The sequence below is a fragment of the Paractinoplanes brasiliensis genome, assembly GCF_004362215.1.
In the GTDB taxonomy this organism is placed as follows: domain Bacteria; phylum Actinomycetota; class Actinomycetes; order Mycobacteriales; family Micromonosporaceae; genus Actinoplanes; species Actinoplanes brasiliensis.
Map to the genome: position 1 here is coordinate 4,578,628 of NZ_SNWR01000001.1, position 455,056 is coordinate 5,033,683.

At 70.9% G+C, this 455,056-nt stretch carries 413 protein-coding genes, 3 tRNA genes, 5 pseudogenes and 1 riboswitch (2 of these 422 running past the window's edge); of the genes and pseudogenes, 276 read left to right on the top strand and 145 right to left on the bottom strand.

Going from position 1 to position 455,056, the window contains the following annotated elements; genetic code table 11:
• The 5 genes from C8E87_RS20785 to C8E87_RS20805 form a co-directional block, all read left to right on the top strand.
• A protein-coding gene (locus C8E87_RS20785; RefSeq protein ID WP_239079837.1) for a S1C family serine protease crosses the window boundary here: on the top strand, positions 1–259 show its 3' portion. Its footprint begins 860 nt before the window's first position; 259 of the gene's 1,119 nt are visible here — the last part of the coding sequence; its start codon lies off the left edge, out of view; its stop codon occupies positions 257–259.
• A gap of 131 nt (positions 260–390) precedes the next feature.
• The gene (locus tag C8E87_RS20790; protein WP_133874642.1) at positions 391–1,644 is read left to right on the top strand and encodes an arginine deiminase; all 1,254 of its coding nucleotides are present in this window, start codon (positions 391–393) and stop codon (positions 1,642–1,644) included.
• A 27-nt stretch (positions 1,645–1,671) separates the two neighbouring features.
• Complete coding sequence (gene nhaC, locus C8E87_RS20795; RefSeq protein ID WP_243755153.1) at positions 1,672–3,147, top strand: Na+/H+ antiporter NhaC; 1,476 nt, start codon at positions 1,672–1,674, stop codon at positions 3,145–3,147.
• A 67-nt stretch (positions 3,148–3,214) separates the two neighbouring features.
• Positions 3,215–4,624, top strand: a complete 1,410-nt coding sequence (locus C8E87_RS20800; protein ID WP_133874644.1) for a basic amino acid/polyamine antiporter — start codon at positions 3,215–3,217, stop codon at positions 4,622–4,624.
• A gap of 16 nt (positions 4,625–4,640) precedes the next feature.
• Entirely contained in the window at positions 4,641–5,198 is a 558-nt protein-coding gene (locus tag C8E87_RS20805) for a copper chaperone PCu(A)C (RefSeq protein ID WP_133874645.1), read from the top strand.
• Here the strand turns inward: C8E87_RS20805 and C8E87_RS20810 are convergent.
• The 8 genes from C8E87_RS20810 to C8E87_RS20845 all read right to left on the bottom strand — a co-directional run bounded on the left by C8E87_RS20810 (position 5,153) and on the right by C8E87_RS20845 (position 11,289).
• Positions 5,153–6,892: a threonine/serine exporter family protein gene (locus C8E87_RS20810; RefSeq protein WP_133874646.1), complete on the bottom strand. Its 1,740-nt coding sequence runs from the start codon at positions 6,890–6,892 to the stop codon at positions 5,153–5,155. The two genes, C8E87_RS20805 and C8E87_RS20810, sit on opposite strands and share 46 nt — an antisense overlap.
• On the bottom strand, positions 6,889–7,128 hold the full coding sequence (locus tag C8E87_RS20815) for a DUF8691 family protein (RefSeq protein ID WP_203720422.1): 240 nt from the start codon (positions 7,126–7,128) through the stop codon (positions 6,889–6,891). Before C8E87_RS20815 ends, C8E87_RS20810 begins: the two co-directional genes overlap by 4 nt.
• Positions 7,125–7,397, bottom strand: coding sequence for a DUF8691 family protein (locus tag C8E87_RS20820; protein WP_203720423.1), 273 nt, complete (start codon positions 7,395–7,397; stop codon positions 7,125–7,127). The genes C8E87_RS20815 and C8E87_RS20820 overlap by 4 nt, the downstream gene beginning before the upstream one ends.
• 174 nt (positions 7,398–7,571) lie before the next feature.
• A complete protein-coding gene (locus C8E87_RS20825; protein WP_133874647.1) occupies positions 7,572–8,804 on the bottom strand; it encodes a type II toxin-antitoxin system HipA family toxin in 1,233 nt (410 codons plus the stop codon).
• Positions 8,801–9,097 (bottom strand): helix-turn-helix domain-containing protein, encoded by a 297-nt coding sequence (locus tag C8E87_RS46660; protein ID WP_133874648.1) that lies wholly within the window; start codon positions 9,095–9,097, stop codon positions 8,801–8,803. Before C8E87_RS46660 ends, C8E87_RS20825 begins: the two co-directional genes overlap by 4 nt.
• Positions 9,098–9,648: 551 nt before the next feature.
• Positions 9,649–9,720: transfer RNA gene (locus C8E87_RS20835), tRNA-Arg, on the bottom strand.
• Positions 9,721–9,832: 112 nt separating this feature from the next.
• The gene (locus C8E87_RS20840; protein ID WP_133874649.1) at positions 9,833–10,492 is read right to left on the bottom strand and encodes a DUF305 domain-containing protein; all 660 of its coding nucleotides are present in this window, start codon (positions 10,490–10,492) and stop codon (positions 9,833–9,835) included.
• Positions 10,492–11,289: a thioredoxin-like domain-containing protein gene (locus tag C8E87_RS20845; protein ID WP_239079838.1), complete on the bottom strand. Its 798-nt coding sequence runs from the start codon at positions 11,287–11,289 to the stop codon at positions 10,492–10,494. The genes C8E87_RS20840 and C8E87_RS20845 overlap by 1 nt, the downstream gene beginning before the upstream one ends.
• 85 nt (positions 11,290–11,374) lie before the next feature.
• Between C8E87_RS20845 and argS the strand changes: the two genes are divergently transcribed.
• From argS to thrC, 4 genes are all read left to right on the top strand, one after another.
• Complete coding sequence (gene argS, locus C8E87_RS20850) at positions 11,375–13,039, top strand: arginine--tRNA ligase (protein WP_133874650.1); 1,665 nt, start codon at positions 11,375–11,377, stop codon at positions 13,037–13,039.
• A 2-nt stretch (positions 13,040–13,041) separates the two neighbouring features.
• The gene (gene lysA, locus C8E87_RS20855) at positions 13,042–14,427 is read left to right on the top strand and encodes a diaminopimelate decarboxylase (protein WP_133874651.1); all 1,386 of its coding nucleotides are present in this window, start codon (positions 13,042–13,044) and stop codon (positions 14,425–14,427) included.
• The gene (locus C8E87_RS20860) at positions 14,424–15,776 is read left to right on the top strand and encodes a homoserine dehydrogenase (protein ID WP_133874652.1); all 1,353 of its coding nucleotides are present in this window, start codon (positions 14,424–14,426) and stop codon (positions 15,774–15,776) included. Before lysA ends, C8E87_RS20860 begins: the two co-directional genes overlap by 4 nt.
• 86 nt (positions 15,777–15,862) lie before the next feature.
• Complete coding sequence (thrC, locus tag C8E87_RS20865) at positions 15,863–16,912, top strand: threonine synthase (protein ID WP_133874653.1); 1,050 nt, start codon at positions 15,863–15,865, stop codon at positions 16,910–16,912.
• On the opposite strand, the gene C8E87_RS20870 is transcribed toward thrC, so the two are convergent.
• Complete coding sequence (locus tag C8E87_RS20870) at positions 16,909–17,313, bottom strand: MarR family winged helix-turn-helix transcriptional regulator (RefSeq protein WP_239079839.1); 405 nt, start codon at positions 17,311–17,313, stop codon at positions 16,909–16,911. The genes thrC and C8E87_RS20870 overlap by 4 nt on opposite strands.
• A 221-nt stretch (positions 17,314–17,534) precedes the next feature.
• On the opposite strand from C8E87_RS20870, the gene C8E87_RS20875 reads away from it, so the two are divergent.
• The gene (locus C8E87_RS20875; protein ID WP_133874654.1) at positions 17,535–20,771 is read left to right on the top strand and encodes an efflux RND transporter permease subunit; all 3,237 of its coding nucleotides are present in this window, start codon (positions 17,535–17,537) and stop codon (positions 20,769–20,771) included.
• 57 nt (positions 20,772–20,828) lie between these two features.
• Positions 20,829–22,061, top strand: a complete 1,233-nt coding sequence (locus tag C8E87_RS20880) for an MFS transporter (RefSeq protein ID WP_133874655.1) — start codon at positions 20,829–20,831, stop codon at positions 22,059–22,061.
• Positions 22,062–22,175: 114 nt separating this feature from the next.
• Here the strand turns inward: C8E87_RS20880 and C8E87_RS20885 are convergent, their stop codons facing one another.
• Complete coding sequence (locus tag C8E87_RS20885) at positions 22,176–22,598, bottom strand: hypothetical protein (RefSeq protein ID WP_133874656.1); 423 nt, start codon at positions 22,596–22,598, stop codon at positions 22,176–22,178.
• 53 nt (positions 22,599–22,651) lie between these two features.
• On the opposite strand from C8E87_RS20885, the gene thrB reads away from it, so the two are divergent.
• From thrB to C8E87_RS20900, 3 genes are all read left to right on the top strand, one after another.
• Positions 22,652–23,563, top strand: coding sequence for a homoserine kinase (gene thrB / locus C8E87_RS20890; protein ID WP_133874657.1), 912 nt, complete (start codon positions 22,652–22,654; stop codon positions 23,561–23,563).
• A gap of 331 nt (positions 23,564–23,894) precedes the next feature.
• The gene (gene rho, locus C8E87_RS20895) at positions 23,895–25,934 is read left to right on the top strand and encodes a transcription termination factor Rho (RefSeq protein WP_133874658.1); all 2,040 of its coding nucleotides are present in this window, start codon (positions 23,895–23,897) and stop codon (positions 25,932–25,934) included.
• A gap of 131 nt (positions 25,935–26,065) precedes the next feature.
• A complete protein-coding gene (locus C8E87_RS20900) occupies positions 26,066–27,232 on the top strand; it encodes a nitric oxide synthase oxygenase (protein WP_133874659.1) in 1,167 nt (388 codons plus the stop codon).
• Here the strand turns inward: C8E87_RS20900 and C8E87_RS20905 are convergent.
• Positions 27,216–27,833 carry an RNA ligase family protein gene (locus tag C8E87_RS20905; protein WP_133874660.1) on the bottom strand — a complete coding sequence of 206 codons (618 nt, stop codon included), beginning with the start codon at positions 27,831–27,833 and terminating at the stop codon, positions 27,216–27,218. The genes C8E87_RS20900 and C8E87_RS20905 overlap by 17 nt on opposite strands.
• Positions 27,834–28,071: 238 nt before the next feature.
• Here C8E87_RS20905 and rpmE point away from each other — a divergent pair, with 238 nt between their 5' ends.
• Both rpmE and prfA read left to right on the top strand, forming a co-directional pair.
• Positions 28,072–28,296: a 50S ribosomal protein L31 gene (rpmE, locus tag C8E87_RS20910; RefSeq protein WP_133874661.1), complete on the top strand. Its 225-nt coding sequence runs from the start codon at positions 28,072–28,074 to the stop codon at positions 28,294–28,296.
• A gap of 82 nt (positions 28,297–28,378) precedes the next feature.
• Positions 28,379–29,470, top strand: coding sequence for a peptide chain release factor 1 (gene prfA, locus C8E87_RS20915; RefSeq protein WP_133874662.1), 1,092 nt, complete (start codon positions 28,379–28,381; stop codon positions 29,468–29,470).
• A gap of 169 nt (positions 29,471–29,639) precedes the next feature.
• Here prfA and C8E87_RS20920 read toward each other — a convergent pair whose 3' ends face one another.
• Together C8E87_RS20920 and C8E87_RS20925 are read right to left on the bottom strand one after the other, a co-directional pair.
• The gene (locus C8E87_RS20920) at positions 29,640–30,974 is read right to left on the bottom strand and encodes an outer membrane protein assembly factor BamB family protein (RefSeq protein ID WP_133874663.1); all 1,335 of its coding nucleotides are present in this window, start codon (positions 30,972–30,974) and stop codon (positions 29,640–29,642) included.
• An 8-nt stretch (positions 30,975–30,982) separates the two neighbouring features.
• Complete coding sequence (locus C8E87_RS20925) at positions 30,983–32,506, bottom strand: GGDEF domain-containing protein (RefSeq protein WP_133874664.1); 1,524 nt, start codon at positions 32,504–32,506, stop codon at positions 30,983–30,985.
• A 127-nt stretch (positions 32,507–32,633) separates the two neighbouring features.
• On the opposite strand from C8E87_RS20925, the gene prmC reads away from it, so the two are divergent.
• From prmC to C8E87_RS20945, 4 genes are read left to right on the top strand one after another with little or no spacing between them, the layout of a single operon-like run.
• Complete coding sequence (gene prmC, locus C8E87_RS20930; RefSeq protein ID WP_133876971.1) at positions 32,634–33,446, top strand: peptide chain release factor N(5)-glutamine methyltransferase; 813 nt, start codon at positions 32,634–32,636, stop codon at positions 33,444–33,446.
• A 37-nt stretch (positions 33,447–33,483) separates the two neighbouring features.
• Positions 33,484–34,176 carry an L-threonylcarbamoyladenylate synthase gene (locus C8E87_RS20935; protein ID WP_133876972.1) on the top strand — a complete coding sequence of 231 codons (693 nt, stop codon included), beginning with the start codon at positions 33,484–33,486 and terminating at the stop codon, positions 34,174–34,176.
• A gap of 1 nt (position 34,177) precedes the next feature.
• A complete protein-coding gene (locus C8E87_RS20940) occupies positions 34,178–34,771 on the top strand; it encodes an arsenate reductase/protein-tyrosine-phosphatase family protein (RefSeq protein WP_133874665.1) in 594 nt (197 codons plus the stop codon).
• A complete protein-coding gene (locus tag C8E87_RS20945) occupies positions 34,768–35,706 on the top strand; it encodes an L-threonylcarbamoyladenylate synthase (RefSeq protein WP_133874666.1) in 939 nt (312 codons plus the stop codon). Before C8E87_RS20940 ends, C8E87_RS20945 begins: the two co-directional genes overlap by 4 nt.
• Here C8E87_RS20945 and C8E87_RS20950 read toward each other — a convergent pair.
• Positions 35,699–37,150 carry an SDR family oxidoreductase gene (locus tag C8E87_RS20950; RefSeq protein ID WP_133874667.1) on the bottom strand — a complete coding sequence of 484 codons (1,452 nt, stop codon included), beginning with the start codon at positions 37,148–37,150 and terminating at the stop codon, positions 35,699–35,701. The two genes, C8E87_RS20945 and C8E87_RS20950, sit on opposite strands and share 8 nt — an antisense overlap.
• An 81-nt stretch (positions 37,151–37,231) precedes the next feature.
• Between C8E87_RS20950 and glyA the strand changes: the two genes are divergently transcribed.
• From glyA to C8E87_RS21020, 14 genes are all read left to right on the top strand, one after another.
• Positions 37,232–38,521, top strand: coding sequence for a serine hydroxymethyltransferase (glyA, locus tag C8E87_RS20955; RefSeq protein ID WP_239079840.1), 1,290 nt, complete (start codon positions 37,232–37,234; stop codon positions 38,519–38,521).
• Positions 38,522–38,585: 64 nt separating this feature from the next.
• Complete coding sequence (locus tag C8E87_RS20960; protein ID WP_239079841.1) at positions 38,586–39,092, top strand: hypothetical protein; 507 nt, start codon at positions 38,586–38,588, stop codon at positions 39,090–39,092.
• 209 nt (positions 39,093–39,301) lie between these two features.
• Positions 39,302–39,535 (top strand): hypothetical protein, encoded by a 234-nt coding sequence (locus C8E87_RS20965; protein WP_133874669.1) that lies wholly within the window; start codon positions 39,302–39,304, stop codon positions 39,533–39,535.
• A gap of 15 nt (positions 39,536–39,550) precedes the next feature.
• Positions 39,551–40,345: a F0F1 ATP synthase subunit A gene (gene atpB / locus C8E87_RS20970; protein ID WP_133874670.1), complete on the top strand. Its 795-nt coding sequence runs from the start codon at positions 39,551–39,553 to the stop codon at positions 40,343–40,345.
• Positions 40,346–40,419: 74 nt separating this feature from the next.
• Positions 40,420–40,656, top strand: coding sequence for an ATP synthase F0 subunit C (locus C8E87_RS20975; protein ID WP_133874671.1), 237 nt, complete (start codon positions 40,420–40,422; stop codon positions 40,654–40,656).
• 27 nt (positions 40,657–40,683) lie between these two features.
• Positions 40,684–41,256, top strand: a complete 573-nt coding sequence (locus tag C8E87_RS20980; protein ID WP_133874672.1) for a F0F1 ATP synthase subunit B — start codon at positions 40,684–40,686, stop codon at positions 41,254–41,256.
• A complete protein-coding gene (locus C8E87_RS20985) occupies positions 41,256–42,077 on the top strand; it encodes a F0F1 ATP synthase subunit delta (RefSeq protein WP_133874673.1) in 822 nt (273 codons plus the stop codon). The genes C8E87_RS20980 and C8E87_RS20985 overlap by 1 nt, the downstream gene beginning before the upstream one ends.
• Positions 42,078–42,162: 85 nt before the next feature.
• On the top strand, positions 42,163–43,812 hold the full coding sequence (atpA, locus tag C8E87_RS20990) for a F0F1 ATP synthase subunit alpha (RefSeq protein WP_133874674.1): 1,650 nt from the start codon (positions 42,163–42,165) through the stop codon (positions 43,810–43,812).
• A 2-nt stretch (positions 43,813–43,814) separates the two neighbouring features.
• Positions 43,815–44,744: a F0F1 ATP synthase subunit gamma gene (locus tag C8E87_RS20995; RefSeq protein ID WP_133874675.1), complete on the top strand. Its 930-nt coding sequence runs from the start codon at positions 43,815–43,817 to the stop codon at positions 44,742–44,744.
• Positions 44,744–46,186: a F0F1 ATP synthase subunit beta gene (atpD, locus tag C8E87_RS21000; RefSeq protein ID WP_133874676.1), complete on the top strand. Its 1,443-nt coding sequence runs from the start codon at positions 44,744–44,746 to the stop codon at positions 46,184–46,186. Before C8E87_RS20995 ends, atpD begins: the two co-directional genes overlap by 1 nt.
• A 181-nt stretch (positions 46,187–46,367) precedes the next feature.
• Positions 46,368–47,489, top strand: coding sequence for an LCP family protein (locus C8E87_RS21005; RefSeq protein WP_438866085.1), 1,122 nt, complete (start codon positions 46,368–46,370; stop codon positions 47,487–47,489).
• Positions 47,490–47,596: 107 nt separating this feature from the next.
• Positions 47,597–47,878 (top strand): F0F1 ATP synthase subunit epsilon, encoded by a 282-nt coding sequence (locus C8E87_RS21010; RefSeq protein ID WP_133874677.1) that lies wholly within the window; start codon positions 47,597–47,599, stop codon positions 47,876–47,878.
• Positions 47,879–47,885: 7 nt separating this feature from the next.
• Positions 47,886–48,353 (top strand): DUF2550 domain-containing protein, encoded by a 468-nt coding sequence (locus tag C8E87_RS21015; protein ID WP_133874678.1) that lies wholly within the window; start codon positions 47,886–47,888, stop codon positions 48,351–48,353.
• A 95-nt stretch (positions 48,354–48,448) separates the two neighbouring features.
• Complete coding sequence (locus tag C8E87_RS21020; protein WP_133874679.1) at positions 48,449–49,249, top strand: PhzF family phenazine biosynthesis protein; 801 nt, start codon at positions 48,449–48,451, stop codon at positions 49,247–49,249.
• A gap of 176 nt (positions 49,250–49,425) precedes the next feature.
• Here C8E87_RS21020 and srmL read toward each other — a convergent pair whose 3' ends face one another.
• The 3 genes from srmL to C8E87_RS21035 form a co-directional block, all read right to left on the bottom strand.
• Positions 49,426–50,502: a PheS-related mystery ligase SrmL gene (srmL, locus tag C8E87_RS21025; protein ID WP_133874680.1), complete on the bottom strand. Its 1,077-nt coding sequence runs from the start codon at positions 50,500–50,502 to the stop codon at positions 49,426–49,428.
• A gap of 166 nt (positions 50,503–50,668) precedes the next feature.
• On the bottom strand, positions 50,669–51,070 hold the full coding sequence (locus C8E87_RS21030) for a VOC family protein (protein WP_133874681.1): 402 nt from the start codon (positions 51,068–51,070) through the stop codon (positions 50,669–50,671).
• Positions 51,070–51,645, bottom strand: a complete 576-nt coding sequence (locus C8E87_RS21035; RefSeq protein ID WP_133874682.1) for a cob(I)yrinic acid a,c-diamide adenosyltransferase — start codon at positions 51,643–51,645, stop codon at positions 51,070–51,072. The genes C8E87_RS21030 and C8E87_RS21035 overlap by 1 nt, the downstream gene beginning before the upstream one ends.
• 141 nt (positions 51,646–51,786) lie before the next feature.
• Between C8E87_RS21035 and murA the strand changes: the two genes are divergently transcribed.
• Entirely contained in the window at positions 51,787–53,073 is a 1,287-nt protein-coding gene (gene murA, locus C8E87_RS21040; RefSeq protein WP_133874683.1) for a UDP-N-acetylglucosamine 1-carboxyvinyltransferase, read from the top strand.
• Here the strand turns inward: murA and C8E87_RS21045 are convergent.
• The gene (locus C8E87_RS21045) at positions 53,070–53,417 is read right to left on the bottom strand and encodes a hypothetical protein (protein WP_133874684.1); all 348 of its coding nucleotides are present in this window, start codon (positions 53,415–53,417) and stop codon (positions 53,070–53,072) included. The genes murA and C8E87_RS21045 overlap by 4 nt on opposite strands.
• Before the next feature lie 135 nt (positions 53,418–53,552).
• Here C8E87_RS21045 and C8E87_RS21050 point away from each other — a divergent pair, with 135 nt between their 5' ends.
• Together C8E87_RS21050 and C8E87_RS21055 are read left to right on the top strand one after the other, a co-directional pair.
• A complete protein-coding gene (locus C8E87_RS21050) occupies positions 53,553–54,401 on the top strand; it encodes a 3-hydroxyacyl-CoA dehydrogenase family protein (RefSeq protein ID WP_133874685.1) in 849 nt (282 codons plus the stop codon).
• 19 nt (positions 54,402–54,420) lie between these two features.
• Positions 54,421–54,735, top strand: coding sequence for a hypothetical protein (locus C8E87_RS21055; protein WP_133874686.1), 315 nt, complete (start codon positions 54,421–54,423; stop codon positions 54,733–54,735).
• Here C8E87_RS21055 and C8E87_RS21060 read toward each other — a convergent pair.
• Complete coding sequence (locus C8E87_RS21060) at positions 54,732–56,021, bottom strand: hemolysin family protein (RefSeq protein WP_133874687.1); 1,290 nt, start codon at positions 56,019–56,021, stop codon at positions 54,732–54,734. The genes C8E87_RS21055 and C8E87_RS21060 overlap by 4 nt on opposite strands.
• Before the next feature lie 196 nt (positions 56,022–56,217).
• Between C8E87_RS21060 and C8E87_RS21065 the strand changes: the two genes are divergently transcribed.
• On the top strand, positions 56,218–56,403 hold the full coding sequence (locus C8E87_RS21065) for a hypothetical protein (protein WP_133874688.1): 186 nt from the start codon (positions 56,218–56,220) through the stop codon (positions 56,401–56,403).
• A 55-nt stretch (positions 56,404–56,458) separates the two neighbouring features.
• Here the strand turns inward: C8E87_RS21065 and C8E87_RS21070 are convergent, their stop codons facing one another.
• From C8E87_RS21070 to C8E87_RS21085, 4 genes are read right to left on the bottom strand one after another with little or no spacing between them, the layout of a single operon-like run.
• Complete coding sequence (locus C8E87_RS21070) at positions 56,459–57,214, bottom strand: hypothetical protein (RefSeq protein ID WP_133874689.1); 756 nt, start codon at positions 57,212–57,214, stop codon at positions 56,459–56,461.
• Positions 57,201–59,801 carry an FtsK/SpoIIIE domain-containing protein gene (locus tag C8E87_RS21075; RefSeq protein WP_133874690.1) on the bottom strand — a complete coding sequence of 867 codons (2,601 nt, stop codon included), beginning with the start codon at positions 59,799–59,801 and terminating at the stop codon, positions 57,201–57,203. The genes C8E87_RS21070 and C8E87_RS21075 overlap by 14 nt, the downstream gene beginning before the upstream one ends.
• A 57-nt stretch (positions 59,802–59,858) precedes the next feature.
• On the bottom strand, positions 59,859–61,205 hold the full coding sequence (locus C8E87_RS21080) for a hypothetical protein (protein ID WP_133874691.1): 1,347 nt from the start codon (positions 61,203–61,205) through the stop codon (positions 59,859–59,861).
• 9 nt (positions 61,206–61,214) lie between these two features.
• Positions 61,215–61,829, bottom strand: a complete 615-nt coding sequence (locus C8E87_RS21085; protein ID WP_133874692.1) for a DUF4126 domain-containing protein — start codon at positions 61,827–61,829, stop codon at positions 61,215–61,217.
• Positions 61,830–61,897: 68 nt separating this feature from the next.
• Here C8E87_RS21085 and nucS point away from each other — a divergent pair, with 68 nt between their 5' ends.
• Complete coding sequence (gene nucS, locus C8E87_RS21090; RefSeq protein ID WP_133874693.1) at positions 61,898–62,557, top strand: endonuclease NucS; 660 nt, start codon at positions 61,898–61,900, stop codon at positions 62,555–62,557.
• Here the strand turns inward: nucS and C8E87_RS21095 are convergent.
• The 3 genes from C8E87_RS21095 to C8E87_RS21105 are packed head-to-tail and all read right to left on the bottom strand — an operon-like array spanning position 62,554 to position 66,248.
• On the bottom strand, positions 62,554–64,092 hold the full coding sequence (locus tag C8E87_RS21095) for a DUF6297 family protein (protein WP_239079842.1): 1,539 nt from the start codon (positions 64,090–64,092) through the stop codon (positions 62,554–62,556). The two genes, nucS and C8E87_RS21095, sit on opposite strands and share 4 nt — an antisense overlap.
• Positions 64,089–64,736: an ABC transporter ATP-binding protein gene (locus C8E87_RS21100; protein WP_133874694.1), complete on the bottom strand. Its 648-nt coding sequence runs from the start codon at positions 64,734–64,736 to the stop codon at positions 64,089–64,091. Before C8E87_RS21100 ends, C8E87_RS21095 begins: the two co-directional genes overlap by 4 nt.
• Positions 64,737–64,757: 21 nt before the next feature.
• The gene (locus tag C8E87_RS21105) at positions 64,758–66,248 is read right to left on the bottom strand and encodes an aldehyde dehydrogenase family protein (protein WP_133874695.1); all 1,491 of its coding nucleotides are present in this window, start codon (positions 66,246–66,248) and stop codon (positions 64,758–64,760) included.
• 109 nt (positions 66,249–66,357) lie between these two features.
• Here C8E87_RS21105 and C8E87_RS21110 point away from each other — a divergent pair, with 109 nt between their 5' ends.
• Both C8E87_RS21110 and C8E87_RS21115 read left to right on the top strand, forming a co-directional pair.
• Positions 66,358–66,699, top strand: coding sequence for an Rv1322 family protein (locus tag C8E87_RS21110; RefSeq protein ID WP_438866086.1), 342 nt, complete (start codon positions 66,358–66,360; stop codon positions 66,697–66,699).
• A 13-nt stretch (positions 66,700–66,712) separates the two neighbouring features.
• Positions 66,713–67,519, top strand: a complete 807-nt coding sequence (locus tag C8E87_RS21115) for an alpha/beta hydrolase (RefSeq protein WP_133874696.1) — start codon at positions 66,713–66,715, stop codon at positions 67,517–67,519.
• Here C8E87_RS21115 and C8E87_RS21120 read toward each other — a convergent pair.
• The 4 genes from C8E87_RS21120 to mce all read right to left on the bottom strand — a co-directional run bounded on the left by C8E87_RS21120 (position 67,494) and on the right by mce (position 72,471).
• The gene (locus tag C8E87_RS21120; RefSeq protein ID WP_438866087.1) at positions 67,494–68,633 is read right to left on the bottom strand and encodes an AI-2E family transporter; all 1,140 of its coding nucleotides are present in this window, start codon (positions 68,631–68,633) and stop codon (positions 67,494–67,496) included. The two genes, C8E87_RS21115 and C8E87_RS21120, sit on opposite strands and share 26 nt — an antisense overlap.
• An 86-nt stretch (positions 68,634–68,719) precedes the next feature.
• Complete coding sequence (locus C8E87_RS21125; protein ID WP_133874697.1) at positions 68,720–70,165, bottom strand: Laminin subunit beta-1; 1,446 nt, start codon at positions 70,163–70,165, stop codon at positions 68,720–68,722.
• A gap of 256 nt (positions 70,166–70,421) precedes the next feature.
• Positions 70,422–71,723: a DivIVA domain-containing protein gene (locus C8E87_RS21130; protein ID WP_133874698.1), complete on the bottom strand. Its 1,302-nt coding sequence runs from the start codon at positions 71,721–71,723 to the stop codon at positions 70,422–70,424.
• A gap of 280 nt (positions 71,724–72,003) precedes the next feature.
• The gene (gene mce / locus C8E87_RS21135) at positions 72,004–72,471 is read right to left on the bottom strand and encodes a methylmalonyl-CoA epimerase (protein WP_203720425.1); all 468 of its coding nucleotides are present in this window, start codon (positions 72,469–72,471) and stop codon (positions 72,004–72,006) included.
• Between the two features lie 90 nt (positions 72,472–72,561).
• Between mce and C8E87_RS21140 the strand changes: the two genes are divergently transcribed.
• The 7 genes and pseudogenes from C8E87_RS21140 (at position 72,562) to C8E87_RS46950 (ending at position 80,762) form a co-directional block, all read left to right on the top strand.
• A complete protein-coding gene (locus tag C8E87_RS21140) occupies positions 72,562–73,746 on the top strand; it encodes an acetyl-CoA C-acetyltransferase (RefSeq protein WP_133874699.1) in 1,185 nt (394 codons plus the stop codon).
• Positions 73,747–73,870: 124 nt separating this feature from the next.
• Positions 73,871–74,824, top strand: a complete 954-nt coding sequence (gene meaB, locus C8E87_RS21145; RefSeq protein WP_133874700.1) for a methylmalonyl Co-A mutase-associated GTPase MeaB — start codon at positions 73,871–73,873, stop codon at positions 74,822–74,824.
• Positions 74,825–74,960: 136 nt separating this feature from the next.
• Positions 74,961–75,446 (top strand): hypothetical protein, encoded by a 486-nt coding sequence (locus tag C8E87_RS21150; RefSeq protein ID WP_133874701.1) that lies wholly within the window; start codon positions 74,961–74,963, stop codon positions 75,444–75,446.
• Between the two features lie 98 nt (positions 75,447–75,544).
• Positions 75,545–77,218 carry a coenzyme B12-dependent isobutyryl-CoA mutase large subunit gene (icmA, locus tag C8E87_RS21155; RefSeq protein WP_133874702.1) on the top strand — a complete coding sequence of 558 codons (1,674 nt, stop codon included), beginning with the start codon at positions 75,545–75,547 and terminating at the stop codon, positions 77,216–77,218.
• 151 nt (positions 77,219–77,369) lie between these two features.
• Positions 77,370–78,317 (top strand): tetratricopeptide repeat protein, encoded by a 948-nt coding sequence (locus C8E87_RS21160; protein ID WP_133874703.1) that lies wholly within the window; start codon positions 77,370–77,372, stop codon positions 78,315–78,317.
• A 15-nt stretch (positions 78,318–78,332) separates the two neighbouring features.
• Positions 78,333–79,303 (top strand): annotated as a pseudogene (locus C8E87_RS21165) (arginase family protein); the annotation flags it as partial.
• 691 nt (positions 79,304–79,994) lie between these two features.
• A complete protein-coding gene (locus C8E87_RS46950; RefSeq protein WP_438866088.1) occupies positions 79,995–80,762 on the top strand; it encodes a hypothetical protein in 768 nt (255 codons plus the stop codon).
• A gap of 71 nt (positions 80,763–80,833) precedes the next feature.
• On the opposite strand, the gene C8E87_RS21170 is transcribed toward C8E87_RS46950, so the two are convergent.
• Complete coding sequence (locus tag C8E87_RS21170) at positions 80,834–82,768, bottom strand: penicillin-binding transpeptidase domain-containing protein (RefSeq protein ID WP_133874704.1); 1,935 nt, start codon at positions 82,766–82,768, stop codon at positions 80,834–80,836.
• Between the two features lie 211 nt (positions 82,769–82,979).
• On the opposite strand from C8E87_RS21170, the gene C8E87_RS21175 reads away from it, so the two are divergent.
• A complete protein-coding gene (locus C8E87_RS21175) occupies positions 82,980–87,911 on the top strand; it encodes an NAD-glutamate dehydrogenase (protein WP_133874705.1) in 4,932 nt (1,643 codons plus the stop codon).
• 316 nt (positions 87,912–88,227) lie between these two features.
• Here the strand turns inward: C8E87_RS21175 and C8E87_RS21180 are convergent, their stop codons facing one another.
• The 4 genes from C8E87_RS21180 to C8E87_RS21195 all read right to left on the bottom strand — a co-directional run bounded on the left by C8E87_RS21180 (position 88,228) and on the right by C8E87_RS21195 (position 91,365).
• On the bottom strand, positions 88,228–88,932 hold the full coding sequence (locus tag C8E87_RS21180; protein ID WP_133874706.1) for a TetR family transcriptional regulator: 705 nt from the start codon (positions 88,930–88,932) through the stop codon (positions 88,228–88,230).
• Entirely contained in the window at positions 88,913–89,347 is a 435-nt protein-coding gene (locus C8E87_RS21185) for a thiol-disulfide oxidoreductase DCC family protein (protein ID WP_133874707.1), read from the bottom strand. The genes C8E87_RS21180 and C8E87_RS21185 overlap by 20 nt, the downstream gene beginning before the upstream one ends.
• Positions 89,344–89,778: a hypothetical protein gene (locus C8E87_RS21190; protein ID WP_133874708.1), complete on the bottom strand. Its 435-nt coding sequence runs from the start codon at positions 89,776–89,778 to the stop codon at positions 89,344–89,346. Before C8E87_RS21190 ends, C8E87_RS21185 begins: the two co-directional genes overlap by 4 nt.
• A gap of 150 nt (positions 89,779–89,928) precedes the next feature.
• Complete coding sequence (locus tag C8E87_RS21195) at positions 89,929–91,365, bottom strand: glycoside hydrolase family 3 protein (RefSeq protein ID WP_133876979.1); 1,437 nt, start codon at positions 91,363–91,365, stop codon at positions 89,929–89,931.
• Between the two features lie 129 nt (positions 91,366–91,494).
• Here C8E87_RS21195 and C8E87_RS21200 point away from each other — a divergent pair, with 129 nt between their 5' ends.
• From C8E87_RS21200 to C8E87_RS21210, 3 genes are read left to right on the top strand one after another with little or no spacing between them, the layout of a single operon-like run.
• Positions 91,495–92,685, top strand: a complete 1,191-nt coding sequence (locus C8E87_RS21200; protein ID WP_133874709.1) for an ROK family transcriptional regulator — start codon at positions 91,495–91,497, stop codon at positions 92,683–92,685.
• Positions 92,686–92,717: 32 nt separating this feature from the next.
• Positions 92,718–93,515 carry an ABC transporter ATP-binding protein gene (locus tag C8E87_RS21205; RefSeq protein ID WP_203720426.1) on the top strand — a complete coding sequence of 266 codons (798 nt, stop codon included), beginning with the start codon at positions 92,718–92,720 and terminating at the stop codon, positions 93,513–93,515.
• Positions 93,516–93,519: 4 nt separating this feature from the next.
• On the top strand, positions 93,520–94,413 hold the full coding sequence (locus C8E87_RS21210) for a ribokinase (RefSeq protein ID WP_133874711.1): 894 nt from the start codon (positions 93,520–93,522) through the stop codon (positions 94,411–94,413).
• Between the two features lie 11 nt (positions 94,414–94,424).
• On the opposite strand, the gene C8E87_RS46395 is transcribed toward C8E87_RS21210, so the two are convergent.
• The 3 genes from C8E87_RS46395 to C8E87_RS21225 form a co-directional block, all read right to left on the bottom strand.
• Positions 94,425–95,312: a methyl-accepting chemotaxis protein gene (locus C8E87_RS46395; protein ID WP_133874712.1), complete on the bottom strand. Its 888-nt coding sequence runs from the start codon at positions 95,310–95,312 to the stop codon at positions 94,425–94,427.
• 25 nt (positions 95,313–95,337) lie between these two features.
• Complete coding sequence (locus tag C8E87_RS21220; RefSeq protein WP_133874713.1) at positions 95,338–95,874, bottom strand: PAS domain-containing protein; 537 nt, start codon at positions 95,872–95,874, stop codon at positions 95,338–95,340.
• A 66-nt stretch (positions 95,875–95,940) separates the two neighbouring features.
• Positions 95,941–96,402: a DUF6232 family protein gene (locus C8E87_RS21225; protein ID WP_133874714.1), complete on the bottom strand. Its 462-nt coding sequence runs from the start codon at positions 96,400–96,402 to the stop codon at positions 95,941–95,943.
• A 57-nt stretch (positions 96,403–96,459) separates the two neighbouring features.
• Here C8E87_RS21225 and C8E87_RS21230 point away from each other — a divergent pair, with 57 nt between their 5' ends.
• The 4 genes from C8E87_RS21230 to C8E87_RS21245 are packed head-to-tail and all read left to right on the top strand — an operon-like array spanning position 96,460 to position 101,240.
• On the top strand, positions 96,460–97,233 hold the full coding sequence (locus C8E87_RS21230) for an enoyl-CoA hydratase/isomerase family protein (RefSeq protein WP_133874715.1): 774 nt from the start codon (positions 96,460–96,462) through the stop codon (positions 97,231–97,233).
• Positions 97,234–97,273: 40 nt separating this feature from the next.
• A complete protein-coding gene (locus C8E87_RS21235) occupies positions 97,274–97,879 on the top strand; it encodes a hypothetical protein (protein WP_133874716.1) in 606 nt (201 codons plus the stop codon).
• A gap of 26 nt (positions 97,880–97,905) precedes the next feature.
• Positions 97,906–99,561 (top strand): Hsp70 family protein, encoded by a 1,656-nt coding sequence (locus tag C8E87_RS21240; RefSeq protein ID WP_133874717.1) that lies wholly within the window; start codon positions 97,906–97,908, stop codon positions 99,559–99,561.
• 56 nt (positions 99,562–99,617) lie between these two features.
• Positions 99,618–101,240, top strand: coding sequence for an acetolactate synthase (locus C8E87_RS21245; protein WP_133874718.1), 1,623 nt, complete (start codon positions 99,618–99,620; stop codon positions 101,238–101,240).
• A gap of 65 nt (positions 101,241–101,305) precedes the next feature.
• On the opposite strand, the gene C8E87_RS21250 is transcribed toward C8E87_RS21245, so the two are convergent.
• From C8E87_RS21250 to C8E87_RS21260, 3 genes are read right to left on the bottom strand one after another with little or no spacing between them, the layout of a single operon-like run.
• Positions 101,306–101,650 (bottom strand): PLDc N-terminal domain-containing protein, encoded by a 345-nt coding sequence (locus C8E87_RS21250; protein WP_133874719.1) that lies wholly within the window; start codon positions 101,648–101,650, stop codon positions 101,306–101,308.
• 38 nt (positions 101,651–101,688) lie between these two features.
• Complete coding sequence (locus C8E87_RS21255; protein WP_133874720.1) at positions 101,689–102,012, bottom strand: DUF202 domain-containing protein; 324 nt, start codon at positions 102,010–102,012, stop codon at positions 101,689–101,691.
• Positions 102,009–102,395, bottom strand: a complete 387-nt coding sequence (locus C8E87_RS21260) for a YidH family protein (RefSeq protein WP_133874721.1) — start codon at positions 102,393–102,395, stop codon at positions 102,009–102,011. Before C8E87_RS21260 ends, C8E87_RS21255 begins: the two co-directional genes overlap by 4 nt.
• Before the next feature lie 372 nt (positions 102,396–102,767).
• On the opposite strand from C8E87_RS21260, the gene C8E87_RS21265 reads away from it, so the two are divergent.
• The 6 genes from C8E87_RS21265 to ligA all read left to right on the top strand — a co-directional run bounded on the left by C8E87_RS21265 (position 102,768) and on the right by ligA (position 110,385).
• Entirely contained in the window at positions 102,768–103,544 is a 777-nt protein-coding gene (locus C8E87_RS21265; RefSeq protein ID WP_133874722.1) for an electron transfer flavoprotein subunit beta/FixA family protein, read from the top strand.
• A 12-nt stretch (positions 103,545–103,556) separates the two neighbouring features.
• Positions 103,557–104,489, top strand: a complete 933-nt coding sequence (locus C8E87_RS21270) for an electron transfer flavoprotein subunit alpha/FixB family protein (protein ID WP_133874723.1) — start codon at positions 103,557–103,559, stop codon at positions 104,487–104,489.
• Between the two features lie 80 nt (positions 104,490–104,569).
• Entirely contained in the window at positions 104,570–105,745 is a 1,176-nt protein-coding gene (locus C8E87_RS21275) for a cysteine desulfurase family protein (protein WP_133874724.1), read from the top strand.
• Between the two features lie 10 nt (positions 105,746–105,755).
• Positions 105,756–106,847, top strand: coding sequence for a tRNA 2-thiouridine(34) synthase MnmA (gene mnmA / locus C8E87_RS21280; RefSeq protein WP_133874725.1), 1,092 nt, complete (start codon positions 105,756–105,758; stop codon positions 106,845–106,847).
• On the top strand, positions 106,840–107,829 hold the full coding sequence (locus tag C8E87_RS21285) for a methionine synthase (protein WP_133874726.1): 990 nt from the start codon (positions 106,840–106,842) through the stop codon (positions 107,827–107,829). The genes mnmA and C8E87_RS21285 overlap by 8 nt, the downstream gene beginning before the upstream one ends.
• Positions 107,830–108,096: 267 nt before the next feature.
• Positions 108,097–110,385 carry an NAD-dependent DNA ligase LigA gene (gene ligA, locus C8E87_RS21290; protein ID WP_133874727.1) on the top strand — a complete coding sequence of 763 codons (2,289 nt, stop codon included), beginning with the start codon at positions 108,097–108,099 and terminating at the stop codon, positions 110,383–110,385.
• A gap of 11 nt (positions 110,386–110,396) precedes the next feature.
• Here ligA and C8E87_RS21295 read toward each other — a convergent pair whose 3' ends face one another.
• The gene (locus C8E87_RS21295; RefSeq protein WP_133874728.1) at positions 110,397–112,823 is read right to left on the bottom strand and encodes an EAL domain-containing protein; all 2,427 of its coding nucleotides are present in this window, start codon (positions 112,821–112,823) and stop codon (positions 110,397–110,399) included.
• 441 nt (positions 112,824–113,264) lie between these two features.
• On the opposite strand from C8E87_RS21295, the gene gatC reads away from it, so the two are divergent.
• From gatC to gatB, 3 genes are read left to right on the top strand one after another with little or no spacing between them, the layout of a single operon-like run.
• Positions 113,265–113,564, top strand: a complete 300-nt coding sequence (gatC, locus tag C8E87_RS21300; protein WP_133874729.1) for an Asp-tRNA(Asn)/Glu-tRNA(Gln) amidotransferase subunit GatC — start codon at positions 113,265–113,267, stop codon at positions 113,562–113,564.
• Positions 113,565–113,569: 5 nt separating this feature from the next.
• On the top strand, positions 113,570–115,045 hold the full coding sequence (gene gatA / locus C8E87_RS21305) for an Asp-tRNA(Asn)/Glu-tRNA(Gln) amidotransferase subunit GatA (RefSeq protein ID WP_133874730.1): 1,476 nt from the start codon (positions 113,570–113,572) through the stop codon (positions 115,043–115,045).
• On the top strand, positions 115,042–116,541 hold the full coding sequence (gatB, locus tag C8E87_RS21310) for an Asp-tRNA(Asn)/Glu-tRNA(Gln) amidotransferase subunit GatB (RefSeq protein WP_133874731.1): 1,500 nt from the start codon (positions 115,042–115,044) through the stop codon (positions 116,539–116,541). The genes gatA and gatB overlap by 4 nt, the downstream gene beginning before the upstream one ends.
• 44 nt (positions 116,542–116,585) lie before the next feature.
• Here gatB and C8E87_RS21315 read toward each other — a convergent pair whose 3' ends face one another.
• The 3 genes from C8E87_RS21315 to C8E87_RS21325 all read right to left on the bottom strand — a co-directional run bounded on the left by C8E87_RS21315 (position 116,586) and on the right by C8E87_RS21325 (position 119,842).
• The gene (locus C8E87_RS21315) at positions 116,586–118,175 is read right to left on the bottom strand and encodes a metallophosphoesterase family protein (RefSeq protein WP_239079843.1); all 1,590 of its coding nucleotides are present in this window, start codon (positions 118,173–118,175) and stop codon (positions 116,586–116,588) included.
• A 63-nt stretch (positions 118,176–118,238) separates the two neighbouring features.
• Positions 118,239–119,414: a PQQ-dependent sugar dehydrogenase gene (locus tag C8E87_RS21320; RefSeq protein WP_239079844.1), complete on the bottom strand. Its 1,176-nt coding sequence runs from the start codon at positions 119,412–119,414 to the stop codon at positions 118,239–118,241.
• A 41-nt stretch (positions 119,415–119,455) separates the two neighbouring features.
• Positions 119,456–119,842 (bottom strand): PH domain-containing protein, encoded by a 387-nt coding sequence (locus C8E87_RS21325; RefSeq protein ID WP_239079845.1) that lies wholly within the window; start codon positions 119,840–119,842, stop codon positions 119,456–119,458.
• Positions 119,843–119,905: 63 nt separating this feature from the next.
• Here C8E87_RS21325 and C8E87_RS21330 point away from each other — a divergent pair, with 63 nt between their 5' ends.
• From C8E87_RS21330 to C8E87_RS21340, 3 genes are all read left to right on the top strand, one after another.
• Entirely contained in the window at positions 119,906–120,991 is a 1,086-nt protein-coding gene (locus C8E87_RS21330) for a WD40/YVTN/BNR-like repeat-containing protein (protein ID WP_133874732.1), read from the top strand.
• Positions 120,991–121,332, top strand: a complete 342-nt coding sequence (locus C8E87_RS21335; RefSeq protein WP_133874733.1) for a MoaD/ThiS family protein — start codon at positions 120,991–120,993, stop codon at positions 121,330–121,332. Before C8E87_RS21330 ends, C8E87_RS21335 begins: the two co-directional genes overlap by 1 nt.
• A 78-nt stretch (positions 121,333–121,410) precedes the next feature.
• The gene (locus tag C8E87_RS21340) at positions 121,411–124,038 is read left to right on the top strand and encodes a bifunctional diguanylate cyclase/phosphodiesterase (protein ID WP_243755154.1); all 2,628 of its coding nucleotides are present in this window, start codon (positions 121,411–121,413) and stop codon (positions 124,036–124,038) included.
• 4 nt (positions 124,039–124,042) lie between these two features.
• Here C8E87_RS21340 and C8E87_RS21345 read toward each other — a convergent pair whose 3' ends face one another.
• Positions 124,043–125,056 carry a LacI family DNA-binding transcriptional regulator gene (locus C8E87_RS21345; RefSeq protein ID WP_133874734.1) on the bottom strand — a complete coding sequence of 338 codons (1,014 nt, stop codon included), beginning with the start codon at positions 125,054–125,056 and terminating at the stop codon, positions 124,043–124,045.
• A gap of 329 nt (positions 125,057–125,385) precedes the next feature.
• On the opposite strand from C8E87_RS21345, the gene C8E87_RS21350 reads away from it, so the two are divergent.
• From C8E87_RS21350 to C8E87_RS21370, 5 genes are all read left to right on the top strand, one after another.
• Complete coding sequence (locus tag C8E87_RS21350) at positions 125,386–126,672, top strand: ABC transporter substrate-binding protein (protein WP_133874735.1); 1,287 nt, start codon at positions 125,386–125,388, stop codon at positions 126,670–126,672.
• A 59-nt stretch (positions 126,673–126,731) separates the two neighbouring features.
• Entirely contained in the window at positions 126,732–127,712 is a 981-nt protein-coding gene (locus tag C8E87_RS21355; RefSeq protein ID WP_133874736.1) for a carbohydrate ABC transporter permease, read from the top strand.
• Positions 127,709–128,566, top strand: coding sequence for a carbohydrate ABC transporter permease (locus C8E87_RS21360; RefSeq protein ID WP_133874737.1), 858 nt, complete (start codon positions 127,709–127,711; stop codon positions 128,564–128,566). The genes C8E87_RS21355 and C8E87_RS21360 overlap by 4 nt, the downstream gene beginning before the upstream one ends.
• Positions 128,567–128,627: 61 nt before the next feature.
• Positions 128,628–131,084, top strand: a complete 2,457-nt coding sequence (locus C8E87_RS21365) for a glycoside hydrolase family 2 protein (RefSeq protein WP_133874738.1) — start codon at positions 128,628–128,630, stop codon at positions 131,082–131,084.
• A gap of 656 nt (positions 131,085–131,740) precedes the next feature.
• Entirely contained in the window at positions 131,741–132,568 is an 828-nt protein-coding gene (locus tag C8E87_RS21370; RefSeq protein ID WP_133874739.1) for an MSCRAMM family protein, read from the top strand.
• A 283-nt stretch (positions 132,569–132,851) separates the two neighbouring features.
• On the opposite strand, the gene ilvD is transcribed toward C8E87_RS21370, so the two are convergent.
• Entirely contained in the window at positions 132,852–134,699 is a 1,848-nt protein-coding gene (gene ilvD / locus C8E87_RS21375) for a dihydroxy-acid dehydratase (RefSeq protein WP_133874740.1), read from the bottom strand.
• 101 nt (positions 134,700–134,800) lie between these two features.
• On the opposite strand from ilvD, the gene C8E87_RS21380 reads away from it, so the two are divergent.
• The 6 genes from C8E87_RS21380 (at position 134,801) to serA (ending at position 143,963) form a co-directional block, all read left to right on the top strand.
• Positions 134,801–137,134 carry a putative bifunctional diguanylate cyclase/phosphodiesterase gene (locus tag C8E87_RS21380; RefSeq protein WP_239079847.1) on the top strand — a complete coding sequence of 778 codons (2,334 nt, stop codon included), beginning with the start codon at positions 134,801–134,803 and terminating at the stop codon, positions 137,132–137,134.
• Between the two features lie 198 nt (positions 137,135–137,332).
• A complete protein-coding gene (locus C8E87_RS21385; protein WP_133874741.1) occupies positions 137,333–139,162 on the top strand; it encodes an acetolactate synthase large subunit in 1,830 nt (609 codons plus the stop codon).
• Between the two features lie 91 nt (positions 139,163–139,253).
• Complete coding sequence (ilvN, locus tag C8E87_RS21390) at positions 139,254–139,769, top strand: acetolactate synthase small subunit (protein ID WP_133874742.1); 516 nt, start codon at positions 139,254–139,256, stop codon at positions 139,767–139,769.
• A gap of 69 nt (positions 139,770–139,838) precedes the next feature.
• Complete coding sequence (gene ilvC, locus C8E87_RS21395) at positions 139,839–140,852, top strand: ketol-acid reductoisomerase (RefSeq protein WP_133874743.1); 1,014 nt, start codon at positions 139,839–139,841, stop codon at positions 140,850–140,852.
• A 168-nt stretch (positions 140,853–141,020) separates the two neighbouring features.
• Positions 141,021–142,262 carry a mannosyl-3-phosphoglycerate synthase gene (gene mpgS / locus C8E87_RS21400; protein ID WP_133874744.1) on the top strand — a complete coding sequence of 414 codons (1,242 nt, stop codon included), beginning with the start codon at positions 141,021–141,023 and terminating at the stop codon, positions 142,260–142,262.
• Positions 142,263–142,358: 96 nt separating this feature from the next.
• Entirely contained in the window at positions 142,359–143,963 is a 1,605-nt protein-coding gene (serA, locus tag C8E87_RS21405; RefSeq protein WP_133874745.1) for a phosphoglycerate dehydrogenase, read from the top strand.
• Here serA and C8E87_RS21410 read toward each other — a convergent pair.
• Positions 143,950–144,285, bottom strand: coding sequence for a hypothetical protein (locus C8E87_RS21410; protein ID WP_438866186.1), 336 nt, complete (start codon positions 144,283–144,285; stop codon positions 143,950–143,952). The genes serA and C8E87_RS21410 overlap by 14 nt on opposite strands.
• Positions 144,286–144,594: 309 nt before the next feature.
• On the opposite strand from C8E87_RS21410, the gene C8E87_RS21415 reads away from it, so the two are divergent.
• From C8E87_RS21415 to C8E87_RS21435, 5 genes are all read left to right on the top strand, one after another.
• Positions 144,595–146,316 (top strand): hypothetical protein, encoded by a 1,722-nt coding sequence (locus C8E87_RS21415; RefSeq protein ID WP_166661206.1) that lies wholly within the window; start codon positions 144,595–144,597, stop codon positions 146,314–146,316.
• Between the two features lie 282 nt (positions 146,317–146,598).
• Positions 146,599–148,338: an HNH/endonuclease VII fold putative polymorphic toxin gene (locus C8E87_RS21420; RefSeq protein WP_133874748.1), complete on the top strand. Its 1,740-nt coding sequence runs from the start codon at positions 146,599–146,601 to the stop codon at positions 148,336–148,338.
• A 9-nt stretch (positions 148,339–148,347) separates the two neighbouring features.
• Entirely contained in the window at positions 148,348–148,746 is a 399-nt protein-coding gene (locus C8E87_RS21425) for an Imm50 family immunity protein (protein ID WP_133874749.1), read from the top strand.
• 297 nt (positions 148,747–149,043) lie between these two features.
• Positions 149,044–150,072: a 3-isopropylmalate dehydrogenase gene (locus C8E87_RS21430; RefSeq protein ID WP_203720434.1), complete on the top strand. Its 1,029-nt coding sequence runs from the start codon at positions 149,044–149,046 to the stop codon at positions 150,070–150,072.
• Between the two features lie 140 nt (positions 150,073–150,212).
• Positions 150,213–151,310 (top strand): branched-chain amino acid aminotransferase, encoded by a 1,098-nt coding sequence (locus C8E87_RS21435; protein WP_133874751.1) that lies wholly within the window; start codon positions 150,213–150,215, stop codon positions 151,308–151,310.
• A gap of 26 nt (positions 151,311–151,336) precedes the next feature.
• On the opposite strand, the gene C8E87_RS21440 is transcribed toward C8E87_RS21435, so the two are convergent.
• Entirely contained in the window at positions 151,337–152,077 is a 741-nt protein-coding gene (locus C8E87_RS21440; protein ID WP_133874752.1) for a tyrosine-protein phosphatase, read from the bottom strand.
• A 251-nt stretch (positions 152,078–152,328) separates the two neighbouring features.
• Between C8E87_RS21440 and cimA the strand changes: the two genes are divergently transcribed.
• On the top strand, positions 152,329–153,900 hold the full coding sequence (gene cimA, locus C8E87_RS21445) for a citramalate synthase (RefSeq protein ID WP_133874753.1): 1,572 nt from the start codon (positions 152,329–152,331) through the stop codon (positions 153,898–153,900).
• A 3-nt stretch (positions 153,901–153,903) separates the two neighbouring features.
• A complete protein-coding gene (locus C8E87_RS21450) occupies positions 153,904–154,284 on the top strand; it encodes a RidA family protein (RefSeq protein WP_133874754.1) in 381 nt (126 codons plus the stop codon).
• On the opposite strand, the gene thrS is transcribed toward C8E87_RS21450, so the two are convergent.
• Together thrS and C8E87_RS21460 are read right to left on the bottom strand one after the other, a co-directional pair.
• A complete protein-coding gene (thrS, locus tag C8E87_RS21455) occupies positions 154,281–155,516 on the bottom strand; it encodes a threonine--tRNA ligase (RefSeq protein ID WP_275408917.1) in 1,236 nt (411 codons plus the stop codon). The genes C8E87_RS21450 and thrS overlap by 4 nt on opposite strands.
• Before the next feature lie 154 nt (positions 155,517–155,670).
• Positions 155,671–156,153 carry a MarR family winged helix-turn-helix transcriptional regulator gene (locus tag C8E87_RS21460; RefSeq protein ID WP_166661207.1) on the bottom strand — a complete coding sequence of 161 codons (483 nt, stop codon included), beginning with the start codon at positions 156,151–156,153 and terminating at the stop codon, positions 155,671–155,673.
• A gap of 93 nt (positions 156,154–156,246) precedes the next feature.
• Between C8E87_RS21460 and C8E87_RS21465 the strand changes: the two genes are divergently transcribed.
• A complete protein-coding gene (locus tag C8E87_RS21465; RefSeq protein ID WP_133874757.1) occupies positions 156,247–157,251 on the top strand; it encodes a quinone oxidoreductase family protein in 1,005 nt (334 codons plus the stop codon).
• Between the two features lie 79 nt (positions 157,252–157,330).
• Complete coding sequence (locus C8E87_RS21470; protein WP_133874758.1) at positions 157,331–158,914, top strand: hypothetical protein; 1,584 nt, start codon at positions 157,331–157,333, stop codon at positions 158,912–158,914.
• Here the strand turns inward: C8E87_RS21470 and C8E87_RS21475 are convergent.
• Complete coding sequence (locus C8E87_RS21475; protein WP_133874759.1) at positions 158,872–159,159, bottom strand: hypothetical protein; 288 nt, start codon at positions 159,157–159,159, stop codon at positions 158,872–158,874. The genes C8E87_RS21470 and C8E87_RS21475 overlap by 43 nt on opposite strands.
• Positions 159,159–159,599, bottom strand: coding sequence for an alternative ribosome rescue aminoacyl-tRNA hydrolase ArfB (gene arfB / locus C8E87_RS21480; RefSeq protein WP_438866187.1), 441 nt, complete (start codon positions 159,597–159,599; stop codon positions 159,159–159,161). The genes C8E87_RS21475 and arfB overlap by 1 nt, the downstream gene beginning before the upstream one ends.
• A 27-nt stretch (positions 159,600–159,626) precedes the next feature.
• Here arfB and C8E87_RS21485 point away from each other — a divergent pair, with 27 nt between their 5' ends.
• The 5 genes from C8E87_RS21485 (at position 159,627) to C8E87_RS21505 (ending at position 165,002) form a co-directional block, all read left to right on the top strand.
• A complete protein-coding gene (locus C8E87_RS21485) occupies positions 159,627–160,943 on the top strand; it encodes a M16 family metallopeptidase (RefSeq protein WP_203720428.1) in 1,317 nt (438 codons plus the stop codon).
• A complete protein-coding gene (locus C8E87_RS21490; protein WP_133874761.1) occupies positions 160,943–162,289 on the top strand; it encodes a M16 family metallopeptidase in 1,347 nt (448 codons plus the stop codon). Before C8E87_RS21485 ends, C8E87_RS21490 begins: the two co-directional genes overlap by 1 nt.
• Positions 162,290–162,341: 52 nt before the next feature.
• Complete coding sequence (locus C8E87_RS21495) at positions 162,342–163,346, top strand: endonuclease/exonuclease/phosphatase family protein (RefSeq protein WP_133874762.1); 1,005 nt, start codon at positions 162,342–162,344, stop codon at positions 163,344–163,346.
• 136 nt (positions 163,347–163,482) lie between these two features.
• Entirely contained in the window at positions 163,483–164,493 is a 1,011-nt protein-coding gene (locus tag C8E87_RS21500; protein WP_133874763.1) for an endonuclease/exonuclease/phosphatase family protein, read from the top strand.
• Positions 164,490–165,002, top strand: coding sequence for a GNAT family N-acetyltransferase (locus C8E87_RS21505; protein ID WP_133874764.1), 513 nt, complete (start codon positions 164,490–164,492; stop codon positions 165,000–165,002). Before C8E87_RS21500 ends, C8E87_RS21505 begins: the two co-directional genes overlap by 4 nt.
• Positions 165,003–165,022: 20 nt before the next feature.
• Here C8E87_RS21505 and C8E87_RS21510 read toward each other — a convergent pair whose 3' ends face one another.
• On the bottom strand, positions 165,023–165,964 hold the full coding sequence (locus tag C8E87_RS21510; protein WP_133874765.1) for a 3-methyladenine DNA glycosylase: 942 nt from the start codon (positions 165,962–165,964) through the stop codon (positions 165,023–165,025).
• Between the two features lie 172 nt (positions 165,965–166,136).
• Between C8E87_RS21510 and C8E87_RS21515 the strand changes: the two genes are divergently transcribed.
• The 6 genes from C8E87_RS21515 to C8E87_RS21540 all read left to right on the top strand — a co-directional run bounded on the left by C8E87_RS21515 (position 166,137) and on the right by C8E87_RS21540 (position 169,757).
• Positions 166,137–167,069, top strand: a complete 933-nt coding sequence (locus C8E87_RS21515; RefSeq protein WP_133874766.1) for an ABC transporter ATP-binding protein — start codon at positions 166,137–166,139, stop codon at positions 167,067–167,069.
• Entirely contained in the window at positions 167,069–167,911 is an 843-nt protein-coding gene (locus tag C8E87_RS21520; RefSeq protein WP_133874767.1) for an ABC transporter permease, read from the top strand. Before C8E87_RS21515 ends, C8E87_RS21520 begins: the two co-directional genes overlap by 1 nt.
• A 10-nt stretch (positions 167,912–167,921) precedes the next feature.
• On the top strand, positions 167,922–168,182 hold the full coding sequence (locus C8E87_RS21525) for a helix-turn-helix transcriptional regulator (RefSeq protein WP_133874768.1): 261 nt from the start codon (positions 167,922–167,924) through the stop codon (positions 168,180–168,182).
• 40 nt (positions 168,183–168,222) lie between these two features.
• Entirely contained in the window at positions 168,223–169,014 is a 792-nt protein-coding gene (locus C8E87_RS21530; protein WP_133874769.1) for a fumarylacetoacetate hydrolase family protein, read from the top strand.
• A gap of 506 nt (positions 169,015–169,520) precedes the next feature.
• Positions 169,521–169,592, top strand: a tRNA-Gln gene (locus tag C8E87_RS21535).
• Positions 169,593–169,684: 92 nt separating this feature from the next.
• Positions 169,685–169,757: transfer RNA gene (locus C8E87_RS21540), tRNA-Glu, on the top strand.
• A 507-nt stretch (positions 169,758–170,264) separates the two neighbouring features.
• Here the strand turns inward: C8E87_RS21540 and C8E87_RS21545 are convergent.
• The 5 genes from C8E87_RS21545 to C8E87_RS21565 are packed head-to-tail and all read right to left on the bottom strand — an operon-like array spanning position 170,265 to position 175,943.
• The gene (locus tag C8E87_RS21545) at positions 170,265–170,930 is read right to left on the bottom strand and encodes an MBL fold metallo-hydrolase (protein WP_166661208.1); all 666 of its coding nucleotides are present in this window, start codon (positions 170,928–170,930) and stop codon (positions 170,265–170,267) included.
• 17 nt (positions 170,931–170,947) lie between these two features.
• Positions 170,948–171,688 carry an MBL fold metallo-hydrolase gene (locus C8E87_RS21550; protein ID WP_133874771.1) on the bottom strand — a complete coding sequence of 247 codons (741 nt, stop codon included), beginning with the start codon at positions 171,686–171,688 and terminating at the stop codon, positions 170,948–170,950.
• Positions 171,685–172,473, bottom strand: a complete 789-nt coding sequence (locus C8E87_RS21555) for an alpha/beta hydrolase (RefSeq protein ID WP_133874772.1) — start codon at positions 172,471–172,473, stop codon at positions 171,685–171,687. The genes C8E87_RS21550 and C8E87_RS21555 overlap by 4 nt, the downstream gene beginning before the upstream one ends.
• A 52-nt stretch (positions 172,474–172,525) precedes the next feature.
• A complete protein-coding gene (locus tag C8E87_RS21560) occupies positions 172,526–175,303 on the bottom strand; it encodes a helix-turn-helix transcriptional regulator (protein WP_133874773.1) in 2,778 nt (925 codons plus the stop codon).
• Positions 175,257–175,943, bottom strand: a complete 687-nt coding sequence (locus tag C8E87_RS21565; RefSeq protein ID WP_023561932.1) for an IclR family transcriptional regulator — start codon at positions 175,941–175,943, stop codon at positions 175,257–175,259. Before C8E87_RS21565 ends, C8E87_RS21560 begins: the two co-directional genes overlap by 47 nt.
• A gap of 49 nt (positions 175,944–175,992) precedes the next feature.
• Here C8E87_RS21565 and leuC point away from each other — a divergent pair, with 49 nt between their 5' ends.
• From leuC to C8E87_RS21585, 4 genes are all read left to right on the top strand, one after another.
• Positions 175,993–177,435, top strand: coding sequence for a 3-isopropylmalate dehydratase large subunit (leuC, locus tag C8E87_RS21570; protein WP_133874774.1), 1,443 nt, complete (start codon positions 175,993–175,995; stop codon positions 177,433–177,435).
• A 12-nt stretch (positions 177,436–177,447) separates the two neighbouring features.
• Positions 177,448–178,035 carry a 3-isopropylmalate dehydratase small subunit gene (gene leuD, locus C8E87_RS21575; protein ID WP_133874775.1) on the top strand — a complete coding sequence of 196 codons (588 nt, stop codon included), beginning with the start codon at positions 177,448–177,450 and terminating at the stop codon, positions 178,033–178,035.
• 188 nt (positions 178,036–178,223) lie between these two features.
• Positions 178,224–179,075, top strand: coding sequence for an HU family DNA-binding protein (locus C8E87_RS21580; protein ID WP_133874776.1), 852 nt, complete (start codon positions 178,224–178,226; stop codon positions 179,073–179,075).
• A gap of 106 nt (positions 179,076–179,181) precedes the next feature.
• Complete coding sequence (locus C8E87_RS21585) at positions 179,182–179,610, top strand: hypothetical protein (RefSeq protein ID WP_133874777.1); 429 nt, start codon at positions 179,182–179,184, stop codon at positions 179,608–179,610.
• Here C8E87_RS21585 and C8E87_RS21590 read toward each other — a convergent pair.
• From C8E87_RS21590 to cofC, 4 genes are read right to left on the bottom strand one after another with little or no spacing between them, the layout of a single operon-like run.
• A complete protein-coding gene (locus C8E87_RS21590; RefSeq protein WP_133874778.1) occupies positions 179,567–180,439 on the bottom strand; it encodes an NUDIX hydrolase in 873 nt (290 codons plus the stop codon). The genes C8E87_RS21585 and C8E87_RS21590 overlap by 44 nt on opposite strands.
• A gap of 1 nt (position 180,440) precedes the next feature.
• Positions 180,441–182,693: an RNA degradosome polyphosphate kinase gene (locus tag C8E87_RS21595; protein WP_133874779.1), complete on the bottom strand. Its 2,253-nt coding sequence runs from the start codon at positions 182,691–182,693 to the stop codon at positions 180,441–180,443.
• Positions 182,694–182,748: 55 nt separating this feature from the next.
• Complete coding sequence (locus tag C8E87_RS21600; protein ID WP_133874780.1) at positions 182,749–182,946, bottom strand: cold-shock protein; 198 nt, start codon at positions 182,944–182,946, stop codon at positions 182,749–182,751.
• 16 nt (positions 182,947–182,962) lie between these two features.
• Positions 182,963–183,610: a 2-phospho-L-lactate guanylyltransferase gene (gene cofC, locus C8E87_RS21605; protein ID WP_133874781.1), complete on the bottom strand. Its 648-nt coding sequence runs from the start codon at positions 183,608–183,610 to the stop codon at positions 182,963–182,965.
• A gap of 146 nt (positions 183,611–183,756) precedes the next feature.
• Here cofC and C8E87_RS21610 point away from each other — a divergent pair, with 146 nt between their 5' ends.
• From C8E87_RS21610 to C8E87_RS21640, 7 genes are all read left to right on the top strand, one after another.
• Positions 183,757–184,485: a lysophospholipid acyltransferase family protein gene (locus C8E87_RS21610; RefSeq protein WP_133874782.1), complete on the top strand. Its 729-nt coding sequence runs from the start codon at positions 183,757–183,759 to the stop codon at positions 184,483–184,485.
• A complete protein-coding gene (locus C8E87_RS21615) occupies positions 184,485–185,480 on the top strand; it encodes an NAD(P)H-dependent glycerol-3-phosphate dehydrogenase (RefSeq protein ID WP_133874783.1) in 996 nt (331 codons plus the stop codon). Before C8E87_RS21610 ends, C8E87_RS21615 begins: the two co-directional genes overlap by 1 nt.
• Positions 185,477–186,580, top strand: coding sequence for a cystathionine gamma-lyase (locus C8E87_RS21620; RefSeq protein WP_133874784.1), 1,104 nt, complete (start codon positions 185,477–185,479; stop codon positions 186,578–186,580). Before C8E87_RS21615 ends, C8E87_RS21620 begins: the two co-directional genes overlap by 4 nt.
• Before the next feature lie 14 nt (positions 186,581–186,594).
• Positions 186,595–186,951, top strand: coding sequence for a hypothetical protein (locus tag C8E87_RS21625; RefSeq protein ID WP_239079848.1), 357 nt, complete (start codon positions 186,595–186,597; stop codon positions 186,949–186,951).
• Positions 186,952–187,034: 83 nt separating this feature from the next.
• The gene (locus C8E87_RS21630; RefSeq protein WP_133874785.1) at positions 187,035–187,388 is read left to right on the top strand and encodes a GntR family transcriptional regulator; all 354 of its coding nucleotides are present in this window, start codon (positions 187,035–187,037) and stop codon (positions 187,386–187,388) included.
• Positions 187,385–188,266: an ABC transporter ATP-binding protein gene (locus tag C8E87_RS21635; RefSeq protein ID WP_133874786.1), complete on the top strand. Its 882-nt coding sequence runs from the start codon at positions 187,385–187,387 to the stop codon at positions 188,264–188,266. The genes C8E87_RS21630 and C8E87_RS21635 overlap by 4 nt, the downstream gene beginning before the upstream one ends.
• Positions 188,263–188,940, top strand: a complete 678-nt coding sequence (locus C8E87_RS21640) for a hypothetical protein (protein ID WP_133874787.1) — start codon at positions 188,263–188,265, stop codon at positions 188,938–188,940. The genes C8E87_RS21635 and C8E87_RS21640 overlap by 4 nt, the downstream gene beginning before the upstream one ends.
• A gap of 17 nt (positions 188,941–188,957) precedes the next feature.
• Here C8E87_RS21640 and C8E87_RS21645 read toward each other — a convergent pair whose 3' ends face one another.
• Positions 188,958–189,464 (bottom strand): protein-tyrosine phosphatase family protein, encoded by a 507-nt coding sequence (locus C8E87_RS21645; protein WP_133874788.1) that lies wholly within the window; start codon positions 189,462–189,464, stop codon positions 188,958–188,960.
• A gap of 107 nt (positions 189,465–189,571) precedes the next feature.
• On the opposite strand from C8E87_RS21645, the gene C8E87_RS21650 reads away from it, so the two are divergent.
• On the top strand, positions 189,572–190,666 hold the full coding sequence (locus tag C8E87_RS21650; protein WP_133874789.1) for a D-alanine--D-alanine ligase family protein: 1,095 nt from the start codon (positions 189,572–189,574) through the stop codon (positions 190,664–190,666).
• Between the two features lie 8 nt (positions 190,667–190,674).
• Here C8E87_RS21650 and C8E87_RS21655 read toward each other — a convergent pair whose 3' ends face one another.
• Entirely contained in the window at positions 190,675–191,310 is a 636-nt protein-coding gene (locus C8E87_RS21655) for a DUF3515 family protein (protein WP_133874790.1), read from the bottom strand.
• A gap of 1 nt (position 191,311) precedes the next feature.
• Positions 191,312–191,545: an Lrp/AsnC ligand binding domain-containing protein gene (locus C8E87_RS21660; RefSeq protein ID WP_133874791.1), complete on the bottom strand. Its 234-nt coding sequence runs from the start codon at positions 191,543–191,545 to the stop codon at positions 191,312–191,314.
• Between the two features lie 102 nt (positions 191,546–191,647).
• Between C8E87_RS21660 and C8E87_RS21665 the strand changes: the two genes are divergently transcribed.
• Positions 191,648–192,586 carry a thiamine-phosphate kinase gene (locus tag C8E87_RS21665; protein ID WP_239079849.1) on the top strand — a complete coding sequence of 313 codons (939 nt, stop codon included), beginning with the start codon at positions 191,648–191,650 and terminating at the stop codon, positions 192,584–192,586.
• Positions 192,587–192,670: 84 nt separating this feature from the next.
• The gene (locus C8E87_RS21670) at positions 192,671–193,084 is read left to right on the top strand and encodes a GNAT family N-acetyltransferase (protein ID WP_243755155.1); all 414 of its coding nucleotides are present in this window, start codon (positions 192,671–192,673) and stop codon (positions 193,082–193,084) included.
• A gap of 178 nt (positions 193,085–193,262) precedes the next feature.
• On the opposite strand, the gene rpmB is transcribed toward C8E87_RS21670, so the two are convergent.
• Entirely contained in the window at positions 193,263–193,454 is a 192-nt protein-coding gene (rpmB, locus tag C8E87_RS21675) for a 50S ribosomal protein L28 (protein ID WP_026207002.1), read from the bottom strand.
• Positions 193,455–193,962: 508 nt separating this feature from the next.
• On the opposite strand from rpmB, the gene C8E87_RS44605 reads away from it, so the two are divergent.
• The 3 genes from C8E87_RS44605 to C8E87_RS21695 are packed head-to-tail and all read left to right on the top strand — an operon-like array spanning position 193,963 to position 198,433.
• Entirely contained in the window at positions 193,963–195,912 is a 1,950-nt protein-coding gene (locus C8E87_RS44605) for a DAK2 domain-containing protein (protein WP_203720429.1), read from the top strand.
• Positions 195,909–198,107, top strand: coding sequence for an ATP-dependent DNA helicase RecG (recG, locus tag C8E87_RS21690; protein WP_133874794.1), 2,199 nt, complete (start codon positions 195,909–195,911; stop codon positions 198,105–198,107). Before C8E87_RS44605 ends, recG begins: the two co-directional genes overlap by 4 nt.
• Positions 198,104–198,433, top strand: coding sequence for a DUF952 domain-containing protein (locus tag C8E87_RS21695; protein ID WP_133874795.1), 330 nt, complete (start codon positions 198,104–198,106; stop codon positions 198,431–198,433). The genes recG and C8E87_RS21695 overlap by 4 nt, the downstream gene beginning before the upstream one ends.
• Before the next feature lie 80 nt (positions 198,434–198,513).
• Here the strand turns inward: C8E87_RS21695 and C8E87_RS21700 are convergent, their stop codons facing one another.
• Positions 198,514–199,659 (bottom strand): LPXTG cell wall anchor domain-containing protein, encoded by a 1,146-nt coding sequence (locus C8E87_RS21700; RefSeq protein ID WP_133874796.1) that lies wholly within the window; start codon positions 199,657–199,659, stop codon positions 198,514–198,516.
• 345 nt (positions 199,660–200,004) lie between these two features.
• Between C8E87_RS21700 and rsmD the strand changes: the two genes are divergently transcribed.
• From rsmD to mutM, 9 genes are all read left to right on the top strand, one after another.
• Positions 200,005–200,568, top strand: coding sequence for a 16S rRNA (guanine(966)-N(2))-methyltransferase RsmD (gene rsmD, locus C8E87_RS21705; RefSeq protein WP_133874797.1), 564 nt, complete (start codon positions 200,005–200,007; stop codon positions 200,566–200,568).
• Positions 200,565–201,044 (top strand): pantetheine-phosphate adenylyltransferase, encoded by a 480-nt coding sequence (gene coaD, locus C8E87_RS21710; RefSeq protein ID WP_133874798.1) that lies wholly within the window; start codon positions 200,565–200,567, stop codon positions 201,042–201,044. Before rsmD ends, coaD begins: the two co-directional genes overlap by 4 nt.
• Positions 201,045–201,145: 101 nt before the next feature.
• Positions 201,146–201,643, top strand: coding sequence for an ATP synthase subunit B family protein (locus tag C8E87_RS21715; RefSeq protein WP_133874799.1), 498 nt, complete (start codon positions 201,146–201,148; stop codon positions 201,641–201,643).
• Positions 201,644–201,733: 90 nt separating this feature from the next.
• The gene (locus C8E87_RS21720; protein WP_133874800.1) at positions 201,734–202,297 is read left to right on the top strand and encodes a YceD family protein; all 564 of its coding nucleotides are present in this window, start codon (positions 201,734–201,736) and stop codon (positions 202,295–202,297) included.
• Between the two features lie 5 nt (positions 202,298–202,302).
• Positions 202,303–202,476: a 50S ribosomal protein L32 gene (rpmF, locus tag C8E87_RS21725; protein WP_014694262.1), complete on the top strand. Its 174-nt coding sequence runs from the start codon at positions 202,303–202,305 to the stop codon at positions 202,474–202,476.
• A 59-nt stretch (positions 202,477–202,535) separates the two neighbouring features.
• Positions 202,536–203,501 (top strand): phosphate acyltransferase PlsX, encoded by a 966-nt coding sequence (locus tag C8E87_RS21730; protein WP_239079860.1) that lies wholly within the window; start codon positions 202,536–202,538, stop codon positions 203,499–203,501.
• The gene (rnc, locus tag C8E87_RS21735; RefSeq protein WP_133874802.1) at positions 203,494–204,285 is read left to right on the top strand and encodes a ribonuclease III; all 792 of its coding nucleotides are present in this window, start codon (positions 203,494–203,496) and stop codon (positions 204,283–204,285) included. The genes C8E87_RS21730 and rnc overlap by 8 nt, the downstream gene beginning before the upstream one ends.
• The gene (locus C8E87_RS21740; RefSeq protein ID WP_133874803.1) at positions 204,282–205,445 is read left to right on the top strand and encodes a putative hexosyltransferase; all 1,164 of its coding nucleotides are present in this window, start codon (positions 204,282–204,284) and stop codon (positions 205,443–205,445) included. The genes rnc and C8E87_RS21740 overlap by 4 nt, the downstream gene beginning before the upstream one ends.
• 19 nt (positions 205,446–205,464) lie before the next feature.
• Positions 205,465–206,319 carry a bifunctional DNA-formamidopyrimidine glycosylase/DNA-(apurinic or apyrimidinic site) lyase gene (gene mutM / locus C8E87_RS21745; RefSeq protein ID WP_133874804.1) on the top strand — a complete coding sequence of 285 codons (855 nt, stop codon included), beginning with the start codon at positions 205,465–205,467 and terminating at the stop codon, positions 206,317–206,319.
• Here the strand turns inward: mutM and C8E87_RS21750 are convergent.
• The 3 genes from C8E87_RS21750 to C8E87_RS21760 are packed head-to-tail and all read right to left on the bottom strand — an operon-like array spanning position 206,273 to position 209,862.
• Positions 206,273–206,842 carry a spherulation-specific family 4 protein gene (locus tag C8E87_RS21750; RefSeq protein ID WP_133874805.1) on the bottom strand — a complete coding sequence of 190 codons (570 nt, stop codon included), beginning with the start codon at positions 206,840–206,842 and terminating at the stop codon, positions 206,273–206,275. The genes mutM and C8E87_RS21750 overlap by 47 nt on opposite strands.
• Before the next feature lie 54 nt (positions 206,843–206,896).
• On the bottom strand, positions 206,897–208,201 hold the full coding sequence (locus tag C8E87_RS21755; protein ID WP_239079850.1) for a hypothetical protein: 1,305 nt from the start codon (positions 208,199–208,201) through the stop codon (positions 206,897–206,899).
• Positions 208,198–209,862, bottom strand: coding sequence for a DUF3492 domain-containing protein (locus C8E87_RS21760; protein ID WP_239079851.1), 1,665 nt, complete (start codon positions 209,860–209,862; stop codon positions 208,198–208,200). Before C8E87_RS21760 ends, C8E87_RS21755 begins: the two co-directional genes overlap by 4 nt.
• Before the next feature lie 890 nt (positions 209,863–210,752).
• Between C8E87_RS21760 and C8E87_RS21770 the strand changes: the two genes are divergently transcribed.
• The 3 genes from C8E87_RS21770 (at position 210,753) to C8E87_RS21780 (ending at position 215,589) form a co-directional block, all read left to right on the top strand.
• Entirely contained in the window at positions 210,753–210,947 is a 195-nt protein-coding gene (locus C8E87_RS21770; protein ID WP_097318386.1) for a hypothetical protein, read from the top strand.
• A gap of 443 nt (positions 210,948–211,390) precedes the next feature.
• A complete protein-coding gene (gene smc, locus C8E87_RS21775) occupies positions 211,391–214,972 on the top strand; it encodes a chromosome segregation protein SMC (RefSeq protein WP_133874806.1) in 3,582 nt (1,193 codons plus the stop codon).
• Between the two features lie 5 nt (positions 214,973–214,977).
• Entirely contained in the window at positions 214,978–215,589 is a 612-nt protein-coding gene (locus C8E87_RS21780; RefSeq protein WP_133874807.1) for an HAD family hydrolase, read from the top strand.
• Between the two features lies 1 nt (position 215,590).
• On the opposite strand, the gene C8E87_RS21785 is transcribed toward C8E87_RS21780, so the two are convergent.
• Entirely contained in the window at positions 215,591–217,261 is a 1,671-nt protein-coding gene (locus tag C8E87_RS21785; RefSeq protein WP_239079861.1) for an alkaline phosphatase D family protein, read from the bottom strand.
• 116 nt (positions 217,262–217,377) lie between these two features.
• On the opposite strand from C8E87_RS21785, the gene ftsY reads away from it, so the two are divergent.
• The 9 genes from ftsY (at position 217,378) to C8E87_RS21830 (ending at position 229,033) form a co-directional block, all read left to right on the top strand.
• The gene (gene ftsY / locus C8E87_RS21790; protein WP_133874809.1) at positions 217,378–218,589 is read left to right on the top strand and encodes a signal recognition particle-docking protein FtsY; all 1,212 of its coding nucleotides are present in this window, start codon (positions 217,378–217,380) and stop codon (positions 218,587–218,589) included.
• A gap of 49 nt (positions 218,590–218,638) precedes the next feature.
• Positions 218,639–219,436, top strand: coding sequence for a phosphotransferase (locus C8E87_RS21795; RefSeq protein WP_438866089.1), 798 nt, complete (start codon positions 218,639–218,641; stop codon positions 219,434–219,436).
• A 235-nt stretch (positions 219,437–219,671) separates the two neighbouring features.
• Positions 219,672–221,039, top strand: coding sequence for an ammonium transporter (locus C8E87_RS21800; RefSeq protein WP_133874811.1), 1,368 nt, complete (start codon positions 219,672–219,674; stop codon positions 221,037–221,039).
• A gap of 35 nt (positions 221,040–221,074) precedes the next feature.
• Complete coding sequence (locus C8E87_RS21805; protein ID WP_166661209.1) at positions 221,075–221,413, top strand: P-II family nitrogen regulator; 339 nt, start codon at positions 221,075–221,077, stop codon at positions 221,411–221,413.
• A gap of 9 nt (positions 221,414–221,422) precedes the next feature.
• Complete coding sequence (locus C8E87_RS21810; RefSeq protein ID WP_239079863.1) at positions 221,423–223,690, top strand: [protein-PII] uridylyltransferase; 2,268 nt, start codon at positions 221,423–221,425, stop codon at positions 223,688–223,690.
• Positions 223,691–223,747: 57 nt separating this feature from the next.
• On the top strand, positions 223,748–226,396 hold the full coding sequence (locus C8E87_RS21815) for a glycosyltransferase family A protein (RefSeq protein WP_279536859.1): 2,649 nt from the start codon (positions 223,748–223,750) through the stop codon (positions 226,394–226,396).
• 38 nt (positions 226,397–226,434) lie between these two features.
• Positions 226,435–226,701, top strand: a complete 267-nt coding sequence (locus tag C8E87_RS21820) for a hypothetical protein (RefSeq protein WP_133874813.1) — start codon at positions 226,435–226,437, stop codon at positions 226,699–226,701.
• Entirely contained in the window at positions 226,698–227,714 is a 1,017-nt protein-coding gene (locus C8E87_RS21825) for a class I SAM-dependent methyltransferase (RefSeq protein WP_133874814.1), read from the top strand. Before C8E87_RS21820 ends, C8E87_RS21825 begins: the two co-directional genes overlap by 4 nt.
• A gap of 143 nt (positions 227,715–227,857) precedes the next feature.
• Positions 227,858–229,033 (top strand): helix-turn-helix domain-containing protein, encoded by a 1,176-nt coding sequence (locus C8E87_RS21830; protein WP_133874815.1) that lies wholly within the window; start codon positions 227,858–227,860, stop codon positions 229,031–229,033.
• A 740-nt stretch (positions 229,034–229,773) separates the two neighbouring features.
• On the opposite strand, the gene C8E87_RS21840 is transcribed toward C8E87_RS21830, so the two are convergent.
• Positions 229,774–232,068 (bottom strand): glycosyltransferase family A protein, encoded by a 2,295-nt coding sequence (locus C8E87_RS21840; RefSeq protein WP_166661210.1) that lies wholly within the window; start codon positions 232,066–232,068, stop codon positions 229,774–229,776.
• A 52-nt stretch (positions 232,069–232,120) separates the two neighbouring features.
• Between C8E87_RS21840 and C8E87_RS21845 the strand changes: the two genes are divergently transcribed.
• The 4 genes from C8E87_RS21845 to C8E87_RS21860 all read left to right on the top strand — a co-directional run bounded on the left by C8E87_RS21845 (position 232,121) and on the right by C8E87_RS21860 (position 237,299).
• Positions 232,121–234,022: a glycosyltransferase gene (locus C8E87_RS21845; RefSeq protein ID WP_133874818.1), complete on the top strand. Its 1,902-nt coding sequence runs from the start codon at positions 232,121–232,123 to the stop codon at positions 234,020–234,022.
• On the top strand, positions 234,012–234,677 hold the full coding sequence (locus C8E87_RS21850) for a hypothetical protein (RefSeq protein WP_133874819.1): 666 nt from the start codon (positions 234,012–234,014) through the stop codon (positions 234,675–234,677). Before C8E87_RS21845 ends, C8E87_RS21850 begins: the two co-directional genes overlap by 11 nt.
• 3 nt (positions 234,678–234,680) lie before the next feature.
• Positions 234,681–236,273, top strand: coding sequence for a hypothetical protein (locus tag C8E87_RS21855; RefSeq protein WP_133874820.1), 1,593 nt, complete (start codon positions 234,681–234,683; stop codon positions 236,271–236,273).
• A gap of 90 nt (positions 236,274–236,363) precedes the next feature.
• Positions 236,364–237,299 (top strand): class I SAM-dependent methyltransferase, encoded by a 936-nt coding sequence (locus C8E87_RS21860; RefSeq protein WP_239079864.1) that lies wholly within the window; start codon positions 236,364–236,366, stop codon positions 237,297–237,299.
• Here the strand turns inward: C8E87_RS21860 and C8E87_RS21865 are convergent.
• Positions 237,293–237,778, bottom strand: a complete 486-nt coding sequence (locus tag C8E87_RS21865; protein WP_133874821.1) for a CAP domain-containing protein — start codon at positions 237,776–237,778, stop codon at positions 237,293–237,295. The two genes, C8E87_RS21860 and C8E87_RS21865, sit on opposite strands and share 7 nt — an antisense overlap.
• A gap of 228 nt (positions 237,779–238,006) precedes the next feature.
• Here C8E87_RS21865 and C8E87_RS21870 point away from each other — a divergent pair, with 228 nt between their 5' ends.
• Genes C8E87_RS21870 through C8E87_RS21885 form a run of 4 tightly spaced genes read left to right on the top strand, consistent with a single transcriptional unit; the run spans position 238,007 to position 241,641 of the window.
• Complete coding sequence (locus C8E87_RS21870; protein ID WP_133874822.1) at positions 238,007–239,557, top strand: amino acid adenylation domain-containing protein; 1,551 nt, start codon at positions 238,007–238,009, stop codon at positions 239,555–239,557.
• A 1-nt stretch (position 239,558) separates the two neighbouring features.
• Entirely contained in the window at positions 239,559–240,257 is a 699-nt protein-coding gene (locus C8E87_RS21875; protein ID WP_239079865.1) for a hypothetical protein, read from the top strand.
• A gap of 60 nt (positions 240,258–240,317) precedes the next feature.
• Positions 240,318–241,277, top strand: coding sequence for a glycosyltransferase family 2 protein (locus tag C8E87_RS21880; protein ID WP_133874823.1), 960 nt, complete (start codon positions 240,318–240,320; stop codon positions 241,275–241,277).
• Positions 241,264–241,641 carry a GtrA family protein gene (locus tag C8E87_RS21885; RefSeq protein ID WP_133874824.1) on the top strand — a complete coding sequence of 126 codons (378 nt, stop codon included), beginning with the start codon at positions 241,264–241,266 and terminating at the stop codon, positions 241,639–241,641. Before C8E87_RS21880 ends, C8E87_RS21885 begins: the two co-directional genes overlap by 14 nt.
• A gap of 28 nt (positions 241,642–241,669) precedes the next feature.
• Here the strand turns inward: C8E87_RS21885 and C8E87_RS21890 are convergent, their stop codons facing one another.
• Positions 241,670–242,917, bottom strand: a complete 1,248-nt coding sequence (locus C8E87_RS21890) for a nucleotide sugar dehydrogenase (RefSeq protein WP_133874825.1) — start codon at positions 242,915–242,917, stop codon at positions 241,670–241,672.
• The gene (locus tag C8E87_RS21895) at positions 242,914–244,740 is read right to left on the bottom strand and encodes a stealth family protein (protein ID WP_133874826.1); all 1,827 of its coding nucleotides are present in this window, start codon (positions 244,738–244,740) and stop codon (positions 242,914–242,916) included. Before C8E87_RS21895 ends, C8E87_RS21890 begins: the two co-directional genes overlap by 4 nt.
• 91 nt (positions 244,741–244,831) lie before the next feature.
• Between C8E87_RS21895 and C8E87_RS21900 the strand changes: the two genes are divergently transcribed.
• The 4 genes from C8E87_RS21900 (at position 244,832) to C8E87_RS21915 (ending at position 248,456) form a co-directional block, all read left to right on the top strand.
• Positions 244,832–245,062 (top strand): hypothetical protein, encoded by a 231-nt coding sequence (locus C8E87_RS21900; RefSeq protein ID WP_133874827.1) that lies wholly within the window; start codon positions 244,832–244,834, stop codon positions 245,060–245,062.
• A gap of 63 nt (positions 245,063–245,125) precedes the next feature.
• A complete protein-coding gene (gene ffh / locus C8E87_RS21905) occupies positions 245,126–246,685 on the top strand; it encodes a signal recognition particle protein (RefSeq protein ID WP_133874828.1) in 1,560 nt (519 codons plus the stop codon).
• A 63-nt stretch (positions 246,686–246,748) separates the two neighbouring features.
• The gene (locus C8E87_RS21910) at positions 246,749–247,351 is read left to right on the top strand and encodes a Uma2 family endonuclease (protein WP_133874829.1); all 603 of its coding nucleotides are present in this window, start codon (positions 246,749–246,751) and stop codon (positions 247,349–247,351) included.
• Positions 247,352–247,376: 25 nt separating this feature from the next.
• On the top strand, positions 247,377–248,456 hold the full coding sequence (locus C8E87_RS21915) for an amidohydrolase family protein (protein WP_133874830.1): 1,080 nt from the start codon (positions 247,377–247,379) through the stop codon (positions 248,454–248,456).
• Here C8E87_RS21915 and C8E87_RS21920 read toward each other — a convergent pair.
• Both C8E87_RS21920 and C8E87_RS21925 read right to left on the bottom strand, forming a co-directional pair.
• Positions 248,446–249,858 carry an outer membrane protein assembly factor BamB family protein gene (locus C8E87_RS21920; RefSeq protein WP_133874831.1) on the bottom strand — a complete coding sequence of 471 codons (1,413 nt, stop codon included), beginning with the start codon at positions 249,856–249,858 and terminating at the stop codon, positions 248,446–248,448. The genes C8E87_RS21915 and C8E87_RS21920 overlap by 11 nt on opposite strands.
• Entirely contained in the window at positions 249,848–250,387 is a 540-nt protein-coding gene (locus C8E87_RS21925) for a SigE family RNA polymerase sigma factor (RefSeq protein ID WP_133874832.1), read from the bottom strand. Before C8E87_RS21925 ends, C8E87_RS21920 begins: the two co-directional genes overlap by 11 nt.
• 77 nt (positions 250,388–250,464) lie before the next feature.
• On the opposite strand from C8E87_RS21925, the gene proS reads away from it, so the two are divergent.
• The 13 genes from proS to C8E87_RS21990 all read left to right on the top strand — a co-directional run bounded on the left by proS (position 250,465) and on the right by C8E87_RS21990 (position 259,322).
• The gene (proS, locus tag C8E87_RS21930) at positions 250,465–251,871 is read left to right on the top strand and encodes a proline--tRNA ligase (protein WP_133874833.1); all 1,407 of its coding nucleotides are present in this window, start codon (positions 250,465–250,467) and stop codon (positions 251,869–251,871) included.
• The gene (locus C8E87_RS21935) at positions 251,871–252,539 is read left to right on the top strand and encodes a ribonuclease FAU-1 family protein (protein ID WP_133874834.1); all 669 of its coding nucleotides are present in this window, start codon (positions 251,871–251,873) and stop codon (positions 252,537–252,539) included. Before proS ends, C8E87_RS21935 begins: the two co-directional genes overlap by 1 nt.
• A 308-nt stretch (positions 252,540–252,847) precedes the next feature.
• Entirely contained in the window at positions 252,848–253,363 is a 516-nt protein-coding gene (gene rpsP / locus C8E87_RS21940) for a 30S ribosomal protein S16 (RefSeq protein ID WP_133874835.1), read from the top strand.
• A complete protein-coding gene (locus C8E87_RS21945; protein ID WP_014447131.1) occupies positions 253,341–253,598 on the top strand; it encodes an RNA-binding protein in 258 nt (85 codons plus the stop codon). The genes rpsP and C8E87_RS21945 overlap by 23 nt, the downstream gene beginning before the upstream one ends.
• Positions 253,599–253,642: 44 nt before the next feature.
• Positions 253,643–254,206 (top strand): ribosome maturation factor RimM, encoded by a 564-nt coding sequence (gene rimM / locus C8E87_RS21950; protein ID WP_133874836.1) that lies wholly within the window; start codon positions 253,643–253,645, stop codon positions 254,204–254,206.
• Complete coding sequence (gene trmD / locus C8E87_RS21955; RefSeq protein WP_133874837.1) at positions 254,206–254,964, top strand: tRNA (guanosine(37)-N1)-methyltransferase TrmD; 759 nt, start codon at positions 254,206–254,208, stop codon at positions 254,962–254,964. Before rimM ends, trmD begins: the two co-directional genes overlap by 1 nt.
• A 129-nt stretch (positions 254,965–255,093) precedes the next feature.
• Positions 255,094–255,450 (top strand): 50S ribosomal protein L19, encoded by a 357-nt coding sequence (rplS, locus tag C8E87_RS21960; RefSeq protein ID WP_133874838.1) that lies wholly within the window; start codon positions 255,094–255,096, stop codon positions 255,448–255,450.
• Between the two features lie 156 nt (positions 255,451–255,606).
• The gene (gene lepB, locus C8E87_RS21965) at positions 255,607–256,503 is read left to right on the top strand and encodes a signal peptidase I (RefSeq protein ID WP_133874839.1); all 897 of its coding nucleotides are present in this window, start codon (positions 255,607–255,609) and stop codon (positions 256,501–256,503) included.
• Positions 256,500–257,147 carry a signal peptidase I gene (lepB, locus tag C8E87_RS21970; RefSeq protein WP_133874840.1) on the top strand — a complete coding sequence of 216 codons (648 nt, stop codon included), beginning with the start codon at positions 256,500–256,502 and terminating at the stop codon, positions 257,145–257,147. Before lepB (C8E87_RS21965) ends, lepB (C8E87_RS21970) begins: the two co-directional genes overlap by 4 nt.
• A 44-nt stretch (positions 257,148–257,191) precedes the next feature.
• The gene (locus tag C8E87_RS21975) at positions 257,192–257,638 is read left to right on the top strand and encodes an NUDIX hydrolase (protein WP_133874841.1); all 447 of its coding nucleotides are present in this window, start codon (positions 257,192–257,194) and stop codon (positions 257,636–257,638) included.
• Positions 257,638–258,477, top strand: coding sequence for a ribonuclease HII (locus C8E87_RS21980; protein ID WP_133874842.1), 840 nt, complete (start codon positions 257,638–257,640; stop codon positions 258,475–258,477). The genes C8E87_RS21975 and C8E87_RS21980 overlap by 1 nt, the downstream gene beginning before the upstream one ends.
• Complete coding sequence (locus C8E87_RS21985; protein ID WP_133874843.1) at positions 258,474–258,800, top strand: DUF2469 domain-containing protein; 327 nt, start codon at positions 258,474–258,476, stop codon at positions 258,798–258,800. The genes C8E87_RS21980 and C8E87_RS21985 overlap by 4 nt, the downstream gene beginning before the upstream one ends.
• 75 nt (positions 258,801–258,875) lie before the next feature.
• Entirely contained in the window at positions 258,876–259,322 is a 447-nt protein-coding gene (locus tag C8E87_RS21990) for a murein hydrolase activator EnvC family protein (RefSeq protein ID WP_133874844.1), read from the top strand.
• Here C8E87_RS21990 and C8E87_RS21995 read toward each other — a convergent pair.
• Both C8E87_RS21995 and C8E87_RS22000 read right to left on the bottom strand, forming a co-directional pair.
• Positions 259,310–260,491, bottom strand: a complete 1,182-nt coding sequence (locus tag C8E87_RS21995) for an aminotransferase class V-fold PLP-dependent enzyme (RefSeq protein ID WP_133874845.1) — start codon at positions 260,489–260,491, stop codon at positions 259,310–259,312. The two genes, C8E87_RS21990 and C8E87_RS21995, sit on opposite strands and share 13 nt — an antisense overlap.
• A 70-nt stretch (positions 260,492–260,561) precedes the next feature.
• The gene (locus tag C8E87_RS22000) at positions 260,562–261,443 is read right to left on the bottom strand and encodes a tyrosine recombinase XerC (protein ID WP_133876991.1); all 882 of its coding nucleotides are present in this window, start codon (positions 261,441–261,443) and stop codon (positions 260,562–260,564) included.
• A 116-nt stretch (positions 261,444–261,559) separates the two neighbouring features.
• Between C8E87_RS22000 and C8E87_RS22005 the strand changes: the two genes are divergently transcribed.
• Both C8E87_RS22005 and C8E87_RS22010 read left to right on the top strand, forming a co-directional pair.
• Positions 261,560–262,054 carry a DUF6636 domain-containing protein gene (locus tag C8E87_RS22005; protein ID WP_133874846.1) on the top strand — a complete coding sequence of 165 codons (495 nt, stop codon included), beginning with the start codon at positions 261,560–261,562 and terminating at the stop codon, positions 262,052–262,054.
• A 52-nt stretch (positions 262,055–262,106) separates the two neighbouring features.
• On the top strand, positions 262,107–262,568 hold the full coding sequence (locus tag C8E87_RS22010; RefSeq protein WP_133874847.1) for a pyridoxamine 5'-phosphate oxidase family protein: 462 nt from the start codon (positions 262,107–262,109) through the stop codon (positions 262,566–262,568).
• Positions 262,569–262,603: 35 nt separating this feature from the next.
• On the opposite strand, the gene C8E87_RS22015 is transcribed toward C8E87_RS22010, so the two are convergent.
• Positions 262,604–263,008 (bottom strand): GntR family transcriptional regulator, encoded by a 405-nt coding sequence (locus tag C8E87_RS22015; RefSeq protein ID WP_133874848.1) that lies wholly within the window; start codon positions 263,006–263,008, stop codon positions 262,604–262,606.
• A gap of 701 nt (positions 263,009–263,709) precedes the next feature.
• The gene (locus C8E87_RS44610) at positions 263,710–263,940 is read right to left on the bottom strand and encodes a hypothetical protein (protein ID WP_203720435.1); all 231 of its coding nucleotides are present in this window, start codon (positions 263,938–263,940) and stop codon (positions 263,710–263,712) included.
• Positions 263,941–265,263: 1,323 nt separating this feature from the next.
• Between C8E87_RS44610 and C8E87_RS22035 the strand changes: the two are divergent.
• Positions 265,264–265,448: pseudogene (locus C8E87_RS22035) on the top strand (DNA-binding protein).
• 91 nt (positions 265,449–265,539) lie between these two features.
• Here the strand turns inward: C8E87_RS22035 and dprA are convergent.
• Genes dprA through C8E87_RS22050 form a run of 3 tightly spaced genes read right to left on the bottom strand, consistent with a single transcriptional unit; the run spans position 265,540 to position 268,601 of the window.
• Positions 265,540–266,721 (bottom strand): DNA-processing protein DprA, encoded by a 1,182-nt coding sequence (gene dprA, locus C8E87_RS22040; RefSeq protein WP_133874849.1) that lies wholly within the window; start codon positions 266,719–266,721, stop codon positions 265,540–265,542.
• Positions 266,714–268,240: a YifB family Mg chelatase-like AAA ATPase gene (locus C8E87_RS22045; RefSeq protein ID WP_133874850.1), complete on the bottom strand. Its 1,527-nt coding sequence runs from the start codon at positions 268,238–268,240 to the stop codon at positions 266,714–266,716. The genes dprA and C8E87_RS22045 overlap by 8 nt, the downstream gene beginning before the upstream one ends.
• A 1-nt stretch (position 268,241) precedes the next feature.
• Positions 268,242–268,601: a YraN family protein gene (locus C8E87_RS22050; RefSeq protein ID WP_133874851.1), complete on the bottom strand. Its 360-nt coding sequence runs from the start codon at positions 268,599–268,601 to the stop codon at positions 268,242–268,244.
• 155 nt (positions 268,602–268,756) lie between these two features.
• Here C8E87_RS22050 and C8E87_RS22055 point away from each other — a divergent pair, with 155 nt between their 5' ends.
• The 8 genes from C8E87_RS22055 (at position 268,757) to C8E87_RS22090 (ending at position 276,181) form a co-directional block, all read left to right on the top strand.
• Positions 268,757–269,419, top strand: coding sequence for a hypothetical protein (locus tag C8E87_RS22055; RefSeq protein ID WP_133874852.1), 663 nt, complete (start codon positions 268,757–268,759; stop codon positions 269,417–269,419).
• A gap of 211 nt (positions 269,420–269,630) precedes the next feature.
• Positions 269,631–270,500 (top strand): 30S ribosomal protein S2, encoded by an 870-nt coding sequence (gene rpsB, locus C8E87_RS22060; protein ID WP_133874853.1) that lies wholly within the window; start codon positions 269,631–269,633, stop codon positions 270,498–270,500.
• Positions 270,501–270,532: 32 nt separating this feature from the next.
• Positions 270,533–271,363, top strand: coding sequence for a translation elongation factor Ts (tsf, locus tag C8E87_RS22065; protein WP_133874854.1), 831 nt, complete (start codon positions 270,533–270,535; stop codon positions 271,361–271,363).
• A 98-nt stretch (positions 271,364–271,461) separates the two neighbouring features.
• Positions 271,462–272,220 carry a UMP kinase gene (gene pyrH / locus C8E87_RS22070; RefSeq protein WP_133874855.1) on the top strand — a complete coding sequence of 253 codons (759 nt, stop codon included), beginning with the start codon at positions 271,462–271,464 and terminating at the stop codon, positions 272,218–272,220.
• 45 nt (positions 272,221–272,265) lie between these two features.
• Complete coding sequence (frr, locus tag C8E87_RS22075; RefSeq protein WP_133874856.1) at positions 272,266–272,823, top strand: ribosome recycling factor; 558 nt, start codon at positions 272,266–272,268, stop codon at positions 272,821–272,823.
• Between the two features lie 152 nt (positions 272,824–272,975).
• Positions 272,976–273,815, top strand: a complete 840-nt coding sequence (locus C8E87_RS22080; protein ID WP_438866092.1) for a phosphatidate cytidylyltransferase — start codon at positions 272,976–272,978, stop codon at positions 273,813–273,815.
• 40 nt (positions 273,816–273,855) lie between these two features.
• Positions 273,856–275,034, top strand: a complete 1,179-nt coding sequence (gene rlmN / locus C8E87_RS22085) for a dual-specificity RNA methyltransferase RlmN (RefSeq protein WP_133874858.1) — start codon at positions 273,856–273,858, stop codon at positions 275,032–275,034.
• A gap of 37 nt (positions 275,035–275,071) precedes the next feature.
• Complete coding sequence (locus C8E87_RS22090; RefSeq protein ID WP_133874859.1) at positions 275,072–276,181, top strand: DivIVA domain-containing protein; 1,110 nt, start codon at positions 275,072–275,074, stop codon at positions 276,179–276,181.
• Positions 276,182–276,227: 46 nt separating this feature from the next.
• Here the strand turns inward: C8E87_RS22090 and C8E87_RS22095 are convergent, their stop codons facing one another.
• Positions 276,228–276,461, bottom strand: a complete 234-nt coding sequence (locus tag C8E87_RS22095; protein ID WP_133874860.1) for a DUF2631 domain-containing protein — start codon at positions 276,459–276,461, stop codon at positions 276,228–276,230.
• Positions 276,462–276,605: 144 nt separating this feature from the next.
• On the opposite strand from C8E87_RS22095, the gene C8E87_RS22100 reads away from it, so the two are divergent.
• Complete coding sequence (locus C8E87_RS22100; RefSeq protein WP_133874861.1) at positions 276,606–278,180, top strand: Rieske 2Fe-2S domain-containing protein; 1,575 nt, start codon at positions 276,606–276,608, stop codon at positions 278,178–278,180.
• A gap of 336 nt (positions 278,181–278,516) precedes the next feature.
• On the opposite strand, the gene C8E87_RS22105 is transcribed toward C8E87_RS22100, so the two are convergent.
• Positions 278,517–280,124: a phytoene desaturase family protein gene (locus tag C8E87_RS22105; RefSeq protein WP_133874862.1), complete on the bottom strand. Its 1,608-nt coding sequence runs from the start codon at positions 280,122–280,124 to the stop codon at positions 278,517–278,519.
• Positions 280,125–280,157: 33 nt separating this feature from the next.
• Complete coding sequence (locus tag C8E87_RS22110; protein WP_133874863.1) at positions 280,158–280,991, bottom strand: YhjD/YihY/BrkB family envelope integrity protein; 834 nt, start codon at positions 280,989–280,991, stop codon at positions 280,158–280,160.
• Between the two features lie 91 nt (positions 280,992–281,082).
• Between C8E87_RS22110 and dxr the strand changes: the two genes are divergently transcribed.
• From dxr to ispG, 3 genes are read left to right on the top strand one after another with little or no spacing between them, the layout of a single operon-like run.
• A complete protein-coding gene (gene dxr / locus C8E87_RS22115) occupies positions 281,083–282,291 on the top strand; it encodes a 1-deoxy-D-xylulose-5-phosphate reductoisomerase (protein WP_133876993.1) in 1,209 nt (402 codons plus the stop codon).
• Positions 282,291–283,553: a M50 family metallopeptidase gene (locus C8E87_RS22120; protein WP_133874864.1), complete on the top strand. Its 1,263-nt coding sequence runs from the start codon at positions 282,291–282,293 to the stop codon at positions 283,551–283,553. Before dxr ends, C8E87_RS22120 begins: the two co-directional genes overlap by 1 nt.
• A gap of 11 nt (positions 283,554–283,564) precedes the next feature.
• Positions 283,565–284,737: a flavodoxin-dependent (E)-4-hydroxy-3-methylbut-2-enyl-diphosphate synthase gene (ispG, locus tag C8E87_RS22125; protein ID WP_133874865.1), complete on the top strand. Its 1,173-nt coding sequence runs from the start codon at positions 283,565–283,567 to the stop codon at positions 284,735–284,737.
• A gap of 130 nt (positions 284,738–284,867) precedes the next feature.
• On the opposite strand, the gene C8E87_RS22130 is transcribed toward ispG, so the two are convergent.
• Complete coding sequence (locus tag C8E87_RS22130) at positions 284,868–285,707, bottom strand: GNAT family N-acetyltransferase (RefSeq protein ID WP_133874866.1); 840 nt, start codon at positions 285,705–285,707, stop codon at positions 284,868–284,870.
• A gap of 125 nt (positions 285,708–285,832) precedes the next feature.
• On the opposite strand from C8E87_RS22130, the gene C8E87_RS22135 reads away from it, so the two are divergent.
• Entirely contained in the window at positions 285,833–286,414 is a 582-nt protein-coding gene (locus tag C8E87_RS22135) for a PadR family transcriptional regulator (RefSeq protein ID WP_133874867.1), read from the top strand.
• A gap of 120 nt (positions 286,415–286,534) precedes the next feature.
• Here C8E87_RS22135 and C8E87_RS22140 read toward each other — a convergent pair whose 3' ends face one another.
• A complete protein-coding gene (locus C8E87_RS22140) occupies positions 286,535–287,170 on the bottom strand; it encodes a CG0192-related protein (protein WP_133874868.1) in 636 nt (211 codons plus the stop codon).
• Between the two features lie 82 nt (positions 287,171–287,252).
• Positions 287,253–288,215 (bottom strand): LLM class F420-dependent oxidoreductase, encoded by a 963-nt coding sequence (locus C8E87_RS22145; protein ID WP_133876994.1) that lies wholly within the window; start codon positions 288,213–288,215, stop codon positions 287,253–287,255.
• On the opposite strand from C8E87_RS22145, the gene C8E87_RS22150 reads away from it, so the two are divergent.
• The gene (locus tag C8E87_RS22150; protein WP_239079869.1) at positions 288,214–288,426 is read left to right on the top strand and encodes a hypothetical protein; all 213 of its coding nucleotides are present in this window, start codon (positions 288,214–288,216) and stop codon (positions 288,424–288,426) included. The two genes, C8E87_RS22145 and C8E87_RS22150, sit on opposite strands and share 2 nt — an antisense overlap.
• A gap of 43 nt (positions 288,427–288,469) precedes the next feature.
• On the opposite strand, the gene C8E87_RS22155 is transcribed toward C8E87_RS22150, so the two are convergent.
• The 5 genes from C8E87_RS22155 to C8E87_RS22175 all read right to left on the bottom strand — a co-directional run bounded on the left by C8E87_RS22155 (position 288,470) and on the right by C8E87_RS22175 (position 292,862).
• Positions 288,470–289,534 (bottom strand): ABC transporter permease, encoded by a 1,065-nt coding sequence (locus C8E87_RS22155; RefSeq protein WP_133874869.1) that lies wholly within the window; start codon positions 289,532–289,534, stop codon positions 288,470–288,472.
• The gene (locus tag C8E87_RS22160) at positions 289,531–290,424 is read right to left on the bottom strand and encodes an ABC transporter ATP-binding protein (RefSeq protein WP_133874870.1); all 894 of its coding nucleotides are present in this window, start codon (positions 290,422–290,424) and stop codon (positions 289,531–289,533) included. Before C8E87_RS22160 ends, C8E87_RS22155 begins: the two co-directional genes overlap by 4 nt.
• Before the next feature lie 87 nt (positions 290,425–290,511).
• Entirely contained in the window at positions 290,512–291,168 is a 657-nt protein-coding gene (locus C8E87_RS22165; protein ID WP_133874871.1) for a response regulator transcription factor, read from the bottom strand.
• Positions 291,165–292,436, bottom strand: coding sequence for a sensor histidine kinase (locus tag C8E87_RS22170; RefSeq protein ID WP_133874872.1), 1,272 nt, complete (start codon positions 292,434–292,436; stop codon positions 291,165–291,167). Before C8E87_RS22170 ends, C8E87_RS22165 begins: the two co-directional genes overlap by 4 nt.
• A 54-nt stretch (positions 292,437–292,490) precedes the next feature.
• Complete coding sequence (locus C8E87_RS22175; protein WP_133874873.1) at positions 292,491–292,862, bottom strand: helix-turn-helix domain-containing protein; 372 nt, start codon at positions 292,860–292,862, stop codon at positions 292,491–292,493.
• Between the two features lie 734 nt (positions 292,863–293,596).
• Here C8E87_RS22175 and C8E87_RS22180 point away from each other — a divergent pair.
• The 7 genes from C8E87_RS22180 to C8E87_RS22210 all read left to right on the top strand — a co-directional run bounded on the left by C8E87_RS22180 (position 293,597) and on the right by C8E87_RS22210 (position 303,999).
• Positions 293,597–295,123 carry an amino acid permease gene (locus C8E87_RS22180; protein WP_133874874.1) on the top strand — a complete coding sequence of 509 codons (1,527 nt, stop codon included), beginning with the start codon at positions 293,597–293,599 and terminating at the stop codon, positions 295,121–295,123.
• A gap of 56 nt (positions 295,124–295,179) precedes the next feature.
• The gene (locus tag C8E87_RS22185) at positions 295,180–296,526 is read left to right on the top strand and encodes a glutamine synthetase family protein (RefSeq protein WP_133874875.1); all 1,347 of its coding nucleotides are present in this window, start codon (positions 295,180–295,182) and stop codon (positions 296,524–296,526) included.
• A gap of 2 nt (positions 296,527–296,528) precedes the next feature.
• Complete coding sequence (locus C8E87_RS22190) at positions 296,529–297,899, top strand: aldehyde dehydrogenase family protein (protein WP_133874876.1); 1,371 nt, start codon at positions 296,529–296,531, stop codon at positions 297,897–297,899.
• Positions 297,900–298,664 (top strand): 3-oxoacyl-ACP reductase, encoded by a 765-nt coding sequence (locus C8E87_RS22195; RefSeq protein ID WP_133874877.1) that lies wholly within the window; start codon positions 297,900–297,902, stop codon positions 298,662–298,664.
• A gap of 211 nt (positions 298,665–298,875) precedes the next feature.
• On the top strand, positions 298,876–299,562 hold the full coding sequence (locus tag C8E87_RS22200; RefSeq protein ID WP_133874878.1) for a gamma-glutamyl-gamma-aminobutyrate hydrolase family protein: 687 nt from the start codon (positions 298,876–298,878) through the stop codon (positions 299,560–299,562).
• 26 nt (positions 299,563–299,588) lie between these two features.
• Entirely contained in the window at positions 299,589–300,338 is a 750-nt protein-coding gene (locus C8E87_RS22205) for a gamma-glutamyl-gamma-aminobutyrate hydrolase family protein (protein ID WP_133874879.1), read from the top strand.
• Positions 300,339–300,429: 91 nt separating this feature from the next.
• Positions 300,430–303,999 carry a SpoIIE family protein phosphatase gene (locus tag C8E87_RS22210; RefSeq protein ID WP_133874880.1) on the top strand — a complete coding sequence of 1,190 codons (3,570 nt, stop codon included), beginning with the start codon at positions 300,430–300,432 and terminating at the stop codon, positions 303,997–303,999.
• A gap of 68 nt (positions 304,000–304,067) precedes the next feature.
• Here C8E87_RS22210 and C8E87_RS22215 read toward each other — a convergent pair whose 3' ends face one another.
• Positions 304,068–304,379, bottom strand: coding sequence for an STAS domain-containing protein (locus tag C8E87_RS22215; RefSeq protein WP_133874881.1), 312 nt, complete (start codon positions 304,377–304,379; stop codon positions 304,068–304,070).
• 210 nt (positions 304,380–304,589) lie between these two features.
• On the opposite strand from C8E87_RS22215, the gene map reads away from it, so the two are divergent.
• Together map and C8E87_RS22225 are read left to right on the top strand one after the other, a co-directional pair.
• A complete protein-coding gene (map, locus tag C8E87_RS22220; RefSeq protein ID WP_133874882.1) occupies positions 304,590–305,447 on the top strand; it encodes a type I methionyl aminopeptidase in 858 nt (285 codons plus the stop codon).
• Entirely contained in the window at positions 305,444–306,133 is a 690-nt protein-coding gene (locus C8E87_RS22225) for a VIT1/CCC1 transporter family protein (RefSeq protein WP_133874883.1), read from the top strand. Before map ends, C8E87_RS22225 begins: the two co-directional genes overlap by 4 nt.
• Before the next feature lie 39 nt (positions 306,134–306,172).
• On the opposite strand, the gene C8E87_RS22230 is transcribed toward C8E87_RS22225, so the two are convergent.
• From C8E87_RS22230 to C8E87_RS22240, 3 genes are all read right to left on the bottom strand, one after another.
• Positions 306,173–306,889 carry a nucleotidyltransferase domain-containing protein gene (locus C8E87_RS22230; RefSeq protein ID WP_133874884.1) on the bottom strand — a complete coding sequence of 239 codons (717 nt, stop codon included), beginning with the start codon at positions 306,887–306,889 and terminating at the stop codon, positions 306,173–306,175.
• A 185-nt stretch (positions 306,890–307,074) separates the two neighbouring features.
• Positions 307,075–307,500, bottom strand: coding sequence for a ferritin-like domain-containing protein (locus C8E87_RS22235; RefSeq protein ID WP_133874885.1), 426 nt, complete (start codon positions 307,498–307,500; stop codon positions 307,075–307,077).
• A gap of 210 nt (positions 307,501–307,710) precedes the next feature.
• Positions 307,711–308,178: a hypothetical protein gene (locus C8E87_RS22240; RefSeq protein ID WP_133876995.1), complete on the bottom strand. Its 468-nt coding sequence runs from the start codon at positions 308,176–308,178 to the stop codon at positions 307,711–307,713.
• 176 nt (positions 308,179–308,354) lie between these two features.
• Here C8E87_RS22240 and rimP point away from each other — a divergent pair, with 176 nt between their 5' ends.
• The 18 genes from rimP (at position 308,355) to C8E87_RS22330 (ending at position 328,225) form a co-directional block, all read left to right on the top strand.
• Positions 308,355–308,972 (top strand): ribosome maturation factor RimP, encoded by a 618-nt coding sequence (rimP, locus tag C8E87_RS22245; RefSeq protein ID WP_133874886.1) that lies wholly within the window; start codon positions 308,355–308,357, stop codon positions 308,970–308,972.
• Positions 308,969–310,003 (top strand): transcription termination factor NusA, encoded by a 1,035-nt coding sequence (gene nusA, locus C8E87_RS22250; RefSeq protein WP_133874887.1) that lies wholly within the window; start codon positions 308,969–308,971, stop codon positions 310,001–310,003. The genes rimP and nusA overlap by 4 nt, the downstream gene beginning before the upstream one ends.
• Positions 309,981–310,382, top strand: a complete 402-nt coding sequence (locus C8E87_RS22255; protein WP_133876996.1) for a YlxR family protein — start codon at positions 309,981–309,983, stop codon at positions 310,380–310,382. Before nusA ends, C8E87_RS22255 begins: the two co-directional genes overlap by 23 nt.
• A 92-nt stretch (positions 310,383–310,474) precedes the next feature.
• Positions 310,475–313,528 carry a translation initiation factor IF-2 gene (gene infB, locus C8E87_RS22260; protein WP_133874888.1) on the top strand — a complete coding sequence of 1,018 codons (3,054 nt, stop codon included), beginning with the start codon at positions 310,475–310,477 and terminating at the stop codon, positions 313,526–313,528.
• 66 nt (positions 313,529–313,594) lie between these two features.
• A complete protein-coding gene (locus C8E87_RS22265) occupies positions 313,595–314,617 on the top strand; it encodes a TRM11 family SAM-dependent methyltransferase (protein ID WP_133874889.1) in 1,023 nt (340 codons plus the stop codon).
• 39 nt (positions 314,618–314,656) lie between these two features.
• Entirely contained in the window at positions 314,657–314,950 is a 294-nt protein-coding gene (locus C8E87_RS22270) for a DUF503 domain-containing protein (RefSeq protein ID WP_133874890.1), read from the top strand.
• 93 nt (positions 314,951–315,043) lie between these two features.
• Positions 315,044–315,508: a 30S ribosome-binding factor RbfA gene (gene rbfA, locus C8E87_RS22275; protein WP_133874891.1), complete on the top strand. Its 465-nt coding sequence runs from the start codon at positions 315,044–315,046 to the stop codon at positions 315,506–315,508.
• A 14-nt stretch (positions 315,509–315,522) separates the two neighbouring features.
• On the top strand, positions 315,523–316,563 hold the full coding sequence (locus tag C8E87_RS22280; RefSeq protein ID WP_438866188.1) for a DHH family phosphoesterase: 1,041 nt from the start codon (positions 315,523–315,525) through the stop codon (positions 316,561–316,563).
• 465 nt (positions 316,564–317,028) lie between these two features.
• Positions 317,029–318,372: an MATE family efflux transporter gene (locus tag C8E87_RS22285; protein ID WP_133874892.1), complete on the top strand. Its 1,344-nt coding sequence runs from the start codon at positions 317,029–317,031 to the stop codon at positions 318,370–318,372.
• A gap of 172 nt (positions 318,373–318,544) precedes the next feature.
• Positions 318,545–319,426 carry a tRNA pseudouridine(55) synthase TruB gene (truB, locus tag C8E87_RS22290; protein ID WP_133874893.1) on the top strand — a complete coding sequence of 294 codons (882 nt, stop codon included), beginning with the start codon at positions 318,545–318,547 and terminating at the stop codon, positions 319,424–319,426.
• 438 nt (positions 319,427–319,864) lie between these two features.
• Positions 319,865–320,797, top strand: a complete 933-nt coding sequence (locus tag C8E87_RS22295) for a bifunctional riboflavin kinase/FAD synthetase (RefSeq protein WP_133874894.1) — start codon at positions 319,865–319,867, stop codon at positions 320,795–320,797.
• Positions 320,798–320,915: 118 nt separating this feature from the next.
• On the top strand, positions 320,916–321,185 hold the full coding sequence (gene rpsO / locus C8E87_RS22300; RefSeq protein ID WP_133874895.1) for a 30S ribosomal protein S15: 270 nt from the start codon (positions 320,916–320,918) through the stop codon (positions 321,183–321,185).
• A 243-nt stretch (positions 321,186–321,428) separates the two neighbouring features.
• On the top strand, positions 321,429–323,768 hold the full coding sequence (locus C8E87_RS22305; RefSeq protein WP_133874896.1) for a polyribonucleotide nucleotidyltransferase: 2,340 nt from the start codon (positions 321,429–321,431) through the stop codon (positions 323,766–323,768).
• A 6-nt stretch (positions 323,769–323,774) separates the two neighbouring features.
• Complete coding sequence (locus tag C8E87_RS22310) at positions 323,775–325,109, top strand: M16 family metallopeptidase (protein WP_133874897.1); 1,335 nt, start codon at positions 323,775–323,777, stop codon at positions 325,107–325,109.
• Positions 325,110–325,195: 86 nt separating this feature from the next.
• On the top strand, positions 325,196–326,104 hold the full coding sequence (locus C8E87_RS22315; protein ID WP_133876998.1) for a phosphatase PAP2 family protein: 909 nt from the start codon (positions 325,196–325,198) through the stop codon (positions 326,102–326,104).
• Positions 326,088–326,846 (top strand): 4-hydroxy-tetrahydrodipicolinate reductase, encoded by a 759-nt coding sequence (gene dapB, locus C8E87_RS22320; protein WP_133874898.1) that lies wholly within the window; start codon positions 326,088–326,090, stop codon positions 326,844–326,846. Before C8E87_RS22315 ends, dapB begins: the two co-directional genes overlap by 17 nt.
• Before the next feature lie 54 nt (positions 326,847–326,900).
• Complete coding sequence (locus C8E87_RS22325; protein WP_133874899.1) at positions 326,901–327,338, top strand: hypothetical protein; 438 nt, start codon at positions 326,901–326,903, stop codon at positions 327,336–327,338.
• Complete coding sequence (locus C8E87_RS22330) at positions 327,335–328,225, top strand: MFS transporter permease (RefSeq protein WP_438866096.1); 891 nt, start codon at positions 327,335–327,337, stop codon at positions 328,223–328,225. The genes C8E87_RS22325 and C8E87_RS22330 overlap by 4 nt, the downstream gene beginning before the upstream one ends.
• A 378-nt stretch (positions 328,226–328,603) precedes the next feature.
• On the opposite strand, the gene C8E87_RS22335 is transcribed toward C8E87_RS22330, so the two are convergent.
• Both C8E87_RS22335 and C8E87_RS22340 read right to left on the bottom strand, forming a co-directional pair.
• A complete protein-coding gene (locus C8E87_RS22335) occupies positions 328,604–329,005 on the bottom strand; it encodes a thiol-disulfide oxidoreductase DCC family protein (RefSeq protein WP_133874900.1) in 402 nt (133 codons plus the stop codon).
• A 4-nt stretch (positions 329,006–329,009) separates the two neighbouring features.
• Positions 329,010–329,573: a GNAT family N-acetyltransferase gene (locus C8E87_RS22340; RefSeq protein ID WP_133874901.1), complete on the bottom strand. Its 564-nt coding sequence runs from the start codon at positions 329,571–329,573 to the stop codon at positions 329,010–329,012.
• A gap of 66 nt (positions 329,574–329,639) precedes the next feature.
• On the opposite strand from C8E87_RS22340, the gene C8E87_RS22345 reads away from it, so the two are divergent.
• The 5 genes from C8E87_RS22345 (at position 329,640) to C8E87_RS22365 (ending at position 336,036) form a co-directional block, all read left to right on the top strand.
• Positions 329,640–330,869 (top strand): winged helix-turn-helix domain-containing protein, encoded by a 1,230-nt coding sequence (locus tag C8E87_RS22345; protein ID WP_133874902.1) that lies wholly within the window; start codon positions 329,640–329,642, stop codon positions 330,867–330,869.
• Positions 330,870–331,206: 337 nt separating this feature from the next.
• Positions 331,207–331,761, top strand: coding sequence for a DUF2752 domain-containing protein (locus C8E87_RS22350; RefSeq protein ID WP_133874903.1), 555 nt, complete (start codon positions 331,207–331,209; stop codon positions 331,759–331,761).
• A 25-nt stretch (positions 331,762–331,786) separates the two neighbouring features.
• Positions 331,787–332,680: a 4-hydroxy-tetrahydrodipicolinate synthase gene (gene dapA, locus C8E87_RS22355; RefSeq protein ID WP_133874904.1), complete on the top strand. Its 894-nt coding sequence runs from the start codon at positions 331,787–331,789 to the stop codon at positions 332,678–332,680.
• 55 nt (positions 332,681–332,735) lie between these two features.
• On the top strand, positions 332,736–334,424 hold the full coding sequence (locus C8E87_RS22360; protein WP_133874905.1) for a ribonuclease J: 1,689 nt from the start codon (positions 332,736–332,738) through the stop codon (positions 334,422–334,424).
• A gap of 88 nt (positions 334,425–334,512) precedes the next feature.
• Positions 334,513–336,036 carry a S1 family peptidase gene (locus C8E87_RS22365; protein ID WP_133874906.1) on the top strand — a complete coding sequence of 508 codons (1,524 nt, stop codon included), beginning with the start codon at positions 334,513–334,515 and terminating at the stop codon, positions 336,034–336,036.
• 84 nt (positions 336,037–336,120) lie between these two features.
• Here the strand turns inward: C8E87_RS22365 and C8E87_RS22370 are convergent, their stop codons facing one another.
• Positions 336,121–336,534: a YbjN domain-containing protein gene (locus tag C8E87_RS22370; protein WP_239079875.1), complete on the bottom strand. Its 414-nt coding sequence runs from the start codon at positions 336,532–336,534 to the stop codon at positions 336,121–336,123.
• A 62-nt stretch (positions 336,535–336,596) separates the two neighbouring features.
• Here C8E87_RS22370 and C8E87_RS22375 point away from each other — a divergent pair, with 62 nt between their 5' ends.
• Positions 336,597–339,134 carry an FtsK/SpoIIIE family DNA translocase gene (locus tag C8E87_RS22375; protein ID WP_133874907.1) on the top strand — a complete coding sequence of 846 codons (2,538 nt, stop codon included), beginning with the start codon at positions 336,597–336,599 and terminating at the stop codon, positions 339,132–339,134.
• A 94-nt stretch (positions 339,135–339,228) separates the two neighbouring features.
• On the opposite strand, the gene C8E87_RS22380 is transcribed toward C8E87_RS22375, so the two are convergent.
• Positions 339,229–340,497 (bottom strand): glycosyltransferase 87 family protein, encoded by a 1,269-nt coding sequence (locus tag C8E87_RS22380; RefSeq protein WP_133874908.1) that lies wholly within the window; start codon positions 340,495–340,497, stop codon positions 339,229–339,231.
• 82 nt (positions 340,498–340,579) lie between these two features.
• Here C8E87_RS22380 and rimO point away from each other — a divergent pair, with 82 nt between their 5' ends.
• The 7 genes and pseudogenes from rimO to pspM all read left to right on the top strand — a co-directional run bounded on the left by rimO (position 340,580) and on the right by pspM (position 345,673).
• Positions 340,580–342,040, top strand: coding sequence for a 30S ribosomal protein S12 methylthiotransferase RimO (gene rimO, locus C8E87_RS22385; protein ID WP_438866097.1), 1,461 nt, complete (start codon positions 340,580–340,582; stop codon positions 342,038–342,040).
• Positions 342,037–342,645 (top strand): CDP-diacylglycerol--glycerol-3-phosphate 3-phosphatidyltransferase, encoded by a 609-nt coding sequence (pgsA, locus tag C8E87_RS22390; protein WP_133874910.1) that lies wholly within the window; start codon positions 342,037–342,039, stop codon positions 342,643–342,645. The genes rimO and pgsA overlap by 4 nt, the downstream gene beginning before the upstream one ends.
• Positions 342,646–342,654: 9 nt before the next feature.
• Positions 342,655–343,146, top strand: coding sequence for a CinA family protein (locus tag C8E87_RS22395; protein ID WP_133874911.1), 492 nt, complete (start codon positions 342,655–342,657; stop codon positions 343,144–343,146).
• A gap of 157 nt (positions 343,147–343,303) precedes the next feature.
• Positions 343,304–343,568, top strand: a pseudogene (locus C8E87_RS22400) (helix-turn-helix domain-containing protein); the annotation flags it as partial.
• A 14-nt stretch (positions 343,569–343,582) separates the two neighbouring features.
• Positions 343,583–343,690 (top strand): annotated as a pseudogene (locus C8E87_RS46955) (helix-turn-helix domain-containing protein); the annotation flags it as partial.
• Between the two features lie 301 nt (positions 343,691–343,991).
• On the top strand, positions 343,992–344,849 hold the full coding sequence (locus C8E87_RS22405; RefSeq protein ID WP_133874913.1) for a PspA/IM30 family protein: 858 nt from the start codon (positions 343,992–343,994) through the stop codon (positions 344,847–344,849).
• A 23-nt stretch (positions 344,850–344,872) separates the two neighbouring features.
• Positions 344,873–345,673 carry a phage shock envelope stress response protein PspM gene (gene pspM, locus C8E87_RS22410; protein ID WP_133874914.1) on the top strand — a complete coding sequence of 267 codons (801 nt, stop codon included), beginning with the start codon at positions 344,873–344,875 and terminating at the stop codon, positions 345,671–345,673.
• Here pspM and C8E87_RS22415 read toward each other — a convergent pair.
• Positions 345,633–346,424, bottom strand: coding sequence for a DNA-formamidopyrimidine glycosylase family protein (locus tag C8E87_RS22415; RefSeq protein ID WP_133874915.1), 792 nt, complete (start codon positions 346,422–346,424; stop codon positions 345,633–345,635). The genes pspM and C8E87_RS22415 overlap by 41 nt on opposite strands.
• Positions 346,425–346,452: 28 nt before the next feature.
• Positions 346,453–347,232, bottom strand: coding sequence for an SAM hydrolase/SAM-dependent halogenase family protein (locus C8E87_RS22420; protein ID WP_133874916.1), 780 nt, complete (start codon positions 347,230–347,232; stop codon positions 346,453–346,455).
• Positions 347,233–347,316: 84 nt separating this feature from the next.
• Here C8E87_RS22420 and C8E87_RS22425 point away from each other — a divergent pair, with 84 nt between their 5' ends.
• Positions 347,317–348,243 carry an LLM class F420-dependent oxidoreductase gene (locus tag C8E87_RS22425; protein ID WP_133874917.1) on the top strand — a complete coding sequence of 309 codons (927 nt, stop codon included), beginning with the start codon at positions 347,317–347,319 and terminating at the stop codon, positions 348,241–348,243.
• A 96-nt stretch (positions 348,244–348,339) separates the two neighbouring features.
• Here C8E87_RS22425 and C8E87_RS22430 read toward each other — a convergent pair whose 3' ends face one another.
• On the bottom strand, positions 348,340–352,881 hold the full coding sequence (locus C8E87_RS22430; protein WP_133874918.1) for an ATP-dependent helicase: 4,542 nt from the start codon (positions 352,879–352,881) through the stop codon (positions 348,340–348,342).
• Between the two features lie 125 nt (positions 352,882–353,006).
• On the opposite strand from C8E87_RS22430, the gene C8E87_RS22435 reads away from it, so the two are divergent.
• Complete coding sequence (locus C8E87_RS22435; RefSeq protein ID WP_133874919.1) at positions 353,007–353,855, top strand: DUF4397 domain-containing protein; 849 nt, start codon at positions 353,007–353,009, stop codon at positions 353,853–353,855.
• A gap of 445 nt (positions 353,856–354,300) precedes the next feature.
• Here the strand turns inward: C8E87_RS22435 and C8E87_RS22440 are convergent, their stop codons facing one another.
• Positions 354,301–354,480 (bottom strand): hypothetical protein, encoded by a 180-nt coding sequence (locus tag C8E87_RS22440; RefSeq protein WP_133874920.1) that lies wholly within the window; start codon positions 354,478–354,480, stop codon positions 354,301–354,303.
• Positions 354,481–354,499: 19 nt separating this feature from the next.
• Here C8E87_RS22440 and C8E87_RS22445 point away from each other — a divergent pair, with 19 nt between their 5' ends.
• The 5 genes from C8E87_RS22445 to C8E87_RS22465 all read left to right on the top strand — a co-directional run bounded on the left by C8E87_RS22445 (position 354,500) and on the right by C8E87_RS22465 (position 360,508).
• The gene (locus tag C8E87_RS22445; protein WP_133874921.1) at positions 354,500–355,249 is read left to right on the top strand and encodes a class F sortase; all 750 of its coding nucleotides are present in this window, start codon (positions 354,500–354,502) and stop codon (positions 355,247–355,249) included.
• Between the two features lie 64 nt (positions 355,250–355,313).
• Positions 355,314–356,969, top strand: coding sequence for a serine/threonine-protein kinase (locus tag C8E87_RS22450; protein ID WP_133874922.1), 1,656 nt, complete (start codon positions 355,314–355,316; stop codon positions 356,967–356,969).
• A 98-nt stretch (positions 356,970–357,067) separates the two neighbouring features.
• Complete coding sequence (locus tag C8E87_RS22455; RefSeq protein ID WP_133874923.1) at positions 357,068–358,360, top strand: hemolysin family protein; 1,293 nt, start codon at positions 357,068–357,070, stop codon at positions 358,358–358,360.
• Complete coding sequence (locus C8E87_RS22460; protein ID WP_133874924.1) at positions 358,357–359,397, top strand: hemolysin family protein; 1,041 nt, start codon at positions 358,357–358,359, stop codon at positions 359,395–359,397. Before C8E87_RS22455 ends, C8E87_RS22460 begins: the two co-directional genes overlap by 4 nt.
• An 82-nt stretch (positions 359,398–359,479) precedes the next feature.
• Entirely contained in the window at positions 359,480–360,508 is a 1,029-nt protein-coding gene (locus C8E87_RS22465; protein WP_133874925.1) for a sporulation protein, read from the top strand.
• A gap of 494 nt (positions 360,509–361,002) precedes the next feature.
• On the opposite strand, the gene leuE is transcribed toward C8E87_RS22465, so the two are convergent.
• Both leuE and C8E87_RS22475 read right to left on the bottom strand, forming a co-directional pair.
• The gene (gene leuE / locus C8E87_RS22470; RefSeq protein ID WP_133874926.1) at positions 361,003–361,656 is read right to left on the bottom strand and encodes a leucine efflux protein LeuE; all 654 of its coding nucleotides are present in this window, start codon (positions 361,654–361,656) and stop codon (positions 361,003–361,005) included.
• An 8-nt stretch (positions 361,657–361,664) separates the two neighbouring features.
• Positions 361,665–362,927, bottom strand: coding sequence for a bifunctional pyridoxamine 5'-phosphate oxidase family protein/GNAT family N-acetyltransferase (locus tag C8E87_RS22475; protein ID WP_133874927.1), 1,263 nt, complete (start codon positions 362,925–362,927; stop codon positions 361,665–361,667).
• Between the two features lie 59 nt (positions 362,928–362,986).
• Between C8E87_RS22475 and C8E87_RS22480 the strand changes: the two genes are divergently transcribed.
• The gene (locus C8E87_RS22480) at positions 362,987–364,333 is read left to right on the top strand and encodes an aminotransferase class I/II-fold pyridoxal phosphate-dependent enzyme (protein ID WP_133874928.1); all 1,347 of its coding nucleotides are present in this window, start codon (positions 362,987–362,989) and stop codon (positions 364,331–364,333) included.
• Positions 364,334–364,380: 47 nt separating this feature from the next.
• On the top strand, positions 364,381–365,043 hold the full coding sequence (locus C8E87_RS22485; protein WP_133874929.1) for a UdgX family uracil-DNA binding protein: 663 nt from the start codon (positions 364,381–364,383) through the stop codon (positions 365,041–365,043).
• Here C8E87_RS22485 and C8E87_RS22490 read toward each other — a convergent pair.
• Complete coding sequence (locus tag C8E87_RS22490; RefSeq protein ID WP_133874930.1) at positions 365,015–365,779, bottom strand: TetR/AcrR family transcriptional regulator; 765 nt, start codon at positions 365,777–365,779, stop codon at positions 365,015–365,017. The two genes, C8E87_RS22485 and C8E87_RS22490, sit on opposite strands and share 29 nt — an antisense overlap.
• Positions 365,780–365,856: 77 nt before the next feature.
• On the opposite strand from C8E87_RS22490, the gene C8E87_RS22495 reads away from it, so the two are divergent.
• The 7 genes and pseudogenes from C8E87_RS22495 to rny all read left to right on the top strand — a co-directional run bounded on the left by C8E87_RS22495 (position 365,857) and on the right by rny (position 373,743).
• Positions 365,857–366,801 carry an ATP-binding cassette domain-containing protein gene (locus C8E87_RS22495; protein ID WP_133874931.1) on the top strand — a complete coding sequence of 315 codons (945 nt, stop codon included), beginning with the start codon at positions 365,857–365,859 and terminating at the stop codon, positions 366,799–366,801.
• On the top strand, positions 366,798–367,577 hold the full coding sequence (locus C8E87_RS22500; protein WP_133874932.1) for an ABC transporter permease: 780 nt from the start codon (positions 366,798–366,800) through the stop codon (positions 367,575–367,577). The genes C8E87_RS22495 and C8E87_RS22500 overlap by 4 nt, the downstream gene beginning before the upstream one ends.
• 74 nt (positions 367,578–367,651) lie before the next feature.
• On the top strand, positions 367,652–367,852 hold the full coding sequence (locus C8E87_RS22505) for a DUF3046 domain-containing protein (protein ID WP_133874933.1): 201 nt from the start codon (positions 367,652–367,654) through the stop codon (positions 367,850–367,852).
• Between the two features lie 198 nt (positions 367,853–368,050).
• Complete coding sequence (gene recA, locus C8E87_RS22510) at positions 368,051–369,097, top strand: recombinase RecA (RefSeq protein ID WP_133874934.1); 1,047 nt, start codon at positions 368,051–368,053, stop codon at positions 369,095–369,097.
• Positions 369,098–369,531: 434 nt separating this feature from the next.
• A pseudogene (locus C8E87_RS46665) lies at positions 369,532–370,275 on the top strand (regulatory protein RecX); the annotation flags it as partial.
• Between the two features lie 218 nt (positions 370,276–370,493).
• Complete coding sequence (locus C8E87_RS22520) at positions 370,494–371,597, top strand: hypothetical protein (RefSeq protein ID WP_133874935.1); 1,104 nt, start codon at positions 370,494–370,496, stop codon at positions 371,595–371,597.
• 382 nt (positions 371,598–371,979) lie between these two features.
• Positions 371,980–373,743 (top strand): ribonuclease Y, encoded by a 1,764-nt coding sequence (rny, locus tag C8E87_RS22525; RefSeq protein WP_133874936.1) that lies wholly within the window; start codon positions 371,980–371,982, stop codon positions 373,741–373,743.
• On the opposite strand, the gene C8E87_RS22530 is transcribed toward rny, so the two are convergent.
• The 5 genes from C8E87_RS22530 to C8E87_RS22550 form a co-directional block, all read right to left on the bottom strand.
• Entirely contained in the window at positions 373,717–374,217 is a 501-nt protein-coding gene (locus C8E87_RS22530) for a DinB family protein (protein WP_133874937.1), read from the bottom strand. The genes rny and C8E87_RS22530 overlap by 27 nt on opposite strands.
• 52 nt (positions 374,218–374,269) lie before the next feature.
• Positions 374,270–375,160, bottom strand: coding sequence for an amino acid ABC transporter permease (locus C8E87_RS22535; RefSeq protein WP_133874938.1), 891 nt, complete (start codon positions 375,158–375,160; stop codon positions 374,270–374,272).
• A gap of 103 nt (positions 375,161–375,263) precedes the next feature.
• Entirely contained in the window at positions 375,264–375,938 is a 675-nt protein-coding gene (locus C8E87_RS22540; protein ID WP_133877002.1) for an amino acid ABC transporter permease, read from the bottom strand.
• Positions 375,939–376,010: 72 nt separating this feature from the next.
• Positions 376,011–376,868 carry a glutamate ABC transporter substrate-binding protein gene (locus C8E87_RS22545; RefSeq protein ID WP_133874939.1) on the bottom strand — a complete coding sequence of 286 codons (858 nt, stop codon included), beginning with the start codon at positions 376,866–376,868 and terminating at the stop codon, positions 376,011–376,013.
• Between the two features lie 37 nt (positions 376,869–376,905).
• The gene (locus tag C8E87_RS22550; protein ID WP_133874940.1) at positions 376,906–377,649 is read right to left on the bottom strand and encodes an amino acid ABC transporter ATP-binding protein; all 744 of its coding nucleotides are present in this window, start codon (positions 377,647–377,649) and stop codon (positions 376,906–376,908) included.
• Between the two features lie 141 nt (positions 377,650–377,790).
• On the opposite strand from C8E87_RS22550, the gene C8E87_RS22555 reads away from it, so the two are divergent.
• Together C8E87_RS22555 and miaB are read left to right on the top strand one after the other, a co-directional pair.
• On the top strand, positions 377,791–378,225 hold the full coding sequence (locus C8E87_RS22555) for a hypothetical protein (protein WP_239079877.1): 435 nt from the start codon (positions 377,791–377,793) through the stop codon (positions 378,223–378,225).
• A gap of 30 nt (positions 378,226–378,255) precedes the next feature.
• Positions 378,256–379,740, top strand: a complete 1,485-nt coding sequence (gene miaB, locus C8E87_RS22560) for a tRNA (N6-isopentenyl adenosine(37)-C2)-methylthiotransferase MiaB (RefSeq protein WP_133874942.1) — start codon at positions 378,256–378,258, stop codon at positions 379,738–379,740.
• Here miaB and C8E87_RS22565 read toward each other — a convergent pair.
• Positions 379,664–380,587 carry a LysR family transcriptional regulator gene (locus tag C8E87_RS22565; protein WP_133874943.1) on the bottom strand — a complete coding sequence of 308 codons (924 nt, stop codon included), beginning with the start codon at positions 380,585–380,587 and terminating at the stop codon, positions 379,664–379,666. The two genes, miaB and C8E87_RS22565, sit on opposite strands and share 77 nt — an antisense overlap.
• Before the next feature lie 83 nt (positions 380,588–380,670).
• On the opposite strand from C8E87_RS22565, the gene C8E87_RS22570 reads away from it, so the two are divergent.
• Entirely contained in the window at positions 380,671–381,612 is a 942-nt protein-coding gene (locus C8E87_RS22570; RefSeq protein WP_133874944.1) for a threonine ammonia-lyase, read from the top strand.
• Positions 381,613–381,743: 131 nt separating this feature from the next.
• On the opposite strand, the gene C8E87_RS22575 is transcribed toward C8E87_RS22570, so the two are convergent.
• Positions 381,744–382,952 (bottom strand): DUF349 domain-containing protein, encoded by a 1,209-nt coding sequence (locus tag C8E87_RS22575; protein ID WP_133874945.1) that lies wholly within the window; start codon positions 382,950–382,952, stop codon positions 381,744–381,746.
• Positions 382,953–383,112: 160 nt separating this feature from the next.
• Between C8E87_RS22575 and miaA the strand changes: the two genes are divergently transcribed.
• Genes miaA through C8E87_RS22590 form a run of 3 tightly spaced genes read left to right on the top strand, consistent with a single transcriptional unit; the run spans position 383,113 to position 385,593 of the window.
• The gene (miaA, locus tag C8E87_RS22580) at positions 383,113–384,042 is read left to right on the top strand and encodes a tRNA (adenosine(37)-N6)-dimethylallyltransferase MiaA (RefSeq protein ID WP_438866098.1); all 930 of its coding nucleotides are present in this window, start codon (positions 383,113–383,115) and stop codon (positions 384,040–384,042) included.
• 7 nt (positions 384,043–384,049) lie between these two features.
• Positions 384,050–384,880 carry a diaminopimelate epimerase gene (dapF, locus tag C8E87_RS22585; protein WP_133874947.1) on the top strand — a complete coding sequence of 277 codons (831 nt, stop codon included), beginning with the start codon at positions 384,050–384,052 and terminating at the stop codon, positions 384,878–384,880.
• On the top strand, positions 384,880–385,593 hold the full coding sequence (locus tag C8E87_RS22590; RefSeq protein ID WP_133874948.1) for a glycerophosphodiester phosphodiesterase: 714 nt from the start codon (positions 384,880–384,882) through the stop codon (positions 385,591–385,593). Before dapF ends, C8E87_RS22590 begins: the two co-directional genes overlap by 1 nt.
• A gap of 40 nt (positions 385,594–385,633) precedes the next feature.
• Here C8E87_RS22590 and C8E87_RS22595 read toward each other — a convergent pair whose 3' ends face one another.
• Entirely contained in the window at positions 385,634–387,094 is a 1,461-nt protein-coding gene (locus tag C8E87_RS22595; protein ID WP_133874949.1) for an NAD-dependent malic enzyme, read from the bottom strand.
• Between the two features lie 205 nt (positions 387,095–387,299).
• Here C8E87_RS22595 and hflX point away from each other — a divergent pair, with 205 nt between their 5' ends.
• Positions 387,300–388,718: a GTPase HflX gene (gene hflX / locus C8E87_RS22600; RefSeq protein ID WP_133874950.1), complete on the top strand. Its 1,419-nt coding sequence runs from the start codon at positions 387,300–387,302 to the stop codon at positions 388,716–388,718.
• A gap of 92 nt (positions 388,719–388,810) precedes the next feature.
• Positions 388,811–390,622, top strand: a complete 1,812-nt coding sequence (locus tag C8E87_RS22605) for a hypothetical protein (protein ID WP_133874951.1) — start codon at positions 388,811–388,813, stop codon at positions 390,620–390,622.
• 142 nt (positions 390,623–390,764) lie between these two features.
• On the opposite strand, the gene lexA is transcribed toward C8E87_RS22605, so the two are convergent.
• Positions 390,765–391,550 carry a transcriptional repressor LexA gene (lexA, locus tag C8E87_RS22610; RefSeq protein ID WP_133874952.1) on the bottom strand — a complete coding sequence of 262 codons (786 nt, stop codon included), beginning with the start codon at positions 391,548–391,550 and terminating at the stop codon, positions 390,765–390,767.
• 278 nt (positions 391,551–391,828) lie between these two features.
• Here lexA and C8E87_RS22615 point away from each other — a divergent pair, with 278 nt between their 5' ends.
• The 3 genes from C8E87_RS22615 (at position 391,829) to C8E87_RS22625 (ending at position 395,869) form a co-directional block, all read left to right on the top strand.
• Complete coding sequence (locus C8E87_RS22615; protein ID WP_133874953.1) at positions 391,829–392,152, top strand: LysM peptidoglycan-binding domain-containing protein; 324 nt, start codon at positions 391,829–391,831, stop codon at positions 392,150–392,152.
• Positions 392,153–392,425: 273 nt separating this feature from the next.
• A complete protein-coding gene (nrdR, locus tag C8E87_RS22620) occupies positions 392,426–392,938 on the top strand; it encodes a transcriptional regulator NrdR (RefSeq protein ID WP_133874954.1) in 513 nt (170 codons plus the stop codon).
• Positions 392,939–392,971: 33 nt separating this feature from the next.
• Positions 392,972–395,869, top strand: coding sequence for a vitamin B12-dependent ribonucleotide reductase (locus C8E87_RS22625; RefSeq protein ID WP_133874955.1), 2,898 nt, complete (start codon positions 392,972–392,974; stop codon positions 395,867–395,869).
• A 142-nt stretch (positions 395,870–396,011) separates the two neighbouring features.
• Here the strand turns inward: C8E87_RS22625 and C8E87_RS22630 are convergent, their stop codons facing one another.
• Positions 396,012–397,172, bottom strand: coding sequence for a phosphotransferase (locus C8E87_RS22630; RefSeq protein WP_133874956.1), 1,161 nt, complete (start codon positions 397,170–397,172; stop codon positions 396,012–396,014).
• Positions 397,173–397,353: 181 nt separating this feature from the next.
• Between C8E87_RS22630 and C8E87_RS22635 the strand changes: the two genes are divergently transcribed.
• The gene (locus C8E87_RS22635) at positions 397,354–398,541 is read left to right on the top strand and encodes an MFS transporter (RefSeq protein ID WP_133874957.1); all 1,188 of its coding nucleotides are present in this window, start codon (positions 397,354–397,356) and stop codon (positions 398,539–398,541) included.
• Positions 398,542–398,657: 116 nt separating this feature from the next.
• On the opposite strand, the gene C8E87_RS22640 is transcribed toward C8E87_RS22635, so the two are convergent.
• Positions 398,658–399,557: an alpha/beta fold hydrolase gene (locus C8E87_RS22640; protein WP_133874958.1), complete on the bottom strand. Its 900-nt coding sequence runs from the start codon at positions 399,555–399,557 to the stop codon at positions 398,658–398,660.
• Positions 399,547–400,083: a hypothetical protein gene (locus C8E87_RS22645; RefSeq protein ID WP_203720440.1), complete on the bottom strand. Its 537-nt coding sequence runs from the start codon at positions 400,081–400,083 to the stop codon at positions 399,547–399,549. The genes C8E87_RS22640 and C8E87_RS22645 overlap by 11 nt, the downstream gene beginning before the upstream one ends.
• A 97-nt stretch (positions 400,084–400,180) precedes the next feature.
• Between C8E87_RS22645 and C8E87_RS22650 the strand changes: the two genes are divergently transcribed.
• Positions 400,181–400,729: a hypothetical protein gene (locus C8E87_RS22650; protein WP_239079879.1), complete on the top strand. Its 549-nt coding sequence runs from the start codon at positions 400,181–400,183 to the stop codon at positions 400,727–400,729.
• Between the two features lie 18 nt (positions 400,730–400,747).
• Here the strand turns inward: C8E87_RS22650 and C8E87_RS22655 are convergent, their stop codons facing one another.
• Positions 400,748–401,449: an iron-dependent transcriptional repressor DtxR gene (locus C8E87_RS22655; RefSeq protein WP_133874960.1), complete on the bottom strand. Its 702-nt coding sequence runs from the start codon at positions 401,447–401,449 to the stop codon at positions 400,748–400,750.
• A 222-nt stretch (positions 401,450–401,671) separates the two neighbouring features.
• Here C8E87_RS22655 and C8E87_RS22660 point away from each other — a divergent pair, with 222 nt between their 5' ends.
• Positions 401,672–402,856 carry an acetoin utilization protein AcuC gene (locus C8E87_RS22660; RefSeq protein ID WP_438866099.1) on the top strand — a complete coding sequence of 395 codons (1,185 nt, stop codon included), beginning with the start codon at positions 401,672–401,674 and terminating at the stop codon, positions 402,854–402,856.
• A 36-nt stretch (positions 402,857–402,892) separates the two neighbouring features.
• The gene (locus C8E87_RS22665) at positions 402,893–405,448 is read left to right on the top strand and encodes a bifunctional acetate--CoA ligase family protein/GNAT family N-acetyltransferase (protein ID WP_133874961.1); all 2,556 of its coding nucleotides are present in this window, start codon (positions 402,893–402,895) and stop codon (positions 405,446–405,448) included.
• An 85-nt stretch (positions 405,449–405,533) separates the two neighbouring features.
• On the opposite strand, the gene sigB is transcribed toward C8E87_RS22665, so the two are convergent.
• On the bottom strand, positions 405,534–406,487 hold the full coding sequence (sigB, locus tag C8E87_RS22670; protein WP_133877004.1) for an RNA polymerase sigma factor SigB: 954 nt from the start codon (positions 406,485–406,487) through the stop codon (positions 405,534–405,536).
• A 289-nt stretch (positions 406,488–406,776) separates the two neighbouring features.
• Here sigB and C8E87_RS22675 point away from each other — a divergent pair, with 289 nt between their 5' ends.
• Positions 406,777–407,565, top strand: a complete 789-nt coding sequence (locus C8E87_RS22675; RefSeq protein ID WP_133877005.1) for a sporulation protein — start codon at positions 406,777–406,779, stop codon at positions 407,563–407,565.
• A gap of 16 nt (positions 407,566–407,581) precedes the next feature.
• Here the strand turns inward: C8E87_RS22675 and dtd are convergent, their stop codons facing one another.
• From dtd to C8E87_RS22700, 5 genes are all read right to left on the bottom strand, one after another.
• The gene (gene dtd, locus C8E87_RS22680; protein WP_133874962.1) at positions 407,582–408,004 is read right to left on the bottom strand and encodes a D-aminoacyl-tRNA deacylase; all 423 of its coding nucleotides are present in this window, start codon (positions 408,002–408,004) and stop codon (positions 407,582–407,584) included.
• Positions 408,005–408,790 (bottom strand): aminoglycoside phosphotransferase family protein, encoded by a 786-nt coding sequence (locus C8E87_RS22685; protein ID WP_166661211.1) that lies wholly within the window; start codon positions 408,788–408,790, stop codon positions 408,005–408,007.
• A gap of 176 nt (positions 408,791–408,966) precedes the next feature.
• Positions 408,967–409,317 (bottom strand): hypothetical protein, encoded by a 351-nt coding sequence (locus C8E87_RS22690; protein WP_133874964.1) that lies wholly within the window; start codon positions 409,315–409,317, stop codon positions 408,967–408,969.
• 82 nt (positions 409,318–409,399) lie between these two features.
• Complete coding sequence (locus tag C8E87_RS22695) at positions 409,400–412,039, bottom strand: ABC transporter permease (RefSeq protein ID WP_203720441.1); 2,640 nt, start codon at positions 412,037–412,039, stop codon at positions 409,400–409,402.
• Positions 412,033–412,767, bottom strand: a complete 735-nt coding sequence (locus C8E87_RS22700; protein WP_133877007.1) for an ABC transporter ATP-binding protein — start codon at positions 412,765–412,767, stop codon at positions 412,033–412,035. The genes C8E87_RS22695 and C8E87_RS22700 overlap by 7 nt, the downstream gene beginning before the upstream one ends.
• A gap of 121 nt (positions 412,768–412,888) precedes the next feature.
• Between C8E87_RS22700 and C8E87_RS22705 the strand changes: the two genes are divergently transcribed.
• The 4 genes from C8E87_RS22705 (at position 412,889) to C8E87_RS22720 (ending at position 416,215) form a co-directional block, all read left to right on the top strand.
• Positions 412,889–414,124 carry a sensor histidine kinase gene (locus C8E87_RS22705; protein WP_133874965.1) on the top strand — a complete coding sequence of 412 codons (1,236 nt, stop codon included), beginning with the start codon at positions 412,889–412,891 and terminating at the stop codon, positions 414,122–414,124.
• Positions 414,121–414,822 (top strand): response regulator, encoded by a 702-nt coding sequence (locus C8E87_RS22710; protein ID WP_133874966.1) that lies wholly within the window; start codon positions 414,121–414,123, stop codon positions 414,820–414,822. The genes C8E87_RS22705 and C8E87_RS22710 overlap by 4 nt, the downstream gene beginning before the upstream one ends.
• Before the next feature lie 293 nt (positions 414,823–415,115).
• Positions 415,116–415,682 carry an HhH-GPD-type base excision DNA repair protein gene (locus C8E87_RS22715; RefSeq protein ID WP_203720442.1) on the top strand — a complete coding sequence of 189 codons (567 nt, stop codon included), beginning with the start codon at positions 415,116–415,118 and terminating at the stop codon, positions 415,680–415,682.
• A gap of 107 nt (positions 415,683–415,789) precedes the next feature.
• The gene (locus C8E87_RS22720; RefSeq protein ID WP_133874968.1) at positions 415,790–416,215 is read left to right on the top strand and encodes a DUF3099 domain-containing protein; all 426 of its coding nucleotides are present in this window, start codon (positions 415,790–415,792) and stop codon (positions 416,213–416,215) included.
• Between the two features lie 153 nt (positions 416,216–416,368).
• Here C8E87_RS22720 and C8E87_RS22725 read toward each other — a convergent pair whose 3' ends face one another.
• The gene (locus C8E87_RS22725) at positions 416,369–417,253 is read right to left on the bottom strand and encodes a carbohydrate kinase family protein (protein WP_239079880.1); all 885 of its coding nucleotides are present in this window, start codon (positions 417,251–417,253) and stop codon (positions 416,369–416,371) included.
• Positions 417,250–418,194, bottom strand: a complete 945-nt coding sequence (locus C8E87_RS22730; RefSeq protein WP_133874969.1) for a pseudouridine-5'-phosphate glycosidase — start codon at positions 418,192–418,194, stop codon at positions 417,250–417,252. Before C8E87_RS22730 ends, C8E87_RS22725 begins: the two co-directional genes overlap by 4 nt.
• Positions 418,195–418,372: 178 nt before the next feature.
• On the opposite strand from C8E87_RS22730, the gene C8E87_RS22735 reads away from it, so the two are divergent.
• The 3 genes from C8E87_RS22735 (at position 418,373) to C8E87_RS22745 (ending at position 421,015) form a co-directional block, all read left to right on the top strand.
• The gene (locus C8E87_RS22735) at positions 418,373–418,591 is read left to right on the top strand and encodes a DUF3039 domain-containing protein (protein WP_133874970.1); all 219 of its coding nucleotides are present in this window, start codon (positions 418,373–418,375) and stop codon (positions 418,589–418,591) included.
• Positions 418,588–419,202: a trimeric intracellular cation channel family protein gene (locus C8E87_RS22740; RefSeq protein ID WP_133877009.1), complete on the top strand. Its 615-nt coding sequence runs from the start codon at positions 418,588–418,590 to the stop codon at positions 419,200–419,202. Before C8E87_RS22735 ends, C8E87_RS22740 begins: the two co-directional genes overlap by 4 nt.
• An 88-nt stretch (positions 419,203–419,290) precedes the next feature.
• Entirely contained in the window at positions 419,291–421,015 is a 1,725-nt protein-coding gene (locus C8E87_RS22745; RefSeq protein ID WP_133874971.1) for a DEAD/DEAH box helicase, read from the top strand.
• Positions 421,016–421,180: 165 nt separating this feature from the next.
• On the opposite strand, the gene C8E87_RS22750 is transcribed toward C8E87_RS22745, so the two are convergent.
• Together C8E87_RS22750 and C8E87_RS22755 are read right to left on the bottom strand one after the other, a co-directional pair.
• On the bottom strand, positions 421,181–421,420 hold the full coding sequence (locus C8E87_RS22750) for a DUF7455 domain-containing protein (protein WP_133874972.1): 240 nt from the start codon (positions 421,418–421,420) through the stop codon (positions 421,181–421,183).
• A gap of 244 nt (positions 421,421–421,664) precedes the next feature.
• Positions 421,665–423,227: an RNA polymerase sigma factor gene (locus C8E87_RS22755; RefSeq protein ID WP_133874973.1), complete on the bottom strand. Its 1,563-nt coding sequence runs from the start codon at positions 423,225–423,227 to the stop codon at positions 421,665–421,667.
• A 296-nt stretch (positions 423,228–423,523) separates the two neighbouring features.
• Between C8E87_RS22755 and C8E87_RS22760 the strand changes: the two genes are divergently transcribed.
• Entirely contained in the window at positions 423,524–424,375 is an 852-nt protein-coding gene (locus C8E87_RS22760; RefSeq protein ID WP_133877010.1) for an inositol monophosphatase family protein, read from the top strand.
• 82 nt (positions 424,376–424,457) lie between these two features.
• Here C8E87_RS22760 and C8E87_RS22765 read toward each other — a convergent pair whose 3' ends face one another.
• Positions 424,458–425,003 carry a LytR C-terminal domain-containing protein gene (locus C8E87_RS22765; RefSeq protein ID WP_133874974.1) on the bottom strand — a complete coding sequence of 182 codons (546 nt, stop codon included), beginning with the start codon at positions 425,001–425,003 and terminating at the stop codon, positions 424,458–424,460.
• 357 nt (positions 425,004–425,360) lie between these two features.
• Between C8E87_RS22765 and C8E87_RS22770 the strand changes: the two genes are divergently transcribed.
• Both C8E87_RS22770 and C8E87_RS22775 read left to right on the top strand, forming a co-directional pair.
• A complete protein-coding gene (locus C8E87_RS22770; RefSeq protein WP_133874975.1) occupies positions 425,361–425,657 on the top strand; it encodes a DUF4193 domain-containing protein in 297 nt (98 codons plus the stop codon).
• A gap of 136 nt (positions 425,658–425,793) precedes the next feature.
• Positions 425,794–426,612, top strand: a complete 819-nt coding sequence (locus C8E87_RS22775) for a hypothetical protein (protein ID WP_239079881.1) — start codon at positions 425,794–425,796, stop codon at positions 426,610–426,612.
• Here C8E87_RS22775 and C8E87_RS22780 read toward each other — a convergent pair whose 3' ends face one another.
• On the bottom strand, positions 426,613–427,104 hold the full coding sequence (locus C8E87_RS22780) for a DUF3093 domain-containing protein (RefSeq protein WP_133874976.1): 492 nt from the start codon (positions 427,102–427,104) through the stop codon (positions 426,613–426,615). It lies immediately after the preceding gene.
• 89 nt (positions 427,105–427,193) lie between these two features.
• Here C8E87_RS22780 and dut point away from each other — a divergent pair, with 89 nt between their 5' ends.
• The 4 genes from dut to C8E87_RS22800 all read left to right on the top strand — a co-directional run bounded on the left by dut (position 427,194) and on the right by C8E87_RS22800 (position 429,629).
• Positions 427,194–427,709: a dUTP diphosphatase gene (dut, locus tag C8E87_RS22785; RefSeq protein ID WP_133874977.1), complete on the top strand. Its 516-nt coding sequence runs from the start codon at positions 427,194–427,196 to the stop codon at positions 427,707–427,709.
• The gene (locus C8E87_RS22790) at positions 427,696–428,382 is read left to right on the top strand and encodes a DUF3710 domain-containing protein (protein ID WP_133874978.1); all 687 of its coding nucleotides are present in this window, start codon (positions 427,696–427,698) and stop codon (positions 428,380–428,382) included. The genes dut and C8E87_RS22790 overlap by 14 nt, the downstream gene beginning before the upstream one ends.
• A gap of 90 nt (positions 428,383–428,472) precedes the next feature.
• The gene (locus C8E87_RS22795) at positions 428,473–428,850 is read left to right on the top strand and encodes an OB-fold nucleic acid binding domain-containing protein (protein WP_133874979.1); all 378 of its coding nucleotides are present in this window, start codon (positions 428,473–428,475) and stop codon (positions 428,848–428,850) included.
• The gene (locus C8E87_RS22800; RefSeq protein ID WP_133874980.1) at positions 428,847–429,629 is read left to right on the top strand and encodes a DUF3159 domain-containing protein; all 783 of its coding nucleotides are present in this window, start codon (positions 428,847–428,849) and stop codon (positions 429,627–429,629) included. The genes C8E87_RS22795 and C8E87_RS22800 overlap by 4 nt, the downstream gene beginning before the upstream one ends.
• 79 nt (positions 429,630–429,708) lie before the next feature.
• Here the strand turns inward: C8E87_RS22800 and C8E87_RS22805 are convergent, their stop codons facing one another.
• Positions 429,709–430,371: a potassium channel family protein gene (locus tag C8E87_RS22805; protein WP_166661212.1), complete on the bottom strand. Its 663-nt coding sequence runs from the start codon at positions 430,369–430,371 to the stop codon at positions 429,709–429,711.
• The gene (locus C8E87_RS22810) at positions 430,368–431,033 is read right to left on the bottom strand and encodes a potassium channel family protein (protein ID WP_133874982.1); all 666 of its coding nucleotides are present in this window, start codon (positions 431,031–431,033) and stop codon (positions 430,368–430,370) included. Before C8E87_RS22810 ends, C8E87_RS22805 begins: the two co-directional genes overlap by 4 nt.
• A gap of 113 nt (positions 431,034–431,146) precedes the next feature.
• Here C8E87_RS22810 and C8E87_RS22815 point away from each other — a divergent pair, with 113 nt between their 5' ends.
• The gene (locus tag C8E87_RS22815; protein WP_203720443.1) at positions 431,147–433,189 is read left to right on the top strand and encodes an APC family permease; all 2,043 of its coding nucleotides are present in this window, start codon (positions 431,147–431,149) and stop codon (positions 433,187–433,189) included.
• Entirely contained in the window at positions 433,186–434,430 is a 1,245-nt protein-coding gene (locus tag C8E87_RS22820) for a class I SAM-dependent RNA methyltransferase (protein ID WP_133874984.1), read from the top strand. Before C8E87_RS22815 ends, C8E87_RS22820 begins: the two co-directional genes overlap by 4 nt.
• A 200-nt stretch (positions 434,431–434,630) precedes the next feature.
• Here the strand turns inward: C8E87_RS22820 and C8E87_RS22825 are convergent, their stop codons facing one another.
• Positions 434,631–435,500, bottom strand: a complete 870-nt coding sequence (locus C8E87_RS22825; protein WP_133874985.1) for a bifunctional 5,10-methylenetetrahydrofolate dehydrogenase/5,10-methenyltetrahydrofolate cyclohydrolase — start codon at positions 435,498–435,500, stop codon at positions 434,631–434,633.
• A 17-nt stretch (positions 435,501–435,517) separates the two neighbouring features.
• A riboswitch (ZMP/ZTP riboswitch) is annotated at positions 435,518–435,602 on the bottom strand.
• Positions 435,603–435,763: 161 nt separating this feature from the next.
• Between C8E87_RS22825 and dxs the strand changes: the two genes are divergently transcribed.
• From dxs to C8E87_RS22855, 6 genes are all read left to right on the top strand, one after another.
• Positions 435,764–437,680: a 1-deoxy-D-xylulose-5-phosphate synthase gene (gene dxs, locus C8E87_RS22830; protein WP_133874986.1), complete on the top strand. Its 1,917-nt coding sequence runs from the start codon at positions 435,764–435,766 to the stop codon at positions 437,678–437,680.
• A 128-nt stretch (positions 437,681–437,808) separates the two neighbouring features.
• Positions 437,809–439,110, top strand: a complete 1,302-nt coding sequence (locus tag C8E87_RS22835; protein ID WP_133874987.1) for an outer membrane protein assembly factor BamB family protein — start codon at positions 437,809–437,811, stop codon at positions 439,108–439,110.
• Positions 439,111–439,113: 3 nt separating this feature from the next.
• Complete coding sequence (locus tag C8E87_RS22840) at positions 439,114–440,472, top strand: outer membrane protein assembly factor BamB family protein (protein WP_133874988.1); 1,359 nt, start codon at positions 439,114–439,116, stop codon at positions 440,470–440,472.
• A gap of 47 nt (positions 440,473–440,519) precedes the next feature.
• Entirely contained in the window at positions 440,520–441,803 is a 1,284-nt protein-coding gene (locus C8E87_RS22845) for an outer membrane protein assembly factor BamB family protein (RefSeq protein ID WP_133874989.1), read from the top strand.
• Positions 441,804–441,871: 68 nt separating this feature from the next.
• Complete coding sequence (locus tag C8E87_RS22850) at positions 441,872–442,546, top strand: response regulator transcription factor (protein WP_133874990.1); 675 nt, start codon at positions 441,872–441,874, stop codon at positions 442,544–442,546.
• Positions 442,543–443,772, top strand: coding sequence for a sensor histidine kinase (locus C8E87_RS22855; RefSeq protein ID WP_133874991.1), 1,230 nt, complete (start codon positions 442,543–442,545; stop codon positions 443,770–443,772). Before C8E87_RS22850 ends, C8E87_RS22855 begins: the two co-directional genes overlap by 4 nt.
• 91 nt (positions 443,773–443,863) lie before the next feature.
• Here C8E87_RS22855 and C8E87_RS22865 read toward each other — a convergent pair whose 3' ends face one another.
• The 5 genes from C8E87_RS22865 to C8E87_RS22885 form a co-directional block, all read right to left on the bottom strand.
• The gene (locus tag C8E87_RS22865) at positions 443,864–444,820 is read right to left on the bottom strand and encodes a DUF2637 domain-containing protein (RefSeq protein ID WP_133874992.1); all 957 of its coding nucleotides are present in this window, start codon (positions 444,818–444,820) and stop codon (positions 443,864–443,866) included.
• Between the two features lie 157 nt (positions 444,821–444,977).
• Positions 444,978–445,964 (bottom strand): hypothetical protein, encoded by a 987-nt coding sequence (locus tag C8E87_RS44615; RefSeq protein ID WP_203720444.1) that lies wholly within the window; start codon positions 445,962–445,964, stop codon positions 444,978–444,980.
• A gap of 161 nt (positions 445,965–446,125) precedes the next feature.
• Positions 446,126–448,180, bottom strand: coding sequence for a 3-hydroxyacyl-CoA dehydrogenase NAD-binding domain-containing protein (locus C8E87_RS22875; protein ID WP_133874993.1), 2,055 nt, complete (start codon positions 448,178–448,180; stop codon positions 446,126–446,128).
• Entirely contained in the window at positions 448,177–449,367 is a 1,191-nt protein-coding gene (locus C8E87_RS22880) for a thiolase family protein (protein WP_133874994.1), read from the bottom strand. The genes C8E87_RS22875 and C8E87_RS22880 overlap by 4 nt, the downstream gene beginning before the upstream one ends.
• An 859-nt stretch (positions 449,368–450,226) precedes the next feature.
• The gene (locus C8E87_RS22885) at positions 450,227–451,531 is read right to left on the bottom strand and encodes a ribonuclease D (protein WP_166661214.1); all 1,305 of its coding nucleotides are present in this window, start codon (positions 451,529–451,531) and stop codon (positions 450,227–450,229) included.
• 187 nt (positions 451,532–451,718) lie between these two features.
• On the opposite strand from C8E87_RS22885, the gene C8E87_RS45650 reads away from it, so the two are divergent.
• Positions 451,719–453,035: a S1C family serine protease gene (locus tag C8E87_RS45650; RefSeq protein WP_239079882.1), complete on the top strand. Its 1,317-nt coding sequence runs from the start codon at positions 451,719–451,721 to the stop codon at positions 453,033–453,035.
• An 84-nt stretch (positions 453,036–453,119) separates the two neighbouring features.
• Here the strand turns inward: C8E87_RS45650 and C8E87_RS22895 are convergent, their stop codons facing one another.
• On the bottom strand, positions 453,120–453,689 hold the full coding sequence (locus C8E87_RS22895) for a DUF3000 domain-containing protein (protein WP_133874996.1): 570 nt from the start codon (positions 453,687–453,689) through the stop codon (positions 453,120–453,122).
• A 36-nt stretch (positions 453,690–453,725) separates the two neighbouring features.
• Between C8E87_RS22895 and hemE the strand changes: the two genes are divergently transcribed.
• Both hemE and hemG read left to right on the top strand, forming a co-directional pair.
• Positions 453,726–454,799, top strand: a complete 1,074-nt coding sequence (hemE, locus tag C8E87_RS22900; protein ID WP_133877013.1) for a uroporphyrinogen decarboxylase — start codon at positions 453,726–453,728, stop codon at positions 454,797–454,799.
• A gap of 73 nt (positions 454,800–454,872) precedes the next feature.
• On the top strand, positions 454,873–455,056 hold the 5' end (the start) of the coding sequence (hemG, locus tag C8E87_RS22905; RefSeq protein ID WP_133874997.1) for a protoporphyrinogen oxidase. It continues 1,232 nt past the right edge of the window; 184 of the gene's 1,416 nt are visible here — the first part of the coding sequence; the start codon lies at positions 454,873–454,875; its stop codon lies beyond the right edge, outside the window.

A 455,056-nucleotide genomic window follows, 5' to 3' on the forward strand; every position in this document is an offset into this window, starting at 1 on the left:
CTCCCCGGTCCTGGCCGACCGGTTCGGCGTGCCCCACGGCCTGTACGTGCAGGCGGTCAGTCCCGGCGGTCCGGCGCAGCAGGCCGGTCTGCGACCCAGCGACGTCATCACCTCGGTCAACGGCCGGGAGATGACCGGCTCGGACAGCTTTTTCCTGGCGACGCTGACCGGCCGGCCGGGCGACCGGATTCCCGTCGAGTACGCCCGGGCCGGCGCCTCCGAGCGGACCACCCTCACCCTCGGCAGCAACCCACCGTGACCGCATGGTCGCCCGTTTCACCCTTCGAGGGTGAGGTCTTCCGTAAGGGCAGGCGCAACAGTCGACCATGACGTTCTCGGCGACGGCCGCCCTTGCCACCGCCGACTGCCGCGTTCCGCGAGGAGATCGCCGTGACCACCACGCCCGCCACCTCCGCTGCCTACGGGGTCCATTCCGAGGTCGGCGTCCTGCGCAAGGTTCTGGTGTGCGCGCCGGGACTGGCTCATTCCCGGCTGACGCCGCGCAACTGCGACCAGCTGCTGTTCGACGACGTCCTGTGGGTGGAGAACGCCCGCCGGGATCACGCGGACTTCGTCGACCAGCTCCGCGGACGCGGCGTCGAGGTCGTCGAGCTGCACGACCTGGTCGCCGAGACGATGGCGATCGCCGAGGCAAAGACCTGGCTGCTGGACCGCAAGGTCACGGCCAACGAGGTGGGTCTCGGCCTGGTCGACGCCACCCGCGAGTTCCTGGAGGGGCTCGACAACCGGCAGCTGGCGGAGTTCCTCATCGGCGGACTGGCCACTTCGGACCTGCCGGGCGACTTCCGGCCGGGCTATGTCGCGCTGGCCCGCGAGTCGACCGGGGTGCGGGAGTACCTCATGCCGCCGCTGCCCAACACCCTGTACACCCGGGACACCACCTGCTGGATCTACGGCGGGGTGACCTACAACCCGCTGTACTGGCCGGCCCGGCACGACGAGACCTTGCTGTACAAGGCGCTCTACCTCTTCCACCCCGACTTCGCCGGCTCGACCGTCTGGTGGGGCGACCCCGAGCAGGACTGGGGCCTGGCCAACGTCGAGGGCGGCGACGTCATGCCGATCGGCAACGGCGCCGTGGCCATCGGCATGAGCGAGCGCACGACGAGGCAGGGCATCACCCAGCTCGCCGCGGCGCTGTTCGAGCGCGGCGCGGCCAACCGGGTGATCGTCGCCGGCATGCCGAAACTGCGCGCCGCCATGCACCTGGACACCGTGTTCACGTTCGCCGATCGCGACGTGGCGACGGCGTACCGCGACATCGTCGACAACATCCACACGTTCAGCCTGCGCCCCGGTGACAAGGAGCCGGTCGAGGTGACCGAGGAGAAGCACCCGTTCGCCGACGTGGTCGCCGAGGCACTCGGCCTGTCCGGGCTGCGGGTGCTCGACACCGGTGGGGACGCGTACGCGAACGAACGTCAGCAGTGGGACAGCGGCAACAACGTCGTCGCGGTCTCGCCGGGCGTGGTGTTCGCCTACGACCGCAACACCCATACCAACGCGGTGCTGCGAGATGCGGGGATCGAGGTGCTCACCATCGTCGGCGCGGAACTCGGTCGTGGCCGCGGCGGCGGGCACTGCATGACCTGCCCGATCATGCGGGACCCGGTCGACTTCTGAGCCATGGCCGAGCCCGAGGTTCCGGCGGTGCGCAGACCGTCGCTTGTGGACGCCGTGGTGCCGCTGATCGCGTTGGCGGTGCTGATCGCGAGTTCCCTGCTGCTGTTCGGGCTGGACGCGCTGGACGGGCCCATCCAGGTGGCGCTGGTGGTGTGCGCCGCCGTCGCGGCGTTGATCGCGCTCAAGAACGGGCACAACTGGGCGGCCGTGCAGAGCGCCGGGCAGGAGGCGATCGCCTCGGTGACGGGCGCGATGTTCATCCTGCTGGCCGTCGGCGCGCTGATCGGCACCTTCAACCTGTCGGGCACGATCCCGACCCTCGTCTACTACGGCATCCAGGTGCTCTCGCCGTCGTGGTACTACGCGGCCTCGGCGATCATCTGCGCGATCGTCGCGCTCAGCATCGGAAGCTCATGGACCACCGCCGCGACGATCGGTGTCGGCCTGGTCGGCATCGCGACCCTGCTCGGCGTCTCGCCTGCCATCACCGCGGGAGCGGTGATCTCGGGCGCCTACCTCGGCGACAAGACGTCACCGCTGTCCGAGACCACCATCCTCACCGCCCAGATGGCCGGCGTCGACCCACGCGAGCACATCAAACGGCAGGTCTGGACGTCGGTGCCGGCGTTCCTGATCGCGCTGGTCGCCTTCTTCGTCCTGGGCCTGCTCAAGGCGCCGGAGGTGGACGACACCGTCTCCACCGCCACGGAGCTGGCCGACCTCGACCAGCTGTTCTGGATCAATCCGGTGAACCTGTTGCCGCTGCTGTTGCTGGTCGTGCTCTCGGTGCGCAAGGCGCCGGCGTCGCTGGCCCTGCTGGCTTCGGCGATGTTCGCGGGTCTCCTCGCGGCGTTCACCCAGCGGCAGGTCATCGCCGACTTCGTCGCGGGCCAGGGCAACGTCGTCCTGGAATCGATCAAGGCGACCTGGCTGACGATGGCCACCGGTTTCCACGCCGACACCGGCCTCGCCGACGTCGACCGGCTGGTCTCCCGGGGCGGCATGGCAAGCATGCTGTACACGCTGTGGCTGATCTTCGGAGCCGTGACGTTCGGGGTGCTGCTGGAGCGCTTCGGGCTGATCTCGCGGCTGATCGACCCGATGATCGCCGCCGCCAAGAGCACCGGGCGGCTGTTCCTCACCGTGTTCGCGTGTGCCTTCGGCCTCAACGTCGTCGCCGGTGACCAGTACATCGCCCTGGTCCTGCCCGCGCGCATCTTCCGCGCCGAGTTCGCGCGGCGGGGCCTCGCGCCGACGAACCTGTCCCGGCTGACCGCCGACAGCGGCACGGTCACCTCTCCGCTGGTGCCGTGGAACTCCTGCGGGGCGTTCATGGGCGCCACTCTGGGCGTCTCGGCCCTCCTCTACCTGCCGTTCGCGATCTTCTGCTACGCGAGTCCGGCACTGAGCGTCCTGTACGGGTTCACCGGTTTCAAGATCGAGAAGGTCGAGCCCGCACCGCTCGGCCCATCACCAGAGGGAGTGCCTGACGATGGTCGATAGAACACCGGTTGCGAGCACTTCGGCCCCGGACGCCTCGACCGACCCGCCGGTGGAAACGTCAGGAAAGATGAGCCTGCCCACCCTCACCGGCATGGTGGTCGGGGGCATGGTCGGCGCGGGCGTGTTCTCGCTGCCGGCGCGTTTCGGCGTGGCGACGGGCATCCTCGGCTCGCTGATCGCCTGGGCCATCGCCGGTACGGGCATGCTCATGCTCGCCTTCGTCTTCCAGAACCTCGCGATCCGCAAGCCCAGCCTCGACTCCGGCGTCTTCATCTACGCCAAGGCCGGCTTCGGGGACTATGTCGGCTTCAACTCCGCGATCGGCTTCTGGGCCAGCGCGGTCGCGGGCAACACCTTCTACTGGGTGTTCATCACCGCGACCCTCGGCGGGCTGTTCCCCGGCTTCGGCGACGGCGACACCGTCCTGTCGGTGGCGGTGTCCACCATCGGCGTCTGGCTGTTCCACTACCTGATCGCGCGCGGCATCCGCGACGCCGCGGTGATCAACCGGATCGTCACCGTCTTCAAGATCCTGCCGATCCTGGTTTTCATCGTTGTGCTGTTCGTCGCCCTCGACGCGGGAATCTTCGCCGACAACTGGACCGCGACCGGCTACGGCGACCTCGGCAACCTCAACGAGCAGGTCCGCAACACGATGATCATCACGACCTTCGTGTTCCTGGGCATCGAGGGCGCGAGCGTGTACTCCCGCTACGCCAAGAGGCGCGCGGACGTCGGCCGGGCGACCGTCATCGGCTTCCTCAGCGTGCTGTCGATCTTTGCTCTGGTGACGCTGTCGAGCTACTCGGTGATGGCCCAGCCGCAGATCGCCGGGACCCGGCAGCCCTCGATGATCGGCCTTTTCGAGCACGTCGTCGGCGACTGGGGCCGCTGGTTCATCAGCATCGCGGTGATCGTCTCGGTGCTCGGGGCCTATCTCGCCTGGACCCTGATGGCGGCCGAGGTGATGTTCATTCCGGCCCGCAACGAGGACTTCCCCGCCTTCCTCGGCCGCGAGAACGACAAGGCGACGCCGATCACCGCGCTGGTGATCACCTCGCTGGCGGTCCAGGGCCTGCTGGTCGCGACGTTCGTCCTGACCGACGCGCTGAACTTCATGCTCGACCTGTGCACCAGCCTGGCGCTGATCCCGTACTTCCTCGCTGCGGCGTACGCGCTGAAACTCGGACTCACCGGTGAGGCGTACGAGGACGTGGAGCCCCGTACCCGTCGCAAGGAGACCATAATCGGGGGCATCGCGACCGCGTACACGGTGTTCCTCTTCGAGGCGGCGGGCCTGAAGTTCCTGCTGCTGTCGACGGTCATCCTCGCGCCGGCCACCCTGCTGTACGTCAAGGCGCGCAGCGAACGGGGGCGCCGGATCTTCAGCCCTGTCGAGATCGCGCTGTGTGCCCTTGTCGTGGCCGCCGGCATCACGGGTGTGGTGGGCCTGTGGACCGGCCTGATCGCGATCTGAACCGGGGGTCCACGGCATGAAACGAGTCGGAGTTGTCGCGGCGGTCCTGCTTTGCCTGCTGGGATCGGCCGGCTGTACGGCGCAGCCCCGCTCCCAGGCCGTCGGGAGCGTGGACGGGCAGGTTGGCCGTCTGCGCCTGCTCCGTGTGGCGGTCGACGCCCCGGGACCGTCCGGAAGCATCCACATCGCGGGCAGCAGCGCCGCCCTGCTCCTGACGATCGCGAACTTCGGGGAGGCGGAGGACGCCCTCGTCGCGGCGACCGCCAACGTCGCGGGGCAGATCGTGCTGCGCGACGGTGACGCCGTCACACAGGCGCCCCTGCAGGTGGCCGTGCCCGCCGGCGGCGCTGCCGTGCTCGGCGAGGTCACCGGGCCACACCTGGAGCTGTCGGGGCTGCGGGCAACCCTGCGCGCCGGATCTCCGGTGCTCGTCACCTTCGTGTTCCGCGACGCCGGCTCGGTGCTGCTCCAAGTGCCGGTCCGCGGCTACACGGACGTCCCGGTCGACCGGGTCCCGCCACCCGACGGTCAACCGGCCGCCGGAACCCCGCCACCAGCGGACCGGCGCTCCTGAGGGCGGCCGTCCACCTCGGCCGGCGTACGGGCGGGCCGGCGGATCTCGCTGCCGAGCAGGACGCCGAGCGCGACCGCGACCATCGTCGCCGCCGTGGTGACCAGCGTGTCGATCCCGTTCCTCGGGTCGGTTCCCAGGTATTCGGTCACCCCGAGCAGGCCCAGCGCCCCGGGCACCAGCAGCCAGAAGGCCGGCAGGACGCTGACCGGCGCCGGCGGCCCGTTCGGTGCGCGCGCGACCAGCCGGGCGACGGGGGTCATCAGCACCGCTCCGACAAAGGCCGACAACACCCCACCGAGGAAAAACCCTCCGACCACCTGCCCCGCGTACGCGACATAGAGCACCAGCAGCAGCCAGCCCAGCGAAGCCCACCGAGCGCAGTTGTGCAGCACCACACCCACCCCGAAGAACGCGACACCGAGCCAGGTCGTCCAGGACGGCAAGGGCCCGGAGCTGATGGCGATGATGGCGTCGACGCCGACCAGCTCCGACGCCGCGGTGATGCCGAGGGCCAGCAGGAACAGGCGCATGCTGCCGGACGCCAGCCGGGCCGCACCGGAGATCATCTGCCCGGTGGCCAGCTCGATCGCCGCGGTGGTGAGCAGCGCACCGGGAAGGAAGTTCACCAGCGGCGCGGCCAGCGGCGCCAGCAGACCGGTGCCGGGGGCCAGGCGGACGAGCAGGAAAGCCGCCCCGGCCGCACCGAAAGCGCACACGAACGGGAGGAACGGCTGCCACCGCGTCGGCGCCCGGCCCGTGTCCAGCTGCAACAGGCCGCCCACCACCACGCCGAGCAGGGCCGCGGCCAGCAGGCCGGTCCAGTCCGCCCGCAGCACCAGGGCGAGGCCGGTCGTCAGCAGGGTGTAGCCGGCCACCCGGACGAGCGGCGGGTACGCCGGTGGCAGCCGGCGGATCCGGTCGAGCTCGTCGAGTCCGTCCGCCGGCCGGGTCCGGCCCCGCTCCGCCGACCGGACGAGCCGGTGGAGGGCATGCATCTGGTCCAGGCGGAGCTGCTCGGTGCCGGCCGGTGACACCGCGGTCTGCACCGTGCCGAGTGCCGGTGCGGTCACGAACAGCGCGGTCGCCAGCACCACGACCTCCGCGCCCGGAACGCCGTTGACGGACGCCACCCGGCCCAAAGTCCGCTGAACCGAGGACGCCGCCTCGCCGCTGTCGATCAGCGCCCGTCCCAGGGTCACGAGGAAGGGCAGCAGCGCCGCGGGAACGGTGGGGAGGGGCGCCTGCGGGCGGGCCGGGCGGCGCGGCGTACGTGGTGCCCGGTGGCGGATCACGTACGCGGCGGCGCCCAGGACCAACAGCGCACCCAACGCCACGAGCAAGGTGGACACCGCGATGCCGGACCGCTGGGCGGCGGGGGAATGGGGCTGCGGCATCCCGGCCGCCGGGGACGCCTCCGACGTCGGAGCAGGTGTCGCCGCCGGTGCCGTCGTCCGCGGGAGCTGCGACGGGCTCGGCGACGGCGGGGGCGCGGACGACACCTCCGATCCCGGCTCCGGCTCCGGTTCCTCGGGTTCCGGTGTCGGGGCCGGCTCGCTGATCACGGATTCGGCGCCGACGGACGGCTCGGGGACCGGCGGCTCAGTGGGCTGCTCTCCGCCCGCCGCCCGGGCCAGAGCGAGGACGATCACCACAGCGGCAAGGAGGACTGCCGGCCCCCGGCGAGTGGCGATCATCCGTACGGGAATGGGGTCTCACCCGCCGTTTCCGGGGACCCGGGCTGGGAGACGTCGACCAGTTCCAGGCCCAGGGCGCGGATCTGATCGAGCACCTCGTGCAGCCCGGCCTGGTCCAAGGTTCCCGACAGCACCGTCGTGGCCGGCTCCTCCTCGACGGTGAGACCGCTGAACGCCGTACGGGCAGCGGTGCCGAGCAGACCGACAACCCTGATCTCGTACCGCACGGTGGTCACGAATGCTCCTTCCGTCCGCTTTCGTCGGGTGAGGACGGCCTACGGGGTGCAAGTGCCGGGCGACGAGGCGTGCCGGGCGTGCGGCGCACATCGATCAGCTCCAGACCCAGGAACCGGATGCGTTCCAGCACGCCGTGCAACGCCGACTGGTCCATCTCCCCGGACAGCCGCAGGACGCCGCCGGCGGAACTGGCGGACAGGCCCAGAAACGCGGAGCTGGACAGTTCACCAGGCCGTTCGCGCACCCGGATGTCGTAGCGAGGAGCCATGTGGCGCTCCTTCCTTCACGGCTCTCCGCATCATGCTGGCGACGAATCGGCGCGGTGACACCATCCGAACGGGGTGAACGCGATCCCCGTCCCACACCCCCCGCCGGCTACAACAAGTCATGATCGACGAGGAGAGTCCGGACTCGACCGCCACGGAGGCCGGCCCGACGGCGATCAGCTGGGGCGCACGGCATCGACGGTGTGGGTCAGGGTCGGCTCGAAGTGCGCTATCTCCGACTGGCTGATCCCGTTGCGGCGGGCGACCGCCCCCCAGTTCTCAGCGGCCCCGGCTACTTCGCGGAGGACGGCGCGCGCCTGGTTGTCCGACAAACCGAAGTTTTCCGCGTACGCCAGGAGCGCGTTGACCTCGTCGGCCGGATTCGTCGCACCGCCGATGCTCGTCACTCGCCGGGTCGCAGGTTCCGGATCGGGGTTGATGTCGAAAGCAGGCGCTAACCTCCAGCCGGGGCCCTGACGCAGGAAACCGTGGTTGCGAAGGTGATCGTCAGTGTTGTGGATGGCAATAGAAAACGCGATCCGTCGCCACAGTTGTCGAAGGTCGTCAACGGCTGCGGAGCTGTGCTCTGGGAGAACCTCAGCGATCTCGGTGTAATCCCGAGGTTGCCCGTCCTGTGCTTCCAGCAGCGTCATCGCGCTGATGTACCCGACGCGGCGCTGTCCTTCCCGGTCGAATCGGTCGAGCAGAAGCACCGGGCTTCCGTCGATACCGACCAATTGCCTTCCCGGGACAGGGATTCCCGCGACCTCCGCAAGGTCGAGAGCTGTCTTCTCCCAAGCGATAACACTCCACTCGTCGGAGTGATGGGGGAACTTCGCGATCATGAGCCGCTCGTCGTCGCGAACTGACGCCTTGGGGCGCGCCCCGCCGAGTGAGCCTGTACCAGCGTCCAATAGTGTTTTGATCGCGTCCAAGTTGTCTGGTCCCTCGCGGGTGACAGCGTTGGCGGCATGAAGGAGTGAGGGAAGCGCGATCAGTTTCGGCACGTCAGGCGACGGGTGCTGGAACACGTCATCAGGATCTGTCTTGAAGCGCAGCGCGCCCTGCCGAGTTTCGTCGCTGACTCCGAGCAGGTAGTCCCGGTCGTCGAGGGCCGGTGGGGTTCGGCTGTCCAAAGCCGCTTGGGCCCGGATGCGCTTGGCGATCAAAGTGCGGCCCCAACGGTCGGGGGCAGCGTCACTGAAAGCGCCGGCGAGTCCCTGGGGTAGTGGCCATGCTCCGGCGCTGAGGCCGAGGGCAGGGTCGATGGCGTAGGCGCCCGGCAGCGAGAGGTAGTCGCGGTCGTAGGAGAAGGTCGCCGTCAGCCGGCCCCGGCGGAAGTTGAAGTGGGCGTCGCCGACGGCAACGGTTCGTCCGGCGATTTCGACATAGGTGCGGACACGGCTCACCGGCGTACCCGCTTAGGCAGCGCCTCATCGGCGCGGGCACGGCCGAGATCGGTCTCGTAAGGATCAGTTGCTGTCACGATGGCGTCCAGAACACCTAGGGCCCTGGCGACGCTGAGCAAAGCCTGCACCCCCACACCGGTGTCCCCGTTCTCGACCCGCCGCAGCGTGGTCCGTGATATCCCGGCCCTCTCGGACACCTGCTCAGCGGTGAGCCCTTGCAGTTTCCGCCACGCCGTGAACTGCTCCCCAATGCTCTTGGCGGCAGCACTCACACGAACAGAAGGCCGAGGCACAACACTCCTTCACCCAACGCCCAGCATCCTAACCACTATACGTCTTAAGGACCAGAACCATGCCCATTAAGGGAAGTCCAGTTACCACCCAGGCAAAGCCCAGCTGGTCCAGGCGGAGCGTGGGGGCGGGTTCCGTGAGCGTTACCCGTCGGGTCCAGGGCAGAGCGCCAGGGCGGGGCTGCCGTGGGCGCAATCCGCTCGATCGGGTCCAGGGCGGAGCGTGAGGGCGGATTCCCGTGGGCGCAACCCGTTCGATCGGGTCCAGGGCGAAGCCCGGCGGCGGGGCTGCCGTGGGCGCAACCCGTTCGATCGGGGCCAGGGCGAAGCGTGGGGGCGGGGCTGCCGTGGGCGCAATCCGTTCGATCGGGGCCAGGGCGAAGCGTGGGGGCGGGGCTGCCGTGGGCGCAACCCGTTCGATCGGGGCCAGGGCGAAGCCCGGCGGGGGTCCGGGGGCGGAGCCCCACGGCGTGGGGTCTGGGGCTCGGGCCCCAGAAGAAACGCACGATCCCCCTGGTCCGCGCTCTTCAGCGGACAGGGGGATCCCGGAATCGTGCCCCCGGCAGGATTCGAACCTGCGCTTTCGCCTCCGGAGGGCGACGCTCTATCCCCTGAGCTACGGGGGCTCAAGTACGGACGAGCCTAGCAGGTGTGCCGGGAAGGTCGACAACTGGGTTCCGGCGGGCCGCGGCACAGGAAAGCCCCAAACCACAGCGGTTCGGGGCTCTCCGGTGGAACTCAGCCGGCTTGGACTTTTTTGAGCAGGTCGTCGATCAGGCCCAGCTCGCTCTGCTGGGAGTTGACCATGCTCTGGGCGATCCAGTCGATGTCCTTGTTGTCGGACAGTTTGACGGCTTCCTGGGCCATGTGGATGCCGCCCAGGTGGTGCTGGCGCATCAGGGTCAGGAACTCGGTGTTGAGTTCTTTGCCGCTGGCGCCGCGCAGCTTGGTGAGTTGTTCGGGGGTGGCCATGCCGGGCATGAGGCCGTTGACGATCGAGCCGGCGGAGTTGGGCATCCACTCCATCGGCTGGCGGGTGCTGCTCGGGCTGAGGCCCCAGTCGCGCAGCCAGGCCTGCATGTAGCCGATCTGGCCGTGCTGGGTGAGCGCGATGTCGTTGGCCACGTAGACGATCTCGGGGTCGTCCGAGCGCTGGTGGGCGATCATCGACATTTCCACCGCCTGGGCGTGGTGGGTCGACATGTCGCGTAGGAAGCCGGCTTCGACCGAGTCGTCACCCGGCTTGGTGAAATGCGGGATCGACAGGCCGATGCCGATGCCGAGGGCCACGCCGAGGACGAGGGCCAGCACAGCCCAGACGGGGCCGCGGGGGCGCCGGGCCGGGTCGTGCGGCGCGGCGGCGTCGGCCGCCGCGCCGGGATCTGTCGAGACAGTCATCACTTGTTCATGACCGCGCCGTTGCCCGTGCCCTGCACGGGGCCGGTCGTCGTGTTGCCGCCGGAGCAGGACACGCCGGGCTCGAGGGCGGAGACGGACCGGGTGTCCTTGATGAACTCGTCGATCTTCGGGTCGTTGACGTCGTCGGTCTTGAGCTGGAAGCCCCAGACCTGCACGGAGACGTTCTTGTCGAGGCCGGCGTACGGCGACATGAACATGTAGTCCTTGCCCTCGACCTTGGTCTTGAGCACGTTGACCTGGTCGGCCGCCAGACCCTGTTTGTAGGTGATCCAGACGGCGCCGTGCTCGAGGCTGTGCACCGCGTGCTCGTTGGCGATCGGCGCGTCGTACACGTCGCCGGTGCAGTTCTGCGGGGTCGAGTTGTGCGCGCCGCCGACCGGCGGGCTCGTCACGTACTGCAGGGCGCCCTGCTTGTGGGAGGTGTCGTTGATCGCCGCGTTGTTCTGCTCGCGGTAGTTGACCACGCCGGCGATCTCGGAGACCTTGTCCTGCCAGTCACGGGAGCCCTGCACGGCCGCGTAGACGCCGTAGCCGATGATGCCGGCGGCGATCAGGACGACCACGCCGGCCACGGCGATGGGGCCCCAGTTGCGGCTGCCCGCGACCTTGACCGGGGTGACCGGCTTGCGGCCCTTGCCGCCGCCCTTGCCGGCGGGGCCTTTGCTGCCGGGCTTCTTGCCGGAGGGGGCGCCGGCCGGCGGCTTACCCTGACCGGAGGTCTTGGTGACCTTGACGGAGGACGGGACCCGCTCGGGACCCGGCGTGCTCATGCTCATCGTGCCTCGTCGATTCTTTGTGAGAGAGAGGGCGGGGCTCGGGTGGCCGCCGAGCGACGAAGTCTACCCCCGATAGCATGGCTGGGTGACTCCCGCCAAGCTTGCTGCCACCGTTCTCTCAGCCGCTCGTAGCGTGTTCGAGACCCGCGGGCTCGACACGTCGGCGCTGCCCGAGGCCACGACGGTCGAGCGCCCCCGCAACCCCGAGCACGGTGACTACGCCTCCACGCTAGCCCTTCAGCTGGGCAAAAAGGCTTCAGTGGCGCCGCGCGAGCTGGCCGCCGCCCTCGCCGAGGAGCTGGGCCGCCAGCCGGGCGTGAAGTCGGTGGAGATCGCCGGCCCCGGTTTCCTGAACATCCGCCTCGACGCGGCCGCCGCGGGTGTGCTGGCCCGCGACATCGTGCTGGCCGGTGCGGCGTACGGGCACACCGACACGCTGGCCGGCGAGCGGATCAATCTGGAGTTCGTCTCGGCCAACCCGACCGGCCCGGTGCATATCGGCGGCGTGCGGTGGGCGGCCGTCGGCGACGCGCTGTCCCGGCTGCTGCGCGCGGCGGGCGCCACGGTTGGCACGGAGTACTACTTCAATGACGCCGGGTCCCAGATCGACCGGTTCGCGAAGTCGTTGTACGCCAGCGCCAAGGGTGAGCCCGCCCCCGAGGACGGTTACGGCGGGGAGTACATCGCCGAGATCGCGACGGCGGTGGTGGCCGAGGCGCCGGACGTGCTCAAGCTGGGCGAGCCCGAGGCGCTTGAGACGTTCCGCCGGGTCGGCGTCGAGCTGATGTTCGCCGAGATCAAGCAGTCGCTGACCGAGTTCGGGGTGCGGTTCGACACGTATTTCAACGAGAAGGACCTGCACAACCGGGGCGAGCTGCAGGAAGCCCTCGACCGGCTGCGTGAGCAGGGCCACATCTTCGAAGCCGACGGCGCGACCTGGTTGCGGACGACCGATTTCGGCGACGACAAGGACAGGGTGCTGCGCAAGTCGGACGGGGACTGGACGTATTTCGCCGCCGACTGCGCCTACTACCTCGACAAGCGCAAGCGTGGCTTCGACCGGGTCGTGATCATGCTGGGCGCCGACCACCACGGTTACATCGGCCGCATGAAGGCGATGGCGGCCTGTTTCGGCGACGACCCGGCCAAGAACCTCGAGATTCTCATCGGCCAGCTGGTCAATCTGGTGCGTGACGGCGAGCCCGTACGCATGAGCAAGCGCGCCGGCACGGTAGTGACCTTGGAGGACTTCGTCGACGCGCTGGGTGTCGACGCCTCCCGGTACGCGCTGGCCCGCTACTCGTCGGACTCGCCGATCAACCTCGACATCGCGCGATGGACCCGGGCGAACAACGACAATCCGGTGTACTACGTGCAATACGTCGCCGCCCGTACGTTCAATGTCGGCGTGCAGGCGGCCGAGATCGGCATGGCCCGGGGCGACGCCGCCGATTTCCGTCCCGAGCTGCTCAGCCACGAGAAGGAGAACGAGCTTCTCAAGACGCTGGGGGAGTACCCGGCCGTGGTGGCCCGCTCGGCCGCGCTCCGGGAGCCGCATCACGTGGCGCGCTATCTCGAAGAGGTCGCCGGCGCCTACCACCGCTTCTACGACAAGTGCCGCGTGAAGCCGCAGGGCGACGACCCCATCACCGAGGTCAACATCGCGCGGCTCTGGCTCAACGACGCCACCCGTACGGTGATTGCCAACGGGTTGGGCCTGCTCGGCGTCTCGGCGCCCGAAAGGATGTAGGGATGCGAGCTCATGAGGCCGGGGCGCTGCACGGCGACCTCGGGCAGCGCGGCCCGGCCTGGTTGCGTACGCCGCAGGACGTCAACGCCCTCGTGCCGCAGCTCTGGCCGCGCACGGTGAGCCGCGCCGAGGCCGGTCACCTCGAGATCGGCGGCGTGAGCGTCACCGACCTGGCCGCCGAGCACGGCACCCCGGCGTACTTGCTGGACGAGGAGGACCTGCGCTCGCGCTGCCGGGATTTCGCCGCCGCGTTCGCCGGCTGCGACGTGTACTACGCGGGCAAGTCGTTCCTGTGCAAGGCGGTCGTCCGCATCATCGACGAGGAGGGCCTGCACCTCGACGTCTGTTCGGGCGGCGAGCTGGCGGTGGCGCTGGCGGCCGGCTTCCCGGCCGAGCGGCTCGGGTTCCACGGCAACAACAAGTCGGTCTCGGAGCTGAGCCGGGCCCTCGACGCGGGCGTCGGGCGGATCATCGTGGACTCGTTCGACGAGATCGACCGGCTGACCGCGCTCGCCCGCGAGAAGGGCAAGAGCCCGGACGTCCTGGTTCGGGTCACCGTGGGTGTCGAAGCACACACTCACGAGTTCATCGCGACCGCCCACGAGGATCAGAAGTTCGGATTCTCGCTGGCCGGCGGCTCGGCGTTCCAGGCCGCCGTCAAGATCCTGGACGAGGGCGTCCTCACGCTGAAGGGCCTGCACTCGCACATCGGCTCGCAGATCTTCGACACCAGCGGCTTCGAGGTGGCGGCCCGGCGCGTGCTCGAGCTGCAGGCCCAGATCCGCGACGCGCGCGGCGTCGAGCTGGAGGACCTCGACCTGGGTGGCGGTTTCGGCATCGCCTACACCACCCAGGACGATCCCAGCACCCCCGGCGATCTGGCCAAGCGGCTCCACAAGATCGTCGAGTCGGAGTGCGAGCTGGCCAACCTGAGCAAGCCGCGGCTGTCGATCGAGCCGGGCCGGGCGATCGTCGGGCCCGCGGTGCTGACGCTCTACGAGGTCGGCACGGTCAAGGACGTCGACGGCATCCGGACGTACGTGAGCGTCGACGGCGGCATGAGCGACAACATCCGTACGGCGCTCTATGACGCTTCCTACTCGGCGACGGTGGCCGGGCGGGCCAGCGCCGCCGAGCCGTTGCTGGCCCGCGTGGTGGGAAAGCATTGTGAATCCGGGGACATCGTCGTGAAGGATGAATTCCTGCCCGCCGACGTGCAGCCCGGAGATCTTCTTGCCGTGCCCGGCACCGGCGCCTATTGCCGGAGCATGGCCAGCAACTACAACCACGTCCCTCGGCCGCCTGTGGTGGCGGTGCGCGATGGCGCCTCGCGCGTGATCGTGCGGCGGGAGACCGAGGACGACCTGCTCGCATTGGATGTTGGATGAGCCAGCCTGAATTTGACCGCGGCGGAAAACAGAATGAGGCAGAGCAGGGGAAGTCCGTCCGTGTCGCCCTCTTGGGGTGTGGCACTGTCGGATCCGAGGTCGTACGCCTGCTGAACGTCCAGGCCGAAGACCTGACCGCCCGCATCGGCGCCCCGCTCGAGATCGTCGGGATCGCGGTGCGCCGGCTCGGTCGCGAGCGCGGTGATCTGCCGGTCGACCCGGAGCTGTTCACCACCGACGCGCTCGGCCTGGTCAAGCGCGAGGACGTCGACGTGGTGGTCGAGGTCGTGGGCGGCATCGAACCCGCCCGCACCTGGCTGGTCGAGGCGCTGCGGGCGGGCAAGAGCGTGATCACGGCGAACAAGGCCCTGCTGGCCGAGGACGGCGCGGCGCTGCACGACGCGGCCGCCGAGGGCAACGCCGATCTGTACTACGAGGCCTCGGTGGCCGGCGCGATCCCGCTGCTGCGGCCGTTGCGCGAGTCCCTGCACGGGGACAGGGTCACCCGGGTCACCGGCATCGTGAACGGCACGACGAACTTCATCCTCTCGTCGATGGACTCCTCCGGCGCCGGGTTCAGCGAGGCCCTCGACGAAGCCACCGAGCTGGGTTACGCCGAGGCCGACCCGACGGCCGACGTCGAGGGTTTCGACGCCGCGGCCAAGGCGGCCATCCTGGCCTCGCTCGCCTTCCACTCCCGGGTCACCGCGGCCGACGTCTTCCGTGAGGGGATGACGGGCGTGACCGCCGGCGACATGGCCAGCGCGAAGGAGATGGGCTGCACGATCAAGCTGCTCTGCATCGCCGAGCGCGGGCCCGACTCGTCCGGGCAGGAATCGGTGAGCGTACGCGTGCACCCGGCGATGATTCCGCGCAGCCACCCGCTGGCCGGGGTCGGCGACGCCTTCAACGCGGTGTTCGTCGAGGCCGAGGCGGCCGGTCAGCTCATGTTCTACGGCCGTGGGGCGGGCGGCACGCCGACGGCGAGCGCGGTGCTGGGCGACATCGTGGCGGCCGCGCGCAACCGGCTTTCCGGCACCCGCGCGCCGAGCGAGAGCAATTACGCCGATCTGCCCGTACGACCCATCGGTGAGGCCCTGACCAGGTATCACATCAGCCTCGACGTGGCCGAGCGGCCGGGCGTGCTGGCCGGTGTGGCCGGTGTCTTCGCCCAGCACGAGGTGTCGATCGCGACCGTACGGCAGTCCGGCCGGGCCGAGGACGCCAAGCTGGTCATCGTGACCCACGGCGCGCCCGACGCCAACCTGGCCGCCACCGTGGAAGACCTGTCGAGGCTGGACATCGTACGGTCGATCGCCAGCGTGCTGCGGGTCGAGGGCGGCGCCTGACCGTCCCAGTAAGTGAACTTCTCGTCCCAAGATTCGGCAACCTGCGACATTCTGGGGCGTCGAGGCCAACCGTGAGGAGCACAGTCATGTATCGGGGACTCATCGAGGCGTATCGGGACCGGCTGCCGGTCACCGACAAGACCCCGGTGGTCACGCTGCACGAGGGCAACACGCCGCTCGTGCCGGCGCCGGTGCTCTCCGCGCGTACAGGGGCCGACGTCTACCTCAAGGTCGAGGGGGCCAACCCGACCGGGTCGTTCAAGGACCGCGGGATGACCATGGCCGTGTCCAAGGCCGTGGAGGAGGGCGCCAAGGCGATCATCTGCGCGTCCACCGGCAACACCAGCGCCTCCGCGGCGGCGTACGCGGCCCGTGCCGGGGTGACCTGCGCGGTGCTCGTGCCGCAGGGCAAGATCGCGCTGGGCAAGCTGGCCCAGGCGCTCGTCCACGGCGCGAAGTTGCTGCAGGTCAACGGCAACTTCGACGACTGTCTGGCGCTCGCCTCGAAGCTGTCCCAGGACTTCCCGGTCTCGCTGGTCAACTCGGTCAACATCTTCCGCCTGCACGGTCAGAAGACGGCCGCCTTCGAGATCGTCGAGGCGCTGGGCGACGCCCCCGACATCCACTGCCTGCCGGTCGGCAACGCCGGCAACATCTCGGCGTACTGGATGGGTTATCAGGAGGACCACGAGGCCGGCAACAGCACCCGCCGGCCGCGCATGTTCGGTTTCCAGGCCTCGGGCGCCGCGCCGATCGTGACCGGCAAGGTGGTCGAGGAGCCCTCGACGATCGCCACCGCCATCCGCATCGGCAACCCGGCCAGCTGGACCAAGGCGCTGGACGCCCGTGACTCCTCGGGCGGGCTGATCTCGGCCGTCACCGACCGCGAGATCCTCACCGCGTACCGCCTGCTGGCCCGCGAGGTCGGGGTGTTCGTCGAGCTCGGCAGCGCGGCCAGCGTCGCGGGACTGCTGCAGCAGGCGGCCGAGGGCAGGGTCCCGGCCGGCTCGACCGTGGTCTGCACCGTCACCGGCCACGGCCTCAAGGACCCGGAGTGGGCGATCTCGACAGCGCCGTCGCCCACCACGATCCAGAACGACGTGCTCATCGCGGCCCGTGAGCTGGGTCTGGCCTAGCTCTCGTCGGCCGCCTTGAGGATCAGCCGGGTGGCCTGAGCGATCAGGTCGAGCTCGTCGGCTGAGAGCCGGCTGAGGAGCGTACGCATTCGCGCCTGCCCGGCGTTCAGGATGCTCCCGATGAGATCTCGGCCAGTACGGGTGAGCGCGATCCGGCGTACGCGCCGATCGTGCGGGTCCTCCGTGCGGGCCACCAGGTCCTGCACCACGAGCCGGTCGATCATGCCGGTCAGCGCGGCCGCGCCGATGCCGAGCATGCCGGCCAGCTCGCTGCCGGAGACAGAGCCGTGACGGGCGAGCAGCATGAGGATCTTGAGCTGCGACAGGGTCAGGTGCGACGAGAAGAGCGGATCCTCCCGGTCCTCGGCGATCAGATCCTGCAGCTGCTGCTGGGCGCTCATAATGTCCGCGATGAGCTGTTCCTTGCTGGCTATCGCCGACCCCTCCTCTGTCGCGCGCCGATGGCCTGCCCGCGTCGCCGTCCGACCACCCCGCCCACCGGCCAAACCGGGCGAGGCGCGGCATTTCACGACGGACGGTACCAGCGCACCCCGGCGGAAAACCATTTGTTCGTGTCGGGCAAACTATTAATGCTGGACGAACCATTACCGGGGGAGCGCACATGTCATTCCTGACCCGGCTGAGCCTGGCCAACAGGGGGCTCGTAGCCCTGATCGCCGTTGTCATCACGGGCTTCGGCATCTTCGCCATACCGTCGTTGAAACAGCAACTGTTCCCGTCGATCGAGTTCCCCGCGGCCTTCGTGGTCGCGTCGCTCCCCGGCGCCGGCCCCGAGATCATCCAGGACCAGATCACGGAGCCGCTCGAGGACGCCGCCAAGGGCCTGGACGGCATCGACAGCGTCACGTCGAGCACCCGCGAGGGCCTGGCGACCGTGACCGTCGCCTTCGTCTTCGGCACCGACATCGACTCCGCGGTCAACCAGCTCACCACCGCGGTCAACCGGGTGCAGCCGACCCTGCCCGACAACGTCACGCCCAGCATCTTCGCGGGCGGCACCGACGACATCCCGGCGATCGTGCTGGCCGCGTCGGGCGGCGGCGACGAGAGCGAGCTGCTCGACCGGCTCAACGACACCGTCGTCCCGGAGCTCAACGCGATCGAGGGCGTCCGCGACACGCAGATCACCGGCGCCCGCGCGGCCCAGGTCGTGATCACACCCGACTTCGCCAAGCTCACCGCGGCCGGGGTCACTCCGCAGGCGCTCACCACGGTGCTCCAGCAGAACGGCATCTCGGTGCCGGCGGGCGCGGTCAACGAGGGCAGCCGGTCGCTGACCGTGCAGGTCGGCAGCCCGCTCACCTCGATCGACCAGCTCAAGCAGGTCTACCTCACCGGCGCTCGCGGCCCGGTGCAGCTCGGCTCGGTCGCCGCGGTCGAGAGCAAGCTGCCCGCGCCCACCTCGTACACCCGCACCGACGGGCGCGACAGCCTGGGCATCACCGTCACCGCGCGGCCCGACGGCAACCCGGTCGACATCTCGCACGCGGTCCGCGACAAGCTGGACGAGCTGCAGAAGGCCTCCGGCGCCACGCTGACCGTGGTCGTCGACCAGGCGCCGTTCGTCGAGCGCTCGATCGAGAGCCTCACCACCGAGGGCCTGCTCGGCCTCGTGATGGCCGTGATCGTCATCCTGGTCTTCCTGCTCTCGGTGCGTTCGACGCTGGTCACGGCCGTGTCGATCCCGCTGTCGGTGCTGATCGCCCTGATCGCCCTCTGGATCGGCGACTTCACCCTCAACCTGCTCACCCTGGGCGCGCTGACCATCGCGGTCGGCCGGGTGGTCGACGACTCGATCGTCGTCCTGGAGAACATCAAGAGACACCTGGAGTACGGGGAACCGAAGGTCCACGCGATCATCTCGGCCGTCCGCGAGGTGTCCGGCGCGGTGACCGCCTCCACCCTGACCACGGTGGCCGTGTTCGCCCCCATCGCCCTGGTCGGCGGGTTCGTCGGCCAGATCTTCTCGTCGTTCGCCATCACGGTCACCGTGGCCCTGCTGGCCTCGCTGCTGGTGGCGCTGACCGTGGTGCCCGTGCTGGCGTACTGGTTCCTCAAGCCGCCGCCGGCCGACGCCGACTCCGAGGCCATCCGCCGGGCCGCCGAGGAGAAGGAGCGGCGCAGCCCGCTGCAGCGCGGGTACCTGCCTGTGATCAACTTCGCCACCAAGCGGCGCTGGACCACGCTGGCGATCGGTCTCGTCGTGCTGATCGGCACGCTGGGCCTGGCGACCCGGCTCGAGACGAACTTCCTCGACCAGTCCGGCCAGGACTCGTTGTCGATCACGCAGGAGATGCCGGTCGGCACCAACCTGGCCGCCACCGACGCCGCGGCCAAGCAGGTCGAGCAGGTGCTGGCCGACACCGAGGGCGTCAAGACCTATCAGGTGTCGCTCGGCAGCGGCGGCGACTTCAACCCGTTCGCCGGGGGCGGCGGCGCCAGCACGGCCAGCTTCAACGTCGGCCTCGACGAGGACGCCGACGCGGTCAAGCTCACCGACGAACTGCGCGACAAGTTCGCCGCGATGAACGGCATCGGCGAGGTCAGCATCGGTGGCGACAACTCCGGCCTCGGCGGGGGCAACGAGCTCTCGGTCGAGGTCAAGGCGGCCGACCCAGAGGCGCTGACCCAGGCGAGCGACCAGGTGCAGCAGGCCATGTCGGCCACCGGCGGCGTCATCGAGGTGAAGAGCTCGCTGGCCGCCAGCGTCCCGCGGCTGCAGGTCACGGTGAAACGCCAGGTGGCCGCCTCGTACGGGCTGACCGAGGCAGGCATCGCGCAGAGCGTGGCCGGCGTGTTCCGGTCGGCGCCCGCGGGACAGATGACCGTCGACGGTGCCGGTCAGGACGTGGTGATCTCGTTCGGTGCGGCGCCCGCCGACCCGGCCGCGCTGGGCAAGCTGCCGATCACCTCGGCCCGCGGCCCGGTGCCGCTCAGCACCCTGGCCGAGATCAAGGAGGTCAGCGGCCCCGAGGAGGTCACCCGCGTCGACGGCGACCGCACGGTGACCGTGACCGGAACGGCGACCGGTTCCGACCTCGGCGCCACCACCCGTGAGCTGCAGAAGAAGCTCGACGAGCTGACCCTGCCGGCCGGCGCGTCGGCGACCGTCGGCGGAGCCAGCGCCGACCAGGCCGAGGCGTTCCAGCAGCTGGGCCTGGCCGTGCTGGCGGCCATCGCGATCGTCTTCATCATCATGGTGGCCACGTTCCGCAGCCTCATCCAGCCGGTGATCCTGCTGGTGTCGATCCCGTTCGCGGCGACCGGCGCGATCGCGCTGCTGCTGATCACCGGCACCCCGCTCGGCGTGCCGGCGCTGATCGGTGTGTTGATGCTCGTCGGCATCGTGGTGACGAATGCCATCGTGCTGATGGATCTGATCAACCATTACCGGGCGGCCGGGATGGGCGTGCAGGAAGCGGTGATCGAGGGCGGCCGGCACCGCCTGCGGCCGATCCTGATGACCGCCATCGCGACCATCTTCGCCCTGATCCCGATGGCGCTCGGCCTGACCGGCGAGGGTGGCTTCATCTCGCAGCCACTGGCCATTGTGGTCATCGGCGGCCTGGTCAGCTCGACGCTGCTGACCCTGGTGCTGGTGCCGACGCTCTACACGATGGTCGAGAACAGCAAGGAGAAGCGCCGTCTCAAGCGGCTGGCCAAGCGTGGCGGCGGTGTCACCCCGCCCGGGAAGCCGGAAGAGCCCGGCGACGGCGGTTCCGGCGAGCCCGACGAGCCGGTCCAGCCGGAACCCCAGCCGAGCGGCGCGCTGCGGGGCTACACCGACCAGTTCGAGGTGCTGAAGATGCCCAAGCGCCCCGGCACCGCATCGGAGTAACGACGTGAGACCCGGGCGGCCGGTGCCTGATCCGGCCGCCCGGTAACGTCGGTGTACGTGGCAACAGCGTTCTCGGTCGTTACTCGGAACAGGGACTTCCGGCGGCTGTTCGCGGCCGAGCTGGTCGTGTTCGGCGCCGACTGGTTCGTGATGGTCCCCCTGCTCGTGCTGCTGCCCGAGCTCACCGGCAGCGGCATCTGGGGCGGCCTCGTCCTGGCCGCCGACACCGGCATCAACGCGCTGCTGCTGCCGTACACCGGCACTATCGCCGACCGGTTCGACCGGCGCAAGATCCTGATTGTCGCGAACCTGGCCGCCGTCCTGGCGGTGCTGCTGCTGTTCGCGGTCCGCTCGGCCGCGACTGCCCCGCTGGCCCTGGTCGCGATCGGCGCGATGGCGGTGGCGAAGGCCTTCTACTCCCCGGCCGCCTCGGCCGCGCTGCCCAACGTCGTGGACCCGGACGACCTGGCCGCGGCGAACACCGTCGCAGGCTCGGCCTGGGGCACCATGACGATCGTCGGCGCCTCGCTCGGTGGTGTGGTCGGTGCGGCTTTCGGCCCGTACGCATGTTTCGGCATCACCGCCGTGCTGCTGATCCTGGGCGCCGCGCTGACGTTCACCATCCGCCGTCCGCTGCAGGCCGGCCGCGAAGCGGGCACCCCGGCGCCGCGAACCCGGCACGCGCTGCGTGAATCGCTCGGCTATCTGCGGCAGAACCCGCGCATCCGGGCGCTGGTGACGGTGAAGATGGCGGCCGGGCTCGGCAACGGCGTGCTGACCGTCTTCCCCCTGATCGCCGGGCTGCACGGCGCCGGGGTGCTCGGCGCGGGCCTGCTTTTCGCCGTACGGGGGGCCGGGGCGCTCGCCGGACCGTTCGTGCTCGGCCCGGTGCTGCGCCGCCGGTCGTGGCTTTTCCCCGGACTCGCGCTCTCGATGGCTCTTTACGGTATCGGCTATCTCGGCGTGGCCGCGGCGCCGTGGTTCCCGCTGGTGGTCGCGCTGGTCTTCGTCGCGCACCTGGCGGGCGGGGCCAACTGGGTGCTCTCGAACTACGCGCTGCAGGGCGAGGTGCCCGACCGGTTGCGGGGCCGCGTCTTCTCGACCGACCTGATGCTGGCCACGCTCGCCATCGCAATCAGCCAGCTGGGCGCGACTGCCGTGGTCGACTTCGTCGACGAGTGGGTGATCCTGGCCGGCTGCGGCGCTGTCACGCTGCTGTATGCGATCGGCTGGCGGTTCGCGACCCGCAACGTTGCCCGTGCTCAGCCGTCAGCGGTTGGCGCCGATTAGCGGAGGATCCGCCGCGCCCAGGCGTCAGCGGTCGGCGTCGGCCGGCGCCGAATTGGCCGCGCTCGGCTGTCAGCGGTTGGCGCCGATTGGCGGAGGATCCGCCGCGCCCAGGCGTCAGCGGTCGGGGCCGACCGTACCGGGAAGGTGGCCGGGCCCGACTGGGCCGGGGAAGGGGCTTGGGCCGGGCGGGTCCGCCGCGCGGGCGGTCTCGGAGCGGATCGTGACGAAGGCGCCGATCAGCAGGGCCAGCCCGCACGCGAACAGCAGCGTGAACAGGAACGACACGATGCTGCTGACCACCCCGAACTGGGTCGACGACCAGTCGAGCTGCAGTATGACCTGGGTGAACGCGAGTTGGAAGGCCATCGACGCGATCGTCTCGGCCAGCAGCACGATCAGGCCGGCCCGGGCCAGCATGTGGCTGCGCCCGGGCAGTCTCTTCTCTGGCCGGCCGAGCAGGGCCAGGCCGATCACCAGCACGACCAGCACCGGCAACTGCACGACGAGGAAACCGAAGAGGGCGGACATCACATTCACGCGCTGAACCTACCGGCCGGGTACGACACTAGATCAACCCCTAGTCTGTGGCGATGGGCCTGACCTTCGCCTCCGAGCCGGTTTCCGTGCGCACGCCGGCCACCAGCGCCAACCTGGGTCCCGGGTTCGACGCGCTGGGCCTCGCCCTGACTCTGTACGACGACTTGACCGCCCGCGTCACCGACGGCGGGTTCACCGTCACGGTCACCGGCGAGGGGGCGGGCGAGTTGCCCGGCGACGAGACCCACCTGGTGCTGCGCGCGATGCTGGCGACCTTCGACGAGTTCGGCGAGCGCCCGCCCGGCCTGGCCGTCGAGTGCGTCAACCGCATCCCGCAGGCGCGCGGCCTCGGCTCCTCGTCGGCGGCCGTCGTCGGCGGCGTGCAACTGGCGCGTGGCCTGGTGGCGAACGGTCTGCGAACGATCGGCGACGAGGACGCGCTGCGCATCGCGGCCCGGCTCGAGGGCCACCCCGACAACGTGGCGCCCTGCCTGCTCGGCGGGTTCACCATCGCCTGGACGGAGGGCGCCGGCGCGCGGGCCGTGAAGCTGGCGCCGGCCGCCGACGTGCACCCGACAGTCTTCATTCCGGCCGAGCGGGGTTACACGTCGTCGGCCCGCGCCGCCCTGCCGCCCGAGGTGCCGCACGCCGACGCCTCCTTCAACGCGGGCCGCGCCGCGCTGCTGACCCACGCCTTGACCAGCGATCCCGGTCTGCTCCTCGCAGCCACCGAGGATCGGCTGCACCAGGGCTATCGGGCCGAGGGCATGCCCGGCACGGCCTCGCTCGTGGCCTCGCTGCGGTCGGTCGGTGTGGCCGCCGTGGTCAGCGGCGCCGGCCCCTCGGTGCTGGCGTTGACGCAGGTGCCGGCCGATTTCCATCCGGGAACAGAATGGCGCGCCGAGTCGTTGGGCGTGGATGGCGGCGGTGCTCTTGTCAAAGGGAGTATGGTGGAACTCGCCTAGCGGGGCCCTGTTGCCGCAGGTCGCACGAGTTGACTACGCTCAAGACCTAGCACAGCCGCGAAGCGAGCGATCTCTGCGGTTCGGCGCGCACCCCCGAGACTCCCAAGGCCTTATCGGCCGTCTCACCTCTCCACAGGCACACGCCGGACAGCAGCGGATATGTCGCTGCACTCGCCGAGACCTACCCGTCAGCCCCTGGCGGGCAGGGACACCGTCGAGCTGCCGTGCTGCAAAAACTCCCGCGCCGCTTTGCGAGGCGGGGTAACCGGAACTCCCGGCCACCAGGCTGCAGAACCGGGAGTCTCGGGCTTTTTCCGACGGAAGGAATCCATTGAGCGACACCACCGACGTGACGTCGGGTGTTTCTGACGTCGCTGACGCCGGCGCTAGCACCACCGCGACGGCCACGAAGCGCCGCCGTGGCGGCACCGGCCTGTCCGCGATGCTGCTGCCCGAGCTGCAGAGCCTCGCCGCGTCCCTCGGCATCTCCGGCACCGCCCGGATGCGCAAGGGCGAACTGATCACCGCGATCACCGAGCGTCAGAGCGGCGGTGCGCCCGCCGAGAGCGCCCCGCAGCCGCGCCGTAGCCAGGCCGTCAAGGCCGACACCGCTGCGCCCGCGCCCGCCGAGACCGCGCCCGCCCCGGTCGTCGCCACGGCCCCCGTGGCCGCTTCGGCCAAGGCCGAGCCGCCCGCCGTCCAGACGGCCCCGGCCGACGCGCCCACCGGTCCGGTCGGCGCGGTCGCTACCGAGGCGTCGCCTGCCGTGCAGCCGGAGGCGGCTCCGGCCGCCGAGGGTGGCAGCCGCCGTGGCCGCAACCGCGACCGGGAGTCCCGTGAGCACCGCGAGTCGCGCGAGCCCCGGGAGCCCCGCGAGTCGACGGCCCCGGCCGGCGAGACCGAGACGGCCGAGCGCAGCGAGCGTCCCGAGCGGGGCGAGCGCAACCGTGACCGGCAGCGCAACGACCGGCAGCGCGAGGATCGCCAGCGCGACGACCGCCCGCGTGAGGACCGTCAGCGTGACGACCGCCAGCGCAACGACGGCCGTAACGAGGGCCGTAACGACCTGGGTCGTAACAACAACGACGAGGACGACGACAACGACGGTGGCGAGGGCGGCCGCCGGAGCCGGCGCAGCCGTTTCCGTGACCGCCGGCGTGGCCGTGACCGCGACGGCGGCGAGGGCGGTCAGCGCGACGGCGGCGGCCGCGAGCCGCACGTCAGCGAGGAGGACGTGCTCGTCCCCGTGGCCGGCATCCTCGACGTGCTCGACAACTACGCGTTCGTCCGTACGACCGGTTACCTCTCCGGCCCCAACGACGTGTACGTGTCGATGTCGCAGGTCAAGAAGCACGGCCTGCGCCGCGGCGACGCGGTCACCGGCGCCGTGCGGGCCACCCCGCGCGACGGTGGTGGCGACTCGCGCCGCGACAAGTACAACCCGCTGGTCCGGCTGGACACCATCAACGGGATGGAGCCCGAGGAGGCCCGGCGTCGTCCGGAGTTCTACAAGCTCACCCCGCTGTACCCGCAGGAGCGTCTGCGCCTCGAGACCGAGCCGCACATCCTGACCACGCGCGTCATCGACCTGGTCATGCCGATCGGCAAGGGCCAGCGGGCGCTCATCGTCTCGCCGCCCAAGGCCGGTAAGACGATGGTGCTGCAGGCGATCGCCAACGCGATCACCCACAACAACCCCGAGTGCCACCTGATGGTCGTGCTGGTCGACGAGCGGCCCGAAGAGGTCACCGACATGCAGCGATCGGTCAAGGGCGAGGTCGTCGCGGCCACGTTCGACCGGCCGCCGCAGGACCACACCACGGTCGCCGAGCTGGCGATCGAGCGGGCCAAGCGCCTCGTCGAGCTCGGCCACGACGTGGTCGTCCTGCTCGACTCGGTGACGCGGCTCGGCCGGTCGTACAACCTGGCCGCGCCGGCCTCCGGCCGCATCATGTCGGGTGGTATCGATTCGACGGCGCTCTATCCGCCGAAGCGGTTCCTGGGTGCGGCGCGCAACATCGAGAACGGTGGCTCGCTCACCATTCTCGCGACCGCGCTGGTCGAGACCGGCTCGATGATGGACACGGTGATCTTCGAGGAGTTCAAGGGCACGGGTAACGCCGAGCTCAAGCTCGACCGCAAGATCGCCGACAAGCGGGTCTTCCCGGCCATCGACATCGACCCGTCCGGCACGCGTAAGGAAGAGATCCTGCTCGGCAAGGAAGAGCTGGCGATCATCCACAAGCTCCGGAAGGTGCTGCACTCGCTCGACTCGGGGGCGGCGCTCGACCTGCTGCTCGACCGGCTCAAGCAGACCCGGACGAACGTGGAGTTCCTGATGCAGATCGCGAAGTCGACGCCCGGCGAGTAAACAGCGGAAAAGGACGCGGCCTTTCCTCACGGAGAGGCCGCGTCCTTTTTGTCGCACAGTGTGTGTGTCCGATACCGGTCAGGGCCGTGCGAACCTCCCATCCTGGAACGCGAAGACGGTGGGAGGCGCCGATGAACGTGCCCGGCTATCGGGACACACCGATCGAGCCCTGGGACCGGACGGCGCCCGCGGACCCCGGTGAGGCCGAGGACTTCCTGCGTCAGTGCTACACCGAAAATCAGCGGCTCGGCCCGGTCGAGCCGCGGCTGGCGATCGTACGGGCGCAGATCGCGGCCACCGGCACCTATGTGCACACCACCGAGGAACTCGCGTACGGCGCGAAACTGGCCTGGCGCAACGCGAGCCGTTGCATCGGACGGCTCTACTGGCGCAGCCTCGTCGTGCTGGACCGGCGCCGGGCCCGTACGGCCGATGAGATCTTCTCGTTGCTCGTCAACCATCTGCAGACCGCGGGCAGCAACCAGATCCGTCCCGTTATCAGCGTTTTCGCCCCCGCTCAGCCCGGGCAGCCGTACGCCCGTGTCTGGAACGAGCAGTTGATCCGTTACGCGGGTTACCGCGGCGCCGACGGCTGCCCGGTCGGCGACGTGCGGCAAGAGCAGTTCACCGCGGCGATGCAGGGGTTCGGGTGGCGTGGCAAGGGCGAACAGTTCGACGTGCTGCCGCTGGCGATCGAGACCCCGGCCGAGGGCGTACGCCTCTACGAGCTGCCCGAGCGAGCCGTTCGCGAGGTGCCGCTGACCCATCCCGAGTACGCCTGGTTCGCCGAGCTGGGCCTGCGCTGGCACGCCGTCCCGGCCATCGCGAACATGCGCCTCACCGTCGGCGGCGTGCACTACCCGTTGGCGCCGTTCAACGGCTGGTACCTCGGCACCGAGATCGGCGCGCGCAACCTGGCCGACGCCGACCGCTACGACATGCTTCCGACGGTCGCGGCCCGGCTCGGGCTCGACACCAGCCGTGAGTCGACGTTGTGGCGCGACCGGGCGCTCGTCGAGCTCAACCGGGCCGTGCTGCACTCGTTCGAGCAGGCCGGGATCAAGATGAGCGACCATCACACGGAGTCGCAGCGGTTCCTCAAGCACCTGGCCAACGAGGAGAAGGCCGGTCGCTCGGTGCCCGCCGACTGGACGTGGATCGTGCCGCCGATGTCGGGTGGCATCACCCCGGTCTTCCACCGCTACTACGACGAGGCGGATCTGCGGCCGGCGTTCTACCTCGACGACGAGGCGGCGGCGCTGGCCAGGGAGGGGTGCCCGGTCAGGCGAACTCATTGACGGCGAATTCGTCCTTCTCCGTCCGAGCCGCCGGCACGCGTACGTGGCCGGCGCGCACCCACTTGAGCACCCGGAGAGGGAACTCGCCGGCGGGGATGCGCCCGGCCGAGCGTACGACGAAGCCCTCGGAGTTCTCGGCGTCACGGCGGGCCGCCCACGCCGCCCGGGCCTCGGACAGGCTGCCCCCGCGGTAGAGGACCGGCACCACCGGCAGCTCCAGGCGGGTGGCCCAGTCGACCGTGTCGTCCCAGCCCAGCAAGGTGTCGGTCTCGTCCCAGATGCCGAAGACGATGAACACGCCGGGCAGGTCGGAGTAGGCGATGCTGCGCCGGGCCCACATCGACTCGCCGCAGACCCGCCAGTCGTCCGGGATCCGGTACGACGTCATGGCCCACAACGCCTTGGCCGGGCGGTCCCACGGTGGGGTCTCGGCGCCGGGCGACCGGCCGTAGACGGCGTCACGGGTGAAGGTCAGGTTGCCGCCGTCGAGTTTCTCGGTCACCACCAGCTCGCCGTCGAGCCAGGTCAGGTCGTGCTGCACCAGGTCGTCCCGGGTGGCGCCGGGGGAGTCGGGCAGGTGGTAGGTGCGCGGGTACCTCACCGCTGAGCAGCCTCCCTCCCCACCCGGGCCGCACGTGTGCTGCCCCGGACAAAGCGGCACGAAAGCGCCGGGAATACCCCGCCGAGGGCGTACGTTGAAGCGCAGGTCACGCCGATTTCGCCAAGACGCGGCGACATGGCAGACTAGTACATCGGCCAGTAAAGGTTCCGGTTCACGCCCCCAGGCTTTGCGCTCTCGGCGACCCGGCGACCATTTCCATTGAGGGAGACCGAGTTACATGAAGAGCGGCATCCACCCGGAGTACACGACCACCGAGGTCATCTGCTCCTGCGGCAGCACCTTCACCACCCGCAGCACCGCCAAGGGCGGCGAGATCCGCGTCGAGACCTGCAGCGCCTGCCACCCGTTCTACACCGGCAAGCAGCGCGTCCTCGACACCGCGGGCCGGGTCGCGAAGTTCCAGGCCAAGTACGCCAAGGTCAACGCCGCGAAGAAGAAGTAACTGCTTCAACGGCGCCCGTTCCCGGTTCCCCGGGGCGGGCGCCGTTCGCATGTCAGGTTCATCCACCAGCCGGGAGACGAAGATGAGCACGGATCGGCTGACCACCCTTCTCGCCGAGTACGCCGAGCTCGAGAAGCGCATGGAGGACCCCTCCATCCACTCGGACCAGGCCCTTGTGCGCCGGGTCGGCCGACGCTTCGCCGAGCTGGCCCCCCTCTATGCGGCCAATGCCGAGCTCGAGGCGGCCCGCGCCGACCTCGCCGCGGCCAAGGAGCTGGCGGCCGAGGACCCGGGTTTCGCCTCCGAGGTCGAGGCGGTCGCCGCCACCCTGGCGCCGCTCGAGGAGAAGCTCGGCGAGATGCTGATCCCGCGCGACCCCAACGACGCCAAGGACGTGATCATCGAGATCAAGGCGGGCGAGGGCGGCCAGGAGTCCGCGCTGTTCGCCGGCGATCTGCTGCGCATGTACACGCGGTACGCGGAGCGGCACGGCTGGGTGGTCGAGGTGATCGACTCGCAGGAGTCGGACCTCGGCGGGGTCAAGGACATCTCCATCGGCGTCCGCACCAAGGGTGTGCCCGACGGCGGTCACGGCGTCTGGTCGCGCATGAAGTGGGAGGGCGGCGTGCATCGGGTGCAGCGGGTGCCGGTCACCGAGTCGCAGGGCCGCATCCACACCTCGGCGGCCGGCGTGCTGGTGCTGCCCGAGGCCGAGGAGGTCGACGTGGAGATCGCTCCGGGCGACCTGCGCATCGACGTCTTCCGCTCGTCCGGCCCGGGTGGCCAGTCGGTCAACACCACCGACTCGGCCGTGCGGATCACCCACATCCCTACCGGCACCGTGGTGAGCTGCCAGAACGAGAAAAGCCAGCTGCAGAACAAGGAGTCGGCGCTGCGCATCCTGCGGTCCCGGCTGCTGGCGATCGCCCAGGAGGAGGCCGATGCGGCCGCTTCCGACTCGCGTAAGGCGCAGGTGCGTACGGTCGACCGCTCGGAGCGGATCCGGACGTACAACTTCCCGCAGAACCGGATCACCGATCACCGGATCGGCTACACCGCGTACAACCTCGACCTGGTGCTGGGCGGTGAGCTCGACGCGGTGCTCGACGCGCTGGCCGAGGCCGACCGCGCGGCCCGTCTGGCCGGCGAGTCCGAGATCGGCCGCCGGGGCTGACGGCTCGCGGGACGGTGGCAATCGGAGGCCGCCGGGGCTGACGGCTCGCCGGACGGTGGCAATCGGAGGCCGCCGGGGCTGACGGCTCGCCGGACGGTGGCAATCGGAGGCCGCCCGGGCTGACGGCTCGCGGGACGGTGGCAACCCGGAGGCCGCCGGGGCTGACGGCTCAGCGCACCGCGATGACCTGGTATTCCTCGCCCGCTGTGCAGGCCAGGTAGCCCGGGACGGACGAGCAGGGCCGGCTCGCCATGTCGCCGACCGAGCCGAGCATCCGCTGCCGGCCGGTCCGCAGATCCCAGCGGACGACAGCCGTACGGTCCGGGGGCTCGACAGTGGAGCGCAGCAGGAGCAGCGAGCCCTCCCCGGCATCGTTCCAGGCCAGGGTGCCCTGGGCCGGCTCGCCCAGGGCCGCGCCGGTCTCGGCGTCCACCAGCTGGTTGCGACCGTCGTCCAGGCCCTCGCCGAGCACGAGCCGGTCGGGGCCGACCTGGAACGCGTTGACCGCGCCGTCCAGCCGCCACCGGCGCCGCCCGGTCAGCGGGTCGTACGCGATCAGCCCTCGGCCGTCGTTGAGGCACAGCGCCGAGCCGCACGGGAAGGCGTACCCGTTGGTGTCGGCCGCCCGCCAGAGCTCGGCCATGGTGTCGGCGCGGTAGACGCTCATCTCGAAGACCTCACGGCGCGAGCGGTTGATCACCAGGACGTCGCCGGTGCCGCTGAGGTCGTTGAAGTAGCCCTCGTCCGGGTTGGCCTTGACCCACGGAACCGTGCCGGTGCTGACCCGCTCGCCCGTTCCGTACGCATAAATCGTTATGAGTCCGCTGTTGGTGGCGGTGACGATGCGGCTGGGCCGGTCGGTCGGCATGACGGTGTAGTTGCTGACGCCCGGGGTGTCGCGGCTCCAGATCGTCTCGCGGTCGCCGAGCCGGATCAGGCGCATGCGGGCCAGGTCGGCGCGTTCGGTGTACTCGGTGAGCAGCGCCGTGTCGCCGGAGACGGTGTACGGTTCGCCGGCCGTGCGCCACAGCTCGGCGCCGGTGGCCATCGAGATCGCGATCGTCTGCCGGTGGAACTCGGCGTGGAAGGCCGACCCGTCGTTGACCGAGGGCAGCTCGACGACGTGGCCCTCGGTCGGCACCAGCAGCACCCCGGCCGGCTCGGCGGCCTGCAGATAACCGATCGTGCTGTCGAAGGCGCGCTGCCAGCGGATCGTGCCGGTGCTCAACTCGTACGCCGTGACGGAGGCCAGCCCGTTGGCCGAGCGGTGCACGAAGACGCCGTCGCGGGTCAGCGTCGTGCCCTGCGCCTGCGCGATCGAGACGCTCCACACCGGACGGACGCCGCGTGGCTCGGGCACCTGCGAGCCGGCCAGTACGGCCAGGCACAGGGCGCCCGCGAACCCGAGGCTGAGCTGCCGGACAAGCCGGCGGTTCAGCGGCGAGCCGGCGGGCTCCCGGCCCTCGGGGGCCGAGGAGATCTCGCCGAGCTCGATGGTGCTCATGGCCGGGGTTACGTCATCTCGGAGAGCGGCCGGGTCGGTAGCCTGTTCGCCGCGGCCGCGGCCAGGGCCGCGCTGAGCGTGCGCCCGTTGGCGCCCACCTCGGACCAGCCCGCGGCCAGGCTGATCGGGGTGCCCGGCACCAGGATCTGCCAGTTCTCGGCGTTGGTGGCCGCGGTGATGCGGCGCGACACCTCGGCCGCCTGAGCCGTGCCCGCGCCCGGCAGCACGACGACGAACTCGTCGCCGGCGAACCGGGCCACGAAGTCGCCGCGGCGCATGACCCGGTTGAGCACCCCGGCTATCCGCTGCAGCACGAGGTCGCCGCAGTGGCGGCCGTGCCGGGCGTTGACCTCGGTGAAGCCGATCAGGTCGCACACACCGATCGCCGCGCGTTCGCCGCGCTGCAACATGGTGGCGACGTACCGCTCGAGCTGGCGGCGGTTGGGCAGGCCGGTGAGCGGGTCGGTGAGCGTCTCGTCGCCGTAACGGCCGGGATCGCGCTGGGTCTCCTGCGCGTCGAGCCGGGCCGCCACGCCGTCGAGATAGCCGTCGCGCAGCCGGTCGATGCGCTGGGCGGCGAGCCGGAACGCGTAGCGGTCGGCTGAGTGCGCGGCCTCGTGGTCGCCGGCGGCGGCGTGGCAGATGCTGCGCAACCGGGCCGGCTCGGCCGCGCCCAGGATCTCGGCCGACACCGGCACCGAATCCAGCATGGACAGCGCCTGCGCAGGGCGCCCGGCCGCCATGACAAGACAGACGTGACCGAGATGCTGCAGGTCACGGGTGCGAACGCTGTCGCCGCCGCCGGTCAGCCACTCGGCCGCGTTCTCCTCGGTGTCCTCGCCCAGGGCGGCCCGCCGGGCCAGCGAATAGCCGTACGCCGCGCGGCTGCCGGGACGCATGTGGTCGGCCCCGATCGCCACGTATCGGCTCAGCTCGGCGTCGATGTCGCGGAGCACACGCAAACAGCCGTCGGTGTCGCCCTGGTGGTCGAGCGAGACGGCGTTGCGCAGCCGGATGCCGGGCGCGGCGAAGATCTCGGGTGGCAGGCCGACCGCCGCGCCGACCTGCCGGGCCTGTTCGATCGCGGTCAGCGCGTGGCCGTGGAAGCCGAGATAGGAGTACGCCATCGCGAGGTCGTGCCAGCCCCAGGCGGTCTCGGAGTCGTTGTCCTGCACCGCGGCCAGGGCCCGGGACGCCTGTACGAGGTGGGTGACGCCCCGGTCCAGATTGCGTTCGAGGTGGGCGCCGAGGGCGGCGAAGGCGTGCATCTGCCCGCGCAGGTAGGCGTCCGGGATCTCGCGGACGGCGTTCTCGGCGATCGTCATCGCGGTCGCGAGCTCCGCTATCCGGCCCAGGTTGATCAGCGCGCCGAACCGCTGCACCAGGGCGTACGCCCGAGTGGTGGGGTCGGTGGCGGCGGCCAGCACCTTGTCGAGGATCGGCAACGCCTCCGCCGAGCGGCCGTTCTGCTGGAGCCGTCCGGCACGACGCAGCTCCTCGGTGTTCTCCGCGAGCTGGTCCAACCAACTCACCAGGCGCCTCCCACTGGTGCCGCGCGTCCTGCGCCGACCCGGCCGATCGGCGCCGCACGTGACGCTTGAAGATTATGCCGTGGAAACGGACTCCGAAGACACCTCCCGGCCATCGCTGAGCCGAGCCATCGCCTCGGCGGTCGTCGATCTCTCGGCGGCCGGGGTGGCTTCGCCCCGGGTCGACGCCGAGTTGCTCGCCGCACACGTGCTGGGCGTCTCACGTGGGCGCTTGCTGCTGGTCGACTCGCTGCGGCCCGAGGAGCTGACGCGTTTCGCCGCCCTCGTGGCCGAGCGGGCGAAGCGGCTCCCGCTGCAGCATCTGCTCGGCACGGCCGCGTTCCGGCATCTCGAACTTCAGGTCGGTGACGGTGTCTTCGTCCCACGACCCGAGACGGAACTTCTCGCGGGCTGGGGCGTCGAGCACACCGCGCCCGGGGCGACGGTGGTCGATCTGTGCAGCGGCACCGGAGCGATCGCGCTCGCGGTGGCCGACGAGGCCGCGCCGGGCCGTGTCGTCGCGGTCGAACGGTCGCCGGCGGCGCTGACCTACCTGCGCCGCAATGCCGAGACGTTCGGAGTGGTCGAGGTCGTCGAGGCCGATGTGACCGATCCGGGCATCCTGGGCGACCTGCGCGGCGCGGTGGACGTGCTGCTGTGCAACCCGCCGTACGTGCCGGCGGCCACCCCGGTGCCGCCCGAGGTCGCCCTCGACCCGGCCGAGGCGGTGTTCGGCGGGGACGACGGGCTGACCGTGATCCGTCCCGTTGTCGCGCTCGCCGCGGCGCTGCTGCGCCCGGGCGGCGTGGTCGGCATCGAGCACGACGACGTGCACGGCCGGGCGGTGCCGGAGCTGCTGCGGGCCGACGGCCGGTTCACCGAGGTGACCGCCCACGAAGACCTGAGCGGGCGACCCAGGTTCGCGACGGCAAGGCGGGCCTGATCGATGCCCGGCAGCGCATGGCAGACTGCACGGTGTGATGCTCTACGACTGCCGTACCACCGCGGACCGTGATCGCGGCATCGCCGCCGCCGTCGAGGCGGTCAAGAACGGTGAGCTGGTCGTCATGCCGACCGACACGGTCTACGGGGTCGGGGCGGACGCGTTCACCCCGCACGCGATCACCTCGTTGCACCACGCGCGCGGCGTCACCAACAAGGTCCCGCCGCCCGTGCTGGTCGGGTCCCGGCACACCCTCGACGGCCTGGTCTATTCGCTGCCCAAGGCGGCGCGCGAGCTGGCCGACGCGTTCTGGCCCGGCGCGCTGACCCTGTACGTGGAGCATTCGCCCAGCCTGCAGTGGGATCTCGGGGACACCGGCGGCCGTGTCGCGGTGCGCATGCCGCTGCACCCGGTGGCCCTCGAGGTGCTGCGGGCGGTCGGCCCGATGGCGGTCACCACGGCCAACAAGGTGGGCCAGCCGGCGCCGCTCACCGCCGAGGCCGCGCGCGAGCAGCTGGAGTACGGGGTTCGCTGCTATCTCGAGGCCGGTGAGGCGCACGACCCGGCGCCGAGCACGGTGGTCGACGTGACCGGCGAGGTGCCGCAGGTGCTGCGGGCCGGCGCGATCCCGCTCGGGAAGCTGCGTGACGTCGTGCCCGACATCATCCCCCTCGATGAAGTTGGGTTCTCCGCGCCGTCAGGCGCCGGCAAGAGCTCAGCGGAGGACTGAGGTGGCCGCCTTCACCGTCCTGCACGTCTGCATGGGCAACATCTGCCGTTCCCCGATGGCCGAGCGCCTGCTGGCCCGCGCCGTCCGCGACCGCGCCGGCGAGCCGGGCGACCAGCTGGTGCACAGCGTGAGCGCCGGCACCGGTGGCTGGCACGAGGGTGAGGAGATGAACCCGCCCGCCGCCCGCCAGGTCCGGGCACGCGGCGGCTCCGACGACGGTTTCGAGGCCCGCAAGCTGCGCGGCGACTTCATCGACGAGGCCGACCTGATCCTCACCGCGACCGCCGACCAGTACGACTACGTGGTCGCGCTGCGCCCCGACGCGGCCGCCCGTACGTTCGTCACCGGCGAGTTCGGCCGGCTGCTGGGCGCGGTCGACGCGAGCGCGCTGCCGCCGGCCGAGCCGGAGCCCGGTTCCGTGCGCGCCCGCGGGGTCGCCATCGTCGAGGCGGTGCATGTGCTGCGCGGCGACGACGGCCCGCGGCCCTCCGACGACCTCGACGACCCGTGGGGTCGTGGCGACCAGACGTTCCAGCGCATCGGCGACGAGATCGAGGACACGACGGTCCCGTTCGCCAAGCTTCTGCTGCCGTGAGGGTCGTCAAACCGGACGCCGAGGGGCTGCGCCGCGCCGTCGAGGTGCTGCGGGCCGAGTCGGTCGTCGCCTTCCCCACCGAGACCGTCTACGGGCTGGGCGCGAACGCGTTCTCCGCGAAGGCGGTCGGCGAGATCTACCGGCTGAAGAACCGGCCCTCCTGGAACCCGCTGATCGTGCACGTGGCCAACGTCGAGGCCGCCCGGGCGCTGGCCGAGACGTGGCCCGGCCTGGCCAACGAGCTGGCGGCGCAGTTCTGGCCGGGGCCCCTGACGCTGGTGCTGCCGCGGGCCCGGCACCTGGCCGGCGTGGGCGCGAGCAACGACACCATCGCCATCCGGATCCCGGCCCACGAGGTGGCGCTCCAACTGCTGGAGGCGTCCGGCTTGCCGCTCGCCGCGCCCAGCGCCAACCGCTCCGAGGGCATTTCGCCGACCACCGCCGACCACGTGTTGCGCAGCCTGCCCGACGTGCCGCTGGTGCTCGACGGGGGGCCGGCGTCGTGGGGCATCGAGTCGACGGTCGTGGACGTCACCGGTGAGACGGCCCGGTTGCTCCGGCCGGGCGCGCTGCCGTTGCGGGAGATCCGTGAGGCGGTCGGCTCGATCCTGCTGCCCGACGAGGGCCCGGCCGACGGTGCTGCCCGCTCGTCGCCCGGCATGAGCCGCCGTCACTACGCGCCCCGAGCCGCCTTGGTGCTGGTCAAAGAGGTCGACCAGACCGGTCTGTCCGACTCGGTGGGAGTGCTGACTTACGAGGGCTTCAGCGGCACGGAGGTCCTTTCGGCCGACCCGCGTGAATACGCCGCCGACCTGTACGCCGCTCTGCACCGCCTGGACGACGCCGGGGTGGCGACGATCCTGGTGCAGGAGCCGCCGGACACCGAGGACTGGCTGGCCGTCCGTGACCGCCTGAGCCGGGCGGCCGCTAAGTAACGCGTTCGGCGCCCTGGGCGATGTTGTTCACCATGCCCTTGAAGATGAAGCCGTGGAACGGCACCACCGCCGCCCAGTAGGCGTGCCCGGCCAGCCCCCGCGGCAGGAAGACGGCCCGCTGGCGGTAGACGCTGCCGCCGTCGCCGTCGGGCAGGGCGCGCATCTCGAGCCACGCCCGTCCCGGCACGCGCATCTCGGCCCGCAACCGCAGCAGCTTGCCCGGCTCCAGCTCCTCCACCCGCCACCAGTCGAGCGCCTCGCCCACCCGCAGCCGGTCCCGGTCGCGGCGGCCCCGGCGCAGCCCCACCCCGCCGGCCAGCCGGTCCATCCACCCCCGTACGGACCAGGCCAGGGGGAACGAGTACCAGCCGTTCTCGCCGCCGACGCCCTCGATGACCCGCCACAGCGCCTCGGGCGGGGCCTTCACCACGCGGGAGCGCTCGTCGACGTAGATGCTGCCGCCGGACCAATCCGGGTCGCTCGGCAGCGGCTCGGCCGCCCAGTCCCGGCCGGCCGCATTGGACCAGCGGGTCTCCACGTTGGCGTCGCGGACCTTGCCCAGCGCGACCCGTACGGCCTGCTCGAAGCCGAGCGGCTCCCCGGGGGCGTGCTCGCGGATGTCGTTCTCGTGGGCCACGGCCTCGTGCACCAGGCTGGCCACCAGCGGGCGGGCGATCGAGTTGGGCACCGGGGTGACGACGCCGACCCAGTGGGCCGACAGCCACGGGCTGAGCGGCCGCAGCGGCACGATCACGCGCCGGCGCAGCCCGGCCACCCGGGCGTAGCCCTGCATCATCTGGCCGTACGTGAGAACGTCCTTGCCCCCGATGTCGAACCCGCGGTTGACCTCGGGCGGGAGCGTGGCCGCGGCGATCAGGTAGCGCAGCACGTCGCGGACGGCGACGGGCTGGATCCGGTTGCGGACCCAGCGCGGGGTGACCATCAGCGGCAGGCGTTCGGTCAGGTGGCGCAGCATCTCGAACGACGCCGACCCCGAACCGATGATCACCGGGGCCCGCAGCACCGCCGTGGGCACGCCGCTGCCGAGCAGGATCCGGGCCACCTCGGCCCGGGAACGCAGGTGCGGCGAGGGCTTGTCCTCCGGCGGCGGCTCGGGACCGCCGAGATAGACGATGCGGGAGACGCCGGCCGCTTTCGCCGCGGTGGCGAAGTTCTCGGCCGCCTCCCGGTCCAGCCTCTCGAAGTCGGCCCGGCCCAGCGAGTGGACCAGGAAGTACGCCACGTCGACGCCGTCCAGCGCGGCCGGCAGCGTCTCGGGCCGGTTGAGATCGCCCTCGGCCACCTCGACGCTGTCCGCCCACGGCACGTCCCGCAGCCGGGCGGCGCTGCGGGTCAGGCACCGCACCTCGTGCCCGGACTCCAGCAGGCGCGGGCCCAGGCGCCCGCCGATGTATCCCGTCGCACCCGTTACCAAGCACCGCATAAACCCAACTGTGCCCTCGAAGAGGCCTGGACAAGCCATATGCTCGAAATCGGCAGCGCTGCCTGCTCGCGGGGAGGGCACGTGGAGACCTTTTGGGGGCCGGATTTCGCCGCGCTCGAGGCGGGCGATCCGGAGATCGCGGGTGTCCTGCTGGCCGAGGTCGAGCGGCAGCGCACCGGGCTGCAGCTGATCGCCAGCGAGAACTTCACCTCCCCGGCGGTGCTGGCCGCGCTGGGTTCGACGCTGGCAGACAAGTACGCCGAGGGTTATCCGGGCGAGCGCTACTACGGCGGTTGCGCCGAGGTCGACAAGGCCGAGCGGCTGGCCGTCGAGCGGGCCGAGGAGCTGTTCGGCGCCGAGCACGCCAACGTGCAGCCGCACTCGGGAGCGGCGGCCAACCTGGCGGCGTACGCGGCCCTGGCCGAACCGGGCGATCCGGTGCTGGCCATGGAGCTGGCGCACGGGGGGCATCTGACCCACGGCAGCCGGGTCAACTTCAGCGGCAAGTGGTTCCACCCGATCGCCTACCGTGTCCACCCGGACACCGAGGAGATCGACTACGACGAGGTACGCGACCTCGCGCTGGCCCATCGACCCAAGATGATCATCTGCGGCGCCACGGCGTACCCCCGGCTGATCGACTTCGCCCGGTTCCGCGAGATCGCCGACGATGCCGGGGCCTATCTGGTGGTCGACGCCGCGCACTTCATCGGGCTGGTGGCCGGGCGGGCCGCCCCGTCCCCGGTGCCGCACGCCGACGTGGTCACCTGCACCACTCACAAGGTTCTGCGCGGCCCCCGCGGCGGCATGATCCTGTGCCGGGCCGAGCTGGCCCAGCGGATCGACAAGGCGGTCTACCCGTTCGTTCAGGGCGGGCCGATGATGCATGCCGTCGCGGCCAAGGCGGTGGCCCTGCGCGAGGCGTCGCTGCCGGGTTTCCGCACGTACGCCCGGCAGGTCGTCAAGAACGCCCAGGCGCTGGCCGCGGGCCTGGCCGCCGAGGGGATGCGCCTGGTCGCCGGTGGCACCGACACCCACCTGGCGCTGGCCGACCTGCGCGGGCTCGGGGTCTCCGGCCGGGATGCCGAGACCCGGTGCGCGCTGGCCCGCATCACGCTGAACAAGAACGCCATCCCGTACGATCCGGAGCGACCCGCGGTGGCCTCGGGCATCCGGGTGGGCACGCCGAGCGTGACCACCCAGGGGATGCGCGAGGGCGAGATGCGGCAGATCGCCGGCCTGATCGGCGTGGCCGTGCGCAGCGATCCGGATACCGTGGGCGGGGCGTCCCGTCTCGCTGACGCCGCAGACGAGGTCGCCGACCTGGTGCGACGTTTCCCGGCCCACGGGCGGCAGGAGGTTATGGCGTGACCGACTGCATCGGACTGAGCGAAGTGGTCGTGGGGCCCGGAGGGCATGCCTTGGAGGCGCGAGCTTGAGTACCGAGATCGACGAGTACGAGCTGGAGCGGCAGCGGGCGCTGGAGTTCCAGCAGCGGCGTGCGGCCGAGGACGAGGACGACGACCGGCCGCTTCCCGACCTGCCCCCGCTGCCCGCCGACCCGCGCTGGCGCGTGGCCCACCTGCCGTTCCTGACCATCGTCTCGTTCGCGCTGATCCTGTGTGCCGCCTCTGCCGGGTTCTTCGCGGGCGGCACGACAGCGGCGCTCGGCGCCTCGCTGGGCGTGGTCATCGTCACGATCAGCTACACGATGTCCACCCTGATCATCGCGTGGGCCGACACCGTACGCCCGGCCCTGCTGATGCCGTTGGCCCTGCTCACGTACGTGCTGAAGTACAGCGTGCTCGGCGTCGTGCTGGCCTACGGGGTGGAGAGCGCCTGGGCCGGCAAGGACGCGCTCGGCTGGGGCATCGTCGCGGGCGTGATCGTGTGGACCGGCGTCCAGGCGTGGTGGTTCCACCGGGTGAGTCGCCCGAAGTGATCTTCTAACCGTCGTTTCGCCTCGTCAGCGCCCCAATCGTGGTTTGTTGACCACGAAACGGTGACGTGACCGGTTGTGTGATGTCGGGCGATGGCGAAGGGGGAGTACCGTGTCGCTTCAGTTGCGAGACTCCTAACGCCTGGACAACTGCGGTTGTGCGGGGGGTCCCGCTTAGCCTCGTGTTTCCTGCTGATATCGTTCGGGCCGTCATGACCGGTCAAGAACCTCCCACCAAACCCAGCGGTGACGACGACCAGCCCCCACCCGACACGGGCATGGGAATGACGGCCGTCGCTTATCTCATCTCCGGCATGGTGGTGTGGGGAGCGATCGGTTTGCTGGTCGACCACTGGGTCGGGACCAAGGGCATATTCGCCGGTATCGGTGCTGTCGTTGGTATCGGCGGCGGTGTCTACCTCATTGTGCGCCGTCTCGGCGCCTGACAGGAAAGGGCTACGGTGATCGGTCAGTCGATCGTCCTCGCAGCGGAAGTTCCGTTCCCGCCGAGTGTCGAGGACTTCTACCTGCCCAGCATCCTGCCTTGGGGAGAGCACAACTCGTACTGGTTCACCAAGATCACGGCGCTGCTGTGGATCACGGTGGCCGCCATCATCATCTTCTTCCTGGCCACGTACCGGAAGCCGCAGCTCGTCCCGACCAAGAAGCAGTGGCTCGCCGAGAGCATCTACGGCTTCGTGCGCAACAACATCGCGGTCGACATGCTGGGCAAGCGGGGCGTCAACTTCGCTCCGTATCTGACCACGCTGTTCGTCTTCATTCTGCTGATGAACTTCTGGGCCATCGTGCCCTTCGCGCAGATCTCGCCGAACTCGCACATCGCGTTCCCGGCCATTCTCGCGGTCATCAGCTACGTGATGTTCATCTACATCGGCATGAAGCACCACGGCGGGCTGAAGTACTTCAAGCACGCGCTCATTCCGCCCGCGCCGTGGTTCATTCTGCCGCTGCTGATCCCGATCGAGTTCTTCTCGACGTTCCTCGTGCGGCCCTTCTCGCTCGCCGTTCGTCTGTTCGCCAACATGTTCGCCGGCCACATGCTGCTGCTGGTGTTCACGCTGGGTGGCTTCGCGATGCTCAACGCCAACGTCTGGTTCGCGCCGTTCTCGGTCGTGTCCTGGGTGATGACGATCGCGCTGACCTTCCTGGAGTTCCTGGTCATCTGCCTCCAGGCCTACGTCTTCACGGTGCTCACCGCCAGCTACGTCCAGGGCGCGCTCGCCGACGAGCACTGAGATTGCCTAGCAACATCCGTAACACCCGTTGTCGTCCCGCGTGACAGACACGCGAGATACCAGGAGGAATTGCAATGGTTGACGTTATTGCCGCCGTCGGTGGTAGCACCGCCGCCATCGGCTACGGCCTCGCCGCCATCGGCCCCGGCATCGGTGTGGGTCTCGTCTTCTCGGCCTACATCCAGTCGACCGCCCGTCAGCCGGAGTCGTCGCGCCTCACCCTGCCGTACGTCTGGATCGGCTTCGCCGTCATCGAGGCGCTCGCCCTGCTGGGTATCGCGTTCGGCTTCATCTGGGCCGGCGAGTTCTAAGCCCCTTCCCGCGCAGCGGAGGTCTTTATGATCACCAAACTAGCGACTGACGTCACAACGCTGGCTGCTGAGGGCGCTACCGAGCACAACCCGATCATCCCGCTCTGGCAGGAGGTCGTCCTCGGCCTGATCGCCTTCTCGATCCTCTGCTTCGTGCTGATGAAGTTCGTCTTCCCCATGATGGAGAAGACCTTCGCGGCGCGGGTGGATGCGATCGAGGGTGGCATCAAGCGCGCCGAGGCTGCTCAGGCCGAGGCCAACCAGCTCCTCGAGCAGTACAAGGCCCAGTTGGCCGAGGCTCGCACCGAGGCCGCGCGCATCCGCGACGAGGCCCGGGCCGACGCCGAGGGCATCCGCCAGGACATCCTGGCCAAGGCCCGCGAGGAGTCGGACCGCATCATCGGCGCCGGCCAGGAGCAGCTCGCCGTGCAGCGCGAGAGCATCGTGCGTGAGCTGCGCTCCGAGGTCGGATCGCTCGCGGTCGACCTGGCCAGCAAGATCGTCGGCGAGAGCCTTGCCGACGAGGCCCGCAGCCGGGGCACCGTCGAGCGGTTCATCAACGAGCTCGGCACGGCCGGCTCGGCGGGCGGGCGGCGCTGATGGCGTCGACCGTCAGCCAGCAGGCCACGGCCGAGGCGAGCGCGAAGTTCGCCGCCGGCACCACCACGGCCACGAGCGCGCAGATCGCCTCGGCCGCCGACGAGATCCTGTCGGTGGCCGGTCTGCTGCGGGCTCAGCCCCGGCTCCGCCGGGCGCTGACCGACCCGTCGAGGTCCGCCGGCGACCGGGCCGGGCTGGTCCGATCGCTGCTGGCCGGCAAGGTCGCCGAGGTCGTGCTCGACACGGTGTCGGCCCTGGTGTCCGGCCGGTTCTCGCGGCCGTCCGAGCTGCTCGACGCCGTCGAGCGGCTGGGCGCCGACGCCGTGCTGGACGCCGCCCAGAAGGACGGCAAGCTGGCCGACGTCGAGGACGAGCTGTTCCGCTTCGGACAGATCGTCTCGGGCAACCCCCAGCTCGCCGTCACGCTGAGCGATGCCGGTGCGCCGGTCGAGCGCCGCGTTAAGCTGGTGACGGACTTGCTCAAGGGCAAGGCCCAGCCGGCCACGGTGCGGCTCGCCGAGATCGCTCTCGAGGGCTTCGGGGGCCGCGGCTTCGAGGCGTCGTTGACCCGGCTGGTCGAGCTGACCGCCGCGAAGCGTGACCGTGAGGTCGCGTACGTGACGGTCGCCAAGCCGCTCACCGACGCCGACGAGCAGGCGCTGGCTGCCAAGTTGTCCGACATCTACGGTCGATCGGTCTCCCTGAAGGTCGACGTCGATCCCGCGATCATCGGCGGTGTCAGCGTCCGGGTCGGTTCCGATCTCTACGACGGCACGATCCTGCGCCGGCTCAACTCCGCCAAGCAGGCATTCGCGAAGTAGTTTCTTACCCTCGGTTCAGGAGTACTCGAACTGAGCAGGCCCCTCGGTGGCGGGAACGTCCCGAGCTAGACAGAGAAGGCAGAGGATGGCCGAGCTGACCATCTCCTCGGACGAGATCCGGGGGGCGCTAGAGCGCTACGTCTCGTCCGCTACCAATGAGGTCACCCGCGAAGAGGTCGGCATCGTCTCCGATGCGGGCGACGGCATCGCGCACGTCGAGGGCCTGCCCTCGGTGATGGCGAACGAACTGCTCGAGTTCGAGGACGGCACGCTGGGTGTCGCCCAGAACCTCGACGTCCGCGAGATCGGCGTCGTGGTCCTGGGTGACTTCGCCGGCATCGAGGAGGGCCAGCAGGTCAAGCGGACCGGCCGCGTCCTCTCGGTTCCGGTCGGCGACGCCTTCCTCGGCCGTGTGGTCGACCCGCTGGGCCGGCCGATCGACGACCGCGGCGACATCGTCAGCGAGGGCGACCGCGAGCTCGAGCTCCAGGCGCCCAACGTGATGGCCCGCCAGCCGGTGAAGCAGCCGCTGCAGACCGGCATCAAGGCGATCGACGCCATGACGCCGATCGGCCGCGGCCAGCGCCAGCTGATCATCGGCGACCGCAAGACCGGCAAGACCACGGTCGCGATCGACACGATCATCAACCAGCGCGCCAACTGGGAGTCCGGCGACCCCGAGAAGCAGGTTCGCTGCATCTACGTCGCGATCGGGCAGAAGGCGACCACCATCGCCTCGATCCGCGGGACGCTCGAGGAGCAGGGCGCGCTCGAGTACACGACGATCGTCGCCGCCCCGGCCTCCGACCCGGCCGGCTTCAAGTACATCGCCCCGTACACCGGCTCGGCCATCGGCCAGCACTGGATGTACGCCGGCAAGCACGTCCTGATCGTCTTCGACGACCTGACCAAGCAGGCCGAGGCGTACCGCGCCGTGTCGCTGCTGCTGCGCCGCCCGCCGGGCCGCGAGGCGTACCCGGGCGACGTCTTCTACCTGCACTCCCGGCTGCTCGAGCGCTGCGCCAAGCTCTCCGACGAGCTCGGCGGCGGCTCGATGACCGGTCTGCCGATCATCGAGACCAAGGCCAACGACATCTCGGCCTACATCCCGACGAACGTCATCTCGATCACCGACGGCCAGATCTTCCTGGAGACCGACCTGTTCGCCTCGGGTGTCCGCCCGGCGATCAACGTCGGCACCTCGGTGTCCCGGGTCGGCGGTTCGGCGCAGGTCAAGGCCATGCGCTCGGTCTCCGGCCGCCTGCGCCTCGACCTGGCCCAGTTCCGCGAGCTGGAGGCGTTCTCGGCCTTCGCCTCCGACCTGGACAAGGCGTCGCGGGCCCAGCTCGAGAAGGGCGTACGCCTGGTCGAGCTGCTCAAGCAGCCGCAGTACTCGCCGTACTCGGTGGTCGACGAGGTCATCACGATCTGGGCCGGCACCACCGGTCAGCTCGATGACATCGACGTCGCCGACGTGCGCCGCTTCGAGCAGGACTTCCTCGGCTGGGTCAAGCGGCACCGCAGCGACACCTACACCGCGATCGAGTCGACCGGCCTGCTGTCCGACGACGACATCGAGAACCTGAAGAGCGGCGTGACCGAGTTCAAGGAGCTCTTCAAGCGCGGCGAGACGGGTGCGGCGGTCAACGAGGACCCGGCTGAGCCGCTCGAAGAGGGCCGCCAGACGCGCGAGACGGTGACCCGCGAGGTTTCCCGTCCGGGCGAAGGCCAGTAGTCATGGCCGGTCAGGTACAGGCTCTTCGGCGGCGCATCCGCACCGTCAAGTCGACCAAGAAGATCGCGAAGGCGCAGGAGCTGGTCGCCACCAGCCGTATCGCCAAGGCTCAGGAGCGGGTTCAGGCTTCCAAGCCGTACGCGGAGGCGATCACCCAGGTCCTGACCGCCCTGGCGTCCAACGCGACGATCGACAACCCCCTGCTGGTCGGGCGCGAGCGCGTCCGGCGGGCGGGTGTCCTGCTCATCACCAGCGACCGCGGCCTGGCCGGCGCCTACAACGCGAACGCCATCCGCACCGCCGAGCAGCTGATCGAGCGGCTCAAGGCGGACGGCAAGGCTCCGGTGCTCTACGTCGTCGGCCGCAAGGGCGTCGGCTACTACCGGTTCCGTAACCGGCCGATCGAGACCAGCTGGACGGGCTTCTCCGAGCGACCGTCGTTCTCCGACGCCAAGGCGATCGGTGACGCCCTGCTGGACGCTTTCGTGGCCGGCGCGGACGACACCGACACGACCTACGGTCCCGACGGGATCCAGGGCGTCGACGAGCTGCACATCGTCAGCACGCAGTTCAAGTCGCTGATGACGCAGAGCGCCGAGGCGCACTTCCTGGCCCCGATGCAGGTCGAGGAGCGCGAGGTCGAGCCCGGGCTGCGCCCGGCCTACGAGTTCGAGCCGGACGCCGACGAGCTGCTCGACGCGCTGCTGCCGAAGTACCTCAACACGCGGATCTACGCGGCGTTGCTGGACTCGGCGGCGAGCGAGTCGGCTTCCCGGCGCCGGGCGATGAAGAGCGCGTCGGACAACGCGGACGACCTGCTCAAGCGGTACACGCGCGAGATGAACTCCGCGCGGCAGGCTGCGATCACCCAGGAAATCAGTGAGATCGTCGGCGGCGTTGAGGCGCTGTCCTCGGCAGGAAGTGATATGTGATGACTGCTGTAGCTGAGCCCACCAAGGCGGAGACCGGTGTCGGCCGCGTCGTCCGGGTCATCGGCCCGGTCGTCGACGCCGAGTTCCCCCGTGACTCCATGCCGGAGATCTTCAACGCGCTGCACGTCTCGGTGACCCTGTCCGAGGGCACCAAGACGCTGACGCTCGAGGTCGCCCAGCACCTGGGTGACAACATCGTCCGCGCCATCTCGATGCAGCCGACCGACGGCCTGGTCCGCGGCGCCGAGGTCACCGACACCGGCGCGCCGATCTCGGTGCCTGTCGGCGACGTGACCAAGGGCCACGTGTTCAACGCCCTCGGCGAGGTGCTCAACGCCGACCCGTCCACCCTGGACGTCCAGGAGCGCTGGTCGATCCACCGCAAGCCGCCGGCGTTCGCCGACCTCGAGCCCAAGACCGAGATGCTGGAGACCGGCATCAAGGTGCTCGACCTCCTCGCCCCGTACGTGCGTGGTGGCAAGATCGGCCTGTTCGGCGGCGCGGGCGTGGGCAAGACGGTGCTCATCCAGGAGATGATCATCCGGGTCGCCCGTAACTTCGGCGGCACCTCGGTGTTCGCCGGCGTCGGCGAGCGCACCCGTGAGGGCAACGACCTCATCCTGGAGATGGAGGAGGGTGGCGTTCTCGACAAGACCGCCCTCGTCTTCGGCCAGATGGACGAGCCGCCGGGCACCCGCCTGCGCGTCGCCCTGTCCGCGCTGACCATGGCCGAGTACTTCCGGGACGTCCAGAACCAGGAGGTGCTGCTCTTCATCGACAACATCTTCCGGTTCACCCAGGCCGGTTCCGAGGTCTCCACCCTGCTCGGCCGCATGCCGTCGGCCGTGGGTTACCAGCCCACGCTGGCCGACGAGATGGGCGAGCTGCAGGAGCGCATCACCTCGGTCCGGGGCAAGGCCATCACCTCGCTCCAGGCGATCTACGTGCCCGCCGACGACTACACCGACCCGGCGCCGGCCACCACGTTCGCTCACCTGGACGCGACGACCAACCTCGAGCGGTCGATCTCCGACAAGGGCATCTACCCCGCCGTGGACCCGCTGGCCTCCAGCTCGCGGATCCTGGCGCCCGAGTTCGTCGGCGCCGAGCACTACGCGGTCGCCCGTGAGGTGCAGCGCATCCTGCAGAAGTACAAGGACCTGCAGGACATCATCGCCATCCTCGGTATGGACGAGCTCTCGGAAGAGGACAAGGTCACGGTGCAGCGGGCTCGCCGCATCGAGCGCTTCCTCTCCCAGAACACGTACGCCGCCGAGCAGTTCACCGGCGTTCCCGGCTCGACGGTTCCGCTCAAGGAGACCATCGAGGCGTTCAAGAAGATCAGCGAGGGCGAGTACGACAACTTCCCCGAGCAGGCCTTCTTCATGTGCGGTGGCCTCGAGGACCTCGAGAAGAACGCGCACGAGCTGATGAAGGGCTGACTTTTCGCCGGCTCGCGCCTTGCGAGGACTCAGAGTGAACGGAGCCGCGCCGACCGTAGAGGTGGGCGCGGCTTCGTCATGTCCGACAGAAGTTGTGTCCGTTTTGTGCTGTTCTGCTGCGATCCGAGCGAACGGGGTCTGGTTACTCTTGTCGGCGTCCGATCGGAACCTGGGGGAGTAAGTGGCGAAGTCCGGGAAACGCACGCCCCTGTGGGCGCGGCTCTGCGCGATCTTCGGGTGCGTGCTCATGGTGGTCGCCGGTGGCGCCCTCGTCGCCCAGCAGGTGCTCGTCTCGCGCTACGCCGGGTCGATCGAGACGCAGAACCTGCTCGGCGCGCCCGCGGCCAAGGCCGACGCCAAGGCGGCCGACATCACCGGGCCGCTCAACATCCTGCTGGTCGGCATCGACCCGCGCAGCGACGAGCAGACCCCGCTCAGCGACTCGATCATCGTGGCGCACATCCCCAAGGACATGAGGCAGGCGTACCTGTTCTCGGTCCCGCGTGACCTGGTGGTCGACATTCCGCCGTTCGAGAAGACGGGCTTCAAGGGCGGCCGCTCCAAGATCAATGCCGCGATGGGGTACGGCAGCGCGGTCGGCAACGGCAAGCACGACGTGGTCCAGGGTTTCGAGCTCCTGGCCAAGACGGTCGGCCAGCTCACCGGCATCCGCGAGTTCGACGCCGGCGCCATCATCAACTTCAACGGCTTCAAGGCGATCGTCGAGGCCATGGGCGGCGTGACCATGACGATCGACCAGAACGTGAAGTCCGAGCACCTGCAGCCCAACGGCAAGCCGCGCCCGCGCCTGGCCCGGTGCGCCGACAACTCCTGTGCCCACCCCTATTACGGCCCTCAGGCCGAGTACAAGAAGGGCACGTACCACCTGCAGGCCTGGCAGGCGCTCGACTACGTGCGGCAGCGCTACGGCCTGCCCCGCGGTGACTACGACCGCCAGCGGCACCAGCAGCAGTTCATCAAGGCGATGGCCAAGCAGGCGCTCGGCAAGGACGTGGTGACCAACCCGGCCAAGCTCGACCGGGTGCTCAAGGCGGCCGGCAAGGCCCTGATCTTCGACGGCGGCGGCTACAGCGTCGTCGACTGGGCGTTCTCCATGAAGAACATCCGCTCCGACGACATGACGCTGATCAAGCTGCCCGGCAGCTCGATCATCGACAACGGCCGCTACCGCGGCGAGGAGCTCGACTCCTCGGCGAAGGACTTCTTCGCCTCGATCCGGCAGGACACGGTTCAGGACTTCGTCTTCCGTCACCCGGAGTACATCAACAACAACGCCGGTTGACGGTGTGGCGGTTGCCACCCCCTACCACGGCGACCAGCAGCGCCGACTAGACTTCACCCATTCGGCGGTGCCGCCGGAGGTCAAAGCAGGCTCAACAGGAGGACAGCGTGGCCAACCAGCTGCCCGTCAAGGTCGTTGCCGTAGAGGAACGCATCTGGTCCGGCGAGGCCGAAATGCTCGTCGCGCGCACCACCGAGGGTGAGATCGGTGTGCTGCCGGGCCACGCTCCGCTGCTCGGCCTGCTCAAGGAGCCGTCGCAGGTGCGGGTCAAGCTCGCCGGCGGCGAGCAGCTGACCTACGACGTGACAGGCGGCTTCCTCTCGATCGACGCCGACGGTGTGACCGTCCTGGCCGAGAGCGCCACGCCCGCCACTCCCGAGTCCCGCTGACTCCGCGATGCAGGTTCTGGAAGTCTTCGGAATCTGCGTCGGTGCGCTGCTCTTCGTCCTCTTCGCGGTCTTCCTCCGCCGCCGGCTGCTCATGCTCGGCGGCGGGACGATCCGCCTGCAGATCCGCGTCACCACGATCGTTCCCGGCCGCGGCTGGTCCACCGCGATCGGCCAGTTCGCGGGCAACACGCTGCGGATCCACCGCATGTTCAGCTTCGCCTTCCGCCCCAAGCGCATCCTTGACCGCGGCGCCACGGTGGTCGAGGAGCGCCGGCCCCCCGAGGGCCCCGAGCGCCTCACGATGCCCGGTCACTGGGTGATCCTGCGCCTCGCCACCACGATCGACGAGATCGAGATCGCCATGGCCGAGTCCACGGTCACCGGCTTCCTCTCCTGGCTCGAGGCCGCCCCACCCGGGCCGCCCGGCAGCGTCGCGCCCCGCCCCTCCCTCGGCCCGCGCACGATCGAGCCGTAACAGCCGGTGAACGTCGCGCCCCGCCCGCGCACGATCGAGCCGTAACGGCCGTATTGGCCCTCGCCCCACCCGCGCGCAGGTCTTAGCTTTCGGGCATGCGCATTCGAATCGTCGACGCCTTCACCGACCGCCCGTTCGCCGGCAACCCGGCCGGCGTGGTTGTGTTCGACCGCCCCGAGTTCCCCTCCGACGAGTGGATGGCCCAGGTGGCGGCCGAAGTCAACCTGTCCGAGACAGCGTTCGTGCACCCGTCCGACGGCGAGGCCGACTACGAGCTGCGCTGGTTCACCCCCGCCGTCGAGGTCGCCCTCTGCGGCCACGCCACCCTGGCCACCGCCCACGTCCTCGGTGTCCACGGCACGGTCAGCTTCGCCACCCGCAGCGGCGTGCTGACCGCCACCACAGGCCAGGACGGTTGGATCACGCTGGACTTCCCGACCGCGCCCCTGACCCCGCTGACGCCCGACCCGAAACTGCTCGACGTGCTGGGGGCGACGCCCGTCTCCGTGCACCACACCGGCCCCAACACCGATGACGTGCTGCTGGAGTTGCTCGACGAGACCGCCGTACGGGATCTGACCCCCGACCTGACCACGCTGGCCGGCTACGACCAGCGGGGCGTGATCGTCACTGCCCGGGCCGACGACCCCGGCAGCGGCTACGACTTCGTTTCCCGCTTCTTCGGCGCCGCGGCCGGCGTGGGCGAGGACCCGGTGACCGGCAGCGCCCACACCGCCCTGGCGCCGTTCTGGTCGGGGCGGTTGGGCGGTCGCGCGGAGCTGGTCGGCTGTCAGGCGTCCCGGCGGGGCGGGTTGGTCAGGGTTTCCTTGCGGGGCGACCGCACGCTGCTGACCGGCCAGGCCGTAACCGTCATCGACGGCGAGCTGCTGGTGTGACTCCGTCCCCCTTCGCCCGGCATATGCCGCATGCTGGTGTCCCTGCCCCGGGGGGTGACGGGTAGGTCCCGGCGAGTGCAGGGACATATCCGCTGCTGTTCGGCGTGTGCCTGTGGAGAGGTAAGACGGCCGAGACGGCCTGCGCGCCGAACCGCCGAGATCAGAGGGCTGCCGGCTTACGGGGTGGAGGGCCGGCGCATCAGACCCACGTAGAGGCGGTCGCGGAGGGTGTTGGCGGTCTGCTTGGGCAAGGCGCGGTGCAGGTCGCGCAGCACGACGCGGAGGAGCACGTTGACCTCGCCGTCGCGGATGTCGAGGCGGTGGCGGGCGGCGGGCGGCAACGCGGCGGGTGGGGTGATCGACTCGATGGCTACCTCTTCGACCAGGTGAGCGTCGGGGCCGAGCAGGTGCCGCACTCGGTCGCCCAGGTCTTCGGCTGTCACGTCGGCGGGCAGGGCGACCGAGAGGTCCCGGCGGGCCGCGGGCTGGGCCGAAACCGGGCGGTACGGCGTCAGGTCGAGCATCTGGTCGCTCACCCGCGGGTCCGTGGAGCGCAGCAGGCGGATGTCGTCGACGTTCTTGCGCAGCATCAGCAGACGGTCGAGACCCAACCCGAGAGCCAGCCCGTGCCGGTCAAGGCCCACGACATGCGGGGCCGCTACGCCGCACTCGCCGATCTCCACCCAGGTGTCGCCGGACCGGGCCTGGATCTCCAGGCCGTCGGTCGTGTAGGGATGTGTTGCCGGGGTGGTCCGCCATTCGGCGCCGGGCAGAGCCGCCTCCACGACAGCCTTGACCAGCGTCACGAGGGCGGCCGGGGCGGGTGGCGGGGACGCTGGGGGACTGATCCACCACAGGTCGAGTTGGTGGGGCGTGCCGGTGTGCAGGCGGTCGATGGAGTCGCGGCGGTAGACCATGCCCGGACACACGAGCAGCGCCTCGGTTGGGGGCACTTTCCGCAACGCGCCCGGGATGAGGGCTGATGTCTGAGAACGCAGCATGCGCCGCTCGTCGACATATCGGGTGTAGCGGCTGTCCCGGGCCGCCGCCGTGGGGCTGTAGCCGAGGTGGTCGTAGTTGTCGGCCACGTCGACAATCCGGGCGCCGCGGTGCGCGACCACGACGGCGTGCGGATAGCGGGCTTGTGCCGCTTCGAGGACGGCGCCGACGACCGCCTGGATCGCGTGCGGGCCCGCGGCGGGGTCGGTGAGGTCGCGTACGGCCAGGTCGGCGGCGAGCGTGGAAGGGAGCATCGGCTTCTCCTTGTCGAGGACACGAGGAGGCCGAAAACGGGAACGGCCGCCCCGTGGGACGGCCATGTGGGACAAACGCGCAGGTCAGCCGGCCGCCAGTGGGGGCCGGGCGAAGACAGCGACGCGTGACGTCATGTCCCGATGGTGACACCTGCCGGCGCGGCGGTCACGCGCTTTTCCGGGTGGGCGGGGCGGACTGCAGTTCGACCTCGAAGCCCCAGGCGTCCTCGAGGTAGGCCGCGTACGAGGTGGGGCCGCCCGCCCGTGGATGGCGGTCGGGGAACAGCAGGGTCCAGCCGTGCGACGACGAAGCGGCGGTGAGGCGGTCGACCTCGGCCGGGCCGTCCACGGTGAAGGCAAGGTGGTTGAGGCCGGGGGCGAGCCGGTCGTGCACGCTGCCGGAGAGCGCGGGGGACTGTTCGAGCACCAGGTAGACGTCGTCATGAAGCCAGGAACGGCCGCCGGGCCAGTCCTGGTACGGCTGCCAGCCCAGGGAACCCAGCAGCCAGCCCCACGGCTCCAGCGCGCCGGCCAGGTCGGGCACCCAGAGCTCCACGTGGTGCAGCATCAGGCCGCGCCGCCCCCGGGGACCCACTTCACGTCGCCGCCCGGGTTGGCGATGCGGGACAGGATGAAGAGCAGGTCGGAGAGGCGGTTCAGGTACTTCGCGGGCAGGTCGCCCGTACGGGAGGGGTCGGTCTGCAGCAGGGCCCACGTCGAGCGTTCGGCCCGGCGCGCGACCGTGCGGGCCACGTGCAGCAGGGCCGCCCCGGCGGTGCCACCGGGCAGGATGAAGCTGTCGAGGGCGGGCAGGCGCTCGTTGAACTCGTCGCACCACCCCTCGAGCCGGGTCACGTACTCCTCGGTGATCCGCAGCGGCGGGTACGGCGGGTTCTCCGTCTCGGGGTTGCACAGGTCGGCCCCGACGTCGAAAAGATCGTTCTGGATGGCGGTGAGCACCTTGCGGACGTCGGCCGGCAGGTCGCCGAGCGCCAGCGCCACCCCGATCGCGGCGTTGCACTCGTCGGCGTCCGCGTACGCCACGATGCGCGGATCGGTCTTGCCGGCGACCTCGTTGTTGCCGAGGCGGGTCTGCCCGGCGTCGCCGGCACGGGTGTAGATGCGAGTCAGGTGAACAGCCATGCGCTGAGCCTAATGGGCCTGTCCTGCCGGCCCTCGCCGTCCGGGCCGACGCACGTTGCGGCTGGGTGCGCTCGGTGCGGGCGGTCACGCCGACCTCTACTGAGCACCCTACGGAGGCGCGGCTGGGCGCTCCCCCATACCATGGCCCGCGTGGATGTGATCAGGGTGAAGGGCGGCACGCCGCTGACCGGTGAGGTCACTGTGGGTGGCGCGAAGAACTCGGCGCTCAAGCTGATGGCGGTGGCGTTGCTCGCGCCGGGCCGCAGCGTCGTCGAGAACGTTCCGCGGATCACCGACATCGCCATCATGGCCGAGGTGCTGCGCCGGTTGGGCTGCCAGGTGTCGCTCGAGGGCGGCCAGGCGACCATCGACGTGCCGGACAACCCGGGCAGTGAGGCCGACTACGACCTGGTCCGCCGTCTGCGCGCGTCGATCTGCGTGCTTGGCCCGCTCCTCGCCCGTACGGGATATGTCCGTGTCGCCCTCCCCGGCGGCGACATGATCGGTTCCCGCGGCCTCGACATGCACGTCTCCGGCCTGGCCCGGATGGGGGCGCAGATCTCCGGCGAGCACGGCTTCGTCATCGCCTCGGCGCCGGGCGGTCTGCGCGGCGGCAAGATCTGGCTGGACTTCCCCAGCGTCGGCGCCACCGAGAACCTGCTGATGGCGGCGGTGCTTGCCAAGGGCGTGACCGAGATCGACAACGCGGCCCGCGAGCCCGAGATCGTCGACATCTGCGAGATGCTGATCGCGATGGGCGCCCGGATCGACGGGGCCGGCACGTCGACGCTCACCATCGAGGGGGTGGACGAGCTCAAGCCCGTACGCCACCGCACCGTTGGCGACCGCATCGTCGGCGGCACCTGGGCTTTCGCCTCGGCCATGACCCGCGGCGACGTGACGGTCCAGGGTGTGCGGCCCGAGTTCCTCGACGTCGCGCTCGACAAACTGGTCACGGCGGGCGCCACGGTCGAGCCGGGCGACAACCAGTTCCGCGTACGGATGACCGACCGCCCTCAAGCCGTCGACATCGTGACCCTGCCGTACCCGGGTTTCGCGACCGACCTGCTGCCGATGGCGATCGGCCTGGCCGCGGTGGCCGGTGGCTCCTCGCTGATCACCGAGAACATCTTCGACGGCCGGTTCATGTTCGTGAACGAGATGGTGCGGCTCGGCGCCGACATCCGTACGGACGGGCATCACGCGGTGGTCAACGGGCGGGAACGGCTGTCCGGGGCGCCGGTGCGGGCCACCGACATCCGGGCCGGGGCGGGTCTGGTCATCGCCGGGCTGTGCGCCGAGGGCGTGACCGAGGTGGGTGAGGTGCACCACATCGACCGCGGCTACCCCGACTTCGTGGCCGACCTGGCCAAGCTGGGTGTCGAGGTGGAAAGGGCCGATGTGCCGGAGCCGACGTTCGATTTCTAGAGCGCGGGGGAGTCCCCGACGAGCCGCCGCGCCGCCTCGACCTGCTCGGGGAAGACCAGCACCACCGTACGGCCGTCCCGGTCGTACGTGTGGGTCGCTCTGATGCCCGCCTCGCCGAGGAGCCGACGGATCTCATCGGCCACGTCGGCGTCGGTGGTGACCGCGGCCGGGCAGAGCAGGCCGTAGTCGTCGGAGTCGGAGAAGATGGCGAGCCCGGTGCCGGGGTCGGGTTCCGTCGCGAGCGTCCACTGCAGTCCCATGCGCCAGAAGATCGCGCCGAGCAGGCCGACCAGACCGACGGCGATCAGCGGTCCGGCGAGGTACCAGCCGTTGCCTGAGGGCATGGGCATAGTCTCGCACCGGTACGTGCGCTTTTCCCCGAAATTGCCCCGATCGAGCGGCACCCCCTGGGCTGAGTTTCCGTTCAGGAATCCCGTTAGGGTGTGCCTGTTGTTCTCGACGTCGAGGGGGAAACACACATGGCGGGTCGACTCGCGGTCATCGGCTCCGGGCTGATGGGTTCCGGCATCGCGCAGGTCTCGGCGCAGGCCGGCTGGCAGGTCACGATGCGGGACGTGGACGACGCGGCGACCGGCCGCGGCATGGCGGCGATCCGTGACTCGCTGAGCCGGTTCGCGGCCAAGGGCAAGATCACCGAGGAGGAGGCGGAGGCGACGCTCGGGCGGATCACGCCGACCACCGACCTCGACGCCGCCGCCGACGCCGACGTGGTGGTCGAGGCCATCTACGAGAAGGTCGAGGCCAAGCACGAGGTCTTCCGCACCCTCGACAAGATCTGCAAGGCCGACGCCGTGCTCGGCACCAACACGTCGGCCATCCCGATCACCCAGATCGCGACCGTCACCGAGCGGCCCGAGTCGGTGGTCGGCATCCACTTCTTCTCCCCGGTGCCGATGATGAAGCTGGTGGAGCTGGTCCGGGGCTATCAGACCTCCGACGAGACGCTGGCCGCCGCCCGGACGTACGCGGAGGAGGTCGGCAAGACCTGCGTCGAGGTCAAACGGGACGTGGCCGGTTTCGTCTCCAACCGCCTGTTCAGCGCGATCCTGGTCGAGGCGATCCAGCTGGTCGAGTCGGGCGTGGTCAGCGCGGCCGACCTGGACACCGTGATGAAGCTGGGCTTCGGGCACTCGATGGGCCCGCTGGCCACGGTCGACCTGACCGGCCTCGACGTCATGCTGAACGCGGCGACCAACATCTACCGCGACACCGCGGACGAGAAGTTCTTCCCACCGGAGCTGCTGCAGCGCATGGTTCAGGCCGGTGACCTGGGCCGAAAGACGGGTAAGGGCTTCTACACGTACTGATCGTTCATATTATGCCGATATGACACGTGGCGGACCGGCCCCCGAAGAGATGCAATGGGCGCTCGCCGAGGCCAGCAAGGAGGCCTTGGCGGTCGCCCCGGGCTGGTTCCGCACGTGGCCCACGACCGAGGACAAGTGGTCGTCGGTGAACGTCCGGGCAGCCACCCAGGTCATCGTCAACCACAGCCGTGAGGACGACCGGCATCCGAACAGCTGGACCGTACGCGCCGTCTTCGGCACCCACACGGTCGAGCTGCGCCTGGGCCCGTACGACTCCAAGGAGCAGGCGATCCTGGTCGCGCACGCCGTGCTCTCGGTGGCTTACAAGGATTAGGTGTTCTGTTCCTCGCGCTCCCGTGGGGCGACCCGCAACCGCACCTTGGTGATCGCGCGGCCGGTGACCTCGACGACCTCTGCCGTGTGCCCGTCGACCTGCACGGTCTCGCCCGGCTCGGTGGGGATGTGCCCGAGGTGGGCCAGCACCAGGCCGGCCACCGTGGTGTAGTCGCCCTCGTCGAGGTTGTCGACGTCGACGCCGATGTCGGGCAGGTCGTGGATCGGGAACGTGCCGGGCAGCAGCATCGAACCGTCCGGCTCGCGCACGATCGACTGCACGTCCCGGTCGGTCTCGTCGTAGATCTCGCCGACGATCTCCTCGACCAGGTCCTCCATGGTGACGATGCCGTCGATGGCGCCGCGCTCGTCAACGATCAGCGCGATCTGCTGGCGCTGGGCGCGCATCTGCTTCATCGCGTCCGACACCTTCAGCGTCTCGGGCAGGAACAGCGGCGCGTACATGTGATCCCGTACGGGTCCCTCGGCGTTGACCAGGTCGCGCAGGTGCACCACGCCGAGCACGTCGTCGAGGCCCATCGGCCCGGTGACCGGGGCCCGGGAGTGGCCGCCCGCGATCAACTGGGCCAGCGCCTCGTGCGAAGGCGTGTCCGCGCCCACCACCAGCACGTCCCGCCGCGGCACCAGGATCTCGCGCAGGATCCGGTCGGCGATCTCGAACGCGCCGCTGATGATCGTGCGCTGCTCGGGGGTGAACTCCTGCTGCTGGGTGACCAGGTCGCGGATCTCCTCGGTGGTCACCTCCTCACGGGCCGCGTTCGGGTCGGCGCCGGTCAGCCGGACCACCATGTCGGTCGACTTGCCGAGCAGCCAGACCACCGGACGCGAGAGCGTGGCCAGCATGTCGAGCGGGCGGGCCACCAGCAACGCCCAGCCCTCGGCCCGCTGCATGGCGATCCGCTTGGGGGCGAGCTCGCCGACCACGAGCGTGAAGAACGTCAGCACGATGGTGACGAGCACGATCGACGCCGGATTGGCGGCCGAGCCCAGGAAGCTCAGCGGGCCCGTCAGCGGCTTGGCCAGCGACACCGCGGCCGAGGCCGAGGCCAGGAAGCCGGCCAGCGTGATGCCGATCTGGATGGTGGCCAGGAACCGGTTGGGGTCGCGGGCCAGCTTGGCGAGCGTACGACCGGTGCGGCTCTGCCGTTCCAGACGCTGCAACTGACTGTCCCGCAGCGAGATCAGCGCCATCTCGCTGCCGGAGAACGCCGCGTTGAGCAGCACCAGCACGACGACGAGCACGATCTGCCAGCCATATCCGCCCATGGCGGCGACCAACCCCTTCGATTGTGGTCCCGCCGTTGTACCCGCGGGCACTGAAGATCAAGCCTGTCAGCAGGGGGCGATGCCTCGCTCCGGAGAGTGACATTTTCGCGGAAGCGGGCGGAGCCGGTCTACCGTTGGTGACCAGTACCCCTCCCCGGTTTGTCAGGCGCTACTGCCTGGACCGGAGGTGGCGGTGATGTTTCCTCTTCTCGAGACCCTCGTCCCGGCAGCAAGCTGGGCCGCCGTTGTGTTCCTCGGCAGCTTCGTCGTCTTCGTGGGGGCGGCGGTGACGGTCACGCTGCTGCATCGCGATCGCGAGGTGCGCCGGCACGCGGCCCGGGTGCTGCGCCAATTGCTGTGCTTCCTGAAGCGCTCCCGATGACTGCCGGCGGCCCGGGTGCCGGGCTTGGTGAAGCGCTCCCGATGACGGCCGCGGGTCAGTGGGTGGAGGCGAACGCCAGCGACATCAGGGTGGCCGCGACCATCCCGCCCAGCAGGGTCAGGCCGATCCCGCCGATGTCCAGCCGCGCCTGCAGCCGCCGATGCGCGAAGAGCGCGGCCACCGGCACCCCGGCCGAGGGCGCCACCAGGAACGCCAGCCAGCCCAGCCCGCGGACCACCGCCCCGCCCCAGATCCCCGTACTGCCGAAGGTCACCAGCCCCGACCCGACCAGCCCGGCCATGGCGGCGATCAGCGCGCCCAGCAACGGCAGCAACGGCAACGACCAGCGCGGCAGCGACCGGCGCCCGGCGGGCCGGACGGTGTGGTCGATCCGCTCGGCCGCCCGGGCCAGCAGCGCCCGGGGTGACTGCCGCGGCGGCGGCGGCCCGCCCGAACCGGTGTCGGCGTTGCGGGTCAGCGCGACCCGGGGCAGCGACTCGATCGGCAGCGGCTCGGGCATCTCGCCGATCGCGCGCACCCGCAGCCCGCGCGCGCGGCGCAGCTCGTCCCAGAGCCGGGCCGCCTCACGGTCGACGTCCAGCACCTGGGCCGCCGCGGCGCCGGCCCACCGATCGGCCGACAACGCGTCACCCTCGGCCCGGGCCAGTTCGCCAGCGGCCTGCGCCGCGCTCTCCTGGTAGGCCTGTTCGGCGTGGCTCAGCTCGTGATCTCGGCGCCGGGTCGCCTCGGCCAGCGCGCTGACCATCAGCTGGTAGTCCCGGCCGATCGGCTGCCGGTCACGTGTGGTCACTGTTCACCTCGTACGGGATGATGACTTCGGGCGTTCGGTGCACCGAGCGGTCGAAGAACAGGGCCCGGCGGGTGCGCGGATACCAGGCGGGGCCGCCGGGTTGCGGATACAGCGGGGCCAGGTCGGCGCCCTGCACGTCGAGCGCCACCCAGGCGCCGATCGGGTCGAGCCGGGCGCCCAGCCCGCCCAGTGAGTCTCGCAGCCGGGCCACCGAACGCCACCAGCCCAGCACGTGGGTGCGCTGCTCGGGACCCTCGGTGACGAGTTTGCGCAGCAGGGTCTGGTCGGCGCCGGCGTCGAGGGCGTAGCCGATCACGTAGTGCGGCACATCGAGCAGCGTCGTGCCGGGCAGCGTGTCGCACCAGTCGGCCGACGGCAGCTCGGCGATCAGGCGGGCGGCCGGGCGGGCCGCGTCGGGGTCCAGGCAGACGATGCTGAAGTGGGCCGGGCCCTGCGCGGCCAGCGACAACGCGGCCGAGGCGAGGATGTCACAGGCTTCGTCCGTACGGGTTCCGAGCACCGCCAGATTGCGTCCCGGCATGCGTCCGAGGCGTAACCGGGCCGGTCGAGCCGCCACGTCGATGCGTTCGCCCAGCACCGCGCCGGGGGAGGAGCCGACCGGGTAGGCGGCGCTGGGCACCGGACCGGCCGGGCGGCAGCTCTCGGGCAGCAGCGGCACCGCGTCGCCGTCGAAGAGGCGGGGCTCCTCACAACCGTCGGGCCGGTCGCGCCACAGCCGTCGTTGCAGGCTGCGCCAGACCAGGCGGTCGCCGGCGTCGGGCAGCCGCACGATCTGGTTGGCCCCGGACGCGCCGGACTGGGTGTTGACGACCGCGTGGAAGCGGGGAATCACCGCGGCGGCCAGGTTGTCGTCGGCCAGGATACGGCGGGCCTTGGGCAGGGCGATCCGCAACGTGAACTGTCCGATCAGGCCGGAACGGCCCCACAGCGCCTCGATGCCGCTCACGTCCTGACTGGCCAGGATCAGGTGGATGCCCTGGGAGCGGCCGCGGCGGGCCAGGTCCTCGAGCAGGGTGACGGCCTCGTCGGCCACGGCGTCCCGGCCGGCCAGCAGCACCTGGAACTCGTCGATCACGGCGACGATCCGGGGCCAGTGCCCGTCCGGGTCCTCGGCGCGCAGCTCGGCCAGCTTGGAGGCGTCGACGCGTTTGGCCGCCTGAGCCCGCGTACGCAGTTCCTCGCTCAGATGCCGCAGCATGGCGAGCCCGAACTCGCGGTCCCCGTTCACGTTGATGCCGGCCAGGCGCACCTGGGGCAGCCAGCCGGGGTCGCGAGGACCGGGCACGAACCGTGCGAACGACACGCCCTCCTTGAAGTCGAGCAGGTAGAGCGCGAGCTCCTCGGGGCCGTAGCGGGTGGCGAGCGCGGCCAGCCAGGCGTAGATCAGGTTGGTCTTGCCCGAGCCGGACGGCCCTCCGATCAGCGCGTGCGGCGGGTCGTCGCCCAGCGGCACCTCGATCAGGGAACCGTCGGTGCTGTCGCCCACCGGCGCCACCAGCCCGTGCGCCGACGTCTCGGCCCAGAACTCGCGCGGCTCCAGATCGGACAGCCGGGCCGGGGGCGGTCCGGCCCGCAGGCGCTCGGCGGTGGCCCGGCAGAACGCGGCGACCCGGTCGGCGGGCGGTGCGGCGTCCAACCGGATCTCCAGGTCACCGGTGATGTCGCAGGTCGCGGTCTGGTCCCGTACGCGCAGGCGGCGAACTGTCGGGTGCTCGGCGAGCTCGAGACCGCGTACGAGCAAATGCACTCCGCACGAGACCCCGGTGCGAACGATGCGGTCGAGCTGGGCGCGTTGGGCGTTGGTCAGCTCCTCGGCGGTGGCCGAGTCGGCCAGCAGCACCACCACCCGCCAGGGCTCGGCCCGCGGCCCCGGCGTGGCGGCGGTGAGGTCGGCCAGCGACTGGTACTCCCCGGCGAGCACGGTCTCGTTGACCCGGCAGATGTGCTCGACCAGCTCGTCGAGGGCCGGCCCGAGCCCGCCCGGCCCGACGAACGAGATGCCGAGCGGGGCGAACGACGCCAACGTGCCGCCGAGGTATTCGGGGTCGTAGACGGTGAGTTCGATGTCGCCCGGCCGGGTGGTGCCGAGCGCGCGCAGCAGCAGGCCGGTGATCACCCCGTCGGCCGTGGCGGCGGGTCCGTCGAGGTTGATGTGGGCGGCGTCCAGGAACGGGACGAGCGCGGGCAGGGCGGCGGTGTCGTCGAGGGTCAGCGTGCCGATCCGCAGCAGTCCTGGACGCGTGCCGGGTTCGGGCTCGGTCGGCGACCACATGCGCCAGGGGAGTCCGGCCGCCCCCGTGGCGTTGCGGGCGGCGAGCTGACGCACGTTGCCGGCCAAGCGCGACGACTCGAACTGGAAGCGGCGCTGGATGTCGCGGCGGGCCGAGTCCCGTGCCTCGGCCAGCTGGTTCAGGCAGGTCGAGTACGCGTCGCGGACCAGGCCCCGGCGGGTCTGCGCCTCACTTCGGGCCGACTCCGCCTCGGCCAGGACAGCACGGGCCGCTCCACGCGCCTCGGCCAGTTCCTGCCGGACGGCGGCGACCAGCGCGTTGCGATGGCTACCCACACGACCCCCCGAAATTCACGTTGGGGGATTTTACCCATTTTCGCCCGAACAGCCGGATTATGTGCTGCGTGTCGGCGCGGTGCGGTTGCCTCGCTGGCGGGCGATCAACCGCGGGTCGGTCGTGACCAGCTCATCCCAGAGCCTGGCCGCGACCAGGGCAGCCGCCTCGTTCTGCCAGCGCCGCAGGGTTCCGCGCGGCACATAGCGGCGCATCCAGTCGAGAGCCTGCCGGGCGTCGCGCTCTAGCCCGTCCGTTCTCAGCTTCCTCCCGTACGGGTTGAGGCCGAGCACCGTGCAGAAGTGCAGCGCGTTGTAGTGCCGCCACTCGTCGGTCGTCTCGAAGGGACCCGGCGGGCGCAGCCCGTCGATCTTGTCCTTGATCAGCGCGCGCAGCTCCACCGCCCGTTCCAGCGGCTGGTCGAGCGCGCGCCCGGTCAGGCGCCGGTCCACGGCGGGCAGATCGGTCAGCGGGCTGCGCATGAGCCGGCCCAGGTCTCCGTAGTTGTCGAGCGCCTGCCGGGCAAACCGGAGGAATTCCTGCTCACCGGTGGCCAGCAGGCGGTGCCGTTGCCGATGACGGGGCAGAGCCTCGGCCAGCAACAGCAACGCCGACCTGTCCCGCCGCAGGCGTTCCTCGCCCCGGAACGCGATCAGGTCGAGCCCCCGGCGCACCGGCCCCTCCAGCCCGACGATCGACATCACTGCCGCCACCAGCGAGAACTGCAGGACGGTGACGATCGTGTCGTCGACGGCGAGCAGCGTGAGCGCCACCGGCCCGCCGACCAGCACGGTCACGACAGCGGCAGCGGTCGCCGAGCGGACCAGGTCGGGGCGCAGCCGCTCGCCGACGTCGAGCGTGTCCGACACCGCGATCAGGAAACCCAGGATCAGCAGGTCGAGACCGATCGCGGCGAGCACCAGCCCGGACGGGCCCAGGGCGGACGGCAGCAGCAGGGCGGCCAGGCCCAGCGCGTACAGGGTGGCGGCGACCGTCAGCGCGCCGGTCAGCATCGGTGGGCGCACCTGGTCACGGAACCGCCAGAGCAGCACCAGCCCGCCGGCGAGCGGTGCCAGCGACACCAGCCGCCCGCTCGCCGGCAGCGCGATCAGCATCACCAGGAAGACGCCGGCCAGGATCATCCAGCCGAGGTCGATCTGCCGTCGCTCGGGGACCGACGAGGGCAGCAACGCTACTGCCGCCCCGGCCCAGAGCAGGGCGGGCAGGCAGAGCAACACCTGAGCGGCCACGCCGCGCGGCTCGACCGTCCAAACCGCCACCCCGGCGGCGTACGTGAGCAACGCGCCGGCCGCCCGGAGCGCCGCCGGCCGCCTCGGGTCGCGGCCGATCAGATAACAGGCGGCCCACCAGGTGAGAGCGAAAGCTGGTACGGCGAGCGTCGGCACGGCGAAGAGTCAATCACTCAGCCGAGGGGCGCCGGAAGCCGCGAAAGCTCTCCGGCGGCGGCGCCGGCGGACGAGCCAGACGCCCGCCACCACCATCAGGACCAGTCCGAGCAGGACCAATACCGGCAGCAGAATGGCCAGAACGGACATCACGACGCTGCCGATGTCCTCCGCCGTGCTGGCCACCGGCGCGCCGAAACCGGCGGTAGTGGCGTTCACCACTGGTCGCGTGGATGCCTTCACGCCGTGCACGACGAGCGCGATGACCACCCCGGCCGCGATCGGCACCCACTGATGGGACCCGAAGAACGACCCCGGGTCGCTGACCGTGACCGTCTCCGACGACGAGCCCGCGCCGAACGCCAAGCCGCCCGCGGTCGGCCGCACCACCGTCTGCACCACGTCGTTGACGTGATCGACCACCGGCACCTTGTCCGCAACGACCTCGATGGCCAGCAGCAGCGCCAGGATCGCCAGCGTCCAGCCGTTGGACAACCACGACCAGCCGGTGGGCGGGTCGATCGTGTCGGTGTACCGGGCGAGCACGCCCATGGTGATCAGGGGAATGTAGGCATTGAGTCCGGCGGATGCGGCCAGGCCGGTGCCGGTCAGCGCTTCGAGCACGGATTCAGGATGACAAACCCGCGCGAGCGCCGCCCGTCGGACGCGGGGCCGTCCGGTACTGTCGTGCGGTGCGTCTGGTCATCGCGAAGTGCTCTGTCGACTACGTCGGGCGGCTCTCCGCCCACCTGCCCACGGCCGTGAGGCTGGTGATGGTCAAGGCCGACGGCTCGGTCTCGATCCACGCCGACGACCGGGCCTACAAGCCGCTGAACTGGATGAGCCCGCCCTGCAAACTGCAGGAGGCGCCCGGCGTGTGGAAGGTCGTCAACAAGGCCGGCGAGGAGCTGCGGATCACCCTGGAGGAGATCTTCCAGGACACCTCGTACGAGCTGGGGGTCGACCCCGGCCTGGTCAAGGACGGCGTCGAGGCCCACCTGCAGGAACTTCTGGCGGCGCACCCCGAGACGTTCGGCGAGGGCCACACCCTGGTCCGGCGCGAGTTCATGACCGCCATCGGCCCGGTCGACCTGCTTCTGAAAGACCCCGCCGGCGGCTCGGTGGCCGTCGAGGTCAAACGCCGCGGCGAGATCGACGGGGTCGAGCAGCTCACCCGTTACCTCGAACTGATGAACCGCGACCCGCTGCTGGCGCCGGTTCAGGGCGTCTTCGCCGCACAAGAGATCAAGCCGCAGGCCCGGGTCCTCGCCACCGACCGCGGCATCCGCTGCGTCGTCGTCGACTACGACAAACTCCGAGGCATGGAACGCGACGAACTCACCCTGTTCTAGCTCGACAGTTCCGTGCGGTCGTCGCCCGTGGTGCCGGACAGGTAGAGGTGGGCGCCGAGTGCGCCGAGTACGGCCTGGAGCAGCAGCAGGGTGGGGGTCAGGTTTCCTGAGCCGATGGCTGTCCAGCCGGGGATGCCGAGCAGCAGCATGTCGGGGCCCATCACCGAGTTGAGCAGCGGGCCGGTTGAGAGGGTGCCCATCGGGGTGTCGAGGGGCAGCAGCTCGTTGCGGACGAAACCGACTCGGGCGCGGTGCACGGCGGCCGCCGCGCCGACCGGGGCGAGGGTCAGGCCGAGCGCCCACCACGGGCCCGAGGACAACGGGCCCAGCAGGTCCAGGGCAGTCAGAGCAAGAGCGGCCCACAGCCCGGCCAGCACGCCGGGCACCCACAGACGCTGGCGGACGGCGTCGCGGGAGGACAGGCCGAGCAGGCGCAGCAGCACGGGGTTGCCGGCGTCGGTCTTGACGTTGCCGGTTGCGGTCAGGCCGGCGAAAAGGCAGCCGAGCAGCACCGCCGCGCCCAGCACCCAACCGGGGGCGTCGCTCAGCAACACGGGCAGCAGGGCGCCCAGGGCCAGCCACAACAGGCGGCTCCGGCGTCGCAGCGTGAGCACCAGATCCTGCGCGACCAGCACCGGCAGCCGGGGGAAGAGCCGGGTCGAGCGCAGCCGCCGACGGGCCCAGTAGCGCCGCTCGACCATGTCGGTCAGGAACGTCGGTTCCATGCCGAACGCGGTGTCGAACAGGGTTCCGGCCGTCCGGGACGCCTCGAGGATGCGGTCGTTGGGGGTCGCCGCCAGCCCCCGGATCACCAGGGCGAGCGCGATCAGCACGACCAGCGCGGCCACGCCGGTCAGGGGCAGCAGGGTCGAGACGGACAGCCACCGGTCGACCATGGCCGGTTCGTCCAACGTCGCCGCGGTGACCAGGCCGCCCAGGCCCGCCGCGACCACCAGGCCGGCCAGCCGGTCGAGCGCCCCGGCCCAGCGGCCGCCGGCCTGCGCCGCGGTCGCCACCAGCAGCAGCACCAGCCCGACGAGCGCGCCGCCGGTGACCAGCAGCGCCACCTCGTCGCCGGCCTCGGCCCGGGGTGCGGCGTGCCCGGCGATCGCGAGCGCTCCCAGCCCGCCGATCACCACGACGAAAAGGCCGGCCAGCCGCAGCGAGGGCAGCAGCAACCGGCGCCGGCTGATCGGGGCGGTCAGCAGCCACGCGGCGGCCGGCCGGCTCAACGCGAGCGGCCCGAGCCGGCGCAGGGCCAGCAGGAGCAGCCCGTAACTGACCGCGACCAGCGACGCGGCGGCGAGCGCGGAGGTGTCCGGCGCGGACGGCCAGAAGATCGCGCCGACCTGCCGGTGGAGCATCCCGCCGATGATCGCGATGCTCAGCGCGCCGATGTACAGGCTGCTCAGCGTGGCCCCGCGCTCGCGGTGGGACGACTGGGTGCGACTGATCCACCGCCGTACGGGGGTCAGGGGAACGACGGCCGAGCGCGGCGACGACCCGGCCGGAACCTGCTGGGACGATCGCGTCACGGCGTGACCGCGCTCAGGGACTCCATTGTCGTGACGGCCGCCCCCGACGCGAGCGCGAAGGCGTCGTCGTGACTCGCCATCAGCAGCGAACCGCCGCCCGCGACGTAGTCGGAGAGCAGGCCCGCCACGTCGGCCCGGCCCTCGCGGTCGAGACGCTGCTCGGGCTCGTCGAGGATCAGCAGCGAGCTCGGCCGCAGCAACGCGATGGCCAGCACGAGCCGCTGCTTCTGGCCCGAGGACAGTTGCGGCGGGATCGCGTCGGCGTGCCCGCCCAGCCCGAACCGTTCCAGCGCCTCGTCGACGCCGGCCTCCTCCGGGTCCTGCCCGTGCGCGCGGCACACCAGTTCGGCGTGCTCGCGGGCGGTGAGCCCCGGATACCAGGTCGGCGGTTCGACAGTGGTCACCACGGCCCGCCAGAACTCAGGTGTGGCGCCCGGGTCGCCGCCGAAGACCCGGATCGTGCCCTCGTCGGGCTGCTGCAGACCGCTCACGCAGCGCAGCAGGGTCGACTTGCCGATGCCGTTCTCGCCGGTGACGCAGACGCCCCCGCCGGCCGGCACGGTCAGCGAGACGCCGATGAGCACCGGGGCCGAGCCGTAACCGACATGCAGGCCGTCCACCTCGACAGCGGGATGATCCACCACCCGACGGACGGTAGCAGTCGGCTACTTCCGGCCGTACAGGATGCGCAGGGTCTTGATGATGTTGGCGATGTTGGCGGGGGTCCGCTCGAAGGTCATCGCGGGCAGGACGGACGGGCCACGGCGTACGGTGATCGACTTCGAGCGGGCGAACTCGCGCAGCCCGTCCTCGCCGTGGATGCGCCCGTAACCGGACTCGCCGACACCGCCGAACGGCAAGTTGCCCATCCCGACGAAGCTGAGCGTGGAATTCACCGCGACCATTCCGGAGCGCAGCCGGCGGGCGATGCGCACCGCGTTCTTCTTGCCGAAAACAGCACCCCCCAGCCCGTACGGGGTGTCGTTGGCTTTCTCGATGGCCTCGTTCGCGTCGGCCACCTTCGTGATCGTCAACGTGGGACCGAAGGTCTCGTCGCGCATCTCGCTCGAGTCGGCCGGCACGTCGACGAGGACGGTGGGGGACACGTACGGGGGTTGGACCGCATCGGCCCCGCCCAGCACCGCCTTTCCACCCTTGGCCAGGGCGTCGTCGATGTGCTCGCGGATGACGTCGATCTGCCGGGGCATCGTGATCGGGCCGATCTCTTCCCCCGTACGCAGCTTGCCCGCCTTCTCGGTGACCGCGTTCACGAAGGCGTCGTAGATCGGGGCGACCGCGTACACCCGTTCGATGCCGATGCAGGTCTGCCCGGCGTTGGTCATGGCGCCCCACACCGCCGCCTCGGCCGCGGCCTGGATGTCAGCGTCCGCGTCCACGATCAGCGCGTCCTTGCCGCCGGCCTCGATGACAGCCGGCACGAGGTTTTCCGCGCACGCCGCCAGCACCTTCTTGGCCGTGGCGGTCGAGCCGGTGAAGGAGATCTTGCCCACGCCCGAGCGGCACAGCGCGGCCCCCACGTCGCCCAGGCCGTGCACCGCCTGCAGCACCGGCTGCTCGGGCACCACCTCGGCGAACGTGTCGACGAGCCACTGGCCGATGATCGGGGTGTACTCGCTGGGCTTGAGGACCACGGCGTTGCCCGCGGCCAGGGCCCCGCTGATCGGCCCGACCGGCGTGAGGATGGGGTAGTTCCACGGGCCGATCACACCGACCACCCCGTACGGCTGGTATTCGACGTGACCGGTGTGCTCGGCCACCAGCAGCCGGGTGCGTGTGCGCCGCGGCCCCAGCACCCGCTTGGCGTTGCGGGCGGCCCAGTCGAGGTGCTCGACGGCCCCGGTGGTCTCGACGACCGCGTCCCCGTGCGGCTTGCCGGTCTCGAGGGTGGTCAGCTCGGCCAGCTCCTCGATGCGCCGCACGATCAGCGAGCGCCAGCGCAGCAACCGCTCGCGCCGGCCGTCGTAGCCGAGCGACTGCCACCAGCGGGCGGCCTCCGCGGCGCGGCGGACGGTCTCGGTCACGGCCTCGGTGTCGGCGACCGGCACGCGGCCGGCCTCCGCGCCGGACGCGGGGTTCGTGGAGATCAGTACGCCGTCCTCGACGACCGGGGTGCCGGGCACACGGGTAGCGGTCATGAACGCGAGTCTAGTTCGCATGTTACCGACGAGTCACCCATTGATTTCGCCGTGCGCCCGCGGCGGCTCTGCCGCGTCCGTGATCGGCCTCACCCGTACGCTGGTAAAGGTGAGCCCCCGCCGTAACCATCCCCGCCGTCGTGAGGCCGGGGTGACGCCGCCGCCGGAGCTGACCGACGAGCGGGTCCGCAAGGGCATCGAGGGCGTCCAGCAGTGGCGCGACGGCGAGTGGATGGTGCGGTCGATCTTCGGCGGGGCGGCCGCGAAGACGTACCGGTGCCCGGGTTGCCTGCAGGAGATCCGTCCCGGCGTCGCCCATGTGGTGGCGTGGCCGGTCGACGGCAGCGGCGACCTGACCGACCGCCGGCACTGGCACACCGGCTGCTGGAAGGCTCGTGACCGGCGCGGGCCGAACGTCGAGCGCTCGCGCAACGCGCCGCGCTACGGATAGAGGAACCTGACAGATGAGCGCACCCATCCGAGCCAACTCGATCCTGCCCGCCCACCGGGAGGACATCGAGTTGCACACCGCCGACGGCCTCACCCTCGTCGGCGAGCTGGCCCGCCCGCTCGACAGCGACCCGGTCGGCACGCTGGTCTGCCTGCACCCGCTGCCCACGCACGGCGGGATGATGGACAGCCACGTCTTCCGAAAGGCGGCCTGGCGGCTCCCGGCGCTGGCGGGAATAGCGGTGCTGCGCTTCAACACCCGCGGCACGTCCAGCGTCCGCGGCGCCAGCGAGGGCACGTTCTCGGCCGGGGTGGACGAGAAGTACGACGTGGCCGCCGCGATCGAGTACGCCGAGTTCGCCGACCTGCCCAACATCTGGTTGCTGGGCTGGTCGTTCGGCACCGACCTGACGCTCATGCACGGGCTCGACCCCGCCGTTGCGGGCGCGATCCTGCTCTCGCCGCCGTTGCGCTTCTCGCAGGCCGAGCACCTGAAGGAGTGGGCCGCCGACGGCAAGCCGCTGACCGCGATCGTGCCCGAGTTCGACGACTACCTGCGCCCGGCCCAGGCGGCCGAGCGGTTCGCGGCCGTGCCGCACGCCGAGGTGCTGCCGGTGCCCGGGGGCAAGCACCTGTGGGTCGGCGACGCCGAGAAGGTGCTCGACGAGGTGGTCAAGCGGGTCGCGCCGGGGGTCGAGGTGCCGCTGCCGCGTACCTGGGACGGTCCGATGGAGACGGGCGACATGAACGCTTACGCGGACCGGACCACCTCCGCCTTCCGCGAGGTGCCGATGCCTACCGCGCCTCCTGGCTCGGAATGACCACCTCGCGCATGATCAGCTGGATGGCGGCCACCATCGGGATCGCCACCAGCGCGCCCACCACGCCGAACAGCGCCACCCCGAGCAGGGCCGCGACCACGGCGGCGACGTCGCTGACCTTCACCGAGCGGCGCATCACGTTCGGATAGATCAGGTAGTTCTCGATCTGCTGATAGATCACGAAGAAGACGACGCAGACGATGCCGTCGGAGAGCGACGAGGCGAACCCGACCAGGCTCACGACGATCGCGCCGAGGGTGGCGCCGATCTGCGGGATCAGGTCGGTGACCGCCACCACCACGGCCAGGGCGAACGGGTAGGCCAGCCCCAGGATCACGGCCAGGAACCAGGTGCTCGCGCCGGCCAGCACCGCGATCGAGATCGCGCCGACCATGTACGCGCCGACCTTGGTCAGGATCTCGTCGGTCAGCAGCCGCACGCGAACCCGCCGCGACGCCGGCACGAGCGAGTAGCCCGTCTCGCGGATGCGGTCGAACGAGGCCATGAAGTAGATCGTCAGGACCAGCACGGCCAGCAGGTTGAAGACCGTGCCCGCCAGCATGCGGCCCACCCCGACCACGCCGCCGACCGCGTTGCCGACCGTGCCCGCGTTGAGCGCGTTGCTCACCCGGTTGAGGATGTCGTAGCGCTGGACCAGCTCGTTGATCGTCTCGTTGCGCTGCAGGCTGCGGATGTATTCGGGGACGTTCTCGATCAGCTGGGTGGTCTGGCTGATCAGCGGCGGGATCAGCGCCACGATGCCACCCGCGATCAGCGCGACCAGGGAGAGCGCCACGATCGCCACCGCTGTCCCGCGGGGGACGCCCCAGCTGCGCAGCCGGACGACCGCCGGGTTGAGCCCGATGGCCAGGAACAGCGCGATGAAGATCAGGACGAGGATGCCCGCCGCGTTGCGCAGACCCAGAAAGATCCCGTACGCGAGCAGCAGGCCCAGCCCGCCCAGCAGGCCCGTCATGAACGGGGCGCGCCGGTTGAGCGGTGAGCCGGGCCGGCCGAAACGACCCGCGTAGGGCTCCTTGACCACCGGTTCCAGGGGCTCGTCGTCGGGCGGAGTCGTCTCGTCGTCGTCGGTGGCCACCCGGAACCTCCACACTGGTGGGTGCGCCGGTGTTGCTCGCGCCGGCCTTCGCAGTTCTCGGCGGCGACGTTATCGCTGTGCGGCCGGAGCCGCCACCCGCATTACTCGGCGTCCGCCCCGACCCGTGACGACGGCGGCACGGTGACCTTCGCCGAGGCGCTGACCTTGCCGGAGCCGGCCGCGTGCTGCCCGGCCGGCGTGTCACCGGTCTTGTCGGCGGCGCGATTCTCAGTGGCTCGCTTTTCGGCGGAGTGGGCGCCGATCGGGCCGTCGGCCTTGTCGTCCTCGGCCGTTTCCTCGTCGGCCGGCGAGCTGGCAGCGGCGAGCACGGCCGCGGCGGCCAGCTCGGCCACCCGCTTCGCCTCCTTTTGCACCTGGCGGCGAACGTCGGCAGCGTGCCGCTCGGCGGCCTCGCCGGCCCGCCTGGCCTCGACGAGCCGGGCCTTCTCGGCCTCGAGCTCGGTGCGGACCTCGGCCAGCCGCTTGTGCACCTGCTCCGCCTCCGCCGAACCGGCCCGGGCGCTTTCCTGGGCCGTGGCCAGCTCGCGCTCGGCCTCGGCGACCTTGGCCCGGGCTGCCTCGAGCTCGCGGCCGGCCTCGGCGATCTTTTCCTGCTGGGCGGCGATCTCGTTACGGACCGCGGTGGCCTGCTCGTCGGAGCGGCGCAACACCTCTTCGGCGTACTTGTCGGCCTCGCTGCGCAAGTCGGCGCACTGCTTCTCGACGCTCGAGCGGATCTGGGCCAGCTCCTGGGTGAGCGCCTCACGCTTCTGGGTCAGTTCCCGATCGAGGGCGGCGCGCTGCTCGGCCGCCTCGCGTTCGGCGGCGGTGCGCTGGGCGGTGATGTCCTGCTGGGTCTTTTCCCGCAGCGCCTTGATCTCTTGCTCGGCCTGCATGCGGGTGGACCGGGCGTAACCGTCGGCCTCGGCGCGGGTGCGCTGGGCGGCCTGCGCCGCCTGGTCGGTGTGCTGCTGGGCCTCGGCGCGGGCCCGGGTCAGCACGTTCTCGGCCTCGGTGCGCATCTGCTCGGCCGACTGACGGGCCGCGGCCAGGGATTTTTCGGAGGCGGCGCGTTTGGCCGCGTCGGCTCGCTCCTCCTCGGCGCGGCGGGCGGCCAGGGCGATCTCGAAGTCGCGGATGCCGTTGTGCGCGTGCGCCTCGGCCTCGGCCCGCACCCGCTCGGCCTCGGCCAGGCGGGCCGCGATGTCGTCGGTGGCCGACGCCTTGATCGCCTCGGCCTGTTCCTCGGCCAGCGTGAGGATCTGCTCGACGCGCGGGCCCAGGTGGCGGAAGGAGATCTCGGGGCCGATGCCGGTCTGCTTGCGGGTCTGCACGATCTCTTGCTGCAGGCGCTCGATCTGCGCGTTCATCGCCTGCATCTGCGTGTAGGCCTGCTCGCGCTCGGCCGCCAGCGCGGCGATCTCGTTCTCGGCGCGGGCGACGTACCGCTCGACCTGCTTCTTCTCATAACCCCGCAGGGCGATGTCGAAGCTGGGTTCCGTAGCCGCGTCTCCGCCGAGACCAAGAATTTCACCGCCGTGAGACATGCTTCCCATCCTCACATACGCAACGTCCGGCCTCGGGGGGATACACACCGTCCCGGGCGGAGTATGCGTCTAGTTGTGATTTGTCTGACCCGGCCTGCGACCTTCGGAAGAAGCAAGGCTACGCGCGAAACGATTGAGGCCGCACCGGAGAAACTCCGATACGGCCCGCATCGATGGTGTTCAAGCCGACCGGGCGACTCATACGGTCGCGCACCGCGAGGGTGCTCGCAACCGCAGGAGTGCCGGCCGGGTGAGATCAGGAGTTCGTCTTCGCCGCCATCGGCTTGTCGGCCTGCGCGTCTGCCTTCGGGGCCTCGGTGGCCCGCTGGGTGGGAGCCGCCTCGGCCGCCTTGGCCACCGCCTCGGCCGCCTTGGCCGGGCCGACGCCCGGGACCAGGCCGGAGAGGCCGGACAGCATCTGGCCGAGCTGGTTGGTGACCGCGTCCTTCTGCCGGGTGAGGTCCTCCACCTCGCGCCGGGCCGCTTGAGTCGTCAGCTCGGCCTCGGTGCGGGCCTCGCTGAGCAGGCGCTGCGCCTCGGAGCGGGCCTCGCTCACCGTCTTTTCGGCCAGGGCACGCGCCTTGTCGGTGGTCTCGGCGGCGTTGCGCTCCGACTCGATGCGGCGCTGCTCGGCGCGCTGCGTGATCTCCTTCGAGCGGTCCTCCGCGGCGCGGGCGCGTTCCTCGGCCTCGGCCACCATCTTCTGCGTGGCGCTGACCTGGGCGGCGTGCCGCTGCGACTCCTCGCGCTCGGCCTTCTCGCGGCGCTCGGCGATCTCGAGCGCCAGCGCCTGCAGGTCCTTGTCGCGCTTGTCGCGGGCGTCGGTCAGCAGCTTGGTCGCCTCGGCACGCTTCTCTTCCGCGTCACGCGACGACTTGGCCCGCAGCTGGGTGATCTCGCGCTCGGCGGTGGCGCGCAGCGACGCCACCTCGCGCTCGACCGTCGACTTGAGCTCCGCCACCTCGTGCGCGGTGACCGTGCGCAGCTGCTTGGTCTCGCGGTCCGCGTCGGAGCGCAGCGTGTCGGCCTCGCGGCGGGCCTGCACCCGGGCCTCGGCCGCCTCGCGCTCGGCGTGGGTGCGCACCTGCCCGGCCTCGCGCTCGGCGGTGGCCTTCATCGCGGCCGCCTCGGCGCGCGCCTTGTCGGTGATCTCACGGGCCTCGAGGCGGGCGGCGGAGAGGATGCCCTCGGACTCTCGCTTCGCCTCGCTCCGGTGATCGTTCGCCTGTTCCTCGGCCAGCCGCAGGATCTGCTCGACCCGGGTGCCCAGCCCGGAGAGCGTCGGCCGGTTGTTCTCCTCGAGCAGCTTGTTGCTGTCGGCGAGTTTCTGCTCGACCGCGTTGAGCCGCTGCTCGGCCTGGCGCAGCCGGCGCTGCGCGTCGTTCATCCGCTGCTCGGCCTCACCACGGGCCTGCTCGGACTGGTTGAGCGCGGCGACCAGGCGGCCCAGGTGGGCGTCCACCTGTCCACGGTCGTATCCGCGGAGCACAACGGTGAAGTCGTGCTGAGAATTCGCGCCGTCGAAGAATGCCAAATTCTGATCCTGCTGCTGGGGCATTGGGCCATCCTGGCGAAGACGCACGAGCCACGCAAGAGCGGAACGGCTACGGAAAAGACACGTAGATCAGCTTTGAGCTGGCGCGCAAAGGGTGAGTCGTCCGTTCGGCCGGACGAACGTCACCCGGGCGGTGGCCGGTGTCCGGCCCGGTGTCACCTGCTGTATCCGGCGTCCCGGCGATGATCGTTGCGGGAGGGCCCGGACACGGCCCTCCACGCCCCGAGATCCTGCCAGGCCGAGACGGCCGCGTCAGGATGATTCATCCGTAAGACGTACGAAATCAGGCAGGCTCCACCAACTCCACCAGAACCCCACCGGCGTCCTTGGGGTGCACGAAGTTGATCCTCGACCCGGCCGTGCCGCGGCGCGGGGTGTCGTAGAGCAGGCGCAGCCCCCGGGCCCGCAGCGCCGCCGAGGTGGCCTCGACGTCGGCCACGGTGTAGGCCAGCTGCTGCATGCCCGGGCCGTTGCGGTCGAGGAACTTGGCGATCGCCGAGTCGGGCCGGGCGGGGGCGAGCAGTTGCAGACGTGGGCCGTCGTCGTCGCCGACCGCCAGCATCGCTTCCCGTACGCCTTGCTCCTCGTTGGTCTCTTCATGCACGCATCGCATGCCGAACGTCTCGGCGTAGAAGCGCAACGCCTCGTCGAGATCCGGCACGGCGATGCCGACGTGATCGATCCGCAGAGGCGCTACCTCGCCGAATGTGACATTCTCAGTCCCGGTGGCGTTAGGCGAAGGCTGGGTCATCCTATTAGTCTTGCCTAAACGGCCGTTAAGGCCAACGGTGGGTCCCCCCTATGACCCCCCTGACTCCGCCCGGCAGATCGGAAACCAACCGTGACCAGCTCGGTGATCGTGAGCGGCGCCCGTACCCCGATGGGCCGCCTGCTCGGCAACCTCAAGAACGTGCCGGCCACCACACTCGGCGGCTACGCCATCGAGGCCGCCCTCTCCCGCGGCGGCGTCCGCCCCGACCAGGTGCAATACGTCATCATGGGTCAGGTCCTGCAGGCCGGCGCCGGTCAGATCACCGCGCGCCAGGCCGCGGTCGCCGCCGGCATCCCCATGACCACTCCGGCGCTGACGGTCAACAAGGTGTGCCTGTCCGGTCTCGACGCGATCGCGCTGGCCGACCAGCTGATCCGGTGCGGCGAGTTCGACGTGGTCGTCGCGGGCGGCATGGAGTCCATGACCAACGCGCCGCACCTGCTCATGACCCAGCGGCAGGGCATCAAGTTCGGCGACGTCCTGGTGCGCGACCACACCGCGTACGACGGTCTGATCGACCCGTGGGACGGCACCTCGATGGGTGAGTCCACCGAGCGCAGCGGTGTGACGCTCGGCATAACCCGCGCCGAACAGGACGCGTTCGCCGCGCTGAGCCACCGCCGGGCCGCCGCCGCGCAGCGTGAGGGACGGTTCGCCGAGGAGATCGTGCCGATCAAGTCGGGCCGGCGCGAGGAGGACCCGATCGTCGACGTCGACGAGGGTGTGCGCCCCGACGCGACGGCCGAGTCGCTGTCCAAGCTGCGCCCGGCGTTCACCCCGGACGGCACGATCACCGCCGGCAGCTCGTCGCCGATCTCGGACGGCGCGGCCGCGGTCGTGGTGATGAACAAGGACAGGGCCGAGGCGCTCGGGCTGAGCTGGCTGGCCGAGATCACCGCGCACGGCAACGTCGCGGGGCCGGACAACTCGCTGCAGTCGCAGCCGGCCAACGCCATCAGGCACGCGCTCGACAAGGCCGGCCTGACCGTCGACGACCTCGACCTGATCGAGATGAACGAGGCGTTCGCCCAGGTCGTGCTGCAGTCCATGCGCGAGCTCAAGGTCGACGAGGAGATCGTGAACGTCAACGGCGGGGCCATCGCGCTGGGCCACCCGATCGGCATGTCGGGCGCCCGGCTGGTGCTGACGCTGGCGCTCGAGCTGCGCCGCCGCGGCGGGCTCTACGGCGCGGCCGGCCTGTGCGGCGGCGGCGGCCAGGGCGACGCGCTGATCATCAAGGCTTCCCAGGCGTGAGCGAGCGCACCGAGCGTGAGCCGGGCGCTGAGCGTGGGTTGGACGCGGAGGGCCACGAGTCCACGCCACGGCGGCTCAGCGTGAGCGAGCGGAGGGCCACGAGTCCACGCCACGGCGGCTCAGCGTGAGCAGGGCGTATGACGTCCCGACGCTGGTGGGCAGGGCTCGGGAGGGTGACGCACGGTCGGTGGCCCGGTTGATCAGCCTGGTCGAGAACGGCGACCCGGCGTTGCCCGAGGTGGCCGCGGCCCTCGCCCCGTACGCGGGCGGGGCGCAGGTCGTCGGTCTCACCGGCTCGCCCGGCGTTGGCAAGTCGACCACCACCAACGAGCTCGTGCGCTCGCTGCGGGCCCGGGGCAAGCGGGTCGGCGTGCTCGCGGTCGACCCGTCGAGCCCGTTCACCGGCGGCGCGATCCTGGGCGACCGGATCCGCATGCAGGACCACACCACCGACCCGGGCGTCTACATCCGGTCGATGTCGAGCCGGGGCCGGCTGGGCGGGCTCGCCGCGGCCACCCCCCAGGCCGTACGGGTCCTGGAGGGCGCCGGCTGCGACGTGATCCTGGTGGAGACCGTCGGTGTCGGGCAGGCCGAGGTCGAGATCGCCTCGCTCGCCGACACGACGCTGGTGCTGCTCGCCCCGGGCATGGGCGACGCGATCCAGGCGGTCAAGGCGGGAGTGCTCGAGGTGGCCGACGTCTTCGTGATCAACAAGGCCGACCGCCCGGGTGCCGACGCCACCTATCGCGACATCCAGGGCATGCTCGGGCTGGGCGAACGTGCCCCGGGCGACTGGCGGCCGCTGGTTGTGCGGGCCACGGCGGTCAAGGCCGAGGGCATCGACGACATCGCGGCGGCGATCGACAAGCACCGCGACTGGCTCGATCGCACGGGCAACCTGCTCACCCGCCGCGAGCGCCGGGCCGCCGTCGAGGTCGAGGCGATCGCTCTCGGTGTCCTGCGGGCCCGCATCGGCGACCTGCGCCAGGGCACTGCGCTGACGGCGCTCGCGGCCTGCGTCGCCCACGGCGAGCTCGACCCGTACGCGGCCGCCGACGAGCTTCTCAAAGGCCTCTGACACCGAGGCTTGAGTGTTTTTCGGTTACTTCCGGTAATCGTTCGGATGACTGCCCGTACCCTCCGTTGACCCGATCGGCAACCGGCCCGCAACGCCCTAAGCTGGGACTACGTCATCGTCAGGAGGAAGGAGCGTCATGGTCAACCCGGTTACGTTCCCCCGGGCGGCCGGCACCACGGCCACCTATCTTCACCCTCTGTTGCAGTCGACGGTGCTTCAGTCGGCGGTTCTCGCGACCGCGGCGAAGCCCTCCGAGGCTGCCTCCGCGGTGACGCCCGTACGGGAGCCCGCCGTTCCCCCGGTGACAGCGGTGACCTCGGTGCAGCCGACCGCCACCTATGCTGACAGTCTCGCTCGTGACGCCGCTCTCGCGGTCCGCAGCGCGACCGTCACGGCCAAGACCGCCCGTCGTTCCGAGGCGACCGCCTCCGACGACGACGTGTTCGCCGACCTGGTCCGGCAGGCCTCCCTTGACCGCGCGTCGACCCAGGTCGGCATGCTGCTGACGCGGGCCGCGGCCGAGCGCCGGGTCGCCGTCACCTCGGGTCTGCCGGCTGCCCGCCTGGTGCAGATCGACACGACGACGTCGCGGCTTTACCACGCGCTCGACGTCCTCGTCTGAGCCCCGTGTGCCGCCCGCGCCGTGTCCTGTCACGGCGTGGGGGCCGCCGCTCGGATTGACCTTAGCGATCGTTCAGGAATGCCCCTAAGATGGCGGGCATGGATGCTGCCGACATCGCCGCGGGGCGGGAGCGCTGGCAGCGGCGTTACGACGCCGCGCGCAAGCGGGACGCTGACTTCACGACGCTCTCCGGCGCCCTGGTCGAGCCGGTCTACGGGCCGCCCGAGGGCGCCGCCTACCCCGGGTTCGACCGCATCGGGTGGCCGGGCGAGTTCCCGTTCACCCGCGGGCTCTACCCGACCGGCTATCGCGGGCGCACCTGGACGATCCGGCAGTTCGCCGGTTTCGGCAACGCGCAGCAGACCAACGAGCGCTACAAGATGATCCTGGCCGCCGGCGGGGGCGGGCTCAGCGTCGCGTTCGACATGCCGACGCTGATGGGGCGTGACTCCGACGACCCGCAGTCGGCGGGCGAGGTCGGCCACTGCGGGGTCGCGATCGACTCGGCGGCCGACATGGACGTGCTGTTCGACGGCATCGACCTCGAGAAGACCACGACCAGCATGACGATCTCGGGCCCGGCCGTGCCGATCTTCTGCATGTATCTCGTGGCGGCCGAGCGGCAGGGCGCCGACCTCCACCGGCTCGACGGCACGCTGCAGACCGACATCTTCAAGGAGTACATCGCCCAGAAGGAGTGGCTCTTCCAGCCGGAGCCGCACCTGCGCCTGATCGGCGACCTGATGGAGTACTGCGCGGCCGAGATCCCGCGGTACAAACCGCTGTCGGTCAGCGGCTACCACATCCGCGAGGCCGGCTCGACCGCCGCGCAGGAACTGGCGTACACGCTGGCCGACGGCTTCGGCTACGTCGAGCTGGGGCTGAGCCGGGGGCTCGACGTCAACCAGTTCGCGCCGGGGCTGAGCTTCTTCTTCGACGCGCACATCGACTTCTTCGAAGAGATCGCCAAGTTCCGGGCCGCGCGGCGCATCTGGGCCCGCCACCTGCGCGACGACTACGGCGCGACCAGTGAGAAGGCGTTGTGGCTCAAGTTCCACACGCAGACGGCCGGCGTCTCGCTGACCGCGCAACAACCGGTCAACAACGTCGTCCGTACGGCGGTGGAGGCGCTCGCCGCGGTGCTGGGCGGAACGAACTCGCTGCACACCAACGCGCTCGACGAGACGCTGGCGCTGCCCACCGACGAGTCGGCCGAGATCGCGCTGCGCACCCAGCAGGTGATCATGGAAGAGACCGGCGTGGTCAACGTGGCCGACCCGCTCGGCGGTTCGTGGTATCTGGAGGAGCTGACCGACCGGATCGAGGCCGAGGCGGAAGAGATCTTCGCGCGCATCCGGGAGCTGGGCGAGGACGGCAGCATCACGTCCGGCATCCTGCGCGGCATCGAGGACGGCTGGTTCACGGCCAACATCGCCGAGGCGGCCTTCGTCTATCAGCAGGCCGTCGAGAAGGGTGAGAAGCGGACGGTCGGCGTCAACGCGCACACCAGCACTGTCGCCAAGGAGCTGGAGATCCTGCGGGTGTCGCACGAGGTCGAGATCGAGCAGAATCGCTCGCTGGCGGCCCGTCGGTCAGACCGTGACCCCGTACGGGTCAAGGCCTCTCTCGACCGCATGGTGCAGGTTGCCCGGTCCGGGGGCAACATGATCCCGTCGATGCTTGAGGCCGCGCGCGCCGAGGCGACCCTGGGGGAGATCTGCGGGGTGCTGAAGGACGAGTGGGGGATCTATCGGGAACCCGCGCGGTTCTAGCGGCTTTTCCAGCGAACCGGACATTACGGATGGCGGCCGGGCGGATCTTGCGTAACCGCCCGGCAGGGCCGAGGATCGGCGGAAACACGCTCCTGTGACGTCCGATATCGGCGCGGCGGAGCGCCTTGTCTGCGTGCGAGACTAGGTAACCATGAGCGACCCACGGACCACTCCGTCGATCTTCACCCGCGGCGCGGTCGATCTCAGCGCGCTGCGCGCCCCGGCTGCCTCCCCGGCGAATCGTCCCGCCCCCGCCGCCGCGACCCCGCACGAGACCCACGACGGGCCGTCCGGCAGCATTCCCGGCGGCCTGCCCGGTGGCGCCGGCCCCGAGACGATCATCGACGTCACCGAGGCCAACTTCCAGACCACCGTGCTCGAGCGTTCGCTGAGCACACCCGTCATCCTCGACTTCTGGGCCGACTGGTGCGAGCCCTGCAAGCAGCTGTCGCCGATCCTCGAACGGCTGGCGCAGGCGGGCGGCGGCTCCTGGGTGCTCGGCAAGGTGGATGTGGACGCCAACCCCCGCCTGGCCCAGGCGCTGCGGGTGCAGGGCATCCCGATGGTGGTCGCGGTCGTCAACGGCCAGCTGGTCGAGGGCTTCACCGGGGTGCTGCCCGAGTCCCAGGTCAAGCAGTACGTCGACGCGGTGCTCAAGGCCGGCGGCGTCTCGGTCGAGCCGGACGCCGACCCGCGGCTGGACGCGGCCGACGACGCGCTGATGGGCGGCGAGCTCGACGAGGCCGAGGCGGCCTACCGCAAGATCCTGGCCGAGCACCCGGCCGACGCGGCCGCCCTGTCCGGCCTGGCCCAGGTGGAGCTCTATCGCCGCATCTCGGGCGCCGACCCGTCCTCGGCCATCGCCAAGGCCGACGCGGCGCCCGACGACATCGACGCCCAGCGGCTCGCCGCCGACGTCGAGGTGCTCAGCGGGGAAGCGGACAAGGCCTACGCTCGGCTCGTCGCCCTCGTCCGGCGCACCTCCGGCGACGAGCGCGACGCCGTACGCAAGCACCTGCTCTCGCTGTTCAGCGTGGCCGGCCCCGACGATCCCGCGGTGGCCGGTGCCCGACGGGCCCTGGCCAGCGCCCTTTTCTAGCCAGGGAGCCGCTCCGTGCGCCGCATCGCCGTCCTCGACGCACCGTCCAATCTCGGTCTGCGCCCGCCGACCGTGACGTCGGTGCCGGGCTGCGCCAAGGCGCCCGGAGCCCTCCGCGACCACGGGCTGATCACCAAGCTCGACGCCCGCGACGCCGGCTGCCTGACCCCGCCCCGATACGACGCGGGCGACTGGCGGCCGGGCGACGGGGTGGCCCACGCGGCCCAGATCGCGACCTACTCGCGGAAGCTGGCCGACCGGATCGGCGCCATCCTCGACGCGGGCGAGTTCCCGGTCATCCTGGGCGGCGACTGCTCGATCCTGCTCGGGTCCGGCCTGGCCATGCACCGGCTCGGCGAGTCGGTCGGCGGGCGCATCGGCCTGATCTTCGTGGACGGTCACTCCGACTTCCGCCACCCCGGCAACGCCTCCTATGTGGGCGCGGCCGCCGGTGAGGACCTCGCGTTGGTCACCGGCCGAGGCCAGGCCGACCTGGCGGCGATCGAGGGCCGCCGCCCCTACTTCCGCGACGTCGACGTGGTCGTCATGGGCATCCGCGCCCAGGACGAATACCGCCTCGACCTGCAGGCGGCCGGCATCGTCACCCGGCCCGTCCCGGCGCTGCGGGCCGAGGGCGCGGCCCGCAGCGCGCAGTGGGCCCGCGAACAGCTGGTGGACTGCGCCGGCTACTGGGTGCACATGGACGTGGACGTGCTCGACCCCGCGGTCATGCCGGCTGTCGACGCACCCTCGCCGGGCGGGATCGCCTTTCCCGAGCTCGAGATCCTGCTGGCCGGTCTGGTGGAGTCCCCGCACTGCCTCGGCGTCGAGATCACGGTCTTCGACCCGGACTACGACCCCGATGGCTCCTACGCGGCCGAGATCGTCAACGCCGTCACCGCCGGGCTGGCCAACGCCCACACGGTGACCCCCCGCCCCGACCTGGTCGCCGCCCGAGCCGACCTCAGCGAGCAGGCCACGCCGGCCCCCTCGGCGCGAACCAGCCTCAGCAAGCCGGCCCCCGCAGGTCCCGCAGCCCGAGCCGAGCGCGGCCCCGGCGGCCAGGGCGGGCACAGCGGCCAAGGCGGGCACAGCGGCCAGGATGGGCACAGCGGCCAGGACGGGCACAGCGGCCAGGACGGGCACACTGGGCAGGGCGGGCACAGCGGGCAGGACGGGCCTCGCGGACGTGACGGGCTTGGCGGACAGGGCGGTCTCGGTGGGCCGGGCGGTCTTGGTGGGCCCGGCGGACCCGGCGGGCAGGAGCCCTCGGCCGCCGACGCCGCTGGGCCGGGCCGACTGGGCCCGACGGCCCCGAGCTTCAACCGGGCCGATGCTCTTACCGCCGGTCTCAACCGAACGGACCCCGACGCCCCCGATCCGTCCCGCGTGGGCGGTCTTCGCCGCGAGGGTGGGCTGAACCGTGAGGGCGGCTCCACTCGTGAGGGCGGCTCCATTCGTGAGGGCGGCCCCATTCGTGAGGGCGGCCTGAATCGTGAGGGCGGCCTGAATCGCGAGCCTGGGAGTCTCAAGCGCGACCCCGGCCGGCTCAACCGTGACCTCGGCGGGCTCAACCGAAACGTCGACCTGGACGGGCTCACCCGGGGCGACACAGGTCAGGGCGGCCCGAATCGCGGTGAAGGTGGTGCGGCCGGGCTCATCCGGCCGAGGTCCCCCATGCCGAGGGTGGGGCGGACCGAGTCGCTGATAGCCGGGCTCAACCGGGGCGGGACGCAACCGGCCGGTTTGCGACGGCCGTCAGCGTCGGCGGCCGAGCCGGAGGACGAGCATCAGCGGCGTCCATCTGCGCCGGAGGCCGAGCATCAGCGGCGTCCGTCCGCGTCGAGCGCTGCGCCGGAACAGGAGCGCGAGCGGCAGCGCCGTCGGGCCGCAGCCGCCGGTGAAAGCGTCTCACTGGCCGCTGCCGGAATGTCGGAGGGCGTGCCCGACGAGATCGCCATCCCGGCCACGACCCTGCTGGGGGTCGAGGAGGCTGACGAGGTCACGTCGGAGCGCGAGCGCCGGGCAGACTCCGGCGAGGACGCCGGCCACGGCGAGGCTGCCACCGCCGAAGCCGGCGCGTCCGCCGACCCGACGGACAAGTGGAGCGAAGCCACGGGTTCGCCCGAGGACGCAAAGACCGAGCCGTCGGAGGACGGGGCCGAAGACCCGGGTCCCGTTGAGATGGCGGATCCGGCTGACGAGGAGAGCCCCGTCGGGCGGACCCCGGCCGATGACGGGGGCCGGGACGAGGACGCGGAGGAAGAGCCCGCCCGGCTGGTTTCGCGGCCGCTCGGCCAAGCCCCGTTGCTTGACTCGGAGCCGCTGCCGGCCACCCGGCCCGGTATGTTGCGGCCCCGAGCCGGTGAGGACGGGCCGTTCTCGTTGCCGACCCAGCGACCGGCCTTCGACCTCGGCTCGGGCGCGCCCGCCGACATCACCTGATCCCGGCTCGGGCGCGCCGACCACACCCTGGGCCGAGCGCGTCGCTCCACAGCGCGGCCCGGCCGCCAGGGCTAGTTCGTGGCCAGGTTGCGGAGGAAGCGGGAGACGATCGGGACGGCGGCCTCGGAGCCGGCGCCGCCCTTTTGCACCATGACGGCGAAAGCCACGTCGCCCTGGTAGCCGATGAACCACGAGTGGGTGTCCTCGGTGTCCTCGCTGAACTCGGCCGTGCCCGTCTTGCCGAAGACCGGGCCGCCCGGCGTGCCGCGCAGGGCCGTCGCCGTGCCGGCCGTGACCACCTCGCGCATCATCTTGCGCAGTGCCGTCACAGCCGGCTGGTCGAGGGCGGCCCCGTCGGCGGCGGGGGCAGCCGGCGCCGGGTCGAGCACCAGCCGGGGCTGCTTGAACTGACCGCGGGCGATCGAGGCCGTCGCCGACGCCATGGCCAGCGGGCTGACCGCCGTCGCGCCCTGGCCGAAGGTCGCGGCGGCCAGCTCGGTCGGGCTGTCGGCGGGGGAGAGCTTGCCGCTGAACGCGTCGATGCCGAGGTCCCACTTGCCACCCAGGCCGAGCGCGTCGGAGGCCGAACGCAGCCCGTCCGCGCCGAGCTTCGGGGCCAGCCCGACGAACGCCGTGTTGCACGACTTGGCGAAGGCCACGTGGAACGGCACGTTGCCCAGGGCCTCGTCGTGGGAGTTCTTGAACGAGCGCCCGCTGACCACGGCGTTCTTGGGGCAGGCCACAGTGGCGTCGGCCGTCGCCACCTTGCGTTGCAGGATCCCGTACGCGGAGATCGCCTTGAACGTGGAACCGGGGGCGACCTGGCCGGTGAGCGCGGTGTTGACAGTGCCGCCGTCGGGGCCGTTGGCCACCGCTAGCACCGAGGAATCGCTGACCTTGATCGCGACGAGCGAGCTGGGCTGCTTCTCGCCGGCCAGCGCTTGGTCGGCCGCGAGCTGCGTCTTGACGTCGATCGTCGTCTTGACCGGCTTACCGGCCACCGGGGCCGTGGTGAAGACCTTCTTGGGGGTTTGTTCCTCTTCGCCGTCGGTGCCGCCGCTGACCGTGACCGAGATCCCCGCGGTGCCGCGCAGCGTGCTGTCGTACTTCTGCTGCAGCCCGCCGTGACCCACCGTGTCGCCCTGCACGAGGGTCTGCGGGTTCTTCTCGAGGTCTTCGGCGGTGGCGGCGTCGACCGTGCCGAGGAGTGCCCGCGCGAAAGCCCTGGTCGGGGCGAGGTTGCGATCCTCCTTGAGGAAGACCGTGCCGTTCAGGGCGCGCAGGCCGGGCCGGATCTTGTTGTAGTCGGGTTCACGCAGCGTGATGAGGTCGAGGAAGGCGCCCGGGTCGGCGTTCTTGACGCGGTCGCCCAGGTTGGCCGTGTCGACGGTGACGCCGATCTTCTTGAACTGGGCCGCCAACCCGGCCCGCAGCGCGGCGAGGTCGGTGACCTTCTGCGGCTCGACCCCGACGATGATCACCGTACGGGGGGTGACGATCGGCTTGCCCGCGGCATCGAGGATGCTCGCGCGCTCGGCCCGCAGCCGCGACATCTGGAACTTGTCGCCGTTGGTGAGATCGTTGTGCAGGACCGTCGGCTCCCACACCACCCGCCAGCCGTCGCTGCCCTGCCTGGTCAGCCGCACGGTGCTCTGATACGACCACTTGACGTCGCCGGGCAGCGTCCAGTCGAGCTTGAGGGCGCTGGTCGCGTTGTCGCCCGTGGTCTTCGGCTCACCCTCGGCGGTGACCGTGAGTGGCTGTTTGGCCAGCTCGCCCGAGACCGCCTTGATCTGTTCGAGCACGGCGGGCGCGGCGATCTTGCCGCCGTCGGCGCTGACGAATCCGACCTTGCTCAGGTCGCCGGCCCGCCACCCGGCCACGAAGTCCTGCAGGGCGCTGTCGGGGCCGTCCTTGGAGCACCCCGTCAGGCCCACCGCCACCAGGGCCACAGCGACGGCCGCCCCGACGGCACGGTGCACGGACGGGTACGGACCGCGGTGCATGGGAACCCCTTTCGCCGGGTATCGGCTTGTGCGTGGGTGACGGTAGTGAACGAATGCACGTTCCGCTGACCCCGTACCGGTGAGATAGGTCAAACCTTCCGCCTGACGGACCCTTCGCACCGCGGCTGTACTGGCGTCCGGCACGGGGCTCTAGGCTGTCCTGTGACACGTTCGAACCCACAGTGTGGTGGGTGAGGGGAGCTCCTGAGCCATGGCTGTCGCCGACGAGGCAGCGACTGAATCCGATGCCGAACACGATCTCATCACCGGACCGGGCCTGGCCCTGACCGGCCGACTCGGCGCCAGCGCCGAGGAGGGTGATCTCGACGAGACGCTGCCCAACGGGGAGCGGCTCATCGCCCAGGCGGTGGAGGTGGCCGGCGACGACCATCCGACCGCCTCGCTGGTGGGGCGGTACTGGCGGTTCGCGCCGGACGAGGAGCTGGTGGGGCTCACCCCGCAGGAGATGTACGACGCCGCGATCAGCCATCGTGAGCTGGCCACGACGCGCCTCCCGGGTGAGCTGAAGCTGGCGATCACGCCGCCGGGCGGGTCGCAGTGCCACACGATCCTGCAGATCGTCACCGACGACATGCCGTTCCTGGTCGACTCGGTGATCGCGCTGCTGTCCGCGCATCAGCAGCAGGTGCATCTGCTCGTCCACCCGTTGATCGTGGTGCGCCGAGAGCCGCTGGGGGCGCTGTCCGAGCTCGCCGCCGACGTCGAGCCCGACGACGCTATCGAGGGTGACCTGGTCGAGAGCTGGATCCGCATCGAGCTCGACCCGGTCCGCAGCCCCGAGGCCCGCGAGCAGCTGCTCAACGAGGTGCGGCGGGTGCTGACCGACGTGCGGGACGCGGTCGAGGACTGGCAGCGCATGCGCCAGCGGGCCCTGGTGATCGCCGACGAGCTGGCCACTGCCCGCGGCTCCGAACGCAAGCTGCCGGTGCCCGACAAGGACGTCACCGACTCGATCGAGCTGCTCAAGTGGCTGGCCCACGACCACTTCACGTTCCTCGGCTACCGGGAGTACCGCCTGGCCGGCGACGTGCTGACCGCGGTGGCCGGCACCGGGCTGGGCATCCTGCGCGGCGACAGCAAACCGCGCAAGCTCTCCACGATGGCCGACGAGGCGTTCCAGCGGGCCCTCGAGAAGCGCCTGCTCGTGATCACCAAGGCGAACTCGCGGGCCACCGTGCACCGCTCGGCCTACCTCGACTACATCGGCGTCAAGGTCTTCAACGAGGCCGGCGAGGTGGTCGGCGAGCGCCGCTTCCTGGGCCTGTTCAGCTCGTCGGCCTATCGCACCAGCGTACGTGAGCTGCCAGTGGTCAAGCGCAAGGTCCGTGAGGTGCTCGACCGTTCCGGCCTGTCCCCGCGCGGGCACTCCGGCAAGGACCTGCTGCAGATCCTCGAGACGTACCCGCGGGACGAGCTTTTCCAGATCAAGACCGATGACCTGTACGAGGCGGTGGTCGGCGTCCTGCGTATGGCGGGCCGCCGGCAGCTGCGCCTGTTCCTGCGGCGCGACGGGTACGGCCGGTTCATCTCGTGCCTGATCTACCTGCCGCGCGACCGCTTCACCACCGGCAACCGGCTGCGCATGCAGGAGATCCTGCTCCGCGAGCTGAACGGCGTGGGCGTCGACTACACGACCCGGGTGACCGAGCGCATGCTGGCCCGGGTGCACTTCATCGTGCGTACGGACCCGGCCGACCCGCCGGGGCAGACCGACCCCAATGCGCTGGCCGAGATGCTGGCCGACGCCACCCGCATGTGGGACGACGACTTCTCGTTGGTGCTCGAGCGCAAACTGGGCGAGGAAGCGGCCCGCGACCTGTTCGCCCGGTACGCGACGGCCTACCCCGAGAGTTACAAGGACGGCCACACCCCGTACGAGGGGATGCAGGACCTGGCCAAGCTCGAGCTGCTCGAGGAGGAGGGGCAGCTCGAGATGCACCTCTACCGCAAGCGGCGGCCGGGCCGCGACGGCGTGCTCGAAGCCGACGACCACGACATCCGGTTCAAGGTCTACCGGTACGGCGAGCCGATGATGCTCTCGGCCGTGCTGCCGGTGCTGCACTCGCTCGGCGTCCAGGTGATCGACGAACGCCCGTACGAGATCCGGCGCACCGACGGCACGATCTACCTCTACGACTTCGGTCTGGAGCCGCCGGCCGCGCATCGTGAGCTGGCCGGGGTACGGCCGCAGGTGGAGAACGCGTTCGCGGCCGCCTGGCGGGGCGAGGCCGAGGTCGACGGGTTCAACGAGCTCGTGCTGCGGGCCGGGCTCACCTGGCGCCAGGTGGTGGTGCTGCGGGCGTACGCGAAATATCAGCGCCAGGCCGGGTCGGTGTTCTCGCAGCGGTACATCGAGTCGACGTTCATCTCCTACCCCGAGATCGCGCGGCTGCTGGTCCGGTTGTTCGAGACCCGTTTCTCGCCGCGGCTCGAGGCGGGCGAGGCTCAGCGCGGCCGGCTCGCCGACGAGCTGGTCGAGCGGATCACCACCCTGCTCGACGACGTGGACAGCCTGGATCAGGACAGGATCCTGCGCTCCTACCTGACGCTGATCCAGGCCACGTTGCGCACCAGCTTCTTCCGGCGCGGGGCGGACGGGCGGCCCAAGTCGTACGTGGCCTTCAAGCTCGACCCGCTGGCCATCCCCGACCTGCCGCAACCCCGGCCCAAGTACGAGATCTTCGTGTACTCGCCGCGCTTCGAGGGCGTGCACCTGCGGTTCGGCGCGGTGGCCCGGGGAGGTCTGCGCTGGTCGGACAGGCGGGAGGACTTCCGTACGGAGGTGCTGGGCCTGGTCAAGGCACAGATGGTGAAGAACGCGGTGATCGTGCCGGTCGGCGCGAAGGGCGGTTTCGTGCTCAAGCAGAAGCCGGGCGACCGCGACGAGGCCGTCGAGTGCTACAAGCGCTTCATCACCGCGATGCTCGACGTCACCGACAACATCCTCAGCGGCAAGATCGTCCCGCCGCCGGATGTGGTGCGCCACGACGGCGACGACCCGTACCTGGTGGTCGCGGCGGACAAGGGCACCGCCACGTTCAGCGACATCGCCAACGAGATCTCGGTGTCCAAGGAGTTCTGGCTGGGCGACGCGTTCGCCAGCGGCGGCTCGGCCGGTTACGACCACAAAAAGATGGGCATCACCGCCCGGGGCGCGTGGGAGTCGGTCAAGCGGCACTTCCGTGACCTGGGCCTCGACACGCAGCGCGAGGACTTCACGGCCGTCGGCGTGGGCGACATGTCGGGCGACGTCTTCGGCAACGGCATGCTGCTCAGCGAGCACATCCGCCTGGTCGCGGCGTTCGACCACCGGCACATCTTCCTCGACCCCACGCCGGACGCGGCCCGCTCGTACGTCGAGCGGCGGCGCCTGTTCGACCTGCCGCGCTCGTCGTGGGACGACTACGACCGGTCGCTGCTGTCGGCGGGCGGGGGCGTCTATCCCCGTACGGCGAAATCGATTCCGGTCTCACCTGAGGTGCGCGCCGCCCTCGACCTCGGCGAAGCCACCACGATCAGCCCGGTCGAGCTGATGCGGGCCATCCTGCGCGCGCCGGTCGACCTGCTGTGGAACGGCGGCATCGGCACCTACGTGAAGGCGTCGGCCGAGACCCACGCCGACGTGGGCGACAAGACCAACGACGCCATCCGCATCAACGGGGCCGATTTGCGCGTACGGGTGGTCGGCGAGGGCGGCAACCTGGGGCTCACGCAGCGCGGGCGCATCGAGTTCGCGCGGGCGGGCGGGCGCATCTACACCGACTTCATCGACAACACCGCCGGGGTGGACTGCTCCGACCACGAGGTCAACATCAAGATCCTGCTGGGCGGCGCGGTCACCGACGGCGAGATGACCCTGCCCGAACGCGACGAGCTGCTGGCCCGGATGACCGACGAGGTCGCCGCGCTGGTCCTGCGGGACAACTACGAGCAGGCCACCGCCCTGGGCAACGCGCGGGCGCAGGCGCACTCGTTGCTTCCGGTGCACCGGCGGATGCTGAACGACCTCGAGGAGAGCGGCCAGCTCAACCGCGAGCTCGAGGCGCTGCCGACCGACGCCGAGCTCGCGGCCCGTTACGACGCGGGGGAAGGGCTCACCGCTCCCGAGTTCGCGGTGCTGCTGGCGTACGTGAAAATCAGCCTGGAGCGGGAGGTGCTCGCCGACGAGATCGTCGACGAGCAGTGGACCAACGAGGTGCTGTCCCGCTACTTCCCGACCCCGCTGCGCGACCGGTGCGGCGCCCGGATGGCGGGGCACCGGCTGCGTCGCGAGATCATCGCCACGGTGCTGGTCAACGAGGTGGTCAACCGGGGCGGCACGTCGTTCGTCTATCGGGCGATGGAGGAGAGCGGGGCCTCGGCGGCCGATGTGATCCGGGCCTACACGGTGGTGCGGGAGGCGTACGGGCTGGCCGACCTGTGGGCCCAGGCCGAGGCGCTCGACAACAAGGTGCCGACCGAGGCGCAGACCCTGGTGTTCCTCGAGTCGCGCCGGCTGCTCGACCGGGCGGTGCGGTGGCTCGTCAGCACCCGCCGCTCGCCGATCGACGTGGCCGGCGAGATCGCGAAGCTGGGCGCCGGGGTGCAGTCGCTGCTGCCGCAGATGCCCGAGGTGCTGCGTGGCATCGAACGCCGGTCGATGGACGAGCACATCGCCACGCTGGTCAACAAGGGCGTGCCGATGGAACAGGCCGAGCGGGTCACGTGGTGCAACTACGGGTTCGGCCTGCTCGACATCCTCGAGACCGGCAGCGGCACGGGCAAGCCGGCGGTCGAGGTGGCCGGGGTGTACTTCGCGTTGTCGGAGCGCTTCCACATCGACCAGCTGCTCTCCCACATCTCCTACCTGCCGCGCGGCGATCGGTGGCAGACGCTGGCCCGTATGGCGCTGCGATACGACCTGTACGCGGCGCTGGCCGCCCTGACAGCCGAGGTGCTGCAGTCGACCCCGTCCGGCGCCGCGGCCGACGAGCGCGTCTCCGAGTGGGAGCGTGTGAACGCGGCCTCGATCGCCCGAGCCGCCAACGCCATCGGCAACGTGGCCGACACGCCGGCTGAGCTGGCCGCTTTGTCGGTGCTGCTACGCCAGATCCGAACCCTGGTGAAGACGTCCGCAGCCTGATCCAGTTGTGACAGCGGACAGCGTGAGCCGGGTCGCGGCGGATTGCTCCCGAAATCCACTGCCGCGCCCGGCTCACCGTCTGCGTCGCGAAGGCTCGGACTGGTCCCGTAGGCCGAGTCGGTTCGCGACGTCCCCAGACCCACCTGCGGACATGACGCTACGTGCCGGCGGGCGGACGTCGGAAGCTTCCCGTACGCGAAATAGCCGTTCGGCCAACGCGATTCGGGCGACAGATCCGGAAATAAACAGACACCAAGACATAAAGCCGACCTAGCGATCACTCACCGTGCACGCCAGTAAGCGCTACACAACGTGATCAGTCGTCCCGGCGGACAGTCTCGATCAGGGCCAGGACCTGTCGCAAGGCCGGACGTAGCACCCGCAGCCGCGAGAGCGAGACCAGCCGGTCGATCAGCGGGACCGCCCCGTCGATCAGGCGCCGGGTGCGCCGCTGGCCGGGCGAGTTGTCGTACACCCAGAAGAGGGTCACGCCCATCCAGGCCAGCCAGAGCAGCTCGGGCAGCTCCTTGCGCAGCTCGGGGTCGAGCTTCGCGTTCGAGCCGTCGACCACCTCGCGGAAGATCGCGATGGCGGCCTCGCGCGCGGGCGACGACTCCTTGGAGAACGGGCTCAGCGGCGAGGTCGGCTCCGCGGCCGTTTTGAAGAACGTCGCCGCGAACGAGTGGTACGGCTCGTTGACGTCGATCCCCGCGTGCAGCACGCCGCGCAGCCGGGGCGCCAGCTCCTTCTCGGTGGACAGCACCGGCTCGGCGGCGGCCCGGTGCGCGACCTGATTGCGGTCGTAGAACCCCTGGATCAGGTGTTCCTTGGAGTCGAAGTAGTAGTACGCGTTGCCGACCGCGACCCCGGCTTCCTTGGCGATGGCCCGCATGGTCGTCTCGGTGTAGCCCCGTTCGCGGAACAGCCGCAGGGCCGTCTCGAGGATCAGCTGGCGCGTCTGTTCCCCCCGCGCCCGACGGGGCTTCTCCGCGGGGTCGGGTTCAGCGGCAGCGGTCGTCACACCCGTCACCGTAGTCCCCAAGGGCCGGGCCACTTCCCCTCGTACGCTCCCGAACCGCCGACGCCGCGGCGATGAACGCCCGCGCGGCGCCCGAGCCGATCCGCTCCGACAGACCCCGGTAGTCGGCGAGCGCCCACAGGCACGCCGCCCACGCGCCCTCCCCGGTGTAGACCGAGCCCTCGTCCCCGATCACCGTGATGTCCCGCAGGGTGGCCTCGTGGTCGAGCCCCGGGAACCGGTTCCGGGCTTCCGTCGATCCGGCCGGCACGAATTCCAGCCGTACGAGTTGAGCCCGTCCCCGCAGCCATTGACGTGCCGTACGGCAGATCGGGCACCCGCCGTCGTAGAGCACGGTGAAGGAGGTGATGGCCCGGCCGCCCCCTCGTCCGGCCGGGCCATCGAGCGGGGCGGTCATGCCCGCGCCGGGGGCGGGCCCTGCGGCGGCATCGGCGGGTGCATCGGCAGGCGCCCGGCCGGCGGCAGTGGCGGCACGATCTGCTGCTGGCGGAGGCGTCCACGGCGGTAGCGGCCGAGGAAGAACACGTTGAGGAAGTGCAGGACGCCGAGCACGAGCAGCACCAGGCCGATCTTGCTCGACAGCGTCTCCAGCGCCTCGCTGGTGTCGGCGATCGTCTGGTCCGACCGCATGGTCACCGTCACGTAGCCGAGATTGAGCAGGTAGAAGCCCATGACGAGCAGTTGGTTGATGGCGCCGGCGAGCTTCTCGTCCTCGAACACGTCGGCCAGGAAGACCCGGCCGTTACGCGAGAGCGTGGTGGCCACCCAGACGGTGAGCCCGATGCTCACCGCGAGGTAGACCAGGTACATCCAGACCTTCGGGTCCATCGGAGCGCCTTTCTGAACGTGTTCAACTTGATGTCCTCAGAGTAGGCGCACCAGTTGAACATGTTCAAGAGATGTGACGCGGCAGTCAGCCAAGATCGAAAAGCAAGAACGAGCGGCCCGTACGGGACGAGCCGCTCGCAAAAGCAGTGACTACAGCGCGGCGAGCCCCAGGGCCTCGGCCGCGGCCCGACCGTTGGCCAGGCTCGCGCCGTGCGTGGTGACGAAGGCCCGCGCCCGAGCCGGCCGCCACGTCGACGGCCAGCCCATCTCGACGACCCCCACGGTGTGGGCGGCCGACAGCTGCTCGACCAGGGCCCGGTTCGACTCCTGCCGGTGGGTGTGCCGCCCCACGACCACGATCGGCCGGGAGCCCGCGTGTGCGGTCAGCTGCGCGGCCGAGGCGGAGGCGGCCACCACCTCGACCTGCTCGACCCCGTCCAGGTGCGGGGCCAGGCCCCACGGCACGACACCCTCGGCGATCGAGTGGCCCGACGCCAGCTGCACGACCAGCGGCGACGACAGGTCGTTGACCGAACCCTCGACCCGCACCGCGCGGCGCGCCGCGGCCAGCCCGAGATCGCCCGCGACGGAAGGGGCCGTACGGGGGAAGGCCGTCCACGAGGCGAGCGCCGTGTTGCGGGCGACCGCCTCCTCCAGGCGCGCCGCCGGAACCCCGGCCACGATCGCCGCGACCACGGCCTCGACCAGCTCGTGGGTCACCTCGGCCCCGATGCACAGCAGGTCGGCGCCGGCTGTCAGGGCGCGTACGGCGGCCTGGGGGATGCCACCGGCGGCGGCCGCGGCGCCCGCCATCTCCAGCGCGTCGGTGACGATCACGCCGTCGAAGCCGAGCGTCGAGCGCAGCAGGTCCTGCAGGGCGGCCGTGCTGAAGGTGGCCGGGTCGTCGCCGGTCAGCGCGGGCACCCGGATGTGGGCCGACATCACGGCCTTGGCAGTGCCGGCGACCGCGGCGAACGGCGGCAGATCCCGCGCGTCCAGGATCTCGCGGGTGACGTCGACGGTCGGCAGCGAAAGGTGCGAGTCGGTGACGGTCGCGCCGTGCCCGGGGAAGTGCTTGGCGCACGCGGCCACCCCGATCGACTGCAGCCCGTCGACGGCGGCGCGGGCGTGCCGGGCCACCAGCTGCGGATCGGCGCCGAAGGACCGCGTGCCGATGATGGGATTGTCGTCGGCCGTGTTGACGTCGACGGTGGGGGCCAGGTCGAGGTTCACGCCGGCGGACACCAGATCGGCGCCGATCGCCGCGTACACCGTCCGGGTGAGCTCCTCGTCGTCGACAGCGCCGAGCGCCGCGTTTCCGGGGTAGGGGCTTCCGGTGCGGTGCGCGAGCCGGGTGACGTCGCCGCCTTCCTCGTCGATCGCGATCAGGGCGTCGGGGCGGCCCTCGCGCAGCTGAGCGGTGAGCGCGGCCACCTGGGCCGGGTCGGCGACGTTGGTGCCGAAGAGGGTGTGGCCTGCCAATCCTTCGCCCAGGAGGGTGACCGCCCAACCGGGAGCGTTCCCACCTTTGAAGGCCGCCAGCAGGGTGCCGAGGGCGAGGCGGCGGAGTGCGGGGTCGATCGCCATGATGTCCTTCCGGTGACGCAAGTCTGGTCTGTACACCCCGCGAGCTGCCATGATCGCTCGGTGTCGGGCCCGATACAGGGGCGCCGCTAATCTAATAGGAAACTATCCTAAAAAGTAGAGGATCCTGCCATGGCCTCCACCCGCCTTCCGGGCACGCCCCGGCTGCTGCGCGCTCTCAACGACCGCGCGGCGCTGGAACTGCTGCTCAACCGGGGTCCGCTGACCCGGGCCCAGCTCGGCGAGATGACCGGTTTGAGCAAGGTCACCGCGTCCCAGCTGGTGGAGCGCCTGGAGCAGCGCGGCCTCGTACGCCGGGTCGGCGAGCAGGCCGGCGGCCGCGGTCCCAACGCCCAGCTGTACGCCGTCACGCCCGGAAGCGCCCACGTGATCGGTGTCGACGTCGGCCCCGATCGGGTGGTCGCGGCCTGCGCCGACATCACCGGTTCGATCATCGGCCGGGTCGAGCAGTCCACCAAGGACACCGACGACCCGGTCGGCGTCGTGCACAACGCCGTGGTCCAGGCCGCGACCGACGCGGGGACGGACATGACCTCCGTACGCCGGGTCGTGCTCGGCACCCCCGGCCTGGTCGACCCGGCGAGCGGCGAGATCTCGTTCGCCTGGGACCTGCCGCGCTGGCACCGTGGCCTGCTCGACGACCTGCGCCGTGACCTGAGCACGACGGTGGTCTTCGGCAACGACGTGAACATGGCCGCCGTGGCCGAGTCCAGCACGGGCGCCGCGGCCGGCATCAAGGACTTCGTGCTGATCTGGGCCGGTCGTGGTGTCGGTCTGGCCAGCGTCATCGACGGCCGTCTGCACCAGGGCAGCACGGGCGCCGCGGGCGAGATCGGCTATCTGCCCGTGGCCGGCGCCGAGGTGCCCCGTCACCTGGGCCGCAAGGCGACCAAGGGCGGCGTACGAGGCGCGTTCCAGAGCATCGCGGGCGCCGACGCGGTCAAGGCGATCGGCAAGAAGTACGGCTTCCGTGGCGCCGAGGCGGCCGACGTGGTGCGCGACGCCGTCGAGGCGGGTCCGGCCGGCGAGCCGGTGCTCGACGAGCTGGCCGCCCGGCTGGCCCTCGGTGTCGCCGCCACCTGTGTGGTGCTCGACCCGCCGCTGGTCGTGCTGGCCGGTGAGGTGTCACAGGCCGGTGGTCCCGCGCTGGCTGCCCGGGTCGAGAACGAGGTGGCCTCGATCACCCTGGTCAGCCCGAAAGTGGTGATCACCGGGGTCGAGTCGGAGCCCGTCCTGCACGGCGCCCTGCACACCGCGCTCGGCGCAGTACGCGATGAGGTGTTCGGTTCGACCACCGGCTGAGCCGCCACACCCCTGCGTGGTTGGATGGACGCGTGCGAGAGCCCGACGAAGACACCGTCATTGCCTTTGATCAGGTCAGCGTGATCCGCGGGGGCAACTACCTGGTCCGCGGCCTGACCTGGCAGGTCGAGCTGGACGAGCGGTGGGTGATCCTGGGGCCGAACGGCGCCGGCAAGACCACAGTGCTCAACCTCGCCTCGGGACGGCTGCACCCGTCGCGCGGCACGGCTCACGTGCTGGGCGAGCGTCTCGGCCGGACGGACATCAACGAGCTGCGCACCCGCATCGGCCTGGCCACCGGCCAGTTCGCCGAGCGGGTGCCGCCGGGCGAGCGGGTGGTCGACGTCGTGGTCACGGCGGCCTGGTCGGTGGTGGGCCGCTGGCGCGAGGCGTACGACCCGCAGGACGAGGCCCGCGCCCGTCAGCTGCTCGAGCAACTCGGCATGGGCGCGCTCGCCGAGCGCGAGTTCGGCACCCTGTCCGAGGGCGAACGCAAGCGCACCCTGATCGCCCGGTCGCTGATGACCGACCCCGAGCTGATGCTGCTCGACGAGCCGGGCGCCGGGCTCGACCTGGGCGGCCGCGAAGATCTGATCGCCCGGCTGACCGAGCTCGCCCTCGACCCCGACTCGCCGGCCATGGTGCTGGTCACCCACCACGTCGAGGAGATCCCGCCCGGCTTCACCCACGGCATGCTGCTGCGCGAGGGCACGATCGTCGCGTCCGGCCTGCTGGGCGAGGTGATGACGGCCGGCAACCTGACCAAGACGTTCGGCCTGCCGCTGGTCGTCGACCGGTTCGGCGACCGTTACGCGGCGCGGGCGGCCTGAGGTCATGGCCCCGCGGATCGTCGTGGCCGGCAGCGCCAACATGGACCTCGTCGGCCTGGCGCCGCGGCTGCCCCGGCCGGGCGAGACCGTGCTGGGCGACGACTTCCTGATGATGCCCGGCGGCAAGGGCGCCAACCAGGCGATCGCCGCGGCGCGGGCCGGTGGCAGCACGGTGTTCCTGGGCGCGATCGGGTCGGACGCGTTCGGCGTCAACCTGAACGCCCGGCTCCACGCGGCCGGCGTCGACATGCAGCACGTACGCACGAGTTACGGCGCGTCCGGCGTCGCCGTCATCATGGTCGACCACGGCGGGGAGAACTCGATCCTGGTCGCCCCCGGGGCCAACAACTCGTTCGTCGGGCTGACCCCGGCCGAGCAGGCCGCCATCGCCGCCGGTGACGTGCTGCTGTGCCAGCAGGAGATCCCGGTCGAGACGGTGATCGAGGCCGCCCGCGTGGCGCGGGACGGCGGCACCCGCATGATCCTCAATGCCGCGCCCGCCCGCGCGTTGCCCGACGAGCTGCTGGCCTGCATCGACCTGCTGGTCGTCAACGAGGTCGAGGCGCTGGCCGTGACCGGCGGCGACCGGATCGACGTGCCCGGCCTGCTGGCCCTGGTGCCCCGGGTGGTGCTGACCCTGGGCGGCAACGGCTCGCGGTACGCCGACCGGGACGGCCGTGACGAGACCGTGCCCGCGTTCCACGTCGAGGTGACCGACACCACCGCGGCCGGTGACGCGTTCACCGGGGCGCTCGCCGTGGCCTGGGCCGAGGGTCGTGACCTGGTCGAGGCGGTGCGCTGGGCCAACGCCGCGGGGGCCGCCTGCGTACGGCGGATGGGCGCCTCGAACGCCCTGCCCACACGCGACGAGATCGAGCAGGTGTTCCGGGCCGGCTGACAGGCCCCGGGTCAGGAGGCGCGGGCCGTGGCCACGAACCGGTTCACCTCGGACCGCAGCACCTCGGCCAGCTGACTCAACCCGGCCGTGCCGGGCGCCCCGCCGCCGTCGACCGCGGTCGCGATGCCGTTCACCAGCCCGCTCATCTCCCGGATGCTGTTGGTCACCGCCTCGAGCACGGTCACCGCGTCCGCCGCGACCTCCTGCACCGTGTTCACCTGGGCCAGGATCTCGTCGCTGGACGAACTGGTCTCCGTGGCCAGGTTCTTGACCTCGCCCGCGACCACGCTGAAGCCGAGCCCCGCCTCCCCGGCCCGGGCCGCCTCGATCGTCGCGTTCAGCGCCAGCAGCCGGGTCTGCTTGGCCACCTGGTTGATCAGATCCACCGCCGTACGGATCTGGTCGGACGCGCTGCGCAGCGAGGTGACCGTGGTGAGCCCGCGTTCCGCCTCGGTGACCGCCTCCCGGGCGAAGTCGGCCAGCCCGTTGGCCGAGGCGCCCATCTCGGTGGCCGCCGTGGCCACCTGCTCCGAGACGGTCAGCACGGCCGACTCCAGCTCGTCGGCCAGAGCCACCCGGGCCGCCCCGGCCTGGGCCACCTTCTCGGCGCTGACGCTCATGGCCGCGAACGAGGCCGACATCTTCTCGGCGGTGTCGCGGAAGGCGCCGCGCAGCCCTCGGGTCAGGATACGGCGGTGGAACCGGCCCTCGGCGGCGGCGGCCGAGGCGGCCGCGGCCTCCCGCAGGAAGGCGTCGTTCGTGTCGAGCAGGTTGTTCAGCGCCGTGCGGGCGTCGACCGCCTCCGTCGAGGCGCCGATCGAGGGCAGGCGCGCTTCGAAATCGCCCGCGGCCGCCCGGCGGCACACGTCTGTGATGAGGGCCAGCACCTCGTCGGTCACGGGCGCGCCCCGGGGTGCGTCCGGATCATGCCCGAGCCCCGTTGGTCAGACCCCACACGAATTCGTCGTACGTCCGTCCGTCCAGCTCGCCGAGCAGTGCCTGCCAACCGGCCTCGACCGCGGCCCGGGGGCTCGCCTGTGTCTGCTCGGCCGCCCGGATCCGGTCGTACAGCCGTCTCACCTCGGCCACCGCGCCCGGCTGGGGCAGCCGGCGGTTGGAGTGGTAGCCGATCACGCGGGCGTCGGCCGCGAAGGACGGCGTGATGTGCGCCAGAACCCAGTAGTGCGCGCCGTCCGAGGCCAGATTCACCACGTACGCGAAAATCTCCTCACGCTCGGCGAGGGTGTCCCAGAGCAGCTTGAAGACTGCCCGCGGCATGTCCGGATGCCTGATCAGGTTGTGGGGCTGCCCGACCGCCTCGGCCTCGGTGAGCGCCGAGATGCGCAGGAACACCTCGTTGGCGTACGTGATGATCCCGCGCGGGTCGGTCTTGGTCACGATGATCTCGTCGGCGCCGAAGGATCGCTCCACGCCTGTCGGCCGTACCTGGGTTGCTCTCATGATCTGTGCATCGTCACCGACGGACGATTGCCCCCGTGCCGGTTTGTGGAAAATAGGACGACCAGCTCAACGACGGGTCGCCGGCTCCAGGGCGCGCTGCAGGGCCCGGTAGATGCGCCCGAAGCGGGCCGCGTCGCGTGTGCTCAGCAACAGCAGGTCGCCCCCGGGCGTACGGGCCCAGATCTCCCGGCTCCGGCTGCCCCGGTCGTACGAGCGGTCGACCCGCTCGAGCAGCACGTCGGCCAGCGGCGCGGTGGCCAGACCGATCAGCACGCCGCCGCCGGCCAGGGCGAGCGTGGTGGCGGTGGAGGCGTCGATGACCAGCGCGACCGCCACCGCGAGCAGCCCGACGACGATCGGCGTGAGGATGGCCAGCCCGACCGCGCCCCGGCCCGCGATGGTCCCCCAGGAGCGGCGCCCGCTCTTGTGCCACACCTGGAGCAACTGCTCCAGGCGGAGGTCGTGGCCGTTCATCCGGACGCCGGTGGAGGTGATCCACACGTCCGGGTCCCGGTAGTAGGTGGTCATCTTCATACGGAAGTACCCGTCGTAGGCTGGCCTGAACCGACATTCAGGAGGCGTGTGGTGGGCGAGTTCGTGACGTTGGAGACTACCGACGGCATCGGCACGATCCGGCTGGATCGTCCCCCGATGAACGCGCTCAACACGCAACTGCAGGAAGAGTTGCGGGCGGCCGCGCATTCCGCGACCGCCGACGAGCAGGTCAAGGCCGTGATCGTGTACGGCGGTGAGAAGGTCTTCGCGGCCGGCGCCGACATCACCGAGTTCACCAAGGCCGGCTATCCCGAGATGGCCGTACGGGCGGCCGCGCTCTCCAGCGCGTTCGACGCCGTGGCCCGCATCCCCAAGCCGGTGGTGGCCGCGATCACCGGTTACGCCCTGGGTGGCGGCTGCGAGCTGGCGCTGGCCTGCGACTGGCGGGTCGTGGCACAGGACGCCAGGCTCGGCCAGCCCGAGATCAAGCTGGGCATCATCCCCGGGGCGGGCGGCACCCAGCGGCTCGCGCGGTTGATCGGCCCGGCCCGCGCCAAGGATCTGATCTTCTCGGGTCGCATGGTCGACGCCGAGGAAGCGCTGCGCATCGGCCTGGCCGACCGGGTTGCCCCCGCGGCCGAGGTCTACGCGACGGCGGTCGAGCTGGTACGGGCGTACGTGTCGGGACCGTCTCTGGCCCTGCGCGCCGCCAAGCTGGCCGTCGACGGCGGCCTCAACACCGACCTGGCCTCCGGACTGGCGCTGGAATCGCAGCTCTTCGCCGGCTTGTTCGCCACCGACGACCGGGTCGAGGGCACCACGGCGTTCGTCGAGAAGCGTAAACCCACGTTTACGGGGCGTTAGCCCTCGACCATATCGATCGCTTGCCATAAAGTCCGACACTGTGGAACCGGTTCCGGTCACGCGCAGGGTGCGTCGCACCGTTCGCATGGCCGTCGCGCTGGTCGTCGGCCAGGCGATGTTGTGCGCGCTGATCGGCTGGCTGACGCTGGGCCGCCATCGCGCCGAGCCGGCCCGTCCACCCGGGTCGGCCGTGGTCGACCAGCTCGCGATTCCTCCCCTGACCAGCGCGGCGCCCCCGTCGTCGCAAGGCGCGATCTCGGCCACCGCCCTGCCCCGGCCCGCCTCGGCCGCCCCACGGCGTCCGGCGCCGGCCCGCGGCACCGCCGACGCCCTGCCGCCTCCGGCCGTGCCGGCGACCGGCGCTCCGCAGCCGATCAACGCGCCTCCGGACGACCCGCAGGTGGCGCCGCCGTCACCACCCCCGCCGTCACCGCCCTTGCCGTCGTCGCCGCGCACCCGGATCCCGCTGATCCCGGTCCCGTCCGTCGCGACACCGACACCGAGCACGTCGCCGGAGGTGGTGCAAGAACCCGTGCGGGTGGGGGACGAATGCCGCCCCCTGGGCGCTTACGGGCGAACCAGCGAGGGTGACCTCGTGCGTTGCCTGCGCGACGGGCGTGACGAGCCGCGCTGGAAGATCGTGTGAGCGCGGGCACCCCCTAGAATCAGGGGATGGCCATCGACCAAGGTGAGCCGAAAAGGCATGCCCTCGGCGTGGACTTCGGCACCTCGAACACCGTCGCGGTGGCGCGCTGGCCCGACGGCCGCGCGCGTCCGCTGCTGGTCGACGGCTCGCCGCTGCTGCCCTCGGCCGTCTATGCCGAGCCCGGCGGCGCCCTGGTGGTCGGCCGCGACGCCGTGCACAGCGCCCGGCTCGACCCGGTGCGCTTCGAGCCCAACCCGAAACGCCGCATCGACGACGGCACTGTCCTGCTGGGCGAGCAGGAGTTCCCGGTCGTCGACCTGATCGCCGCCGTGCTGGCCCGGGTCGCCGAGGAATGGCACCGCGCGGTCGGCCCGGTGCTGCCCGACGTCACCCTGACCTGCCCGGCGACCTGGGGCGCGACCCGGCGCACGCTGCTCGCCGAGGCCGCCGCCCGAGCCGGGCTGACCAAGGTCCGCCTGGTGGCCGAGCCGGTCGCCGCCGCGACGTACTTCGCCGAAGTGCTCGGCCGCGACGTGCCGATCGGGTCGGTCGTGGTGGTGCACGACTTCGGCGCCGGCACGTTCGACGCCAGCGTGGTCGCCCGTACAGCCTCGGGTTTCGAGGTGATGGCGATCGACGGGCGCGACGACATCGGCGGCCTCGACGTCGACGCGGCCATCGTCGAACATCTGCGCACCAGCGAGTGGGAACGACTGCTCGAGCCGTCGACGGCGCAGGAGAGGCGGGCCCAGCGCCAGCTCTGGGAAGAGGTGCGGATCGCCAAGGAACGCCTCTCGAGGGCCCAGTCGGCCGACTTCGTGGTGCCGCTGCTCGACACCGAGGTGCACCTCACCCGCGACGAGCTGGAAAAACTGGCCCGCCCCGTGCTGGATCAGACCGTGCGCGTCACCAAGGGCCTGCTCGACTGGGCGGCCCTGCCCGCCGGGCGCCTGGCCGGTGTCTTCCTGGTCGGTGGCGCGAGCCGGATCCCGCTGGTGGCCACGCTGCTGCACCGCGAGCTGGGCGAGGCCCCGGTGGTGATCGAGCAGCCCGAGCTGGTGGTGGCCGAGGGCAGCATCCTGGCCGACGCGGCGATGCTGGCGAGCGGTCCGGCGTCCCCCGGCCCCACCTCCGAGCTACGGCTGGTCTCCACGGGCCGGGCCGAGACGGCGACCGTACGCGTCGCCACCGCGACCGTGCGCGTGCCGGGCACAACCGGTCTGCAGCCCGCGGTCGACCCGTGGCCCGACGCCGACCACGGCTGGGTTCCGGACCCGCACGCGACCATGCCCACGCCGAAGCCCAAGTTCGAGCGCCCGATCTCGACACCGCCGGCCGCCGCGGCGTCGCCGCCTTCCCCGCCGCACGGCATGTCCTCGCCGCACGGCATGTCCCCGTCGCACGGGATGGCCGCCGTCCGGCCGATCTCGTCGCAGCCCGTCTCGCCGCCCCGGCCGCCGATCTCCCGGCCGCGTCCGCAGCCACAGGTCTCCCAGGCCGTACGCCGGACCAAGCGGCGCGGCGGGTTCCTGCGGGCGCTGCAGGTCCTGTTCAGCGCCGCCATCATGATCGTGGTCCCGCTGGCCGCGCTCGTGATCGCGTACGGGTATGGGAACGGGGCGCCGATCGTTGACGACGCCGAGAATCTCGTGCGCGACATCCGAAGCCTTCTCGGCTTCTGAGGTGACTCACGGGTAACGTGCCTACACCGGCGACGAGGCTGAGGGGGCTACGGAAGATGGCAGAAGTGATCGAGGGGCACGGCGGCGAACTGGCGCTGGCCGCGGCGCGGGCGTTCGGGGTGAACGAGATGTTCACGCTGTCCGGCGGGCACGTTTTCCCGCTGTACGACGCCGCGCACAAGACCGACTTCCCGATCTACGACGTGCGCCACGAGCAGACCGCGGTCTTCGCGGCCGAGGCGGTGGCCAAGCTGCAACGCCGTCCCGGACTCGCCGTGCTGACCGCCGGCCCGGGCGTGACCAACGGCATCTCCGGCCTGACCAGCGCGTTCTTCAACGCCTCGCCGGTGCTCGTGCTGGGCGGCCGGGCGCCCTCGTTCCGCTGGGGCTCGGGCAGCCTGCAGGAGTTCGACCACGTGCCCCTGATCGCCCCGATCACCAAGTACGCGGCCACGGTCGGTGACACCGACGCGATCGCCGGCGAGGTGCGTGCGGCCCTGACCGAGGCGCTCACCGCCCACCGCGGCCCGGCCTTCCTCGACATCCCGCTCGAGGTGGTCTTCTCCAGCGGCGAGGCCTCCGCCCCCGGAGCGCCCGCCGTCCCGCTGATCGAGGCCGACCCCGACGAGGTCGCGAAGGCCGCGTCGCTGCTGGCCACCGCGCAGCGCCCGGTGATCATCGCGGGATCCGACGTCTGGGGCGGGGACGCGGTCGCCGAGTTGCGGGCGGCCGCCGAGGCGCTGCAGGTGCCCGTGTTCACCAACGGCATGGGCCGGGGCGCGCTGCCGCCGTCGCACCCGCTCGCGTTCGCCAAGGCCCGGCGGCCCGCGCTCAACGAGGCCGACCTGGTCTGCGTGATCGGTACCCCGCTCGACTTCCGGCTCGGCTTCGGCGAGTTCGCCGAGGCGCGGGTCGTGCACATCGTCGACGCGCCCGGCCAGCGGGCCACGCACGTCGAGCCGGCCGTCTCGCCCGCCGGTGACCTGCGCGGCATCCTGGCCACGATCGCCGACTACTCGGGCGACCGGGCCGACCACGCCGAGTGGATCTCGGGGCTGCGCTCGGCCGAGGACGCGGGCAAGGCGCGCGACGCCGAGGCGATGGCGGCCGAGACCGACCTGATCAAGCCGGCGCGCATCTACGGCGAGCTGCGCAAGGTGCTCGCCCCCGACGCGGTCACCATCGGGGACGGGGGCGACTTCGTCTCGTACGCGGGCAGGTTCTTGGAGCCCTCGCAGCCCGGCACCTGGCTCGACCCGGGCCCGTACGGGTGTCTCGGCACCGGCATGGGCTACGCGATGGGCGCCCGGGTGACCTATCCCGGCCGGCAGATCTGCGTGCTGATGGGCGACGGGGCGGCCGGCTTCTCGCTGATGGACGCCGAGTCCCTGGTCCGGCAGGGGCTCCCGGTCGTCATGGTGGTCGGCAACAACGGCATCTGGGGTCTCGAGAAGCACCCCATGCAGGCCATGTACGGCTACGACGTGGCGGCCGACCTGCAGCCGGGGCTGCGCTACGACGACGTGGTCAAGGCGCTGGGCGGCGCGGGAGAGACGGTCGAGAAGGCGTCGGAGATCGGCCCGGCACTGGAGCGTGCCTTTGGCGCCGGGGTGCCCTACCTGGTCAACGTGCTGACCGACCCCGGCGACGCGTACCCGCGCTCGTCGAACCTCGCCTGACCAAGGCCTGTTTCATAGCTGAGACCGGACCGCTCCTCGCACTCGCCCCAGCTGTGAAACAGGCCTCAGGGCTTGTCCTCCTCGCGGTTGCGGAGTTCCTTCTCCCACTGGGCGAGCATTTCGCGATCCCGCTTCGACTGCTCGGTGTCGACCGAGCGGAGGAAGTCGGCGTCGTCGTCCGGCGAGACCGGAGCGGGACGCCTGCGCACGATCCCGCCCTCGACGGGAGCGGGTCGCGGGCGTCCCCAGGCGAAGTACGCGAGCGGGCCCAGCAGAGGGATGAGAAGGATCACCAGCACCCACACGGCACGGGGGGCGTTGCGGACGCGAGCGGCCGACAAACAGCTGATCAGCGCCAGCACGAAGAGCACCAGCTGCACGGCAGCCAAGAAGATGAACAACCGGACCATGAGGCAATGATGACGCGCGCGGGCCGATCCGGCGACGATCAGAGCATGACAATGACCCCGGCGAGCGCCGCGAGGCCGACAGTGACGAAGGCGTACGCGGTGATCGAGCGCCGGCCGGGGTGGGGTGGACGACGGCGCAGGGCCCGGGCCCGCCGATAGGCCAGCGCGACCAGCGCCGACCAGCCGGCGCCGCACAGGGCCGCGGTGATCCACAGCCCGGGGCCGGCGTCGGGGTCGAAGGCGGGACGAGCGGCGAGCAGGACGACGACGCCCGCCGACAGGGCCGTACGCCGCCAGGCGAGCCGGGTGCGCTCGGCCGAGGCGCCGTGGTCGGGCGTCCACTCCGCGGACGGCTCGCTCATCGTGGGGACTGCAGCAGCACTGCCACGATCAGCAGCAGCGCGCCCAGGGCCACGATCACGGCGAGGAACGCGGGGAACCTCGAGCCGGGCAGTTCCTCGCCCAGACGCATGGCCCGCTCGGTGCGCGCCCAGTGATCGACCGCGCGCAGAGCCACGAGACCGCCGAGCACCAGCAGCGCGACGGCGATGACCTCGCGCAGGTAGGCGATCGGCAGCGGCGGCAGGAACTGGGCGCAGCCCAGACCGCCCGCGATCAGGGCCAGACCGGTGCGGATCCAGGCCAGGAAGGTGCGCTCGTTGGCCAGCGAGAACCGGTAGTCAGGGGTGCGGCCGACCGTGGGTGTCTTTTCCGGGTCTATCCATTGCCGCAGGCCGCCGAACACAGAGAGATTATTGACCGGACGGGCCCGGAAGGGTCGCCCACACCGTGCGGACTTCGTCACTCACGCAGCCCTCACGCAGGTGGCCGCACCGGCACCACGGTGAGTCGGGATCCACGCGACCGTGGGTCTGCGGCGTCATGCCGGGGCCGCGTGGTGGACGATGGGTGGCGGACGGGAGCAACCCGTCGGCCAGTGAATCGGCAAGGCCGGACAATTCGTACACCTCCCTCGATCGACTGTAGCGATTCGACGGCCGGATCGGGTGAGGTGAGTCACTCTTCGTGGTCGACGCCGCCAAGCTACCGACGGGTAACCTGTCGGGAGGCGTCCGGCCGCAACGGTGCGTTCACAACAGGAGGTCGTAGGAGCGCGATGAACATCGTCGTACTGGTCAAGCAGGTGCCCGACTCCGGTGCCGAGCGCACGCTGAGCGCGGATCACACGGTCGACCGCGCGTCGGCCAGCAATGTCATCAACGAGATGGACGAGTACGCCATCGAGGAAGCGTTGAAGATCAAGGAGGCGCACGGCGGCGAGGTGACGGTCCTGACCATGGGTCCGGCCGGCGCGACCGAGTCCATCCGCAAGGCGCTGTCGATGGGCCCCGACAAGGCGGTGCACGTCTCCGACGAGGCGCTGCACGGCTCGTGCGCCGTCGCCACCTCCAAGGTGCTGGCCGCGGCGCTCAAGACGCTCAACGCCGACCTGATCATCTGTGGCGCCGAGTCGACCGACGGCCGCGTCCAGGTCATGCCGCACATGCTGGCCGAGCGGCTGGGCGTCGCGGCGCTGACCGGCGCCCGCAAGCTGACCGTCGACGGCTCGCAGCTGACCGCCGAGCGGCAGACCGACGAGGGCTACGAGGTGGTCACCGCGGCCACCCCGGCCGTCGTCAGCGTGTGGGACACCATCAACGAGCCCCGCTACCCGTCGTTCAAGGGCATCATGGCCGCGAAGAAGAAGCCGGTGCAGGCTCTCTCGCTGGCCGACCTCGGCATCTCGGCCGACGAGGTGGGCACGGCCGGCGCCACCAGCGCCGTGCTCGAGTTCGCGCCGCGGCCGCCGCGCTCGGCCGGCAGGAAAGTCACCGACGAGGGCGACGGCGGCGCGCAGCTGATCTCGTTCCTCGCCACCGAGAAGTTCGTCTGAGAGGGGTCGGTCATGGCTGAGGTTCTTGTTGTAGTCGAGTCCGGCGTCAAGAAGGTCACGCTCGAGATGCTGACCATCGCGCGGGGGATCGGTGACGTTTCCGCTGTCGTGTTCGGTGAGGCCGACGCGGTCAAGCTGGGCGAGTACGGCGCGTCCAAGGTCTACGTGGCGGCGGGCGACGACGTCGACGGCTATCTGGTCGCCCCCAAGGCGGCGGTGCTGGCCGACCTGGTGCGCGAGAAGCAGCCCGCCGCGGTCCTGCTCGCCTCCACCCAGGAGGGCAAGGAGATTGCCGGCCGGCTCGCCGTCAAGCTCGACAACGGGCTGCTCACCGACGCCGTCGAACTGGCGTCCGACGGCACCGCCACGCAGGCCGTGTTCGCCGGCTCGGGCATCGTCAAGTCCAAGGTCACCAAGGGCCTGCCGATCGTGACGATCCGCCCCAACTCGGTCACTCCGTCGCCTCAGGCCGCGACGCCCGCCGTGGAGCAGCTGACCGTCGCCGTCTCGGACGCCGACAAGCTGACCAAGGTGGTCGAGCGGGTCGTCGAGCAGAAGGGATCGCGCCCCGAGCTGACCGAGGCCGGCATCGTCGTCTCGGGCGGCCGCGGCGTGGGCAACGCCGACAACTTCAAGCTGGTCGAGGAATTGGCCGACCTGCTCGGCGGCGCCGTCGGCGCGTCCCGCGCGGCCGTCGACTCCGGCTTCTACCCGCACCAGTTCCAGGTCGGCCAGACAGGCAAGACCGTCTCCCCGCAGCTGTACGTGGCGCTCGGCATCTCGGGCGCCATCCAGCACCGGGCCGGCATGCAGACCTCGAAGACGATCGTCGCGGTCAACAAGGACCCCGAGGCCCCGATCTTCGAGCTGGCCGACTTCGGCGTGGTAGGCGACCTGTTCAAGGTCGTCCCGCAGGCGGCCGACGAGATCCGCAAGCGCAAGTAGCCCCGCGATGTGACGAACGGCTCGGTGCTCAGCGCCGGGCCGTTCGCCGTTGCCGGGGTGAAGCATAAGCTTGGGCACTGATGGCCTACTTGGATCACGCTGCGACCACGCCGATGCTCGACGAGGCCCTGGCGGCATATGTTGCGGCGGCCCGCGAGGCCGGTAACCCGTCGTCCCTGCACGCTGCCGGTCGGCATGCGCGGCGCCTGGTCGAGGAGTCCCGCGAGCGCATCGCGGCAGCCCTCGGCGCCCGGCCCTCCGAGGTGATCTTCACCAGCGGAGGCACCGAGAGCGACAACCTGGCGGTCAAGGGCATCTTCTGGTCCCGGCGGGCCGGTTCGCTCAGCCGCAGCCGGGTGGTCGCCTCCGCGGTCGAGCACCACGCTGTGATGGACACCGCCGAGTGGCTCGGCACACACGAGGGCGCCCAGCTGAGCTGGCTGCCGGTCGACGGCGCGGGGCGGGTAGACCCGGCGTCGCTGGCCGAGCTGGTGGAGGCGTACGCGGATGAGATCGCCGTCATCAGCGTGCAGTGGGCCAACAACGAGGTCGGCACGATCCAGCCGGTGGCCGAGCTCGCACGCCTGGCCGCCGAGGCCGGCATCCCGTTCCACACCGACGCCGTGCAGGCCGTCGGGCAGGTGCCGGTCGACTTCACGGCCAGCGGCGCGGCGGCCATGACGGTGACCGGGCACAAGGTCGGCGGCCCGGTCGGCGTGGGCGCGCTGCTGCTGGGCCGCGACGTCGGGTGCACACCGCTGCTGCACGGTGGCGGGCAGGAAAGGGATGTGCGCTCGGGCACACTCGACACGGCCGGCGTGACGGCGTTCGCCACAGCTGTCGAGATCACCGTCAAGGGCCAGGCCGCGTACGCGGAAAGGGTTGGCTCTCTGCGCGACGAACTGGTGCGCCGGGTCCTCGCCGCGGTGCCGGACGCGATCCTCAACGGCGACCCGGCCGACCGGCTGGCCGGCAACGCGCACTTCAGCTTCCCCGGCTGCGAGGGCGACGCGTTGCTGCTGCTCCTGGACGCGCAGGGGGTCTGCTGCTCGACCGGCTCGGCCTGCTCGGCCGGGGTCGCCCAGCCCAGCCACGTGCTGCTCGCCATGGGCGCCGACGAAGACCGGGCCCGCTCCTCACTGCGCTTCACGCTCGGGCACACGAGCACTTCCCGGGACGTGGACGCTCTGCTGGCCGCCCTGCCCGGCGCGGTCGAGCGTGCCCGCCGCGCCACCGCCTGGAAAACCCCCCGTTAGGCTTGGTGCCATGCGAGTTCTAGCGGCCATGTCGGGCGGAGTCGATTCCGCCGTCGCCGCCGCGCGCGCCCACGACGCCGGCCACGACGTCACCGGGGTGCACCTGGCGCTGGCGCGCAACCCCCAGACCTATCGGACCGGCGCGCGGGGTTGCTGCACGCTGGAGGACTCCCGCGACGCCCGCCGCGCCGCCGACGTGATCGGCATCCCGTTCTACGTGTGGGACATGGCCGAGCAGTTCCAGGCGAGCGTGGTCGACGACTTCGTCGCGGAGTACTCGGCGGGCCGCACGCCCAACCCGTGCCTGCGCTGCAACGAGAAGATCAAGTTCGAGGCCGTGCTCGACCGGGCCGTCGCGCTCGGCTTCGACGCCGTCGTCACCGGGCATCACGCGCGCCTCGGGGCCGACGGGCTGCTGCGCCGCAGCGTCGACGAGGGCAAGGACCAGTCGTACGTGCTGGCCGTGCTCACCCGCGCCCAGCTCGACCGCGCGGTCTTCCCGCTCGGCGACTCGACGAAGGCCCGGGTCCGCGAGGAAGCGGCCGAGCGCGGGCTGGCCGTGGCCGACAAGCCCGACTCCCACGACATCTGCTTCATCGCCGACGGCGACACCCAGGGCTTCCTGCAGCGCCGGCTGGGCGACGCGCCGGGCGACATCGTCGACGGCCGCACCGGCGAGCGCCTGGGCGGGCACAACGGGGCGTACGGCTTCACGGTGGGCCAGCGCAAGGGCCTCGACCTGCGGGTGCCCGCCGCCGACGGACGGCCGCGCTACGTGCTGTCGATCACCCCGGTGACCAACACGGTGACCGTCGGCCCGCGGGAAGACCTCGAGGTCGGCACGGTCACCGCGTCCAAGGTGATCTGGCACGGCGCCTCGTCGCCGGTCGAGTGCGAGGTTCAGCTGCGGGCGCACGGCGAGGTCTACCCGGCCACGGTGACGATCGAGGGCGACACGCTGACCGCCCGCCTGGCGACCCCGGCCCGCGGTGTCGCGGCCGGTCAGGCGATCGTGGCCTACCAGCGCTCGGCCGAGGGCGACATCGTGCTGGGCTCGGCGACGATCACCGCCTCGGCCCCGCTGGCGGCCACGCGTGCCTGACTTCCCCTGGCGGCCCGGCTCGGCCACCGGCATCGGGTCGCTGCCCGGCGCCGACATCGCCGAGGCCCAGCGCATCGTCTTCGGTGAGCTGCCCGAGCTGCCGCACCTGGCCGAGCTGCCCGCCCGCGGTCCCGGCGCCGACATGATCGGGCGCAGCGCCGGGTTCCTGGTCGAGCTGCCGGTGCAGCTGTACGCGGGCCGCTGGCAGGTCGCGCCCCGCCCCGGCAAGGACATGCGGGTCACGGCCGACCTGATGGAACGCGACCTCGACCAGCTCACCGAGCAGGGCGCGGCGTACGCGGGCCCACTGAAGATCCAGTCGGCCGGGCCGTGGACGCTGGCCGCCTCGATCGACCTGCAACTCGGCGGTCGCCTGCTGCGCGACCCCGGCGCCGTCCGCGACCTGACCGACTCGCTGGCCGAGGGGCTGCGCCGGCACGTGGACGACGTGCGCAAACGGCTGCCCCGGGCGGAGGTCCTGCTGCAGCTCGACGAGCCGTCGCTGCCCGCCGTGCTGGCCGGGCGTGTGCCGACCGAGAGCGGGCTGGGCGCCTATCGTCCGGTGCCGGGGCCCGACGCGGCCACGGCTCTGCGGACGATCGTGGAGGCGGTGGGGGTGCCGGTGGTCGCCCACTGCTGCGCCTCCGACGTGCCGCTGCAAGTGTTCCGCGACGCTCGGGCCGCGGCTGTGGCTCTTGACCTGTCCCTGATCAAGGACCTCGACCCGCTGGGGGAGGCCCTTGAGGCGGGTGTGGGGTTGTTCGTGGGGGCCGTGCCCGCGGTTGCTGCCGGCCGGGTCGACGGCAAGAGCGTTGCTGAACGGGTGTCCACGCTGTGGAAGCGGCTGGCCTTTGCTCCGGCCCTGCTGCCTCGGCAAGTGGTGATTACACCGGCTTGTGGTCTTGCCGGGGCCTCACCCGCGTATGTGCGGGCTGCGCTGACCGCTTGCCGGGAGGCTGGGCGGCGGCTCTCCGAGGTCTGAGGCGCCGCCTGTACTACTCCCGTTCACAACCCCACCGTGTGCTCCTCCTACCCACAACCCCTCCTACCCACAACCCCTCCTACCCACAACCCACCCTCCCTGGGGGCCCCCTCCTCGGATCGAGCCTGGCAGATTTCGCCGATCTTCGCGTGACCCCCTGTGGACAACTTCGGCCTGTGGACAACGCCGCGCAGGCGCGCGCCCAGCACCGAAAATGTCGGGGGTGACGACTACCGTTCCGGGTAGTTCTCGAACGCGGAGGTTCCGGTGTCTGAAGAGATCGTGGATGCGCAGCCCACTGCCGAGCAGGAGGCGGCCGCAGGCCTTGACCCGACCCCGGAGGCCAGCGCCCGGCACGCCGAGCTGAGCGACGAGTTACGCGGTCACCAATACCGCTACTACGTCCTCGATTCGCCGACGATCTCCGACGCCGAGTTCGACAAGCTGCTCCGCGAGCTCGAGGAGCTCGAGACCGAGTTCCCGGCGCTGCGCACCCCCGATTCCCCGACGCAGAATGTCGGCGGCACGTTCTCCACCCTGTTCACCCCGGTCGAGCACGCCGAGCGCATGTTGTCGCTCGACAACGTCTTCGACGACGGGGAACTGGCGGGCTGGGTCGAGCGCACGCTGCGCGACGCCGGCGGTCCGGCCGAGTTCATCTGCGAGCTCAAGGTCGACGGTCTGGCGATCAACCTGACGTACGAGAAAGGGCGGCTGGTCCGCGGCGCCACTCGCGGTGACGGGCGTACCGGCGAGGACGTGACGTCCAACGTGCGCACGATCCGTGAGATCCCCGAGCGCCTCGCCGGTGACAATCCGCCCGACCTGCTCGAGGTCCGCGGCGAGATCTACTTCCCGGTCTCCGCGTTCGCCGATCTCAACGCGTCGCTGGTCGAGCAGGGCAAGGCCCCGTTCGCCAATCCGCGTAACGCCGCGGCCGGCAGCCTGCGGCAGAAGGATCCGCGCATCACCGCCTCGCGGGGCCTGCGCATGGTGGTGCACGGTATCGGCGCGCGGGCCGGGTTCACGCCCACGTCGCAGTCGCATGCCTACGAGGCGCTGAAGGAGTGGGGCCTGCCCACGAGCGACCGGTGGAAGCTGGTCGACGACCTGGCCGGCATCAACGACTACATCGCCTACTACGGCGAGCACCGGCACGACGTCGAGCACGAGATCGACGGCGTGGTCATCAAGGTCAACTCCGTGGCGATCCAGGGCCGGCTGGGGTCGACCTCGCGGGCCCCCCGCTGGGCGATCGCCTTCAAATACCCGCCGGAAGAGGTCACGACCAAGCTCCTCGACATCGACGTCAACGTCGGCCGTACGGGGCGGGTCACGCCGTTCGCCGTGCTCGAGCCGGTGAGGGTGGCGGGGTCGACGGTGGCGCTGGCCACGCTGCACAACGCGCGCGAGGTCGAGCGGAAGGGCGTGTGGATCGGCGACACGATCGTGCTGCGCAAGGCGGGCGATGTGATTCCCGAGGTGCTCGGCCCGGTGATCGACCTGCGCCCCGACGACGCCCGCCAGTTCGTGATGCCGACGCACTGCCCGGCCTGCGGCACCAGGCTGGCGCCGGCGAAAGAGAGCGACATCGACATCCGCTGCCCGAACACGAGGTCGTGCCCGGCGCAGCTGCGCGAGCGCGTGTTCCACCTCGCCGGGCGCGGGGCGTTCGACATCGAGGTGCTGGGTTACAAGGCGGGGCAGGCCCTGCTCGACTCCGGCGTGATCAGCGACGAGGGCGACCTGTTCTCGCTCACCGAGGATGATTTGCGCCGGTCGCCGTTCTTCGTCAACCAGGACGGCAGCCTGGGGTCGAACGCGGTGAAGCTGCTGGAGAACCTTGAGCGGGCCAAGGACCGTCCGCTCTGGCGCGTGCTGGTGGCGCTGTCGATCCGCCACGTCGGCCCGACCGCGGCGCAGGCACTGGCCCGCCAGTTCGGCTCGATGGAGGCCATCGAGGCGGTCGTGGCCGCTGCCCCCGGCAGCAAAGAGGAAGCCGCAGCGGTCGAGTCCGCTGCCCGTGACTCGTCGGTGGTCGCCCCAGCATCAGAAACGCCGGCGGCCGAGACAGAGGCCGGATCCAGCGAGCCCGGTTCCGATGGCGGCAAGGTGTCGAAGAAGGCGAAGGCCGAGCCCGACGTGCTGGCCACGGTGGAGGGTGTGGGGCCGACGATCGCCGACAGTCTGCGGGAGTGGTTCTCCGTCGACTGGCATCGCGACATCGTCAGCAAGTGGCGTGAGGCCGGGGTCAAGATGGCCGACGAGCGGGTCGACGAGGGTCCGCGGCCGCTCGAGGGCCTGACGATCGTCGTCACCGGCACACTGGCCACCCATTCACGCGATCAGGCCACCGAGGCGGTGACGTCGCGCGGCGGCAAGGTGAGCGGCTCGGTCTCGAAGAAGACGGCCTTCGTCGTGGTCGGCGACAACCCCGGCAGCAAGTACGACAAGGCGCTGTCGCTCAAGGTGCCGGTGCTCAACGAGGAGGGTTTCGCGGTGCTGCTGGCCGACGGCCCGGACGCGGCGCGCGAGGTCGCCGAGTTCGGTGAGTAGGCAGGCCGAGGTCACTGGGTGGGCGTGGCCACCGTGGGGCGCAGCGGGCGATAACGGGCCAGCCAGTCGGCCAGCTCGTCGGCCGGCATCGGGCGGGCGTGGAACCATCCCTGGGCCGCGTGGCAGCCGGCCTCGGCCAGCAGACGCCAGGTGCGCTCGTCCTCGACACCCTCCGCCACCGCCCGCAGGCCCAGCGCCTCGGCCAGATCGATGACCGACCGGACTATCGCGGCGTCGCCGTGGTCGGTCGCCATGCCCAGGACGAACGAGCGGTCGATCTTCACCTCGGCCAGGGGGAGGCGGCGCAGATGCTGCAACGACGAATAGCCGGTGCCGAAGTCGTCGAGCGAGATGGCGATGCCCATCCGGTCCAGGCGCGTGATCGTGCTGAGGACCCGGTGCGGATCGGCCATCAGCGCGCTTTCGGTGATCTCCAGCTGGAGCAGGTCGGGCGAGATGTCGTACCGGCGCAAGAGGTCGTCGACGCGATCGGCGATGTCACCCGCGTGCAGGTCGCGCACGCTGACGTTGACCGCCGCCCGCAAGGGCCGGCCCGCGTCGCGCCACTCGGCCAGCTGCGCCACCACGTCGTGCAGCACCCGCCCGGTGAGCAGCCGCATCACCGGGGTCGGCTCGGCCACCCGGATCAGCTCCTCCGGCCCGACCAGCCCGCGTTCCGGATGCCGCCAGCGCAGCAGGGCCTCCACGCCGACGACCTCGCCGGTCGCGATGGCGATCTGCGGCTGGTAAAAGAGCATGATCCCGTCGTCGGGCGCGTCGGCGCGCAGCGTGTGCCGCAGGTCGGCCAGCAGGGTCAGGCGGTCCGGCGTGTGGTGCGGGGCATCCGGGCCGTAGATCGCGAACTGGTCGCCGCGCTGCTTGGCGTCGTACATGGCCGCCTCGGCCTCCCGCAGCAACGTCGCGCTGTCCCCGCCCGGCTCCCGCTGCAGCGCGATCCCGATCGAGGCGGTCACGTCCAGCGGCGTGCCGTCCAGCGCGAACGGCCGGTTGAGCGCCTCGGCCAGGTGCTCGGCGATGCGGCGAGCGGCGGCCGGACCGTCGACCCGGGTGGCCAGCACAGCGAACTCGTCGCCACCGAGCCGCACCACCAGGTCGTGCGCGGGCACCACCTCGGCCAGGCGCCGCGCCACCTCGGCCAGCAGCCGGTCACCGACCCCGTGGCCGAGGGCGTCGTTGACCGTACGGAAGCGGTCGAGGTCGAGAAGCAGCAGCGCGAGCCGTCGCCCCGGGGGCTGCGACAACACCGCCGCGTGCAGCGCCCGCCGGTTGGGCAGCCCGGTCAGCGCGTCCAGGCGGGAAGCCCGCTCGAACTCGCCGGCCGAGCGGACCATCCGGTGCACCGCGTGCAACGCCAGCAGCACCAGCGGCACAAAGGCCAGCCCGACCTGTGCGGTCGCCAGCACCACCGGCCCGAGCAGCAGAAGCGCGGCCGTGGCGAGCAGCTCGACCCCGAACCGGCGCAGCCGCCGTAGCCGCTGCAGCCGTTCCGGCCGGTCGGCCATCGACCGGGCGACCAGCGCGGACAATCCGTAACGCGCGACGATCCACGCGCTGGCCGCCGCCACGGTCAGCAGCGCGTCACCCCAGTCCGGGCCGGGGCCGATGCGCAGCGAGACCAGGGACACGATCAGGCACGCCGCGCCCAGCGCCACGGCGTGCTGCACGGCCAGGTGGAGCATGCGTTGCGCGGTGTGCCGCAGGCGGATGCCGGCCACGGTCACCGCGACCAGTTGAACGGCCAGGGCGGGTCCGTAACCCCAGGCCAACGCGATGGCGAAGGTGAAGCAGATGGACGGGAGGATGACCTCACTGGCGCGGCGGTCGGCCACCACGTAAGGCCGCGCGTCGACGATCACTGCCAGAAAACCCATGAGCCAGTACGCGGCGGGCAGCGCGACGAAAGCCGGCCGGTCGAGCGCCCACAGCCCGGCGTCGACCGCCACGACCAGCAGCGTGGTGACGATCAGCGCCCGGCGGCGGCGAGCTCGCTCGGTGCGTTCGGCGCGGCGTTGCGCTTCGTCCCGCGACTCCCGCCGACGCCGCGCCACGATGATCGTGTCGCGGTCACTCTCCCCGTACGCCGTCTCGGCCCGATCCCCGTACGCCGGTTCGGGCTCATCTCCGTACGCCGGTTCCGGCCGATTCCCGTACGTCGGTTCCCCGTGATCTCCGTACGTCGGTTCGGGCCCGCGCTCGCATGCCGGTTCGGGCCCGCGCTCGTACGTCGGTTCGCCGCGATCTCCGTACGTCGGTTCGGGTCCGCGGTCGTACGCGGGTTCGGGCTCGTCGATGTACGTCGGCTCGGGCCCACTGACGTACGCCGGGCCGGGCTCGCCGGCGTCCGGGCAGCGGTCGTCGTGGACCGGGCGCGGGACGGAGTCGCTCGCCGCGGGGTCGCGGGGGCGTGCGGCGTCCATGCGACCTCCACCATGGCCTCGATCATCCGATCGTTCTCACGATAGATCCACATGGGCGATTAACCGCTAAACGGACTCGCCGTTATCAAATCGGCATGAGCCGCCAAACGCTCATTAACCATAAATTACCTCTTCCGAGCGACGCTCCCGCGAGCGGACCAATCGACCGGCTGGAAGCCGAACGCCCAGGGGCGCCGAGCGGCGGGGAGTCAAGCCGTGGGGGCGTGGAGTGGCTGGGGCGCCGAGTGGCCGGAGGAGCTGAGCGGCCGGGGAAGTCGAGCAGTTGGGAGCCGAGCGGTTGGAGGAGTCGAGTGGCCGGAAGAGTGGAAGGGTCGAGCGGCTGGGGTCGGGTGGGCGGGGGCTGTCCCGGGCGTCGGGCGAAACCGCGGGCGAAATAGACTCGTACGGTCAGCGACAGCATTGACAGAAAGTAGGGGCAGGATGGCCGCCATCTCCCGCGAAGAGGTTGCGCACCTCGCGCGCCTGTCGCGGCTCGCCGTGACCGAGGACGAACTGGACCGGTTCGCGGGGCAGCTCGACGTGATCCTGCAGTCCGTGGCCCACATCGGTGACGTGGCCGCCGACGACATCCCGCCGACGTCGCACTCAGTGCCGCTGACCAACGTGTATCGCGACGACGTGCCCGTCCCGAGCCTCACGCAGGAAGAGGCGCTGTCCGGCGCCCCCGACGCGTACGAGGGCCGTTTCCGGGTGCCCCAGATCCTGGCTGAGGAGGACTGACCGCCGTGTCTGACCTGACGAAGATGTCGGCGGCCCAGCTCGCCAAGGCGATCGCCGACAAGCAGACCTCGGCCGTCGAGGTCGCCACCGCCCACCTCGACCGGATCGACGCCGTCGACGATCGGGTGCACGCTTTCCTGCACGTCGACCGCGAGGGCGCGCTCGCCGCCGCCGCCCGGGTCGACGCCGGCGAGGTCACCGGCCCGCTCGCCGGTGTGCCCGTCGCCGTCAAGGACGTCATCGCGACCAAGGGCGTGCCCACCACGGCCGCCTCCAAGATCCTCGAGGGCTGGCGCCCGCCGTACGACGCGACGCTGGTCGAGCGGCTGCGCGCGGCCGGCACGGTGATGCTCGGCAAGACCAACATGGACGAGTTCGCGATGGGCTCCTCCACGGAATACTCCGCGTACGGGCCGACCAACAACCCGTGGGACCTCGGCCGCATCCCCGGCGGTTCGGGCGGCGGCAGCGCGGCGGCCCTCGCGGCGTACGAGGCCCCGCTCGCCATCGGCACCGACACGGGCGGCTCGATCCGTCAGCCCGGCGCGGTCACCGGCACGGTCGGCGCCAAACCGACGTACGGTGGCACCTCGCGCTACGGCCTCATCGCGTTCTCCAGCTCGCTCGACACCCCGGGCCCCTGCGCCCGCAACGTCGAGGACGCGGCGCTGCTGCACTCGGTGATCGCCGGCCACGACCCGCGCGACTCCACCTCCATCCCGCAGCCGGTGCCCGACGTGGTCGGCGCGGCCCGCCTCGGCGCCACCGGCGACCTGAGCGGCGTCAAGCTCGGCGTGGTCAAGGAGTTCGCGGGGGACGGCTCCGAGCCGGGCGTGGTCAGCGCGTTCCATGAGTCGCTGGAAGCCCTGGTCAAGCTGGGCGCCGAGATCGTCGAGGTCTCCTGCCCCCACTTCCAGTACGCGTTGCCGGCCTACTACCTGATCGCCCCGAGCGAGGCCTCGTCCAACCTGGCCCGCTTCGACGGCGTGCGCTACGGCCTGCGTACGGGCGACGACGGCAGCCGCTCGCTCGAAGAGGTCATGTCGCTGACCCGCGACGCCGGCTTCGGCCCCGAGGTCAAGCGGCGCATCATCCTGGGCACGTACGCCCTGTCCAGCGGCTACTACGACGCGTACTACGGACAGGCGCAAAAGGTCCGTACGCTGATCACGCGCGACTTCGAGGCCGCCTGGCAGAGCGTCGACGTGCTGGTCTCGCCGACCACGCCGTTCGTGGCGTTCCCGTTCGGCTCGCGCACGAGCGACCCGTACCAGATGTACCTGGCCGACCTCTTCACGATCCCGACCAACCTGTACGGCGGTCCCGCGATCTCGGTCCCGTGCGGCCTCTCCGAGGGCCTCCCGGTCGGCTTCCAGATCATGGCGCCCACCATGGCCGACGACCGCATGTACCGGGTCGCCGCAGCCCTGGAGTCCACCGTCGGCACGCTGACCCCACCCACGCTGGAGGCGACCGCATGACCACCACCGCGCTGCCTGCCTATGAGGATGCTGTCTCGCGTTATGAGCCGGTCATCGGGCTTGAGACGCATGTCGAGCTGGGCACGGCCACCAAGATGTTCTGCGGCTGCCGCACGGATTTCGGCGCCGAGCCGAACACGCAGGTCTGTCCGGTCTGCCTGGGGCTGCCGGGCGCGCTTCCGGTGGCCAACCGGGCCGGCATCGAGGCGACCATCCGCATCGGGCTCGCGCTGAACTGTGACATCGCCGAGTGGTGCCGCATGGCGCGGAAGAACTACTTCTATCCCGACATGCCGAAGAACTTCCAGACCTCGCAGTACGACGAGCCGCTGTGCGTGGACGGCTACGTCGACGTCGAGGTCGACGGCAAGCAGTACCGCATCGGCATCGAGCGGGTGCACCTCGAGGAGGACACCGGCAAGAGCCTGCACGTCGGCGGCGCGACCGGCCGCATTCACGGCGCCACCGAGTCGCTGGTCGACTACAACCGCGCCGGCATTCCGCTGGTCGAGATCGTCACCAAGCCGGTGCCTGGGCTGGGTGCGCTGGCCCCCGAGGTCGCGAAGGCGTACGTGGCCGAGCTGCGTGACATCATCCGCTCGCTGGGCGTCTCCGACGTGCGCATGGAGCAGGGCTCGCTGCGCTGCGACGTGAACACCTCGCTCAACAAGCCGGGTGAGGAGTGGGGCACCCGCACCGAGACGAAGAACGTGAACTCGCTGCGCTCGGTCGAACGCGCCGTCCGTTCCGAGATCATCCGGCAGGCCGCGCTGCTGGACGAGGGCACCCGGATCTTCCAGGAGACCCGCCACTTCCAGGAGACGACCGGCGACACCCGTCCCGGCCGCTCCAAGGAGACGGCGACCGACTACCGCTACTTCCCCGAGCCCGACCTCGTGCCGATCGCGCCCGACAAGGCGTGGGTCGCTGAGCTCAAGGCCGCCCTTCCCGAGAAGCCGAGCAGCAAGCGGGCCCGGCTGCGGGAGGAGTGGGGGATCAGCGCGATCGACATGGAGTCGGTGGCGAACGCGGGCGCGGTCGAGCTGATCGAGGAGACCATCGCCGCCGGGGCCTCGCCCGCGGGCGCGCGCAAGTGGTGGATGGGTGAGCTGGCGCGCCGGGCCAACGAGACCGGCGTCGAGCTGCCGGCCGTCGGGGCCACCCCGGCCCAGGTGGCCGAGCTGCAGAAACTGGTCGACGAGGGCAAGCTCAACGACAAGCTGGCCCGGCAGGTGCTCGAGGGCGTCGTGGCGGGCGAGGGTGACCCGGCCGCCGTCATGAGCGCCCGCGGTCTCGGCATTGTCTCCGACACTGGTGCGCTGGCCAAGGCCGTCGACGAGGCGATCGCGGCCAACCCGGACATCGCGGCCAAGGTTCGTGACGGGAAGGTGGCCGCGGCGGGCGCGCTGGTCGGCGCGGTCATGAAGACCACGCGCGGCCAGGCCGACGCGAAGACGGTCCGCGACCTGATCCTGGAGCGCCTCGGGGCTTCCTGATAGAAGTGTCAAATCGGGCGGCGGGGCCGGCGAGGACCGAGCCGTCAGCGCGGCGGAGCGGGCGAGCCCGACGGAGTGACGACCTCCTCGGGCTTCGCCCCGATCACGTTGCGCTGCATCTCCACGTTGGATTGCCCGGTGCCGCCCAGCCTGATGTCGTCGTACGCCTTGAGCTGCCGGTTCTCGTCGAAGTAGAGCACCGACAGGCTCAACGGCGTCGGCTCCTCCTTTTCGAGCCCGCGCAGCCCCGCGCCCCCGGTCGACCCTTCGACCATGAGCCGGGTCGGGAGGGCGGCCCCGTCCGCGGCCGACGGCGCCGGCGCGGGTGAGGCCGAAGGCGCAGGCTCGGGCGCGGGCAGCAGCTCCACCGAGCGCTGATGCCGGTGCCCGGCCAGCACGAGCGGCACCACACCGGACAGCGGCGGTGCCATGGCCGGATCGTGCACCAGGGCGATGTCGACCGGCTTGTCCGAGGCGCGAATCGTGTCTGCCAGCTGCGTTCCGGCGCGCAGCAGCGGCGACTGGGCCGGGTCGGCGCCCTCGTTCTCCGCCGCCGGGGTCTCGCTCTTGTCCGGTGTGAACTCCGGGTCGCCGATGCCCCCGATGGTCAGCCCGGCCACCGTGGCGACCCGGTTGTCGAGCACGATCGCGTTGCGCTGGCGGGCCACCGCGGCCTGGATCGAGGCCGAGTCGTGGTTGCCGCGGACCCAGATGTACGGCACCCCGACCGACGGGATCGAGGACGCGTAGTTTGTCTCGGCCGTGCTGCCCCAGTCGACCAGATCGCCGGTGTCGATCACGACGTCGATGTCGAAGGTCTGCACCACCGTCCGGATCAGCCCGTACGCCTGAGGGCTGAGGTGCAGGTCGGAGACGTGCAGCACGCGGGTGGTGTTCTCGGCGGGCTCGTAGACCGGCAGCGACGACACGGTTGTGTAGAGCCGGCTCACGTTGCTGACGATCTGCTGCAGCTGCTCGGAGTAGCGCCCGTAGTTGTCGGCGATCCGGCGTGCGTCACCGACCACGGCGGGCGCGTTGACCAGCAGCCCCTCGTATCGCGGCTCGGCTATCGAGTCGGGCCGCAGGGTGCTCGCGGCCAGGCCCAGGCTGCCCCCGGTGACCACCAGCGCGGTGACTCCCGAGGCGGCGACCCGGCGCACGTTACGGAAAATCAGCGCGCTGAGCACCAGGGCGCTGAGCACCGCGATGCCCATCGTGCGCACGCCGAGGCGGATCACGCCGTCTCGTACGTCGTCGACAGCGTTCTCGCCGGCCCGGCTGATCGCGGCGGGGTCGTCGATCAGCGCCTCGGTGCGGCTCTGGTCGAGCGCGGCCAGGTTGACCTTGAGGTGGATCGGGCCGTCGTGGCTGTCGAGGTGCAGCGAGCCGAGCGGAGGCAGGTCGACCTCGGTGCCGCCCAGGACCGAGGGACTGATCGACATCTCGGCGCGGAACGGCCCCACGGCGACGTCGGCGTGCGCGAACAGCATCGTGCCGATCACCGCGCCGCCCAACCCGATCACGGCGACCATGGCCGTGACCCGGACCCGCCGGGTCCACGGGTTGCGCCTGACCTTGCCCATCGCGTACGGGAATTTACGCACCACCGACATGAGGCGTTCGCGGGTAGTCATCGTCGGCTCACCTGCCCCGCCCTTTCGCCCGTCAAACCGTGGTCACCACCACCGTGGCACTGTTCAGCTGCGGCCCGCGCCGCCGTCGGAGAAGACCAGCCGAACGATCCGGTCGTCGTCGGGGCCGGGCTCGCCGCCGTCCTCCTGGTTCGACGTGCCGACCCAGAGGGACCCGTCGGGCGCGGCGATCAGGCTGCGCAGCCGCCCGTACTCGCCGATCAGCGCCTGCTGCGGGACGCCAAGCACGGTGCCGTTCCCGGTCACGTTGACCAGGTAGAGCCGCTTGCCCAGCAGGCACGCGGTGGCGATGGTCTGCTCGAGCACGGCGACGCCCGAGCAGGACGACTCCGTGACCGGCCAGGTGAACAGCGGGTTGGTCAGCTTGGGGTCGCTGCCGGCGCCGTCGGCCTTGGGCCAGCCGTAGTTCTTGCCCATGACGACGACGTTGAGCTCACCCGACTTTTTCTGGCCGCTCTCACTGGCGTACAGGCGCTTGGCCTTGTCCCAGGCGAGGCCCTGCACGTTGTGGTGGCCGGAGCTCCAGACCAGGCTGTCCTTGACCGGATTGCCGGGGGAGGGCTTGCCGGCCGTGGTCATCCGCAGGATCTTGCCGCCGAGACTTTTCGGGTTCTGTGCCTGCGTGCCGGTCGGTGTGCCGTCGCCGGTGCCGGCGTAGAGCTGACCGTCCGGGCCGAAAGCGAGCGCGCCGCCGTTGACCTGCGGCGAGCGCGGTATGCCGGTCAGGATCGGCTGCAGTTTCTGCCCCAGCACGAGCTTGCCGACGCGGTTGTCCTTCGCGGTGGTGTAGTAGACGTACACCGTCTTGTCGGTCTCGTATTTCGGGGAGACCGCGATGCCGAGCAGGCCGCCGTCGCCAGACGCGCGTACCTCGGAAAGCCGCTGCGCCTCGGTGACGGTCAGGCCCTCGGCGTCGGAGTCGGGGCCGACCTTGAGGATGCGAGCGGTGTCGCGCTCGGTGACCAGCGCCGACCCGTCGGGCAGGAAGGCCATGCCCCACGGCACGTCGAGCCCCTTGGCCAGCACCGTGACGGCGACCTCCTGGCTGCCGCCGCTCGGGTCCTGCGCTTCCTCCGAGGCGTCGGCCGACGGTTTCGGCAGGTTGGGCGGCGCCCCCTGCTGGTCGGGATCGGGCGGCCCGAAACTGCAGGCCGAGGCGAGCCCCAGCACGGCGGCGAGCGTCACCGAGACGGCGCGGGCCCGGCGGGAACGCACGATCACTCGACCTCCTCGAGGTTGCGGCGCACCCCAGGGTAGCGAGGTCAGCTGGGAGGCTGGTCGGACCGGCCGATCTCTTGCCCGCCCACGGTCAGGACGTGGGGGAGGTTGTCGGTGGTGACGCCGGTCAGCCGGATGACGTTGCCGTTGTCGAGCAGGGCGGAGATCTGCCCGCGGCGGTCGGGGGCCAGCTCACTGACCCGCTGCCACGGCACCCGGGTGCTGCCGACGAGGGCGCGAACCCGCAGTTCGTCGGCGTAGACGTCGGTGCCGGCCCGCCACGCCCAGACGAACGCGACGACGGGGATCAGCAGGATCGGGGTGAGCTGCCACATCGCCCCGGCCAGGGGAACGGCGCCGACGAACGCGATCACCGCCGCGACCATCAGGGCGCCGGTCTTGCGGACGCGAAGCAGGGGCTTGGAACGCACGTTCTCATCTTCCCACCCGCACGGTGCGGTGCTTTCGCCGGTCCAGGGCGCATACTCGGCCGCATGACTGTCCTGCTCGCGATCGGCACGCAGAAGGGCCTGTTCCTGGCCACGAGCGACGACGAACGCCGGACCTGGCACGTCGGCCCGGCCCACTTCCCCGGCACGGCGATCTACACCGTCGGCGTGGACACCCGCGGTTCGCGTCCGCGCCTGCTGGCCGCCGTCGACAACTCCCACTTCGGCCCGAGCGTGGCCGTCAGCGACGACCTCGGCGAGAGCTGGCACGAGCCCGAGAAAGCTCCGATCGCCTTCCCGGCGGAGGCCGGTGTCGCGGTCGAGCGGGTCTGGCAGATCGTGCCCGGTCACCCCGGCGAGCCGGGCGTGGTCTACGCGGGCACGCAGCCGTCGGCGCTGTTCCGCTCGGCCGACGGCGGGGAGTCGTTCGAGCTGGTCCGCGGCCTGTGGGAGCACCCGCACCGCCCGCAGTGGGGCGCCGGTTTCGGTGGTCAGGCGATCCACACGATCCTGCCGCATCCCGGCGACCCGTCCCGGTTGCTGGTGGCCATGTCGACCGGCGGCGTCTACCGCTCCGTCGACGGCGGGCAGAGCTGGGCCCCGGCCAACCAGGGGATCAAGGCGTACTTCCTGCCCGATCCGTGGCCCGAGTTCGGCCAGTGCGTGCATCGGGTGGCCCGCGACGCCGGCGACCCCGAGCGGCTCTACGCGCAGAACCACCACGGCGTCTACCGCTCGACCGACGGCGGGGACAGCTGGCAGTCGATCGCCGGCACGCTGCCGTCCGATTTCGGCTTCCCGCTGGTCGCTCATCCGCGCCGGCCCGGCACGATCTGGAACTTCCCGCTGACCGCGGACAGCGAGCGTCACCCGGCCGAGCTGCGCTGCCGGGTCTACCGGTCGACCGACGCCGGAGAGAAGTGGGAGCCGCAGCCGGACGGCCTGCCCGGCCCGCCCTATTACCCCGTCGTTCTGCGGGACGCCATGTGCACCGACGACCACGACCCGGCCGGGGTCTACTTCGGCTCGCGGTGCGGCGAGGTGTTCGCCTCCAACGACGAGGGCGAGACCTGGAGGACAGTGGCGTCGCACCTGCCCGACGTGCTCAGCGTGCGGGCGGTGACGGCCTGATGCCGGTGCTGCTGGTGCCGGGCGTGCTGCGGGCCGAGGCGGGCGGCGAGTCGCGCCTCGAGATCGCCGCCGCCGGCACCCTCGGCGCGGTGCTGGCCGAGGTCGGCGAGCGGTGGCCGCGGCTGGCCCGGCGCATCCGCGACGAGCAGGGCGCCGTCCGGCGCTACGTGAACATCTATGTGGACGGTGAGGACGCCCGGCGCTCCACCGGGCTCGACACCCCCGTGTCGGCCGCCTCGGAGATCCAGGTGCTGCCCTCGGTTGCCGGCGGCTCCGCTTTCTCGCGGCGTTGGTCCATAGCCGACGATCCGGGCGTGCGCGGGAGCAACACGCGGCCGTAACCTGTTCGAGGGACGTTCGTTGTCCGGTGCAGCTCCTCTGTCCCCCCTGTCCGACGAGAATCGCCGAGGTCCGTCGACGTGGCCGTGCCGTTACCCCCGCGTGCCGCCCGGCCCACTGGCCGAGCGTGGCTGCTGGTCGTGCCCGTTGCCGCCGCTGTCGTGCTGCTGGCCGGGCTGACCGGGGTCATCGCGCCGGCGCCGGCCCTCGTGGCCGGGGCCGGCGGCTGCGCCCTGTGGGCGTGCGCGATGCTGGTGCGGGCCGCGCTCTCGATCCACCACACCGACCAGTCGTTCGTGGCCTGTCGCGGCGCCGGTTTTGTCGGGATGGGTGCGCTCGCCACGGCCCTCGCCGTGCTGGTCGCGGTCCTGTCGCCGCCGGGCGTCGTCGTGTGGGTGACCGTCGCCTTCGGGCTGGCCGCCGCCTGCTACGCCACCGGCACGCTGCTGCTGCCCAGCTCGGGCGAGGGCTGGGTGGTGCACTCCCGGCGCGCCTTCGACGGCCTGGGCCTGGGCATCAGCCTGTCCTTCGCCGGGTACCTGCTCACTCCGGAAAGGGCGGCGCGCCCCGCCGGTCTTCCGGTGACCCTGATCGGCGCCATCGGCATCGCCGTCGTCCTGGTCGCCATGCTGCGCGGCGGCCCCGCCCGGCGTCCGGCTGTCCGGTGCGGCGTCGGCGCCATCCTGGTGCTCGGCGGCCTGGCCGCGATCGCGACGCTGGTCCTGGCCGGAGTGGGTGGCCCGGCTACGGTGGCGTGCGGCCTGCCCATCGTGGCCGGCCTGGCCCTGACCGCCGAGGGCGGTTCCCGCCGTGACCTGCCCGCCCCGCCGCTCGAGGTCCGCAACCCCGACCAGTATTTGGCCAGCTATCCGCTGCTCGCCGTGCCGGCCGCGGTGGGCGTGGCGGCGGCCGTCTGGCACCTGATCGTCTCCCGCGAGTTCGACCCGACCAGCATCATCCTCGGCATCGCCGTGCTCGCCGTGCTGGCCCTGCGCGAGCTCCTGGTCGTGCACGACATCCGGCGGTACGCGGGCCGGCTGATGACCGCCGAGGCGCACTTCCGTTCCCTGGTCGCCGGGGCCACCGACCTGACCCTGGTGCTCGACGAGCACCTGCGGATCACCTGGCAGTCGCCGGCCGCGTCCCGCCTGTTCGGCCTGGACGACGACGAGGTGGTCGGCCGGACGTTCCGCGACCTGATCGACCCCGACGACGTTCAGACCGCGCAGGACGTCATCGACTCGGTGCTGGCCGGTGAGCATGCCGACGGGCCGCCCGCGCTGCTCACGGCCCGCATGCGCGACGGCGCCGGGTTGTGGCGCGACACCGAGTCGACGATCTCCGACCAGCGTGGCGTGCCCGAGGTGGCGGCGCTGGTGGTGCACGTACGCGACATCGGCGAACGCCGGCACCTCGAGCGGACGCTGCACAAGCTCTCGTACACCGATCAGCTCACCGGGCTGGCCAACCGCCGGGCGCTGATGCGCGACCTGCTGGCGTACCGGCGGCAGGCAGGCCGGCCGGGCACCCTGCTGGTGATCGACCTGCACGGCCTCGCCGAGATCAACGACAGCCGGGGGCGCGAGACCGGGGACGCGGTGCTGATCGAGGTGGCCCGCCGGATCCGCGCGCTGCTCCGCGCCGAGGACGTCCCGGCCCGGCTCGGCGGCGACGAGTTCGCGGTGCTGACCGCCGACGGCGCCGTGCTGGCGTACGCGCTGGCCACCCGCATCGCGACCGTGCTGGCCGAGCCGTACCAGCTGCCCGGCACGATCGTCGAGCTGCACACCGGCATCGGGCTGGCCGAACTGGCCGGCGGTGCCGACTCCGACGAGGTGCTCCGCCACGCCGACCTGGCCCGCCGCCGCGCCCGGCAGCTCGGGCTGGACAGGGTCGAGTGGTACGACCCCGACGTCGAGATGAAGCTGAACCGGCGCATGGACCTCGAGCGCGAGCTGCTCGGTGCCGCCGACCGGGGTGAGCTCGACCTCGTTTTCCAGCCGGTGGTGGGACTGCGCGACCAGCGGCCGGTCGGCGTCGAGGCGCTGCTGCGCTGGCGGCACCCGCAGCTGGGCACGATCCTGCCGCACGAGTTGCTGCCCATCGCCCGCGACATCGGCTTTTCCGCCGAGCTTGACGAGTGGGTGCTCGAGACGGCGTGCAAACGGCTGTCCGGCTGGGTGGGCGGCGACAGTGATTTCTGGCTGTCGGTCAACGTGTCGCCGCGTGAGCTGCTGACGGCCCGCTTCCCCGAACGGGTGGCATCGATTCTCAAGCAGTACGACGTGGCGCCCGAGCGCTTGGTGGTCGAGGTGGCCGAGGCGTGGATAGCCGAGGACGTGCCCGCGATCGTGGCCTCGCTGGCCGGCCTGCGCAAGCTGGGCGTCCGGGCGGCGCTCGACGACTTCGGCGCCGGGCAGGCGTCGCTCTCCCACCTCCGGCGCCTGCCTGTCGACATGCTCAAACTGCACGCCTCGCTGCTCAACACCGCGCCCGGGACGACGCCGAGCAGCGGGCCGGCGGTGATCGACGTGGTGGTCAGCCTGGGCCGCCGCCTGGGCCTCGAGATCGTCGCCAAGGGGCTGGAGACCGAGGAGCAGATCGAGCGGGCGGCGAAGGCCGGATGCCTTTACGGGCAGGGCTTCGTGCTGGGCAGGCCGGCGCCCGCCGAGCGCATCGAGGCGTACCTGGAGGCACACCGCGCCTGAGGGTTCACCGCGGCGGTGCGGTGCTCCCGCGCGGGGTCAGGTGGGCAGTGCCCGCCTCGACGTTGCTGACCTGCTTGCCGTCGATCGCGGCCAGCAGCTCACGGGCGGCGTGCGCGCCGTATTCGGCGATGTCGCGGGACAGGGCCGTCAGCGGCGGGTGCACGAGGCTGCACAGAGGAGAGTCGTCCCAGGCCACGATGGACAGGTCGCCCGGCACGGCGAGCCCCATCTCCTGCGCCACGGCCAGCCCGGCCACGGCCATCACATCGTTGTCGAAGATGATGGCGGTGGGGCGGTCGGCGCCGATCAGGAGCCGGCGTGTCGCCCGGCCGCCCTCTTCGCCGGTGTAGTCCGACGGCACCGTCAGCGCCTCGTTGAGGCCGAGTGAGGCGCACACGTCCTCGAAGGCCCGGGTGCGTGTCTGGGTGTGCAGCAGGCCGGGCAGACCGCTGACCCGGGCGATCCGGCGATGGCCGAGCGCCACCAGGTAACGCACCGTCTCGGTGATCGCGCCGGCGTCGTCCGACCACACCTGGGCGATCTTGCCGGTGTCGCCGGGGCCGCCGATGACGACCGCCGGAAGTTGCAGCTTTTGCAAGACCGGGATGCGCAAGTCGTTCTCCCGGAGGTCGGTGACGATGACGCCGTCGATGCGACGCTCGCCCCACCAGCGGCGATAGACCTCGACCTCTTGCTCGGGGGTGGCCACGACCTGCAGGGTCAGCGCGTAGGACCGGGCGGCCAGCTCGGCCTCGAAACCGCTGATCAGGCCCATGAAGAACGGCTCGATGCTGAGGATGCGGGCCGGGCGTGACAGGGTCAGGCCGACGGCGCGGGCGCTGGCCCCGGACAGCGCACGCGCGGCGCTGTTGGGGTTGAACCCGATCTCCTGGGCGATCGCAACGATGCGCTGCCGGGTCGCCTCGGAGACGCCGGGCTGGCCGTTGAGCGCGTACGACACCGCGCCTTTCGACACGCCCGCCCGCCGCGCTATGTCGGCGATCGTGGGCCGCTTCACTCGGTCTCCTCTTTTCCCCTGCCGAGCCTACCGGCGGAGTTTACCGGTGCCGAAATCGGTAGAGCGCTCTCACACGGATCCGCGTCCAGATCAACGAACGGCAGAGGCGCGTATTGATCGGTTAAGTGTTGGCGACCACACCGTACTTTGTAAACAGCGATCTCCGTATTAGTCCTTTTCGTCCTGCTTAACAGGTGCTGACAACGATGGCAGATCACCGTCGTAACACGGTATTGACACTCGTCGACGAGCGGCTTAGCGTCTCCACAACTTACCCGGTTCAGTAAGTTCTTCAGCAAGCTCAATCTCTCCGGTAACTGGAGGCACCAATGAGACGGACTTTGGGCGTGGTGGCGGCCGGCCTGGCGGCAACCCTGGTGGTCGCGGGCTGCAGCGGCCGCGATCTCGAGAGCGACAACAAGAGCGAGGGTGGCAGCGGCGAGCAGATCACGCTGAAGGTCGCGTTCTGGGGTGACATGGGCCTGGACAACCTCAAGGCCGCGTACGAGAAGGAACACCCCAACGTCAAGATCGTGCTGAACTCCGGCGAGTTCAACGCGCAGCACGAGGACCTGCAGAAGAAGCTGGTCGCGGGCTCGGGCGCCCCGGACATCTCGGCGGTCGACGAGGGCTTCATCGTCCAGTTCCGCAACCAGGCCGACAAGTTCGTCAACCTGCTCGACAAGGGCGCCGGCGAGTTCGAGTCGAAGTACCTGGACTGGAAGTGGAAGGCGTCGCAGTCCGCCGACGGCAAGCAGATCGGCCTCGGCACCGACGTCGGCGGCCTGGCCATGTGCTACCGCAGCGACCTGTTCGAGAAGGCCGGCCTGCCCAAGGACCGTGACGCCGTCTCCAAGCTGTGGACCAACTGGGACGACTTCATCAAGGTCGGCCAGGAGTACACCAAGAAGACCGGCAAGAAGTTCATCGACTCCGGCACCAACATGTTCAACCCGGTGCTCGCCCAGCAGCCCGTCGGCTTCTACGACGAGCAGGAGAACCTGCAGATGAACGGCGGCCCCAAGGTCGCGTTCGACGTGAGCATGAAGGCGATCGACGCCGGCATCTCGGCCAACCTCGCGAGCTTCCAGCCCAACTGGAACCAGGGCTTCAAGAAGGACCAGTTCGCCGTGCTGGCCTGCCCGGCGTGGATGCTCGGCCACATCCAGGAGACCGCGCCCGACCAGAAGGGCAAGTGGGACATCGCCTCGATCCCCGGTGGCGGCGGCAACTGGGGCGGTTCGTGGTGGACCGTTCCGTCGCAGGGCAAGAACATTGACGCCGCTGTCGACTTCGTGAAGTGGATGGTCCAGCCGGCGCAGCAGATCGAGGTCTTCAAGACGGTCGGCAACCTGCCCTCGCAGCCCGACCTCTACAAGGACCCGGCGGTGCTGGACTACAAGAAGGAGTTCATGAGCAACGCCCCCACCGGCCAGATCTTCGCGGCCACGGCGGCCAACCTGAAGCCGCAGTACCTGGGCAAGAAGAACGGCCCGACCCGCGTGGCCGTGGAGAACGTGATCACCCGCGTGCAGCAGGGCGGGCTCAAGTCGGATGCGGCCTGGGCCGAGGCGGTCAAGCAGGCCGAGAAGGTCGCCAAGACCGGTAAGGCCTAGATCCTCAGTTCGTCGGCGGGGCGGCTCACCGGCCGCCCCGCTCTTTCCTAGGAGTGGCCGTGTCCCTCACTGAGCTCCGGCCGGCGTCGCATCGCCCCGCCCCGCCGCCGAAGAACGTCAGAACCAGGAGCTGGCTCCACCGGTTCGACAACAAGACCGCCCCGTACATCTTCATCTCCCCGTTCTTCATCCTGTTCGGGATCTTCGGCGTCTTCCCGCTGATCTTCAACGGGGTCGTCGCTGTCCGGAACTGGCGGCTGGACGACCCGACGCTGACCGGCTGGGCCGGCCTCGACAACTTCAACCGCCTGCTGTCCGACGAGGACTTCTGGAACGCGTTGGGCAACACGTTCGGCATCTTCATCCTCTCCACCGTGCCGCAGCTGCTGATCGCGCTGGTCATCGCGAACCTGCTGAACCGCAAGCTGCGCGGCAACACCTTCTGGCGGATCGGCATCCTGTTGCCGTATCTGACCCCGGTCGTCGCCTCGACCCTGGTCTTCGCGATCTTCTTCGCCCGCGACAACGGCATGGCCAACTGGTTCCTGTCGCTGGTCGGGTTCGGGCAGGAGACCCCGCTCGACTGGCGGGCGCAGAAGTGGAGCGCCTGGATCGCCATCGCCACGATGGTCAACTGGAAGTGGATCGGCTACAACGCCCTGCTCTACCTCTCGGCCATGCAGGCGATCCCGCGGGACGTCTACGAGGCCGCAGCCGTGGACGGTGCCGGCCCGTGGCGGCAGTTGTGGCGGATCACCGTGCCCATGATCCAGCCGGTCGTGGTGTTCACCGTGATCCTGTCGACCATCGGCGGGCTGCAGCTGTTCAACGAGCCGATGATGTTCGACGAGAACCCGCAGTCGGCCAGCGGCGGCTCGGCCCACCAGTTCCAGACGATCGCCCAGCTCATCTACAAGGTCGGCTGGAAGGACCTCGACCTCGGGTACGCGGCCGCCATGTCGTGGGCGCTGTTCCTGATCATCCTGATCGTCGCCGGCATCAACACCCTGCTCACCCGGCGCATCGGAGGCGACCGATGACCAAGACGTACGTCAATCGTGCCCCGCAGGACACCCGGGGGAGCTGGCTGACCTACGTCGGCCTGAGCCTCGTCCTGCTCTTCTCGGCGTTCCCGGTCTACTGGATGTTCGTGATCTCGACGAGCACCGACGAGGCCGTCGCCCAGATCCCGCCGTCGGTCCTGCCCGGCGGCGAGTTCTGGACCAATGCCAACGAGGTGTTCACCCTCAACGAGGTCTTCTTCGCGGCCTCGCTGATCAACAGCGTGATCGTGTCGTCAGTGATCACGCTGTCCACGCTGTTCTTCTGCTCGCTGGCCGGCTTCGCGTTCGCCAAGCTGCGCTTCCGCGGCCGCAACGCGCTGCTGGTCGTGGTCGTGCTGACCCTGACCGTGCCCAGCCAGCTCGGCATCGTCGCCCTCTACATCGTGATGGGCAAACTGGGCTGGAACGGCAGCCTGCTCGCGGTCATCGCCCCCGGGCTGGTCAGCGCGTTCGGCGTCTTCTACATGCGCCAGTTCATCGCCCACGCCGTGCCCGACGAGCTGGTCGAGTCGGCCCGCATCGACGGCGCGCTGAACCTGCGTGTCTACTGGAACATCGTTCTCCCGGCGATCCGGCCCGCTCTCGCCGTGCTCGGCCTGCTCACGTTCGTCATGGCCTGGAACGACTTCCAATGGCCGTTGATCCAGCTCAACGGCACCGACTTCCCGACCTCGATGGTCGCCCTCTCCGACCTGGCCAGCGGCAACTACGTGATCTACCGGCGAGTGCTCGCCGGTGCGTTCATCGCCACAGTTCCGCTGATCGTCCTGCTGTTGATCGGCGGACGGCAGATCGTGCGAGGGATCATGGAAGGCGCCGTCAAGTCCTGAACCCGGTCCGCGGCCCCCGTACGCGCGGGGGCCGCGCACCTGGGCCCGCAAAAGGAGAACCGTGACCTCGTACCGACCCCTGCACGACGGCTGGACCGTCTCCGGAGGCAACATTTCCGGCGTTCCGGCCACCGTGCCCGGCTGCGTACACACCGACCTGCTCCGGGCCGGGCGGATCGAGGATCCGTACCTGGACGCCAACGAGACCGAACTGGCGTGGATCGGGCGTACGGACTGGGAATACTCGACGTCGTTCACCGCCGCCCCCGGCGGGCGCACCGATCTGGTCTGCGCCGGGCTCGACACGGTGGCGGCCGTCGAGCTCAACGGCGTCCGGGTCGGCGAGACGGCCAACATGCACCGCGGCTACCGTTTCGACGTCAGCTCGCTGCTCGTCGACGGCGAGAACGACCTCAAGATCAAATTCAAGAGCGCCTACACGTACGCCGAGGAGCAGCGCGACCGGTTGGGTCCACGCCCCAACGCGTACGACGAGCCGTTCAACTTCATCCGCAAGCAGGCCTGCAACTTCGGCTGGGACTGGGGCCCGACCCTGGTCACGGCCGGCATCTGGCAGCCCGTCGGCCTCGAGACGTGGGCGACCGCCCGGCTGGCCGAGGTGCGCCCCCAGGTGACGGTGGCCGGCGGCGTGGGTCGCGTGGAATTGCGCGTACGCCTCGACCGCCTCACCGACGCGCCAGTGAAGATCACCGCGTCGGTCGCCGGGCGTACGGCTCAGGCCACGGTCACCGGGATCGAGGCGCTGCTGATCCTGACCGTCGACGACCCCGAGCTGTGGTGGCCGCGTGGATACGGCGACCCTCTCTTGTACGACCTCGACGTGACCCTCACCGCCGGTGATGATCAACTCGACGCCTGGTCCCGGCGCGTCGGCTTCCGGGACGCGCGCGTCGACACCAGCGACGGCGGCTTCACCGTGGTGGTCAACGACGTGCCGGTGTTCGTACGGGGAATCAACTGGATCCCCGACGACGTCTTCGCCGACCGCATCACCCGCGACCGGCTCGCCGCGCGGTTCCAGCAGGCCGCCGACGCCAACGTCAACTACCTGCGCGTCTGGGGCGGCGGGCGCTACGAGTCGGAGGACTTCTACGAGCTCGCCGACGAGATGGGTTTCCTGGTGGGGCAGGACTTCCTGTTCGCGTGCGCCGCCTACCCCGAGGAGGAGCCGTTCCGCTCCGAGGTCGAGGCGGAGGCGCGCGAGAACGTCGTACGGCTGGCCTCGCACCCGAGCCTGGTCGTGTGGACCGGCAACAACGAGAATCTGTGGGGACACGAGGACTGGGACTGGAAGCCCGCGCTGAACGGGCGTACGTGGGGCTCGGGTTTCTACTACGACCTGCTCCCGCGCATCGTCGGCGAGCTCGACCCGACCCGGCCGTACTGGCCCGGCAGCCCCTACTCCGGCAGCCCCGACCGCTACCCGAACGACCCGGCCCACGGCACCACGCACATCTGGGACGTGTGGAACACCGACGACTACACCAAGTACGGCGCCTACCGCCCACGATTCGTCGCCGAATTCGGGTTCCAGGCCCCACCCACGTACGCGACCCTGCGGCGCTCGATCTCCGACGCCGTGCTCGCCCCCGGCTCGCCCGGCATGGCCCACCATCAGAAAGCCATCGGCGGCGACCAGAAACTCGAACGTGGCCTGGCCAACCACTTTCCGCTTCCTGACGACTTCGATGACTGGTTGTACCTCACCCAGCTCAACCAGGCCCGCGCGCTGGCGTTCGGCATCGAGCACTTCCGCTCGCTCAACCCCCTGTGCGCCGGCACCATCATGTGGCAGCTCAACGACTGCTGGCCGGTCACCTCATGGGCAGCGGTCGACGGCGACGGGCGCAAGAAGCCCCTCTGGTACGCGCTGCGCGACGCCTACGCCGATCGATTGCTCACCTTCCAACCCCGTACGGGCTCAGTTCTGACCGCCGGCGGCCCGCTCACCGACATCGAGCCCGGCGCGGTCGTCCCCGCCGACGGCCCGCCCGCGCTCGTGGCCGTCAACGACAGCCGCACCTCGTGGACCTTCGAGACGACCGTGACCCGCCGCAACCTCGCCGGTGACGTGCTGGCCTCGACCTCGGTGAGCGCCACCGTGGCGCCGGGCTCCGCCGTGACCCTGCCCCTGCCCGCCGACGTTGCCACCCCGGGCGACGTCTCCACGGAGCTGCTGGCCACCGACACGGGGACTACGTGGTTCTGGGCTCTGGACAAGGACATCCCGTGGCCCGCCGCGGAATTCACAACCTCGGTTTCCCGTACGGGGTCAGGCTCCACTGCCGTGACCGTGCGCGCCACTACGATCCTGCGGTCGCTCACCCTCTTCCCCGACCGGCTCTCGCCCGACGCCGAACCCGACCGCGCCGGGATCACTGTCCTGCCGGGGGAGTCGGTCACCTTCACGGTCAGCTCGCCTTCTCCGCTGGATCCGGAGGCCCTGACCAGCCGCCCGGTCCTGCGCTGCGTGAACGACATGTCTTCGCCGCGCTGACAACGTGCCGCCCGGGGCTGCGTCGACCGCCTCGACTCGGTCGCTCACACCGCTGCTTGGCGTGCCGGGCCGGCTTTCCTCGTCGAGCCCGGGTTTTCCCGCCCAGGAGGTTGCTGATGCTCGGTCGCTGCAGCGGATACAGAGGGCCAATCAATACTCCGCTGCGACGGCCGCTTCAAACAGGCTTGTGGATAACCCCTGACTGTGGACAACTCCGGCCGGTGCGACGGGAACCGATAGGATTTTTCTCAGGCTGGTCAGCCCCCGGGTGGGAGGGGCGCATTCCGCGGTGATCAACTTCGTGGGGTGATCATGGGGCTTTGGGGCGGTTGAGCTGTGCGTTGGTTGCGCGGGCGGCATGGCCGGACGGTGGTCGCTGTTGCCGTATTTCTGGGCTAGATCTTTCTCGGAGGGCAACTTCTGGCGGGGCCGCATCGTTGCTCGATACGTGAACGCCGCTGAGCAGCAGACATGAGCACCGCCGAGCAGCGGAGCCGCCGGCGGTGGTTCACCGGACCGATGTGTGGCCGCGTTCCGGCGCGATCCGGTCCACAGGGGAGTGTTGGGCCGGTTCGTGGGCGTGGCCCTATGCTGCCCGCCGTGTGGGCCGCGACGCTGCCGCGCCCCAGTGCTCTTCGACGGAACGGACGATCGACATGGATACTGCTCAAGCTGCTGACGACCAGGCCGGTCTCGAGGAGCCGCCCGGGCCGGGGGACGCGGTGGTGCGCGGACGGATCGACGGGCCCGGAGGACTGCCGCTGCCCGGCGCCACGTTGACGATCACGGACTTCGGTGGGCAGCAGCTGGCCCGCGCGGTGACCGGGGAGGACGGCACCTATCGGATGGTGCTGCATGCCGGGGGGTCGTTTCTGCTGATCTGCGCGGCCGACAGGCACCAGCCCGCGGCCGCCGTGATCAATGTGGCGGCTGGGGAGATAAGGCGTGTGTTGTCGCTGGCGGGGGCCGGGCAGGTCACCGGGCGGGTCACCGACCGGGCGGGGCGCGGGCTGCCGGGGGCCACGTTGACGTTGACCAACCCGAAGGGCGAGGTGGTGGCGACGACCGCGTCCGGGCCGGACGGGCGTTATCAGCTGCCGGGGCTGGACGGGCCGGAGTACACGTTGACGGCGACCGCGGCCCACGCGCGGCCGGCCTCGCGGACGGTGTCGCCCAACGAGCCGGGGCCGGTCGATCTGGCGCTGGCGGTCGGCGGGGTGCTCACCGGCAACGTACGGGCAGCCGGTTCGGGGCATCCCATCCCGGAGGCTTCGGTGGTGGCCGTGGACCGGCTCGGGCGGGTGGCCGGGGCCGCGACGACCGATCAGGAGGGGCGGTACGAGCTACGGGATCTGCCGCCGGGCGTCTACACGGTGGCGGCGAGCGGGCACGCCCCGGTGGCGACCCGCGTCGAGCTGACCGGCGACCACGCGGCCCACGACATCACCCTCGGCACCCCGGTCAGCCTCCCGATCGCACACTGAGCGCCGTGCCCGGCCGGCATCCGGGGTCCACCCCGGCGCGGGTCAACTCGTGAGCCCGGCAACTCGCATTCGGGAAGCGCGTTGCCGGGTGGCATGAACGTGGCCCCTGGCGTGGCACGCCGCCGGTAGCGGCCGACGGCCGCGGCCACGCACTCAGCGTGTGCGTAGCCGCGGGGACGGTGCCGTTGCGGTTGCGGGAGGTGACCCGGCGTACGTTTGCTGTCGGCCTTTCCCCCGGATCTTGGCAGCGAGCGTCATCAGGGGGAGGTGACCCGGCGAAGATTTACTCCGGAACCTTGCGGTACGCGCCGTCGCTCGCGCTGGTGGCCATGGACGCGTAAGCGCGCAGGGCCGCCGACACCGGACGCTGCCGATCGGCCGGGGTGTACGGCTTGGGGCGGCGTTCCTGGGCGTGGCGGCGCTGGGCCAGGGTTTCGTCGTCGACGTGCAGGGTGATGCCGCGGCCGGGGATGTCGATGCTGATCTCGTCGCCGGTTTCGACCAGGGCGATCAGGCCGCCAGCGGCCGCCTCGGGGGAGACGTGGCCGATGGAGAGGCCGCTCGTGCCGCCGGAGAAGCGGCCGTCGGTGATCAGCGCGCACGCCTTGCCGAGGCCGCGGCCCTTGAGGAACGACGTGGGGTAGAGCATCTCCTGCATGCCGGGGCCGCCGCGAGGGCCCTCGTAGCGGATGATCACCACGTCGCCCTCGACGACCTGCTTGCCGAGGATGCCCTCGACGGCGGCGTCCTGCGACTCGAAGACGCGGGCGGGGCCGGTGAACTTCCACAGGGTCTCGTCGACGCCGGCCGTCTTGACCACGCAGCCGTCGGGGGCGAGGTTGCCGAAGAGGATGGCCAGGCCGCCGTCGGCCGTGTAGGCGTGGTCGATCGAGCGGATGCAGCCGTTCTCGGCGTCGGTGTCGAGCGTGGCCCAGCGGTTGGCGGTGCTGAACGGCTGGGTCGTGCGCACGCCGCCCGGCGCCGCGTGGAACAGCTCCAGCGCCTCGGCCGAGGGTGATTCACCGCGAATGTCCCACTCGTCCAGCCAGGACGACAAATCGGGTGAATGGACCGAGCGGACGTCAGTCCGCAGCACGCCGCCGCGGTTGAGCTCGCCGAGCAGGGCGGGGATGCCACCGGCCCGGTGCACGTCCTCCATGTGGTATTTCGGGCTGTTCGGCGCGACCTTGGACAGGCACGGCACGCGGCGCGAGATCGCGTCGATGTCGCCCACCGAGAAGTCGATCTCGGCCTCGCGCGCGGCGGCCAGCAGGTGCAGCACCGTATTGGTCGAGCCGCCCATCGCCACGTCGAGGGCGACCGCGTTCTCGAAGGCCGAGCGGTTGGCGATGTTGCGCGGCAGCACCGACTCGTCGTTCTGCTCGTAGTACTGCTTGGCGATCTCGACGATCAGCGAGCCGGCCTTGGAGAAAAGCGCCTTGCGGGAGGCGTGCGTGGCCAGCGTCGAGCCGTTGCCCGGCAGCGACAGGCCGATCGCCTCGGTGAGGCAGTTCATCGAGTTGGCGGTGAACATGCCGGAGCAGGAGCCGCAGGTCGGGCAGGCCGAGCGCTCGATGGTGTCGAGCTGGGCATCGGTCACGTTCTCGTTGGCGCTGGCGCTCATCGCGTCGACCAGGTCGAGCTTCTCGTGCACGACGCCCTCGATCGCGACCGTCTTGCCGGCCTCCATCGGGCCGCCCGAGACGAAAACCGTCGGGATGTTGAGCCGCAGCGCGGCGATCAGCATGCCGGGGGTGATCTTGTCGCAGTTCGAGATGCAGACCAGGGCGTCGGCGCAGTGCGCGTTCACCATGTACTCGACCGCGTCGGCGATCAGCTCGCGGCTGGGCAGCGAGTAGAGCATGCCGCCGTGGCCCATCGCGATGCCGTCGTCGACGGCGATCGTGTTGAACTCGCGGCCGACCCCGCCGGCCTCGGCGATCGATTCCGCGACGAGGCCGCCGAGGTCCTTGAGGTGCACGTGACCCGGTACGAACTGGGTGTAGCTGTTGGCGATCGCCACGATGGGCTTGCCGAAGTCGTCGTCGGTCATCCCGGTGGCGCGCCACAGGGCACGCGCGCCGGCCATGGTCCGACCGTGGGTCGAGGTCCGGGAACGCAGGTCAGGCATCCCCTCAGTCTGCCACTGCGAACGGTAAGGACCGCCATTTCCGTCCACTGGACGGGATGCCGGGTCTACCCACACGGGTAAAGATCCGGCAGAGTGTTCGCGTGCAGTCACCGTCCGGCGTGGAGCTGGCCGGGCTGGCGGGCCTGCTGCTCGCCGTCCCGGCCGTTGCCCTGCTGGGCGATTCCGGCCGCAAGCACACCGGTCAGGCGCGCCGGGCCCATCTGATCCTGGCCGCCGGCGGCGCCGTGGCGACGGGCGCCGCGCTGGCCGGCGTCATCACTGTGCTCCTCACCACGGCCCAGCCGCCTCGCATGGCCTTGGGCTCGGCGGTCGCCGTCGGCACCGCCCTGGGTGTGCTCACCCTGCTGGTCGGGGCGGCGCTGATGCCCGGCGCGGCCGAGAACGCGGCGGCGGCCCTGCGGCACTTCCTCGACGGTTTGGTGATCGCGGCCGCGCTCTGGTTCGTGGGCTGGGTGCTGCTCTCCGAGCCGACCCGGATCCTGGGCGACGCCACGCCGTTGGCCTGCCCCTCGGCGCTGATCCCGGCCGGGCTCACGGTCGTCTCGCTAGGGCTCACGATCGTGCTGGCGCTGCATGCCCATCGCCCGCGTCTGACCTCCGTACGGGTGGCCGGCGGCGTGACCCTCGTCGCGCTGGCCTCGGTCGCGATCGCCACCGGCATCTGCCAGGACAAGGACGGCCTGGTGCTGACCGGGGCGCTGATGCTGCCGGCGGGTCTGTTCGTGATCGCTCGCGCGGTCAAGGTGGCCGACCGCCCGGTCGAGGTGGTCGGCGACGTCGTCGAGCGCAACACGGCGTACGCGATCGTCCCGATGGTCGCCATGGTGTCCGCCTTGGGCTATCACCTCGCCCGTGGCGGTTCCTTCGACCTGTACGGGTTCCTGGGCGCGAGCGTCGAGGGCTTCGCGCTGGTCGGCCGGCAGTATCTCGCGCTGCGCGACGTGCGGCGCTACACGGTCGAGCTGCGCGAGCGCGAGGCCCACTTCCGCGAGCTGGCCCACACCGACCCGCTCACCGGCCTGGCCAACCGCCGCGGCCTGCAGCGGGCCCTGCGCGAAGCCGGCGAGTCGCGGGTGCTGGTCGGGATCGACCTCGACGGCTTCAAGACGGTCAACGACATGCGCGGACACGACGTCGGCGACGCGGTGCTGACCGAGGTCGGCGAGCGGGTCCGGCGCAACCTGCTGGACGGTGACGTGGCGGCCCGGCTCGGGGGCGACGAGTTCGCGGTGCTCATGCGGGGCAACGCCGAGGAGGCGATGCTCACCGCGCATCGGCTGCTGGCGGTGCTGGGGGAGCCGTACGAGGTGGACGGCCTGGCGGTCTTCCTCTCGGCCAGCATCGGGGTGGCCGATTCGACCACGCTCAGCCCGGCGGACACCGGCGAGCTGATCCGCGACGCCGACCTTGCGCTGCGCTACGCCAAGCAGCGCGGCAAGAACCGGGTCGAGCGCTACCAGGCCCGGTACGACGAGCTGCTGCGCCGCCGCGGCACGTTGGAGAACGAGCTGCGCCACGCTATCGACCGCGACCAGTTGCGTCTGGTGTTCCAGCCGGTGGTGGCGCTGCCCTCGATGCGGCCGGTGGGCGCCGAGGCCCTGCTGCGCTGGCGCCACCCGACTCTCGGCGCCGTACGCCCCGATGAGTTCATCCCGGTCGCCGAGGAATCGGGGCTGATCAACCGGATCGGCGCCTGGGTGCTGGAACAGGCCTGCATCCAGCTCGCCGACTGGCTGACGCGCGGCCACGACGTGTGGGTGTCGGTCAACCTGTCGCCCAAGGAGCTGCACTCCACCGATTACGCGGGTCAGGTGGCCGAGGTGCTGGAGCTGCACGGGGTCCCGCCGCAGCGGCTGGTGCTGGAGGTGACCGAGCACGCCGTCGCCACCGACATGGAGGAGCTGATCAGCCGCCTGGCCGAGCTGCGGGCCACCGGCGTACGGATCGCGCTCGACGACTTCGGCGCCGGGTACTCGTCGCTGGGGCAGTTGCGCACGCTGCCGGTCGACATCCTCAAGATCGACCATGCTCTGGTGGCCGAGCCGGAGTCCCGTACGGGCATGGCCGCGCCGCTGGTCGACGTGGTGGTGCGGATGGGGCACCGGCTGGGACTGGAGGTGCTGGCTGAGGGCATCGGCACCCCGGCGCAGCGGGCCGTGGTCGAGGAGGCGGGTTGCCGGCTGGGGCAGGGCTCGCTGTTCGGCTGGGGTGTGCCCGCCGAGCACCTGGAGGCCCAGTTGCAGACGCTGCGGCAGGGCGGGAGCAACCGCCCGGTGCCCGCGCCCCGCTCGGCGCCGCCGGCCGACGCCGCCCCGCGCAGTCAGGTCGTCATGCTCGGTCCCGGAATGCGGCAGCTCAGGGCGCTGCTGCCGAGCGATCCGGGGTTCGGCGCCCAGGAGGGTGAGACAGAGTGATCAAAATGTGGGATCAGTTGACTCACCGCTTGAGATGGGGCAAGGTTGACAGCATGTGCTTCGCGTCCCGAGTACTTATGTGAGCGCACTCCCGCCTGATCCTCAGGTCCGAGTGCGCTAGGTCCCGTGCTTCTCGCACGAGGGCCTTTTTTGTTGCTCAAGTAACGGAACGCCCAACCCGTAAAGGTATGAAGTGCCATGACGAGACCCACTCCCGAGACCCTCGCCCACCGCGCCAACCCGGCCACTGTCGCGGCGGCCGCCACCTCGGCCCCGGCCGTAGCCACTCCGGTTTCCACCTCGGGCGCAGGGTCGCTCGTGCGGTCGCTCGAGGCGCTCGGCGTCGAGGTCGCGTTCGGCATCCCGGGCGGCGCGATCCTCCCCGCGTACGACCCGCTCTACGACTCCAAGGTCCGGCACATCCTGGTGCGCCACGAGCAGGGCGCGGGTCACGCCGCGACCGGTTACGCGCAGGCCACCGGCAAGGTCGGCGTCTGCATCGCCACCAGCGGGCCGGGCGCGACGAACCTGGTCACCCCGATCGCCGACGCGTACATGGACTCGGTGCCGATCGTGGCGATCACCGGCCAGGTGGCCCGGCCGTCGATCGGCACGGACGCCTTCCAGGAGGCCGACATCCAGGGCATCACGCTGCCCATCACCAAGCACAACTTCCTGGTGCAGACGCCCGAGGAGCTGCCGCGGATCCTGGCCGAGGCGTTCCACCTGGCCGTCAGCGGCCGCCCCGGGCCGGTGCTGGTCGACATCCCCAAGGACGTGCTGCAGGCGCAGACCACGTTCAGCTGGCCGCCGACGCTCGACCTGCCCGGCTACCGCCCGACCCTGCACCCGCACGGCAAGCAGATCCGCGAGGCGGCCCGCCTGATCGCCGCGGCCAAGCGCCCGGTGCTCTACGTGGGCGGCGGAGTGCTCAAGGCCGGCGCCACCGACGGGCTGAAGAAGCTGGCCGAGCTCACCGGCATCCCGGTGATCACCACGCTGATGGCGCTGGGCGCGTTCCCCGACTCGCACCCGCAGCACCTGGGCATGCCCGGCATGCACGGCACGGTGCCGGCGGTCTACGCGCTGCAGAAGGCCGACCTGCTGATCACGCTGGGCGCGCGCTTCGACGACCGGGTGACCGGCAAGCTCGACTCGTTCGCGCCGGACGCCAAGGTCGTTCACGCGGACATCGACCCGGCCGAGATCGGCAAGAACCGGCACGCCGACGTCCCGATCGTCGGCGACGCCCGGCACGTGATCGACGAGCTGATCGCCGCGGTGTCGGCCACGGCCGAGGGCCCCGGGCAGTACGAGCCGTGGTGGGCCACGCTGAACGAGTTGCGCCAGCGCTACCCGCTGGGCTACGAGGAGCCGACCGACGGCTCGCTCGCCCCGCAGTACGTGATCGAGCGGATCGGTGAGCTGGTCGGCCCCGATGCGATCTACGTGGCCGGTGTGGGCCAGCACCAGATGTGGGCCTCGCAGTTCATCAAGTACGAGAAGCCGGGCACGTGGCTGAACTCGGGCGGCGCCGGAACCATGGGGTACGCCGTCCCCGCCGCGATGGGCGCCAAGGTCGGACAGCCGGACACCCCGGTCTGGGCGATCGACGGCGACGGCTGCTTCCAGATGACCAACCAGGAGCTGGCCACCTGCGCGCTGGAGGGCATCCCGGTCAAGATCGCCGTCATCAACAACGGCAACCTCGGCATGGTCCGGCAGTGGCAGACCCTGTTCTACGACGGCCGGTACTCCAACACCGAGCTGGGCACCCACAAGCACCGCATCCCCGATTTCGTGAAGCTGGCCGAGGCGCTGGGCTGCATCGGGCTGCGCTGCGAGTCCAAGGACGACGTCGACAAGGTCATCCAGCAGGCCATGGAGATCAACGACGCCCCCGTGGTCATCGACTTCACGGTCGGCAAGGACGCGATGGTGTGGCCCATGGTCGCGGCCGGCACCAGCAACGACGAGATCATGTTCGCCCGGGACGTGCGCCCGAACTTCGAAGAGGACGACCTTTAGTCATGACCGCCTGCACCGAGCGGCAGCTAGCCGCAGCTGACGACGGCCTCGCACGCGAGGGCCAGAAGGGCATGACCATGGAGGCTCAGTCATGAACAAGCACACCTTGTCCGTGCTGGTCGAGAACAAGCCCAGCGTGCTCGCGCGGGTGAGCGGGCTGTTCTCCCGGCGCGGCTTCAACATCGACTCCCTGGCGGTCGGCGAGACGGAGAACCCGGACGTCAGCCGCATCACGATCGTGGTCAACGCCGACTCCTCACCCCTGGAGCAGGTGACCAAGCAGCTCAACAAGCTGGTGAACGTCCTGAAGATCGTCGAGCTGGACCCGCAGCAGTCGGTTCAGCGCGAGCTCCTGCTGGTCAAGGTGCGCGCCGATCGTGCGCAGCGCGGCCAGGTGCTCGAGACGGTCGAGCTGTTCCGGGCGAGGGTGATCGACGTCGCACCGGACACCCTCACGATCGAGGCCACGGGTAACCCCGACAAGCTGGACGCGTTGCTGCGCGACCTCGAGCCGTACGGCATCAAAGAGATGGTCCAGTCGGGCCTCGTGGCCATCGGCCGCGGTTCCCGCTCGATCACCACCGGCCCGGCGCTCCGCGCCGCCTGAAACAAAGACTCAAGGCCGTCCACAGCCCCACCGCCGCCCTACCTGACCAGAGACTCAAAAGGATTCAAAATGACCGCGGAAGTTTTCTACGACGACGACGCCGACCTGAGCATCATCCAGGGCAAGAAGGTCGCCGTGATCGGCTACGGCAGCCAGGGCCACGCCCACTCGCTGTCGCTGCGTGACTCGGGCGTCCAGGTGGTGGTCGGTCTGCAGGAGGGCTCGAAGAGCCGGGCCAAGGCCGAGGAGCAGGGCCTCGAGGTCAAGACGCCCGCCGAGGCGTCCGCCTGGGCTGACGTGATCATGGTGCTGGCGCCGGACACCGCGCAGCGCAAGATCTACGCCGAGTCGATCGCGCCGAACCTGTCCGCGGGCAAGGCCCTCTTCTTCGGGCACGGCCTCAACATCCGGTTCGAGCTCATCAAGCCCCCGGCCGACGTGACCGTGGCCATGGTCGCCCCCAAGGGCCCGGGCCACCTGGTGCGCCGCCAGTACGTCGACGGCAAGGGCGTGCCCTGCCTGGTCGCCGTCGAGCAGGACCCGACCGGCGACGGCCTCGCGCTCGCGCTCTCCTACGCGAAGGCGATCGGTGGCGCCCGCGCCGGCGTCATCAAGACCACCTTCAAGGAGGAGACCGAGACCGACCTCTTCGGCGAGCAGGCCGTCCTCTGCGGTGGTACGGCGGCGCTGGTGCAGACCGGGTTCGAGGTGCTCACCGAGGCCGGTTACGCGCCCGAGATCGCGTACTTCGAGTGCCTCCACGAGCTCAAGCTGATCGTGGACCTCATGTACGAGGGCGGCATCTCCCGCATGCGTTACAGCGTGTCGGACACCGCCGAGTTCGGTGACTACGTCAGCGGCCCGCGCGTGATCAACGCCGAGACCAAGGCCGAGATGAAGCGGATCCTTGCCGACATCCAGTCCGGCGAGTTCACCCGCCAGCTGATCGAGGACGACGACAACGGCCGTCCGCTGCTCACCAAGTACCGCGAGCAGGGCGCCGCGCACCCGATCGAGGTCACCGGCAAGAAGCTGCGCGACATGATGAGCTGGGTCGACCGCCCGATCACCGAGACGGCCTGACAATTCTCGTCGAAGGCCCGGTTTCCGTACGGGAAACCGGGCCTTCCGCGTGACCGTGCGATTACTTGAAACGCGCGCGTTACCTCCCATTTACTCGACGCCCGTCCGAAACGGAATTGTGTGCTGTTCGGACCTTTGAGAGTGGCGTGCGGCGGGTATCTTCGCGAGATGCGACTGGCTGATTCTTTTCGGAGTGAGCGCTTCGGCGCGGTCCGGATTCACGAGCTGCAGCGGGTGATCGAGCTGGACTCGGGCACCTCGGCCGGAGCCGGCAGCCAGGTTGTGCCGGCCGAGGCGTTACGCGCGGTGGAATCGCAAATGGTCATTGTCGTTCCGTGCATGAATGAGACGCGGACAGTCATCGAGGGTGTGCTCTCCGGCATTCCCCACGACTGCCTCATTGTTCTGGTGTCGAACAGCGACCGCGGCCCGGTCGATCGATATGAGATCGAGGCGCAGACCGTCGAGCAGTTCTGCCGGCTGGCCGGCCGCTCGGCGATCACCGTGCATCAGAAGGATCCAGGCGTGGCCGCCGCGATCAAGGCGGCCGGCATGCCCGAGCTGATCGACGAGGACGGGCTGGTCCGCAACGGCAAGGGTGAGGCGATGCTGCTCGGCATGGCGCTCGCGGCGATGACCGGCCGTCGCTACATCGGGTACGTGGACGCCGACAACTACGTGCCGGGCTCGGTCCACGAGTACTGCAAGGTCTACGCGGCCGGGCTGCACCTGGCCGGCTCGCCGTACTCGATGGTCCGGATCTCGTGGCACTCCAAGCCGAAGCTGCGCGACAACCGCCTGTTCTTCAGCCGCCGGGGCCGCAGCTCGCAGATCACCAACGAGTGGCTCAACCGGTTCCTCGCCGAGTACTCCGACTTCGGCACCGAGGTGATCGCCACCGGCAACGCCGGCGAGCACGCGATGACCCTCGACCTGGGCCTGAAGCTGCGCCTGGCCGGCGGGTTCGCGGTCGAGCCGTACGAGTACATGGACCTGTTCGAGCAGTTCGGCGGCGTGCTCGAGAGCACCGATCCGGACGTGATGGCCAGCTCGGTCCCGGTGCTGCAGATCGAGACCCGCAACCCGCACTTCCACGACAACAAGGGCGAGGAACACGTGCAGGGCATGCGTATGCAGGCGCTCAACGTGCTCTACCACTCGCCGGTGACGCTGCCCGCGGTCCGGCAGGCCATCGTGCAGTTCATGGTCGAGCAGGGCGCGCTCGAGGTCGGTCAGGAACCGCCGCGCGAACGGGTCTACCCGCCGGTCGGCACGCTCGATCTCGACCTGCTCTACGACGCGCTGGACGCCGAGGCGCTCAGCTTCCGCCAGCCCGACGGTCTCGCCCTGGCCGGTCTCCCGGCGGCCCCGCCCATTGACCGGGACAAGATCCCGAGGCGTGTCGCCTAGGTAACCAGCACGTTACGGCAGTGTGACGGCCGTCACATCACTGTGGATCTCCGGGGCTGCATACGATCGGGTCCCGCGATCCCCGGAGGCTGCCGCGTGACGCCCGTCGTTCTGATCGCCGAAGAGCTGGCCCCCTCTGCCCTCGATGTTCTCGCCCTCGATTACGACGTACGCCACGTCGACGGCGCCGACCGCGCGGCCCTGCTGGCCGAGGTGGCCGAGGCCGACGCCCTGATCGTCCGCAGCGTCACCCAGGTCGACGCCGAGGTGCTGGCCGCCGCGCCGGGGCTGCGCGTGGTGGCCCGGGCCGGTGTCGGGCTCGACAACGTCGACGTGTCCGCCGCGACCGCCCGCGGTGTGCTCGTGGTCAACGCGCCCACCAGCAACATCGTGTCGGCCGCAGAGCAGGCGATCGCGCTGCTGCTCGCGGTGGCCCGGCACACGGCCACGGCGTCGGCCTCGCTCAAGGCCGGCCGGTGGCAGCGTTCGCGCTATGTCGGCGTCGAGGTGCAGGGCAAGACCGTCGGCGTGGTCGGGCTCGGCCGCATCGGCGTCCTGTTCGCCCAGCGCATGGCCGCCTTCGGCACCCGGCTGATCGCGTACGACCCGTACATCCAGCCCGCGCGGGCCGCGCAACTCGGCGTCCGGCTCGTGGGTCTGGAGGAGCTGCTGCGCGAGAGCGACTTCATCTCGGTGCACCTGCCGCGCACTCCGGAGACGGTGGGCCTGATCGGCGAGAAGGAGCTGGCGCTGGTCAAGCCCGGGGTGCGGATCGTCAACGCGGCCCGTGGCGGGCTGATCGACGAGGAAGCGCTGGCCGCCGCCCTGGCCGAGGGCCGGGTCGCCGGGGCCGGGCTCGACGTCTACGTCACCGAGCCCACGACCGAGTCCCCGCTCTTCGGCTTCGACAACGTCGTGGCCACCCCGCATCTGGGCGCGTCCACGGCCGAGGCGCAGGACAAGGCCGGCCTGTCCGTGGCCCGCAGCGTCAAGCTCGCGCTCGACGGCGAGTTCGTCCCCGACGCGGTCAACGTGCAGGCGGGCGGCGTGGTCGACGAGGACGTCCGGCCGCTGCTGGCGCTGGCGGAAAAGCTGGGCAAGGTCTTCACGGCGGTCGCGGGTGGGGTGGCGGCCGCGGTCACGGTCGAGGTGCGCGGCGAGATCGTCTCGCACGACGTCGGGGTGCTGCGGCTGGCCGCCACCAAGGGGCTGTTCACCGCGATCGTGGACGAACGGGTGACGTACGTGAACGCGCCTCAGCTCGCCCTGGACCGGGGCGTCGAGGTCGAGCTCACGGTCAGCGACGAGCCCGCCGATCATCACAACCTGGTCACCGTACGGGGTGCCCTGCCCGACGGCCGGGCGGTAAGCGTGGCCGGCACGCTGACCGTGCACGGCGCCCGCGAGATCGCCAAGCTCACCGGGGTCGACGACTTCGACCTCGACCTCAACGCGGACGGCGTGCTGCTGTTCTTCCGCTACAGCGACCGGCCCGGCATCGTCGGCGCGATCGGCACCCTGCTCGGCGAGGCCGGCGTCAACATCGCCGCCATGCAGGTGGCCCGGCGCGAGGCGGGCGGCGAGGCGCTGATGACGCTCACTGTCGACTCGTCGGTCGACGCGGAACTGCTGTCCACCGTGGCCGCCGCCGTCGGCTCCGCGCAGGCGAGCGCGGTCGACCTGCGGCTCAACGGCTCCTGATCGGCGGCGGGTACACGGTCCCGTCCTGCAGGTCGAGCAGGTCGAGGTTCAGCTCGGCCGCAAGGCGCTCGATCGTCTCGAGCACCTTGTCCGGGCAGTTCTCGTCCAGCCGCATCTGGATGTGATCGGCCGCGGCGTGCAGCGGGGCATGGGCCCACGGCGAACCGGCCGCGGTGGCGCGCGGCCCGCGGTCGGGATAATCACTGGTCAGCGCGTCATAGAAGGCAACGACGCGCGGATCGGCCGGGCGCTGCGGGTGCTCACCGCGCGCGCATCGCGCGTTGGCGGCCCGCACGGCATCCGGCAGGTCCGTCTTGTCCATCGCCCACACCACGAGGTCGAAACTCACCGGCGCATGGTGCCATCACCGAGCCCGGCATGCGCGGCACAGAGCCCCGACACGCGGGACTCGACTGCGGCCGCCCGAGATCACAGCGGACGGGGCGGACCGCCGACGCAATCATGTGTTTGAATGCCTGCGGCGTGTGGTCATCGATCGCTTCCTCCGGGTCGGCGACAGCGCTCCACGGGGGCTGTATCGAGGTGCGGGCATCGCTGTGCCCGCATCGGGGCCCCCGTGCCCGGCGGCCGTTCGGCCGGCCGGACAGGAATGCGGAACGGGGACCAGCAAGTGAAGATTCGTGCCGTGACGATGGTCGCCGTCGTTGCCGCGATAGCCGGAACATACCTGCACGCGCCGCCTGTCATGGCGGCGCCGGCCAAGCCCGTCGTGGCCCTGGCCGAAGACCCGCCCACCGTCGAAGTGCCGCCGCTGATCACGGAGACGTGGAACGGCACCACCGGGGTCTCGACGACCGACGACCGGTGGCGCAAGGCCGTCGCCGACGTCGCCGAGTTCACCGCCGAGCCGGAGATCCGGGACGCCGCCCTGGCCGCCCTGGCAACCGGGGACCCGGCGGTCATCCTCAAGTTCGCCACGGTCGACAAGCCCGCGCTCGAGAAGCAGGTCGCCGCCCGCAAGAAGCAGGAGGCCGCGGACAACCTGGCGGCGATCCGGGCGCTGGCCGGCACGGGTGGGGCGTACTTCAACGCCGAGGTGCAGCGGGTGCTGGCCGGCACCGACTCCGACCGGGCGGCCTTCCTGGCCTACGGTGCCGACGTCGCCCGTGACCGGGACGCGCAGGTGGCCCGTAACGCTGCCGAACGGGCCGCCGCGCTGCGTGAGCGCGTACGCATCGTCGCCGCCGCGGCGCCCGCGGAGTCGAACGTGAAGCGTGCCGCCGAGGCCGCCTTGTCCGGCGATGACGCGGCCGTCTCGGCCTTCCTCAACGGCGGATATCTGACCGCCGCACGGGCCGACGCCGCCGAGCGGGAGCAATACCTCAAAGACCTCGAGGCGCGGAACAAGGCCGCGGAGGAGCTTTCCGATCTGGCGCAGCGCTCGGCGCGCGCCAACGTGGCGCGCCGGCAGATGCTGGTCGCGCACGGCGAGGCCGTACGGGCCCTGCAGCAGGCCGCCAACGCGATGGCGAGCGCCGCCAACGCGGCTCGGCACGCCTCCCGGGTGCTGGCGGGCGGCGGCACCGCGACGCAGAAGGCGTCCGAGCTGACGGTGGCCAACAACGAGGCCAAGCGGCAGCTCGGGTACGCCGAGCAGGCCGCACGCGAGGCGGCCATCGCGGCCGCGACGTCGGCGGCGGCCGCGGACGACCTGCTCGACACGGGGCTCGACTACGGCGCCGAGTGGACACTGATCGCCCAGGGCATGAACGAGGCCGCCACCGCGGCGGTCGGCGCCGCCCAGACGGCGCAGTACGCGATTGAAGCGACCATCGCCACCAACAGCGCCCAGGGTGCCCAGGCCCAGGCCGAGGCGCACGCCCAGCAGGCCATCAAGTGGCGTAAGCACGCCGAGGAGCACGCGAAGGCGGCCGCGAAGCTCGCGGCGGCCGCGGCCAAGCAGGCAGCGGCGGCCAAGACGGCGGCCGCTCGCACCAAGAAGGCCCGCGAGCAGGCCGAGGCGGCCGAGGCCAAGGCATGGGCCGCAGCCGAGCAGGCGCGCCGCCACCGTGAGGTGGCCGAGGCGCAGGCGGCCGAGGCGAAGCGTCAGCGTCAGATCGCCGAGGCCGAGCGGGCCAACGCTGCCGCCGCCCGGCAGCGCGCTGAGGCGCAGGCCTCCGCCGCCGCGAACGCCCGTGCCAACGCCGACGCCCAGGCCGGCATCGCCGCGAACGCTCGGCGGCAGGCTGCCGCGGCCGACTCCGCCGCCGACAGCGCCAACAAGCGCGCCTGGGACCAAGAGAACAACGCCATGCGGGCCCGCGACGACGCGATGGCCGCGGAGCGGGCGGAGCAGACGGCGAAGGCCGAGGCGGCCACCCGGCGGGCCTGAGCGGCCCAGGCGGCCGGCAGCGCGGACGCCGCCGAGGCTCAGCGGCAGGCCGACGAGGCCACTCGCCAAGCGGGCACGGCCGGCACGGCCGCTCGCAGCGCCCGGTCGTCGGCGAACACCGCGACCGGCGCGGCCGCCAACGCCCGATCGGCGGCCATCCAGGCCGATCAGGCAGCAGGACGGGCGTGGGCCGCGGCCGAGCGCGCCCAGGCCGCCGCCGCTCGCGCGGACGCGGCCGCCGACGCGGCCGAGGCCGACGCGAAGGCGGCTCACGCGGCGCGGATGCAGGCCGATGCCCGTGCCGCCGAGGCCACCCGCCAGGAGATCAAGGCCGCCGAGGCGGCTCGGGCGGCGCAGCAGCTCGCCTCGCAGGCCTCCGAGGAGGCTGTGCGGTCGCTGTGGGCGGCGCAGCGGGTGCGTGACGAGGCCCAGGCGGCCACGAACGAGGCGGTGGCCGCGGCGGCCCAGGCCGACATCGCGGTGAGCGCCGCGAACGCGGCGCGGATGTCGGCGGCCGGCATCGCTGAACCGGCCAACACCGCGATCGCGATGGTGTCGCCCTTCACCGGTGATGACATCGATGCCGACTTCGTCGAGCTGGTGGTCGCGCAGGCCCAGGTGATCGGGGCCGAGCAGGCGGCCGCGGCCAAGCGGCGGGCGGAAGAGGCGATCGTCGCCGCCAACGCCGCCGCGGAGGCCGCCCGCGTCGCCAACGAGCAGGTCAAACCCGCCTTCGAGCAGGCCGCCAAGGCAGCCGAGTCGGCCGCGCAGGCCGCTCAGTCGGCGGCCGAGGCCAAGCAGGCGGCGGCGCAGGCCGCCGTCGACGGCAAGGCGGCCCGGGCAGCCGCGGCGAGCGCGGCCCGAGCCGACGAGCAGGCCCGAGCCGATGCCATCGCGGCCCGTAACGCGGCCAACGAGGCGGCCTCCGACGCCGCGATCGCCGGTAAGGCGGCTGCCGCGGCGCAGAGCGAGGCCGACGCGGCCAACTCGGCCGCCTCGCGCGCCGAGTCCGATGCCGCGGCCGCCCGTGGTGCGGCTGCGGCGGCCGAGCGGGATGCCGCAGCGGCCGAGGCGTCCGCGGAGAGCGCGCAGAAACACGCGGACTCGGCGGCGATCGCGGCCGACAAGGCGCTGGGGTACGCCGTCGAGGCGCAGAAGGCCTTCGAGCGGGCCGAAGCGGCCGACCGCGAACGCGAACAGCGCGAGCGGGCCGAGGACATCGCGGGTGGCGGCGGGCTCACGCCGGAGGAAGAGCGCGACCTTCTCGCCTCGATGACTCCCGCCGAGCAGGAGCGTTACCGGGCCGCGAAGGAGCAGGCGGACCAGGGCATCCTCGACTTCATCAAGGCCAACGCCGGCGATCTTGTCCTGAGCCTGCTGGGGCTGGACAACATCAAGGGCTGCTTCATGGACGGCAACATCACCGCCTGTCTGTGGGCGCTGGCCGACTTCATCCCGTGGAGCAAGGCGCTCAGCCTCACCGCTGACCTGCTCAAGTTCGCGCCGAAGATCGCTCGCTTCGTCAAGGGCCTCACCAACGCCCGCCAGGAGGTCGACGAGCTCACCGACCTTGCCAAGGCGCGCAAGAAGGCCAACGAGCCCCCGTGCACGGGCCTGGCCGCCCCGCGGAACGGCCTGCGGGCCAAGGCGGCGGCCGCCACGACCGGCGAGTCCTGTCCGATCGTGGCCACGAAGACCCTGCCGAGTCGCAGCGCCGCCTTCCGGGACGCCAAGCGGGACCTGAAGATCCCGATGAGCAAGGTGCCCGACAAGGTGGAGCGCGTCCCCATGACCGACAAGTTCGGCAACCCGGTGCTGGACGCCAACAAGCAGCGGGTCATGACCCGGGAGTACCACTTCACCCGCGACGACGGCAGCAAGGTGGTCATCCAGGACCACTCGGCCGGGCACCAGTTCGGCGAGGGCGGCGTGGGCGACCAGGGACGGCACCTGAACGTGCGGCCGGGCGACAACACTCGTACGGGCAAGGTCGAGGGAACCGCTCAGCACTACGAATGGTAGGCAGTCGGCATGGCTGGATGGACGCAGGCACTGGGCAACCCGGAGGGCATCCTCACCGTCTACGGCGGTGATGTGCCCGAACTGGTGGCGGTCTCCGTCCACGAGCTGACGATCGAACGTGACGGTCCCTCGTTGACCGTCACGTTCGATCTGCCGTCCTACCCGGCGGACCCGCCCGCGAAGTGGGTCCGGGGCCGGTTCAACGTGGTGCAGGTACGGCTCCGGCTCTTCGGTCTCACCGATCTCGAAGTGAGCGGGTTCTCGACCGACCCGGTGGTGGACATCGGGCTCACCGCGGGCGACCCGGTACACCTGGCCATCCGGTCGACCGAACTGACGGTGACGGCGTCCGCCGCTTTCGCCGATCTGGCCGGCTTCTCGGCATATCAGCGGTCCGACACGCGGTGAGGTGGCTTGCGCGCCATAAGTCCGGATCGCTAGCGTTGCGCGTGCCGTCCGTCTCGGGTGGGCCCGTCTTCGGGTGACGGTGCCTGCTCGTCGGGCGTGCATGGGCGAGACCAAGCCACGTGTACTCGTCGCTACAGCCCCCGTTGTCGTTTGCCGCGGCGCGGGGGCTGTTCGCGTCCGGGCCCCGGCGGCCGCAAAGCCCTTAACGCTCACTAGGTGGGACCGCTGTACCGAAGATCGGGACCGAGGCGCTAGCCTGAACCCGATCGCATCAGACCCTGAGGAGCAGACGTGAGCGTGGCGCGGATCGCGGTGGTGGCCGGCGACGGCATCGGTACCGAGGTGACCGCGCAGGCCCGTAAGGTAATCGAGGCCGTGCTCCCGAACGCCGAGTTCGACGACTACGACCTCGGCGCGCGCTTCTACAACCGCACCGGCGAGGTGCTGCCCCAGGCCATCCAGGACGAGCTGGCCCGGCACGACGCCATCCTGCTCGGCGCCATCGGCGACCCCAGCGTGCCGCCGGGCGTGCTCGAGCGCGGTCTGCTGCTCAAGCTCCGGTTCGACTTCGACCAGTACGTGAACCTGCGCCCCTCCAAGCTGTGGCCGGGCACCACCAGCCCGCTCGCCGGCATCAAGCCCGGCGAGATCGACATGGTCGTGGTCCGCGAGGGCGTCGAGGGCTTGTACGTCGGCGCGGGCGGCGTCCTGCACAAGGACACCCCGGCCGAGATCGCGACCGAGGAAAGCCTGAACACGCGGCACGGCGTCGAGCGGGTCATCCGCGACGCGTTCGCCCGGGCCCAGCGCCGCGAGCGCCGCCACGTCACGATGGTTCACAAGACCAACGTGCTGACCAAGGCGGGTGGCCTGTGGGCGCGCACGTTCGCGGCCGTCGCGGCCGAGTTCCCCGAGGTCACCACGGAATACCAGCACATCGACGCGGCCAGCATGTTCATGGTCAGCAACCCCCAGCGGTACGACGTGGTCGTGACCGACAACCTCTTCGGTGACATCCTCACCGACATCGCCGCTGCCGTTACCGGCGGCATCGGCATGGCGGCCAGCGGCTCCGTCAACCCGGAGCGCACCTATCCGTCGACGTTCGAGCCGGTCCACGGCTCCGCGCCGGACATCGCCGGTCAGGGCATCGCCGACCCGGCGGCCGCCATCCTCTCCGCATCGCTTCTGCTCGAGCACCTCGGCCACCACGACGAGGCCCGCCGAGTATCCGAGGCGGTCGCAGCCGAGGTCGCGTCCCGCACCCCGGGCGCCCCGCTGCGCACCGCCGAGGTCGGCGACCGCGTCGCGTCCGCACTGAGCTGACGCCTCTCCACCCGGCCCCGCGCCAGGGGTCTCTTCACCCGCGACCGTTGTTTTAACGAGCGTTCGGGGTAAATTCATGAAGCACTACGGGTGCTTCCGCATGCCTCAATCTTCTGTTGACGAAAGCAGGTCCCCTTGTCATGAGCGGTGGTGACAACCTCGAGTTCGAGATCCGTCCGAACCCGGCACCCGTGGCAGATGCGGAGCGAGCCGCGCTCCTCGCCAACCCCGGCTTCGGCCGCATCTTCACCGACCACATGGTCACGATCAGGTACGCCGACGGCAAAGGCTGGTACGAGCCCCGCGTCGAGGCGCGCGCCCCGATCCCGATGGACCCGGCGTCCGCCGTCCTGCACTACGCCCAAGAGATCTTCGAAGGGCTGAAGGCGTACACGCTGCCCGACGGCGGCGTCGCCATGTTCCGGCCCGACGCCAACGCGGCCCGTTTCGCCCAGTCGGCGCAGCGCATGGCCATGCCGCAGCTGCCCGTCGAGACGTTCCTGCAGTCGCTGCGAGAGATCATCTCGATCGATCGCGCCTGGCTCCCGCCGGGTGACGAGGGCAGCCTCTACCTGCGGCCTTTCGCGTACGCGAGTGAGGTCTTCCTCGGTGTGCGGCCCTCGATGGAATACCTGTACCTGGTGATCGCGTCCCCGGTCGGCCCGTACTTCTCGGGCGGCGTCAAGCCGGTGTCGGTCTGGGTGACCCCCGACTACACCCGCGCGGCCCCCGGCGGCACGGGCGCGGCCAAGTGCGGCGGCAACTACGCGGCGGGCCTGTCGGCGCAGGCCGAGGCCATCGAGCACGGCTGCGACCAGGTCGTCTACCTCGACGCGGTCGAGCGCAAGTACATCGACGAGCTCGGCGGCATGAACGTCTTCTTCGTGCTCGACGACGGCACGCTGGTGACGCCGCCGCTGACCGGCACGATCCTGCCCGGCATCACCCGGGACTCGGTCATCAAGCTGGCCGAGCGGGCCGGCCGCCGGGTCGAGGAACGTCCGGTGAGCCTCGACGAGTGGCGCACGGGGGCGGCTTCGGGCGCGATCCGCGAGGCCTTCGCCTGCGGCACCGCGGCCGTGATCACCCCGATCGGCAGTGTCAAGTCGGCCGGCGGCGGCTTCACCATCGCCGACGGCGGCACCGGCGAGGTCACCGCCGACCTGCGCAAGCAGCTGGTCGACATCCAGCGCGGCCGCGCCGAGGACCCGTTCGGCTGGGTCCACCGCGTTCTGTAAGAGACACCTGCTGGAGCCGAACTGCCTCAGGCGGGCGGCTCCAGCAGGTGGGCGCGCATGGCGGCCACTTCCTTGTCCTTCAGGCCGATCTCGGCGGCGTAGTCCTCGATCGACCCGTGCAGGGCGCGCAGGTCGTCGAGGAACAGGCGCATCGCCCCCGGCGGGGAGTCCCACATGTGGTGTTTGCCCAGCACCGCCGACGGGTGTTTCTCGAGCAGATAGTCCGTCAGCGGCCGCATCGCGTCGGTGGTGAGGGCGTAGTCGGCGGCGATGTCCTCGTCGGACACGCCCAGCAGCGACAGCGTCAGGGCGCAGACCGTGCCCGTACGGTCCTTGCCCGCCATGCAGTGCACGATCACCGGGGCCTGGGCCGGGTCGGCGATGATGCGCAACGACTCCAGGATCGCCGCGCGCCCGTCCTCGGCGAAGTTCAGGTAGCGGTCGGCCAGCCAGCGCTCGTGCACCACGTCGTCGGGGTGCTCGACCTCTTCCCAGTCGACATGTTCGAGCACCAGGTTCTGGTAGGCCAGGCCGTACCGCTCGGCGACCCGGCCGTACTTCTCGATCTCGAAGGGACGGCGCAGGTCGATCACCGTGTGCACGCCGAGCGCCTCGAAGGCGGCCGCGTCCTCCGGGCCGAGCCGGTGCAGCGCGTCGGAGCGGAAGAGCCGCCGCCAGCGGACGGTACGACCGTCGAGGCCGGTGTATCCGCCGACGTCGCGGAAGTTGTAGGTCTTCGAGAAACCCAGGTTGCGCGAGACTGCCACGGCCCCAACCTAACCCGCCCGATCAATCCGCGCTGTGACGCAAAAGTGTCCCCCGAGTGAGGGAACCCGTCCCATTCCGTGGATTTTCTGTTCCACATCGCCGGGCACGTGGCACACTTCCTGGCGTGACCCACCTCGTGCTCATTATTGGCACCTAGCGCGCCGGCTGACTCCACGCCGACGCGCAGACCTCCCGCATCCGCGGGGGGTCTTTTTGTTGGGTCCACCAATCTTGCCTGAAGGGAAGCCCCATGGAGTACCAGGTCTTCGACACGACGTTGCGCGACGGCGGGCAGCGTGAGGGGATCAGCTACTCGGTCGCCGACAAGCTGGCGGTCGCGAAGCTGCTGGACGAGTTCGGCGTGGGCTTCATCGAGGGCGGCTGGCCCGGCGCCATGCCCAAGGACACGGAGTTCTTCCAGCGCGCGAGGACCGAGCTCGACCTGAAGAACGCTGTGCTGGTGGCCTTCGGCGCCACGCGCAAAGCGAACACCAGGGTGGAGGAGGACCCGCAGGTCAAGGCCCTGCTCGACGCCGAGACGCCGGTGGTGTGCGTGGTCGCCAAGAGCGACATCCGCCACGTGGAGCGCGCGCTGCGCACGACCGGTGACGAGAACCTGGCCATGGTCCGCGACACCGTGCGCCACCTGGTAGCCAACGGCCGCCGCGCGTTCGTGGACTGCGAGCACTTCTTCGACGGCTTCCGCTTCGACCCCGAGTACACGGCGAGCGTCGTCCGGACGGCCATCGACGCGGGCGCCGAACGCGTGGTCATGTGCGACACCAACGGCGGCATGCTCCCCTCGATGGTCACCAAGGCGATCACCGAGGTCGTGGAGCGTACGGGGGTCTCGGCTGATCTTCTCGGCATCCACTGCCAGAACGACACCTCGTGCGCCGTGGCCAACACGGTCGCCGCGGTCGAGGCCGGGGTCAAGCACTTCCAGTGCACCGCGAACGGATACGGCGAGCGGCCCGGCAACGCCGACCTGTTCGCCACGGTCAGCAACATCCAGCTCAAGCTCGGGCTGCAGGTCCTACCGGACGGCTGCCTGGAGAAGGCGACGCGGGTCTCGTCCGCGCTCGCCGAGATCGCCAATATCGCCCCCGACACCCACCAGGCCTACGTCGGGGCCGCGGCCTTCGCTCACAAGGCGGGACTGCACGCGAGTGCGATCAAGGTGGATCCGCTGCTCTACAACCACGTCGACCCGTCGGTTGTGGGCAACGACATGCGGATCCTGGTGACCGAGATGGCCGGCCGGGCCAGCATCGAACTCAAGAGTCGCGAACTTGGGATCGACCTGGCCGGCCGTCCGGACACCCTCACCACGGTCACCCAGCGGGTCAAGGACCTGGAGGCGGGCGGCTGGTCGTTCGAGGCCGCCGACGCGTCGTTCGAGCTGCTGGTGCGCGACGAGCTGCTCGACGGCAAGCTGGCCCGCCCGTTCAGCCTGGAGTCGTACCGGGTGCAGGTCGAACACCGTGAGGACGGTGCCGTGGTCTCCGAGGCGACGGTCAAGGTCCGCGTACGGGGGGAACGGGTGATCGCCACGGCCGAGGGGAACGGCCCGGTCAACGCGCTCGACGAGGCCCTGCGCGCCGCCCTGAGCCAGCACTACCCGCAGCTCAAGAACTTCGAGCTCACCGACTTCAAGGTGCGCATCCTCGAGGGCAGCCATGGCACCAACGCGATCACGCGGGTGCTGCTGGAGACCGGCGACGGCGACCGTGACTGGACGACGGTCGGGGTGCACGAGAACATCGTCGAGGCGTCGTGGGTCGCGCTGGTGGACGCGCTGACGTACGGCCTCGCAGAGTAACGAGTGAGGATCTTCAGCGGCTCTGATTTCGAGGAGCAGATCGGGTACGCCCGAGCCGTGGTGTCCGGGGACCATGTGTACGTCTCCGGCACCACGGGTTTCGACTACGCCACGATGACCATCGCGGACGGCGTGGTCGAGCAGGCCGAACAGGCGATCGCCAACATCGCTGCGGCGCTGGCCGAGGCCGGCTGCTCACTGGCCGACGTCGTACGGGTGCGCTATCTGCTGCCCGACCGCGCCGACTTCGAGCCGTGCTGGCCCGTCCTGCGCCGCGCGTTCGGCGGGACCCGCCCGGCCGCCACCATGATGGTGTGCGGCCTGGCGGACCCGCGCATGCGCATCGAGATCGAGGTCGACGCTCGTACGGTGTCCACGCACTAGGGCTGCGCCTCCGCGCTGATCATCTCGACGGCCGCAGCGATCGGCATCGCGGGCAACTGGCGGCCGTCGCGATGCCGCAGCGCCACCAGGCCGTCCGGCGCCTCGCGCTTTCCGATGATTCCTCCGTACGGGATCCGCCTCTCGACGGCGGAGCGGATGCGCGCGCCGATCGAGCCCTCGTGCAGCGCCTCGGCTCGCAAACCGGCGGCGACGGCGGCCCGGACGAGGTCGTTCGCGGCGCCGTTCTGTTCCTGCGAGACGGGCAGCACGGCCAGTTGCACGGGGGAGTACCAGAGCGGGAAAGCCCCGTTGTGCACCTCGATCAGGTGCGCGAACAGCCGTTCCATCGAGCCGGCGAGGCTGCGGTGCACCATGACCGGGCGCGAGCGGCCGCCCGAGGAGTCCGCGTACTCGAGATCGAACGCCTCCGGCTGGTGATAGTCGATCTGCACGGTCGCCAGGCTCCACTCGCGACCGGCGGAGTCGGCCACCTGCACGTCGATCTTCGGCCCGTAGAAGGCGGCCTCGCCCGGCACCGCGGCGTAGTCCACCCCCGCGGCGTCGAGCGCCTCCCGCAGCAGCCGTTCGGCCGCGGCCCAGCCCTGCTCGTCCCCGCCGTACTTCTTGCCCTCGCCGCGCAGCGAGAGCTGGAACGACGACGGTTCGACCCCGAGGGCCTTGTGTGCTTGCCGCATCAGCCGCAGGACGTCGGCCACCTCCGCGGCGGCCTGCTCGGCGGCGCAGAAGATGTGCGCGTCGTTGAGCTGAATTGCCCGTACGCGGGACAGCCCGCCCAGCACGCCCGAGCGCTCGGCGCGGTACATCGGCCCGAGTTCGGCGATACGCAGCGGCAGGTCGCGATAGGACCGGCCGCGTGACTTGCAGATGAGCGCGTGGTGCGGACACAGGCTGGGCCGCAGCACCAGCTCGTCCCCGCCCATGGGCATCGGCGGGAACATGTCCTCGGCGAAGTTGCGCCAGTGGCCCGATTTCTCGAAGAGCTGCCGCTTGCCGAGCGCCGGCGAATACACGTGCTGGTACCCGTTGCGGCGTTCCAGCTCGCGCAGGTGGGACTCGACCGCGTGCCGCGCGGCGGCGCCACCGGGCAACCAGAACGGCAGTCCCGCGCCGAGCAGCGGATCGGAGTCGAAAAGGTCGAGCTCGCGCCCGAGCTTGCGGTGGTCGATGTGCATGGTTCTCTCCCTGCTCTGTGCGGGCGAGAATCCGGGCACGCGGAACGGCCCCGGGCATCTCGCCCGGGGCCGTGTCTGTCGCTGCGAATCAGGTCAGCGCGAACGCACGCCGGGACATCCCGGCGTCGTCGTCAGCTGCTGCCTGAAGCTCATGCCCCGATGCTAGGCCCGCGTCCCCGTCGCGGGCATCCGATTAGTTCTTCCGGCGGCGGACCTCGGCCAGGGTGTGTTCCAAGCTTTCGAGAGCCGTCAGCAGTCCGGCCTGCCCGTCCGGGCCGAGCGCATCGGTGGTCAGGGCTTCGAGCGTCTCCCACATCTCGGCCAGCCGGGGCTGCAGCGCCCGGCCGGCGGGCGTCAGCGAGACGACCATCGCGCGTTTGTCACGTTGGTCGGGGTGGCGGGTCACCAGGCCCGCGTCCTCCATGCGCCGGATGCTGCGGGACAGCGTGGAGTGGTCGAGCCCGATCGACTGCTGCAACGTCGTCTGGATCTGCTCGTCGCGATCGAAGAGCCGCATGAGGATCAGCTCCTGCCCGGGATAGAGACCCAGCGTCAGCAGCTGTTCGGCGATCAGGCCGTGCAGCGTGCGGGAGAGCGCGACCAGGCCCAGCGTCAGGGGTGCGCGTTCGAGCAGGCTGGGCTTGTCGCCGAGCAGCCGGGAGAGGTCATCGGGCACGCGACCCATGCTATGTGTCCGCCGACACCTTGAGTTATGTGGCTAGACAACTAAATAATGTGGCTAGCCACATAACTGGGAGGAAGTGCTGTCATGAAGGCGATCCAGATGAACACGACCGGCGGCCCCGAGGTTCTGCAACTGGTCGACGTGCCCGACCCGCAACCCGGCCCGGGTGAGGTGCTGGTCCGCGTCGAGGCGGCCGGGGTGAACTTCATGGACCTCATGCGGCGCAAGGGAATGCCGTTCGACATCCCGACGCCGCTGCCCTTCGTGCTGGGGGCCGAGGTTGCGGGCACAGTTGTCGCGGTCGGCTCCGAGGTGCGGACGTTCGCCGTCGGCGACCGGGTCTTCGGGCAGGCCGGCACGCTGGCCGGCGGCGGATGGGCCGAGCTGGTCACGGCGAACGCCGCCAACCTGTTCCCGATCCCGCCGGGCATGACCGCCGAGCGGGCGGCCGGGCTGACGATCGTCGGAGTCACCGCCGCCATCCTGCTCATCGAGGCGGCCAAGGTCGGCGAGGGCGAGACGGTGTTCGTGCCGGCGGCCGCGGGTGGGCTGGGCGGTTACGCCGTGCAGATCGCCAAGGCGCTCGGCGCCACCGTGATCGCGGGCGCGAGCACGGAGCAGAAGCGGCGTATCGCCCTCGAGCTGGGCGCCGACGCCGCGACCGACTACCGCGGCGAGGGCTGGCCGTCGAAGGTCAGGGACCTCACCAGTGGCCGGGGCGTCGACGTGGCGCTGGATCCCGTCGGCCCGCAACACCTGAGCCAGACCATCTCGATCCTCGCGCCCTTCGGCCGGCTCATCTCGTACGGGAGCCTGGCCGGTTACGAAGGCACGGTCGATCGCGCCGCCCTCAGCAGCGTGCTCTACAACCCCGCCCCGGCGCAGTCGCTGATCGGCTTCAACGTCACGCACTGGCTGACCCAGCGTCCGGAGGCCTCGTTCGCGGCGGCCGGGAGGCTGTTCACGTGGCTCGCCGAGGGGAAGGTCAGCGGCCCCACCATCACCAGCCTGCCCCTGGCCGACGCGGCGAAGGCGCTGTCGCTGCTGGAGGAGGGCCGGAACATCGGCAAGGTCGTCCTCATCCCCTGAGCGGAGAAGGGGACGACACCGTACCGTCCTTTATGGCATGATCACGGCTCCCCACCTCTTCGTCGCCGCAGGGATTGCCATGTTCCCATTCGTCAAGCGTGCCCGCCTGGGCCGCGGCCTGGCCCTCGCCGTGGTCCCCGCCATGCTGCTGGGCATGGGCGGGGCCGCCGTGGCCGCCACCCACACCCTCACGGTCACCGTGATCAACCGCAACGGCGCCAAGGTCAAGGCGGGGCTCCGCCTGGTGGACGTGAAGACGAGCGAGACATTCTCGGCGACCTCCGGCAAGGCCAAGAAACTCCGCAAGGGCACGTACGCCGTGCTGACCTCGGTCACCACCGGCAACACGGTGACGTTGTCCGGCAAGGCCGTCAAGGTGTCCGGCTCGGCCAAGCTGACCATCGACGCCCGCCAGGGCAAAGGGGTCGGGATGGCGCTGAGCCCCGCCCCCGCCGGCCTCGATCGCTACATGAGCATGCGCGTCTGCACCCGGACCAGCGCGAGCGAAGGATGGGAAGCGTCCGCCGGGCCGGGCACGAAGCTCTACATCGTCCCGTTCGCCTCGAAGTACCTCGGCTTCGCCGCGCTGGGCTGGTGGACCGACCACAGCGGCGAGTCCACCAGCTATGCCGCGCTGCACCAGACCACCGGCGTGCCGGGCGGCCTGGGCCGCACGTTCGCCCGCGGTCAGCTCGCCACGTTCCGGGCGGTCCAGCGGCGCGGCCCGGCCGGATCGAACTACTCCGGCCTGGCGGTGCAGCCGCAGACCAGCGGGTGCGGCCAAGACCTGTACGCCGGATTGGGCAGCACCGACCGACCGGCCGTCACCAACGTGCTCGTCACGCCCGGCACCTGGCACGTCCGTGCCGATTCGTCGGCGGCCACGAAATCCGGCGAGACCTGGGTCATCGGCGGCTACTTCGCCAAGCGCACGGTCAAGGCCGGCAAGTCGTACAACCTGAACTTCTTCAACTCCGTGTGGGGTCCCAGCTCGCAGCTGCCGGTCACGATCCGCGGCCGGATCATGTTCGGCCTCAACGAGATGTTCACCGACCCCGCGTTCCCCCACGACGGTTCGGTCGAGGGCGGCGACAAGGCCGTGGCGACCCTGACTTACGGCGGCAAGAAGGTGGCCGGCAAGCAGGACAAGGGCTGGGAGCCGGAGTCGACCGAGCTGTACTACACGGTCAAGAAGGCCGGCTGGTACACGCTCACCAACACCGCCACCCGCTACTACCCCGAGATCACGTACCCGGCCGGCATGCTCTCGACCACCAGCCGAGTGACGTTCCGGTTCCAGAGCAAGCCGAAGGCCAGCGCGCTGGCCGGGGTCTACTCCGTGCACCTGGTGCCCACCGGCCTGAGCATGACCAACCGGGCCAAGCCGGGCAGCACGACCAAGGTCGCCGTCAAGATGCTCCGCACCGTGGTCGACCCCGACGCCAAGCGTGGCAAGGACCCGAAGCTGAGCAAGCTGACCGCGCAGATGTCCCCGGACAGCGGCAAGACCTGGCGCACCGTGCCCGTCCAGAAAATCAACGGCACCTGGTACGCCACGGTCAAGAACCCGACGACCAGCGCGGTGGCCCTGAAGGTCCGCGCCACGGTCGCCGGGGGCGCCTACACCGAGGTCACCGTCTTCCGCGCGTACGGCATCGGCTGACCCTTACCCGGATACTGGACGGGCTGGTTGTCGACGATCCCGCGGCGCCCTCGTATCACCGGGCAAAAGCCCCGCCCCAGATTGACCGGGGCGGGGCTCTGGAGTGCGGCCCAGGGATCGGAGGAAGTCGATGATGAGGCGGGCCGCGAGGCGAAATAGGCCCGCAGGCGCTCGGGACAGTCGTCGGCGGGCGGGGCCATCTCGCGCGCGCTGCCGGCCAGGCCGTGCAGCAGCACCAGCGACATCAGTCGGAGGGGTAGGAGCGGCGGTTGCGTTTGGTCTCGCCGCGGCGTTTCTTCTCGGCGATGCGGCGTTCGACGGAACCCTTGGAGGGGCGGGTGGCCCGCCGTACGCGGGGTGGCGCCGCGATGGCCGAGGCGACCAACCCGGCCAGCCGGGCCGCCGCGGCCTCACGGTTGCGCAGCTGGGAGCGGTGCTCGGAGGCGGTGACGGTGAGCACGCCCTGCACCAGCCGGTGACCGAGGCGTTCGGCGGCGCGTGCCTTCAGCGCGGGTGGCAGCAGCGCCGAGCCGCCCAGATCCCAGGACAGCTCGACCCGGGAATCCGTCGTGTTGACCCCCTGACCGCCGGGGCCGCTGGAGCGCGAGAAGCGCCAGGCGAGCTCGGCCGCCGGAATCGTCAGCCGATCGTTGACCCGGACGTCATCCACCACGCCGCCCAGCATGGCACGCGGACAGGGCACTATGAACGGGTGACGTCCCCAACTGCGCCGGCCGTCGTGACCGGCTATCCGTGGCCCATCGCCTCCACCCGCCTCGACAACGGCCTGCGGGTCGTCGTCAGCGAGGACCGGACCGCGCCTGTGGTCTGCGTCAATCTCTGGTACGACGTGGGCTCGCGGCACGAACCCGCCGGCCAGACCGGCTTCGCCCACCTGTTCGAGCACCTGATGTTCGAGGGCTCGCAGCACGTGGCCAAGACCGAGCACATGCGGCTCGTGCAGGGCAACGGCGGTTCGTTGAACGCGACCACCAACCCCGACCGCACCAACTACTTCGAGACCATGCCGGCCGAGCACCTGGAACTGGCGCTGTGGCTGGAGGCCGACCGGATGGGCGGCCTGGTGCCCGCGCTCACCCAGGAGACGCTCGACAACCAGCGCGAAGTGGTCAAGAACGAGCGCCGCCAGCGCTACGAGAACGTGCCGTACGGGGATGCCTGGCTGCGCCTGCTGGCCCTGCTCTATCCCGAGGGGCACCCTTACCACCACGCCACGATCGGCTCGATGGAAGACCTCAACGCGGCCTCCCTCGACACCTTCAAGGCGTTCCACCAGCAGTACTACGCGCCCAACAACGCCGTGCTGACGGTGGCCGGGGACGCGTCGCCGGACGAGGTGTTCGCGCTGGCCGAAAAGTACTTCGGGGTGATCGAGCCGGTGTCGTCGATCCCGCCGGCGCCGCACAGTTACCTGCCCGGCCCGGCCACCGAGCCCGTACGGGAAACGGTGAGCGCTGTCGTGCCGGCGCCCCGCCTGTACGTGTCACACCGCACGCACCCGTTCGGCACGGCCGGGTACGACGCGATCACCGTGCTGGCCGCGGTGCTCGGCAACGGCCGGGGCAGCCGCCTCTATCAGCGCCTGGCCGACGGCGCCCGGATCGCCCAGCCCGACTACATCGGCTCGTACGGGGTGGATCTGGCCCACGCTCCCGCCCCGCTGATCATCACCGCGACCGCGAAGGACGGCGTGCCGGTGGAGACCCTCGAGGCGGGCCTGACCGAGGTGATCGGCAGCCTGGTGACCGAGCCGGTGACCGAGGAGGAGCTGTCCCGGGCCAAGGCGCTGCTGACCACCTCGTGGTGGCGGCAGGTGTCCACGGTGGGCGGCCGCGCCGACACGCTCTCGCGGTACACCACCCAGTTCGGCGACCCGGGCGCGGCCGCGTACAGGCTGCCGCAGTGGCTCGCGGTGACCGCCGACGACGTCACCGACGCCGCGAAGTACGCCCTCAAGCCCGAATCCCGGGTCACGCTGACCTACCTGCCCGAGAACGGGGACAACTGATGACTTTGATCGCCACCCGTCCCGAACCGGGCGAGGCCCGGCCGTACACCTTCCCCGACCTGCAGCGCGTGCAGGCCGGGGGCGGCACCGTGATCGGGGCCCACCTGCCCGGCCAAGCTTTGGCGAGCGCGATGCTGCTGGCCGACGCGGGGGCCGCCCGCGAGACCGCAGGACGCGAGGGCACCGCCACCGTCCTGGCCAAGTCGCTGGAAGAGGGCACCAAGAAGCGCGACTCGGCGGCGTACGCAATCGCCTTGGAGAGCCTGGGCGCCGAGCTGTCGCCGGGCGTCGACTGGGACACCTTCCGCGTCGGGGTCTCGGCGCCGGTGCCGCAGCTGCTCGACGCGGTGCGGCTGGCCGCCGAGGCCGTACGCACGCCCCGGCTCGACCCCGACGACGTGAACCGGGTCCGCGACGACGAGGTGACCGCGCTGCGCATGGATTGGGCCCAGCCCGGCCCCCGCGCCGACGCCGCCCTTCGAGCCGACCTGTTCGGGGCGAGCGAGCGGTTCGGCCGCCCGATGCACGGCGACCCGGCCTCGGTGGCCGCGGTGACCGTCGACGACGTGGTCGCGTTCCACCGCTCCTGGCTCCACCGCCCGTCGGTGCTGCTGGTCGCGGGCGACCTGAGCACCCTCGACCTCAAGGCGCTGGGTGAGGCCGCGTTCGGTGGTGTGGAAGGCGCCCCGCTGACCGCCGAACCGCCGCTCGACGTGCCGGTGCGGGACCAGCGCCGGATCCTGCTGGTCGACCGGCCCGGCTCGGTGCAGTCGACGCTGCGCATCGGCCATCGCTCGCCGGAACGGGCCACGCCCGACTATGTGGCCATGACGCTGGCCGCCACGGTGCTCGGCGGGGCGTTCACGTCCCGCCTCAACCACCTGATCCGCGAGGTCAAGGGCTACACGTACGGCATCAGGGGCGCGTACGCGATGAGCCGGCGCTTCGGTCGTTTCGAGGTGGCCGCGGGCGTGCAGACCGCGGTGACCGTGCCCGCCATCGTCGACACGCTCGGCGAGATCGCGCGGACACAGGAGTTCGGCGTGACCGAGGAGGAGCTGGCCGTCGCGCGTTCGTGGCGGGCCGGGCAGCTGTCGGTCGAGATGCAGACGCCGGGCTCGATCGTCGGCGCGCTGAGCACGCTCGTCGTGCACGGCCTGCCCGACGACTACTACCCGGCACTGCGTACGCGATATCTCGAGACGCCGATCGAGGAGGTCAGCGCGGCGGCCGGCCGGCACCTGCACCCGCACGGCCTCACCCTGGTCGTCGAGGGTGACGCGGCGGTGATCCGCGACGAGCTGGTGGCCGCGGGCATCGGCGACGTGGTCGACGCGGAGATCTGAATCACCCGCCCTTCCCAGCGAACGGCAAGGCGGGACCGATAGCTTTGCCGCCATGACGATCACCGAGACACCGTCCGAGGTCCGGCCGGGCCGGCGGGTGAGGCGCAGCGCGCTGCTCATCCTGCTGGCCCTGCCGGCCCTGGCCTGGGCGGTGGTCCGGCTGTTCGGCCTGGAAAGCGGCTTCCTGGTACAGCTGGTCGCTTTCACGCCGTACGCGGCCGCGTGGTCGTTCGTGCCGCTGGTGATCGCGTTGCTGACCCGCAAGTGGCTTGCCGCGGCGGTGTCCGCGCTGGCCACCGTGCTGCTGGCGGGGGCCGTGCTGCCCCGGGCGATTCCCGACCACGACAAGGGCCCGGCGACAGGCGTCCCGATGACGGTCATGACGGTCAACGTGTTCATCGGCGCGGCCGACCCGGCGGACGTCGTGAACCTGGTCCGCGAGCATGACGTCGCGGTGCTGGCGGTGCAGGAGTTCACCCCCGAGTCGGCGGCCGGGCTCACCGCGGCCGGGCTCGACACGCTGCTGCCGCATCACGCGTTGGCCGACGAGATCGGCACCACCGGGTCGGGTCTCTACTCCCGTTTCCCGTTCACCGGCCAGGGCTCCCGGCGCGGCGACGGCGGCGGGTTGCAGGACGGCAACCTTCAGGTGTACGCGACGGTGCAGGTGCCCGGGGCGGGGCCGGTGTTCGTGGAATCGGCGCACCCGCTGGCCCCGTACGCGCTCGCCGCCGAACAGGCGTGGCGCTCCGATCTGGAAGCGCTGCCCCGAGCCGGTCAGGGGCCGCCCAAGCTGATCCTGGGCGACTTCAACTCGACGCTCGACCACGCGGCGCTGCGCAAGACGATCTCGTACGGCTATCGCGACGCGGCCGCTGCCACCGGCAAGGGGCTGATCGGCACGTGGGGTCCGTACGCGGGCCTGCCGATCCCGCCGGTGACGCTCGACCACATTCTGGTGGACAACCGCATCGGCGTACGGGGGACATCCGTTCACTCTGTGTCGGGAAGTGACCACCGGGCATTGGTCGCAAGGGTCACTCTTCCACGGTCATGATCGACTGCACCGGAGTGAGCGAAGCGGTCGTAGGGCCAGGAGAGCACGACACTGCGAGCTCTGCTTCATAGTCGGTCCGGTCACTTCTGCCGCCGCGTCATAGTTGGTCTGGCGTGGGGTGGTTAGCCTCGCCGCCATGACGATCACCAGCGCGCCGAGCGCCGGTCGGGCGGACGGTCACCCCCGACGACGACGAAAGGCCGCGCTGACCGTGCTGTTCTGGCTGTTCATCCTCCCTTTTCTGAGCTGGGCCGTGATCCGGCTCGGCGGCTGGGAAAGGGGGCCCGTGGTCCAGTTGTTCGCGTTCACCCCCTATGTCGCGGCCGCCGCCTGGCTGCCCGCGATCCTGGCCCTGGCGACCCGGCGCTGGACGGTGGGCGCGGTGGCCGTGATCGTTGCGCTCGCGCTGGCCGCGGCGGTGCTGCCCCGGGCCATTCCGAACCGTGACAAGGGCCCGAGGCTGGGTGTCCAGCTCACCGTGATGACGTCGAACATGCTCTTCGGCAAGGCTGACGCGACGGCGATCGTCAAGCTGGTCAGCGAGCACGACGTCGCCGTGCTGGCGGTGCAGGAGTTCACCACCGAGGGCAAACAGGCACTGGCCGACGCTGGGCTGGGCGCGCTGCTGCCGTACTCGTCACTGGCCGACGAACCGGGCGCCGACGGCTCGGGGCTGTACTCGCGCTATCCGATCACCTCGGCGGGAGCCAACCGCAACGGCGGGGGCTTCATGCAGGCGTACGGGACCCTGCAGATCCCGGAGGCCGGGCCGGTTGTCGTCGAGTCGGCTCACCCCCTGGCGCCGTACGCGCGATCGGTTCTCGGCCAGTGGCGTGAGGACCTGCTGGCCGAGCCCCGCGCCGACAAGAGCGGGACGCCGGTGATCCTGCTCGGCGACTTCAACGCCACCCTCGACCACGCCCCCATGCGCGAACTGATCGCGAGCGGTTACCGCGACGCCGCCGACGTCACCGGCAAGGGGCTGATCGGCACCTGGGGACCGTACGACGGCAACCCGATCCCGCCGGTCACGATCGACCATGTGCTCGTGGACGAACGGATCGGCGTACGGGGAACAAGCGTGCACGCCATCCCCCGCAGCGACCACCGCGCGATCATCGCCGAGCTCACCGTCCCCGCGTCATGACCGTCACCACCCGCCTGGCCACGGCCGGCGACGCCCCCGAGATGGCTTCGCTGACGCGTGCCAACCGCGAGTTCATGGCCCCGTGGGAACCGGAGCGCTCGCCGGACTACTTCACCGAAGCCGGTCAGCGGCAGGTGCTCGGCGACATGCTGGCGCAGCAGTCGACAGTGCCGCACGTGATCGTCCTGGACGGGCGCCTCGTCGGCCGAATCGTCCTGTCGAACATCGTCCGCGGCCCGTTCCAGTCCGCCTCGCTCGGCTACTGGGTGTCCCAGCACGTCAACGGCCGCGGTGTCGCCCGCACTGCCGTCGCGCAGATGGTCCGGCTGGCCTTCGATGCGCTCGGCCTGCATCGCGTCGAGGCCGGCACCCTTCTGCACAACAAGGCTTCGCAGCGCGTCCTCGAGGTCAACGGCTTTCGCCCGTACGGGATGGCGCCGCGCTACTTGCGCATAGCCGGCGAGTGGCAGGACCACCTGCTGTTCCAGCGCCTCGCCGAGGGCGGATGACGTCGCCCGGCAGGCTCGTCTCAGCGGTGGTTGAAGGGGGCTACGGCCTCGCGGTTGCGGGCGGCGCTTTCCGGGCCCATCAGTTCTTCGCACACGCGGATCAGGCGGGCCCGCAGGGCGGCGGCGCGGCGGGCGAACTCGCGCTGGCGGGCCACGTACTCCGCCTTGCCCTCGGGGGTTTCGATCTTGACCGGGGGGTGGCCGTAGGAGCTCAGGTCGTACGGGCTGGCCTGCATGTCGAGCAGGCGGATGTCGGAGGCCAGCGCGAAACAGTCGAGGGCCAGCGCGCCCGGCACGGCGGCGCCCAGCTTGGTCGCCCACTTGTGCACGTCCATCGCGGCGTGCAGGCAGCCGGGCTGGTCGAGGTCGACCTGGGTGGCCCGGGTCGGCTGCAGGCGGTTGAGCCCGACGGCCTCGGGGGTGAAGAAGCGGAACGCGTCGTAGTGGGTGCAGCGGATGGGGTGCTGCTCGACGACCTTGTCGGTCTCGGCCTGGCCCAGGCGCAGCGGCAGCGGGTGGCGGTGGTCGGGGTCGCGATAGACCATGGCCCACTCGTGCAGGCCGAAGCAGCCGGAGAAGACGGGGCGCGACGCCGTGGCGGTCAGCAGGCCGTGGATGTAGCGCACGCTCTCGCCGCGGGCCTGCATGTAGGCGTCCTGGTCGAGCGCGACCACTCCGTCCGGATAGGTCATGTAGAACTTCCACGACGACTGCTCGGCCAGGCCGTCAGGCGCGGGGGCGAGGCCGGCCCCGACTCCGGGGTGCCACCGGCGCAGCACGGACGGGCGGGTGCCGTAGTAGTCGTACAGGAAATCTTCGATGGCGTGCTTCTCGCCGACGGCACGGCGGGCACGGTGGCCCGCGGTCATCTCGTCGGCCCGCTCGGCGTGTGCCCGCGCGAGAGGTATCCAGGTGACCGAGGGCAGCGTCGTGGTGAGCGCCCTCACCTGCTTGATCCCCATCGCCTCAGCGTATCCAGCCGAAGCGATCAACACGATCACCGTGAGGCGCGAATGCGTCGTGCGTCGCGGACGAAAACGACCAATGCCCGTAATTCGGTCACTCCTGTGGCATATGACGAAGGGCTGCTCGGATCTGTAGTACACCTACTACATTCTTGCTAATGTCCTGGACATGGCAGGAACGACTTTGGCGGGGGCGTCCGAGGCCGGCGTATCGGTGCCGGTCGACGAACGGGTCATCGACGTCCGCGATCTGCGGATGCGCTACGGGACGAAGGACGTCCTGCACGAGGTGAGCTTCGCCGCGCGACGCGGTGAGGTCCTCGTGCTGCTCGGGCCCAACGGCGCGGGCAAGACGACCACGATCGAGATCCTCGAGGGGTTCCGCATGCGGTCCTCGGGCGAGGTGAACGTGCTCGGCGTCGACCCGGCCACGGCCGGTGAGGCGTGGCGGGCCCAGGTCGGTGTGGTGCTGCAATCCTGGCGCGATCACGGCAAGTGGCAGGTCCGCGAGCTGCTGGGCCACCTCGGGATGTACTACCGGCGCTACTCCACCGACGCCAAGACGCGGCCATGGCCTGTCGACGACCTGCTCGAGGTGGTCGGCCTGACCGCCGCGGCCACCACCCGGGTCGCCCGGCTCTCCGGCGGCCAGCGTCGGCGGCTCGATGTGGCGATCGGCATCGTCGGCCGTCCCGACCTGCTCTTTCTCGACGAGCCGACGGTCGGCTTCGACCCGGCGGCCCGGCGCGAGTTCCACGACCTGGTGCACCGGCTGACCGATGTGGACGACACCACGATCCTGCTGACCACCCACGATCTGGACGAGGCCGAGAAACTGGCCGACCGCATCCTCATCCTGTCCGGTGGGCGCATCATCGCCGACGGTTCGGCCGACGAGCTGTCCCGGCGGGTGGCGGGCGAGAGCGAGGTCCGCTGGAGCCGCGACGGACAGCGCTTCGTCCATGCGGCGGCCAACCCCGTTCCCTTCGTACGGGAATTGCTGGTGCAACACGGGGACGCGGTGGAAGACCTCGAGGTGCGGCGGAACAGCCTCGAGGACACGTACATGCGCTTGGTACACGACTCGGAGGGAAGCCCGTAATGATCGAGTCGCTGAAGGCCGGCGTTGCCCGCGGGCTCGTCGAGCTGCGGCAGACGCTCACCACCGCGCAGGACCTCTGGGGTTACTTCTTCCCCTCGCTCGGCCTGCTCATCACGGTGTTCTTCACCAACAGGACGACCGTGCCGGGCACGAGTTTCTCGCTCGGCGCGGCCACCCTGCCCAGCTCGCTCGGCATGCTGCTGGCGTTCGGCGGCCTGCTCACGATCGCCCAGATCCTGGTCGTCGAGCGTGAGGACGGGACGCTGCTGCGAGCCAAGGCCACGCCCAACGGCATGAACGGCTACCTGATCGGCAAGGTGATCACGGTCGGCGGCATGACCCTGTTCTCCGTACTGGCCGTGCTGATCCCGGGGGTCTTCCTGGTCGACGGGCTCGATGTCGATCTCGGCGGAGCCCTGACGCTGGTCTGGCTGCTCCCGCTGGCCGTTGTGGCGACGATGCCGATCGGCGCCGCCATCGGATCCTCGTTCGAGAACCCGCGCAACCTGGGCTTCGTCATGATGCCGGTGTTCGGGCTGGTCGCGATCTCCGGCATCTTCTACCCGATCACCGGCATGCCGGGCTGGCTGCAGGCGGTCGCGCAGATCTTCCCGATCTACTGGCTCGGGTTGGGCATGCGGTCGGCGTTCCTGCCCGACGCGCTGGCCTCGGTCGAGCTGGGCGACTCGTGGCGTCATCTCGAGACGTTCGGGGTACTCGCCTTGTGGGCGGTGCTCGGCCTGCTGGTGGCGCCCGTGCTGATGCGGCGGATGGCGCGGCGCGAGTCGGGTTCCGCGGTCGCTGCCCGGCGCGAGCGGGCGCTGACCACGGTGGGTCGTTGAGAGAGAGCCGATGGGTAGCGAAGTCACGTACAACCGCATCGCGATGCTCCGGGCCGAGCGCGGGGTCACACGGCGGCAGCTGGCCGACGCCCTGGGGGTCCACTACCAGACGGTGGGCTACCTGGAGCGGGGCGAGTTCAGCCCCAGCCTGCACCTGGCCCTGCGGCTCTCGCGCTACTTCGAGGTGCCGGTCGAGGTCATCTTTTCGCTCGACCCGTTCCCGCGCCTGGGCTCGACAGCGACCGAGATGCACGGGGAGCGTTCGGCGTAGATTTCCCTTGAAGAGCTGCTAGCCGTAGAGGGGATCAACCGTGCGATTCGCCCGTTTTGTTCATGCCGGAGGTGTGTCGTTCGGCGTCGTCGAGGGTGACGCGTCGGGCCTGACCATCGCCGAGATCGGCTCGCTGCCGTTCGAAGAGGTCCGGTTCACCGGTCAGCGCTGGGCCCTGGCCGACGTGCGCCTGCTCGCCCCGATCTTCTCCAGCAAAGTGATCGGCGTCGGCCGCAACTACGCCGACCACGCCGCCGAGTTCGGCAACGACGTGCCCAAGGAGCCGTTGATCTTCATCAAGCCGTCCACCTCGGTGATCGGCCCCAACGACGCCATCCGGCTCCCCCCGCAGTCCCAGCGCGTCGAGGAGGAAGGCGAGCTCGCCGTCGTGATCGGCGCGACCGGGGCCCGCCGCCTCGACCGGGCCGCCGCCGAGAAAGCGATCTTCGGCTACACCATCGGCAACGACGTCACCGCCCGCGACCTGCAGCGCAGCGACCCGCAGTGGACGCGTGCCAAGGGCTTCGACTCGTTCTGCCCGATCGGCCCGTGGATCGTGACCGGCCTCGACGTGAGCGACCTCGAGATCCGCGCCGAGGTGGGCCGCGACCCCTCGGCGCTCGAGACCGTGCAGCTGGGCCGCACCAAGGACATGGTGTTCGACGTGCCGACCCTGGTGTCGTACGTGTCGCACGTCATGACACTGCTGCCGGGCGACATCATCCTGACCGGCACCCCCGCCGGGGTCAGTCAGATCACACCGGGCGACACGGTGTCGGTGACCATCCAGGGCATCGGCGAACTGCGGAACCCGGTCGTCTCGCTGGACTGACGTCTCGATTCCGCGCAGCAACAGGTCCAGGCCGTACGCGTCCTGGGCCTGTTCGTCGCCGCCCCGGTCGAACGCGCCGGCATTCCCGATCGCGGTCATCGTGGGGTGGCTCCCGACGTCGAACCAGCACTCCCACATCTCCCCGCGCTGCTGCCACCACTCGTCCGTGCTGAGCCCGGTCGTGCGACGCAGCGAAGCGCCTTCCGCCCTCACCCCGCGCGACGAGGTGATCCAGGACGTGATCGCCGCGGCGGCCCAGGTCATCGTCGAGGACGGTTGCAGCCCGCCCTGGGCGAGTACGCCGGCCGGCGCGTGCAAGGCGCCGCAGTCTTCGTCGACCACCCCCGGGCCGCCCTGCCGGCCGTCGCCGAACTCCTCGGGCGACCTGCGGAAACTCACGAACAGTGGGCCCGCCGCAACGCCCAGCTCTTCCGATGACGGAACCCGATTTGGTGGGCCCACAACCGTCAGGTAAGGTTTTCTCTCGGCACGGGAAACTGGGCCAATGGGGTATGGGGTAATTGGCAGCCCGGCTGATTCTGGTTCAGCTAGTCTAGGTTCGAGTCCTGGTACCCCAGCGCTACCACTCCCACGAGGGAGGCGGCGCTGGACTTCTGATAGAGTTCGGCCCGCCGCCAACGCGGAAGCGGAAGCAGCAAAAGCAAGTCCTGGCCCCGTCGTCTAGCGGCCTAGGACGCCGCCCTCTCAAGGCGGTAGCGAGGGTTCGAATCCCTTCGGGGCTACATTCGGGTTGAGCCTGTCCGCAGAAAGCGCGGACGGGCTCATTCCGCATTTCTCCTGGGGGCCGAGCCCCCAGACCCCACGTTACGGTGCTTGCGGTGGGGTGGGTGGTTGCTCATTCGGTGTGCTTGGGGGCTTCGCCCCTTGCCCCCGGGAGTCCGGTGCGGGGTCCACGAGGGGTGACCTGGTAGTGGCTGTCTGGTAGCCGCTACCGCCATCGGAGGGCATCTGCGACGGGGGATTGCGACCCCGAGGCCGTCGCCGGTCGGCCGTTGCGAGCGGTCGTTGCTCCGACCGCCCAGCCGCGAACTGGGCGTTTCCGGTCCCCCAGCCGCGACCTTTGCGGCGGTCCCACCTCCCCGACTGCCAACATTCCGGTGTCCCGCGCCTTTGGCGGTCCGATGCCCGCGGTGGTCCTACGCCTCTGGCGGTCCTACGTTGCAGGTGGTCCGGTGTTTTTGCGGTGGAGGGTCTGCGCTCGCGGGTGTTTCGGTGGGGGCGTGCGTGGGTCAGGGGGTCCAGATGGCGTTGTCGTGGGCGAAGTAGATGTGGGACGGGTCGAGGGCCAGCAGGCGTTCCAGCCACGGGGGTTGGGTGCCTACGTGGGTTCGGTGGCCCAGGGCGTCGGTGGTGAAGAGGGTTGCGTTGTCGTGGGATTGGCCCGCGACGATCACTGTGCCGTTGGCCCGGCGGACTACCAGGGACTGGTGGCCGGCGGTGTGGCCAGGCGTGGGCAGGATGAAGACGCCGGGGGCGAGTTCGGCCTCGCCGTCGAGGACTTCGAAAGGGTGGTCCACCAGTTCGGGGAGGGTGTGGCTTTCGGGGGCCAGGGCCAGGTCCAGTTCGGAGCGTTGGGCGAAGATCGGGCGGTCGGCCAGCTGGGGGTTGCCGCCGCAATGGTCGAAGTGCAGGTGGCAGTTGACGACCATGCGGATGGTGTCGACGGTGGCGCCTGCCGCGCCCAGAGCCGCGGGCAGGGGGATGCGGGTGGGGCGGTACCAGGCGTCCACCTCGGCGTTGCCGCCCATGCCGGTGTCGACCAGGATGTGGCCCGCGGTGGGGTGCTCGACCAGGTAGCCGAAGGTGGGTTCGGCGCGGGGGGATCCCGTGCCGGTTTCCTCGGGTGGGCGGATGAAATGGCCGTAGTTGACACGCCGGACTGCGATATCTGCCACGCCGCCCAACATAGCGGTCAGGACATCGGGACTCCGGGGGTCAGCCAGGTCAGGGTGTTCGGGGGGAAAGCGGCGTCGATCTCGGCACGGCCCTCGTGGAAGTGGGACCAGCCCTCGTAATGGACGGGGATGACCCGGCGCGGTTTGAGGCGGGCGCACAGGGTGGCCGCGTCGCCGCCGGTCATGGTGAAACGGGCGGGGCCGGTGAGGGGGAACTGGACCTTGCCCAGGTGCAGGATCGCGGTGTCCACGGTGAAACGGTCGGCCACCTCGAGCACGCCGGGGAAGACGACGGTGTCGCCCGAGATCCAGACCACCGACGGGGAACCGGGTGGGCGCAGCGCGAAACCCGTGGTGGGGCCGACGATCGGCACGCTCCAGGCGGGGCCGTGCCGGGACGGGGTGGCGGTCACCTCGACATCGCCGATCGTGGTGGACTGCCACGGCGCCAGGCCCGTGCAGTCCAGCCGGCGAGCCGCCGCCGGGGTGGTGACGACGACCGGTGCCGTGGGCAGCAGCGCGCGCCCCGCGTCGTCGAGGTTGTCGGCGTGCTGGTCATGGGTGAGCAGGATGCCGTCGAGCTTGCCCAGATCGGAGGCCGGCAAGGCGGGACCCGCGGTTTTGCGCGACGACGTGCCCCAGCCGAACGAGTAGCGCCGGCCGGGGGCGTCGAAGGTCGGATCGACGAGCAGCCGCACACCGGCCAGCTCGAGCAGCGTGGTCGGCCCGCCGATGTGGGTGATGGTCAGGTCGGTCATCGGGCGTGCCGCAAGGCCCAGTCGAGCACGTCGTCGGCGATCTGTTCCCAGCCTTTCTGGGCGGGCAGCAGGTGCGCGTACCCCTCGTACACCCGGCGCTCGGTGACGGTGTTCGACTTGTAGTGCTTCGCGTTGGACTCCTGGATCGCCGGCGGCATGATGTGGTCCTCCGAGCCGGACACGAACAGCAGCGGCGCGCGGTTGTCGTTGTGGTAGTCGACCCACGTGTCCTGATGCCCGGGCTGGAAGTTGGCGAGGACGCCGCCCCACAGAATGCCGCCGCTGGCCGGAATGTGATAGCGCTCGTACAGCGCCCGCGACTCGTCCTCGGTGAACGTGTTGGTGAAGGCGTACTTCCATTCCTCGAAGCTCAGCGGGATCGCCTTGTGCCGGTTGGCCGGGCTCTTGAGAACGGGGAACGTCGACTTGAGTTGCGACAGAGGCACCACCCGTACGCCCTCTGTCGGCGCGGAATTGAGCGCGACTCCGGCGGCGCCGAACCCGTGGTCGAGAAGGATCTGCGTGAAGGCGCCACCGGCCGAGTGCCCGATGATGACGGGCGGTTCCGGCAACGAGCGGGCGGCTTCCTCGTACTTGGCGATGATCTGCGGCACGGTGAGGGCGACGATCGGGGACGGGTCGGCGTTGAGCGCTTCCACCTCGACCTCGAAACCGGGATATCCGGGCGCGATCACCTGATGTCCCTTGGCCTCGTAGTACGCGATCCAGTTCTCCCAGCTGCGCGGGGTCACCCAGAATCCGTGGACGAACATGATGGGTTTCATGGGCCGATGGTGGTGCCTCTGAGCCCGTACGCGAATCCCGTGTCCCGCGTAGTCAGTCGTGCAGACTCCCGCGTAGTTCCCGCCGCGACCGCACGCCCAGCTTTCGATATACCTTGCGCAGGTGGTAATCGACGGTGCTGACGCTCAGGAACAGATTCGCGGCGATCTCCGCGTTCGTGCCGCCGTCCCGCGCCAGGCGCGCCACGGCGGCCTCCTGCGGGGTCAGGGCCGTTTCGCCATTCCCCCGTACGGGGTCAGGAACGTTCCCGCCGAGCGCGGACAACTCGCGCCGGGTCCGCGCGACGAACGACGTGGCCCGCACCGCCTCGAACATCTCCAACGCGGTCCGCAGCGATTCCTGAGCGGCCCGCCGTCGTCGTTTGCGGCGCAACCATTCACCCAGCACGAGATGTGAGCGCGCCAGATCCCCGTACGCGAAAGTGGTCTCGAGGGCCGAAATCGCCGAGCGGTAATGGTTCTCGGCGGTGTCGGCCGGCGCCATCAGCCCGCGTGAGCGCTCCAGCACCCCCAGCGCCCACGGTGTGCCGCAGGCCGTGGCCGCCGTCGTGAGATCGTCCAGCGCCTGCCGGGCCGCGGCCCGGTCGCCGGAGCGGGCGCTCGCCTCGATCAGGTCGGGCAGCGTCCACGCGTAGCGGCGCGGCCGTCCCGGCTCGGTCATCGGGCGCAGCCGGGACGCCGCCGACGCGTAGTCGCCCAGGCCCAGGTCGGTCAGGGCGAGACTGTGCGAGGTCACCCGGCTCGACGCGCTCATCCCGATCGACGCGAACGCGCGGGCCGCGGCGGCGACGGGTTCCCGCTCGCCGCGCGCGGCCCGCCACGCTGCCAGTTCGGGGTGGCGGGGCGCCGACGGCAACCCGATCGCCCGGCGCAGCCGCAGCCCGGCCGTCTCGTGCCGGTCGGCCTCGTTGAGCCGGCCCAGCACGGCGTCGGCCATCGCGGCCACGTGATGGATCACTTCGAGCACCCGCAGCGCCCCTGTCCGCAGGGCGGCCGCCTCGGCCAGCTCGAGCACGGCCCGCTGCGAACGGTCGTCCCACACCAGCGTGCACAGGTTGACCGCGACGACGACGTGCGCCAGCACCGTTTCGTAGTCGATTCCGGGCGCGAGGAAGGCGGCCACGGCCCGATGGATCGCGGGGGCGCCCGCCGCGTGGCCGTCGAGGGTGTAATCGGCGTACGCGGCGAGCAGGAGCGCGGGCACGCCGGACGGATCGGGCCCGGCCAGCCGCCGTGCCTCCCGGGCGATGCTCTGCTCGTCGGCGCCGCGGGCCGAGTCCTCGACCGAGGCGGCGTGTTCGATCGCCTGCAGCACGGCCGCACGCGCCTGGGCCGGGTGGGCCGCGCCGAAGGCCTCGGCCGCGGACAGGCAGCGGGCACAGCTGTCCAGGTTGGCGCCGGCCACCCCGGAAGTCACTGCCGACAAGGCCTGGACGAGCAGCGCCGTACCGCGATCGGCGTCGTCGAGCAGGGCTGCGTCGGTGCCGGCCAGCAACGCGTAGGCCCGCGCGGAGTCCCCGGCCGCCGAATGGGCCGCGGCCGCCTGCACCTGACGCCGGGCTCGATCGGCCGCGCCCGGTGTCAGTTCCGCGGCCCGGCTCAGGAACGTGGCCCGCGCGGTGTGCCCGCCGCGGGCGCCGGCCCGGTCCGCGCGCCGTTCCAGTTCGGCGGCGACCGTCTCGTCGGGCCCGGCGGCCGCGGCGGCCAGATGCCACGCCCGCCGGTCGGCGTCGCCGGCGCCGACGGTCACCGCGGCCAGCGCCTGGTGGGCCGAGCGCCGTTCGGCCGAGGTGGCCACGCCGTAGACGGCCGACAACACCAGCGGATGCCGGAACGTCACCGGCGGCGACCCGGTGACCAGCCGGTCGGCCTCGGCCGGGGAGGCGTCGGTCACATCGATGCCGAGGCGCCGGGCGGCCGCGACGGCCAGCGCGGGGTCGGCGCCCGCGTTCGCCGCCGCCAGCAGCAGCCAGGCGCGGGCGCCCGGGGGATAGGCGCGGACCTGGGCCGAATAGTGGGCCTCCAGGCGGCTGCCGACCGGCACCGGCTCGGGCACCGGCCGGACCCCGCTCCACTGCTCGGCGGTCAGCTCGTGAGCCAGATCAGTCAGCGCCAGCGGGTTGCCGCCGGTGGCGCGGGCGATGTGGTCGGCCAGCGCCGGGTTGACCGGCCCGTCGGCCACATCGGTCAGCAACGCCGCCGCCGCGTCGCGGTCGAGGCCCGCCAGCGCGCGTTCGGGCAGGCCGGCCAGCAGTTCGTCGTCGTCGGACCGGACCCCGAACAACAGCACCAGGCCCTCGGCGTGCAGGCGGCGCCCGACGAAGGCCAGCGCGCGCAGCGACTCCTCGTCGAGCCACTGGGCGTCGTCGACCACGCAGAGGCGGGGCCGCCGGGCCAGCAGGGTCAGGGCGGCCAGGCTGACCAGGAACAGATCGGCCGGCGGCCCGTCGGCCAGGCCACAGGCCACCTCCAGGGCCGCGCGCTGCGACCGGGGCAGCGTTTCGCGGCCCGGCAGCAGCGGGATCAGCAGGCGGTGCAGTGCCGCGTACGGGAAATCGGCCTCGGACCGGACGCCGCTGACCCACAACGAGCCCGGTTCGCGCCCGGCCGCCCAGCGCAGCAGCGCCGTCTTGCCGATGCCGGGCTCACCGCGGAGCACCAGGGTGGCGCTCCGCCCGGCCCGCGCGCCCGCGATGATGTCGTCGAGGACCGCGCATTCCCGGCCGGCGTCCGTAGAGGCGCACGCCGGCCCGCCTGAGAGGCCGTCAGAGGCCCGAGAGGCGCTGCCCGGCCCGAACCACAGCCATCGCATGCCGCTCGCCGGGACGACGGCCCAGACGCTCGATCGGACCGCTTATCGAGATCGAGGCGATGACCCGGCCCGTACGGTCTCGGATCGGCGCCGAGACACTCGCCACACCGGGCTCGCGCTCGGCCACGCTCTGCGCCCAGCCGCGGCGGCGCACCTCGGCCAGGGTGCGGCCGGTGAACTTGCAGCGGGGCAGCAGCGGCATCACCGCCTCGGGCGGCTCCCAGGCGAGCAGGATCTGGGCGGCCGAGCCGGCCACCATGGGCAGCACCGAGCCGACCGGCACGGTGTCCCGCAGGCCGCTCGCCCGCTCGGCCGCGGCCACGCAGATGCGCTCGTCGGCACGGCGCAGGTAGAGCTGCGCGCTCTCCCCGGTCGCGTCCCGCAATGCGGAAAGAAGGGGTTCGGCCGCGGTCAGCAGCACGTCCGGCGCGGCGTTGGCCAGCTCACCCAGCCGGGGGCCGGGGCGCCATCGGCCCTGGGTGTCACGCACCAGCATCCGGTGGATCTCCAGCGCCTGGGCCAGGCGATGTGCGGTGGCCCGGGGCAGCTTCGTACGGTCGACGAGCTCGGCCAGGCTGGCGCCGTCGACGCACGCCGCCAGGATGACTACCGCCTTGTCGAGAACGCCGACACCGCTCATACTGTGTCCCACAAGCCGAAACATACCTCCCAGAATTTAGGATGTCCAGATGGTGGGAGTCACTCCGAGGACCCTGGCCGAAAAGGTCTGGGACGACCATGTCGTGCGCGCTGCCGAGGGTGAGCCTGATCTGCTCTACATCGACCTGCACCTGTTGCACGAGGTGACCAGCCCGCAGGCCTTCGACGGGCTGCGCCTGGCGGGCCGCCCGGTTCGACGCACCGATCTCACGCTCGCGACCGAGGATCACAACACGCCGACCGGTTACGCCGACCCGGCCTTCAACACCAAGCGCGGCGAGCTCTTCACGATCGCCGACACGACCTCGCGGACGCAGATCGAGACGCTGCGCAAGAACTGTGCCGAGTTCGGTGTTCAGATCCGCCCGCTGGGCGACGTCAACCAGGGCATCGTGCACGTGATCGGGCCGCAGCTCGGCCTGACCCAGCCCGGCATGACGATCGTCTGCGGCGACTCGCACACCGCCACCCACGGCGCGTTCGGCGCGCTGGCCTTCGGCATCGGCACCAGTGAGGTCGAGCACGTGCTGGCCACCCAGACGCTGCCGCAGGCCAAGCCGAAGACGATGGCGGTCACCGTGGTCGGCGAGCTGCGCCCCGGTGTCAGCGCCAAGGATCTGATCCTGGCGCTCATCACGCAGACCGGCACCGGCGGCGGCAACGGCCACATCGTGGAGTACCGCGGCGAGGCCATCCGCAAGCTCTCCATGGAGGGCCGGATGACCATCTGCAACATGAGCATCGAGTGGGGCGCCAAGGCGGGCATGATCGCGCCCGACGAGACCACGTTCGCCTACCTCGAGGGCCGCGAGAACGCGCCCAAGGGCGAGGCGTGGGACGCCGCCGTGGCGTACTGGAAGACGCTCGTGACCGACGAGGACGCCGAGTTCGACACCGAGATCATCCTGGACGCGTCGGCGATCAGCCCGTTCATCACCTGGGGCACCAACCCGGGGCAGGGCGCGCCGCTCGACAGCGTGGTGCCGGACCCCGAGGAGTTCATCGAGGAGACCGACCGCAACGCCGCCCGCCGCGCCCTGGAGTACATGGACCTGACGCCCGGCACCCCGTTCCGCGACGTGCCGGTCGACGTGGTCTTCGTGGGCTCCTGCACCAACGGCCGGATCGAGGACCTGCGCGCGGCGGCCGACGTCATCAAGGGCCACAAGGTGCACGACGGCGTCCGCATGATGATCGTGCCCGGGTCCTACAAGGTGCGCGAGGCGGCCGAGGCCGAGGGGCTCGACAAGGTCTTCACCGAGGCGGGCGCCGAGTGGCGGTTCGCGGGCTGTTCGATGTGCCTGGGCATGAACCCGGACACGCTCAGCCCCGGCCAGCGCGCCGCGTCGACCTCCAACCGCAACTTCGAGGGCCGGCAGGGCAAGGGCGGGCGTACGCACCTGGTCTCGCCCCAGGTCGCCGCCGCCACCGCCGTGGTCGGCAAGCTGGCCGCCCCCGCCGACCTGTCCTAGGAGAGACCAGAGATGGACAAGTTCGTCACCCACAGCGGCAAAGTGATGCCGCTGCGCCGTTCCGACGTGGACACCGACCAGATCATCCCGGCCGTTTATCTGAAGCGGGTCACCCGCACCGGATTCGAGGACGGCCTGTTCAGCGCCTGGCGCGACGACCCCGGTTTCGTGCTCAACAATCCGGCCCACGCCGGCGCCACGATCCTCGTCGCCGGCCCCAATTTCGGCACCGGGTCGTCCCGGCAGCACGCCGTCTGGGCGCTGCGCGACTGGGGTTTCAAGGTGGTCATCGCCGCGCGATTCGGCGACATCTTCCGCGGTAACGCGCTCAAGGAGGGGCTGCTGCCCGTCCAGCTCGACCAGAAAGCCGTCGAGGCACTCTGGGATCTGGGCGAGAGCGAGCCGGAAAAGCAGATCACCGTGGACCTCGAGGGCCGCCGGGTTGTTGCCGACGATGCCTCCTGGGCGTTCCCGATCGACGATTTCAGTCGTTGGCGTCTCATGGAAGGGCTCGACGACATCGGACTGACCCTCCGCCACGCCGACCTCATCACCGACTTCGAAAAAAATCGTCCTTCCTTCAAGCCGGTGACTGTCTGAGGGCAAAAACCCTAGTCAGGACAGCGTTTTTCGCCCCCGCCGCATCCCCGGCGGGGGCGAATTCGTTGCAACGCAAGGGTTTTTTATGCCACTAATGTTTGTGTCCGCTGGTCAGAGGGCATACGGTGCGCGCAGAATGGCTCGCATTGGGCCAGTGAGGCTCAGTTCTCACGTTTGGGAGGAAAACCGTGAACAAGGCCGAGCTCATCGAGGCGCTCGCAGCCCGATTGGGAGACCGCAAGTCCGCCACGGCGGCGCTGGATGCGGTCATCGCCGAGGTGCAGGGTGCTGTGACCAAGGGCGATCGGGTTGCCATCACCGGCTTCGGCGTCTTCGAGAAGCGGGCACGCAATGCGCGTACCGCCCGTAATCCGCGCACCGGCGAGCCTGTGAAAGTAAAGAAAACCTCCGTGCCGGCCTTCAAGCCCGGCACGGCTTTCCGCGAGATGGTCGCGGCCGGAAAGGTTGCGAAGACGGCCGCTCCGGCGAAGAAGGCGGCCGCCACCAAGGCGACGGCCACGAAGGCCACGGCCACCAAGGCCGCTGCCACCAAGGCGGCCCCGGCGCGGAAGACCACCGCCACCAAGGCGGCCTCGACCCCCGCTACCAAGACGGCGGCGGCCAAGAAGACGGCTGCCACGGCGACCAAGGCCGCTCCGGCCAAGAGCACCGCCACGAAGGCGACAGCGGCCAAGAAGACGGCTGCCACGGCGACCAAGGCGGCCCCGGCCAAGAGCACCGCCACGAAGGCGACAGCGGCCAAGAAGACCGCTGCCACCAAGGCGACCCCGGCCAAGTCGACGGCGACGAAGGCGACGGCCACGAAGGCGACGGCCACCAAGGCCACCGCTACCAAGGCGACGGCCACCAAGGCCGCTGCCACCAAGAAGGCGGCTGCCACCAAGGCTGCCCCCGCCAAGAGCACCGCCACCAAGACGGCGGCCGCCAAGAAGACGACCGCCCGCAAGACGACCACGGCGGCCACGGCCGCGACTCCGGCACGGGCTCGCGCCACGAGCACGGCGCGCAAGTCCCGCTAGTTCCCGCGGATTGCGCGATGCTGGGCCGATAAGGCGTCCACCCTAACGGTGGACGCCTTTCGTGTGTCCGGGCGCGGAAACCGTTGCTGCGCCTACCGTCCGGGGCATGGAGCGCAGGGCATCACCCCGGGGTCCGGTCGGCCGGTCGCTGATCGCCACGCTGGTGTTCGCGGCCGCTGTCGTCCCCGGCTGGACGCTGGGCACGCTGACCGAGCGGTACACCGGCTCCGGGCTGCTGGACTGGGTCGTCACGGGCCTGTGGGGCGCGCTCGCCGTGCGCGTGCTGGCGCCTCACGCCTCGTACCGGCCCCGGGACGCCTGGCTGGGGCTCGTCCCGCTCTACAACTGGTATCTCGTCTGTGTGCTGGGCTGGCGGGTGGCGCTGCTGCCGTTCCGCGACTGGGAGCCCCGCGAGGACGAGCTGTGGCGGGCCCGGTGGCTCACCGGCGACCTGATCGGTTACTGGCGGGCCGATCCGGTGCCGGTGGGCGTCAGAGCCGCGTCGGCTCCAGCAGGCGGTCGCCGCTCCAGGTGAGCAGCCACGCCTCGCCCTTGGGGGTCTTGTAGGGCTCGGGGTCGGCCTCGTCGCGCAACTCGGCCAGCAGGTGCGGGATTATCTTGCCCTGGCTGCAGATCACCGGCAGGCTCGTGGCCGACCGAAGCTCCAGCAGGCGATGCGCGGCCAGTTTCGCCTTGGCCGGGGCGTCGCCGGCGTCCGCCGGCTCGGCGAACGCGCTGTCGATCACGATCGGCATGCCGCCCAGTGAGGCGGCCAGCGGCTCCAAGGTCTGCTTGCAGCGCAACGGGGTCGCCGCGACCAGACGGTCCGGGCCGATCGGCCGGCAGATCCCGGCGAACCGCGCGGCCTGTTCCTCGCCCACCTCGTCGACCGGCCGTAACGCGTCGTTGCCGGACCACTCCTTGCGGTCCCCGGCATGCGCGTGCCGCACCAGCACCACCACGTCGGTCACCGGTGGCAGCGCCGCCACGTGGCCGAGCAGCGCGCGCTCGTCGGCGTAGCTGACCCGCTCGGCGGCCTCGGCCAACGGCAGCCACGCGATCCGGTCGACCTCGCCGGTGTCGAGCACCGGGCCGCCGTCGCCGGCCGCGTCCATCAGCCAGTAGTGCACCGTCTTGGGCCGGCCGTCGGGCAACGTGTACGAGATGCCGGGCAGAGCCAGCCGTGCGCGGCCCCGCCGGCCGGTCTCCTCCAGCACCTCGCGGGCGGCGCCCACCAGCGGGTGCTCGCCGTCGTCCAGCTTGCCTTTGGGCAGCGCCCAGTCGTCGTAGCGCGGGCGGTGCACCAGGCAGACCTGGCCGTCGCGGACCAGAACCCCGCCGGCGGCGGTGACCGTGTCGCTCATCTCAGGACGCCTTGCCGATCACCCGGCGCAGCAGGGCCTCCTGCAGGTGCAGGTGCGGCTCGGCCAGGTTGGCCGGGTGCCTGTGCCAGGTGCCGTCGCCGGCCAGGTCGAAGCCCTCGGTGGTGTCGCTCATCGACAGGTCGAGCACGTAGCGCAGCTCCTCGCGGGCGGTCGGCAGGGTGACCCGTACGAGGGCCTCGACGCGACGGTCGAGGTTGCGGTGCATCATGTCGGCCGAGCCGATCCAGTACTCGGCGTCGTCGCCCGCGCCGAACCGGAACACCCGCGAGTGCTCCAGGAAGCGGCCGACGATCGAGCGGACCCGGATGTTCTCCGACAGGCCGGGCACGCCGGGCCGCAGCGCGCACATGCCCCGGATGATCAGGTCGACCTTCACGCCGTCCATCGACGCGCGGTAGAGCGCGTCGATGGTCTCCTCGTCGACCAGCGAGTTCACCTTGATCTGCACCAGCGCCTCGCCGCCGTCCCGGGCGATGCGGGCCTGCTCCTCGATGCGCTCGATGAGGCCGGAACGCACGCCGTGCGGCGCCACGAGCAGCCGCCGGTACGACCTCTGCCGGCTGTAGCCGGTAAGCACGTTGAAGAGGTCAGTGACGTCGGCGCCGATCTCGGGGTCGGCGGTGAGCATGCCGAAATCCTCGTACAGCCGCGCGGTCTTGGGGTGGTAGTTGCCGGTGCCGATGTGGCAGTAGCGGCGGATCTGGTTGCCCTCCTGCCGCACGACCAGCGCCGTCTTGCAGTGCGTCTTGAGGCCGACCAGGCCGTAGACGACGTGGCAGCCGGCTCGTTCCAACGTGCGCGCCCAGGCGATGTTGGCAACCTCGTCGAAGCGCGCCTTCACCTCCACCAGCACCACCACCTGCTTGCCGGCGGCGGCCGCGTCGACCAGCGCGTCGACGATCGGCGAGTCGCCCGAGGTGCGGTAGAGCGTCTGCTTGATGGCCAGCACGTCCGGGTCGGCCGCGGCCTGCTCGATGAACCGCTGCACGCTCGTCGAGAACGAGTGATACGGGTGGTGCACCATGATGTCGCTCTCGCGCAGCCGGTTGAAGACGCTGCGCGGCACCTCGCCGTCCACCAGCTGCGGGTGGGTCGCCGGCACGAACGGGCGGTCCTTGAGGTCGTCCCGGTCGCACTCGCCGAAGACCTGCCACAGGGCCGACATGTCGAGCAGGCCGGGCACCCGCTGCACGTCCGAGCTGACCATGTCGAGCTCGCGCACGAGCAGGTCGAGCACGTGATCGCTGATCGAGGCGGCCACCTCGAGGCGCACCGGCGGGCCGAAGCGGCGCTGGGCCAGCTCGCGCTCGAGGGCCTGCAGCAGGTCCTCGTCGCGGTCCTCGTCGACCTCGAGCTCGGCGTTGCGGGTGACCCGGAACGAATGCCACTCCTCCAGCTGCATGCCGGGGAAGAGCTGGTCGAGGTGGGTGGCGATGAGCTCCTCGACGGGCAGGAAACGCACCGCCCGGCTGTCGTTCTGCACGGTCACGAACCGCGGCACGTTGTTGGGGACCTTGATGCGCGCGAACAGCTCGCTCGCGGAGTCCTCCGGGTCACGCAGCACGACGGCGAGGTTCAACGACCGGTTCGAGATGTACGGGAACGGGTGCGCCGGGTCGACGGCGAGCGGGGTCAGCACGGGGAAGACCTGCTCGCGGAAGTACGTGCGCTGCCGCTCGCGCTCGGGGGCGTCGAGATCGGCCCACTTCACGATCTCGATGCCCTCGGCCTGCAGCTTGGGCCGGACCTCCTCGGAGAAGCAGGCGGAGTGCCGGGTCACCAGGTCGGCAGTGCGCTGCGAGATCATCTCGAGCTGGTTGCGCAGCGAGGACCGGTCGCCGCCGCGCATCGGCAGGCCCGCGTTGAGCCGCCGCTTCAGGCCGGCCACCCGCACCATGTAGAACTCGTCGAGGTTGCTCGCGAAGATCGCCAGGAACTTCGCCCGTTCCAGCAGCGGGGTCTCCGGGTCCTCGGCCAGGGTCAGCACTCGCGCGTTGAAGTCGAGCCAGGAGAGCTCGCGGTTGAGGAACCTGTCCTCCGGCAGTTCGGGCCGGTCGTCGGCCGCGGTCAGTTCGTCGATGCTGGGGGTCACCACATACTCCGTCGGTGTCGGATCTGCTGCGGCTACCACGGTCTCGCCCACGGGTGCCGGATCGGTCGGGGTCGTGCGGGGCAGATAGCGGCCGTTCGGGCCACGCCGGCGGGGTTCGGAGGTCCGGGGCGAGGTGTGCATCGCACCATCATTGCCGGTTTCGGCGGAACGTGAAACGAACAAGTTCCGGTATGGCTCAAGCCACTCCGGGGATTCTCACCTGGCGGACGCTTCCGTCATGATCGGCCTCGATGTCGACGCGCTGGCCGAGGCGGAGTTTGCGCAGCCCGGAGGCGTCGAACGCGGCCGCGCCGAAGGTTATTTCACGGCCGTCGTCGAGCAGCAGCGTGCCACTGCGGGAGGCCGGGTCGAAGGTCGCAATTGTGCCTTGCATGCCCTGAAGTTACCGGTCACGCGGCCGGTACGCAGGCCGCCTCGATTCCGAGCTCGCGCAGCAGCTCGCAGGTGTGCCGCCCGGCGCCCAGGCCGAGCACCGTGGCCAGGTCGGCCGGGGTGTCGACGTCCTGTCGCAGACCGGGCCAGCCGCCGGTGAGCGGCACAGCCCCGGAGGCGGCGTGGGCGGCCGCCGAGCCGGGGCCGAACCGTGGGTCGAGCGGCCGGCCCGGTCCCACGGCCAGCAGCACCGTGCCGGTGCCGGCGGCGTCGGCGACGTAGGCCCGGCCGGAGCGGGCCGCGGTCAGCGCCGCGTCGAGCTGTTCGGGGCGCAGCGCGGGCAGGTCGCCGGCCAGCACCGCGCGGGGCCGGCCCAGCCCGGCCACCTCGTCGGCGCCGTGCCGCATCGCCTCGTTGAGCCCAGCGTCCGGCCGGTCGGGCGCCACCCGGGCGCCCAGGGCGCTCACCGCGGCCGCTGCCACCGGGTCGTCGGTCACCACGAGCAGCTCGCCCACCGCCGGGGCGGCCAATACCGCGGACACCGTGTCGAGCACCATCGCCAGCGCCAGATCACCGTGCCGGGCGGGCGGAACCGCGCCCCGCAGCCGGCTCTTCGCGGCGCCCAGCCGCTTCACCGGCATCACCGCCGTCCAGTCGCGCACCATTGGGCCAAGTCTGCCAGCGACCGCCGGTAAGGACCCCTACCTGGTACCGCAGGCTCCGAGCAGGCATGATTTCGTCGCAGGGCAGGACGACAGGGTGGCCGGGGGGCCACGCCGCGTCAGAGCAGGAAAAGCAGGCAGGAGGGGCCGTGGCACACCGCAGGCTCGGGTTCTGGCGGCGTTTCGCGGCGCTTCTGGTGATCCCGGTGCTGAAGGTCTGGACCAGACGGACCTGGCTCAACTTGGACAAGATCCCGCGCTCGGGCGGCGTGATCATCGCGCCCAACCACGTCTCGCACTTCGACCCGGTCGTCGTGGGTTACTACCTCTTCACCGCCGGCCGCTGGCCGCGTTTCCTGGGCAAGGCCAGCCTGTGGAAGGTGCCGCTGCTCGGTGGCTTCCTCCGTAAGGTCCAGCAGATCCCCGTGGAACGCGGCAGCGTGGAGGCCGTGAAATCGCTCGACGTGCTGGTCCAGGCGCTCCGGCAGGGCGGCGTCGTGGTGATCTATCCCGAGGGCACGACCACCCGCGACCCCGATCTGTGGCCGATGCGCGGCAAGACCGGAGCCGCACGCCTGGCCCTGCTCACCGGCGCCCCGGTGGTGCCCGTCGCCACCTGGGGGCCGGAGCAGATCTTCGACCCGCGCACCAGCAAGCTGCGTTTCCGGCCGCGAACCCCGGTGACCGTCACCTCGGGCGAGCCGGTCGACCTGAGCCGGTGGCAGGGCACGACCCCGACCAAAGCCGTGCTCGAGGAGATGACCGACGCGATCATGCACGACATCAGCGGACTGCTCGGCGAGCTGCGCGGCCAGATGCCGCCGGCCACCCTTTACGACCACCCCCGTAAGCAGATCACGAACGCCGAGGACGCCTGATGGCCCGCGCGGCGGTGATCGGCGCCGGCGCCTGGGGCACGGCCTTCGCCAAGATGCTGGCCGAGGCGGGCGCCGACGTCACGATCTGGGCCCGGCGCGAGTCGGTGGCCACCTCGATCCGTGAGCATCGTCTCAACGAGGGCGCGCTGCCCGGGCTCAAGCTGCCCGAGCGGATCACCGCCACCAACGACGTGGCCGAGGCGGTGTCCGGCGCCGAGCTGGTGGCGATCGCGGTGCCGTCGCAGACGCTGCGCGGCAACCTCGCCGAGTGGGCCGGCGCCTTCGAGCCCGGCTCCACGCTGATCTCGCTGATGAAGGGCATCGAGCTCGGCACGACCAAGCGGATGAGCCAGGTCATCGTCGAGACGGCGCACGTCGACCCGAGCCGGGTGGTGGTCGTCTCGGGGCCCAACCTGGCGCCCGAGATCGCCGCCGAGCAGCCGGCCGCGACCGTTGTGGCCGGGGCCGACCACGACCGCTGCCGGGCCGTGCAGCACGCGCTGGCCCTGCCGTACATGCGGCCGTACACGAGTGAGGACGTGATCGGCTGCGAGCTGGGCGGCGCCGTCAAGAACGTGATCGCCCTGGCGTACGGCATGGCCGCCGCGATGGGCCTGGGCGACAACACCAAGGCGTCCCTGATCACCCGGGGGCTGGCCGAGACCGCCCGGCTGGGGGTGGCCCTGGGCGCCGACCCGCTGACGTTCGCCGGGCTGGCCGGGCTGGGCGACCTGGTCGCCACGTGTTCGTCGCCACTGTCACGCAACCGCACGTTCGGCGAGCAGCTGGGCCTCGGTAAGACTCTCGAGCAGGCGCAGGTAGCGGCCCGGCAGACCGCCGAGGGCGTGAAGAGCTGCCTGGCGATCCGCGACCTGTCGCGCGCCCACGGGGTGGAGATGCCGATCACCGAACAGGTGGAGCGGGTCTGCCACGAGGGCGTCGACCCGCGGGTCGCGGTCAAACTGCTGATGGGCCGGGAGATGAAGCCAGAGTGACTTACTCGGACGGGACCAGGGTCGTGCACGCCGGACTGCCCGAGGCCGAGGTGGGCGATCCGTTCCTGCCCGGTCCGGTCTTCGCGGCGCCCTACCATCTCGACCCGGTCGCCGGGCAGGTCGGCGACAACGGCTACGGCCGGCCCGACAACCCGACCCGGCGGCGGCTGGAGTCGGCGATCGGCGAGCTCGAGGGCGGCCCGGCCCTGACCTTCGCGAGCGGACAGGCCGCCATCACCGCTCTGCTGCTCTCTGTGCTGCGTACGGGCGACACGGTGGCCCTGCCCTCCGACGGGTACTACACGGTCCGCAGCTTCGCCGAGAGCACCCTTCGCGACCTCGGTGTGCAGTCGATCCTGGTGCCGACCGCCGGGCCCTACCCCGACTTCTCGGGGGTGCGCCTGGTCCTGCTCGAGACGCCGGCCAACCCGGGGCTCGACGTGTGCGACATCCGCGAGGTGTCGGCGCGGGCCCACGCGGCCGGCGCGCTGGTCGCCGTCGACAACACCACCGCCACCCCGCTCGGGCAGAACCCGCTCGCGCTCGGCGCCGACCTCGTGGTCGCCTCCGGCACGAAGGCGCTGACCGGCCACTCCGACGTGCTGCTGGGCTACGTGTCGACCAACGACCCCGAGCTGCTGGCCAAGATCGAGACGTGGCGCAAGCACACCGGCGCGGTCCCCGGCGCCTTCGACGCGTGGCTGGCCCACCGCTCGATCGCGACGCTCGACCTGCGCCTGGCCCGGCAGAGCCAGAACGCCGCCGCCGTGGCCGCGCTGCTGAGCGGGCGTGACGACGTCACCGGCGTACGGTGGCCGGGGTTGAGCTCCGATCCGTCGTACCCGGTGGCCTCGGCCCAGATGCGGCGCATCCCCGGCGTGGTCTCGTTCGACCTCGGCGACGCCCAGCGGGTGGCCCGGTTCCTCGCGGCGGCCGAGCTGGTCTTCGCGGCGACGTCGTTCGGCGGGGTGCACACGACGGCCGACCGCCGGGCCCAGTGGGGCGACGACACCGGCCCCGGTTTCGTACGCCTTTCGTGCGGCATCGAGGACACGGTGGATCTGCTGGCCGACCTGAGGGCCGCGCTCGATCAGGCCTGATCTACCGTGCCGGAGTGAGTTGGGACAGCTTTTCCGGTGACCAGGTGGCGGCCATGACCCAGGGGCCGAGCTTCTTCGCCGACCCCGGTGAGCGCGAGTGCCCGGCCTGCGGCGCGACGTCGCTCCGGGCCTATTTCCAGGCGCCCGCCAACGCCCGTCGGCCCACGCTGGTGAGTTATGTCTGGTGCCGCTCGTGCCGCAAGTTCGTCGGCACCCGGGCGAAACACCCCGAGGGCCTGGTCTTCAGCGATCCCCTGGCCGCGCTCCCGCTCGCCGAACAGCGCGAGCTGGAGCGCAGCCTGGTCGGCTTCCTCGACCACCTCGACCGTCTCTGGGACGACGGCGTGCTGCCCCAGACGTTCGCGGCCTGATGTCCGCACCTCTTGCCCTGGGTGGCTGCGCGGCTCTATGGTTCATTACATGAGTAATGAACCACTGCACTAAGGAGGCTCGGGTGTTCCACGACCGCAGCCCCATCTACCTGCAGATCGCCGACGGCATCAAGAACGACGTCCTGAGCGGGGCCCTCAAGGAGGACGACCAGGTCATGAGCACGAATCAGTACGCCGCCTTCTACCGCATCAACCCGGCCACCGCGGCCAAGGGCTTCGCCCAGCTCGTCGACGAGGGCGTGCTCTACAAGCGGCGCGGCATCGGCATGTTCGTCAGCCCCGACGCGCCCGCCAAGCTGCGGGCCGAACGGCGGCAGCGGTTCTTCACCGAGGTCGTCGACCCGATGCTCGACGAAGCCAAGCGGGTCGGCATCGGTGTCGACGACATCACGCACTACCTGGGGAGCCGGCGATGATCGAGCTGCGTGGCGTCACGGTCCGGTACGGCAGCACGCTCGCCGTCGACAACGTGGACCTCGAACTGCCCACCGGCAGCATCTACGGCCTGCTCGGCCGCAACGGCTCGGGCAAGACCAGCCTGCTCAGCGTCCTCGCGTCGTACCGCCGGCCGTCCAGCGGCACGGTGCTGATCGACGGCGAGGAGGCGTTCGAGAACCCGCGGATCACGCGGCGGACCAGCTTCATCCGCGACACCCTCGACCTCAGCGACTCCGACCGGATCAGCACCGTGCTCGCCGTCGCGGGCTGGCTGCGCCCGGGCTGGGACGCCGAATACGCGGGCAAGCTGCTCGACACGTTCGAGCTCAGCCCCCGCCGGCGCGTCTCCGGGTTGTCCCGCGGGCAGCGCTCCATGCTGGGCGCGACCCTGGGACTGGCCACCCGGGCCCCGTTGACCATCCTCGACGAGACCTACCTGGGCATGGACGCGGTGGCCCGCACGCTCTTCTACCGCGAGCTGCTCGACGACTACCTGGCCCACCCGCGCACGATCGTGCTCTCCACCCACCTCATCGAGGAGGTGGCCGAGCTGTTCGAGCGGGTGATCATCATGGACCGCGGCCGGATCCTGCTGCACGACGAGACCGATGCGCTGCGCGGGCGCGGGGTCACCGTGACCGGGCCGGCCGAGCTGGTGACCGCGTTCGCGGCCGGGCACACCGTGCTCGGCGAGCACAACCTGGGCGGCGTACGGGCCCTGACCCTGGACGGCCGCCTCGACCCGGACGAGATCGCTCGCGGCGAGCGCGACGGCCTGTCCTTCGGCCCGCTCGGCCTGCAGGAACTCTTCGTCCACCTCACCTCGCAGCCCCGGCCCTTGGAGGCGTCCCGATGAGCGTCAGCGCGGTCCTGTTCCGGCTCTACCGTCCGGTCATCCTCTGGGGTCTGGCGATCGTGGTCGTGCTCGAGATCGGCGCGGTGGCGGCGATCCTGACCGTCAACCCGCTCGGGTTCAGCTTCTGGCTGGTCGTCGTCGGCTCGGCCGCCAAGTACTGGCCGCTGGTCACCGGCATCATCATGATCAGCACGTACTTCCGGCAATTCGTGACCAACGGGGTGACCCGGCACGAGTTCCTCCGAGGGTTCGCGGTCTTCGCGCTCGGCATCGTGGTCCTCTTCCCGGCCCTGGTCGTGATCGGGCACGGCGTCGAGAGCACGGTGGTCGGCCTGCTCGACCAGCGCGGGGGCGGCTATCCGGCGTTCCGCTTCGGCGAGGCCGCCAACGAGTACCTGCACGTGCTTCCGGCCACGGCGGCCTACCTGACGTCGGGCATCCTGATCTCGGCCGGGTTCTACCGGTTCCGGCCGCTGATCGGCATCCTGCTGATCGTCCCCGCATCGCTGCCGGTGGTGGCGAGCGGCGGACTCGTCAACATCGACGAGTACGGGGTGCTGACCGAGCGGGGGTCGCTGGGCCTCGCGCTGACGGTCGTGCTGGCGGCCACGGCCGCGGCCGGACTCGCGGCGCACCGGCTGATGCGGGACGTCGCGATCCGGCGTACGGGCTGAAGGGTCTGGTCCTGACCTCAGGCGGAATCGGCGAGCCGGCGCGACGGGTGGGACGCGACGAAGTCGTAGAGCCAGTCCTGGGTCACCGGCATCTCCGTGCCGCCGGTGACCCGGCTCAGCGCCTCGCCGGGAGGGATGCCCAGCAGCACCAGCGTCGTACAGGCGAGTAGCGTGGAACGCCCTATCCCGCCGAAGCACTGGGTCACCACGAAGCGGCCGGCCCGCACCTGCCCCGCCAGCTGGCCGGCCAGCTGGACGACCTGCACCGCCTCGTCGCGCGGCACCCCGCCCTCGGGTACCGGGAACGAGACGAACTGCAGGCCGTACGACGCGGCCGTGGCGGCCGTGTCGCCGAAGCCCAGCCGATGCTGTTCGACGGTGGTCAAGGCCGACACGAGCACGTTCACCCCGGCGCGGGCCAACGCGCCGAGTTGCTCGACCGGCCAGGCGTCGGCGCGCGGGTGCGCGATCGTCGCCAATTGCCCGGGCCCCGGCCCGGCGATCACATGGAGTGCTGCTCTCATGAACTGCCCGTTCCCCTGTCCCGGCCCGGCGGCCGGGTGATCCCGCGAGTGGCTAACGCAGAGTAGGGTCACCCCCGGCATGACCGCTAGCGAGAGGCCCCAAGAAAGTGACGACCCCTCGGAAAACCCGCGTCGCGATCGTCTTCGGCGGTCGCAGCTCCGAGCACGCCATCTCGTGTGTGAGCGCCGGCAGCATCCTGCACGCGCTCGACCCCGACCAGTACGAGGTGGTTCCGGTCGGCATCACCAGGGAGGGGCGCTGGGTCCTCTCCTCGGCCGACCCGTCGACGCTGGCGATCCGGGACAAGCAGCTGCCCGAGGTCACGGCGGACAGCGGGCACGCGGTTGTGCTGGCGGCCGACCCGACGGCCACCGACCTGATCGTGCACGACCCGGCCGAGGGCATGTCCTCGCTGGCCGGGGTCGATGTCGTCTTCCCGGTGCTGCACGGGGCGTACGGGGAGGACGGCACCATCCAGGGCATGCTCGAGATGGCCGGCCTGCCCTACGTGGGCGCCAACGTCTTCGCCTCGGCCGCGGCCATGGACAAGGAGTTCACCAAGAAGCTCGCGATCGCCGAGGGCATCCCGGTGGGTCCGTACGCGGTGCTCCGGGCCGGGGTTTCACTTTCCGAAAAAGACAAGGATCGGCTCGGGCTGCCCGTCTTCGTGAAGCCGTCGCGCGCGGGCTCGTCGCACGGCATCACCAAGGTCACCGACTGGGCGCAGCTCGACGAGGCCGTCGCCACTGCCCGCCGGATCGACCCCAAGGTGCTGGTCGAGGCCGCTGTCGTCGGGCGCGAGATCGAGTGCGGCGTGCTCGAGGGCGAGGCGGGGGGAACGCCCGAGTCGTCCCTGCTGGCCGAGATCCACGTCGACGACAACGACTGGTACGACTTCGAGACCAAGTACATCCAGGGCAGCCGCTACAGCCTCCCGGCCGACCTGCCTGCCGAGGTGACCCGCCAGGTGCAGGAGTACGCACGGCGCACGTTCACCGCGCTCGACTGCGCCGGCCTGGCCCGGGTCGACTTCTTCGTCACCGCCGACAACGAGGTCTACCTCAACGAGATCAACACGATGCCGGGCATGACGCCGACGTCGATGTTCCCGCTGATGTGGGCGGCCACCGGGCTCGAGTACCCCAAGGTGGTGGACCGTCTGATCCGGACGGCGCTGCGCCGCGGGACGGGCCTGCACTAGCCCTTGCTTTATCCCCGGCAGCCGCTGGGCACGCCCTCGCTCTTGGACTTCACCGTCTTGACGACCGGCTCGGAGAACTCGTTGGCCCACTGTCCCGGCTGCTCGTAGCTGCCGGGCACGCTGACGCGCACGGCGACCTCACGGTCCATCGTGGTGAAGACGTCGGTGGCCGGGCCGTCCTGCGCCCACCAGCAGACCCCGTCCATCGCGAGCATCGTGGCGTCCAGCGGCACACAGCCGTCGGCCCCGCCGTCGACCCGCTCGCACATGACCGGCTGCTTCACCCCGCAGCTGAGGGTGATCGCCGGTTCGCCCCAGGCCGCGTTCTGCTCCGGCCCGGCGGTCACCTTGCGGCCCGGCAGGCCCCGCAGCTCGGTCGGCAGCTGCGAGGTGACCGCGAGACAGACCTGGGCGGTGCGCGCGTCGAGGGCCGGCGCGGCCAGCTGCACCGGCGTCGACGGCACCGGCGCCGGCGCGGACGCGGTGGGAGCCGCCGCAGTCTCATCACCCTGCGGCACGATCTGCCAGAACGCGACGAGACCCACGATCACGGCTACCGGAACGGCGACCACGGTGGCCCACAGGGCGGCGCTGCGTGTCGCTTGATCCCGGGTCTTCGCCGGCGGGTTCTCGAGATCGACCATGTCAGAGGTTTACCACGGAGCAGGTGAGCGTCCGCATGATGCCGGGTACGTACTGGACCTTGCTCACAATGAGCCCGCCGAGGTCGTCCACCGTGTGCGCCTCGGCGAGAACAACGACGTCATACGGGCCGGTGACGGCGTCGACACGCACCACACCGGGGATTTTGCCGATCGCGGCGGCCACGTCATGGGCCCTTCCGACCTCAGTTTGGATCAGGATGTATGCCTGTACCACGCTCCGACTCCATTCCGCCTCCGCCGTAACCCGAACGTGAAAACTACCGTACGGATCCACCCGACAGCAGGTTGCCATCACCAGGACGAAAGGTCGTACACCGTGAGCATTGCCGAGGCCGGAGAGTTCGGGCTCATCGCCCGGGTGGTCGCCCGGCTCGAGAACGGTCCGGCGACCCTGCTCGGCCCGGGCGACGACAGCGCGATCGTCGCCGCCCCCGACGGCCGGATCGTCGCCTCCACCGACGTCCTGGTCGAGGGCCGCCACTTCCGCCGCGACTGGTCGTCCGGCGCCGACGTGGGCCACCGGGCGGCCGCGGCGAACCTCGCCGACATAGCCGCCATGGGGGCTGTGCCGACCGCGCTGCTGATCGGGCTGTGCGCGCCCAACGACCTCGACCTGGCCTGGGCCGAGGACCTGGCGGGCGGGCTCTCCGACGAGGCGGCCCGCACAGGCGCGTCGGTGGTCGGGGGCGACACGTCGTTCAGCCCGACGCTCACGATCGCGGTGACAGCCCTGGGCGACCTGGGCGGCCAGGCGCCCGTCCTGCGCAGCGGCGCCCAGCCCGGCGACGTGATCGCGCTGGCCGGCCGGATCGGGCACGCGGCGGCGGGTTACACCGTGCTGTCCCGGGGCTTCCGCACCCCGAAAGCGCTGGTGGAGGCGTACCGGCGTCCGGTTGTCCCCTACGCGGCCGGTCCCGCGGCGGCCCGCGCGGGCGCGACGGCGATGATCGACGTGTCCGACGGTCTCCTGCAGGATCTGGGGCACATCGCGAACGCCAGTGTCGTCGGCGTCGACGTGCGGACCGGCGCTTTCGAGGTGTCCAGCCAGATGCGCGACGCCGCGGCGGCCCTCGGCGTCGACCCGCTGCAGTGGATCCTCGCCGGTGGCGACGATCACGCGCTGGCCGCCACTTTCCCGCCCGGCGTCGAGCTGCCCGCCGGCTGGACGGTCGTCGGCAAGGTCCATGAAGGCACCGGGGTCACCGTCGACGGCAAGCCGTGGAGCGGGCCGGTGGGCTGGGACCATTTTCGCTAGAGGGCTCAGTCGCTGGTTAGGCTTCGGCGCGTGCTTCCAGCTTCCTCCATCAAAATCAGGCAGGCGGATTTCGCCGAGCCGGCCGTGCGGGCGCTGCTTGTCGACGTGCTCGGCGAACTTTCCGAACGTTACGGCGGCAGCGGCGACGACACCCCGATCGCGGCCGCCGACTTCACCGCCCCGAACGGCGCGTTCTTCGTCGCCGACGACGGCGAGCGCCTGGTCGGATGCGCCGGTTGGCGCCGCCACGGCGACGACGCCGAGCTGAAGCGCATGTTCACGGCCCGATCCGCCCGAGGCCAGGGCCTGGGGCGCCGCATGCTGGCCACCATCGAGGAGTCAGCTCGCCAGGCCGGCTGCCGCAGAGTGATATTGGAAACCGGCGACAAGCAGCCCGAGGCCGTGAGGCTGTATGTCTCGGCGGGATATTCACGGATCGAGGATTTCGGGTTCTACGCGGGGCACGAAGGGGTGCTTTCCTACGCGAAACCCCTATGACGTACGCATCGTCCGGTCGGACAAAAGCACCGGGGCCGCTCGCAGTGTGCCGGCGGCCTGGGTGCAACACCGGGCCGTAGCGCCCGACCGGGATGTTCCCGGTGGCCAGGCGCCTCCCCTGGGTAGCACAACCAGCCCTCCGGTCACGTGGACCGAAGGGCTGGTGTTCAAGCCTGAATCAGGCGCGGACGACCTTGCCGGCCTTGATGCACGAGGTGCAGACCTTGAGCTTCTTGGTCGTGCCGCCACCGGCCGGGGTGCGCACCGACTGGATGTTCGGGTTCCAGCGGCGGTTGGTCCGCCGGTGCGAGTGGGACACGTTGTGGCCGAAGCCCGGTCCCTTGCCACAGACGTCGCACACGCTAGCCACGGGATAACTCCTGAGTCGAAAGAAACCAAAAGACGCCCAGCGAACATGGCCGCGCAGGCAACCCGGCAAGGTTACCCGATACCCCCGCCCAACAGCCAATCGCCCCCGCACCTGCCCCGAACCCCGGTCTCGCCGCCGTCTCCAGCCCGCAGCGCCCCTCCAACAAGGCACTCAGCCGGCTCCCAACCGGCGGGCTCCCGGCCGGCGGGTTCCCAACCAGCCGGCTCCCACGCAGCGGGCTCCCAACCGGCGGGTTCCCAACCAGCCGGCTCCCACGCAGCGGGCTCCCGGCCAGCGGGCTCCCAACCGGCCGGCCCCCAACAGCGGCCCCAACCAGCCCAACCCACCCGACCGGGGGCCTCCACCCTAAAAAGGAAAGGGCCGCGGGCTGTGAGTTATCCACAGGTGGCGGGGTTCTGCGATTCCGGAAACGGAGTCGTCCACAGGGTGTGACACGGGAGAGGCGCGCTCCCGAGAAGTTGTCGGGGGTCGTTAGTACGATTTTCGCGTGCTGGAGACGCTGGACGCCGCTGCTGTCCGCCGCTGGTGTGGCGGAGGGCTCAGTGCGCTTCGGGCTCATCAGCGCGAGATCGACGAGCTGAATGTCTACCCTGTGCCCGACGGGGACACGGGCACCAACCTTGTGCTCACGCTCACCTCGGCGCAGCAGGCGCTGGAGGCCGCTGACGCCCTCGAGGACGCCGTCGAGCCGGTCGGCGCCGCGGATCAGCCGGTGCCACCGGCCCGTGCGCTGAGCCGGATGGCTCGGGGTGCGCTCCTGGGTGCTCGGGGCAATTCGGGCGTCATCGTGTCGCAGATCCTGCGGGGCATGGCCGATGGCCTGGCCGCGTCGGCTGCCGTGCGGGGGGCCGATCTGGCGCGGGCGCTGCGGTCGGCTTCCGAGGCCGCCTATGCCGCCGTGGCCCGGCCGGTCGAGGGCACGGTTTTGTCGGTGGTGGCGGCCGCCGCCGATGCCGCGGGCCGTTTGAAGTCCGATGATCTGGTCGCCGTGGCCCGGGTCGCCGCCCGCGCCGCCGCCGAGGCCCTCGCTCGCACACCTCAGCAGCTGCCCGCTCTCGCCCGCGCCGGAGTGGTCGACGCCGGCGGCCGCGGCCTGGTTGTCCTGCTCGAAGCCCTGGTCGATGCCCTGATGTCAGCCGACGACCGCCGCTCGCCCGAGTCCCACATCCGTGAATCCAGCGACCTCAACCCGGCCCCGAACCATCCCGCCGACCCCACGCACCGCGCCTCAGACGGTCACGCGCCGCTTGAGCGCAACGGTCAGCCCTCGGGCGGTTCTGCCCCGCACGCGGCGGACGGCTCGGTCCCGCACGCGGCGGACGGCTCGGTTCCGCACGCGGCGGACGGCTCGGCCCTACACGTGGCGGACGGCTCGGCCCTACACGTGGCGGGCGGTTCTGCCCCGCAGGTGGCGGGCGGTTCTGCCCCGCACGCGGCGGACGGCTCGGTCCCGCACGCGGCGGACGGCTCGGCCCCATACGTGGCGGGTGGTTCGGCCCCGCACGCGCACGCCGCTCCCGTGGCCGGTGAGGGGGCTTACGGCTACGAGGTGCAATACCTGCTCGACGCCCACGCCGACGCGGTGGCCCGCCTGAAGGGCGAACTCTCGACCCTCGGCGACTCCCTGGCGATCGTCGGCACCGGCGAGCCCGGCACGGCCACGTGGAACGTCCACATTCACGTCCCCGCCGCCGGCATCGGCCCCGCCGTGGAAGCGGGTGTGGTCGCGGGCCGGCCGCACCGGATCACGGTCACGCCGCTCGATCAGGCGCAGCACGGGCAGCCCACCGGCCGCGGTGCTGTCGTGGTGGCAGCCGGGGACGGGCTGACCTCGCTGTTCGAGGCCGAGGGGGCCACCGTTGTGGGACGGAACCCGTCCACGGCCGAGATGCTCGACGCGATCGCACGCTCGGGCGCCCATTGCGTGGTGCTGCTGCCCAACGACGCCAACACGCACGCGGTGGCCGTGGCGGCGGCGAGGGAGGCCGAGAAGCTGGGCCGCCAGGTCAGCGTCGTCCCCACCCGCTCGCCGGTGCAGGCGCTGGCCGCCCTGGCCGTACGCGATCCGGAGCGGCCGTTCGCCGACGACGTCATCGCCATGGCGGAGGCCGCGGGCGCCTGCCGTTACGGCGAGGTCTGCACCGCCCAGCGGGATTCGCTCACGGTGGCCGGGCCGTGCCGCGCCGGCGATCTGCTGGGGCTGGTCGACGGCGAGGTGCATGTGATCGGCGACGACCTGGCCCAGGTCAGCGCCCACTTGCTCGACCGCATGCTCGGCGGCGGGGGTGAACTGGCCACGCTCGTGCTCGGCGCCGACGCCCCGGCCGGGCTCGAACACGTCCTGCGCGATCACGTGGGCCGCGGCTGGCCGTTCGTCGAGCTGCATTGTTACGCGGGCGGCCAACCCCGCTACCACCTGCTGGTAGGAGTGGAATGAGCGAGACCATCACCACCACGGTCGACACCCCGCTGGCCCAGGTGCTCAAGAAACACGAGGCCAAGGCGCTCGCCACCCACCTCGACCTGCACACCGCGGGCGATCTGATCTATCACTTCCCGCGACGCTACGACGAGCGCGGTGAGCACACCGACATGCGCGGGCTGCAGATCGGCGAGCAGGTCACCGTGCTGGCCCAGGTGCAGTCGGTGACCGTCAAGCCGATGCGCCAGCGCCGGGGCAACATGCTTGAGATCACCCTCGGCGACGGCTCCGGCACCACCCTGAGCTGCACCTTCTTCAACCAGGCGTGGCGGGAACGCGAGCTGCGCCGCGGCCGGTGGGGGCTGTTCGCGGGCAAGGTCACCGACTTCCGGGGCAAGCGGCAGCTCAACAGCCCCGCCTATCAGCTGCTCAGCGCCGACGCCACGCAGGACGAGGCCGCCGAGGAGATCGAGGAGTTCGCGGGCGCGCTGATCCCGGTTTATCCGGCCGCGCAGGCAGTGCCCACGTGGACGATCGCTCGCTGCGTGCGCACGGTGCTCGAGACGTTCCAGCCGCCGAAAGATCCATTGCCGGCCGCCGTACGGGTCAGTCGCGACCTGGCCGGCATCGGCATGGCCCTGCGGGAGATCCACCGGCCGTCGTCCCGGGGCGCTCTGGAGGTCGCGAAGAAGCGCCTCAAGTGGGACGAGGCCTTCGCGGTGCAGCTCACCCTCGTGCAGCGACGTGCGCGGGCCGCCGCGTCACCCGGCCGTTCGCGCCCCCGCGTCGAGGGCGGCATCCTCGCCAAGTTCGACGCGAGCCTCCCGTACGAGTTGACCGAGGGCCAGGCGCAGGTGGGTGAGGAGATCGCCGCCGACCTGGCGAAGCCTCACCCCATGCACCGTCTGCTGCAGGGCGAGGTCGGCTCGGGCAAGACGCTGGTCTCCGTGCGCGCGATGCTGCAGGTGGTCGACGCCGGGGGTCAGGCCGCCCTGCTCGCCCCGACCGAGGTGCTCGCCACCCAGCACTACCGCGGCATCGGCGCGCAGCTGGGGGCGCTCGGCCGGGCCGGTGAGCTCGACGGCGACCCCGCGGGCACCCAGCTCACCCTGATCACCGGCTCGCTCGGCGCGGCTGCCCGCCGTGCGGCGCTGGCCAAGGTGGCCGACGGCACGGCCGGCATCGTGGTCGGCACGCACGCCCTGCTCTACGAGGGCGTCGACTTCCACGATCTGGGCCTGGTCGTGGTCGACGAGCAGCACCGCTTCGGCGTCGAGCAGCGGGATGCCCTGCGCGCCAAGGCCGCCACCCCGCCCCACGTCCTGGTCATGACGGCCACCCCCATTCCCCGTACGGTCGCCATGACCGTCTACGGCGATCTTGAGACTTCGGTGTTGTCGCAGCTCCCGCGCGGCCGTTCGCCGATCGCCTCGCACGTCGTGCCGCCCGAGAAACCCGCGTTCCTCGACCGCGCCTGGCGACGGGTGCGCGAGGAGGTGCAGAAGGGCCATCAGGCGTACGTGGTCTGCCCGCGCATCGGCGAGGGCCCCAGCGACGAGGACGTGGAACCGCCCGGCGACAACGAGCCCGCCCGCCGGCCGCCGCTCGCGGTCACCGAGGTGGCGCCGATCCTCGAGGAGGGCCCGCTGCACGGCCTGCGCATCGCGATGCTGCACGGCAAGCTGCCGGCCGACGAGAAAGACGCGATCATGCGCAGGTTCGCCGCCGGCGACCTCGATGTTCTGGTGGCGACCACGGTGATCGAGGTCGGCGTCGACGTCCCCAACGCCACCGTCATGATCATCATGGATGCCGACCGGTTCGGCGTCTCGCAGCTGCACCAGTTGCGCGGCCGGGTGGGCCGGGGTTCGGCGCCGGGCATCTGCTTGCTGGTCACCGAGTCGGTCGAGGGCACACCGGCCCGCGAGCGGTTGGACGCGGTCGCCTCGACCACCGACGGTTTCAAGCTCAGCGAGATCGACCTGGAACAGCGCCGCGAGGGTGACGTGCTGGGCGCCTCCCAGTCGGGCAAGCACTCTCACCTGCGCCTGCTCTCGCTGCTGCGCGACGAGAAACTGATCAAGGAAGCTCGGGCCGAGGCCGGCGCCCTGGTCGGCGACGATCCCGATCTGACCCGCTATCCCGAGCTGGCCGCCTCGGTGGCCACGCTCGTCGACGAGGAACGCGCCGAGTACCTGGAGAAGGGATGATCCTGCACATGGTCCCGCGCGCCGCGTGGGAAGCGGCCCAGGCGGCCGGCGTCTACGAGGGTGACACCTTGGCCATCGAGGGTTTCATCCACTGCTCCACCGAACACCAGGTCCACAAGCCGGCCAACTTCCTCTTCCCCGGCCGCGACGACATCCTGCTCCTGGTGATCGACGAATCCCGCCTGCCGGTCGAGCTCACCTGGGAGGACTCCGACGGCGAGGTCTTCCCCCACCTGTACGCACCCCTGCCCCTGGACGCCGTAGCGGCAGTCCACGAATACCACCCCGAGCCGGACGGCTCGTTCCGGCCGCCGACAAGGCTGTAGGAAGCGCTCGCAGGGAAAAGAGCCGACAAGGCAAAGGCGCGCCGACCCCCGTGGGGCGGCGCGCCTTTTCATTGGAACTGTCAGGCGGTGAACTTCACCTTGCGGCGGCGGGCCAGGAAGAACAGGACCGCGCCCGCGGCCAGCAGCAGGCCGGCGCCACCGGCGATGCTGCCGGCGACCGGGCCGGTGACGGGCAGGCCGCCACCCTCACCGGGGGAGGACTCGGTGGGCGTCGGGGTCGCGGTGGCCTCGCAGTCCTCGGGCTTCTTCAGCTCGTCCCACTTCAGCGGCTCCTGCGCCTCACCGTTGATGGTGGCGTCGACGACCAGGCCCTTCTCGCCCTTGATCTCGAGGGTCTTGGTCTCGCCCGGCTTGGCGACCAGGGTCTGGGCCTCGCCCTTGTTCGGCTTGAGGGCCAGGGTGACGGTCTCGTCGCCCTTGGTGTTGTCGATGTCGAAGATGATCGAGTCACAGGTGACCTCGTAGCCGACCTCGGCCTGGCCGCCCTCGGTGCAGTCCGACGGCTTCTCCCACTTGCCGACCAGGATCGGCTTGCGGCTGTCGCCCTCGAAGACCAGGACCTCCTCGGCGTTCTCGGCCGGGATCGCGACCGAGACGGGCTCGTCGCCGGCCTTGACGGTGACCTTCTTCTCGAAGTCCTTCGAGCCCTTGATCGTGAAGTTGGCGTCGCCGGTGGCGTCCTTGCCGTTGGCCAGGGTGACGGTCACGCCCTCACACGAGGAGGCGAGCTGCGCTTCCGGCTTTGGCGACTCCTCCTTGGAGCACTTGCCGTGGAACTTGACGAAGCCCCGCTTGTGGTCGTACTGGATCCACTCGTTGCTCCACTTGACCTGGACCTCGAGCTTCGCGCCGCGGGCGCCGCTGTCGCCCTTGACGCGCTGCGTGCCGACGAGCGGCTCGTTGCTCTTGTGGGGGAAGGCCGGGTCGGCGTCGTCCGGGGTGTGGACGATGCCCTCGACGGGGGTCGGGTACGACTCGACCTTGAGGAAGCGGTAGTTCTCCGCGCCGGCCTCGTTGCCGTTGTCGGTGAAGACCTTCCAGGTGACGACCCAGTCACCAGTGGTCGTGTCACACGTCGCGCTGCCCTTGACGAAACTGTCGTGGGCGGAGGCGGGCGAGGAGAAGAACGCGGCACCGGACAGACCGATGAGCGTTCCGGCAGCCACGGCGGTCAGACGCCGCAGCTTGGACTTCAGCAGGTTCACGCCTACTCCTGTCTGGGGAATCAGGGGTACGGCGCAAGGAAGCGGGCGGGCCTTCTCGCCGGCGGTTTTGGGCGATGGCCTGCGGCGACGCCTCCCCACGTCGTGGCCGGCGGTCGGTGGAGACGTCGGCAACAGCGCCTGACCATAGCTACTAATGAGACCCTGGGAAATCCCTCAGCGGCGCTTAAAGGTGTTGATGCGGATCCGTGATTTTCCATTCACCGAACGGATTGGCGTCAATGCCCAGAGTGGCGATTGGCTGCGGAATTGTTCACTCTTTCGATGCGGCCGGTAAGTGGTGAAGTAGCTTCGAGTCGTGTTCACCGCAGACCCCCGCGAGGCGCCATGACCAGGATCATCGCCGGTTCGCACGGCGGGCGGCGACTGTCCGCTCCGGCCGGTGCGCTGACCCGCCCGACGTCGGACAGGGTGCGTGAGGCGTTCTTCAGCGCGCTCGATTCGATGATCGATCTGAAGGGCGCCCGGTTCGTTGATCTTTACGCCGGTTCGGGGGCGGTCGGACTCGAGGCGATCTCCCGGGGGGCAAGCTATGCCCTTCTGGTCGAATCGGACGCTCGGGCGGCCCGCGTCATCCGCGACAACATCGTCGCGCTGAGGGTCGGCAGCGCCGCGCGTCTGATCACGGGCAAGGTCGCCCAGGTGGTCGCCGGTCCGCCCGAGGGGGGCGCGTACGACGTGGTGTTCGCCGACCCGCCGTACGCGGTGACCGACGCCGAGCTCGTCGAGGTGCAACAGTCGCTGATCGACTTCGGCTGGCTGGCTCCGGACGCGGTCGTGATCCTCGAGCGGGCCACCCGCGGCGGCTCAGTGAGCTGGGTGGACGGCGTCACTGCCGACCGCAGCCGCAAGTACGGGGAGACCACGCTTTGGTACGGTCGCCGATCATGAGACGAGCGGTGTGTCCTGGCTCCTTCGACCCGGTCACCAACGGCCACCTCGACATCGTGGGCCGGGCCTCCCGGCTGTTCGACGAGGTCATCATCGGCGTTCTGATCAATCAGTCGAAAACGGGTCTCTTCACGATCGAGGAACGGATCGAGATGCTCGGCGAGGCGACGGCCTCGTACGAGAACGTCCGGGTTGCCTCGTTCCACGGGCTGCTCGTGGACTTCTGCCGGAGCCAAGGCGCGGCCGTCGTGATCAAGGGGCTGCGCGCGGTCAGCGACTTCGACTACGAGTTGCAGATGGCGCAGATGAACATCGGGCTGTCCGGGGTGGAGACACTCTTCATGCCGACCAACCCGCTCTATTCCTTCCTCTCGTCGAGCCTGGTGAAAGACGTCGTCAAGTGGGGTGGCGACGCCTCGGCGTACGTGCCCGACTTCGTGGGCGAGCGGCTGGTCACGCGTCTCAAGCAGAATTAGCCCGTGCGCCCGTGCTTCGGCGTGCCGGAAACGGGCGTGACGGTGACGCAGTAACGTGATCGCACCACGCTGCGTGGGCAGAGGGACAGGAGTGAGCACCCGTGGATCCGCTCGACCGCATCGACGAGATCATCGAACTCGTGCAGGAGTCGCGCTCCGTGCCCATGTCGCGAACGAATTTCATGTTCGACCGCGCGGAGATGATCGAGCGCCTCGACGAGCTCCGCTCCGAGCTGCCGTCCGAGCTGCGCAAGGCCGCGGCCGTGCTCGACGAGCGTGACCGGATCATCGATGCCGGCCGTCGCGAGGCCGACCGGATCGTCAGCGAGGGTGAGGCCGAGCACGCCCGGCTCGTCTCGGTGAACGAGATCACGGTCTCCTCCGAGCACGAGGGCGCCCGGATCATCGCCGAGGCCCGCACCGAGGCCCAGCGGCTGCGCGAGGAGGTCGACGACTACGTCGACACCGCCCTGGCGAACTTCGAGCAGTTCCTGACCAGGGCGCTGGCGTCGATAGAGCGTGGTCGCGACAAGATGCACGCGCTCCGCGAGATCGGCACCTTCCAGGGGGAAGACAGCGAGCGTCCGCTGCCGTTCTAGAGGGGTCGGCCTCGCACGAGGGCGATTCGACGGTAGGGCGGCAGCTCAGGTAACCTTTCCTGTCGGCCTACCCATGGCTGAGGAAACACTATGCCCAAGTCATCACAGAGTCACCTGGACCCCAGGCAGCCGCTTGTCGTCGACACGACGAAGCTCCCGCGGCAGCCTGGCGCGACGCGTGCCCTCAACAGGGTGATCCCGGCACCGGTCAACCTCGGTCTGGAACTGATCTCGGTCCCCGAGGGGTCCGACGTCGAGCTCGATCTGACGCTCACGTCGGTCTCCGAGGGGGTTTATGTCAGCGGCAGGGTCCGCGGCTCGCTCCAGGGCGAGTGCGGTCGTTGCCTCAACGAGATCAACGAGTCCTTCGACGTCAAGATCGCGGAGTTGTTCGCGTATGCGGACAGCACCACGGAGGAGACGACCGACGAGGACGAGGTTGGCCGGATGCAGGGCGACCTGTTCGACCTGGAGCCGGCGTTGCGGGACGCGGTGGTGCTGACGCTGCCGACCAACCCGCTGTGCCGGCCGGATTGCCCAGGCCTGTGCCCCGAGTGCGGGGTGCATTTCGACGACCTTCCGGCGGATCACAGCCACGAGGACGTCGATCCCCGCTGGGCCGCTTTGCGTAACCTGTCACAGACTGAGGAGTAGGAACCGTGGCCGTCCCCAAGCGCAAGATGTCGCGCAGCAATACCCGGTCTCGCCGGGCGAACTGGAAGGCGACCGCGGTCTCGACCGTGGCCTGCCCCCAGTGCAAGTCGCCGAAGCTGCCGCACACCGCCTGCTCGGTCTGCGGCACCTACAACGGCCGTCAGGTCCTAGAGGTCTGAGTCGCGCTTAAGTGACGCGCCCGATCACCGGGCGGGTCGCACCTGCGCTGAGGCGACCAATCGGCGCTTCGGCTCCCGGACAGGCAACTGTCGGGGAGCCGGGCGCCGCGCGGATCGCCGTCGACCTCCTCGGCGGGGACCATGCTCCCGCCGTCGTGGTTGACGGCGCTCTGCGCGCCTGCCAGGCCGACCCGGCCCTTCACCTGCTGCTCGTCGGCCCGCAAGAGGCGGCCGGCGAGGTTCTTCGTGCCCTGCCCCCGAGCGAGCACGCGCGGATCAACACGCTGCCCATAGCTCCGGGAGACCCCGTCGACAGCTGGGTCGAGTCCGGAGTGCGCTCGGCCGTGCTCGCGGTCGCTCAGGGCGCCGCCGACGCAGTCATGTCCGCGGGCAACACCGGCGCCACCGTCACCTCGGCCGCGCTCGGTCTGGGCCGCTGCCCCGGGGTGCGCCGTCCGCCGCTCGCCGCGGTGCTGCCCACCCGCTCGGGACGGCTCGTTCTGCTCGACGTGGGCTCCTCGGTCGACCCCGACGAGGAGACCGTCGCCACCCACGCCCGCCTCGGTTCCGCGTACGCGAGAGTGGTTCATGGGGTGGAGGAGCCGCGCATCGGGTTGCTGACCATCGGCGCCGAACGCGGCAAGGGCGACCGCCTGCGCCGCGCCCTGCCCACCCTGCTGGCCGGCCTCGACCTGCCCGGCGGTGGGCGTTACGTGGGCCTGGTCGAGGGCAACGACGTCGTCACCGGGTCGATCGCCGACGTGGTCGTGACCGACGGCTTCACCGGCAACGTCCTGCTCAAGGGGCTGGAGACCGCGTACGCGGAGGTCGGCAGCCCGCATCCGCTGGTTCCGCCCCGCGCCGCCCTGCTCCTCGGCGTCGACGGCACCGTCGTGGTGTGCCACGGCGCCGCGTCCGGCTCGGATCTCGCGGCCGGCATCGCCTTCGCCGCCCAGTTGCATCGCCAAGCCGCGGTCGCGGCGATGGCCGAGATGATCGAAACACAACGAGGTGTCTATGAGTGACAAGCGTCGCCGGCCGCCGACCCTGCCGCTGGAGGAGGCTTTCGGGGTCCCCCTCGAGCCGGATCTGCTCGAGCGCGCGCTCACCCACCGGTCGTACGCGTACGAGAACGGCGGCCTGCCGACCAACGAGCGCCTGGAGTTCCTGGGCGACTCGGTGCTCGGGGTGGTGATCACCTCGGCGCTCTTCCACAACCACCCCGACCTGCCCGAGGGCCAGCTGGCCAAGCTGCGCGCGAGCGTGGTCAACATGCACGCGCTGGCCGACGTGGCCCGCGGGCTGGGCGAGCAGGGGCTGGGCCGGCACCTGCTGCTCGGCAAGGGCGAGGAGACGACCGGCGGGCGCGACAAGGCGAGCATCCTGGCCGACACGCTGGAGGCGCTGCTCGGCGCGATCTATCTCGAGCACGGCCTGGACGTGGCCGCCGAGGTGATCCACAAGTTGTTCGACCCGCTGATGGCCGAGTCGGCCGGCCGGGGCGCCGCGCTCGACTGGAAGACCAGTCTGCAGGAGCTGACCGCCGCGCTCGGGCTGGGCGTGCCCGACTACGTGATCGAGGACTCCGGTCCCGACCACGCCAAGACGTTCACCGCCTGGGTGGTGGTGGCCGGCGAGCGCTACGGCGGCTCCGAGGGTCGCAGCAAGAAGCAGGCCGAGCAGCGGGCCGCCGCGGCGGCGTGGCGGATCCTGACCGAGCGTACGAGCGAGCCCGACGGCGCCGTGCTCGACAAGGCCGAGGACACCAGCGACAAGCCTGAGGACAAAAACGGCAAGAGCGACGAGTGAACCCGACCGACGAGAAGGCGCAGCGCACCCGGCTGTGGGACCTCGCGGGCGGCGGGCGTGGCGTCGGCATCGCGGTCGGCATCCTCGCGCTGACCCGGGTCGCGCAGCTGATCATTCTGGCCTGGCTCGACGCCGCCGATGACGAGCCGATCGGCGTACGGGACCGCCTGCTCGTCTGGGACGCCGGATGGTTCCTGCGGGTCGCGGTCGACGGTTACCCCGACAGCTACACGTACGATGCGACCGGCCACCTGGACGGCAACGGGCTCGCCTTCTTCCCGGTCTATCCGCTGCTCATCCGCGCGGTGTCGACGCTCGGCATCCCACCCGCCACCGCCGCGCTGACCGTCAGCTGGCTCGCCGCCGCCGGGGCTGCCGTCGCGGTGTACCTGCTGGGCGCCTCGCTGTACGGCAAGCGCGCCGGGTGGGCTCTCGTCGCGATCTGCTTCAGCGCTCCCGTATCCGTCGTCTTCTCGATGGCGTACTCGGAATCGGTCTTTCTCGCCCTGGTCGCCGGGATGCTGGTCGCCGCCCATCGGCGTGTGTGGTGGGCGGCCGGGTTGCTGGGCCTGGCTGCCTCGCTGACCCGCCCGACCGGCGCCGCCGCGGCAGTCGCCCTCGCCGTGGCCGCGCTGCTGGCTGTCCGCGAGGACCGCCGGAGGACCTGGGCGCCGTTGGGCGCGGCGGCACTCGCGCTGATCGGCATGCCGCTGTTCCTGGCCTGGGTCGGATGGCGTGTCGGCGACCCGGCGGCGTGGTTCCGGATCCAGGCCGCGGGCTGGGGCACCGCCTTCGACTTCGGATCGAGCACGCTGAGCTTCCTCGGCAGGACTCTGTCGACCGGGGACGCCTGGGTTCCCGTCAGCGTCGCCTTCATCCTGCTGGCCGCCCTGGCCGCGGCCGGGGTCGCGCTGACCGGCAAGCCGTGGCTGCCGCTGGCTGTCTACGGCGTGATCGCGATGGTGCTCGTCTACGGCCAGGCCGGCTTCTACCACTCGAAGCCGCGTCTGCTCGTCCCCGTACTGTTGACGCTGCTTCCCGCCGCGGTAGCCGCCGGCCGGGCCCGTCCGAGGGTCGCGGTGCTGTCGATCGCCGCGTGGGCCGCGTTCGGCCTCTGGTACGGCGCCTACCTGGTGACCGTCTGGCCGTACACCCTGTGATCTGCGCGAGGAGTTCGAAGTGCCCGAGTTGCCCGAGGTCGAGACCGTACGGCAGGGACTGGCCAAGTGGGTCGTCGGCCGCACGATCCAGGCCGTCGAGGTGCGCCACCCCCGCGCGATCCGCCGCCACCTGACCGGCGACGCCCACTTCATCGCCCTGCTGACCGGCCGCACGATCACCGACGTGTCCCGCCGCGGCAAATACCTGTGGTTCCCGCTCGACTCCGGCGACGCGATCATCGGGCATCTCGGCATGAGCGGTCAGCTGCTCATGCAACCGGCCGACGCCGAGGACGAGAAACACCTGCGTATCCGGTTCACGTTCACCGACGGCGGCCCGCAGCTGCGCTTCGTCGACCAGCGTACGTTCGGCGGCCTCTCGGTCTCCGAGGGAGGCGCCGAGCTGCCGGACGAGATCGCGCACATCGCCCGCGACCCGATGGACCCGCTCTTCGACGACGAGCTGTTCGTGGCGAGGCTGCGGGCCAAGCACACCGAGATCAAACGGGCGCTGCTCGACCAGACGCTCATCTCGGGGGTGGGCAACATCTACGCCGACGAGGCCCTGTGGCGGGCCCAGCTGCACGGCGCGCGGCTCACAGATCAACTGACCAGGCCCGCCGTACGGCGTCTTCTGGCCCACGTTCGTGACGTGCTCGCCGAAGCCATCGTGGCCGGTGGCACCAGCTTCGACGAGCTCTACGTCAACGTGAACGGCGAGAGCGGCTACTTCGACCGGTCGCTCAACGCGTACGGGCGGGAGGGCGAACCGTGCCACCGGTGCGGCACGGTCATCCGCCGCGAGCAGTTCATGAACCGGTCGTCCTTCAGCTGTCCGCGCTGCCAGCCCCGCCCGCGTACGATTCGGCGCTGACCCGCGGGCCGGCGTCGGTGGCCAGCCCGAACCCGGCCCCCCGCCGGCCCATCAGGCGACGCGCGGCGGTCAGCAGGGCGGTCGGCACGCCGTGCACGAGGTGGCCGTCGCCCGGCCGGGAACCGTCGCCGTCCCAGCTCTGATAGGCCTCCCACGGTCCCTCGAAGGTGCAGATGCGTACGCCCAGATCACGGTAGAGCGGGTGGGTCGGCACCCCCGGGTTGAGCACCACGCGATGCAGGCCGCGGCGGGCCGCCAGCCGTATGGTCAGCGCGACCGGACCGACCCCGCCCGAGCCGGCCGGCGCCCGGTCGAGGAAAAGGCCCTCGGCGCCGTCCGCACGCCAGGCGTCCACGTCGGCCAGCACGTCGGCCAGCGAACGGCTGCCCCAGTCGAGGTCGATGCGCCCCAGCGACTGGTGCAGGGTGCGACGGTCGCCGGGCACGTCGCGAACGATCCAGGTGTCGCCGTCGAGAGGCAGCTCCGGCGATGGATGGGCGTACGGGGGGAACAGGGTCTTCACGATGTTCTCCGATGTCGTCACGGGTTCTTTCCGGGGTCCGCGCGTGGCGGGTGATCAGGTCTCGTCGGGTGGCGGGGCGGGTTGGGTGAGGAAGGCGACGACCAGCAGGCCGGCCAGGTGGGTGGCGGCCAGCACGGCTACGGCGTCGGGCAGCGGGCCGGAGGACGGCAGCGGAAGGAACGGGAGGGCGGCAGCGGTTGCCGGAGGCGCGGCGGCCAGGGTGGCGGCAATTCCCGTACGCCGGCGCGCGGCCAGCAAGTAGGTGACGGCGAAGACCCCGCCGAGCAACATGCCACCGGCCAGCCCGAGCACCTTGGCCTGTGTGTCGACCAGCCCCGGCAGGCCCGCGGGCAGACGGTACGCCGCGAGGGCGAGCGCGATGCCCACGGCGAACGGCGGCAGCAGGCCGGCCAGCGTGATGATGGTGACGCTGCGGACGTGCCGGTGATAGTCGGCGCTGTTGTCAGTCGTGTCCAGACCCGACTCCACCTGCCCGGTGTGCCAGCCGATCAACGCCTCCAGGATCGGCACGGCCAGCAGCAGCGGCAGCCAGAACGGCGCCGCCGACCCGGACGGCCCGGCCTGCCACACCAGCCCGACACAGATCGCCTGGGACGCGCCGATGATCAGGTAACCGCCGCCCCGGCGGAGCTCGGCCGGGGTCGCCCGGGGCTGTCGCGAGCGCCGGCCGGAGAGCACAACCGGCTGGAACGCGCGGATCACGACGACGACGATCGCGGCCGGCAGCAACGTCCCCACCGGCTTGATCTCGGCCAGGGTGATCGCGGCGAGGGCCCAGCACGGCAGGCTCCACAGCACGACCGCCGCCTCGGAGCGGGTCACCAGGGCGGCCGTGACGGTGGCCAGGGTTCCGAGACCGCCGAGCCCGATCACCAGGGCCAGCCCGCGGTCGGGGCCGACCATCGTGGACGGCGCCACCCAGACGAGCGCGCACCACAGCCCGGTCACCCCGGCGAAGCCGAGCCCGACATGACGCGCCGCGGCGGCCGAGCCGGCCCGGCGGGCGATCGACACCCCCGTACAGGTCAGGGCCTGGGCCGCCGCCCACCCGAGCAGGAGCGTGACCAGGGGAACAGGCCAGGCGACCCGGGCCAGGGGTTCGGCCGCGGCGGCGGCGACGCTCAGCGGGCCCAGATAGAGCGCGCAGCGCAGCAGGGCGGCGTACAGATAGGAACGGCTCGACCGGGCCCGGTGCTGAGGGACCGCGAGTTCCACCTCGACGGGCGTGGGCGGCGGCCGCTCCGGCAACGGCGTCAGCGAATGCCGGGGCCGAGCGCTGACCCGGCGGCGATGCGTACGCCTGGTGGCCGTACGCGATCGTCCCTGCGTGATCGTCATCCGTCCGTCCTTTCACTGACCAGCCAGCGCAGCGTGACCGGCGGCTCGGACCGCGGGGCCGGCACGGCCAGCGCCAGCTCGAACGCGGGCGGCGGGGGCGGCGCCGCAAGATCGGCGTAGAGCGCGCCGTAGACACGCACCACCCGGTCGTTGGTGAAATGCATGAGCGCGCGCCGGCGGGCGGCGTCACCCAGGGCTCGGCGGCGTCCGGGCGCACGCAGCAGCCCGACGATCGCGATCGCCAGCTCGGCCGGGTCGCCCGGCTCCACCAGCACGCCGGCGTCCCCCAGCGTCTCGGCGGCCGGCCCCACGTCCACGCCGACCACCGCGCGGCCCGACATCATGGCCTCGACCAGCCGGTACGGCGGGTCGGCGGGCCCAGGCACATGAGCCACCACATGCCCGGCGGTGTAGCGGTCGCGCGGATCGGCGGGCAGCGGGTGCAGCCGTACGGCCCGGCCCAGCCCGGTGCGCTCGATCTGCTCGGCGCAGTAGTCCTCGTGCGCGGCGGTGACCCCGACCAGGTGCAGCACCGTTCCCGGCAGGGCCGCCGCGACCTGCTCGAACGCGGCCAGCAACGGGGACAGGCCGCTGTCCGGGCCACCCGAACCGGCCCACACCACGGCCGGGTCGGACTCGGGTTCGGCGGCGCCCGGGTACTCCGAGGGGTCGACTCCCGCCGGCACCTGCACGAGCTTGGCCGCGTGGGCGCCGTGCCGCAGGGCCCAGCTGTGGTGGTAGGCGCTGAGCGGGGCGATCAGGCCGGCCTCGGCGTATCCCGTACGGGCGACCGAGCCCCGGAACCGTCGAAGGATCGTGCGTACGGCCGGCGACAAGCGCTCCTCGTGCGGCTTGTGCCGGGCCACGGGCGTACGGGCCTCGGTGAGCAGCAGCGGGACACCCTGCCGGCGGCGTCCGGCCAGCGCGGTGAGCAGCGGAGTGGTGCCGCCTATGCAGTGCACGAGGTCGGCGTCGGGCAGCTCCACGGTGAGCGCGCCGAGAGCGTGGCGCAGGAGCGTGGCGGCCGTACGGGCATCGCGCACACTGAGCCGTGGCAGGGGCAACTCGCCGGGCTCGGCATGGCCGGTGCGCCAGGCATCCATCAGCGCGTCGGCGAGCGGCAGCCCCGGCAGCACCCGGGTGTCGTCGGCGAGCTGCCGCAGACCGTCGCCGAAGATCCGCTCGGAGTCGTCGGCCTCGCCGATCAGTCCCGTGCAGAGCAGGGCCGCCGCCGCGCGGGCCCTTTCGGCCGTCTCGCGTTTCTCCTGCCGGCTGGGCTTCTTCTCCTTGCCCTGTTCGCCGTCGGGGCGGCCGCTGTTCCGTCCGTCGCCGCCGTGATCGCGCTCGTGCCTCTGTTCCCGCCCTTGTTCGTGCCGTTGTTCGTGCTGCTGTTCGCGCTGTTCGTGCCGCTGTTCGAACAGCTGTTCGTGCCGCTTGAAGTCCCGCCCGATGGCCACGGCGCGGGCCGATCCCACATTGAGCGGCAGAGGATAGGCGGGGACAGCCGGCGGTTCCCGATCGGTGACGGTCAGCAACTCGAACCGGAAGCGGCGCAGGCCCTCGACGAGGGTCCGGCACCACCCGCTGAGCGCGTCGCGGCGGTACGGATACCCGCCGCCGGTAAGCAGGCAGATGCGCTCGGGCGACGGGGTCGGATTCACGATGGGGGCAACGAAACAGCGCCCCACACGCCCGACCCTGTGTCAACTAGGCGACACAATTACGCGCTTTTTACCCGATTTGCCACCCTATTTGTAACAAAAGTCCGCTTTCATGTACGGCCGACCCGCTCGTAGTGGATCTAGAGAGCACCCGCCGAGCACCCCGGTCCCGGCTCGCCGCCCCCGCGTCGCGGCCCACTGCCGGCCTCAAGCCGCTGAGCCCGCCCCGTCGGGCCGAGCCCCGCCCCGGTCTGCTGGGCCCGTCCCGGTCTGCTGGGCCCGTCCCGGTCTGCTGGGCCCGTCCCGGTCTGCTGGGCCCGCCCGGCCCGCCCCGTCGAGCCCAGCCCGCCCGCTGCTCTCGTGCGCCGTGCTCACGTCGGGCGCGCTGACCGAGGGGCAGGCTGTGCCAAAGACAACTCGTTGGAGAAGAGGGGTGTGAGTGGCCGGAGTGCGGGAAATCGGGTCGCGCTCGTGGCCCTTGAGGTCCGGGATTGAGGGTTGACCGATCGGACACGCTGATTCCTGCGTCCGTTTTGGATCTTGTTCAGGGTGAGGAGGGGTGGGCGGCGCGGCGTCAAGGGGCTGTTTGGCCTGATGACGGCCGTTCGGGTGGCATGATTCACTGCTTCGCTGGGGCGGGACGCCTCCGCAGCGCTTGACGGATTATGGGTGACGGCGGACTATGGAGATGTCGCCAGTCGCGCCCACTCACGCCCGTTTCCAGTCGAGCGTGAGCGATCTGCACTCTGAAAACCTCTTTTAGGGTGCATGATTCTGTGCTCAAGCGTGCCCTTGAGTGCATGGTGGGCCGCGTGCTGGGCGCGCGTAGGCCGGCTTCTCCGGCAACGCTTTCCATAAGAAGAAGCAGTGCTTCTCAAGGAGTAGTCACCATGGCGAAGGCCCTCTTTGGCCACGTAGGTGCGGCGCCCGATCGGCGTCTGCTCGACGAGGTCACCCGTCTGCGTTCCAGGGTGCAGTCCCTGGAGTTCGAGGTCACCCGCCTGCGGGCGGAGAATGATCGTCTCGCGGCGGCAGCAGCTGAGGCAGACGATTTCGCGCGGCTGACCGAGCCCGCGCTGACCTGAGCTCCACCGGCCGTCGCGTTCGGGTAACCCACGACCTGGCGGCCACAGTCCCCCCGACGGCACCAAAGACGCACCCCGAAATCGCGCGCCTCCACCACGTGGCGGCGCGCATCTTTTTGCCCCGACCGGATCTTGGGCGGGGCGAGGGCCGAACGAGCGGCCGAACGGGGGCCGAACGAGCGGCCGAACGGGGGCCGAACGAGCGGCCGAACGGGGGCCGAGCGAGCGGCCGGGCGAGGGCCGAACGAGCGGCCGGGCGAGGGCTGGGCGGGCGGCAAGGAGCGCGGAAGGGCCGTAGCACGCGGTAATCACGTCCGAACCCCGGCGTTACCGTGTGCACCTTTTTGTCCGGTTTATTGGACGTCCGGAGCGGCGGGTACGGCCGCCGACACGTGCCGGGGGTAATCTGCGCCGAAGCAGACACGACCGACCCTCGGAGATCCGTGCACCTCAAGAGCCTGACGGTCAAGGGCTTCAAGTCCTTCGCCTCCGCTACGACGCTGCGGCTGGAGCCGGGCATCACCTGTGTGGTGGGCCCCAACGGCTCCGGCAAGTCGAACGTCGTCGACGCCATCGCCTGGGTGCTCGGTGAGCAGGGGGCGAAGGCACTGCGCGGCGGCAAGATGGAGGACGTCATCTTCGCCGGCACGTCCGGCCGGGCGCCGCTGGGCCGCGCCGAGGTGACGCTCACGATCGACAACAACGACGGGGCCCTGCCGATCGAGTACACCGAGGTGTCGATCACCCGGCGGATGTTCCGGGACGGTGCCAGCGAGTACGAGATCAACGGCAACGCGTGCCGGCTGCTCGACATCCAGGAACTGCTCAGCGACTCCGGCATCGGCCGCGAGATGCACATCATCGTGGGTCAGGGCCGCCTCGACGCCATGCTGCATGCCAAGCCGGAGGACAGGCGCGCCTTCATCGAGGAGGCGGCCGGCGTCCTGAAGCATCGCAAGCGCAAAGAGAAGGCGATCCGGAAGCTCGACGCGATGCAGGTGAACCTCAACCGGCTCACCGACCTCACCGCCGAGCTGCGCCGCCAGCTGAAGCCGCTGGGCAAGCAGGCGGAGGTGGCCCGGCGCGCGGCCGGCATCCAGGCCGACCTGCGCGACGCCCGGCTCCGGCTGCTCGCCGACGACCTGCACACGCTGCGCACCACCCTCGACAAGGAGATCGCCGACGAGTCGGCCATGCGGGAGCGTCGTGGCCAGGTCGAGGACGAGAACCGTGAGGTTCAGCGGCACCTGGCCGACCTTGAGCTCGCGCACGCCGAGGACGCTCCGCTGCTGCAGGCCGCGCAGGACGTCTGGTACAAGCTTTCCGCCTTGCAGGAGCGCTTCCGTTCGACCGAGCAGCTGGCTACCGAACGGCTGCGCCACCTGGCCGCCACGCCCGACGAGGAGCGTCCCGGCCGCGACCCCGACCAGCTGGTCGCCGAGTCGGAGCGGGTGCGCGAGCAGGAAGAGGAGCTGCGCGAGGCGCTCACCGACGACCAGATGCGCCTGGCCGAGGCGATCGAGCACCGCCAGGATCTGGAACGCCAGCTTGCGGCGGCCGAGGGTGCCCTGCGTACGGCGGCCAAGGCCATCGCCGACCGCCGCGAGGGCTTGGCCAAGCTCGTGGGCAACGTGAACGCGGCGCGGGCCCGCACCGAGGGCGCCTCCGACGAGATCGAGCGTCTCGCGGCCGCCCACACGGACGCGATGATGCGCGCCGAGGCGGCCCAGGCCGAGGTTGATGCGGTCGCCGCCGAGTCGTCCGAGGCCGACCGGGGCAACGTCGAGCTGGACGAGCGGCACGCCGAGGCGGTCGAGCAGCACGACCGGGCCGCCGCGGTGGTCAAGGAGCTGTCCGACGCCGAGCGCACGGCCGAGAAGGATGCGGCCAGCTGGAAGGCGCGCGAGGAGGCCCTGGCCCTCGGCCTCAAGCGCAAGGACGGCGCGGGCGCGCTGCTGGCCAAGGCGGGCGAGGTGCCCGGCCTGCTCGGCAGCCTGGCGTCGATGCTCACGGTCCAGCCCGGACACGAGGCCGCCCTGGCCGCCGCGCTGGGGTCGCTGGCCGACGCCGTCGCGCTCTCCGGCGTGGACGAGGCCGTCGAGGCCATGCGTACGCTCAAGATCGCGGACGCCGGCCGGGCCGCGCTGGTTGTGGCGTCGCCGGCGGGCCCCGGCATGCGGGGTTCGCTGGAGTCGCTGCGGCCGGTTCTGCCCGAGGGCGCGGTGTGGGCGCCGGACGTGATCGGCTGCCCCGACACCATTCGCCCGGCGCTGAACAGGGCGCTGCGGGACGTCGTGCTGGTGCCCGATCACGCCGCCGCTGTCGCGCTGATCACGGCCAACTCCGAGCTGCGGGCCGTCACGCCGGACGGAGACGTGCTGGGGGCGTACGCGGCCGCCGGTGGCTCCGGAAAGGCGACCAGCTACCTCGAGGTGCAGGCGGCTGTCGACGAGGCCCACGCCCGCCGGGCCGCGGCCGAGGAGTCGATCAAAGAGCTCAAACACCAGCTCGCGGACGCCCGCGACGAGGTGGCTCGGCACCAGGAGGCTGTGAACGTCGCGGCGGCCGCCAAGCGTGCGGCCGAGGGTGAGCGCAACGCCGCCGCCCGGCGCCTGGCCGAGCTGGGCGCCGCCGCCCGGTCGGCGAAGGCCGAGACCGAGCGCCTCGGCGCGGCCCGGCAGAAGGCGGAGTCGGCGCGTGAGGCCGACCTGATGCGGGTGGCCGAGCTGGAGGAACGGCTCGCGCTGGCCGAGGCGAGCCCGATCGACGAGGAACCGTCGACCGACGAGCGGGACAGGCTGGCCGCGCTGGTGCCGCAGGCCCGGCAGAACGAGATGGAGGTGCGGCTCGCGGTCCGTACGGCCGAGGAGCGTGTGGCCTCGATCGCCGGCCGGGCCGATTCGCTGTTGCGCCAGGCCAACGCCGAGCGGCAGGCCAGGGAACGGGCCGCGGCCCGCCGTGCCGCCCGCGCGCGCGGCGCCGAGATCGCCAAGGCGGTTGCTTTGGGCGCCGGCGCGGCGCTGGCCCGCGTACGGACGTCCCTGACCGCCGCCATTGAGGTGCGCGACGAGCTGGCACAGGCCCGCACGCTGCGTGAGGCCGAGCTGCAGGAAGTCCGGGCGCACGCCAAACGCCTGGTGGCCGAGCTGGAGCGGCTGACCAACGAGGTGCACCGCGACGAGGTGGCCCGGGCCGAGCAGCGCCTGCGCATCGAGCAGCTGGAGGCCAAGGCGGCCGAGGACTTCTCGCTCGACGTCGACACGCTGATCACCGAGTACGGCCCGCAGCAGCCGGTGCCGCCGACCCAGGCCGAGGTGGCGCAGGCCGAGAAGGACGGCAAGCCCGAGCCGCAGCCGATCCCGTTCCACCGGCCGACTCAGGAGAAGCGGGCCAACAAGGCGGAACGCGACCTTGCCCTGCTCGGCAAGGTCAACCCGCTGGCGCTGGAGGAGTTCGCGGCGCTGGAGGAGCGGTTCAAGTTCCTCTCCGACCAGCTGGAGGACCTCAAGGCCACCCGCAAGGACCTGCTCACCGTGGTCAAGGACGTCGACGACCGGATTCTCGAGGTCTTCACGTCGGCGTTCGAGGACACCGCCCGCGAGTTCGAGACCGTCTTCCAGGTGCTGTTCCCCGGCGGTGAGGGCCGGCTGGTGCTGACCGACCCGGAGGACATGCTGACCACGGGCGTCGAGGTCGAGGCCCGCCCGCCCGGCAAAAAGATCAAGCGGCTTTCGCTGCTCTCGGGTGGCGAGCGCTCGCTGACCGCTGTCGCGATGCTGTGCGCGATCTTCCGGGCCCGCCCCTCGCCGTTCTACATCATGGACGAGGTCGAGGCGGCCCTCGACGACGTCAACCTGGGCCGGTTGATTACGCTCTTCGAGCAGCTGCGGGAGAAGAGCCAGCTGCTGATCATCACGCACCAGAAGCGCACGATGGAAGTCGCCGACGCCCTGTACGGCGTCACGATGCGCGCCGGCGTGACCCAGGTGATCAGCCAGCGGCTCAAGCACGAATCGGAGGACTGACCGGCATGTCGCGCGACCGCGCCCAGGCCCTGCTCATCGACCTGGACGGCGTTCTGCGCCGCTGGGACCCGGCCCCGATGATCGCCGTCGAGGTGGAGAACGGGCTGAAGCCGGCCGCCCTGTTGGAGACGGCGATGTCGTGGGACATCTACCGTCCCGCGATGGCCGGCGAGATCACCGACGCCGAGTGGATGGAGCTGGTCGCCTCGCGCCTGCCGCTCGACATCGAGAAGGCGCGCGCCGCCGTCGCCCAGTGGCAGTCCTACCGCGGTGAGCCCGACCCCGAGGTGCTGGCCTTCGTGCGCGAGGTGCGCGCCGCGGGCCGCAAGGTCGGGCTGGCCACCAATGCCACCGACCGCCTGCGCGGCGACCTGGAAGCGCTGGGCCTCACCGGCGAGGTGGACGAGGTGATCAGCTCGTGGGAGATCAAGGCTCACAAGCCGGCGCCCGAGTTCTTCGAGAAGGCGTGCGAGATCGCCGGCTTCCCGGCCAAGGTTGTGCTCTTCATCGATGACGACGACCGAGCCGTACGCGGGGCCCGCGCGTCCGGTCTGTCGGCGTACCGCTGGAGCGGCCCCGAGCACCTCAGCTACCTGCGCAAGGCGCTCGACATCTGAATCACCGGGGGTAGGTGACCTCGGCCACTCCGAAGAGGTTGCCGTCCTTGTCGGTGCCCTCCACACGCACCGTGGCCTTGCGGCCGGTGAGCCTGAGGGTGCTGATGGCGTTTCCGAAGTACGGCCCGGCCAGCCGCTTCCACCTCCAGGCGGGGCGGCGCACCCCGGCGGAGCGGGCGATTCCCCGTACGGCCTGGGCGGCGGCCCGCGACCAGCTGAAGCGCATCAGCGGCCGCATGAGGGCGGGCACCTGGTTGTGGACCGGTGAGCAGGTCAGCTGCATGACCGGGGTGGCCATCAGCGTGCCGAAGTCGGCCTCCGCCACGTACGAGTGGTGGACGTCACCGGAGAGCACGCTGATCGAGGCGGGGGCCGCGTAGGCGCCACCCGCTCCGACCCGGTGGCCCGGCGCGCCCGTGCCGCCCTCGCCCAACCGCCGGAACAGCTCGCCCAGCGCGTTGAACGAGCGCCCGAAGGCGGCCCAGTGCTCCAGATCGAAGGCGCGACGGAGCTTTTCCCCGTACGCCGCCACCCAGGGCCGCCGGGAAGCCGCGATGCTCTCGTTCCACGACTCCAGGTAGTGGATCGCGGGCGGCATCAGCCACGGCAGCGACGAGCCGACGACCAGGTGGTCGTACTCGCCGTGGGCCTGGTCGACGAACCAGTTCCACTCGGCGGCGGGCAGCATCTCGCGGCGGTCGGGCGTGAGGACGCGGCTGCAGCGGTTGTCGAGCATGACCACGCGGGTCCGGCCCACGTCGAGGGCATAGCTCCACTGGTACGGCTGTTCGCCGCTGTCCACCGTACGGCCGAACTCGTGCAGCAGGTCGGTGGCGTCGTCGACCGTGGTCACCTTCGCCAAGAGCGGGTCGGCGGCCAGCTCGTCGGGGCTCATGTTGCCCAGGTGCTGATAGACCCAGTACGACGCGAGGCCGCTGGTGATGCGCTCGAGCCACCACGGCTTCTCGAGCATCTCGCGGTGCCACGACTCGGAGGTGTTCCAGTCGTCGATGAGCTCGTGGTCGTCGAAGATCATGACGCTGGGCACCGTCGCGAACAGCCACCGCACCTCGGGGTCGCGCCACGACTCCAGGTAGAGCTTGGTGTACTCGTCGAACGTGATGACCTGGTCGGACGGGCCGTCGTGGTGGGCCGGGCGGCGCCGTTTCAGGAAGCGCTTGACCTTGGTCGAGGTCTCGTCGGCGTACACCTGGTCGCCGAGCAGCACGATCAGGTCGGGTCGCAGCTCCGGGTTCTGCGGATCGGTCATCAGGCGCCGGCTGTACGCGTCGAGGGCGTCGGGCGGGAGCCGCCGGGCGCTGGAGTTCGGGGTCGCCTCACGGCAGGAGCCGAAGATCAGGCGTACGGGGGCCTCGGCGTCGTCGGCCGGACGGGTGCGGATGACCGAGGGCGGGTAGGTCGACTCCTGGGACGGCCAGACCTGTAGATCGTCGAGAAACACCTGGTAGGCGCTGGCCGCGTCGGGACGGAGCCCCTCGACGACCACGATCGCGTAGTGATGCCCGTACGCGGTGAAGGTGGGCGCCGAGCCGGAACCGCCGCCCTCGGCCTCGACCCGCACGAACGCGGCCTCGGTGGTCTCGACCCAGATCGTCGCGCGGGTGCCGGCGACACGGCGCAGCAGGGGGCCTATCAGCAGGTGAGCTGTCACGAGAGAGCCTTGTCGGGAGGGGTCGAGGGGACCTACATCCTCCTGCACATGTGACGCAGGATGCCAGCGGGCGGGCGACGCCACACGCGGCCGGGACATCTGTCAGGATTTCGGCTATGGAATACGTGGTCGCCGCAGTCATCCTGCTCGTCGTCCTGGTGGTCGGCGCGATCGGCCTGGTCGTGCCCCGCATGCGCCGCCGTGAGCTGCCGCCGTCCCAGACGGGAGGCGACACGGCGACCCTGGAGCGTCCCTCCGCCGCCGAGCCCGGGGTGCGGACGCCGCCGCTGGTGGTGCCGGCCGAGGCCGACGAGGGCCTGCCCCCGCTGCTGGAGCGCGAGCCCGAGGTCGCCGAGCCGGAGGTCGTCGAGCCGCCGAAGCCCGAGATCGAGCGGCCCGAGCCCACGGCCGGCCGCCTCGTGCGGCTGCGGGCCCGGCTGTCGCGCTCGCAGAACATCTTCGGCCGCGGGTTGCTCACCGTGCTCTCGCGCGACCACCTCGACGAGGACGCGTGGGAGGAGATCGAGGACAGCCTGATCACCGCGGACGTGGGCGTCGAGGCGACCCAGGTGATCGTCGAGCGGTTGCGCGAGCGGGTCCGGGTGCTCGGCACGCGTACGGTGGCCGAGGTCCGGGAGCAGCTGGCCGAGGAACTGGTGGCCGCGCTCGACCCCGAGATGGACCGCACGCTCAGGACCACTCCGCACGACGGCCGCCCCGCGGTGATGCTGGTGGTCGGCGTGAACGGCGCGGGCAAGACCACGACCTGCGGAAAGATCGGCCGGGTGCTGATCGCGGACGGGCGTTCGGTGCTGTTCGGCGCGGCCGACACGTTCCGCGCCGCCGCGGCCGACCAGATCGCCACCTGGGGTGAGCGGGTCGGCGCCGAGACCGTCCGTGGCCCGGAAGGGGGAGATCCGGCCAGCGTTGCTTTCGACGCGGTGAAGCGGGGTATCGACATCGACGTGGACACGGTGGTCATCGACACGGCCGGCCGGCTGCAGAACAAGGTCGGCCTGATGGACGAGCTCGGCAAGGTCAAGCGCGTCGTCGAGAAGCACGGGCCGGTCGACGAGACGCTGCTCGTGCTGGACGCCACGACCGGTCAGAACGGCCTCGAGCAGGCCCGCGTGTTCACCGAAGTGGTGGACGTTACCGGTGTGGTGCTCACCAAGCTGGACGGCACGGCCAAGGGCGGAATTGTCATCGCCGTGCAGCGCAAGCTGGGCATTCCCGTGAAGCTGGTGGGTCTGGGCGAGGGTCCGGACGACCTCGCGCCGTTCGAGCCGGCCGCCTTCGTCGAGGCGTTGCTTGGCAGCGCCACGTAGTCTCGGAAGTCGAACGTCGTCAGGTGACCGCAACGAGCAGCAGGGGAGGGTGCTGGTGACGCAGGAGCGGGAGATCCCGCTGCACGGCGGCAACGTCAGCACCGTCTCCAAGGTCGGCGACACCGTGCGGCGCAACGCCGGCCCGTGGACGCCGGCCGTGCACAGCCTTCTCAACCACCTCGAGCGGGTGGGTTTCACCGGCTCGCCGCACGCCCTGGGCATGGACGACAAGGGCCGTGAGGTGCTGTCGTACCTCGACGGCGAGTGCGGCGAATACCCCCTGGCCCCGCACTGGGTCACCGAGGAAGCGCTGGTCACCGTGGCCACCATGCTGCGGATGTTCCATGACGCGCAGTACGGTTTCGTGCCGCCGCCGGGAGCGGTGTGGCGCTCGTTCGGGCCGCCGCCGCCCGACACCGAGGTGATCTGCCACCACGACGCCGCGCCGCACAACGTGGTCTGGCGGCCCGACGGCACCCTCGCCCTGATCGACTTCGACCTCGCCTCGCCGGGTGCGCGCATCTACGACGTGGCCTACGCCGCGTGGACCTGGGTCCCCCTGTTCAGCGACCGGGACTCGTACACATTGGGGTGGAAACGACCCAACCGGCCGCGCCGCCTGCGGCTCTTCGCCGACGCGTACGGGTTGATCCCGCGCGACCGGCACCGGCTCGTCCGCACCATCCGCAAGAGGATCGTCGACCACGTCGAGGGCATCCGCCGCATGGCAGCGGCCGGCGACCCCGCCTTCGTTCGCATTGTTCATAAAGGGCATCTCCGGCGCCCGATGCGTGATCTGAGGCTGCTCGATTACGAGCGCCACACCCTCGAATACGCGCTTCGGTGATCGGCTGTTGACAATCGGCGGCATCGGCGATGCGTCGATTGCCCCAGTTCAAGCCGCTTTTCCGGGTTGCCTGTGAGGCTTTCTTCACACGTACGAAACAGTCCGTCACGCGCCGGAAATCGCGCGTAGACCGTGCGTGAAACCTCCGACCGGAAGTCTCTCGTCACGAAACCGGCCGACCGGCGACGCCGCCTTTGGCTGTGTGCGAGACACCTTCATTCCGAGAGGAGGCAGCGTGGAGATCGATACCGGCAATACCGCCTGGTTGCTCCTGTCGTCTGCGCTCGTATTGCTCATGACCCCGGGTCTGGCACTGTTCTACGGTGGCCTCAACCGGTCCAAGGGCGTTCTGAACATGATGCTGATGAGCTTCTCCGCCATTGGGCTCATCTCGATTCTCTGGGCTCTCTACGGCTTCTCGCTCGCGTTCAGCGCGAACGGGTCCGAGGGCCTCAACAACATCATCGGCAACTTCGGTTACGCCGGCACCAGCACCAGCTGGGTGGGCGAGATGTGGGGCGAGACCGGCATCCCCACGTACGTCTTCATGGCCTTCCAGATGATGTTCGCGATCATCACGGTGGCCCTGATCAGCGGCGCCGTGTCCGACCGTTTCAAGTTCGGCGGCTGGGTCCTCTTCGCGCTGGGCTGGTTCACGCTCGTCTACGTGCCGGTGGCTCACTGGGTGTGGGGCGGCGGCTTCATCGGCGCCCAGATCAAGGCGCTCGACTTCGCCGGTGGCACCGCGGTGCACATCAACGCCGGCGCCGCGGCCCTCGCCCTGGCGCTGATCCTCGGCAAGCGTATCGGCTGGCCGCGCGAGAACATGCGGCCGCACAACGTGCCGTTCGTGGCCCTCGGCGCCGGCATCCTCTGGTTCGGCTGGTTCGGCTTCAACGCCGGTTCCGAGCTGACCGTCGACAGCACCACCGCGGTCGCCTTCGTCAACACGCAGCTCGCCACCGCGGCCGCCGTGGTCGGCTGGCTCGTCGTCGAGTGGATCCGCGACCGCAAGCCCACGCTGGTCGGCGGTTCCTCCGGCGCGATCGCCGGTCTGGTCGCGATCACCCCGGCCTGTGGCTTCATCGCCCCGCTGCCGGCCGTGCTGCTCGGCCTCATCGCGGGCGTTCTCTGCGCCCTGGCCGTCGGCCTGAAGTACCGCTTCGGCTACGACGACTCGCTCGACGTCGTCGGCGTCCACTTCGTCGGCGGCTGGATCGGCTCGCTGTTCATCGGTCTCTTCGCCACGACCCAGGTCAACGGCGCCATCACCGATGTGCTGGGCGCCTCCGAGGGCCTGTTCTACGGCGGCGGCGCGACCCAGCTCGGCCGCCAGTTCGTCGGCAGCCTGGTCGTCACGGTCTACTCGTTCGCCATCGCCGCGGTGCTCGCTCTGATCCTCAAGGCCGTCAAGCTCGGCCGGGTCAGCGAGGAGGCCGAGGTCGGCGGCATCGACATCAGCGACCACGGCGAGTCCGGTTACGACCTCACCCCGGCCGGTGGCGCCGGCGGTGGCAGCGCGTTCGCCATGGCGGGCATCAAGCCCAGCGCTTCGGTTGACGCTGACGGCAAGGCCGACACCAGCCAAAAAGTCGCCGGTTAGATACTTCTATGACTGCACCGATGGAAGGACTGAGCATGAAGCTGGTGACCGCGGTCATCAAGCCGTACCAGCTCGACGCGGTGAAGGAGGCTCTGCACGCGCTCGGCGTGACCGGCCTGACCGTGAGCGAGGTACAGGGCTACGGCCGGCAGAAGGGGCACACCGAGGTATACCGCGGCGCGGAATACACGGTGGAGTTCCTGCCCAAGATCAAGGTCGAGGTGGTGACCGACGAGATCGACGTCGAGAAGATCGTCGACGCCGTCGTCACCGCGGCCAAGACCGGCAAGATCGGCGACGGCAAGGTCTGGGTCACGTCGGTCGACGACGTGATTCGGGTCCGCACCGGCGAGCGCGGCCTCGACGCGCTCTGACCTGCAAGAATGCCTAACATGTCCAGCGAGCTGCCGACCCCGCCGCAGGTGCCGGTCGGCGGCTCGCCGGACAAGCTCCGCGAACACATCGGCGCCGCCGCCCGGCAGGATCGGGCTGCGGCGCTCGATGCTTGGCTACGCGAGATGTTCCCCGCCCACGTTCCCGGGGTCAGCCTGGTCGCGGTGGGCGGGCTGGGCCGGCGCGACTGCGCCCCCTACAGCGACCTCGACCTCGTGCTGCTGCACAACGGCGCGGCCGGCATCGACCGGGTCGCCGCCTCGCTCTGGTATCCGATCTGGGACGCCCGGCTCGGCCTCGACCACTCCGTGCGCACCCTGCCGGAGGCGCTGTCGGTCGCGCACGACGACGTCAAGGTCTCCCTCGGCCTGCTCGACGCCCGCCACGTGGCCGGCGACGCGGCCCTCACCGCCGAACTGGTGACAGCGGCGGGCGACCAGTGGCGGCGGACCGCGGTGCGGCTGCTGCCCGCGCTCAAGGAACTCACCACCACCCGCTGGGCCAGTCACGGCGAACTCGCGTTCCTGCTCGAAGGCGACCTGAAGGAAGCGGCGGGCGGGCTGCGCGACGTCACCCTGCTGCGCGCGATCGGCCGCGCCGGGGTCGCCGACACCATGCGCCCGGCCGTCCGGGCGGCGAACCTGCGGCTGCTCGACATCCGCGACGCCCTGCACCTGGCGGTCGGGCGGCGCGTCGACCGGCTGGTCGCCCAGGAACGGGTGGCCGTGGCCGAACTGCTCGAGCTGGACGACGGGGACGCGCTGCTGCGGCGGGTCGCGGGCGACGCCCGTACGGTGGCTCATGCTCTTGACGACGCCTGGCGGGCCGCTGATCGGCTTCGCAACGGCCGCCGGCGGGGTCTGCCCGGGGGAACGCCGACCCGCCGCCCGGTCGCCCGCGACGTGGTCGAACAGGACGGCGAACTGGTGCTGGCCCGTACGGCGATCGGACCGGTGCCCGACCCCAGCCTGTCGCTGCGTGTAGCCGCCGCGGCCGCCACCGTGCAGCTGCCCATCGCGCGTGCGACCAGCGAATGGCTTGCCGCGTTCTCGCCGCCGCTGCCCAGCCCATGGCCGCCCGCCGCCCGCGCCGCACTCGTCTCGCTGCTCGGCTCGGGGCCCGGCCTGCTGCCCACGTGGGAGACCTGCGACCGGTACGGGCTGATCGACGCGTGGCTGCCGGAATGGGCGCGGATGCGCAGCCTGCCCCAGCATCACCCGATCCACCGCTTCACCCTCGACCGGCACCTCGTGCAGGCCGCGTACGAGGCCACCGCGTACGCGCGTGAGGTGGACCGTCCCGACCTGCTGCTCATCGGCGCTTTCCTGCACGACGTGGGCAAGGGCCTGCCCGGGGACCACAGCGTGGTCGGCGCCCCGATCGCCGCCGACATCGCCACCCGGATCGGGCTGCCGCCGGCCGACGTGGCGACGATCGAGAAACTCGTACGGCTGCACCTGCTGCTGCCCGACGTGGCGACCCGCCGCGACCTCAGCGACCCGATGACGATCTCGGCGGTGGCCGAGACGGTGGGCGACCCCACGACCCTCGACCTGCTGCACGCGCTGGCCCGCGCCGACTCGCTGGCCACCGGGCCGGCCGCCTGGTCGGACTGGAAGGGCCGGCTGATGGACGAGCTGGTCAGGCGGGTGCACACGGCGCTCGACACAGGCGAGCTGCCGGAACCGCCGGCGCCGGACCCGGAGCTGCTCGACGGGGACCTGCCGGCGGTTCACCTCGACGGGGACCGGTTGGCGGTTGCCGCCGCCGACCGGCGGGGGTTACTGGGGGCGGTCGCGGCGTGTCTGGCCATGCACCGGCTCGACGTGGTGGGGGCGAACGCGAGCACTGTCGACGGGCGGGCCATCGTCGAGTTCTTCACCCAGCCGCGCTACGGGAGCCCGTACGACCCGGTGGCGCTCGCGGCCGACCTGCGCCGGGTGGCGGCGGGGGACGTGTCGGTGACCCAGCGGGTGCGGGCGCGGGCCATGAGCGCCCGGGGCGGCACGGCCTCGCCCCGGGTGGTGTGGCAGCGGGACGTGGCGACCGACGCGGCCGTGATGGAGTTGCGGGCGGCCGACTCGCCGGGGCTGCTCTATCGGGTGGCGACGGCGCTGGACGAGGCCGGGGCGGAGGTGCGGGCGGCCCGCATCTCGACCCTGGGCGGGGATGTCGTGGACGCTTTCTACCTGGTCGGGCCGTGGAATGACGCGGCCGAGCGGGATCGGGTGACGGCAGCGGTGCTGGCGGCGGTGTAGGACCGCTGGGGTTTGGCGGCGTGTAACCCACGCTGCCGGTGGCGCGTTAGCCGGGGCATGCGGCCACACGTATCCGGACTGCTCGATGATCATGTGACGGCGGGCGGTTCGCGGCTGCGGCTCGCGCTGACGGCGACCGCCGTGCGCAACCGGTCGCTGGAGGCCCGCGAGCTGATGGCACGGGCCGCGCTCGGTGAACACGGCACGCTTGACCAGCTGCTGCACGCGGCCCGGACCGGTGACCGGCGATGGCTGCGGCGTATCCGGCGCAAGGTCGACCCCGGGCTGGTGGCGGCGGTCGCGCACATCCTGGGGTTGCAGGAGCTGCTGCCGACCGACCGCGACGACGCGTCGGCGCTGTTCGAGCTGGTGCGGCGGGCCTGCGGGGCGCGGGCGTTGTCGCCCGCCAACCAGACGCTGCACGTTCAGCTGGCGCTGATTCACCAGGGGCCGGAGCGGGCCCGGAAGCTGATGCGGCGCTACCTGAAGATCGGCGAGTCGGCGCGGGCTGTGCTGAACGTCGACCTGCTCGCCGGTCGACGGGGGTGGGCGAGTGCTTTCGCGGCCCTGATGCCGGAACCGGGGCCGGTGGTGGCGGACGCGGACGGGGCCGTTGTCCGCGCTGGGAATGCCTGTTCTGACGACACTGCGTCGGCGGGCGCGGGGGCCGTTGGGGGTGCTTCTGCCGGCGGCGCTTTCGCAGGCGGCGCTTCTGGGGGTGGTGCTCCTGCGGGTGACGCCACCTCGCCCACGTCATCCGCGAAGCCCTCCAACTGCACCCCGGCGGGCGCTTCTTCCGCGGTCGGTGTTGCGGTGCCGTTTGATCGGCTGACCACGGCTGCCGTGGAACGGGTGGAGGGGGCGCATCGCGTTTCGGTGGTTGTCACGGCGTACCGGCCCGATCGGGGGTTGATCACCGCGGTGCGGTCGATCCTCGCGCAGAGCTGGAGCAACACCGAGGTGATCATCGTGGACGATGCCTCGCCGCCCGAGTTCGAGCCGGTGCTGCGCGAGGCGGTGGCCCTGGGCGATCGCATCACGTTGATCCGGATGCCGGAGAACTCGGGCACGTACGCGGCCCGCAACGCCGGGCTCGACGCGGCCGGCGGGGAGTTCGCCACCTTTCAGGACTCCGACGACTGGTCGCACCCCCGGCGGATCGAGCTGCAGGTGCGGCCGCTGATCGAGGACCGGCGACTGGTCGCCACGACGTCGGACGGGCTGGCGGTCACCGACGAGCTGATGTGCACCCGGCCGGGCGTGCGCAGCGGGCGGTTCAACCCGTCGTCGCTGATGCTGCGGCGGGGCACGGTGCTGCGTACGGTCGGCTATTTCGACCGGCTGCGCAAGGCGGCCGACTCCGAGTACATCGGGCGGATCCACGCCGCTTTCGGGGCGGGACGGGTGCGGCACCTCGACTCGTTGCCGCTCGCGCTCATCCGGCTCTCGGCCGGTTCGCTGTCGCGGGCGGAGATCCGGCCGCACTGGATGCATCCGGCGCGGACGGCGTACATGTCGGCCTATCAGCGGCACCACCAGCTGATCGCCCAGCGGCGGGCGGGCGCCTACCGGCCGGCGGACGGGTCGGACCGGCCCTTCCCGGCTCCGGATCACCTGCTCGGCACCGTACGGGATCGGGCCTATGACGTGGTGATGGTGGCGGACTGGCGTTTCCTGGAGAGCGCGCAGCGGACGGCCCTCGACGAGCTGCGCGCCCTGAAAACCGCCGGTCTGCGGGTGGCGCTTCTGCAGTTCGACTCGTACCGCGCGATCCACCTGCGCCGCATTCCGCTGGCGGCGGCCGTGCAGGACCTGGTCAACGACGGGACCGCCGACCGGATCGCGCTCGAGGACTCCGTGTCGGCGGCGCTGGTGGTGGTGCGTCAGGCGGGGGTGCTGCATTTCGCGGCCTCCGTGGAATCGGGTGTACGGGCGCGGCGTGCCCTGATCGTGGCGGACCGCGCGCCCGTACGAGCCGACGGCAGCGACCACCGGTACGACCCGACGACGTGCGCGGACGTGACACGGCGGCTGTTCGGGGCCGAGCCCACCTGGGTTCCGCAGGACCCGGGAGTGCGGGCCGCCCTGCGTGGGGTCGCGGAGGTGGAGCCGGACGACCTGCCGCTCGCGCCGGTGCCGGGCGGGTGGGTCGCCGAGCGTACGGGGGCCTCGGCCGGCTCGCCGATCGTCGGCACCGACCTGTGCGACGCGGCGAACTGGCCGCTGGACGCCGCCGACAGCCTCGCCGTGTGCCGCCGGTTGACCCGGGCCGACGTACGGGTTCGTCTGGCTGATCGGCCCGCGGGCACGTGTGCTGCTCCGGTGGCGGCGACGTGGCTCGCCTATCGGACGGAGGACGTCGAGCCTCGGCCGTTCCTGCACCAGCTCGACTTCTATCTGCACTTTCCGCCGCGGGAGCAGACCGAATGGTATTCACGCCCGGCCTGGGAGGCCGCGGCGGTGGGGTGCGTGGTGGTGATGCCCGAACGGTATCGGGGTCTTTACGGGGATGCGGCGGTGTACTGCACACGGTCCGAAGTGGAGGCTCTGATCGCACGTTATCGGGCCGACCCGGCGCTGTACGCCGAGCAGAGCCGCCGTGCGCGCCGGACCATGGCCGCCGAGTGTGCGCGGGAGCGCTTCGTGTCGCGGATCCTCTCGTCGCTGCCCGCCTCCTCGATGTCTCCGCTGCTGCCGATCTCGTAGCGGTCGCCGGATTTACCGGCCGCCGTGGAGTTGTGGTTATGTCCCTTGCCGGCGGCCTGGGTGTCGCTGGTGTGTTGGTTGCCGGCGGCCTGGACGTGCCTGACGTGTCGCTCGTCGGCGGCTTGGGTGTGTCTGGTGTGTCGCTCGCCGGCGGCTTGGGTGTGTCTGGTGTGTCGCTTGCCGGCGGCTTGGGCGTCTCCGGCGTGTCGCTTGCCGCCGATTCCGGTGTCGTCGTGGTGCTCGCTGACGATCCCGTAACGGGCCGGGTCGGTGTGGCGTTGAGTTCGATGTGCGGACCACCATGACCAGCCTGCTGCGGCTCGCCCGGGCCGTGGCGCGCCGGTTGCGCGGCCTGTCCCGCCGGCAGATCGCCGGCATGATCGTCATAGTGCCGCTGGCGGTGGGCGTCGCGATCTCGTCGATGATCGGGCAGGCCGCCGTGGCCACCGGGCTGCTCGCGCTGCTGCTGACCGCCGTGCTGGCCGGCGTGGTGCACCTGTCGCGCCGGATCGGCGGCGTGAACCGCTCGACCCAGGAGGCCGTACGTGAGCTGCGTGCGACCGTCGATCAGTTGCAGCGCCGGGTGATCGCCGCGGTCGAGAAGGAACGGCTCGCCGCGGGGGACCGGCACCAGGAGGTCACCGAGGCCATGGCCCGCACCGAGCGGCTCACCGGCCGCGGGGCGGAGCTGCTGCTGCGGGAGCAGAGCCGGGAGATCGAGGCGCTGTTCCAGCTCTTCCAGACGGTGACGCCACGCGCGCCGATGCCTTCGTCGGCGCCGGGTTCGCAGCCCACGGACCTGCTCGGGCTCGTGCACGCGGCCCGGGAACGCCGGCCCGCGCTGACGGTGGCGCTGGGATGCGGGCCCGCGATCGTCTGGCTCGGATACGCGCTGGCGGAGACGGGTGGACGACTGGTTGCTGTCGATCATGATGCTGGCCGGGTTTCGCTCGTACGGGGTTGGCTGGCCGAACACGGGTTGGGCTCGGTCGAGGTGCGGCAGGTGGGCGTGGCCGAGCTGGTCGTGGAGGGGCGGACGGTGGACTGGTACGACGTCGAGCACCTGGACGGGCTCAGCGACATCGACCTGCTGCTCGTGGACGGTGACCTGGCGCCCGCCACCCCTGACCCGCTGGCGCCCGCACTGCACGTGCTGGGGCGCCGGCTGGCAATGGGCGCGGCGGTCGTGGTGGACGAGGAACCTCGGGTCGCCCCGCGCCAGGGTGGCGGCTTCGGCTTGACCTCGCGACAACGCCTGCCCGGCCGGTGGACCGCGCTGACGCAGCCACACAGTACGACCGTCACCACCCCCATTTAGGCACCTGTGGATAACCTCGGCACCGCCATTTCCGCCTGTGGACAAGCCAAGCCGCTCTGGCGGACTCGGGCGTACCCTCGACGCGGCGGTTCGGTTGTGGAAGAGCCGGTCCGCTACCCCTGACCGACAGCAGGGATACGCCGATGACCGACGCCACCCGCTTCTCCGACGAGCTTCGCCGCCTCCGAGCCGAGCGCGGCCTCTCCTACCGCGCACTGGCGGGGCTGGCCCATCACGGCAAGAGCTACATCGAGGACCTCGAGAGAGGCCGCAAGTCACCGAACGAGGCGGTCGCCTCTCGGCTGGACCAGGCACTCGGCGGAAGCGGACGACTTATGGCTGCGCTCCGGTCCACTGCCCGTGACGACGAAACAGACGGTGAGCTGGACGCCCTTGAGCTTGTCCGTCGTGTGACGGCATCGGACGTGAGCGCGGAGACACTCGATCGGCTCGAACAGGCTGCGGACGCGCTTGCGATGGCGTACGCGACGACTCCGCCGGAGGTTCTTCTGCGCCGAGTCCGGTGGCACCTGGAACTCGTCGGGACGTTGGTCGACGCGCGAAAGACGCTCGTCCAGCACGAAAGGCTGCTCGTCATCGGCGGTTGGCTCTCGCTTCTGCGGGCGACGCTGCACATCGACATCCAGCAGGGCGCGGCGGCTGCCGCCCACCTTCGTACGGCGGCCCAGCTGGCGGACCAGACCGGGCATCGCGAGATCGCGGCCTGGTGCCTGGAAACCCGAGCCTGGGCCGTGCTCACGACCGGCGACTACCGGCAAGCCCTCGAACTCTCGCAGCACGCCCAGGAGATCGCTCCGGCGGGCGGCTCAGCCATCGTTCAGGCCACCGCACAGGAGGGCCGGGCCTGGGCACGGCTGGGCGACCGTATCCAAACCCGGCGAACCCTGGACCGGGTCGAGCGGCTCGCTGGTCAACGAACGCCGCCGGACCATCCCGAACACCACTACCAGTACGACCCGGCGAAGGCCCACGCGTACGCCGCGACGACGCTTGCCTGGGCGGGCGACCCCGCGGCGGAGGCGGTGGCACGGGACGTGATCACGGAACTCGAGCAGGAGGGCGCCCGCCCTCGTCGAGTAGCCTCCGCCCAGCTCGACCTTGGTCTGGCGCTGCTGGCGGACGGTCGCCCGGACGAGGCGGCAGCGGTGGCGACCCGGGCGATCAGCTCCGGACGGATCGTCCCGTCGAACTGGTGGAGGGCAGCTGAGGTAGTCAACGGTGTCCAGCGCGCCGGCATTGCCGAGGCACGGGATCTGCGGGAGGTAGCGGAGAACCATCGGCCGGCGCTCACAACGTAGGCGGGACGGTGTGTCCGCCAGGTTGCGGACACCCGCACGGCATCAGCGGACGTTGCGGACCTCCTGTTGGCCGTTGGGGGCGGGCACGCTGCGACTATGCGTCTGATGCTTCCGTGGGGACCGAAAGCCCGGTACCGGCGAGCGCTCGCCGCCGCCCGCAAGTGGCAGGAGGACGAGCGTCGCAACGCGTTCGCACGCCTTCGCCTCCAGGCAGCAACAGAAGACATGAGCCAGGAGCCCGGTGAGCGTGAGTTACGGGCATGGCAGGGGCGCTGACCAGTGAACATCACCCGGGCCGGCCGTCCTGGGACTGCCTGGCATGCGGCAAGCCTTGGCCGTGCGACCCGGCACGCGAGGCTCTCGCTCTTGAACTGGGCCGGACGCCACTTGCGATGTACCTCTGTGCGCATCTTCATGAGGCTGCCCGCGACATGCCCACCACATCGCCCGGCGAACTCTACGAGCGTTTCCTGGCCTGGACACGCGGCCCTGCTCGAAGGGCCGGAACGGCTGGGCCCGCATCGTGTCCACATTGAGCGGGCAACACCGAAGGCTGGAAAAATACCGCTACCCCGCCGCGGGGGACGGCGGGGTAGCGGTGTGCGGGGATGGGGGGTGGTGCGTCCCCGCTGTCGGGGCGGCGGGGGCCGCTCCGAAGCCTTGTGCCTATGGAATCGGCCGTCGCGGGGGCGGGTTGACGATCTGCGGGGTGCGAAAAAGTCGCGCTTGGGTTGCCGGGGTCAGCTCTGGGAGGCCAGCCAGGCGACGCGTTCGGCGTACAGCTCGTGGGCGTGGTGACGGCGTACGAAGTCGGCGCCGCGGGTGGCCTGGTCGCGTAGCGCACGGCGGTTGGCGTGCAGGCGGGTGATCGTGTCCTGCACCTCGTCGGGGGCGCAGTACACGGCTGCGTCGCCGAAGGCGGGGGCGTAGCGGTACGGCAGTACGGCCACGCAACCGGCGGCCAGCGCGGCAAGCACGTCGGGGGACGGGTCGGCGGGCTCGTCGTCGGCGGGCAGGTGCAGGTAGAAGTCGATCTGGTAGAGGAACGAGCGCAGGCTGACGTCGCCCGGTCCGTAGACCAGCCAGCTTCGCGGGGGGCCGAAACGACCGAACGAGCGGGGCGCCGAGCCGGTCGTGTCGAGCAGGCGGACGTCGAGGCGGGCGGTGTCGGGCAGTTCGTCGCGCAGGCGGCGCCATTCGGAGCGGCCGCCCCGGCAGTGCCGGCCGATCACCGGGCGGTCGGCCCGCGGGCCCCGGCGGTCGAGTCGCCACTGCGCGGCGTCGAGGGTGCTGGGCAGGTCGAGTTTGGCCAGCGCTGCTTCGGCGCCCGAGAGCAGGCGTCGTCCGTCGGCGCCGGCGGGCGCCCACAGCGGGTTGCGGCCGAACAAGCGGAGTGAGGCTGCTGCGGCTAGCGGGACGACGGCCGTGTCCTCGATCACGACTCGTTGCGCCCGTACGCCGCTGGGCAGGTCGGGCGCGTGCTGCAGGACCCGGGCCGAGCGGGCCACCACGAGCCTCGCCCGTACGTCGTCGGTCAGCTCGACCTGGGTGAGTTCGCCGCTGTTGATCAGCAGCTGGACGGAAGGGTCGAGGTCGTGCGGGCCGTCGCGCAGGTTGGTCAGCGTGTCGAGGTGCAGCAGGGCGGCCCGCAAGCCGCGCGCGGCCAGCGCACGCAACTGCCCGATCCCGGCGACCCCCGCGCCGCCGGCCGTCGTCCAGTCACCCGCGATCACCGTGTCGTACGCCTTGGCCCCGGTCTCCCCGAGCAACAGCCGCGGCGCCGCAAAAGGCCGCCCACCCGCCAGATCCGGTCCGCCCGCGGAAGGCCGCTCGCCCGCAAGTGCCGGTCCGCCTGCGGAAAGCCGCTCGCCCGCAGAAGCCGGTCCGCCCGCAAAAGCCGACGCGTGCCACAGCGAGAACGCCGAACGATAGGACCGTAGCGCCGGATGCAACCACCCCGGCCGCTCGACGGGATCGGGCCCGGAGCAGCGGATCAGGCTGAGCGGCAGGCCGTCTGCTTGAGACACCGCCGAGTCGCCGAGGACAGCGCGAATCCGTGCGACGTACTCGAGTTCCCCTCCCACGCGTACGGCATCGAAGTGCCCGACATGACGAAGCGCCCGCTCCCGCCGCAGCATCAGCGGCGACGACGAAAGCGACACGCCGGAGGAAGGTTGAGTCACCACCAGCTCCGGCGTCACCCGCAGCCCGCGGCACGTCGTGGCGAACACGTTCTCGTCGGCCAGCAACGGCCCCACCTGCCGTTCCAGGCGCAGCGGATGCGACCAGCCGTCCGCGTCCTGGAACGTCACGAAGTCCCCGGTCGCAGCGTCCAGTCCGGCGTTTCGGGCCACGAAACGACCGGCGTCCGCGAGCATCCGGATCACCCGTACGCGGGGGTCGAGCGCCGCGGCCGCCCGCAGCACCGGCGAGAACTCCGGGGGCGACCCGGCGTCCACGACCAGGATCTCGTGGTTGGTCCATGTCTGCCGTGCCAGCGAACGCACCGCCGTCAGCAACTCCTGTCCGGGCTGCCGCGTGGCGACGACAGATGTGATCCGCAGTGGGTGACCGACGCGTTGCACCGGCCCGGTGGTGATCCGGTCGAACGGCTTCCCGGGCCCGTCCGCCACGTGCACGCGCGGCGCCGGCATCAGCGCCGCGAAATTCCAGTGTCCAACCCCTTGCGCGTACGGGTTGGCCAGGTCGACGGTCAACGCCAGCCGCACCGCCGCCGGCGCCGACGGGTACGAAGCGAGCAGTTCGGCGGCCTTCGGCAGGTCCCCGCAGGCGTACGCGATCTGGCAGTGCAGCCCTTGATGTTCGGGCGCGACCTCACCGCGGCTCCGTGCACCGTCGAGCATCTCGAGCGCCTCGGCCTGGTCACCGGCACGCAGGTCTTGCAGCGCGATCACCCGGGCCAGTTCGCCGAGCACCCAGGGGTCGCCGGTTTCGGCCGCCCGGGCCAGCGGCGCCCGTGCGGCGATCGACCGCGCTTGCAGGGCGGCGACGGCCAGGGGATGTGTGTTCTCCACAACCGGTCCAACGATCAAGGGCGCTGGGTGAATTGTCCGTATCGCCCTGTTGGTGCGGGTCGTTGACCATGCCGTGTACGACGTCGCCATCCTGTCCGACCTGCGACACCCGGGCGGCAACTCGGCGAGCATCGTCGCGGAGGTGCGGGCCCAGGCGGCCGCCGGCCTGACCACTGTGCTGGTCCACGTGCCCTCGCCCCGGCTCCGGCACGTCCGCCCGTTCGAGTCGCGGGTAGTCGCCTGCCTGCGTGACGGGCTCGCCGACCTGGCCGATGACGACGACGAGATCGACGCCCGGGTGCTGCTGATCCGCCGGCCGGGCGCCTTCACGATCGATCCGCCCGCCGTTCGCGCGGGGCACACGATCGCCGTGCTCGACCAGCTGCCCGGAGATTTCGGCGAGGTGCGCGAGCACGTCGAACGCCGCTTCGGCCCGCTGGTGGTGTGGGCGCCGGTGAACGCGCGGGTCCGCGAGGAGGTGCTGCGGGTCGCGCCGGGGATCGCGCTGCCCGAGACCGACTGGCACGAGATCATCGACGTGGCCGAGTGGCGGCACGAGCGCCGTCCACATTCGACGGTCCCGGTGCTCGGGTGGCACAGCGGGCCCGACGCGGGCGAGTGCCCCGACACGCCGGACGTACGGGTGCGGCTGCTGGGCGGCGGCGAGTCGTTCCGCGAATTCCTCGGCACGCTCGACTTCTTCGTCCACTTCCCGGACCCCGTACGGGCGCCGGCGGGCCGGTCGGTCCTCGAGGCGATGGCGAGCGGGGTGCCCGTGATCGCCGCCCCGCACCTGCGTTCGGCTCTCGCCGAGGCCGCGGTCTACACGCACCCGGCCGGCGTCCGCGATCTCGCCCTGCGCCTGCACCAGGACAGGCCCGCGTACGAGGCTCTGGCCGCCCGCGCCCGTTCCTTCGTGACCGAGCAGTTCGGCAGCGCCTCGCACCTGGCCCGGCTCGCCTCGCTGGGTGTGCTGCCCCGCGCGGCCGTCCCGTCGCCGCGCACGGAGATGCAGCCCAGCGCCCGCCCGGCCCGCCGGGTCCTGCTCGTCGGCGACGACATCGCCCGGTTCCGGGCCGTCGCGCGCCGGTTGCCGGCCGACATCGAGCCGGTCGTGGTCGCCGGTTCGGCCGGGCTGCCCGCCGCGCACGCCGCCGGTCTGCTCACCGAGTACCTGCCGTCCGCGGCCGACCTCGGGGCGCCCGAGAACCGCTGGGCCGGGTTCGTGCGTGACCGGCTGCGCCACCTGATCGAGCTCTACGGCCCGCGTGCGGTGCTGGTCGGCGGGGTGCCGCACGACGGGATCGTCGCCGCCGTCGAGGAGAACGAGGGTCCGCGCTGGCTGTGGCTGCGGGCGGCGATGTGGCGTCGCGGCGCCGGCGGGCAGTGGGCGGCCCGCGGCGCGTTGTTCAGCGGGATCCTGGAGCCGGGCGAGTTCGCGGCCGGCGGCGACGAGGGCTGGACCACCACGGCGCGGGCCGGGGTGAGCACGGTCGACCCGATCACCGAGCTGCCGCGTAAGCCCCGCCGCCGTACGGCGGAGAATACGCTGCTCTGCCGGGGCGTGGTCGCCTCACTGCCCGGCTTCACCGTCGCCGAGGCCCGTCCCGGCGAGCTGGGCGGCATCGCCGTGGCCGTGTCCCGGGCCGACTACACGAACTTCCACGAGCTGATCGGGGCCCGGGTGCCGACGGTGTTCGTGCCCGACCCCGACGGCGCCGACGACGAGCTGGCCCGGGCCCGGTTCGCCGCCGCGGCCGGGGTGGCGATCTGCGCGACGACCGACGACGAGGCCGCCGCGGCACTCGAACGGCTGGCCGATCCGGCGGCCCGGGAGGCGCTCGCCCGGCGCTGCGCCGAGCTCTCGTTCGGCAACGGCGCCGGGGACGCCGCGGCCTGGCTGGCCGGGCACTGCCGGGAACGATCCGGGACGGGGGTCCGAAGTGCTCGATGAGCCCGACGCGTCCGACCTCGCCCTGGCCCGGTGGGAGGTGGCCACGCTGACCGGCCGGTTGCGCTGCGTCGAGGACGAGCGCGATGCCGCCGTACGGGAGCGGGACCGTCAGCGGGAGCTGGTGCTGGCGTTGCGCCGCAGCCGCTCGTACCGGCTCGGTCGCACGCTGGTCGACCTGGCCCGCGACCCCATGCGCGAGGGCCCGTCGATCGCCGGCCGGGCGGCCCGGCGGCTGCGTCGTCGCGCGGTGATCGAGGCAGCTCGTCCCCGTCCGCCGGCGTCACCCGCGCCCCCGGTGCCGGGCCGGGTCTACGTGGCGATCGGGTTGTCCCGGGCGGGCTCGCACGCGCTTGTCCGGGCGCTGCGCCAGCGGGTGCTCGTCGACGCCGACCACCTGCCGGTGGTGGTCACCGACCAGCCGGCCCTGCGCGGCCTGCAGGTGCCCGGCGTGGTGCTCGAATACCTGCCCGACCCGGCGACCTGGTCGCGGCACGAACCCGGTTCGCGGTGGGAGTCGCTGCTGGCCGGCCGGGTCGCCCAGCTGTGCCGCGACCATCGGGCCTCCCGGGCGACGGTGATAGATCCGCGGGACCCGCCCACGCTGGCCCGGCTGCTCGAGAGCGTCACCGATCGATCGGCGGGCTCGTTGACCTGAGGCATGAGCGCCCCGACGCTGGATGCCCCGCCCGCCGCCCCGCGCGTGGGCCTGCGTTTCGTCGTCGAGGGGCCGCCGGTCGGCGCGCTCTGGCGGCGGGCGCTGCTGCGGGCCGTGCTGGTGCCGTTGCCGGTGCTGGCCCCTCTGGTCGCGCTGGCGCCGAGCCGGGACCACCGGTTCAACCTCTACTGGCACGGCGGCCTGTTCCGCGACGACCCGCTGCGGATCGTGCCGCACACGCTCGACTCGCTCCCCGGCTACCTGCGGCTGGGCAACTTCCGCCTGTTCGGCCGGATGCTCGAGAAGGCCCTCGACACGGCCGCGTATGCCCTGAGCGAGGTGCTGGGCCTGCCGGTGAACGTCGGTTTCCGGCTCGTCTCGTTCCTGTCGGCGCTGCTGCTGTGCGTGGTTGCCGTCCTGCTGGCCGAGAGCGTGGTGGCCCGGGGCGAACTGTTCCGTCGTCCACCGTCCACAGTGGCGGCGGTCGTGCCGTTCGGGGTCGCGGCCGGGTTCGTGGCGTCCGGCGGGTCGAGCCCGATCGTGTTGTTCGGCGGGCTCTACCTGGCGTCGGCCGCTCTCGTTCTCGGAGTTGCCGCCGGGCTCTGCCGCATCGATCCCGGCCGGCCGCTCCGCTGGTGGTGGATGCCGTTGCTGATGCTCGGCGGCGCGGCCCTCGCGGCCTTCAACGAGATCGCCGCCCTCGCCCTGCCGCTCGCCACCCTGGCCGTGCTGCTGCGCGGTTGGCTGGTGCTCGGCCTGTCCCCGGGCCGGTTGTTCACCGCGGCCCCCGCCCGTGCGCTTTCGTTGCTGTGGCTGGGTTTCCTGCCGATCTTCCTTGCCGTCCGGGTCGTGATCCAGCGCTATTGCTCGACCGGCGACTGCTACAAGGGTTCGGACGTGCGGCTCACCGCCGACAGCTTTCAAGCCTTCCCCGTACGCGCTATCGACTGGCTGCCTCCGCTGATGTGGCGCGCCGCGACGGCCGGTGGCAGCGCGCGCCCGTGGCTGGGCGGAACGGTTCTGGTGGTCGCGCTGATCGTGCTGGGACTGCTGGCCCGGCACGCGATTCGCGACCTGCCACGGCTGTCCCGGGTGAGCGGGCGTGCGGCGCTCGCCCTGGCCCTGACCGCCGGCGCGCTGGTGCTGCTGGGCGCCGCGATGGGGTCGCTCAACGCCGACGTGCAGCACCTGGTGACGGGCGGGAAGTGGGGCTGGGGGTGGCGTGACTCCGCGGTGACGACGACGGCGGGGGCGTTGCTCGTGGCGGCGGCGCTGCACCTCGTACGGAAACGTGGGGTTGTCCTGATCGCCGTGGTGCTGCTGGCCCTGACGGCTGCCGTGTCCGCCGCCGCCAACAAGCGTCAGCGGGACACCACGATGGCGACGCCCGCGGCCCGGCTCGCCGACCGGATCGCTGTCGAGATGGCCGACTTCGACCCGGGTCCGGACGGCGCGGCCCGTCGATGTGCGCTGCGGGCCGAGTTCCTGAAGCTGTACGGGGATTGGCCGTTCTCGGTGCACCGCTTCGACGAATCACTGGAGGCCGCCTCCCAGCAGCGGGCCGGAGTCGCGTTCTGCCCGGGCCCGCGCGGATGAGCAGCGGGCCGGGACCGCGCGGGGTGCGGGCGTAACCAGGGACGCCGGGCCGCGTTGACGTGGACGAACCGAAGATCAGGAGGAGGGCCGATGCGTCGTTTGCGCAGCCTCACCCGGCGTCAGGCGATTCTGGCGGCCGGCGCGTGCGTGCTCTGCGCGGCGGTCGCGGCGGCCGCGCTGACCGGGAACGTCACCGTCGCCCTGACCCTGCTGGCGGTCTTCTTCACGATCCTGTTCGGCGGCCTGCTGCTGATCGCGCGGCGGATCTCCGGGCTGGCCCGGGCGCAGCGCCGGCAGCAGAACGACGTGCGCGCGGTGCTCGACCAGACCCAGCGGCGGCTGCTCGGCGCGATGGAGGATCTGTTGCTGCACTCGGGTGACCGGCACCGGGAGCTGACCGGCGCGCTGGCCGGCCAGATGCGCACGCACACCCGCGACATCGAGGCCATCGTCCAGCTGTTCCAGCGGGTCACGCCGCGGGCGCCGATGCCACCCACCCCCGCCCCGGCCGAGTTGCTGGAGCTGTTGCACCTGATCCGCACCCGCAAGCCGCGGCTCGCCGTCGAGCTCGGCAGCGGAATGTCGACGGTGTGGCTGGCGTACGCGATGGAACAGGTCGGCGGCCGGCTGGTGTCGCTGCACCACGAGCCGGACGCGGCCGAACCGGTCCGGGCCGCCGTGGCCACGCACGCGCTCGTCCCGGTGGCCGAGGTGCGGGCGGCGCCGTTGCGCCCGGTGCCCGTGGGGGAGAGAACCTTTCCCTGGTACGACCTGGAGGCGCTGGCCGATCTGCACGACGTCGACCTGCTGGTGATCGCCGGGCCGCCCGGCACGACCTCGCCCGACGCCCGCTTCCCGGCGATGGCCCTGCTCGAGGAACGGCTGGCCGACGCGGCGGCGGTGTTCGTCGCCGACGAGCGGGACGTGCTGGGACGGTGGCTGGAAACGACGGAGGGCCTCACCCGTGAAGGTGAGGCCCTGCTGTCCTATCGCCGTGTGGTGCGGCAGTTGAGCCGGTCTCAGTAACCGAACTCCTGCGAGATGTACGGGGTGCCGTTGGCGGCCACGGCGACGCTCACGCCGACGGCCTTGGCCTTGCAGTTGAGCAGGTTGGCCCGGTGGCCGGGGCTGGCCATCCACGCCTTCACGACGTCGGCGCCCGTGCGGTAGCCGTACGCGATGTTCTCGCTCAGCGGGCGGACGTAACCCGCCTTCTTGATGCGGTGGGCGAACGTCGAGTTGCTCGCGCCGACGTGGCTGAACTTGCCGGTGCGGGCCATCCAGGCGCTGTGGCCGGTGGCGGCGCGGGTCAGGGCCGGGCTGATGACGACGGCCTTGCAGCCCTTGGCGGCGCGCATCTTGTTGGTCTGGGTCACGATGTCGGCCCGCATCTTCGCGGTGCCGAGCGGCGCGGCCTGGGCCGCCGATGCGAACGCGACCATCACAAACAGGGTGGCGGGGATCATGGCGATCAGGGCCAGACGCTTGGTGATCGAGGAGCGCATCGACTGCCTTTCGTTGATGTCCGCGCCGGCTCCTACCGCCGCGTTCAGGGTTCTGTTCGACGCGCGGGCAGTGAAGATGACCCATGTTCGGGTGCGCTGCCGATGCCCTTCGGTTGCCGCCCGGTTGACTACGCCACCCCGGTTTCTGTGACGTTGCCATCACGGTGCGTGCCGGGGATCGTTGAGCCGGTAGACGGACAAAACGGACAGTGGAGAGGGGGGTTCGCGGTGACCACGACCGTTCACGACGTGGCGATCCTGGCCGACTTCCGCTTCGCCGGGGCGGGTGTGGCGGCCGAGGTGCACGCCCAGCACGAGGCGGCGCTGAGCACGGTGCTGGTGCACGTGCCCCGCGACGCGCGCCCGCTGCCTTTCGCCCCGCGCGTACGCGACCTCCTGCGCGACGGCGCGGCCACCCTGGCCCGGGAGGACCAGCCCACAGCCGTACGCCTGCTGGTCGTTCGCGGCTCCGACCTGCTGGACGAGGCGCGCAGGCGGGTGCGGGCCGAGCACACGGTGGTGGTGGCCGACCAGCCGCCCGCCGCGGCCGGCCTGCCCGACGACGTCGAGTGGGCGCCGGTCGACGACCGGGTGCGCGACGCCATGCCCCTGCTGTGCCGGCTGACCGTGCAGAACTGGCACGAGATCGTCGACGCGGCAGCCTCCTGGCAGGAGCACCCCGAGCGGTTCCGGGCGCTGGAGCGCACCTCGGGTCACCAGTCGCATCTCAGGCGGCTGGCCGGTTTCGGCATCCGTCCCCGGATCAGCGCGCCGGCCCTTCCCCGCGAGCCCGGCCCGGTGCCCCCCGCGCCCGCGCGCCGCATGCTGCTGGTGGGCGAGCCCTACCGGCTGCTCGCGATCGCCCGGCGGCTGCCCGCCGAGCTGGCGCCCGTCATCGTCACCCGGTCCTACACCTCCCCGGCCCACGGCTTCCTCAGCGAGCACATCCCGCCCCGCGAGGCGCTCGGCGCTTCCGGGACGGCCTGGAACCGGATGCTTCGCGACCGCCTGACCCACCTGGTCGAGCTGCACCAGCCCGAGATCGTGGCGGTCGACGACCTGCCCTGCGAGGGAATCGCCGAGGCCGTCCGGGCCCACCCGCGGGTGCTGTGGGTGTGGGTGCGGCAGGCGATGTGGCCGCGCGGCGCGGGGCAGGAGTGGATCACCGAGGGCAAGGTCTTCGATCACGTGCTCGAACCGGGCGAGTTCGCCGCGCCCGCCGACGACGGGCCGACCGTGGCCGACCGGGCCAACGCGCACCGGGTCGAGCCGATCACCCTGCTCGACGCGGGGGAGCTGCTCGACCCTCACGCCGCCCGGGTCGACCTCGGGCTCGACGACCGGCCTGCCGCGCTGGTGCGGCTGAACGAGAGCCGGGTTGTCGAGCGGCTGGAGGCACACGGTTTCCAGGTGGTCGTCCGCTCCACGGGGGTCACCCGTTACCTGCGGGCGTTCGACCTGGTGGTGAGCTCGGCCGACTACGACGCCTATCACGAGCAGCTGCGCTTCGGCATTCCCACGGTCCTGGTGCCACGGCTCGGCGCGGCGCTGGACGACCAGCTCGGCCGGGCCCGGCACGCCGACGCCGCCGGGGTGGCGCTGGCCGTCGAGGACCCGGATTCCGATGAGTTGGAGCGGGCGCTCGACGCGGCGGCCCGCCCCGAGAAACGTGCCGTGCTGCGCGCCCGCTGCGAGGAGCTGACGTTCTCCAACGGCGCGTCCGCGGCCGCGACCTGGCTCGGTGGGCTCGCTGCCCGCCACGACCGTACGGGAGGCTGACGTGCCCGAAACCGCTTCGCAGGCACTGGCACGGCCGGCGTCCGCGCCCGAGCCGCTCGACACCGCCCAACGGGCCCGCTGGGAGCTGGCCGCGATGGCCGGCCGGCTGCGCATGCTCGAGGCCCGGCTGGTCGAGGAGCGGCACCGCGGCGACGAGCTGCGCCGGGAACGTGACCGCGAGCGCCGCCGGGCCGAACGGCTGCGCCGCAGCGAGTCGTACCGCATCGGCTCCGGGCTGCTCGCGCTGCTCAAGAACCCGGTGGTGGCCGCGCCGCGCCTGACCCGGTCGGTGCTGCGGCGCCTGCGCCGGCCCGGCCGCACGATCCCGCTGCCGCTTGAGCCCGCCGGCGTACCGGCCGTCGCCGCGCCGCGACCGCCGGTCCACCTGTACGTGGTGATCGGGCTGGAGTTCGAGGCGGTGCGGGAGTTCGTGCTGACATTGCGCCAGCGGCTGCAGGTCGACCCCGACCACCGGCCCGTCGTGATGACCGACTGCGAGTCCTTCGCCCTGCTGCGCGACCTCGGCGTGCTGCTCGAATACCTGCCCGACCGCGCCACCTGGGAACGGCACCGGCCCGACCGCTCGTGGGAGGACGTGCTCTCGGAGCGGCTGTCCCGGCTGTACCGCGACCACGAGTCGGTCCGCACGATCATCATCGACAGAACCCATCCGCCGTCTTTGGCCGAATTGTTGCGCTGAGCCGGTTTGTAACTTTTGCGGCCGTGCCGTCGTTGGGCGAGCGTGACCGTATCGAGCCCGATGATCTCCGTGGTCGCGCCCGTCTTCAACGAGGGCGCCGGTGTGGAACGCTTCGTGGGCCGCCTGACCGAGGTGCTGGCCGGCGCCGGCCTCACGTACGAGCTGGTGCTGGTCGACGACGGCTCGACCGACGACTCGTGGGACTTCGTGGCCCGGCAGGCGATGCTCGACGACCGGGTGCGGGGCCTGCAGCTCTCCCGCAACTTCGGCAAGGAGGCGGCCGTGCTGGCCGGGCTCGAACACGCCGCCGGCGACGCCGTGGTGGTGATCGACGCCGACCTGCAGCATCCGCCCGAGGTGATCCCCGAGATGGTGCGGCGCTGGCGGCAGGGCGCGCACGTGGTCGAGGCGGTCAAGCGCAGCCGTACGGGCCAGGGCCTGGTCGGCAGGCTCGGCGGGCGGGCGTTCAACAAGGCGTTCACCGGACTGACCCGGGTCGACCTGATCGACGCGACCGACTTCCGGCTGCTCGCCCGCCCGGCCCTGGAGGCGCTGCTGCGGCTGCCCGAGCACTCGTCGTTCTTCCGCGGCACCAGCAGCTGGATCGGTTTTCGCCGCAGCACCATCGAGGTCGACATCTCCGAACGTGCGGGCGGCCGGTCCCGCTGGACGTTCGGCGCGCTGTTCCGGCTCGCGGTCAACGGGCTCACCTCGTTCACCTCGGCCCCGCTGCACCTGGTGACCATGGTCGGGCTGGCCTTCGCCGGGTTCGCCGTGCTGCTCGGCGCGCAGACCCTGATCCGCTGGATCGGCGGCGACTCGGTGGCCGGCTTCCCCACCGTCATCCTGCTGCTTCTCGTGATGGGCACGTTCCTGCTGCTGGGCCTGGGGGTGATCGGCGAGTACCTGGCCCGCATCCACGAGGAGGTGCGGGGACGTCCGCGCTACCTCGTGCAGGACAGGGCGGAGCGGCAGGTCGGGACGGCTCTGCCCGAGCAGTGGGCCCGTGCGGAGCGCTGAGATCCTCCGGTACGCCGTCAGCGGCGGGGCCGGCGCCCTGACCCACCTCGGCGTCGGGGCGCTGCTGGCGGCGGGACTGGGCGTCCGAGCCGTGATCGCGTCGGGCGCGGGATTCGCCGCGAGCGTCCTGATCTCGTACGGGCTGCAAAGGTCCTGGGTTTTCCGCTCGACGGCCGGGCATGTGCTCACGGCCGGGCGCTTCCTGACCGTGACGCTGGTGGCCCTCGCGCTCAACAGCCTCATCCTGCTGCTCGGCACCGAGGCCCTGGACATCCCGTTTCTGGGCGCGCAGGGGGTGGCGCTGGTGACGATCCCGGTCGTCAACTACGTGCTGAACTCGCGCTGGACCTTCCGCGTCTCTTGATTTCGTACGGCTTGCGCATCGCCCCTGCCTAGAGGCGGTGCGCCTGGGGGAGCGTGGTGGCGCCGCGGGTGTCGAAGAAGCGCTTGGCCAGCGCGGCCAGCTCGTCCGCGTCGTACGCGCGGTGGTTCTGCACCAGGATCACCAGGTCGGCCGAGATCACCGAGCCCCGCAGGTCGCCGGCCCGGGGCGCGATCCAGTCGGTCACGTACGGGTCGTGGAACGTCACCTCGGCGCCCAGCGCCTGCAGCTGGCGGGCCAACGGGGTGGCCGGTGACTCGCGCTGGTCGGCGATGTCGGGCTTGTAGGTGACGCCCAGCAGCAGGATCGTCGCGCCGTGCACCGCCTGGCCGTCGGCGTTGAGCAGGTTCTGCGCGCGACGGGCCACATAGGACGGCATCGTCGCGTTGATCTCCTGGGCCAGCTCGACGAACCGGAACGGGTAGCCGAGTTTGCTGCGGACGTTGTGCGACAGGTAGTTCGGGTCGATCGGGATGCAGTGACCGCCCACCCCCGGGCCCGGATAGAACGCCTGGAAGCCGAACGGCTTGGTCGACGCGGCCCGGATCACGTCCCACAGGTCGATGCCCAGCTCGTGGCAGAACCGGGCCATCTCGTTGACCAGCGCGATGTTCACGTGGCGATAGGTGTTCTCCAGCAGCTTCGCGGTCTCGGCCTCCCGAGTTCCCCGCGTACGCACCACCGTCTCGACGAACCGGCCGTAGAAACCCGCCGCCCGCAGCGTGCAGCCCGGCGTGAACCCGCCGACCACCTTGGGGGTGTTGCGTGGCCCGAACAGCTCGTTGCCGGGATCGATGCGCTCGGGCGAGAACGCCAGGTGGAAGTCCACGCCCGCGGTCAGCCCCGACAGCTCCTCCAGCAGCGGCCGTACGACCTCGTCGGTGGTTCCCGGATAGGTGGTGGACTCGAGCACCACCAGCATGCCCGCCCGCAGGTTCCGCCCGATCGCCGCCGTGGCCCCGGTGACCGCGGTCAGGTCGGGCCCGTCCCCCTCGGCCAGGGGCGTCGGCACGCAGATCACGGCGGTGGCGGCGGTGGCGATCAGCGACTCGTCGGTGGTGGCCCGGAAACCGCCCGCCAGCATCTCGGCGATGTCGGCGTCGCTCAGGTCGTCGACGTGGGAGCGGCCGTCGGCGAGCGCGGCGACCACGCGGGCGTCCACGTCGAACCCCAGAACGGACAACCCCGACCGTACGGCCTGCTGGGCCAGCGGCAACCCGACGTACCCGAGCCCCAGCACCACCACGTCGGTGCTCACCGGACCGCCTCGGGGACCGGCTCGGCCCGCTTGATCTGCCGCGCCACCACCGGCGTACGGGGAAATGGCCTCTCCCACCGGGACGGGAAGGGCAGATAGGCGGGCAGGAACTCGGCCAGCAGCGCGGCCTGCTCCTTCACGATGCCGGCGCCGGAGTCGGTGTCGTTGAGGCAGAACGCGTCGAGGTGGCGCTTGTGCAGCAACCGCGCCAGGTGGAACGGCGTCGCGGGGTCGGCCAGGTCGGTGTAGAGATAGCTGATCTGCCCGGGGGCGGCCCGGCCGGTCAGATAGGCGTAGTACTGCTGCAGCGACGACAGCATCGCGATGTCCTCGGGGTGGCGGAACTGATGCCCCGCGGTCGCCTCGACCTCCTGGGCGAACCGCACCTCGATCTCGGCCAGCACGCTGCGCCGCGACGGGTGCGGCGTGTGCTTCATCTTGCGGGTGAGCACCCGGCCGAACGCGCTCTGGATGAGCCGGCGGTTGTTCTTGCCGGCCGAGTCCGCGGGGCGGTCGGCGGGCGAACGCGGCGCCGAGTCGACCAGCGCGCCCGACGGGAAGAACCGGGTGAGCCCGCCCGGCGTGAAGAACAGTTCGGGCGCCACCGGCCGGCCCAGGAACACGTCGTCGTTGAGATACAGGAAGTGCTCGGCCAGCCCGGGGACGCGATGCAGGCGCGACTCGATGGCCTGCGAGTTGAACGTGGGCAGCCGTCCGGTGTCGCCGAAGATCTCGCGATGGCTGACCACGGTCAGGTCGCCGCGGGACGTGTCGAGCCAGGCCGGCACCTGATCGTCGGTGACCAGGAAGACGTGGCGGATCCATGGCGCGAACGCGTGCAGCGAGCGCAGCGAGTAGCGCAGCTCGTCCCGCGAGACGAACCGGGAGTTGTTGGCCGTCTGCCCGTTCGTGCCGGCGACCCACCCGTTCTCGCGCAGCGCCTCGGCCTTGCGCGCGTGCCAGGCCGGGTCGCCGCCGTCGACCCACGTGTAGACGGCGTCGATCGGGAACGCCACCCGATCCGGGCTCACCATCGTGAACACCTCACGGGTGCGGTAGCGGCGGGTGGTGCCGGGCGCGCCGAACGGGCCGAACACCGGCTCGGCGACCACGATCTCGGGCTCGTCGACCGGCACTGTGTCGGCCACCGGGTTGCTGCGCGGCCCGACCAGATTGCCGTCCTCGCGCCGCCAGAACTCCACTTCACACCCGTACGCGGGGCCGAGCGTGAGACGGCCGTGCGGGTCGGTCACGGGCCAGCTCACCCGTACGACCCGCCCCGGGATCACGCGGTCGAGCCGGCCCTCGCCCCGGGCGGTCACCGTGGCCAGCGCGGTCAGGGCCCGCGCGCGGTCGGCGGCGTCGACGGCCACCCCCGTACGGGTCAGCGACGCCACCGGGATCCGGAACCACTCGATGTCCGCGCTGGTCAGGGTGTCCAGCACGCGGTCGAGGTTCTCCCGGCGCACCGCGGCTGGACTGGCGTCGAGGCAGCGCCGGGCCCGCATCCTTCCGATGGGTGTGCGGACCCGCAGGGTGGGGGCGTCGCCGATCGGCTTGAGGCGGGGGCGGGGGCTCAGCGGCGCGAGGCGGCGGGCCACCCGCAGGCGGTCGGGCTCGGGCACCAGGGGGAGGACGCGGCTCTGCAGGTGGTGCAGGAGGCGCCGCCGTACGGGCCAGGGGGCCAGACGGATGATCCGCACGCCGTCGTCCTTCCGCGGGGGCCGTTCGGACTTTTTGGTCACGACCCACAACGGCGCTTCCGGGAAGAAGTTGCGGCGCGGCACCCGCGTCACCTCCGGAATCAGTGGTATAGCGGGCATTTCGGACAGGGTATTCAGGGTTACCACCGATGCGCCACGTTGCCCCGGTGAGTCATGGTGGAGTTCGCAGCTTCGACTCGGGGAGGCCGAGATGGGTAAGGCCGTAGCGTTTCTGGTGGCGCTGATCGCCGGAGTGATCGTGGTCGGCTGGGTGGTCAGCTCGTTGCTCGGGCCGGCCCTGTTCTACCTGATCGTGGGGGCCCTCGCGATCGGCGGCGGTTACTACCTGTACGCCAAGGCGAAGAAGTCGATCGCCCCCGGCACGCGCACGCAGCGCCGGATCGAGGCGGCCGCGAAGACCTACCGGATGCGCAACCGGTAAGGCTTCCCGCGGGCGGCTAGGCTTGCGTGGTCGCCGCTCACTTGACCACTGGGAAGTCTCGCTGTGTTTGACACTTTGAGTGACCGCCTCTCCGGCATCTTCACCAAGCTCCGGGGCAAGGGCAAGCTCACCGACGCCGACATCGACGCCACCGCGCGCGAGATCCGTCTCGCGCTGCTCGAGGCCGACGTCGCGCTGCCCGTGGTCAAGGCCTTCATCTTCAACGTCAAGGAGCGCGCCCGGGGGGCCGAGGTCTCCCAGGCGCTCAACCCGGCGCAGCAGATCATCAAGATCGTTCACGAGGAGCTCATCAACATCCTCGGCGGCGAGGGGCGGCGGTTGCAGTTCGCCAAGCAGCCGCCCACGGTGATCATGCTGGCCGGTCTGCAGGGCGCCGGTAAGACGACCCTGGCCGGCAAGCTGTCCCGCTGGCTCAAGGGTCAGGGCCACCAGCCGCTGCTGGTCGCGGCCGACCTGCAGCGTCCCAACGCGGTCAACCAGCTGCAGGTGGTCGGCGGCCGGGCGGGCGTCGACGTCTACGCCCCCGAGCCCGGCAGCGGCGTCGGCGACCCGGTCAAGGTCGCGAAGGACTCGATCGAGGTCGCCAAGCGCACCGCCAAGGACATCGTCATCGTCGACACCGCCGGTCGTCTCGGCATCGACGAAGAGATGATGCAGCAGGCGCGCGACATCCGCGACGCCGTCGACCCCGACGAGGTCCTGTTCGTCATCGACGCCATGGTCGGCCAGGACGCGGTGCAGACCGCCGAGGCCTTCCGCGACGGTGTCGGCGTCACCGGCGTGGTGCTCTCCAAGCTCGACGGCGACGCCCGCGGTGGCGCCGCGCTCTCCGTCCGGCACGTCACCGGCGAGCCCATCCTCTTCGCGTCGACCGGTGAGAAACTCGAGGACTTCGACCTCTTCCACCCCGACCGCATGGCCAGCCGCATCCTCGGCATGGGCGATGTGCTGACCCTCATCGAGCAGGCCGAACAGGCCTTCGACGAGGATCAGAAGGAGAAGATGACCGGCAAGCTCCTGGCCGGCGAGACCTTCACCCTGGAAGACTTCCTCGACCAGCTCATCGCCGTGCGGCGGATGGGCCCGATCGCCAACATCCTGGGCATGATGCCGGGCATGGGCCAGATGAAGGACCAGCTGGCCGAGCTCGACGACAGCCACTTCGACCGGGTCACGGCGATCATCCGCTCGATGACCCCGCAGGAACGCACCAACCCCAAGATCCTCAACGGCTCGCGCCGCGCCCGCATCGCCAACGGTTCCGGCGTCACCGTCATGGACGTCAACCAGCTGCTCAACCGCTTCGCCGACGCGCAAAAGATGATGAAGCAGATGAGCGGCATGATGGGCCTGCCCGGCGGCGGGCGGCGCAAGGCCACGAAGAGCCCCAAGAACAAGCGCAAAGGCACCAAGGGCAACAACCGCCCCCGTACGGGCGGCGGCGGTGGCGGCCTTCCGGCGGGCTTCCCGGGCGGTATGCCCCAGCTCCCGCCCGGCCTCGACCCCAACGCCCTGGGGGGCGCGGGGGGCGGCTTCAACCTGCCCAACCTCGACTTCAACAAGCTCATGAAGCAGCAGAAGAAGGACGACGACAAGCGCTGACACACGGATTGGCGACCTAGACATGAGTACAGTAGTCTCGTGACACCCCCTGAGGAGGTCCCGATGACTGCGGCCCTACAGCTGCCGAGCCTGCTGGATGAAAAGCAGGACTGGACCGTCGACGACCTGGCGAGCCTTCCGAAGGATCTTCGTTACGAGTTGATCGACGGAAGGCTCGTTGTGTCGCCGTCTCCGACCCCGCTCCATCAAGACCTCGGTGTCCGTCTGCTACTCGCCCTCGAAGCTGCGTGCCCGCCGGATCTCATGGTCGTTACGGACCTCTCATTGCGGATCGATGCCCGCAATGAGCCGCGTCCGGACGTGGTCGTGATTGACAGGAAGCTGGTCAGCGTCAGTCCCGTGCCCATTGAGGCGGCGGTCTTGGCCATCGAGGTGATCTCGCCCGACTCGACCATTCGCGATCTGCACTCCAAGCCGCGGACGCTTGCGAAAGCGGGCCTCCCGAACTACTGGGTGCTGGATCCGTTTCATGCGAGGGGCATCGTGCTTGCCGTGTTCCGGCTCGACTCGGACGGGCAGTATTCGCTGGTGACGGAGACCCATCAGGTCTTCGAGACCGACGTGCCCTTTTCGCTGACGATCGATCTGCCCGCGCTCGACGTCCGGCGGCGGATGCTCCTCGGTGACGCCCCGCCAGAAATCTGAGCTCGCCGTCGGGTAGGACTGTTCTATGGCGTTGCATGTGCGTGGGGCGGTTCTGCCGGACGGGGAAGTCAAGGACCTCTGGCTGGTGGGGGACACGGTCACCTACGAGCCCGTACGGGGTGCCGAGACGATCAGTGACGGTGGGTTCGTCGTGCCGGGGCTGGTGGACGCGCACTGTCACCTCGGGATCGCGTTCGGGGCCAAGCCGATCACCAGCCTCGATCAGGCGCGCGAGCTGGCGGCGACCGATCGCGACGCGGGGGTGCTGGCCCTCCGGGACGCGGGGTCGCCCTACCCCTATCCGGAGCTCGAGGACGAGGAGGGCATGCCCCGGCTGGCAAGGGCCGGGCGGCATGTGGCGGCCCCGCGGCGATACCTGCGTGATGTGGGCGTCGAGGTCGAGGGTGAGGCCGACGTGCGGGCCGCGGTCACCGAGCAGGCCAAGGCCGGCAACGGGTGGGTGAAGCTGGTCGGCGACTGGATCTCGCGGGACGCCGGTGACCTGGCGCCCTCGTGGGACGCGGCAACCATGGCGGCGGCCGTCGAGGCGGCGCACGCGGCCGGAGCGCGGGCCGCCGTGCACACGTTCTCCGAGGAGGGCGTGGAGATCATGGTGCGGGCCGGTGTCGACTCGGTCGAGCACGGCACAGGGCTGTCGCTCGACCTGATCGACGAGATGGCCCGGCGGGGCACGGCGCTGGTCCCGACGATGATCAACATTCGGACCTTCGGGGGAATCGCCGACCGGGCCCGGGGCAAGTTCGACACGTACGCCGACCACATGGTCGCGCTGCAGGAACGGTTCCCGGCGGTCGTCCGGGCCGCGTACGAGGCCGGGGTGCCGATCTATGTGGGCACCGACGCCGGCGGTGGGATCCGGCACGGGCTGGTCGCCGAGGAGATGCTGATCCTGCAGGAGGCGGGGCTGCCCGCCGAGGAGATCCTGGCCAGTGCCTCCTGGCGGGCCCGGGAGTGGCTGGGCTTCCCGGGTCTGGTCGAGGGCGGGCTGGCCGACCTGGTTGTCTACGAGACCGACCCGCGCGCGGACCTGCGAGTGGTCCGCGCGCCGAGCCGGATCGTGCTCCGGGGCAAGGTCATCGTTTGAGCTGATAGATGCGCAGGCTGGTTGGGGTCGGGCAGACGAGACGGTCGGGGCTGTGCGCGCACGTGGCGGTCCGCGAGGGCAGGGTGCCGAGCCGGCTGACCGTGCCGTAGGCGGTATTCACGACCGACACGGTGCCCCCGGTCGTCGGCGGCATGACCACCAGGTATCCGCCGTCCAGCCACTCGACCTCCCCCTCCGGGGTTCGGAACACCTCGCGCCCGTTCCCGTCGATCAGCCTGGTCACGCCGTCTCCGCCCACCAGCATGTCGGTGCCGTTCGCGGTGAGGGAGGTGCCGTCGACCGGCCCGGAAACGGACCAGATCGTCCCGCCCCGCGCCGCGTCGACCGCCTTCACCCAGGACTTGGTGGAGCTCTCCTGATCGATCAGGCAGACCCACGGACCGCAGACGTCCATGCTGCCGGTCGTGTGCCCGAGCTCCCCCCTGAAGATCTTCTTTGAGGCGCCGGTGCTCAGATCGGTGACGACCACCCGGTACGGGTCGGTGTCACAGCACCCCGCCCCACCGTCGAAGAGCTTTCCGTCGTACGCGATCAGGGTGTTGCCGCCGGAGGGAGGCGAGGTGGGTGTCGTCGTCCGCAGCACCACACCGCTGACGATGTCGCGCACCTGCACCTGGCCGGAGCGGCGTACTGTCACCAGCCGGTCGTCCGTGAGCGCGGTCCTGAGCAGCTCCTGCCCGACGAGGCGCATGCCGATGATCCGGTCGACCTTGTCGCTGCTCGGGCTGATCGACCACAGTTTCCGGCCGGTCCGCAGGTCGTAGGCGTCGACCCGGCCCGTCGCGTCGTTCCGCTGGACGAACGCCCGCTCGTGAATCATCCACTCGCCCAGGTCGCTGCTCGTGAATTCCCACATCCGGTTGCCGTCGGCCGGGTCGAGGACCCAGGTCTGAATGCCGCCCGCGCTGACCAGCACCGCGTCGTCCGTAGCGGTCACCGAGGCGCCCAGGTCCGCCCCGGCCTCGAACCCGTCGACCCGCCAGACGACGTCGCCCGTGCGCAGGTCGGCCGCAACCACCGAGATCTCGGTGCCGGCCTTCCATGCTGTGTAGACGCGGCTCTTCACGATCACCGGGTGCGTTTCGTTGACCGTACGGCCGAAGGCGATCGGCCTGCCCACCTGCGGCAACGGGCCGACGGCGACGGCGGTGGAGACGGACGGGGACGGCGTGGGCGCGACGGTCTTCTTGTCGGCCCGCCGGTCGGGGTTGGCCGCCACCCCGACCCCGGCGAGCACGACACAGACGGCCGCGGCGGCCGCCAGGAGGCCGTTGCGGGTGCGTCGGCGACCCCGCGCGCGGGCCTGGGCGGCGGTGCTGAGCGGGATCAGGTCGGCCTCTCGGTTCACCGAGGCGAAGATGTCGTCGAGGTCAGTGGGCATCGTCGGCTCCGTTCGTGGCCTCGTGCGAGCGCCCGTTGCCGGCCAGAGCCGGTGTGTCCTCGTCGAGCACGGCTGCGAGCCCGGCCCGGCCGCGGGACAGCCACGACTTGACCGTGCCGACCGAGGAGCCGGTCTCGTGGGCGATCTCGGCCACCGAGCGGTCGAGCAAGTAGTGCAGGGCCAGGGCGCGGCGGTGCGCCATCGGCAATGTGCGCATCGCGCGGATCAGCAGCACCGTGTTCTCCGAGGGCGGCGGCGTGGGTGACGGGGGCGGTTCGGCGGCGGCGCGGGCCCGGCGTATGCCGAGGCGCCGCCACCGGTCGGTCGCGAGCCGGTTGACCACGAGCCGTAACCAGGCCTCCCGGTCCTCGTAGTCGGCCAGCCGGCGCCAGCGCTGCCAGGCCCGCGCGTACGCCTCCTGCACGAGATCCTGGGCGTCGCCCGGGTCGCCGGTCAGCCCGTACGCGTATCTGGCCAGGCGCCGGGACGTGTCCCGGTAGAAGCTGTCGAAGTCTTCCGTCGTCGTCATCCCACCGCCCCCTTCCACCCAGGACACGACATGCCCTCCCGCAGGGTTGCGCACGGACGCGACTAGGATGTCGCCTCATGGCCCGTGTGCTCACTCCCCGTGCGGAAGACTTCCCCCGCTGGTATCAGGATCTGATCGCCAAGGCGCAGCTCGCCGACAACGGCCCGGTGCGCGGCACGATGGTGATCCGGCCGACCGGCTGGGCCATCTGGGAGCGCATGCAGGCCGACATGGATCTGCGCATCAAGGAAGCCGGCGTGCAGAACGCCTACTTCCCGCTGTTCATCCCCGAGAGCTATCTGCGCCGCGAGGCCGACCACGTCGAGGGGTTCTCGCCCGAGCTGGCCGTGGTCACCCACGCCGGTGGCAAGCAGCTGGCCGAGCCCTTGGTCGTGCGCCCCACCAGCGAGACCGTGATCGGTGAGTTCATGGCCAAGTGGGTCGACTCGTACCGTGACCTGCCGCTGCTGCTCAACCAGTGGGCCAACGTCGTCCGGTGGGAGCTGCGCCCGCGTACGTTCCTGCGCACCACCGAGTTCCTGTGGCAGGAGGGGCACGACGCGCACGCCACCGAGGCCGACGCGCGTGACCACGCCCGCAACATCCACAAGAGCGTCTACCAGGCGTTCATGGAGGAACTGCTGGCCATCCCGGTCGTGCCGGGCCGCAAGACCCGCGGCGAGCGCTTCGCCGGCGCCACCAACACCATGACCGTCGAGGCCATGATGGGCGACACCAAGGCGCTGCAGATGGGCACGTCGCACGAGCTGGGGCAGAACTTCGCCAAGGCCTTCGACATCACGTACTCGTCGAAGGAGGGCAAGGTCGAGCACGCCTGGACGACGTCGTGGGGCACCTCCACCCGCATGATGGGCGGCCTGATCATGGTGCACGGCGACGACAACGGACTGCGCCTGCCGCCGCGCCTCGCGCCGATCCAGGTGCAGGTCATGGTCGTCAAGGCGGGCGAGGGTGTCGCCGAGGCGGCGGGCAAGCTCCGCGACGAGCTCAAGGCCGCGGGTGTACGGGTGAAGCTCGACGACCGGGCCGACATCCCGTTCGGCCGCCGCGCCGTCGACGCCGAGCTGCAGGGCATCCCGATCCGTATCGAGGTCGGTCCGCGTGACCTGGCCAACGGCAGCGTCACGATCGCGCGCCGCGTCGACGGCTCGAAGACGCCGACCCCGCTCGCCGACGTGACCGGCGCGGTGACCAGCGCCCTCAAGGCCGACCAGCAGCGCCTGTACGACGAGGCGCTGGCGTTCCGCGCCGCGAACACGGTCGAGGTCAAGACCCTGGACGAGGCGATCGAGGCGGCGCAGACCGGCTGGGCCCGGGTGCCGTGGTCGGCCGTGGGCGAAGAGGGGGAAAAGGTCGCGAACGGCAAGGCCGTCACGGTCCGCTGCCTGACCCGCCCCGACGGCGAGATGCCCGACTCCGACGAGGAGCCCGGCCTGGTCGCCTACCTGGCCCGTTCGTACTGATGCGCTTCGAGCCCGGCCGGCTCGTCCTGCACCGGGACACGCACCACGGCCGGATCGCGTTCGTGCACCCTTCGCGGGTGGTTTCCGACGACGACCGCGGGCTGCTGCTCTGGCTGGCCCGCGGCTCGGTCGTCGCTGTCGAGCGTTCGGCCGACGGCCGGGGCCCACGTGACATGCCGTTCGCCGAGTGGGGCGTGACTCCGGTGACACCGCAGCTCACCACCTGGCAGGGGCCGGGCGTGCTGCGCTTCTTCCCTACGGGTGCCGACCATTCGGTGTGGCTTTTCCGTACGGATGAGGGCGCCTTCACGCGTTACTACGTCAACCTGGAGGAGTCCGCGGTCCGCTGGGACGACGGCACGATCGCCGGCATCGACGTGATCGATCAGGACCTCGACATCGTCGCCACCCCCGACCCGTCCACCGGCCGCCTCGCCTGGCAGTGGAAGGACGAGGACGAGTTCTCCGAGCGCCTCGCGCACCCTGATCTCTACTGGGTCCCCGACGAGCAGGCGGTCTGGACCGAGGGCTTCCGCGTCATCAAGATGATCGAGGCCGCCGACTTCCCCTTCGACGGCACCTGGACGGATTTCCAGCCCGACCCGTCCTGGATCACCCCCTCCGAACTCCCGCCCGGCTGGGACCGCCCGGTCGCAGCCCGATCTTGATCTTGTTAGCGTAACCATTCACGCAGATCGGAGCGAAGCGACCTCGGCGGGAGCGACGGTCTGCACCCACCACCCCGCTACGACCTCTGCCTTTTGATCTTGACTTTGGTCTGCCTTGCCCTTTATCGCGGCTTTTCCAGGGCCGATTGGGAGACCCCGCCTATCGTCTGGCAGAATGGCCTCTGGTATTCGGCTCGCTTGAGGCGCCCTCTAACTCCTCTGCGTTGCCAGTCCTCGAGATGCAGGCGTTCCTGTCCCCACGGGAGTGCCTTCCCTCACCACGCAGTCATTCAGGAGCGAAGAGAACCGTGGCCGTTAAGATCCGGCTCCTGCGGATGGGCAAGATCCGCAACCCGCAGTACCGCATCGTTGTCGCCGACTCGCGCACCAAGCGCGACGGTCGCGCCATCGAGTACGTCGGCATCTACCAGCCGAAGGAACACCCCTCGGTCATCCAGGTGAAGTCCGAGCGTGTGCAGTACTGGCTCTCGGTCGGCGCGCAGCCGAGCGAGGCCGTCCAGCGCATCCTCGAGAAGACCGGCGACTGGCAGCAGTTCAAGGGCCTGCCGGCTCCGCCGCCGCTGCTGGTCAAGGAGACCAAGCAGTCCCGCACCGAGATCTACGAGGCCGAGGCCAAGTCGGCCGCCGGCGTGGCCGACACCCCGGCCAAGAGCACCAAGCCGGCCAAGAAGGTCGCCGCTGCTCCGGAGGCCGCCGAGGCCAAGCCGGCGCAGACCAAGGCTGCCGACCCGGCCGAGCCGAACCGCGAGGCTGTCGCCGAGACCGCAGAGGACCCGGCCGGTGCCGGCGCCGACGCGAGCTGACGGGGCGCTCCGGCCGGCGCTGGAGCACCTCGTCAAGGGCATCGTCGACAACCCGGACGACGTCCGGGTCCGGCTGGTCGACTCGCGTCGCGGCAAGCGGCTCGAGGTGCGAGTGCACCCCGAGGACCTCGGTACGGTCATCGGGCGCGGCGGTCGCACGGCCAAGGCCCTGAGGCAGGTCATCGGGTCGATCGGTGGGCGCGGCATCCGCGTGGACATCGTCGACGCCTACTGACTGAGCTTCCGAAACGGCTTCGCCGTACTGCAAAGGAAGTTTGAGTGCTCCTGATCGTCGGTCAGATCGGTAAGCCGCACGGCATCCGGGGCGAGGTCTCGGTGGTCGTGCGGACCGACGAACCGGAAGAACGTTTCGTCCCCGGGTCGGTGTTCGTGACGGAGGTCCCCAGGGACCGCCGCGTGAGCACCGGCCCGGCGGCCGCTGCGGGGGTCCGGTTCGAGGTGCCGAAACAGCTCACGCTCGAGGCGATCCGCTGGCATCAGGGCCGCGGCATCGCGCTGTTCGAGAACATCTACGACCGGAACGTCGCCGAGGAACTGCGCGGCGTCTTCCTGCAGGTCGACAGCTCCGAGCTGACGCCGCCGGACGACCCGGACGAGTTCCACGACCATCAGCTGGTCGGGCTGCGGGTCGAGTCGGCCGACGGCACGGTGCACGGTTCCGTGCTGCGCATCGAGCACGCACCCTCGTCCGACCTGATCGTCCTGAAGAAGGCCGCCGGCGGCACGGCGCTGATCCCCTTCGTGACCGCGATCGTGCCGGCCGTCGACGTGGCCGGGGGCAAGATCGTGGTGGATCTGCCCGAGGGGCTGCTGGATCTCTAGTGCGTGTCGACATCATCTCGATCTTCCCGGACTATTTCGCCCCCCTCGAGCTGTCGCTGATCGGCAAGGCGCGGGCGACCGGGCTCCTCGACCTGAACGTGCACGATCTGCGCACCTGGACGTCCGACGTGCATCGGACCGTCGACGACACCCCGTACGGCGGTGGGCCGGGCATGGTGATGCGGCCGGAGCCGTGGGGGCAGGCGCTGGACGCGGTCGGCGCCGGAACGCTCGTCGTGCCGTCGCCGGTGGGCAAGCCGTTCACCCAGGCCGACGCGTACGAGCTGGCCGGTCTTGATCATTTGATTTTCGCCTGTGGCCGGTACGAGGGCATCGACCAGCGGGTGATCGACGACGCCGCGTCCCGGATGCCCGTACGCGAGGTCTCGCTCGGGGATTACGTGCTGTTCGGCGGCGAGGTCGCGGTCATCGTGATCATGGAGGCGATCACCCGGCTGCTGCCCGGGGTGCTGGGCAACGCGGACTCGCTGACCGAGGAGTCGCATGCGGCCGGGCTGCTCGAGGCGCCCGTCTACACCAAGCCGGCCTCGTGGCGCGGGCGGGACGTCCCCGACATCCTGCGCTCCGGGGATCACGGGCGGATCGCCCGGTGGCGGCGCGATCAGAGTCTGCTGCGGACCGCCGGGCGGCGGCCGGACATGATGGCGGCGTACCCGCCCGAGCATTTGGACAAAGCGGATAGGAAGACCCTCGACGAGGGCGGATTTCAGATCACGCCTCCCGGTGTGGCAAAGTAGGGAGGTTGCCGACTTCGCTTCGCGCCGCGGGGTGGAGTCGAGGATCTTCTGAGGTCAGGGAAGATCAGAATCACCCACATGCGCGCATCGAACTCCCGATGCGCCTTTGAGTACGACGAGGATGCAGCGATGAACACGCTGGACGCTCTCGACGCCCAGTCGCAGCGCACCGACATTCCCTCCTTCCGCGCCGGTGACACCCTCAAGGTGCACGCCCGGGTCGTCGAAGGCAACCGTTCCCGCGTCCAGGTCTTCCAGGGCGTCGTGATCGGCCGTCAGGGTGCCGGTCTCCGTGAGACCTTCAAGGTTCGCAAGATCAGCTTCGGTGTCGGTGTCGAGCGGACCTACCCGCTCAACAGCCCGGCGATCGACAAGATCGAGGTCGTGAGCCGCGGTGACGTCCGCCGCGCCAAGCTCTACTACCTGCGTGAGCTCCGGGGCAAGAAGGCCAAGATCAAGGAGCTTCGGGAGAAGCAGACCGTCTGATCGTCATCGATCCGAGCGCGCGCGCACTACTCTTGCCGTGTGCCGGATGGGATCAGTGTGAACCCTTCCAGCACTACCGCCCGTAAGACCCCGCGAGGGGAAATACTCGGGCGGTAGTGCTGTATCCGGGGTGGTTCGGCCGGTCGGCGGCGGGAGATGCAAAGCGTGGAACCGATGGAGGGCTACGGCCCGGCTTCTCGGCGGCGTCGTGGCCTGGTCCGCCGCAAGGAGATGCCACTCTGGCAGGAACTGCCGTTGCTGCTGGTGGTCGCCTTCTGCCTGGCCGTCCTGATCCGCACGTTCCTGGTGCAGGCGTTCTACATCCCCAGCGGGTCGATGGAGAACACGCTGCTGGTCAAGGACCGGGTGCTGGTCAACAAGGTCATCTATGACATGCGTGACCCCGTACGGGGTGAGATCGTGGTCTTCCGCGGCGACGAGAACTGGACGCCCGAGGTCTCCGAGCCGGTCAGCAACACCTTCGCGGCCAAGCTCGGCCGCACCATCGGCGACCTCGTCGGGGTCAGCCGGCCGGGGGAACGTGACTTCATCAAACGGGTGATCGGCCTGCCGGGCGACAAGGTTGCCTGCTGCGACGCCAAGGGGCGGATCACCGTCAACGGCGTGGGCATCGACGAGCCGTACATCGCGGACGGTTTCAACTCCGACCTCAACCAGCCGCCCAACCCGAACCAGTGCACCAGCCGGCGGTTCACCGAGGTGATCGTCCCGGCAGGTGAGATGTTCGTCATGGGCGACCACCGGCAGGTATCGCAGGACGCGCGCTGCCAGGGGCCGGTGCCGATCAGCAACATCATCGGGCGGGCATTCGTCATCGTCTGGCCGAGCAACCGGTTCACCAGCCTGTCCGTGCCCGACGTGTGGAAGGCGTACGCCGCCGACCATCCCACCGCGGCCGCCCCGGAACTCGAGCCGGTGCGGAAGGGGGACCCCGTGACCGAGGTTTTCGCCCTGCCGTTTCTGTTAAGTGCGGCGTTATCCGCGCGTTCCGGACTGCCGTTCGTGACCCGGCGACGTAGGCTCCCCTCGTGATTGAGGAGCAGACCGAGAAGCGCAAGAGTTCCTTCTGGCGCGAGCTACCGATCCTGCTGGGCGTGGCTGTTCTGGTCGCCGTGCTGGTGCGCGCTTTCGTGCTGCAGACGTTCTACATCCCGTCGCCGTCCATGGAGCACACGCTCAACGTGCTCGACCGGGTGCTCGTCAACAAGCTGGTCTACGACTTCCGTGAGCCCCGCCGCGGCGAGATCATCGTCTTCGAGGCGCCGTCGCAGTGGCAGTCGGGCGCCGAGGGCGAGGACTTCATCAAGCGCATCATCGGCGTCCCGGGCGACCAGATCTCATACGACCCGGCCGACGGCACCGGCAAGCTCAAGATCAATGGCGTGGCGCTCGACGAGCCGTACATCTTCACCGACGAGGGCGGCGAGCAGGACCCGCCCGCCGACGCCAAGTTCGAGGTCACCGTGCCGGCCGACCGGCTCTGGGTGATGGGCGACCACCGTTCCGCTTCGGGCGACTCGCTGGAGCACTTCCAGGACAGCAATGAGAACGTCATGGAGGCGACGATCCCCGAGGACTCGGTCGTCGGCCGGGCGTTCACCGTGTTCTGGCCGGTCGGACGGGCCACGTGGCTCTCGGTGCCGGACGGTTTCAGCGCGATCCCCGATCCCAAGTAACACCCGCTCGTAAGATCCACCTCCGGCGCAATAGGCTTGACCGCGTGACCGTAGTCGAACGCCGCGCCGCCCGCGTGCTGCTCGTCGACTCGGCCGGGCGGGCCCTGCTGCTCTGCGGCGGCGACCCGGCCCGGCCCGACACGAGTTGGTGGTTCACCCCGGGCGGGGGTCTGGAAAGCGACGAGACGCCCGCCGAGGGCGCCGCCCGTGAACTCTTCGAGGAAGTCGGCCTGAAGATCGAACCGACCGACCTGGGCGAGCCGTTCTGGCACCACGTCGTCGAGTTCAGCTACGACTCGCGTGACTATCGTCAGGAACAGGACATCTTCGTGCTGCGTGTGCCCGGCTGGCAGGTCGACACCAGCGGCATGGACGCCGAGGAGAAGGCGACCATCACCGCCCACCGCTGGTGGTCCGCCGACGAGATCGAGGCCAGCCCCGAGTTGATCTACCCGGTCGAGCTTCCCGAGATGTTGCGGCGGCTTCCCTGATGCTCGCTCCTCCCCGCACAGTGGTCCGCCGCGAGGGCGGGCTCTACGCGCTCGAGCGCGCCCTGCAGCGCCGAGGCTTCCGGCACGTGGCCGGCGCCGACGAGGCCGGCCGGGGCGCTTGCGCCGGTCCGCTCGTCGCCGCTGCCGCCCTGCTGCCCGAGGGCAAGCGTGGCGAGATCGACGAGCTGGCCGATTCCAAGCTGCTCACCCCCGCCGCCCGCGAACGCGTCTACGAGCAGGTCGTCCAGCGGGCGCTGGCCTGGTCGGTGGTGATCGTGCCGGCCACCGAGGTCGACGCCCGCGGCCTGCACGTCTGCAACCTGGCCGCCATGCGCCGGGCGCTCGCGTCGCTGACCACCACCCCGGAATACGTGCTGACCGACGGTTTCCCGGTCGACGGGCTGGGCGTCCCCGGCCTCGCGGTGTGGAAAGGCGACCGGGTGGCGGCCTGCGTGGCCGCGGCCAGCGTCTTGGCCAAGGTCACCCGGGACCGCATCATGGTGGAGATGGACGACCAGTTCCCGGCGTACGGGTTCGCCGTGCACAAGGGCTACATCACCGACGAGCACAGCGCCGCGCTCAAGCAGCACGGGCCTTGCGCTGAGCACCGCTTCTCGTACGTGAACGTGGCCGCCGCCTCCGGACGCGGCAACCGCCCGCCGCGGGCCCGCCGCCCCGTGCAGGCCCAGGCCCAGCCAGTACTCTTTGATGCATCCGACACCGCGTCCCTCGTGCTTCCGGCGACCCCTGGGAGTACCGTCGGCGTGGCGTCGGGCGACCAGCCTCAGACGTCGCCGTCGATGGGGGAAGATGAGGCCATGGAGGGCGAGGAGCGATGAGCGCAGAGGATCTCGAGAAGTACGAGACCGAGATGGAGCTGCAGCTCTACCGGGAGTACCGCGACATCGTCCGCCAGTTCTCCTACGTGGTGGAGACGGAACGCCGGTTCTACCTGGCCAATCAGGTCGACCTGCACGTGCGTAACTCGGACGGCGAGGTGTATTTCGAGGTCGAGATGCACGACGCCTGGGTGTGGGACATGTATCGGCCGGCTCGGTTCGTGAAGAACGTACGCGTCATGACGTTCAAGGATGTGAACGTCGAGGAGCTGGAGAAGCCGGACATCTCGCTTCCCGACGAGCCTGGCTTCGGCGGCAGCTGAGTTTGTCCACAGGGCCGTCCCGGCCTTTATCCACAGGACCGTTCTCGGCGGTCCTGATGCGGCAGATTGCTCGGCATGGTTCTGCTGCCGTCCTTGCTCGCCGCTCTTCTGTTCGGGTGGCCCGTCGCGCCGCCCGCCGTCACCCGCCCGTTCGATCCGCCCGCGCAGCCCTGGCTGGCCGGGCATCGCGGGGTCGACCTTGCCGCCCCGCCGCTGGCGGTGGTGCGTTCAGCCGGCCCCGGCACGGTCCTGTTCGCGGGCCCGGTCGCCGGGCGTGGGGTGGTCAGCGTCGCGCACACGAGCGGGCTGCGCACCACGTACGAGCCGGTGACCGCCTCCGTCTCCGTGGGTGACGTGGTGGCCCGGGGCGACCCGATCGGGCGGCTCGAGGCCGGGCATCCGGGCTGCGAAGCCGCGGCCTGTCTGCACTGGGGCCTGCGCCGCGGGTCGCTCTATCTCGACCCGCTCGCGCTGCTCGGCCTGGGCCGGGTGCGGCTGCTGCCCACTCCTCAGCGGCGGTAGTCGTGCAGCAGCTCGGGCAGCCGCTCGGCCAGCCGGTCGTACTCCTCGGGCCGGTTGTAGACCTGCGCGCTCAGACGCAGCAGGCCGCGGCCGCCCCACGCGTTCACGGCGGTCTCCACGGCCAGCTTGTCGGCTATGTGCGTGCGCAGCGCCTGCGCCTCGGGCGGGGTGCTGGCCAGGCCGGCGGGGAGCGGCACGATCCGCATCGACACCTCGTTGTCGCCCGGCTCGGGCAGCTCACGTGCGCCCAGGGCCGCGCCGACAACCCGCTGACCGTACGCGGCGAGGGCCGCGTTGTGCCCCCGTACGGTGTCCCAGCCCAGCGTGCGCAGCGTGAACAGACCGGTCGGGGCGGCCAGCCAGGGCGTGAGATCGAGCGTGCCCTGATGCTCCACCGACTGCGGGTAGCCCAGCTCCTGATCCCACGAGACCACCGGCGGCTCGATTCTGCGACGCCACTGCTGGGCGACCGAGAGCAGGGCCGTGCCGCGCGGGGCGAAGGCCCACTTGTGCAGGTTGCCGACCCAGAAATCGGCCTTGATCGAGTCGACGTCGACGGGCAGCATGCCGGGCACGTGCGCCGCGTCGACCAGCACGGGGATGTCGTGCTCGTGGGCGGCGGCAGTGATCGCGCGTACGGGGAAGGTCATGGCGGTGGCCGACGACAACTGGTCGATGATCAGCAACTTGGTGCGGCCCGGACGTAGCGCCGTGCGGATCCGGCTGACCACCTCGGCGTCGGAGGCGGCCAGCGGCAGCGCGACGGTCCGCACGGTCGCGCCGGCCCGGCGGCAACGGCGACGGGCGGCGATGGCCACCGCGCCGTAGCTGTGGTCGGTGAGCAGCACCTCGTCGGCCGACTCCAGCCGCACCGAGTTCAGCACGATCGAAGCGCCTGTGGTCGCGTTGGCCACCAGGGCGCTGCCCTCGGGATCCGCACCCAGAAAAGCGGCGATGTGCCGGCGGGTGTGGACCACCCGGTCACTCAGGCCCTGGGTGAAGAAGCGCAGCGGGTTCGACTCGATCTCGTCACGCAGGCGCTGCTGGGCGCGCTGCACCCCGATCGGCACCGCGCCGAACGAGCCGTGGTTGAGATAGGACACGCCGGGATCGATCGAGAACAGAAGGCGGGCGCCTGGGATGGGGGCGGGCGGTTCTCCGGCGCTCACGGTCCGATCGTACGGGGTCACGCGCGCGGGTGCGCGCGTTTGAACGCCGCTCGCAGGCGCTCGCACGGGGTCACGCGCGTGGATGCGCCTGTTTGAACGCCGCTCGCAGGCGCTCGGTGGACACATGCGTGTAGATCTGCGTGCTCGACAGCGAGGCGTGACCCAGCAGGTCCTGCACCGCGCGCAGATCGGCGCCGCCGTCGAGCAGGTGGGTGGCGGCCGAGTGGCGCAGGTCGTGCGGGCTGGTGTGGGGGAGCCCGGCCGCACGGGCAGCGGCGTCCACGATGCGGCGCACGACCGTCTGTTGCAGGCGGCCGCCCTTGACCCCCAGGAACAGGGCGTCGCCGCTGGTCTTGACGGCCAGCGACGGGCGGGCGTGCCGGCGATAATCGTCCAGCGCCTTCTGCGCCGGGATGCCGTACGGGACGGCCCGTTCCTTGGCGCCCTTGCCGAAAACCCGTACGACCCGCCGCGCCTCGTCCAGGTCGGCCTGGTTGAGGTTGCAGAGCTCGCTCACCCGTACGCCGGTGGCGTAGAGCAGCTCGAGGACGGCTCGGTCACGCAGGCTCTCCGGATCCTGCTCGCGCGGCGTCATCAGGGCCTCGGCCTGGTCGGCCCGCAGCACCGTGGGCAGGGTGCGGTGGGCCTTCGGGCTGGACAGGTGGGCGCCGGGGTCGGCGGTGGTGCGGCCGGTGCGCAACGCCCAGGCGGTGAAGGCACGCGCTGCGGCGGCGCGGCGGGCCTGAGACGTACGGGCGGCGCCCTGCCGCATACGAGCGGCGAGCCAGCTCCGCAGGAGCACGATGTCGAGCTCGGCCAGGGTGGTGGCGCCGGAGTCGGCCGCGTGGTCGAGCAACGAGACGACGTCGCCCAGGTACGCCCGTACGGTCTCGGGCGAACGATCCTCGACCCGGGCCAGGTGGTGACCGAACTCGTCGACCGCGTCGCGCATCTCCGGAGGCAGCCGCTCGTGTGTCTCGCGTGTTCCCACACGTCGACGGTCTTCGCTGCGAGCGTGATCGTCAAGCGGCCACGCTCGTTGTTGCCCCGCGTTCCTAGACTGCCCCCGTGACTCGCGGCATCCTCATGCTGGCCCTGTTGGGCGTGCTCGCCGGCTGTTCCGGAACCGAAGACCGGGCCACGCCGGCGCCGTCCACCGCCGTGCCCTCGGCGAAGGCAGGTTTCGGTGGTCCCACCCCGACGCCGGTGCCCGCGACGGAGGTCGAGGAGAGCAGGTTCCGGACGCCGACGCAGAACATCGCGTGCGTGCTGACCGATTCCGAGGTGCGGTGCGACATCGTACGGAAGAAGTGGTCGGCGCCGTCGAAGCCGTCCGACTGCTCGCTGGACTGGGGCAACGGGATGGCGGTCAGCGACGGGAAGGCCACGTTCACCTGCGCGGGCGACACGGTGGTGGGGACGTCGACCAGCACACTGAAGTACGGGCGGGCCGTTCGCTCGGGGACGGTGCGCTGCGACAGCGTGCACACCGGGCTGACGTGCAAGGACGAGGAGACCGGCCACGGCTTCACGCTGGCGTCGGGGAAGTACGAGCTGTTCTGATTCTCTGTCGTACACCGGCTGAATGTCGTACCCCCCGCCTAGGGTCTGGGCCATGGCTAGCTGGCATGAGATCGAAAAGGACGCACCCGCTTTCGCCGCCCGGGTGAAAGCTCTCTTCGACGCGGGCACCAACAAGACGATCGCCACCCTGCGGCGTGACGGGTCACCCCGCATCAGCGCTACCGAGGCCACGTTCTCCGACGGGGAGCTGACCTTCGGTTCGATGGCCGGTTCGATGAAGCTGCGCGACATCCGCCGTGACCCGCGGCTGGCCATGCACGCGCCCACTCTCGAGCCGCCGGCCGACAACCCTGAGTCGGGGCCGGGCGATGCCAAACTCGCCGGGGTCGCCGTCGAGATCGAGCCGCCACCCGACTGGCCGCACGGCGAGGCGGGCCTGTTCCGCATCGACATCCACGAGGTGGTCCTGACCTACGTGGGCGTTCCCGCCGACCACCTGGTCATCGAGTCATGGCATACGGGCCGCGGCCACACCCGCCGGACCCGCGTCTGACCGTGCTGCCGCCGAGCCCGGTTCAGCTCATTCGTTCACGGGCGGGTGAGCTGCACGCGGTCGGCGGGGTGGACCGTTTCGGCGCCGTCGACGCCGGTCACCACGAGGACGGGGACGCCCTCGCCGAGGCGGTATTTGCGGCGCTCGGCATCGGTGGGCATGCGGGCGCCGGCGCGTTCGCCCCGGGCCAGCGTGATGAGCTGCGTCGGCTCGGGCACCCGGACGAAGGTGCCGCGCGGCCGGTCGACGGTCACCAGGCCTTCGGTGCGAAGCTGCCCGATCGCCTGCCGGACGGTGGTGCGGCTGATGCCGTATTCCTGCGCGAGGCGCAGTTCGCTGGGCAGCGGCTCCCCGGGCCCCAGCTCGCCCGACTCGATCTGATTGCGGAGCAGGTCAGCCAACTGGCGAAAGACCGCACGGTCCGCGGAGGGATCGATCATGCATCTCAGTCTACGTGACCACGATGCTCCATCGGATTGTACGTACGAAGCCATGTAGGTATGATAGTCCTGCCGCACTGAGAAGGCTGAGACTTGATCGGGCGGCAGGGCGGGCGGCGGTAAAGCCGCGAAACGAGGTGCGTCAGCACCCACGGGACGGCCCCAGCCGTCGCCCGTTCTTCCGCTCCTCTGGGGAGCCCGTCACCGCGCCGGCCGCGCGGCCCACGCCCACAAAGCGCGCGAGCGCCACAACCAGCCCGAGCCTGCACCGCACAATCGCCTCGCGCCTCGCGCCTCGCGCCTCGCGCCTCGCGCCTCGCGCCTCGCGCCTCGCGCCTCGCGCCTCGCGCCTCGCGCCTCGCGCCTCGCGCCTCGCGCCTCGCGCCTCGCGCCTCGCGCCCCGCGCCCCGCGCCCCGCGCCCGCGCCCCGCGCCCCGCGCCCCGCGCCCCGCGCCCCGCGCCCCGCGCCCCGCGCCCCGCGCCCCGCGCCCCGCGCCCCGCGCCCCGCGCCCCGCGCCCCGCGCCCCGCGCCCCGCGCCCCGCGCCCCGCGCCCCGCGCCCCGCGCCCCGCGCCCCGCGGCAGCCGGGAGGGTTTGCTTCGCCGTTGTATTTGCCTATTCGCCTGGCCCGTCGCTGAGGACGGGATACGCCAGCCACCGCGCGGCCCCCTGTCCCAGCGCCGCGCGGTGGTTGCCGGCCCGCTAAGCGGCGACCGCTTCCTGATGGTCCGTCCCCGACTCGCCGTGGCGTTCCCCGCGGTTGGGATCATCCGGAACAATCGCCGCCTTACGCGCCCAGCCGATGAAGCGTTCGAAGAGATCCGCAGGCATCGGATGCCCGGTGGCGATCAGATCACCGAGCGCGTCATACATCTGAGCCGACAGGTACACCGTCAGGACAGACGAAAACCGGCCGTGCTCCTCAAGCAACAATTTCCGGGCGGCTGCACACGGCCACGGCGCCCCGCAGACCATGCAGTCCCACCCGGGTCGAGCATTCAGATGCCGTGGCGGCGACGGCCCCTCGGTTTGTGCCTTCACGGGCGCCGCGGAGGCCTTCGTGACTCGCCCAGAGTCCCGTGCCTCCGCGAATCTTGCTGCTGGTCGTGCCCGCGTGGGCGGGCCAGGATCGTCGGTGTCGTTGGGCCCGTCGCCTTGCGGGTCGGGCGATGCGGGCGTGTCCGGCGGTCGTCCGTTCGTGGTCATGATGGTTCCCCCAAGTGCCCTACGAGCGATCGGCGCCCGGCCGGCGGCCGACCGCGGAAGGTCAGCCCGGTCGCCGTTCGCGTGGCTGGGTGACCCGGCCGCCGTCGGCAGACACGGGCCGGCGGCGGCCGCCCCCGTTCATGGGTTGGCCTCTCGGATGTGCGCCCGAGCGGCTCGAGGTCGTCGTGCCTGAGCGGCTCGGGGTTGTCGCGCCCGGGCGGCTCGGGGTCGTCGTGCCTGAGCGGCTCGAGGTTGTCGCGCCCGGGCGGCTCGGGGTTGTCGTGCCTGAGCGGCTCGGGGTTGTCGCGCCCGGGCGGCTCGGGGTTGTCGTGCCTGAGCGGCTCGGGGTTGTCGCGCCCGGGCGGCTCGGGGTTGTCGTGCCTGAGCGGCTCGGGGTTGTCGCGCCCGGGCGGCTCGGGGTTGTCGTGCCTGAGCGGCTCGGGGTTGTCGCGCCCGGGCGGCTCGGGGTTGTCGTGCCTGAGCGGCTCGGGGTTGTCGCGCCTGGGCAACTCGCTGATGCCATGGCCGAGCGGCCTGCGAATCCCCTGAGCGAGTGGTTCGCGGTTGCTGTGGCCGAACGGCGCGAAGCTGTCGCGGCCGGTTGCCGCGAGGGCTCGTGGCCGCTGCTGCCCGGCGGCTTCTGGGGTCTCCGCGCTGGAGAGTGGGGGCCGCCGGGCGAGCAGCGTGACAGAGCGGTGGGATCGCTCTCTGTCATGCCCGGTCTCGTGTTTTCTGCGTGGCTGTACCTCCTTTCCTTCGCGAGGGCTTGTGAGGGCGGGGAAAGGTCTGGCCGCGGTGGAAAGGGGAGCGGCGCCGAGGGGACGAGCGCGTCGACGCACGGAGCGGCCAAGCCGCACCGGCATCGGCGCCAGAGTGACCGCCACGTGCGTCGATGGTTCAGATCGACGGGCACGAGCCGGCTAGTCTGGCGACGCCTAGTCATGGGAACAGTATAGATGACATGCGACTAGCTGTCTCCTAGCAACTTGATGATTGACTAATAGTCTCGCGCCTACGGTCGATCATGTGGCAGCGAAACCGATCCGGCTCATGGGGGCGCACGAGATCCGCATCCGTCTGGGTGGGGTGAGCCGGCAGCGTGCGTATCAGATCACCAGCCGTGCCGACTTCCCCAAGCCCGTCGCCGACCTGGCCCAGGGAAGGTCTGGGCGGCCGACGATGTCGAGGCGTGGATGAAGGTGCACCGCCGCGATCTGGACGACTCCGAGGACTGACCCCGGCCGAGCGCCGGAGGGGCACGACATCGCGGGCGACCGAGTGGCGCCCGCCGTTGTGCTGCCCGGAAACCGCTGGCCCGAAGCGGAGTCATCGGCTTCCCCGGGCCAGGGCCACTCCGGTTCCCCGGCGCTCGACCAGCCCGGTCAGCTCCAACAGGGACAGCCGGCGCAACACGAGCCGCAGTGACAGTCCGGCCCGGACGGCAAGATCCTCGGGCGTGATGGTCCCGCGCCGCGGCACCGATTCCAGGATCAGCGCCGATTCCTCGTCCAGGGCGTCCCGCCGATGCTCCGGCCCTCGCGGCACGACCGCCTGGTACTCCCCGATCCGGCCCACCGTCTCCAGCACGTCGGCCGGCCCGGTGACCAGGGTCGCGTCGGGCCGGGAGCGCAGCAGCTCATGGCAGCCGACCGACATGGCCGAGGTGATCGGCCCCGGCACCACCATCGCGGGCCGTCCCAGGGCCAGCACCCGGCCCATCGTCTGGATCGCGCCGCTGCGAGCAGCCGCCTCGACCAGCACCGTCCCGGCCGTCGCGGCCGCGATCACCCGATTGCGGATCAGGAACCGGTGTTTGAGCGGCTCCGCCCCCGGCGGCCATTCGCTGATCAGCAGCCCGGTCTCCGCGATCTGCTCGAACATGGCCGAGTTGCCCAGCGGGTAGGGCCGGTCAACCCCGCAGGCAAGGACGGCCACCGTACGCCCACCCGCCGCCAGCGCAGCCCGATGAGCCGCCGCGTCGATGCCGAAGGCCCCGCCGGACACCACGGTCCAGCCGTTCTCGGCCAGCCCGTACGCGATCTCGTTGGTCGCGTGAACGCCGTAGCCGGACGCCGCCCGGGCACCCACCACCGCGACCGACCTCTCGAGCGTCTCGCCCAGCGGCCATTCCCCGCGCACCCAGAAGCACAGAGGCGGCCGCACATCCAGGTTGACCCGTTGCGTCCCCTCCAGCGTCAGCACCGCCAGCGACTGCACCCGTTCCGGCCACTCCTCGTCTCCCGGCACGACGATCCGCGCCCCCAGCCGCTCGGCCCGGCGCAGCGTCAACTCGGCCAGCCGCCGCGGATCCAGGTTGGCCGCCTTCGCCATCGCGGCCGTCCGTAGTGACTTGTCTGCCACGTCGCCGCTGAGCAGCCGGGCCAGAGTGGCCTCCGCGCCGCCCTCCTCGACCAGCGACCACACCGTCCGGTTCCCCGGCTCGGCCAGCCAGGTGAGGGCTACGCGTGCCGCCCGATCGCCCGCGTGAGCGGGTGGGTGGTCACTCACGGCGGTCTCCCATGCGCAGCTGGATCGCCTCGTTGACCTCGGCCCGGGTCGGTCGCTCGCGTCCGTCCAGGTCGGAAATTGTCCAGGCCAGGCGGAGCACACGGTCGAAGCCGCGGGCCGAGAGCAGACCTTTGTCGAGTGACGCTCGCAGGGTGTCGGTGTCGGCGCCGGGCAGCCGCCACGGCGCTCGCCGGAGCGTCGGCCCCGGCACTTCGGCGTTGACGCGCCAGCCCCCGCCCGCGGACCACCGTGCGGCCGACGCGGCCCGGGCCTCCGCCACCCGCCGGGCGACCTCGGCCGACGACGTCGCCCCGATGGCCGCCGTGGTCAGCTGGGCCGCTGTCAACGGCGCGAGGGTCAGCCGGATGTCGATCCGGTCGAGCAGTGGCCCGGACAGTTTGGCCTGATATCGCCGCCGCACTCCGGGCGGGCACGTGCAGTGATTGTCGCCGGCCGGGCTGGCGCAAGGACAAGGATTGGCCGCCAGCACGAGCTGAACCCGCGCCGGGAACTCGGTCGTGCCGCGCGACCGGGCCAGCACAACCCGGCCCGTCTCCAAGGGCTGCCGCAATGACTGCAAGGTGGCCGACTTGATCTCGGCCGCCTCGTCGAGGAACAGCACACCCCGGTGGGCCAGCGACAACGCTCCCGGCTGAGCCAGGCCGCTGCCGCCGCCGACGATCGCCGCCGTCGAGGCGGTGTGGTGGGGCGCCTGGTAGGGCGGCCGCCGCACCAGCCGCCCGTCCGGCGGCAGCACCCCCGCGATCGACTGCAACGCCGTCACCTCGAGCGCCGCCTCGTCGTCCAGTTCGGGCAGGATCGACGGCAGCCTCTCGGCGAGCATGGTCTTTCCGGCGCCGGGCGGCCCGAAGAGGGCCAGATGATGCCCGCCCGCGGCGGCGACCTCGAGGCCGTAGCGTCCCAGTTCCTGCCCCGCGACGTCGGCCAGGTCGGGACCGGACGGTGGCGGTCCCGGCTCCGGAGGCGGCGGGTCGAGCAGTTCACCCTCTTTACGCAGGAAGGCGACGAGCCGCCGCAGGCTGTCGACAGCCCGTACGGTAACCCCGGGCACCACGGTGGCCTCCCGGGCGTTGGCCGGCGGCACTATCACCTCGTTCAGTCCGGCCCGGACAGCCGCGGCCACCATCGGCAGGACTCCGCGCACCGCCCGCACCTGGCCGTCGAGACCCAGTTCGCCCAGCACCACCACTCCTTCGAGTTTCTCCAGCGGCAGCTCACCCGCGCCGGCCAGCAGCGAGGTGGCGATGGCCAGGTCGAACCCGCTGCCGTGCTTGGGCAGGGCGGCCGGCAGCAGGTTGACCGTGATCCGCCGGTTGGGCCACGACTGGCCTGAGTTGACCACCGCCGCCCGCACCCGATCGCGGGCCTCGTGCAGCGCGGTGTCGGGCAGCCCGGTCAGCACGACCGCTGGCAGTCCTTGGGACAGGTCGGCCTCGACCTCGACCACGTGCCCGGTCACCCCGAGCAGGCCGACGCAGAGGACGCGTGCGTAGCTCATCTCAGAACGCCGCGCGGATGTGCGTGATCCGGCTGGCGCTGCCGGCCCGGGGGAGCACCTCGACCACGTCGAAGCGGATCTCGCGGGGACGGATGCCAGCCTCGGAGAGCCATCGGAGCGCGAGGTGCCGCAGCTTGCTCACCTTGTGCCGGTTCACCGCGGCCGCCGGCGGGCCGAATCGGTCGCCGAGGCGCGTCTTGACCTCGCAGAACACGATGTCGTCGCCGTCGCGCAGCACGAGGTCGACCTCGCCGTCGGCGCAGCGCCAGTTCCGGTCGAGGATCACGAGCCCCTGCTCTTGGAGGTGCCGGGCGGCGACCTTTTCGCCGTACGCCCCCACCGCTCGCCTTTGCGTCGTCATGCCCGACAACCTGGACCGCCCGGGCCCGCCGCGCATCCCGCCCGGTCCATGATCTGTGGACAGAGCGCAACTGTGGAAAACCTCTGTGTCACCGTCGAGGCGTGTTATACGGCCAGCAGTGGCATTCGCGCTCGCAGTCACCTAAGTTGCGCTTCGTGGAAGGACGCCGCTACGCCGACGAGCCCGAGCCCAGCTGGTATTCCGGGCCGGGTCTGCACTCACGATCGACCGACTCGGAGGTGTCCGGTTCCATCCCGGTCGCCAACCCGTACGACTCCGGCATCCACGAGCGGCCGAGCGGCGCGTTCCGGCTGCCCGAGCAGCGGCCGACGGCGTCCTCGTACGCGAGCCTCGATCCGGTGACGTCGACCGGCAGCCACGCGCGCCCCTCCGAGCCGGAGCCGCGTGTCCCCGTACGGGGTCCGGAATACCCGACGGTCAAGCCCACCGGCGCCGCTGCGGCCGAGCCCACGGCTCTGGTCCCGCCGGTGGTGGAGCGGCCGCTGACCGAGCGGCGGGCGGAAAGCGTCTATCAGGCCAAGCGCCCGGTTTCGTCGTTCGTGATCGCCGCCGTCACGGCCGTCCTCATGATCCCGGTCGTGCGCCTGCTCGCCGACGCGACGTTCACCGGTGACCCGGCCGCCGGCGCCGTCGTGCCCGCCGTCCTGCTCACGCTGGGCTTCACGCTCACCGGTTTCGGGCTGTTCACCCTGGCGCGGGTCGGCCCGATCACGCGCGAGACGTGGCTGCGGCCCCCGGTGGCGTACCTCCCGGTGGGTCTGATCCTGCTGATCGGGGCCGGGCTGGCTGCCGCGTAAGGGCAGTCCGAAGCTTGGCGTATGCTGGTTGACGGCGACCGCCTCGTGCGGTCGACCTCGCGTGCCCTCTGTCAGGTCCCTCTCGTCGGGGCCGGCGGCGACGGCCCTCCCTGGTCTCGATCATCTCGGGTCCGACTGTGGCCGCCGACCGGGCACCAGGACGCTTGCCGCCGGCGAGCGTGACAACCAGGGATCCGTAGGAGTAATCACCATGGCCGTCGTGACCATGCGCCAGCTGCTGGAGAGCGGTGTCCACTTCGGGCACCAGACCCGGCGCTGGAACCCGAAGATGAAGCGCTTCATCTTCACCGAGCGTAACGGCATCTACATCATCGACCTGCGCCAGACGCTCGACTACATCGAGAAGGCGTACAGCTTCGTGCGGGACACCGTCGCCGAGGGTGGCCACATCCTCTTCGTCGGCACCAAGAAGCAGGCGCAGGAGGCCATCGCGGAGCAGGCGACCCGCGTCGGCCAGCCGTACGTGAACCACCGCTGGCTGGGCGGCATGCTCACCAACTTCCAGACCGTTTACAAGCGGCTCCAGCGCATGAAGGAGCTCGAGGCTCTGGGTGACCTGACCGGCACGGCCGCCGGGTACACCAAGAAGGAGACCCTGCAGCTCTACCGCGAGAAGACCAAGCTCTCGAAGACCCTCGGTGGCCTCCGTGACATGACCAAGACGCCGTCGGCGATCTGGGTCGTGGACACCAAGAAGGAGCACATCGCCGTCGACGAGGCCCGCAAGCTGGGCATCCCGGTCATCGCGGTGCTGGACACCAACTGCGACCCGGACGAGGTCGACTTCCCGATCCCGGGCAACGACGACGCGATCCGCTCCGCCGAGCTGCTCACCAAGGTCATCGCCGCGGCCGTCGCCGACGGTCTGATCGCCCGTTCCGGCCGTGGCCGTGGCGGTGCCGACGAGAAGCCCGAGCCGGGCACCGTCGCCGCCGGCGAGCCGCTGCCCGAGTGGGAGCGCGACCTCTACGAGGGCGCCGAGAAGAAGGCCGACGAGGCTCCCGCTGCCGAGGCCGCGGCCACCGAGCCCGTTCCGGCCGCTGCCGCGCCCGCCGAGTAAGTCACCGACGAACCTGACATCGAGAGAGAGTCATGGCTAACTACACCGCCGCGGACGTGAAGAAGCTCCGCGATCTGACCGGTGCCGGCATGATGGACTGCAAGAAGGCGCTCGAAGAGGCGTCCGGCGACTTCGACCAGGCCGTCGAGTTCCTGCGCATCAAGGGTGCGAAGGACGTCGGCAAGCGCGCCGGCCGCACCGCGGCCAACGGCATCGTCGCCCACTCGGGCAACGCGCTGCTCGAGCTGAACTGCGAGACCGACTTCGTCGCCAAGACCCCCGACTTCGTCGCGCTGGGTCAGCAGCTGGTCGAGTTCGGCGAGCAGAACAAGGTCGCCGACGCGGCCGGCCTGCTGGCCGCCACGCTGCCGGACGGCAAGACCGTCGCGGACACGGTCCAGGAGTACTCCGCCAAGATTGGCGAGAAGATCGTCCTGAACCGTTTCGTGGTCGTCGACGGCACCGTCGCGGTCTACCTGCACCGTAAGGCGCAGGACCTGCCGCCGCAGGTGGGCGTGCTGGTGGCGTACGAAGGCAAATCGGACGAGGCGGCCGACGCGGATGCCCGCGGCATCGGCATGCAGATCGCCGCCATGCGCCCGCGCTTCCTCACCCGTGACGAGGTGCCGGCCGACGTCGTCGAGTCCGAGCGCCGCATCGCCGAGGAGACGGCCAAGGAGGAGGGCAAGCCCGAGAAGGCCCTCCCCAAGATCGTTGAGGGCCGGGTGAACTCCTTCTTCAAGGACTTCGTCCTGCTCGAGCAGGCGTCGGTCGTCGACAACAAGAAGACCGTCAAGCAGATCGCGGACGAGGCCGGGCTGACCATCACCCGCTTCGTCCGGTTCGAGGTCGGCCAGGAGTAAGGGCCGTCGGAGGCAAGGGAGGCCGGGTACGCGATTCTGCGTCCGGCCTCCTTCTCCCATAAGGTCTCTGCTGAGCGTTGGAAGGGAAGGCGGGTCTCATGACATTGGTGACCGAGCAGGCAGTTCCGGTTGGCAGTCCGAACCCGCCCGCGCGACCCCGCCGGGTCGTGCTCAAGCTGTCCGGTGAGGTGTTCGGCGGCGGCGCGGTCGGCGTCGACCCCGACATCGTGCAGGGCATCGCCCGGCAGATCGCGACCGTGATCCGCCGCGGCATCCAGGTCGCCGTGGTCGTCGGCGGCGGCAACTTCTTCCGCGGGGCCGAGCTGCAGAAACGCGGCATGGACCGCAACCGCGCCGACTACATGGGCATGCTGGGCACGGTCATGAACGGCCTGGCCCTGCAGGACTTCCTCGAGAAGGAAGGCGTCGAGACGCGGGTGCAGACCGCGATCACGATGGCCCAGGTCGCCGAGCCCTACATCCCGCTGCGCGCCATCCGGCACCTGGAAAAGGGCCGCTGCGTCATCTTCGGCGCCGGCGCCGGCATGCCGTACTTCTCCACCGACACCGTCACCGCCCAGCGCGCCCTCGAGATCCACGCGGACGTCGTGCTGATGAGCAAGAACGGTGTCGACGGCGTTTACACCGCCGACCCTCGCGTCGACCCCGACGCCAAGAAGCTCGACCGGCTCACTTTCCAGGACGTGATCCAGCAGGGCCTGCGGGTGGCCGACCAGGCGGCCTTCAGCCTCTGCGAGGAGAACGACCTGCCCATGCTCGTCTTCGGCGCCCAGGGCGACGACACGATCATCCGCGCCGTGAGCGGCGAAAAGATCGGCACCCTGATCACCGCCTGAGACCACCTGTCCCACCGAAGAAAGCAAGGGAGGCGAGAAGAGCCGGTGATCGACGAAACCCTCTTCGAGGCCGAAGAAAAGATGGAGAGCGCGGTCGAGCACGCCAAGGAGGAGTTCGCCGCGATTCGTACCGGGCGAGCCACTCCGGCCATGTTCTCCAAGATCGTTGTGGATTACTACGGCGCGCCCACGCCGGTGACGCAGATGGCTTCGGTCGGCGTCCCGGAGCCGCGCATGGTCATCGTGAAGCCGTACGACGCGTCGCAGCTCGGCGCGATCGAGCGGGCGATCCGTGACTCCGACCTCGGCGTCAACCCCAACAACGAGGGCACGCAGCTGCGCATCCACCTGCCGCAGATGACCGAGGAACGCCGTCGCGACATGATCAAGGTTGCGCGCAGCAAGGCGGAGGAGGGCCGGGTCGCGATCCGGAACGTCCGCCGCAAGGCCAAGGAGCAGCTCGACCGCCTGGTCAAGGACGGCGAGGCCGGCGAGGACGAGGGCCGTCGGGCCGAGAAGGAGCTCGAGGACACCACGCACAAGTACGTGGCGATCGTCGACGAGCTCGTGAAGCACAAGGAAGCCGAGTTGCTCGAGGTCTGATGTCGTACCTCGATCCGCGTGCCGGGCAGAGCGCCGGCGATGACAGGAGCGCCCCGGCGCCGTACGCCTATGGCGAACCGGCCTGGCACGCGGGCGAGGACGTCCCGACCGGACTGGTTCCTCTCGTCCCCACGACGGAAGAGAAGCCGCAAATGGGACGCAGGCGCGCGAAGGGCCGGGCCGGCCGCAACCTGCCCGCCGCTATCGGCGTCGGCGTCGGCCTGGTGCTGCTGGTGCTCGGCTCCCTGGTGATCTGGCCTGACGCCTTCCTCGGCGTCATCGTGCTGGCCTCCGCGGTCGGCGTCTACGAGATGGTCCGCGCCCTGCGGGCCACCGGCGCCGACGCCCCGCTGATCCCGCTGGTCGCCGGCTCGGTGCTGATGGTCGGCCTGGCCTGGCACGACGGCCCCGACGCGCTGCTGCTGGGTCTGCTGGTGACGATCGCGGCCTCGGTGATCTGGCGCATCGCCGACGGCCTGGCCGCGTTCCGCCGCGACTTCGTGCCCAGCGTCATGATCTCGATCTACGTGCCGTTCCTGCTCAGCTTCGGCGTCCTGCTCCAGCTCCCCGACGCAGCCGAGGACGGCCGCTGGCGGGTGCTCTGCACGCTCCTCGCCGTGGTGCTTTCCGACACAGGCGGGTACGCGGTCGGTGTCTTCTTCGGCAAGCACAAGATGGCCCCGTCGATCAGCCCCGGCAAGACCTGGGAGGGCTTCGCCGGTTCGGTCGTCTCGGCCGCCGTGGGCAGCGCCCTGCTTCTGCACTTCCTGCTCGAGATCCCCTGGTACTGGGGTGTCCTGTTCGGCGCGGTGATCGCGGTTGTGGCGGTGGCCGGCGACCTGGCCGAGTCCATGCTCAAGCGTGACCTCGGTCTCAAGGACATGAGCAACCTGCTGCCCGGCCACGGCGGCGTGATGGACCGGCTCGACTCGATCCTGTTCGCCGTCCCCCTGGCGTACCTGATGTTCGCTCTGATCGGGGCGAACACGTGACCGGCACGTACACAGGCAAGCGTGCGAGACTGGTTGCGCCATGACGATTCTTCCGGTCATCCCGACCAGCCTCGATCAGCCCGACGCGGTGGCCACCAAGCGCCGTCCGTCGATGCCTCCGCGTCACCTCGCCGACCTCGACCTCGCGGCCCGCCAGGCGGCCGTCACCGGCCTCGGCGAGCCCGCTTTCCGGGCCAAGCAGATCTCCACCCACTACTTCGGCCGCCTCGTACGCGACGTCGACGCGATGACGGATCTGCCCGCCGCGTCCCGCGCCCGGCTCACCGGCGACCTGCTGCCCACGCTGCTCACCCCCGTACGGGAATTGGCCTGTGACGACGGCGCGACCCGCAAGACGCTGTGGCGGCTGCACGACGGCTCGCTGGTGGAAAGCGTCCTGATGGGCTACCCCGACCGGGTGACGGCGTGCATCTCGAGCCAGGCCGGGTGCGGTATGGCCTGCCCGTTCTGCGCCACCGGCCAGCAGGGCCTGACCCGCAACCTCTCGATCGCCGAGATCGTCGACCAGGTGGTCTACCTGGCCGGCGTGGCCGCCTCGGGCGCGGTCACCGGTTCACCGCCGCGGCTGTCGCGCGTCGTCTTCATGGGCATGGGCGAGCCACTGGCCAATTACCCTCGGGTGATAGAGGCTGTGCGCAGGCTCACTGCCCCGGCGCCCGAGGGTCTCGGGCTCTCGCAACGGCACATCACCGTCTCCACCGTGGGTCTCGTGCCCGCTATCCGCCGTTTGACGGGCGAAGACCTCAATGTGACCCTTGCGCTGTCCCTGCATGCCCCCGATGATGATCTGCGCGATGAGCTAGTGCCTGTCAATCAACGCTGGAAGGTGGCCGAGGTGCTCGATGCCGCGTTCGACTACGCGGCACAGACTTCACGCCGGATCTCGATCGAGTATGCCCTGATCAGGGACGTCAACGATCAGCCTTGGCGTGCCGACCTCCTCGGCAAGCTTCTGCGCGGCAAGCTGGCGCATGTGAATCTGATCCCGCTGAACCCAACGCCGGGCAGCAAGTGGGATGCGAGTCCGAAACCGGTCGAGCGCGAGTTCGTCCGCCGGCTGCGTGAGGCCGGAGTAGCGACGACGGTCCGCGACACCCGGGGCCGGGAGATCGACGGCGCCTGTGGCCAGCTGGCCGCGGGCGAGCTCACGGAGGCGAGCGCTGGGGGCGCCGCCGCCGACGCGGAGGTGGCACAGTGACTGGGCTCAGGTCCCAGCGAGCGGAGTGGGAGACGTTGTGACGAGTCAGGGGCAACGTTTCCGGCGGCGGGCTCTGCGCCGCGGCTACAAGGTGGACGAGGTCGACGCCTTCCTCGACCGGGTCGAGGCCACTCTGGCCGGCGAGCAGGTCGGTCCGCCCGTTGGTGCGCAAGAGGTGCACGACGTGGTCTTCCGTGTGCGTTTCGGCGGTTACGACGAGTGGCAGGTCGACCTGCACCTCGACCGGGTCGAGCGCCAACTGGCCGAACTTGAGGACCGTGGCGGCCGGGGCGTGCCCCCGCCCGACCCGATGCGGGACTCCCTGCGGGGCGGGCTTTCCGCGGCCAAGCCCGGCCTGGGCGCGGCCATGAGCGGCGGCGGTGGCGGCATGGGCGGTCAGGGCATGGGTGGCCGGATGGCCCCGCCGACCGAGCGCCTGCCCGCGCCGCCGGTGCGCGACGACCGTTTCGGGCAGCAGCCGCCCCAGCGGGGTCAGATGCCGCCGGACCCGTACGGGCGTTATGACGAGCCGACCGGCTACGGCCAGCCGCAGCAGCCCCAGTTGCCGCAGCGGCCCGCCGGGCCCCCGCCGGGATACGACCGGGACCCGCGTGAGGCTCGCGACCCGCGTGGCTACGACCGCGGTGGCTACGACACGGGCGGATTCGAGCAGCCGACCGGTGGTTTCGACGGGTTCGAGGCGGGCCGGCACGGCAAGGCCGACATGACCGCCGAGATCCGCATGCCGCAGCGCGAGCAGCAGGACCCGCGCGGTGGCTACGGCGGCCCGCCGATGAGCGGCCCGCCGATGGGCAACGCCCCGATGAGCGGCCCGCCGATGGGTTACGGCGAGCCGCAGCAGCCCCAGCTGCCCCCGCCGATGGGTGAGCCGGGTGGTGAGCTCTACCGGGTCGACCAGCTGCGGCGCACGTTCCAGCCCCGGCGCTTCGGCAGCGGTTACGACCCGAGCCAGGTCGACCGGCTGTTCGAGGGCATCCTGCAGGCGATGACCGGGCGCGGGCCGATGCCCGTACCGGAAAACGATCTTGACATGCTGCAGTTCGGCCTGGTGCCCGGTGGTTATTTCGAAGCCGAGGTCGACGCCGCGTTGCGCGAGGTCAAAGACATCCTGACCAGGCGTCGCTAGACGACAAAAGGGGCCCGGACGGGCCCCTTTTTCGTGCGCCGGGTTCCTACTGGTCTTCGGGCTTGAGGCCGTTGCGCCGCAGCACAGCGTCGACGATCACCGCTGCGACGAGACCGAGGGCGAAGATGATGAGCCAGACGTTCTCGGTGTTGCCCTCGTGGTTGCCCCAGAAGAACAGCAGAATGACCACTGCCGAGATGAGCGCCGCGCGTCGCGCGCGCTTCCGGTTGCCCGGCTTGAGCTGGTCGGGGGCATAGACCGGTTCCTGATCGGCAGCCACGCCTGGTCCTTCCTCGAGGGTCGATCGCGTTCGGGTTCAGTCTCGCACGACGGCTCCGCGCGCGGCCCACCAACCCGGACCCGGTACCTTCGATGCCGTCGGGTTTCTCCGACGGCGTCAGTTCTGGACGAGGGAGTACAAACGGTGCGGATCACGGGCACTGGGCACGCGAGCATGCGGATCGACACGGCCGCCGGCAGCATTCTGTGCGATCCGTGGGTCAACCCCGCCTATTTCGCCTCATGGTTCCCGTTCCCCGACAACTCCCAGCTCGACTGGGAGACGCTGGGCGACGTCGACTACCTCTACGTGTCGCACCTGCACCGCGACCACTTCGACGCCGAGCACCTCAAGCGCTTCATCAGCAAGAAGGCGACGGTGCTGCTGCCGGAGTACCCGACCAGCCAGCTCGAGGACGAGCTGCGTGACCTGGGCTTCACCAGCTTCCTCAAGACGAAGTCGGACGAGGTTCACGAGCTCGACGGCGGCCTCAAGATCATGATCCAGGCGCTGATCAGCCCCACCGACGGCCCGATCGGCGACTCGTCGCTGTGGGTCGAGCACGACGGCGTACGGGTCCTCAATCAGAACGACGCCCGTCCGACCGACCTGACCCGGTTCAACGAGCTGGGCCACGTGCACGCCCACATGCTGCAGTTCTCCGGCGCGATCTGGTACCCGATGGTCTACGAACTGCCCGACGGCGCCAAGACGGCGTTCGGCAAGCAGAAGCGCGACCGCCAGTTCGACCGCACCTGGCGCTACATCGACGACCTCAAGGCCGACCACGTCTTCCCGATCGCCGGCCCGCCGTGCTTCCTCGACGACACGCTCTGGCAGTTCAACGACATCTTCGGTGACGAAGGCAACATCTTCCCCGACCAGTCGGTCTTCCTCTCCGAGTACGCCAAGGTCGGCGGCACCAACGGCATCGTCCTGCTGCCCGGCTCCGTGACCTCCCTGGCCGCGTCCGGCGAGGCCGAGACCACCCACCCCGTCCCGGTCGACGAGTTCTTCGCCGACAAGCAGGCCCACCTGGAAGAGATGCGGGAGCGTAAGGCCCCGATCATCGCCGCCGAGAAGGCGTCCTGGCGGCACCCCGAGATCGACGTGCTCGGCGCCCTCAAGAAGCGCATCGAGCCCCTGCTCGAAGAGTCGATCTACATGGCCCAGGGTGTCGGCGGCCCCGTCCGCTTCGACCTGACCGACTCGTTCGGCCCCGACGGCAACGTCATCGAGTCGATCGTGGTCGACTTCCCGGGCAAGCAGGTCCGCCCCTATGCCGACGAAAAGGTGCGCTACCGCTTCAAGACGGGCCGCGCCCTGATCGAACACCTCATCCACATCGACGAGGGCGACTGGGTCAACTCGCTGTTCCTGTCGTGCCGCTTCTCGGCCGCCCGGATCGGACAGTACAACGAATACGTGTACGCGTTCTTCAAGTGCCTCTCCGAGGAGCGTCTGCAGTACGCCGAGGGCTGGTACGACGAGCACGAGAAGGCCGTGGAGGCCGAGGACACGGTGCTGGGGGACTGGACAGTGCAGCGCCGCTGCCCGCACCTCAAGGCCGACCTGAGCCGCTTCGGCATGGTGGACGGCAACGTGCTGACGTGCCAGCTGCACGGCTGGAAGTTCGACCTCCCCAGCGGGCGGTGCCTCACGAGCGTCGGCCACAAGATCCGAGCCGAGAAGACCGAAGCCGCACAGCAGACGTCGTAACCTGGGTCACTCCAACTGCGAGATCAAACTCAAGGGCAGATGTCGTAGCAGGTGGTGGGATGCCGTCGCTCCTGCAAACCAAGATCAAAGGGCAGATGTCGTAGCGGGGTGGTGGGTGCAGACCGTCGCTCCCGCCGAGGGCCCGGGCGGGCTTCGCTGGCCGCTGGCGCGTCCAGAACGCGAAACCCACCCGGGCGACCTGCGTGAGTGGTTGCGCCCAAAACCCCAACCCCGCTCGACACGGTGACCGCCCGACGGCAACGCCCGCCGTTCCACTGACTCGGTCCAGCCCCGCTGCCCGAGGCGGGCGGTTTGGCGTTGCTATGGGTGTGCGTGTCAGCGCGGGATGTTCAGGTCCTTGAGGATTCGGGTGGCGGCGTTGTGGCCGGCGGCGCCGATGACGCTGCCTGCGGGGTGGGCGCCGGCTGAGCCCGCGTACAGGCCGTCGAGGCCCGTGAAGTAGGGCATGCGCTCGTCGAAGGCGACCGTGTTGTCGACGTGGTGGATGTGGCCGCCGGTGATGCCGAAGTGCTCTTCGATGCCGGGTGGGGTCAGCGGCATCATGTCGACGATCAGGTCCCGGGTGCCGGGCGCGTACCGTTCGCAGATGTCGAGCAGCCTGTCCACGTACGCGGGAAGCTCTTGATCCCACGTGGAACCGGCCGGCGCATAGGGCACCGACTGCACGAACAGCGCCGAGGAGTGGTGCCCCTCGGCGTCCTGCAGGGACGGGTCGACGGTGGTGTGCAGATACCACTCGATGGTGGGCTCGTCCGGCAGCCGGCCCGCCTGCACGTCGGCCCACATGGCGCGCAGGGTGGCCATGGGCGACTCGGCGCCGGTCAGGTCGGCCGAGCCGGGCAGCAGGTGGATGGTCGCGCCGAACGGTGACGGTGAGCCGGGCGGGAGGCAGGTGAACTCGGGCAGGCCGCGCAGGGCCAGGTTGAGCTTGAGTGTGCTGCCGGGGCGCTTGACGGCGGCCAGCCGCTCGGTCAGCTCGGCCGGCAGGGCGCCCGCCGGCACCAGATCGATAAGCCTGTACGGGTCGCAGGAGCCGAGCACGACACGGGCGCTGATCGTGTGGCCGTCGGCGAGCACAACCCCGCTGGCGGCGCCGCCGTCGACCGTCACTGCCTGTACGGGCGTACGGGTGAAGATCTGGGCGCCGGCGGCTCGGGCGGCGTCGGCGAACGTGCGAGTGACCGTGCCCATGCCACCCTCGGCGATCATCCACGTGCCGTCGGAGCCGGGCAGGCGGCACATGTTGTGCACGAGGAAGTTGTGGCCGGTGCCGGGGTCGTCGGGGCCCGCGTTGAGGCCGGAGAGCCCGTCGGTCACCGCGTACATGCTCACCAGCAGTTCGCTCTTGAAGCCGAAGCGGGCCAGGTAGTCGGCGACCGAGCCGCGGACCAGGTCGATGAAGGTGCTCTGCAGCTGGGGGCGGATGTAACGGTCGGCGATCTGTTCGACGCTTCCGGGTTCCTCGAGCCAGGCGGGCGCCAGGTCGGCCCGGAGCGCGGCGATCTCAACCGCCAGCTGCTCGTCGGCGGCGGCGTCGCGCGGTGAGAAGAAGCGTTCGAGCTGCTCACGGGTCGACGCGTGGTCGCGGCCGAACAGCAGGTGGGGCGAGCCGGCCGGCCCGGGCGTGGGCAGGAAGTAGTGCGGGTCGCGGCGCAGCACCGGGATGTCCACGTCGAGTGTGCGCAGCAGCTCGGGCGGCATCAGGCCCAGAAGGTACGACCCGGTGGAGTGGCCCAGGCCGGGCGCCTTGGGGAACGGGCGCTCGGTGCGGGCGGCGCCGCCGATCACGTCGGTGGCCTCGAGAACGACGACGTCGAGGCCGGCGCGGGCGAGCAGGATCGCGGAGACGAGGCCGTTGTGACCGGCGCCGATGATCACTACGTCGGACCGGGTGGGTAGTCCGGTGGCGGGGTGAGTGCTCATGACGGACGAGCGTAGCGCCTGACAATGTCAGGCTCATGAGTCGCGTCGGTCCTGGTACGCGCTGGCGCTGCGGGTCGCGGCGTACCCGGCGAGCACGATCACGTGGAACAGGTAGAGCCACAGGCCGACGGCCACCGTGCCGCCGATCTCGTCGAAGCCGCCGAACGGGGCGCCGAGGTCGAGCGGCAACGAGCAGAAGAGTACGAAACCGTGCAGGAAGCCGGACAGGTTGGCGGCGGTGAACGATCCGACGAGCACGGTCGAGAGCCAGCGCGGACGGCCCGGCGCCACGTACCGGTAGACCCAGATCACCACCGGGGTGAGCACCAGCCAGGCAGCGAGGAAGGACAGCACGACACCGAGGAAGGCGTACCATCCGCCGCGCAGCCAGAGGCCGCTGGTCGAGGGCAGCGCGAGGAACATCGCCAGCAGCAGCGCGGGCGCCGCCGCCAGCAGCGGGAGCCAGAGCAGACGGCCCCGCCAGCCGACGAGCGGCTCACCGCCCGGCCCGGGGTTGCGCAGCGACACGAACGCGCGGCGCAGGCCCTCGCCGTACAGGGTGGCCGGAAGCAGGCTGGCCAGCGCGAACACGGGTGTCAGGTGCAGTCCGGCGTCGATCAGCGCGCTCAGGGCCTGCGGCGCGCCGATCTGGTCGGGCAGCGCGGCGATGGTGCGGCCGGTGAGCCGGCGCACCCGGTCGGCGCCCGCGATCCACCCGGTGATCCAGATGGCGAGCAACGCGATCGGCACGACCGCGATGCCGGCGTAGAACGTGACCGCCGCCGCGTGCAGGGCGAGATCGCGTCCGCGCAGCGGCCGGAACGGTGTCGCCAGCACGCGCGTCGCCCGCCGGACCCGCCCCGTCATGGAGATCGTCATACCCAGTTGTCCACAGGCTGACGCGGCTGTCCACAGCACTTGAAGGCTGAGCGCCGGCGGGGTGCGGGCATCCGGGAAGATAAGCGGCATGCGCGATCTCGTACTGCTCGGCTCGACCGGGTCCATCGGCACCCAGGCCATCGACATCGTGCGCCGTAACCCGGATCGGTTCCGGGTGGTGGCGCTCGGCGCGGGCGGTGGGAACGTCGAGCTGCTGGCCGCGCAGGCCCTCGAGCTGGGCGTCGAGGCGGTGGGGGTGGCGCGGGCCTCGGTCGTACAGGATCTGCAGCTCGCCTTTTACGCGGAGGCGCAGCGCCGTGGCTGGGCGACCGGTGACTTCAAGCTGCCCAAGATCGTGGCCGGACCCGACGCGATGACGGAGCTGGCCCGCCGGCCGTGCGACGTGGTGCTCAACGGCGTGGTCGGCAGCCTCGGCCTCGCCCCCACGCTGGCCGCCCTCGAGTCGGGGCGCATCCTCGCCCTGGCCAACAAGGAGTCGCTGGTTGCCGGCGGCCCGCTGGTGCGGCGTATGGCCAAGGAAGGGCAGATCGTCCCGGTCGACTCCGAGCACTCGGCGCTGGCCCAGTGCCTGCGCGGCGGCACGGCGGCCGAGGTGCGCCGGCTCGTGCTGACGGCGAGCGGGGGAGCGTTCCGCGATCGCCGGCGCGACGAGCTGACGAACGTCACACCCGACGAGGCGCTCAAGCACCCGACGTGGGACATGGGCCCGGTCGTCACGATCAACTCGGCCACGATGGTGAACAAGGCGCTCGAGGTGATCGAGGCGCACGAGTTGTTCCAGGTGCCCTACGACGACATCGAGGTGATGGTGCACCCGCAGTCGGTGATCCACTCGATGGTCGAGTTCACCGACGGGTCGACGTTGACGCAGGCCAGCCCACCCGACATGCGCCTGCCGATCGCGCTGGCGCTGGCCTGGCCCGAACGGGTTCCCGGCGCCGCCGCGGGTGTCGACTGGCGTGAGGCGCACAACTGGGAGCTGCGCCCGCTCGACGAGGAGGCCTTTCCCGCCGTACGGCTGGCCAAGCAGGCCGGACGTGAGGGGCGTTGCCGTCCGGCCATTTACAACGCCGCCAACGAGGAGTGTGTGGCCGCGTTCGTTGCCGGTCGGCTACCTTTTCTGGGCATCGTCGACACGTTGGAACGCGTCCTCGCGGCGGCTCCCGGATTTGCCGAGCCGAGTACCGTCGAGGAGGTGCTGGCGGCCGAGTCCTGGGCGCGCACCCAGGCACAGCGGATGATCGCTACTGCGGCAGAAGGAGCTTGATGCTGTACTGGCTGGGGGTGGCTGCCTTCGCGCTGGCCATCCTGATCTCTGTGAGCCTGCATGAGCTCGGCCACATGCTGACCGCCAAGGGCTTCGGCATGAAGGTGTCGCGCTATTTCGTCGGCTTCGGTCCCACCATTTTCTCGGTCCAGCGCGGCGAGACGGAGTACGGGCTCAAGGCGATCCCGCTCGGCGGCTTCTGCAAGATCGTCGGGATGACGCCGCAGGACGACGACGTCGCCCCGGAGGATCAGCCCCGCGCGATGTGGCGGTTCCCGGTGTGGAAGCGCACGGTCGTCATGTCGGCCGGCTCCATCACGCACTTCATGCTGGCCGCGGTCGCCGCGTACTTCGCCGCCATCTCGCTCGGCCTGCCCAACACGGACTACCCGCGGACGGACACCGACACCCTGGCGCAGAAGCCGGTCATCACGATCGCCGAGTGCACCTGGATCAACCTGCCGGCCACCCAGCAGGAGTGCGTGCCCGGTCAGAACGGCGCGATCGCGGGCCCGGCGTACGCGGCCGGCCTGCGTGACGGCGATCTGATCACCCGCGTCGGGGACACCCCGATCACCACGTACGGGCAGCTCACCGAGGCGATCCGGGCACTGCCCGCAGGCCCCGTGCCGGTCGAGTACCAGCGTGCCGGCGCCACCGCCACGGCGAACGTCGACCTGGTGGCGGCCCAGCGCGCCCCGATCTCCGATTCGGAGGGCGCCGCCACCACGGTCTCGGTGGCCGGTGTCGGCTGGGACCAGCGCAGCGTGCCCACCATGATCGAGTACGGCGCCGGCGACGCGTTCGGGGCGACCGCCGACTACGGCTGGTTCCTGTTCAAGAACACGTTCGAGGCCATGAAGCGGATCCCCGACAAGATCCCCGCCCTCTGGAACTCGATCACCGGCTCGGAGCGCGACCCCGAGACCCCGATCAGCGTGGTCGGCGCCAGCCGGCTCGGTGGCGAGGCCGTCGAGAACGGCGTGCCCGAGCTCTTCCTCAACATCTTCATCTCGCTCAACGTCTTCATCGGCATCTTCAACCTGCTGCCGCTGCTGCCGTTGGACGGCGGTCACATCGCGATCGCCTGGTACGAACGCGTCCGTTCGTGGCTCTACGCTCGATTCCGTAAGCCCGACCCCGGCCGTGTCGACTACTACAAACTGATGCCTGTCACCTATGCAGTCATCCTCATCGGCGGTGCGTTCACCCTGCTGACTGTCACCGCCGACATCATCAACCCGATCACGATCTTCAAATAGGTGATGCGAAAGTGACCGCAGTCAGTCTCGGTATGCCGGCCGTTCCCCCGCCGCCGCTGGCCCCACGCCGGCACAGCCGTCAGATCATGGTGGGCAACGTGCCGGTTGGTGGCGGCGCCCCGGTCAGCGTGCAGTCGATGACGACCACGCTGACCGCCGACGTCAACAAGACGCTGCAGCAGATCGCCGAGCTGACCGCGTCCGGTTGTCAGATCGTCCGGGTCGCCGTGCCGTCCCAGGACGACGTGGAGGCGCTGCCCGCGATCGCCAAGAAGTCGCAGATCCCGGTGATCGCCGACATCCACTTCCAGCCGAAGTACGTGTTCGCGGCGATCGACGCCGGCTGCGCGGCCGTCCGGGTCAACCCGGGCAACATCCGCCAGTTCGACGACAAGGTCAAGGAGATCGCGAAGGCGGCCTCCGACGCGGGCGTGCCGATCCGCATCGGGGTCAACGCGGGCTCGCTCGACAAGCGGCTGCTGCAGAAGTACGGCAAGGCCACCGCCGAGGCGCTGGTCGAGTCGGCGCTGTGGGAGTGCTCGCTGTTCGAGGAGCACGGCTTCCGCGACATCAAGATCTCGGTCAAGCACAACGACCCGGTCGTCATGATCCGTGCCTACCGCCAGCTCGCCGAGCAGTGCGACTATCCGCTGCACCTCGGCGTGACCGAGGCCGGGCCGGCGTTCCAGGGCACGATCAAGAGCTCGGTCGCGTTCGGCGCGCTGCTGGCCGAGGGCATCGGCGACACGATCCGGGTGTCGCTGTCGGCCCCGCCGGTCGAAGAGATCAAGGTCGGCCAGCAGATCCTTGAGTCGCTCGGCCTGCGCGAACGGGGTCTCGAGATCGTGTCGTGCCCGTCCTGCGGCCGCGCCCAGGTCGACGTTTACACGCTGGCCGAGCAGGTCACGGCCGGGCTCGAGGGACTGCCGGTGCCGCTGCGGGTGGCCGTGATGGGCTGCGTCGTCAACGGTCCGGGCGAGGCGCGCGAGGCCGACCTGGGTGTGGCGTCGGGCAACGGCAAGGGCCAGATCTTCGTCAAGGGCCAGGTCATCAAGACGGTGCCCGAGTCGATCATCGTCGAGACCCTGATCGAGGAGGCCCTGCGCCTGGCCGACGAGATGGGCGCCGACCTCCCCGACGAGCTGCGTGAGCTGCTTCCGGGGCCGCAGGTCACGGTGCACTGACAGCCAGGGGGAGCCCGCCGCTTGACCCGCCGCGCCGCCGGTAGCGGGGTGCGGCCCGGTGTTGCAGCCGACCGGTCCGAAGCGGCGGGACCTTCCTGGTGCGGTTGTCGCGCGGCCACGACGCGTACGGTCAGAAAAGCACTGTCGCGAACGAGCCGGCCGAGACGAAGCCGCACTTGGCGTAGAGGCGCCGGGCCGGCGCGTTGTAGTCGTTCACATAGAGGCTCACCGTGGGTGACACCCGGCGCAGTGCGTCGCGTACCACCGTGGCCATCGCCGGGGCGGCCAGCCCGCGGCCGCGGAATTCCGGGTCGACCCAGACGCCCTGCACCTGCGTTGTCCGGTTGGTCACGATGGCCAGCTCGGCCTTGAAGATCACTCGGTCGCCGACGAACCGTGCGTAGGCGCGCTTGCCCTTGACCAGCTCGACGATGCGCCGACGGTAACCGCGGCCGCCGTCGTCGAGCAGGGGTGACACGCCGACCTCCTCGGTGTACATCGCCACGGCCGCCGGGAACAGCGCGTCGACCTCGTGGGGTCGCACGAGCCGCACCTCGGGGTCGGCGGCGATGGCCGGATCGCGGTCGGCCACCAGCAGCGGCTGGTTGGGGCGCACGTCGCGGGCCCGCCCCCAGTGACCGCCCAGCCTGTCCCACAGGTCCAGGACCGCGTCGGAACGCCCGATGATCGACGAGCAGATACGCGGTTCGGCCCCGAGCACCTCGGCGAACGCGGCGGTGGCGGCGGGCGTCGTGCACACCGGGACCAAATGGGCGCCCGACCAGATCATCGACTCGACGCGGCGGCCCGGACCATAGCCGAAGATCCGGCCGTCGGAGCGCCACCAGTTGAGCCCGTGCGCGGCCACCCGCTCGGCGATCTGAGCGCCGGCATAGGGGTCGCGATCGAGGATCTTCTCGACCTGCGCACGCTCGGACTCACCGAGCTGGCGAATGGGCACCGTCAGCACAGCTATCACATTGCCAGATCGAGGGCCGCCGACACTCGTCGCAACCCGGTCCGCGCAAAGAATCACTTGTCGCCGACACGTTGCCGATATATCGTCGCAGTATCGACAACAGATCGGAGATAGTCATGAGGCATCATCATGAGGGCCCGCACGGCTCGCGTCACCGCGGTTTCAGCTTCCCGCCCGGCTTCCCGTTCGGGGGCCCCGGCGATTTCGGTCCTGGCGGCCCGTGGGGAGGTCCCGGCCAACGCGGCGGGCGTCGCGGTGGGCGAGGCGGCCGGCCCAACGTCCGCGCCGCCGTCCTGGCGCTGCTCCTCGAGCGGCCCATGCACGGCTACGAGATGATCCAGGAACTCGACTCCCGCACGAACGGGATCTGGCGGCCCAGCCCCGGCTCGATCTATCCCACACTGCAGCTGCTGGAGGACGAGGGGCTGATCGAGCCCGAGACCGAGGGCAGCCGCAAGAGCTACCGCCTGACTGCCGACGGCCGCCCCGAGGCCGAGACCGCCGCGCAGAACCCGCCGTGGGGCAACATCGGCGACGACACGATGTCGCAGGTGCAGGATTTCCGCGACGCCGCGGTCGGCATCATGGGCGCGCTCAAGCAGGTCGGCTTCAACGGCACGCCCGAGCAGCGCCAGCGAGCCCTCGAGATCCTCAACGAAACCAAGCGCAAGCTCTACGCGATCCTCGCCGACGAGTGAGCAGTGTCCCCGGCCGTACCCCTGCTGTCGGCCGGAATGACGGGACGCCCAGGGAGCCGATCCTCGAAACGGGATCGGCCCCCTGGGCGTCCGGGGGATGGATGGGGGAGGGGGGTTCGGTCAGCGGGGGAGAGCGAACGCGAGCGGCACCGAGGCGGGTTCGGCCTGCCATGTGCCGAAGAGGACGGCGCCGGGGTGGGAGACGGCTCGGTCCAAGATGCGGGGGATGGTCAGGGTCAGCTTGTCGGTCTCGATGACCGTGGGGTTGGCCGGGTCGACGTGGGTGATGGCCGTGACCGCGCGGGCCTCGGCGAACTCGTTGATCAGACTGGTCGTGATCGTCATGCTCGGTTGCCGCGGCTCCAGGTGGCCGTCGATCTCGATGAACTCCTGTGCCTGGCCGCTGCCGGTGAGCAGCGCCTGCGCCAGGGCCTCGGCGTAAACGACGTCGCCCGTGCCGTCGTACACCCAACGCAGGCCCAGAACCGAGTGCTCGGTCGTGCCGACCAGCCACTCGTCGGCGTCCTCCAAAGGTGCCGCCCGATAGGTCAGCGGGATCTGATAGGTCGGCCCATCACCCGCCGTGACCAGCAGGGTCTCGATGCCGACCTCACCCTCGGGGTCGTCGAAACGGTAGGACGCCACCCGTTCGACAGCGGCGCCGGCCGCGCCCTGATACCACGAGCGGCTCGGGAGCCACGCCGCCAGCAGTTCAACCTTGGTGGGACTCAAAGTCGCCTTGTGGATCAATGCCATGCGCCGCATCGTAGTTTCCCCATGCGTCCCACGGGCACCGGCAAATACCCGGACTGTCCGACCGTGCGCAAACAGCCCCTGTTCAGCGGCCCAAAGCGGTCAGCACGTCGAGGATCGCGCCGGCGTCACCGGAGTCGAGGGCCGGGGTGGGGAGCAGGGCCATGGCGGGCACAGTGATGCCGGCGGCCACGTACGCCTCGACCTTGGCCCGGCACTCGTCGGGGGAACCGTGCACGATCAGGTCGTCGACGACGGCGTCCGGGATCGCGGCCAGGGCGGCCTTGCGGTCCCCCGAGGACCAGGCCCGCCACATCGGGGTCAGGACGTCGCCGCGGCCCAGCCAGCGGTGGAACTCGGCGTACGCGGGGACGGTCAGGTACGCGGCGATCATGCGACGGCCCACGCTGCGGGCGTGACCGGCGTCGTCGGTGGGGCAGACGAAGATCCGGGCGGCCACGTCGAAGTCGGGCTTGTCGGTTTTGACCTCGGCCAGGGCGGTGCCGACGTCGGCCGGGGAGAGCCAGTTCAGGATCACGCCGTCGGCCTCGGCGGCGGCCAGGCGCAGCATGCCGGGGCGCAGCGCGGCCAGCAGGATCTGCGGCGGGACGGCCGGGGGGCGTTCGAGGCGGAACCGGCGTACGGGGAAGGTCTCGAACTGCTGGTCGACGAGCTCGCCGGCGAGGGCCGCGCGCAGGAAACGCAGCACGTCGCGGCTGCGCTGGAACGGCTCGGTGAACTCGACAGCGTTCCAGTCGCCCACCACCACGGGGGACGAGGCGCCGATGCCCAGTTGGAACCGGCCCGGGGCGGCGTCGGCCAGCGCGGCCGCGGTCATCGCGAGCAGGCCGGGCCCGCGCGTGAAGACGGGCGCGATCGCCGTGCCGAGCCGGAACTGCGGGGCCCACGCGGCGGCCAGCGTCAACGGCGTGAACGCGTCCGCGCCGGCCACCTCCGAACTCCACAGATCGGTGAAACCGGCGTCGCCCAGCGCGGCGAAGACGGCGGCGTGCTCGGAGAGCGGGATCCCGCTCAAGGGAACGGTCATGCCCCAGCGCATCGACATGCTCTTGATCCTGCCTCGGCGCGGCAGTGAGGTCCACCACCGGCAGGCGGACGTGCGGGTGGCGTCGTCGGCCCTGTTCGGCGCCGGGCCGGTCGTGGCGGTCGACTGGCTGGTCCTCGCGCCGGAGCGACTCCTCAAGGATGTCGAGGAGTCGCTCGTGGCAACAGTGCGGCGCGTCGGGACTGCGACGTAGCCGCTACGCGCCCAGTGCGGCGCGTCGGGGCAAAAGCTGCGGACTAGGACGTCGCCTTCGAGCGCCACGCCGTCGCCCACGAGGTGCGGCCGTTGGTGCGCAGCAGCGAGCCCTCGTAGATCCGAGTGCCCACACCCAGCAGCAGCGCCGCCGTGACGGCCATGATGACGAGCGAGACGATCGGCTCCCACAGGGCGGCCTCGCCGGTGAACACCCGGGTCGGCATCGCGATCGGCGCCGAGAACGGCACGTACGACAGGACCCGCATCACCAGGTCGTTCTCGCCGAAGAAGACCACCGCGAAGAACGGCAGCATGACGGCCATCTGCACCGGCTGCGACGAGCCGCTCAGCTCCTCGGGGCGGGACGCCATCGCGCCCACGCCTGCCCACAGCGCCGCCAACATCACGAAACCGACCACGAAGAACGCCACGAACCACCCGATCGTGGGTTCCAGCAGGCGCAGGATGCCGCTGTCGACCCCGGCCAGCCGCGAGCCGACCAGCGTGACGAGCGCGATCAGGCCCACCTGCACGAACGCGAGCAGCGAGAGTGCTGCCACCTTTCCCGCCAGCAGCGCACGGGTCGGGACGCTGGCGACCAGGATCTCGACGATGCGGGTCTGCTTCTCCTCCGTCACGCTCTGCGCGATCTGCAGGCCGAACAGGAACGAGGTGAAGAAGAAGACGAAGGCCAGGGCGAACGGGACGATGTAGGCGAGGGTCGGGTTCACGGCGTCGGCGTCCAGCAGACGTACGGGGGGAGCCGTGCTCAGCGCCCGTACCACGTCGTCCGGTGTCTCCGACATGCTCAGCACCTCGGGTCCGGACACGACCGCGGCGTCCACCTCGTCGTCGCGCACCAGCTTCTCGGCGGCCGCGTCGTCGGCGACCACACGGACGTCGAGGCCGGCCTGCTCCAGCGTCGCTGCCACACTCCGGTCGGCGACCGCGACGGAGGCCGGCCCGCCCGAGAACACGGCCGGCAGCACCGTGATGGCGATCGCGAACAGCAGGAAGAACGCGGTGCTGAACAGGAACGTCTTGTCGCGCAGCTTGACCCGGATCTCGCGGGCGGCGACGACCTTGGCGGCCTCGTACGTTCTCATCGGACGACCTCTCGGAAGATCTCGGTCAGGGTCGGGACGACGGGGCCGAACGCGCGCACCGGTCCCCGCTCCAGCGCGGCCAGCAGCACCTTCTGGTCGTCGAAGCCCTCGTCCAGGCGGAAGACGGCGTGCGGGCCGTCGAGGTCGAGCAGCGTCACCCCGGGCTGGTCGCGCAGCCAGCCGGCGTCGGTGTCGACCCGCAGCTGATAGCGCGGCTCGCTGTGCCCGGCGCGCAGGGAGGCGCGGTCGCCGGCGGCCCGGATCCCGCCGTCGGCGATGATCACGAGGTCGTCGCAGAGCCGTTCGACCAGTTCGAGCTGGTGGCTCGAGAACAGCACCGGCGCTCCGGCCGCGGCCCGGTCGCGCAGCACCTCGACCATCGTCTCGACGGCGATCGGGTCGAGGCCCGAGAACGGCTCGTCGAGCACCAGCACCTCGGGGTCGTGCACCAGGGCGGCCGCGACCTGCGCGCGCTGCTGGTTGCCGAGCGACAGCTTCTCCAGCTTCTCGCCCGCCCGCTCGCCCAGCCCGAGACGTTCCAGCAGCTTCTTCGTACGCTCCTCGGCCGCGGCGCTGCTCAGCCCGTGCAGCCGGCCGAGGTAGACGACCTGGTCGTGCACGGTCATCTTCGGATACAGGCCGCGTTCCTCCGGCATGTACCCGAAGCGCTGGCGGATCTCGCGGGTCAGCGGCTTGCCGCCCAGGGTCACCTCGCCGCTGTCGGCGGCCAGGACGCCGAGGATGATCCGCATGGTGGTGGTCTTGCCGGCGCCGTTCGCGCCGACGAACCCGGTCAGCTTGCCGCCGCCCACGGCGAACGAGACGTTCTTGAGAACTGCCCGGTCACCGAAGCTGCGGCTGACGGAACTCACGTTCAGCACGGTGGTCATGCCGTCAACGCTAGGCAACCGGGCCGCGGAAAACGTCCGGCTCAAGCATGATCAGCAAGGTCCTCCGCGCGGACGACAAGCGGAGGCTCATCCGCCCGGGCGGACGACTCCCAGTTCGTACGCCATCACCACGGCCTGGGTGCGGTCACGTGCCCCGAGCTTGGTCAGCACGCGGCTGACGTGGGTCTTGACGGTGGTCTCGCCGAGGTGCAGCGACGCCGCGATCTCGGCGTTGGTGGCGCCCCCGGCCAGCTCGACCAGCACCTCGTGCTCGCGCGGGGTCAGCTCGCCGAGGCGGGCCGCCGGTTCGGCCCGGGTGGCGCCCGGCCGGGCGAACGCCGAGATGACCCGGCGGGTGATCTCGGGGGCCAGCAGCGCGTCGCCCCGGGCGATCACGCGTACCGCCTCGACCAGGGACTCCGGCGAGCTGTTCTTGAGCAGGAACCCGCTCGCGCCGGCCTCCAGCGCCGCGAACAGGTAGTCGTCGCGGTCGAACGTGGTCAGGATCAGCACCGACGGGCCGCCCTGGCCGGCGACGATGCGACGGGTCGCCTCCAGCCCGTCCATGACCGGCATCTCGACGTCCATCAGCACGACATCGGGCGCGTGTGCGGCGACGGCCGCCAGGGCCTGGGCGCCGTCCTCGGCCTCGCCGACCACCTCGATGTCGTCCTCCAGGCCGAGGATGACGCGGAACCCCGTACGCACGAGGCGGTGGTCGTCCGCGAGGAGGACCCGGATCACGACGCCACCCGCTGCGCCGGGATGGCCAGGGGCAGACGCGACCGTACGCGGAAACCGCCGGAGTCGCCGTTGCGGTTGGCCGCCTCGACCGTGCCGCCGAGCAGTCCCACCCGCTCGCGCATGCCGACCAGCCCCATGCCGCCGGTCGTGCGGGCCGCGCCCCGGCCGTCGTCGGCCACGTCGATCTCCAGCTCGCGGGCGAGGTAGCGGATCCGGACGTCGATCGTCGACGCCCCGGCGTGCTTGAGCGCGTTGGTCACGGCCTCCTGCACGACCCGGTACGCCGTCTGGGAGGTCGACGCGGGCAGGTCCTTGACCTCTCCGAACACCGCGAACTGGGGAGTCAGCCCGGCGTCGCGGACCCGGTCGAGCAGCTCCTCGACCCGGTCGAGTCCCGGGCTGGGCGCGGTCACCGGCTCGTCGGCTGTCCGCAGCGCGCCCAGCATGCGCTGCAACTCGTCCACCGCCGTACGGGCGCTCTCCTCGACGGCGGTGAGCGAGTCGCGCGCGGTCCCGGCGTTGCGGTCCATCGCCCGGCGGGCCGCCGCGGCCTGGATCCCCATGACCGACACGTGATGCGCCACCACGTCGTGCAGCTCGCGGGCGATGCGCAGCCGCTCGGTGACCACCGCCTGCTCCTCGGCCACTGTCCTGGCCTGGCGCAGCTGCTCGGCCTGGTCGACCAGCACCGCCTCGCGCCGGGCGGACTGCCAGGCGATCTCGCCGAAGAAGAACGCGAAGCCGAACACCGCCATGTTGAGCAGCACCTGGCTGATCAGGGCCGAAAGCAGCGGGGGCAGCTCGCCCGTGCCGTCGGCGAAAGCGTCGGAGGGGATGCCGTCGAAGGAGATCAGCCAGGTGATGGCGAGCCATCCGAACATCGCGCCGATCACGCCGAAGCGCAGCCACCGCGAGCGTCCGTGGTCGGAGCTCCACGCGCCCGCGGAGTAGATCGCCGCGAAGATCGCGCCCGAGGCGAACTGGATTTCCTGGGCTTCGCGAACCTGACCGGCGATGAACACGACAGCCGTGACGATCAGGACGACGTCGGGGTGGCTACGCCGCCAGATCAGCGGGAACGTGACCGCGAACGAGAACGCCAGATGCTCGAAGGCGCTGCGCTCGACGCCCCAGATGATCTGGCCCACGCTGCGCGCGAGCATCACGTAGAGCAGGGCGGTGGCGACCACGACGAGGCCGATGACGAGGTCGATGCGGCGCTGCCGAGGGGTCGGCTTCGGGCGTCGCCAGTCGTCGAGGCTGGGCATGCACTGAGCCTGCCACACGGTTCCGACCTCGGCCGGTGCAGGTTTACCGTGCGGTCAGCCGGCGCGGTAATACTGCGTTTTCGCGATGTCGGGGTGGGTTTGGGTGGGGATGTCGGCGTCGTCGCCGGGGGTGAGGGCGCCGCCCAGCTCGAGGATCCGGCGGTGGGCCGCGGCCAGCCTGTCCTCCAGGGTGACGATGCGGCAGGCGGCGGTCAGCAGATAACCCTCGTCGAGGAGCTGGCGCACCCGCTGGGCGAGCTGCAACTGGTGACGGGAGTAACGGCGGTGGCCGCCGTGCGAGCGCTCGGGCTCGATCAGGCCGGCGGGGCCGAGGCTGCGGAGGAATGCGGGGGTCACGCCGATCATGTCGGCGGCGCGGCCCATCGTGTACGCCGGGAAGTCGGCGTCGTCGAAGGTCGTGCTCATCGTGCCCTTCCGGGGGATTTCGCGCGTGCGTCCGGGGTGTCCGGTGTGCACATGATCCAGGGCCCCGGCGGGTAACCGGGGCCCTGGCTTTTCAATTCTTGTGCCGGCCGTCGCCGGCGCATGCGGTCGTCCGCCTGCGTGCCGCTAGCGGACCACCTGAGTGATGGGCATCGGCTGCGATCACCTCTTGTCGGGTCGGGGACGTTGCGAATGCGCGTTGCTGCGGTATCTCGTCCTCCTTAACCAACTCAGGGTCTGCCATTGCGTGCCGGCTGTGCGTGGCCGACTCAGAAACTGTATGCCGATCAGGCCCGGATTTCTAGTACCAACGCTGCAGATTTTTCGGGCAAATCGTCGGCGTGATCCACGTTGTCGCAGGTGGTGAAGGTGAGGCCGAGTCACGTTGAGGGCGGCGGCGCGGGACGGGCGCATAGCACGGCGGAGCCGCGTGAGAGAGAGGTGACCGCGTCCCGCGCCGCCGCGGGGTCGGGGCGCCCGCAGGCTGCCCCCGGTGTTCGCGAAGCCTGCCGAGGGCTCGCGCGCCGGATCAGCGGCGGGAGAACACCGGCAGGGCGTCGGATGATCGCTGCCCTGTCATGGCTATGAGTGTGCCGGTGCGGCCGGGGCCGGGCAACGCAATTAACGCTGCGCATTGACGGCGGTAACACAGCGGGTAGATCATCACGGCACGCCGTGGCCTCGGTCACAGCAAACCCTCGGTAAGGGAGTCACACATGAGTGTCAACCCCGCACCCAGCACCGACGAAGAACGCCTGGCCCAACTCGGCTACCAGCAGGAACTGCATCGCCGACTGTCCGGCTTCTCGAACTTCGCGGTCTCCTTCTCGATCATCTCCATCCTGGCCGGCGCGATCACCTCGTACGGCATCGCCATGACCGCCGGTGGCCCGATGGCCATCACCCTGGGCTGGCTGTTCGTCGGCATCATGGTGACCTTCGTGGCGCTCGCGATGGCCGAGGTCTGCTCGGCCTACCCGACCGCCGGCGCGCTCTACTGGTGGGCGGCGGCGCTGGCCAAACGCAACAAGGCGGCCTGGGCCTGGTTCGTGGGCTGGTTCAACTTCCTCGGCGAGGTGGCCGTCACCGCGGCGATCGACTTCGGCGCCGCCATCACCACGTCGGCGTTCCTCAGCCTGACCTTCGACATGGAGGTCACGACCGGGCGGACGTTCCTGATCTTCCTGGTGATCATCGTCGTGCACGGCCTGCTGAACACGTTCGGCGTCAACCTGGTGCGGCTGCTCTCCGACGTCAGCGCCTGGTGGCACCTGGCCGGCGTGGCCGTGATCGTGGGCGTGCTGACGATCGTGCCGGACACCCACAAGCCGATCTCCGAGGTGTTCACCGAGGTCCACAACGCCACCGGCTTCACCTTCGCCGGCGCGGGCATCTACGCCGTGCTCATCGGTCTGCTGATGGCGCAGTACACCTACACCGGCTACGACGCCTCGGCCCACGTCGCCGAGGAGACGCACGACGCCGCCCGGGCCGCGCCGCGGGGCATCGTGATGTCCGTGGTCGTCTCGGTGATCGCCGGTTTTGTGCTGCTGTTCGCCATCACCTGGTCGATCCAGGACTACGAGGCGCAGCGCACGACCGAGCTGGGGCTGCCGCCGGCGCAGATCTTCATCGACGCAGCCGGGCACGACCTCGGCACGTTCCTGCTGTTCATCTGCATGGTGGCGCAGTGGTTCTGCGGCATGGCCTCGGTGACGGCGAACTCGCGGATGTCGTACGCCTTCGCCCGTGACGGCGCGCTGCCCGGCTCGCGCCTGTGGAAGCAGGTCAACCCCCGTACGGGAACGCCGACCAACTCGATCTGGCTCTGCGTCGCCCTGTCCACGCTGCTGGTGCTGCCGTCGCTGTGGAACACCACGGCGTATCTGGCGGCGACCTCGGTCGCCGTCATCGGCCTCTACATCGCGTACGTGATGCCGGTGTTCCTGCGGCGCGCCAACCCGGACTTCGAGCCGGGCCCGTGGCACCTGGGCCGGTGGAGCGCGGTCGTCGGCTGGATCGCGATCGTCTGGGTAGGAATCATCTGTGTCCTGTTCGTCCTGCCCACGGCCAGCCCGATCACCGCGGGCAACTTCAACTACACGATCGTCGCGGTGGCCGTCGTGCTGGCCTTCGCCACGATCTGGTGGTTCGCGGGAGCTCGCAAGTGGTTCACCGGGCCGAAGCAGAACCTGATCGAGAAGGCGCACCAGGGCGAACAGACCATGCCGACCGAGAACTGACCGCACAGGGGCCGGGCCCGTCCGGGTCCGGCCCGCACCGAACAGGGAGACACCCGATGGATCTCGAGGAACTGGACGTCTCCGTCGACAACGGCAGCATCGACACCGTGCTGCTGGCGCTGACCGACATGCAGGGCCGGTTGCAGGGCAAGCGCCTGCACGGGCGGTACTTCATGGACGAGGTGGCCGGGGGCGGCAGCGAGGGCTGCAACTATCTGCTCGCGGTGGACGTCGACATGAACACCGTCGACGGGTACGAGTCGTCCTCGTGGGCCAGCGGCTACGGCGACTTCGTGATGCGGCCCGACTTCACGACGCTGCGCCGGGTGCCCTGGCAGGACGGGACGGCCCTGGTGCTGGCCGACCTCGAGACCACGAGCGGTGAGCCGGTGTACGCCTCGCCGCGGCAGATCCTCAAGAAGCAGATCGATCGGCTGGCCGAGCACGGCCTCACCGCGTACGCGGGAACCGAACTGGAATTTGTGCTCTACAAGGACACCTACGAGCAGGCTTTCGACAAGGGTTACCGTGGCCTGATCCCGGCGAACCAGTACAACGTTGACTATTCGCTGCTGGGGACGGCGCGGGTCGAACCGCTGCTGCGCCGCATCCGCAACGAGATGTACGGGGCGGGGCTGCTGCCCGAGAGCGCCAAGGGCGAGTGCAACTTCGGCCAGCACGAGATCGCGTTCCGCTACGCCGACGCGCTGACCTGCGCCGACAACCACGTGATCTACAAGAACGGGGCCAAGGAGATCGCCGCCCAGGAGGGCATGGCGCTGACGTTCATGGCCAAGCCCAACGAGCGGGAGGGCAACTCCTGCCACATCCACTTCTCGCTGCGCGGACAGGACGGCGCGTCGGCGATGCTCGGCGACGGACCGGCCCACCTCAGCGTGACCGGGCAGCGGGTGCTGGCCGGGCTGCTGGCGACCATGCGCGAGTTCAGCCTGCTGTTCGCGCCCAACATCAACTCGTACAAGCGGTACCAGCCGGGGTCGTTCGCGCCGACCGCGCTGCGCTGGGGCGTCGACAACCGCACCTGCGCCTTGCGGATCGCCGGCCACGGGCAGGGCATGCGGGTCGAGAACAGGGTGCCCGGCGGCGACGTGAACCCCTACCTGGCGATCGCCGCCCTGATCGCGGGGGCGCTGCACGGCATCGAGAACGAGCTCGAGCTAGAGCCGGAGACGACCGGCAACGCGTACGACGACGCGGCCGCCGACCGGGTGCCGACCACCCTGCGCGAGGCCCAGCAACTCTGGCTGGGCAGTGACGTGGCGCGGGCGGCGTTCGGGGCGGACGTGGTCGGCCACTACGCGAACATGGCGCAGGTGGAGCTGGCCGCCTTCGACGCGGTGGTAACCGACTGGGAGCTGCGCCGCGGCTTCGAGCGGATGTAACCATGGGGACCGTGCCGACAACTGAAGTGATCAACCCGTCCACCGGTGAGGTCTTCACGACCGTGCCGTCGCTGGACCTGGCGGTGACCGATGCCGCCATCGAGCGGGCGGCCCGCGCGTTCCCGGCCTGGCGGGCCGTGGCCCCCGGCGACCGGGCCCGGCTGCTGCGCCGGTTCGCCGCCGTGGTCGACCAGCACCTCGACGAGCTGGCCGGGCTGGAGGTGCGCAACGCCGGGCACACCATCGGCAACGCCCGCTGGGAGGCCGGCAACGTCCGGGACGTGCTCGACTACTACGCCGGCGCGCCCGAGCGGCTGAGCGGCCGGCAGATCCCGGTGCCGGGCGGGCTCGACGTGACGTTCCACGAGCCGCTCGGCGTGGTCGGCATCATCGTGCCGTGGAACTTCCCCATGCCGATCGCCGGCTGGGGGTTCGCCCCGGCGCTGGCGGCCGGCAACACGGTCGTGCTCAAGCCGGCCGAGCTCACCCCGCTGACCGCGATCCGGCTCGGCGAGCTGGCGCTGGAGGCCGGGATTCCCGAGGACGTCTTCCAGGTGCTGCCGGGCAAGGGCTCGGTCGTCGGGCAGCGCTTCGTCACCCACCCGGCCGTTCGCAAGGTCTGCTTCACCGGTTCCACCGAGGTCGGCAAGTCGATCATGGCGGGCGCGGCCGACCAGGTGAAACGGGTGACCCTCGAGCTGGGCGGCAAGAGCGCGAACATCGTCTTCGCCGATGCCGACCTCGAGAAGGCGGCCGCCTCGGCGCCGGGTTCGGTGTTCGACAACGCCGGCCAGGACTGCTGCGCCCGTTCCCGGCTGCTGGTGCAGGAATCGGTCTACGACAAGTTCTTGTCGCTGCTCGAACCCGCGGTCGCCGGCTTCCGCGTCGAGGATCCCGCCTCCGAGAGCGCCGAGATGGGCCCGCTGATCTCCGCCGGGCACCGAGCCGCCGTGGCCTCGTACGTGGAAGGGTCTGACGTGGCCTTCCGGGGCGGCGCGCCGGAAAAGGACGGCTGGTGGTTCCCGCCGACGGTGCTGCTCGCTCACTCGACCGGCGACCGGCACTGGCGTGAGGAGGTGTTCGGACCGGTGCTGTCGGTGCTGCCCTTCTCCGACGAGGAGGACGCCGTACGCCTGGCCAACGACACCGAGTACGGCCTGTCCGGCTCGCTCTGGACCCGCGACCTCGGCCGGGCGCTGCGGGTCTCGCGGGCCGTGGAGACCGGCGCGCTCAGCGTCAACAGTCACTCGTCGGTGCGCTACTGGACGCCCTTCGGTGGCATGAAGCAGTCGGGACTCGGCCGCGAGCTGGGCCCGGATGCGCTTTTGTCCTTCACGGACGTGAAGAACGTGTTCCTGGCCATGGGAGATTAAGTGGAGCGTTTGCAGGACCGGGTCGCCGTCATCACCGGCGCCGGCAGCGGAATCGGTCTCGCCACCGCGCGGAGGTTCGCCGCCGAGGGCGCTTTCGTCGTTTGTGTCGATATTTCGGGGGATACGGGCAAGGCCGTCGCGGAGGAGGTCGGCGGCGAGTTCGTCGCCTGTGACGTCTCCGACGAGGAGCAGGTCAAGGCGCTCTTCGACGGGGTGGCCGAGCGCCACGGCCGGGTCGACATCGCCTTCAACAACGCCGGCATCTCACCGCCGGACGACGACTCGATCCTGGTCACCGGCCTGGACGCATGGGAACGAGTGCTCAAGGTCAACACGACCTCGGTGTTCTTCTGCTGCAAGTACGCCATCCCGCACATGCAGCGGCAGGGCAAGGGCTCGATCATCAACACGGCGTCGTTCGTGGCCCTGCTCGGCGCCGCCACCTCGCAGATCGCCTACACCGCGAGCAAGGGCGGCGTGCTGGCGATGACCCGCGAGCTCGGGGTGCAGTTCGCCCGGGAGGGCATCCGGATCAACGCGCTCTGCCCCGGCCCGGTCGCCACTCCACTTCTCCTGGAGCTGTTCGCCAAGGACCCCGAGCGTGCCGCCCGCCGCCTGGTGCACGTGCCCATGGGCCGGTTCGCCGAGCCCGAGGAGATCGCCGCCGCGGTCGCCTTCCTGGCGAGCGACGACGCCTCGTTCATGACCGCCTCGCAGTTCGTGGTGGACGGCGGCATCACCGGTGCGTATGTAACTCCGCTTTGAACGTTTAGCGGCCCGTTTCCACGGGCAACGACCCTGTACATCCTCTTCGCGAGGGTGAAGGGGTCGAATCCCCGCCGGCGCCGGTCGATCCCGGTGCGGGTGGGACAGAGGGGCCCGGGCGCGGCGCCGTTTCCGTCAAGGAAGCGACGCCGCGCACCTCTTTCAACCGTTGAGCGGTTGTCCCGAAACATGATCTGGTTACGGTGAGGCGATGCGTCCGATCATCGGCATCACGACCTATGTGGAACCGGCCACGTGGGGCGTCTGGCGCGACCTGCCGACCACCTTGATCCCGTACGACTACGTCGCCGCCGTCAGCCAGGCCGGCGGCCGCCCGGTGCTGCTGCCCGAGCACGACGACACCGACGTCCTGGAAATCCTCGACGGCCTGGTGCTCGCGGGCGGCCCCGACCTGAACCCGGAGTTCTACGGCGCCGAGCCCGGCCCGCACACCGTGAGCCGCCCGGATCGTGACAGAGCGGAAATATTGCTCGTACACCGGGCGTTGGAGCTCGACATGCCCGTCCTCGGCGTGTGCCGGGGCATGCAGCTCCTCGTCGCCGCCGCCGGGGGCACGCTGCACCAGCATCTGCCCGACGTCCTGGGCCACGAGCGGCACCGGCCGGCCCCCGGGGTCTACGGCGAGCACGAGGCCACGTTCGTCCCGGGCAGCCGCATCGCCGGCCTGATGGGCGACGACCTCGCTGTCCGGTGCTTCCACCACCAGGGCGTCGACGATGCCGGAAAGCTCACAGTCACCGGCCGCGCCGAGGACGGGCTGGCCGAGGCGGTCGAGGATCCGGGACATTCGTTCGTCCTCGGCGTGCAGTGGCACCCCGAGGTCACCCGCGACGAGCGGCTCTTCGGGGCCCTGGTCGCGGCGACCGGCAAGAGGTAAAGAGCAACAGGGAAGGAAAGCACGGAATGCGCAGGCCCCTCATCGGCATGACCTCGTACGCGGAACAGGTGCAGTACAACGGCAACGACGTCATGGCGGGCATGTTGCCGATGACGTACGTGCGGGCCGTGCACGCGGCAGGCGGGCGAGCCGTGCTGATCACCCCCGACGACCCCGGCGACGACGTGATCGAGTCGCTGGACGGCATCGTCTTCTGCGGCGGCAACGACATCGACCCGGCGTACTGGGGCGCCGAACGGCACCCGACGACCGAGGTCGACAAGGAACGCGACGAGTCCGAGATCCGGCTGATGCGCGCCGCCCTCGCCGCCGACCTGCCGCTGCTCGGCGTCTGCCGGGGACTGCAGGTGATGGCGGTTGCCGGTGGCGGCACGCTGCACCAGCACCTGCCCGACGTGCTCGGCCACGACCGGCACCGCGCGGCGGCCGGCACCGACCCGCTGGCGGCAGGGGCCTCCGCGTACGGGCGGCACGACGTCATCATCGAGCGCGGCTCGGTGGCGCACCGGGTGCTGGGCCCCCACGCGACGGTGAACTCTTTCCACCATCAGGCGGTCGACGACCCGGGATCGTTCACCGCGACCGGCTGGTGCCCCGACGACCGGGTCATCGAGATCATCGAGGACGCGTCCCGTACGTTCGCGCTGGGTGTGCAGTGGCATCCCGAGCGCACCGCCGATCTGCGGGTCTTCACCGCCCTGATCGAGGCGGCCGCCGAACGCTCCGGGCTGCAGCCGGAAGCCTTCGCCGCGTAACCGCTGAACGAGCCGCCAGCCCGTTCCGGTGTTACCGTGCTGATCCGTACCGGCGGACGGTTCGCCGGGCAGGAAACGTGGGAGGACACCCATGGGCGCGGGCTCGGACGGCACTCTTCCGAGCCGGCTCGCCGTGGCCTTCGAGCGGGGCGGCGAGATGGGCCGGCGCATGGCCGGGTTCGACTGGTCGACGAGCCCGCTGGGGCCCCCGGCCGGGTGGGCGCCCGAGCTGCAGGGCGCGGTGGCGACCATGCTGGCGTCCCGGGCCCAGATCATCATCTTCTGGGGGCCGGAGCGGTGCTCGCTCTACAACGACGCGTACATCCCGGCCGTCGGCACCAAGCACCCGCGTTTCCTGGGCCGGCCCGCCCAGGAGCTGTGGGCCGAGACGTGGTCGGTGCTGAGCGAGCTGCTCGACAGGGTGATCGAGCGCAACGAGTCGTTCTGGGCGGCCGACCACCCGTTCATGCTCGAACGGCACGGCTTCCTCGAGGAGACGTACTTCGACATCTCGTACGACCCGATCCGCGGCGCCACGGGGGCGGTCGAGGGCATCTTCTGCGTCGTCTCCGACACCACCGGGCGGGTCCTGGGCGAGCGACGGGTGCGCACCCTCAGCGCGCTGGGCTCGCGCCTGGCCGACTCGTCCGATCAGGCGGCGCTGGCGGCCGAGGCCGTGGCGGTGCTGGCCGAGGACGAGGCTGACATCCCGTACGCGGAACTTGTGCTCGACGACGACGAGGAGCAACCGGCCCACCCGGTCGTGCGACGGGTGATCGAAACCGGTCCCGCCACCACGGTGCCGCTGCGGGACATCACCGACCCGCCGCCCACGGCCGCCGACGTCGCGCTGGTGCTGCCGGTGACGGCGGGCACGGCCCGGGTCGGCGCGCTGGTCGTGGGCGTGAGCCGCTACCTCGCCCTCGACAAGGCCTATCGCGACTTCCTCGACCTGGCGACCGTGCAGATCTCGCGGGCCGTGGGCAACCTCCGGGCGTACGAGCAGGAACGCGCCCGGGCCGTCGAGCTGGCCGCCCTCGACCGAGCCAAGACCAACTTCTTCTCGAACGTCAGCCATGAGTTCCGGACGCCGCTGACCCTGATCCTCGGCCCGCTGGAGGATCTGCTCGACGACCCCGAGCTCCCCGACGAGCAGCGGGAGCGGCTGCAGCCCATGCATCGCAACGCCCTGCGCCTGCTCAAGCTGGTCAACACGGTCCTCGACTTCTCGCGCCTGGAATCCGGGCGGCTGCGCGCGGCGTACCAGCCCACCGACCTCTCCGACTACACCGCACGGCTGGCCAGCACGTTCCGCTCGGCCGCCGAACGGGCAGGCCTCAAGCTGATCGTGGACGCGCCGCCCCTGCCCGGTCCCGTCCACGTCGACCGCGACATGTGGGAAAAGATCGTCCTCAACCTGCTCTCCAACGCGGTCAAGTTCACCCCGCAGGGGCGCATCGAGGTGCGGGTCCGGGCCGTCGACCGGGGTGCCGAGCTCACCGTGAGCGACACCGGCGTCGGTATCCCGCCCGACCAGTTGCCGCTGCTGTTCGACCGGTTCCACCGGGTCACCGGCATCTGGTCGCGCAGCCACGAGGGCACCGGCATCGGGCTCGCCCTGGTACGCGAGCTGGCCGAGCTGCACGGCGGGTCGGCCGGCGCCGAGAGCGAGCCCGCCGTGGGCAGCGTCTTCACCGTCACGATCCCGTTCGGCTCCGCGCACCTGCCGGCCGACCGGATCACCGAGGGCGCCGGCCGGATCGTCGGGGAGATCGACGCCCGCCCGTACGTCGAGGAGGCCGAGCACTGGTGGGCCGGTGAGACCGAACCGGCGCCCGCGGCCGCCCCTGCCGGGCGGGAACGCGGCCGCATCCTGCTCGTCGACGACAACGCCGACCTGCGCGACCACCTGAGCCGCCTGCTGCGCCCGCTGTGGGACGTCACCGCCGCCGTCGACGGCCGGGCCGCGCTCGAGCTGGCCTCCCGGCGGCAGTTCGACCTGGTGCTGACCGACGTGATGATGCCCCGGCTGGACGGGTTCGGCCTGATCGCGGCCCTGCGCGCCGACGAGCGCACCCGCGACATCCCGATCCTGGTGCTCTCGGCCCGGGCCGGCGAGGAGGCGTCCAGCGAGGGTTTGGCCGCGGGCGCCGACGACTACCTGGTCAAGCCGTTCTCGGCCCGCGACCTGACCGCCCGGGTGCGGGCCAACCTCGACCTCGGCCAGGCCCGCCGCCAGGTCCTCAACCGTCTGCGGGAGCTGGTCGACACGGCGGCCGCGGTCAACTCCGTACGCACCACGGACGAGGTGCTCGACGTGGCCGCCCGGCACGTGCGCGACATGGCGTCGGCGGGCCGGGTGGTGATCACCGTCCCCGGCGCGCGGGCCGAGGTGGACGCGGGCGCCGACCCCGAGGCCCAGCCCGACCTGGAGCTGCCGCTGACCGACACGTCCGGCGCGACCGTCGGCGAGCTGCGGGTCTGGGCGTCGCCGCAGGGCACCCCCGAACCGGCCGTGCTGGCCCAGCTGGCCCGGCTCATCGGCCTGCGGCTCGAGAACGCGCGGCTCTACGAGGCCGAGCACCGGATAGCCACCACGCTGCAGCACAGCCTGTTGCCGCAGTCGCTGCCCCAGATGCCCGGGGCCATCGTGGCCAGCCGTTACCTGCCCGGCAGCAGCGAGGCCGAGGTCGGCGGCGACTGGTACGACGTGATCGCGGGCCAGGACGAGCAGCTCTACCTGGTGATCGGCGACGTGGTCGGCAAGGGCGTCCAGGCGGCCGCGGGCATGGGCCAGCTACGCAACGCGCTCCGGGCGTACATCCTCGAAGGTTTCGACTGCGGCGAGGCGCTGACCCGGCTCAACCGGCTCGTCGACAACCTCGGCCGGCGGCAGTTCGCGACGGTCGTGTGCGTCCGGTTCGACCCGCGCGAGCAACAGCTGCACTACTCGTCGGCCGGGCACCCGCCGCCGGTGCTGGTGGCGCCGGGCGAGCTCGGCACGTTCCTGTACTCGTCCGCGCTCGGACCGCCGATCGGCGCGCTCAGCGACGCGGACTATCCGACGTTCTCGGCCCCGCTGCCGGTCGGTGGGCGGCTGGTGCTCTACACCGACGGCCTGATCGAGGACAGGCAGATCGGGATCGACACCGGCCTGGCCGAGCTGACCGCCGACGCGGCCAAATCCACCGAGCACGTCGAGGACCTGCTCGACACGCTCCTGGCCAAGGCGGCCCGGCGCACCCGGCGTGACGACATCGCGCTGCTGGCGCTCGAGACGACCGAGGCCCGGGAGTTCGTGCTGCGGCTGCCGGCCGAGCCGGGCCAGCTCAGCGTGCTGCGGCGGCGGCTCGACGACTTCCTGACCGCGCACGCCGTGCCCGAGGCCGACGCGTTCGACCTGACGGTGGCGGTGTCCGAGGCGGCGGCCAACGCGATCGAGCACCCGATCGAGCCGGCCGAGCCGTTCATCACCGTCGAGGCGTCGATGGCCGGTGACGCGGTGGTGGTCGTCGTCCGGGACACCGGCCGCTGGCGGTCCAGCGAGTCGGGCGGGTTCCGGGGGCGGGGGCTGGCTTTGATCGGGGCGCTGGCGGAGCTGTCGGTGCGGAACTCGGCCGAGGGCACGTCGGTGACGCTGCGGCGGCTGCTCAGCTCCTGACCCGCCCTGTCGTGCTCAGCTCCTGACCCGCCCTGTCGCGGGCGCCCCGGCCCTCAACCCCGGCGGGCTCAGCCCTTGAGCCAGGGCTGGGTGGCCAGGCCCGAGATCTCGAGCACGCGGCGCACCTGGGGCGACGCGAGCACGGTCAGCCCGTCGCCGTAACGCTCGGCCAGCCGCAGCAACGCGTGGATGGCCGCCGAGTCGAAGAAGGTGACACCCCGCAGATCAAGGGTCGTCGCGGCGGTGGCGTCACGGGTGGCCGCCTCGAACATGGCGTCGGCGGTCGACATGTCGACCTCGCCGCCGATCGTCACGACGACCCGTCCCGCCTCCACAGCCGTCGAGGCCGTGAAGCTCTGGTCCGCCCGCTCTTGATCCACGCTGACACGATTACACAGGGGCCGGACCCCGGCAAGAACCGCCCGATCGGGCTCAACCGAGCCGTTATGGTGCGGCCGCCGCCACACCGGTGATCGGCGGGCCCGGCGATAGGCTTCGGGTATGACCGACTGCACCGAGCGGCGCCCGGCCGCACCGATCTACGGCTTCGCAGGCGAGGGCCAGGAGGGCATGCCCACGGAGGCCCAGCCATGACCGTCCGCGCCCCTCTGGCGCCGGGAAAGCAGTCGCCCTGGCGGGCGGTCCCGGCGCAGATCGTCCGCCCGGAGTACGTGGGGAAGAAGCGCCCGAAAGAGTGGCGTGGTTCGCACGTGCAGACCGCCGAGACCATCGAGCGGATGCGGATCGCGGGGCGGCTGGCGGCGCAGGCCACCCAGCTCGCCGGGGAACACTGCAAGCCCGGCGTCACCACCGACGAGATCGACCGGGTGGTGCACGAGTTCCTGTGCGACCACGGGGCCTATCCGTCCACCCTGGGCTACAAGGGCTTCCCCAAGTCGTGCTGCACGTCGCTCAACGAGGTCATCTGCCACGGCATCCCCGACTCCACGGTGCTCGAGGACGGCGACATCATCAACGTCGACGTCACGGCGTACATCAACGGCGTGCACGGCGACACCGACGCGACCTTCTGCGTGGGCGAGACCTCGGAGGAGGCACGCCTGCTGGTCGAGCGCACCCACGAGGCGATGATGCGCGGAATCAAGGCCGTCGCGCCGGGCCGCCCGATCAACGTCATCGGCCGGGTGATCGAGTCGTACGCGAAACGCTTCGGCTACGGCGTGGTGCGCGACTTCACCGGTCACGGCATCGGCGAGACGTTCCACTCGGGGCTCTACATCCCGCACTACGACAACCCGCGGCTCGACACGGTGATGGAACCGGGCATGACCTTCACGATCGAGCCGATGATCACGCTGGGCACCCACGAGTACGACATGTGGTCCGACGGCTGGACGGTGGTGACCAAGGACCGCAAGTGGACGGCTCAGTTCGAGCACACCCTCGTGGTCACCGACGACGGCGCCGAGATCCTGACCCTCCCGTGACCGGGACGATCGAGCATCACCACGCCGACGTCTCCGGCGGCTGGCTGCGCGCGGCGACCTTCGGCGCGATGGACGGCCTGGTCACCAACATCGCGCTGATCGCCGGGGTGGGCGGCGGCGGGGTCGATCGCCGCACGCTGATCCTCACCGGGGTGGCCGGGCTGGTCGCGGGCGCCATCTCGATGGCCATCGGCGAGTACACCAGCGTCCGTACGCAGAACGAACAGGTCGCGGCCGAGCTGGCCAAGGAGCTGAACGAGCTGCGGCACAACCCCGAGGGCGAGGCCGACGAGCTGGTCGGCATGTGGGTCGCCCGCGGCCTGCCCGAGCCGCTGGCCCGCCAGGTCGCCGACGTCCTCAAGCGGCACCCCGAGCAGGCGCTGCGGGTGCACGCCCAGGAGGAGCTGGGCGTGGTGCCCGACGAACTGCCCAGCCCGTGGACGGCGGCCGGGTCGTCGTTCGTGTGCTTCGCCCTGGGTGCGCTGGTGCCGCTGCTGACCTACCTGCTCGGCTACGACAGCCTGTGGCTCGCGCTCGGCGTCGGCGGGGCCGGGCTGTTCGCGACGGGGGCGATCGTCGGGCGTTTCACGGCGCGGCCGTGGTGGCTGGGCGGGCTCCGGCAGCTCGCCCTGGGTGCGCTGGCCGCCGTGGCCACGTACGGCATCGGGGTGTGGATCGGCGTCTGAGCCCGCGCGCTGGTCTGGGCGTTGCCGCGAGGCGCCCGGCTATTCGAAGAGGTCGCGCAGGGTGCCGTCGACCGGGCAGCCGCGGGCGGTCAGGTCCTCGGCCTGGGCGTCGAGGATCTTGCCCAGCTCCTGGACGTCGGCCCCGGCCACCCCGGTGCGCTTGACCGCGTCGGCCGGGTTCCGGAAATACGTGCGGCTGAGCAGGCCGGTCACCAGGGCGGCGTGCAAGCGGGCGTCGGCCATCATGACCAGCGCGGCGTCGGTGTCGTAATACTCGGCCAGCCGTACGGCCCGGGAGTGCGCGGCCGACGCCACCTCCCAGTCGTGCCGGGCGAGGCTGCTGAACTCGTGCGGCCGTGCCTCGGCCAGCCGGCCCAGGTGCGCGTCGCGGTGCCGGGCGAACAGGCCGCGCGGGTCGTGCAGCGGACGGGTGGTGACGAACCGTTCCGCCTCCAGCGGCCAGCGCGGGGTCAGCTCGCGTACCCGGCGCAGGCACTCGTCGGCCGTCGTCACCCGCAGGTCGACGAGGATGCCGTCGACCTTGCGCAGCGCCGGTCGCGGCCCCGCCCCGGCGCGATAGGTGAGGACGGTCAGGTTGACGTCGCTGCCGTCGTGGTCGTCGCCGTGCGCCAGCGAGCCGTGTACGCCGATGGCCTGCACCTCGGCCGGCCAGCGGCGCTCGATCACGTCGCTCAGGCGGGTGGCGAGGCGGCCCCGGGGCGAGGTGAAGTCGATCTCGTCCTGCACCCCGACCATTCTCGGGCATCCATGCGTACGCGGAAGGTCTACAGCGCGTAGCTGGAGATCCGACAAATACCGCATCTCGTCTTTGCCCGGCCGGGCGCTGTTCGGGGCGGCCGGGTGCTGTCCGGGTGGCTGGGTGCTGTTCGGCTCGGCCGGGTGCGTTCGGCTCGGCCGGGTGCAGTTCGGGTGGCCGGGTGCTATTCGGGGCGGCCAGGGAAGGGCAGGGTCACCGGGCTCACGGCGGCCAGGCGGCGCCAGCGGGTGGCACGGACGGCAGCCTCGGTCATCGCGGCCAGCGCCGTCGTACGGTCGGCGCTCGTGGACACCGGCAGCAGCGGTCGCCAGGCCTGAGCCACGCCGTCCTCCACGTGAATCGCCAGTTTGAGCGCGCTCGCCCGGTCGGTCACCTCGAACGGCAGCTCATATCCGGCCGGGGAGGGCGCCGAGCTGGCCTTCAGTTGGGCGAGCTCGGTCACGAGGTAGTCGCGGCGGCCGCGGTGGACCTGTTCGGCCTCGCGGGCCTCGGTCACGTCGCCCCGGCTGCCCAGATGCACGCCGATGATCCCGTACGCGTAAATGGCCGCTTCCTCGGCCGCCAAGGCCGCACCCAGTTCAGGACTCATCGCGGCGCCTCCAGAACGAAGCTGCGCCCGGTCGCGGGCTGATCGGGGCGGTTCCGCGGGGCAGGGTCGCGCCCGTTTGCGGGGTGATCGGGGCGGTTCCGCGGGGCATGGTCGCGCCCGGTTGCGGGCTGATCAGGGAGGTTCCGCGGGGCAGGGTCGCGCCCGGCTGTGGTCTGACCGCGGTGGCTCGGCCGTGGGCAGGGCGCGGGGTCATCGGAGGGCCTCGGCGTGGGTGGCGCGGCAGGCGGCGATCGAGCCGACCAGCGCCGTGCGGTCGGCCGGGGCAGCCAGGCAAGCAGCGACCGCCGACTTCTGGGCCGCCTGCTCGGCTGTGCGCAGGGTGGCGATCGTCTCGGCCGGAGCGCCGGCCGCCGCGCTCGCGCTCGGGCCGGCCGAGGGCGGGGGCTCGCCGATCAGGCGGGCCAGCTCGGCGGCATGGGCCCGGTGGTCGTCGGCCAGGGGAGTGAGCCGGGTGGCCAGGCCGGGTTGGGCCAGGATCGCCCGATCGTAGGACGCGGCCAGCGCCACCGCCTCGTCGAGCAGGGGCTGCAGCGGGTCCGGCGGATCGGGTGGCTCCGGCTCGTCGTCGAAGAGCCCGCAGCCGCTCAGCGAGGCCGTGGTCAGCCCGGCTGCGACCGCTCCCAGCACACGCCGGCGGCTGTACCCCGTGATGCTCATTCGCACCGCGCCAGTCAACACCATAGGGGACGGCTGTTGACCTGCGGATGGCGCTCAATCGGTGCGGCGGCGAACCGGCGCGCGGCCGAGCGCGTTACGCTCTGTCCCAGCCGCGGGGCTTTCCGGCCCGGCGGCATACAGTCGTTTGTCTGCTTTGACAGAAGGGTCGAGCACCGATGACGCAGCGTGGTCGCGCCGGCGCCCGGCCCGGTCAGGGTCCCGGGGCCCGCCGCCGCCGTGAGGACGAGCAGCCCCGCGTTCCCGCCGCGCCCCGCATCGACCTGACCGCCGCGCGGGCCCGCGTGCGCGGGGTGATCGAGCCAGTCGTCGCGCAGGCGGGTTACGACCTGGAGGACGTGAACGTCTCACGGGCCGGCCGCCGCCACCTCGTACGGGTGCTGGTCGACACCGACGGCGGCATCAGCCTCGACGACGTGGCGATCGTCTCGCGGGAGATCTCCGCCGCTCTCGACGCCGCCGACGAGAACGGTGGCGAGGTCCTGGCGGGCGAATACCAGCTCGAGGTCGGCTCGCCCGGCGTCGACCGGCCGCTGACCCTGCCCCGCCACTGGCGGCGCAACCGGGGCCGGCTGGTCGCGGTCAACGGGCTCACCGGCCGGGTGGTCGACGCCGACGACGCGGGCATCGTGCTCGACGTCGACGGCACGTCTCGCGAGCTGCGCTTCGACGAGCTGGGCCCGGGCAAGGTGCAGATCGAGTTCAAACGGCTGGACGAGGCCGACTTCGGCGACGAAGACGATGACGATGACGACGAAGGGGAGGGCGAGGAATGAACATCGACCTCGCGGCGCTGCGCGCCCTGGAGCGCGAGCGGGAGATCCCGTTCGAGACGATCTTGGCAGCCATCGAGACGGCGCTGCTGACGGCCTACCGCCACACCGAGGGCGCGCAGAGCCACGCCCGGGTCGAGATCGACCGCAGGACGGGCGTCGCGTCGGTGCTGGCGCAGGAGCTCGACGCCGACGGCACCGTGGTGCGTGAGTGGGACGACACCCCGCACGACTTCGGACGCATCGCCGCCATGACGGCCAAGCAGGTGATCCTGCAGCGGCTGCGCGAGGCCACCGACGAGCAGCACTTCGGTGAGTACGCGGGCCGCGACGGCGATCTGATCACCGGCATCGTGCAGGCCGACGCCGCGCGCGCCGAGAAGGGCATCGTGATCGTCGACCTCGGCAAGATCGAGGCGGTGCTCCCGCAGTCCGAGCAGGTCCCCGGCGAGTCGTACGAGCACGGGTCGCGCATCCGGGCGATCGTGGTGCACGTGGCCAAGGGCTTCCGCGGCCCCCAGGTCACCCTCTCCCGGTCGCACCCGGCCCTGGTCAAGAAGCTGTTCGCCCTCGAGGTGCCGGAGATCGCCGACGGCGTCGTCGAGATCGCCGCGATCGCACGTGAGGCAGGTCACCGCACCAAGATCGCGGTCCACTCGACGGTCCCGGGGGTCAACGCCAAGGGCGCCTGCATCGGCCCGATGGGTCAGCGGGTCCGGGCGGTGATGAGCGAGCTGCACGGCGAAAAGATCGACATCATCGACTGGTCGGAGGATCCGGCGCAGTTCGTCGGAAATGCTCTCTCACCCGCAAAAGCCCTGCGTGTCGAGGTGGTGGACGCCGCCACCCGGACGGCCCGGGTCACCGTGCCCGATTTCCAGCTGTCGCTGGCGATCGGCCGTGAGGGGCAGAACGCCCGGCTCGCCGCCCGCCTCACCGGCTGGCGGATCGACATCCGGCCGGACAACGAACCAGCCGGAGGATCCGAGCGTCATGCGCCCGCCGGCCGTGATGCGGCCGAGGCGGGAAGCTGACCGGATACGCGTCCGGGGCACACGAGGGGTAGACTTTTACGTGGTCGGTCCGACGCGAACCTGTGTCGGTTGTCGCAAACGCGCGCCGGCCACCGAGTTGATCCGGTTTGTCGTGGCAGGTTCCGGGGTTGATCTCCGGCTCCAGCCCGATCCGAACCGCCGACTGCCGGGCCGGGGAGCGCATCTGCATCCCGATCCGGCTTGCTTCGCGCTGGCGGAGCGGCGCCGAGCCTTCGGGCGGGCGTTGCGTCTCACCGGTGTTGCTGACACCGGATTGCTGGCCGAACACATCCGGGTGGCCGTCACGTCACCTGGAACGACCGATGGCACGGCCGCCGTGGCCGAGTCACGACCCAGCAAGGTAGGACGACCCAGATGAGCACACGATGAAGTCCCTGAAATGAACAGGCTTCTAGTGCACGAGTGAGGTCGTTGCGGGTGCGCTCGCACGACCTCGAAGTGAGGAGTGCAGTGCCAGGAAAGGCCCGCGTACACGAGCTCGCGAAGGAGCTCGGGGTCGACAGCAAGACCGTTCTCGCCAAGCTCAAAGAGATGGGCGAGTTCGTCAAGTCCGCATCAAGCACGGTCGAGGCCCCGGTGGCCCGGCGGCTGCGTGGTGCCCTCGAGGCAGGTTCCGCTCCGGCGGCCCCCGCCGCGTCGGCGCCCAGCAGCGCACCCGCGCCCGCCGCCGCCCGTCCGGCCCCGCCCAGCGCCCGGCCCCAGCCGCCGCGCAAGCCGGCCGCTCCGGCCGCGGGTGCGCCCAGCGCGCCCACGTCCCCGGCGCCGTTGCCCGGTTCCTTCGCGCGTCCCAAGCCGCCGGCCGGCCGGCCGGGCCCCACGCCCGGTCCGGTCGCCAAGCCGGCGAGCGCCCACGACATCGAGGTCGCAGCGGCCGAGGCTCGTGCCTCGGCGCTCAAGGCCGAGCAGGAGGCCGCGGTCAAGGCCGCACAGGCCGCCCGCACCCGCGACGCCGAGCGTCGCTCCCAGCAGCCCCCGGCTGACGGTGGCTCGCGTCCCCGTCCGGGCCCCGGCTCGGTTCCTCCGCGTCCGGGCTCCCCGGCCGCTCGTCCGGCGGCTCCCGGTGCTCCGGGCGGCCCGCGTCCCGGCCCCGCCGGCGGTGCTCCGCGCCCGCCGCAGCGTGGTCCCGGTAACAACCCGTTCGGTGTGTCCGGCGGCGGTGGGTCCCGGCCCACCCCGAACGCGATGCCCCGGCCCAACCAGCCCGGCATGCCGCCGCGGCCGAGCCCGGCGTCGATGCCGCCGCGGCCCAGCCCCGCGTCCATGCCCGCGCAGCGCCCGGCCGGTCCCGGCCGTGGCGGCCCCGGCGGTGGCGCCGGTCGTCCCGGTGGTCCCGGCGGCGGTCGTGGCGGTCCCGGCGGCGGTGGCGGTGGCTTCCGTGGCGGCCCCGGTGGCGGCGGCGGTGGCGGTTTCCGTCCCGGTGGCGGCGGCGGTGGCGGCGGTGGCGGCTTCCGTCCCGGCGGTGGCGGCGGTGGCGGTGGCTACCGTGGCGGTCCCGGCGGCGGTGGCGGCGGCGCTCCGGCCGGCGCCGGTGCTCCCGGTCGTCCCGGTGGTGGCGGTCGTGGCCGTGGCGGCGGCGCCGCGGGTGCCTTCGGGCGTCCGGGTGGCCGGCCGACCCGCGGTCGCAAGTCGAAGAAGCAGCGGCGTCAAGAGTTCGACAACCTGTCGGCTCCGCAGATGAGCTCGGGCGCTCCGCGTGGTCAGGGCCAGGAGATCCGGCTCTCCCGCGGCGCGTCGCTCTCCGACTTCGCTGACAAGATCAACGCGAACCCCGGTTCGCTGGTCCAGGAGATGTTCAACCTGGGCGAGATGGTCACCGCGACGCAGTCCTGCTCGGACGACACGCTCCAGCTGCTCGGTGAGCACCTGGGCTTCGACGTGCAGATCGTCAGCCCCGAGGACGAGGACCGTGAGCTGCTCGCGCAGTTCAACATCAACCTTGACGCCGAGGTGGCGGAGGACAGGCTCGTCAGCCGTTCGCCGGTCGTGACCGTCATGGGTCACGTCGACCACGGTAAGACGAAGCTGCTCGACGCGATCCGCAAGACCAACGTGGTCGCCGGCGAGGCGGGTGGCATCACCCAGCACATCGGCGCCTACCAGGTGCACTACCCGCACAACGGCGAGGACAGGGCGGTCACCTTCCTGGACACCCCGGGTCACGAGGCGTTCACCGCCATGCGTGCCCGCGGCGCCCAGGTGACCGACATCGTGATCCTCGTGGTCGCGGCCGACGACGGCGTCATGCCGCAGACGGTCGAGGCGTTGAACCACGCCAAGGCGGCCGAGGTGCCGATCGTGGTCGCGGTCAACAAGGTCGACAAGCCCGACGCCAACCCCGAGAAGGTGCGTCAGCAGCTGGCCGACTACGGCCTGCTGGCCGAGGAGTACGGCGGCGACACGATGTTCGTGAACGTGGCGGCCAAGCCCGGGATCGGCATCGACGAGCTGCTCGAGGCCGTCCTGCTCACCGCCGACGCGTCGCTGGAGCTCACCGCTCCGATCGACGGGCCGGCCCAGGGCGCCGTCGTCGAGTCCCACCTCGACAAGGGCCGCGGTGCGGTCGCGACGGTGCTGGTGCAGAAGGGCACGCTGCGGGCCGGCGACTCGATCGTGGCGGGCGGCGCGCACGGCCGCGTCCGCGCCATGCTCGACGAGAACGGCAACACGGTGGCCGAGGCGCTTCCGGCTCGTCCGGTGCTGGTGCTCGGTCTCACCTCGGTGCCCGGCGCGGGAGACACCTTCCTGGCCGGCGAGGACGACCGCACCGTGCGGCAGATCGCCGAGCAGCGGCAAGCCCGCCGGCGCGCGGCGAGCTTCGCCAACTCGAGCACCAAGGCCACCCTCGAGACGCTCATGGAGCAGCTCAAGGAGGGCGAGAAGACCTCGCTCACCCTGGTCATCAAGGGCGACTCGTCCGGTTCGGTCGAGGCCCTCGAGGACGCGCTGTTCAAGATCGAGATTCCGGACGAGATCCAGCTCAAGGTCATCCACCGCGGCGTCGGTGCGATCACCGAGAGCGACGTGAACCTGGCGTCGGCTTCCTCGGAGGCCACCGCCACGATCATCGGCTTCAACGTCCGGGCCTCGAACAAGGTCAAGGAGATGGCCGACCGGGCGAACGTGGAGATCCGCTACTACAGCGTGATCTACCAGGCCATCGAGGAGATCGAGGCCGCGCTCAAGGGTCTGCTCAAGCCGGAGTACGAAGAGGTCGAGCAGGGCACGGCGGAAATCCGCGAGGTCTTCCGCTCGTCCAAGATCGGTCTCATCGCCGGCTGTCTGGTCCGGACGGGTCTCATCCGCCGCAACGCCAAGGCTCGCATCCTGCGGGACGGCACCGTGGTGGCCGACAACGTCACGATCAGCTCGCTGCGCCGCTTCAAGGACGACGCCACCGAGGTCCGTGAGGGCTTCGAGTGTGGTCTGACGCTGAGCGGCTTCGGCTCCCCGCAGGTCGGCGACGTGATCGAGACCTTCGAGATGCGCGAGAAGCCCCGCTCGTAAGGGTCAGCGGCAACCGTCAAGGCCCCCAGTGCTCCGGCGCTGGGGGCCTTGCTGTCCAATGGCGGCATGTCCCGGTACGCCCTGCTGCTCGCGCCCTCCGCCAACCGCGTCTACGCCGATCAGGCCGCCCGCCTGGCGACCGCCGAACTGGCCGGTTTCGCCCCGGCGCTCTCGTCCGGCCTCGACGACGTCGACGTCATCACGCTCGGCGGCGTCGAATACCTGGCCTTCACCGGCGACCTGACGGTTCGTGACGTCGCCTACCTGTCGAACCTGTCCGCCGCGTACGCTCTTTTCGAGCGCACCGACGACGATCACCTGCGGCCCGTGATGATGACGCCGCTGGCCCGTTACGACAGCGACCTGATCACGATCCCGAAGTACGCGGGCAAGACCAACGAGCAGTTCACCAAGCTGGTGCTCAACCTCACGATCCTGGCCTCGGCGTCGGCCGGCAAGATGCTCGACGGGAGCCTCACCGTGCTTGACCCGCTGTGCGGCCGGGGCACGACGCTCAACCAGGCGCTGATGTACGGCTACGACGGCATCGGCGTCGAGATGGACGGCAAGGACGTCGAGGCGTACAAGCTGTTCCTGCAGACCTGGCTCAAGCGCAAGCGCCTCAAACACACCGCCGATCTGGTTCCCGTACGCCGTCAGGGCCGCCGCGCCGCACGCCGGCTCGAGGTGACGATGGCCGCCAGCAAGGACGACCACAAGGCCGGGGCCGTCCAGAAACTGGTGGTGCTGCAGGCCGACACCACCCAGCTCGACGGCCTGCTGCGCGGTGGGGTCGCCGACGTGCTGGTGGCCGATTTGCCGTACGGGGTGGCGCACGGCTCCTACGACGACGAGGGCGGCCTCTCCCGGCGTCCGCTCGACCTGCTGGAACGGGCGGTGCCGCAGTGGCTGCCGCTGCTGCGTCCCGGCGCCGCGATCGGGCTCTCGTGGAACACGAAGGTGGCCAAGCGCGAGCTGGCCGAGGACATCCTGCGGGCCAACGGCTTGGAACTGGTGCCTCAGCTGCCCCTCGTGCACCGGGTCGACCAGGGCATCGAGAGGGATGTGCTGATCGCCCGCCGTAATTGAGCCGCTGAATGTCGTACCCCGGCAGTAACCTACGCTCTGATGTATACCGAGACCGCAGTGTTCGACCTGCTCCTGCCCGGCGACTCACGGTCGCTCAAGCAGAAGCGTTCCTACGTCCGCCCGATCCTCGCGATGCTGAAGAAATACGAGGTCAGTGCGGCTGAGGTGGGCTTTCACGACCTGCACGCGCGGGCCCAGCTCGGCGTGGCGGTGGTGGCCGCCGAGGCCGCTCAGGCGCGGGCCGTCATCGACACCTGCGAAAACCAGGTGGCCGGCCGGCCCGAGATCGAGTTGCTGTCGGTGAAACGCCGGCTGTACGGCGACGACGACTGACGGGGGCGTTCGGCCCGGCGGCCGCGTGGGTACGCTTCAGCAGTTGGGCGGGGGCGTTGCGAACCCGCGGGATCACAGTCGGAGGTGGGCGATATGTCGGACCCGGCCAAGACGCGTCGGCATGCTGAACGCGTACGGGAACTGGTGGCATCGCTGGTACGTGAGATCAAGGATCCCCGGCTCGGCATGGTGACCATCACGGACGCGCGGATCACGGGCGACCTGCGCGACGCCACGGTCTATTACACGGTGCTCGGCGACGCCACCGAGCAGGCGGCCACCCAGGCGGCTCTGGAAAGCGCGAAGGGCATGCTGCGCACCCGCGTGGGTCACGCCCTGGGCCTGCGGCATTCGCCGAGCCTGACGTTCGTGCTCGACAACGTGCAGGACCACGCCAAGGAACTGGAAGACCTGCTGGCCGAGGCGCGGCAGCGCGACCAGGAGGTGCAGCGGCTCGCCGCCGGCAAGAAGTACGCCGGCGACCCCGACCCGTACAAGAGCGAGGAAGACGACGAGGACGACACCGAGCGGGTGGGCGCCCGCGAGGACCAGAGTTGACCTCCTCTCCCGTCGTGCGGCCCGGTGTCGAGCCGGGCCGCGCTGTTCCTGGCTCCGTGATCCCCGAGACCGCCTGGGACGCGGCCGTGGCGGCGATCCGGGCCCAGCCGCTCGACGCCGAGGTGCAGCTGATCTGCCACGTGAATCCCGACGGCGACGCGCTCGGCAGCATGCTCGGCTTCGCGCTGGGCCTGCGCCGGCTGGGCTTCACCGGGTTGCGGGCCACCTTCCCGGGAGAGTTCGACGTGCCGGAGCCGTATCGCTCGCTGCCCGGAGCCGAGCTCCTGGTGGCGGAACCTCAGGCGTACGCGGAACCGGGGTTGATCTTGATTTTTGACGTGGCCTCCGAGTCGCGTCTGGGTGCCCTGGCCGGGCTGCTCGACACCCCCGCTCCCGCGATCGTGCTCGACCATCACGCCTCCAACACCGGCCTCGGCGACGTCAGCCTGGTCGATCCCGATGCGGTCGCGACCTCGGTGGTGGCCGACGCGCTGCTGCTCCGGCTGGGGGTCGAGCTCGACGCCGAGATCGCCGAGTGCCTGTACGTGGCGCTGGCCACCGACACCGGCTCGTTCAAGTTCGTGCGCAGCCCGTCCGTGCACGAACTGGCGGCCCGGTTGATCGCCACCGGCATCAGCCCCGGCGACATCGCCCGCCGCATCTTCGACACCCGCCCGTTCGGGGCCATGAAGCTGACCGGCGAGGTGCTGGGCCGCGCGGTCCTCGACCCGGCGGCGGCCGGCGGTCGTGGCCTGGTGTGGACCTATGCGACGACGGCCGACCTCGAACGCCACCACCAGCGGCCCTACGTGCTGGAGTCGCTGATCGACCCGGTGCGCGGGGTGGCCGAGGCCGACGTGGCCGTGGTGGTCAAGGAGCTGACGGCCGGCGAGTGGTCGGTGTCGCTGCGCTCCAAGGGTGGCGTGGACGTCAGCGCGGTCGCGGTGGCACTGGGCGGGGGCGGTCATCGTCTGGCGGCCGGTTTCACCGCGTACGGCACTCCCGAGGCCGTCATCGGTCAGATCGTCCCGCTTCTGGAGGACAACCTCTCCTGACTTTCGGTGTCTTCGGCGCGTCCCACCTCGGTGGGGCGCGCCTTTTCACGTTGTCGGGTAGCAGACCGCTTCCCGGTTGGTGGGATCCGCGCCTCACCGACCGGAACTGAACGATAGTTTGGTACCTGAACGGTGATTTGGTTTTGCGCGGCCGTGACCACCGCCCGCCGTGGAACCTCGAGCCACCCGGGTTCACCCACCCGGGTCGCGTCACCCAGCGCCAAGCGCCCGGCGATCCCGGGCCGGCCCCGATGTGACGCCCGCTCGACCGATCCCAGACGGCGCGCTGTGCCGCGCCTCACCCACCGTGGAAGGACCACGATCATGGCTGCCAAGCCGAAGCCTCAGAGCACCGACGAAGCCCGCGAGCAGGCGCGACGCGCGCTGCAGACCTCGATGGACACCCGTCAGTAAGCCCCAATCCGCATTGCAGTCCTTACGGCTGGGCGGGCATCATGAGTAACCATGAGCCCGCCTGCCCGGCCCCTCACCCCCGCTCGGGGTGGGGCTGAAACCCCAGCGTCCGCACGCAAGATCGCTTCGCTGGCCCTGCCCGCCCTGGTCGTGCTCGCGGCCGAGCCGCTCTACGTGCTCGTCGACACCGCCGTCGTGGGTCATCTCGGCCCGGTGCCGCTCGCCGCCGTCGCGGTCAGCGGTTCCGTCATGTCGGTCGCCGCCTGGCTCGGCACGCTCATGTCCTACGGCACCACCGGCCGTGCCGCCCGCCGCTTCGGCGCAGGCGACCGGGCCGCCGCGGTCGCCGAGGGGGTGCAGGCGTCCTGGCTGGCGCTCTGCGTCGGCGTGTTGCTGGCCCTGCTCGCGCAGCCCCTCGCCGGACCGTTGGCGCACGCCCTCGCCGGTGACGCCGAGACGGCCGACGCCGCCGCCGGTTGGTTGCGCGTCGCCGTGCTGGGCGCTCCCGGGCTGCTGCTCGCCGCCGCCGGCAACGGCTGGATGCGCGGGGTGCAGGACACCCGCCGCCCCCTGATCTTCGTGCTGGGCGCGAACGTTCTCTCGGCGATCCTCTGCCCGGTGCTGGTCTACCCGGTCGGCTGGGGGCTGACCGGCTCCGCCGTCGCCAACGTCGTGGCCCAGACCATCTCCGGCGGCTTCTTCCTGCACGCGCTGATCCGCGAGACCAAGCAGCTGCGCCCCGACCCGCAGATCATCCTGCTTCAGCTGCGCCTCGGCCGGGACCTGCTGATCCGCGGCGGCGCGTTCCAGGCCTGCTTCCTGTCGGCGACCGCGGTGGCGAGCCGTTTCGGCGTCGCGTCGGTCGGCGCCCACCAGATCGGGCTGCAGCTGTGGTTCTTCAGCGCGCTGGCCCTCGACGCGGTCGCGATCGCCGCTCAGTCGCTGGTCGGGGCCGCGCTCGGCGGCGGCAGCGCGGACGAGGCCCAGGCCGTGGCCCGCAAGGTGACGATCGCGGGCGGGCTCTCCGGCGTCGCGTTCGCCCTGCTGGTCACCGCGGGCGCCGGCTCGATCCCGGCCTGGTTCACTCCCGACGCCGGGATCCACGCTCAGGCGGCGATCATCTGGCCCTGGTTCATCGGGCTGATGCCGTTCGCCGGGGTCGTCTACGCGCTCGACGGCGTCCTGATCGGCGCGGGCGACGTCCGTTTCCTGCGCAACATCACCCTGGCGGCGACCCTGCTCGGCTTCCTCCCGGCCATCTGGATCGCGTACTTCTTCGACCTCGGCCTGGGCGGGGTGTGGGCGGGACTGGCGCTGCTCATTCTGATCCGTTTCGTCGCGGCGGTGTGGCGCTGGCGGTCGGGGCGCTGGGCCGTCACGGGGGTCACGCGCTGATTCGACGCTGGCGTTGCGTGGGTCGCGCTCCGATCCGGTTCGGGCGTGTCGGGGCGGCGCGTTCGTGTCGGGTGGTCGCGGGGGTGCGGCTCGGGTGTCGGGTGGTGACGGGGGTGCGGCTCAGGCACTGGGTGGTCACGGGGGTCGTCCGGGGAGAACTTAGGGTGGTCCGGTGAATGCGGACGGACTCATCGTGGTGGACAAGCCGGCGGGGATGACCTCGCACGACGTCGTGGCGCGGATCCGGCGGCTGGCCAAGACCCGGCGCGTGGGCCACGGCGGCACGCTCGACCCCATGGCCACCGGCGTGCTGATCATCGGCGTGAACCGGGCGACGCGCCTGCTCACGTACGTGATCGGTGCTTCCAAGAACTACACCGCGACGATCCGCCTGGGCCAGTCCACGATCACCGACGACGCCGAGGGCGAGGTCACGGCAACCTCCCCGGCCGACGGCGTCACCGACGCGGCGATCCGGGACGGGCTGGCCCGGCAGCGTGGCGAGATCGACCAGGTGCCCAGCGCCGTCAGCGCCATCAAAATCAACGGGCAGCGGGCGTACAAGCGTGTCCGGGAAGGCGAGGAGGTCGAGATCCCCGCACGCCGGGTGACGATCTCGCGTCTGGACGTCCTGGACATCCGCCATAACCCGGGCCTCGTCGACGTCGACATCGACGTGACGTGCTCGTCCGGCACCTACATTCGAGCGATCGCCCGTGACCTCGGCACGCTGCTCGGCGTGGGTGGTCATCTGACGGCCCTGCGCCGTACGGCCGTGGGTGGCCTCACGCTGGGGGAGGCGCGCACCCTCGACCAGCTCGAAGCGGTGGCCCCCGACGTGATCTCGCTGCCCATGGCCGAGGCGGCCCGGCAGGCTTTCGCGCAGCGCGAGGCCACGGCCGACGAGGCTCGCGTGCTCAGCCACGGCGGACCGCTCACGCCGGTCGGCATCGAGGGGCCGTACGCGGTCTTCGCCCCGTCCGGCGAACTTCTGGCCATCGTCTCCGAGCGCGACGGCCGAGCCCGAGCCGAGATCGTGCTGGCCCCGGCCTGAGCGGGGTGGGGCCGCCGCTCGATCCAGGGCGGGGTGGGGGCCGCCGTCCGGGCCAGGGCGGGGGCCGCCGTCCGGGCCAGGGCGGGGTCGGGCCAGGGCGGGGTGGGGTGGGGCCGCCGTCCGGGCCAGGGCGGGCTTGTCTTCCAGCGCGCGTCGGGGGTGCGCCTGTCGAGTTTGACCCAGCGCACCCGCTCGAACGACCAGAGTTGGTGCCCGCCGCGCGGACGATTCGCACGAAACGGGCGAGTCGACGAGCCTGTGGACAACCCACCCCGCCAGCTTGACAACCCCGTAGAGTCCCCACTCGTCTCCCCGAGGCGGGTGGGGGTTTGGGATGGCGGCGGTACCACCAGCAAGTCCGCACAAATCGCCCAACGTAAAGGGGGCGGGGTGGGCCTATACGCTGTCCGGGAGCGAAGGACCGGAGGCGCGAGAGACATGCAGCGGTGGCGGGGATTCGAGGCTGTGCCCGGCGGGTGGGGGCGCTCGGTCGTCACGATCGGGGTCTTCGACGGGGTGCACCGGGGCCACCAGGCGATCATCGGCCACGCCGTGAAGCGGGCCCGTGATCTGGGGCTGCAGTCCGTGGTGGTCACGTTCGACCCGCATCCGGCCGAGGTGGTGCGGCCCGGGTCGCATCCGGCCGTGCTGACCGAGCCCGTGCGCAAGGCCGAGCTGATCGAGCAGCTGGGGGCCGACGCGCTCTGCGTGGTGCCCTTCACCCCGGCGTTCTCGCAGCTCAGCCCCGAGGCGTTCGCCCACGATGTGCTGGTCGAGGCGCTGCACGCGGCGGTTGTCGTGGTAGGGGACAACTTCCGCTTCGGGCATCGGGCCGCCGGTGACGTGGCGATGCTCGAGCGGCTCGGCGTGCAGTTCGGCTTCACCGTCGAGGACGCGCCGCTGGTCACCGAGGACGGGCTGGTCTTCTCCTCGACGTACATCCGCAGCTGTGTCGACGCCGGTGACGTGCGTGCGGCCGCCGCGGCGCTGGGGCGGCCCCACGGGGTGGGCGGCGTGGTCGTACGGGGTGATCAGCGCGGACGCGAGCTCGGCTTCCCGACGGCCAACCTGATGGTGCACCGCTATGCCGCCGTGCCCGCCGACGGCGTCTACGCGGGCTGGCTGATCCGCGGGGGCGAGCATGCCGCCCGGCTGCCCGCGAGCGTGTCGATCGGCACCAATCCCACTTTTTCGGGCCGTGAGCGCCGGGTCGAGGCGTACGTGCTCGATTTCTCCGGCGACCTGTACGGCGAGCGGGTGAGCCTCGACTTCGTGGCCCACCTGCGCGAACAGCGGACGTACGAGGCCATCGAGCCGTTGGTGGCTCAGATCAACGCCGATGTGGAAGAGACCCGCGCGCTCCTTCGATGACGTGCTGGTAGGGTTGAGTCGACGTCGGATGTCCGACGACCGGTCCCGCCTGCCTGCCCGACGCCGCGGGCCGCGGGGTAACCGCTTTTCATCGGCAACACAGAATCACAGGAGTTTCATGGCGCTCGATCAAGAGACCAAGACCAAGATCATCGACGAGTACAAGGCGAAGGACGGCGACACCGGGTCGCCCGAGGTCCAGGTCGCGATGCTCACCAAGCGGATCGCCGACCTCACCGAGCACCTCAAGACCCACAAGCACGACCACCACAGCCGTCGTGGTCTGCTGCTGCTGGTCGGCCGCCGCCGGCGCCTGCTCAACTACGTGCAGAAGAAGGACATCCAGCGTTACCGGTCGCTCATCGAGCGGCTCGGCCTGCGCCGATGACTTGACGGGGGAGTGGCCACTTGGCCGCTCCCCCGAGCTTTAACCCACGGACCCGCGCGGTAAGCAGAGGCGAGCCACCGGTCCTCGGTAGTGGTTCCCAGGCCAACCGAGCGTTCTTCAGACCAGCGTGACAAAGAAGACGAAGTCTGAAGAACCCTCATCCTGGGCACTTCGATCGAAGACCGGCAGCCTAAACCGCGTTGTGCAGACCGCCGGGTCCTCGACGAAGGAGTACCGCACCACATGACAGAGCAGAACACCGCTCTAGGCACCGAGTTCCGCACCGCCGTGATCGACAACGGCGCGTTCGGCACCCGCGAGATCACGTTCTCCACCGGCCGCCTCGCCAAGCAGGCCGCCGGCTCGGTCATCGTCCAGCTGGGCGAGACCGTCGTCCTCTCCGCGACCACGGCCAGCAAGCAGCCGAAGGAGCACTTCGACTTCTTCCCGCTGACCGTCGATGTCGAGGAGCGGATGTACGCCGCGGGCCGCATCCCCGGCTCGTTCTTCCGCCGTGAGGGTCGCCCGAGCGAGGACGCGATCCTCACCTGCCGCCTGATCGACCGGCCGCTGCGCCCGTCGTTCACCAAGGGCCTGCGCAACGAGGTCCAGGTCGTCGAGACCGTCCTCGCGCTCGACCCCGCCCACCCGTACGACGTGGTCGCCATGAACGGCGCGTCGTTGTCGACCAAGCTGTCCGGCCTGCCGTTCAGCGGCCCGATCGGCTCGACCCGCGTCGCGCACATCGACGGCCAGTGGGTCGCTTTCCCGACCATCGAGGAGCTCGAGCGGGCCACCTTCGACATGGTCGTCGCGGGACGAGTCGTCGGAGACGGCGACAGCGCCGATGTTGCGATCATGATGGTCGAGGCCGAGGCCACCCCGAACGCGGTCAAGCTGATCGCCGCCGGCGCCACCGCCCCGACCGAGGAGGTCGTGGCGAGCGGTCTCGAGGCCGCCAAGCCGGCCATCCGCGAGCTGTGCCGCGCGCAGAGCGAGCTGGCCGAGGTCGCCTCGAAGCCGGCCGTCGAGTTCCCGGTCTTCCTGGAGTACCAGGACGACGTCTACTCGGCCGTGGCCGAGGCCGTCCGGTCCGAGACCGCCGAGGCGCTCAAGATCGCTGCCAAGCAGGAGCGCGAGGAAGCTCTCGACCTGGTCAAGGCCAAGGCGCACGAGCTGCTCGACGAGCGTTTCGAGGGCCGCGAGAAGGAGATCAGCGCCGCCTTCCGCTCGGTCACCAAGAGCGAGGTGCGCCAGCGGGTGCTGCGCGAGCAGGTCCGCATCGACGGCCGTGGCCCGCGTGACATCCGGCCGCTGACCGCCCAGATCGGCGTGCTGCCCCGGGTGCACGGCTCGGCCCTGTTCGAGCGGGGCGAGACGCAGATCCTCGGCGTCAGCACGCTGAACATGCTGCGCATGGAGCAGGCGCTGGACACCCTGGCGCCCGAGAAGTCCAAGCGCTACATGCACAACTACAACTTCCCGCCGTACTCGACCGGTGAGACCGGCCGGGTGGGTTCGCCGAAGCGCCGCGAGATCGGCCACGGCGCGCTGGCCGAGCGGGCGCTGGTGCCCGTGCTTCCGACGCGCGAGGAATTCCCGTACGCGATCCGTCAGGTCTCCGAGGCGCTGGGCTCGAACGGCTCGACGTCGATGGGCTCCGTCTGCGCCTCGACGCTGTCGCTGCTGAGCGCCGGTGTGCCGCTGAAGGCCCCGGTCGCCGGCATCGCGATGGGCCTGATCTCGGACGAGGTCGACGGCAAGACGCAGTACGTCGCGCTGACCGACATCCTGGGCGCGGAGGACGCGTTCGGCGACATGGACTTCAAGGTCGCCGGCACCAGCGAGTTCGTCACCGCCCTGCAGCTGGACACCAAGCTCGACGGTATTCCGTCGGACGTGCTGGCCGGCGCCCTGCAGCAGGCCCACGACGCCCGCGCGACGATCCTCGAGGTCATGCAGGCCGCGATCAGCGCCCCGGCCGAGATGTCGGAGTACGCGCCGCGCGTCACCTCGGTGAAGATCCCGGTCGACAAGATCGGCATGGTGATCGGCCCCAAGGGTCAGACGATCAACGCGATCCAGGACGAGACCGGCGCCGACATCTCGATCGAGGACGACGGCACGATCTACGTCGGCGCGACCAACGGCCCGTCGGCCGAGGCCGCCGTCGAGCGGATCAACGCGATCGCCAACCCGACGCTGCCCAAGGTCGGCGACAAGTTCCTCGGCACGGTGGTGAAGACGGCCGCGTTCGGCGCGTTCATCTCGCTGCTGCCCGGCCGGGACGGCCTGCTGCACATCAGCAAGGTGGGCGACGGCAAGCGCGTCGAGAAGGTCGAGGACTTCCTCAACGTCGGCGACAAGGTCGAGGTGTCCATCGCGGACATCGACGCCCGCGGCAAGATCTACCTCGACAAGGTCCGCCCCGAGGGCGCGGAGGCCCCGGCCCCCGCGGAGGGCGCTGCCGAGGGTGGCCGTCCGCCGCGTGAGCCGCGAGGCGACCGTGGCGAGGGTGGTGGCGAGCCCCGTCGCCGCCGGTCCCGCCCGAGCGGTGACCGCGGTGGCGAGCGTCGCGACTAATCACCGGTGACAACAAGTAACCGCGGGTCGGCTGCGAAGCCGGCCCGCGTTTCTACCAGGACCCTCGCGGACGGCGCGAAACGCACCACGCTGCCCAGCGGTCTGCGCATCGTGACCGAGGCGATCCCGACCACCCGCAGCGCGGCCCTCGGCGTGTGGGTGGGCATCGGCTCGCGCGACGAGACCCCCGGCATGTCCGGCGCCTCGCACTTCCTCGAGCACCTGCTCTTCAAGGGCACGCACAAGCGCACCGCGCTGCAGATCTCGGCCGAGATCGAGGCCGTGGGCGGCGAGACCAACGCCTTCACCACGAAGGAGTACACCTGCTACTACGCGCGGGTGCTCGACGCCGACCTGCCGATCGCGGTGGACGTGCTCTGCGACGCCGTCGCCGACTCGATCATCAACCCGGCCGACGTCGAGACCGAGCGCGGCGTGATCCTCGAAGAGATCGCGATGCACGAGGACGAGCCCGGTGACGAGGTCCACGACGTCTTCACCGAGGCGATCTTCGGCGACCACCCGCTGGGCCGGTTGATCTCGGGGACCGAGGAATCGATCACCCCGATGACCCGGAACCAGATCCACGGGTTCTACCGGCGGCGCTACACCGCCCCGAACATCGTGATCGCGGCCGCGGGCAACCTCGACCACGCCACGGTCGTACGGCTGGTGCGTAAGGCGCTGGCGGGCACCGCGCTCGACTCCGGCGCCGCCGAGCCGACCGGCCCCCGTACAGGGTCGAAAAGGGTGCCGACCCAGAAACCGCACACGGTCGTGCGCAACCGCGACACCGAGCAGGGGCATCTGGTGCTGGGCGGGGTCGGGATCGGCCGCCGCGACGAGCGCCGGTTCGCCCTGGGCGTGCTCAACAACGTTCTCGGCGGCGGCATGTCGAGCCGGCTGTTCCAGGAGATCCGCGAGAAGCGGGGCCTGGCCTACTCGGTTTACTCGTACGCGAGCCAGTACGCCGACGCCGGCCTGTTCGGCGTGTACGCCGGCTGCGCGCCCGGCAAGGTGGACGAGGTTCTCGACCTCACCCGTACGGAACTCGAACGGGTGGCCGCCGAGGGGATCAGCGCCGACGAGATCGCCCGCGGCAAGGGCATGGTCAAGGGCTCGTACGTGCTGGGCCTGGAGGACACCGGGTCGCGGATGAGCCGGCTGGCCAAGTCCGAACTGCTGCACGGCGACCTCATGCCGGTCGACGAGCTGCTCGCGCGGGTCGACGCGGTCACGCCGGACGAGGTCAACGAGGTCGCGGCCCAGCTGTTCACCCAGCCGATGACGCTCGCCGTGGTGGGGCCCTTCGACGAGTCCGCGTTCGGCACGCACCGCTAACCTTGGTGCCCGTGACGACGCTGGAGACTCCGCCCGCGAACACCCCCGCCATCACGCCCGATCAGCGCAAGCGCCGGATCGCGGGCATGGTGGTGTGGGCGGCGGCCTTCGCGGTGTTCGTGTGGCTGGTGGGTGTGCCCACCAGCGACCCGCTCACCGCTTTCGGCTGGCTCTGGCTGGCCACGATCGCCTGGCGCAACTATCTGCCGTGGCGTGAGCACCTGCTCTTCCTGCGCGACTGGGGTCCGGTCGTGGTGCTCCTGATCGGTTACAACGTCTCCCGGGGCGCCGCCGACAAGCTGTTCGACCCGCACGTGACACCGCTGATCGACGCCGACGTCGCGATGTTCGGGTGGCTCACCGACGGCAAGATCCCGACCGTCTGGCTTCAGGAGCACCTGTACGACCCCAACCACGTCCCCTGGTGGGAAGTGGTGACCACGATCGTCTACATCTCGCATTTCCTCACCGTGCCGACCGTGGCCGTGGTTCTGTGGCTGGCCAGCCGGCAGCTGTCCTACCGTTTCATCCGCCGCTGGATCGCGTTGAGCGTCGCGGGCCTTGTCACGTATTTCCTCTACCCGGCGGCGCCGCCGTGGTGGGCCTCGCAGTACGGCTACCTGACCGACGAGGTGGCCCGGTTCTCGTCACGCGGCCTCGACGTGATCGGCCTGCACGGCGCCGGCAACACCCTCAACGCCCTGCAGGTGCACCAGTCCAACCCGGTCGCCGCCATGCCGTCACTGCACACCGCGTACGCGATGATGGCCGTCGCCTTCTTCCTGCCGATGGTGCGCCGGCGCTGGTGGCCGCTGCTGTTCGCCTACCCCCTGGCGATGACGTTCACGCTGGTCTACACGGGTGAGCACTACATCGTCGACGTGCTCGTGGGCTGGCTGTACGTGGCTGCCACGTTCGCCGCGGTCGGGCTGGCCGAGCGCTGGTGGAGCCGGCGCAAGGGTGCGTTAAGTTATCCGGGTGACTCAGCAACCTGACTCGATCCGCGTCGGTGTTCTCGGCGCCCGGGGCCGCATGGGCCTCGAGGTCTGCAAGGCGGTCGACGCGGCCGGCGATCTGGAACTCGTCGCCATGATCGATCAGGGTGACGAGCTGTTCAAGGCGTCTGACGCCGGCGCCCAGGTGTTCGTCGACTTCACCACGCCCGACGTCGTGATGGACAACCTGCGCTGGGCCGTCGACCAGGGCATCTCCATGGTCGTGGGCACCACCGGCTTCACCGCGGAACGGCTCGAGCAGGTGCGCGGCTGGCTCGCCGCCAAGCCGGGCGTCGGCGTGCTGATCGCCCCCAACTTCGGGCTCGGCGCGGTGCTGATGATGCAGTTCGCGACGCGCGCCGCCCGCTACTTCGAGTCCGTCGAGGTCATCGAGCAGCACCATCCGCGCAAGCTCGACGCCCCCAGCGGCACGTCGACGCACACGGCTGAACTGATCGCGCAGGCGCGGGCCGAGGCCGGCCTGGGCCCGATGCCCGACGCCACGAAGGAAGAGGTCGACGGCGCTCGCGGGGCTGACATCGACGGGGTGCGAGTTCATTCCGTACGGGCGTCGGGGCTGGTCGCCCACCAGGAGGTGCTGTTCGGGTCGCTCGGCGAGACGCTGACGATCCGCCACGACTCCCTCGACCGGGTGTCGTTCATGCCCGGCGTCCTGCTCGGCGTCCGCAAGATCCGCCAGCGCCCCGGCCTGACCGTCGGCCTGGACAGCTTCCTCGACTGACATCTCACGGGGGGACGAGCGCCGGCTGGACCTCGGCCGATAGGTTGTCTCGCTGTGAACCAGCTATCCGTCCGTGGCATCCGGGTCCGGGTGATCGCCACCCTGGTCGCCGGGGCGCTGCTGCTCGCCGGCACCCTGTGGGGCACCGACGACGACTTCCCGTTCGGCCCCTTCCGGATGTATTCGACGGCGCCCGACCCCAACGGTGACGCGCGTGACACCCGCGTCGAGGGCGTCGACGCCGAGGGCCGGACGGTGGCGATCACCGAGGGCAACAGCGGCATTCGCCGGGCCGAGATCGAGGGGCAACAGCAGGCGTACGTGGACGACCCCTCCCGCCTGAGCCGGGTCGCCGCCGCCTATGCGGAGCACACGCCCGGCGCCGCTCCGCTCAGCTCGGTGCGCATCGTGGTGCGCTGGCACGGCATCGAGCACGCGCGCCCCACCGGCGCCTGGCGGGACGAGGTCGTCGCCGAATGGAAGCGCCCGTGAACAGCCAAGATGCGCCCACCGCCGGGCGAAACGTGGCCCTGCGGTGGCTGTTCGCGCCGGTGCCGTTGGGGCGGGTCGCCGCCTTCCGTACGCTGGTGTACGTCTTCGTCGCCCTCGACCTGACCGTCTTCACGCCGTGGGTGCGCTTGCACGCCAACACCCCGGGTGAGCTGTACGAACCGCTGCTCGTCGGCCGGATCCTGCCGCTGCCCACGCCGACCCACTTCCTCGTGTGGGCGGTCTTCTGGGCGCTCCTCGCGCTCTCGCTCGCGGCTGCCACCGGTCGCGCGCCCCGCATCCTGGGCTGGGCCGTCTTCGCGCTCTACTTCGAGTGGATGATCATCGCGATGAGCTACGGGAAGGTCGACCACGACCGGGTCGGTCTGCTGGTGGCGTTGGCGGTGCTGCCGACGATCGGCAAGGCCCGCTTCGGCGACAAGTCGCTGTCCGAGGCCGCCGGGTGGGCCCTGCGGGTCACCCAGATCGCCGTGATCTGCACGTACTTCCTGGCCGCGTGGGCCAAGCTGCGGTTCGGCGGCATCGACTGGCTGACCAGCGCGGTGCTGGCCCAGGCGATCATCCGCCGGGGCACGTGGGTGGCCGACGAGATCGCGGTGATCCCCGGGCTGCTGATCGCGGCGCAGGTCGGCATCATGCTGTTCGAGCTGCTGAGCCCGTTGATCTTCGTGGTGCCGCAGCGGTTCCGGTGGATGGGCGTGGCGTTCTTCTACTCGTTCCACGTCATGACGTTCTCGATGATCACCATCTCGTTCGCCCCGCACCTGGTGGCGATGGCGAGCTTCCTGTCGCTCGAGAGGGTGCGGCCCGTCGAGTGGGCGCGCCGCCGCCTGAGACGTACGGAGGTCGCGCCGGAGCCGTCCACGTGACGCACCGCGGCGTCAACGGCCCATTCCGCCGGTGCCCGGGCTTGCCCTGACCGCTGGGCTGCCTTGACCGCTGGGCTGCCTTGACCGCTGGGCTGCCTTGACCGCTGGGCTTGCCCTGACTGCGGCGGGCAGGCGCCTTCCGGGCGCGGTTGGGCGCGTGGCGGCCGCGGTCGGCCGTGTGGCGGCCGCGGTTGCGCGTGCGGCGGTTGGGCGTGTGGCAGGCCGCGGTTGCGCGTGCGGCGGTTGGGCGTGTGGCAGGCCGCGGTTGCGCGTGCGGCGGTTGGGCGTGTGGCAGGCCGCGGTTGCGCGTGCGGCCGTTGGGCGTGTGGCAGGCCGCGGTTGTCGTGTGGCCGGTGAGGCAGTCGGGCTTCGACCTGGTCAGGCGTCCTTGCCGTAGAGCAGGTCGCGCTGGGCCTGGGGGAGCGAGCACGCCGCCGTGCCCCCGGGCAGCAGGTGGCGGTGGTCGGCGACCCAACGGTAGGCCGGCCACGCCGCCAGGCGCACCGGGCCGAGCTGCAGCGCGCCGCCTGCCAGCTGCCAGCCGCGGCCCGCGTCGCGCAGCATCAGGGCGATCGCATCGGGTCCGGAGGCGGTGCTCCCGTCGGCGCCCACCCACTGCACGGCTTCCTCGCACTGCTCGACCGTCAGGCCCAGCGACTCGAGGTCGGCGAACTGCCACGGGACGACCCGGGCATGCGTCGGTATGCGCGTCTCGATGAACTCGGCGCACGTCGTGCAGAACGAGCAGTCGCCGTCATAGACGAAGGTCGGCGTGGTCACGCCCCTATTCTCCGCTCACGGCCACGTGCAGCCGGAGCTGGGGGACGAGCATGTCGTCCACGTCCAGCGCGCGGCCGGCCCCGTCGGGCTCCCACCCGGCCGAGGTCAGGAACTTCTGCATCGCCTTGTCCTGTTCATAGGCCCAGGCCACCGCGTACGCGAAATTGTCGTCACGCCAGTGGGCGACCGCGGCCGACAGCAGGCGGCTGCCGTGCCCACGCCGGCCCCAGCGCGGCTCGACCAGCAGGTCGGTGATCGCGGCCACGGTGTCGGGCAGCGGCGGTTCCTCCGGGGCGAGGGCCTGTTCGTCGGCCGGCCCGAACGCCGCGAAGCCGACCGTGCTCGACGCCGTCTCGCCCTGTTCGACCGCGACCAGCACCCGATGGCGCTCCGTCGGCGGGTTCTCGATCGCCTCGGCCCAACCCCTTCCCAGGTACGCCTCGTCGAGGTTCGCCAGGACGTGGGCGGGGAACATGCGCCGATACGCCGTACGCCACGTGGCCAGCTGGATGCGAGCGATCTCCGCCGCGTCGTCGGGGCGGGCGGGGCGGACGAAGCCGATTGCCATGCGGGGAGCCTACCGAGACCCCGCGTACGGGAAACTTGTCGTACCCCTCCTCTACGGTGCTCCTCGATGGCACTCCCAGATTCTCTTTCGATCGCGCAGGCCCGCCGGGTGACGCTGGCCGCGCAGGGTTTCGCCGACCCCAAGCCGGGTGGCGTGACCGACCTGCGGCATCTCCGCCGGGTGCTGCGCCGGGTCCACCTGATCCAGATGGATTCGGTCAACGTCCTGCAGCGGGCTCACTTCATGCCGCTCTACAGCCGCCTCGGGCCCTATCCGGCCGAGCTGCTCGAGCGGGCGGCCTATCGCAAGCCGCGCGACCTGTTCGAGTTCTGGGGTCACGAGGCGTCGCTGATCACCACCGATCTGCAGCCGCTGTTCCGCTGGCGTATGGCCCGCGCGGCCGAGATGGCCTGGGGCAACATGCGTCGCGTGGCCGAGGAACAGCCCGAGCTCGTCGAACGCGTGCTCGGCGTGGTGCGTGACCGCGGGCCGATCACCGCGGCCGAGATCGAGCACGACGAGCCCCGCCGCAAAGACCACTGGGGGTGGAACTGGTCGGCGGTCAAACAGGCCCTCGAGTGGCTGTTCTACTCCGGCCAGATCACCGCGGCCGAGCGCACGTCGTCGTTCGCCCGGCGTTACGACCTGCCCGAGCGGGTGTTGCCTCAGGCCGTGCTCAACGCTCCGACCCCCGCGCCGGCCGACGCCTTCCGGTCCCTGGTCGAGCTCTCGGCCCGCGCCCTCGGGGTGGCCGCCGAGCCCGAGCTGCGTGATTACTTCCGCCTCCCGGTCGACGGCTTCAAGCAGGCGGTCGCCGAGCTGGTCGACGATCAGGTGCTGCGCCCGGTCAGCGTCCCCGGCTGGAAGCAGCCGACCTATCTGCATCGCGACGCCCGGCTGCCCCGGTGGGTTCGCGCGGCCACATTGGTCAGCCCGTTCGACCCGCTGATCTGGGAGCGGGGCCGCACCGAGCGGCTGTTCGGCATGAATTACCGCATCGAGATCTACGTGCCCGCCGCCCAGCGGCTCTACGGCTATTACGTCCTGCCGTTCCTGCTCGGCGAGCAGCTGACGGCCCGGGTCGATCTCAAGGCCGACCGCAAGACCGGCCGGCTGCTCATCCCGGCCGCCTGGCTCGAGCCCGGCGCCGACCCCGAGGAGACGGCCGCCGCCCTCGCCGCCGAGCTGCACCGCCTGGCCGGCTGGCTGGGCCTCGCCGAGGTGACGCTCCCCGAACGTGGCGACCTGGCCGACCCCCTGACCACGGCGCTGAGGGCGGTCAGCTTGAGCGGCTAGAGGGCGCGGCCGGCTGCGGCCTATCAGCGCGGCCGGCTGCGGCTTGTCAGCGCGGCCGGCTGCGGCCTATCGGCCGGCTGCGGCTTATCAGCGCGGCCGGCTGCGGCCTATCGGACGGCTGCGGCTTATCAGCACGGCCGGCCGCGGCCTACCGGACGGCTGCGGCGCACCAGCACGGCCGGCCGCGGACTACCGGACGGCTGTGGTCCATCGGTACGACGGCTGTGGCCCGTCGGCGCGGGCCGATCGAGGGCGATCGGCTGAGCGGTTGAGGGTGATCAGCCCGGCCCGATCGAGGGGTGATCAGCGCGGGCGGTGCCGGTGTACCGTGGCGGGCATGACCACCGCCACCTCGCGCCCGTGGCTGGACGATCAGCCGGTGCAGGGTCCGCCGGTGCCGCCCGAGTGGCTGGCATATTACGCGCAGCAGCAGGCCGCCCGCGAGCCCGACCGGGTTACCCGTTTCGTCCAGAAATTCTGGACCAGGTCGCCGATCTGGGCCGCCCCGGTGGCGCTTCTGGTCTGCATGGGCGGGGCGGTCGGCTACACCCTGGCCTCCCACCCGGCCGAGGCCGGCGCCGGTGACGCCCCCACCTGCCTGCTGAAATACACCACCGGTTTCGTCTGCCCGGGCTGCGGCGGCACCCGCGCGGCGTGGTATCTGCTGCACGGCGACCTGCCCGCCGCCGCCCGCCACCACGCCCTGTTCACCTTCGCGGTCCCCTTCCTCCTTTACCTGTACGTCGCCTGGGCCGCGAAACGCCTCTTCAAGTGGAACGTTCCCCAGCTCAACCTCAGCCCGGCCGTTCTGATCACGTTTGTCGCTGTCTGGGCGGTCTGGAGTGTGCTGCGCAACCTGCCCTGGGCCCCGTTCACCGCGCTCTACGTCTGACCGGGCCGTCCTATAGGTTGTGGGTATGACGCACGACCCGCGACCCTTCGGACGGTTGCTGACCGCGATGGTCACCCCGTTCGCCCCGGACGGCTCCCTCGACGTCGAGGGCGCGGCGAAACTGGCCACCTATCTCGTCGACGAGCAGCGCAACGACGCGCTCGTCGTCAGCGGCACTACCGGCGAGTCGCCGACGACCACCGACGCGGAAAAGGAAACCCTGCTCCGGGCCGTGGTCGACGCGGTGGGTGACCGGGCCCGGATCGTCGCGGGTGTGGGCACCAACAACACCGCCCACACGGTCGAGCTGGCGCACGCCGCGGAAAAGGCCGGCGCACACGGCCTGCTGGTCGTGACGCCGTATTACAACAAACCGCCGCAGGCGGGCGTGGCCAAGCACTTTCTCACCGTCGCCGACTCGGTCGGCCTGCCGGTGATGGTCTACGACATCCCGCACCGTGCCGGCACAGAGATCGCCACCGAGACGATGTGCCGCATCGCCGAGCACGATCGCATCGTGGCGGTCAAGGACGCCAAGGGCGACCTCATCGCCAGCTCCTGGGTGCTCAGCCGCACCGATCTGGCCTACTACTCCGGCGACGACGCGGCCACGCTGCCGCTGCTGTCGATCGGCGGCATCGGCCTGGTCGGCACGTCCACCCATTTCACCGGCGTGCTCGCCAAAGACATGATCGAGGCGTTCGAGCGTGGCGACAACGCCGCCGCCCTGGCCCTGCATCGGCAGGCGATGCCGCTGTTCACCGGCATCTTCCGTGTCCCCGGCACCATGCTGGTCAAGGCGGGGCTGAACGCCCAGGGCCGCCCGGCCGGCCCGGTGCGCTCGCCGCTGGTCGACGCGACCGCCGCCGAGCTCGACCAGCTGCGCCAGGACGCGGCCGCCGCCGGCATCACCCTGTGAAGCCGGCCGGCACCGCCCTGTAAACGGCATCATCGACGAAAGACAGATAAACCGAATGAGTCAAGCCCACGTGGAGCTCGATCCGCCGCCGCCGCTGCCGGAGGGCGCCTTGCGCGTCATCCCGATGGGTGGCCTCGGCGCCATCGGCCGCAACATGACCGTCCTCGAGTTCGACGGCAAGCTGCTGGTCATCGACTGCGGCGTGCTGTTCCCGGACGTGGAGCAGCCGGGCGTCGACCTGATCCTGCCCGACTTCACGCCGATTCTCGACCGGCTCGACGACATCCAGGCGATCGTGCTCACGCACGGCCACGAGGACCACATCGGAGCTGTTCCCTACCTGCTGGCCCACAAGGCCGACATCCCGCTGGTGGGCTCCGAGTTCACGCTCGCGCTGGTCGAGGCCAAGCTGGCCGAGCGCCGCCTGGATCCGTACACGTTGACTGTGCGCGAGGGGCAGACCGAGCGGCTCGGCCCGTTCGACTGCGAGTTCTTCGCGGTCAACCACTCGATCCCGGACGCGCTGGCCGTCGCCGTGCGTACCCCGGCCGGCCTGGTGCTGCACACCGGCGACTTCAAGATGGACCAGGTGCCGCTGGACGGCCGCATCACCGACCTGGCCGGGTTCGCCAGGCTGGGCGCCGAGGGTGTCGACCTGCTGCTCTCCGACTCGACCAACGCCGAGGTGCCCGGGTTCGTGGCGCCCGAGCGTGACATCGGCCCGGTGCTCAGCTCGATCTTCGGCAAGGCCCGCGGCCGCATCATCGTTGCCAGCTTCGCCTCGCACGTGCACCGCGTGCAGCAGGTGATGGACGCGGCCTGGGAGTTCGACCGCAAGGTCGCCCTGATCGGCCGCTCGATGGTCCGCAACATGGGCATCGCCCGCGACCTGGGCCTGCTCAACATCCCGGACGGCCTACTGGTCAACCTCGACGAGGCGACCAACATGCCGGCCGACGAGATCGTCTTCATGTCCACCGGGTCGCAGGGCGAGCCGATGAGCGCGCTGGGCCGCATGGCCACCGGCGACCATCGGCACATCACCATCGAGCCCGGCGACACGGTCGTGCTGGCCAGCTCGCTGGTGCCCGGCAACGAGACCTCGGTCTACCGGGTGATCAACAGGCTGTCCCGGGCCGGCGCCACGGTCGTGCACAAAGAGACGGCCAAGGTGCACGTCTCCGGTCACGCGCCCGCCGGCGAGCTGCTCTACCTGCTTAACGTCGTCCGCCCGAGCAACCTCCTGCCCGTGCACGGCGAGTGGCGGCACCTGCGCGCCCACGCCCAGCTCGGCATCGAGTCGGGGGTCGCGGCCGACCGGGTCGTGCTCTGTGAGGACGGGGACGTCGTCGACCTCGTCGAGGGGCACGCCCGCCATGTCGGCCGCGTGCAGAACAGGTACGTCTACGTCGACGGTCTCGCGGTCGGTGACGTCAGCGAGTCGCTGCTGACCGAGCGGCGGATCCTCGGCGACGGCGGCTTCATCTCGGCCACCGTGGTGATCGACTCGGTGACCGGCAAGGTGGTGGGCGAGCCCAACATCTCGGCCAAGGGCTTCAGCGAGGACCCGGACGCGTTCAGCCCGGTGATCCCGTTGCTGACGGCCGCGTTGCACCGCTCGGCCGAGGACGGCATCACCGACACGCACCAGTTGCAGCAGGTCGTGCGGCGTACGGTCGGCCGTTGGGTCAACGACGCGTACCGCCGGCGTCCGATGATCGTCCCGACCGTCGTGGAAGTCTGAGCCGAATTCAACCTTTCGCTGCCGTTCTCCGTACTTCTTGTCACCGGTGCCGCCCCCACGGCACCGCTTGGCGAGGGGAGTACCTCAGATGCAGCGCAGACGGATCGCCGTGGCGGCGGCGGTCGTGGTCGCGGCCGGGGCAGCGGTGGCTTTCACCCTGCCGTCCATGGCCGGCACCACGCCGTCGAGAACGGCCGCCAAGCCCAGCCCGGGTGGTGTGGCGCCGCAGATTCTTGCGGCCATGAAACGTGACCTGGGCCTGGATGGCGATCAGGCGACGGCCCGCTTGCAGCGGTCGAAGTGGGCGAGCGGCGTGAGCGCCAAGTTGTCGGCGCAGACGGGCGCCCACTTCGGCGGCGCCTGGCTCGCCGCCGACGGCAACACGCTCAAGGTCGCCGTGACCGATGCGGACGCGCAGGACGCGGTTCGCGCCGCCGGCGCCGAGCCGGTGCTGGTCAAGCGCAGCGAGCAGGCGCTCGTCAAGGCCAAGGAAAGCCTCGACTCGGTTCGTTCCGAAGCCGAGGGCGTCACCGGGTGGTATGTCGACGTCAAGACCAACAAGCTGGTGGTCGTGGCGAAGCCGGGCGAGCAGGCGGCGGCGAAGGAGCTGGCCCGCGCGGCCGGCGTCAAGGCCGGGTCCTACTCGGTCGTGGTCAGCGCGGCAACCCCGAAGCCGCTGTTCGACGTGCGTGGCGCAGACCCCTACTTCATCGCGGTCGACGGGGGCACGGCCCGCTGTTCGATCGGGTTCTCGGTCGAGGAGGGCTTCGTCACGGCCGGGCACTGCGGCGCGGTCGGCACCACCACGACCGGCTTCAACCAGGAGGCGCAGGGCACGGTTCGCGCCTCCACCTTCCCGGGCAACGCCGACATGGGCTTCGTCGAGGTCAACGGCGACTGGGATCCCCGCCCGGTGGTCAACGACTTCGAGGGCAACGAGCTCCCGGTGGCCGGCAACGCCGAGGCCCCGGTGGGCGCCGCGGTCTGCCGCTCCGGCTCCACCACCGGCACGTTCTGCGGCACGATCCTGGCGAAGAACCAGACCGTGGTCTACCCGGAGGGTGCGGTCACCGGCCTCACCCGCACCGACGTCTGCGCCGAGGGCGGCGACTCGGGCGGCCCGTGGCTCAGCGGCGACCAGGCCCAGGGCATGACCTCCGGCGGCTCGGGCGACTGCACCGTCGGCGGCGAGACGTTCTTCCAGCCGCTCAACGAGATCCTGGCGGCGGAGGACCTGACGCTGGTGACCTCCGGCGGCGGCAACAACGGCGGTGGCGAGGCCGAGCCGCCCGCCGAGTCGGCTACTGCCTGCGATGGCCAGGCCGCACAGCGTACGGGCAATCTGCGTGCCCGCACCGCTCAGGCCCAGCCCGACGGGGCCGCGTTCCGGTCGAACGCCGGCGTCCAGACCGCCTGCCTGACCGCCGCCGACGGCGCCGACTTCGACCTGTTCCTCCAGCGGCTCACCAACCGCGGCTTCCGCACGGTGGCCGGCGACACCGGCGCCGGCGACAAGTCGATCTCGTTCAACGGCCGCGCCGGCACCTACCGGTACGTCGTCGTCGCCAACTCCGGCAGCGGCGCGTACACCCTGGGGTTCAGCACCCCGTAAGCGCCGGGGCCACCGAACCTGCCTAGGTGGCTGAAGCGCATCGATGCCCGGGGAGCCGACGACGGCTCCCCGGGCATCACCATGTCAGGACGATTGGCGCAGCTCGGCGACCTCGTTCGCGAGTTGCACGCTGGTGGCGATCGCGGCGATCATCACCTGGTCGAGCTGCTCGGGGGTCACGCCCTTCTCCCAGTCGGCGATCACCTCACCCACCACCAGCACCGTCCCGTCGTCGTTGACGTGCACGTACGCCTTGGGGAAGAGCTGATCGTGGTTCCACGAGTTGCAGAACTCGTAGAGCCGGGGGATCTCGTCCATGCCGAACAGGTGCTGCACCATGGCCCGGACCTGCAGGACCTCCTGCTGCTGCCCGATCCGGAAGAAATAGATCAGGTTGCCCTGGAAGTTCCCGCCGATGTCGCCTTCGGCGTCCTCGAAGTACTTGAATTCGCGCGCGTCGAGCGCGGCCGTGATCATTTCCTTGGTGAACGGTTGCACGCGACGACCCTACGTCGGTGTGGCTACCGGATTCATGAGCATCGCGGCGATACGGTGTGAGCATGGCGGGCCGAACCTCTCCGGCGAGCCGGGGCCGCGCCGCGTCCACGCCGCGCGGCGCCGCGACCAGTCGTGCCCGCCAACCGGCCGCCCGGCAGCCCGCTCGCAAAGCCACCAAGGCGACCAGAGCCAGGGCGACCCGCGCCAGAGCGACCCGCGCCCGGCCCAGCATGGGTGCGGCCATCGCCACCGGCATCGGCCGTGGCCTGGGCGCCCTCTGGATGGGCCTGGCCCACAGCGTCGGCTGGGCCGCCCGCGGCGTCGGCCGTCAGGCCGCCACGGCCAAGGACATCGATCCCGAGCATCGCCGTGACGGCGCCGGCCTGCTCATGCTCGGCCTGGCCATCCTGGTCGGGGTCGCGGTCTGGGCCAACAGCGCCGGGCCCCTTGGGCAGTGGCTGGCCGACTCGACGCACCTGTTCTTCGGCGGCCTCGCCGTGCTGCTCCCGCTGCTGCTGCTCTACGGCGCGATCCGGCTCATGCGCAAGCCCGCCGACCTCGAGCACCGAGGTCGCTCGCTGGTCGGCTGGACGGCCCTCATCGTCGCCACCGCGGCGCTGCTGCACATCGGCGAGGAGCCGACCGACGACGTGGGCATCACCAAGGCCGGCGGCCTGCTCGGCTACGGCTTCGGTGCGCTGCTCGAACGCGCGGTCACCGCCTGGGTCGCGGTGCCGCTGCTGGTGCTGCTGTTCGTCTTCGGCCTGCTGGTGATCACGGCCACGCCGATCAACAAGATCCCCGAGCGGATCATGCTGCTGGCCGACGTGCTGATGGGCCGTTCCACCGAGCGCACCCCGCTGCCCACGCCGGAACTGCCCGACGACTACGACCCTGAGTTCGACAGCGACGAGGAACCGGCCAAGAAGCCCGCCAGGAAACGCCGCCGGCAGGGTTCGCTCTCCGACATCGGCCTGGCCGAGACCGAGCCGGTCGCCGACGATGACGACTTCCTGGTGCACGACACGGTGGTCGTGCCCAAGCAGCCCGCGGCCGGTCGCAAGAAGCCCGAGCCGCCGGAGCACTCGGAGCCGCTGCCCACCCGGGCCGAGCAGCTCGAGATCACCTCGGTGCCGGGCGACTACCGCCTGCCGCCGCCGTCGCTGCTGGGCAAGGGCGCGCCGCCGAAGTCGCGGAGCCGGGCCAACGACGAGATCATGGCCGCGCTGACCGGGGTGTTCGAGCAGTTCAACGTCGACGCGCTGGTCACCGGCTTCACCCGGGGGCCGACGGTCACCCGGTACGAGGTCGAGATCGGCCCGGGCACCAAGGTCGAGCGCATCACGCAGCTCTCGCGCAACATCGCGTACGCGGTGAAGTCCCCCGACGTCCGGATCCTGAGCCCGATCCCGGGCAAGAGCGCCGTCGGCGTCGAGATCCCCAACACCGACCCCGAGAACGTGTCGCTCGGCGACGTGCTGCGCTCCCGGGCCGCCACCGCCGATCACCACCCGATGCTGGTCGCGTTGGGCAAGGACATCGAGGGCGGCTTCGTGGTGGCCAACCTCGCCAAGATGCCGCACATCCTGATCGCGGGCGCGACCGGCGCCGGCAAGAGCTCCTGCCTCAACTCGCTGCTGGTCTCGCTGCTCACCCGGGCCACCCCCGACGAGGTGCGCCTGCTGCTGGTCGACCCGAAGCGGGTGGAGATGACCGCGTACGAGGGAATTCCGCACCTCGTCACGCCGATCATCACCAACCCGAAGAAGGCCGCCGACGCGCTCGAATGGGTCGTCCGCGAGATGGACATGCGCTACGACGACCTGGCGGCCAACGGCGTACGGCACATCGACGACTTCAACCGCAAGGTGCGCAGCGGCGAGATCACCGCGCCGCCCGGCAGCGAGCGCGTCATGAAGCCGTACCCCTATCTGCTGGTGATCATCGACGAGCTGGCCGACCTCATGATGGTCGCCCCGCGTGACGTGGAGGACTCGGTCGTCCGCATCACGCAGCTCGCCCGCGCCGCCGGCATCCACCTCGTGCTGGCCACCCAGCGCCCGTCGGTCGACGTGGTCACCGGTCTGATCAAGGCCAACGTGCCGTCCCGGCTGGCGTTCGCGACGTCGTCCCTGGCCGACAGCCGGGTCATCCTCGACCAGCCCGGCGCCGAGAAGCTGCTGGGCCGCGGTGACGGCCTGTTCCTGCCGATGGGCGCGTCCAAGCCGACGCGTATCCAGGGCGCCTGGGTCGACGAGAAAGAGATCGCGTCGGTCGTCAAGTTCTGCAAGGACCAGCGCGAGCCGGAGTTCCGCGAGGACGTCACCGAGGTCCCGGCGAGCAAGAAGAAGCAGATCGACGAGGAGATCGGCGACGACCTCGACGTGCTGATCCAGGCCATCGAGCTGGTCGTGACCAGCCAGTTCGGCTCGACGTCGATGCTGCAGCGCAAACTGCGGGTCGGTTTCGCCAAGGCCGGCCGCCTGATGGACCTGATGGAGACGCGCGGCATCGTCGGCCCGTCCGAGGGTTCGAAGGCCCGTGACGTGCTGATCAAGCCGGACGAGCTGGAAGAAGCGCTGGCGACACTGAGGCTCTAGCCTTCGCTGCCCGCTCGGCAGGATTTCGCCCGGGAGGCCGATGACTTGGACACCGAAAACGGCCTCGCTTCGCTAGCCGTCTTCGGCGCCCAAGTCATCGACGGGCGAAATCCGACTTTGGTTGCGGTTCAACCGGCTCGGCGTACGGGTGGTTTGCCGGAAGCTTGAGGATTGCGGGCTCGTCGAGAATCGCGGCTATCTCTTTCTCCATTCCCGTCTCGGCCGGGCGGAAGGCCTCGCGCATCAGGTAGGCCGTGACCGCGATCAGGGCGGCCAGCATCAGCAGGGCGGCGACCGTCGGCAGCACGGGCACCACGCGGCCGAACATGTACGGCTGGTAGGAGAGCAGGGACGACGCCTGCACCAGCAGGGGGACGAACCACAGGCGCGGGACGAAGACCGCGAGCAGCACCGTCGTCACGTCGGCCAGGAAGAAGTAGCGCTCGTGCATGCCGGGCAGCAGGAACGGCACCATGATCGAAAAGAGGGTGGCCGCCAGCACCACCCGCTCGGTGGTCAGCTCGACGGCCCGCGCGATCAGCACGTAGATGACGCCGATGACCGCCGCCGCCGCGAACAGGTAGCCCAGCGTCCGCAGGCCGTCCTCCCGGGTGGCGCCGGTGACCAGGGCGAACACGTTCGGCGCGCGCAGGCTCAGCTCGGGCACGTTGGCGGCCTGCCGGTTCATCGAATAGATCGTCAGCAGTTCGACCGGGTCGCGGCCGAAGATGACCGCCGGGAGGTCGAGCAGCAGGTACGCGGCGGGGGCGGCCAGGAGCGTACGCCAGGGAATGCGACCGGACAGGGCGAGCAGCAGCAGGAGCGGGAAGACGAACGCGCCCTGCGGCTTCATCGCGAGCGCCACGCCGCACAGGGCCACGCCCCACCAGGGCTTGTCCCGCAGCAGGTAGTAGACGCCGGCCAGCGCCGGGGCCGTCCACATCGAGTCGATCTGCCCCCACCAGGACGCGTTGAGCACCACCGTCGGCAACATCACCACGACCAGCGCCGCAGCCATGGGAACGCGGCTGCCCGGACGGCGCAGGGCGACGATCCGGTAGGCGAAGAACGCCAGGACGACGTCGAAGACCACCCACATCGCCTTGAGCTTGAGGATCAGGGGACCGGGCAGAAGGTGCGCGAACGCCAGCAGATAGACGAACGGGGCGTTGTAGTTGCCCACGTCGGCCCCGAGTGCGCGCCGGTCACCGACCCGGCCGAGCTCGCGGTACCACTGGAAGAAGATGTTCATGTCGTTCGTCTTCTCGCGGAAACCGGCCCAGCGGGCCAGGATCGCGATCACGACGAGCGCGGCGATGAGCAGCCATTCCGCGTGCCGGGCGGGCCTGTCTGAAGTCTGCATGGTGACCTGGGGTACGGTCCGCACCCCCCGCTCGGATCAGTGCGCCGGTGAACCGGCGGGGGAACCCGGCTAACCTTGCCTGGTGTCGGTAACTCCTTCCTCCCGCCGTGTCGCCCTGCTCACCCTCGGCTGTGCCCGTAACGAGGTCGACTCGGAAGAGCTCGCGGCCCGCCTCGACGCGGGCGGATGGCAGGTGAGCACCGACGCCGACGGGGCCGATGTGGTGGTCGTCAACACCTGCGGCTTCGTCGAGAAGGCGAAGCAGGACTCGATCGAGACGCTGCTGGCCGCGGCCGACACGGGCGCCAAGGTGGTGGCGGCCGGCTGCATGGCCGAGCGTTACGGCAAGGAGCTCGCCGACAGCCTGCCCGAGGCCTCCGCGGTGGTCAGCTTCGACGACTACACCGACATCGCGGCCCGGCTCGACGGCGTGCTGGCGGGCGAGACGTTCGACGCGCACACCCCCCGCGACCGGCGCGAGCTGCTGCCGATCACGCCGGTGCAGCGTCAGGCGGCCCGGGTGGTCATCCCGGGGCACGCCACGGTCGACGAGCACACCCCGGCCCACCTGCGTACGGTGCTGCGCCGCCGGCTCGACAACTCCCCGGTCGCGAGCCTCAAGCTGGCCAGCGGGTGCGACCGCAAGTGCGCGTTCTGCGCGATCCCGGCGTTCCGCGGCGCCTTCGTGTCGCGCGACCCTCAGGAACTGCTGGCCGAGGCCGAGTGGCTGGCCAAGTCGGGCGTGCGCGAGCTGGTGCTGGTGAGTGAGAACAGCACCTCGTACGGGAAGGATCTGGGTGATCCTCGCCTGCTCGAGAAGCTCCTGCCGCAACTGGCGAAGGTCGACGGCATCGTCCGCGTGCGCGCGAGCTATCTGCAGCCCGCGGAGACCCGGCCCGGCCTGGTCGAGGCGATCGCCACCACGCCCGGCGTCGCACCCTATTTCGACCTGTCCTTCCAGCACTCCAGCGAGCCGGTGCTGCGGCGGATGCGCCGGTTCGGGTCGACCGACCGGTTCCTCGACCTGCTGGCCTCGGCCCGTGAGCTGGCCCCGGCGGCCGGCGCGCGCAGCAACTTCATCGTCGGCTTCCCCGGCGAGACCAAGGCCGACGTCGACGAGCTGGTGCGCTTCCTGTCCGAGGCCCGGCTCGACGCGATCGGCGTGTTCGACTACAGCGACGAGGACGGCACCGAGGCGGCCGGACTCGACAAGAAGGTCAAGGAAGACACGATCAAGCGCCGGTACGACCGGATCGTCACGCTGGCCGACGAGCTCTGCGCCCAGCGGGCCGAGGAACGGCTCGGCTCGATCGTCGAGGTTCTCGTCGACACGGTCGAGCACGGCGAGGTCGAGGGCCGCGCCGAGCACCAGGCTCCCGAGGTCGACGGATCGACCACGCTCACGGCCGGGGACGAGGGCGTCGACCTGGCGGCGTTGCGCCCCGGCGATTTCGTACGCGCCCGGGTCACCGCGACCGAGGGCGTCGACCTGGTCGCCGTGCCGGTCGAGATGATCTCTGCAGCCCCGGTGTCCCCGCGGTGACCGACGAGCCGGTCCCGGCGCCCGCTCCGCGGACCGTTTCGCCGTACAACGCGGCGAACATCCTCACCGTGGTCCGGATAGTGCTGGTTCCGGTCTTCCTCGGCCTGGTCGTCTCGTCGCAGCTCACCGGGACAGGCGCGCGCATCGTCGCGTGCCTGGTCTTCTGCGTGGCCTCGGCGACCGACTTCGTCGACGGCTGGATCGCCCGGCGCTGGTCGCTGGTCACCTCGTTCGGCAAGGTCGCCGACCCGATCGCCGACAAGGCGCTCACCGGCACCGCACTGGTGCTGCTGTCGGTGTACGACCGGCTGCCCTGGTGGGTGACCGTGCTGATCCTGGTCCGCGAGTGGGGCGTCACCGCGCTCCGGTTCTGGGTGATCCGCTACGGCATCATCCCGGCCAGCCGCGGCGGCAAGCTCAAGACCATGCTGCAGATCGCCGCCATCGCGTGGTATCTCTGGCCCGTCCCGGAGCCGTTCGACGTGATCGGCCCCTGGCTCATGGGCGCCGCGACAGTGGTGACGGTGGTGACCGGTGTGGACTACGTGATCGAGGCGCTGCGGCTGCGGCGCGATGCCCGGCGCGTGCCCGGTCCAGGAGCTTAGAATTCCCGCGTGGGATCTGAGATCGCGGCCTCGGTGGCCGTACGCCGGCTGCGCGAGCGCGATGAGACGTTCGCCACCGTGGAGTCGCTGACCGGTGGCCTGGTCGCCTCGACCGTCGTCGAGATCGAGGGCGTCAGCAAGGTCTACAAGGGCGGCCTGGTGGTCTACGCCACCGAGCTGAAACACGTCCTCGCCGGTGTGCCGGAAAGTCTGCTGGCCGAGCGCGGCCCGGTCGACCCCGACGTGGCGAAGGCGCTGGCCGAGGGCACGCGGGCGCGCTGCGACACCACCTGGGCGGTCGCCACGACCGGGGTGGCCGGCCCTGAGCCCCAGGACGGCAAGCCGGTGGGCCTGGTCTACGTCGCGGTTGCCGGGCCGGGCGTCGCCGAGGTGCGGGAGCTCAATCTCGACGGCGATCGGGACGCGATCCGCACCGAGAGTGTGACGAGGGCGCTACTCCTGCTCGCAGAATGTCTCAAGGACGCCCCCGCGGTGGTTTGAGCTGGGGAATGTCCCGGTGAGTCATGAGGTTACGCAAGAGCGCCGCTGTCGGGCCCCCCAGAAATCGGCGGGGCGGGATGTCGCTATGGCCGGCAGCGGGTACGGTTGCGGGAAGCCTCCGGCGTGTGCCGGCGGCCTCGCCGCAGGAGGAGGTGCCATGGTCCTGCTACGCCGGGTCATCGGCGACGCACTACGGGCGCGCCGGCAGGGGCAGCACCGCACGCTGCGCGAGGTGTCGACCGCCGCGAATGTCAGCCTCGGTTACCTGTCCGAGATCGAGCGCGGTCAGAAGGAAGCGTCCAGCGAGCTGCTCGCCGCTATCTGCGACGCGCTCGGTGCACGGCTCTCCGAGCTCCTCCGCGAGGTCAGCGACACGCTGTCGCTCGCCGAGGACATGGACGGCGTGCTGCTCCCGGTCGACGACAACAAGAAGAGCGTTGCGAGCGACGGAAACGTGTCGGTCAAGGTTCGCCAGGATTCGCCGCTCAAGGCGACCCTGCACACCACTCGCAAGCCGCAGCGCGACGTCGTCTACGCCGCTTAAAGGTCATTTCGACGGGCCGGGTCCGCTCCCTGACGGGGGTGGGCCCGGTCCGTCTGCTGTTCCCGCCCTGTGGGGTTGCTGTGAAGCCTCGGGGACGGCCCCTCGGGATCGACCCCGACCGGGGACAGCGCGTAGCCTCGAAGCTTGGGGGAGACCCTGATATCCCCCGGAGGTCACGTGACGTCGGTGGCGTCGAGCTGACACGATGGCATGACCACACCAGGTAACTCGCCATCGCGACAGCTCCTCGATCTGCGTCGGTGGCGGACCCGACTGAGCGACATTGAGGGGATACCGCGAGATGGCGAATCCGTTCGTCAAGGGCTGGCGATACATGATGGCGCTCTTCGGCGCGAAGATCGACGAGTACGCCGACCCGAAGGTTCAGATCCAGCAGGCCATCGAGGACGCACAGCGCCAGCACCAGGCCCTCGTGCAGCAGGCCGCGGCGGTGATCGGCAACCAGCGTCAGCTGGAGATGAAGCTGTCCCGTCAGATGTCCGAGGTCGAGAAGCTGCAGGGCATGGCGCGGCAGGCGCTCGTCCTGGCCGACCGGGCACGCGCCGCCGGCGACGAGTCCGAGGCCCAGAAGTACGAATCCACCGCCCAGACGCTCGCGACCCAGCTGGTCTCGGGCGAGCAGTCGATGGAAGACCTCAAGACGCTGCACGACCAGGCGCTCTCGGCGGCGGGCCAGGCCCGCAAGGCCGTCGAGAACAACGCGATGGTGCTGCAGCAGCGCATCGCCGAGCGGTCGCGCCTGCTCAGCCAGCTCGAACAGGCCAAGATGCAGGAAACCGTGGCCAAGTCGCTCGAGTCGATGTCGTCGCTGGCCGCGCCGGGCAACACGCCGTCGCTCGACGAGGTGCGCGACAAGATCGAGCGACGCTACGCCGACGCGATGGGCCGGGCCGAGCTGGCCGGCAACTCGGTCGAGGGCCGCATGCTCGAGGTGCAGAAATCCAGCCTCGACATGGCCGGTTCGTCCCGGCTCGAGCAGATCCGTGCCAGCATGGCCGGCGACAAGCTCGGCGCCGCTCCGGCGCAGCCCGCGGTCGAGCAGGCCGGCCCGGCCGCTGACCCGGCGAGCGTGGCACGCCTCGACGAGATCCGGGCCAGCATGAATCAGAAGCGCGGCGACACGACCGCCGCCGGCTGAGTTTTCTTTCGGGGAGGGCGACGGTGGACGAGCGGACCAGGTACTTCCGGCGGCTCAAGCGGCTGCGCGGTGCGGCGCGGCGGTGGAGCGTGCTGGGAGGCGGGCTGGCCGCGGCCACCGCCGTCCTCACCCCGTACGCGGGGATCGGCTGGGCCGACGCGATCTGGGCCGGCGCCGCCGGTTCCTCGATCGCGCTGGCCTGGTGGCGGCACAGCGACCATCGCGAGCTGGCCGCCACCCCGGCGCCGCCCCCGCCTCCACCCGTGGTGCCCGGGGCCAAGCTGGCCGCGGCGATCGAACGTTTCCCGGTCGGCCGCACGGTGATCAACGAGGTGCGCCGGCAGAAAAACCGGTACGCCCTGCGTGGCTCCGAGATCACGCAGGCGTGGGACAGGCTCGACCGCGCCTCGGCCACCCTGACCGCGCTGGCCGGCCGGCTGCACGGCCCCGGCGAGGGCGCCCTGCTCGAGGCGGCAGTCGCCGAGGAGTGGCTGCGCGATCTGGGCCAGCGGGTGGCGAGCGTCGAGCGCGCCCTTCCGTTGACCCCGCCCGACCAGCGCGCGGCCCTGGCCGATTCGCACGGGTCGCTGGCCACGCAGTTCACCGAGGGCGTCGACGCGTACGAGCGGTTGGTCGCGGCGGCCGCAAGCTATGTCGCCGAGGACGGTCACCCCGTTGCCGACGGCGGGCATCCGGCCCTGAGCAGCCTGATCGACGCGACCGACCGGCTGCGCGGCTTCGCCGAGGGGCTGTCGGAGCTGAAACGCACCCCCACCACGGTCTTCAAACAGGCCGCGGCTGACAACGCGGGCACCAGTACGTGATGCGTTCGCCCTTGTCGTCCTTCTGGATGGCGCTGCCGCACCGGCGGCACGGCTTCGCCCGCCGTCCGTAGACGTAGCTGGTCTCCCCACGCCGCAGCGAGCCGGTCGTGGTCTGCGTCCAGCGCCCGCGGTTCGAGGCGACGAGCTTCTGTGCCAACGTGACGGTTCCGGTCAGGTCGTTCACCTGCGACACCGGGGTCCACGGCCACAGTCCACGCAGGAACAACGTCTCGGCCTTGTAGAGGTTGCCCACCCCGGCCAGGTTGCGCTGGTCGAGGAGGGCCTCCGCGATGGTCGTGTCGGGGTGCGCTGCGATGCGGCGTACGGCCTCGTCCACACTCCAGTCGGCGCCCAGCAGGTCGGGGCCGAGATGCCCGAGATGACGCTCCTCGTCCGCGGTCGGATAGAGCGCGAGCTCGTGCAGGTGATAGCCGACCGCAACCGAACGCTTGGTGCGCAGCACGACCCGGATCAGGTGGGCCGGGCGGCCCGTCCAGCGTTCGCCCGGCGCGTACGCCCGCCAGGCGCCCTCCATGCGCAGGTGCGAGTGCAGGGTGAGCGGCTGCTCTCCGTCGCGGGTCAGGCGCAGCAGCAGATGCTTGCCGCGGCTGGCCGACTCGGCGACAGTCCAGCCGCTGAGGCCGGTGGTGGCCAGCTGCGGCACCCGGAAGTCGGAGCCGGTGAGCACATCACCCTGCAGCGCGCGTTCGAGGACGCGCGCGGTGTTCCAGACGGTATCGCCCTCGGGCATGCGCCCATTGTTCCCGCTCCTCGCCCGATCAACTCCTGGTTGCCACCTTCACCACGTCACCCGGGCGGACGGAGAGGACCACGACGGCGCGGCCGTTGTTCACGGCGATCGCCACGTGGCCGGCCGAGTCCTCGAAGACCAGCAGATCGCCCTGGACGACGTCGGCGAACGTGCGGCCCAGGTGAGCACTGACCGTGCCGTTGACCACGAGTTCGTTGCCCAGGCCGCGCAGCATCTCGCCGGTGGCCGCCAGCTGCACGTTGCCGAACCGGTCGACGGTCAGCACCTCGGCCTCCAGCCAGCCGTCGCCGACAGTGACGGCCGGGTCGGGAAGGCGTACGAGGGAATCCTTGTCGATCTCGGGGCCGGCCTCGGAGGGCTTGCCGCCGAGCGCGAGCCGGGCCGCCGCCGGGGCGAAGACGTCGCGCCCGTGGAACGTGCTGGAGACGGCCCCGTTGGCGCTGATCTCGTGCGCCGCCTCGACGCCGCCCAGCGCCTCGGCGGCCCAGATCAGCAGGCCGTTGTCGGGGCCCACGAGCAGGCCGTTGGCCGTGGTGACGACGATGCCTCGCCGGGAGGTGCCCACACCCGGGTCGACCACGGCGACGTGCACGCTCGGCGGCAGATGCGGCGCCGTCTGCGCCAGCACCGCCGCGCCGCGGGCCACGTCGGCGGGGGGCACGTGATGGGTGACGTCGATGACGCGCACGTCCGGCGCGATGCGGGCGATCGACCCGTGGCACGCCGCCACGAAGCCGTCGAACGTTCCGTAATCGGTCGTGAGGCTGATCCATGCATACCCGGCCATGGTGACAAACGTTACTGCCTTGCTACGGATCGTGTGTGACAGGTTCCATGGGGCGCGCCGGGCGTGATCTGGCAGGGTTGGGGCATGCGTCTCGTGATCTTCACCGAGCCCCAGCAGGGGGCAAGCCACGACGACCTGCGCAAGGTCGCGCAGACCGCCGAGGCCAGCGGATACGACGGGTTCTTCCGGTCCGACCACTACCTCACGATGGGCGGCGACGGGCTGCCCGGGCCCAGCGACGCGTGGCTGACGCTGGCGGCGCTGGCCGTTCAGACCTCCCGCATCCGGCTCGGCACCCTCGTCACGTCGGCCACGTTCCGGCTGCCCGGCCCGCTGGCCATCGCGGTCGCCCAGGCCGACCAGATCAGCGGCGGCCGCATCGAGTTCGGGCTCGGCGGCGGGTGGTTCGAGAGCGAGCACACCGCGTACGGGATCCCGTTCCCCCCGGTCGGCGAGCGTTTCGACCGCCTCGAGGAGCAGCTCGAGATCATCACCGGGCTGTGGTCGACGCCGCTCGGCCGCACCTTCGACTTCCAGGGCAAGCACTACCAGATCACCAACTCGCCGGGGCTGCCCAAGCCGGTCCAGGCCCCGCGCCCACCGGTGATCATCGGCGGCCACGGCAAGAAGCGGACACCGGCGCTGGCCGCCCGCTTCGCCGACGAGTTCAACGTCCCGTTCTCCAAGATCGCCGACGTCGCGCCGACGTTCGAGCGGGTGCGGGTGGCGTCGGCGGCCATCGGCCGTACGTCGTTGCCGGCGTTCTCGGCAGCGGCGGTGCTCTGCGTGGGCCGCACCGACGCCGAGGTCCGCCGCCGGGCCGCGGCGATCGGCCGCGAGGTCGACGAGATGCGCGAGAACGGCGGTGTGGTCGGCACGCCCGACGAGGCCGTCGAAATCATCAAGGCGTACGCGGCGGCGGGCGCTTCGCGCCTGTTCCTGCAGGCGCTGGACCTGGGCGACCTCGACCACATCGAGCTGGTCGCCTCCGCGGTGGCGCCCCAGCTCTGACCGTTTCTCCCGTCCCGGCCGTCGCAGCCTCCCGGCCGTCCTAGCCTCCCGGCCGGGACGGGGAATTCGCCCCTCGCCACTGGTGTGTTGGGCAGGTTATCCGCGCAGACGCAACCCCCGGGGGGTGGCTCGGAAACCGGCCGCGGTCAAGGCGTCCCGCAGCGGGGACGAGTGGACCGACTCGCCGTCGGCGCGTTCGACCGACATGGGGCCCAGCGCACCCGAGCGGACCGACGCTGCCAAGGCCTGGCCCGCGGCGATCAGGGCCTCCGGGTCGTCCACGAAGGACAGCAGGGTGCGGCCACCCCGCTCGACGTAAAGGATCAGGTCGCCCGAGACCAGGATGACCAGGGCGCCCGCCTTACGACCGGCCCGATGCCCGGCCTTGGCGACCGGTTCGCCGTCGCCGCTGTCGATGATGGGTTCGGGCCACGGCAGCGCGGCGCCGTAGGGGTTGGCCGGGTCGGTCGCGGCCAGCACCACCGCCGTGGCCCCCGTACGTTTGGCCAGCTCGGCCGGCTCGGCGAGGGCCCGCAGACGGTCGACCGCGCCGGGCACGGCGAACTGGGCCGCCCCCAAGCCCTCGACGAAGTAGCCCCGCCGGGCCGCGCCCCTCTCTTCGAGGGCACCCAGCACCGGGTAGACCTCGGCGAACCCGCCGACCGGGCCCTCGGACATGACCGCGCCGCGGGTGACCACGCCGTGGCGTTCGAGCAGCAGGTCGGCCAGGGCGGCCGCGCGGCGGGTCGGGTCGAGATCGCGGTCGGGCAGGCGGGACCAGCGACCGGCCATGTTCGGCGGACCGCCTCGGGCCGGCATCACCGGACGGCCGGGACGGCGATACCGCGTACGGGCGGGGGTTGCCTTTGATTTGTGGGCGCCGCTGCCGCCGAGCAGGGCCCGCAGCGGCGCGAGTGTGTCGTTGGTGAGGTGGCCGGCCCAGACCAGATCCCAGACGACGGCGGCCAGCGCGGTGTCGTCGGTGGCGCCGACGCGGTCGGAGAGCGAGCGGAAGAACAGCGCCTGCCCGTCATCGAGGGCGTCGAGCACGGCCTGGTGCAGGGGTGTGGCGGCGAACTCGTCGTCGGGCGGGGGCAGCAGCAGGGGAGCGGAATCGGCGTAGGCCAGCGTGATCCACCCGTCGTTGTTGCCGATCGGCCCCGAACCGGCCCAGAGCACGTCGCCGCCGCCGCTCATCTCGTCGAGCATCGGCGGCGCGTAGTCGGCCACGCGTGCCGGCAGCACCAGCCTTTCCCAGGCCGAGGCGGGCACCGCGATGCCCTGCAGCTGCTCGATCGAGGCGGCCAGCGCGTCGATCCCGCGCGAGTTGCCGCCGATCTGGTGCCAACGGGGCAGGAACGCGGCCAGCACGCGGGGCGGCACCGGCTCGATCTCGCGGCGCAGGGCGGCCAGCGAGCGGCGGCGCAGCATCCGCAGCACCTCGGCGTCGCACCACTCGCTGCCCGCGCCCTCGGGGGAGAACTCGCCCTGCGTGACCCGGCCGGTTGCCGAGAGCCGTTTCAGAGCTTGCTCGACCACGAAGACCCCGAGTCCGAACCGGGCCGCGCAGGTAGCCGCCGCGAACGGCCCGTGGGTGCGCGCGTAACGCGCCACCAGATCGCCGAGCGGGTCGGCGACCGGCGACAGATAGGCCTCGGGCAGGCCGACCGGCAGCGCCACGCCGAGCGCGTCACGATAGCGGCCGGCGTCGTCGATGCCGATCCAGCGTTCCTCGCCGGCCACCCGGATGCGGATCGCCCGCCGGGTGGCCTCCAACGTGGACATCCACGATTCCTCGACGCCACGGACGGCCAGCTCGGTCGGGGACAGGTCGCCCAGCAGGCGCAGCAGCTCGGCTGCGTCCTCCGCGTCGCGCGGCTGTCGTTGCGTGGTGAGCCACTGCAGCTGAGCCTCGGTCTCGCCGACCACCTCGGGATCGAGCAGCTCGCGCAGGTCGACCCGGCCCAGCAACTCGCCCAGCAGGGTCGAGTCGAGGGCCAGGGCGGCCGCACGCCGTTCGGCGAGAGGAGCGTCACCCTCGTACAGGAATGCGCCGACGTAACCGAAGAGCAGGGAACGGGCGAACGGCGAGGGTCGCGGGGTCTCGACCTCGACCAGGCGCACCTTGCGGCCGGCGATCTCGCGCATCAGTCCGGTCAGGCCGGGCAGGTCGAACACGTCCTGCAGGCACTCGCGGGCGGCCTCGAGCGTGACCGGGAAGTCGGCGAACTCACGGGCCACGTCGAGCAACTGGGCCGACCGTTGCCGCTGCTGCCAGAGCGGCTGGCGGCGGCGCGGGTCGCGGCGGGGCAGCAGCAGAGATCGGGCCGCGCACTCGCGGAACCGGGAGGCGAACAGCGCCGACGTGCCGACCGACTCCTCGACCAGCTGGGTGATCTCTTCGGGGTCGAACGCGACCAGGTCGGCGCCGGGCGGTTCCTCGGCGGTGTCGGGCAGGCGCACCACGATGCCGTCGTCGGAGGGCATGACCTGGCCGTCCACGCCGTAACGCTCGGAGAGCCGCCGCGCGACGGCCAGCGCCCAGGGAGCGTTGACCCGGGCCCCGAGCACACAGTGGACGGTCATCCGCCAGTCGCCGATCTCGTCGCGGAAGCGCTCGACCACCACCGTACGGTCGTCGGGCAGGTTTCGCGTCGCCTCGCGTTGCTCGCGCAGATAGGCCACCAGGTTGGCCGCGGCCCACTCGTCGAGCCCGGAATCGCGCAGCGTCGCGGTCGCCTTGTCGTCGTCGGCGCGGGTCAGCGTGCGTAGCTGGGCCCCGATCGCGCGGCCCAGCTCGATCGGCCGGCCGGGGGAGTCACCTTTCCAGAACGGCATGCGGGCCGGGGCCCCGGGCGCGGGGGAGACCAGCACCCGGTCGGGCGTGATGTCCTCGATCCGCCACGACGTCGAGCCCAGCAGGAACACATCACCCACGCGGGACTCGTAAACCATCTCCTCGTCGAGCTCGCCGACCCGGGACGCGCGCTCGGAACCGGCCAGGAACACGCCGAACATGCCTCGGTCGGGAATCGTGCCGCCGCTCGTGACGGCGAGACGCTGGGCGCCGGGGCGACCGGTCAGCTCGTCGGTGCCACGATCCCACACCAGGCGGGGGCGCAGCTCGGCGAAGGCCGTCGACGGATAGCGGCCGGACAGCATGTCGAGCACGGCGTGCAGTGCCGACTCGGGCAGCTCGGCGAACGGGGCGGCTCGCCGGACCAGAGCCGCCAGATCGTCGACCTGCCACGCGTCGAGCGACACCATCGCGACGATCTGCTGGGCCAGCACGTCAAGCGGGTTGCGGGGATAGCGCAGTTCCTCGATGGCGCCGGCGCTCATCCGGTCGGCCACCACCGCACAGGAGACCAGGTCACCCCGGTGCTTGGGGAAGACCACGCCCCGCGAGACCGCGCCGACCTGGTGACCGGCCCGGCCGATGCGCTGCAGCCCGGCCGCGACCGACGGCGGCGCCTCGATCTGCACCACGAGGTCGACCGCGCCCATGTCGATGCCCAGCTCGAGGCTGGAGGTGGCGACCACGGCGGGCAGGACGCCGGATTTCAGCGCTTCCTCGATCTGTTTGCGTTCCTCGCGCGAGACGCTGCCGTGGTGGGCGCGGGCGACGACCGGGGGCGCGCCGCCGGACTGGCCGGCCTGGGCCATGACCTGGGCCGGTGGCTTGGCCGGCTCGATCAGCTCGACACCGGCCCGCTCGGCGGCCAGCTCGTTGATGCGGGCGCACAGCCGCTCGGCCCCGCGGCGGGAGTTGGTGAAGACAATCGTCGACCGGTGGCCCTCGATGAGGTCGAGCACGCGTTCCTCGACGGCGGGCCAGATCGACGGCGAGTGACGCCCGGCGCCGGGGTCGTCGGGGTCGACGTCGGGCACCTCGTCGAGCCGGGTCATGTCTTCGACCGGGACCTCGACGGAGACCTCGATCGTCTTGGCGCTGGGCGGCTGCACGATCTCGACGTCGTGCGCGCCGCCGAGGAACCGGGCCGTCTCGTCGATCGGGCGGACGGTGGCGGACAGGCCGATGCGCTGGGCCGGGCGGCCGAGCAAAGCGTCGAGCCGCTCGAGGGAGAGCGCCAGGTGCGCGCCCCGCTTGGTGGCGGCGACCGCGTGCACCTCGTCGATGATCACCGTCTCGACCCCGCGCAGCGAGTCGCGTGCGGCCGACGTGAGCAGCAGGAACAGCGACTCGGGGGTGGTGATCAGGATGTCGGGCGGGGTGCGGGCGAAAAGTCGCCTCTCGTCGGCCGGAGTGTCCCCCGTACGCATGGACACCGTGATGTCGGGCGGGGTGAGCCCCAGACGCCCGGCCGCCTGGCGGATGCCCGTGAGCGGCGCCCGGAGGTTGCGCTCGACGTCGACCGCCAGCGCCTTGAGCGGGCTGACGTAAAGCACCCGGCAGCGGCGCTTCGGATCGTGCGGCACGGGCTCGCGGGCCAGCCGGTCGAGCGACCACAGGAACGCGGCCAGCGTCTTGCCGGAGCCGGTCGGCGCGACGACCAGGGCGTTGCGCCCCGCGCCGACCGCCCGCCAGGCGCCCGCCTGCGCCGCCGTGGGAGCGGCGAACGCGGCCGTGAACCACTCGCGCGTGGCCGGACCGAACTGCTCCAGGACTTCCCGCATGACCCCATGCTCCCTCGGGGGTATGACAAAACCGGGTGTCCGGGCAGCGGGATTTCCTGACCTCACGCACCATGGTGCGAGCGAGTGGCGATCGATATACATGGGCGCCACTGAAAGGAGGCCCCATGTTCCTCCCGGTCCGCACCCTGCGGCGCCTCGCGGCCGCCGTCGCCGTGCTGGCGACCGTGCTGCTCGGCGCGCCCCCGGCCCACGCCGCCGCGGGCAGTGGATACGTGCGCCTGGCCCACCTGTCGCCCGACACCCCGGCGGTCGACGTCTATCTCAGGTCAGGCTCCGGCGCTGTCGAGCCCCAGACGTTCCGTGCGGTGGCTTATGGCGACATGTCCCGCTATCTTCGCCTGCCCGCCGGGGCCTATCAGGTGGCCATGCGCAAGGCCGGCGCCCCGGCGAGCGAGCAGCCCGTGATCACCACCGAGGTCGGCGTCGCGGACAAGGGCGCCTACACGGTCGCGGGTGTGGGCCGCTTCGCCGACCTGGGCCTGCGGGTCCTGCGCGACGACCTGCGCCTGCCCGACCCCGGCAAGTCGAAGGTGCGGATCATCCAGGCCTCGGTCAGGGCCCCGGTGCTCGACGTGGCGGGCGGGAACGGCGCCAAGATCGCGAACGGCGTCCAGTTCGCCACCACGACGGCCTACCGCGAGGTCAACCCGGGGAAGTGGAGTGTCCGGGTGACTCCCACCGGTGGCGGCCGGCCGAGCGAACTGCCCTGCACACTGGGCGCGGGCAGCGTCTATTCGCTGGTCGTGCTCGACGACGACGCGGGCGGCCTCAAACCGGAGCTGCACGTCGACGCCGAACGCCAGGGCGCCGTCCCGCTGGGCAGCGTCGCCACCGGTGCCGGCGGCACAGCACCCCGCGCTCCGCTCCCGGGCGCACTCACAGCCGCCGCGGCCGCCGCCCTGATCACCGGCGCGCTGGTGGTCGTTCTCCGACGCCGATCCCGTACGGCCTGAGGCGGCCCCCGGTGCACGGCGACGACCCCGACACCCCGCCGATCGTCCAGTCCCCCGGCCTCCCCGAAGCGCCCGGTTCCGCCGCTGTGCCCGGCCCCGCCGCCACGTCTGACGGCCGCGCCGTTATGCCCGGCCCCGCCGCCACGTCTGACGGCCCCGCCGTTATGCCTGGCCCTGCCGCCACGTCTGACGGCCCCGCCGCACCGGACAGTCCCGAAGCGGCGGCATATCGCGAGCCGAGCCCGATACCGATCGTCCCGCCCCTCGGGGAGGGTGAGATCAGCTGGATCGCCCGCGGCAGGGCCAAGGTCGTGAAACCCGGCACCATCCGTGCCCGTGCTCTGGTGCCCGGCGCACTCTCGATCCCGCGCCCTCGACCACGTCGCGACATACGTCTCGGCCAGGCTGCCTCGCCTTTCCCCCGCCGCGTCTTTCCGAGCACCCGTCACGAGGACAGCACCCCTGACACGCCGCTCGAGAACCGGTCACAGCCCCCGTCGGACCAGCCCGCGTCCGACCGGCCCGCATCCGACTGGCCCGCGTCCGACCGGCCCGCGTCGGACCGGCCCGCGGTGGAGCAGTCCGAGCAGGCCACCACCGTCGCGCCGCCCATCCGAGCGGCCACCCCGGATCACCCCGTCCTCATGAGCACTCCTCACCCCGTACGGGAAAACGCCCTTGACCCTGCCGACTCGATCCTGGCGCCCGCCGCACCGCCCGAACAGCTACCGAAGGACCGCCCCGGCCCAGTACCAAAGAGGGGGCTCGCGCTGCCGATCCTGGCCGCCGCAACAGCCGCCCTGGTCGCGGCGGGCGGGTATCTGGCCCTCACCGATCGAGCGCCGGCCGGCAACCCCGGGAGCCCGGCCGGAAGGGCCAGTGAAGCGGCCCCCACCACCACTGCCGAACTCGACCGTCCCGCCGGTGACCCGTTCGGGATCGTCGCCGCCGCCCCCACCGGGGCGCCCACCCGCCTCCGCGTAGGCGCCGTCAAGATCGACACGCCACTGGAGACGCTCAAGCTCGGCAAGGACGGCGAACTGCAGCCGCCGAAGACGTTCGCCCAGGCCGGCTGGTACGCCGACGGCACCGCCCCCGGCGACACCGGCCCCGCCGTCATTGCCGGCCACGTCGACTCCAAGTCCGGTCCCGCCGTCTTCTACCGGCTGCGCGACCTCACCCCCGGCGACCGCGTCGACGTGCTGCGCGGCGGCCGGACGATTTCTTTCACCGTCACGGCCATCCGCTGGTATCCCAAGTCCGAATTCCCCACCGAGGAGGTGTACGGCCCGACCCCGGATCGTCAGCTGCGCCTCATCACGTGCGGCGGCGTCTTCGACCGGACGCTGCGCTCGTACCGCGACAACCTCGTGGTCTACGCGGTGGCCGGGTGATCGTCGTTCCGCTCTCCGGCAGGCCGTGCTTATGGTGGGAATCGAGTCGACGGGTGGGGGCGGGATGGCGGTCGGACGCATGCTCGTCGCCGGTCGGTATCGTCTCGGCGAACCGGTCGGCTCGGGTGGCATGGGCCGGGTGTGGCGCGCCCGTGACGAGATGCTCGACCGTGACGTCGCGGTCAAGGAGTTCGTCCCGCCCGACTGGATGAGCGACGAGGAACGCGCGCGGCTGCGTGACCGCACCCTGCGTGAGGCCCGTAGCGCCGGGCGGCTCAACCATCCGCACGTGGTGCGCATCTACGACGTCGTGCACGCCGACGGTCTGCCCTGGATAGTCATGGAGTACGTGCCGTCGCGCTCGTTGCACCAGGTCATCCACTCCGACGGCCCGTTCTCGCCGGCCACCGCCGCGCGGATCGGCCTGGCCCTGCTCGACGCGTTGCGGGCGGCGCACGCGGCCGGGGTGCTGCACCGCGACGTGAAGCCGCACAACGTGCTCATCGGGCACGACGGCCGGGTTGTGCTGACCGATTTCGGCCTCGCCACCTTTGTGGACGACGGCGCTGTCACCGGCCCCGGCCTGGTGGTCGGTTCCCCCCAGTACGTGTCGCCCGAGCGCGCCCGCGACGGCACGTCCTCGCCCGAGTCGGACCTGTGGTCGCTGGGCGCCACGCTCTACGCCGCCGTCGAGGGCCGCTCACCGTACGCCCGCGAGAACGCCATGGCCACCCTGATGGCGCTGGCGACGGAGGACCCGGATCCGCCGTCGCGGGCCGGCATGCTGGGCCCGGTGCTGACCGGTCTGCTGCGCCGCCGGCCCGGTGACCGGCTCACCGCCGACGAGGTCGAGCGCCGGCTCCGCATGATCGTGGCGTCGACCCCGGCGGTGCCCCGGGTGCCCTCGCCGCGACGGGTGCGCGCGTTCGTCGGGTCCGAGGTCGATCAGCCGGCCGAGGGGCGCGTCAGGGGCGGGGAAGGAGATGCCGTCGGCCGCGCGCCGACCCTCGGCCGTGCTCCGGTCGCGCTCGCGAGCGTCGAGAAGCGGCACCTGCCCCTGGTCGCCGCCGGTCTCGCGCTGGTCGCCCTGCTCGGAGTGGGCGGCATCCTGGCCGGTTACCTCGTCCGGAAAGAGCCGGTCGCACCCGTCTCCGCGCCGAGCGCCAGGCCGATGGCGGCGAGCTTCTCGGCCCTGACCTGCGATCGCCCGGCCCCGGCGAACCTGCCGAAGCTCCCGCTCAGGAACGCGTCACGCGGGGTCAGCGGCTGGTCGCTGTTTCCCGGCTGGTCGTATTTCACCAACGGCTCCGGTTTTCACATGCCCGTGCCGGACGGGTGGACGTGGCAGCGGATCGGCACCACGTACTGCTTCCGCGACCCGGTCGGCGACACCGTGCTCAGCCTCGACACCGGGCGCAACCCGGCCGCCGACCCGGTGAAGGCGTGCCGTGCCGAGGCCACCCGGCTGGTCCAGGCGGGCGCCCTGCCCGGTTACGAGGAACTCGCGCTCGAACGGACACCGTTGCTCAACAAGACCGCGGACTGGGAATACCGGTACAACCGGGACGGTGTGCGGATGCACGCCCAGACCCGCTGGTTCGTCAAGGCGGAACGGGGTTTCGCGATCAGCTGGGCCACCCGTGACTTCGACTGGACGGGTGACCTGGCAAAGATCAACATGGTCTTGACCACGTTCTACGCGCAGCCGAAGGTCGGCTGATTCTCAGCAACCCTTCAGTTCGGGTTGTTAGGGTTGTCGGTCATGAGCGGCAGTAGACAGCCGGGCTCGGCCCGGCGTCCCTTCAGATCTTCCCGGCCGTGCTGATCGTCACCGGTCTTCTTCTGGTGCTCGTGGTGACTGTCGTCACCGGCTATTTCGTCGCGCAAGAGTTCGGCTATGTCGCCGCCGACCGCGGCAAGCTCCGCAGCGAAGCCGAACAGGGTGACCAGGCCGCCGTCCGGGCTCTCAAGGTCACCGAGCGACTCTCCTTCGTTCTCTCCGGGGCGCAGCTCGGCATCACCGTGACCGCGCTGCTGGTGGGTTACGTGGCCGAGCCGTTCATCGGTGAGGGCCTGTCGAAGCTGCTCGACGGCGCCGGCGTGCCCACCGCGGTCAGCATGCCCGTCTCGGTCGCCGTGGCGCTGCTGCTCGCCACCATCGTGCAGATGGTCCTCGGCGAGCTGGCCCCCAAGAACCTCGCGATCGCCCGCGCCGAGACCGTCGCCAAGGTGCTCAGCCGTTCCACGCTGATGTATTTGACCGTGTTCGGCCCGATCATCCGCCTCTTCGACCGTACGGCTGCCGGCCTGCTCCGGCGCATCGGCATCGAACCGATCGAGGAGCTGCCCGAGGGCGCCACCGAGGAGGATCTCGAGCAGATCATCCGCGAGTCGCGGGCCAACGGCGGTCTCGACGCCGACCTTTCCTCCCTGCTCGACCGGGGTCTCGACTTCCGGGGTCGCACCGCGGCCGAGGCGATGATCCCGCGCGTTGACGTCCACACCGTTCCCGCCACGGCGACAGCGGCCGATGTCGTGGCCCTTCTCGACACCCACAGATCCCGTTTCCCCGTACGGGGTCAGGTGGTCGACGAAATCGTCGGCGTGGTCAGCATCGCGGACATCCTGGCAATCGCCCCCGCCGAGCGTGCGGACACGCCCGTCTCGTCCGTGATGTCGGCTCCCGTCCTGGTGCCGTCGTCGCTGCGCCTGCCCACCGTGCTCGAACGGCTCCGCTCGGCCCACCGGCAGCTGGCCTGCGTGGTCGACGAGTTCGGCGGTTTCGCCGGCATCGTCACGCTCGAGGACATCGCCGAGGAGCTGGTCGGCCAGATCCGCGACGAGGACGACGAGGCCGAGCCCGCCCCGGAGCGTCAGCCCGACGGCTCCTGGCTCGTACCCGCCCGCTGGCGGATCGACGAGATCACCGACGCCACCGGAGTCCACCTGCCCGCCGGCGACGACTACGAGACGGTCTCCGGCCTGGTCCTGGCCCGGCTCGGGCGGGTGGCCAAGGCAGGCGACTCGGTCACCCTCGACGACGGTTCCCTTTCCGTACGGGTGGAGAGCGTCGACCGGCACGTCCCGCAAACGGTTCGGATCTCACGATGAACGCCCTCTGGGTCACGTTGCTGCTGATCGGCAACGCCTTCTTCGTCGCCGCCGAGTTCGCCCTGGTGGCCAGCAAACGGCACCGCCTCGAACAATCCGCCGCCGCGGGCAGCCGGGCGGCCAAGGCGGCGCTCGACGGCACCCGCGAGCTGTCGGTCATGCTGGCCGGCGCCCAGCTCGGCATCACGCTGTGCTCGCTGGGCCTGGGCGCCCTGGCCGAGCCGTCGCTGGAGCACCTGTTCGGGCCCGCCCTGCACGCGCTGGGCCTGCCCGACGTCGCCAGTCACGTCATCGCGTTCCTGCTCGCCCTGATCATCGTCACGTTCCTGCACCTGGTGATCGGCGAGATGATGCCGAAGTCGTGGGCGATCACCCACCCCGAGCGTTCGGCGATCCTGCTGGCGCTGCCGTTCCGGTGGTACGCGCGGCTTGTCGGCCCGGCCCTGCGCGTGCTGAACGCGCTGGCCAACCTGGCGCTGAAGCCGTTCGGCGTGCACCCGCAGGACCAGTTGGCCCAGGCGCACGGCCCGGCCGAGATGCGCATCCTGCTCGACCGTTCCCGGGCCGAGGGCCTGATCGGGGCCGAGCAGAGCGAGCTGCTCACCAGTGTTCTGGCCCTGGCTTCCCTTCCCGTACGCGACGTCATGCTGCCCACCGCGCAACTGGTGTCGGTGCCGGAGTCGGCCTCGGTCGCCGACGTCGAGCTGGCCTCGCTGACCAGCGGCCGGGCCCGGATCGCCGTCACCGGCGCCGACGAGCTGGTGATCGGGGTCGTGCACGTCCGTGAGGCCGTACGGGCCAGCGCGACGGGCCGGGCCGCCACCGCCGGTGAGCTGATGGAGCCGGCGTTCCTGCTCGACGCAGGGGTCAACGTGGTCGAGGCGGTCGAGGCCCTGCGCGCCGGCCGCACCCAGCTCGCGATCGTCACCGACGAGTCGGGCCAGGTCGGGTTCGTCGCCCTGGAAGACCTGCTCGAACAGGTCATCGGCCGGTTCGACGACGAGACCGACGCGCTGCCGGCCACGGCGGGCGCCTGAGTCGTGACCGCGTCTCAGTTGTTGATCGCGCCTGAGTTATCGATCAAGCCACCCCAGCGTTGATTCAAGGAGGAATGACCCGGTGGTCTTCAAGAAAATGATGCGCGCCTTCGGCGTGGGCGGCCCGACCGTCGACACCGTGCTGGCCAATCCGAACACGCGGCCCGGCCTGGCTCTCGAGGGCCAGGTGCGCATCGCCGGCGGTGACCACGACGTCACCATCGAAGGCATCGTGCTGGGCCTGGTGACGCGGGTCGAGTCCGAGCACGGCGACAACCTCATCGAGTTCCACCGGCTGCCGGTCTCCGGCCCGTTCCAGCTGGCCAAGGGCGAGCAGCGGGAGTTGCCGTTCTCGTTCCCGGTGCCGTGGGAGACGCCCGTCACCGACGTGTACGGCCAGCGTCTGCACGGCATGACGATGGGTCTGCGCACCGAGCTCGCGGTGGCCAAGGCCGTCGACAAGGGCGACCTCGACCACGTGGCGGTGCACCCGCTGCCGTCGCAGGAGCGGATTCTCGACGCGTTCGCCCGGCTCGGCTTCCGCTTCAAGAACGCCGACCTGGAACACGGCGCGATCTACGGCGTACGCATGACGCTGCCTTTCTACCAGGAGATCGAGTTCTACCCGCCGCCGCAGTACGCGGGCGCCATCAACGAGGTCGAGGTCACCTTCATCGCCGACCCCGAGGGCGTCGAGGTGGTGCTCGAGTTCGACAAGCGGGGCGGTTTCCTGCAGCCCGGCCACGACGCGTACGGCCGTTTCCGCGTCTCCCACGCCGAAGCCGACACCACCGACTGGACGGCGGTCGTCGAGCAGTGGGTCTCCGAGGCCGCGGGCCGCTACCAGGGCCTCCGCTCCGCCGGCGGTTTCGGCGCCCCCGGCCATGGCGCTCCCGGCTACGGCGCTCCCGGCTACGCCCACGGCGGTGGTTATGGCCACGGCGGCGGTTACGGCCACCACGGCCACTACGCCGGCCACGGTCACGGCCGAGGCGGCATGGGCATGGGCGGCGTGGCCGCAGGCGTAGCCGGCGGCGTCCTCGGCGGCATGATCCTCGGCGAGGCCATGGAAGAGGTCTTCGAAGACGACGGCGGCGGCGAAGACGAGTAACCCCCTCCGGCTGTGCGCTTCCACTGGGGCGAACCGCACAGCCACCACCCGCGGGCGGCCCTGCTCCGGCCGGGCCGCCCGCACCCAGGACGCAACTCTCGCCGGGCCCGGCACGACCGCTCCTCACGCGCCTGCCCACGCCCATCCGCGCCGCAGGCCCCGGCGTTCCCTGCGCACGCCGTATGCCTGGTGCCGTGCCCTACCCGTGCCGCACCTCCAAGGCCACGCCGCGTGTCTCCAGGCTGCCCATTCCTAGGCAGCGCCGCCCGCGCTGCCCTTGACTTTGGTGCCGCCGGTAAGTTCCGCCCCGCCGGTAGCTGCGCGACACCCGCGCCTCCCGCGGGCTGGCTTCCCACGACTCCGCTACGTCCGCGCCGCCTGTCCTTCCCGCGCAGTCCGTGCTTCCCCGCCACGTCCGCGACGCCGCGCTGCGCCTGCCGCGTCAACCGTCCGCGCCTCGTGAGCGAGCGGGGTGGGTGGGCGGCTGGTGTGGGTCAGCCGACGCCGGCGGTGGCCAGTTTGATGCTGAAGCCCACGAACAGCGCGCCCACGCCGGCGGCGGCGCCCGCGGCCAAGCGGCGACGGCGCTGGAACTGGCCGGCCAGGAACCTGCCGCCGAAGATCAGGGTGGACAGGTAGAGCGCGCTGAACAACTGGACCACCGCGCCCAGCACCAGGAACGACAGGGCCGGGTGGGCGTAACCCGGCTCGACGAACTGGATGAAGAAGGACACGAAGAACAGGATCGCTTTCGGGTTGAGCAGGCTTATCACGGCGGCCCGGCGGAACGGGCTGCGGGCGTCGGACGGCTCCTCGACCGCCGCAGCGGCCGGCGACTCGTCGCGGCTGCGCCACTTGCGCCACCCGCCGCGCACGATGCCGAAGCCGACCCACAGCAAGTAGGCCGCGCCGGCGTACTTGATGACCAGGAACAACGGTGGATACGTGCGCAGCAGCGAGGCGGCACCGGCCGCCGACAGGACCATCAGCACCGTGTCCCCGACGAAGACCCCGGCCGCGGCCCGATAACCCGCTCGCACGCCGAGCCGGGCGCCGACCGAGAGCACGAAGATCGAGTTCGGCCCGGGCAGCAGGATGATCGCCAGCGTGCCGACGACGTAGGTCCAGAAGTCGGTGATCCCCAGCATGGCGCCTCCTACACGGCCGCCAGGGCGGTGGACCCGCCCGCGGCCAGCAATTCTCGTAGCCGGCGCCCGGCCGCGGGCCAGTCGTCGGCAGTCATGCCGAAGACTACGGTGTCGCGCCAGGACCCGTCCGCCCGCTGCTTGTGCCGCCGCAGCACGCCCTCGCGCACCGCTCCGAGGCGCGCGATCGCCTGCTGGGAGCGCTCGTTGCGGATGTCCGTGTGCCAGAACACCCGCTCCGCCCCGAGCGTGTTGAAGGCGTGCTCGAGCAGCAGCAGCTTGGACTCCGTGTTGACGCCCGTGCGCCACCACGGCTTGCCGACGGCGGTGTGCCCGATCGCCAGCGCCCGCCGCTCGGGATCGATGTCGTGACAGCTCGTCATGCCGATCACCCGGCCAGTGGCCGGATCGACCTGGGCCCAGCAGATCTGACTGCCCGTCCAACGGCCGCGCAGCAGCCGGGCGAGATGGTCACGCATCGCCTCGAGGGTCTGCGGCCGGTGGATGGACAGATGCCGCCACACCTCGTCGTCGCCGAGCGCCTCGACCAGCCCGGCGGCATGGCCGAGCGTGAGCGGCTCGAGGCGTACGTGCCGGCCGGCGAGGGCCACCGGCGTGACCCAGGGCAACTGGGCGCCGGGCAGATAGCCCGGGACGTCGGCCTGAACGCCGGCGTCGGCCTCGGGCGGCCCGAACACCCGGCGGACGGGAAGGACACCGGCCCAGTGCGGCAGCGCCAGATCGTCGGGGTCGTCGACCACCCCGCCGCGCCGCGCCCGGGCCGAGACCTCGACCAGGGGGAGCGCGAGCACGCTGGTCTGCGCAGCCTCCTTGGTGTCGGCGGGGCGGCTGTCGGTGGAGCGGCCGGCGCCGACCTTGTCGACCAGGGCCGCCATCGCCGCCAGCTTTTCCTCGGGATCGGTGACCAGCCGGGCCGCGCCGTGCACGATCACCGAGCGGTAGTTGGCGCTGTGGTGCAGGTGGGAGCGGGCATAGACCAGCCCGTCGAGCAGGGTGACGCTGACCGCGACCGGAACCTCGCCGTCGCGTGCCGAAAGGCCCATTCGGCCGCCGGACGACCCGTGCAGATAGAGCGTCTCGCCGACGCGGACGTGCAGGGTCGGCAGGACCCGCGGCTCACCGCCGGCGACGAAGCCCACCGTGCAGTCGTACGCCTCGTCGAGGATCTCGTGGGCGAGGGCGCGGTCGTAAGACATGCGGTCGCGATAGCGGGTGGCGGTCGTACGGCTTGTCCGGATGTAGGTGTCGGACATCGGGCCTCCCTGGTCGAGGCGACTTGCGCTCTGCTCTGTACTAGTACAGAATTCCTGGTGTGTCAGCACAGTATCAGGTCGAGGGTGACAGCGCCGCCTCGATTTCCGCGAGCATCGAGGCGGGGGTCCGCAAGGGCGTCTGGGAGTTCGGCACGATGTTGCCGCCCGTCCGCGTTCTCGCCGGTGACCTGCATGTCAGCCCGGCCACGGTGTCGAAGGCCTATCAGGAGCTGCGCAACCGCGGCGTGGTCGAGACCGACGGCCGCCGCGGCACCCGCATCCGGTCGCGCCCGCCCATCGCCGGCCCGCGTTCCGCGCTGCGCCTGGCCGTTCCGCCGGACGTGCGCGACCTCTCTTCCGGCGAGCCCGACATCCGCCTTCTGCCCCCACTCGGCCGGGCGCTGCGAACGGTCGCCGAGACCAACGGCCCGCCCCTGGGTTATGCCTCGGCCGCCGCGATGCCCGAGCTGATCGAGGCGGCCCGTCCGCGCCTGGTCGACGAGGGCATCCCGGCCGGCGATGCCGAGATCACCGTCACGTCGGGCACCCTCGACGCCGTCGAACGTCTGCTCACGGCCCACCTGCGGCCGGGCGACGCCGTCGCCGTGGAGGATCCGGGCTGGGCCGCCCTGCTCGACCTGCTGGCCGCGCTGGGCCTGCGCCCGCTGCCGGTTGCCGTCGATCTCGAGGGCCCCGACCCGGCAGCGATGTCCGCCGCCCTGGAATCCGGCGCACGCGCCGCGGTTATCACCGTGCGGGCGCAGAATCCGATCGGCGCCGCCGTCAGCCAGGCCCGGGCCGAGTCGTTGCGCGCCCTGTTCGCGAGCCGTCCCGGCGTCCTGGTGATCGAGGATGATCACGCCGCCGAGCTGGCCGAGCAGCCGCCGCACTGCATCGGCCCGGTCACCGGCGCGTGGGCCGTCACCCGCTCGGCGTCCAAACCCTTCGGCCCCGACCTGCGCATCGCCGTGCTCGCGGGCGACGAGGCTACGATCGCGCGGGTTGTCGGGCGCATGCGCATCGGCTCCGGCTGGGTTTCGACGGTGCTGCAGCGCCTGCTCCTTCGTCTCTGGGAGGACGACGAGACCACGGCGACGGTGTCCAACGCGGCCCAGGCGTACGGTCGTCGCCGTCGCGCCCTGCTCGACGCGCTGTGGTCGAGGGAAGTCGACGCCTTCGGCCCCACCGGCATCAACGTGTGGGTCCCCGTGGCCGATGAGACCCGTACGGTGGGGATGCTCCGCGACTCCGGTTACGCCGTCGCCCCGGGTTCGCTGTTCCGGGTGTCGTCGCCCCCGGGCGTACGAATATCCATCGGCCCCCTGCGGGAGTCGGAGATCCCCGCGGTGGCCGACGCGGTGGCCGCCGCCGTCCGCCCGCCGTCCCGTTTCGCGCCGACTCGTTAGGGGTGCCCGGATGCTTCTTCACCACCGATTCGGGTAGAACCTTCTTCATGCCTAGGACCGAAGCGCCGGTCGGCGCGCAGCAGTGGGTGCCGCCCGAGCCGCGGAGCATCGAAGAGCTCAAGTCGGCCGCCGCCGGCTGTGAGGGCTGCGAGCTGTACGCCGATGCCACCCAGACGGTTTTCGGCCGGGGTGCGGCCGACGCGCGTGTCGTGCTGGTCGGCGAGCAGCCGGGCGACGTCGAGGATCAGAAGGGTCTGCCGTTCGTCGGCCCGGCCGGACGGCTGCTGCGCGAGGCGGTCGACGACTCCGGCCTCGACGCGAGCGACGTCTACATCACCAACGCGGTCAAGCACTTCCGCTTCGAGCGGCGGGGTAGCCGACGCATCCACCAAAATCCGGGTCCGGCGCACATCACGGCCTGCCGTCCGTGGCTGGTGTCCGAGTTCGCCCTGCTCAAGCCCGAGCTCATCGTCATCCTCGGCGCCACGGCCGGTCGTGCCCTGCTGGGCCCCTCGTTCCGGGTCACCCAGCAGCGCGGCCGTCTGATGCCGTGGCCCGCCTCGGCGCAGCACCCCGAGGACTTCCCGGTCGCCGAGATCCAGGCGCTCGCCACGATCCACCCGTCAGCGGTGTTGCGTGCCGACGACCGCGAGACCGCGTACGCGGGCCTGGTTGACGATCTTAAGATTGCGGCTTCGGCCGTGAGCTGAGCAGCTGTTCGAGGCCGTCGAGGATGCGGTCCAGGCCGAACCGGAAGGACCGTTCCGAATCCCGTACGGCGTTGTACTCCTCGCCCGCCGCGACGCCGACCCGGGCCGAGATCGGGTAGGCGTCCGGGGGCATCAGGCGCTCCAGCACGGGCGCGTTGACCGCCCACCACTCGGCGTCCGAGATGCCGGACTGCTCGGCCGCGCGTAAGGCGTTGACGTCGGCGCGGGCCGAAGCGGCGGTGAAGTCGCCGATCACGGTGATGACGTGGTCCATCTCGAGGTCGGTGAACCCTGCCCCCTCGATCGCCGTGAGCTGCCATTCCCACCGGTCGGAGCCGTTCGGGCCGATCCAGGGGCGGCTCTGTTCGACCTGCAGCAGCCACGGGTGCCGGTGGAACTCGTCCCACATCTGCCGCGCCACCACGACGAGCCGCTCGCGCCAGACACCCTCGTGCGGCGGCAGGTCCGGCTCGCCCATGACCTCGTCCACCATCAGCCCGATGAGTTCGTCGCGGCTCGGAACGTACGTGTAGATCGACATCAGTTTGAGGCCGAGCCGGTCGGCCACCTTGCGCATCGAGAACGCCGGCAGTCCCTCCTCGTCGGCCACCGCTATGCCGGCCCGGATCACCTCGTCGACGCTGAACCGCTGCTTCGGCCCGCGTGAGCCCTGCGGGGTCCCGAGCGCCCGCCGCCACAGCAACGTCAGGGTGCGGTCGACGTCCTGATTTTCCATGTGACGAGATTACCCCGTGGGGTGTACGGTGTTCAGCGCACCCAAATACCGTGCGGTATACGGAGTTAGGAGCAGCGGTGAACCTGGTGGCGAACGGACTGCGCAAGAGATACGGCGACGTGCAGGCTCTGGACGGGTTCGACCTGGCGGTGGGCCGGGGCGTGATCCACGGCCTGCTGGGCCCGAACGGTGCCGGCAAGACCACGGCGGTCAAGGCCCTGGCCACCCTCATCGACGTCGACGAGGGCACGGCCGAGGTCGCGGGCTTCGACGTACGGACTCAGGCCGCGCAGGTACGCCGGCGGATCGGCCTGATCGGGCAGAACGCGGCCGTCGACGAGATTCTCGGCGGCCGGCAGAACCTCGTGATGTTCGGCCGGCTCTACGGCCTCAGCACAGTGGACGCCCGGGCCGCCGCCGACCGGCTGCTCGACATGTTCGGGCTCACCGAGGCGGCGGAGCGGGCGGTCTCGACCTACAGCGGCGGCATGCGACGGCGTCTCGACATCGCGGCCGGCTTCATCCTCACCCCGGCGGTGCTCTTCCTTGACGAGCCGACCACCGGGCTCGACCCACGGGCACGCAACGAGGTGTGGGCCGCCGTCCGTGAGGTGGCCGCCGCGGGCACCACGGTGCTGCTCACCACGCAGTATCTCGACGAGGCGGACCAGTTGGCGGCCCGTGTCTCGGTGATGAACCACGGCCGGATCGTGGCGAACGACACCCCCGACGTGCTCAAGCGCGAGATCGGCGGTGACCGCGTGACGCTGACCATCGCACCCGGCGCGCCGCTCGACGAACTGGCCGAGCGGCTCGGCGTGGCGGTCGGGATCCCGGCCGTGCCCGACGCCGACGCCGACACCCTCACCTTCGAGGTGGGCTCCGGCGTCACCGGCCTCTCCCGTGTCGTCCGCGCCCTCGACGAGTGCGGCGTGACACCGGAGGATCTGGTGCTGCGCCGGCCGACCCTCGACGAGGTCTTCCTCACTCTGACCGCGACTCCCCGGGAGGCCACGAAATGACCGCCGTACGCGCGGGCTGGGTCCTCACCCAGCGGAACCTCGCCCACTGGGTCCGTCAGCCGTGGACGCCGATCTTCGGCCTGATGTTCTCGATCATGTTGCTGCTGGTCTTCGGCTTCCTCTTCGGCGGCGCGATCACCGTGCCGGGCGGCGGCGACTACATCATGTTCCTGCTGCCCGGCATGCTCGCGCTGAGCATGATGTTCGGCGTCGAGGCCACGGCCACCGCGATGGCCAACGATGCCCGTAAGGGCATCACCGACCGCTTTCGATCACTGCCGATCGGCAGCGCCTCGGTGGCGCTCGGCCGGGTCGGGGCGGACCTGGCCAACTCGGCCGTCGAGTTGCTGGTGCTGCTGGCGGGCGGCCTGCTCATCGGCTGGCGGATCACTTCGGACCCGGGGTCGGCCGCGCTGGCCGTGCTGCTGCTGTTGCTCTTCCGGTTCGCGGTGCTCTGGATCGGCATCTTCGTCGGCCTGAGCTTCCGCGGCGAGGGCGCGACGATGGCCGTGCAGGTGCTGGTGTGGCCGATCGGCTTCCTGTCCACGGCGATCGTGTCGGCCGAGACGATGCCGGACTGGCTGGGCGCCGTCGCCGCGTGGAACCCGCTCTCGGCGACGGCGTCCGCGGTACGGGAGCTGTTCGGCAACCCGACCGGGCTGACCGAGGGGCCGCTGGCCGATTCGGCGGTATGGCTGGCGCTCGGCTGGCCGTTGCTGATCACGGCCGTCTTCCTGCCGTTGTCGGCCCGCGCGTACCGGCGGCTGCGGAGCTGAGACCGGGCGGGGAGCGGCGCCGGCGGGACTGAGGCCGGACCGGGGCCGGTGGGAGGAATGGGTACGCTCGTGAGGTGCGGTTGACGGATTTCTGGGCGCGGCTGGAGGAGGCCTTCGGCCCCGCGTACGCGCGCAGCATGGCGGCGGACCATTCCTTTGCCGGCCTCGGCGACCGGACGATCGACAAGGCAATTGCGGACGGTGTCGAAACGGCTACCATCTGGCGCGCGGTAGTGGCCGCTTACCCCGACCGGGTGCCCTCCCGCCTGCGGTGACGCGCTTTTCGTACACCCGTTCTGGCGTGTCACTCGTTCGTCGTACACGTGTTCGGCTATTGTCCACAACGGCTCAGTTGTCCACAGGCTTCGGCCGGGCGGTCGATTTTGTCATACCCACCGCCTACCTTGTTGCCCGTGGTGAACAGAAGCGCATCGGCGAAGACGCCCGCGAAATCGAGTACAGGGGTGGCGGACATGGTGGCAGGACCTGACCGGGACAAAGCGCTCGATCTGGCGTTGGCGCAGATCGACAAGCAGTTCGGCAAGGGCTCGGTGATGCGGCTGGGGGAGCGGCCGGTCGTGCAGACCGCCATCATCCCCACCGGTTCCATCGCCCTTGACGTGGCGCTCGGCGTCGGCGGCCTGCCGCGCGGCCGGGTCATCGAGATCTACGGCCCGGAGTCCAGCGGTAAGACGACAGTTGCGCTGCACGCCGTCGCCAGCGCCCAGCGCAACGGCGGCATCGCGGCGTTCATCGACGCCGAGCACGCGCTCGACCCGGAGTACGCGAAGGCTCTCGGTGTCGACACCGACGCGCTGCTGGTCTCCCAGCCCGACACGGGTGAGCAGGCCCTCGAGATCGCCGACATGCTGATCCGCTCGGGCGCGCTCGACATCATCGTCATCGACTCGGTGGCCGCGCTGGTGCCGCGCGCCGAGATCGAGGGCGAGATGGGTGACAGCCACGTCGGTCTGCAGGCCCGCCTCATGAGCCAGGCGCTCCGCAAGATCACCGGTGTGCTCAACAACTCGGGCACCACCGCGATCTTCATCAACCAGCTCCGCGAAAAGATCGGCGTCATGTTCGGCTCGCCCGAGACCACGACCGGTGGTCGCGCGCTGAAGTTCTACGCGTCCGTCCGCCTCGACGTGCGCCGCATCGAAAGCCTGAAGGACGGCACCGACGTGGTGGGTAACCGGACCCGCGTCAAGGTCGTGAAGAACAAGGTGGCCGCGCCGTTCAAGCAGGCCGAGTTCGACATCATGTACGGCAAGGGCATCTCGCGGGAGGGCTCGCTCATCGACGTCGGCGTCGAGCAGAGCATCATCCGCAAGTCCGGCGCCTGGTACACGTACGACGGTGACCAGCTCGGCCAGGGCAAGGAGAAGGCGCGCGAGTTCCTCAAGGAAAACCCCGACGTCGCCGCCGAGATCGAGAAGAAGATCCTCGAGAAGCTCGGCGTCGGTCAGACCACCGGTGACGCCGCGGGCGGCCCCGAGCTCCCGCCGGTCGACTTCTGATCGGATAGGAACCGGTGCCGGCCCGACGGGGCGCGCGTTCCGGGCGCGGGTGGGATCCTCTCCCACCCCGCCCCGCCCGCGCCTACGATGAGCACCCGCCCGGCGAGCCTCCGGCCGACGACGACCCGGAACGCGGCAACGTTCCGACCCGTCGCCGGCGGTCCTCGCCGGGCGGAATCCCCTATCGCGGCGACCTGAGCACCGACAACGTCACCCTCAACCCCGAACCGGGTCGCTACAACGTGGTCGCCCGCGGTGCCCCACCCCGTCACGACCCGCCCCACGACGGCGGACCCGGCCACCCCGACGACGTGACCGGCGACCCCGCCCTGGGCGGGCGGCGTCGCGGCGGGCGTTCCGGCAGCAGGCGCACCGGCGGCGGCACCGATCGGCGTTCCGCTGATGGCGGCGACGATTGGCGTTCTGCCGAGGGGCGAGCCGCGCGGGACGGTGACGGCTGGGATGCTGCGGGCGACGACCGAAGTGACTGGTCTTCGGCCGGCGCCGACGATGGCGGCGCGCGTTCCGGTGGCGACAAGGCCGCGCGTTCCGGTGGCGACAAGGCCGCGCGTTCCGGTGGCGACAAGGCCGCGCGTTCCGGCGGGGGCCGGGGGAGGTCGGCCGGTCGGGGCGGGCAGCCCGAGCAGAGCGAGGGGGAGCGGGCGCGCGAGATCTGCCTGCGACAGCTCGCCACGCGACCGCGCACCCGGGCCGAGCTGGCCAAGGTGCTCGCCCGTGAGGAAATCTCGGAAGAGGTGATCGCCGAGGTTCTCGACCGTTACGACGAGGTCGGAATCATCGACGACGCCGCGTTCGCCCGGGCCTGGGTGTCCAGCCGGCATCACGGTCGTGGGCTGGCGCGCCGGGCGCTGGCGAACGAGCTGCGGCAGCGCGGCGTCGACGCCGAAGTGGCCAGTGAAGCCCTCGAAACCGTCGACGACGAGGACGAAGCCGCCACGGCTCGGGCCCTGGTCGACCGCAAGCTGCGCACGGCCACCGGCCCGCCCGACGCGGTCTTCCGGCGCCTGGTGGGCATGCTGGCCCGCAAGGGTTACTCCGCGGGCGTGGCCATCCGGGCCGTCAAGGACGCCTTGGCCGAGAGGGACGCCGAGGCGGCCGAGTTCGCCGACCAGCTCGACGCGGACGCCCTCGCCACCGACGCCGACCCCACCTCCTGACCGGTCTGCTTGTCGGCTCGTCGTGCGGCTGAAGCCCGGCGGCGTGGTCCTGCTTGGTGACGTTGCGTCGGGCTGAGGGCCGGGGCTGACAGCGCTCGAAAATCCGGCCGCGACGATCCTGTCGTGACCGGATTCGGCGCTTTGCCGGCCTCAAAACCCTGGTGACGGGCTTGCGGCGGGACATCGGCGTTCGCCACTGCTTGGTAATATGTGGCGTTGTGACCGAGTCTTCGCAGGGCAACACGCAGGGCTTCGGTCCCCTTCCGGAGGGCGCCGAGCCGACAGCGCCGACCGGCAGCGCCCCATCGGCGGGTCCGCCCGGCGACACCCCGACAGGCGGTCCGGCCGGCGGGACCCCATCGACGGGTCCGGGCGGCGACACCCCGACAGGCGGTCCGGCCGGCGGGACCCCATCGACGGGTCCGGGCGGCAGCGTCCCGGCGCGTGGTCTGGGCAGCGGCGTCCCGGCGCGTGGTCTGGGCAGCGGCGTCTCGACGGGTGGTCTGGGCAGCGGCGTCCCATCGACGGGTCCGGGCAGCGGCGTCCCTACGGGTGGTCCGATCGGCGGCGTCCCGACGGGCCACACCCCCGGCTACGGCCCGTTCCAGGGCGGCGACCCCTTCGGCGGGCAGCAGCCGGGCTGGACAGACACCCCGTACGGCTTCTCCACCCCGCCCGGCCGCCGCATCGAGCCGTCGCCGCCGCCCGATCGCAGCCGCCTCTTCATGGGCATGACCGCAGGGCTGGTCGCGGGCCTGCTTCTCTTCGGTACGGCAGGCTATTTCGCCGGCCGCGCCACCGCACCCACGTCCCCGGCGGCCGCGACGAGCGGCGGGCCAGGAGTCTTCGAACAGAACCAGATGGCGGTCAACCGGGACGACTTCCAGGGCACCGGCCTGACCGCCATCTCCGAGGGTTTTCTTCCCTACTTGTCGGCGTGCACCCGCCCCAAGGCCAATGCCGGCGAAAAGGTCCGTGTCCGCTGCACGCTCGACGGGATGAGCGCGATCTTCGTCGAGTACGACTCGCTCGCCGACCGGGACGAGGTCAGGGCCCGGGCACTGGGTCAGGCGGTCGACGCGCGCTCCCTCGCGCCCGGTGCAGCCCCGGCGGCCGAGCGGGCCACTCCGTCGGGCCGGGTCACCGGCAACTACTTGGAGTACGCATACCGTCTCACGGAGAGTGGTGTCACCCGGACGGTCAGCGGCATCTGGTGGGACGACGCCCGGACCCCCGTCGCGGGGTACCTGCTGGCGTACTGGAAGGAGGGTTTGCGTGAGAAGTGGGAGCCGATGCGCGATCTCTGGTCCCGGTACGCCTGAATTGCCCACCGGTGTCGTGAGCTGGGCGTAAGCGAGTCTGTGCCCTACGTCCCATCCGCTGCCGAATCATGGATCCTTGACCGAAGTGGCATCCGCGACCTAGCCTCGCGTTACACAAGGTTTGTTCGACCATCGCATGCAACACGCACAACATAGATCGCATTACATTACGGCATCACTTGTAACCTGCAAGCAGCCAGCTTTTTGGCCCCGGCGCCCGAACCGCACGCGCCGCGTGGCCCGATATATGGGCGGTCGGCGCCGTCGCACCCCGTACGGGCGGCGGTCCGATGACGCCTGTGTCGTCGCGCCTTGGTCGGGCATCCCGTCAGAAGGCCCGCGTGCTCACAACGCGCCGGGCGGCGAAGGGAGACGCGGCGAGATGACCGCCCTGGACTGGGTGCTGGTGGTGGCGATCGTCGTCCTGGCACTCCTCGTGGTGGCCGGCCTGGTGCTCGGCGCCCGTGCGCTGCGTCAGCTGCACAAGGTCCGGGCGGACGGCCACGTGCAGGGTCAGGCCGTCGACGACGCGCTGGCCAAGGTCGAGGACGCCAACGCCAAGGTCGAAGACGCCAATGCCAAGGTCGACGACGCGAACGCCAAAGCCGCCTCCGTACGCGCGGAGGCCGCCGCCGCCAAGGCCGAAGCCGCCGCCGCCCGCGCCGAGGCCCGCCGGGTGCTCGAGGCCGCGCACAGTGAGGCCGACACGATCCTCGAGCACGCCCACCGCCAGGCCGAGGCCGACGCCGAGCAGGTTCGCGCCGCCTCCCGCCGTCAGGGCGAGCGTGAGGTCGCGCTGCTCAACACGACCGCGAAGGAGCAGGCCGCCGAGGTCGAGCGCCGCGCCGCCCGAATCGACGAGCGCGAGCGTCTGCATGCCGAGGAGGTCGAGCGCCTGGTCGAGCGGGAGCGCCGCCTCGCGAGCATGGACGCCGATCTGGCCGCCCGCGAGGCCGCCCTGGCCCGTCGTGAGGCCGAGCTGGCCGGCATCGAGGAGCAGAAGCGTCGCGAGCTGCAGCGGATCGCCGGGCTGACCGCCGAGGTGGCCCGCGCCGAGCTGGTCGAGGGCATCGAGGCGCAGGCCAAGCGTGAGGCCGCGATCCTGGTGCGCGACATCGAGAGCGAGGCCAAGGCCACCGCCGACACCCGGGCCCGGCACATCGTGGTCGACGCGATTCAGCGGATCGCCAGCGAGCAGACCTCGGAGAGCGTGGTCAGCGTGCTGCACCTGCCCAGCGACGAGATGAAGGGCCGGATCATCGGTCGTGAGGGCCGCAACATCCGCGCCTTCGAGTCGGTCACCGGGGTCAACCTGATCATCGACGACACTCCCGAGGCGGTCCTGCTCTCCTGCTTCGACCCCGTACGCCGTGAGGTCGGTCGCCTGACCCTCGAGAAGCTCGTCCTGGACGGCCGCATCCACCCGCACCGCATCGAGGAGGTGTTCGACAGCGCCAAGAACGAGGTCGACGTTCTCTGCGACCGGGCCGCGGAGGAGGCGCTGGTCGACGTCGGCATCACGAACCTGCACCCCGAGCTGGCCAAGCTGCTGGGCCGGCTGCGTTACCGCACCAGCTACGGCCAGAACGTGCTCAAGCATCTCGTCGAGACCGCCCACATCGCCGGCATCATGGCCGCCGAGCTGGGCCTGGATGTGCCGACGATGAAGCGGGCGGCGTTCCTGCACGACATCGGCAAGGCCCTGACCCACGAGGTCGAGGGCAGCCACGCGCTGATCGGCGCCGACCTGGCCCGCAAGTACGGCGAGTCCGAGGACGTGGTGCACGCGATCGAGGCGCACCACAACGAGGTGCAGCCGCAGACCATCGAGGCCGTGCTGACCCAGGCCGCCGACGCCTGCTCGGGCGGTCGCCCGGGGGCCCGGCGGGAGAGCCTCGAGGCGTACGTGAAAAGGCTGGAGCGCATCGAGGAGATCGCCGCGGGCAAGGCCGGTGTCGAGAAGGTCTTCGCCATGCAGGCCGGGCGCGAGATCAGGGTGATGGTGCGCCCGGACGACATCGACGACATCGGCGCGGCGGTGCTGGCCCGGGACGTGGCCAAGCAGATCGAGGAGGAGCTGACCTACCCGGGGCAGATCCGGGTCACGGTCGTACGGGAATCACGAGTCACCGAGCTCGCTCGTTAGCCCCAGCTGTTCCCGCAGGATGTCGGCGTGACCGCAGTGCTGCGCGTGCTCGCGCAGCATGTGCAGGTAGACCCAGCGCAGCGGGATGGGCCCGCGCCGATTGCCGGGCAGCTCGTCGTCCAGGGAGAGAGCGGAGACGGCCCGGCGCGACGCTTCGCAAGCGGCCAGGAAAGACTCCCGGACCGAGGCGATCGTGTCGGAGTCGTCCAGGTGGAACGACTCGTCGGGGTCGCCGGGAATGCCGATGTCGGCGCGGGACCGCCCGGTGACGGCCTCGTCGAACCACACCTTCTCGACGAAGGTCGCGTGTTTCACCAGGCCCAGCAGGGTGGTGCGGGACGGCACGAGCGACCGGCGCACCTGCTCCTCGGTCAGATCGTCGAGGCAGTCGTGCAGAGCCTGGCGGTGCTCGTCGAGGAAGACCTCGAACTGGGCTCGTAACGGCTGGTGAAGGACGTCGTCCGCGGAGATCATGACCGAAGCATGTCAAGCGTGGTGGCCCCGGATCAACCCGGGGCCACCAGCGCTACAGCGTTCCGCCGCCCCCGCCGAGGCCGGGCTCGATGGTCGCCTGCTGCGTGGCGGCGCCGGCCGCCCGCGGGGCACGGCCCTTGCGACGGGTGCGCCGGCTGAGCCAGCCCGCGAACGCGGTGAGCAGCGAGTTGATAATGATGTAGATGATCGCCGCCACGATCGCGGCCTGCACCACGTTGCCGAAGTTGGCCGAGAGGTTGTTGACGCCCAGCTGGATCAGTTCCCCGTACGAGATGATGTAGCCGAGCGCGGTGTCCTTGACCAGTACGACGAGCTGGCTGACGATCACCGGCAGCATGGCCCGCGCCGCCTGCGGGATGAGCACGTGGGTCATCACCTGGCTCTTGCGCATGCCGATCGCGTACGACGCCTCGCTCTGCCCCCGGGGCACCGAGTGCACACCGGCCCGGAACGCCTCGGCCAGCACCGACCCGTTGTACAGGGTCAGGCCCAGCACCACGGCCCAGAAGATCGACATCGGCTGCTCGGTGATGAACGGCACCCCGAAGAAGATGAAGAACATCAACAGCAGCAGCGGTACGGCCCGGAAGAACTCGACGACCGCACCGGCGGGCAGGCGCACCCACCAGTGGTCGGAGAGCCGCCCCACGGCGAAGATGATGCCGAAGGCCAGCGACAGCACCATGGCGACCGCGGCCGCCTGCAGGGTCGCCAGCAGACCGGGCAGGATGTAGTCCTGCCAGGTGCTCGCCTGGGTGAACGGCTCCCACAGGCTGCCCGCCCACTGGCCCTTGGCGTCGAAGCGCGAATAGATCCAGTAGAGCAGCGCGACGAGGCCGATGCCGAAGACGATCGTCAGGATCAGGTTGCGCGCCTTGGCCCTGGGCCCGGGGTGGTCGTAAAGAACGGCGTCGGTGCTCATGGCGTCTCTCCGCTTCGCTCCGAGCCGGCACGAGCGTTCGAGTCGGCACGAGCATCCGAGCCGGCACGAGCACGTGTGCTGCTGAGCCTGATTGTTCGCTCGCTCACCTCTTCACCGCCAGGCGGCCGGCCAGCCAGCCGAACGCGTAGCCGGTGGGGATCAGCACGACCGCGAAGGTGCCGGCGAAGACCAGGAAGATCGCGATGACGGCGTTGCCGTTCGCGTTGATCAGGTCCTTCATCGCGTTCGACGACTCCATCAGGCCGATCGTGCCGACGATCGTCGAGTTCTTGCAGAGCGCGATGAGGATGCTGCCCAGCGGCGCGATCACGGCGCGGCCGGCCTGGGGCAGGACGATCATCGTCAGTGTCTGGCGGAACGACATGCCGATCGCCCGCGCCGCCTCGGCCTGGCCCGGCGGGACGGTGTTGATGCCGGAACGGATCGCCTCGCACACGAAGGCCGCGGTGTAGACGGACAGGCCGACCACGCCGAGCCAGAAGTTGTTGAGGTCGATGTCGTCGGCGATCGAGAAGCCCAGCGTCGAGAAGAGACCGAAGTAGCAGAAGAAGATGATCAGCGTGAGTGGCGTGTTCCGGAAGATGTTGACCCAGGCCGTGCCGAAGCCGCGCAGCACCGGGACGGGGGACACGCGCATCGCGGCGAGCAGCACGCCCAGGATCAGCGCACCGGCGCCGCCGGCCAGGGTCAGCTTCAGGATCCAGAGGAACCCGGTTATGTACACGTCCCGGTTGGCCGGGTCGGAGAAGACGTCCATCGGCACCTTCGGCAGTGAATAGGGGCAAAGGGCGGCGGGGCCGGTTTCCCGGCCCCGCCGACCATCAGAGGATCAGGCGCAGTTGCTGAGCTTGCTGGCGTCGAGCTCGGGCGCCGGGGTGCCGCTCTTGCCCAGGGTGTCGTCCCAGGCCTTCTTGTACGAGCCGTCGGTGGCGGCCGCCTTCAGGATGTCGTTGATCTTGTTGCAGCCCGCGGTGTCGTCCTTCTTGAGGCCGATGCCGTACGGCTCCTCGCTGAACGGCTTGCCGACCACCTTGAACTTGCCGGCGTACTGTTCCTGGGCCGCGTAGCCCGCGAGGATGATGTCGTCGGTGGTGACCGCGTCGACCTGACCGCCGGCCAGCGCCGTCACGCACTTGGAGTACGTGTCGAACTGCTGGAGCTTGGCGTCCTTGTGCTCCTCCTGGATCCGCTTGGCCGGGGTCGAGCCGCTCACCGAGCAGACCCGCTTGCCCGCCAGCGACTCCGGGCCGGTGAGCGTCGAGTCGGTCGGAACCAGCAGGTCCTGGCCCGCGATGAAGTACGGCCCGGCGAAGTTGACGACCTTCTTGCGCTCGTCGTTGATCGTGTAGGTCGCCACGACGAGGTCGACCTGGCCCTGCTGGATGTACGGCTCGCGGTTGGCCGAGACGGTGGTCTTCCACTCGATGCCGGACTCGGGGACACCCAGGCCCTTAGCGATGATCTTGCCGATCTCGACGTCGAAGCCGGTGTAGGTGCTGCCGGACTGCAGGCCGAGGCCGGGCTGGTCGGCCTTGACGCCGATGACCAGCTTGCCGCTCGCCGCCTTGCCCTCGATGCCCTTGGCGGTGCTGCCGCTGCCGGTGCCCTCGTCGTCCCCGCCGCACGCGGCCACGGCCAGCGCCATGGTGAGCGCTCCGAGAGTGGCTGCCAATCGGGTGATGCGCATGGTTGTCGCTCCTCGAATTCTGTTCTGTCTTCTGGACTCAGTGCGTGAGGATTTTGGAGAGGAAGTCCTTGGCGCGGTCGCTCTTCGGGTTGGCGAAGAACTCGGCCGGGGGAGCGGACTCGACGAGCTGGCCGTCGGCCATGAACACCACGCGGTTGGCCGCGTGCCGGGCGAAGCCCATCTCGTGCGTGACGACGACCATCGTCATGCCCTCCTTGGCCAGCGAGGTCATGACCTCGAGCACCTCGCCGACCATCTCGGGGTCGAGGGCGCTGGTGGGCTCGTCGAAGAGCATCGCCTTGGGCTGCATGGCCAGCGCGCGGGCGATCGCCACGCGCTGCTGCTGACCGCCGGAGAGCTGGGCCGGGTATTTCTCGGCCTGGTTGGCGATGCCGACCCGCTCGAGGAGCGCCATCGCGCGCTCACGAACGACCGCCGGTTTCTCCTTGCGGACCTTGACGGGGCCGAGCATGACGTTCTGCAGGATCGTCTTGTGCGCGAACAGGTTGAAGGACTGGAAGACCATGCCGACCTCGCTGCGCAGCCGCGCGAGCGGGCGCCCCTCGGCGGGCAGCGGCTGCCCGTCGAAGATGATCGTGCCGTCGTTGATCGGCTCGAGCCGGTTGATCGCGCGACAAAGTGTGGACTTGCCGGAACCCGACGGTCCGATCACGACAACCACCTCGCCCTTGGCGACGGAGAGACTCACGTCGTCGAGAACGTGCAGCGGGCCGAACCACTTGTTCACCTTGTCGAGGACGATGAGAGCCTCGTCGGACACTGCTGGACCACCGTCCCTGTTCTTGCGGATCACCCGGATGGGCACACTCTATGTGGGCCCTTGTATCGGTTCACACCGAGAATGGTCACGGAGCGGTAACACAGACAGTGCGAGCGGCGAGCATTGTCCACCATGTTCGTTATGGCTGACATGGATCCGACAGGCGGCCTCTGGAACTGGGCGGCTTCCGCGTCCCTTTCCGAGGAACGGGTCCACGCCGCGCTCGCGGGGGCGCTGGAGCGCACGGTCGTGCCTCTCGGGCCGGAAACCGTCGCCGGCGCCGTGTTGTGCGATGTCTATCACGTCGGCGGCGACTTTCCGACGCTGATCGATGTCTACCTGGCCCCGGAGTCCCTGGCCGAGGCCACGGCGGCCAGCGCGGTCGCCGTCCGGCTCGAGGTGGAGATCATCCTTCCGGACGACACGCTCGACCCGACCAGGTTCGTGCTCGCCCGGCCCGACGGCAGCCTGGGGCTGGTGCACGCCGACGAGGTCGAGACCGACGACGGCCCGGAAAGGCGCCGCGTACGTCCGTGCACCGGCGGCCTCACCGGGTGCGAGCGGCCTGCCGCCTGAGCGAGGCACGGCGTACGCTGGCTCCTTGCCATGACTACTGAGCTGCAGGGCGCCACCCGCACGTACGACGTGCGCACGTACGGCTGCCAGATGAACGTGCACGACAGCGAGCGCATCTCCGGTCTGATGGAGGACGCGGGTTACGTGCGTGCCGCCGATCCCGAGTCGGCCGACGTCGTGGTCTTCAACACCTGCGCCGTACGGGAAAACGCCGACAACCGCCTCTACGGCAACCTCGGGCATCTGCGCCCCACGAAGCTGAAGAAGCCGGACATGCAGATCGCGGTCGGCGGCTGCCTGGCGCAGAAGGACCGTGGCGACATCGTCAAGAAGGCGCCCTGGGTCGACGTCGTCTTCGGCACCCACAACATCGGCTCGCTGCCCGCCCTGCTCGAACGCGCTCGGCACAACTCCGAGGCCGAGGTCGAGATCCTCGAGTCGCTCGAGGTGTTCCCCTCGACGCTGCCGACCAAGCGCGAGTCCACGTACGCGGGGTGGGTCTCGATCTCGGTGGGGTGCAACAACACCTGCACGTTCTGCATCGTGCCGTCGCTGCGCGGCAAGGAGAAGGACCGTCGGCCGGGCGAGATCCTGGCCGAGGTCGAGGCCCTGGTCGCCGAGGGCGTGCTCGAGGTCACCCTGCTCGGGCAGAACGTGAACTCGTACGGCGTCGAGTTCGGCGACCGGCTGGCGTTCGGCAAGCTGCTGCGCTCGACCGGGTCGATCGAGGGCCTGGAACGGGTGCGCTTCACCAGCCCCCACCCGAAGGACTTCACCGACGACGTGATCGCCGCGATGGCCGAGACCCCCAACGTCTGCCACTCGCTGCACATGCCGCTGCAGTCGGGCTCCGACCGTGTGCTCAAGGCCATGCGCCGCAGCTATCGGCAGGAGAAATACCTCGGCATCATCGACAAGGTGCGGGCCGCCATGCCCGACGCCGCGATCACCACCGACATCATCGTGGGCTTCCCCGGCGAGACCGACGAGGACTTCGAGCAGACCCTCGAGGTCGTCCGGCGGGCGCGGTTCTCCAGCGCCTTCACGTTCCAGTATTCGAAGCGCCCCGGCACGCCCGCCGCGGTCATGGCGGAGCAGCTGCCCAAGGCCGTCGTGCAGGAACGTTACGAGCGCCTGATCACCCTGCTCGAAGAGATCACCTGGGCCGAGAACAAGAAGCTCGTCGGCGAAAAGGTCGAGGTGCTCGTCGCGGTCGGCGAGGGGCGCAAGGACGAGCGTACGGGCCGGATGAGCGGCCGGGCCCGGGACGGCCGGCTGGTGCACTTCGCCACCGGCGGTCTCACCCCGCGCCCCGGCGACATCGTCGAGACCGTGGTGACCTACGCGGCCCCGCACCACCTCAACGCCGACGGCGAACCGCTCACCCACCGCCGCACCCGCGCGGGCGACGCCTTCGAGGCCGGCCGCACCCCGAAACTCAAGGGCGTCTCGCTGGGCCTGCCGTCGCTCGGTGTCCCGGCCCCGCTGCCGGCGGCCGAGGGCTGCTCGCTCTGATCCGCTCCAGCAGCGCGCTCGTCGCGGGCGGGTCGGGCGCTTCGCCGGCGACCGCGACGAGCACCCGCCGGGAACGTCCGGGCAGCGGCGCCACCCGTACGAGCTCGTTGCGGTGTGCCGTCAGCGCGAGCTCGGGCAGCGTCGTGACTCCCAGATCGCGCGCGACCAGCTGCTGGGCCGCCACGTAGTCGTCGGTGGTGAAGCGGATGTCGGGCGTGAACCCCTCGGCGGCGCACGCCCGCAGCAACTCGTCGCGGCAGCGCTCACAACCGCCGATCCAGCGCCGGTCACGATGGTCGGCCAGCCGGTCACCGGGCCAGCCGGCGGGCCGCACCAGGTAGGTCCGGTCCGCGAACAACTCCTCGGTGCGCAGGCCGGCCACGTCGGGCCCGTCGTCGTGCGTGAAGATCACGGCGACGTCGACCTCGCCGCGCCGCAGCAGATCGATCGCCTCGGGCGGCTCGGCCTCACGGAACCGCAGGTCGATGCCGGGATGATCGGCGTCGAAGGCGGCCGCCGCGGCGGGCACGAAGGTGCCGAGGGCCGACGGAAAAGCCGCCAGCCGTACGCGTCCCGCCCGCAGCCCGGAATGCGCCGCCAGCTCCTCCTCGGCGGCGTCGAGCCGGCCCAGGATCTCGCCGGCGCGATCGGCCAGCAGGCGCCCCGCCTCGGTCAGCCGGATCCCTCGGCCGACCCGCTGCACCAGCCGGCTGCCCGTCTCGGCCTCGAGCCGCGCCAGGTGGTGGCTCACCGAGGGCTGGGCGTAGTGCAGCGCCTCGGCCGCGGCGGTGACCGAGCCGTGTTCGGCTACGGCGACGAGCACGCGCAGCCGGGTGACGTCGAGCATGACCCCAATCTATCGACGCTGTCTATGGGTTGCCCACAGATTCGGCATTGGACCTATGGGTGCGTTCGGCCCACGATCGAGGCATGGTTTTCTCGTACGCCGATGTGCGCGCCGCCGTTCCGACGGTTTCCCGTCACCTGCCGCCCACCCCGATGTGGTCGTACCCCGTCCTGAACGCCGCCGTAGGGGCGACCGTGCACGTCAAGCACGAGAACACACAACCGGTCGGCGCCTTCAAGGCCCGCGGCGCCCTCAATCTGCTCGCGTCGTCGCCCGGCCGTGGCACGGTCACCTACTCGACCGGCAACCACGCCCAGTCGATGGCGTGGGCCAGTCACCTCTTCGACACCCCGTGCACGGTCGTCATGCCCGCCGGCGCCAATCCGGGCAAGGTGGCCGCCGTCCGGGCCTGGGGCGCGACCGTGGTCCTGACCGGCGACGTGCTGGCCGACGCGGAGGCCCACGCCGTCGAGCTGGCCCGCGAGACCGGTCAGCTGCTGGTGAGCCCGGGCGACACGCCGCAACTGCCGGCCGGCGTGGGCACCCTGTACGTCGAGGTCCTGACCGCCCACCCGGACCTGGACGCGATCGTCGTGCCGGTCGGCAGCGGCACCGGCGCGGCGGCCGCTGCTGTGGTCGTCGAAGCTCTCGCGCCCCGATGCGAGGTGATCGCCGTACAGTCGTCGGCCTCACCCGCCGCCCACGACTCCTGGCGTTCCGGTTCGCCGTGCACCCGCCCCAACCGCACCCGCGTCGAGGGCCTGGCCACCGGTCGCGGCTACGACCTGCCCCAGCAGATCCTCCGCAAGCACCTGACCGACTTCGTGCTGGTGTCCGACGCCCGCATCACCGAGGCCCAGCGCCTGCTTGCGACCTCGGCCCACACGCTCGCCGAGGGAGCGGGCGCCGCCGCCCTGGCCGCCCTGCTGGAGTTCCCGGACCGCTTCGCCGGCCGCGAGGTGGCCGTCATCTGCACGGGCGGCAACGCCTCCCCTGCCGAGCTGGCCGAACTGGCCGTTCCCTGACCCGGCAGCACCGCGAAAGGGGCGCTACGGCCCGGACCACGCAGTGAGCCGGGCCCGGAAGGGGCGGGACATGCGGACCGGGGGCCCCTCGGAGGTTTGAGGAGCCCCAGGACGCGTACGGGAAATTGGTTTCAGGAGGCCTGCTCGGCGAGAGCCAGGAACTGCTTCTTCGAGTTGAGCGCCTGCTCGGCTTCCTTGACGCGCTTGGCGTCGCCGGCCGCCTTCGCCCGTTCGAGACGCTGCTCGGCCTCGGCCACCTGCTCGCGCATCTGCTGGAGCAGCGGGTTGTCCTGCGGGGTGGTCTTGCGCCAGGCCGAGTCCATCGCCACGCGGATGCGTTCCTCGGCGGCCCGCCAGCGACGGTCGAGCGAGGCGGCCGACTCACGCGGCACCCGGCCGGCGTCGTGCCACGCGGCCTGGGCGTCACGCAGCTTGTTCTGAGCGCCGCGCGGGTCGGCGTCCACGTCGAGCGCCTCGATCTCGGCCAGGATCGCCAGTTTCTTGTCGAGGTTGCCCTTGTACTCGGCGTCGCGGGCCGAGAAGACTTCACTGCGGCGGGTGAAGAACGCGTCCTGAGCGGCCCGGAAACGTTCCCAGAGGCGCTGCTCGGCCTCCTTGGCGGCGCGCGGCGCGGCCTTCCACTCGGCCATCAGCTCCTTGAGCCGGTTGGCCGTGGCCGACCACTCGGTCGAGTCGGACAGGCTCTCGGCCTCGGCGACCAGTTCTTCCTTGGCCGTCTGGGCCTGCTTGCGCTGGCCGTCGAGGGTGGCGAAGTGGGCGCCGCGGCGGCGGGTGAAGCCGTCACGCGCCGTCGCGAACCGCTTCCACAGCTCGCCGTCGGTCTTCTTGTCGACGCCGCGGATCGTCTTCCACTCGTCGAGGATCTCTTTGAGCCGGTCGCCGGCCGACTTCCAGCCGGTGGACTCGGCGGCGATCTTCTCCGCCTCTTCCACCAGGGCCGTCTTGCGGGCGACAGCCTCGATCCGGGCCGTCTCGCGGGCCGCACGTGCCTCGCCGGCCTTCTCCTCGGCCAGCGCGGCCAGGCGGTCGAGCCGGTTGGCGAGCCCGTCGATGTCGCCCACCACGTGCGCCTCGTCAAGCTGCTGGCGCAGGCGCTTGACACTGGTCAGCGAATGCGACGCGTCGGCCGCGCCGGACTTGAGGCGTGCCTCGACGAGCTCGACCTCGGTCACGAGGTCGGCGAAGCGCCGCGCGAAGTGGGCCAGCCCTTCCTCGGGGGTGCCCGCCTGCCAGGAGCCGACCACCCGGTCGCCCTCAGCGGTCTTCACGTACACGGTGCCGTCGGCATCCACGCGCCCGAAGGCCGTCCAGTCGTTCATGACCCATCCTCGTCTTCCCGGCATCACCGATCTCACCGGATCGGTGACCACCGCCACAGCGCAGTCGAACGCCTAGCTTCTCTACGGCATTCTTTCTCGCGCATTGTCACAGGTCCAACCCGGTTACGGGGAAGCGCCCGCGGATGACCGTGGCCAAACCTTGTCCTACCGTTGCTCCGTGCCGTTCGCAGGAGCTCCGCGCGTGATCACTGTCGTCGGGCCGACGGCGGCGGGCAAGTCCGCTCTCAGCCTCGCCCTCGCCCACGAGCTGGGCGGGGAGGTGGTCAACGCCGACTCCATGCAGCTGTACCGCGGCATGGACATCGGCACCGCGAAACTCAGCCCGTCCGAGCGTGAGGGCGTCCCGCACCACCTGCTCGACATCTGGGACGTCACGTTTCCCGCGGCCGTCGCCGAATATCAGGGCCTGGCCCGTGCGGCGATCGACGACATCCACGCCCGGGGGCGGGTTCCGCTGCTGGTGGGCGGGTCCGGTCTCTATGTGCGGGCCGTTCTCGAGGAGTTCGACTTCCCCGGCACCGACCCGCAGATCCGGGCGCGGCTGGAGGAGGAGCTGGCCCACGCCGGGCCTTCCTCCCTGCACGATCGTCTACGTTCCCGTGATCCGGTGGCGGCGGAGAAAATTCTTCCCTCGAACGGGCGACGGATCGTGCGGGCGCTCGAGGTGATCGAACTGACCGGGCTGCCGTTCACCGCGGCCCTGCCGTCGCCCACGCCGCATTACCCGTCGGTTCAGATCGGGGTCGATCGCGAGGTGGCGGAACTGGACGAGCGGATCGCGCTGCGGGTCGACCTGATGTGGGCGGCCGGGCTGCTCGACGAGGTGCGCTCGCTCATCCCGTACGGGCTCAGGGACGGCCGTACGGCGTCGCGCGCGCTCGGTTATCAGCAGGCGCTCGCCGAGATCGACGGCCGAGCCACGGAGGAAGAGGCCAAGGCCGACACCGTACGGGGGACTCGCCGTTTCGTGCGGCGGCAGCGCTCGTGGTTCCGGCGGGACCCGTCGATCACCTGGCTCGACGGCGCCGCTCCGACGCTGTTGGCGGATGCGCTCGCGCTTACGGAATGATGGCGGCGTGCATTTCACCAAGGGCCACGGCACCGGCAACGACTTTGTGATCATCGAGGACGCCGACGGCGAGCTCGACCTGACCGCGGCGCAGGTCGCTGACCTGTGTCATCGGCGGTTCGGCATCGGGGCCGACGGTGTGCTGCGGGTGGTGCGCGCCGCCAAGGACCAGGCCGGGGCGGGCATGGCCGGCGAGGCCGAGTGGTTCATGGACTATCGCAACAGCGACGGCTCGATCGCCGAGATGTGCGGCAACGGGGTGCGGGTCTTCACGCGCTACCTGCTGGCGGCCGGCCTTGCCGCTTCGGGCGATTCCGGCATTCCGGTCGCGACGCGTGCCGGCGTCGTGCTGGCGGTGGCCGAGGGCGACCAGATCCGGGTGCACATGAGAAGCCCCCGGGTGTACGCGGCCGGCACCGCGACCACCGGTCCGCTGACGTTCCCGGGCGTGGCCGTCGACTGCGGCAACCCGCACCTGGTCTGCGGCCTGCACGACGGCCTGGCGCTGTCCTCGCTCGACCTGCACATGCCCCCCGGCTTCGACAAGGGGCTGTTCCCGCACGGGGTCAACATCGAGTTCGTCGTCCCCGCCGCGCCGCTGCCCGAGACGGATCTGCATGTCGAGATGCGCGTGTACGAGCGTGGCTCGGGCGAGACGCTGTCGTGCGGCTCGGGCGCGCTGGCCGTCGGCGCGGTCGCCCTGCGGGACGCCGGGCTCGCCATGGGCACGGTCGCGGTCGACCTGCCCGGCGGCCGGTTGACGGTGACCCACGACGAGGAAGACCGCTGGTGGCTGACGGGTCCGGCGGTGCTGGTCGCCTCGGGTGAGCTGATCTGATGCACATCGTGGCGCACCGGGGCTATTCGGCCCTCGCCCCGGAGAACACGCTGCCCGCCTTCGCCGCGGCAGTCCTCGGCGGCGCGACGCTGATCGAGTTCGACGTGCGCACCACCGCCGACGACGTCCCCGTGGTCATCCACGACCGCACGCTCGATCGCACCACCTCGGGCTCGGGGCACGTCTGGGATCTCCCGTACTCGGAGGTGGCGGCGGCCGACGCGGGCTCGTGGTTCTCACCCGCCTACGCCGGGACGCGCGTGCCCACCCTCGCCGCCGTGCTGGAGCTGCTGGCCGACGCGTCGCTGCTCCTGGAGATCAAACCACCGGCCACGCTGCCGCAGGTCAAGACCATCGTCTCGCTGCTCGATCAGTACGGGCTGCGGGAGCGGACGATCGTGCAGAGCTTCGACCCTCAGATCGTGCGGCTGGTTCGCGAGGTCGACCCCTCCGTACGCCGGGGACTGCTGCGGCTGCGCTTCGAGGCGGACACCCTCGACCTGGCCGACGAGCTCGACGTGGTCTGCCTCAACCCGTCGACGGCCGACGTGCTGGGCGACCCCGGGACGGTGACGGCGCTGGTCGCGCGGGGGATCGACGTGATGCCGTGGACGGCCAACGACATCGCCGAGTGGGGGCCGCTGATTCGCGGTGGCGTCGCGGGCCTGATCACCGACCGCGTGGCGGAGCTCACGGGCTGGTTGGCGCACTGATCGCGGCGGCCCTGGTCGGTGACCAGAGCCGCCGCAACGCTCAGAAGGTTTCTTCCGGGGCCCCGTCGAGCTCGGCCTCCGGCAGCGCGGCGGCGTTGTGCGGCGCCGCCGGGCCCTTGACGGCGGCGCGGATGGCCGCGGCGACCGCCGGGGTGACCTTGGGGTCGAAGACGCTCGGGATGATGACCGTTGGGTTGATCTTGTCTTCGCCCACCACGTCGGCGATCGCGCGGGCGGCGGCCAGCGCCATCTCCTCGGTGAACTCCTTGGCGCTGACGTCGAGCATGCCGCGGAAGACGCCCGGGAAGGCCAGCACGTTGTTGATCTGGTTGGGCTGGTCGGAGCGGCCGGTGGCGACCACCGCCGCGTGCTGCCGGGCGGCCCGCGGGTCGACCTCGGGGTCGGGGTTGGCCAGCGCGAACACGATCGACCTGTCGGCCATCCGGGCGATGTCGTCGCCGCTCAGCAGGTTGGGCGCGCTCACGCCGATGAACACGTCGGCGCCCACGATCGCGCCGGGCAGGTCACCGGAGTAGTTGTCCTTGTTGGTGTGGTCGGCCAGCCACTGCCACGTCTCCGACATGTCCGCCATGCCGCGGTGCAGAGCGCCCTTGCGGTCGTACGCGATGATGTCGCCCACGCCCTGGCGCAGCAGCAGCTTCATGATCGCCGTGCCGGCGGCGCCCGCGCCCGACACCACGACGCGTACGTCCTCGAGCCGCTTGCCGACCACCCGCAGCGCGTTGGTCAGCGCCGCCAGCACGCAGATCGCCGTTCCGTGCTGATCGTCATGGAAGACCGGAATGTCCAGCTGCTCGCGCAGCCGGGCCTCGATCTCGAAACAGCGCGGCGCGGCGATGTCCTCGAGGTTGATTCCCCCGTACGCGGGAGCGATCGCCTTCACGATGCGCACGATCTCGTCGGTGTCCTGCGTGTCGAGCACGACCGGCCACGCGTCCACGCCGCCGAACCGCTTGAACAGCGCCGCCTTGCCCTCCATGACCGGCATCGCCGCGGCCGGCCCGATGTTGCCCAGCCCCAGCACGGCCGAGCCGTCGCTGACCACGGCCACGGTGTTGCGCTTGATCGTCAGACGGCGGGCGTCGGCCGGGTTCTCCGCGATCGCCATGCACACACGGGCCACCCCCGGCGTGTACGCGCGGGAGAGCTCGTCACGGGTGCGCAGCGCTACCTTCGACTGCACCTCGATCTTGCCGCCGAGGTGCAGCAGGAACGTGCGGTCGGAAACCTTGCGGACGTCGACGCCGTCCTGTTCCTCGAGCTGCTTGACGACCTGGTCGGCGTGGCTGGAGTCGGCGGTGTCGCAGGTGAGGTCCACGAGGACGCGAGTGGGGTCGGAGTCCACCACGTCGAGCGCCGTCACGATGGCGCCGGCCTCGCCGACACAGGTGGTGAGACGACCGATGGACGAGGCGTCCGCGGTCACTGCTATCCGGATCGTGATCGAGAATCCTGCGCTCGGCAGGCGGGTCGTCACCACGGTGTTCCCTCCGACATTGGTGGGTGCGTCACCGTAATCTTGCCCCTGCGGAATATCGGATTCCATCCGGGTGGTTGTACCTGTCCCAAGGCAGGTCCGCCGCCCTCAACCGGATTCACACAACGCCCCATCAAACGCCCGGCCACGTTATGTGGATGCGCCGAACACGCTGACGTGCCACGATCGGGGCCGAGGAGGTCACCTTTTGCGAAACACTTACCAGGCACCCGTACTAGAACTTGACGAACCGGACGTGACGTCCGGCGACCTCGAGCTCGAGGAGCGGCATTCGCTGCGGCGGGTCGCCGGTCTTTCCACCGAGCTCACCGACATCACCGAGGTCGAGTATCGGCAGCTGCGGCTCGAGCGGGTCGTTCTGGTCGGCGTCTGGACCGAGGGCAGCGTCTCCGACGCTGACAACTCGCTGACCGAGCTGGCCGCGCTGGCTGAGACCGCCGGTTCCCAGGTCCTCGAGGGCCTGATCCAGCGCCGCTCCCGTCCCGACACGGCCACCTTCATCGGCCGGGGCAAGGTCGACGAGCTGCGCGACGCGGTCGTCGCCACCGGCGCCGACACGGTCATCTGCGACGGCGAGCTCTCCCCGAGCCAGCTGCGCAACCTCGAGCAGCAGGTCAAGGTCAAGGTCGTCGACCGTACGGCGCTGATCCTCGACATCTTCGCCCAGCACGCGAAGAGCAAAGAGGGTAAGGCCCAGGTCGAGCTGGCCCAGCTGCAATACCTGCTCCCACGCCTGCGCGGCTGGGGTGAGTCGCTGTCCCGCCAGGGCGGTGGCGCCGGTGGCGGCTCGGGCGGTGGCGGCGTCGGGACCCGTGGTCCCGGTGAGACCAAGCTCGAGACGGACCGCCGCCGCATCAACCAGCGCATCGCGAAGCTGCGCCGTGAGATCAAGGCCATGCGGACCGTACGGCAGACCAAGCGCTCGCGACGGGCCACCAGCGGCACGCCGGCCGTGGCGATCGCCGGCTACACCAACGCCGGCAAGTCCAGCCTGCTCAACCGTCTGACCCAGGCCGGTGTGCTGGTCGAGGACGCCTTGTTCGCGACTCTCGACCCGACCACCCGGCGCACCGCGGCCGAGGACGGGCGCGTCTACACGCTGTCGGACACGGTGGGTTTCGTACGCCACCTGCCGCACCAGATCGTGGAGGCGTTCCGCTCCACGCTCGAGGAGGTCTCGTTCGCCGACCTGGTCGTGCACGTCGTCGACGGCGCCCACCCCGACCCCGAGGGTCAGGTCAGTGCCGTACGCGAGGTGCTGGCCGAGGTGAACGCCGACAGCATCCCCGAGCTTCTGGTGATCAACAAGGTGGACGCCGCCGACGAGGAGACTCTGCTGCGGCTCAAGCGCACGTGGCCCGACGCCGTCTTCGTGTCGGCGCGGTCGGGTCAGGGCATCGCCGACCTGCATCAGGCGATCGCGGCCAAGTTGCCCCGGCCGCCCGTCGACATGCGCCTTTTGCTGCCCTATGACCGTGGTGATCTGGTCGCCCGGATTCATCGAACCGGTCAGGTGCTGCAGACCCGCCATTTGGAGGAAGGCACCGAGTTGCGGGTGCTCGTCGACGAGCGGCTCGCGAGCGATCTGGAGTCGTTCCGCAACTGAGCGTTTCTCGCGACACGACCAGCTGGGCCGGGGTGAGCTGGGTTGATTAACGCGTAACACCGGCACGCGACGCCGCATGCGACACTGATCGGATGCGGCGTCTCGTGTTCCCGGTGATCGTGGCCTCCGGGCTGGTGATGATCGGCTCGTCCGCGGCGTTTGCCGAGGATCCGGCCCCCACGGTCAGCGCGCCCTCGGTGGCGGGCAAGAAGATGTGCGCGATCAAGGACGAGCGGATCACCGAGGCGTCCGGGCTCGTGGCCACGCGGTCGGGCTATGTCGTGATCAACGACAGCACCGACAAGAACGCCAACAAGCGCATCTTCTTCCTCGACGCCAAGTGTGAGGTCACCAAGGCCGTCAAGTACAGCGGCGACGGCCCGCTCGACCCGGAGGACCTGGTCCTCTCGTCCGACGGCGCGAAGCTCTGGATCGCCGACATCGGCGACAACAACTTCGACAACGACGAGAGCCGCCGCACCATCGGGCTCTGGTCGATCGCGGCCGACGGGAAGGGCGAGCCCGTTCTGCACCGGCTTTCCTATCCCGAGGGCGACAAGCACGACGCCGAGGCGCTGCTGCTCAACGGCGACGGCACCCCGCTGATCGTGACGAAAGAGATCGGCAAACCGGCCGGCGTCTATCAGCCGACCGCCCCGCTCAAGGCGAACAACAAAGAGGGCGTGCCGATGCGGCGCGTCGCCGAGATCCAGCCCTCGGCGACCCAGACCGCCGGCGGCCCGTACGCGCGGATCGGCAACAAGACGATCAGCGGCGGCGCGGTGGCGCCCGGCGGCGGCAAGGTCGTGCTGCGCACGTACACCGACGCGCTCGAGTGGGACGTGAAGAACGGCGACGTCCTCGGCGCGATCAAGGGCAAGCCGCGTACGACCGGCCTGCCGAACGAGACGCTGGGCGAGGCGATCACCTACAGCGCCGACGGCAAATACTTCTACACCACGTCCGACATGAGCGGCGAGACGGAACCGCCGAACCACATCCTTCGCTACACGCCCGCCACCACGGTCGCGACCGCGGCCAAGGACGGCGACGACTCCGGCGGCGCCTGGTACGCGAATCTCGAGCTCAGCGACATCACGTACGCGGTCGGCGGGGTCGGCTTGCTCGGCCTGATCCTTGTGGGCGTGGGCGCGATGGGCATCGCGCGGCACCGTAAGCGCGTGGCCGCTTCGCCGGATTCCGCCTCCGCCTCCGCCTCCTCCGACGACGACTTCAAGAACCCGCTCGAGGGTGAACCCGAGACCGAGCTGATCGGGGTCGGCGGGGCGCCGCAGCGTGCCGGGGTCTACGGCGGCGCGCGGCCGGTCAACGGCTCGGCCTCCGGGCCCAAAGCGGGGGTCTACGGCGGCAACACCAACGGTCAGCGGCCGGTCAGTGGCAAGCCGCAGGGTGGCCGGCCGGCCAACGGGCAGCCGGCGCGGGCCGGGGTCTACGGCGGGCCGCAGGGGGGTCAGCCTCCGCGCGGGCCGCAGGGGCAGCCGCCTCGGGGTCCGCAGGGTCAGCCTCCGCGTGGGCCGCAGGGGCAGCCGCCTCGGGGTCCGCAGGGTCAGCCTCCGCGTGGACCGCAGGGGCAGCCGCCTCGGGGTCCGCAGGGTCAGCCTCCGCGTGGACCGCAGGGGCAGCCGCCTCGGGGTCCGCAGGGTCAGCCCCCGCGCGGGCCGCAGGGTCAGCCCCGCGGGCCGCAGGCGCAACCTCCGCGTGGACCGCAGGGGCAGCCGCCTCGAGGTCCGCAGGGTCAGCCTCCCCGGGGGCCGCAGCCGCGCGGCGGCGGGGGCGTCTACGGCGGCGGCCAGGGTGGACCGCCGCCCTCGGCGCGCGGCGGTCGCAACGACTTCCAGCAGCGCCCCGAGGGCCGTTTCGACGGTTACGGCCCCCGGCGCTGATCTGTTCCTGCTCCTGATCGCCTATGGACGGCTTCCCGTCGCCCGGGCAGCTTCGGGCTGCACGCCGTCTCCGCGCGTGGGCTCACGCCGTCTCCGAATGGCCTCGCGCCGTCTCGGTGGGCTCACGCCGTCTCGGGTGGCCTCAGACGCGGCGCAGCACGGCCACGACGCGGCCCATGATGGTCGCGTCGTCGCCCGGGATGGGGTCGAACGCCGGGTTGGCCGGCATCAGCCAGACGTGCCCGTCGCGCTGCCGGTAGCTCTTCACCGTGGCCTCGCCGTCGATCATCGCGGCCACGATGTCGCCCGCGTTGGCCGTCGGCTGCTGCCGCACGACCACCCAGTCGCCGTTGCAGATCGCCGCGTCGATCATCGAGTCGCCCTTGACCTCGAGCATGAAGACCTCACCCTCGCCGACCAGCTCGCGCGGCAGCGGAAAGAACTCCTCGACGGCCTGCTCGGCCAGGATCGGGCCGCCGGCGGCGATGCGGCCCACCAGAGGCACGTACGCCGGCTGGGGCCGCGCCGAACGCAGGCCCTCCTCGTCGACCATCTCGTTGGGGGAGCGGACGTCGACGGCGCGCGGCCGGTTGGGGTCGCGGCGCAGGAAGCCCTTGGTCTCGAGCGCCTTCAGCTGATAGGCCACGCTGGACGGCGACACCAGGCCGACCGCCTCGCCGATCTCGCGGACGCTGGGTGGATAGCCGTAGCGCTCGACCCAGTCACGGATGAACTCGAGGATGCGCTTCTGCCGGGCGGTGAGGTCGGCGGTGACCGGCTCGGGGAACTGGCTGACCACCGGGGTGACCGATCGCAGCTGCGGCGCGTCGGCGGCACGCCCGCGGCTCGGTGTGCGGCGGCGCAGGGCCGATCCGCTGTCTGACTTGGTCTGATGTTGCCGGCTGCTCGTCCGGTCGTCGGTCGACACGTCCGCCCTCCCTGTCGGCCAGTGCCCCGTGGGGTGGGGCACGTGGTGCGTCCTGCGTTCGCGGAGCCGGGCTGACGCCGTGGGGATGGCGCCGGCCGGCTGACCCTCTTGAGGGAGAACCGTAATGGCGCGGTACGACATATTCAAACATCTGTACGACATTCTTCCGGCGTGTCGCCCGGAAGTGCTCGACTTCCGTACGCGTGTTCTGATAGACCGTCGTACGGGCGTTCGATCGAACGCCCGTACGAAGATCGTCTCCCGGTGGAGGAAGCGTCATGGTGGCGAACGGGTTTCGGCACGTCGAGCCTCCGCTGCGACTCACCCGTCGTGGCCGTGTCGTCGTCTTGGGTTTCCTCGTCGTGCTGGCCACGTTGGCCAGTGCCGTGTTGTTCACCACCGCGTCCCGGGCCGAGCGGCCGCCGGCCGGCCCGCCGCCCACTCTGGTGGTCCGGCCGGGCGACACCTTGTGGGACATCGCGACCCGCACGATGCCGCGCCGTGACGGCCAGGCCGCCGTCGAGGAATTGCGCCGGCTCAACGGCCTGTCGGGCTACGGCGTGGCCGCCGGCGATGTTTTGATCTTGCCGCGGGCCGCGTGATTGAGCGGTCCGTGACCGCCGGGTCCACCGCTCGTGTTGAGTCGGAAAATACGGCGCGCCGACCCGCCGGTGAACTTGCGCCCGTGTCCGCCGCGGCATAGCGTCTACCCCAACATCTAGTAGTTACAAGGGTGTAAGTCATCCACTGGTTGGGGTTCACCTCCACCGTTTATCTACAGGCCGTGAACGGCGTCAGCTGGTGAGTCACCGGCGAAACGTCGTGCTTTCGCGTGTCCGCAGACGATCGGCGGGGGGTGCTGGAGGGGGTTCCAGGTGCGCTGCCCGTACTGTCGCCACGCCGATTCTCGTGTGGTCGACTCGCGCGAGGCCGACGACGGTCAGTTGATCCGTCGCCGTCGATCGTGCCCCGAGTGCGGCAAGCGGTTCACCACGGTCGAGGAAGCGATCCTCGCCGTCGTGAAGCGCAGCGGTGTCACCGAGCCGTTCAGCCGGGCAAAGATCATGAGCGGGGTCCGCAAGGCCTGCCAGGGCCGGCCCGTCGACGAGGACTCGATCGCGCTGCTGGCGCAGAAGGTCGAGGAGACCGTCCGGGCCAAGGGCGCGGCCGAGGTGCCCAGCCACGAGGTGGGCCTGGCGATCCTCGCTCCGCTGCGAGACCTCGACCAGGTGGCTTATCTCCGGTTCGCCAGCGTCTACAAGTCCTTCGACTCGCTCGACGAGTTCGAAAAGGAGATCACGGCGTTGCGCGAGGCGACGATCGCCCGCGAGACCGGGGTCCGACACCCCGTGGCTCCGCGGTCCGGCGGTCGCGCACCACGAGCTTGACGGCAGTAGCGGCATTTTTCGAGGGGGAGCAGTATGGCCGGGGACGGCATCACAGCAGGTCGGCAGCGCAGCCGTGCGAACGGCGCGAGCGCGGCCGGCGGGGGGCTGCGGGTCGAGCGGGTCTGGACGACCGAGGGAGTCCACCCGTACGACGAGGTCGAGTGGGAGCGCCGCGACGTCGTCATGACGAACTGGCGGGACGGCTCGATCAACTTCGAGCAGAAGGGCGTCGAGTTCCCGACCGCGTGGAGCGTCAACGCGGCGAACATCGTCACCACGAAGTACTTCCGAGGCGCGGTCGGCACGGCCGATCGTGAGTGGTCGCTCAAGCAGCTGATCGACCGCGTCGTCTCGACGTACCGCAAGGCGGGCGAGAAGAACGGCTACTTCGCCTCGAAGGCGGACGCCGAGCTGTTCGACCACGAGCTCACCTGGATGCTGCTGCACCAGGTGTTCAGCTTCAACTCGCCGGTCTGGTTCAACGTCGGCACCAAGTCGCCGCAGCAGGTCAGCGCGTGCTTCATCCTGTCGGTCGACGACTCGATGGACTCGATCCTCGACTGGTACAAGGAAGAGGGCCTGATCTTCAAGGGCGGTTCGGGCTCCGGCGTGAACCTGTCCCGCATCCGCTCGTCCAAGGAGCTGCTGTCGTCCGGGGGGACCGCCAGTGGCCCGGTGAGCTTCATGCGCGGCGCCGACGCGAGCGCCGGGACGATCAAGTCCGGCGGCGCCACCCGCCGCGCCGCCAAGATGGTCATCCTCGACGTCGATCACCCCGACATCGAGGAGTTCGTGCGGACCAAGGCGCGTGAGGAAGACAAGATCCGCGCCCTGCGGGACGCCGGCTTCGACATGGACCTGGGCGGCGACGACATCGTCTCCGTGCAGTACCAGAACGCCAACAACTCGGTCCGCGTCTCCGACGAGTTCATGCGGGCGTACGAGGAGGGTGCCGAGTTCGGCCTGCGGGGGCGGCTCGACGGCGAGGTCATCGACAAGGTCGACGCCCGCAAGCTCTTCCGCGACATCGCCCAGGCCGCCTGGGAGTGCGCCGACCCCGGCCTGCAGTACGACGACACCATCAACGACTGGCACACCAACCCCGAGACCGGCCGGATCACCGCGTCCAACCCGTGCTCGGAGTACATGTCGCTGGACGACTCGTCCTGCAATCTGGCCTCGCTCAACCTGATGAAGTTCCTCAAGGCCGACGGCGGCTTCGAGACCGAGAAGTTCGTCAAGAGCGTCGAGTTCATCATCACCGCGATGGAGATCTCGATCTCGTTCGCCGACTTCCCGACCGAGAAGATCGGCATCACCACCCGCGCGTACCGGCAGCTCGGCATCGGCTACGCCAACATCGGCGCCCTGCTGATGGCGTCCGGCCTTCCGTACGACTCGGAGGCGGGCCGCAGCGTCGCCGCCGCGATCACCTCGGTGATGACCGGCACGGCGTACCGTCGCTCGGCCGAGCTGGCCGGTGTCGTCGGTCCGTACGAGGGTTACGCCCGCAACGCCGACGCGCACAAGCGCGTCATGCGCAAGCACGCCGCGGCCAGCGACGAGATCCGCCCGGCCCACCCGATCGCCGCCGAACTGGCACGCGAGGCCGGCAAGCAGTGGCAGACCGGCCTCAAGATCGGCGAGAAGAACGGCTGGCGCAACGCCCAGGCGTCCGTGCTCGCCCCCACCGGCACCATCGGCCTGATGATGGACTGCGACACCACCGGCATCGAGCCCGACCTGGCCCTGGTCAAGTTCAAGAAGCTCGTCGGCGGCGGCTCGATGCAGATCGTCAACCAGACGGTCCCGCGCGCGCTGCGCAGCCTCGGCTACCCCGAGGAGCAGGTCGAGGCGATCGTCGAGCACATCGCCGACCACGGCAACGTCGTCGACGCGCCGGGCCTCAAGCCCGAGCACTACGCGGTCTTCGACTGCGCCATGGGCGAGCGGGTCATCTCGCCGCTGGGCCACGTGCGCATGATGGCAGCGGTGCAGCCGTTCATCTCGGGTGCCATCTCCAAGACGGTCAACATGCCCGAGACGGCGACCGTGGAAGAGATCGAGGAGATCCACTACCAGGGCTGGAAGCTCGGCCTGAAGGCGCTCGCGATCTACCGCGACAACTGCAAGGTCGGTCAGCCGCTCTCGGCCGCCGGTAAGAAGGTCACCGCCGCCGAGGCCGAGCCGGCCGCGTCGACCGAGGTCGAAAAGGTCGTCGAGAAGGTCATCGAGTACCGCCCGGTCCGCAAGCGGCTGCCCAAGAAGCGCCCGTCCGAGACGGTGTCCTTCTCGGTCGGCGGCGCCGAGGGTTACCTCACCGCGTCTTCCTACCCCGACGACGGCCTCGGCGAGGTCTTCCTCAAGATGTCGAAGCAGGGGTCGACGCTGGCCGGGGTCATGGACGCCTTCTCGGTCGCGATCTCGATAGGCCTGCAGTACGGCGTCCCGCTGGAGACGTACGTCAGCAAGTTCACCAACATGCGCTTCGAGCCGGCCGGCATGACCGACGACCCGGACGTGCGCATGGCGGCATCGGTGATGGACTACATCTTCCGCCGCCTGGCGCTCGACTTCCTGCCGTACGACACCCGGGCCGACCTCGGTATCTTCACCGCCAAGGAGCGCGCCGCCCAGGTGCAGGCCGAGGCCGCCGCCGAGGCAGCCGCAGTCGACCTGGCCGGCATGGCCGCGTCCGCCCCGGTCTCCGCCCCGGTCGGCGCGACAACCGCTCCCGCCGAGTCCACGATCCCGACAGCCGAACCCGAAAAGGCCGCCCCCACCGCGGTCGGCTCCTCCACCGAGCTGCTCGAAATCGTGACCGGCCACTCCGCCGACGCCCCGCTCTGCTTCACCTGCGGCACCAAGATGCGCCGCGCCGGCAGCTGCTACGTCTGCGAAGGCTGCGGCTCCACCTCCGGCTGCAGCTGACCCACTTCCGGTGAGTAACTCCTGAGCCCGGCAACAGTTGCCTCCCGCCCGATTCCAGGGCGGGAGGCAACTGCTTTTCTCCACCCCCGGCACACCACCACCCGACGTGATCTCAGCTTGTCGGCCCGGCGTGGCGAGGCCGTCATCTCAGGCGCGCGAGTTCCTCGAAAGTCGCGAGCGTCGGCAGGTGGGTCAGCAGGTGGCGGACGTTGCGGTCGGCGTACCGGGCGTCCTCGTCGTCCGCGGCGTTGAGCGCGAGATCCACCTGCCCGGCCACATAGTTCTGCAGCGCGATCGCCGTCCCGCGGAAGTCGGTCAGCCGCACCGGCCGCGTCGTTCCGGAACGTGAGCGGTAGCCGTCGAGCAGCGCCCGCGCCCCGGCAAGGTTCACGCCTCCGTTCGGGTCGACGGCCCAGTTGGCCAGCACGGCCGCGAGTTCCCATTCCGGTGGCAGCCCGCCCGCGTGCTCCCAGCCGCTCACGACCAGAGACCCAGAGGCAGCCCGTACGTTCCCCGGGTTGAAGTTGTTGTGACACAGCACCGGTTCCGTGGTGTCGGCATGACCGTCCCCGATGGACTGAAGCTCGGCCAAGGCCGGGAGCGCGGAAACCAGCACCGGCGCCCAGCCCGCGCCCTTCGCCGTGGCCAGGTCGGCGAGCTCGGCCCAGCTCCTCGAGGTGAGCCGGCGATCGTTCCAGGGGCAGATCCCGTCCGCCGGGAAGTGCAGGCCGTGCACGATCGCCAGCAGCTCCCCGACCTGCCGGGTGACGGCGGCGCTGACCGGCGCGGCGAGGGGTGGCCCCGACGGGACAGACTCGTAGACCCGCCAGCGGTTGCCGCCGACCTCCTCCACGACCCGGCCGTCGAGGCTGCGGACCGGGCGGGGCACCGTCACCCCGGCCCCCAGCGCCGCCTCCTGGAAGCGGGTGTTCTCTTCGCCGTCGGTGACGGGGTAGACGTCGTCGACTGTCCGGACAGCCCAGCGGCCGAGCGCCGTCTCGAGCAGCCAGCGGCGGCCCATCTCGTCCGGCCGGGCCAGCGACCGCATCACGATCACCGGGCCCAGGCCGTACCGGGTCGTGATCTGCTCGGCGAGCGCATGGCCGGCTTCGACGGCGCCTCCGCGGCCACGGTCGACCTCGGCTTTGAGGTCTGTCCAGCTGCGGAAGCCGTACTGCTGGGCCAGTGAGGTTTGGGCCTCGGCCAGGGTCGCTTCGGGACGGGTGTCGCGCAGCCCGGCCAGCAGGTCCTTGGCCTGCCGGCGCAGATGGTCGAGGTGGGGGTTGTCGGGCAGGGTCTTCATCGGAACCTCGCTCAGCGCCCGGACCCGCACGGGCGGTCAGAGCGTCGGCATCCGTCGCCCAGCCGGCAACACGTGGGGTGGCTTCAAGCCTTCCGGCGGGTCTCGGCGCGCTCCCCGGCACGCGCTTCGACCCTAACCCGGGCCGAAGGACGACGCCAGGTTTAACGTGTAAGTTGAGGTTGTGACCGCTACCGAGATCGATCGCCCACGCCTCGAATCGGCCAAGGTGGCAGTCGGTTTCACTTTCGCCACCAACGGCCTCGCGTACGCGGGCTGGCTCGCCCGCGCCCCCGCCGTGCGCGACGGTCTGGAACTCTCCGCCGCGGGTTTCGGGCTGCTCCTGCTCTGCCTGTCGGTGGCCGCGATCAGCGCGATCCCGCTGGCCGGCCCGCTCGTGCAACGTGTCGGCCCGGCCCGCGCGGTGCTGATCGGCAGCACGTCCATGGTTCTCGGCCTCACCGGCCTGGCCACTGGCACGCTGCTCGGCTCGGTGCCGCTGGCCGGGCTGGGCCTGGTGCTGGCCGGCCTGGGCAACAGCACGTGGGACGTCGCCATGAACGTCGAGGGCGCCGACGTCGAGCGCCGCCTCGGTCGCACGATCATGCCCCGCTTCCACGCCGGTTTCAGCCTCGGCACGGTGCTCGGCGCGGCCTTCAGCGCCGTCGCAGCGGCCACCGGTCTGCCGATCTGGGCGCAGCTCTACCTCACGGCGGCCCTCGCGGCGGCGGTGACTGGCCCGACCGTACGCCGGTTCCTGCCTTACCATCCTCTGCCGGCCGGCCAGAAGCCCGCGATGAGCGTCGGCCAGGCCTGGCGTGAGCCGAGAACCGTGCTGATCGGCCTGGTCATGCTCGGGTTCGGGTTCACCGAGGGCACCGCGAACGACTGGCTGGCCATCGGCCTCGTCGATGGTTATCAGGCCGGCGAGACGACCGGCGCGATCGCGTTCGGCGTCTTCGTCACCGCGATGACCTTGGGCCGGCTCTTCGGCGGCTACGCCATCGAGCGCTGGGGCCGTGTCCGCACCCTGCGTGTCACCGCCGCCTCAGCCGCCCTCGGCCTGCTGCTGGTCGTCTCCGGAACCGCTGTCCCGTTGGCGATCGCCGGCGCCCTGCTGTGGGGCGCGGGCGCTTCCCTGGGCTTCCCGATCGGCATGAGCTCCGCCGCCGACGACCCGGCCCGCGCCGCCATCCGCGTCTCGGTGGCAGGCTCGGTCGGCTACGGCGCTTTCCTGGCCGGCCCTCCCCTGATCGGCTTGCTGGCCGAGCACCTCGGCGTCCTCCAGGCCATGCTCTGCGTCTTCGGCGCCCTCGCCATCGGCCTCCTGGCCTCCGGCGCCACCCGCCCCCTCCCGCATGCCCGCGACTGACAGAGCCCCCTGGCCGACGGCGATGCTCAGTCCCGCGAGCTGCCCGCCCCGCGTCGACGACGAGACCGCCGAGATGTACCGCGCCGGCTGGGAGAGTTGCCTGTCCTGTCCGGCCGCTACTTCGCCCGCAGGAATTCGGTGATGAGGCCGGCCAGCACGGTCGGCTGCTCGATCACCATGGCGTGCGAGGCGTCGGCGAGCTGGATGAACCGAGGGTGTCCGGCCGCTCGCACCTGCTCCAGCAGATAGCGGCGGTGCGCCTCGTACAGCTCGGCGAACGGCTCCTGCTCGGGCAGGTTCCGCGTGGCCAGCACGACCAGTTCCGGGCACGACGTCCCGGCGTACACCGGTCCAAGATCAAGACCGTTCATGAGCGTACGCAATTGGGTGGTCACGGCGGCCGACGGGCGCATCGACGTCTCGCCGTTGTCGTGTGCGAGGTTCCGCCGGAAGCCCTCGATCCAGACCTTCTCGTTGGCGCCCATGTCCCGCGCCGCGGCCCGCTGACGTTCGATCAGATCGGCCAGCTGATCAGCCTCGATCACCTGGCCCGCCATGGCCTCCGCCTGGTCGAACAATCCGTGCAGCCGGGCCAGCTCGGCGGCCGCTTTCTCCGGGTCCATCCCCGGCAGGTGCGCCGGTGTCGTGGGCGGCGGATTCCCGTCCAGGCTCACCACGCCGGGCGCCTCCGGATGCCGCTGACCCCACAACGCCGCCAGCATCCCGCCCAGCGAATGCCCGACGACGGCCGGTCGCTCGAGCTCCATCTGTACGCACACGGCCGCGAGGTCGCCCAGTGCCGTGTCCCACGTCCAGGCGCCCTCACCCGAACGCCCGTGCCCACGCAGGTCCACAGTGATCACCCGATGGTTGGGCCGCAGGGCGCGCGCCAGCGTGGTCATCGTGGCCAGGTTGCCTCCGGCCCCGTGCAGCAGGAGCAGCGGCGGCTGGTCTCCGCCGAAGTCGCGGATCGCTAGCGGCACGTCCCCCGCGTCGATCAGCCGATCATTGATCATCACTATCTCCCGGCAAGTCAGAGGTACCCGAAATGTCTTTTTGAGCTCGTACGGTCGTCGATGCGTCGGCCGCCGTCCTCGAGGAGCTCAACCGATCCCGTACGGCCGCCGAAGGCACCCCGCCGTCCGGGTGCCGCGGCAGGCGTCCCCGTTTCACCAGGTCGTGCACGCCCTGTCGGCTGATCCCGAGCATCGCGCCCGCGACGGCGTACGAGATCGACTCGGACCAGGGATGCCCGACCCGCCGCGCCACCACCCGCCCGAGCGGCGACGCCCACCAGGTGGCCGGCGGGTCGAACGGCCCGTCACCCGGATAGAGGGTCGCGATCAGCCGTGCCGCCGCCATCGTCGCGGCCGGGTCGTCGCCGTCGAGCAGGGTCGACGCCCACGTGCGCGCCCGCAGCCGCACCAGTCGTCGCAGCGCGTCGACCGCGTCGTCGCCCTCGAGCAGCACCTCGAGCGGATCCAGCAGCCGCACGTCGAGGAGCCGCACGATCTGCTCGACCAGCGCATCGTCCCGGGCCACGCCGCCATCCTCCCGGCGCTTGACGTCAAGTGTCAAGTTAGACAAGGCCCTGTCGCGCCAGTACGGTATGCCCCGAATCTCTCGGGAGGATCCTCTGGTGCGTGCGCTCGTCGTCGCAGTGGCCCTGCTGCTCGCCCTCACCGGCTGTGACAATCGCGACGACGAGGTGGACGCGGCTCCGCCACCGGTCAAGGTTGTCAAGCAGCCCGCGGCCTCGGCCGGCGGCGCCTGCATCCTCTGGGATTACGCCTTCATCGAGGAGAAAATCGGCGTCGCGTTCGACGTGGCCGCCTCCGACCAGGTCGCCGACACGTCGACGTGCGTCGTGCAGACCGCGGCCGCCGACTATCCCGATCTCATGCTGTCGGTGGTGGAGAGCACGAAGGCCAGCCCGGCGCAGTTCCTCAAAGACCTCAAGCCGGCCAAGTCGACCACCCTCAAGGGGCTCGGCAAGGCGGCGTACCGGCTCTACACCCCGCCCGCGGCTGGTCGCGGGCCGATCGTCGAGATCGGCTGGCTCAGCGACGCGAAGCAGTTGCAGACGCTGCGCTTCACCTTCGCCGCGAACGCGACAGCCGCCGCCGTGACCGCGATGAACCCGAAGCTCATCGCCCTCGCCAAAGCGATGGACACGACGGACGGCTGAGGACGTCTCGAACGGCGGTCAGTGGGCCGCGACGAACACCCGCGACGCGACCTCACGCGGCAGGCGGATCTTGTCGCCCGAGCGGTCTATGGTCACCCCGTCGCGCTCCTGAGCCACCGTCACCGTCGTGCCCGGGTCGATGCCGGCGGCGTGCAGCTGGCGCAGCACGTCGGCGTTGGTCTGCACGCTCTCGCAGATGCGCTGCACCACGACGCTGCCGGTGAGCCCGGGGAACGCCAGGTTGCGCTCGCCGGGGTTCTCGGCCTGCTCGGTTTCGTCGGCAGCGCCGAACGCATCCAGGCCAGGGATCGGATTCCCGTACGGGGATCGGGTCGGCTTGTTGAGGAGCTCGTAGACCTTCTTCTCGACCGAGTCGCTCATCACGTGCTCCCAGCGGCAGGCCTCCTCGTGGGCCTCCTCGTAGGGCATGCCGATGACGTTGACCAGCAGCAACTCGGCCAGCCGGTGCTTGCGCATGACGGCCACCGCGGTGGTGCGGCCGTCCTCGGTCAGCACCAGATGCCGGTCGTTCTCAATGGTCAGCAGGCCGTCACGCTCCATGCGCGCGACCGTCTGGCTGACCGTGGGACCGCTTTGGTGCAGCCGCTCGGCGATGCGTGCCCGCAGCGGCGGCACACCCTCTTCCTCGAGTTCGAGGATGGTGCGCAAATACATCTCGGTCGTGTCGATCAGGTCATGGTTGTGCAGTGACGCCTTCATGCTCCGACCTCCCAGCGGCCTCGGCGGACCGCCGGCCTCGCCCCGAAACTGGACGTGGCCGGGCTGATGACGAGCTTGTTCACAGTGCGGCCCTCCCAGCAGCGATAATACCTCGTCGCCGGGGGTTGACAGCCGCCCCGAGCAGGTGCACGCAGCCTACCCGACCTTCCGGGCAAGTGCCGCGAACAAAAAGCGTCGGTGGGGCGTGGCAGCATGACCGTCATGGTGGATCGGACAACCACGGTGGTGTGGGATCGGGCGCTGCTCGACTACGACATGGGCGAGCACCCGCTCAACCCGGTGCGGGTCGAGCTGACCATGGCGCTCGCTCGTGAGCTGGGGGTCCTCGACCGCCCAGGGGTGCGCATGGTCACTCCCGAGCCGGCCACCGACGCCGACCTGACCAGGGTGCATCACGCCGACTATCTCGACGCCGTCCGGCATGCGCCGCTCGACCCGTTCTTCCACGGCTGGGGTCTCAACACCGACGACAACCCGGTCTTCGAGGGCATGCACGAGGCCTCCGCGCGCATCTGCGGGGCGACCATCACTGCCGCCGAGGCTGTCTGGCACGGCACGACCACCCGGGCGGTCAACGTGGCCGGTGGTCTGCATCACGCCCTTGCGGGCCGGGCCTCCGGCTTCTGCGTCTACAACGATCCCGCGGTCGCCATCGCCCGCCTGCTCGACCAGGGCGCCCAGCGGGTGGCCTATGTGGATGTCGACGTCCACCACGGTGACGGCGTACAGGCCGCCTTCTACAACGACCCCCGCGTGCTGACGATCAGCCTGCACGAGACGCCGCTCACGCTCTTCCCCGGCACGGGCTTCGTCGAAGAGACGGGCGGCCCCGGCGCCGAGGGCTCGGCGGTCAACATCCCGCTCCCGCCCGGCACGGGCGATGCCGCCTGGCTGCGGGCCTTCTATGCGATCGTGCCCTCGGTGCTCCGCGCGTTCGCCCCCGAGATCATCTTCAGCCAGTGCGGCGCCGACGCCCACCGCCTCGACCCCCTGGCCGACCTGCGTCTCTCGGTCGACGGCCAGCGTGCGGCCTATCTCGCGATGCGCGACCTGGCCGACGAGCTGTGCGACGGCCGCTGGGTGGCGATGGGCGGCGGGGGTTACGCGCTGGTCGAGGTGGTTCCCCGCGCCTGGGCCCACCTGCTGGCCACGGTCACCGGCGCGCCGATCGAGCCGGCCACCCCGACCCCCATGCCCTGGCGCAAGTTCGCCGCCGAGCGTTGCCCCCGGGCCACCATCCCCGAGACGATGACCGACGGCGTCGAACCCGCGGTCGAGCACTGGCAACCCGGCACCACCCCCGACCCGGTCGACCGAGCGATCCTGGCCAGCCGCATGGCCGTGTTCCCCCTGCACGGCCTCGACCCCCACGACCCCCGCGACTGACCGCGCCCCGATTGCCCTGCAGTGAGGAGGAGAAGCGTGGACATCAGCGCTGACGTTCTGCTCTCCGACGGCAGTGCCGTCCACCTGAGACAGATTCGTCCGAGCGACGCCCCCGCCATCGTCGAGTTCCACTCCCGCATGAGCGAGCGCACCCGCTACCTGCGCTACTTCTCCCCCTATCCCCGCATCCCCGAGCGCGACCTCGCGCGTTTCGTCAACGTCGACCATCACGACCGCGAGGCCTTCGTAATCGTCAGCGGCTCGCGCATCATGGCCGTCGGCCGTTACGAACGCCTCGGCCCCGATTCGCCCGAGGCCGAGGTGGCGTTCGTCGTCGAGGACGCTCATCAGGGCCGCGGCATCGGCTCGGTCCTGCTCGAACATCTCGCCGAGGCCGCCCAGGCCAACGGCATCACCCGCTTCGTCGCCGAGGTCCTCCCCGAGAACGCCGGCATGCTCCGCGTCTTCAGCGACTTCGGCTATCAGGTGCAGCGCAAGTACGCCGACGGCGTGGTGCACCTGAGCTTCCCGATCGCGCCCACCGAGAAATCCCGCGAGGTGCAGGAGTCACGCGAGAAACTCACCGAGGCCCGCTCGATCGCCCGCCTGCTCTCCCCGCGCGGCGTCGCCGTCTACGGCGCCAGCGCCAGCGGCCAGGGCATCGGCGCGGCCATGCTCGGTCACCTGCGTGACGGCGGGTTCCCGGGTCCGATCGTGCCGGTGCACCCCAGCGCCGGCCGGGTGGGCGGGCTCCGGGCCTACCGTTCCGCCACCGAGGTCACCGAGTCGGGTGTGAACGTCGACCTCGCCCTGATCGCCGTGCCGCCCGAGGGTGTCGCCGCCGCGGTGGCCGACGCCGCCGCCAGTGGCGCGGGCGGCCTGGTGGTGGTGTCAGCGGGTTTCGCCGAGACCGGTCCCGAGGGCGCCGCCGCGCAACGAGCCCTGATCGAGCAGGCCCATGCGGCCGGGATGCGCGTGGTCGGCCCCAACAGCATGGGGGTGGCCAACACCGACCCCGCCGTACGCCTCAACGCGACCCTCGCCCCACGCCTGCCGATCGCCGGCCGGGTCGGGTTCTTCAGCCAGAGCGGTGCGCTCGGTGTCGCGCTCCTGGCCGAGGCCGACCGCCGTGGCCTGGGCCTGTCCAGCTTCGTCTCCGCGGGCAACCGGGCCGACGTCTCCGGCAACGACCTCCTGCAGTACTGGCAGGACGACCCCGGCACCGACGTCGTGATGCTCTATCTCGAGACGTTCGGCAACCCACGCAAGTTCGCCCGTCTGGCACGCCGCATGAGCCGGGTGAAACCCGTTGTCGCGGTCTCGTCGGCCACCCGCCCGGCCGGCCTGGCCGGCAATCTGCCCGGCCCCGACGTGCACGCGGTCACCGCGCTGTTCGCCCGCTCGGGCGTGATCCGGGTCGACACCGTACGGGAAATGTTCGACGTCGGCCTGTTGCTGGCCCACCAGCCCCTGCCCACCGGCCGCCGGGTGGCCGTGGTCGGCAACTCGTCGGCGTTGTCCCAACTGGCCGTGGCCGCCTGCCGGGCCAACGGGCTGACCGTCGCCGAGGGCTATCCGCTCGACATCAGCCCGCAGGGCGGGGCGCACGACTTCGCCGACGCGCTGGCCGACGCCGCCGTCGATGTCCGAGCCGATGCCCTGGTGGTGGTGTTCGCGCCGCCGCTGCCCGGCCAGCTCGCCGACGAGGACGCCGACTTCGCGGCCGCGCTGGCCAGTGTGGCCCTGGCCGGCGAGAAACCGACCGTTGCGACGTTCCTGCTGGGCAGCCTGCCCTCGCGGGTCCCGTCCTACCCGTCCGTCGAGGAAGCGGTTCGGGCCCTCGCCCGCGTCGCGACGTATGCCGACTGGCTGCGCCGTCCGCCCGGCCGGCTGCCGGTGCTCAAGGACGTGGATCCCGACGCCGCCTCGCTCGACGTGCCGCCGGCGGAGCTGCTGGCCGCCTACGGCATCGACGTGGTGCCGTCCACCCTGGCCACCAGCGCCGACGAGGCGATCGCGGCCGCGGAGACGCTCGGCTACCCGGTCGCTCTCAAGGCGGCCGGTGGTGCGTTGCGGCATCGCATCGATCTCGGTGCTGTCCGGCTCGCGCTGGCCGACGACGAGGACGTGCACTCGGCCTACGCGGAGCTGTCCGGAGCGTTCGGTCCCGAGGTGCTCGTGCAGACGATGGTGCGTGCGGGGGTGGCCTGCCGGGTCGAGGTCATGGAAGATCCCGCCTTCGGGCCGATCGTGGGCTTCGGGCTCGGGGGTGTGGCCAGTGAGTTGCTCGGCGACCTGGCCTGGCGGGCCGCCCCGCTGACCGATCGGGCGGCCGAGGCGCTGGTCGACGAGCCGCGCGCGGCGCCCTTGCTGCACGGCTATCGCGGTTCGGAACCGGTTGACCGCGCCGCGCTGATCGACCTGTTGCTGAGGGTGGGCCGTCTCGCCGACGACCACCCCCGGTTGCGCGGCCTCTCGCTCAACCCGGTTCTGGCCCGGCCCGACGGCTTCTCGGTGTTGCACGCGGCCACTGAGGTCGGTGACCCCGCCCGTCGCCCCGACACGGGTCCTCGTCGTCTGCGCAGCCCATGATCACCCCCTACGGGTAAGGGGTGTTGACGAGGGACCACCCGGTCGACCCTCGCGGGCGCCGGGTGGTCGAAGTGTTCGGGGCGGGTCAGCCCGCGTAGGCCTCGAGGCGGGATGCGCGCTCGGGGTCACGGAGCTTGAGCATGGTGACCTTCTCGATCTGACGGATGCGCTCGCGGCTCAGCCCGAATTCCCGGCCGACCTCGTCGAGGGTGCGCTGGCGGCCGTCGTCGAGACCGAAGCGCAGCCGGATGACGGCCGACTCGCGCTCGCTCAGCGTCGCCAGCACGATCTCGACCTCACTGCGGAGCTCGCCCTGGGCAGCGCCGGCGCCCGGCTGGGTGTGGTCGACCGCGGCCACGAAATCGCCGAGCGCGCTTTCCCCGTCCTCGCCGACCGCCTGGTCGAGGCTGACCGGCTCCCTGTCGTACGAGATCAGCTCGATCACCTGGAACTCCGGAACGTCCATGGCCTTGGCGATCTCGGCGATGCTGGGCTCGCGGCCGAGCGTGGCGGCCAGGTCGCGGCGGCTGCGGACCATGCGGTTGACCTGCTCGACCATGTGCACCGGGATACGGATGGTGCGGGCCTGGTCGGCCATGGCACGGGTGATCGCTTGGCGGATCCACCAGGTGGCGTACGTGGAGAACTTGTAGCCCTTGGTGTAGTCGAACTTCTCGACCGCGCGGATGAGGCCGAGGTTGCCTTCCTGGATGAGGTCGAGGAAGGCCATGCCCCGCCCGGTGTAGCGCTTCGCGATGCTCACGACGAGCCGCAGGTTGGCCTCGAGCAGGTGGTTCTTGGCGGCCTTGCCCTCCGCGACGATGATCTGCAGGAGGGGAATGAGGTCTTCGGCTGCCTCGGGGAGCTTCTCCTCCGCGTACAGGCCGGCCTCGATCCGCTTGGACAGCTCGACCTCTTCGACCGCGGTCAGCAGCCGGGTGCGGCCGATGCCGTTGAGGTACGCACGAACCAGGTCGGCGGAAACGCCACGCTCGTCCGTAGCGTCCAGGTCGGTCAGGAGCTCGACACCATCGGTCATGCTGTTCTCAACGGCAACCGCCGCCTTGGACTCCGACGCCTTCATCTGCAGGACCACCTTTCAGTCCCCTCCCCGCTGATTGCCGTCTCGTGCGTTCCCAGCCCTTGCGTGCCGGTGATCGATAGCTTGGCCCGGAGCGCGTTAAGCCGAGGTGAGGCAAGCGTCCAGGTGGCATGAATCAGGGAGAACCCTGACGTCGCCAAGCCGACAAGTGACCGGTTTGCCGGTACTCGCCGCGTGTTGCGCGCCGATACTGTTCCCCAAACGCCCTCAACGAGGAGATGGTTCAGTGGTCTTCAAAAAACTGATGCAGGCAATGGGAGTCGGCGGCCCGTCGGTCGAGACTGTGCTGGCCAACCCCAATTGCAGGCCCGGCGGATTCCTTGAGGGCCAGGTGCACGTCGTCGGCGGGGACCACGCCGTCGATGTCGAATATGTGGCAATTGGCCTGATGACTCGCGTCGAAGTCGAGAGCAGCGACAGCGAATACAGCACCAACCAGGAATTCCACCGGCAACGTCTGACCGGTTCGTTCCGTCTTGACCCCGGTGCGCGTTATGACGTTCCGTTCCGGTTCGACGTGCCGTGGGAAACCCCGATCACCGAGGTGTACGGGCAACGCCTGCACGGCATGACGATGGGCCTGGCCACGGAGCTCGAGGTGGCGCGGGCCGTCGACAAGTCCGACCTGGATGCCGTCATGGTGCACCCGCTGCCCGCCCAGGAGCGCATTCTCGACGCGCTGCTGCGGCTGGGCTTCCGATTCAGCAAGGCCGACGTCGAGCGGGGCCGGGTCTACGGCGTGCAGCAGCAACTGCCGTTCTACCAGGAGATCGAGTTCTACCCGCCGTCGGCTTACGCGAGCGGCATCAACCAGCTCGAGCTCACGTTCCTGGCCACCCCGCAAAAACTCCAGGTGATCCTGGAGATCGACAAGCGGGGCGGCATGTTCACCGAGGGCCGCGACGCGTTCGGCCGCTTCGATGTCGACTACACGACCGTCGACCAGGTGGACTGGGCCGGCCAGCTCGACAACTGGCTGCGGCAATCCGCTCAGCGGCGTGGCCTGTTCTTCTGACCCGGAGTGGGGCTCCCTACAACTCGAGCAGAATTGTTCGGGGCCCCACGTTCACGCTCTCGACCAGCATGTGCGCGCGGAACCGACCGGTCTCCACGGTTGCGCCGCGAGATCTCAAGGCTTCTACGTACGCCGTGACGAGCGGCTCGGCCACCTCGGCCGGCGCGGCAGCGTTCCAGGTGGGGCGGCGCCCCTTGCGTGCGTCGCCGTACAGCGTGAACTGGCTGACCACGAGCAGCGGCGCCCCAAGATCGGCCGCTGAAGCCTCGTCGTCCAGGATGCGCAACTCGTACGTCTTGCGGGCAAGTTCGGCGGCTTTGGCCGGGGTGTCGTCGTGGGTCACCCCGATCAGCACCAGAAGCCCGTCCTCGATCTTGCCGGTGACCTCGTCGTCGACGGTCACACTCGCCCGGCCGACCGTTTGCACCAGTGCGCGCATCTACTTCCCGACCCCTCGTACGCGTGCCGCCGCCAGGGGCAACATGCCGATTTCGCCCACCGACAGCGTGTTCTGCCGTGACCGCATCTCGACCGCCTCGTCCAACGCGCGAAGCGGATCCCCGGGCGCAAGCTCGAGGAAGATGTCGAGCATCTCACCGGCCCGATCCTGGATCGGATGCGCGATAGCCCCGGTCGCGACCTGCCCGAGGATCAACGCCGTGAACGCCGTGTCCAGGTCGGCCACCCCGTCCCGCGCGTTCCGCCAGTCGATCACCACCGGCCCGCCCGCCGTGATGACAACGTTCTCCGGATGCAGGTCGAGGTGGACAACCGACCGCACATCAGCGGCGTGTGAGGGCGGCGCGGGCTGGTCGGGGTGGGCAAGCGGCCGGGCGTGGGCGGCGTGTGAGGGTGGCGCGGGCTGGTCGGGGTGGGCAAGCGGCCGGGCATCGGCGGCGAGCGAGGGCAGCGCGTGGAGCCGCCCCAGCAGCTCAGCCAGGATCGCCGCGCCGTCGTGGATCGACATGCTCCCGTCGAGCAGCACGGTTGCCATCGTCGGCCCCTCGAGCCGCTCGAGAATCAGGTCAGGTCCATCCGCCGCAAATACCCGAGGCACCGGAAACCCGTGCCGGCCCACATGCCGCATCACCAGCGCCTCGGGCGCGGCGTCCCCGCCGTCCCGATACCGCCGGAGAACTTTGCCATCACCCAGCGCGTAGACGTCAGCTTCCCGCCCGAACGCGAACGGTTCCCCCAAAGCCCCCGTCCCCGGCACACCACTCACGCCGGTGACGGTAGCCCACAACCCGCCATCGAGGGACCCGCACACCGCCCTCGGACGAGCTGGTCGGTCTGCGCCGCGCGGTTCACCGCCGGGTCCCCCGACCCGAAGCCGGCCGGCAAGCACCAGATCGCATCCACTCATGCCCACGGCGGCATGCGGCCGTCCGGTGGGTGGGGTCAGTCGACCGCGTTGCTGCTGGAATCGCTGGTGTAGCTGTCCACCGGAGTCTGCATCGCGCCGGTTGTGGCGTCACCGGTCGTCGTGTTGGCGACGCCCGGACCGGAGCGTGGCTGTGCCCGGAAGCTGTTCGGCCCCGCGTTCCCGCCGGTCGTGGTCATCACCCCGTGTTCCGGCGGCGGCCCGCCGTCCCGGAGCTGTTCGGTGTCGGTGCCCGCCGCGAGCGTGCTCGACAGGCCGGGGTCGTCGTCACCCTTGTCGGGCCGGTAGGTCCCCGGTTCCTCCAGGGCACCCGGACCGTAGTCGCTGCCCAGGATCTCTTTCTCGATGTTCTCCTGCGAGTCGCTCATTACTCTGCCCTCCCGACAGTTCGGCGGCACCCAACGTGCCCCGGCCGGCTCGGAGTAAACCCAGTGACACGTCGCACGGCCATCATGCTCGCTCCTGAACGGCGCCGGCACCCGCCAATTGAGCCCTGGCCGGAATCACACTGCTCACCAGGGCCAACACGAGGCACACCGCCACCGCAACGGTCGCGACGGCCCACGGCATCACGACCGCCACGGAGGTCCCAGTCTGCTCGCTGAACCCGGCGGCACTGCCGCACAGCGCGAGCACAGCGGCCGCCCCGCCGAGCACCGAACCGATCAGCACCACCAGGGCCGACTCACCCGCAACGGTCACCAGCACCTGACGCCGGGTGGCCCCCGCGAGCCGGAGCAGCCGGTAGTCGTTCGCCCGCCGCCCGGTCGCCATGAAAAGCGTGTTCGCCACCGCGAGCGCGCCATAACCCACCGACACCCCGACAAGCAGCAGTGTGAAGATCCATACCAGCCGATCCTCGTCCGACCCGGACTCGCGCGCGTAGGTCGCTACGTCGACAAACCGCCCACCCACCGGTGCCTTGGTGACCGCCCCGCCCGTGACCGGCAGTGCCGGAGCCAACGCGGAAGGATCGTGCCGCCGTACGGTCGCACGGGCGAGCAGAACATCAGCCGGCATCTCGTCGTCGGGCCGGATCGCCACCACCCGCAAACGCTGCGGCTGTCCGTCGGCCAGGACGAAGACCACCGACTCTCCAACCGCACTGCTCAGCTGCGCGGCCCGCGACCGACTGAGCACGATGCCATCCGGCCCAGGCGGAATACCGCCGGCGCCGCTCGCGTCGGAATCACCATCGGCGCTGCTGTCCTCGTTCGAGTCGCTGGTGCCGGTGGTTCCGTCAGTGCCTCTGGCGCCGGTCACCTGCGAGGCTGGTGGCGGCGCCGGTGTCTCATCAGCGCTGCTGGAGCCGGCAGGTGGTAGGCCTGCCGCGGTCAGCACCGTTTCGTTGACGTAGACGGTGGTGAACAAGGGCGCCGTGGGGGCCGCCGAGTCAGCCAGCCCTGGCGTTCCGTCCGGCACGAGCACCGTCCCGGCCGTGGTGGCCCCGGCACGCCGGTCGGCGTAGGCCCGCTCCGCGGTCTGCACGTTGCCCGCGATGAAAACCGCGAACGCGACGGTCAGCAGCACCGGCGCAGCCGTCGACGCGGTGCGCCGAGCCCCGGCCAGCGCACTCTCCCGGATCACCGTGCCCACCGCAGTGCCGGCCCGCCGCAGTATTGCCCGCACTATCAGCGGCACCACCGCCGGCGACAGCAGCGCGGCCGAGACCACGAGCGCCATGGCACCGAGCAACGCGTAAGCGCCGAGGTCGGCCAGGTCATCCGTCACCACCGTCGCGATCCCGGCCGCGATGCCGATCACCGCGAACACCAGGCCGGCGACCCAACGCATCCGGGTCATCGGCCGGGTCTCCACCTCGGCGCTGCGCAGCGCGTCGAGCGGTCGTACCCGAGCAGCTCGCCGTGCCGCCGCCAACCCGCCGGCGATCGCAACCAGTGCTCCGATCAGGACACCCGCGAGCACCGGCCAGAGTCGCACCCGTACATGAAAGGACTCGGGCTCGAACCCCGCGTCGACCAGCACACCGCCGACCCACGGCGAGAGCGCCAGGCCGAGCGCCGCGCCGCCGGCCCCAGCAGCCAGGCCGACCGTCGCCGCCTCACGCAGGACGGCGAACCTCACCTGCCGGGGTGTGGCTCCGACCGCTCGCAACAACCCGATCTCACGGCGCCGCTGATGGACGGAGAGCGCCAGCGTGGACGCGATCACAAACACACACGAGAACGCGGACAGGGCCGCCATCGCGCTGAGCACCTGCATGCCGATCCATCGCGTACGGGCATCGGCCCGCGGCTCAAGACCGCCCAGCGCGGCTCCGTGCAGCACTTTCGCGCCGTCCACGACCGCACGCACATCCTCGGGATCAGGCGTTCCGAGCAACCCGAGCACCCGTACGCCGGGGCCGAGCCGGAGGGCGTCGGTATCGGCGACGTACAGACGGGAGGCCTCGATCAACCCGGTCACCCGCCATGTCGCCGGACCCGTCGCGGTCAAGACCGTCACGGTGCCGCCGGCCGGAACACCCAGGCTTTTGCCGAGCACAACTTCGCCGGCGGCAGTGGCAGGGCGCCCCGATATCACCGTGTCGCCGGCAAGCGCCGCGCTCGACCACCCGTACCCCTCCTGAATCTCGGGGATCGGACGGCCGGAGAGCACCGGCTGGGCGTAGAAGCGCCTGTCCGCGACGACCGCCTCCACTCCTGCGACGCCGGACAGCCGGGCGGCCAGTTTCTCCGCTCCGTCGGAAGACCACGGTCTCGGCTCGGGGAACGGATCGGCCGGGGTGGACACCGCGGGGCTCTGCACAACCACCGCCGCCGCGGCGAACCGCTCGGGGCGTTCCGGCACGGCCGAGGCCAGCAGGGTGAGGGTCGACGTGACCACCGCCGTACCGAACAGGACAGCGACGAACGCACCGAGCCGGTCCCGCGTCAGCAGGTCACCGCGCTTGAGCCGTGTCGGCGGGCGGCTCCACTTGAGCCGTGTCAGCAGGTCGCCCCGCCTGAAGCGTGTCCGCGGGTGGCCAGGCCTGAACGGTGTCAGCAGGCCGCCCCGCCTGAACCGTGTCAGCAGGCCGCCCAGCCTGAACCGGGTCAGCACACCGCTCACGTCGTGGCGTCTCAGCATGTCGCCTCCGCTCGGGCCATGCGGGACGCGATCGCCTCGGCCGAGGCGCCGTCGAGGTGGTCGACGAGCCGCCCGTCGGTGAGCAGCAGCACCGAGTCGGCAACGGCCGCGGCCACCGGATCATGCGTCACCATGACGATCGTCTGACCCCGGCCGGTCGCCAGGTCGCGCAGCAACTCCAGCACGCGACGGGAGGTCTGGTTGTCGAGCGCTCCCGTCGGCTCGTCGGCGAAGATCACGGCCGGCCGGGTCACCATGGCACGCGCGATCGCGACGCGTTGCTGCTGCCCGCCGGAGAGCTCGACCGGGCGATGCTGCGCACGATCGGCCAGACCGACCTCGTCGAGCGCGGCCATGACGGCGGCCTGATCGATGCGGCGGCCGGCCAGCCGAACGGGAAGGGCAACGTTGTGCGCGGCGGTCAGTGAGGAGATCAGATTGAACGCCTGGAACACGAAGCCGATCCGCTCGCGCCGCAGAAGCGTCAGGCCGGTCTCGTCGAGATCGCCCAGCCGGACCCCGTCGAGCGTCACCTCGCCGGACGTCGGGCGGTCGAGACCGGCGGCGCAATGCAGCAGTGTGGACTTGCCCGAACCCGAGGGGCCCATCACCGCCGTGAAGGTGCCCGCGGTGAGGTCGACAGTGACGCCGTCGAGCGCGATCACCCGGCTTGAACCGGCGTCGTACTCCCGCCGGAGGTCCCTGATCGAAAGCATCGGTTTCGTCATGGCGGAAAGCCTCGCGATTTCCGGGGCGCATGTCGTCAACCCGTGGTTCGGTGAAAATGCCGCCGAAAATCGAACCGTGGTTTGACGCGACGGGCCGTCCCCGCTCGCTAACGTCGCTCGCGTGACTGCAGCATCGCCTTCCTTCCTCATCCGGAGGCTCACCCGCGGTCAGCTGCTCGCGATCGACGTGCTGCTGGCTTCGGTGGCCGCCGGGTTCGGCTGGTATGCCGCCATCGAGTCCCCGGCCGCCACCCAGGCGGGCTGGGCCGAGCCGGGTTGGGCGTCGGCGTTGATCGGGCTGGCTCTTGGCCTCCCGGTTGCTTTCCGTCGTCTGTGGCCGGCCGTCATGACGATCGCGGTCCTGGTCGTCGCGTCGTTCGCGGTCGGCAGCGGCGCAATCCCGAGTTATGCTGGCGTGGCGCCGATCACGGCGCTGGGCCTGATCCTCTACACAGTCGGTGTCGAGCTTCCTCGCCGGCGCTCGATCCCGGTCGTGCTGGTAAGTGTGCTGGTCCTGGTGGGGTCGTTCGCGGCCACGTCCAAGCCGTTCGAACTCGTGGTCGTGGGGTGGATGGCGGCGGCGTGCTGGGCGACCGGCCGCACAGTGCGCGAACGCCGTGCGCACGCTGCTTCCCGAGCCGAGCAGGCCACGGCTCTCGCCGTTGAGCAGGAAAGGCTTCGCCTGGCCCGGGAGCTGCACGACATCGTCGCCCACAGCATGAGCATGATCGCGGTCAAGGCAGCAGTGGCCGACCATGTCGGCGACGACCGTCCGGAGGAGATGCGCGCCGCCTTACGCGTGATCGGGACCACGAGCCGACAGACGCTGGGGGAGATCAGGAGGGCCCTCGCCCTGGTGCGCGCGGAGGCGACGCTGACACCCGCTCCGACCCTGGCCGACCTGCCCGGGCTGGTGGACGGCGCGCGTTCGACGGGAATCACGGTGGATCTCGAGATGAGTGTGGAAGAGGGGCTGCCCAGCGATGTGGCGCTCTCCGCCTATCGGGTGGTGCAGGAGGCGCTGACCAACGTGGTCAAGCACTCGGGTGCCACCACCTGCCGCGTTGCGGTGGTGGGCCACCCCGGAGAGGTGAGCATCGAAGTCATCGATGCCGGCGCGGGAGCGGGGTCCTTGCTGCCGGTCGGCGTCGGGTCCGCTGGGCCGGTCGCCCGGGAGGGGCCACCCAAGAGTCCTGTGCGCGACCGGCGGGGGCTGTTGTCCGGAGGAGGGGGCCCGGTCGGGCAGGGATTGATCGGCATGCGTGAGCGGGTAGCGCAGTTCGGCGGGAAGTTCGAGGCGGGTCCGACGCCCGACGGCGGGTGGAAGGTCACGGCGACCCTGAGGTACGCACCATGATTTCGGAGCGGGCCGGCGATCGGGGGGACGCGCAAGGCATTGCGCCTGACGGACACGAGATTCGGGTGGTGCTTGCGGACGATCAGGCGCTGGTGCGGGGGAGCTTTCGCCTGCTGATCGATCACACACCGGGGTTCATCTGCGTGGGGGAGGCGAGCACGGGACGGCAGGCGGTCGAGGTCGCCCGCCGGGAAGAGCCCGATGTGTTGTTGATGGATGTGCGGATGCCGGACATGGACGGTGTCGAGGCCACGCGGGCGATCTGCCAGGGGCCGCATGCGATCGAAACCAAAGTGATCATGTTGACCACGTTCGACCTGGATGAGTATGTGATGGGCGGGTTCCGGGCCGGGGCCAGCGGGTTCCTGCTCAAGGACGTGATGCCGCGCGACCTCATCGAAGGGATCCGGAGCGTTGTGGCGGGGGACAGGCTGATCGCTCCCGCGCCGTTGGCCCGGTTGATCGACGCCTACGTCGCGGCGCCCGAGCGGCCCGTGACGCCGCTGCCGCAGATCACCGGCCGCGAGCGTGAGGTGCTGGTGCTTGTGGCCCGGGGGCTTTCCAACGATCAGATCGCGGTGAGGCTCGGGGTCACCATGTCCACGGTCAAGACGCACATCAACCGGCTGCTCAACAAGCTCGGAGGGCGCGATCGAACCCACCTGGTGATCGCCGCCTACGAGAGTGGCCTGCGGTGACGTCGGCGCTGCCTGTGAGGGGGCTGCGCCGCTTACGGGGGTGGTTTGCGGTGATGGCAAATGTCTCTCACGGGAGCGGCTGTGGTGACGGCGGTGCTGCCTGTGAGGGGGTCCGCGGCGGTTGGCGGCGCCGCTTGTGAGGGTGGTTTCCGGTGATGGCGATGTCTCTGACGGGAGCGGCTGTGGTGACGGCGGCGCTGCCTGTGGGAACGGATTGCGGTGATTGCGGGTCTTGTCAGCGGCGTAGGCGGGAGGTTGGTGAAGGGAGGGCGCGACCTGCGAAGATGAGCGCTATGACGCTTTCGCTGCCGATTGACGCTGAGGCCAACGAACTACTCTCCCACGATCCGTTGGCGCTGCTGATCGGCATGGTGCTCGACCAGCAGATCCCGCTTGAGAAGGCGTTCAGCTCGCCCTATGTGCTGGCTCAGCGCCTCGGGCACGCGCCGACGGCAGTCGAGTTGGCGGAGTACGACCCGGACGAGCTGATCGCGATCTTTGCGAAGCCGCCGGCGTTGCACCGGTTCCCCAAGGCGATGGCGGTGCGGGTTCAGGAGGTCTGCCGGGCTCTGGTGGACCGGTATGACGGGGACGCCGCCAACCTGTGGACCGGTGTCGCCGACGGCACCGAGCTGCTCAAGCGGGTGGCGTCGCTGCCGGGGTTCGGCAAACAGAAGTCGCAGATCTTCGTGGCGTTGCTCGGCAAGCAGTACGGGGTGCAGCCGGCGGGCTGGCGCGAGGCCGCCGGTGGCTACGGCGAGGCGGGTTCGTTCAAGTCGGTTGCGGACATCGTCGACGACCAGTCGCTGGGCAAGGTGCGCGCCTACAAGAAGGAGATGAAGGCCGCCGCCAAGGCCTGAACCGTCGCAGGCTGCCGTGATGTGAGGGGGAGCGGCTTCGGTCGGAGACGCGCTGGGCGTGCCGGCACGAACGGTGCAAGGATGGGGAGTCGATCGGAGATCCCATCGTGAAGAAGCAACCGGACCGAGCGGTTCTGATCACGAACGCTGAACGCAGTCCGGACGATCAGTTTCGTAGCCGGCAGATCCGCTACGTGACGATGATGAGCATCCGCGCCGCGTGCGTTGTCATCGGTGCGATCCTGGTGAGCGCTCGCCCGCCGCTGCTGCCGCTCTGGCTGATCCTGTGCGCGCTGGGCATGGTGTTCCTGCCGTGGGCGGCCGTGCTGATCGCGAACGACCGGCCGGCCAGGACCAAGGCCGAACGTGCTGCCTCGGCCGCCGCCCGCGAGGCGAAGCCGCAGGTCACGCTGCCGCAGCATTCCGCCGAGGCAACCGAGTACCTGACCATCGACCTCGAGCCGACCGAGACCGGCGAACGCTGGATCCCCGCCGAACCCCGCGACCGCGACCGGGATCGCGGACAGGGCTGACGCGACACAAAGGGTGGTCGCAGGGCCAACCGCGGGGGTCCGGTGCGCCGGGTGCGACCGTTAAGGGCGTGATGGAGCAGGCGGCCCGCGGCAGGGGCGGGGTGCGGCCGCGTGTGGGTTGGGCACGGGCAAGGGGCGGCTGTGGTCGTGGGGCTACGGCGTGGGGCGGGCGCCGATCTGGGTGACTGCTGCCGCGCCCAGCCGGGCGCCTGCCTTGAGGGCGGCCTCGGGGGAACTGCCGGCCAGCCACGCCGCCAGCAAACCGGCGGCGAAAGCGTCACCCGCGCCCGTGGGATCCTTCATGGGCACGCGTTCCGGGGAGATCGCGTACGGGCCGCCGGCTTGCGAGGCCCAGGTGGCCCCGGCGCCGCCCTGTTTGACGACCGCGTTGCGTACGTGAGACGTCAGGCTCCCTGCCTGCTCGGCGGCGGGGCCCGGACCGGCGAGCACGTCGGCCTCGTCCGCGTTGCACAGCAGCAGGTCGCAGTCGCGTACCCAGGTCAGGAAGGCCGAAGCGCCGACCGAGCGTAACGGCGCGGCCGAGGCGGCATCGACGCTGGTTGTCAGGCCACGGGACGAGGCCGCTGCCAGGGCCGCCAAGCCGGCCGCCCGGGAGCCGTCGTGCAGCAGCGGATAGCCGGAAAGGTGCAGGTGGGACGCCTCGGGGGTGGCGAGGACGGCCGCCTGTACGTCGTCCGGGTCCAGCAGCAGCGAGGCGCCCCGGTCGGTGATCATCGTGCGTTCCGAGGGGCCGGCCAGCACGACGATGCTGCCGGTGACCGCCCCGGGGTGGACCCGTACGACGCAGCGCACGCCGGCCGCGGTCAGCTCGGCCACCCGTTCGCGGCCGGCCGGGTCGTCGCCCACGGCGGCGATCAGCGTCACCGCCCGGCCCGAGTGGGCGAGCCACGCGGCCGTGTTCGCGGCCTGGCCACCGCCGCCCACGGTGATCGCGGCGGCGGTGTCCGAGCCGGGCTCGATCGGGCCGGCGTGCGTCACCACAACGTCGGTGACCAGGTCGCCCACGACGATGATCACGCAGAGAAGCCGAGCGGGGCCGTGGCCGACTTGGCGGTGGCGACCGCGATCTGAGCGGCGAGTTCGGCGTTGCGCAGGATGATCCGCACGTTCACCGCGAGGCTTTGGCCCTCGGTGCTCTCGTGGAAGTGGCTGAGCAGGAACGGTGTGACCGCCTTGCCGGTGACCCCGCCGCGGGCGAGCAGCGACAGGCCCTCGGCGAGCGTGCGGTCGTGCAGGTCCGGGTCGAGTTGCTGGTCGACGGGGAGCGGGTTGGCCAGGATCAGCGCGCCGGCGCCCACGTTCTGGTCGGAGCGGGCGCGGATCACGTCAGCCACCTGCTCGGGCGAGTCGAGTTCCCAGTCGACGTCGAATCCGCCGTCGGTGATGAAGAAGCCGGGGAAACGCTTGGTGCGATAACCGGCCACGGCCACGCCCAGGGTTTCGAGGCGCTCCAGTGTCGCGCCGACGTCGAGGATCGATTTCACACCGGCGCAGACCACGACGATCGGAGTGTTCGCCAGCGTGGTCAGGTCGGCCGACTCGTCGAAGGTGACGTTGGCCTCGCGGTGCACACCGCCCAGGCCGCCGGTCGCGAACACACCGATGCCCGCGGCGGCGGCGACCGCGCTGGTCGCGGCGACCGTGGTGGCGCCGTCCGCACGCCGGGCGGCGGCCACGGCGAGGTCACGGACCGAGAGCTTCGCCACTCCCTCGGCCAGCGCCAGATGCTCGATCTGGGCGTCTTCGAGACCCACGACGAGTTCGCCGCCGATCATGCCGATGGTGGCGGGCACGGCGCCCTGGTCACGTACGGTCTGTTCGATCTCGCGCGCCACCCGCAGGTTGTCCGGGTGCGGCAGGCCGTGCGAGATGATCGTGCTCTCCAGCGCGACCACCGGCCGGCCGTCCCGGCGGGCACGGGTCACGTGCTCGCCGTATCGAATCGCAAAGTCAGTCACGAGAGCTACCGTACGGTGTCGCGAAGCCGGTGTACGGCGCCCGACGCATTGCTGAGGACCAGGTCATTGGACCGGTCCGGCCCGAGGTGCCACACTTGCGGGTTGGAGCTTTCGTTAGGCCGCCGTGGGCCGGGGGGACCGGCGGCACGACCCAGAACGTTGACGAAGGGCAGATGTCGTGAGCACGCAGATCCTGGAGCGTCCGGAGACCAAGGACGCCGACACCGGGCCGGAGATGTTCCACTACGTGCGCAAGGAGAAGATCGCGGAGAGCGCGGTCATGGGCACTTTCGTCGTGGCGCTCTGCGGTGAGAAGTTCCCGGTGACCAAGTCGCCCAAGCCGGGTTCCCCGGTGTGCCCGCAGTGCAAGGAGATCTACGAAGCGATGCAGCACTGACCAGTGCCGACGGTCTGCTCGCCGCGGACCTGATCGGTGTCGCCGTCTTCGCGGCCTCGGGCGCCTCGGCCGGCGTCGCGAAACGGCTGGACCTGTTCGGCATTGCCTTCGTCGGGTTCGTCGCGGCGCTGGGCGGCGGGATCCTGCGCGATCTCGTGATCGACGCCGGGCCGCCGCTGGCATTCGGCGACTGGCGTTATTCGATGACCGCGATCGCGGCGTCGCTCGCCGTTTTCTGGCTGCACCCCCGGTTGGCGCGCTGGCGCCGGTCCGTCCTGCTGCTCGACGCGGCCGGTCTGGGGCTTTTCACCGTCACCGGCACGATCAAGGCGCTCGACGCGGGTGTCCCGGCGGTCGGCGCCTGCCTGATCGGCATGCTCACCGCGATCGGCGGTGGCCTCGCCCGTGATCTGCTGACCGGCGAGATCCCGGTGGTCCTGCAGCGTGACATCTATGCCGTCGCTGCCCTGGGCGGCGCGATTCTTGTCACGATCCTGCGCGGGCTGGACGTCCCCAACGCGTTCACCATGACCGTGTCGGCGCTGCTCATCACGGGTGTGCGGCTGGTGGCGCTGTACCGCCGCTGGTCGGCTCCGGTCGCTGCGCCGTAACCCGCGCGGGGCCGCCGTCGCGGCTATGCTGGTTGCCGCCTCCGGTCCAGTGCCGGGGGTGTTTTCTTGAGGGAAGGATCGTCGCAGCTTGAGCCCGCCACTGCCGGATCTGGAAACCTTCCCGCCGCTTCGTGACTGGCAGCGCAAGGCTCTTGTGGGCTATCTGCGCCGCCGCAGCGAGGACTATATGGCGGTGGCGACCCCCGGCGCGGGCAAGACCACCTTTGCCCTGCGGATCGCCGCCGAACTGCTCGCCGACCGCACCGTCGAGGCGGTCACCGTGGTCTGCCCGACCGAGCACCTCAAGGTGCAGTGGGCTTCCGCCGCGGCTCGGGTCGGTATTCAGCTCGACCACGAGTTCCGTAACTCCGACGTCCACTCGTCGCGTGACTTCCACGGCGCCGTGCTCACCTATGCGCAGGTCGGCATGGCCCCCGCCGTGCACCGCCGCCGCACCATGACCCGCCCGACCCTGGTGATCCTCGACGAGATCCACCACGCCGGCGACTCACGGAGCTGGGGCGACGGGGTCAAGAGCGCTTTCGAGCCCGCCGTACGCCGTCTCATGCTCACCGGCACACCGTTCCGCTCGGACGAGAACCCCATCCCGTTCGTCACCTATGAGCGGGGCGAGGACGGCCTGCAGCGTTCGCGGGCCGACTCCGTCTACGGCTACTCCGACGCGCTGCGCGACGGGGTCGTGCGGCCGGTGCTGTTCATGGCCTACTCGGGCGAGACCCGGTGGCGTACGAACGCCGGCGACGAGCTCGCGGCCAGGCTCGGCGAGCCGATGACCAAGGACCTGATCGCCCAGGCCTGGCGCACGGCTCTCGACCACCGCGGCGACTGGATGCCCCAGGTGTTGCGGGCCGCCAACGCCCGCCTGACCAAGCTGCGCGAGCACGGCATGACCGACGCGGGCGGCCTGATCATCGCCAGCGACCAGCAGACGGCCCGTGCGTACGCGAAATTGATCGGCGAGATCAGCGGGGAGCCGGCCACTGTGGTGCTCTCCGACGACGAGGGCGCCTCCAAGCGCATCGCCACCTTTGCCGCCTCGCAGGAGCGCTGGCTGGTCGCGGTGCGGATGGTGTCGGAGGGGGTCGACATCCCGCGGCTGGCCGTGGGTGTGTACGCCACCAGCGCCTCGACCCCGCTCTATTTCGCCCAGGCGATCGGCCGTTTCGTGCGGGCACGGCGTCAGGGCGAGACCGCGACCGTCTTCCTGCCCAGCGTGCCGCACCTGCTCGGGCTGGCCAGCGAGATGGAGGCGCAGCGCGACCACGTGCTGGGCCTGCCGAAGCAGAAGGACGGCTTGGACGACGACCTGCTCGAGCGCGCCCAGCGGGAGGAGAATGCCGAGGGCGAGCTCGAGAAGCAGTTCGAGGCCTTGGGGGCGACGGCCGAGCTGGACCAGGTGATCTACGACGGCACGTCGTTCGGCATGGGCGCGATGACCGGCACCGCCGAGGAGGAGGAATACCTCGGGCTGCCCGGCCTGCTCACCGCCGACCAGGTGTCGGTGCTGCTGAACAAGCGGCAGGCCGAGCAGCTGGCGGCGCAGAAGAAGCGTAAGGCGGCTGAGCCCGCGGCGCCGGCTCAACGAGAGGCCCCGCCGCCGATGACCGCGGGGGAGCGGCGCAACAGCCTGCGGCGGCAGCTGAACACGCTGGTCGCGGCGCATCATCACCGCACCAACCTGCCGCACGGCAAGATCCACGCGGAGCTGCGCCGGCTCTGCGGCGGGCCGCCGAGCGCTCAGGCCACCATCGAGCAGCTCGAGGAGCGCATCGCGACCATCCAGACCCTCTGAGGGTTCCGAGGCCGCGAGAAGGGCCTCAGAGGGTCGAAAAGAGGCCGCGAGAAGCCCTCAGAGACGGGAAAAAGAGGCCGCGAGAGGCCCGGCGCAGACGCGAAAAAGAGGCGCCCCACACCGTGGGCGCCCCTTTTCGAGTCTTGCTCGGGGGGTCGGACTTGTTCAGTTGGAGTTAGACATCATGTCCGCGCCGCGCCAGGTGAACTCCGGGTCCGCCGCGTACTGCACTGCGATCTTCACCAGGTCCTCGGCGTACCGGTTGGCGTGGTGTCCGCAGAACACCAGCTCACCGCCACCAGCCAGGGTCAAACGGAGCTTCCCGGCTGCATTGCAGCGGTCGCACCGTTCATCGGCTGCGGTGCCGGCCAAACTACCCGCCGGCGGCGTGAGAGTCGGGGTCATCGCCTTCCTCCTCTGTTCGAACCGATGAACATGTTCCTCGGCTACTGCTCACCATCGTGCAACACCCTGCACCGTTGCAGCCTTCCCACAGTGCCCCGGGGGGACCGAGGTCACACCGCGTTGGACTAAGTGTGCCGTGATCCAAGGGTGCCACGTCAACGATCACTTCTGCACAACGGTCTGATCACCACCCGTTGTTGTACGGGTGGTGACCATTCGGGCACTGTTTGTTGACCGAATGCCTCTAGTCCAGGTAGTCGCGGAGGACCTGGGACCGGGACGGGTGTCGCAACTTTGACATCGTCTTGGACTCGATCTGCCGGATGCGCTCACGGGTGACCCCGTAAACCTGGCCGATCTCGTCCAGCGTGCGCGGCTGGCCGTCGGTCAGGCCGAACCGCAACCGCACCACGCCCGCCTCGCGCTCGGAGAGCGTCTGGAGAACCTGCTGCAGCTGATCCTGGAGGAGCGAGAACGACACCGCGTCGACCGCGACGACGGCCTCGGAATCCTCGATGAAGTCGCCGAGCTGGCTGTCGCCCTCGTCGCCGATCGTCTGGTCGAGCGAGATCGGCTCCCGGGCGTACTGCTGGATCTCGAGGACCTTTTCCGGGGTGATGTCCATTTCCTTGGCCAGCTCCTCCGGCGTGGGCTCGCGGCCCAGATCCTGGAGCAACTCGCGCTGGATGCGGCCGAGCTTGTTGATGACCTCGACCATGTGCACCGGGATGCGGATGGTGCGGGCCTGGTCGGCCATGGCGCGGGTGATGGCCTGCCGGATCCACCAGGTGGCGTACGTGGAGAACTTGTAGCCCTTGGTGTAGTCGAACTTCTCGACCGCGCGGATGAGGCCGAGGTTGCCTTCCTGGATGAGGTCGAGGAAGGCCATGCCACGGCCCGTGTAGCGCTTGGCCAGCGACACGACGAGGCGCAGGTTGGCCTCGAGCAGGTGATTCTTGGCCCGCTCGCCGTCGCGGCCGATCCAGCGCAGGTCGCGCTCCATGTTGCGCTCGAGCTTCTCCTCGCCCTCGTCGCAGGCGCGCAGGCGCTCGGCGGCGTAGAGGCCGGCCTCGATGCGCTTGGCCAGCTCGACCTCCTGCTCGGCGTTGAGCAGCGGGACCTTGCCGATCTGCTTGAGGTAGGCGCGGACCGAGTCGGCCGAGGCGGTGAGCTCGGCGTCGCGACGCGCCTGCTTGAGGGCCTCGGACTCCTCGTCGTCCCACTCGAAGTCGCCGTCGGTGGCCGAGCTGGCGGCGTCGGTCGCAGCGGCCGCGACCATGGCCGGCGGCTCCTCGACGACGACGTCCTCGATCTCGGCGGCGAGTTCCTCGGGGTCGATCTCCTCGCCGTCGGCGGGGCCTTCCTCGCCCGGCTTGGCGGCCTTGGCAGGCGCGGCCTTCTTGCCGGGGGCGGCCTTGACGGCAGCCTTCTTGGCGGGCGCGGCCTTTTTGGCCGGGGCGGCGGGGGCGTCGCCGGCCTCGGGTGCGGTGGCGGCCTGCTTGGGGGCGGGCGCGGCCTTGCGGGCCGGGGCGGCGGCCTTGGCGGTGGTGGCCTTGGAGGCCGGCGTCGCGGACCGGGCGGCCGAGACCTTGCGGCGGGTGCTCGACGTCCCGTCGACGGCCACGGTGATGCCCGCGTCCATGAGACCGCGGAGGATCTTCTTGGCCTGAGCCGGATTCACCTGGGCGGACTCGAGCGTGCGCGCGACCTCGGCCGACGTGAGCTGGCCACCGGCGCCCTGGGCATGAGCGATGAGGGCCTCGGTGAGAGAGCGAACGTCGGCACCGTTCTGGTGGGCTTCTGTCACGAAAGACCTTCCGAAGGCGATGAGGTTGTGCACGGCCATGAGCCCAGCGCAGCGCACGGCGAGGAGGCTGGCCGGTGTTGGTGTGAGGACCCCCGGGACACGGACGATCGGTGCTCGGTGTCCGTGAAGCGGTGGGCAGGGGTGAATTGTAGCGCCGTCGAGCGAGATCCTCCCGTCGCAGCACGCCGCAGGGGGCCGCCGACCTCGCCGGAGACACCCGGCGTGAGAATGGTATCGGCGGAAAGGGCAGAGACGTGAGCGAGTTTTCGGCCGATGCGGGCCCCGGCGAGACCCCGATGGGGGCCGGGACAAATCCCGGTAACGATTTCGATGCGACGCTGCTGGAGCTGGCCGTACGGGTGGCGCGGGATGCTGCTGCCACCGCCCGGCGCATGCGGGCCGAGGCGATCGGCGACGTCGAGACCAAGAGCACCGCGACAGATGTGGTGACGGCGGCCGACAAGGCGGTCGAGCGGCAGGTCGTAGAGGCCTTGCGGGCGGCCCGGCCGGGCGACGGGGTGCTCGGCGAGGAGTACGGCGCAGACGAGGCGAGCGGGCGCGGCGCCGACGGGGCAACCGAGCCGGGTGCGGTCCGCTGGATCCTCGACCCGATCGACGGCACGGTGAACTACCTGTACGGACTCCCGCAGTATGCGGTCTCGCTGGCCGCCGAGCTGGACGGCACGGTGGTGGCCGGGGTGGTGGTCAACGCGGCCACCGGCGCCGAGTGGACGGCGACGCTCGGGGGCGGGGCCTGGCGCGACGGCCGGCGGCTGCGGTGCTCGGCCCCCGCCGGGCTCGGTCAGGCGCTGGTCGGCACGGGGTTCAGCTACGACGCCCGGCGGCGCGAGCATCAAGGTGGTGTCGTGGCCGGTCTGATCACCCGGGTGCGGGACATCCGGCGGTTCGGCGCGGCGGCCCTCGACCTGTGCGCGGTGGCCGAGGGGATGCTCGACGGGTACTACGAGAAGGGGCTGAACCCCTGGGACTGGGCCGCTGGGGGACTGGTCGCCACCGAGGCCGGCGCTGTGGTGTCCGGCCTGAACGGCGCCGCGCCCGGGTCAGGGCTGCTGGTGGCCGCCTCACCGGCGGTCTTCGATGAGCTGCACGACCTGCTGGCCGATCTCGACGCCTCAGGCGGTCCGTGAGGGCGGAACGGCGACGGAGGCCGCGCGGGAGCTGAGACGGCCCGTGAGCGCCCCGCACGGCTCAATCCCTACCCCGTACGGGTCAGGAGTCTTTGGCCTTCTCTGCGGGCTTGAGGCAGGAGCCCGGCGGCAGCGTCGGCTCGCCCACCTCGACCAGCGACTGGTTGACCTCGGTGGTGGTGGCCAGCTGACGGAACTCGTTGCCGATCACGATGTCGATGACCTGGCCCTTGCGCTTGGCGCTGTACGACATCTTGGACTGGGCCAGGAAGTACGCCCGGAGCAGCTGGGCCTTGCCGACCGCCTCCGGCCCGTAGCGGATCTCGGCCACGCCCTTGTACTTCGTCTTGCTCTCGGCCGGCTTCTGCGTGGTGAAGCGCCGGTTTTTGAACTCGTTGGTGACGCTGTCGGCCAGGCCCGGCTTGTCGGTGCCGTTGTAGACCTTGATCGAGACCTCGGCCGGATCGTCGGGCAGCCCGAGGTCGGCCAGGGGCGCGCCGGCGGGGCAGTCCTCGCCCGCGTTCGTGCCGCCCTGGGTGTCGCGCACCAGCGCCACGACCACGAACACCACTGCGGCCAGGGCGAGCACGCCGACGACGATCAGCGCTCGTACGCGCGCAAAGCTCATGGGGTTCGGCTCCAGGGCGGTTCTGTCAGTGGCGTCTCGGCCGCCGGGGAACGGGCGGACCTGTCGAGAGGTTAGCGTCTGTGCGCGGGCATGCGGAAACAGGGAATACTTCCGGCGCGTTGACGATGATCCAGAGGCTGATACCCCTACTTTGATGTCGCCTCGGTCACATCGGGAACAATGGGCCGCCCGTGCGCGTACAACAGTGCCGCGACAGCGGTAACGTTCCGCGCTCACCGGGGGAGTTTCACGTGTTAGGGGCAGTGTCGGAAATCGTCCGGCGGAACCGGGAACCGAAACAGCGTCGCGGGCGTTACTAACGCCAAGTGACACATCGATACAGGAGAGTGAAGACCGATGGCCACCGACTACGACGCCCCGCGTCGCGATGAGGTCGACCTCGGCGAGGACAGCCTCGAGGAGCTCAAGGCCCGCCGAGCCGACTCGCAGTCGGGTTCAGTGGATGTCGACGAGGTCGAGGTGGCGGAGAGCTTCGAGCTGCCCGGCGCCGACCTGGCAGACGAGGAGCTCACCGTCAAGGTGCTGCCGATGCAGACCGACGAGTTCCGCTGTTCCCGCTGTTTCCTCGTTCACCACCGCAGCCAGCTGGCCGCGGAGCGCAACGGGGAGCTGATCTGCCGCGAGTGTGCCTGATCGGCACTCGCAGCAGCGCAACACCACCCGGCCGCTGATCGCGGTCGGGCGTCAGGCCGTTGCCGGGTTTGACCCGGGGTCGACACCGGGCATCACCATGAAGGAAGAGCCCGGGGGCCACAACGGGAGGACGACGATGAGCGGACCGGACCACATCGCCGAGACGGGCGCGCCGCCTGCCCTGGAGCAGACATCTGCCAAGAGCCAGGAGCCGGCCGCCGTCGACACCGATCTCGGACAGACGGTTGCGGCGCTCACCGCCGACGACCTGGAACCGGCCGGCCGCCGGCAACTTCTCGGCCGGCTCGTGGCGGACATCCGGCGCCGTGGGCTGGGCCAGATGTTCAAGCCCAAGGCCGCGGTGCGCTGGATGGCCGACGTGGTGGCCGATGTGGCCCCGCACGTGCCCGTCCGCGACGTGGAGACCCTGCGACAGCATTTCCCCGGCCTGACCGACGACGACCTGGCCGACCGCCTGATCCGCAACGCCGCGCGGTCGACGGCCGGGGTGGGCGCCGCCGGGGGCGGGGTCGCCTCGGTGCAGTGGGTCGCGCCGCCGACCCTGTTGTCCGCGCCCGTCCTGCTGGGCGCGGAGACGATCGCCGTGGTGGCGATCGAGCTCAAGCTGATCGGCGAGCTGCACGAGATCTACGGGCAGCCGGTCGAGGGTGGCCTCGGTCAGCGGGCGGCGGGCCTCCTACAGGCCTGGTCGCAGCAGCGCGGCGTCAACCCGCTGGTGCCTGGCGTGGGCGTGGCCACAGTGCTCGGCACTGCCGCGCGCCGCGAACTGCAGACGACGCTGCTCAAGCGCTTCGGGCGTCAGCTGACGACCCTGGGGCCGCTGCTGACCGGCGCGGCCGTCGCGGGCTATCTGAACCGCCGGGCCACCCGCCATCTCGGCGAGAATGTGCAGAAGGACCTGCGCAAGCGGCAGCGCAAGGTGATCGAGGGCTAGCTAGGGCTTGCCCTGGTCGCGGGCCTTGAGCAGGGCGGTGGCCAGCTCGACCGGGCGCCGGGTGCTGACGATCCAGTACGGCGTGGGGTCGTCGGGGTCGTTGAGCAGCACCTGCACGGCCGGGCCGATCCAGGGGCGCTGGATCACGAACGCGAGCGGGTGGGCGCCCACACCGAGAGCCTCACGCTTGCCGTCGGAGTCGAGCGCGACCACGTCGGCGATGAACTCGACCGGCAGGCGGGCGTCGTCCACCCGCAGCTCACCATCGGTCACGGCCACGCGGATGCGCCCCGTCCACAGCAGCCCGGCCACGGTGAGCGGGACCAGGACGGCGAACGGGACCCAGGTCGGCACGTCGTGGAAGCCGAGCAGGATCTCGAACGCCACGATCGCGACCACGAGCAGCGAGACCGGCCAGATCCACCACGTGAGGCCGAGCCGCTCGGAATAGGCGGGGGCCGGGGTGGTGCGCGCGGGAGACTCCGGTGTCACCCTGGAAGGGTACGGCGCGCCTCCGCGACCGGGCACGGCAGGATGGCAGGGTGAGTGCCGCCCGCAGCCCGCACCAGTGAGGACCGATCTTGACCGACCCGACTGCGACCGACGTGGTGATCCCGATTCGCCGGCTCGATCCCGACCTGCCGCTTCCGGCGTACGCGCACCCCGGTGACGCGGGCGCCGACCTGGTCGCCGCCGAGGACGCCGAGCTGGCGCCGGGGCATCGGGCCAAGGTGCGTACGGGCATTGCGGTGGCCATCCCGGACGGGTACGTCGGTCTCGTGCACCCCCGATCCGGCCTTGCCGCGCGCCTGGGTGTGACGGTGCTGAACGCGCCCGGTACGGTCGACGCCGGTTATCGAGGCGAGATTCTGGTGATTCTCGTGAACCACGACCCGGTGAACACCGTCAAGATCTCGCGTGGCGACCGCATCGCCCAGCTGGTCGTCCAGCGGGTCGAGCGGGCCTCGTTCCACGTGGTCGACGACCTCGGCGACACCGCTCGTGGCGCCGGTGGGCACGGGTCCACCGGCGGGCACAGCGCGCTGCCCACGCAGCAGCAGTTCAGGACGGAAGGTGGCTACGATGTTCTCCCGTAAGCGCGGCGGCCCGAAGCACGTTCGTGCGACCGACGCGCCGCCCTCCGAGGCGCTCAAGCAGAGCATGGCCGCGAGCGACGACCCGCCGGCACCCGACCACGGGCCGTGGGACTCGTCGTACGCGCCCGACGACGTGCAGCGGCTCGACCTGGGCAGCCTGCTGATCCCCGCGGTCGACGGCGTCGAGGTGCGCGTGCAGGCCAACCCCGAAGGTGTGGTCGAGCAGATCGTCCTGGTCGATGGCGAGAGCGCGCTGCAGCTGGGCGTCTTCGCGGCGCCGCGCACCGAGGGCATCTGGGACGAGGTCCGTGAGGAGATCGCCCAGGCCATGAAGTCCGACGGCGTGTCACCGCGCGAGGTCGACGGCGTCTACGGCACCGAGCTGGCCGCCCGGGTCAACACCCCCGAGGGCCCGGCCGACGTGCGGTTCGTGGGGGTCGACGGGCCGCGCTGGATGGTGCGGGCGCTGTTCCAGGGCGCCGCCGCGGCCGACCCGTCCCGCGAGGGCCGGCTCGGCGAGGTGCTCAGCGGCCTGGTGGTCGTGCGTGACGCCGAGGCCCGCCCGGTGCGCGAGGCGCTGCCGCTGCGGCTGCCCAAGGAGATGACCGAGCAGGCCCAGCAGGAGGCCGAGCCGGCCCAGCCCGGCCAGGCCAACGGCAGCCGTCCGGTCTGACCTCGTGACTGTGGTCACCCAGGCGTACCGTGTAGGAACGGCACGGGACTGACCCGTGCCGTTGGAGCCGGGCGGGGCTGAGGAGAAGGCATGACCACCGACGTGCGCACCGGCCTGCGCCGGTTCATCGACCGGTTGACCGCCACGGATTCCGAGCTCGACGCGCGGGACCTGCAGCGCGAGAGCGCCAAGTGCGGCGCCGTGCCGGCCGGGCAGTGCACCCGGGGCCAGGTCGTCTCCGTGTCCGGTCGGTTGCGCACAGTGGCGTACACTCCGCGCACGAACCTGCCGACGCTCGAGGCCGACCTGTGGGACGGCAGCGACGTCGTGACACTGGTTTTCCTGGGCCGCCGTTCGATCGTCGGCATCGAACCGGGGCGGCAGCTCACGGCGCGTGGGCGCATTGCGATCCGCGATGACCGTAAGGTGATCTACAACCCGTACTACGAGCTGGAGGCGCCCCGGTGACACCCGGCAGCGAGCCGCGTCACGCCGCGCACGAGAACGTGGAGGAACGGTTCGCCGAGGAGGTCGTCGAGGAGCTCGACCTCAAACCGGTGCCCGGGCCGAAGCCGGGCGAGGACGAGGAACCGTTCCCGTCCATGAGCGAGCAGATCTCGGAACAGCTCGGCGGGGTGCGCGGGCTGATCGAGTCGAGCATCCCGGTGCTCGCCTTCGTGGCGCTGAACGTGATCCTCGGCGACACCGTCGTGGGGCTCGAGAAGCGTACGGCGCTCTATTGGGCGATCGGGGGCGCGGTCCTCTCGGCGCTGGCCATCGGCGCCTTCCGTCTGGCCCGCAAGCAGCCCGTACGGCATGCGGTGAACGGTCTTTTCGGCATCGCGGTGGGCGCCTTCCTGGCTTGGCGCACGGGCAATGCCGAGGATTTCTACCTGCCCGGCATTCTGCTCACGTTCGCCCAGGCGGCGGCCCTGCTGATCTCCGTGCTGGTGCGAAAACCGATCATTGGGTACGTGTGGGGCATCATGGCCAACAAGGGTCAGCAGAACTGGTTCGACAACGCCCGCCTGTTCCGGACGTTCCAGTGGCTCACACTCGTCTGGGTGGTCTCGCTGAGCCTGCGCGCGGGCATCCAGTTCGTGCTGTGGCAGATGGGCGAGGCGAACGCGCTCGGCATCGTGCGCATCCTGATCAGCTGGCCGATCTACGCCGCCACGTTCGCGTTCACCGCGTGGGCCATCCACCGCGTGACCAGCGAGCAGCAGAAGGCCGCCGAACCCGTCTGACCCGCCGGCAGCGGAGGGCCGCCTGACCCGCCTGACCCGCGGAGGGCCGCCGAACCCGCCTGACCCGCCGGGCAGGGACTCAGCCGAGCACGACGGCGCGGATCTGGTCCTCCACCTCGGCGGTGCACACGAAGATCAGCTCGTCGCCGGCCTCGAGCGGGTCGTCGGCCGTGGGCACCATGACCCGTTTGCCGCGCAGGATCGCCACCAGCGCCGAGTCGCGCGGCAGCGGCACGTCGCGCACGGGCTGACCCTCGTACGGGGCGTTCTTGGGCAGGGTGATCTCGACCAGGTTGGCCTCGCCCTGGCGGAACGTCATGAGGCGTACGAGGTCGCCGACGGTCACCGCTTCCTCGACCAGCGCCGCCATCAGGCGCGGCTTGCTGACCGACACGTCGACGCCCCACTGCTCGGTGAACAGCCACTCGTTCTCGGCGCGGTTGACCCGGGCCACCACCCGCGGCACGGCGAACTCGGTCTTGGCCAGCAGCGACACCACCAGGTTGGCCTTGTCGTCGCCGGTGGCGGCCACCACGACGTCACACCCGGCCACGTCCGCCTCCTCGAGGCTGCTCAGCTCGCAGGCGTCGGCCAGCACCCAGTCGGCCTCGGGCACCCGCTCGGGCCGCAGCTGCTGGGGCTGGCGCTCGATCAGCATGACCTGGTGGCCGTTGCCGATCAGCTCCTGCGCGATCGACCGGCCCACGTTCCCGGCCCCGGCGATGGCGATCCGCATGGTCACAGCCCTTCTGCGTGGGCGCCGGCGGCGATGTCGAGCACGGCGCCCGCGGTGTCGTCGGTGACCAGCAGGAACACCTGGTCGCCGTCCTGCAGCACGGTGGACGGGGTGCCCAGCGTGCCCATGCCGAAGCGCATCAGATAGGCCACCCGGGCCCCTGTGCGCTCCTCGAGCGACTTGAGCGTGCGCCCGATCCAGTCGCGGTGCAACGGCGCCTCGACGATCGAGACCACGCTGGTCGGGTCGCGGAACACCTCGACAGTGCCCTCGGGCACCAGGTGGCGCACCATGCGGTCGGCTGCCCAGCGGATGGTGGCCACGGTCGGGATGCCGAGCCGCTCGTAGACCTGGGCCCGCCTCTGGTCGTAGATGCGGGCCACGACCCGGGAGACGCCGAACGTCTCACGCGCGAGGCGGGCCGAGATGATGTTGGAGTTGTCGCCGCTGGAGACGGCCGCGAACGCGTCGGCCCGCTCGATGCCGGCCGAACGCAGCACGTCGCGGTCGAAACCCACACCGGTCACCGTGGTGCCGTCGAAATCCGAGCCCAGCCTGCGGAAGGCGTCCGAGTTCTGGTCGATGACGGCCACCGAGTGGCCGCGCTCCTCGAGGTTGTGGGCCAGCGTCGAACCGAGCCGGCCGCACCCCATGATCACCACGTGCACGTGTTGTGTCCTCCCGCATGGGTGCTGCTGAGTGAGAGATTGCCATGTCCCCGCCAGAAGCGGCGGCCGGGGCGGGGGACAGGGCGAGAACAACGGCCGTACGCTTTGCGTTCGTGGCCAGTACGACCTCCCTCGCGAAGCGGCTCCTGGTGGGCCGGCCGTTCCGCTCCGACAGACTGCAGCACACGTTGCTGCCCAAACGGATCGCGCTGCCGGTCTTCGCCAGCGACGCCCTGTCGAGCGTGGCCTACGCGCCGGACGAGATCCTGCTGACGCTCTCGATCGCCGGGGCGGGCGCCTTCTGGATCTCCCCGTGGATCACCCTGGCCGTTGCTGTGGTGATGGTCACCGTGGTCGCCAGTTACCGCCAGAACGTGCACGCCTACCCCTCCGGCGGCGGCGACTACGAGGTCGCGACGGTCAACCTCGGCCCCCGGGCCGGGCTCGGTGTGGGCAGCGCCCTGCTGGTCGACTACATCCTGACCGTGGCCGTGTCGACCTCGGCCGGGGTCAACAACCTGGGCTCGGTGGTGCCGTTCGTCGCCGAGCACAAGGTCGCCTTCGCGATCGGCGCGATCAGCCTGCTCACCGCGCTGAACCTGCGCGGGCTGCGCGAGTCGGGCACCGCGTTCGCCGTGCCGACGTACGCGTTCATCATCGTGATCGTCGGGATGATCCTGATCGGGCTGTTCCGGGTGTTGGTGCTCGGCGACGATCTGCTGGCGCCCAGCGCGGGCCTGGTGATCACGGCAGAGGAGGACCACCTCACCAGTTTCGGGTTCGCCTATCTGCTCCTGCGGACGTTCTCGTCGGGCTGTGCGGCGCTGACCGGGGTCGAGGCCATCTCGAACGGGGTTCCCGCGTTCAAGCCGCCGAAGAGCAAGAACGCCGCGACCACCCTGATGCTGCTGGGCGGGCTGTCGATCATCATGCTGGTCGGCATCGTGGTGCTGTCCCGCCTGACCCACCTGCAGTACGTCGAGAGCGAGACGCTCCAGATCGTCTCGGGACCGCCCAACTACGTGCAGAAGACGGTCACCGCCCAGCTCGCCGAGACGATCTTCGGCTCGGGGTCGTTCCTGCTCTACGTGGTCGGCGCGGTCACCGCCCTGATCCTGTTCCTGGCCGCGAACACCGCGTTCAACGGCTTCCCGGTGCTCGGCTCGATCCTCGCTCAGGATCGCTATCTGCCCCGCCAGCTGCACACCCGCGGCGACCGGCTGGCCTTCAGCAACGGCATCATCTTCCTCGCGATCGCCGCGATGGTGCTGGTGGTGGCGTTCCAGGCGGAGACCACCCGGCTCATCCAGCTCTACATCGTGGGCGTGTTCGTCTCGTTCACGCTGTCGCAGGGCGGCATGATCCGGCACTGGAACCGGCTGCTGCAGACCCAGCGCGACCCGGAGCGGCGCCGCCGGATGATCCGCTCGCGGGCCATCAACACGTTCGGCATGGGTCTCACCGGCGCCGTGCTGATCGTCGTGCTGATCACCAAGTTCCTGCTGGGCGCGTGGATCGCGATCGCCGTCATGATCGTCATCTACGGGCTCATGCTCGCCATCCGCAAGCACTACACCCGGGTCGCGCAGGAGCTCGAGCCGACCGAGGAACGGCCCGTGCTGCCCTCCCGCAACCACGCGATCGTGCTGGTCAGCAAGGTGCACATGCCGACCCTGCGCGCTGTCGCCTACGCCCAGGCGACCCGGCCCGACACGCTCACCGCGGTCACGGTCAACGTGGACGACAAGGACACCCGCCAGATCCAGCAGGAGTGGGAGCGGCGGCAGATCCCGGTGCCGCTGACGGTCGTCGACTCGCCCTACCGCGAGATCACCGGCCCGATCATCGACTTCGTCAAGGGCGTACGGCGGGGGTCGCCGCGCGACGTGGTCACGGTCTTCGTCCCCGAGTACGTGGTCGGCCGCTGGTGGGAGAACCTGCTGCACAACCAGAGCGCGCTGCGTATCAAGGGGCGGCTGCTGTTCGAGCCCGGGGTGATGGTGACCAGCGTGCCGTGGCAGCTGCGCTCCAGCCAGGACCGCGACCTCGACCGGTTCGACGAGCGCCTGACCCGGGTGCCCGCGCGCGGCCCGCGGGTGCGTCCGCCGGCCCAGGCCGCGCCCCCCTCCGACGAGAACGGCGAGGCCGGCAAGTGAACGAACTGCAGGAAGGCGACCTCGTCGAGCTGACCGTGGGCGCGCCGGCGCACGGCGGGCACTGTGTGGCCCGGGTCGGCGGGGAGCACGGCCAGGTCGTGTTCGTGCGGCACGCGCTGCCGGGCGAGCGGGTCACTGCCGAGATCACCGAGCTGCACAAGGGGTACGCGCGCGGCGACGCGATCAAGATCCACGAGCCCTCGGCCGACCGGGTCGAACCCCCTTGCCCGTACGCGGGTCCGGGACTCTGCGGCGGCTGCGATCTGCAACACGCCTCGGGTGACGCTCAGCGACGCTGGAAGGCGGCGGTCGTCGAGGAGCAGCTGCGGCGGCTGGCCAAGCTGTCCTACGACGTACGGGTCGAGGAGCTGCCCGGTGGCCTGCTCGGCTGGCGCAGCCGGGTGCGTTACGCCGTCGACGCGGCCGGGCGCGCCGGTCTGCTCAAGCACCGTTCGCACGAGGTGGTGGCGATCGACCGGTGCCGGATCGCGCACCCCCGGATCCAGGAACTGGACCTGCTCGACCGGGAATGGCCGGACGCCGACGCGCTGGAGGCGGTCGCGACCACCGGGGGCGACGTGACCGTGCTGGCCCGCCCGTCGGGCAGCGGCCGGATGCTGCCGCCGGACGACCCGGCCGACGGCGTCACGCTCGGCGGTGGCGGACGCGTACGGCTCTCCGGCCCGGCCGAGGTGACCGAGCAGGCGGCCGGGCGTGAGTGGCGGGTGCCGGCCGAGGGCTTCTGGCAGGTGCACCCGGCCGCGGCCGGGACACTGGTGGCCGCCGTGATCGAGATGCTGCGCCCGGCCGACGGCGAGACCGCTTGGGACCTGTACGGCGGCGCGGGGCTGTTCGCCGGGGCGATCGCTGAGCGCACCCACGGGCGTACGACGGTGGTCGAGTCGTCGCATGCCGGCGCGGCAGCGGCCCGCGGGAACCTGGGCGAGCCGGCCGAGGTGGTCGAGGCCCGGGTCGAGGCTGCGTTGTCCCGCCGCCGCGTCACGGGGCCGGTCGACCTGGTCGTGCTCGACCCGCCGCGGGCCGGGGCCGGCGCCAAGGTGGTGCGTTCCGTGGTGGCGGCCGGACCCCGGGCGGTGGCCTACGTGGCCTGTGACCCGGCCGCGCTCGCTCGCGACATCGCCACATTCCGTGAGCTGGGCTGGAAGCTGGTCACGCTGCGTGCCTTCGACTGCTTCCCGATGACCCAGCATGTGGAGTGCGTGGCGCTGCTGGAGCCCTGACTCGCCCGGCGGGGACGGCGGTGGCGCGGCGGCTTGCGAGTGCGCACTTACGTCGTGGGCTCCGGCAGCCGGCCCATGGCTGGGCGACCGCCCGCTCCGGCTCCCGGCAGCGTGAGCGGCCCCGGCGATCGGCCGCCCCCGGTCAGCGTGCGGCGTCCGGCCGCCTTCGGGTCAGCGTGCGGCGTCCGGCCGCCTTCGGGTCAGCGTGCGGCGACCGCCCGCTCGGCGGCGCTGATCGCGTTGCGGAACAGCATCGCGACCGTCGTCGGGCCCACGCCGCCCACCCGCGGGGTGATGGCCCCGGCGACCGCGGCGCACTCCTCGGCCACGTCCGGCAGCAGGCGCTTGCCCTCGTAACGCACCCCGGCGCCGACCACCGTGGCGCCCGGACGGACGTGCTCGGGCTGGATGATGCCGGGCACCCCGGCCGCGGCGATGAGGATCTCGGCCCGCTTGGTGTAGCGCTCCCAGTCGGGCACGCCGGTGTGCACCACGGTGACGGCGGCGTTGGCGGTCGGCCGCTTCTGGGCCAGCAGCATGGCCAGTGGGCGGCCCAGCGTCGCGCCTCGGCCCAGGATGACGACCTCGCGCCCGGCCACCGGGATCTCGTAGTGGGCCAGCAGCGCCTCGATGCCGGCCGGGGTGCAGGGCAGCGGGCCGGGCAGGCCGACGGCGAGCCGGCCCATGTTGAGCGGGTGCATGCCGTCGACGTCCTTGTCGGGGTCGAGGGTCATCAGCGCCGCGTCGTAGTCGAGGTGGGCCGGGATCGGGTACTGGATCAGCACGCCGTGCACGCTGGTGTCCGCGTTCAGCTCGGCCACCACGTCGAGCAGCTGCTCCTGGGTGATGTCGCCGGACAGGTGGCGGTGCGGCGAGTCGAAGCCGAGCTCGGCCGCCTGCCGCTGCTTGATGCGGATGTAACCGGCGCTGGCGTCGTCGTCGCCGACGAGCACGGTGGCCAGGCTGGGCGTGACGCCCTGGGCCTTGAGTTTGGCGACGCGCTCGGAGACGTCGGCCAGCACGGCCTCGGCGACGGGCTTGCCGGGCAGGGAACGAGCTTCATGAGACATGTGCGACTTCCTTGTCGTACGGGGGCCCAGGCGGTCGACAACCCCGTGACAGGCTCCCCGATGGTCGATCCATCCCCGGTGCCGCCAGTCGCCGTGCCTACCAGGATGCCCGACGCCGCTGCGGGCGCCGGAACGGGGTTGTTACTGTGCGGTAGGTCACCGATGAGCGCAGGTCACGGGGATGTGTCGGTTGTGTGTAGGACCGCGGGAGGGACCATCGGCCGAGGATGCGTTCTGGCGGCACGCCGATAGACTTTGCGCCCATGAGCGAATCCCTCCCCGCCGCGGACGGCATTTTGGCGACCATCACCGATCCGGGTGATCTCAAGCGCCTCAGCACCGAGCAGCTGACCCTGCTGGCGGCCGAGATTCGTGACTTCCTGGTGGCCAAGGTCTCCCGCACCGGCGGTCACCTCGGCCCCAACCTCGGCGTCGTCGAGACCACGCTGGCGCTGCACCGCGTCTTCGACTCGCCGCGCGACCGCATCCTGTTCGACACCGGCCACCAGGCCTACGTGCACAAGATCGTCACCGGCCGGCAGGACGGCTTCGACCTGCTCCGCCAGCGGGGCGGCCTCACCGGCTACCCGAGCCGGGCCGAGAGCGAGCACGACTTCATCGAGAACTCGCACGCCTCGACCGCCCTGTCCTACGCCGACGGCATGGCCAAGGCGTTCGCGCTGCGCCGCGAGGACAGGCACGTCGTGGCCGTGGTCGGCGACGGCGCGCTCACCGGCGGCATGTGCTGGGAGGCGCTCAACAACATCGCCGCCGCCAAGAACCGCCTGGTCATCGTCGTCAACGACAACGGCCGGTCGTACGCGCCGACCATCGGCGGCCTGGCCGACCACCTCTCCACGCTGCGGCTCAACCCCGGCTACGAAAAGGTGCTCGACCTGGTGAAGGAGGCGCTGGGCTCGACCCCCGTGGTCGGCAAGCCGGTCTACGAGGTGCTGCACGCTGTCAAGCGCGGCATCAAGGACGCGGTCAGCCCGCAGCCCATGTTCGAGGACCTCGGCATCAAGTACCTCGGCCCGGTCGACGGCCACGACGTGCAGGCCATGGAGTCGGCGCTGCGCCGGGCCAAGGGCTTCAACGCTCCGGTCATCGTGCACGCGGTCACCCGCAAGGGCTACGGTTACCGCCCCGCCGAGCAGGACGAGGCCGACTGCCTGCACAGCCCGAGCAGCTTCGACGTCGAGACCGGCAAGTCGCTGGCCGCCTCCAAGCTGAAGTGGACCAACGTCTTCGCCGACGAGCTGGTGAAGATCGCCGACGAGCGGCCCGACGTGGTGGGAATCACAGCCGCCATGGCCGAGCCGACCGGCATCGCCGCGATGGCCAAGAAGCACCCCGAGCGCGTGTACGACGTGGGCATCGCCGAGCAGCACGCCGCCACGAGCGCGGCCGGCCTCGCGATGGGCGGCCTGCACCCGGTCGTGGCCGTCTACGCCACGTTCCTCAACCGCGCGTTCGACCAGGTGCTGCTCGACGTGGCGATGCACGAGTTGCCGGTCACGTTCGTGCTGGACCGGGCCGGCATCACCGGCCCCGACGGCCCCAGCCACTACGGCATCTGGGACATGAGCGTCTTCGGCGTCGTGCCCGGTTTGCGGATCGCCGCGCCCCGCGACGAGGCGACCCTGCGGGAGGAACTGCGCGAGGCGCTCGCCGTCGACGACGGCCCGACGATCGTCCGCTTCCCGACCGGCGCCGTCCCGGCCCCGCTGCCCGCCCTGCGCCGCGTCGGCCAGATCGACCTGCTGCGCGAGGACGAGCGCAAGGATGTGCTGGTGGTGGCGGTGGGTTCGTTCGCCGGGCTCGGTCTCGAGGTCGCCGGCCGCCTGGCCGAGCAGGGCTTCGGCGTCACCGTGGCCGACCCGCGGTGGGTGCGCCCGGTGCCGATCGAGCTGACCGGCCTGGCCGCCCAGCACCGCCTCGTGGTCACCGTGGAGGACGGCGTCCGCGCCGGTGGCGTGGGCGACGCGGTGGCCGGCGCCCTGCGGGACGCGGGTGTCGAGGTGCCGCTGCGCGACTTCGGCGTGCCGGCCGGGTTCCACCCGCACGGCACCCGCGGCGAGCTGCTGGCCGACCTGGGTCTGACGTCGCAGGACATCGCCCGCGACGTCACCGAGTGGGTCGCCAAGCTGGACGCGCAGCCGGTGGCCAACCCGGCCTGACCACCCGCCCGCCGTGACACCGGCGCGGCGTTCACTCCGGTGTGACGCCGCGCGCGGAAAAACGTCGATAGCCCCGCGAAACGGACCGCGGAGGGGCGCTTCCGTTATCTACTCGTTATTTTTGGGGCATGACGGTTGAGGGCAACACGGTCATCATCGATCTGGGCCTCGAACGGGGAGAGCCCGATTCGTACGATTCGCCGCAGCGCTCGACATTCCCGGGCTGGTTCCCCGCCGCCGTCCTCGCCGTCCTCGTCCTGCTCACCGCCGGGGCCTCGGCCGCGCCCGCCGAGCAGCCGTTCACCGAGGTGTTCAGCCTGCGGGCCGGCCCGGCCGAGCCGTACGCGCTGACCGGCGACGGCCGCCTGCTGGTGCAGACCTACGGCGTGCTCGGCGCGTATCACCTGCGCGACGGTGAGCCGCAGTGGAAGGCGGGCCGGACGAAGCCGGTCTTCCGGCTGCGGCTCGGGTCGGGGCTGATCCTGATGCGGCCGTGGATCGTCGGCTCGCGTGACCCCGGCACCACCGCGATCTCGGTCGACGACGGCGCCTACCGGTGGCGCCGGACCGGCCAGGTCGTCTCCGTCGCCGGGTCGTCGACCCTGCTCTCGGTCACGCCGGTGCGCGGTGCCGGCAACCGCCGGATCGACGGGCCGGTGGACGCCATCGACCCCGTGACCGGGCGCACGCTCTGGACGGTGAACGTGCCGTCGAGCGCCGCCCTGATCGCGCTGCCCGGGGTCGGCGACGCCGGCGCCCGGATGCTGCTCGTGCACGACGACCGCACCATGGCGGTGCACGACCTGGCGACCGGCGAACGCCTGGTCACGACGAACGCGCCGCCCGCGGACTACGACCCGGACAACCCGGCGGTGGTCAACGGCACGATCCTGCTGCGGCACCCGGGCCGGCCCGACATGGAGATCTCGGCTTACGACCCGGTCACGCTGCGCAATCTGTGGGCGATGCCGGCCGACGGCGCGTACACCATCGAGAGCTGCGGCATCCTGGCCTGCCTGAGCGGTCCCGGCGGCATGCGCGCGATCGACCCGGCGACCGGCGACACCGTCTGGAAGAGGCCGGAGTGGCGCGGTATCCAGCAGTTCGGCAGCCAGTACGTCGCCTACGGCTCGGCCGAGAACACCAGGCCGCTCGGGCTGATCAACCCGGACACGGGCGCGTTGGAGGTCGACCTCACCGGGTGGCGGCCGGTCGCCGGAACGGCCGGCGAACACCATTTGCTGGTCACGAGGGCCGTGGAGCCGGGAGGCCGTACGATGGTCGCCGTCGCCCAGCCGGGCGAGAGCCGACCGCGCCTGCTGGGGGCGCTGCCGACCGGCACGGGCGACTGCCAGGCCGCGAACGAGCGCCTGGTGTGCCGCTCGATGTACGGCCGGCTCGTGGTCTGGTCGTACGGCATGAAGGGGTGACCGTTGGCGCTGATCGAGCTGGACCTGACCGCCCAGCCCGACGAGCCCCTCACGCCGCCGCCCGCCCACCGCTACCGTGTCCCCGGCCTGATGCTGGTCGCCGTGCTGCTGTTCGCGGCCGGAGGCGCCGCACCCGTCCTGCCGGTGCTCTGGCGCTACCTGGGCGTCGTGCCGTCGCCGGCCGGTCCGGAGGCGCCGTTCGCGTTGGCCGGCGGGCGGGTCTACACCGTGGCCGCCGCCGGCACGAACCGCGTGATCACGGCCTGGAACCTGGAAGGCCCGCCGCGGGAGCTGTGGACCGCCGGCTTCCCGGCCCGGGTCGCCGGCCTCGACGAGATCAGCTGGGGCGGGGTCGAGGCCGAGGCGGCGGGCGACGTGGTGCTCTTCGGCGACGGCCCGCAGGCGACCGTCGTCGACGCCGGAACGGGCGCCCCGCGGTGGAGCTCACCGGTTGACGTCAGTCCGTTGCCGGGCGGCCGGATCGGTGTCGTCCAGAAACACGACTTCCGCCCGGGCACCGTCTACGACCAGGCCTCGGGCGAGCCGGGGATGCTGTATTTCTCGGCCACCGGCGAGCCGCACACCGAGCCGCCGTTGCGCACCCACCTGAGCGGGGTCGACCTCTCCGACGGACGGGTTCTGTGGACGGTCACCGCGGCCGGCTCGGTCAACGTGTCGGTGCCGGCCGGTGACGAGGCGGTCGTGCTGCTGCTCTCGTCCGACCGTCTGCGCCGCATCGACGGCGCGTCGGGCGCGGTGGTGGCGAGCCGGCCGCTGCCCCCGGCCGGCGAGGCCACCCCGTACGGGGGTGACCTGGTCGACGGTCTGATGATGGTGCACTACGGCAACCGCGGGGTGGTGTCGCGTGACGTCGCGTACGACCCGCACACCCTGGAACGGCGCTGGGAACGTCCCGTGCCGCCGATGATGCTCGACCCGGCCAACTGCACCGGCCTGCACTGCGCGGGCGGACGCCAGGCCCTCGACGTGCTCGACCCGGCCACCGGGCGGGCGCGCTGGCGGGCGCCGGCCGACGTCGACCTGGCCAAGCTCGGCGGGTACGTGGTCGAGATCGGCGTCGAGTCGGGCATGCCGGTGCGGCTCGTCGACCCGGCCACCGGCGTCACCCGCGTCGACCTGACCGGCTGGTGGGCCGAGGTGGTCGGCGAGGCGGGGCCGGCGATCGTGCTGCGACGCGGCATCGACGCCGGGGGGAGCGCGTTCGGCGTGGTGATGCCCGACCGTGACCGCATCCAGCCGCTCGGTGTCACCGGCGGCCCGGTCGGCGACTGCACCTCCGACGCGCGGCACGTGGTCTGCCGCACCGAGGGCGGTCTGCGAATCTGGGCCTATCGGGCCTGAGCTGTCAGCCGGGGCCGTCGGCGGCGCACAATGACCGGGGGTGCGCCGTGGCGAACGGAGAGATCGATCTCGGCGAGGTGACCCGCGGGACGCCCGCGGTCGTGATGACCGACCGGCTGGTGCCGCGCCGGGCCCTGCTGACGCTGCTCACCGCCGTCCTTGTCGCCGTGACCACGGCCGGGGCCCCGCTTCCGGCCTCCGCGCGTCCCCTTGTCGTCGCGGCCCGGCTCGGCGACACCACCTTCCTCGACGAGCACCGGATGATGCTGGTCAGTGGCTCGTCGGCGCTGGTGGCGCAGGTGAGCCACCGGGTCGTACGCGCCTACGACCTGCCGAGCGCGCGGCTGCTCAGCACCACCACGGTCACCGTCTCGGGCGGCATCAACCAGGTGCTGTCGGCCGGCGGCACGGTGGTGGTGTCGTACCAGGTGGACGCGAGCGGCACCTGGGCCACGGTGGCGGTGGCCGAGGGCACCGAGCAGACCCGCTGGCGGCGTACGGCCCGGCTGATCGCGGTCTCCGAACCCGAGGAGCAGGTGCTGCTGGGCACGGACGAGGCGGTTCACGCGGTGGACCTGCGTACGGGGAAGACCCGCTGGACGTTGCCACGACCGCGGGACGGCTACATCGCCGAGACCGGCTGGGCGGACGACTACCCGCGCTGGCTGGTGCTGCTGAGCGACTCGGGCCGGTTGGAGAGCTACGACCCGTACACCGGGGCGCTGCTGGCGACCCGTACGGTCCCGCCTCGTAAAGGCCGTGCCCACGGGTTCATCTGGCCGGTCGACGACCTGGTCATGGCCGACGACGGCACGCCCGGCCTAGCCGCGTACCGGCTGCCGGAGCTCACCCCGCTCTGGCACACCGGCGCCGACCTGTCGGGCAGCTGGATGCAGGCCGCCTGCGGAGACCTGATCTGCACCTTCCGCCGGCAGCGCGGACTCACCGCCATCGACGCCGCCACCGGGCGCAAGCTGTGGGAGAACCCCGATTGGGCGTACGCCGAGCCGGTCGGGCGCTACCTGCTGGCGACCCGGGCCGAACGCGGCATCGACGATCCGGGGCTCTGGGTGATCGACCCGGCGACCGGCTCGGCCCGGGGGGACTTCGGCCGCTGGGAGTTCCTGGCGGCGACGGGGGACGGGCGCCTCTACGCCAAGCTCGACGTGCCGGGGGCGTACACCGTGCACTACGCGATTCTCGACCCGGCCACGCTCTCGGTGCGGTTGCTCGGCACGGCGGCCGACGTCTCCAACAGCTGCCAGACCGCGGCGGGGCTGTTGATCTGCCGCCTGATCGACGCCTCGGTCGCCATGTGGCCGCTTCGGTAGCCTTCTGCTTACAGCCTCTTCACACCCGGTCGGTGAGGCTGAGCCCGGTGGTTCGACGGAGGTCTGCGGTGCGTGTGCTGGTAGTGGAAGACGAGCGGAATCTCTGCGACGCGATCGCCCGCGGGCTGCGGCGCAAAGGCATGGCCGTCGACGTCGCGTACGACGGCCTGCAGGGCCACGAGATGGCCTACGTGACGCGTTACGACGTCGTCGTCCTCGACCGCGACCTGCCCGGCATGCACGGCGACGAGATCTGCGCGGCCCTGGTCGAGTCGGGCGCGCTGACCCGGGTGCTCATGCTCACCGCCAGCGGCACGGTCGCCGACCGGGTCGAGGGCCTGCAGCTCGGCGCCGACGACTACCTGGCCAAGCCGTTCGCCTTCGAGGAACTGGTGGCCCGGGTGCAGGCGCTGGGCCGTCGCGCCACCCCGGCCGCCCCGCCCGTGCTCACGGTGGGCAACCTGGTGCTCGACCAGACCCGCCGGGTCGTCACCCGCGGCGGCACCCCGATCGAGCTGACCAACAAGGAGTTCGGCGTGCTCGAGGAGCTGCTCAAGGCACGTGGCGGCGTGGTGTCGAGCGAGGAGCTGCTGGAACGGGTGTGGGACGCCAACACCGACCCGTTCACCACGACCGTACGGGTGACGGTGATGACGCTGCGGAAAAAGGTGGGCGATCCGCCGCTGATCGAGACCGTGGTGGGCGCGGGTTATCGGGTGCCCGAACCGGTCGTTCTCTCATGACGGTCTACCTCGGCCGTAACAAGCGCCCCGGTTTCACCCTCCGGCCGACCCTGCGGCTGCGGCTCACACTGCTCAACGGCATCCTGCTGGTCGGCGCGGGAGCGATCCTGGTGCTGCTGGCCTGGCTGCTCGTCGGGGACGTGATGCACCCGAGCGTGGGGCTGCAACCCGGCTCCACCGTCACCCTGACCGACGGGCGTTCGGTCGACGCCGCCCAGTGGCAGGAGGCGCTGGTCGACCAGGCGGCCCGCGAGATGCTGGTCAAGGGCCTGGTCGCGCTGTTCGCGATCGGCATCATCGGCATCGCCGGGGCGTACGCGGTGGCCGGCCGGGCCCTGCGCCCGCTGCACATCGTCACCCAGACCGCCCGCCGCCTCGGCGAGGAGACGCTCGACCAGCGCATCAAGTACTCGGGGGCGGACGACGAGGTGGCCGAGCTGGCACGCACCTTCGACGCCATGCTCGACCGGCTGGCCGGCGCGTTCGAGTCGCAGAAACGCTTCGTGGCCAACGCCTCGCACGAGCTGCGCACGCCGCTCGCGGTGATGCGTACCGAGATCGACGTGACGCTCAGCGACGACGAGGCCGACGTGGCCGAGTACCGCCGGATGGCCAAGGTGGTGCGTAACGCGTCGGAACGGGCCAACGGGCTGGTCGACGCGCTGCTGGTGCTGGCCCGCTCGGAGGCGCAGTCGGGGCGGCGGCTGGTGCGCAAGGTGCCGGCCGACATGGCGATCAGCGTGACCAACGCGTTGTCGGCGGTGAAGGCCGAGGCGGAGCGGCTCAAGCTGGACGTGACGACGGACCTGCAGCCCGCGCCCGTGGTGGGTGATCCGTCGCTGCTCGACCGGCTCGCGGGCAACCTGATCGAGAACGCCATCCGCTACAACCACCTGCTGGGGCGGTTGTGGCTGCGCACCGGGACGCTCAACGGGCAGGCCCGGCTGGTGGTCGGCAACACCGGGTACGAGGTGGAACCGGGGGATGTGCCGGGGCTGTTCGAGCCTTTCCGGCGCGGGGGCTGGGAGCGTACGGGGTCGCGAGGTTCCGGGTTGGGGCTGTCCATCGTGCGGGCGGTGTGTGACGCGCACGGGGGGACTGTTACGGCGGTGGCCCAGGCCGGGGGAGGCCTGGAAGTGACGGTTTCCCTGCCCACGGCGGACGCGACACCTGTCGTGGCCGCTTCGGCCGCGGTGCCGCGGGCCAAAGGGCTGGGCGTCGCCTAGGCCGTACGCTTTCGCGGCGTCACGCGGCCTGACGGCGTCACGCGGCCTGACGGCGTCACGCGGCCTGACGGCGTCACGCGGCCTGACGGCTTCACGCGGCCTCGCGGCGGATCGCCCGCCAGCGGGACTCGCTGAGGCCCAGCTCGGCGGCGACCTCGGCCTCGCTGAGACCGGGGCGGTCGGCCTTGATGCGGCGGGCCAGGGCGATGTGCTCGGCGGGGGTGCGGCGCGACTTGCCGGGGGTGTCGGCGGGCGCTGTCACCGCGCGGCCGCTGGGGGTCGAGCGTTGCGCGGGCACGATCCGACCGTTCGCGCGCGCCCCTGTCCGGGCCGCGGACGCGGCGTTGACTCCGGCCCTTGCCTGGGCGGCGCTGGTTTCGGCCCGTGCCCCTGGCCGGTTTACGGCATTTGTTCCAGCCGCGCTCGTCGCCGTGCGGGTGGACGGGCGGGTCACCGGCTGCGGCAACACGGTTGCGGCCTCGGCCAGGGCGGCCGCCGTCGCTGGTCCGAGTGGTCCCGGCGTACGGGATGGGCCGTTGACCCTGGCCTGTGCGGCGGCCAGCGGACTGGGCATGAGGCCGGGAACAGGCTCGGCCGGCAGCTCGACCGGCGTGGGCCGGGGCGGGGCAGCGGACGGTTCGGCCTCGGCCTTCTCCAGCGTCGAGATGCGGCCGCCCAGCTCGACCAGGCAGATGCTCGCCACCACGATCAGCCCGTCGACCGAGAGCGGCAGCAGGTAGGGCGAGGCGCCCGTCTCGCCGTACCGGGCCGCCACTCCGACCATGTGCCAGTACGACACCCAGGCCGCGATGCCCGCGATGATCGCCGTGGCGACCAGCCGGAGCACGGCCAGGTAACGCCGGTGCACCGGGACGCGGGAGATCAGCTCGACGGTGAGCAGCAGGGCCAGCGGCGGCCAGGCGGCGATGGCCTGGCTGATCGGGTTGTCCAGGGCGTGCAGGACGTTGGCGACGACGGAGGCGGCCACGCCGAGCAGCAGCGTTGCTCGCACGGCCCACCGGACGCGACGCAGTTGCTCCAGGACCACCGGAAGTCTCCTCAGCCTTCGGACAGATCGACGGGTACGGCCCACATCCTGAACGCTGGTTATAACGCGAACGCCCCCGGACAGGAACCGTGACCGGTCCGTTCCGGAGGCGATGCGACTATGTGATCGTGGCGAACGGCGTGTCGCCTTGACGAGGTCAGTTCTTCTTTTCGACCTGAGCCCGGAGCTTGGGGAACTCGGCCTTGGCGCCGCTCACCGACTCGAAGTACCAGATGAACATGCCGACACTGCCCTCGTCGGCCCACGTGCAGATGGCCAGGTCGATGTTGTTGGTCTCGGAGCTGCCGCACTTGGCCGACCCACCCAGCGCGCCGGTCGGCGCGCTCGAGATGTTGTCGATTTTGAGGCCGCCGATGCCGGCGCCGTAGAAGGTCTGCTCGAGCTCCCGCTTCGGGTCGGCGATCGGGGCCTCGGCCGCCGCCACGATCACGATGTCCTGGTCGGCGACGTCGCCGTAGAGCGCGCCGACCGAGTTCGTCGCGCCCGGCACGTCGGCCAGACCGTTCTTGAGCTGGTCGGCGATCGACTTGAACTGGGCCGAGGTCAGCTTCTTGCGGCCGCCCAGCGTGGCCGGCTCGACGATCGAGATGTTCGAGGACGGCGGCTCGGTGGCCGGTTCCTCGGTGGGCTCGGTGACGGGAGCCGTCGTGGGCGCGGTCGTGCTCAGGCCCCGGGTCGCCTCCAGGTCGTCGGCCTTGTCGCGGCCGATCATGTAGAGCGCCGTCACCCCGCCGACGCAGAGCACCAGCACGATCGCGACCGAAATCAGGATGATCGGCAGGGTCCGCGACTTCTTCTGGGGTGGCTGCGGCGGCGGAAAGCCCCCGGCCGGCTGGCCGTACGGCTGCTGCCCGTACTGCGGCGGCTGCTGACCGTACTGCGGCTGACCGTACTGCGGCTGGCCGTACTGGGGCTGCTGCCCGTACTCCCCGCCCGCGGGCTGACCGTACTGCGGCGGCTGCTGCCCGTACTGGGGCGGCTGACCGTAGTCGGGCTGGCCGGACGACGGGTAGGGCGTCGTCGGCGGGTAGCTCGGCGGCTGATACGGCGGCTGACCCTGGTTCGGCTGGCCTGACGAGGGGTCGTTGGGATAGGGCTGCCCTGGATACGGGGGCTGCGACATCAAGCGCTCCAGAAATCGGGTACCGCGCGAGCCTAGCGTTACCGCGCGAACATGGGTGTCAACCGTTCTGGGTGACGGGACGGTCCAAGTGGGCAAATGGGTGACAACGTGACGACGCCCCGCACCTGGAAGGCGCGGGGCGTCGTGTATTCGACTGTTCGTCAGGCGGGCAGGCTCGCCACGCCCTGGGGCAGGAACCGCTTGCCGGTCACCCGCTCGGAGGTGCCGCTGCGGTCCAGGTACGGCGTCACGCCGCCGAGGTGGAACGGGTAACCCGCGCCGAGGATCATGCACAGGTCGATGTCCTGCGCCTCCGCGACCACGCCCTCGTCGAGCATGATCCGGATCTCCTCGGCCAGGGCGTCGAGGGCCTTCTGGCGTACCTCGTCGGCGCTCAGCGGCGCCGCCCCGCCCGCCACCAGCTTGGCGACCTCGGGGTTGATCTCGTCGTCGACCATGACGGGCAGGCCGGCGTCCACGATCTTCTTGAGGTTCTCCGACTCGGCGAACCGGTCGGGGAAGGCCCGGTGCAGCGTCTCGCCCACGTGGTACGCCACGGCGGGCCCGACCAGCTGCAGCAGCGCGATCGGGCGCATCGGCAGGCCCAGCGGGTCCATCGCCTCGTTGACCACGTCCAGCGGGGTGCCGGCGTCGATCGCCTGGAAGATCTCGCTGGTGACCCGGGTCAGCAGCCGGTTGACCACGAACGCCGGGGCGTCCTTGACCAGCACCGACGACTTCTTGAGCTCCTTGCCGACCGCGAACGCCGTGGCCAGCGTGGCGTCGTCGGTCCGCTCGCCCCTGATGATCTCGAGGAGCGGCAGGACGGCGACCGGGTTGAAGAAGTGGAACCCGACCACCCGCTCCGGGTGCTCCAGGCCGGCCGCCATCTCGGTGATCGACAGCGAGCTGGTGTTGGTCGCGAGCACCGTCCCGGGCGTCACGATCTTTTCGATCTCGGCCCAGATCTGCTTCTTGAGCTCGAGGTTCTCGAAGACGGCCTCGATCACGAAGTCGGCGTCGGCGAACACCGACTTGTCAACCGAGCCGCTGACCAGGCCGCGCAGCTTGGCCGCGCTGCCCTCGTCGAGGCGGCGCTTGGCGACGAGCTTGTCGATCTGCTCGGTCACGTACGACACGCCCTTGTCGACGCGGGCCTGGTCGATGTCGGTCAGCACGACCGGCACCTGCAGGCGGCGCGCGAACAGCAGCGCCAGCTGGGACGCCATCAGACCGGCGCCGACGATGCCGACCTTGGTGACCTTTCGGGCCAGCGAGCTGTCGGGCACGCCGACCGGGCGCTTGGCCCGCCGCTGCACCAGATCGAACGCGTACAGGCTGGCCCTTGACTCGTCGCCCATGATCAGGTCGGCCAAAACCTCGGTCTCGGCCGCCGTGCCGTCTTCGAACGAGGCGTCCTTGGCGAGAGCGAGCAGCTCAAGGGCCTTGTTCGCGCTCGGGACCGCGCCGTGCAGCTTCTCGTCGAGCTGCTGCTTGGCGAAGAAGAGCACGCCCTCCCACATGTCCTTGTCGACCTCGGGCCGCTGCACGGTCAGCTCGCCGTCGACGACCGCGGCCGCCCACTCCAGCGAGCGCTCGAGGAAGTCGGCCGGCTCGAACAGCTGGTCGGCGACGCCCAGCTCGACAGCCTGCTTGGGGCGCAGCACCTTCTGGGTCAGCGGGTTCTGCAGGATGACCTGGGCCGCCCCGGGCACGCCGATCAGGTTGGGGAGCAGCTGGCTGCCGCCCCAGCCGGGCACCAGGCCGATCGCCACCTCGGGCAGGCCCAGCGCCGCCGCGCCGCCCGAAACCGTGCGGTAGTGACAGTGCAGCGCCACCTCCAGGCCGCCACCGAGGGCGGCGCCGTTGATGAACGCGAACGTCGGAATCGTCGAGTTCTTGAGCCGCGCGAAGACCCGGTGGCCCAGCTCGCCGAGTTCGACCGCCTGCTCCCGGGACGCCAGGAAGGGGATGCCGGTGATGTCCGCGCCGACACAGAAGATGTACGGCTTGCCGGTGAGGGCGATGAACGCCGGCTTCGCATCGGTCGCCGCCGTGATCGCCTCGTCGAGACTCGTCAGGCCGCCGGGACCGAAGCTGTTCGGCTTCTTGTGGTCGAACCCGTTGTCAAGGGTGATCAGCGCGGCCTTCTTGTCGCCGACCTGGACAAAGCGGACGAGCGCCTTGGTTACGACCTCGTTCGGGTGCTCGATCACTTCGCCTCCCACAGCGGGTTCTCCCAGATCACAGTGCCGCCCATGCCGATGCCGATGCACATGGCGGTGAGGCCGTACCGGACCTCGGGGTGCTCGGCGAAGTGCCGCGCGAGCTGCGTCATCAGGCGCACACCGGAGGAGGCGAGCGGGTGACCGATGGCGATCGCGCCGCCCCACGGGTTGACCCGCGGGTCGTCGTCGGCGATGCCGTAGTGGTCGAGGAACGCCAGCACCTGGATCGCGAACGCCTCGTTCAGCTCGAACAGGCCGATGTCGTCGATCGTCAGGCCGGCCTTCTTGAGGGCCTTCTCGGTCGACGGGATCGGGCCGTACCCCATGATCTCGGGCTCGACGCCGACGAACCCGTACGACACCATCCGCATCGCGATCGGCAGGCCCAGCTCGCGGGCGGTTTCCTCGCTCGCGAGCAGCGCCGCCGTCGCCCCGTCGTTCAGGCCGGCCGCGTTGCCCGCGGTGACCCGGCCGTGCGGGCGGAACGGGGTCTTCAGCGTGGCCAGCTTCTCCATCGAGGTCTCACGCGGCGCCTCGTCGGCGGTCGCCAGGCCCCAGCCCTGCTCGGCGCTGCGCAGCGCGACCGGCACCAGGTCCGGCTGCAGCTTGCCGTCGGCGTACGCCTTGGCCGTCTTGAGCTGCGAGTTCAGCCCGTAACGGTCGGCCCGCTCCTTGGTGATCTGCGGCAGGCGGTCGTGCAGGTTCTCCGCCGTCGAACCCATCACCAGCGCCGACGGGTCGACCAGCTTCTCGGCGATGATGCGCGGGTTGGGGTCGACGCCCTCACCCATCGGGTGCCGGCCCATGTGCTCGACGCCACCGGCGATCGCCACGTCGTAGGCGCCCATCGCGATGCCGCCGGCCACGTTGGTCACCGCGGTCATCGCGCCCGCGCACATGCGGTCGATCGCGTAGCCCGGGACGGTCTTGGGCAGGCCCGACAGCAGGGCCGCGGTGCGGCCGATGGTCAGGCCCTGGTCGCCGATCTGGGTGGTGGCCGCGATCGCGACCTCGTCCACCCGCTCCGGCGGGAGCTGGGGATTGCGGCGCATCAGCTCGCGGATGCAGCGGATGACCAGATCGTCGGCGCGGGTCTCGGCATACATGCCGCCCGCCTTGCCGAACGGGGTGCGGACGCCGTCGACGAAGACGACCTCGCGTACTTCACGGGGCACGGTACCTCCTAAGGACGTAAGAGGATGCTACTCGTCAGTAACTAACGGCCGCCAGCGTGACCGGGAAACTTCACAAACGAGCGTAGTGAGGAGATCAAGTTCGAGGTCGAGAGCAGGGCCAAAGGCCAGATCAGAAGCATGTCGTAGCGGGGTGGGGGGAGACGGCAGCTCACGCCGAGGTGAGCCGGCCGCCGGCGCGTCCAGGGCGCTCACCGCACCACGGCGACGTGCGTAAGCGGTCACGCCCCAACCAGCCCGATCGGGGCCCTGCTCGGAACACGGCCCACCCCAACCGGGGGACCCCCGCCCAGCACGATTCTAGGGAAGGGAAGCGATCTTCGCGGGGCGTCGATGGAGCGGCTGTGGACAAGCGGGGGACTGTGGACGACGGCCGCGGGCCGGGTGGGTGTGCTACGAGCGGTGGGCCTGCTCGCTGGTGGGAGGCGGATCGTCCAGGGCGGGGGTCGGCGGAACGGGTGAATCGAAGGATCTCGTGGCGGGCGTACGGTCGCGCCATGAGGAAGCCGTTACGGTGCCGCCTCAGGTGGCACAAGTGGGTGCCGCGGACAAATCCCGACGGGGTTCGTTACGAGCAGTGCGGACGCTGCGGCGCGGACAGCAACCCGGCCAAGATTCACTGGAGCGCCGGCGGAATGTGAGAGCTGGGGGCGTGCGGCCGGCTTGCGGCCTGGCGGATGCCGGGGCGAGCCGCTCGACCTCCCGCTCCATCACGGCCGCCAGTGGTGGCGGCGGGCCGGGGCGTGGCCTGTTGGGGCGGGAGGTCGGGGCTCGCGTGGCGCCGGGGCTGCGGCTGGTCCAGGTGACGACCGGCCGGGTGGGGGCGCCTGCTCGTAACGGGTCAGGCGGTGGGCGGTGCGGGGAGGACCGTCGCCAGCTGGTCGGCCAGCAGCGTCACCTGCCAGCTGCGGGCGCCGAAGCCGCGCAACGTGTCGCCGACCGTCTGGGCCGTGACCTCGTCGGGCGGGGACCAGGCCAGGCGGCGTACGAAATCGGGGCTGATCAGGTTTTCCGGGGGCAGGTTGTGGGCCTCGGCGGTGGCGACCACTACGGCGCGGCAGCGGGTCAGGCGCGCGGCTGCCACCGGGTCTCGTTCGGCCCAGCGGTGCGGCGGGGGTGGGCCCTCGACCGGCTGGTTGATCGGCAGCGCGTCGTCGGGCAGGGCGCGTGCCTCGTCGAGAGCGTCGAGCCACACCCGGGCCAGGCGGCGCACCGAGCGGCCGCCGAAACCGGCGATGCCGAGCAGGCTGCGTTCGTCCTTCGGGTCGGCCTCGGCGGCGGCGACGATCGCGGAGTCGGGCAGCACACGGCCGGGCGCCGAGTCGCGGCGGGCGGCCACGCCGTCGCGGGCGTACCAGAGGGCGCGCACCCGCGACTGGGCCCGGGCGCCCCGTACGCGGTGTATCCCGGACGTACGCCGCCAGGGGTCGGCACGCACACGCGGCGGACGGTCGGCGCTGGCGACCAGGGCCGCGAACTCCTCGGCGGCCCACGCCGTCTTGCCCTGGCGGTCGAGTTCGGCCGCCAAGTGGTCCCGGAGGTCGGTCAGCAACTCGACGTCGAGAGCGGCGTAGGTCAGCCACGACTCGGGCAGCGGCCGGGTCGACCAGTCGGCCGCCGAATGGTGCTTCTCGAGTGAGAAGCCCAGCAGTTGCTCGGTCAGCGCGGCCAGGCCGACCCGCTCGAACCCGGCCAGCCGCGCGGCCAGCTCGGTGTCGAACAGCCGGCGCGGTTTCATTCCGATCTCGGCCAGGCAGGCCAGGTCCTGGCTGGCGGCATGCAGCACCCACTCGCTCTCGGCCAGGGCGGCGTCGAGCGTGCGCAGATCGTCGAGGGGCAGCGGGTCGATCAGCACCGTTCCGGCCCCGGCGCGGCGCAACTGCACGAGATAGGCGCGCTGGGTGTAGCGGTAGCCGGAGGCGCGCTCGGCGTCGACGGCGACCGGGCCGGTGCCGGCGGACATGCGGGCCACGACCTCGGCCAGTTCGTCACTGGTCTCGACCGGTCGGGGGGTGCCCTCGCGGGGCGCGGTCAAAGGGACGGGCTCGGGACCGCCAGACGTCGGGTCGGGCGAGTCGGCGTGCGGTCGTCCGTCCCTTTCGGGCTCCGGCGTGTCCCGACGGCGCAGGGGTGCTTCGTCGGTCACTCCGTAACCGTACGGGGACCCCACCCCGCCTGCTTGCAGCCGGGTCCCGGCGCGCCGTTTCTCGATCGACTTCGGCCTTCGGGAAAGAGAGCCGGGGGTCTTCGGGAAAGAGGCAACTCGGCTGATCCGTACGGCGGTTTTCTCCGTACTACCTGCCGCAGCGCCGATACCCGGGAGGCCGCGCCGGATGACCATGACCTACGAACCGTTCACCCCCGCGGGCTCTGGTGAGCAGCGCCGATACGACGGACGGCGCCGCGCCGGGCAGCCCGAGGAGGCCCCGCAGGGTCAGTGGGCGGCGCCCGAGGGTCAGTGGGCGGCGGCTCCGGAAGCGCGCTGGAACGAGCCTGCGGCCGATCCGTGGGGCGCCCCGCCGGATCACCACCCCGCGCAAGATCACCGATCCGGGTTCGATCAGCGGGCAGAGTTCGATCAAGGCTCCGGGCAGAATCACCGGGCCGGCCAGGATCAGCGCTGGGCCGAGCCGGTTCCGGCCGACCCGTGGGGCGAGCCGGGTCACGGCCAGTGGATCGAGGAAACGCCACGCCAGGCCCGCGCGGACGAGCGCTGGGACACGCCGGCGCCCATCCCGCGGCAGCGCCACGCCGGTGAGCAGCCGATTTCGCGGCAGCGGCACACCGGGGAACACCCGATCTCCGGGCAGCCGCTCGCGACGCCGCGGCACACCGGAGAACAGCCCGCTTGGCATGCGGGCCTCGACCGTACGGGGGAACCGGAGCCCGCCCCGCAGCGCTCCGGCTCGACCGGTAACCGTCTCAAGCCGTTCGTGCTCGGCGCCGTGGTGCTGCTGCTCCTGGTGGCGGGCTGGCAGGCGTACCGGATCGAGGGGATGAGCAAGCACAACCAGGACCTGGCCTCCGTGCTCTCGGCCGAGCGCGACCGCACCGACCGGCTCGAGAAGGAGCTGGCCGGCGTGTTCAACCCCGAGGGCGTCTCGTCGGGGGTGCTGCCGAGTGTTTTCCGGGTGCGCGCGGGCAGCTTCACCGGCACGGCGTTCTCGGTGGGCAGGAAGGCGAGCGGCAACCAGGCCAACCTGATCACGAACTATCACGTGGTCGCCGAGACGTGGACCGACGGCGGGCGGCGGGTGTCGCTGGAACGCGGCAGCACCCGGATCAACGCGACGATCGTGAAGGTCGACAAGGGCAAGGACCTGGCTCTGCTGCGGGCGGCCCAGACGATCGCCCCGCTGGGCACGTCGACGGCGCAGGTCAAGCCGGGGCAGCAGGTCGTCGTCGTGGGCGCGCCGCTCGGGCTGGACGACTCGGTCACCACCGGGGTGATCAGCGCCTACCGGCCGAACGACGCCGACGGGCCGACCATCCAGTTCGACGCGCCGATCAACCCGGGCAACTCGGGCGGTCCGGTGGTGAACTCCAGCAAGCAGGTGGTCGGCGTGGCCACGGCCAAGGCCAAGGACGCCGAGGGCATCGGCCTGGCCATCCCGATCAAGACCGCCTGCCAGACGCTGGAGGTCTGCTAGACGCGGGCCGAGCGGGTCCGCTGCTGGGGATGGTCCGGCCGGTGCGGGATCGATCGGGAACGCGTTGTCGGCCCGCGCGGGCGGTCAGGAGAACGAGCGGGCCGACGCGCCCAGCGCGGTGACTCCCGGTGGGGGCAGGCCGGCCGTCGAGGCGAGCATCGCGCACCAGCCCTGCAGGTGGGCGGCGAAGTCGTCGCCGGTCGGGGTCCACGACGCGCGTACCTCCAGATCGGCCGTGGGGGCGGGGCCGGCCAGTTCGCCGAAACGGGTCGACGTGGTCTGGGTGATCGTGCCGCCGATCGCCGTGTAGGCCGCCGAATGCTGGTCGAGCGCGTCGGTCAGCCACGTCCAGGCGACCGCGGACAGCATCGGGTCGCCCGCCAGATCGTCCTCGAGCTCGGCCGTGACCAGCGTGACCAGGCGGATGTCGCCGTGCCAGGCCTCGTGCCCAGCCGGGTCGTGCAGCAGGATCAGCCGGCCGCCGGCCACCTCGTCGCCCGAGCGCAGGACGGTCGCGCTGATCGCGAACGAATAAGGCGCGAGACGCTGCGGCGCCGCGATCTCCTCGAGCAGGATCTCGGGCCGAGGCGCCGGTGCCCGCAGAGCGTCGACCGCGCGGGCGAACGCCGGAGGGACAGCGGAGGGGGACGCCATGAGGGAAGACTATGCCGCCGTACGGTGTCGCCGCGGATCGGCGCGCCGAGCGTGTCGTGGCACGATGGCGCGGTGACCTCAGTCTTGAACGATTCGCCTTTTGTGCGGGCTTGCCGCGGCCAGGACGTGCCGCACACCCCGGTCTGGTTCATGCGGCAGGCGGGCCGTTCGCTGCCCGAGTATCGCAAGATCCGGGCGGGGGTCGGGATGCTGGAGTCGTGCCGGCGGCCCGAGCTGGTCACCGAGATCACACTTCAGCCCGTACGGCGTCATCAGGTCGACGCGGCGATCCTGTTCAGCGACATCGTGGTGCCGATCGCGGCGGCCGGCGTCGACCTCGACATCGTCGCCGGCACCGGGCCGGTCGTGGCGGAGCCGGTCCGCGCCGAGTCCGACCTGGAGCGGCTGCGGCCGATCACGGCGGACGACGTCGATTTCGTCGCCGAGTCGGTGCGGCTGCTCGTCCAGGAACTCGGCGCGACCCCGCTGATCGGTTTCGCCGGAGCGCCGTTCACGCTGGCCAGCTACCTCATCGAGGGCGGCCCGTCGCGCACGTACCTCAAGACCAAGGCGATGATGTACGCCGCCCCGAAGCTCTGGGACGCGCTGCTGTCCCGCCTGGCCGACATCACGCTGACCTTCCTGCGTACGCAGATCGAGGCCGGAGTGAGCGCCGTGCAGCTGTTCGACTCCTGGGCCGGGGCGCTCAGCGAGGCCGATTACCGCGAACACGTGTTGCCGCACTCGGCCCGCGTGCTGCGGGGGCTGGCCGACGCCGGGGTGCCGCGCATCCACTTCGGCGTGGGCACGGCCGTGCTGCTGCGGGCCATGGGTGAGGCCGGCGCCGACGTCGTGGGGGTCGACTGGCGCACCCCGCTCGACCAGGCCACCAAGATCATCGGGCCGGACCGTGCCGTACAGGGAAATCTCGACCCGGCGATGCTCTTCGCGGGCTGGGACGTGGTGCGGCGTGAGGCCGATCGCGTGCTCGAGCAGGGCCGCAGCGCGCCCGGGCACGTGTTCAACCTCGGTCACGGCGTGATGCCCGAGACCGATCCCGACATGCTGACCCGGCTCGTGGCGCACGTCCATGAGGCCGGCTCGCGGTAGGGCCAAAAGTACTGGCTGACGCAATTCACACCTTCCGACCCCAGCCGTACGCGGTCACGAGCGCGGTGGAAGGCTGGTTCTCGTGCGAAAGCGGGTGGCAGTCATCGGAGGCGGCATCGCCGGTCTGGCAGCGGCCGTGCGACTGCGTGACCTGACCCCACCCGACACCGAAATCATCGTCTACGAGCAGAGCGGCGCCCTCGGCGGCAAGCTGCGCACCGGTGAGCTGGCCGGCGTGACCGTCGAGCGTGGCGCCG

What these genes read in the sequence shown, in the direction of transcription:
- C8E87_RS20800 (WP_133874644.1), top strand. Translation starts at nt 3,215, where the DNA reads ATGAGCCTGCCCACCCTCACCGGCATGGTGGTCGGGGGCATGGTCGGC.
- C8E87_RS20805 (WP_133874645.1), top strand. Translation starts at nt 4,641, where the DNA reads ATGAAACGAGTCGGAGTTGTCGCGGCGGTCCTGCTTTGCCTGCTGGGA.
- C8E87_RS20810 (WP_133874646.1), bottom strand. Translation starts at nt 6,892, where the DNA reads ATGATCGCCACTCGCCGGGGGCCGGCAGTCCTCCTTGCCGCTGTGGTG.
- C8E87_RS20820 (WP_203720423.1), bottom strand. Translation starts at nt 7,397, where the DNA reads ATGGCTCCTCGCTACGACATCCGGGTGCGCGAACGGCCTGGTGAACTG.
- C8E87_RS20840 (WP_133874649.1), bottom strand. Translation starts at nt 10,492, where the DNA reads ATGACTGTCTCGACAGATCCCGGCGCGGCGGCCGACGCCGCCGCGCCG.
- C8E87_RS20845 (WP_239079838.1), bottom strand. Translation starts at nt 11,289, where the DNA reads ATGAGCATGAGCACGCCGGGTCCCGAGCGGGTCCCGTCCTCCGTCAAG.
- lysA (WP_133874651.1), top strand. Translation starts at nt 13,042, where the DNA reads ATGCGAGCTCATGAGGCCGGGGCGCTGCACGGCGACCTCGGGCAGCGC.
- C8E87_RS20860 (WP_133874652.1), top strand. Translation starts at nt 14,424, where the DNA reads ATGAGCCAGCCTGAATTTGACCGCGGCGGAAAACAGAATGAGGCAGAG.
- thrC (WP_133874653.1), top strand. Translation starts at nt 15,863, where the DNA reads ATGTATCGGGGACTCATCGAGGCGTATCGGGACCGGCTGCCGGTCACC.
- C8E87_RS20870 (WP_239079839.1), bottom strand. Translation starts at nt 17,313, where the DNA reads ATGAGCGCCCAGCAGCAGCTGCAGGATCTGATCGCCGAGGACCGGGAG.
- C8E87_RS20875 (WP_133874654.1), top strand. Translation starts at nt 17,535, where the DNA reads ATGTCATTCCTGACCCGGCTGAGCCTGGCCAACAGGGGGCTCGTAGCC.
- thrB (WP_133874657.1), top strand. Translation starts at nt 22,652, where the DNA reads ATGGGCCTGACCTTCGCCTCCGAGCCGGTTTCCGTGCGCACGCCGGCC.
- C8E87_RS20900 (WP_133874659.1), top strand. Translation starts at nt 26,066, where the DNA reads ATGAACGTGCCCGGCTATCGGGACACACCGATCGAGCCCTGGGACCGG.
- rpmE (WP_133874661.1), top strand. Translation starts at nt 28,072, where the DNA reads ATGAAGAGCGGCATCCACCCGGAGTACACGACCACCGAGGTCATCTGC.
- prfA (WP_133874662.1), top strand. Translation starts at nt 28,379, where the DNA reads ATGAGCACGGATCGGCTGACCACCCTTCTCGCCGAGTACGCCGAGCTC.
- C8E87_RS20920 (WP_133874663.1), bottom strand. Translation starts at nt 30,974, where the DNA reads ATGAGCACCATCGAGCTCGGCGAGATCTCCTCGGCCCCCGAGGGCCGG.
- C8E87_RS20935 (WP_133876972.1), top strand. Translation starts at nt 33,484, where the DNA reads ATGCTCTACGACTGCCGTACCACCGCGGACCGTGATCGCGGCATCGCC.
- C8E87_RS20950 (WP_133874667.1), bottom strand. Translation starts at nt 37,150, where the DNA reads ATGCGGTGCTTGGTAACGGGTGCGACGGGATACATCGGCGGGCGCCTG.
- C8E87_RS20965 (WP_133874669.1), top strand. Translation starts at nt 39,302, where the DNA reads ATGACCGGTCAAGAACCTCCCACCAAACCCAGCGGTGACGACGACCAG.
- C8E87_RS20975 (WP_133874671.1), top strand. Translation starts at nt 40,420, where the DNA reads ATGGTTGACGTTATTGCCGCCGTCGGTGGTAGCACCGCCGCCATCGGC.
- C8E87_RS20980 (WP_133874672.1), top strand. Translation starts at nt 40,684, where the DNA reads ATGATCACCAAACTAGCGACTGACGTCACAACGCTGGCTGCTGAGGGC.
- C8E87_RS20985 (WP_133874673.1), top strand. Translation starts at nt 41,256, where the DNA reads ATGGCGTCGACCGTCAGCCAGCAGGCCACGGCCGAGGCGAGCGCGAAG.
- atpA (WP_133874674.1), top strand. Translation starts at nt 42,163, where the DNA reads ATGGCCGAGCTGACCATCTCCTCGGACGAGATCCGGGGGGCGCTAGAG.
- C8E87_RS20995 (WP_133874675.1), top strand. Translation starts at nt 43,815, where the DNA reads ATGGCCGGTCAGGTACAGGCTCTTCGGCGGCGCATCCGCACCGTCAAG.
- atpD (WP_133874676.1), top strand. Translation starts at nt 44,744, where the DNA reads ATGACTGCTGTAGCTGAGCCCACCAAGGCGGAGACCGGTGTCGGCCGC.
- C8E87_RS21015 (WP_133874678.1), top strand. Translation starts at nt 47,886, where the DNA reads ATGCAGGTTCTGGAAGTCTTCGGAATCTGCGTCGGTGCGCTGCTCTTC.
- C8E87_RS21020 (WP_133874679.1), top strand. Translation starts at nt 48,449, where the DNA reads ATGCGCATTCGAATCGTCGACGCCTTCACCGACCGCCCGTTCGCCGGC.
- srmL (WP_133874680.1), bottom strand. Translation starts at nt 50,502, where the DNA reads ATGCTCCCTTCCACGCTCGCCGCCGACCTGGCCGTACGCGACCTCACC.
- C8E87_RS21030 (WP_133874681.1), bottom strand. Translation starts at nt 51,070, where the DNA reads ATGCTGCACCACGTGGAGCTCTGGGTGCCCGACCTGGCCGGCGCGCTG.
- C8E87_RS21035 (WP_133874682.1), bottom strand. Translation starts at nt 51,645, where the DNA reads ATGGCTGTTCACCTGACTCGCATCTACACCCGTGCCGGCGACGCCGGG.
- murA (WP_133874683.1), top strand. Translation starts at nt 51,787, where the DNA reads ATGGCCCGCGTGGATGTGATCAGGGTGAAGGGCGGCACGCCGCTGACC.
- C8E87_RS21045 (WP_133874684.1), bottom strand. Translation starts at nt 53,417, where the DNA reads ATGCCCTCAGGCAACGGCTGGTACCTCGCCGGACCGCTGATCGCCGTC.
- C8E87_RS21050 (WP_133874685.1), top strand. Translation starts at nt 53,553, where the DNA reads ATGGCGGGTCGACTCGCGGTCATCGGCTCCGGGCTGATGGGTTCCGGC.
- C8E87_RS21055 (WP_133874686.1), top strand. Translation starts at nt 54,421, where the DNA reads ATGACACGTGGCGGACCGGCCCCCGAAGAGATGCAATGGGCGCTCGCC.
- C8E87_RS21060 (WP_133874687.1), bottom strand. Translation starts at nt 56,021, where the DNA reads ATGGGCGGATATGGCTGGCAGATCGTGCTCGTCGTCGTGCTGGTGCTG.
- C8E87_RS21065 (WP_133874688.1), top strand. Translation starts at nt 56,218, where the DNA reads ATGTTTCCTCTTCTCGAGACCCTCGTCCCGGCAGCAAGCTGGGCCGCC.
- C8E87_RS21105 (WP_133874695.1), bottom strand. Translation starts at nt 66,248, where the DNA reads ATGACCGCTACCCGTGTGCCCGGCACCCCGGTCGTCGAGGACGGCGTA.
- C8E87_RS21115 (WP_133874696.1), top strand. Translation starts at nt 66,713, where the DNA reads ATGAGCGCACCCATCCGAGCCAACTCGATCCTGCCCGCCCACCGGGAG.
- C8E87_RS21125 (WP_133874697.1), bottom strand. Translation starts at nt 70,165, where the DNA reads ATGTCTCACGGCGGTGAAATTCTTGGTCTCGGCGGAGACGCGGCTACG.
- C8E87_RS21130 (WP_133874698.1), bottom strand. Translation starts at nt 71,723, where the DNA reads ATGCCCCAGCAGCAGGATCAGAATTTGGCATTCTTCGACGGCGCGAAT.
- mce (WP_203720425.1), bottom strand. Translation starts at nt 72,471, where the DNA reads ATGACCCAGCCTTCGCCTAACGCCACCGGGACTGAGAATGTCACATTC.
- C8E87_RS21150 (WP_133874701.1), top strand. Translation starts at nt 74,961, where the DNA reads ATGGTCAACCCGGTTACGTTCCCCCGGGCGGCCGGCACCACGGCCACC.
- icmA (WP_133874702.1), top strand. Translation starts at nt 75,545, where the DNA reads ATGGATGCTGCCGACATCGCCGCGGGGCGGGAGCGCTGGCAGCGGCGT.
- C8E87_RS21160 (WP_133874703.1), top strand. Translation starts at nt 77,370, where the DNA reads ATGAGCGACCCACGGACCACTCCGTCGATCTTCACCCGCGGCGCGGTC.
- C8E87_RS46950 (WP_438866088.1), top strand. Translation starts at nt 79,995, where the DNA reads ATGCCGAGGGTGGGGCGGACCGAGTCGCTGATAGCCGGGCTCAACCGG.
- C8E87_RS21170 (WP_133874704.1), bottom strand. Translation starts at nt 82,768, where the DNA reads ATGCACCGCGGTCCGTACCCGTCCGTGCACCGTGCCGTCGGGGCGGCC.
- C8E87_RS21175 (WP_133874705.1), top strand. Translation starts at nt 82,980, where the DNA reads ATGGCTGTCGCCGACGAGGCAGCGACTGAATCCGATGCCGAACACGAT.
- C8E87_RS21185 (WP_133874707.1), bottom strand. Translation starts at nt 89,347, where the DNA reads ATGACCGCCCCGCTCGATGGCCCGGCCGGACGAGGGGGCGGCCGGGCC.
- C8E87_RS21190 (WP_133874708.1), bottom strand. Translation starts at nt 89,778, where the DNA reads ATGGACCCGAAGGTCTGGATGTACCTGGTCTACCTCGCGGTGAGCATC.
- C8E87_RS21195 (WP_133876979.1), bottom strand. Translation starts at nt 91,365, where the DNA reads ATGGCGATCGACCCCGCACTCCGCCGCCTCGCCCTCGGCACCCTGCTG.
- C8E87_RS21200 (WP_133874709.1), top strand. Translation starts at nt 91,495, where the DNA reads ATGGCCTCCACCCGCCTTCCGGGCACGCCCCGGCTGCTGCGCGCTCTC.
- C8E87_RS21210 (WP_133874711.1), top strand. Translation starts at nt 93,520, where the DNA reads ATGGCCCCGCGGATCGTCGTGGCCGGCAGCGCCAACATGGACCTCGTC.
- C8E87_RS21220 (WP_133874713.1), bottom strand. Translation starts at nt 95,874, where the DNA reads ATGAGAGCAACCCAGGTACGGCCGACAGGCGTGGAGCGATCCTTCGGC.
- C8E87_RS21225 (WP_133874714.1), bottom strand. Translation starts at nt 96,402, where the DNA reads ATGACCACCTACTACCGGGACCCGGACGTGTGGATCACCTCCACCGGC.
- C8E87_RS21240 (WP_133874717.1), top strand. Translation starts at nt 97,906, where the DNA reads ATGGCCATCGACCAAGGTGAGCCGAAAAGGCATGCCCTCGGCGTGGAC.
- C8E87_RS21245 (WP_133874718.1), top strand. Translation starts at nt 99,618, where the DNA reads ATGGCAGAAGTGATCGAGGGGCACGGCGGCGAACTGGCGCTGGCCGCG.
- C8E87_RS21250 (WP_133874719.1), bottom strand. Translation starts at nt 101,650, where the DNA reads ATGGTCCGGTTGTTCATCTTCTTGGCTGCCGTGCAGCTGGTGCTCTTC.
- C8E87_RS21255 (WP_133874720.1), bottom strand. Translation starts at nt 102,012, where the DNA reads ATGAGCGAGCCGTCCGCGGAGTGGACGCCCGACCACGGCGCCTCGGCC.
- C8E87_RS21265 (WP_133874722.1), top strand. Translation starts at nt 102,768, where the DNA reads ATGAACATCGTCGTACTGGTCAAGCAGGTGCCCGACTCCGGTGCCGAG.
- C8E87_RS21270 (WP_133874723.1), top strand. Translation starts at nt 103,557, where the DNA reads ATGGCTGAGGTTCTTGTTGTAGTCGAGTCCGGCGTCAAGAAGGTCACG.
- C8E87_RS21275 (WP_133874724.1), top strand. Translation starts at nt 104,570, where the DNA reads ATGGCCTACTTGGATCACGCTGCGACCACGCCGATGCTCGACGAGGCC.
- mnmA (WP_133874725.1), top strand. Translation starts at nt 105,756, where the DNA reads ATGCGAGTTCTAGCGGCCATGTCGGGCGGAGTCGATTCCGCCGTCGCC.
- C8E87_RS21295 (WP_133874728.1), bottom strand. Translation starts at nt 112,823, where the DNA reads ATGGACGCCGCACGCCCCCGCGACCCCGCGGCGAGCGACTCCGTCCCG.
- gatC (WP_133874729.1), top strand. Translation starts at nt 113,265, where the DNA reads ATGGCCGCCATCTCCCGCGAAGAGGTTGCGCACCTCGCGCGCCTGTCG.
- gatB (WP_133874731.1), top strand. Translation starts at nt 115,042, where the DNA reads ATGACCACCACCGCGCTGCCTGCCTATGAGGATGCTGTCTCGCGTTAT.
- C8E87_RS21315 (WP_239079843.1), bottom strand. Translation starts at nt 118,175, where the DNA reads ATGACTACCCGCGAACGCCTCATGTCGGTGGTGCGTAAATTCCCGTAC.
- C8E87_RS21330 (WP_133874732.1), top strand. Translation starts at nt 119,906, where the DNA reads ATGACTGTCCTGCTCGCGATCGGCACGCAGAAGGGCCTGTTCCTGGCC.
- C8E87_RS21335 (WP_133874733.1), top strand. Translation starts at nt 120,991, where the DNA reads ATGCCGGTGCTGCTGGTGCCGGGCGTGCTGCGGGCCGAGGCGGGCGGC.
- C8E87_RS21350 (WP_133874735.1), top strand. Translation starts at nt 125,386, where the DNA reads ATGAGACGGACTTTGGGCGTGGTGGCGGCCGGCCTGGCGGCAACCCTG.
- C8E87_RS21360 (WP_133874737.1), top strand. Translation starts at nt 127,709, where the DNA reads ATGACCAAGACGTACGTCAATCGTGCCCCGCAGGACACCCGGGGGAGC.
- C8E87_RS21370 (WP_133874739.1), top strand. Translation starts at nt 131,741, where the DNA reads ATGGATACTGCTCAAGCTGCTGACGACCAGGCCGGTCTCGAGGAGCCG.
- ilvD (WP_133874740.1), bottom strand. Translation starts at nt 134,699, where the DNA reads ATGCCTGACCTGCGTTCCCGGACCTCGACCCACGGTCGGACCATGGCC.
- C8E87_RS21385 (WP_133874741.1), top strand. Translation starts at nt 137,333, where the DNA reads ATGACGAGACCCACTCCCGAGACCCTCGCCCACCGCGCCAACCCGGCC.
- ilvN (WP_133874742.1), top strand. Translation starts at nt 139,254, where the DNA reads ATGAACAAGCACACCTTGTCCGTGCTGGTCGAGAACAAGCCCAGCGTG.
- ilvC (WP_133874743.1), top strand. Translation starts at nt 139,839, where the DNA reads ATGACCGCGGAAGTTTTCTACGACGACGACGCCGACCTGAGCATCATC.
- mpgS (WP_133874744.1), top strand. Translation starts at nt 141,021, where the DNA reads ATGCGACTGGCTGATTCTTTTCGGAGTGAGCGCTTCGGCGCGGTCCGG.
- C8E87_RS21410 (WP_438866186.1), bottom strand. Translation starts at nt 144,285, where the DNA reads ATGGACAAGACGGACCTGCCGGATGCCGTGCGGGCCGCCAACGCGCGA.
- C8E87_RS21420 (WP_133874748.1), top strand. Translation starts at nt 146,599, where the DNA reads ATGCAGGCCGATGCCCGTGCCGCCGAGGCCACCCGCCAGGAGATCAAG.
- C8E87_RS21425 (WP_133874749.1), top strand. Translation starts at nt 148,348, where the DNA reads ATGGCTGGATGGACGCAGGCACTGGGCAACCCGGAGGGCATCCTCACC.
- C8E87_RS21435 (WP_133874751.1), top strand. Translation starts at nt 150,213, where the DNA reads ATGAGCGGTGGTGACAACCTCGAGTTCGAGATCCGTCCGAACCCGGCA.
- cimA (WP_133874753.1), top strand. Translation starts at nt 152,329, where the DNA reads ATGGAGTACCAGGTCTTCGACACGACGTTGCGCGACGGCGGGCAGCGT.
- C8E87_RS21465 (WP_133874757.1), top strand. Translation starts at nt 156,247, where the DNA reads ATGAAGGCGATCCAGATGAACACGACCGGCGGCCCCGAGGTTCTGCAA.
- C8E87_RS21470 (WP_133874758.1), top strand. Translation starts at nt 157,331, where the DNA reads ATGTTCCCATTCGTCAAGCGTGCCCGCCTGGGCCGCGGCCTGGCCCTC.
- C8E87_RS21475 (WP_133874759.1), bottom strand. Translation starts at nt 159,159, where the DNA reads ATGTCGCTGGTGCTGCTGCACGGCCTGGCCGGCAGCGCGCGCGAGATG.
- arfB (WP_438866187.1), bottom strand. Translation starts at nt 159,599, where the DNA reads ATGCTGGGCGGCGTGGTGGATGACGTCCGGGTCAACGATCGGCTGACG.
- C8E87_RS21490 (WP_133874761.1), top strand. Translation starts at nt 160,943, where the DNA reads ATGACTTTGATCGCCACCCGTCCCGAACCGGGCGAGGCCCGGCCGTAC.
- C8E87_RS21495 (WP_133874762.1), top strand. Translation starts at nt 162,342, where the DNA reads ATGACGATCACCGAGACACCGTCCGAGGTCCGGCCGGGCCGGCGGGTG.
- C8E87_RS21500 (WP_133874763.1), top strand. Translation starts at nt 163,483, where the DNA reads ATGACGATCACCAGCGCGCCGAGCGCCGGTCGGGCGGACGGTCACCCC.
- C8E87_RS21505 (WP_133874764.1), top strand. Translation starts at nt 164,490, where the DNA reads ATGACCGTCACCACCCGCCTGGCCACGGCCGGCGACGCCCCCGAGATG.
- C8E87_RS21510 (WP_133874765.1), bottom strand. Translation starts at nt 165,964, where the DNA reads ATGGGGATCAAGCAGGTGAGGGCGCTCACCACGACGCTGCCCTCGGTC.
- C8E87_RS21515 (WP_133874766.1), top strand. Translation starts at nt 166,137, where the DNA reads ATGGCAGGAACGACTTTGGCGGGGGCGTCCGAGGCCGGCGTATCGGTG.
- C8E87_RS21520 (WP_133874767.1), top strand. Translation starts at nt 167,069, where the DNA reads ATGATCGAGTCGCTGAAGGCCGGCGTTGCCCGCGGGCTCGTCGAGCTG.
- C8E87_RS21525 (WP_133874768.1), top strand. Translation starts at nt 167,922, where the DNA reads ATGGGTAGCGAAGTCACGTACAACCGCATCGCGATGCTCCGGGCCGAG.
- C8E87_RS21550 (WP_133874771.1), bottom strand. Translation starts at nt 171,688, where the DNA reads ATGACCGACCTGACCATCACCCACATCGGCGGGCCGACCACGCTGCTC.
- C8E87_RS21555 (WP_133874772.1), bottom strand. Translation starts at nt 172,473, where the DNA reads ATGAAACCCATCATGTTCGTCCACGGATTCTGGGTGACCCCGCGCAGC.
- C8E87_RS21560 (WP_133874773.1), bottom strand. Translation starts at nt 175,303, where the DNA reads ATGCGATGGCTGTGGTTCGGGCCGGGCAGCGCCTCTCGGGCCTCTGAC.
- C8E87_RS21565 (WP_023561932.1), bottom strand. Translation starts at nt 175,943, where the DNA reads ATGAGCGGTGTCGGCGTTCTCGACAAGGCGGTAGTCATCCTGGCGGCG.
- leuC (WP_133874774.1), top strand. Translation starts at nt 175,993, where the DNA reads ATGGTGGGAGTCACTCCGAGGACCCTGGCCGAAAAGGTCTGGGACGAC.
- leuD (WP_133874775.1), top strand. Translation starts at nt 177,448, where the DNA reads ATGGACAAGTTCGTCACCCACAGCGGCAAAGTGATGCCGCTGCGCCGT.
- C8E87_RS21585 (WP_133874777.1), top strand. Translation starts at nt 179,182, where the DNA reads ATGGAGCGCAGGGCATCACCCCGGGGTCCGGTCGGCCGGTCGCTGATC.
- C8E87_RS21590 (WP_133874778.1), bottom strand. Translation starts at nt 180,439, where the DNA reads ATGAGCGACACGGTCACCGCCGCCGGCGGGGTTCTGGTCCGCGACGGC.
- C8E87_RS21595 (WP_133874779.1), bottom strand. Translation starts at nt 182,693, where the DNA reads ATGCACACCTCGCCCCGGACCTCCGAACCCCGCCGGCGTGGCCCGAAC.
- C8E87_RS21600 (WP_133874780.1), bottom strand. Translation starts at nt 182,946, where the DNA reads ATGCAAGGCACAATTGCGACCTTCGACCCGGCCTCCCGCAGTGGCACG.
- cofC (WP_133874781.1), bottom strand. Translation starts at nt 183,610, where the DNA reads ATGGTGCGCGACTGGACGGCGGTGATGCCGGTGAAGCGGCTGGGCGCC.
- C8E87_RS21615 (WP_133874783.1), top strand. Translation starts at nt 184,485, where the DNA reads ATGGCCCGCGCGGCGGTGATCGGCGCCGGCGCCTGGGGCACGGCCTTC.
- C8E87_RS21635 (WP_133874786.1), top strand. Translation starts at nt 187,385, where the DNA reads ATGATCGAGCTGCGTGGCGTCACGGTCCGGTACGGCAGCACGCTCGCC.
- C8E87_RS21640 (WP_133874787.1), top strand. Translation starts at nt 188,263, where the DNA reads ATGAGCGTCAGCGCGGTCCTGTTCCGGCTCTACCGTCCGGTCATCCTC.
- C8E87_RS21645 (WP_133874788.1), bottom strand. Translation starts at nt 189,464, where the DNA reads ATGAGAGCAGCACTCCATGTGATCGCCGGGCCGGGGCCCGGGCAATTG.
- C8E87_RS21655 (WP_133874790.1), bottom strand. Translation starts at nt 191,310, where the DNA reads ATGGTCGATCTCGAGAACCCGCCGGCGAAGACCCGGGATCAAGCGACA.
- recG (WP_133874794.1), top strand. Translation starts at nt 195,909, where the DNA reads ATGAGCGAGACCATCACCACCACGGTCGACACCCCGCTGGCCCAGGTG.
- C8E87_RS21695 (WP_133874795.1), top strand. Translation starts at nt 198,104, where the DNA reads ATGATCCTGCACATGGTCCCGCGCGCCGCGTGGGAAGCGGCCCAGGCG.
- rsmD (WP_133874797.1), top strand. Translation starts at nt 200,005, where the DNA reads ATGACCAGGATCATCGCCGGTTCGCACGGCGGGCGGCGACTGTCCGCT.
- coaD (WP_133874798.1), top strand. Translation starts at nt 200,565, where the DNA reads ATGAGACGAGCGGTGTGTCCTGGCTCCTTCGACCCGGTCACCAACGGC.
- C8E87_RS21720 (WP_133874800.1), top strand. Translation starts at nt 201,734, where the DNA reads ATGCCCAAGTCATCACAGAGTCACCTGGACCCCAGGCAGCCGCTTGTC.
- rnc (WP_133874802.1), top strand. Translation starts at nt 203,494, where the DNA reads ATGAGTGACAAGCGTCGCCGGCCGCCGACCCTGCCGCTGGAGGAGGCT.
- C8E87_RS21755 (WP_239079850.1), bottom strand. Translation starts at nt 208,201, where the DNA reads ATGACGATCACGCAGGGACGATCGCGTACGGCCACCAGGCGTACGCAT.
- C8E87_RS21770 (WP_097318386.1), top strand. Translation starts at nt 210,753, where the DNA reads ATGGCGAAGGCCCTCTTTGGCCACGTAGGTGCGGCGCCCGATCGGCGT.
- C8E87_RS21780 (WP_133874807.1), top strand. Translation starts at nt 214,978, where the DNA reads ATGTCGCGCGACCGCGCCCAGGCCCTGCTCATCGACCTGGACGGCGTT.
- ftsY (WP_133874809.1), top strand. Translation starts at nt 217,378, where the DNA reads ATGGAATACGTGGTCGCCGCAGTCATCCTGCTCGTCGTCCTGGTGGTC.
- C8E87_RS21805 (WP_166661209.1), top strand. Translation starts at nt 221,075, where the DNA reads ATGAAGCTGGTGACCGCGGTCATCAAGCCGTACCAGCTCGACGCGGTG.
- C8E87_RS21810 (WP_239079863.1), top strand. Translation starts at nt 221,423, where the DNA reads ATGCCTAACATGTCCAGCGAGCTGCCGACCCCGCCGCAGGTGCCGGTC.
- C8E87_RS21815 (WP_279536859.1), top strand. Translation starts at nt 223,748, where the DNA reads ATGCGGCCACACGTATCCGGACTGCTCGATGATCATGTGACGGCGGGC.
- C8E87_RS21820 (WP_133874813.1), top strand. Translation starts at nt 226,435, where the DNA reads ATGTCCCTTGCCGGCGGCCTGGGTGTCGCTGGTGTGTTGGTTGCCGGC.
- C8E87_RS21825 (WP_133874814.1), top strand. Translation starts at nt 226,698, where the DNA reads ATGACCAGCCTGCTGCGGCTCGCCCGGGCCGTGGCGCGCCGGTTGCGC.
- C8E87_RS21830 (WP_133874815.1), top strand. Translation starts at nt 227,858, where the DNA reads ATGACCGACGCCACCCGCTTCTCCGACGAGCTTCGCCGCCTCCGAGCC.
- C8E87_RS21855 (WP_133874820.1), top strand. Translation starts at nt 234,681, where the DNA reads ATGAGCGCCCCGACGCTGGATGCCCCGCCCGCCGCCCCGCGCGTGGGC.
- C8E87_RS21860 (WP_239079864.1), top strand. Translation starts at nt 236,364, where the DNA reads ATGCGTCGTTTGCGCAGCCTCACCCGGCGTCAGGCGATTCTGGCGGCC.
- C8E87_RS21865 (WP_133874821.1), bottom strand. Translation starts at nt 237,778, where the DNA reads ATGCGCTCCTCGATCACCAAGCGTCTGGCCCTGATCGCCATGATCCCC.
- C8E87_RS21880 (WP_133874823.1), top strand. Translation starts at nt 240,318, where the DNA reads ATGATCTCCGTGGTCGCGCCCGTCTTCAACGAGGGCGCCGGTGTGGAA.
- C8E87_RS21895 (WP_133874826.1), bottom strand. Translation starts at nt 244,740, where the DNA reads ATGCCCGCTATACCACTGATTCCGGAGGTGACGCGGGTGCCGCGCCGC.
- C8E87_RS21900 (WP_133874827.1), top strand. Translation starts at nt 244,832, where the DNA reads ATGGGTAAGGCCGTAGCGTTTCTGGTGGCGCTGATCGCCGGAGTGATC.
- C8E87_RS21910 (WP_133874829.1), top strand. Translation starts at nt 246,749, where the DNA reads ATGACTGCGGCCCTACAGCTGCCGAGCCTGCTGGATGAAAAGCAGGAC.
- C8E87_RS21915 (WP_133874830.1), top strand. Translation starts at nt 247,377, where the DNA reads ATGGCGTTGCATGTGCGTGGGGCGGTTCTGCCGGACGGGGAAGTCAAG.
- C8E87_RS21920 (WP_133874831.1), bottom strand. Translation starts at nt 249,858, where the DNA reads ATGCCCACTGACCTCGACGACATCTTCGCCTCGGTGAACCGAGAGGCC.
- C8E87_RS21925 (WP_133874832.1), bottom strand. Translation starts at nt 250,387, where the DNA reads ATGACGACGACGGAAGACTTCGACAGCTTCTACCGGGACACGTCCCGG.
- proS (WP_133874833.1), top strand. Translation starts at nt 250,465, where the DNA reads ATGGCCCGTGTGCTCACTCCCCGTGCGGAAGACTTCCCCCGCTGGTAT.
- C8E87_RS21935 (WP_133874834.1), top strand. Translation starts at nt 251,871, where the DNA reads ATGCGCTTCGAGCCCGGCCGGCTCGTCCTGCACCGGGACACGCACCAC.
- rplS (WP_133874838.1), top strand. Translation starts at nt 255,094, where the DNA reads ATGAACACGCTGGACGCTCTCGACGCCCAGTCGCAGCGCACCGACATT.
- lepB (WP_133874839.1), top strand. Translation starts at nt 255,607, where the DNA reads ATGCAAAGCGTGGAACCGATGGAGGGCTACGGCCCGGCTTCTCGGCGG.
- C8E87_RS21980 (WP_133874842.1), top strand. Translation starts at nt 257,638, where the DNA reads ATGCTCGCTCCTCCCCGCACAGTGGTCCGCCGCGAGGGCGGGCTCTAC.
- C8E87_RS21985 (WP_133874843.1), top strand. Translation starts at nt 258,474, where the DNA reads ATGAGCGCAGAGGATCTCGAGAAGTACGAGACCGAGATGGAGCTGCAG.
- C8E87_RS21990 (WP_133874844.1), top strand. Translation starts at nt 258,876, where the DNA reads ATGGTTCTGCTGCCGTCCTTGCTCGCCGCTCTTCTGTTCGGGTGGCCC.
- C8E87_RS22000 (WP_133876991.1), bottom strand. Translation starts at nt 261,443, where the DNA reads ATGCGCGACGCGGTCGACGAGTTCGGTCACCACCTGGCCCGGGTCGAG.
- C8E87_RS22010 (WP_133874847.1), top strand. Translation starts at nt 262,107, where the DNA reads ATGGCTAGCTGGCATGAGATCGAAAAGGACGCACCCGCTTTCGCCGCC.
- C8E87_RS22015 (WP_133874848.1), bottom strand. Translation starts at nt 263,008, where the DNA reads ATGATCGATCCCTCCGCGGACCGTGCGGTCTTTCGCCAGTTGGCTGAC.
- C8E87_RS22045 (WP_133874850.1), bottom strand. Translation starts at nt 268,240, where the DNA reads ATGAGCTACGCACGCGTCCTCTGCGTCGGCCTGCTCGGGGTGACCGGG.
- C8E87_RS22050 (WP_133874851.1), bottom strand. Translation starts at nt 268,601, where the DNA reads ATGACGACGCAAAGGCGAGCGGTGGGGGCGTACGGCGAAAAGGTCGCC.
- rpsB (WP_133874853.1), top strand. Translation starts at nt 269,631, where the DNA reads ATGGCCGTCGTGACCATGCGCCAGCTGCTGGAGAGCGGTGTCCACTTC.
- tsf (WP_133874854.1), top strand. Translation starts at nt 270,533, where the DNA reads ATGGCTAACTACACCGCCGCGGACGTGAAGAAGCTCCGCGATCTGACC.
- pyrH (WP_133874855.1), top strand. Translation starts at nt 271,462, where the DNA reads ATGACATTGGTGACCGAGCAGGCAGTTCCGGTTGGCAGTCCGAACCCG.
- C8E87_RS22080 (WP_438866092.1), top strand. Translation starts at nt 272,976, where the DNA reads ATGGGACGCAGGCGCGCGAAGGGCCGGGCCGGCCGCAACCTGCCCGCC.
- rlmN (WP_133874858.1), top strand. Translation starts at nt 273,856, where the DNA reads ATGACGATTCTTCCGGTCATCCCGACCAGCCTCGATCAGCCCGACGCG.
- C8E87_RS22105 (WP_133874862.1), bottom strand. Translation starts at nt 280,124, where the DNA reads ATGAGCACTCACCCCGCCACCGGACTACCCACCCGGTCCGACGTAGTG.
- C8E87_RS22110 (WP_133874863.1), bottom strand. Translation starts at nt 280,991, where the DNA reads ATGACGGGGCGGGTCCGGCGGGCGACGCGCGTGCTGGCGACACCGTTC.
- C8E87_RS22120 (WP_133874864.1), top strand. Translation starts at nt 282,291, where the DNA reads ATGCTGTACTGGCTGGGGGTGGCTGCCTTCGCGCTGGCCATCCTGATC.
- C8E87_RS22135 (WP_133874867.1), top strand. Translation starts at nt 285,833, where the DNA reads ATGAGGCATCATCATGAGGGCCCGCACGGCTCGCGTCACCGCGGTTTC.
- C8E87_RS22140 (WP_133874868.1), bottom strand. Translation starts at nt 287,170, where the DNA reads ATGGCATTGATCCACAAGGCGACTTTGAGTCCCACCAAGGTTGAACTG.
- C8E87_RS22150 (WP_239079869.1), top strand. Translation starts at nt 288,214, where the DNA reads ATGCCCCAGCGCATCGACATGCTCTTGATCCTGCCTCGGCGCGGCAGT.
- C8E87_RS22145 (WP_133876994.1), bottom strand. Translation starts at nt 288,215, where the DNA reads ATGACCGTTCCCTTGAGCGGGATCCCGCTCTCCGAGCACGCCGCCGTC.
- C8E87_RS22155 (WP_133874869.1), bottom strand. Translation starts at nt 289,534, where the DNA reads ATGAGAACGTACGAGGCCGCCAAGGTCGTCGCCGCCCGCGAGATCCGG.
- C8E87_RS22160 (WP_133874870.1), bottom strand. Translation starts at nt 290,424, where the DNA reads ATGACCACCGTGCTGAACGTGAGTTCCGTCAGCCGCAGCTTCGGTGAC.
- C8E87_RS22170 (WP_133874872.1), bottom strand. Translation starts at nt 292,436, where the DNA reads ATGCCCAGCCTCGACGACTGGCGACGCCCGAAGCCGACCCCTCGGCAG.
- C8E87_RS22175 (WP_133874873.1), bottom strand. Translation starts at nt 292,862, where the DNA reads ATGAGCACGACCTTCGACGACGCCGACTTCCCGGCGTACACGATGGGC.
- C8E87_RS22180 (WP_133874874.1), top strand. Translation starts at nt 293,597, where the DNA reads ATGAGTGTCAACCCCGCACCCAGCACCGACGAAGAACGCCTGGCCCAA.
- C8E87_RS22185 (WP_133874875.1), top strand. Translation starts at nt 295,180, where the DNA reads ATGGATCTCGAGGAACTGGACGTCTCCGTCGACAACGGCAGCATCGAC.
- C8E87_RS22190 (WP_133874876.1), top strand. Translation starts at nt 296,529, where the DNA reads ATGGGGACCGTGCCGACAACTGAAGTGATCAACCCGTCCACCGGTGAG.
- C8E87_RS22200 (WP_133874878.1), top strand. Translation starts at nt 298,876, where the DNA reads ATGCGTCCGATCATCGGCATCACGACCTATGTGGAACCGGCCACGTGG.
- C8E87_RS22205 (WP_133874879.1), top strand. Translation starts at nt 299,589, where the DNA reads ATGCGCAGGCCCCTCATCGGCATGACCTCGTACGCGGAACAGGTGCAG.
- C8E87_RS22210 (WP_133874880.1), top strand. Translation starts at nt 300,430, where the DNA reads ATGGGCGCGGGCTCGGACGGCACTCTTCCGAGCCGGCTCGCCGTGGCC.
- map (WP_133874882.1), top strand. Translation starts at nt 304,590, where the DNA reads ATGACCGTCCGCGCCCCTCTGGCGCCGGGAAAGCAGTCGCCCTGGCGG.
- C8E87_RS22230 (WP_133874884.1), bottom strand. Translation starts at nt 306,889, where the DNA reads ATGGTCGGGGTGCAGGACGAGATCGACTTCACCTCGCCCCGGGGCCGC.
- C8E87_RS22235 (WP_133874885.1), bottom strand. Translation starts at nt 307,500, where the DNA reads ATGAGTCCTGAACTGGGTGCGGCCTTGGCGGCCGAGGAAGCGGCCATT.
- C8E87_RS22240 (WP_133876995.1), bottom strand. Translation starts at nt 308,178, where the DNA reads ATGAGCATCACGGGGTACAGCCGCCGGCGTGTGCTGGGAGCGGTCGCA.
- rimP (WP_133874886.1), top strand. Translation starts at nt 308,355, where the DNA reads ATGACGCAGCGTGGTCGCGCCGGCGCCCGGCCCGGTCAGGGTCCCGGG.
- nusA (WP_133874887.1), top strand. Translation starts at nt 308,969, where the DNA reads ATGAACATCGACCTCGCGGCGCTGCGCGCCCTGGAGCGCGAGCGGGAG.
- C8E87_RS22255 (WP_133876996.1), top strand. Translation starts at nt 309,981, where the DNA reads ATGCGGCCGAGGCGGGAAGCTGACCGGATACGCGTCCGGGGCACACGA.
- C8E87_RS22265 (WP_133874889.1), top strand. Translation starts at nt 313,595, where the DNA reads ATGTCCCGGTACGCCCTGCTGCTCGCGCCCTCCGCCAACCGCGTCTAC.
- C8E87_RS22270 (WP_133874890.1), top strand. Translation starts at nt 314,657, where the DNA reads ATGTATACCGAGACCGCAGTGTTCGACCTGCTCCTGCCCGGCGACTCA.
- rbfA (WP_133874891.1), top strand. Translation starts at nt 315,044, where the DNA reads ATGTCGGACCCGGCCAAGACGCGTCGGCATGCTGAACGCGTACGGGAA.
- C8E87_RS22285 (WP_133874892.1), top strand. Translation starts at nt 317,029, where the DNA reads ATGAGCCCGCCTGCCCGGCCCCTCACCCCCGCTCGGGGTGGGGCTGAA.
- C8E87_RS22295 (WP_133874894.1), top strand. Translation starts at nt 319,865, where the DNA reads ATGCAGCGGTGGCGGGGATTCGAGGCTGTGCCCGGCGGGTGGGGGCGC.
- rpsO (WP_133874895.1), top strand. Translation starts at nt 320,916, where the DNA reads ATGGCGCTCGATCAAGAGACCAAGACCAAGATCATCGACGAGTACAAG.
- C8E87_RS22305 (WP_133874896.1), top strand. Translation starts at nt 321,429, where the DNA reads ATGACAGAGCAGAACACCGCTCTAGGCACCGAGTTCCGCACCGCCGTG.
- C8E87_RS22315 (WP_133876998.1), top strand. Translation starts at nt 325,196, where the DNA reads ATGGTGGTGTGGGCGGCGGCCTTCGCGGTGTTCGTGTGGCTGGTGGGT.
- C8E87_RS22340 (WP_133874901.1), bottom strand. Translation starts at nt 329,573, where the DNA reads ATGGCAATCGGCTTCGTCCGCCCCGCCCGCCCCGACGACGCGGCGGAG.
- C8E87_RS22345 (WP_133874902.1), top strand. Translation starts at nt 329,640, where the DNA reads ATGGCACTCCCAGATTCTCTTTCGATCGCGCAGGCCCGCCGGGTGACG.
- C8E87_RS22350 (WP_133874903.1), top strand. Translation starts at nt 331,207, where the DNA reads ATGACCACCGCCACCTCGCGCCCGTGGCTGGACGATCAGCCGGTGCAG.
- dapA (WP_133874904.1), top strand. Translation starts at nt 331,787, where the DNA reads ATGACGCACGACCCGCGACCCTTCGGACGGTTGCTGACCGCGATGGTC.
- C8E87_RS22360 (WP_133874905.1), top strand. Translation starts at nt 332,736, where the DNA reads ATGAGTCAAGCCCACGTGGAGCTCGATCCGCCGCCGCCGCTGCCGGAG.
- C8E87_RS22365 (WP_133874906.1), top strand. Translation starts at nt 334,513, where the DNA reads ATGCAGCGCAGACGGATCGCCGTGGCGGCGGCGGTCGTGGTCGCGGCC.
- C8E87_RS22375 (WP_133874907.1), top strand. Translation starts at nt 336,597, where the DNA reads ATGGCGGGCCGAACCTCTCCGGCGAGCCGGGGCCGCGCCGCGTCCACG.
- C8E87_RS22380 (WP_133874908.1), bottom strand. Translation starts at nt 340,497, where the DNA reads ATGCAGACTTCAGACAGGCCCGCCCGGCACGCGGAATGGCTGCTCATC.
- C8E87_RS22405 (WP_133874913.1), top strand. Translation starts at nt 343,992, where the DNA reads ATGGCGAATCCGTTCGTCAAGGGCTGGCGATACATGATGGCGCTCTTC.
- C8E87_RS22415 (WP_133874915.1), bottom strand. Translation starts at nt 346,424, where the DNA reads ATGCCCGAGGGCGATACCGTCTGGAACACCGCGCGCGTCCTCGAACGC.
- C8E87_RS22420 (WP_133874916.1), bottom strand. Translation starts at nt 347,232, where the DNA reads ATGGCCGGGTATGCATGGATCAGCCTCACGACCGATTACGGAACGTTC.
- C8E87_RS22425 (WP_133874917.1), top strand. Translation starts at nt 347,317, where the DNA reads ATGCGTCTCGTGATCTTCACCGAGCCCCAGCAGGGGGCAAGCCACGAC.
- C8E87_RS22430 (WP_133874918.1), bottom strand. Translation starts at nt 352,881, where the DNA reads ATGCGGGAAGTCCTGGAGCAGTTCGGTCCGGCCACGCGCGAGTGGTTC.
- C8E87_RS22435 (WP_133874919.1), top strand. Translation starts at nt 353,007, where the DNA reads ATGTTCCTCCCGGTCCGCACCCTGCGGCGCCTCGCGGCCGCCGTCGCC.
- C8E87_RS22445 (WP_133874921.1), top strand. Translation starts at nt 354,500, where the DNA reads ATGAGCACTCCTCACCCCGTACGGGAAAACGCCCTTGACCCTGCCGAC.
- C8E87_RS22450 (WP_133874922.1), top strand. Translation starts at nt 355,314, where the DNA reads ATGGCGGTCGGACGCATGCTCGTCGCCGGTCGGTATCGTCTCGGCGAA.
- C8E87_RS22460 (WP_133874924.1), top strand. Translation starts at nt 358,357, where the DNA reads ATGAACGCCCTCTGGGTCACGTTGCTGCTGATCGGCAACGCCTTCTTC.
- leuE (WP_133874926.1), bottom strand. Translation starts at nt 361,656, where the DNA reads ATGCTGGGGATCACCGACTTCTGGACCTACGTCGTCGGCACGCTGGCG.
- C8E87_RS22475 (WP_133874927.1), bottom strand. Translation starts at nt 362,927, where the DNA reads ATGTCCGACACCTACATCCGGACAAGCCGTACGACCGCCACCCGCTAT.
- C8E87_RS22485 (WP_133874929.1), top strand. Translation starts at nt 364,381, where the DNA reads ATGCCTAGGACCGAAGCGCCGGTCGGCGCGCAGCAGTGGGTGCCGCCC.
- C8E87_RS22490 (WP_133874930.1), bottom strand. Translation starts at nt 365,779, where the DNA reads ATGGAAAATCAGGACGTCGACCGCACCCTGACGTTGCTGTGGCGGCGG.
- C8E87_RS22500 (WP_133874932.1), top strand. Translation starts at nt 366,798, where the DNA reads ATGACCGCCGTACGCGCGGGCTGGGTCCTCACCCAGCGGAACCTCGCC.
- recA (WP_133874934.1), top strand. Translation starts at nt 368,051, where the DNA reads ATGGTGGCAGGACCTGACCGGGACAAAGCGCTCGATCTGGCGTTGGCG.
- rny (WP_133874936.1), top strand. Translation starts at nt 371,980, where the DNA reads ATGACCGCCCTGGACTGGGTGCTGGTGGTGGCGATCGTCGTCCTGGCA.
- C8E87_RS22530 (WP_133874937.1), bottom strand. Translation starts at nt 374,217, where the DNA reads ATGATCTCCGCGGACGACGTCCTTCACCAGCCGTTACGAGCCCAGTTC.
- C8E87_RS22535 (WP_133874938.1), bottom strand. Translation starts at nt 375,160, where the DNA reads ATGAGCACCGACGCCGTTCTTTACGACCACCCCGGGCCCAGGGCCAAG.
- C8E87_RS22540 (WP_133877002.1), bottom strand. Translation starts at nt 375,938, where the DNA reads ATGGACGTCTTCTCCGACCCGGCCAACCGGGACGTGTACATAACCGGG.
- C8E87_RS22545 (WP_133874939.1), bottom strand. Translation starts at nt 376,868, where the DNA reads ATGCGCATCACCCGATTGGCAGCCACTCTCGGAGCGCTCACCATGGCG.
- C8E87_RS22555 (WP_239079877.1), top strand. Translation starts at nt 377,791, where the DNA reads ATGGCTGACATGGATCCGACAGGCGGCCTCTGGAACTGGGCGGCTTCC.
- miaB (WP_133874942.1), top strand. Translation starts at nt 378,256, where the DNA reads ATGACTACTGAGCTGCAGGGCGCCACCCGCACGTACGACGTGCGCACG.
- C8E87_RS22565 (WP_133874943.1), bottom strand. Translation starts at nt 380,587, where the DNA reads ATGCTCGACGTCACCCGGCTGCGCGTGCTCGTCGCCGTAGCCGAACAC.
- C8E87_RS22570 (WP_133874944.1), top strand. Translation starts at nt 380,671, where the DNA reads ATGGTTTTCTCGTACGCCGATGTGCGCGCCGCCGTTCCGACGGTTTCC.
- C8E87_RS22575 (WP_133874945.1), bottom strand. Translation starts at nt 382,952, where the DNA reads ATGAACGACTGGACGGCCTTCGGGCGCGTGGATGCCGACGGCACCGTG.
- C8E87_RS22590 (WP_133874948.1), top strand. Translation starts at nt 384,880, where the DNA reads ATGCACATCGTGGCGCACCGGGGCTATTCGGCCCTCGCCCCGGAGAAC.
- C8E87_RS22605 (WP_133874951.1), top strand. Translation starts at nt 388,811, where the DNA reads ATGCGGCGTCTCGTGTTCCCGGTGATCGTGGCCTCCGGGCTGGTGATG.
- C8E87_RS22615 (WP_133874953.1), top strand. Translation starts at nt 391,829, where the DNA reads ATGGTGGCGAACGGGTTTCGGCACGTCGAGCCTCCGCTGCGACTCACC.
- C8E87_RS22625 (WP_133874955.1), top strand. Translation starts at nt 392,972, where the DNA reads ATGGCCGGGGACGGCATCACAGCAGGTCGGCAGCGCAGCCGTGCGAAC.
- C8E87_RS22630 (WP_133874956.1), bottom strand. Translation starts at nt 397,172, where the DNA reads ATGAAGACCCTGCCCGACAACCCCCACCTCGACCATCTGCGCCGGCAG.
- C8E87_RS22640 (WP_133874958.1), bottom strand. Translation starts at nt 399,557, where the DNA reads ATGATCAATGATCGGCTGATCGACGCGGGGGACGTGCCGCTAGCGATC.
- C8E87_RS22655 (WP_133874960.1), bottom strand. Translation starts at nt 401,449, where the DNA reads ATGAAGGCGTCACTGCACAACCATGACCTGATCGACACGACCGAGATG.
- C8E87_RS22660 (WP_438866099.1), top strand. Translation starts at nt 401,672, where the DNA reads ATGGTGGATCGGACAACCACGGTGGTGTGGGATCGGGCGCTGCTCGAC.
- sigB (WP_133877004.1), bottom strand. Translation starts at nt 406,487, where the DNA reads ATGACCGATGGTGTCGAGCTCCTGACCGACCTGGACGCTACGGACGAG.
- dtd (WP_133874962.1), bottom strand. Translation starts at nt 408,004, where the DNA reads ATGCGCGCACTGGTGCAAACGGTCGGCCGGGCGAGTGTGACCGTCGAC.
- C8E87_RS22690 (WP_133874964.1), bottom strand. Translation starts at nt 409,317, where the DNA reads ATGAGCGACTCGCAGGAGAACATCGAGAAAGAGATCCTGGGCAGCGAC.
- C8E87_RS22695 (WP_203720441.1), bottom strand. Translation starts at nt 412,039, where the DNA reads ATGCTGAGACGCCACGACGTGAGCGGTGTGCTGACCCGGTTCAGGCTG.
- C8E87_RS22700 (WP_133877007.1), bottom strand. Translation starts at nt 412,767, where the DNA reads ATGACGAAACCGATGCTTTCGATCAGGGACCTCCGGCGGGAGTACGAC.
- C8E87_RS22710 (WP_133874966.1), top strand. Translation starts at nt 414,121, where the DNA reads ATGATTTCGGAGCGGGCCGGCGATCGGGGGGACGCGCAAGGCATTGCG.
- C8E87_RS22715 (WP_203720442.1), top strand. Translation starts at nt 415,116, where the DNA reads ATGACGCTTTCGCTGCCGATTGACGCTGAGGCCAACGAACTACTCTCC.
- C8E87_RS22750 (WP_133874972.1), bottom strand. Translation starts at nt 421,420, where the DNA reads ATGACCCCGACTCTCACGCCGCCGGCGGGTAGTTTGGCCGGCACCGCA.
- C8E87_RS22760 (WP_133877010.1), top strand. Translation starts at nt 423,524, where the DNA reads ATGGGGGCCGGGACAAATCCCGGTAACGATTTCGATGCGACGCTGCTG.
- C8E87_RS22765 (WP_133874974.1), bottom strand. Translation starts at nt 425,003, where the DNA reads ATGAGCTTTGCGCGCGTACGAGCGCTGATCGTCGTCGGCGTGCTCGCC.
- C8E87_RS22770 (WP_133874975.1), top strand. Translation starts at nt 425,361, where the DNA reads ATGGCCACCGACTACGACGCCCCGCGTCGCGATGAGGTCGACCTCGGC.
- C8E87_RS22775 (WP_239079881.1), top strand. Translation starts at nt 425,794, where the DNA reads ATGAGCGGACCGGACCACATCGCCGAGACGGGCGCGCCGCCTGCCCTG.
- C8E87_RS22790 (WP_133874978.1), top strand. Translation starts at nt 427,696, where the DNA reads ATGTTCTCCCGTAAGCGCGGCGGCCCGAAGCACGTTCGTGCGACCGAC.
- C8E87_RS22795 (WP_133874979.1), top strand. Translation starts at nt 428,473, where the DNA reads ATGACCACCGACGTGCGCACCGGCCTGCGCCGGTTCATCGACCGGTTG.
- C8E87_RS22825 (WP_133874985.1), bottom strand. Translation starts at nt 435,500, where the DNA reads ATGTCTCATGAAGCTCGTTCCCTGCCCGGCAAGCCCGTCGCCGAGGCC.
- dxs (WP_133874986.1), top strand. Translation starts at nt 435,764, where the DNA reads ATGAGCGAATCCCTCCCCGCCGCGGACGGCATTTTGGCGACCATCACC.
- C8E87_RS22835 (WP_133874987.1), top strand. Translation starts at nt 437,809, where the DNA reads ATGACGGTTGAGGGCAACACGGTCATCATCGATCTGGGCCTCGAACGG.
- C8E87_RS22855 (WP_133874991.1), top strand. Translation starts at nt 442,543, where the DNA reads ATGACGGTCTACCTCGGCCGTAACAAGCGCCCCGGTTTCACCCTCCGG.
- C8E87_RS44615 (WP_203720444.1), bottom strand. Translation starts at nt 445,964, where the DNA reads ATGTCGCAGCCCCCGTATCCAGGGCAGCCCTATCCCAACGACCCCTCG.
- C8E87_RS45650 (WP_239079882.1), top strand. Translation starts at nt 451,719, where the DNA reads ATGACCATGACCTACGAACCGTTCACCCCCGCGGGCTCTGGTGAGCAG.
- C8E87_RS22895 (WP_133874996.1), bottom strand. Translation starts at nt 453,689, where the DNA reads ATGGCGTCCCCCTCCGCTGTCCCTCCGGCGTTCGCCCGCGCGGTCGAC.